The following is a 443,298-nucleotide window of genomic DNA, read 5'->3' on the forward strand; positions in this document are numbered from 1 at the left end:
GGGCTCAGCCCGACCTCCCTCGCCAACTCTCCCGAGTTCGTCGAGTTGGCCACAATGGACTCCAACACAGGGAGAGAAAGATCACCTGCGGCGGCGAGGCCGACCCATCCGTCGCACGCGTCGTGCGCGACGCGGACCAGCGAAGCGAAACCGGAGCGGGCCGAGCCCAAGTCGGCGGGGCGGCGCCTGCCCCGAACGGGCAGGCCCAGCGCGAGGCAGCAGGTCGCGAAACGGCTCACCGTCTCGGAGCTAGGCGCCATTGGCGGCTCCGGCCATGGCGACGCGCAGGCTGCGCGGGCGCAAGTCCGTCCATGCGCTCTCGACGAAATCCAGGCACGCTTGACGGGAATCGCCGTCCGGAGCTCCGTGTTCGATCGTCCAACCGGCAGGAACGGCCGCGAACACTGGCCACAGGCTGCGCTGCTCTTCGTCGTTGATGAGGACGAAGAAACGGCCTTGCTCGTCGTCGAAGGGATTTGTCGGCACGTTTGCTCCTTTCATGTAAGCCAATGCTAACCTAAGAAAGGTTGGATTGAACTGCTAGCCCCTGAATTCTAGAATGCGGAGCCGAAACATGCCTGAAGTCCTCGCACGCGCCAGCGCCCCTGCCATCATGGCTCGAATTGCAGCGTCGGGACTGCGCAAAGACTACGTCGTATACGAGCGAGAAGGCGTTTGGTGGTACGCGGGCGGCGCGCTCGCCTCGGCGAAGCTCACCGCGAGCTCGTTGATCCTCTCCCGCGACGGGGCTCCCGCGCTGTCCGAGCCGTGGCTCGGACGCCCGGAGGAGGCGTTGGAGCGGGCCTCGGCATGGCTCCTTGAGCAAGGCGAGCGCGTCTTCGGCTGGGTCGCTTTCGAGTTCGGCGCGTATCGGCCTGGCTTCGGGGACCGGGTTCCCCCCGACACGGCCCTCGCGACACTCCTGACCCCGGAGGTTCTTGTGCGCGCCGAAGGCGACGAGGTCGTCGTGGAGTCCGGAGACGAAGCCGCGCGGTCCGCGGTGGCGGAGGCGCTTGAGGTCCCGCTCGCCGGTGCCGGTCGGACTCCGACCCCGGTGGACGTGCGCCTGGACCCATCTGGCTACCGGGAGCGGGTCGCGCAGGCGGTGTCGGAGATCCAGCGCGGCGACTACCAGAAAGTCATTCTTTCCCGACGGGTGGACCTGCCTTTCGAGGTGGATTTCCCGGCGAGCTACGAGCGCGCCCGAGAGCACAACACCCCGGTGCGGTCGTTCCTGCTCAGCCTCGGCGGCGTTCAGGCGTTGGGCTTCTCCCCGGAGATGGTCGCGGTTGTGCGGCCCGACGGCTTGGTGATCACCGAGCCGCTCGCGGGGACGAGAGCTTTCGGCCGGGGCGAGAGCGAAGATCTCGCCGCCCGACGCGAGCTTGAATCCGATCCGAAGGAGATCCACGAGCACGCGATCTCGGTGCGCGGGTCGTTGCACGACCTTGACGGCGTGGTCGAACCGGGGAGCGCCGAAGTGGGGCGATTCATGGTGGTCCGCGAGCGGGGCAGCGTCCAACATCTCGCGTCGACGGTGCGGGGTCGGCTCGCCCAAGGGCGTTGCCGCATGGACGCCCTTGCGGCGCTCTTCCCCGCGGTCACGGCGTCCGGGCTCCCCAAAGCTGAGGGCGTCGACGCGATCCTGCGGCTCGACGGCCCCTCGAGGGGCTTGTACTCAGGCTCGGTGTTCTCGGCCGACCGGGACGGCGGTCTCGACGCGGCGCTGGTGCTTCGCGCGGTCTACCAAGAAAACGGACGGGCGTGGCTGCGCGCCGGGGCGGGTTTGGTGGGGCAGTCCACGCCGGAGCGCGAGTTCGAGGAGACGTGCGAGAAGCTCGCGTGCGTCGCGGAGCACCTCATCGCGAAACAATAGCGAACGGAAAGGCCGGGGCTGAGCGGTCGGCGCGCCTGATCGCCCCGCCCCGGCCCGGCGCGCTCAGGCGTGCGCGAGCTGGGCCGCTATGGCGCGCTTGTCCACTTTGCCGACCGCTGTCATGGGCAGCGAAGGCAGTCGCAACAGAACATCGGGTTGTTTCTCGACGGACAAGCCTCGTTCGGCGAGGAAGGCCCGCAACTGCGGGAGTTCCAGCTGGCCCGCGCCGGCGTCTTCCGGGCGCAGCACGACTGCCGCGCAGACCTTCTCGCCCAAGTACTTGTCCGGGCACGGGACCGCCGCCGCGGCGCTGATCTGGGGGTGCGCGAGCAGATGCCCTTCGATCTCTTCGGCGGAAATCGTCTCGCCGCCCCGGTTAATCACATCTTTGACCCGCCCGACCACGACAAGATGCCCGGACGGAAGCCGCTTGGCGAGGTCGCCGCTGCGATAGAAGCCGTCCGGCGTGAACGAGCGCGCGTTCGCTTCCGGCGCGTTGTAGTAGCCAGTGATCGTGTACGGGCCGCGCACTTCGAGCTCGCCGATCTCGCCCTCAGGAACCTGCGCCCCTTCTTCATCCACCAAGCGCACCTCGTCCTCGTCGGACATAGGGCGCCCCTGCGTGGTGAAAACGAGTTCCTCGGGGTCGTCCGACCGGGTGCAGCAGATCAGGCCTTCGGCCATGCCGAACACCTGCTGCAGCGTGGCTCCGAGGGCGTTTTGGATCTCCCTGGCCTGTTCGGATTCGAGTTTCGCGCCGCCCACCTGCAAAAGTCGCAGCGAACTCAAGTCGGAGGACTCCCATTCGGCTGCCGCCGCCCACAGCTGGGCGAGCGGCGGGGTCAGGGCGGTGACCGTGACGCCGTGCTGCTCGATTGCGGCGAACGCCGCCTCGGGGCTGGGGTCGGAGGCGAAAACCGTCGTGCCGCCGAGGCTGATGGCGCCGAGGACCCCAGGGCAGGCGAGCGGGAAATTGTGCGCGACGGGCAGCGCCGCGAGATACACGTCCGACTCGGACAGCTCGCAGGCCTGCGCTGCCGCAGTCAGGTTGTACCAGTAGTCCCGATGGGTGCGCGGGATGAGTTTCGGCAGCCCCGTGGTGCCTCCCGACACCAGGAGGAGCGCAGGCGCCGCCGGGTCGATCGCCGGCGCGCTGTTCGATTCGGCGTACGCCTGGCCTGCCGCGAGCACCACGTCGATGGTGAGGGCGCGCACCGGGGGCGAGACCAGCTTGGCGATCTGCGGTGTGGTCAGGTGCGCGACTGCCCCGCAGATCTGGGTGAAATGGTTGAGCTCGGCGTCGCGGTGTCCGGGCAAGCACATGACGGGCACCACGCCTGCGGCGAGGGAGCCGAACAGCGCGATCAGGAATTCAGGCGAATTCGGAACTTGGAGGAGCGCTTTCTCGCCAGGCTCCAAACCGAACGCGGCGAGGCCTCTGGCGAAAGCCTGTGTCTCGTCTTCGAGTTCTTGGTAGGTGAGCGTCCGCTCGCCTTGCGCCACTGCGACACGATCCGGCCAGCGCTCGACGGCCCGGGAGAGGAGCGCTCCGAGCGCGCTCGTGTTCACATCGCCTCCCATGCGCGGTGCTTGCCGCCGCTGCGCGCCGACCAGGCGAGGTGCGGGCGGCTCTTTTCGTCACACGCGGCCCCACGTCGCAAAACGCCCGGGCTCGTGAGTTGTCTCGGCATGTTCATCAGCTCGATCTCTCGTGTTGTGATGTCCGGGCCAGGAAGGCTGCCCAAACAAAAGTAAGGGTACCCTATGTTGCGCTGTGGCCTCGTGCCGCCCGCCCGAATTTTTGCCACTGCGCGGGCGCGCCACTGCGGGACGCAGAAAATCTGCGACCGCCCCGAAGACGCTTGAAGGGCCTGCTCCGCGGCTTGCGCCTGGGCGGCGGCGCCGAAAACGACCATCTGTTGCCCGCCGCGTCCGCCGGACATCCGCCCGGCGCGCCTCCAGGAACCATTAGGGCAGCGGCTTCGGGGCGGCCGCCGCAGGAGCCGCCAACGCGGACTCCGCAACCATGCCGAGCGCGGCTGCCTTCGCCGATCTTCCCATGTCGTCTCCTCGGAAAACCGTCTCTGCGAGAGCCGTCCCCCTCGGAACTTCCCCTGGCGCACGTTTCTCCGCGGTCTCACGTCAACGATCCGCCGCCGCGTGCCGGCGCCCGGTCCCCGCTCTCAGCCCCGTTCCCCGCCGTGGGCGCAGAGGGGGTTCGCTCCCGCCCGTCTCGTGTAACCTCGCAGCTATGACGGTGCTGACCGCCGCCGCCCTCGACACGCAGAACCGCGAGTTGCTGCTCGATGAGCGCGCGAGGCTGACAGCGGAGCGCGCGAGGCTGCATGAAATGATCGCGGCCCGGCGCCGATGGGAGGGCTGGTTCGACAACTGCGACTCCGACCTGTGGTACGCGCAGCGAAAACTCGAAGACCTCGACGCCATTGAGCAGGCTCTCGCCGAGCATCCGGGAGCGCAACTGGTGTTTCTGGACATGCGCACCGGGGCGCGGGGCAAGGCCGCGGTCGCGGTCGGCGACGTCGACACGGCGGATCGGATCTCCATCGCGGTGCCGGGGATGAACACCACGCCGGGGCGGAGCATGGTGGACATGGCGCGGGAGGCGAAGGCGCTGCGAGACTGCGCGGCGACAATCCTGCGCAATGAGGGTTCGGCCGAGACAGTGGCCTGCGCGGCATGGATCGGATATGAGACGCCGCATGCCGAGCTGGATCTGAAAATGATGCAGAGCAGGAGGTTCGGCCCTGGTTGGGGGGACGGCGCGGTGGGCGCGCTCCGGCTTTTGAGCGTCGCGCACGCGAAGCGGGGCGCAGTGGATCTCGCTCGTTTTGTGGGTTCGTTCCGCCATGCGGCGACGCAGGGCGCGCATCGGCCCGCGATCACGGCGCTCGGCCATTCGTACGGTTCGCTCACCACGTCGCTCGCCTTGCAGTCCCTGCCGAGGGGCGCGGTCCAAGATGTTGTCTTCTTCGGTTCGCCGGGCATCAAGGCCGGGTCAGCCGAGCAGCTGCGCGTCGAACCGGGGCATGTGTTCGCGATGCAGGCGGTCGGGGACATGATCCGAAAGGTGAACCGCTGGTTCAGCGCCCCCGTGGTCGAGGCCCCCTGGATTCAGCGGCTCGCGACGCGCGCCGCTGTCGGGCCGGGCGACGGGCAGGCCCACGACAGCGCCATCGGCCACGCGGACTATCCCAGGCTCGGCGGGAACGGCCAACTGCGCATCACCGGCTACAACATGGCTTGTGTGCTCGCCGGACGCTCGGACCTCGCGGTGCGCGGCGTGTGAGCGAGCCTCGCCACAAGAGCTTGCCCGCACCAGGAGTTTATGTAATGCTTACCTAACTCAGCCCTGCTCAGTCGTGTCTTGGAGGTACCACTTTGTCGCAATCCGTGCTGCAAGCTGCCGGGGAACCCCCCGAGCCTCGGCGCGGCTTCGTGACCCGGCACCAAGTCACGGGCTGGCGGTTCATGTTGCGCCGGGCCGCTTCCGGCGTCGCTCTGCACGACACAAGAATGCTGGTCGAGCCGTTGCGCTCCCAGTCCCGCGCTTTCAGCTTGGGCCTCTTGCTCCTTGTCGCGGGCGTCGTCGGCTGTTTTGTGTTCTCGCTCATCAGCCCGGTCGGCGCGGCGAGCGAGCACGCTGTGCTCGCGGACAAGAGCACCGCCGCTTTGTACCTCCGGCTCGGCGACACAGTGCATCCGGTGCTCAACCTCGCCTCCGCTCGCCTCGCCATCGGTCGATCGGAGAGCCCGACCTGGGTTCGCGGCGCCGAGCTCGACCAGTTCCGCAGGGGAAATGTCCTCGGCATCCCCGGCGCTCCGGAGCGGATGGCGCAAAGCGACGAGCGCGACGCGCAATGGACCGTCTGCGACACGGCGCCGCCGCCAGCCCACGGCGTCATGCCTTCGGTCACGGTGATCGCCGGCCCCCTCGCGGCGGGCGAGGGCAAGGCCGCCGCGTTCTCCGGCGATCAGGCGGTGCTCGCGCGGACTGCGCGCGCCGCCTGGCTGGTCTGGGACGGGCACCGCGCCAGGATCGACCTCGCCGACCGCGCGGTCACCTCGGCATTGGGCGTGGAGCCGGACTCACCGGCGCCACGGGTCTTGTCGCAGGCATTGGTCGACGTCATTCCCGAAGGCCCGCGGCTGAGCGCGCCTGTCCTCCCCGGCGCGGGCGAGCAGCCCCGGTTCGCCTTGAACCGGCCGATCGGCTCGGTCGTCGCGGCCCGGACGCTCGACGGCCGGACGCAGAACTACGCTGTGCTGCAGGAAGGTTTGCAACCGATCCCACGCGTGCTCGCCTCGGTCCTGCGCAACACGAACTCCTACGGGCTCGCCGCAGTGCCGGTGCTGCCTCCGGACCAGATCTCCCGGCTTCCCGTCGCGAACCGGATCGACACGTCCGTGTACCCCGCGGACCCGGTGAAGGTCATCAACCCCGCCGCCGCGCCAGTGCTCTGCGCGCGCTGGTCGAAGCCAGATGCCTCGGCCGTCTCCACGCTCACGCTGCTCTCCGGCGCCGCGCTGCCGACACACGCTCCAGACAAGGCGGTGAGCTTGGTCGCTTCGGGCACGCCCGGAACTGCCGACCGCGTGGCGATCACGCCCGGCACGGGCTATCTCGCGCAAGTCGTCGGCCAAGAGGCCGCTTCCCCCACCCGTGAGGCGTTGTTCTGGATTTCCGACACGGGTGTTCGCTACGGCGTCGACACGAACGACAAGGACAGCAAGCCGCTCGAAGCGCTCGGCCTGCGTGAGCCCGCGCTGCCGATCCCCTGGTCGGTTCTGCGCCTCTTGGCCCCGGGGCCGACCCTTTCGCGAGCCGACGCCCTGCTCGCCCATGACAGTCTTCCCGCAGATCCTCGCCCAGGCCGGGTCTCCGCGCAGGAGCTGGGGCAGTGACCCGCGTTCTCTTTGAAGCCAAGCGGAGGTTGCCCGCGCCCGACGCGCGCACCGGTGTGATCGTGGTGGAGCCGCCGCCGGAGCTGCCGCGGCTGATTCCGCCGTCGCTGCTTCGTCGAGCGATGCCGTGGGTGATCGGCGCCCTTGTCGTCGGCATGGTCGTCGCCCTGTTCGCCACAGGCATGCGCCTCATCACGCCGCAGACGTTGTTCTTCCCCTTCGTCCTGCTGCTTGCCGCCACCGGCATCTTCCGGGGCTCGGGTTCTGGAACGCCGGTCGCCGAAGTGGACGCGGAACGCGCCGATTACTTGCGGTACCTGTCTCGGGTGCGCAGCGAAGCCCGAACCGCCGCGAACGCGCAACGCGCGGCGCTCGAATGGTCCCATCCGGCTCCGACCGGGCTCGCCGCCGTCGCCGGGACGCGGCGGCAGTGGGAGCGCGATCCTGGCGACGCGGACTTCCTCGTCGTTCGCGTCGGCCTTGGCGACGTGCCTGCCGCGGCGGCCCTGCGGGTCGGCGAGAGCGGCGACGAGGCCGACTTGGAGCCAGTGTGCCAAACCAGCCTCGCCGCGCTCATCGAAGCCCATCGCGACCTCGCGCACGCCCCCGTGACCATCGACCTCGCCGCAATCCGCGAGATCGTCGTGCACGGCCCCGCCGACGAGGTGCGCGAAGCCCTTTCCGCCTGGATCGCCAACGCGACATGCTGGCATGATCCCGCCGTGCTCGCCGTCGCCGCGTTGAGCCCGCACATCGATTCGCCCGCATGGACGTGGCTCAAATGGCTCCCGCACACCGACATCCCCGGCAAAGCAGACGGCCTCGGCCCGGCCCGGCGGCTCACCGCCGACGCGAGCGCCTTGCCCGGACTTGTCGCGGACGTGCTGCAAGGGCGCCCGCCGCGCGGCGGGGGACCAGCGGCTCTCGGGCATGTCCTCATCGTTGTGGACGACCCGGCATGGCGCCCGGACGCTGTGCTGCCGCCCGAAGGATACGCGGGGGTCGTCCTCATCCGCCGGGCAGAAGAGGAGCCTGGCCTGGATGAAGAAGTCGACCATGCCCGCCTCGTCCTGAAAGTCGAAAACGGTTCGCTCCAGCAGTACAAGCACGGCGTTTGGCGCGATTACGCCGCCCGCGCGGACACGCTCGAGCCGTCCGAAGCCGCGCACCTCGCCCGGCAGCTGGGACGCTGGGACTCCGGCCCCGTGGCCGTGGACTCCCGCGTTTCCAGCACGCACGGCTCGGGCTTCCCGGCCCTGCTGGGCATCGAGGACCCCGCCGACCTCGATGTGACCTCCTTGTGGTCCAGGAGATCGCGCGACCGCGAGCTGAGGGTCCCCATCGGGGTCACAAGCACGGGCGAGCCGCTCATGTTCGACCTGAAGGACGAAGCAGAAGGCGGCATGGGGCCGCACGGCCTCATGATCGGCATGACTGGTTCTGGAAAGTCCCAGACGATCATGGCGATCCTCCTTTCGCTCCTCACCACGCATCCCGCAGACCGGCTCATCGTCATCTACCTGGACTTCAAAGGTGAGGCGGGAGCCGACATCTTCCGCGAATTCCCGCAAGTCGTCGCCGTCATCTCGAACATGGCCGAGAAACGCTCGCTCGCCGACCGTTTCTCCGACACCCTTCGCGGCGAAATCGCCCGACGCGAGCAGCAGCTGCGCGAAGCGGGCCGCCAAGTGCAGGGCAGCGCGTTCAACTCGGTCGCCGAATACGAGAACGCCATAGCCCACGGCCACGACCTGCCGCCGATTCCGACCCTCTTCATCGTCGCGGACGAGTTCACCCTCATGCTCGCCGACCACCCCGAGTACGCGGAGCTCTTCGACCACGTCGCCCGCAAGGGCCGCTCCCTGCGGGTGCATATCCTTTTCGCCTCCCAGACGCTCGACATCGGTCGGATCAAAGACATCGACAAGAACACCTCCTACCGGATCGGCTTGAAGGTGGCGAGCCCCGCCTCGTCCCGTCAAGTCATCGGGGTCGAGGACGCGTACCACATCGAATCCGGCAAGGAGCACAAAGGCGTCGGCTATTTCGTGCCCTCGCCAGGAGCCATGCCCATCAAGTTCCGCGCCTCCTACGTCGACGGCGTGTACGAACCCCCGAGGGCCATCGCCGCCGCGAAGCCGTACGCCTCGGCCGAGCCGAAGCGTTTCACCGCCGCGTGGGCCGCGCCGGACCAGCCCGAAACTGAGGAGGCGCCCGACGGGCCCGCGCCGATCGCCAAGGCGCGCAAGCTCATCGCAGTCATCGGCGAGCAGCTCGCCGAACTCGGCCCCAAAGCCCCGGAGCTTTGGCTTGCTCCGTTGGACACCCCCGTCTCGCTCGGCGGGCTCCTGCGCCGCGTCGGCGCGAACGCCCCGAGCCTCCGTCCGTTGTGCTGGCCGGTGGGCGAGATCGACCGCCCGTTCTTGATGCGCCGCGATCCGTTGGTGTTCGACGCCGCCTCCGCGGCGGGCAACATCGTGATCCACGGCGGCCCGAAGTCCGGCAAGTCCAGCGGGCTCATGACCGTTGTGCTCTCGGCTGCCGCTGCTTGCTCCCCTGAGGACGTCCAGTTCCACATCCTCGACTACGGCGGCGGTCGGCACAGCGCGCTCGCTCCGCTCGCGCATGTCTCTGCTGTGGCCTCCCCGCATGACGATGAGCTCGTCCGGCGGATTCTCGCCGAGCTGCGCCAGCTCCTCGCCGCCCGGCGGCGGCTCTTCCGGGACCACGAGGTGGCTTCGATTGAGCAGTTCCGCCAGCGCCGCAAGACCGAGCCCGCCCTCGCCGACGGGTTCGGCGACGTGTTCTTGCTGCTGGACGACCTTTCGGCGTTCAGCAGGGCCAACACCGACCAGTTCACCACGAAGAATCCGCTGCTCGCCGAGGTCTCTGAGCTCGCGAACTCAGGTCTTGCCTACGGGATACACGTCCTCGTGACGACGGCCAACTGGATCGACGTGCCGTTGGCGATGCGCGACGGATTGGGTTTGCGGCTGGAGCTGCGGCTCACCGATCCGCGCGACAGCAACGTCCGCGACCCGGAGGCTTTGCGCAAACCAGCGGAGTTCGTCCCAGCCGACCAGCCGGGACGAGGGCTCACCCCCTCTGCGGAGCATTTCCTCTTCGCGGCGCCTCGGCTCGACGAGGAGGACACGGATGCGGGGCTCACGGCTGCGACCGCTGCCTCGGTGCGCCTGCTCAACGACCGTTATCCGGGGGTCGGGGCTCCGCGAGTGCGCGTCCTGCCGGCCTCCTTGGACCCCGCGGACCTCGAGCCGGTTCTGCCCGAGCCCGATCTGTTGGTCATCGGCCGCCGCGAAGAAGACCTCGCCCCTGCTGCGGTGGACTTCGCCGCGAACCCATTGCTGCTGGTCCTGGGCGACAGCGCGTCAGGGAAGACCACCTTGCTGCGCCATATCATCCGCTCTGTCCGTGACAACAGCACCGCGGACCAGGTCGCGTTCACGGTGGTCGACCGGCGGCTGCGGCTGGTGGACGAGCCCCTCTTCGCGGACAACGAGCACACCACCCACCTTGATCGGGTCATCCCGGCGATGCTGGGGCTCACCGCGCTCCTGGAGCAGCGCCGGCCCCCCGCTGGCCTCTCGGCGCAGCAGTTGCGCAGCTGGTCCTTCCCCGTGACCGCGAGCGACCCAGGGCAGACGCATTACCTCCTCATCGACGACGCGGACCAGATACCCGACGCCCCGGCGTTCAGCGGCCCGTATATCGGGCAACGCCCCTGGTCGGGGATTATCAGCTTGTTGGCTTCGGCTGCTGACCTCGGATTGCGAGTGATCGTCACAGCAAGAGCGGCAGGCTCCGGGCACACAGTGATGACGAATTCGCTCTTGCGGGCCTTGGTGGACTTGCAGGCGAACACACTGATGCTCAGCGGGAACCCGCATGACAGCGGTAAGATTCGAGGACACCGCTTTTCCCGTCTCCCGCCCGGCCGGGCGGTTCTCGTGGGCGACGACGACGTCCCCGCTTTCATCCAGCTCGCAAACGCGCAGAGCGCAGAAAAGAGAAAGGAAGGTCGCCGATGATCTTGCGAACATTGCCGGAGGGCATGACGGCGGTCAGTTCCCTTGTCGAGGGGATCACGGCTCGTCTCGCTGCGGCGCACGCCGCTGCGGCTCCCGCTATCACGGCAGTGGCGCCGCCCGCGATCGACGCGGTCTCGCTGTCTGCCGCAAGCAAGCTTTCCGCTCAGGGGGCGGAGCGCCAGATTTCCGGAGCCACAGGTGTCGCCGAACTGGGCAGCTCCAGCCTCGGCGTCGCTGAATCCGGAGCCAGCTACCTCGAGGGCGACCTCGCGGCAGCCGCTGTGTATTCCGCAGAGATCGGGTGACGGCCCGCAAGGGCCGAAACCTCACAATATTGTCCGTTTGAAGATGGAGAAGGAGTTTCTATGAGTTTGTTGGATGCGCATATTCCGCAGTTGGTGGCGTCGGAGGGGGCGTTCGGCGCGAAGGCTGGGTTGATGCGGTCGACGATGGCGCAGGCGGAGTCGGCGGCGTTGGGGGCGCAGGCGTTTCATCGGGGTGAGGCGGCGGTGGCGTTCCAGGCGGCGCATGCTCGGTTTGTGGAGGTCGCGGCGCGGGTGAATGTGTTGTTGGATATGGCGCAGGCGAATTTGGCGGATGCGAGCGGGAGTTATGTGGCGCAGGACGCGGCTGCGGCTTCGTCGTATTCGGTGGTGTGATTGTTCCTGTTTTTTTGGGAATGTTTCCCGGTTTTTCGTGAGGAAGGTTGTTTTATGACGCAGATTATGTACACGTATCCGGCGATGTTGGCGCAGGCTGCGGAGATGAATTCGTACGCGGCGGCGTTGCAGGTGGTGGGCGCGGACGTGGCGAGCGAGCAGGCTTTGTTGGCGGGTGCTTGGCAGGGTGACACGGGTTCGAGTTATCAGGCGTGGCAGGCGCGGTGGAATCAGAGCATGGAGGAATTGGTGATGGCGTATCGGGCGATGGCGAGCGCGCATGAGCAGAACACGCTCGCGATGAACGCCCGCGACATGGCCGAAGGAGCCAAATGGGCGTGAGCCGCGGTGCCCGATAACAGCCCCACCGCGCCAGGCGCGTGGGCGGCATGGGCCTGGCGGAGCTTTCGGGTCGGGCTGGGCGACCGCTTGCGGGCGAATCGAACAGCGACGTGAAAATTTCCATGGAACCCCGTAGCACATCACGTTCCGCCACGCCGGACTCGTTCGACGCGGTGGAACTGACTCTGCATCAGGCATGGCTCGTCGCCGAGCTCGTCGGCGCAGGCGAGTACCCTTCGTCGCTGTTCATCACTGCTCCGTTCGCCCCAGGGCACGTCGCGGAACCAGTCATCAGCCATGTGCGCCAAGAACTTGTCGAGCTCGGGGTCATCGGCCCGGACGGCAAAGTCGACAAGCGGGTCGCCTCGTGGGTCAGCGCTGTGTGCGCCGCGCAGCAGTTCTTCGAGGCGCGCACCGTGCGCGGCGACAAGAACGTGATGGACGTGGGCTCCAACCAGCTCCACGCGTTCATCGCGCACAACGACAGCCAGACAGTCGTCGCGATGCGGGCGGGCGGGCTCGTGACGTTCACCCAGCTCGGTTCCCCGCACCCGAAGACGCTCGCCAGCGTCCTCACCGCAGGCCTGCCAGGGGCGAAACCCGCGAAGTTCCGGCAGTTCGCACTGCCGACCGCGGCAGGCGCGAAGGCGGACGAACGGCTGCGGCGCGGAGCAGCCCCAGAGGCGGTGCTCGCCGAACTCGGCCTTTCCGAAGAGGCTCGGACCACGCTCAAGGCCATGCTCGACGGTCGCCGCTCCTTTGTGGAGATCTCGTTCGGCGCGCGCTTGCGCAAAACGGACCGCGTGGGGATCGGCGTGCTCGACACCGCCCTTGGCCGTGTGCTCGTCGCGCCCTCGCGAGCCCCGGACGGCCAATGGCTTTCGACGTTTTCACCGGGCACCACCCCGGCAATCGCGGCAGCTGTGCAGCAGCTCGCCGAAACACAGCTTGCTCAAGCAGAGCGGAACGAAGAGAAACAGTGCGGGGGAAAGTTCTCCAGCACCACTGACAGTCAATGGAAAGAGGCTCGATGACCGAGGGTTCGACCCTGGCCAACTCGCACGACAACGCATGGTCGGGGGAAGCTCCCGCGAGTTCGGCGAGCGGGGGGGTTGCTTCGCCGTTGGTTCGTGTCGCCGTGCTCGGCGACGGCAAACTGGCTGATCTTGCCTTGCCGACCGACCTGCCGCTTCGTGAGATCATCCCGGCGGTGCGCCGACTGGTCGCTCCGACTTCGCCGGACGAAACCACCCCGGACGGGCGACGGCTCAGCCTCGCTCCGCTCGGCGGCGCGCCGTTCAGCCTGGACGCCACATTGGACGCGGTCGGCATCGTCGACGGCGACCTGCTCGCGCTGCAGCCGTTGCCCGCCGGGCCTGCGGCTGCCAGCGTGGTGGAAGACGTCGCGGATGCGGCGGCTCTCGCCGGGGCGCGAGTCGGACCTGGTTGGAACGTCGGCCTCACCCAGCGCGTTGCCCGCGTGACGGCCGCGGTCTTCTTGCTGCTGTTCACCGTGGTCGCCTCGGCCTGGTGGTCTCACGGCGGCGGTGTGCCTGCGCGCTGCGCGCTCGTCGGAGTCGCAGTGGCGGCGGTGGCGGCGAGCCTGGTTTTGCGCTCGCGGCGCTCCCCGGAGGCTTCGGCTGTGCCCAGCGCCGCAGTGCTGTTGCCTCTTGTGGCGTTGTTCCCGGTGACCGCCGCGGCGGCCGCGCTCGTCCCTGGCCCGTTCGGACCGGCGCAGCTTCTGCTCGCCGCCGCGGCCGCGACCACATGGGCGGTGCTCTGTGTGCTCGGCTCCGAGCGCTCCACGGCGTTCTTCACCGCAGTGGCGGCCTTCGGCCTCGCACATGTCCTTGTCTGCGGCGCGCAGGTCCTCTGGCACATCTCCTCGCCTGCCTCGCCGTGTGTGCTGATCCTGCTCGGACTCGCGTTGACGGTCGCGGCGCCCGCGCTGTCTGTGCTGTTCGCCCGCCTGCCTTTGCCGGACCTGCCTGCGCCGGGCGATCCTTTGCCCGCGCCGAACGACAAGACGGTGCTCGCGGATCTGCCGCGCCGGGCGAGCCGGGCCGCGTCGCTGCACACAGGTTTGATCGCTGGTGCGACATCAACCCTCGTCTTGGGTGTGCTCTGCTTGCTGCCGACGGCGGCAAACGGCGCTGGGTCGGGCAACTTCTGGCGTTGGTATGTGGCGCTCGCCGCCCTGTCGGCCACTGTGTTGCGAGCCAGGGTGCCCGCAGGCGCCGCTGCCAAAGCATGGCTTGTCACCGCCCCGGCACTCGTCGCGGCGCTCGGCGCGGGGATCGCCGCACGAGCAGGGCAATGGCTCTGGGCGCTCGTGCTGGCGGGCGTGCTCGGGGTGATCGCCGCCATATGGCTCGTGGTCGCGGCGCGGCCCAAGCTCGCAGACCCCGAAGGCTACTCGCTGCCCGCCCGACGCGCGGTGAATCTGTTCGCCCTCGCCTTGGACGCGTCGCTGATCCCGGTGATCGCCTACCTGTGCGGCGTGTTCCAGTGGGTGCTCGCCGGATGACGGCGGGCGCGCACCGGGCGAGGCGCGCCCTGGCGCTCACCGCTGTCCTCGCCGCGCTGACAGCCGTCTCCCTGCCGCCGTCCGCCGCCGCGCCGTTCTCCGGTCCGCCCGTGGTGGACATGGGGGCGTTGCCCGCCAACACGGCTCCGGTTCCGCCGCAGCCGATGGAGCAGCGCCGAGCCTGCGTCCTCGCCGGAGGCGTCCCCGATCAAGCTTTGACCGGCCTGCCGCCAGACCTTGCCGCCCTCGACTTGCCTGCCGCGCAGCGGCTCGCGAGGGGAGAGGGGCAGACGGTCGCGGTCCTCGGCACCGGGGTGGCCCGCAATCCCAGGCTGCCCGAGCTCGCCGGAGGGGGAGACTACGTCGGGCAGACCGACGGGCTCAATGACTGCGACGGCGTCGGCACGCTCGTCGCGGGCGTCATCGCGGCGCAGCCAGCGCCCGGCGACGGCTTCATCGGGATCGCGCCCTCGGCGAAGATTTTGTCGTTGCGCGTCTCCTCCGCGATGTTCAATCTCAAAACCCCCGGCGACAATCCGATGCTCGCGCAAGCTTCCGTGTCCGCGCAGGCCCTCGCCCGCGCGGTGGTGCGCGCCGCGGACCTCGGCGCCACGGTGATCGTGGTCAGCTCAGTGCTGTGCATCCCCGCGGACGTGACCGTCAACGACATCGCGGCGGTCGGCGCCGCCGTGCGCTACGCCGAAGAGGACAAGAACGTGGTCGTCGTCGCAGCTGCCGGGGACACAGACCAGGCGAATTGCTCGGCGAACCCGATCACCGGCCCGGGCCGTCCAGGGGACTTGCGGGACTGGGCTGGCGTCGAGACCGTCTCCCTCCCGTCGTTGTGGCAGCCGTATGTGCTGTCAACGGGCTCGCTCACCCCGCAAGGACGCACTTCGAAGTCCTCGCTCGCAGGCCCGTGGGTGGGCGCCGCCGCGCCGGGCGAGGCGGTGGTCTCGCTCTCCAATGCCCCTGACGTGAGCGTCGCGAACGCTTTGCTCGACGAAAAAGGCAAGCCCGTCCCGGTGCAAGGCTCCGCGTACGCGGCCGGGTACATCGCAGGGGTGGCGGCCTTGGTGCGGTCCAGATACCCCCAATTGACCGCGTATCAGGTGATGAACAGGATCACCCAGACCGCGCACAACGCGGCCCGGCTTCCCTCCAGCCTCGTCGGCTTCGGGACGGTCGACCCGCTCGCGGCGCTGACCTGGGACCTGCCCGCAGGACAAGCCCACGCCCCCAGTGATGCGGCGATGCGCCCGCCTGCGCCAAAGGTGAAGCAGATAGCGCCCCCGCCGCCCCCGCCGCAGGACCCTCGGTTGCCCAAGACCGTGGCGCTCGTGGGGACGGGGATGTTGGCTTTGGTGATCGGCGCGGCGGCAGCGATCGCCACGTTGCGAAGGAAAAAAGGAGATATCTCGTGAGCATTGCTCCTGCTCGGCCGAGTCGGGCGAGGGCGACGCTCGTCCTCGCCCTGGTGTTCGCCGCAGGTTTCTCCAGTGTGCCGTGGCGCCCGGCTTCCGGGTGGTTCGTCGGCGTCGCAGCGGCAATTGTGTTCCTCGTGCTCGCGAGCTGGGGCGGCGCGCACATCAGCACGATCCTGCGCCGCCGTTTCGCGCTTTCCTCGCGCAAGCGTCTGGTCAAGCAGGGGGATGCGGACGCGGCGGCGAAAGACCAGCAACGGGCGGCGGCCCGCGCGACGGCGTTGATCCGCGTCGCCGCGCCTGCCGGCGCCGGTCCGGCGGACTGGCTTCCGCTCTCGTTGATCGCTGGCTACCTCGACCGTTACGGTGTGCGCTGCGCCGCTGTGCGGGTGGCCTTCCGTCGCGTGGGCGACGAGCAGGAAGCATGGATCACTCTTGTGGTGGACGCGGTGCAGAACCTCGTCGCGCTGCGCGCCCGCTCCCCCCGTATCCAGCTGCACGAGCTCGCCGAGGCCACTGGCCGCAGGCTTGCGGCGCAACTGCGTGAGGAAGGCTTCTCTTCCTCGAGCGGGCGGGACCCCCAAGCGGAGCACGCTGATGACGCCCAACACCGAGAAGGGTCCCCTGCGCCGAGCCCGATCGACGGGCTCCGCGCGGACGACGGCGCAGAGGACTGGAACGGCGTGGTCGTCGGCGAGGAGCGGGTCTCCGCGTACGCTGTGGCGGCCAAGGGCGATCTCGGGGCTGTGCTCGCCGAGATCGCCGCCTACCCGGCGCGGGAGACGTGGACGGTCCTCGAGTTCACCGGCGAACCGGCGGACCCAGACCTGGTGGTCGCCTGCGCCCTGCGCAAAAAGGGCGTCGTCGAGCTGTTGCCCGCGGGGCTGCAGCCGCGCCGAGGCGACCATCTTCCCGCTCTGGCCGCTTTGGCCCCGACCGCGACCGCGCCGCTCTCCCGTTGACCCCGGGCATGGGCGGGTTTGACCTTTGCGGCTGGCTCGACCAGAATCGTCAGCCGTGAAGATTGCTGAGCGCATCAGGGGCGCGGCGGACTCGCTCGGGCCTCGGGCGCTGTGGATTTTGGTCGCTGTGGCGGCTGCCGACGCGCTGTGCGGCGCGTTCCTGGCGACCGACTTCGTCACCGGAGCGCTCGTCTTCGACACGCATCCGCATATCCGGCCACAGATGCCGTGGCTGTTCATTCTGGCGCTCACCGTCGCCATCGCCGCTGGCGCAGGGCCGCTTTTGCGCAGCTCCGAGACGATGTGGCGCTCCTGGCTGCTCCGGATCGGCGTCCCGGTGGCGCTCATGTCGGTGGTCATCTTCCTCGTCGCCGACGCCCAAGCCACCTCGTTCGCATATGTCGCCATCCGGGACGACGGCACCGCGGTGCGCCCCGCCTACCCGTATCTGCGGGCGGTCTTCGCCGCGTTCTCGCTTTTGGGGCAGTTCGCCCTGCTCGTGCGGTTCCGCCGGAACGACAACTAACGCCTCCGGACCGCTTTGAGGACAAGATCGTCAGGAGCCTCGCTCCCATCGGGCAGCGGCCGCTCGCGGCGGCGGGCCTCGTGCATGAGGATCTCCCAGTCGGAGTCGAGCAGGTCGGCGATCTGGCTCGGGACGTAGTAGTCGGCCGGATTGAAGCGGGGGTCCTTGTGCTGGTGCTGCGCGTGCTGGTGCATGTCGTGGCCGACGACCAGCAGGACGCCGCCGATGGCGACTGCTTCGATGAAACCGCTCGCGCCTTGTTCGCCCGCTGCGAGCGGCAGCGGGTAGTACTGGAGCGAGACGAGGTCGTATCTTTTTGGCTCTGGCGGGCAGGCGACGAGATCGGCGCACAACCAGGTCACCGACTCCTGCGGCACTGCTGCTGCGGCGCGTTCGATGGCGACGGAGGAAATGTCGGCCGCGACCACCTTCCAACCGTGCTCAGCGAGCCAGGACGCGTCGCCGCCCTCGCCGCAGCCGACATCGAGCGCGAGGCCGGGAGCAAGGTCCGACACCTCGGCGACCAGGGCCGCGTTCGGCAGCCCGCTCCAGATGTGCTCGTGTTCTTGATAGAGCTCGTTCCAGTCGTCTTGGTCCATGACAAAGCATGCTGCCTTCGTCCTGAGGTATATGCAAGAAAAATTGCGAAAAATGCAATAATGAATGCGTGGATCTTGCCCCGCTCGATGCAATCGGCCCGAGGGTGCGTCTTTTGCGCGGTCAGCGGTCGATGACATTGCGCGACGTCGCCGAAGCGACCGGCATCACCACAAGCACCTTGTCCCGGCTCGAATCCGGCCAGCGCAAACCCAGCCTGGAATTGCTCCTGCCGCTCGCGAGGCTGTACCGAGTCGCGCTGGACGACATTGTCGCCCCCCGCCGACCGGTGATCCACGAGTGCACCTGAAACCCATTCGCCGGGACGGCAAAGTCGTCGTTCCCCTCACCCGCCGAACCAGCGGTCTGCAAGCGCTCAAAGTCGTGCATCCGCCGAGCCGGGGCGACGAGCAGCCCCAACCACGCTCGCACGACGGCTATCTGTGGACGTATGTCTTGAACGGCGTGTTGCGATTGGTGCTCGACGGCAACGACCTCGTCCTGGGGGCGGGCGAGGTCGCCGAGTTCGACACGCATGTGCCGCATTGGTTCACCAGCGCAGGCCCCGAGCCCGCCGAGTCCATCGTGATCTATGGTCCGAACGGGGAGCGGATGCGGCAGCTGGACGACCTTGTGGTGCCCTAGCCCTGCCCAACCTGCGTCAAAAAGCCCCCGGCCGCACGGAACGGTTGTGTTCGGCGAGGCCGTCGACGGCAGGCAGCTCTGCGGCGGCCTCGTCATAACGACGAACGGGCAGAGGAGACATCGACAGCTCGAAACGATTCTTCACCGTGATGCGCACAAAATGCATTCGCCATCGTGCGCTTAGGATCGAAGGCATGTCCGCGCATACCGACTACACGTACGTCCTCTACATCGAAGCCACCCCGGAAAAGGTGTGGCACGCGTTGACCGACGACGATGTCACGGCTGCCTATTGGGCTCATCGCAACGTGTCCGACTGGCAGGTCGGCTCGTCATGGGAGCATCGTCGGACAGACGGTTCGGGAATCGTCGACGTGCTCGGGGAAGTTGTGGAGAGCGACCCTCCGCGCCGATTGGTGACGACATGGGCCGAGCCGAGCTCGCCGAACGTCGCTTCCCAGGTCTCTTTCGACATCCAGCCCCGAGGCACGATTGTGAAGCTTGTCCTCACCCACGCGGGTCTGCCCGAGGCAGTGCTGCTGCAGGCGGTGGAGGGCGGCTGGCCCGCCGTCTTGTCCAACCTTAAGACGCTGATGGAAACCGGGAAACCGCTGTCAGTGGAGCCGTGGGCCCAGCCGTCCGAAGGCTAACGGCCTCGCTGCGCGTTGTGCAGCGCGAGGACGCGGTCGAGCCGGTCCGACCACCACTGCACTCGCGCCGGGTCCGGCATCGTCCAGCGCGCGAGAAGTTCTGGGTCGGGGGCGAGCGGTCCCATCGGCGCCATGACGGAACCGTTCTTGGGGCCGAGGGCGGCCTCGGGCGCCACGAGGTCTCCTGTCAGCAAAGCGCCGGTGCCGAACCCGCAGGCATAGGGCAGTTCGGGGAGCGCGGCGGCCAAGGCGAGCTGCGCGCCGAGCCCGACGCTCGTCTCCACCGCGGAGGAGACGACAGTCGGCAGGCCCGCCGCCTCGGCCACCTGCAAGGCGCGGCGCACGCCGCCGAGCGGCGTGCATTTGACGACGGCAACGTCGGCGGCTCCCGCGACTGCCACCTTCAGCGGGTCCTCCGCCCGCCGGATGGACTCGTCCGCGGCAATCGGCACATCCACTGCTTTGCGAACGGCGGCGAGCTCGTCGATCGTCCAGCACGGCTGCTCGACGTACTGCAATCCGCCCGCCGCTTTGTCCAGGAGCGGGATGTGCTTGCGCGCGGTGCCCACATCCCATTTGCCGTTCACGTCAATCCGCACATGCCCTCCCGGCCCCAGGGCGTCGCGCACCGCCTCGACCCGCGCGAGGTCTTCGGCGAGAGAATCGGGGTGGTCGGCGACTTTGATCTTCGCGGTCGCGCAACGGGCGCTCAGCGCGCGACGGCGCGCCTCGTCCGGGCCGACGGCAGGAATGATCGAGTTCACCGGGACAACGCGGCGGATCTGCGCGGGCCAGCCCTCCAGGGCTGCTTCAAGCGCTGTGCGCAGCCAGGGCAGTGACTCCTGGTCGTCGTAGTCGTCGAAGGCGCAGAACTCCCCCCAGCCGTTTGGCCCCTCCAAGAGCACGCCCTCGCGCACGGTGACGCCTCGGAACCGCACGTTCAGCGGGATCGAGTAGAACGCGACCGAGAGAAAATCCGCCCGTGCGACCGGCACGGATCCGAGCGGCGTCGCAAACATGAGAAGAGACTACTCTTGCCCGCCCATCGGCTGCACGGGCAAAGCGGCGCAGGAGGTGCTGGGCACGAAGGAGCTCGCCGCCCAGCCGACCCGCTTGCCGTTGTGGGTGATCGAGCAGGTGAATTTTCCGGCGAAAGCCCCAGCGGCGTCTTTCGGAGTCACCGTGACGCTGGCCTTGTCCCACGACTCGCCCAGGCGCACCGTCTCTTTCCACGGCAGATCGACCTCTTTGGTGATCTGCTCCGTCGTCCCGCTGCGGTAGCTCACCACAGCTTTCGCCTGCCCTGATCCGGTGACCTCGTACGTGGTGTCGCCGAACACGAACTCCTCGACCTTGTCCTTGCCGAAATATCCGGCCGCGCCGAGGGCTGCCAGCCCGACGACGCCCAAGCGAAACGGCGTTTTCAACATGGGAGGAATATAAGGCGCAACGGCGAGAACCTGTGGGAGGCGGCCCGGAGCATGCTCGGAATGAGACGCCAGATACGCCGAACTGGCATGTCGCGGAGTTCGTATCCTGGGAGGATGTACAACCCCAGGCCCCATCAAGTCCACGACGAAGCCGCGATCCGGGCTTTCGTCGCTCAGGTGGGCTCGGGGACGCTGGTCACTGCGTCCCCGGCTCGGATCGAGGCCACGCTGTTGCCGATCCTCTGGTCCGGGGACACGGTCGTCGCCCATCTCGCCAAGGCGAACCCGCAGGCCGCCGCGATCAGCTCGGGCGCACCAGGACTCTGGGTCGTCCAAGGCCCCGAGGCGTATGTCTCCCCAGGCTGGTACGCGAGCAAACGCGAGCACGGCGCGGGCGGCAGGGCGCGTGTCGTCCCGACATGGAACTATTCGGTTGTGCAACTGCGGGGGAGGGTTTGTGTTCGGGACGACGCGGCCTGGGTGCGCTCTGTCGTCTCCCAACTGACAGACGTCCAGGAGCAGGCAATGAGCACGCCCTGGGGCGTCGGCGACGCCCCCGAGGAATACATCGACGGGCAGTTGTGCGCCATCGTGGGGGTCGAAATGCGGGTGGAGTCCGTCGAAGCGAAAGCGAAATGGAGCCAGAACCGCTCCGCCGCGGACAAAGCGGGCGTGCTGGCAGGCTTGCGAGACCAGGGCGCGGCGGCTGCTGCCGAGCATATGGCGGCTGTGCTCGCCGTGTCCGGCGAACAAGGGGCATGAGTCCCCGAGGCAGCAGACGCGACGACCCGCCCGGAAAACTGTCCCGACCGCTCCTCAGAGGCGTTCGGGGGCCGCTATCCCGAGCAACGAGAGGCCGAGGGCGAGCGTGTCGCCAGTGAGCTCGCAGATCGCTGTGCGCAGCCTCCGCTGCCCCGCAGTGGGCGCCTTGGCCACCGGGCATGCCTCGTAGAAGTCCGAGAACGCCTGCGCGAGCGTGTAGAGGTAGGCGCAGAGCCGGTGCGGCTCCAAGCTTTCGTCCACCGACTTGAGCACATCGCCGAATTCGTCAAGGGCGAGCAGCAACGCGCGTTCTGCGGGCTCCAGCGGCGCCGGGACCCCCTCGGGCGCCGGGCCTGCTTCCCCGGCCCGGGCGAGCAAGGAACGGATCCGCGCGTGCGCGTACTGCAAGTACACGCCCGTGTTGCCTTGCAAGGACAACATGCGGTCAAGGTCGAAGACGTAGTCGCGGGTGCGTGAGGTGGACAGGTCCGCGTACTTCGCCGCGCCGATCCCGACTTCATGGGCGCGCAGCTCCTGCGCGTTCGGCTCGAGTTCCGGGCTGCGCTCCGCGATGGTCGCTTTGGCGCGCGCCACGGCCTCGTCCAGGAGGGCGATGAGCCGGATGGTCTCGCCCTCGCGGGATTTGAACGGTTTGCCGTCCGCGCCGAGCACCGAGCCGAATTGCACATGCGCCACCTCGACGCCGTCCGGCAGGTATCCGGCCCGCCGAGCGGTCTCGAACACCATCTTGAAGTGCAGGGCCTGGGGGGAGCCCACCACATAGAGCAGGCGTGTGGCCTTCAGGTCCCGCACCCGGTGCCGCAGTGTCGCGAGGTCGGTGGCCGCGTAGCCGAAGCCGCCGTCGGATTTTTGGATGATGAAGGGGACCGGCTTGTCGTCCTTGTCGACGACGTCGTCGAAGAAGACGCACAGCGCCCCGTGCGAGCGCACCGCGACGCCGCGCTGCTCCAGATCGTCGGCGATCCCTTGCAGTTCGTCGTTGTAGCTGCTTTCCCCGGCGATGTCGTCGTCGGTGAGCAGCACCCCGAGTTTCGTGTAGATCTCGCCGAAGTACGTCTTGGACTCGGCGACGATCTCCTGCCAGCCCGCGATCGTCTCGGGGTCCCCGGATTGCAACGCGACCACGCGCTGGCGGGCGCGGGCTTGGAACTGCTCGTCCGTGTCGAACCGGGCGCGTGCTGCTTTGTAGAGGGCGGCCAGCCGGGAAATGGCCGCTGTGTCCCCGTCCTCGTCGCCGCCGCGCACGTCCGGGTTTTCCAGCAGGTGCTCGATGAGCATGCCGAATTGGGTGCCCCAGTCGCCGACATGGTTCTGCCGGATCACCTGGGAGCCGGTGAAGGTCAAGAGCCGCACGAGCGCGTCGCCGATGATCGTGGAGCGCAGATGCCCGACGTGCATCTCTTTGGCGATGTTGGGCGCGGAGTAGTCGATCACAGTGGTGCGGCCCTGCTTGGGCGCGCCGAGCCCGAGCCGAGGGTCGCCGTGCCGCTCGGCGAGCTGCCCGGTGAGGGCGCTGTCGGCGAACACGAGGTTCAGGAATCCAGGCCCGGAGGCCTCGACCTGCGCGAACAGCTCGGAGCTTTCCAGTCGCGCCGCGACCTTCCCGGCGAGCTCGCGCGGGTTGGCTTTGAGTTGCCTCGCCAACGCCAAAACGCCGTTGGCCTGGTAGTCGGCGTGCTCGGAGGGCCGGATGACCGGGTCTGCTCCGGCGGCCTGCTCGCCGAGCGCGGCTTTGAACGCCTCGCGCACGGCTGCTTCGGCTTGGGCGGCGAGGGGAACGGCGGGGGGGGAGGATTCGGCAGACATCGGGTGCCAACGATACCGAAGCGCGCCACGGGATCGCCGGTCAGCTGCCGCCGTGCCGCACGTCTTCGAGATCGCCGCCGCCGCTCCCGCTCAACTGGGCAGCCCTGCGGCTGGCACGGGTTCGAGGATTTCGCCCCTGGATTCCGGCGCGCCCGCGCGCAACGCGTCCGCCGCGGCGTCGTCGGTGAGGGATTGCGAGCGCAGCTCCGCCTCCACCCGCGCCGTGTACAGCTCGATCTCCGCTTTTGCGCGCTGCTCGTCCCAGCCCAAGACCCCGGCCGCGATCTCGGCGGCCTCCCTGGCGCAGGCGACGCCCCGGTGGGCGTATTCGATGCTGATCCGGGTGCGGCGGGCAAGGAGGTCTTCCAAGTGCAAGGCTCCTTCTGCGACGCAGGCGTACTTGATCTCCGCCCGCAGGTAGTCCGAGGCGTCGCGGACCGGGCGCAAGAGGCTCGGGTCCTCGTCGGCGAGCGCGAGCACTTCCGGCAGCATCGACCCGTAGCGGTCCAACAGGCCCATCACGCGGTCGTGCGGAAGATCCCAGTCCTGCCCGATGCTGTGGGCTTTGTTCTTCAAGGCCGGATAGCCGTCCGCGCCGAGCAACGGCACGTTCTCGGTGACCGATTCGGGCGCTCCGGCGGGCAGGAAGGGCACGGCGGCGTCAATGGCGTCCTTGGCCATCACCCGGTAGGTGGTGTACTTGCCGCCCGCGATGCAGACGAGGCCCGGCGCGTCGGTCGCCACGGCGTGCTCCCTGGACAGCTTCGACGTCGCTTCGTCCTCGCCTGCCAGGAGCGGGCGCAGCCCGGCGTACACCCCGTCGATGTCCTGCGCGGTGAGGGGGACTTTCAGCACCCGGTTGATTTGGCTGAGGATGTACTCGATGTCGGCTCGGGTGGCCGCGGGATGGGCGAGGTCGAGCTTCCAATCCGTGTCCGTGGTCCCGATGAGCCAGCGCTCCCGCCACGGGATGGCGTAGAGCACGCTCGTCGGGGTGCGCAGAATGAGCGCGACGTCGCTGATGATTTTGTCGCGGGGAACCACGATGTGCACGCCTTTGCTGGCGCGCACCTGGAACCGGCCCCGGATGCCCGCCGCTTTCTGCAGCTCCGTGGTCCACACGCCCGAGCAGTTCACCACGACATGCCCCCGGACTTCGGCCGTCTCGCCGGACTCGCTGTCGCGGACCTGGACGCCGCGCACGCGGCCGCCGTCCTGGACGAAGCCGACCGCTTGCGTCGATGTGCGCGCCACCGCGCCGAAATGCGCCGCTGTGCGCGCGACGGTGAGGGTGTGCCGGGCGTCGTCGGTGACGGTGTCGTAGTAGCGGACCGCTCCGACCAAGGCGTCAGAGCGCAAGCTCGGAGCCATGCGCAGCGTCCCCGCCCTGGTGTAGTGCCGTTGCCGGGGGACGGACTTCGCGCCGCCCATCGTGTCGTAGAGGAAGAACCCGGCGGCCATGTAGGGCCGCTCCCACACTCGGTGCGAGAGCGGGGCGATGAACGCTTGCGGCTTCACCAGGTGCGGAGCGATCTTGGTCATCATCAGCTCGCGCTCGTGCAACGCCTCGCGCACCAGCCCGAATTCCAGCTGTTCGAGATAGCGCAGGCCGCCGTGGAACATTTTCGAGGACCGGCTGGAGGTGCCGGAAGCCCAGTCCCTCGCCTCGATGAGGGCGACGGAGAGCCCGCGTGTCGCCGCGTCCAGGGCCGCGCCCGCTCCGACGACGCCGCCGCCGACCACCACCACGTCGAAGTGCTGGTTGCCCAGTTGCTCCCAGGCCGCTGCTCGTTGCTCGGGGCCGAGCTGATGGGCCATGAGGTTTTTCGCGGGGGGATTTTTCATCGTTCTCGTTCCAAAATATGCGGCCAGAAGGTGTGGCTACTCGTCGTCGTCGCTGGACAGGATGCGTGCCGCCTCGTTGATCGAGCCCATCAGCGACGGGTAGACGCTGAAGGTGCGAGTCACGTCCTCCACTGTCAGTTTATTCCTCACCGCAAGGGCGATGGGCTGAATGAGCTCGGAGGCGCTCGGGGCGACGATCACCCCGCCGAGGACGCGCCCGGACCCCGAGGAGCAGAAAAGTTTCACGAAGCCCCGCCGGATAGCGCCCATCTTGGCCCGGGCATTCGTGGCGAGAGGCAGGGAGACGGTGCGGGCTTGGACTTTTCCAGAGTCGACGTCTTTTTGCGTGACCCCCACCTGGGCGATTTCTGGCCTGGTGAAGATCGCTGAGGTGACGGTGCGGAGCTTGATCGGCGACAGCGCTTCGCCGAGCGCGTGGTACATCGCGATCCGCCCTTGCATACCCGCCACCGAGGCGAGGGGGAGCAAGCCCGTGCAGTCTCCGGCCGCGTAGATCCCGAGCGCGCTTGTGCGCGACACCCGGTCCACTTTGATGTGGCCGCGCTCGGTGAGTTCGATGCCGGCTTTCTCAAGGCCCAAGCCTGTGGTGTTGGGCACGCTGCCCACGGTCAGGAGGGCGTGGCTGCCTTCGACCGCGCGCCCGTCCGCGAGTGCGACGCGCACGCCGGTCTTTGTGCGCCGGACCGATTCGGCGGCCGCGTTTTTGACGATGGTGACTCCCCGATGGGCGAGCACCTCTTCGAGGACGCGGGCGGCGTCTTGGTCTTCGTGCGGGAGCACCCGGTCGCGGCTGGACACGGCGGTCACCGCAACGCCGAGCTCGGTGTACGCGTGGACGAATTCGGCTCCGGTCACCCCGGAGCCGATGACGACCAGATGCTCCGGAGGCGTTTGCAGGTCGTAGATCTGCCGCCAAGTGAGGATCCGCTCGCCGTCGGGCTGCGCGTTCGGCAACGTCCGAGGGCTGGATCCGGTGGCGATGAGCACCACGTCGGCGCGGAGCCGCTCTGTTCGCCCGTTCACCGTGGCGAGCACTTCGTGCGCCGCGAGCCCAGGCTGCTTGTCGGCTATTTCGCCCCTGCCGATGAGCACGCGGATGCCCTGTTCGGCGAGTTTGTCGTGGATGTCGGCCGATTGGGCGTCCGCGAGCTCCTTGACCCGGCAGTTGATCTGCTGCAGGGTGCTCGGGCGCAGCAGGTGCTCGACGTTGTCGATGTTAAAGCCGAGGTTCTCGGCCCGGCGCAGCTCTGTGCGCACCCCGGTGGAGGCGATGAATGTTTTCGACGGCACGCAGTCGTACAGCACGCAGCTGCCCCCCATCCCCGCTTCGTCGAGGATGACGACGTCCGCGCCTTGGTCCCTGGCGACGAGCGCCGCCTCGTACCCGGCGGGCCCCCCGCCGATGATGACGACGTCGGTCAAGTGCGGCTCCCTCGTTCGTTGATGTGGTTTCGTGCTGCCGACAACGGTAGTCCCTCCTGCCGCCGGGCGCAGCAGGGGAAGGGCACGTTAGTCTTGTCGAGTGCCCATGTATGCCGCGTACGGATCGAATATGGATCCTGCCCAAATGGCGCAACGCGCGCCGCATTCCCCAGTTGCCACCACTGGGTGGCTGCACGGATGGCGTTTGACGTTCGGCGGGGCCGACATCGGCTGGGAGGGCGCGCTGGCGACCGTGGTCGAGGAGAAGGACAACCCGGACTCGAAAGTGTTCGTCGTGCTCTACGACCTCACCCGTGAGGACGAGGAGGCGTTGGACCGGTGGGAGGGCTCTGATTTGCGGCTGCGGCGCAAACTCAAGGTCCGGGTGGACACCTCGGAGGGGCCGGTGCTCGCGTGGCTGTACGTGCTCGACGCCTTTGAGGGCGGTTTGCCCTCGGCCCGCTATCTCGGGGTGATGTCGGAGGCGGCTGAGGTCGCCGGAGCCCCGCAAGAATATGTGACCTGGCTTCGCACGAGGCCCTGCCGCGGTCTCGGCGACAAGGACTAGCTGCTTTTGCGCTGGCGTCGCGGCGCTGGGCGCGGCGCCAGCGGGACCTCTTTGGCCGGGGCGTAGGCGTACGCCCACGTTTTGACAGTGCGTGGCAGCACATGGAGCTGTTCGGCGATTTCTTCGATCGGCACGCCATGCTCGTGGTGCGCCCGTGCCGCGCGCTCGCGGATTTCCTTGGTGATCGCGGCGAGCCCCGGCATCGCCGCCCCCGTCTCGCGTTGGTGCTCTTCGGCCCAGTTCCGGACGGTGGCGACGGGCACCGCGAGCGCGAGCGCCGCTTGGGGGACGGTTCTCGCGGCGCAGAAGACGAGCCGGACGGCTTCTGCCTTGAGTTCCGGCGGGTAGCGCTGGCGCGGGCTGCGGTCGTATTTCGGAATCGGCACGTCGTGCTCTGCCGCGTGCCGCGCCGCCCACAGGTGCGCGGTGTTCGAGGAAACGCCGCATTGCCGGGCGGCGATCGTCGGCGGGAGCCCCTGCTCGAAGATGAGGCCCAGTGTTTTCAACCGCACCTTGTCGGGGACTTTCGGCCGCGCCGGTCTGGCAATGCCCGCGCGCGAGCGGTGTTCGCGAACCCAGCGCGCCACGGTCGACGGATGGTAGCCGTATTTCTCGGCGAGCTGGGCGACGCTGTGCGAGCCGGCGATGGCCAGCCGCGCCGCTTCGGCTTTCACCGGCTCCGGGGCTCCGGGGCGTCGCCTGGGCTCGTACGCGCCCTGTTGTTTGAGGTGGTTGCGCACCCAGAGGTGGATGGTTTGCGGGGTGACCGAGAACCGCTCGGCGAGCTCTTTTGCGGGGATTCTGTCCACCAGGCGCAGTTGGACGGCAACGCGCCGGGCGTCTTGCGCGCGGGCCGGGGCTTCGTGTGCGCGCCGGGGAGCCCGCCTGCGCCGTGCCGTGTCGAAACGGGCCGCGGCGCGCAAAGCGGCCCGCCCGATCTGCGGGCGCGCCGGGTCCGGCTCGCCGAGTTCGACCCAGAGCCGCTGGCGGGCCTCGACGCTCAGGAGCGGGTCGGCGAGTTGTTCGAAGAGCTTTGCCGCAATGGCGGAAAACCGGAAATGTTCCGCGCGGGCGTTCGTCAGTTTGCGTTCATGCTGGGCTTGGGCGAAGTCGGTCTTGGTTTTTCGGAGGCTTTCCGCGGCGAACACGCGAAAGCCGGCGAGCTCGCGTTCGGAGAATTCGCGCCAAGAGCCCGTCTGCGCCATGGCCCTCCTTTCGGACTGAGGCCAATAGTACATGAGTTCGGGTTCGCGCGGCTCCTGTCAGATCCCGAGGTCGCGGAGCAGCTTCGCGACGTGCCCAGTGGCTTTGACGTTGTATTGGGCCAGTTTGATGACGCCTTTCTCATCCACCAAGAAGGTGGACCTGATGACTCCCTGGACCGTTTTGCCGTACATTTTCTTCTCGCCGAACGCGCCGTACGCGGTGAGCGTCTCCTTCGTCGGGTCAGCGAGCAAGGGGAACGTCAGATTCTCTTTGTCTCGGAACTTCGCGAGCTTTGCGACCGGGTCGGGAGAGACTCCGACGACAGCGATTCCGGCGTCCTGCAGCGCGGCGAGATTGTCGCGGAAGTCGCACGCCTGCTTCGTGCAGCCGGGGGTCGAAGCCGCCGGATAGAAGTAGACGAGCACCTGCTTTCCGGCGTAATCGGACAGGGAGACAGGCGTGCCGGAGTCTGATTCGAGAGTGAACGCCGGGGCGGGGTCTCCGACGCAGAGGTGTGCGGATTCGGTCATGCTGCAAGCCTAGCCGCTTGTTCGGGTAAGCTCATCGGGGCGTCGCACCGATGAGCACGGCGGCGCGAGAGAGTTTGGAGGCCAGAGGTTGTCGAACGATCCAGAACGCATCGAGCGCGAGGTCGAGCGGGCCCGTGAGGAGCTGGCGCGTGTCGTCGACCAGTTGGCGGTGCGCCTGGACCCGAAGAAGGTCACCGGCGAAGCCAAGAACTGGTTGGTCGTCAAACTCAACGAACCCGCCGTGAAATACGCTCTGTTGGGCTTCGGCGGGTTGTTCGCTTTTCTCGCGCTGCGCAAACTTGTCGGCGGCAAAAAGGACTGACCACGTCCGGCCATCTGGCCGCGATCGGGGATGCGCCGCGGCGCTCAGGGGGACTCCCTGCTGCGCTTCGCCCGCTCTTGGGCGTTCTGAATGAACGGTTGCATCAGAAGGGCCAGCTCCTCGGGCACGTCATGGCCGACCTCGGGGGGCGTGGAGACGTAGCTCAGAGACAGGCGCACCAGCGCTCGGGCGAAAATCCCCGCGTCGTTCGGGTGGGGCGCGATCCAGCTGACGCAGAACAGGTCCGTCAGCCGCGCCGATGCCCGCTCGATAATCGGCCCGCTGTCTGTGGTCAACAGGCGCATGAGATCTGGTTTCGCTTCCCCGGAAAGGAACGACAGCACCAGGGGGTCGCCCGCGATCTGCGAGAAGAACCCCTGAAACCCCTGCACGAGGCTTTGGTGGATGTCGCCGACGTTCCTTTTCACTGCGTCGTCCACGGCGTCGGCGAGCCGGTCGGCCAGACGCAGCGCGTACGCCTCGACGAGCCCGGTGCGGGATTGGAATTCGTTGTAGAGGGTCTGCCTGCTCACCCCGGCCGCCTTGGCGACTTCGGTCATGGTGACTTCGGACCAGTCCTGATGCGCAAGGAGTTGTTGGAGCGCGTCGAGGACGGATTCGCGCAACAACATGCGGGCCGCTTCGGCGTAGGGCGAGCGGGTTTTGGCCTTGCTGATGTTCGACGGCCGGGTCACGAACGGACTTTCTCCACCATCTCGAAGTCGGCTTTCGTCGCGCCGCAGTCCGGGCAGGTCCAATCGTCTGGGATGTCGTCCCACCGGGTGCCCGGCGCGATGCCGTCCTCCGGCCAGCCGAGCGCTTCGTCGTACTCGAACCCGCACTGCAGGCACATGTACAGTTTGTAGTCAGCGTTGTCGCTCACAGTGGTTGTTCCTTTCCTGCCGTTCAGCGTCCCGCGGAGGAGCTGAGGGCTTCGAAGTCGATCTTCTCGCGCACGCCGCAGTCCGGGCAGGGCCACACGTCGGGCACCTCGGACCATGCTGTGCCCGGTGGGAACCCTTCGCGCGGAGCGCCGACGGACTCGTCATAGACATATTCGCAGACTGGGCAGCGATAAGCGGACATTATGCGGCGCTCCCGATCTCGGGGTCCTCGCCCGCGGAGGGGGAAGGGTACCGCGCGAGGAGTTTTTCGCGCTTGCCGGGCTGGAGGTTCGCGAGCGTGAGGTCGCCGTTGTAGTGCTCCACGACGCGGTGGTCCATCACCCGCCGCCATAGCGGCGGGAAGTAGGCGAGGGTGATCATGCTGGCGTATCCGCTCGGCAGGTTCGGCGCCCCGTCCCAGCTGCGCAGCGTCTGGTAGCGCCGCGTCGGGTACGCGTGGTGGTCCGAGTGCCGTTGCAGGTGGTAGAGGAAGACATTGGTGACGATGTGGTCGGAGTTCCAGCTGTGCCGGGGGGCGGCGCGTTCGTAGCGCCCGCTCGGCGCCTTCTGCCGCAACAGGCCGTAATGCTCCAGGTAGTTCACCGACTCCAGCAGCGAGAATCCGAAGACCGCTTGGAGGATCAGCAGCGGCAGCAGCTGCCAGCCGAAGACGACAAGGATCACGGCGTAGAGCGCGACAGACATCAGCCACGCGTTGATGACGTCGTTCTTCACGCTGAACGGGCTCTTGCCGAGTTTGCGGAACCGCTCTGCCTCCAGGCGCCACGCGGAGCGCAGACCGCCGAAGACGCTTCGCGGCCAAAAGGCCCAGAAGCTCTCGCCCATGCGGGCGCTCGCCGGGTCCTCGGGGGTGGCGACGCGGACGTGGTGGCCTCGGTTGTGCTCCAGGTAGAAGTGGCCGTAGAAGGTCTGCGCGAGCGTGATTTTCGCGAGCCAGCGCTCAAGGCGCTCTTTCTTGTGCCCGAGTTCGTGGGCGGTGTTGATGCCGATGCCGCCCAGCACGCCGATGGAGATGGTCGCGCCGATCTTGTCGAGCCAGGTGAACGGGTGGTCATAGCCGAGCCAGTGCAGATCGTCGGCGGTGGCGAGGTAGGCGACGAAGAAGAGGGTCGCGTATTGGAAGGGGGTGAAGGCCCAGACGATCCAGCGGTAGTATTTGTCGTTCTCAAGCTGGTCCATCACTTCGTCCGGCGGGTTTGCGCCGTCGGGGCCAAAACGCAGGTCCAGCAGCGGCAGGACGACGTAGACCAAGACGGGGCCGATCCAGAAGAGCGCTTTGGACGCGCTTGTGAGGCCCGCGGAGTTCATCCCCATGACGACAGGGACGATCAGGAAGAGCGCGGTGGGCGGGACGAGGCCGATCAACCACCAGTAACGCTTTGGGTCCCGCCACTGCGCGACGGGGGGCGAGCCGGCTGATACGTGGGCTGTCATCAGCACTCCTTTTCGTTGCTTGTTTCACCGATCATTGCCAATGTGCCGCGTATGAGTGATGTGCAGCACTTCTACCGTGTACGTCACAGTAGCACTTGTCTATGGAATAGACAAGTGCCTCGTATTTGTCCAAACGCGGTGCTGATCTCGCGAGAAGAGAGCCGGCGCGCGGGGCAGGCGCTCGCGGGGGAAATGACGGCATTGCGCGCGGGCGGCGCTAGCCCAACCGCGTGTCGACCAAGCCCACGTTGCCTCGGGAATCCAGCTCCACTGCGGCCGCGCCGCCCTTCGGCGTCCTCAGCACGCATCCGCCAGGGTCGTCTTCGATCACAAGGCCCCGCCGTTTCGCATAGGAGGCGAGCGCTCGGGGCCAGTCGGACACCAGCCCGGAGTCGACCGCCCGATGCACCGCCTGGACGATCCGGAAGGGCGTTGGCTCGCGCAAGGCGAGCATCGGGTGCTCCACGAGGAGGGCTCCGATCACCCCGCCGCCCGCGTCGAAGAGGTAAAAAGGCAGGTCGAGCACAGACGCGGCATAGGAGCCAATCCGCCAGACAAGTTCTTTCGCCTCGCCTGTGAGCGCTATCGTCGGTGTGTCGAGATTGTCGTGCTGGTAGGACTGGGCGTAGACGCGCAGCCGCGCGGCGGCGTCGACCACCGAGTCCGGGAAACCGGCCGAGTTCGCCCACCCCCATAGCCACACGCCCAAGTCGGGCGAGGCGGAGCCGAGGAAGTGCGCCGTCGCGGTGAGGGAAGGCTGCCTGCCGTGGTTGAAGGTGATGGTCCCGGCTTGCGGGTCCACCCACCACGGCCCGCTCCCGTAGGGGCTGTCCCCGCCGAGGACGTCCTCCAACCGCATCTGCTGCTCCCAGGACCACAGCACGGTGTCGTCGAACAACTCTCGGCTGAGGGGGAACGTCGGAAGGAAATCGGCGGGCGGCTCGCCTGACATGTCTCGCTCGCCATCCACGCCATCACTTTACTCCGCGCTGAGTCTGCCGTTCTGCAACGTCAGCACGCGCGGGCAGTGCCGTTGGACGAGCATGAGGTCGTGGCTGATGACCAGGGCCGCGAGGCCTTCCTCATGGGCGATTTCGCCGATGAGGAGCATGATGCTCTCCGCTGTTCGCGCGTCGAGCGCCGAAGTGACTTCGTCGCAGACCAGCACTGTCGGACGATAGGCGAGCGCGCGGGCGACGGCGACGCGTTGGCGTTGGCCGCCGGAGAGCTGCCCCGGCATACGGTCTGCCAGCTCGGCGGGAAGCCCCACCTGGCCGAGCAGCCCGGCCACCTCGACGCTGTGCCGTTCCTGCCGGGGGGCTGCCCCGAGGAGGGTTTGGCGCACGGTGCGCCGAGGATTGAGCGTTCCGGCGGGATTTTGCGGCACGAGCTGGATCGAGCGCGGCGCCAGCGCCGTCCAATCGCCCGATTGCGGCGCGTCGAGGCCGACCATCGCCCTGGCAAGAGTGGTTTTGCCGGTCCCCGAGTCGCCGACCAGTCCGGTCAAGGTTCCCGCGCACAGCGTGAAAGCGCCGTCCGCGAGCAGTGTCGCGCCGTCCTGGCTGCAGATCCGCACATCCCGCGCCTCGAACACAACCTTGTGCGGCGCGCGGGCGCGCGCCCCGGACAGCTCCTTGCGTCTCGGCGGCGGGGCGAATTCGACGTTTTCCCCGATGATCGTCACCTCGTCCGCAAGCGCTCGCAACGTCGTTTCGTCGTGCCCGCTCGCCACGACGGCTTTGCCTTCGTCGGCGATCTCGCGCAGCAGCGCCGCGACAGCGTCCCGCCGCGCGCTGTCGAGTCCGGCGAACGGCTCGTCCACCACGAGCACCGGGTTCTCGCGCAGCACTGCGCGGGCGAGCGCGACGCGGCGCTGTTCGCCGCCAGAGAGCTCGCGCGCCTTTTTGCGCAGGTGGCTCTGGGTCAGGCCGAGCCGCGCGATCAGTTCGGGGATTCGTTCTGGACGGGCTGCGGTCTCGCTGAGCAGCGCCGAAACCCGCATGGTGGGGGTGAGTTCGGAGCCAGGGTCCTGTCCGGCGAAGCTGATCTGAGTGCGGCGGAAACGCCGCAACGCCTCCCCGTCGAGTCCGGGCGGGCTCACCAAGCGCAGCATGGCGGTCGTCTTGCCGGACCCGGAAGCGCCGAGCACCGCTGTCAGCTTGCCCTCGACAGGCTCGACCACCCCGTGCGGCTCGGGAATGCTTTCCGGGCCGTCCGGCGCGGGGGCGTACGCCATGATCGCGTGGCGCACGGCGAGGGAAAGGGCGACGATCGCGAACGCGGGCGCGGCGGCGGCCAGCGGATTGAGCCATAAGCCAGGGCCGACCGAATCGCGCACCATCACCGCCCAGTTCGACGGGCCGAGCGGCGCAGGAAGGCGGAGGAACGCGACTGTGGAGACCAGCGCTGTCGCTTCCACGAATCGCAGCGCCAGTTGCGTGACGAATGTTGCCCGCAGATTCGGCAGGATCTCTTCGGCGGCGACCCGCCAATGCCCGAAGCCGTTCGCCAACGCGACTTCGACAAAGCCGCTCTTGGCCACGACTGCCGCCGCCCCGCCGAACACCCTCGCCGAATACGGGGTCCCGGCGAGGACCGCGACGAGCAGGAGCGCGCTCGCCGCCGCCGCGCCCGACCCCCCGCCCAAACGCAGCAACACGAGCATCGCCACCAGCAGCGCGGGCAACAGCACCAGCAGGTCGGTGCAGACGTGGATCGCGCGGGCGAGCGGCCCTTCCAAGGCCGAAAGCGTCCCGAGCACAGCTGCGAGCAGGGTGACCAGGACCGCGATGGCCATGCTGGTCGCGGTGAGGCCGAAACCGCCGTCGAGCAGGCGCGAAAGAACGTCGCGGCCCAGTTCGTCGCCGCCGAGGGGGGCTCCGGGTCCTGGTGGGTCGAATGGTCCGGTCACTGCCTCTTCAGCGTTGCGCGGGGCGAAGAGCGGCCCGCACAGCGTGGCGAGCGCCACCAGGACCGCCGGGGTCACGGCGCCGGCCCTGCCCAGTCTTCCCCGGGTCAGTCTGCTCATGCCCAGTCTCCTCATGCCCGGTTTCGGGAAAAATCGGCGACGCAGAGCACGAGCGAAAGAAGCGCCACCGCGGGAGCCAGAGCCCCGAGAACCAGGTCGTGGTCGCGTCCGGTCACCGCGCCGGTGATGACCTGACCGAGGCCGGGGATGTTGAAGACGCTCTCCACAACCAGCGCCCCGGAGAACAGGAGGCCTGCCGTGGTCCCCAGCGACCCGGTGATGGCAGGCAGGGCGGAGGGCAGCACATGGCGCGTGAACACTCGCCGACCTGTCAGGCCGTCTCGGATGGCGGCGGCGACGTGCGGGGCGCGCAACTGGTCCGCGACGGCGGCGTGCGCGACTGCTGTGTTCCACGCCAGCTGCGGCAGGGCGAGCGCGACGACGGGCAGGATCAGAGCGGTCGCGTCCGTCTCGCCGACCGAGGCCGCGGGCAGCCAGTCCAGCCACATCGCGAAGACGAGCACGAGCGCCACCGCGACGACGAACTCCGGGGTGGCGATCAGGACGGTGCTGATGGCGCTGAAGCGCGATGCCCCGGACAACGCCCAGAGGCCGCCGAAAACCGGGGCAAGCAGGCTCACGATCACAAACGCGCATCCGGCGAGCAGCAGTGTGTTCGGCAACGCCGACCCGACGACCTCCGAGACAGGGGCTCCGTGCAACGTCGTCCCGAAATCCCCGGCGACCGCGCCCTTGGCCCAATGCCCGAACTGGACCGGCCAAGCCCGGTCCAGCCACAGGTCGTGGCGCAGCGCCGCGCGCTGCGCCTCGGTGGCGTGCGGCCCGAGCGCGGAGCGGGCTCCGTCGCCAGGCAGCAGGCGTTGCGTGAGCGAGACCAGCGCGAGCGCCGCCACCAGCAATGCGCCTCTGCGTGCGACGATACGGGCAACGAGGGGGGAGGGCATCACTGTGGGGCTGAACCGGCGGTCGTGTCCGAGCCCAAGCGCACCCGCTCCAGCTGCGCTTTCCCCCAGCCGCCGAGTTTCGGCGCGTCGTGGACGCGGGATGAGGCGATGTCCACCCCGTCGGCTGTTCCCCACACCACGTAGCCGCCGCGGTCGTATTGGACGCGTTGCAGCTCGGTCAGCGCCCGGGCGCGTTCCTCGGCCGAAGCCGCAGACATCGCTGTGGCGAGCGCCGTGTCGAACGCAGGGTCTTGGAACCCGGTCTCGTTGATATGGCTCTTGGAGTTGAGCACTTTGTCCGCGAAGAACAGGACGGAGTCGTTCGTTCCCCAGCTCACCGTGGTGAGCGCCGCCTTATGCCAGGATTCTGCCGCGAACACCTCGGCCTCCTGCTGCACGACCTCCACCTTCAGGCCCGCTTCCGCCAGCTGTCCCGCGATGATCTTGGCCGTGTTGACCTCGCCGAACGCCTCGTCTTTTGTGAACAGCTGGTAGGTGCGCCCCAGATCGGTCCCCGCTTGGGCGAACAGCGCGCGGGCGCGGTCCAGGTCTCGGACGCGCTGCGGCAGCGACCGGTCGTACGCCGGGTCCGCTGTGCCGAGCACATCGTTCGCGACGCTCCCATATCCGGAGAGCACGTTTTTCACCAGGGCTTCGCGGTCCACGGCGAGGCGGATCGCCTCCCGCGCCCTCGGATCGGCGAACGGGCCGTCGCAGCAGCGGATCGCGAGCGGCACGACGAGGTCGCCCGGTCTGCGGATCACTTGCAGGTCTGCTCTGCCCGTGACCGCCCTGGCGGCGAGCGGCCCGACGTTCATCGCGAGATCGATCTGTCCGGAGACCACGGCGTCGGTCAAGGCTTGGACGCCTGCGAACCGGGTGAGCTCGACAGCGGCGACTTTTGCCGGGCTGGGGCCCCAGCCGTTATGGCGCACAAGGCGGACACGGTCGAATGTCCGCGAGCTCGCCGACTCGATTTTGAACGGCCCGGAACCGGGGGAGCCGTCGAGCGAGCGGTTCGTCCCGTTCTTGGTCGTGAAGGTCATCAGGCGCAGGAGCATCGGCAACTGGCTGTTCGGCTGCTCCGTGGTCAGCGTGACCTCATGCGGGCCGGTGGCGCGGATGCCCGCCTCGGGCACGGGGATTTTCCACTCCTGGCCGGGCGTGCGGCGCAGGGTCCGCAACGACTCCGCCACGTCCTCGGCGGTGACCGCGGACCCGTCATGGAACGTCGCGTTCTGGGCGAGCTGGAAAGTCCACTGCCGGAGGCTGTCGTCGCTGTGCCAGGAGACGGCCATGCGGGGCACGACTTGCGCCCCCGCGCCCGGCACGGTCAGCGGGTCGAACACCAGCGACATGAGCAGCATGTCGAAGTCGCCCGTGAATGTGCTGTACGGGTTGGCGGTGGCGGCCGAAGCCGGGCCGAGCGCTCCGACGCGCAGGGTGTCGGAGCGGGGCTGCCGGTGGGAGCAGCCGGGGGCGGCTGCCAGGGCGAATCCGCCCATAAGCCCAAGGCGCATTGCCGTTCGTCGGCTGACGCGCATCGTCAGTGGTCACTCCTCAACTGGATTAGCGGGGCGGAACAAGCGGTTCACAGCCTAGCTGAGCGGTTTCGCCCCGCGGAGCAGTGGTGGATCAGGCCTTGGCGGCGGCGGTGGGCTCTGGCGGCGGCCAGCCTTTGGCGAGGTGTCTCGCGAGCAAGGGCAGGACGACGACGAGCATGATGAGACGAAGGCTTTGGGTGCTCGCGACCAGCGGCATGTTCGACTCCACTGTCGACGCGGTGGCGATGACGGCGTTGATGCCGCCCGGCGTGGTCGCGAGGTACATATCGGTCTGCGGCACATGCAGGGCGTTCGCCATCAGCGCCGGGATCAACGCCGTCACCACCGCCAGGGTGATCGTCGCGACGAGAATGGCTGGGAACAGCCGCCACACCTGGCGCAGCGACTTCCTGGTGAATTTCAGGCCGACGTCGAGGCCGATCAGGATGAAGAGCAGCTCTTTGAGGATGCCGTCGGGCGCGTACCCGTGGCTGATCCCGGTCGAGGTGACGATGGCGGTGAGGATCATCGGCCCGAGGGTCGCGGGCGAGGGGAGCTTGATGAGTTGTCCCAGCTTGACGCCGACGATGCAGAGGACGATGGCGATGCACATGCCTGCGAGCCAGTCCCCGCGCCCGGTCACGATGCAGAAATATTGGTCGTTGTGCGGGCAGCGGTAGTGCTCGAAGAAATTCGCGTTCAGATCCGTTCTGCGCGAGTCGCTCTTGGGGACCGCCCCGAAGACCCAGGCCACGAGGAACGGCGTGGTCGCGACGATCAGGATCACGCGGAAATACTGCATGAACGCGACGACGCGGCAGTCCGCGCCCAGGTCCTCCGCCGCAGAGATCACGGCGGCCGAGCCGCCCGCCAAAGTCCCGAGGACCGCTGTGCCGAGGCTCACCCCTGGCACGAGGCGGAAGAACGCCCAGCCCGTGACGATGGACAACACGAGCGTGATGGCAGTGATGACGACGATCGGCCCGATGAGCGGGCCGATGGTTTTGAGCTGGCCGAGCTGCATGTAGCCGCCCATGACCACGCCGATGAGCGCCTGGGTGGCCACCTGGGTCTTTTTGGGCATGACGAGCCAGTTCCGCCCGGACAGCGCCACGACGGCGCCCAGCACGGCGGCGAAGAGTATTTGTGTCGCGGGCAGTCCGGCGAAAGACCCTAGTTCGGCGAGGGCGTACACGCCGAGGATCGCGGCCGCCCATTTCGACGCGCTGAGCGCGTGTTGTTTTGCCGAGGAGCGAGAGCGGCGGAGTCCGGGCGCTGTGTCCGCCGGGCTCCGTTCGGGCGGGCGGGGCAGTGCTGTGTCTTCCCTTGCGTCTTGTCTGGAGTCTTTTTTCGCGCCAGGCCGGCTTTCGGCTGTTGGCGTTGGCTCGGACGGGTGATTGCTGCGGGGAAGCAGCTGGTTCATCACGTCGCTCCGTTCGTGGCCGAAGTGCGCACCTCGGTCCTCGGACCTGCTCGCGTTCTACCCGTTCGAGAAGGAGTGCAGGGATAGCCGTTCGGGGCTGGCCGGCGGGGGATTTTGTTCAACGCGAGGTGGTGACGCAGTAGTTGTTGAGGTCTAGCTGCGGAGAGCCTAACACCCTGCGGGCGAACTCGCCAGGCTTCAGAACGGTCTGCGCGGAGTGAGGAAGCTAACTGTTGAGAGCTAGAGTGGGGGTTGCAAGTTAGGACAGCCTCAGCTAATCTTTGGTCGAGTTATTTCAGGATTGTTTCAATGGTACGGCTTATGTTTCGACGGCGTTTCTCGGTGGCCTTTTCCGGCTTAGCCCATGCGGAATCTTTCGGCCCCTAGACTGTGCCGCGACCATTGTGCCGAGTTCAGGTAATCTAAGAAAACCGAATATACCCCCAGGGGGTATATTCGGTTTCGGACATATGACGAAGGAGCTATCATGACGGCGGAAATCAGAACTTTGAGCCGCAAGGCCGCTGAGCTTATCGATGAATTGGGCACGATGACAGCTGCCGTCCATGACGGCCTGGCAGATCCGACCGCGCAGCGGGTCTTGGAGAACCTCGGCGCGCATTTGCGCGCGGAGGGGTCCGAGCTGGGCGCGGCGCTCGCCCCGCCCAAGAACGACTCCGGGGTCGCCGTGGTGCGGGGGCTCATCGTCGACCATGGCATCGCCGGACCGACGCCGTGCGGATGGCGCGCGGTGGACGAGCGCATGCTCTCGCCGTTGGACGCGAGCCTCGCCCTGCTCGCCGCCGTCGCCGGGCGGCCCTTCTCCTGGGCCGGGCAGCAAGACGGTCGGCTCGTCAACAACATCCTGCCCGAGCCGGGCAAAGAGCAGGAGCAGACCGGGGCCTCGTCCACAGTGCTCCTCGCTCCGCACACCGAGGACGCGTTCCACCCAGACCGAGCGGATCTGCTCATGCTCCTCTGCGTGCGCAACCCGCAGCAGGTGCCGACGACGGTGGCCTCAGTGCGCCGGGCGCGGATCTCCGAGTCCGACCAGCGCATTCTGCGCAACCGGGTCGTGCCGATCTTGCCGGACGACTCCTACGACTGGGACCGCTCGCTCGCGCCGCTGCCGGTGGCGACCCTGTGGGACCGCGCCGACGGCTTGGCGATGCGCTACGACCCGGCGTACACGCCGATACACGAGGCCCCTGCCGAGCACCAGGCCGCCTATCGCAGGTTGGGCGAGGCGTTGGCCGAGGTGGGCGAAGCCGTGGTGCTCGAACCTGGTGACATGGCGATCATCGACAACGATGTCGTGGTGCACGGCAGGGCTCCGTTCACCCCGCGCTACGACGGGACCGACCGTTGGCTCAAGCGGGTCAACGTCTCGTTCGCGCGGGGCCGCCGCACCGAGCACGAAGCGCTCGAGCACGGCTACGGGCAGTCGATCAAGGACGACTTCGCCCCGCCCGCCCGCAGCGGCAGGAAGGCCCCCGAGCATGTGCTGACAGGCGTCTTGTGAGCGCGCAGGACGGCGGCGCGAAGGCTACCAGTGTGAGAGCTCTGAGCAGGAGCGACTTGGCCGATGTCGCGATCACTCCCGGCGAGGTCATCGCGGCTGTGGAAGGCGCATATCTGGCGCACGCGGCGGACCCGTCGGGCAATCCCCGCAAACTCAACATCACTGCGGGCCCTTCGATCAGTTACGCCATGCTGGGCCAGACGGACGGCTTCGTCGGCTTCAAGACCTCCTACACGCACAACGGGACCGGCGAGAAGCGCTACTACACCACGCTGTCCTTGTACGACGAGCAGACCGGGCTGCCGATCGCGCTCATGGACTGCGCGCGGATCGGCGGGCTGCGCACCCCTGCGGTCTCCGCGCTGCTCGCCCGCGAACTCGCCGCGCCCGAAGCCAAGACCGCGCTCGTGGTCGGCACGGGCGCGCAAGGCCGCGCGGCGCTGCCGTTCCTGCTCACCGCGTTGCCGGGGCTGGAGCGGCTGGCGCTGTTGGGAACGCACCCCGAGGGGATCGAGGCGGTCCAAGCCACGCTGCGCCAGCACGACCCGGACCGCTCTGTCGAGCTCGTGCGCGACCAGGAACAGGCCGGGGAGGCGGATATCGTCCTCGCTGTCGCCGGGCCCCGGACAACCGCGCGAATTCGGCCGGAGCACATCCGCGAGGGCGCCCTCACGATCCTCGTCGGCTACGGCGTCGAGCCGCACGTGCTGTGGTCTGCTGACCGGCTGGTCGCCACAAACGCCGAGCAAATGGCTCTGACCGGACAAGACTTCGCGCACCCCGAGACCGGCCTGCGCCGCCCGGACGCGGAGCTGCCGGATCTGCTGACCGGGCGGGCTCCGGGCCGGACCGATCCTCGGCAACGGATTTTCGCGTACAACAGCGGCATGGTCATCACCGATGTGGCGGTCGGGGCCATCCTCGCCCGCGCGGCCATAGCCCAAGGCCGAGGCAAGGAGGTCGAGCTATGGTCCTGATCGCCGCAGTCCAGCCGTTCGCTCCCGCGCTCCCGGCGGCGTGGCCGGGGTGGGCGCAACAAGCCCTGGCGAGCCCGAGCCTTCTGCCGGAGATCTCCCACGCGACAGGCGGGGCTTTCCACCTGCTGCACCCGCAGACCTTCGCGGCCAACCTCGGCGCGTTCCAGGCCGTGTCGGCCAGAACCGGCGGGACGGTCTATTTCGCGAAGAAAGCCAATAAGGCCGCGGCATGGCTCACGGTCTGCGCGGAGCGCGGGGCCGGGGTCGACGCCGCCAGCGTCCCAGAGTTGCGCGAAGCCCTCCGTTGCGGCGTGCCCGGACAGCGAGTCGTGGTCACGGGCCCGGCCAAGAGCGACGAGCTTTTGCTCCTCGCCTGCCGCGCGGGCGCGCTCGTCGCGATCGACTCGCTGGACGAATTGGAACGCGCCGTGGCGCTCGCCGACGGCGAGGCGGCGCTGCGGGTGCTGTTTCGGGTCCATCCGCCCCGGCAGCCGAATTCCCGTTTCGGCATGGCCGTTCCAGAGCGTCAGGCGGCCCTCGTCCGAATCGGGCAGTTCAGGGGCCGGATCGTGCTGGAAGGTTTCAGTTTCCACCTTTCCGGGTACGACATCGCATCCCGCGCGGAGCTCGCCGGGGAACTCATCGCGGAATGCCTCGCCGCCCGAGCGCGGGGACACCGGGCCGACACCATCTCCATCGGCGGCGGCTTCCCCGTGCGCTACGTCGAGGCAGAGGATTGGGCGAGGTTTCAATCAGAGTTCCGACCCGAACAATGCCACGCGCGCAAAACGTTTTCGGACGGCTTCTACCCGTACCATTGCGACGAACCCGGCGCGCGGGCTCTGGAGAAAATACTGGCCCACCAGGCCGACGGCGCCGCCTTGGAGCAACGCCTCGCAGCAGCCGGAATCGCCCTGAGCGTCGAGCCTGGCCGGGCTTTGCTCGCCGACGCCGGGATCAGCGTCTTCCCGGTGCAGGGATTCAAATGGCGCGAAGCCGCGCCCAATGAGCACGCCGGAGGCTATGGGATCGCCACTGTCGCGGGGACGAGCTTGTCGCTTTCCGAGCAGTGGTTCGGCAGCGAGTTCCTCCCCGATCCGGCGCTGTGGCCCACGACCCAGCACCGCCAAATCACCCCGACGTGTGTCGGCGGCGCGAGCTGTTTGGACTCGGACATGCTCACCTGGCGCAAAGTCCCGCTGCCACGGCCGCCGAAACGCGGCGACTTCTTGATCTACCCGAACACCGCTGGCTACCAGATGGACTCCAACGAGTCCTCGTTCCACGATCTGCCCATTCCGCCGAAGGCAGTGGTCGATTTTTCCGGCGCAGAACCCCGATGGTCCTTTGAGGAGAAGCCATGATTGTCACCCAGTATTCTGATTTGATCGGACGCACGCCGCTTTTGGAGTTCGTGCGGTTGGAGAACGGCACCCGGTATTTGCTCAAGCTGGAGCAGTGCAACCCGACTGGCTCGATGAAGATCCGCATGGCCCGCCAGATGGTGCTCGACGCCCTCGCCGACGGCAGACTGCCCCAGGGCGGGCGGATCGTGGAGTCCACTTCCGGCAACACCGGCCTCGGCTTGGCGGTGGTGGCCGCCGAATTGGGGCTCCGGTTCACCGCGGTGGTGGACCATCACGCCGCCGTGGACAAGATCCGCGCGATGGAGGCGATGGGGACCGAGCTGGTGTATGTGGCCGAGGACGGCGACGACAGCCTCAACACAGCCGCCAGGGAGGAACTGGCCGAGGCGATGGCCGCGGCGGACCCTGAGGCGTTCTTCACCGAGCAGCACAACAACGACAGCAATCCCGCCGCGTACGCCGCGCTCGCGCAGGAGCTGCTCCTGGACCTTCCGCGGGTCGATTACATGATCTGCGCGGTCGGCACCGGCGGCTCCCTGTTCGGCACTGCCCGCGAACTCGCGCGGCTCGGCCAGCGGACACAGGTGATCGGCGTCGAGCCAGTGGGGTCGATCGCGTTCGGCGGACCCGGCGGCGATTACTGGCAGTCCGGCACCGGCACCCCCGAGGGCGCGATTATCGGCACTGCCGTGGACTACGAGCTTTTGGACGAGGGCGTGAAAGTGTCGGACGTGGACGCGTTCGCCACAGCACGGGTGATCGCCCGTCGCACGGGGCTCTTGATCGGCGGCTCCTCCGGCGGCTGCGTCCACGCCGCGTTGCAGAAGCTCCCCGACCTGCCCGACGGTTCCACAGTTGTCTCCATTGTGTGCGACGGCGGCGAGAAATACCTGGACACGGTGTTCGACGAGCAGTGGATGGCCGTGCGCGGCCTGCTCGACCCCGATGCCGAAGAGGCAGTGGGCGCGATGCTCGACCGGCTTGGTGTGCGCTCTGCCCGTTCCTTCGGCTCCATGCGCCCGCGCGCCGAGGCCGCGCTACTGTGACCACGGTGACCACGACCCGGAGCCGCCTGAAAGAGCTCGCGGCCCTCGCCGCCCCAATCGCGGGGATACAACTCGCCCAAGTCGCCCTCACGACGACAGACACGATCATGATGGGCGTGCTCGGCGCGATCGCCCTTGCCGCTGGCGGCCTCGCCATCACGTTGTTCAACCAGGTTCGCACGATGTGCGTCGGTTTGATCACCGGTCTGGGGAACCAGATCGCGCACGCCCAAGGCCGAGGGGCCCCCGCCGATCAGGTGCGTGGGATCGCGCGCGCGGGCCTGATTGTCGCGACACTCGCCGGGCTGCTCGGCGCGGTCCTGCTCGTCGCTTTGAGCTACGCCCTCGCCTGGCTCGGCCAAGACCCGCAGGTGCTCGCCGGGGCGCGGCCGATGATGGCGGCCCTCGCCCCCGGCCTGGTCCCACTGCTGTGGCTGCAAGCGCTCCGGCAATTCGCGGTGGGCGTGCGCAAACCCAAATCCTTGCTCCCGGTGATGCTCGCCTCCATCGCGGTCAACGCCGCGTTGAACTTCGCCTTCGTCTACGGCTGGCTCGGAGCCCCCCGGCTCGGTCTGACCGGCGTGGGGCTTGCGACCACGTTCGTCCAGCTCTTCTCGGTCGCGGCCTTCTGGCTGATCGTGCGCCGGGACCGCGACCTCGCGCCGCTCTTGACGGGCACGGGCAGGCCGACGGCAAGGGAGATCAAAGACGTGCTCGCCCTCGGCCTGCCCACCGCGTTGACCTACGGTTCAGAAGCGGGCCTTTTCTCGGTCGCGGCGCTGCTGATCGGTCATTTCGGCGCGGCGGCGCTCGCCGCGCACAACGCGGTCAACCAGATCGTTTACATCGTCTTCCAGATCAGCGTCGGCCTATCGCATGGATCGTCTGTGCTGGTGAGCCATGCGATGGGTCGGCGCGAGCCGGCCGAGGCCCGAGAGGCCGCCAAAACGGCCCTTTCTGTCGGCGGCGCCGTCATGGCGCTCATCGGCGCGGTCTACCTCATCGCGCCGCGCCTGGTGCTGTGGCCTTTCCATATTTCCGGTGACGCGGCGGCCATCGCTGGGACATTGCTCATCGTCGCCGTCGTGCAGCAATTCTTCGACAACGCGCAGAACATCGCAGTGGGGTTGTTGCGCGGTCTCGGCGACGCGAAGAGCGGACTGAAAATCACCCTGGTCGGCTATTGGGCTGTCGGCCTGCCGGTCGCCCTTGTCGGCGGGTTGGCCCTCGGCTGGGGGGCCCCCGGCGTGTGGTTGGGCCTGTCCGCGGGTTTGGCGTTCTGCGCGGCGATGATGGTCCGCGCGTTCCTGCGCGGCACCGCAACCGGCGCCGGCGCTCCACCGGGCTGACAGCTCGCGGGCGCACGCCAAAGGCTTGCCCGCGCGGCCCTGACTCAGGTCAGGCGCTCGTCGTGGCGCGCTTGTCCTCCCGCTCCCGCAGGGCCGGGCTGGAGAAGCGCAAGTGCTCGTCGACGACGGGGCCCTTGCACAAGTGCTTGCGGTCCACGTAGTAACTCATCGCCATGAGCCAGGGCGAGTCCGGTCCTTGTTTCGGCAACTTCGCCAGCGACCGCTGCACGTAGCCGGCGCCGAAGTCCAGGAACGGCCTGGTCTGCATTTGCGGATCGGCGGCGGCCCAGACCGTGTCATAGCCGTTCTCGTCGAGATAGCCGAGCAGTTTGCAGAAATACTCGCAGATCAGGCCGATTTTCAACGTCCACGACGAGTTGGTGTAGCCGATCGCGAGCGCGAAGTTCGGCACGCCGGAGAGCATCAAACCCCGATAGGCCACCGAATCGTCCAACGGCACAGGTCGGCCGTCGACGCTGAGCTCCACTCCGCCGATCAGGAGCAGGTTGAACCCTGTGGCGGTGACAATGATGTCGGCTTGCAGCTCCCGGCCCGACTCGAGCAGAATCCCGTGTTCGGTGAACGTCGTGATCCGGTCGGTCACGATCGACGCCGAGCCTTTGCGGAGCGCGGTGAACAGGTCGCCGTTCGGGACAGCGCACAGGCGCTGTTCCCACGGGTTGTACGGCGGGTTGAAGTGCTCGTCGACGGGGTAGCCTTTCGGCAGCATCGTGATGTTCACCCTGCGGATCAGCGTGCGCGCGGCTTTGGGGAACCGTTGGCAGAACTCCCAGATCAAGCGCTGTTGCACGATGTTTTTCTGTCGGGAGACCGCGTAGCCCCGTGTGTCGCCGAGAACCTTGCGCAGCACATTGGCGACAGGGTCCTTCTTCGGCAACGGCATGATGTAGCTCGGTGTGCGTTGCAGCATCGTCACATGCGCCGCTTTCGGGGCCATCGCGGGCAGCAAGGTGACCGCTGTGGCTCCGCTGCCGATCACGACCACGCGTTTGCCGCTGTAGTCGAGGTCTTCGGGCCAGTGCTGCGGGTGCACCACCTGTCCTTGGAATCGCTCGCGGCCGGGGAACTCCGGCGTGTGAGGCTGGTCGTAGTTGTAGTAGCCGCTGCAGCAGAAGACCCATCCGGCGCTCAAACGCAGCTTCTCGCCGGTGTCCGTGCGCTCCACGTCCACCAGCCATCGCGCCGCCGAGGTGGACCAATCGGCGCGGACCACTTTGTGGTGGTAGCGGATCATCGGGTCGAGGCCGTTCTCCGCCGCCGTCTCACGCAGGTAGGACAGGATTCTCGCCCCGTCCGCGATCGACTGCTCGTCGCGCCACGGCTTGAACTCGTAGCCGAAGGTGTGCAGGTCGGAGTCGGAACGGATGCCTGGGTAGCGGTGCAAGTCCCATGTGCCGCCGGACGCGCCCCTGGCCTCGAGGATCGCGAACGTCTTCGACGGCTGCAAAGTCCGCAGGTAACGCCCTGCCCCGATGCCGGAAAGGCCCGCGCCGATAATCAGGACGTCGAAGTGCTGGACGTCGCGCTCGGTGGTGGTCTCGCTCATATTCAGGCTCCTGGGGGTGGGGGAGTGGTGGTGCTGCCTTCAAGAATGCGCGCGAGCCTCGCTGTTGTCGAGAGCAATGTGCCCTGATTCATCCTGCTTTGTGGTGCATAGTGTTCATATGGACACATCATGGCCGGTTCCCTCGGAGCGGATCCAAGAGTTGATGCGCCGAGGGGCGACCATCGCGCTCACCCCGCAGGCGCATTGGATCGAAGAGTTGCACACCGCGACGCTCGGCGGGCAGCGGATGCGGGCGGTCGCCGACGACCCCGTGCTCGCCGAGGCCGTCCGCAGGACCAATCTCGCCAACTGGTTGCACTGGGCTTCGTCCAACGCGGCAAGGCCGGGCGAGCGCGTCCCGCCGAACCTCAGCCCCGTAGTCCTCGAAACCTCCCGCGACATGGTGCGACGCGGGCTCGACCAGACCGCCCTCGACACGTACCGCACCGGGCAGAGCGTCGCATGGCGGCGGTGGATGGACATCTGCTTCGGCCTGACCTCGGACCCGCGCGAACTCCATGAGCTGCTCGACCTCTCGGAGCGCTCGATCAGGACCTTCCTCGACGACACCATTGACGCGACTTCGGCCCGCATCGCCGAGGAGCGCGACCAACTCGTGCGGGGCAGCCATGCCGACCGCCTCGCCGCGGTGAGCCTCATCCTCGAAGGGGCCCCGATCCCGCGCGCCCGCGCCGAGGAACAGCTCGGCTACCAGCTCACCGGGCCGCATGTGGCGGCTGTCGTCTGGGGGTCTGCGAGCACCCCGGCCAGTCGCCTTGAAACTGTCGCCGAGGCGTTCACCCGTGACAGCGGGGCCGCCCGGCGGCTGACCGTCTTGGCCAGTTCGGCCACGCTCTGGCTGTGGCTCCCCGTCGCCGCTGCCCCGGCCTGCGCGCATGTGCAAGCGCACATCGCCGACGTGCCGGATGTCTGGCTGGGGATCGGGCGCCCTGGACGTGACATCGACGGCTTCCGGCGGAGCCATCTCGACGCCATCGCCACACAACGGATGCTCACCCGCCTCACCTCGCCGCACCAAGTCGCCCATTACGACGACATCGCGCTCGTCGCGCTGCTGTCCAGCGACCCCGCGCGCGCCGACGAGTTCGTGCGGGACGCCCTCGGCGGCCTGTTGGCCGCTGAGCCGGACATCCGGGACACGGTTTTGACGTACATCCGCGAGCAGTGCAACACCTCGCGCGCCGCCGAACGGCTCTACACGCATCGCAACACAGTCATCCGAAGGCTCGCCCGCGCCGACGAGTTGTTGCCCCATCCGCTGCCGCGCAATATCGTCGCTGTCGCCGCCGCCTTGGAGATCGTGCGTTGGCGTGGCCAGTCAACAGCCTGACCGCGGCCTTCTCCTCACCCCCCGGCAATCCGGTTTCCCCGGACGGCGGCGCTCGCTCAGTCCACGCCGGAACAAGACGGGTTTTGCGCCCGAGCCCCGCTCGGCTCAGCGCTCGTGTTCGCGCTCGAAGCGAAACGCAGCCATAGCAGGCCCCCCAGGACCGGGAGCGCGAGCACAGCCAGGCTCCACAGCGTTTTGACCGTCAGCGTGGCGTTCCCCGAACGGGCGATGGCGTGCAGCGTCACGAACCACACGGCGAACGCCGCCAGAGCGAACAACGACACGGCGAACAGGCTCGGGTCCAACACCAGATCGTCTTCAGCGACTTGCGCCTGCTCGCGCGGGAAACGCAGGGAAATATCTCGTGTGCCGTCCATAGAGCGGAATTTTATCGACTTTTCGGCCCGAAGGTGAGCGTGTTTTCCCGCTGTTTACAAATGGGCGCCTTGTTTCACCTTTTCCAGCGGTTGGGCGGGCAGGCCGGATCAGAGCGGACCGCCTCGTCCGCGTGGCGGAACCCGGCCGCACGAGCGGCCAGTACATGGCTTTTTATGTTTTCCGCAGCCAGCTTTGCGGTGGCTCCCACTCGTCATCTCCGTGTTCGGTGGTCGATAGTTCAGCCCCGGACCCCGACGATGTCGCCGATGCTTCGACGGGCTCCACGCCGAAGTAGGCTTGGATTTCTTTGATCGCCGCCGCGGCGTCGTGGTCGGTCTCGAATTCGCCCATGATCTCGGCTACCTGCTGTTGGACGTTCTTGCGGGCCTCGTTATAGGCGCAACGGAACCCGCCCGCGACGGACTCGCCGCTGAGCCCGGAGGCGGCGTCCGTGACCTCGCACCGCGCCAGGTTTCCCTCAGCGTCCAGTTCGACCACGATGGCGGCATTGAGCCCGTAGCCTTTCCCGCGCACCTTCGCCAGAGCCTCCTGCGCTCGGCGCTGTTTCGCCCGAAGCTCATCCACCCTTGCGACCAAGGCCGGATCATGATTGGTCATGAGTTCCCCATCCTCGCTCGGTGACCGACTGAAGGCCGGATCCGCTGTAGCTGTTCCAGCGAGCTTTCACCAGCTCGACTTCCTGCAGAGGGAAGGGGTATGCCTCAAGGCGTAGAGGAGCTTCGGGAGACAAAGAAAGTTCTTCAGCCAGCGGTCGCGCCCAATACCGTTCTCCTGAGCGCACGGCGATCGAGGCGCCTTCGGGTGTTCTCGATGTGAAGAAAATGGCTCCGAACGTCGATCGCCGATCTTCTGCAAGGACTCGTTGGATCAGCCATCTGCTGCCGCCGTCCGACATGGCGAAGAACTTGCTTCCCCCTTCGGCAAGAGCGACCAGCACGTCTGTGATCGTCGCCGTCGCCGGAAACTCTAACGACAACGGAATCGGGTCGTCTGCCTGATGAATCGAACTTCTCTCGAACTCCACCGTGATTTTCAATTCGTCATCACCCTTATCTCTCTGAGTGTTTCGCGCGTGAAGCGACATACCAACTGCTACGACAACGATGAGCAGGAAATAACAGGCGATCACCAAACCGAAATCACCGCCTTCAAGAGTCATGCCTCAGCGATCTCCAACGTGAACCACTCCGGGGGGATGCCCTCGCGCAGTTTCGCGTCTAACTCTTCGTAGGCGAGTCGGGCTATCTGTGAGAAAATAATCGCATCTCTCTCTTTCATCCAGCCGCGATCGCCGGACTCGCCTTCGATGCTGACAGAGAATTTTTCGGAATACTCCACCTCGGGTTCCAGGTTTTCCACACGAGCCCATGGGGCGACTCCCCGATTCGACCATTCTATGCTGAGAAAACCCAGCCTATTCATCATATACGCGCCCGATGCCAAAAGAAAAAGCATGTATTTCTCAGCGTCATCAAAATTTCTGAACATCCAGTACCGCGACCTTTGGCTACGCTGTTCTTCATCTATATAGAATAGACCACCTTCGGACACCAGGTGATAGTAAACGTCATCCTCCCCAAGGCGAATATCTGTAGGTGAGCTCATTCCCGGAGGAGCCGCGTGCCAATAGTAGTATGATGATGGGTCTTTTGATTCTTCACCGATTTTATTCGCACTTGGGCGAAGATACAAGCCATGCCAAACGGCCCACGATTTAGCGATACGATGGAAGGCTGGCGGTATGTGCTTCAATTCAATATAAACTGTTCTCATCTTGTATTCGCTCTACCCTATTTCCTAATCTGCTGGAACCAAGATCTTTGCTGCTATAAGATCATCCAAGTTCTGGGTTGCATCGACTAACTTGCCTTCGTTGTTCGTTACAGTTTTCACTATCCTGTATTGCACACCGCCGCCTGGTTGCCCGAACCAGGGCGCTATTTCTGATTTTTCGATTCTATACCCAGGAGGCAGCGGCCCATCTCCGACCTTGTAGGAGGTCAACGGCCCTCCTCCGCTCCCTGGCGGCATCGCTCGCGCTTCAAATGGCGTGCCTTCGGGAGCCAGCCACCCTCCGTTTGGTCTCCCGTATCTATCAACGTTTTTGCCTCCAAGCTCTGCTTTCCATTCTGCTGGACTGATATCGCGCTTGGTCCCAGGAACGGCATAGGGTTTACCTGGGTCCGTTTCTTCTGGGTATTTCCATGCTCCTGGTTTGCCGTATTTAGTTTCGAACTCTTCAACTGTGAGACTTTCAGCTCGGGCGGCGGCGACTTCAACCGCTTCAGCCTGTTCGCCTGCGGTAGCCGTGTACAGGACGGCGCGTGCATCGAGGAGAGGCTTCATCTCGACGGCGGTTCTGGCGAGCCCGCCGACAGCGGAGAGGACCGGGGCGCCGGACGCTTCGGCGAGCGTGGCGAACGAGCGGCAGATGTTGGCGATACGTGCCCCGACGGCCACCAGGCGGCTCGCCTCCCCGCCTTGGGCTATGAGCTCCGAGATCCCGGCAGTGAAGAACGCCGCCACCCCGCCGACCACCTCGATGGCCGCGCTCTGCCAGGCGAGGTCTTTCGCGGCCTCTTCGATCTGTTTGTGGGCCTCTTCGATCTGATAGGCGTAGTTCCCGCACGCCGTCGCCAACACGTCGAGCTGCGCTGCCACATCGCCCATCCGGTCTTGGAGAATGGAGCACCATCGCGCAGCGGAGGGAACCTCAGGCGCCGCCTGCTGCTCGATCAAGCCGACAGCGGGCGGAATGTGCCCCGCCGCCTCCCGCACGAACCCTGCCGCTTTCCGATACGCCTCTGCGACTGCCCGCAGCTTCGCCGGGTCCCCGTTGGGCCACAGAAAGCCCTCGGTGTATTTCGCGATGAACGTCCACCATCCCGGCTCGCCCCCAGCACCGCCGCCGAACGCTTTCGGCACGCTGGGCGCTGTGTGCTGCGGCGTTGTGCCAGGAGCCGGGACCGGGGCGCCGGGGTTGTCGGCGTTGTGGTGGTTCGCCGCGCTGTACGCGAGCAGATCGCGCATCATCGCGGCCCCATTGCGCAGATCCGTTGTTGCCGCCAGCGGCCCGTGTTGGGGGTCCGTCGCCACGGGGTCGTATTTGTCGGCCCACTTCTGCGCACCCGAGTCCGAACCCGCCATTCCGCCCGAGCCCGGCAACGCCTGCGCCAACACCGATGCGGCGGAAGACATGGCGGCCTCCACGCGGGAGAACACCTGCCCGGCGCTCAGCAGATCGTCCGGCACCACATCGAGCGACACCCCGCCAGGATCGACGCCGACGCTCCCGTTTCCTGGTGTCCCTCCGGGCTTATGCGGTGGCGTCACGGCCACATCCCCTTCTGGTGCGCGATCACGCCCGTGTACGCCTGGTGGTTCCCCTTCGCCTGCTCCCGCAGCTCCTTCAGGCCCTCTCGCATTTCCGCGAGCCCTTTGGCCCACCGTTCGTGATACGCCCGCTGCTGCTCCGCCGCTTGACCCGACCATGCGGCGTGCAACCGCGCGATTGCCGCGTCGATCTGGCCGACCCACTCCTCGACTTTCTTGTCGAACGCCTCGCACGCCTCGATGTGCTCGGAGAGCTGCTCCAGATCGATCCGATAATGACTGTCGGCCATCAGAAATTGAACCTCGGCTCGACGCGCGCGAGGCTCTGCGAGTTCTCGCCCTCCTGCTGGTCGTACTCGTCGGCGGACTCGCCCAAAAGCCCCGATTCGCCCTCCAACGCGGCGATGACCGTCTCACAGCCTTCTTTCCACTCCTCCCAAGGCGGGCGGAACTTCGAAGCCGACGTGCCTGCCCAGCCCTCGGCGAGCTCGTCGCCGCGCCGGGCCAGCTTCCCAAACTCGGAGCGCATCTCTTCCGCAACACCGCCGATGAGCTGCTGGACCGAGCGCATCTCCGCAGGTTCCACCCCGAGTGAGTCTCCCATGAAAAATCTCCAAACCGCCACAGAATTCGAGAGCTACGCTGAGGGTAACGATGAAGGCGCGAGCCTGCAACCAGGACGTGGTGATGGCGTGATCGGAGCCCAGTTCAGCTGATCTCTGGCGGCGCGTCCGCAGGGCCAGAGCAATGTCGGGCGAGGATCGCGGAGGCGACGTTGAAGACCTTTGTGTTCAGCATGACGCGCTGAACGCAGTGCGGGAGGCGCCCATCGGGCGCCTCCCGCACTGCGTTCAGTTTTCCTGCTTACACGTCGTAGTAGAGCTGGTATGTCTACCTGCGCGTTGGGTAGATAGAACGGATTAGGGCGATGCTGACTACCTGCATGTTCTTAGGTTGGTGGCGTTGACGTGATCGAGTGATTTTCGGTGTTGCTGCATACCCGCTGCCTACCGGAGCGAGTGAAGATTGCTCAGATGCGCCGAACGGGTCGTCGCAGCGCTTCCGACCGCTTTGGTTGAAGCTGAAGTACGATTTCGGCGTTCGACCCGCTATGACAGTAGGGGGGTACCCCCTGGGGCAAGCCCTTCCGCACCTCGGCCGCATAGGCGAATCCCCTCCCTGGTTTTTTTCCAAACGAAAGGACGCTGCGATGCTGATGGTGTCGTGGCTGTAGCCGACCGCCTGCGCCGCCACCTCACGAGATTTCGACTCAGGCGCCGTCTTACAAGCGTCGTCACGGGTGGATTGCTCCCGATCAGATGGTGCAGAATCTGCACCATCTCGACGGGACTTGCTGACGCCTTCGCTCCTGCGCCACGGGTTTCAGCGCCGCCTCGATCGCGCTGGCTATCGCCTCTGCCTCGGTGGGGGTGAACGGCTTGCGCTGCGTGTTCTCGTCTGTCTCCGCGCGCAACAAGTCCGACGCCTCCACCAGGGAGGCCACCACCGTGACCGGCGCCGTCTGCCAGCCCAACAGCCGCACCGCCTCCAAACGGCGCTGACCGGCCTCCAGCCGCAGATCCGCCGTCGCCGCCACCGGGCGGGTCAAGCCCGCCTCGCGGATGCTGAGTCGCGGATTCTTGGGATGGCGGGGTGGTTTTTAGAGGGAGGCCAGGATTTCTTCGGAGAGTTTTTTGTCCGAGAGCAGTTTGCCGACCAAGGCGACGACGACCTCCTGTCGGGTCACCCTCGCCCTTCCGAGCTTGCGCGCCGCCTCGCGCTGCCAGACCGCCAGCGCGTCATGCTGCCGGTCGCTGAACTGGATCGTGCTCTTGACGGTCATATTCGCTCCGCTTTCGTCCACACGATACAAATTACAGCATTTCCGTGGTTCCGCGTGAACGGATATGCGGATTTTATCTATTTACGGAATTGCGTATATACGGGCTTCCGTACTAGTATCACTTCCGTGAATACGGAAATACGGATTAATGAGCCTGTGGGAACGTCGGAACCCGCGAAGGGCTCCAGCGGCTTGAACCAGACCGTGGCCCTTGAGGTCCGCGGGCATCTCGCGAAGCGCAGGCTCAAACGGCGCGACCTCGCACACGCGCTCAATGTGAGCGTCCGAACGGTCAGCGACCTACTCGGGGAGCGCCGCCCCTGGCGCATAGACGAGGTCGAGACCGTCGCGGCCTGGCTCGACATCAGCCCCGCCGAACTCATGTTCCCATCGAACCCGAGACGCCGTCACTGAACGCCTACGCCCGTTCGAGCCAGGACACGGCGATCATGCGACGACTCCTGCACCGGTAGCATCTCCAAGGACCCCGCCCCGTATCCGGCCCTCACAGCAGGCCCGCGAAGACCTCTCGCTTCTCCCCGCCCGCCATGACCTTCACTATGCGGTAGTCGCCAGCTCTGTTCCGCTCAACGTCATGGCACGATCCTAACGCTGGCCGCCATGGGCGCGGAGAGGCATCCGTGAGCCGAGCAACCAGCAAATCTCGCAATCCGGGCTCACCCCCCGGTGTCCTCCCAGAACCGGCCCCAGATCAGCCGCGGCCTCGGCGGCGGCTCCCACACGCCGTGCCGCCACCAGGCCAGCGCCGTTGCGGCGACCCCGTCCAAGGCCCGCTCCAGGCGCGCGCCGAGCCACACGCTCGCCGCCTGCGAGAGACGCATATGGTCCTGGTAGTTCCGGTCGCGGGCCGCGAAATACCCGCCCTCGAAGACCGGGACACGCAACCCGCCCCCCACAATGCTCGCCCGCAGCCTCGAAGCGTCCCCGCCCACCTCGCGAACCGTCCGCGCGAAGTCCACGAACACCGACCGGTGCTTCGGCGCCAGAGTCCCCGAGGCCTCCCGAACCGGCCACGGCTCGTCCAGGAACTCAAGGTCCGGCTCACGCCAGACCAACGGCGGCCCCGGATCGTAATCCCAGCGCCCGCCCTCGCGCAGCCACCGCACGGTCGCCTCCTCGAGCCCGTCGACCCCGCACTCCAGGCTCTGCGCCAACGCGAACTGCGCCGACTGCCCCGCCGCCAGCACCTCGTCCGCCACCGCCCGCAGCAGCTCGACCTCGCGGCAGCTCGGATACCTGTCGCACGCCCCCGCGACAGCGGCCCTAGTCTTAGCCTGCCAACGACGCATCACCGAGGCCATCTCCCGCTCCGGCTTCAAACTCTCCACCACAAGGCGCTCATGGTCACGCCGCGCGGGAGCCGAGCCCGAAAGCCACTTCCACGCCTCCGCCGAGAACGGACTGTCCTCCTCCGTCGAAGACCACCGCTCGGATTCGGCGGTCACCAGCCGCCGCCCTGCCCGCGCAGCCAACCCTCGACGTCCCGCACGAGGTCTTCGCTGGTGAGGTCTACGATTTGCTCTCGCCACGCCGTGAGCTGGTCGAGCATCGCGAGCTGGAAAAGGAACGCCTCGGCTGCGGACTCGGCGGTCGGGCCTGACCCGACGACCTCGGAGTCCCCCCATATGGCTTTGAACCCGTACACGTCGTGCTCTTCGCTGTAGCGGCCCCCGACGTACTCAGCGCCGTAGCGCTCACACGCGCGCCGCGCGATCTGCGCCACCGCTTGGGGCGACAGTTCTTTACCGCTATCAGGTGATGACACGTTTTGCCGTCCTCTATCCGTCTTTGGCCGCTGGCCAGCCGGGGACTGGCGCGGGCAGCGGTTCAGGGGAAGGGTAGGGGCCGTCGTGCTCGCCAGCGAGCCATCGGGCACGGACCTCTTCGGGGTCGGGTGCTTTGGCCATGCACTGGCCTTGCGCCCGCTTCCAGTCCTGGCCCTCCCATGACCCGTCGGACCAGCGCTGCCCAGTTGCCCCGTCTGCTGCCCCGTAGTTGTCCAATACGCCGACGATCCGCCAATTCCCGAACACGTCCGCTTGCGGCGCCGGCAGCGGGCCTGCCTGCGCGGGTCCGCCTCCATCTGATGTCTGCGTGTTCGGTCCAGGTTGTGGGTTTTGGCGGACTTCGACACGAGTGACCCCGCCCCAACCAGCCGGAGGCGGCACCTGCGATGGGTCGGTGTGGACGGGTTTGTCCGAGACTCCGTCTGTGGCGGCCCATTTGCCGTCTTGGAGCCGGGTGGAGAGCGAGTACCCGCCGCCGCAGATCACAGCGGCCCATCCTCCGTCTCGGGTGGGAGAGAGCGAGAGCACGACTTCGTGGGCGACGCCGCCCTGTGCTCTCGTGCGCTGAGTCTGAGCAGCGGCACCTGTTGGGCTCTTCAATCGAAGGTTCTGGGTCTCGTCTGGGGATTGCCCGAATTTCCCGTTCTGCGGGACCGCCTTGTCGAAGCCCGGGTACGCGTCGGAGGGTTTCGAGCTGTACAGGGTCAGGGTGCTTGTCTCTATGTAGGCGCGGACCGGGACCATCGGGCCGCGCACGAGATCGACATCTGGTTCGGCGGTCCACACGAACCGGAGGTCTTTGAACTGTTCGGAGAGATGGTAGGGGCCGTCGGCGCGCTCAGGGCGCGGTAGCGGCGCGCTCGGAGCCGTGCGAGAGCAAGCCGCAGTCCCCGCAAGAGCCAGGATTGTGAAAACAGCGCCCGCCCGCCTGGTTGTGTTCATTTGTCGTGGGAGGGTTGCGGGCCGTCTTTGGTGATGGTCCGGGCTTCAGGGATAGAGCTGTAACGCGTCCAATCGCCTGGGAAACAGGGCGAATTGGCGTATATCGTTGCTGTGGGATCAAGGGGGCTGTACGTGACGCTCAGTTCGTAGCCGTCAGGCGAGTGGCCGAAACGGTTGAGCGCGCCAGTGCCCTCGTGCTGCTCGACTTTCCAGCCCCATCCGCGCCAGATATCACCGATTTTCGTGATGAGCGTCGGGTAGTCCGTGCTATGGTGGTCGATCAGGGCGCGGGAGTCGCCGTATGAGGCTGGAGCGTTGTTCTTGTCAGCAGCGTTGTCGTCGCAGGCGGTGACTGTGGCGCTCGCCCCGAGGCTGCGCGTGTTGTCGAGCTCGATTCCCTCGGGGAGATCTTGCAGTGTCCTCTGATAGTAGCGATACACTGTGTCCTGCGCCTCTTGTATGCTTTTCGGGGTGGCGGCGAGCTTCGCTTTTTGTTCCGCTTGCGTCCGAACGAAGTGGGTCGCGTACGTGGCTATCCCGAAGACCGCGAGCAAGACGATCCCCGCCATAGCGATCTTGTCTCGCGACCAAAATTTTCGGCTCCAGATCGTCCGGTCATTGCTCTGGCGTGACACCGTCACCTCCGGTTTTGCCGCCGATGATCGCACCCATGTTGTTCAACCCGTCGCTGTTCTCCGAGAAGTAGCTGCTGTGATCTCCTGGCGCGGTCCTGAATTTATACGCGTGCGCCCAAGTGTCTGGGTTCTGGCCGAAATGGTTGGAGACGACGCTCGTCCCGATGGGGTCGTTGGCCGCGAGGCCCACAAACACTTTCGCGCCAGGGTTCAGATTGAGCCCGTCAGCGTCGTTGGCGAACATACCTGGGCTGCCGACCGCGACCACCGCGTCGGCGTCGAGATGGTTCCCGCCAGTTGCGGCGGCGCCGATGAGCGTGGTGCCGTAGCTGTGCCCGATGACAGTGTTGTAGGACGGCGGGCCTTCGTGGGAGGCTCGTAGCCCGGCCTGGAAATCGATCAAACCTTGTGCCCCGGCCTGAGCGTAGGAGGAATAGGGAGAGTCTCGGACTAGGTCCATCGGCGGGTTGTAACCGATCCACGTTGTCACAGACACATCGCCCCCAGCGAGCTGCCCGTGGCTTTGCGCAAGAGCCGCGTTATACATGTCGAGCGATCTTTTATCACTACCGAGCATGCTGGCGATGTCGTCGCTCGTGCCGGGGACATAGGTGGCGTTCTGTTTCGCCTTGTCGGGATTGTTGATCGACACAGCGGCACGGCCCTTGTCATCGATATACCCGAGGAGACGCGGCGGTGAGGCATTGTTCAAGGTGTCTTGGACCTTCTGATATCCGTCCGCTTCGTGTTTCAGGGTGTTCCAGTGCTCTTTCCACGCCTTCCACTCCTGGTACGCGGCGCCGCCTTGCGGCAGATTGTCTGCGCCCCAGTCGGGGACATTCCGCCCTTCCTTCCAATCGGGGTGTTGCCGCTCCCATGCCTCTAGCTCGTCGTTCTTCCGCTTCGCGATCTTCGGCAGCTCTTGCCGATTGTACTTGTCCCGATCCGCAAACGGGATGCCGCCATGGTTGCCGATGTCGGGGTACCGCTTGTAGATTTCGTCCTTCTCCTGTTCGCTGAGGTTCATCCAGAGGTCGTGCAGGACGTGCGGGTCGGTCGGGAGGGGGATTGTGCCGTCCGCGATGCCTTTGGCGATGTCGTGGCCGCGCTTGCCGAGCGCCTCTGCGGCGGGTACAGCGTCAGCGGCGTGCGCGAAGGAGTCTTTGATCGTCTGCGCGGCTTGGGTTGCGGCGTCTTGCATTTGCCGCACGTACTCGTCGATCGCCGCTTGCCCTTTTTGGAGTGCCTCGGTTCGTTCTTTCCGCATGCGGTCGGGAAACGCCGCGTGCGCGATGGCGAGGTCGAAATGGGGGTCGCTCGCTTTGAGGTCTTCGGAGACCTCCATCGGCACTACTTGGTCGAAGCCGATCACGTGTTGGATCGCGTCGTTCGCGAGCTCGCAGCAGCGGTCCACCGTGTCCGCGAACGAGCTGAGGGTTGTGCCGACTTTCGTGAAATCACCGGACATGGCGTTCGCCTCTTGCCCGAGACGGTCCGCGCGGCCTTCTGCGGCCTGCTCTGCTTTTCCGGTCCACTGATGGTTCTGGCTGGGCTGTTGCACTGTGCCGAGCAGACTCTTCTGCATGTTGGCGAGGCTTTGGCCTTTCGAGGCGTGGTTTGACGCGCACAAGCGCAAGTCAGGTGTGAGGCTCTTGTGGCCTTGCTCGATGAAGCTTTTGGTGACGGGCATTTATTTCCCGTCCATAACTTTGGAGAGGCGCTCGGCCGCTTCCTCGTCAGTCAGGGCTGTGGTGGCAGCCGCGTCTGCGAGCTCTCCCGCGAAGCCGGTGGTCGCGTCCGAGAGCTTGTGCAGAGCTCGGATCGAGTTGCCGAACCCTTCGATGGCGGCGGATGCGAAATCAGGGAACACGTCACGGGCCTTCCCGCCCACGTCTCGCAGGTTCCCGGTCGTGTTCTCGAAATCAGCGGAGAACGCCCCCTGCTGGGAGTTCTGCGGCGTCACTGTCACCGACAACACGGCCTCGCCAATCGACTGCGTTTCCCGTGACGCCGCGCGCAGCGCTTCCACGTCAAGCTCCATACCTACCTTCCTCGCCGATCATGCTCGATCCTTCTTCCTTCTCCTGCTGCTCCGCAATGCGTTTCTTGTCCGCCGCGACCAACCGCCGCATCTTCGTCACACCCGTCGTGTACCCGCCAGCGGGGATACGCAGGGTCCGCGCGAGTTCCGCGTCCACCCGCTCCTCCTCTAAGCGCTCACGCTCGGTCTCCCGAGCCGAGAGTTCACGCGCAGCGTCCTCAGCCGACAGCGTCCTGCCACCGTCTCGGACCACAGGAGCCGAGTACTCGGGCTCGTCATCATCGTCCGGTATGTCGAACCGCATGACGTTCTGGGTCCAGATGTCACGCGCCACCGGCAGCCGCCTGCGTCTTCGCCTGGGCCTCCAGCATCTTCTGGTACTCGTCTTTGTTGAGCTCCCCGATCACTTCGGGGACCACCACGGGGAGGTTGCCGCCGATCAGCTCGTTGCCGTGCTCGGTGTCTTTGAGGTAGTCGGGGGTTTTGTGCTCTTTGCCGGAGTTTTGACCAGCGGCCCCGGCACCCATGGCTCCCATGCCGCCGCCCATCCCAGTGCCTTGTCCGGCGCCCGATCCGGCGAGGCCGTTCACGTTCACCACCGGCTTGCCGCCCATCAACCCGGCAGACCCGGACTTCGCCGACAAAGACCGCTCATGATCCCCGCCCAACGTTCCCACGCCACCGCCACCCAGGCCCGAGCTGCCAGACGACGAGGAGCCGAACGTCGAGTCGCCCGCGCTCATCGCGTGCGTCGAGCTGGACTCTGACGGGTTGAAACCAGAACCAGGCGAGGACGTGCCCGCAGCGGGCGAACCGCCCGACGGGGCGCCGCCACCAGCCCCAGCGCCGGAGCCTTTGCCCCCGTCGCCAGAATCAGCACCACCGCCCGAGCCGCTGCCCGCCCCGGCGCTCTCGCCGGAAGGCTTGCCCTCGGTCTGGGCCTCCGGCTGCGAGCCAGCGGTGTCGTCCTGCGCTTGGGGCTTCGCAGCCACCGGCTCGGCATGCCCGGCCCCGCCCGACGACGCGCCCCCGCCACCCGACGACGGCTGAGGCTGCGCATTGGACGGCCCGTCCGGGGACTCGCCCCGATCCTCTGTCGGAGCGTCCGGTGAGCTGCCGAGGTACTCCAGCTTCGGGTATTCGGCCTCGCCCGGTTCGTGGTAGTGGTTCTGCAAACCCCGCGCCACAGCCTTCACCTGATCCATCGCCGACACGCCAGGGGTGCAGGCGCTGTTCTGGTCCACCACGGACTTCGCCGTCGCCGCAGACTCCACCACCTTCTGCACTTCTTTCGAGTGGTCGTCCAGCGCCTCAGCGGCCCTCTTCCCCGTGCGGGCCAGCTCCTCCAACTCGTCACGGGTGGCGTCGCCCAGCTTCCCCACCCAATGCCGCATCCCGACACGACTGCTGACCGTCTGCGTGATCTCCCCGAGCTTCGCCCCGACCGCTTGGACGCGCTTGACAATGGCCGCAGAAACCACATCGGGTTGCAGACTCCCACCGATCTGGAGGTTCTCGATGAAATCGCTGGCCGGATCGGCCATATAGTTCTTTTCGCTCATCTTTGATGTTCCTCCCAGGAAACGGTAGTCGGGATCAGGATTGGCCGCACACTGGTCTCAGCGGTCAGAAAACAGGCACGTCTCATAAGAGCCACCTCGCGATTTTCGTGCTGGTCTCACCATCGCGAATCCCGTCCAAAGAGAGATCCACGCCGAGAGGATCGAGGCCGCTGGGCTGACGGCTACGAATATCAGTGCATGCCCCTGCGTAGTCTTTCGCCTCGATCACCCGATGGAACGGTGCGGAAGGGTTCTTCTGCTGATCGGCCTCAGCCAGAGTGATCGCCTGCACGTCGTTGGGATGAGACGGTCCTCCGGCAGGCGAGGAACCCACAGGCATAGGGCTGTACTTATTGCCGTGCTCGCCCTTTTGGAAGACGTTGAATCCACTGAAAGACGTGGACCAGAGTTTCCAAGTCGCGTTGGGCTGCGCGTCCACCGTGATCACCTCGGTGAGTTGCCACCAGACCCCGCAGTCCTCGGATCGGTCGAAACTTTCGTCCAAATCTGCCGGAGTCCCATCGAGCTTCGTCAGGCTCTTCGGGGTGAAGGTGAGCATGATCCCATCCTTTTGGAAAATCACTGGTTCGCCCAGCTTGACCTCCAGAACAGGATGCCCAGCTGTCTGCGGGGTGACGAGGTTCTTCGGGGCCGCTGAGGTCGAGGTGGAGGACGACGTGGAATTTTCCGCGCTAGGCCCAGCAGCGCTGGGCGCGTCTCCGCGTTGGCATCCCGCTGCGAGCAGAGCGATGAAGGCGAGGAAGGCTGCTGCGCGTTGTCTGGTCGCGTTCATCAGAATCCTGTCAGGTGGCCTTGGTTGCCGAGGTTGGGGTCGAGCTTGCTGATGTCGACCGAGCTGTCGAAATCTGTCCCGAACAGCGCGTCGAAGCGGGCTTTCGCCGCGTCACGAAGGGCAGTCACCTTGTCAAGGGTGTCCTGCACGTATTTCACGATGACTGCGCCGTTCTCCTTCGCGGTCGCCAAAGACTTCTCACCGTCCACTCCAGAGCCTAACGCGGTCCCGATCTCTGAGAGAGTCGCAAGCTTCTGCGCCTCGGTTTTCAACAGTTCTTTAAGGTCGTCTATCGCGGTTTGGAAGTCGTGGAGGATGAGAGCGGCTTCCTCTTTCGATATTTCCACGTCGGCCATGGTTCAGGTTCCTCTCCGGAATTGTTGTGTCCAGTATGGGCGTTGATGTGTGGTGTTGGTCATCGGGGTTTCCAGTAGCTCTCTTGCGGGTCGGGCAACTGGGCGATCATGCGCGCGGGCAGTTCCCGGTCTCCTTCTTCCTCCCGAGCGCGCAGGGCGAGGTAGGCGAGGTCGCAGGCGAAGCCGGGATCGTGCGAGACTTGCGCTTGCCCCCAACGCTCCAGAGCCGATAGTCCGATGAGGGCTCGGTGGAAGGCGAGGAATCCCCGGAAGATCGCGGGGTTGCGCTGGGGCTCGGGGAGAGCGCGGGCTTGGGCGAGGTTGCGCCAGGCGGTCGCGGCGAGCTGCTCGCCGTCCGCGCACGCGGCCCCATAGGCTTCCCACGAAACACGTCTCTGGTTTGCGATCTCTTTCTGAACCCTTGTGAAACCGTCCCAGTTCTGCGCCCCGGAGCCATCGACAATCTCCGAAACCCACGTCAAAGCGCGTGTCCGGGCCTCTTCTGCCCAAGGACCGGCCAACAGCTCCGTGATCCTGTTGTGCAGGTCGCGCGCGAAGTACTGCAACGGGTGCGCGGACCCGCCCTCCGGCTCGACCAATGGCCCTGCCGCCTCCACCAGAAATGGGGCTTCGACAGCTTGGGAGCCGGTCAAGTGGTTGTTGCAGTCTTGGATGGCTCTGCGCGGGAACTCTTCGGCCCTGTAGGTGACGGCCATCCCGGCGAGGGAATAGGCGAGGCCGTGCGCGGCGAAGAGGTCGCGTTGCTGCTCGAAGTGCCGCTTCGCCCCGAACACCAAATCCTCGTTCCCCAACGCCGCAGTGTGGACGCCCGGGTCGGCGGCGTGCTCCCACCCCGGCCACGCCCGCACCGGCAACCGCTTCGCGATCACCCCCGGCCCGAGGTTCGAGTACACATAGGTGCGGTCCAGGCCCTCCGAGTCGATATGCCGCGCCAGCAGATATTTCGGTTCCCCGTTCGCCGCGAGCCTACGACTGGGGAACAAATCCGGCTGCTCGCGCAACCAGAGCGCCCATCGGGCGAGCACGCTCTTATGGTCCCCAGGCAGCCCTTCCTCCCTGCGGTCGCCAAAGAAACCGTCCCCGCCGTGATAGCCCCGAGCGCCAGGACTGCGATATTCATCGTCCGCGTTGGCGAGTTTCATGGCTTGCCCGGTGACCGCGCCCGCCGCGCCCATCGTCGCCGTGTCCCCCGACTCCCGCACATCCACGTTCACCACCTCGTCAGGGACGGCGAAATCCGTGGCCGCCTGTGCCTCCGTCGCGCCGCCGTCCGTCTCCGCGTGGTGGTCGAGGACCGCCGCCCCGGACTGGACCGAAGTCACCGCCGAAGAGTCCTGCGCGCCCCCGAAGTCAACGGGCCGCTCCTGCTCCGCGCGGGCCTGAACATGCGCGTCCCGCTGCGACCACGCGTTCTGGTGCTGCTCGAACGAGTCCTTTCCGGCAGTCGCCCGATGCTCCGCTCCAGTCTCCACCGGCTGGCCTTGGACCGGTCGCGGGACTGGTTGGGCATCAGGTTGCGCGGACACCGCGCTGGAGGTCGCGGGCGCCGCCTCCTCCTCGGCGAACGCATGCCGTCTCGGCAAGGGCTGGCCTGGATTCGCGTCATGCCGGGGCGGTTGGACGAGGTTCCTCAAACCGAAAGGCCGCTGCGCGGGCGCGGGGATCACCGGCAAACCCGACTCGTCCAAGCCACCCCCTGGCTCGCCGCCCGAACGGGGCGGCTTCGCGCCCAGCGACCAGTTCTCCTGGCGCAGCTCGGCGTCACGCCCGAACACTGTGCCGCCGCCCTCCGGCTCAGCAGTCACAACGAACGCACTCCCCGCACAGTCAAGAACCAAGCATGTGCTGCTCGGCGCATCGCCACCCTCCGATCATCACAGTCGTCGTCCTCGCCCCCAAAGTTTAGACGCACACTCGCCTCCGCAGGTTCCATAATCCGACCGAGCCGTCCCCGGGCGCGTGGAAAAAGGAACCGCAAACATCGAAAACAAACACCAGGAACACCCGTTCTTGCAGCTCAAAAGGTCTTTCTGAACCACAGGACGCGAACAACGCCCCGGCATGAACGCCGAGGAAGGCGGGCAACAATTTTCGAAAACGTGGCGCCGCACGAGGAAGGCTGGCCGAGCGGTCGGCGTGAACGCCCCCAGCGATTCTGGCGCCCCCTGGGGGTGGACCCAGGTGGCCTACAGCGCTTCCACGGGCCGCATACCGCCGTGCTCTGTACGGGTTCCAGCATTCGAGGCTATGCCCGATCAGGGCTCCGCGCGTTCGGGGGGGTACCGGGAACAGCGCCGGGGTAGGTGCCGGGCCTCTTGGAGGGGGGATCCCCCAGGGGGTGAATAAATATTCACGAGCTACGCATAGCGTGGTTAGACTCATGCCTGCTCGCCCCGTGTCCATTCGCCAGTGGTGAGCACCTCGATCTCCCACACGCCAGGATGCGCATTGTCCAACACTTTCACCACGGTGTGGACCACGGTGAAACCGGCGTGGGTGACGCGGACCATGGCGTTCCCGCCGCCGAATTCCATCACGAGGAGGGCGGGCGTGCTGGCGACGTCGAGCTTGATCCGCGCCTTGCGGGGCTCGTGGATCTCGCTGACCGGGACCAGGGCCTGCTCGATGCTCAAATACGCCGAGTACGGCAGGTCCCAAGTCTGTCCGCCGACGACGACCCGCACCCCGTCGCCAAGGGACGGCGCAGAATCGGCGGCGCTCACGCCTCGATGCTACCGGTCATCTGCCGTTGACAAGGTCGTTCTGCCAGGCGATCAGCACGCCCATGACGAACACGCAGAACGCGCCGCCGCCCACCAGGATCGCAAGCGAAACGGCCAGAGCGGTCCTGACCTTCCACTTCTCCGCCCGGCTCGTGGCATGTTTCCTGGCAGCGAGAGCCCGAAGCAGGGGCACGATGGACGACAAGACGGTTGCGGGGGGCGTGAAGAACGCGATGGTGGCGCTCAACGCGTAGTTCGAGGCGCGCCCGAGAAGCACTGCGACGAGCCAACCTCCGAGGAGCACCACGAGCGGAAGGACCGTCGCCCTGGTCGCCCGTTCGACCTTTTCCGACGACTCCTCGGACGTGGTGTCCCGATGGCTCGGCTCGGGTGCGGCTTCGTCCTGCCAGTCGTCCACCAGTACGATCCCGGCTGCTTTGAGCTTACTGAAATCGACCTCCTCGTCCTGCGAGAGAGTGTTGTCGATGACGAGCGCGATGTTGACGGGGAAAGCCCGCATGCCCTTGTGAAGCTGCATGCCAGCGATCCTGCTGGCGACCACAACCGCGTAGATCCTGACGAAAGCGCCATCCCCGTCCTCGCCCAGGAACTCCGCTTGAGCCCGCCCGAGTACCGCGGTGTCAGAGGTGCGGTACTTCAGCGGCTTCTGCAAAAAGGCGAGAACATAGTCGGGGCGGTCCGATCCTGGGATCTCGCGCATCAGCTTCGCGTCGACCGGAAGGTCGCCTGGGTCCAGGCCAGGGATGACCTCGTCGTAATCGGTGATCGTGAATCCCGCCATGCGGGAAGCCTAGCAACCTTCTGGCCAGCACGATAGCTCTACCAATCCCGTCCGTGCCGCTCAGGCTGGGCGGCGCGAGTCCCGTTGCCTCGCTCAAGGTTGCATCCGAGATGCATGGCCCTGAGCTCTCCGAGGTTGTCGCCCCCGAGGCTCACCGCGAGTATGGCCGTCAAGGCCCATGTGAGCGCCCGTGCTGCCTCTCGCCGCTCTGCGGTGCCCAAAGCGCGGGGACCGCTGACAGCAGGCTTGCCTCTGGGGATTCCTTACGGCAGGTGCGTTTTCCAGTTGTGCCTCAAGTGGTGGTCGATGTTCTGAGCCGCTGGAAGAGCGTTCTTGGCCAAGAGCGGCGTGCGGCGTGACCCTGGGCCGCTAGGGCGGCCCTTTCCCGCTCTGCTGCTGCGGCTTCACGCTCGGCGCGCTCGCGTTCTTGAATGACTTGTTCGGCTTTCGCGACGAACCTTTTCGCGTCATCAAGATTGCGGGCGGCGTTAATCTTGAATCGCCAAGCGAGTCCAAAAAGTATTGCGAGGATCACTGATGGGGCCAAGCCGTGCAGGAGGTAGTCTCCAAACTCGGGATGAGGATGTGCTTGCAGGAAATGCCATACCTTCGGGGCTTGTGAACTGAACGCGGCACCAAGAACAAGCAGTAGAGCCATGGAGATCATGTCTTGCCCCTCTCCTTTTCTGACGGCACGATACGCGATGATGCGCAGCTGTTCCGGGGTGAAATCGTTCGCGCTGTAGCTCCCGAGCCACCTCGATTCAGACGGCAACCGCCCTACGAGCGTGGCGATATCTGCCTCGTCCAGATTCACGAGGCCGTGCGGCTGGAACGGCTCCTCACCATGTGCTTCAACCCATGCCCGCCGTTTAGCCTCTTTGCTTGCTCGGTTAGCGCGGCTGAGGCTGCGAATGCCAATCAGGAATCGGCTGGCCTGCCACCAGGCGAGTGCGGCGATAGCGGTCGGGATCATGATTATGAACAAACTGCGCGCCTCGTGCAGCGCGCCGGAAATGATCATAGGCTCGACTTCTTTCTTGAAGGCGAAGGACGCAGAGCGTAGATCATGACCATTGGCAAGCTCGCATAGAGCAGAAGCACCCCGACGGGGGTAATCACGTCTAGGCACGGCCAAAACCACGTGGGGTCAGGAACGTCAACCACGTACTTTGTGAGGTGGTAGAAATACCCCGCCCAGAGCACTGCGGCCATCTCCGTCCAGGGTATCGCCCAGAGCGTCCACCCGATCAAAGCCGCCGTCAGGTAGCGCTGCGTCTTCGTCCCGAGCTTGTCTTCAGGGTTGATCTTTACCGGCCCAGTGAACATCTTCCACAAGTCTCTAGCCTTGGAGGTCCACCGTTGAGGCCGCAACCATAGCCGACACGCGAGGGGATCTGTCTGTCTAATCAATCTCTTCATGCACCGAAGTATCGGAGAAGGCACCGACAACACGCAACGGGCAAAAATCCACGGCCTAGTTGATCTTGGCCCGGACCAAGCCCTGCCTGTCTACGGTGCTCGCCGTCCTTGCGGTCTCTTGGTTTTCCTGTTCACGAGCCAAACGCGATGCGGCAGAATCTCCCTATGAGCCCGATTTGGAACGCAGTCGCCGCTGCTATCACTGGTGTCATCGCCACTCAAGTGCTCCAGCGTTTGGTGAAGCTCTTCATCGAAGGAGCGCGCTACCCCTCGTACCGAAAAATAGAGCGCGAGCTGGAGTTGTTCGAGCGGTTCCACAAGCTCGCAAACACACGCCCCAGCACAGCTCCCGGCGAGTCCGATTTGCACGCCATGCTCATAGAAGACATCCGCGAGCACTCGTTCAAGCGCTACCGGCGCGAATACATGCAGCTCGCGCTGGCATCAAGCATCAGTTATCTCCCGGTCTTGATCATCGTGGACCTCATCATCTCCAAATCCACCCCAGAAGGGTGGGGCACTCTCGTGTTCTTGGTGTTCCTCATGGTCATATTCGTGCTATGGCTGCTCTGGATATACTTCCTCGCCAAAGATGTGAACCGCCGCGAACAGCTCGTTGATGCCAAACGAGAAAGGTTCCGGGAAACCGGCCGCTACCCCAAACCCGGCGAAGTCAAACTAGCAGACAAAGGCAAGAAACGCTCCTCGGGAAAAAGAGCCCTCAAGGGCATAGTTCCTCCGAGGAAACGCAAGCTCACACAGAGCATGCCTGATTCGCGCGGGGACGAACCGGCTCAGCCACCTCCGTAGAGGCCCAAACCTCACACAGCGTTCGTCGCCGCGAACAACGCCGTGATGCCGACTGCAATCCCTTCGCTCAGCGGTCATAAATAATTATCCAAATATCAGTTCAGGAGATTTTCGCCCGAATCCTTGAGTTTTCCCTGTTCGGAGGGTGTTATGATACCGTCTAGAAAACTCTCCCACAGGGTTATCCGGCGAGGTGGTTTCTCTCGTGGAGGTGGTCGAAGTAGCGTCGTCGGTCCTCGTCGGTGACTCGGTGACAGCCGGGGCATTGGCCGAGGAATCGGCTGATCGGGTTGACGAGCTCGTTGGGGCAGGTCTGGCACACGTCCTCGGGCTGCTCGCTGCTGTTGTCGGGGTCCGGGGCGCTGGGCGGGTTTTCGCTTGGACCGCTTGGACCGCCATCGCTGACCTGTGTTTTCCCGATGCCTGTGGGGTCGGCTCCGGTTGGACCGCCCCGATGCCCGGTTGGACCGGTCCGAGTCCCAGTCGGCACGGTCCAGGCCGCGCCTTGGGGGTCTTTTATGCTGCTGCCTGGGGTTTCGGCATGTGGTCCGGGTGGTCCAGGCGGGTTCGGGGTTGTTGCTCCCGGCTCCGGGTCGTCGTCGTCATCGTCGGCGTCGTTGTCTTTGGGGGTTTTGAGCCGGATCCCGACGTGGTGCCGTGGCCGTTTGCTGCCGGTGTTGCGCGGGCGGGCGTCTCCTAGTCCGGGGAAGGCTGCGCGCAGGTCTCGGCCGAACATGGCCGAGTTGGTGGGTTTGAGTCCGTTCTGCTCGCACCACACTGCCCACCTCGCGTAGAGCTTGTCTTTCTCGACTGTCCCGTCCGGGTCGATGACGCAGTGCTCGCGCAGGAACGCCGCGACCGGGGAGGCGAGGTCTTCCAGCTCCCTCGTGGCGTCCTGGGAGGACGCTGTTCGGGTGAAGGAGCCGTTGCGCGCGAGGCGTTCCAGCCCGTCGAGGGACCAGGCCAGTATCCCGGGCAGCTCTTCGAGGAGGTCGGCGGTGAGCCGGTGGTCCTCTTTGCCCAGGAAGCTCTGCGCCATCGTGAGCACGACGAAGCGTTTGGCGATGGCCCCGGAGGCGTCGGAGAGCCGGGGCAGCTCGTTGGAGACGATCACGAACCGCGCCGGGATCGGCCCGGTCCACGGCTCTTTGTTCTTGCGGTCCACCGTCAACCAGTCCTCGCCGCTGATCGACAACAATCTTTCCACCACCTGCCGCGTGCCCGCGCCGCCGAGGCGCGCGTCCCCGACGACGGCGAGGGGCTTGCCCAGCAGCGGGCTCAAACCGAAGTTCGTGCCGAGCGAGGCGAGGGTCGGCGCGGCGGCGTTCGCCTTGCCGACCAGGGCGATCAGGACGCGGGCGATGGTGCCCTTGCCCGAGCGGGGCGGGCCGACCACCAACAGGATCTTCTGCATGTCCGTGCGCCCGGAGAGCACGTACCCGAAGAACTCCTGCAACAACGCCACGCTGTCGGCGTCGCCGGGCCACACCGACTGCAAGAAGCCCAGCCAGCGTTTGGGCTCGGGGGCGCTGGGGTTGTAGTCGAACGGGACCGCCGTTCGGGTGAAGAACTCGGGGGTGTGCTCGATCATCGTCCGCGAAGGCACATGCAAGAGCCCGTTCGCGCAGGCCACCACCTCACCAGCGGGGGGCCTGCGCGCGCCGGACGCGCCGATCCACTTCGGCGCGTCGAGCCCGCCGTCCATGAGCACCACCGCGCGCAGCGCGTCCAACACCGACGAGACCTTGCCCGGCGTCGGGTCGAACGCTCGCGCCTCCCACGCCTCGCCCTTCCCGACGCGTGCCTTGTACACGGCGTGCTCCAGCGACCGGTAAATGTGCGAGCGCAGCTCGTCCTGCTCCACGACCGCCCACATCGACCCGTCCCACAACAGCCAGTCCCCACGCAAGTGCCCCAGCGTGAACAAGCCGCTCTCGTGCTCGTAGCCTTTCGCGAGCTGGCGCGCCACCCGCATCGGCGCGCTCGGCGGGGGGAACTCGACAACCCCGTCCGCGCCATCGCCTCCCGAAGAGACGGGGGGCGCGGCGACCGCGCCCCCCGCCATCTGGCCTTGACCGCTCACCGGCCCGACCTCCTCGCCAGCCACGGGTCCGAACGCCCGCAACGCAGCCGGGGCAGCCTCGACGCCGCCTCGCTGCGGCGGTTCAGCCCCGCCCGAACCGAAGGCCAATCGGCCTCGTCTTTGTCCTCATCGCGCTCCGGGCCGTTCATCGGATCACCGTCCCGGTTCGCTCGTCCACCAACTCGACTTTGAAGCCCTCGGTGGAGGAGAAGTGCTTGAGCACGAGCAGCATGAGATAGTCGCCCATCTCATTCGTCGCGTCCTCAAGCCGTTCGGCCAGCCGGTCTTCCCACTCCTCGGGCAGGTCCGAGGAGTGCGACAGCTCGGGAAACCCGAGGAAGCCGTCGTCCTCGACCCACTCGCGGCACTCATCGACCGGCGCCCCCAGGTAGGCGGCAAACGCCTCTGCGGAGAAGACCAAACCGCCCCGCTCGCCGACGAACACCCGAACCGTCCTGCTCTGCGAGCCGCCATGACCCTCTTCGCCAGGGGGAACAGAATTGGAAGAACGGGCATCGCCTTTATCGGCGGATGCTATATTTGTCATTAGAGCCCTTTCGCTCTGGTAACGGAAAAATCGGTGTCACTCTCAAAATTGATCCGGCTTTCCGACCGCGCGCCCCGCTGCGAGGCAATCCGACCAAGAACTGACCTCTCGGCAGGGCGCGCGACCGCTCCGCTCGTCTCATTCACTCCACCGCACCACCACCCTTACGGGTCGCCGCCTCGCGTTGGGCCACCCACCGCTCGCACTCGCTGAGCCGGTAGACCACTCGTCGTGGCGAGAGGGAGAAGGACGGCGGCGAGTCCGGGCTGTTGATGGAACGGTGCCATCTCAGCGTCGAGCACGGAATGCCGTACCGCTCGCTGACCTGCTTGGTTGTCAGCAGGATTTCATTTGGACGCGCCTCGTGCGCGGTGTTGCTGGCCACTCTGCCTCCTAGCTAGATCCGACAACATTACAAAGACTACCACGCATACCCAAATCCAACTAGACAAGACGAGACAATCTGGTGTATCGTTGGTCGTGTGAGTGACACCAAGACCGGCGACCTGGCCATCGGCAAACGCATCCAAGCCTTGCGGAACGAACGCGGCCTCACGCAAGGCCAGCTCGCCGCCGAGGCGTCCAAACACGGCGACCTGATCTATCAGCAGACTATCGCCAAGATCGAGACAGGCAACAGGGGATTGAAGTTCGAAGAGGGCATCGCCATCGCCAAAGCCCTGAACGTCGATCCGGTGGACCTGCTCTCCGAAGAGAGCATCGAAGAGAAGCTATTGAACGCCACCCTCGATTTCAGCGTCTCCGCTTTGCGCGATTACGCGTTCCGCACCGGGCTGACACCCGTCTTCATGATGCTCAACGACTTCCGAAGGGCCGAGGCCAACTACCTAAGGCGCATGACGGAGACGGCGCCCTGCGAACTCGATTCCGTGAAGGAACGTATTGACCGTGCCGTGACCCCCGCTTACAAGGAGCTTGAGAAGGACGCGAACCGCCTGCTCCGGTTCGTTCGCGACCGCCTGGCGAGCTTCGAGGACGTATATGAAAACCTCTACGCCGACTATGAGAACTCGCCCGAAGCCAAGCGGACGCCAGACGATTCAGATCAAGGCCCAGTCGCGTACCTCGACTACGTGGAGGAGCGGTACCAGAGGAAGAAAAGCGAGCAGGACGCGGCGAAGGCAGGCTTCATGCTCCCAAGCAGCGGATACGTCGGAAAATTCTGCAAAACACCCCAAGCCGACGATGCGAAAAACGACACCAGCAGCAATGCGGAGACCGCAGAGGACAAGAACTAATGGAAAGCGCTGCCAGTAGGATGCCCGTCAGACGTAATCGCCGCTCAGGGGTCGAAGATCTATGGTTCAAAAAAGAGAAGGTCCGCAAGATCGACCCTGAGAGCGGAAAAGAGACATGGGAGAAGGTGCCGAACAAACGTCATGGTCGGGGCAAGCGTTGGCGGGCGAACTACGTGGACGACAGCGGAGACCAGAAGACTCGGGCGTTCGACACGAAGCAAGAGGCGCAAAAATGGCTAGACGGCATCATGTCCACCCTCGTGCAGGGCACCTACGTCGATCCCAAGGTCGCGTCTATGACAGTGGGGAAGTGGTGCGATCAGTGGATCGAGGGCTACAGTGTCCATCGAAGCGGCACGGTGCGTAGCGCCAAAACGCATATCGCCAAGATCAAAGAGTCTTTCGACACGAAGCCGTTGAACGAGGTTCGGCCCTCTGCCGTCAAAGCATGGCTGGCCGACTTGAAAAAGCAAGGATTGGCGGACAGCTACGTCTACGCGCTGCACTCTCGGCTGTCGCAGATCCTCGGTGACGCCGTGTATGACGGGGTGCTCGCTCGCAATCCATGTTCGCGCAAGACTGCGCCGCCGATGGGCAAGCCGAAGTGCTATGTGGCGACCACCGAGCAGATATGGGGCCTGTACGAAGCGGTTCCCCGGAGCATCAAGTCCGCCATCCTGCTCGGGGCGTTCGCTGGGCTGCGGGTGGCAGAGGTGTCCGGGGCGTTGCGGACGGACATGGATTTCATCAAGCGCGTGTTCAATCCTGCGCGGCAGTGGGAGGACGAGCCGTTGAAGACGGAGACAAGCGCGACGCCAGTTCCGGTGTCAGAGGAGTTTGTCATGCTGCTCTCCACGACGATCCTCCCTGGCGAGCACACGCACCTGGTTGTCAACGATCATGGCGAGCCGGTGCCGCCGTGGCAGATCGAGCGGGCTATCAGGGATGCGAGGGAGTCGGGATTGGTCGATTTACCGGAGACGTTCACGTTCCACGATCTGCGCCACTACAACGCATCGTGGCTCATCGCGAGCGGGGCGGACATCAAGACCGTCCAAGCCCGCGTGCGCCATGCCAGCGCGAAAACGACGCTGGACGTCTACGGACACCTGTGGCCTGACGCGGACGAGTCTTCTCGCACGGCGATGAGCGCGATTCTGAGCGAGCGAATCGATACCGCTTACGGCACTGCCTACCCAATGCATACCGGGGCGGCCAAATAAGCCGCCCCGGTGCAGGTCAGGATGTGTTTCCGGCCTACACGTCGTAGTAGAGCTGGAATTCGTAGGGGTGCGGGCGCAAGTTGACCGGGGCGATCTCCTGTTCGCGCTTGAGCTTGATCCAGGTTTCGATGAGGTCGGGGGTGAACACGCCGCCTTCGGTGAGGTAGGCGTGGTCCTGCTCCAACCGGTCGATGACCACGGCGAGGTTGGTCGGGGCCTGCGGAATGTTCGATGCCTCTTCCGGGGCGAGCTCGTAGAGGTCCTTGTCGACCGGGGCCTGCGGCTCGATCTTGTTGCGGATGCCGTCCAGTCCGGCCATCAGCATCGCGGCGAACGCGAGATACGGGTTGCCGGAGGAGTCCGGCGCGCGGAACTCGATGCGCTTGGCCTTGGGGTTCGAGCCGGTGATCGGGATGCGCACCGCCGCGGAGCGGTTGCGCTGGCTGTAGACCAGGTTGATCGGGGCCTCGTAACCGGGGACCAGGCGGTGGTAGGAGTTGATCGTCGGGTTGGTGAAGGCCAAAAGCGACGGGGCGTGGTGCAGGATGCCGCCGATGTAATGCCGGGCGAGGTCGGAGAGCCCGCCGTAGCCCGCCTCGTCGTAGAAGAGCGGCTTGCCGTCTTTCCACAAGGACTGGTGCACGTGCATGCCGGAGCCGTTGTCGCCGAACAGCGGCTTGGGCATGAAGGTGACTGTTTTGCCGTTCTGCCACGCCGTGTTCTTGATGATGTACTTGAACAGCAGGAGGTCGTCGGCGGCGTGCTGGAGGGTGTTGAACTTGTAGTTGATCTCGGCCTGGCCCGCGGTGCCCACCTCGTGGTGGGCGCGCTCGAGCTCGAAGCCCGCCTCGATCAGATTCGTGGACATCTCGTCGCGCAGGTCCACGTAGTGGTCGTTGGGGGCGACGGGGAAGTAGCCGCCCTTCACGCGCACCTTGTAGCCGAGGTTCGGGCCGCCGTCGGCCTCGGTCTCGGCCCCGGTGTTCCACGCCCCGGAGATGGAGTCGATCTCGTAGAAGGCCCCGTTGATGGAGGAGTCGTAGCGGATCGAGTCGAAGATGTAGAACTCGGCCTCGGGCCCGAAGTACGCGGTGTCGGCGATCCCGGTGGAGGAGAGGTAGTCCTCAGCCTTCTTCGCGACGTTGCGCGGGTCGCGGCTGTAGGCCTCCTTGGTGAAGGGGTCGTGCACGGAGAAGTTGATGTTCAGGGTCTTCGCGGCGCGGAACGGGTCGATTTTCGCGGTGGCGAGGTCGGGGAGCAGGAGCATGTCCGACTCGTGGATGGACTGGAAGCCGCGAACGGAGGAGCCGTCGAAGGCGAGGCCGTCCTCGGTCACGTCCGGGCCGAACGCCGACGCGGGGATCGAGAAGTGCTGTTGGACGCCGGGCAGGTCGGTGAACCGGACGTCGACGTATTCCACATTCTCGTCGGCGATGAACTTGACCACGTCTTCGGCTGAGCTAAACGTCACGCCACTCTCCTTCGGCTGTCGTATGCGGTAGGGGCCGGGCAGCCCACAAGATTTGGAGATTACACCGCAGGTTCGCGGCTTCTGAACGGAGGGCGGACGACACAGGCGCGAAACATGGCTGGCGGGCTTGGGCGCGCCTCGGTGGCGCGGGCTTGCTGGAACTGTCGGTCGCCGCGTTCTCCCAGGTTCTCTTAGCACGGCGGTTACAACGCGGCAATCCGCGCGCCACACCGCATTTCTACTCTGTGACGGGATTTCCACTCCCTGAAAGGTCGGATTTCGTCGCTCGTGAGCCGAATTTCACCCTCTCATAATCGAACACATGATGGAGAACGTCTGCGTGACCGCAAATACTATTCGTGCGCAAGCTATCAGGGCCGTTGAAGCGTGCGCGCCGCCGGCGAAAATCTTCGACGCGGGCGAGGAGCCGGGCCGTATTTTCGGCGAGAACGTTTTCAGCAAAGCGGTCATGCGCAAGCGCTTGCCCAAGGCGGTGTACAAGTCGGTCTCCGCGACGATCGAGCGCGGCGAGAAGCTCGACCCGTCTGTGGCCGACGCGGTGGCCTCGGCGATGAAAGACTGGGCGCTGGAGAAAGGCGCGACCCATTACGCGCACGTCTTCTACCCGCTGACCGGTTTGACCGCGGAGAAGCACGACAGTTTTCTCGAGCCCGCCGGCGACGGCTCGGCGCTCGCCGAATTCGCGGGCAAGACGCTGATCCAGGGCGAGCCGGACGCGTCCAGCTTCCCCAACGGCGGCCTGCGCAGCACGTTCGAGGCCAGGGGGTACACCGGCTGGGACGTGACGAGCCCCGCCTACATCCTGGAGAACCCGAACGGCAACACGCTGTGCATTCCGACGGTCTTCGTGTCGATGACCGGCGACGCGCTCGACCACAAGACCCCGCTGTTGCGCTCGCAGCAGGCGATGGGCGAGCACGCGGAGCGGATCTTGAAGCTCTTCGGCCACGAGAAGCCAGGCAAGATCGTGTCGTTCTGCGGCCCGGAGCAGGAGTACTTCCTGTTGGACCGGCATTTCTTCCTCGCCCGCCCCGACTTGATGAACGCCGGGCGCACGCTGTTCGGGCACAAGCCGCCCAAAGGCCAGGAGTTCGACGACCACTATTTCGGCTCCATCCCCGAGCGGGTGCTCGGCTTCATGATGGAGACCGAACGCGAGATGTTCAAGCTGGGCATTCCCGCGAAGACGCGGCACAACGAGGTCGCGCCAGGCCAGTTCGAGGTGGCGCCGATGTTCGAGCGCGCGAATATGGCCTCCGACCACCAGCAACTGCTGATGACGGTGCTCAAGACCGTCGCCAAACGGCACGGCATGGAGGTCTTGTTCCATGAGAAGCCGTTCCAGGGCGTGAACGGGTCCGGCAAGCACGTCAACTTCTCGATCGGCAACGACGAGCTCGGCAGCCTCCTCGTGCCGGGCGACACGCCCCATGAGAACGCGCAGTTCCTCGTGTTCTGCGCGGCGGTCATCCGAGCGGTGCACAAATACGCGGGGCTGCTGCGGGCTTCGGTGGCCTCGGCGACCAACGATCACCGCCTCGGCGCGAACGAGGCTCCGCCCGCGATCATCTCGATCTTCCTCGGCGATCAGCTCGCCGACATTTTCGAGCAGATCGCCAAGGGGCGCGCGACGTCGTCCAAAGGGAAGGGCACGATGATCATCGGGGCCGACACCTTGCCGCCGCTGCCGACCGATCCCGGCGACCGCAACCGCACCAGCCCGTTCGCGTTCACCGGCAACCGGTTCGAGTTCCGCGCCCCCGGCTCCATGCAGACGGTCGCGGCGCCGATGGTCACGATCAACACCATCATGGCCGATTCGCTCGACCACATCGCCACCGAGCTGGAAACGGCTGTGGCTGACGGCGTCGAGTTCGACGCCGCCGTGCAGAGCCTGTTGACCCAGATCATCACCGACCACGGCGCGGTGGTGTTCAACGGCAACGGCTATTCCGACGAGTGGCAGGCCGAGGCCGCTTCGCGGGGGCTGCCGAATCTGCGCACCACTCTGGACGCGCTGCCGGAGCTCGTCTCGGACAAGGCGTTGGCGCTGTTCGAGAAGTACAAGGTCTTCAATGGCCGAGAGATGCGCAGCCGATACGAGATCGGCCTTGAGCAGTACGCTTTGACCATCGGCGTGGAGGCGCGGCTGGCTTTGGAGATCGGAGCCACGCAGATTCTTCCGGCGGCGGTGCGGCATCAGACCGAACTCGCGCAGAACGTCGCCGCGCTCAAGGCGGCGGGCGTCGAGGCGGACGTTGCTCCTCTGGAGGAAGTCACTGGGCTGGTGGCCGAGCTGCGTCGCTCGCTCGCCGCGCTCAAGGAGGCCCTCGGCCACCACGCCGGCGAAAGCGCCCTCGAGGAGGCCACGCACGCAGGTCAGGCGCTTCTTCCTGCGATGGCCGACGTGCGTTGCGCCGCCGACCAGCTCGAGAGCGTCATCTCGGACGACCTCTGGCCGCTGCCGACCTACCAGGAGATGCTGTTCATCCTCTGATATGCGAGGGATTCCCGCCGCGGGAGGATGGATCGGCAGCTCCATGTTTGGTAGAACTGATGCATGCCGAAGTTAGCCGTGCCACATGAAGCGCCGATGTGCGATCCAGACCATGTCGCTCGGCAACGCATTGTCGAGAGGGTTTGGCCTCTCGCCGCGTTCGCGGCCGTCGCCAACGTCATCATGCAGCTCGGCGTGCGTCCGGTCGGCTACGGCGTGTACGAAAGCGTGGTCGAAAGCGGGCGCCTGGACAAACGGCCGATCAAACGCGGCCGGACGACCTTCACGTACCTCGCGGTGGCGATGCTGGGCAGCGAAGCGGAACGCAACGCGTACCACTCCGCCGTCAACAGGGTCCACGCCCAAGTGAACTCCAAGAACGTCGCGCGCGTCACCGGGAGCAAGGGGCCGGCCGAGTACAACGCTTTCGACCCGGAGCTGCAGCTGTGGGTGGCCGCGTGCCTGTTCAAAGGCGCATTGGACATTGTGCGCCTGATGAGCCGCCCGCCCCTTTCCGCCGCCGCCGAGGAGGAGATCCTGCGGGTCTGCGCCCCGCTCGCGACGACGTTGCAGGTGCCTGCGGACGCGTGGCCGAAGACGATGGCCGAGTTCGACGCGTACTGGGCGGAGCAGGAGGAGCGGATCCAGATCGACGAGCCGGTGCGGGACATGCTCGACAACATCGCGGGCGCGCGCTTCCTGCGAGGGCTCGGGCTCGCGTTCGGATGGATCAACCGCTACTTCACGGCGGCGTTTTTGCCGCCGAAGTTCCGCGAGCAAATGCGCTACAGCTGGGGTCCGGCGCGCCAAGGCGTTTTCCGGGGCATTGTCGCGGGGAACCGGGTCCTGTGCGCGGCGACCCCCCGGTCGGTCCGGATGCTTCCGACGACAGCGTTCCTCTGGGACCTGCGGCGGCGGATGGAAAAGGCCGAATCGCTCGTCTGACCCGCGCCGAAATTCTGTTCCACTCCACATCCCGGCGCAGTCTCAACAAAGTTATAGTTGTGAGCATGGACACGCACTATGACGCTGTGATCGTTGGCGCTGGTTTCGGCGGCATGGGCGCCGCCATCCAGCTGAAAGAGCTGGGCCTGAACAATATCGCCATCCTCGAACGTGAAGACGACCTCGGGGGCACCTGGCACGTCAACCACTACCCAGGCCTCGCGGTCGACATCCCGTCCGCGAAATACTCGTACTCGTTCGAGCCCAACCCCTACTGGTCGCGGCTCTTCGCGCCGGGAGCCGAGCTCAAACAGTACGCCAGCCACGTCGCGGACAAGTACGACCTGCGCCGCCACATGCGGTTCAACACCGCCGTGAGCGGAGCCCGTTGGGACAACGAGCACCGGCGCTGGTCAGTGTCCACCGTCAGCGGCGAGACGTACACCGGCAAATACTTGCTCGCCGCGACGGGGTTCCTCTCGCAGCCCAAGACGCCCGACATCGAGGGCGTTGCGACGTTCGCGGGCACAGTCGTCCACACCACCAGATGGGACGACAGTTTCCGTTCCGCGGGCCGCGCGATCGGCGTCATCGGCACCGGGGCGACGGCGGTGCAGCTGATCCCCGAGCTCGCCAAAGACGCCCGGCAGCTCACCGTCTACCAGCGCACCCCGATCTGGGTCGTCCCGAAGACCGACGCCAAGGTGCCGGGTCCGGTCCAGCAGTTGTTCGCCCGCGCGCCGATCACCCAGAAGATCGTCCGCGCGGTGGGGTCGGCGATCCTCGAAGCCGTCATGGTCGGCGGCGTGCTGCACTTCCGCCAGTTGAAGATCTTCAACCGCATGGCCGCGTATGCGGGCCGCGCGCTTTTGTTCGCCCAGGTGCGCGACCCTCAGCTGCGCCGCAAACTGACCCCCGACTACGACTTCGGCTGCAAGCGCCCGACCTTCTCGAACACGTATTTCCGCGCCCTCACCAAGAAAAACGTGTCGTTGGAGACCGCGCGGATCGAGCGCGTCGAGCCCGACGGGATCGTCACCGAGGACGGGCGCAAGACCGTCATCGACACGCTGGTGCTGGCCACCGGGTTCGATCTGTGGGAGGCGAATTTCCCGGCTTTCGAGATCATCGGCCAAGACGGCCGCGACCTGGGGAAGTTCTGGCGCGACACCCGTTTTCAGGCATTCGAGGGCATCACGGTGCCCAAGTTCCCGAATTTCATGACCCTCAACAGCCCTTACTCGTACAGCGGGCTGTCGTATTTCGACACCATCGAGTCGCAGATGCGGCATATCCGGCGCCTGCTGGGCGAGATGGCGCGCCGGGGCGCGGACACATTCGAGGTGACCGAAGAGGCCAATGCGGAGTTCTTGGAACGCATGACGCGCAATCTCGACGATTCGGTGTTCACCCTCGGCAGCTGCCAGACCGCGCGCAGCTACTACTTCAACCAGCATGGCGAGGCGGCGTTGCTGCGCCCGACCTTGACGGGCGCGGCGTACAAAGAGCAAGGCTCGTTCCCGCTGGAGTCCTACAGCATCGTCTGATCGCCCGGCCGTCAGAGAACCGTTAGGCTGAGCTGATGCCCCTTGTCTTCCCCGAAGCCGGCGTCGGATCGCTCGCTCCGCTGACGCAGCGGGCCTTGGCCCTCTTCATCGACTGGGTGCTCTCTGGCGGGGTCGCCCTCTTGTTCACAGATTTCACCTCGAACTCCTACTCGACGGCGGTGTTGGCGGTCTGGGCGGCCATGGGGGCGGTCGCGGTCTCCCTGTTCTCGTTCACCCCAGGCCAGCTGTTCGTGGGCCTCAGGGTGATCCGGGTGCCCGACAGCCGCGGCAACGGCGGGGACCAGCCGGTCGGGGCGCTGCGCGCGGCAGGCCGGGCGGCACTGTTGGCCCTGGTCATCCCCGCGTTCTTGGTGGACAAGAACGGCCGGGGGTTTCAGGACCGCCTGACGAACACCGCCGTGGTGCGGCTGCGCTGATCCAAGACCGCTGAACCAAAACCGGCAGGGCCGCCCAGGACGTCACATGCTGCGGGTCGTGTCCCGCTCGGCCCGCGTGATGCGCTCCAGCTCCTCGCGCGAGCGCCCCAACAGGACCGTGCCAGTACTCTTGCCCCGTGAGCACGACACACAAAGCCGCCGAGCCGGCTGCGCCAACGCCGGCCCCGGTCTCCCGCGCCCGGATCGCATTCGCCTCCTTCACCGGCACCGCGCTGGAATGCTACGACTTCTACCTTTTCTCCATCGCGGCGGTGTTCGTCTTCCCGAAGCTCTTTTTCCCCTCTGGGGACGAGGCCACCGGGCTGCTCGCCTCCCTCGCGACCTTCGGGTTGGCGTTCGTGGCCCGGCCAGCGGGGTCGGTGCTGTTCGGGCACTTCGGCGACCGTTTCGGCAGGAAAGCCACCCTGATCGGGTGCCTGTTGACGTTGGGGCTGTCCACGGTCGCCATCGGGCTGTTGCCGACCTACCAACAGGTCGGCGTCGCGGCGCCGACAGCATTGGCGCTCCTCCGCGTCGTCCAGGGGATCAGCGTCGGCGGCGAGTGGAGCGGGGCGGTGCTGCTCGCCGCCGAGAACGCGGCCCCAGGAAAACGGGCGTGGGCCACGATCTGGCCGCAACTGGGCTCGCCGATCGGATTGTTCGCCGCCACAGGCGTGTTCCTGTTCCTCATCGCCACGCCTGCGGGCCAAGAGTCGCTTCTGACCTGGGGGTGGCGGGTGCCCTTCCTGCTCAGCGCGGTCATGATCGGGATCGGGTTGTATGTGCGCCTGAAATTGGCCGAGACCCCGGTCTACCGGGTCGCGGCTGGGCGGGGGGAGCTGGTGCGCGCGCCCTTGGCGGTCGTGCTGCGGCATTCGTGGCGCAACGTGCTCATCGGTGTTTTCGCGATGGTCGCCTCGTACGCCATTTTCTATCTGGCCTCGACGTGGGTGGTCGGCTACGGCACGGGCAAAGTCGTCGACCGCAGCGGCATTCGCGGCTCGATCGCGCACACGGACTTCCTCATCGCGCAGATGGCTTCCTGTTTCGCGTACGCCGCTGCCATCCTCGTGTCAGCGCGCCTCGCCGACCGATACGGGCGCAGGCCGTTGCTGCTCGTGGCGACCGCCGCGATCATGTGCTACGGGCTCGGCTTCGGCTGGCTGCTCGACCCCGCGCGGCTGACCGCGCAAACGGCGCTGGTGTTCATGTGCCTCGGACTGACGCTCATGGGATTGTCGTACGCCCCGATGGCGGCGTTGTTCACCGAGCTGTTCCCGACCAATGTGCGTTACACCGGCTCGGGGATCGCGTTCAACCTCTCGGGGATCTTGGGCGCGTCGATCACGCCCTTCCTCGCGACCTGGTTGGTGAGCGCGTACGGCGTGGCCTGGGTCGGGATCTACCTCGCGGGGGTCGCTCTGGTGAGCATGGCCGCGCTGCTCGCGCTGCGCGAAACCCGCGAAGTCGACCTCGCGAGCGCCGAAAGTCACGGCAACTCGGGCAGTGCGCGCTCGTAGAGCCATTGCTGCCACAACGAGGCGAGGCCGCGCCGCCCGACCTCGTCGACGAGGTTGATGAAGTCCTCGGTCGCGGCGTTGGCGTGCCGGAAGCGCGCGGTGAATGTCCGCAAGACATGGAAGAACGCCTCGTCGCCGACCACGGTGCGCAGCGCGTGCAGGGTGAGCGCGCCCCTCTTGTAGACGCGGTCGTCGAACATGTCTTTCGGACCTGGGTCCGAGAGCAGGAGGTCTTGGGGCAGCTCGGAGAGCCGCTTGTGGTGTTTGGCGGCCCAGAACGCGGCCCGCTGCCCCCCGGAGCGCTCCGACCACAGCCATTCCGCGTAACAGGCGAAGCCTTCGTGCAGCCAGATGTCCCGCCACTGCGCGCAGGTCACGGAGTTGCCGAACCACTGGTGCGCCAGCTCATGGGAGATGAGCCGCTCAGGGTCCCTGCCCGCTGCTTGCGCCGGGGTTTCGGGCACGAACTGCGCGCCGAAGACCGACATGCCTTGCGCCTCAATGGGGATCTCCAGCTCGTCGGCGGTCACGACCGTGGTGTGCTCCGCGAACGGGTACGGGCCGAAGAGCTCGGCGAACACGCGCAGCATCTGGGGATGGCGCCCGAAGGAGGAGTCGAGCCTGCGCGCCAAGTCGCTGGGAGCGGCGACGCGGTCCGGCGTCGGTTGCTCCGACAGGGTGACCAGCTCATACCGTCCGACCTGCAATGAGGACAGGTACGGCGCCATTGGTTCGGCTTGCTCGTAGGTCCAGATGGTCTGCGAGGATTTGGTTTTGCGCCCGACGAGTTTGCCGTTGCACACGGCCCGATAGCCGTTGGGCACGGCGATTTCGAACCGGTGCGGAGCCTTCGAGGTCGGGCGGTCGTCGCAGGGGTACCAGCTGTGCGCGCCGTTCGGCTGGCTCGCCACCAGCGCGCCGTCGGCGAGCTCTTCGAAGCCGACCTCGCCCCAGATGGTCCGGATCGGCTTGGGGTTGCCCGAGTACTGGACGACGACCTTGAGCCGCTTGCCCGAGGGCACAACGGATTTCAGCCCGAGCACGAGCTTGCCCGCGCGGTGGCGGTGCCGCGCGGGCCGGTGTCCGTCGACGGCGAGTTTGCCGACTTTCAGATGCTCGGACATGTCGAAGGACAGCTCCGAGGCGGGGGCTGTGGTCGTGAGGAAAATTCGCGCCTCGCCCGCAAGCCGCCCGCTTGACACCTGATATCCGAGGTCGAGCTCGTAGCGCGCGACGTCGTAGCCGGTGTTGCCTTGTCCCGGACAGTACGGATCTGGGCCGCTCACTTTTTGCCCTTCCCCTTTTTGTCGGGTTCGGAGCGCCAGGGCGAAATGGGGTTGCCGAGCCAACGCGTGCTGCCCGGCACCATGTCGCCGCGCAGCACCAGCGAAGCCGGTCCCACCGTCGCCCCTGCGCCGACCACGGAGCCCGGCAGCGCGACACAATGCGGGCCGAGGCTCGCGCCCGGCTGAAGCGTCACCGAGTCCAAGCGCATGATCCGGTCGTGGAAGAGGTGGGTTTGCACCACGCAGCCCCGGCCCACGCTCGCGCCGTCGCCGAGCGACACGAGGTCCGCTTCCGGCAGCCAGTAGCTTTCGCACCACACCCCGCGCCCGATCTTCGCGCCCATCGCCCGCAGCCACAGATTCAGCGCGCCCGTGCCGCTCGCGAGGTTCGCGAACCACGGAGCCGCCACCGACTCCACAAAGCAGTCCGCGACTTCGGCCCGCCACACGAAACTCGACCACAACGGGTGCTCCCCAGGGCGGAACCGCCCGACGACGGCCCATTTCACGATGACGCTCACGGCGGCGGCCAGCACGCCTGCCGCGAGGAGCACAACGCCTGCCCCGAGCCAGGCCGCGTGCGGACCGAATCGGACCAGCAGCGCTTGGAGGGCGATGAGGACCAGCGCGCCGAGCCAGAACGACACGATCAGCGCTGTGATACGGCAGCACTCCACGGCGGCCCTGATGATTTTCAGGCGCAGCGGCGGCGCGAAGGTGCGCGACGCGTCGACCTCGTCGGCCTTGCGCCGCAGGCGGATCGGGGGGCTGCCGAGCCAGGAGGAGCCGCTTTTCGCTTTGTGCGGGGTGGCGGAGAGCACTGCGACCAGCGCGCCGTTGGGAATTTTGCGGCCAGGCTGGGTGATGCCGGAGTTGCCGAGGAAGGCGCGTTCCCCGACTTTGGTCTCGGCGATGTGAATCCAGCCGCCGCCCAGTTCGTAGGAGCCCACCATGGTGTCGTCGGCGAGGAACGCCCCTTCGCCCACGGTGGTGAACTTCGGCGCGAGCACTGCGGTGGAGATCTCGGTGTTCTTTCCGATCTTCGCGCCCAAAAGGCGCATCCACACCGGTGTGGCGAGGCTCGCGTACAGCGGGAACAGATGCTGTCGCGCGGCGTCCATGAGCCGCTCGACCGCCCAGGTCTGCCATCCGGCGCGGCTGTGCACGGGGTGGTAGCCGGCGCGGACCCCGAGCGAGCCCAACCGCACGCCGACCAGGGTGGCGAGCGCGTAGGCCGCAGTGGCGGCGAGCGCGGCCAGGGGCGTGGCGGCGAGCGCGGGCGCGACGGCTTCGCGCAACGTGGCGGCATGGCGGACCGCTGCGCCGATGACGGCGAGCCCCACCGCCCACGAGCACAAGGGCAACCCGCCGATCACCGCGGCGCTGACGGCGTAGACGGCCCCCCACCGCCGGGACTGCTCCGGTCGGCGCTGCGGCCACGGGTGGTGCGCCTTGCCTGCTTTCACCGCGGGGGAGCCCTTCCAATACCTGCCGCCTTTGGCTTTGCCGACCACGCATGAGGCGGGGGCGACGTCTGCGTCCTTGCCGACCTGCGCCCCAGGCAGAAGCGTGGTGCGCGCGCCGATCGCGGCGTCTTGGCCGATCACGATCTCGCCGAGGTGGAAAACGTCCCCGTCCAGCCAGTGTCCGCGAAGGTCCACCTCGGGCTCCACGCAGCTGCGCTGCCCGATGGCGAGCATCCCCGTCACTGGCGGAATGGCGTGCAGGTCCACGCCGTCCCCGATTTTCGCGCCGAGCATGCGGGCGTAGTGCGCCATCCACGGCGCTCCCGAAAGGTTCTCCGCGCCGAGCGCGGCGGCAAGGTGCTCGGCGGCCCAAACGCGCAGGTGAACGGACCCGCCGCGCGGGTAGGCCCCTGGTGCGAGCCGGAACGTGAGCACTCGCGCGGCGCAGGCAGCGACGACAGCTCTGCCGAGCGGGGTGGCGAACAACAGCACGCCCCCGAGAACGAGCCACCAGGAGGTGTGCCGCGCCCACGCAGCCGTGTGGGAACAGGCCAGCAGGTTGTTCGCCAGCAAGAGCCACGCGACCCATTGCAGCCCGCCGAGCGTGGCGACCACGAGGAGGATCAGCGCCTGCGCCGCCTGCGTGCGCCTCGGGGTCGGGCGCACGTCGCGGGGCTCCGCGGCTTGGGCGGGTTTCTGCTCGTCGAGGAAGTCGGCGAGCGAGCCGAGCCTGGGCCGGTCGTAGAGTTCGGCGACTGTGGCCGTCGGATACCGGGCGCGCAGCGCAGAGACAAGTTGGGCAGCGGCGAGGGAGCCGCCGCCGAGCGAGAAGAAGTCCGCGTCCTCGCCGTCGATCTCGGCGCCGAGCACCTCGGCCCACAGGTCCGCGAGCCACCCTGCGGTGCCGTCGAGGCCGTGCCCGCCCGCTTCGCCCGCGACTGGCCACGGCAGGGCGGCGCGGTCCACTTTCCCCGATGTGCGCACAGGCAGCTCGGGCAGCAGGACCAGCCTGGGCACGAGCGCGGCGGGCAGGTGCTTGGCGAGTTCGGTCCGGGCGGCGCGCACGTCGTAGTCCGGATCGCCGCTCGTGAGATAACCGACCAAGAGCGCCGCGCCCGAGCTGGTCTGCTGCACCGCCGTCGCGGCGGCGGTGACTCCGGGCAGAGCGGCGAGGGCGGCGTCCACCTCGCCGAGCTCGATGCGCCGCCCGCCGATTTTCACCTGGTCGTCGGCCCGTCCGAGGAAGACGAGGCCTTCGGATTCGAGCCGCACGAGATCCCCGCTGCGATACGCGCGCTCCCAGCCCAGAGCGGGGGCCGGGGCGTATTTCTCCGCGTCTTTCGCCGGATCGAGGTAGCGGGCCAGGCCCACGCCGCCGATGACGAGCTCGCCGGATTGGCCGTGCTCGACTGGGGCTCCGGACGGATCGACCACCGCGAGGTCCCAGCCGGGCAGTGGCAGGCCGATCCGCACCACGCCGTCGCCGGTGAGCTGCGCCGCGCAGGCGACCACAGTGGCCTCGGTCGGACCGTAGGTGTTCCACACCTCGCGCCCGTCGGCGACGAGGCGCGCGGCGAGGTCCGGCGGGCAGGCCTCGCCGCCGAAGATCAGCAGGCGCACCGCTTCGAGGGCCTCGGGGGGCCACAATGAGGCAAGCGTCGGCACGGTCGAGACCACGCTGATGTCCCTGGCGACCAGCCAGGGGCCGAGGTCCATGCCGCTGCGCACGATCGCGCGGGGCGCGGGCACCAGGCACGCGCCGTGCCGCCAGGCGAGCCACATCTCCTCGCAGGAGGCGTCGAAGGCGACGGAGAGCCCGGCGAGCACCCGGTCGTCCGGCCCGATGGGTTCGTCCTGGAGGAACATCCGCGCCTCGGCGTCGACGAACGCGGCCGCGTTGCGGTGGGTCACCGCGACGCCCTTGGGCGTGCCGGTGGACCCGCTGGTGAAAATGATCCACGCGTCGTCTTCGGGGGTGGGGGCCTGGGCCGGCCGGGGCCCTGCCGCGTCGTCCCGCTCCTCGCGCGCGCGCAGCCAGCCTTCGGCGGTGATCGTGGCGTCGACAGCGGCTTGTGCGAACACCAGGTCGGCGCGCTCCTGCGGGTCGTCCGCGTCCACCGGCACGTACGCGCAGCCTGCGGCGATGACGGAGAGAATGGCGATGTACAGCTCGCAGCCGCCGGAAGGCAGGCGCACGCCGACCCGGCCGCCCCGGCCGACGCCGAGCGCCGCGAGCTGCGCGGCTCCCTCCTGCGCGGCCTCCACGAGTTCGCTGTAGGTGAGCTGGGCTCCGCCGTCGTCCACGGCTGGCGCGTCGGGGAACTGCGCCATGGTGGCGGTCAGGATGTCCCAGAGCGTCCGCGCGGCCGGGGCAGACGCGGACAGGAGGAATTGCGCGGGGATTTCGGCCATCGGGATCACCCTATCCAATGCGGCTGGCTACTGTTGCATGTGTGTCTGTGATTCCCGCCCGGTCAGTCGTGGTGCGCGCGCCGGGGAAAGTGAACCTCTATCTCGAGGTGGGAGATGTGCGGGAGGACGGCTACCACGAGCTCAACACGATTTTCCAATCTGTGTCGCTCGTTGACGAGGTGACCCTCGCCGAGCATCACGAGCTGCAGGTGCGCCTGCGCGGCGGCAACGGGCACAGCGCTGGCGCGGATTCGGTGCCCACCGGCCAGCGCAACTTGGCGTGGCAGGCGGCTGAGCTTTTGGCCGAGCGTCTGGGGAGGGAGCCGAACGTGGACATCGGCATCCTGAAGTCGATTCCGGTCGCCGGGGGCATGGCGGGGGGCAGCACGGACGCCGCCGCCGTGCTTGTGGGCCTCGCCGCGTTGTGGGGGGAGGAGATCGAGCGGGACGAACTGCTCGAACTCGCCGCCGAATTGGGCAGCGACGTGCCGTTCTGCGTGTACGGCGGCACGGCGGTCGGGGGCGGCAGGGGAGAATTGCTCACCTCCGCCCTCGCCCGCGCCACGCTGCACTGGGTGCTCGCGTTCTCGACGCAAGGGCTCTCCACGCCTGCGGTGTACCGCGAGCTGGACCGGCTCCGCGCGGCGGGCACGCAGCCCAAGAGCACGGATTGCGACGAGCTCCTGCGCGCGCTCGCCTTCGGCGATGTGGCGCAGATCGCGGGACTGTTGCACAACGATCTGCAACCGGCGGCGTTGGCGCTCAGGCCCGACCTGCGTCGGACGTTGTCGGCGGGCCAGGAGGCCGGGGCGTTGGCGGGGATCATCGCCGGGTCCGGCCCGACCTGCATGTTCCTGGCGGAAAGCGCGCACCATGCGGTGGACGTCGCGGCGCAGCTCGCGGGCGCCGGGGTCTGCCAATCGGTGCGCGTGGCCCACGGCCCGGTGAAGGGCGCGCGGGTCGTCTGAGGCGCGGGCTCAGTGTCCGAACGGGTCCGCGTCCACGCCCGGGGTCCACGACAGGCCGGGGACTCCCCAACCCTGTTTCTTCACCGCTTTCTTCGCCGCTCGGGCCCAGCGGCCCACCAGCATGTCCACGTACAGCTTCCCGTCAAGGTGCCCGACTTCGTGCTGGAGCATCCGGGCGAAGAGGCCTTCGCCTTCGATCTCAACAGGCTTGCCGGTCCGGTCCACGCCGGTCGCTTTGGCCCAGACCGCCCGGCCGGTGGGGAAGCGCAGGCCGGGGACGGAAAGACAACCTTCCTCGTCCTCGTCCTCGTCCGGCATGCCTTCGGGGAGCGCGCTGGTCTGCAACACCGGGTTGATGATTTCGCCTTTGCGGCTCACCCGTTTCCCGGAGGTGTCGTCCGGGCAGTCGTAGACGAACAATCGCAAACCGACGCCGATTTGCGTCGCGGCGAGCCCCACCCCGTGGGAGGCCTTGAGCGTGTCGTACATGTCTTCAAGCAGAGACACCACCTCGGGCGGGGCCGCGCCTTCTGCGGTCAGTCGCACGAGCTCGGTCGGCCGGTGCAGCACCGGGTCCCCTGTGATCCGAATCGGAAGTACTGTCATGGCCGACGAGCCTACCTCGTGCGACGGCTCGCCCGGCGATTTCCTCCGCCGGGTTCCGATCACATTTTTCCGCCCGCCGTCTCGTCCACGCGCCTCCGTGAAAATGTCTGCCACCCGTGTTTCACTGAATCACGATGTCCAGTTCAGAGCGCGCCCTGCCCGATCTTCCCGCTTCCGCCCAAGAGCTCGTCAGCGATGAGGGATTGTCCCGCCGCGAGCGGGAGGTCCTCGCGTTCGAGCGGCAATGGTGGAAGCACGCAGGTTCGAAAGAGGCCGCCGTCCGGGAGCTGTTCGGCATGTCCGCGACGCGTTACTACCAGTTCCTCAACGCGCTCATCGACCGGCCCGAGGCGCTGCGCGCGGACCCGTTGCTCGTCAAGCGGCTGCGCCGGTTGCGGGCCGCGCGCTCGAAGGCCAGGGTCGCGCGACGGCTCGGCGTCTACGACCTCGACCGCTGATCTTGACTTCGAGGAACAGGCGGTAGACTTGCCCCGGTGTTAGATCGATTGGCGAGATGGGGCCTCCCGTTGCGGGCGGTTGCGATGGTCCTTTTCTCCATGTCTTTGGTTTTTTTCTTGCTGGGTGTGCGCAGCGCCGCGAACAGCGGCCCCCATGTGGACCCTTTGCAAGCCGCGTCGGACAAGGCGGCGCAGGCCGCCGCCGAGGCTTCCGCGCAGCAGGCCCCGGCCTCGGCCCGGGCTGAGCCGCCGCCTGGGAAAGTCTGCGTGTACAGCTACAGCCCCACGCATAAGAACTGGGCGAGCAGTGTGACGGCGGCGTTGCAGGGCAAGGGGCTCGACGCGGAGGTCGCCGACGGATACAGCCCGGGAAAGGTCGACGGGTCGGTCGTGTATTACAAGGACGCCTATCAGAACCAGGCGCAGAAGGTGGCCGAAGCGTCCGGGTTGAGCCCCGAGCCGAAGATCGCGCCGTTGCCGAGCAGCGTGGATTTGGGCGCGGCGTGCAAAGGCGAGCTCGCGCTCATCCTGTCGGAATGACGGACTGCGGGGAAATCTTCGGCCAGAGGCTCGTGCGGAACGAGAGGGCAGTAGGCTGAGGGAGCCAGCCACGGCCGAAACATTGAGGAGGCATTCGATGTCGCACGTTGACAGCAAGCGCAAGGCGTCGCATGGCGACAGCACGGGCGTCGTCCGGGCCGCTCTGGCCTTTGCCGCGTTGGCCGCATTGGCGGGTTGCACCAACAGCGAGCAGGACTCTGTGGTCGGCGGGCCGGGGGCCACGCCGAAATCCGGCGCCGCCCACCCTGGGCACGTCGGCGCGTCCGCCGAGCCTGGCGCGTCCTCGGCGGCCAAGGGCAACGGCGGCTCCGAACACGCGTCCGCGGAGCTCAAGAACGCGCAGGGAGCCGACGCGGGAACAGTCGATTTCACGCAGAACGGCGGCAAAGTCGTCATCAAGATCGACGTGAAAGGCCTCACGCCCGGTTTCCACGCCGTGCACATCCACGCCGTCGGCAAATGCGAGCCGCAGTCCACTGCCCCGGGCGGACAGGGGGCCCCAGGCGCGTTCCTCTCCGCAGGGGGCCACTACCAAGCGCCGGGGCACACCGGCATGCCGATGAGCGGCGATTTGACCAACCTGCTCGTCATGAAAGACGGCACGGGGAAACTGACGCTGGAAACGGACGCTTTCCAGCTGTCCCAACTGGACTCCGGCGCCGGGACTTCGATCATCGTCCACGACAAGGCCAGCAACTTCGGGAACATCCCCGCCGACCGTTACAAGTCCGCTCAAGAGGGCGGGCCGGTCCCCGACGAGACGACGATGAAAACAGAGGACGCAGGCGGCCGCGCCGTCTGCGGGGTCATTGCTCCAACAGCCTGACCCGGCGCGGGGGCGCTGCCCGGTCCCCTTCGCGTCCAGCGCTGCGAACACCATCGGCGTGGAGTGGGAGTTCGCGTTGGTGCATCAGGACACCAAGGACTTGGTGAACTGCGCCAGCGCGGTGATCGACGAGGTCACCGTCATCAGCGACGGCGTGAACCCGAAGGTGCACCGAGAATTCCTGCGCAACACCGTGGAAGCGGTCACCGGGGTGTGCCGGACTGTGGGTGAGGCCATGGAGGACATCCGTGAGACTGTCGCTGTGCTGCACAAGGCGGCCCGCGCCCAGCACGCCGAGCTGTTCGCCGCAGGCACCCACCCGTTCGCGCAGTGGTCCGCGCAGCAATGGACCGACGCCCCGCGCTACCACGAACTGATGAACCGAACCCAATGGTGGGGGCGGCAGATGCTCATCTGGGGCGTGCACGTCCACGTCGGGGTCGACCGGCGTGAAAAGGTGCTGCCGATCTTGAGCTCGCTGCTCAACCATTACCCGCATCTGCTCGCCCTTTCCGCGTCGTCGCCGCTGTGGTCTGGTGTGGACACCGGGTACGCGAGCAACCGGGCGATGATGTTCCAGCAACTCCCCACAGCTGGGCTGCCCTTCCAGTTCGCCGAGTGGCGCGAGTTCGAAGAATTCGTCTTCGACCAGACCAAAACCGGCATCATCGAGCATGTCAACGAGATCCGCTGGGACATCCGCCCTGCTCCGTCGCACGGCACCATCGAGGTGCGGATTTGCGACGGCGTGAGCACGGTGCGCGAGCTTTCTGCGCTGACCGCGCTCATCTCCTGCCTGGTCGCGGACCTCTCCGAGCGGCTCGACCGAGGCGAGGCGTTGCCGTCGATGCCGCCGTGGCACGTCCAGGAGAACAAGTGGCGGGCGGCCCGCTACGGGCTCGACGCCATCGTGATCGTGGACGAACAGAGCAACGAGCGACTGGTCACCGAGGATTTGTCGGACCTGCTCGAACGCCTGCAGCCGCAAGCGCGCAAGCTCGACTGCGCCGAAGAGCTCGCATTGGTGGAACAGATCCCGGTGCTCGGAGGGTCCTATCAGCGTCAACGGCGTGTCGCTGAACGCTCCGGCGGGGATATGCGCGCGGTGGTCGGGGCGGTGGTCGACGAACTCCAGGCAGGCGTCGTGTGAGCGACACGGAACAGGCCCGCGGGCGACTGCTGGACCGGCGCCATTAGGATGGTCCCGCGCGTGGACGCCGCGCGCCCCTTGACTAGGAGGTAGTTTTGGCTTCGTTGCTGGACATTTCCGCGAAAACCGCGGCCTTTCGAAAGCTGCACGTCCCCGGCGATCCCGTGATCGCTCCGACAGTGTGGGACGCTTGGTCGGCGCGGATCGCAGAGAGCCTCGGCTTTCAGGCGTTGACGATTGGCAGCCACCCGGTCGCCGATTCGGTCGGCAAGCCGGACGGCGAGGGGATGAAGTACCAGGAGCTCGTTTATCGGGCCAAGGAGATCGCCCGCTCGGTGCAGATCCCCGTCTCCTTGGACGTCGAGTCCGGGTACGGCCTTTCCGGCGGGGAGATCATCGACGGCATCTTGACCGCCGGTGTCGCCGGTTTGAACATCGAGGACACCGTGCACAGCGACGAGGGCCGCTTGCGCAGCCCTGAGGAGCACGCCGACTTGATCCGCGACATCCGCGAGCAGTCCAACGCCCTGGGCCTTCGATTCGTGATCAACGCCCGCACGGACCTCTTCCTGCGCCAAGACGGCGCCGAGGAGGACCGCGTGGACCGCGCTGTCGCCCGCCTGAAGCTGTGCGCCCAGGCCGGGGCGGACTCGTTGTACCCGGTGGGCTTCCACAGCCCCGAACTGCTCAAGCGGCTCGTTGACGAACTGCCGCTCCCGGTGAACGCCATTGCCCGCCCGGAACAAGACAACCTCGCCGAGCTCAAAAAGATCGGCGTCGGCCGGATCAGCTTCGGCCCGTTCTTGCAAGGCCAGCTCGTCGATCCGTTGAAGTCTGTCCTCGAGCCCTGGAAACCCTGACCTGAGCCGAGAGAAGAAGGGACCCTCCATTTCCTGGAGGGTCCCTTCTTCGTCGCGCCGCTCACGCCGGGTCGCAGCGGGACCAGGCTATGTATTGGAACGGCGGGGTGGTCGGGTGGTCGTCCCGCGCCTTGCGGTCGGCGTCGGCGTAGTCCTCCGCCCAGACGTACACCGTGATCGCGTCGGCGAGCGGATGCGTCCAATGCCCAATGCCGAGCCTGCAGATGAAGCGTTGCAGCGGGCCGTCGCCGTTGTCGTCTGTGGGGGGCCCGGCCTCGTCGTCCGAGTCGTCAAAGTCGGAGTCGTGCGGGTCGTCGGCGTGCGCGGGCAGGGGAGCCGCTGTTGCGACCGCGGCGTTGGCCACGCCGGAGACTGCCCCTGCGCCGAAAGCTATGGCGCAGGCGAGCACGCCCAGCGCGGATCGGATGTTCATCTTCGTTCGCTCCTTCCCTGTCCGGGGTCTGTGCCCCTCGCTGCGGTTCTTTCTAGCATGTTTTGCTGGGAAGCCGCTGTCAGATTCTTTGGTCTTCCGCCCGCCGGGGGAGCGTGCCGCGGTTGGACTGCTGCGTCTTGCGCAGCACGTCCGTGGGGCCTATTCCCACTCGATGGTGCCCGGCGGCTTGCTCGTGATGTCGAGGACGACGCGGTTGATCCCGGCGACCTCCCCGGTGATGCGGTTCGAGATCCGCTCCAATGCCTCATAGGGCACCCGCGCCCAGTCGGCGGTCATCGCGTCTTCGCTGGTCACCGGGCGCAGCACGACAGGGTGGCCGTAGGTGCGCCCGTCGCCTTGCACCCCGACGCTGCGCACACCGGGCAGCAGCACGACCGGGCACTGCCAGATCCCGATCTGCGGGCCGAGGACGGCGAGCTCTTCGCGCACGATCGAGTCCGCTGCGCGCAGGGTGGCGAGCCGGTCCTCGGTCACCTCCCCGATGATTCGCACGGCGAGGCCGGGGCCGGGGAACGGTTCGCGGGCGACAATGACCTCCGGCAGGCCGAGTTCGCGGCCCACCGCGCGCACCTCGTCTTTGAAGAGGAGCCGCAGCGGCTCGACCAGGTCGAATTTGAGGTCTTCGGGCAATCCTCCGACGTTGTGGTGGCTTTTGATGACCGCGGCGCCGCTGCCGCCGCCGGACTCGACCACATCGGGGTACAGCGTGCCCTGGACGAGGAAAGCGACCTCGCCGGGGGAACGTTCCGCCGCCTCGGCCACGGCGGACTCGAAGCTCGTGATGAACTCCCGTCCGATGATTTTGCGCTTTGCCTCCGGGTCTTCGGTCCCGGCCAGCGCCGTGAGGAACTGGTCGCGCGCGTCCACCGTGATGAGTTCCGCGCCGGTGGCGGCGGTGAAATCGCGCTCGACCTGTTCGCGCTCCCCGGCGCGAAGGAGCCCATGGTCGACGAAGACGCAGGTGAGGCGGTCGCCGATGGCGCGGGCGACCACTGCTGCCGCGACGGCGGAATCCACCCCGCCGGAGAGGCCGCAGATCGCGCGCCCTTCAGGGCCGACTTGTTCGCGCACGGCTTCGATCAGGCTTTCCGCGATGTGCGCGGGGGTCCAGGCCGCGGGAATGCCCGCGACCTCGTGCAAGAAGCGCTCGATGGCGGCCTGCCCGTGCGGGGAATGGCGAACTTCGGGGTGGTATTGCACGCCGACGAGCTTGCGTTCGAGGTGCTCGAAGGCCGCCACCGGAGCCCCTGGGCTGCGCGCGGTGACGGTGAAGCCGTCCGGGGCCTCGGTCACCGAGTCGCCGTGGCTCATCCACACCGGATGCGCCTGGGGGGTTCCGGCGTGCAGAGCCCCGCCATCCCCGGTCAGCTGAAGTTCGGTGCGGCCGTATTCCCGCACGTTCGTCTGGGAAACTGCGCCGCCGAGCGCGCGGGCCATCGCTTGGAACCCGTAGCAGATCCCCATGACCGGCACCCCGAGTTCGAACAGGGCGGGGTCCGCGGCAGGAGCGCCGGGGTCGTAGACGCTCGACGGCCCGCCGGACAAGATGATCGCCACTGGGTTGCGCTCTCGGATCGCCGCGATCGGCGTCGAGTGCGCGAGCACCTCGGAATAGATCCGCGCTTCGCGCACCCGACGGGCGATGAGCTGTGCGTATTGCGCCCCGAAGTCGATGACGAGCACGGGACGGTCGGGCACTTCGAGGTCGTTGGCCATGAGCGAATCCTAGTTGAGCTGGAACTTGGGCGCGGTTGCGGGCATAATCGCCTGGTCATGACTTCCCTCCCGCTTGTGTTCGACGCGCCGAAGCGCGCGATGCCGCCGCGCCATCTCGCCGACCTCTCTGCTGGCGAGCTGCGCGACGCGGTCGCCGGTTTGGGGGAGAAGCCCTTTCGCGCCGGGCAGCTGGCACGGCACTATTACACGAGGCTCACGGTCGATCCCGAGGCGATGACCGACGTCCCGGCGGCGAGCCGGGGCGCGTTGGCCGAGGCGTTTTTGCCGGACCTGGTCACGCCCGCGCGAACGATGGGCTGCGACCGGGGGGAGACGGTGAAGACCCTGTGGCGCCTGCACGACGGGTCGCTGGTGGAGAGCGTGCTCATGGCCTACGCGGACCGGGTCACGTTGTGCGTGTCGAGCCAAGCCGGCTGCGGCATGGCTTGCCCGTTCTGCGCCACCGGGCAGGGCGGGCTCACCCGCAACCTCTCCACCGCGGAAATCGTGGAGCAAGTGCGTCTCGCCGCGCTCGCCGCGCGGGACGGGAAGCTCGCAGGCGGAGCCAGGCACCTCTCCAACATCGTCTTCATGGGGATGGGGGAGCCGCTCGCGAACTATCGGCGGGTGCTCGACGCCGTGCGGCGGATCACAAGCCCCGCCCCGGAGGGCTTCGGCATTTCGCAGCGTTCGGTGGTCGTCTCCACGGTCGGCCTGGTGCCCGCGATCCACCGCCTCGCGAACGAGGGCCTGTCGGTCACGCTCGCGGTCTCGTTGCACGCCCCCGACGACGAGCTGCGCGACACGCTCGTCCCGGTGAACACGCGCTGGCCAGTGGCCGAAGTGCTCGCGGCGGCGAAAGGCTACGCGCAACAGACCGGGCGGCGGGTGTCGGTGGAATACGCCCTGATCCGCGACGTGAACGACCAGCCGTGGCGCGCGGACCTGCTCGGCGGGCTGTTGCATGAGGCGCTCGGCTCCCTCGCGCATGTGAACCTGATCCCGCTGAACCCGACCCCGGGCAGCGAGTGGGACGCCAGCCCGCCCGAGGCGCAGCGCGAGTTCGTGCGCCGCGTGCGCGCGAAGGGCGTCTCCTGCACGGTCCGCGACACCCGAGGCCAGGAGATCGCCGCCGCCTGCGGGCAGTTGGCCGGGTCGTCGTGAGATTTTCCCGGGCCGACCCCCACGCGGTTTTCTGAGTCCCCAAAACTTGCACCGTGCTGTCCAGCCTGTTCGTCGAAACGGCCCGGTGCAGCCCGGGGCGATACGGCGCGCGAATAAATTCGTTTGACGAAACTAATATCGCGCTATGATCTCCTGAGCCTCAAAGACGAGGCAGTGGACACATGCGAAGAAATGGACGAAGAAACGATGAGCACGCCGCACACGGCCAAGAATGCCTGGAAGAGATTGTTCGCATTGGCCGCCAGCGCGAGCGCCTTGCTCGGCGCGCTCGCGCCCGCCGCGCAGGCCGCGCCGAGCGCGAACGGCCCGCGCATCACAAACCAAGAGCACGTCGCGGACAACTGGTGGAAGATCACCGTTTACTCGCCGTCGATGGACAAAGAGATCGTCAACGACGTCTCGCGCGCCCCCGGCGCGTCCGCCCCCACGTTCTACCTGTTGCAGGGGACTGAAGGCGGGCAGGACGGCAGGTCGTGGTTCGACCTCACCGCAGCGCCCGAGTTCTTCAAGGGCAAACGGGTGAACGTCATCGCCCCCATCGGCGACCCCGGCAGCATGTACACCGATTGGGACCAGGACGATCCGGTCCTCGGCCGGGTGCGGTGGCAGACGTATCTCACGCGCGAGCTGCCCGCCGCGCTCGGCAAGCAGTTCGGGGAGAGCGCCAAGCACGCGGTCGGCGGCGTCTCGATCAGCGGGGCCCCCGCCCTTGACCTCATGGCGCAGGACCCGAAGTTCTTCGCGGCAGCCGCCTCGTACAGCGGCTGCCCGATCACCAGCGGCGCGCGTGAGTGGGAGACGGCTTCACTGGTGCGCTACGCGGGCGGCGGGGACCCCGCCAACATGTGGTCGGGGGACGAATGGGCCGAGCACGACCCTTCCTTGAACCTGCCCAAGCTCAAAGGCAAGCCGATCTACTTGGGCGCGTCGAGCGGAGCCCCTGGGGAGGACCAGGGCGCTGTCGGCAGCGGCTTCATCGAAGGGCTGGCGCAGCAGTGCACGGACGAGTTCGCGCAACAAGCTCGCGAGGCCGGGCTCAACCCGACCTACGACCGGCGCGAGCAGGGCGGCCACGACTGGGACTTCTTCGAGTCCGAGATGGAGGCTTCCTGGAGCCAGGTCATCGCCCCCGCCCTCGGGACGAAATGACCATTCGTCTGCCGGGCGTCCCGACCCGGCGACGGGCCAGGCGCGCTGTGCGGGTCAGATCTTGGACATGCCCACGGTCGGGGTGATGCTGCAGGAGCGGTCCTCGCCATCGGCCGCTTTGGAGGTCACAGTGCCGAAGACCGTGGACAGGACGCGGCCTTTGCCGGTCGGGATGATCGCGGTGAACGTGGCGGGCCCGGTGGTGGCGTTGATGGCGGGGTTCGGGAGCAGCCTCGCTTGGCCCTTCGCGCCGGTGTCCAGGTTGAACCAGTTCACCGACAGCGGGTGGGCGTCGTCGGCCACGGCTGCCCCGGTCCCCAACGCGGTGAAGACGTAGCCGGCTTCGCCCTCTTTCGGACCAGGCGCGGGGGCTTCCTGCGGGCCGGCCGCAACGAGGGCCTTGCCCATCGCGTTGCCGTCGCCGTCCGAGCCTTGGATGCAGTTCATGCCAATGGTGGGCAGCATGAATTCCTGGATCCTCGGCGCGGCGTCGTCCCCGCCGGGCAAGGAAGGCGATCCGGGGGCGACGTCTTGGCCGGGGCTCGGGGCGGGCGCGGCCGGAACGGCGCCTGGTTCCTGGTTGCGGAGCATGGAGGTGGCCCGGACCATCGCGCCTTGGTACTCCGAGGGCAGATGCGCTTGGCCGAGGACGCCTTGCATTTGCGAGAGCAATTGCTGCGTCTGGTCCGTGTCGCGCACGCCCGGCTCGGAGACGGCGCCGATCAGGGCGGGGATGTACGAGGTGGCGGCGCGGATCACCTGGGGGTCGATCGCCACCTGGTCGAGGTTCTGCGGGATGGCGGGCAAGGAGACGGGGGAGCCGGAGACAGCCATCGGCGCGTTCGGCGCGGGGGCGACCGGCGTGGTGTCGGGTTCGGCAGAGGCGGGGGAGAGCCCGACGAGCCCTGCGGCGAGCAGGACGCCCGCGATGGCTCGCGGCGCGCGCGAAAGCGGCGTCGGGTTCGTTCGCGCTCCGCCGCTCGCGGCGGCGCTCCTCAAAGAACCGGCCGCGATTTTCTGCGGAAGTGCGCGCTGCTGCGACATGGGGCGGATCTCCTGTGTTGTGACTGATGTGGCGTGCGTGACGTTCGCCCAGACGTTACCCACAACGTCGCCGCGCGCTGATATTTCTGGCTCGACCTGCGGTGACGTGATCCAATCGTGACGCATCTCGTGCGAAACGGTGACCGCGTGCGATACTGCATGGGGCCATATTGCAGAAAGACCGAGCACGAGCAGCACAAGTCGGCGGGGAGAGGAAGGGAGAGCGGCATTGATGCGGTGCGCACGACGGGTGTTCTCTGTCGGGCTCTCGCTCGTGCTCCTCGGCTCCGGGTGCTCCGGCTCCTTCGCCCCGCAACGTTCCTCCACCACCACGCAGAGCGCCGCGCCGCCTGGTCCGCGCTCTGTGATCGTCGCGGTGGACGGCGTCGGGGTCGGCGACGGCGGCTTCAACCCGCACCTCGTCGCCGATCTCTCCCAAGTGACCGCCGCTGTCGCGTCGCTGACGTTGCCGAGCCCCTTCCGGCCCGCCGCCGACCCGTCCGCCCCCGGCGGCGTCGCGTGGAACTTGGACCGCTCGTTCCTCGCCGCCGCCGACGTGGTGGGACATGCCCCGTTCACCGTTCGTTACCGTGTGCGCGGCGAGGCGCAATGGTCGGACGGGGCTCCGATCGCCGCTGAGGATTTCCAGTACCTCTGGCGGCAGATGACCACACAGCCCGGGGTCGCCGACGCCGGCGGATACGGGCTGATCGACGAGATCCGGTCCGGAGCTGGCGGCAAAGAGGTCACCGTCGTTTTCCGCGACGAGTACCCGCGCTGGAAAGAGTTGTTCGCCGACCTCCTGCCCGCCCACGTCGGGCGCGACGACCTCGGTGGTTTCCCCAGGGCTTTCCAGAACGGCATCACCGTGGCGGGCGCCAGCTTCCGCGTCGAGCACATGGACCGCAACAAAGAGGAAGTGGAACTGGTCCGCAATGACCGGTACTGGGACTCCCCGGCGTGGGCGGACAAGATCCTGCTGCGGCGGATGGGCTCGGGCACGCAGCTGGCGGCGGCGTTGCGCAACAAGGAGGCGCAGCTCGTCCTCGTGCACGGCAGCGCGTCCGTGCTCGCCCAGTTGCAGGCGGTCCCGCAAGTGCGGGCCGAGGTCAGGGCCGGGCAGGCCGCCTTGAGCCTCATCCTCAACGCCAGAGACGCGCGGTTGCGCGACCAAGAGGCCCGCCAAGCCCTGCTCGGGGTGCTCGACCAAGGCCTGCTCGCGCGCATCGGGGCGCAGGACGCGGTCGCCCTGCCCCCCGGCGGCGTCGATCCGCCGGAGCGCGTCCTGCCGGACCAGGCTCGGGAGAAGCTCGTGCAGCTGGGGTACGCCCCCCTGCCGGAAAGAACGCCCTCCGGCCCGGCTCCTGGCGCGCCGCTGATCCTCGGCAAGGACGGGCGCCCACTGGCAATGTCCATCGGCGTCGCGCAGAACGACGCGCGGGCGTTCGCCGTCGCCAGCACAGCCGCCGACCAATGGCGGTCGATCGGCGTGGCGGCCTCCGTTGTGCAGCTCGCGCCGGAAGAGCTGTACGGCGCGGCGTTGCGCGACAACAAAGTCCAGGCGATTGTGGGCTGGTCCGCGGCGGGCGGGGATCTCGCCACATCGCTGTACTCGCGCTACGCCTGCCCCGACAACCCCGGCGGGGCGTCATTGTCGGACCCGCAGGCCCCGGTCGATCCGGTCGGCCTCGGCGGGGTGCGCAACCTCGCAGGCGTGTGCGCGCCGGAACTGCAAACCGATTTCCTTCGGGCGCTGAGCGGCAAGTTCTCCGGTGCGGACTTGCAGGCTGAGGTGATCGCCCGTTTCACGCCGTTGGCCGTGGAGCTGCCGCTCATGCGGGACGCGGGTTTGTTCGCTGTCGGCCCTGGGATCAGCGGCGTCGCCTTCGGCGGGCCGTCCTCTGTGGGGCCGATGGCAGGAGCCGCCGGTTGGGAGCTGCATTGACCGAGACGCTGCTGGCCGCGACACCGCCGACCGAGACGCACAGGGGCGGAGGGCTTCGCCGCAATTCCCCGCCCGCCGACCTCAACGCCGCCGGGGCGGCCCGAACGAGCAGAGGACTTTGATGAACGACAACGACAGCCCGAGGGCGCTCTTCGTGTTCGCGCACCCCGACGACGAGACCATTCTCAGCGGCGGCACCATGGCCCGCCTCGCCGCAGAAGGAGCCCACGTCTCTCTCTTGACATGCACGCTTGGCGAGGAGGGCGAGGTCATCGCCCCCGAGTTGCGCGAGCTTGCCGCCGACCGGGCCGACCAGCTCGGCGGCTGGCGGATCGCGGAGCTGCGCTCGGCATTGGACCGGCTGGGGTCGCCGCGGGGCGCCCGGATCAGCCAACATTGGCTCGCCGGTCCGGGCAGATGGCGGGACTCGGGCATGGCCGCTGGGCGCAACACCCATCCGCGCGCGTTCATCGGGGGCGATTTCGGCGAGCAGGCCAGGGCGGCGGCGAAGACGATCCGAGAGGTGCGCCCGCACGTCGTGGTCACCCATGACCCCGAGGGCGGCTACGGGCACCGGGACCACATCTACGCCAACCGCCTCGTCGTGGAAGCGGTCAAGATCGCCGCCGCGGAGACGCACAGCGAGTTCGGCGCGCCCTGGCAGGTGAAGAAGTTGTATTGGACGGGCATTGGCGAATCGGCGTGGCGGCGCGCGATCAAAGAGCTCGGCCGGCGGGCGATCCCGGACGGCTTCGAGCTCGTGCACGCCGACGTGGCCAAGCCTCGGCGGGACGAGGAGATCACGACTGTCGTGGACATCGGCGATTACCGCGCCGCGAAGCTCGCGGCATTGGCCGCGCACGCCACACAAATCACCGTCTGCCACGAGCTCGCGGCGTTCGCCTTGTCCAACAAGGCGCTCACCCCAGTGCCTGCCGAAGAGCATTTCCTGCTAGTCCCGCTCCGCTTCGGCGCTGTCGACAACCAGGATCTCGACAACCGCAACCCGAACAGCCAGCCCCCGGCGGACCAGGCCCGCGAAGACCATCTGCTGACGGGGCTCGGGTTTGCCTGACAACGCTGCGCCTGGCGCCCGCGCGCTGCGGGTGTGGAACATGGTCTTGCTCGCCGCGCTCGTCGCGCTGTCCGCTTTCGCGGCCTTGACGGGCGCGTTCTTTCTGCCGTTGTGGTGCAACGGCATGCCTTGCCCGGTGTCCGCTCTGCTGTGCGGGGCGCTCAACGTCGTGATCATGCTGACCGCCACATGGGCTGTGCCGCGCGCGGGTTTGGTCCCGCTCCTGGTGTGGCTGCTTGTCTGTGTGGCCTGCTTGATGCCAGGTCCGAGGGGCGGGGGGAACATGCTCTCCGCGATTCCCGATTGGCGCGTTCCGTTCTATCTGGCGTTGGGGGCGTTGCCTGCCGCGCTGGCCCGGCGGCTCCTCAGGAGGGAATAACCCCGGCGCTGTCAGCGTAGTATCTCTTTGTGACTGCTTCTGCTTCCGCCATACGACGAGCACTACGCAGAGCTCGGGACGCTGTGACGCTCAACCAGGACGAAATCACAGCGCTCCTGCACGCCAGAGGGGAGGATCTCGACGACCTCGTGCGTTCTGCTGGCCGAGTCCGCGACGCCGGGCTGGCCGCCGAAGGCCGGGAGGGCGTCGTCACCTACTCGAAGAAGGTCTTCATCCCGCTGACCCGTCTTTGCCGGGACCGGTGCCATTACTGCACGTTCGCCACCAGCCCCGCGAAACTGCGCGAGGCGGGCCAGGGGTTGTATTTGGAGCCGGACGAGGTGCTCGCCATCGCCCGCCAGGGCGCGGGGCTCGGCTGCAAGGAGGCGCTGTTCACCCTCGGCGACCGTCCGGAGGACCGCTGGCCGCAGGCGCGGCAGTGGCTCGACGAGCGGGGCTATGATTCGACGCTCGCCTATGTGCGGGCCATGTCGGTCCGGGTCCTTGAGGAGACGGGCCTCTTGCCGCACCTGAACCCCGGCGTGATGAGCTGGGAGGAGATGTCCCGGCTCAAGCCCGTCGCGCCGTCGATGGGGATGATGCTGGAGACCTCCTCCCGCCGCCTGCACACCGAGAAGGGCGAGGCCCATTACGGCAGTCCGGACAAAGACCCCGAGGTCCGGCTCCAAGTCATCACCGACGCGGGACGGTTGAACATCCCGTTCACCACCGGCCTTTTGATCGGGATCGGCGAGTCGCTGGCCGAGCGCGCGCAGAGCATCTTGGACCTGCGCAGGCTCTCGAAGGCATACGGCCATGTCCAAGAGGTGATCGTGCAGAACTTCCGCGCGAAACCAGACACCGCGATGCGCTCCTCCCCGGACGCGGAGTTCGAGGAATTCCTCGCCGCGGTCGCCACCACGCGCGTGGTGCTCGGCCCCTCTGCCCGTGTCCAAGCGCCGCCGAACCTCGTCTCGCCGGGGGAGTGCCTGCGCCTGCTCGCCGCGGGTGTGGACGACTGGGGCGGCGTTTCCCCGCTCACCCCGGACCACGTCAACCCCGAACGGCCGTGGCCGCAACTGGACACGCTCGCAGCGGTCACCGGGGAAGCGGGCTTCCGGCTGGCCGAGCGGCTCACCGCGCACCCGAAGTACCTGTTGGCCCCTGCGGCGTGGATCGACCCGAGGCTGATCCCGCACATCCGGGCGCTCATGAATCCTCAGACCGGGCTCGCGGACGAGGACGCGAAACCTGTTGGCCTGCCGTGGCAGGAGCCGGACCCGGATTGGGACTCCAGCGGGCGCACCGACCTGCACGAAGGAATCGACCAGAGCGGGCGCAACACCGAGCACCGCAGCGACATGCACCAGGCCTTCGGCGACTGGGAGACAGTGCGCGAGAACGCCCGAGCGCTCGCGGCGGAGCCCGAGCGGCTTGAGACCGACGTGCTCGCGGCGCTCAAGCAGGCCGAACGAGACCCCCGAGCGCTCACCGACGGGCAGTGCCTCGCGCTCGCGACCGCCGACGGCCCCGGCCTGGACGCCCTTGCCTCCCTCGCCGACGGCTTGCGCCGCGAGGCAGTCGGCGACGACGTCACGTACATCGTCAACCGGAACATCAATTTCACGAATATCTGCTACACCGGTTGCCGGTTCTGCGCCTTCGCGCAGCGCAAAGGCGACGCGGACGCCTTCACCTTGTCCCTCGGCGAGGTCGGCGACCGCGCCTGGGAGGCGCATGTGCTCGGCGCGACCGAGGTCTGCATGCAGGGCGGCATCGACCCGGAGCTGCCCGCGAGCGGCTATCTCGATTTGGTGAAGGCGGTCAAGGCCAGGGTGCCGTCGATGCATGTCCACGCCTTCTCGCCGATGGAGATCGTCAACGGGGCCGCCCGCGCGGGCGTCTCGTTGCGGGAATGGCTGATCGCCCTGAAAGAGGCCGGTTTGGGGACGATCCCCGGCACTGCCGCGGAAATCCTTGACGACGAGGTGCGTTGGGTGCTCACCAAAGGGAAGCTTCCGACCAAGACATGGGTCGACGTCGTCACGACCGCGCACGAGGTCGGCGTCCGGTCCAGCTCCACGATGATGTACGGGCACGTCGACGCCCCCCGGCACTGGGTCACGCACTTGCGGGTGCTGCAAAAGATCCAGGACCGCACCGGCGGGTTCACCGAATTCGTGCCTCTGCCGTTCGTCCATCAGAGCGCGCCTTTGTACCTCGCCGGAGCCGCGCGGCCCGGCCCCACCAAGCGGGACAACCGGGCTGTGCACGCGCTCGCCAGGGTGATGCTGCACGGCCGGATCGACAACATCCAGGTGAGCTGGGTGAAACTTGGCACGTCGGGTGCGCAGGCGATGCTCCAAGGCGGCGCGAACGACCTCGGCGGCACGCTGATGGAGGAGACGATCTCGCGCATGGCCGGTTCCCAGCACGGCTCCGCGAAGACCATCGCGGAGCTGCGGGGCATCGCCGAAGGGATCGGCAGGCCGATCCGCCAACGCGGAACGCTCTACGAAACTCCCCGGTCCGTGCCGCTCGTCCCATTGGTCTGACGACCGTCCCCGCGGCCGGGGACATGCGTCCTCATTTCCGCTGCGATACGCCTCTGTGACGCTTGTTTCTCTTTGACCGTGACCGTCGCATTGGTAAAATCTCGACAAAGCCAAGGCCCTGTGCTGTCGTGAAAACCTATGCCGTCGAGGAAAGGAGCGCAAAAGTGGCGTTTGTTGTCGCGGAGCCCTGTGTGGACGTGATCGACCGGTCTTGCGTGGAGGAATGCCCGGTCGATTGCATGTACCTCGGGAAACGAATGGTGTACATCAACCCGGACCTGTGCATCGACTGCGGGGCGTGCGAGTCGGTCTGTCCGGTGGAAGCGATCTACAACGAGGAAGACCTGCCCGATGAGTGGAGCGCTTTCAAAGAGGCGAACGCGCAATTCTTCGAAGGCGTCGAGGGGCTGCCTGAGCCGGGCTCTTGCGTGGGCAATGCCTCCGAACTCGGCGAACTCGGCCGTGACGCGCCGTATGTGGCGGCCTTGCCAGCGCGTTCGTAGCCATTGGCCAGCCTTTTTCGTGACTTTCTGCTGCGCAGAGTACACTGGCAAGACCTTCACCAGCCCTGAAGAAAGCATAAAGGAGCGCCCAGTGACGTACGTCATCGCTGAGCCCTGCGTGGATGTCATGGACAAGGCGTGCATTGAGGAATGCCCTGTCGATTGCATTTACGAGGGCGAGCGAAGCCTCTACATTCATCCAGATGAATGTGTGGACTGCGGGGCGTGCGAACCTGTCTGCCCGGTCGAGGCGATCTTCTACGAGGACGACGTGCCGGACGAATGGGCTTCCTTCACCACGGCGAACGCCGAGTTCTTCGACGAGCTGGGCTCGCCCGGAGGAGCGACGAAAGTGGGCAAAACGCCGCACGACGCCCCGTACGTGAAGACATTGCCGCAAAAATCCAGCCACGAGTGAGCGCCCCTGAGCAGCCCGCCGCGGCTTTCTTCAGCACGTCCCGGCCGTAGCGCCCGCACGGGCTCCCCGCTCCCCGGATCTCGTCCGTGCGGCCCCCCGCCGCCGGTGCCGTACCCTTGTGTCTGGTGGTGCGATATGAATTTTGATTTGCCCGATTTCCCTTGGGACTCCCTTGCCGGGGCCAAAGCCCGCGCGGCGGAGCACCCAGACGGCCTTGTGGACCTTTCTGTCGGCTCTCCGGCGGACCCGGTGGCGCCTTCGGCGCGCGCGGCGCTGGCCGCCGCCTCGGACGCGCACGGGTATCCGGTCACAGCAGGCACAAGCGAGTTGCGCGGCGCCATCGCGTCTGCCCTGGCCCGGGACTTCGGCCTCTCTGCCGTTGCGGGGGAGCCTTGCGCGTTCGGGGATCTTTTCCCGGTGATCGGGGCGAAAGAGGCCATTGCGTGGCTGCCGACGCTGCTCGGGGCGCGCGAGGGCGACACGGTGGTCATCCCGCGTTTGGCGTATCCGACGTACGAGGTCGCGGCCAAGCTCGCTCGGGCGCAGGTGGTGCGAGCGGACCACCCTGACGAATTGCCGCCGTTGGCCAAACCGCCCGTGCTGTGGTTTTTGAACTCGCCCGCGAACCCGCACGGCGCCATCGCCCGGCCCGGCTTGCTGGCAGAGATCCTCGCCTGGACCAGGGCTCACGGGGCTGTCCTCGTCTCCGACGAATGCTATTTGCGCTTCGCCTGGGAAGGGGAGGCGGTCTGCGCCCTGCATCCGAGCGTCACCGGCGGCGAGCCGCAGGGAGTGATCGTGGTGCATTCGCTGTCGAAGATCGCGAACTTGGCGGGCTACCGGGCCGGGTACATCGCTGGCGACCCGGTGATCGTCCGCGAGCTGCTCGCCTTGCGCCGCCACGCCGGGATGATCTTGCCCGGCCCTGTGCAGGCCGCTGTGGCCGCCGCGTTGCGCGACGCGGGGGAGCTGGACGCGCAGCGGGAGCGGTACCGGGCTCGTCGCGCGGCGCTGCGCCCCGCCTTGGCGGACTCGGGATTGCGCGTCGAGCACTCCGAAGGCGGTTTGTACCTCTGGGCAACGCGCGGGGAGCCCGCTGGGGCGACGGTCGACTGGTTTGCCGAACGCGGGGTGCTCGTCGCCCCTGGCTCGTTCTACGGGCAAGACGGCGCGCAGCATGTCCGCGTGGCGCTGACTGCGACCGACGAGGATATCGCGAAGGTTGTGCGCCGTCTCGGCGTGACCGTCTCGCCCGCGGGCAGGCTGGTGTGAGCCTCTTGCCGGGGCTCGCCCGCGCCCGGTTGCGCGTCGGCTCCGAAGCTTTGGAAGGCCCGGACCTCGCCGCCGCCGCGACTGCGGTCGCGGAGCGGGTGCTCACAGCCGGCGTGCGCCGGGTCGCGGTCTTCGCGACCCCGGAGCTGCGCTCGCTGGTCGCTGTGCTCGGCGCGTTGCGCGCCGGGGTGCCGGCTGTGCTCGTCTCGCCCCATTCGGGCGCTGCGGAGCTCGCCCATGTGCTTGCCGACAGCAAGCCGGACGCATGGCTCGGAGCCGCGCCGGACGGCGCCGCATGTGCGAACATCCCGGTGTCCACCCACGCCCGGTCCTGGCACACGCTGCCCGAGCCCGCGCCGCAGCAGCCCGCGCTGGTGTTGTACACCTCCGGCACGACTGGCCCGCCCAAAGGCGTGGTCGTCTCCCGGTTGGCGATCGCAGGGTGCTTGGACGCGCTCGCCGAGGCGTGGGGATGGACCGGCGCGGACGTCGTCGCGCACGGCTTGCCGCTCTTTCATCTGCACGGCCTCGTGCTCGGCTCTTTGGGCCCGCTGCGCTTCGGCGGCGGGTCGACGCACACTGTGCGGCCAAGCCCGCAGGCGTACGCGCAGGCGAAGGCCACGATGTGGTTCGCCGTGCCGACGGTGTGGTCGAGGATCGTGCGCGAGCCCGAGCACGCCAAGGCGCTCGGGGGAGCGCGCCTGTTGGTGAGCGGCAGCGCGCCGCTGCCCGTGCCCGTGGGCCTGGCGTTGGCCGACCTCGCCGGGCAGAGTCCGGTGGAGCGTTACGGCATGAGCGAGACCCTCATCACCCTCTCCACGCGGGCGGACGGCGAGCGGCGGCTCGGTTCGGTCGGCACCGCGCTCGCGGGGGCGCAGACCCGGCTCCGATCCGAGACCGGCGACGAGGTCGCGGCGGACGGCGAGACTGTCGGGCGGTTGCAGGTGCGCGCCCCATGGCTCTTCAGCGAGTACCTGGGCAAGCCGGACGCGACGCGGGCCTGCTTCACCGACGACGGTTGGTTCTCGACCGGCGACCTCGCGACCATCGGGGAGGACGGTTTCCATCGCATCGTGGGCCGTGAGTCCGTGGACCTCATCAAATCCGGCGGCTACCGGGTCGGCGCGGGCGAAGTGGAGGCCGCCCTGCTGAACCATCCCGCTGTCGCCGAGGCCGCCGTGGTCGGTGTTCCCGACGACGACCTCGGGCAGCGGATCGTCGCCTGGGTCGTCGCCGACGGGGTGGGGGACAAGGAGCTGATCGACTTCGTCGCGGCGTCCCTCTCGACCCATAAGCGGCCGAGGGAGGTCCGGTTCGTCCCCGAACTGCCGCGAAACCCCATGGGCAAAGTCCTCAAGCGCGAACTGCGATGACGCCGCCGAGGGCGCGTCGCTGTGCGCCCGGAGCCCTTTCGCCCAGAAGCGCCCTGGAGGACTTGGTTTTTTGAGAATGATAAAAATTTTTTTGCGAAAGTGGAACCAAACGGGCCCTCGAGCCGTCCAATCTAGTGAACCCGCTGAGAAGCGCTCAATCCGATGAAGTCGGCCTGGAATGAGGGTCGGGCCGACCGGGGGGAGGATACGGGGGTGCAGGGCACGGTTGTTTTGGTGTGCCTTGAGCGCTGTGTGCGGGTCGCAGCGATCTTCGCTTCGGACCGAGGGGAGGGCTGAGCCCTAAGGGATCGGTCTGAAGCGAAGATCGCGCATCTTCGCGGGTTTCGCTCAGGGGACGGTCTCGGCGGACGGCTCAGTGCACGCCCGCGTTCACCGGCACGAAGCCTGACGCGTGCTGCTCGTTCTCTTCGGCGCGGATCACATGCACGACCGCGTTGATGAGCGCGAGGTGGGTGAACGCCTGCGGGAAGTTGCCCAAGTGCCGCCCGGTCTCCGGGTCGATCTCCTCCGCGTAGAGCTGCAACGGGGAGGCGAAGGAAAGCAGGCGCTCGCACAAATGCTTGGCCATGCCCAGCTCGCCGATCTCGACCAAAGCGGAGACCAGCCAGAAGGAGCAAATAGTGAACGAGCCCTCCCATTCGCCGGAGAAGCCGTCGTCGGTGTCCTCGGTCCGATAACGGACCACGAGGCCGTGCTCGGTGAGCTCGTTGTTGATCGCCATCACCGTCGCGCGGACCCTGGGGTCGTCCGGCGGCAGGAAGCGCAGCAGCGGGATCAAAAGGTTCGAAGCGTCCAGCGCCTTGGTGCCGTAGTGCTGTGTGAACACGCCCCGGTCGTCGACGCCGTGCTCCAAAATGTCCGCTTTGATCTCGTCGGCGGTCTCGGCCCACTTCTTGGCGTAGGCGTCCTCGCCGAGGCGCTCCGCGAGCTTTGCGCCTCGGTCCAGTGCCACCCAGCACATCACCTTGGACGAGGTGAAGTGCTGGGGCTCGCCCCGGACCTCCCAAATGCCCCGGTCCGGCTCGCGCCAACTGCGCGCGGCGGTCTCGACCTGTTCGCGCAGCATGCCCCAGAGCGTGGAGGGGACGTGGTCGCGAGATTTCGCGTGCACATACACCGAGTCCAGGATCGCGCCCCAGATGTCGTGCTGGGACTGCTCGTAGGCCGCGTTGCCGACGCGGACCGGGCGTGCCCCGTCGTACCCGGAGAGGTGGTCGAGCTCGAACTCGTCCAACGTCCGCTCGCCGCCCACCCCGTACATCACTTGCAGCGGGTGGCGCTGGCCGTTGTACGCGCCGGACACGTCTGCGATGAACGCGAAGAAGTCGTTCGCCTCACGGTCCAAGCCAAGGGTGTACAAGCCCCAGAGCGCGAACGTGGAGTCGCGCACCCAGGCGTAGCGGTAGTCCCAGTTCCGTGTGCCGCCGGGGCTTTCCGGCAGCGAGGTGGTCGCGGCGGCGAGCAGCGCGCCCGTCGGCGAGTAGGTCAGGCCTTTGAGGGTGAGCGCGCTGCGCTGCAGGTAGCCGCGCCACGGGTGGTCGGGGAAGGAGCCTTCGTTGATCCACTGCCGCCAGCACTCCGAGGTCGCCCACATCTTTTCGGCAGCCTCGTCCCATGTGCCGGGCGCGGGCTGTTTGGACCAGGACAGCGCGACGAAAATGTTGTCGCCCTCGCTCAGCCGGGTGCGCGCCCGCGCCTCGCGGCCCTCAAGGCCCAGCATGAGGTTGGTGGTGAGCGTCAGCTGCGGATTCTGCTCGGGGTTCACCGAGGCTGTGGCCTGAGCCTGGCTGTAGGTGTCCCCGGTGTACTTCCACACGGCGGGGTCGCGGTGGTAGTCGAACGAGGGCTCGCAGCTCAGCGAGATCTCCACGACGCCGCTCACGCATTTGACGGTGCGCAGGAGGATGTGCTCGGCGTCCCAGTCGGTCGGCGTCCTGCGGTGGGTGCGCGAGCGCTCTTCGATGTCGTGCCAGCGGCCCATCACGAGCGCGTCGCGCACGATGATCCAGCCGGTGGAGGTCTGCCAGGTGGTTTCGACGATGAGGCTGCCAGGCAGGTACCGCCGTGCGGCAGGAGCTTTCACCCCGTACGGGCCGAGGTGGAAATGCCCGGCGGAACGGTCGAGGACCGAGCCGAACACGCTCGGCGAGTCCGGCCGGGGCACGCACATCCACTCCACGGAGCCTGTGGGCGAGATCAGGCAGTTCGTCTCAGTGTCGGAGAGGAACGCGTAGTCCCCGATCAACGGGAATGGGCTGCGGGTGTTTGACACGGTCTGAAGCGTAGCGCGGGCGCTTGCGCCCCGCGCGACGGGACTGCCTCACCGGCCAGCCGCCTGCGAGGTGCGGTACAGTTGGGCGCATGGAGCAAGCCCTGCGGTGGTGGGACGGGGTCGAGCTCTGGGTCGCCGGGCAAGGCTTCGTGCCGCAGGTGGTGTTGATCCTCGCCGCTGCGGTCCCTTTGGCCTGGTTTGCGGCCGGAGCGCTGGACCGGGTGGTTTCGCACGGTCAGATTCGAGACCAAAAGCTTCCCGTTTCCGGCCGGGCTGCACTGCCGAAATCGTGGGTGACCTGGTCGCTTTTGCTTTTGCTCGGGCTTGTGCTGCTCGGCTGGATGACTCGTTGACCGCGCCGTCAGACACGGTCGCCCCACAACGCCGTTAAGATCACCGCTTGTGCAAGGACCCAGCCCGTCCGGGACGCAGACTTTCGCGCTGCCCAGAACAACAGCGCTGCCGAGAAGGGCGGCGCTCTTGGGGCTGAGCGGCCTCGTCCTCACCGCCGCGGGCTGCGCGGGAGGGTCCACAGACGTCCCCGGCGGGGACGACATCTCCAGCGGGCGTTGGCATCTGAACCTCGTCGCCTACGCGACGCCGAAACCGGGGTTCAACGCCATCATTCCCGCCTTCCGCGCCACAGAACAGGGCAAGGACGTCGGTTTCTCCCAGTCGTACGGCGCCTCGGGGGACCAATCTCGAAAAGTGGCGCGACGAGTCCCCGCCGACGTGGTGAACTTCTCCGTCGAGCCAGATGTGGCCCGACTGGTCAAAGCGGGCCTGGTGGACAAGGACTGGCAGCGGCGGGCGCACCAGTCCGTCCCCTTCGGCTCGGTGGTCGCCCTTGTCGTCCGCAAAGGCAACCCCAAGGGGGTGCGTGACTGGCTTGACCTGCTCAAACCCGGAGTCGAGGTCATCACCCCGCAACCGGCGAGCTCCGGCTCGGCGAAATGGAACCTCCTCGCCCCCTACGCTGCGCTCTCGGACGGCGGGAAGAACAAAGCGGAGGCCGCGGCGTATCTCCGGCAGCTCGCGAAGGACCACATCGTGGTCAACCCGAAATCCGGCAGGGAGGCGACCACGACCTTCCAAGCAGGGCAGGGCGACGTGCTCATCAGCTACGAGAACGAGGCGATCTTGTTGGCTCGCCAGAACGCGCAGGCCGACTCCTCGCGCCAAGTGGAGTACCACATTCCTCCGTCCACGTTCAAGATCGAGAACCCGGTCGCCGTGGTGAACAGCTCAAAAGCGAAAAAGCAGGCCAACGATTTCCTGGACTACCTGTTCACCGGCGAGGCCCAACGGATCTGGGCCAAGCAAGGCTTCCGGCCGGTCGATCCCGCTGTGGCGGGCGAGACGGCAGATCTGTTCCCCGGTCGCGTCGACAAACTCTGGACGGTCGACGAACTCGGCGGCTGGCCGCGCGCCGACCAAGAACTGTTCGGCCCGAAGGGGCTCATCACGAAGGCGTACCAGACACGATGAGCCGCGCAAAGGGTGGCGCTCTCGTGAGCGCTGTGCGACGCGCGAGCCCCGCCTCGGCGCTGGGCTCGGGGGTGGCCCTGCTGTGGCTTTCGCTCATCGTGCTTTTGCCGCTCGCGGCGATCGCCGCGAAAGCATTCGACGGCGGGGCTGGCGGTTTTTGGCGGGCCGTCTCGAACCCGGACGCCCTCGCCGCGCTCGAGATCACGGTGTGGGTCTCCTTCGTCGTCGCGCTCGTGGACGTGGTGTTCGGCGCGCTCATCGCCTGGGTGCTCGTGCGCGACGACTTCCCCGGCAAAGCATGGGTGAACGCGATCATCGACCTGCCTTTCGCGTTGCCGACCATCGTGGCGAGCATTGTGCTGCTCTCCCTCTACGGCCCACAGAGCCCGATCGGCCTCACCATCGCGGCGACGCAGCCCGCGCTGGTGCTCGCGCTCGCCTTTGTGACGCTGCCGTTCGTCGTCCGCCAAGTCCAGCCGGTGCTTTTGGAGCTCGACCAAGACGTGGAGGAAGCGGCCGCCTCGCTCGGCGCGGGCAACGCGGCCATCCTGACCAAGGTCATCTTCCCGTCGCTCGCCCCTGCGGTGTTCACCGGCGCGGGGCTCGCGTTCTCCCGGGCCATCGGGGAGTTCGGCTCCTTGGTGCTCCTCGGCGGCAACATTCCGCACAAAACCCAGGTGGTCTCGCAGTACATCCAGCAGCAGATCGAGATCGACCAGCCGCAGAACGCGGCGGCTGTCTCCTCGGTGCTCCTGCTCATCGCGTTCTTCGTGCTCCTGGCGTTGCGCTTGGCGGGGTCGAAGCTCGCCTGGCGCGAGGAGCAGAGGTGAGCTGCGGATGAAAATTTCCCGACCCGTCCGGTTGGCTTTGCGCACGGTGGCGCTCGCGTACCTCTTCGTCCTCGTGATCGTGCCGATCGCGGTGATCCTGTACCGCGCCTTCGAGCACGGGGCAGGGACGTTCTGGGGTTGGATCTCGACCCCGGCGGCGGCGTCCGCGACCGAGCTGACGTTGGTGATCCTCGCGATCGTCGTCCCGGTGAACACGTTTTTCGGCGTGGCCGTCGCGTTGGCGTTGGTCCGAGGCAACGTGCCGGGCAAGCGCCTGTTGCAAGCGGTGATCGACCTGCCCTTCGCGGTGTCGCCGATCATCGTGGGCGTGGCGCTCATCTTCCTGTGGGGCTACGGCGGCTGGTTCGGATTCGTCGAGGACTGGGGCGTGCAGGTGATCTTCGGGCTGCCCGGCATGGTGCTCGCCACGATCTTCGTCACGCTGCCGTTCGTCGTCCGCGAGGTCGAGCCGGTCCTGCGGGAGGTCGGGATCGAGCAGGAGCAAGCCGCGGAGACCCTTGGCGCGGGCTGGTGGAAGATCTTCACCCGGGTCACCCTGCCGTCGATCCGATGGGGCGTGGTCTACGGCGTGCTGCTCACCATCGCCCGCAGTTTGGGCGAGTTCGGCGCGGTGACCATGGTCTCCTCCGGCTATCCGGGCTCCTCGCTCACGTTGACGCTTTTAGTCCAAAGCCGCTACACCGACGACTACAACGAGTACGGCGCGTACGCGGCCGCGACATTGCTGATGCTCCTCGCCGTCGTGGCACTGGTGCTGATGACTGTTCTCAGCCGCAAGAGAGAGGGCGCACGATGACGATCACCGTGACATCGGCCAGCAAAAGCTACGGGGCGTTCAAGGCCCTGGACGATGTGAGCATCGAGATCCCCACGGGGGCGTTGGTGGCGCTTCTCGGGCCGTCTGGCTCCGGCAAGTCGACCTTGTTGCGCGCTATCGCGGGATTCGAGGAGTTGGACAGCGGGAAGATCGAGCTCGACGGCCGCAACGTCACCGGCACCCCGCCGCGCAAGCGGGGCATCGGGTTCGTCTTCCAGCACTACGCCGCGTTCAAGCACCTCACTGTCGGCGAGAACATCGCCTTCGGCCTCAAGATCCGCAAGCAGCCCAAGCAACAGATCGAGGCGAAGGTGTCCGAGCTTCTTGACGTGGTGGGCCTGCAGGGACTGCGGGAGCGGTACCCGGCGCAGTTGTCCGGCGGGCAGCGGCAGCGCATGGCGTTGGCGAGGGCGCTCGCCGTGGACCCGAAAGTGCTGCTTTTGGACGAGCCGTTCGGCGCGCTGGACGCGAAGGTCCGGGCGGAGCTGCGCGCCTGGTTGCGCCGTTTGCACGACGAGACTCGAGTGACCACGGTCCTGGTGACGCACGACCAGGAGGAAGCGCTCGACGTCGCCGACCAGATCGCGGTCCTCAATAAGGGCCGGATCGAGCAGGTCGACGCTCCCGCGAAGCTGTACGACCAGCCCGCCAACGAGTTCGTCATGGGTTTCTTGGGCCAGGTCTCCCTGCTGGACGGCAAGTTGGTCCGCCCGCACGACATCCGGGTCGGGCGCTCCCCGGAGCTCGCGTATCCGGGGAGCGCGAACGACGCGGGGCAAGTGGTCGAAGCGACCGTGCACCGTGTCGTCGTGCTTGGCTTCGAGGTTCGTGTGGAGTTGGCGACGACGCGGACCGGCGAGTCGTTCACCGCGCAGATCACTCGGGGCGACGCCATCGCGTTGAACCTCTCCGAAGGGGAGACCGTGTATGTGCGGGCCACGCGCTGGCCTTCGCTCGCCGGAGCCTGAGCGCCGCCGCGTTCTCGGGGCTCAGCCCCAGCTGGGAAGCCAAATCTCCGAGTCCCAACGCCAATGCGGGATCGGGTCGCCGACGAGGATGGGGTAGAGCCAGGCGAAGTTCGCCACGACCAACCCGACGTACAAGCAGACCAAGAGCCTGCCGGAAATCTTGCGCTCATTGCTGTGCCAGAGGGCCGAGCCGTTGTTGCCGAGCACGTCCGAGCAGCACAGCGCCAACCCGAGGACGAGGAACGGAGCCATCGCGGAGGCGTAGTAGAAGTACATTTGGCGGTCGAAGTCCAGGAACCACGGCAGCCAGGAGGCCCCGTATCCGGCGAGCGTCGCCGCATAGCGCCAGTCCCAGGCGGCGGCCATGCGCCACAGTCCCCACAGCATCATCGGCACGGACAGCCACCACATCGCGGGGGTGCCGACCTGGAGGATCGCGCCAACGCAGTTGGCTTCGCCGCAGTGCTGCGCGGCCGGGCCGCTCTCGTAGTAGTACAGGACGGGCCGCAGGCTCATCGGCCACTGCCATGGTTTGGACTCCCAGGGGTGGTGGTACCCGTTCGAGTTGGTGAGGTGCTCGTGGAACTTGAGCGAATCGGCGTTCCAATAGCACAGGTGCTCCAGCGTGTTCGGCAGCTGCGCGCAGACCGCGAGCACCGCTCCGCTCGCCCCTGGGGGAGGCCCGCCGTAGTGGTAGTAGCCGAAGTCGTTCGCGTACCAAGCCCAGTAGCTGGCCAGATACACGAGGGCCGGGATGAGCAGGAACGCCTGCACGCCGGGCGCGAGGTCGCGGACCAGCGCCCCTCGGAGCGGTTTTTTGGCTCCGTAGTGCCTGCGCGCGGACCAGTCGAAGCACAGGGTGAGCGCGCCGAAGAAGACGGCGTAGTAGAGCCCGGACCATTTCACCGCGCAGGCGAGGCCGACGAGCACGCCCGCGCCGAACCGCCACCAACGCGCGCCGAGTCGGGGACCGAGCGGGGACGCGCCTGCCGTCCCTTCCGCGAGGAACAACGCGAGCCGGGCGCGCACCTGGTCGCGGTCCGCGAGGACGCACGAGAAGGCGGCGAAGGCGAAGACTGCGAGGAAAATGTCCAGCAGGGCCGAGCGGGCGGCGACATGGCTCACGCCGTCGCAGATCACGAGGATGCCGGCGACCGCCCCGATCAGAGTGGACCGGGTCAGGCGGCGCGCGGCGCGGATGACGAGCAGGACGAGCAATGTGCCGAACAGCGCTGCGACGCACCGCCACCCCAAGGGCGTGTACCCGAAGGCCGATTCGCCGATGGCGATGAGCTGTTTGCCGAGCGGCGGATGCACCACGAGCCCATAGGCGGGGTTGTCTTCCACCCCGCCGTTGCCGAGCATCTGCCAGGCTTGCGGGACGTAGTGTTTCTCGTCGAAGATCGGGGTGCCGTGGTCGGAGTACGCGCCGAGCCGCCAGAACCGCAGCAGGGCCCCCACGGCCGTGAGGACGAGCGTGACGATCCATCCGCGCCAGGTGTCGAGCGGCCCGAAATCTTCTGAAACGCAAGCGGGACCAGGGCTGGTGCTGGTCTGCTCCAGCTGTTGGAGGCGGCGCGCGGGTTGCTCCTCGCGGCGGGCCTCGTTGTTGTGTCCGGTTTCCGGGCGCGTTTGACCCGTGCGGCGGCGGGAGGCCAAAGATTTCCACGGGAAACCGATCAAGGTCACTGGGGGGATCTTACTGGGTGCGCGCGGCTAGCATGCCACTATGGCGCTCTTGACCCGCGAACACCTCGGCGTGCGCCGCCACGGGCTTGGGCCGGGTTCGCGCCCGCCTGTCTGGTTCCTGCGCAAGGGCCCGCGCCCCTTGGCCGACGCGCGCGACTGCGCATGACTCGCGCGTCGCGCTCCGCCGTCCGGGGCCGTTTCGCGCCGAGCCCTTCGGGCGATCTGCACGTCGGCAATCTGCGCACCGCGATGCTGGCGTGGCTTTGCGCCCGTTCGGCCGGGGGAGGGTTCGTGTTGCGGGTCGACGACCTCGACGAGCGCGCCCGTCCCGCCTTCGCGGCCCGGCAGCTCGCGGACCTCGTGTCTGTCGGCGTGGACTGGGACGGGCCGATTCTGTGGCAATCGCGGCGCAGAGCTGCGTATCGGGCGGCGATAGACGAATTGGCCGCTCGCGGCCTGGTCTACGAGTGCTGGTGCTCCCGACGCGAGATCGCCGAGGCCGCCCGCGCCCCGCACTCGGGGGGCGGCGCCTACCCTGGGACGTGCCGCCGGTTGAGCGGAGCCCGCCGACGAGCGCTGCGGGCGGGCGCGCCGAGGCCCCCGTCGTTGCGCCTCGCGGCCGCCGTCGCCGAGTACGAGATCGCCGACCTCGTCCATGGGCGGCATGTCGGCCCGGTCCACGACGTCGTGCTCCAGCGTTGGGACGGGACCCCCGCCTACCACCTCGCCGTCGTTGTGGACGACGCCGCCCAAGGGGTCACCCAGGTGGTGCGCGGGGGCGACTTGCTCGGCGCTTCGCCGACTCAGGCCTACCTGGCCGCGCTGCTCGGTCTGCCGGAGGTCGTCTACGGGCATGTGCCGTTGGTCGTGGACAGGGCAGGGGCGCGTCTGGCCAAACGCTCCGCCTCGGCCTCCGGCAGTCCGGTCGCGCTCGCGGACCTGGCGGCGGCCGGACAGCCGCCGGAGGCGGTGGCGCGGACATTGCTGCGCTCTCTTGGCTCCCCGGCGGACACGCTTGCGGGGGCGTTGGCGTCGTTCGACATGCGTCAGGTTCCGGGCGAGCCGGTGCTCTGGCGGCCTGCCGCGGGGCGCTGACGGCGTTCCACGTCCTGGTCCTTGCGCTCAGAGCCCGCCTGCGGATAAGCCGATGGCCGCAGCTCCCGCCGTCATCGCCATCGTGCCCGCCGTATTGGCGAGGCCGAGCCACGCCCGCCCGCCGCGCGCGAGTTGGACAGTCTCGAAGCTCGCCGTGCTGAATGTGGTGTAGCCGCCGCAGAACCCGACGCCGACCACGGTGTACACGGCCAGCGGAGCCGTGCCGGCGATCACCGAACCTGCGAGAAAGCCCAGCAGGAGCGATCCGGTGACATTGATCAGCATGGTCGCCCAGGGCAGCGGCGACGGGCGCAGCGATCGGATCGCGCCGTCGAGGGCGAATCGGGCGAGCGCCCCGGCGCTGCCCGCGAGCGCCACCCAGAGCGCGGTCATGCTGGTCCCCGCGTCGTCTCGCGCGGTCGTGCGAAGCCGACGAGGGCGCCGCCCCCCGCCGCCGCGGCCACGCCGCCCGCGGCGGACGCCACCAGGTAGCCGAACCCCAACGCGGTGTGGCCGGCGCCGATCAGCCGGTCGGTTTCAAGAGCCAGGGCGCTGTAGGTGGTGAAGGAGCCGAGCACGCCGGTGCCGAGGAACAGCCGGGCGCGTTGTCGCCACCGCGCGTCCAGGCTCACGCGGGTCAACGTTGCCAGCAGGGCGCCGAGCAAGAACGCGCCCGCGATGTTGATCGTGAAGGTGGCCACAGGCCAGCCCCCTGGTTCGGCCGGTATTGCCAGTCCCAGCCCGTATCGAGCGGATGTCCCGGCCGCGCCGCCGACCGCCACCGCGGCGAGGGAATCGGCGCGCATGTGCGCGAAGGCGTTGCGGAAGGTGTGCGGCAAACGAACTCCTCTCTGCGTTCATGCGAAGGAGCCATCAGCCTCGTTGGGGGCGGTTCGGACAGGAAGTCTGTCCCGGCGGAGATCCATCGCCGTGTCTGGGCGGCTTGGGAGACCACCGGAAAACCAATCTACATCACGGAGACCAGGAAACACTCTCGAGCTCGAGGGGGGTTGTGTGGGCTCCTGGCGGCGCGCCGTCGGGCCGGGGAGAGCCTGCACGCCGCAAAGGGCGGGCCGGGTCCGGTCCTGATCCGCCAAGCTTGTCTGCTCGGCGCATCAGGACCGGACCCGGCCCGCCCTTGTCTCTGGCAATTGCGGGCTCTGCGGGGGAGGGCCGCGGCCCTCCCCCGCAGAGCCCGGTGATGCGGTTTCTTGTTTACTCGGACGGCTTGAAGGACTTCGGCGGATCCACCTTGGGCGGCGTGGGCGGGATGAGGGTCGGCAGGGGGAGGTTCTGGTAACCGGTCTGCCCGGACTTTTGTCCCGCGTTCATGATGTCCGTGGCCGCGTCGACCGTGGTCGAGGGATCACTGGTCGCCTGGTCCTGTTTGTTCGAGGACTCCTTGATGTTGCCCGTGATCGCGCTGATGAAGTCGTAGATCGCCTTCGCCTGCGGCTGTGTCTCCCGCACGATCTTCGCGTTGCGCACCGGGACGTCGACCGGTTCGAACGGGTCGTGCGGCGAGGTGGTGACTTCCTCGGCGGGCTGGGTCGGGATGTAGTTCGAAAGATACTGCTCCGCGCTGTCCCCGGAGTCCGAGGAGCCGATGGAGAAGTCGAAGATATTCCGAAAAACCATGAGAGTTGTCCTTTTCTGAGTTGTTGATGGGTGATGGTCAGACGCCGGTCGGGACCGGGTCGAGGTTGTGCTTGTTGGGGTCGCTGAACGGCTCGCTGCGGTTGGGGGCCGCCTCTTCGTCGAAGATGACGTGGTCCACGCTGAGGGTGGACACCGTCTCCGCGACGCCTTTCGCGGTGTAGGGGCGATCCTCGGTGTGCAGCTGCAGTTTCTGGATGGGGATCGCGATGACGTGGTCGTAGTTGCTCGGGACGTCCTCGGGGGAGTTCTGGTTGTCGCGCTGCGGCGGCTCGGCCTCCATCGGCACCGGCTGCGGGTAGTGCACGGCGACATAGCCGTCGAACGTCACCGGCAACTGGTAGGTGTACTGCCGGATTTGGCGGCGCTGTGTGGCCATGGTCTGCACCCTGCTGTTCGCGCTGATCGTGCCGGACACGGTGGATCTGGAGACCCACGAAGCCGTCAACGACCCGCTGAGCTGCCCGTGGAGGCCGAGCGCCAGCGATGCGGCCATTTGGCCGTAGCCCATGTCATAGCCGCTGGCCGTCGTGCTCGCCGTGTCGGTGGCGGTCGCCTCGGCCTTGTTGTCCGTCTGGGTGCCGACGTTGTCTTTGTGGTTGTGCACCGTCACGTTCATCGACGTGTTCGCCGAGAGGCTCTCCGTGAGGCTGGCGGTGGTCTGCTCCTGCACTTCGCAGTGGACCGTGCCGGTCAGGGTGAGGTCAGCGGTGCCCTGGAGCGACCAGTTGAGCGTGTTCGAGATGGTGAACTCGATGGTGTCCGAGAATTCCCGCGCGGTCGCTCCGGAGCGGTTCTCGTACGCGCGCATCGACAAGACGTCCGCCGGGGGTTGGATGATGTCCGAGCGTTCCTCGATCAGCGGTTCCCCGACGTTCATGAAGGCGTTGAAGCCCCTGGCGGTGGCGGTCGGGCCTTCCCAGACGCCGAAGTTCGTCTCGTTGATCGAGAGCCCGTCCGGGTACACGTCGATGTCCTCGTCGTCCACGCGGACGCGCTTTCGGAACGCGTCGGAGGACAGGATGGGGAACAAGGTGTCCTGGTTCAACTTCAGTTCGACCAAGTTCTGCGGCGTCACTAAACGGCGCTTCGAGTTATCGAGGTCGTAGTTAGCAATCTCTGGCATTGCTCTTTCCTTTCGTTCAAAAGAGTTTGTGCCCTCGTTTTTCAGCTTTTTTCTTACCGCTGCGAGGGGCTGTGGGGCCCGAGCATTCACAATGCTCTTTTGTCTATACCGACCTTCGGTAGCAGACGCTACTATTATGCTCTAACAAACCTCACTCGCAAGGCGAAAAGACTCTCGATACTGACGGAATACGGCAATATTTTCGAAAGAAATAATACAAAAAAAGCCGTGCTTCCCAAGGTATTCAAACACGAAAAAATCGCTCCAAGCAGCGAAAACAAGCCCAATCTACCGTCACGCCAGGAAATCGAAACCAAAAAGGCTTCACGCTTTTATTACTCGAAAAATAACATTGTGGCGAACCAGTTCGGACCAAGGGGCGGCCAGGTTCCTCGGAAGGCCCGGGGAACAAGTCCAAGAAAGAAAGGAACCCTCATGACATTGTGGGGAATCGACATCAGCAACTATCAAGGAGACATCGATCTCGACCAGGTCGCGCGCGAGCAGTTCTCATTCGTCTTCGCCAAGATCAGCGAAGGCACGTACTTCCGCGATTCGTGGTGGCCCAGAAACCGGGACAAAGGCCGCGAGGCGGGCCTCGTCGTGGCGGGCTATCACTTTTTGACCAACGAGAACGCGGATGCGCAAGCCGACCTTGTCGCCTCGTGGCTCGGCGACCTGTCCGTGCCAGTGGCCCTCGACGTAGAGGCGACCTCCCGATCGTCGGCCAAACCGGCGATCGCGGACGTCAAAGCGGTGAAATCCGCGCTGGAACAGCGCGGATGCGCTGTTCCAGTCATCTACTTGCCGCGTTGGTACTGGCAGGGGCACCTTGGCTCGCCGGACATCTCGTGGATCGAGGGCTTGTGGTCCTCGCAGTACCCGTCCTCCCAGCAGTTCTACGCCTCCTCCATCTACGGCTCGATCCCCCCGGTCGGGTTCGAGCCGTACGGGCCCGGCTGCCCCAAACCCGCGATCTGGCAGTTCACCGACCGGGCCCGCGTCGCCGGGAGACAGGTCGACGCGGACGCCTTCCTCGGCAGCAGGGACGATCTGTTGGCGCTCTTGGAGAAAGCGGGATGAGCATGGACGCGAGCAAATTTCTCACCCCGAGGAACCGCGTGATCCTGTACAGCCTCTGGTCGGCGTCCTCGACGATCTTGACCGCATACGGCGTGGCTCTCCCCGGAGGGCAACAGGCGTGGGACCAGTTCCTTTTCGCCGTCCTCGGCGTGGGCACCCTGGGCTGCGGCGCGCTGGCGATCAAACACACGCCGACCTCGCAACCGCCTCCGGGCGCTTCGTGCGGCGGGTGCGCCGGGGAACCGGACGCCGGGGAAACCGCCCCGCAGCCCTGGCGGCGTTCAGAACCGCGAGGCTGATGATGCTCGAACATATCGTCGGCAATCTCGCGAGCTACGGTTCGGCAGGCCTGCTGAGCGTGGTCGTCCTCATGGTCGTGACGGGGCGGTTGGTGCCGTCGAGCACTGTGCGCCGTCTGCAAAAGACCGACCAATGGTTGGTCGAGCAGTTGAAGATCTCCGATGACATGAACCAGGCGACTATCGTAAAGCAACTGGGCATCATCAAAGAGCTCACCGAATCCACGTGCCTGACCAATGCGATCCTTTCTGAGCTCAAGCCCCGGCCGTCCGACAAGGATCCGACATGAGCCCTCGTCAGCGGCATCGCGAACAGGAAATCCGAGACGTGCAGCAGCGACGGCGGAAAGCCGAAGCCGCGTGCGCCTACGCGGAGATGCTCGAACAGGAGGTGTGTCAGATCACGGAGAGCGCCCGCGCCCAATGGCTCGGCGATGGATTCGCCAAGGCCGTTGCGGGGAGTTTCGCAGAAAGCCCTGGCCCGAAGGCGCAGAGCTCGTGTGTCCCCGCCTCGCTGGACGGGTGCGCGCTCTGATCGCGCCGCTGTGATCGACGCACAGCGGGAGAGCGCATCCGGGCTCTCTTGCGGCGGCGTCCCGCCCGCAGCTGGGCGGGACGCCGCCGCCCGTGCTTGTGCGGCCCGCCCGCGCCCCAGCCCCGCCGCGGGAGCAGAAGGCCGCGCGATCAGGGGTCCGCGTCATGGGAGAATCTTCGAAATCGAGGCGGAACACGCGAAGAACAGCAGGCGCCTCTCTCCGGGACAGGGCCACCCTGCAGAAAAACATCCGAGGAAACGGGGAAATCCGGTCGATTTCGGTTGGAGGGCTCGCCAGAGTCGCCGGTGTGATCCATCCTGTCCACGTCGCGCGTCCTGTGGACGGCGACGCGGCTCGGCGCTCCTTCGACGCTGGCGCGTTGGGTGGGGGGAGTTGGAAAAACCGCCGCTGCCGCAGCAGCGAGGGGCTGTTGGTTCAAGGTTCCCGGCGTCGGCGGCCCCGATGGGGAGCTGCATGCGGGCGTCGAGGAAGACCGCCGCCCCGCCCTCAAGGCCCTTCGGCGTTCGTGGTCGATGGAGGCAGAACCGCGGTGCGGCTGTTGGCCTCTGCTTGCCGCGTCGACTGGGCCGACGAGGCTGAGGCACCAGTTCGTCGCCGGCTCCACTGCAGAGACGGGGCGGGGATCAGGATCGAGTTCCTCAAGAGCTGAGAGTGGTTTCTGCCGTGTCGTCCCGGGTCCTCTTGGCCGAGTGCTCACCGGCCGTTCTGGCGTGCTTTTCCGCCGGCCCCGACAGCGCGCCGCAAGGAACTTGGTCTCACAAGCCCAACGGCGCCACGAGATCGTTGACTTTGCGGTGCCGCCACTCCCACACCTGCGCGGCGAGCCGGCAGGCTTCCCTGGCGCTGCGGATGTCCGCCCAGTACAGGTTGCAGAGCCCTTCGCCCGGCGGAAGGTGGATAATCAGAGCGTTGTCTTGGTCGATCAGCCCGTCGTCGGGCGTCCGAGCCCCCGTTTCCGGGTCGTAGGGGACGCTGTTGGCGAAGAGGGCGAGTTTCATGACGATCCTGAGCAGGTCGTGTTCGAGAATGCCTGTGTGGACAGTCGCGACATAGCAGCCGTCATCCCAGCGGATCACCCGGTCCGCAGAGCCCGCCACTCGGAGTTCGTCCTGGACGCGGAGCTGCTGCACGGCGAGGATCTGGAACAGAGCGGTCCGGCGCACATAGGCCTCAAGGTCCGCGCGGTGCGCCTCGGGCACGCGTCCAGAATGCTTTCCGAGGTCGATCCGGGAAACGAGTTTGCGCAACGCGGCTCCGCGAACAGCCGTCATATTCGGGTCCGCGGCCTCGATGGCCCGGTCGCAGATCTTGTCGAGCTCGGCCCTATTGCGGGGGTCCGCGGCAGCGGCCTCGAAGACCAGGTCTGGCCGTGCCGCGAGCCCGGAGGCCACTTGGCGGCGTTGGCGCATCGACCAAGGGTAGGCGTCGGAGAGCGCTGCGACGAATCGCGAGGCCCTCTGGTACACCACGGGCTTCTCGGCGTGCGGGGGAAGCACGAGCAGTCGCCCCCGGGAGTCTCGCGGCACTGGGCGCGACGTGGTCAGGACGCTCATGCCCGCCTCCTGTGCCGACATGAGGCGGCGACTTCGGATCGTCCCAGACTCGCGGCGGCGTTGCGGCCGTTTTTCGGCGTCCGCGCGGGGGCCGCGGGCGCGGCGTCTGCGTGCGGGCAATAACGTGATTTTGACATATCCAAAACCTCTGGTACTATCGTCCTTGTACATTGCGCATAAATTTTCTTTATGCGCAATGCGGATTTTCTTCTGATGAGCGCGCGGCTAGGTGCGCATGGGAGGGTTCCCCAAACGGCGCAGAATGGCCGTTTGGGGGAATTTGGCATGCGCGCGCGATGCGATCTTTTGCCGCTCTGAACGCTCTTGAGCTGGGCTGGTGGTCTGTCGCCGAAGGCGCTAGAAGGCTTCCTTCGGCGACAGGTCGATCACGCGATGCCTCCTTCTATGTCGTCCACATAGTCGAAGATCGCTCCTCTCGGCATCCGGAGCGCAATCTCGATCGCGGCGGCGACGCTTTCCAGGCAAGTCGACCGGCGGCCGTTCGCGAGCATGCTGACCAGAGGCTCGGAGCAGTGCGCCCTGCGGGCCAAGGAGCATTGCTTGGCGCCACGGGCTTTGATGAGTTCCCGTAACACCTCTGGGCTGATGATTTTGGCGACCATCTTCTACATCCTTCCTGTTGTTGCATTCTGGCGAGTGTTGTTCAAACTATCCCATATAAGTGATAACCACGTTCAGGTAAATGATTCATATCTGGTAAGAATCTGACACAAGAGGCATGGGGTAAGATCCGAACTCCGAGATGGGGAGCCTGGTCAGGAGATGTTTGAGCGTGAAGAACGAGAGCGTTCGGGAGAACGCCGAGGTGAATGTGTTCACCGCGTTTTTGCGCGCTCAATCCGAGGGCCGGTTCCGCTCGTCCGGGGCGCTTGCGGAGGCTGCGGGGATCGGGCGGTCCACGGCGTACCGCCTCCTCAACGAGACACGGCCCCGGCTCCCCAAGATCCCGAGCTCCGATGTGCTCGAAGGGCTCGCGCTCGTCTTCCCCGAAGTCGGGCTCGACCGCATCCGGGAGATCGCACGGGAGGCGACGAGGAAGCCAAGCGCGGCCCCGGGCCCCCTGACCCGGTCCGACCTCAGACGGGCGCACACGCGCGACCTCGTCGCGGAGATCCAATCCCGCACTGCGGAGCTTGAAGAAGGAAATATTTACCGCAATAAAATAAAAAACAAAATGATAAAAGACGCTAATGCGGCTTTATACATCATCAATGACTCCATTTTCATCATCGTCGACAAGCACCTCGGGGAGGATCGGAGCGAGCTGGTCGACGGGTTCCTGCAAGTCTGCCGCGCCGTCCTCTGCGATAAAGCGGCTTTCGGAAGCGACCTGTACGTGAAAATGAAAAAAAAATTCATGGCTTTGGCGCGCGAGATCCTGCAAAAGCCGGGATCGTTCAACGCGGAGGAAACGGAGCAAGCGCTGCAGTACCTCAAACACGTGCGCTCCAGGGCCTCGCCCGTCCTCGAACGGGCGAGGCAGATCGAAGTGACCGCGGAGTGCTTCGAGGACGAGCCCATGCTCGACGCGGCCCTCAATGAAATGGTCGAGGCCGTGCGCCAGGTCGGCGCGTCGGCGCGGGCGTTCCGCGCGGAACTGCTCGGCAAACCAGGGCCTGGGCCGCCCGCGACAAGCCCGGGCGGCGAGGAGAACGAGGACGACACAACAAACACGACGTGAACAACCGCGTCTGTGGACCCCTTGTGCGCGCACCAGGAAGCCTGGCCCGGTTTCCAGGAAACCGGGCCAGGCCCCAGGGGTGCTCGTGCGCGTCCCGCAGGGCGTGCCGAAGGGTCAGTCCTGCGTCTTAGATTTCACGGACGAGGCGGAACCCTCCGCTGTACGAGCGGATGTACTCAGAGTAGTACGCGCTCCGGTACGCGCTCCGCAGATTCTCCGGCATGTCGTCCCAGCCGCCGCCGCGCTGCACGGGGAACTGCTGGACGCCCGAAGTGCGGGGCCGCTCCGAGGACGGGCCCGAGCTCAAGTTCGGCTCCCAGGCGTCCGACACCCATTCGCGCACGTTGCCGGCCAAGTCGTACAGGCCCCATTCGTTCGGCTTGTACGAGCCCGCTTTGTTCGTGTACGCGGCGCCGTCGTCGCAGTCCGCCTTGCTCGGCAGCTTGTAGCCGGTCGCCTCATCCGTGCGAATGTCGTATCCGGCCGCGTTCTCGCAGAGCCCGTCGAGGTCCGAGCCCCAGATGTACGGCTTGGTCGTGAACGCCCGGGCGGCGTACTCCCATTCTGCCTCGCTGGGCAGACGGTACTTCGCGCCGGTCTTCTTGGACAGCCACACCGCGAAGTTCTGCGCGTCCGAGCGGGAAACGCACACCACGGGGTCCTGCCCCGACTGCACGAAGCCGGGGTTTTCCCAGTTCGCGGTCGCGTTCCACACGCCAACGGCAGGGGAGTCCGGCTCCGAGGAGCCGGGAGCCGCCGGGTCCGAGGACTCCGGGGCGGCCGGGTCTTCGGAGACAGGGATCGGCTCGTCCGGCGAAGTGACGCATCCGGCGGGAACCGTGTACCCGGTCTCCCGGATGAACTCTGCGAACTCGTCCCGAGTGACTTCCTTGTCGGTCAAGCCGAAAGGCGTGTAAATGCGGACTTGGTGCCGCGGGCTCTCCCAGGCGGAGTCGACCGAGTCGACGTCGAACGTCTCTTTCTCATCCGATGTCGCCCCCATAGCGAAAACTCCTTGGGGCAGCGCCACGAAAGTCGGGCAGTACGCGTTCGAGCAGTCCCGGTAGAGCTGCAAAAACTTGTACCCGTCGTTCGGCCAGGACTTCGACCCGTCGTCCGGCCAGTCGACCCGGGTGCCTCGGCCGTAATCACCCGCGGCCTTGGCGGCGTTGTCGGGGTTCGTTTGGTCGAACGCCAGCTGCTCTTTCCAGATCTGCATGTCCGCGCGCAGGAACCTGGTGTCCAACTGGTCAGGGACCGGGTTGCCGCTGTCCAGCAAATCGCAATTGGGAAGCATGGCCTTGGCTTGCAGGTTGAGGTTCCTCGCGTCTGCCTGAAGCGTCTTGTTCTCCAGCCTTCTCTTGCTGAGGTCGTCCGAGACCTGGGCGATTTGGGTGTACGTCTCGGTGCAGAAACCTTTATCCCAGGCTGTGTTGGCCTCTCCGCCGTCAAAAAGCGTGCTGAGCTGGCTGAGCTGGTCTTCGCCCGTTTCGGGCGTGCCAGAACCACAACCTCCAAGAATGGACGGCACCGCGAATAGCGCGAGCATTCCGACTATATTTTTTCTCATCGAGGATAACTCCTTTTGTCATTCTTCATTTCGTAAGCTTTGTGCTATTTATTTTTTCGGCGCTCATGGTGCAAACACCGTCGCTATTCTTCTAACACGGCCCTATTCTGGCTGCAAGAGACACAAAAATTACTATTGTGAACTTATTGAAAGAAAAAGGAAAAACCCGCCGTGTCGGGAGCGGGTCCGGGAACTCGAGAATGCGAGGCAGGCGCATATGGGGCGACTCCATCGCGCGCCAATCCGGCGAATATGAAGTTCGCATCTGATCTGTGAAGACATCCCGCTCGCCGAAATGTCGCCCGGCGCCCAAACCGTCGCGCCGCGAGCCCCGAAAAGACCCGGGCTCGGCGTTCGCCGGTTTTTCGCAGACGCCGTCGCGGCGGGGCGGATCACGCGCCAGCGGCCGTTCTCCAACAGCGGGGCGAGGGTTGTTCTGGGCCTTTCTGGCCGTTGTCGACCGCAATTGTTCCCGTCAACGCCCCGGGCGTGTCCGACGCGGTCTTCCGGCGGCGGGCGCATCCAGCGCCGCTCGTTCCTGAGCCGATCGTTCCTGAACAATGCGGCGGACCCCGCCTCTCGCCCCATGACGAGCGGCCAGCCTAGGCCTGTCGTTGTCGGCCCGATTGGGAATGGCGGTCTGCGTTGTCCGGGCCCCGCGCGGCATGAAGCCGAAGCGTCCGCAATGCGCGGAAAAGGGCCTGATTGGGTTGGCGCGCAAGCGCGCAAAGACTGCGGAGCTGCTAAAAAATAACCGCTGAGCAGGGTTTTTCTATGTGTCGAGAGGGGGACTTGAACCCCCACGTCCTATTCGGACACTAGCACCTCAAGCTAGCGCGTCTGCCATTTCGCCACCTCGACAAGGTGTGCTGATGAGCTCAACATGGGCTTGCGACGAGCGGGCGGCCCGGCGCAGTGACACATATTAGCAGGGGGGGTGCGCCTTGGCCAATCTGTCGCGCGTTCGCATCACGCTGCACTTGCGTCACAATCGCAACACGAGACACGCCGGAATTGTGATCGCTGAACTCGGCGTCCGCAGGCACAATGGGAGAAGGACCAACGACGACAGAATGAGGTGGACCGTGTACCGAGTGTTCGAAGCGCTAGAGGAACTCGGCGCGATCGTGGAAGAGGCCCGCAGTGTGCCGATGACTTCGAACTGCGTCGTCCCCAGGGGCGATGTGCTCGAGCTCATCGACGACATCCGGGAGGCGCTGCCCGCCGATGTGGACGACGCGCAAGACGTCCTCGACCAGCGCGACCGCTTGCTCGAAGAGGCCCGCATCTACGCGCAGAACCATGTGGAAGAGGCGCACGCGAAGTCTGAGTCCGCGGTGGAGGAGTCCAGGCATATCGCCGAGCGGATCACCTCGGACGCCGCGGCCCAGGCCGACCGTGTGGTCAAAGAGGCCCAATCCACCGCCCAACGCCTGCTCGCGGAGGCCCAGCAGGAGTCCGAGCGCCTGCGTCACGAGGCGCAGCGCGAGTACGAGTCCGCGACCACCCGCGCGCGGGAGGAGTCCGAGCGCCTGTTGCAGGCCGGCAACTCGGCGTACGAGCACGCGGTCAACGAGGGCTTGGCCGAGCAGCGCCGGCTGGTCTCGCAGAGCGAAGTGGCCCAGGCCGCGCGCGTGGAGGCGACACGAGTGGTCGACGCGGCGCATGCCGAGTCGGACCGCACTCGGGCGGAATGCGACTTCTATGTGGACACCAAGCTGGCCGAGTTCGAGGAATTCCTCGTCACCACCAGCCGCACGGTCGCACGAGGCCGCCAGCAGTTGCGGGCGGGCGCGGGGACGCACGACCTGGTCGACAGCTTGCCGAGCGGCCGTGAGAACCGGGAGCGTGTCGAAGCGCGCCGATAGGCGGGCCAATCCGATGTGCGACCCCCGCGATTCTCGCGTATCCTCTTCGGCGTGACCAGTCCGGACGCTTTGTCTCGGGTCTTCGACCCGCGCCACCCGTGGGCCTTGGACATCCGGCAACTCCAGTCGAGTTCCGAGCCGTTGCGCGGCGCCTTCGATTTCCCCGCTCCCGAGCGGATAGGAGGCGAAATGATCGCCGTCGAGCCCGGCGCGCCAGTGCGTCTCGCGCTGGAGCTGTTCGAGACTGAGGACGGCGTTTCGGTCACAGGCCGGTTCCAGGCGCCGACCGTGGGGCAATGCTCGCGTTGCCTGGAACCTTTCGCCGGGTCCGTCGAGTCGTCGTTCCGGGAGTTCTTCTCCTTCGCGCCCGCGCAGGACGAGGAAGAAGCCCCAGTGGTGATCGCGGGCAAGATCGACGTGGAGCAGCCGGTCATCGACTCCGTTGTGCTCGGCTTCCCCCTCGCGCCTTTGTGCGAGCCGGGCTGTCCTGGTCTTTGCGTGGAATGCGGCGCGCTGTTGGCGGCAGAGCCCCCAGGTCACAGCCACGAGCAGATCGACCCTCGGTGGTCGGTGCTGCGTGAGAAGTTCGCTTTGCCCGAGGACGTCTCGCACGCAGAAGCCGACGACGTGGATCTGTCAGGCCCAAAAGAGGTTGGAGGCGCGTCATGAGCAAGTCGGACGAGCGCAAGAAGGAGGCCCGGGGCGCTGAGGCGTCCCCGGTCGTGGAGCCCGTGCAATTCCTCGCCCCCACCGTCGACCCTGAACACGACCGCGCTGACGACGAGCTGCGCCCACCGGCCAAAAGCCCTGGCTCCCCCCGGCGCGTGTCCGCGCCTACGAAGCGGGCGGGGGACGCGCGCAAAGCCGCCGAAGCCCCGAAATCCGCCGCGGCGGGCAGCCCGAAGTCGAAATCCGCCGCGCCTGCCCGATCCGCGGACCGGCGGCGCAAAGCTTCCGAGTGCGTTGTGGCCGACCCTGAGGAGCTATTCGAATCCCTTGGCGTGACCCTGCAGGATTCCCTGATGACCTTGGCGCTGACGCATCGTTCGTGGGCGAACGAGCATGGCGAGGTCCCCACGAATGAGCGGTTGGAGTTCCTCGGCGACACAGTGTTAGGGCTGGTGGTCACCGAACAGCTCTATGTGACGCATCCGGACAAAGAGGAAGGCGAGCTGGCCAAGCTTCGGGCCAATATCGTCAGCACCGCCTCGCTCGCCGAGATCGCCCGCAGGCTCGGCAAAGGCGGGCTCGGCGAATACCTCTACCTCGGCAACGGCGAGGTGCGCACCGGCGGCAAGAACAAGGATTCGATCCTCGCGGACGGGCTTGAGGCCGTGATTGGGGCCGTGCACATCCAATACGGCATCGAAAAGGCGCGTGAAGTGGTCCTCGCCCTGTGCGCCCCGCTGCTTGCCCGCGCGGCGCGGCTCGGCGCTGGGCTGGACTGGAAGACCAGTTTGCAAGAGCTCTGCGCCCGCCGGGGCCTGCGCCCGCCGGTCTACGAGGTCACCGAGGCCGGTCCGGACCACGAGAAGCTCTTCACCGCCGTCGTGCTGATCGAAGAGAAGAGCCTCGGCACAGGCTCTGGCCGCACGAAGAAGGAAGCCGAGATGAAAGCGGCAGGCCACGCCTGGGGCGTCATCAGCGGAGAAGACGTCGCGCTGCCCGGCCTCGGCCTGTAGCCGCGCCGGAGGTCCCCAGGTCGATGAGAGCGCAGGCGTGCGCCGCACACGGCTCCAGCCCAGATCGCGACCTGGGCGGCGGGCGTGCCTGAACTCCCCGAGGTCGAGGTTGTTCGTCGAGGGCTCGCGGAGCATCTCACGGGCGCGCGAATCCGCGCGCTGCGCGTGCTGCACCCCCGTTCTGCGCGCCGCCATCCTGGCGGGGGAGCGTTCTTGGCCGCCGCGTTGTCGGAACGCGACGTCCGGGCAGTGCGCCGCCGCGGCAAATACTTGTGGCTGGTCTTGGACGACGAAGAGTCCGTGGTGATCCACCTCGGCATGAGCGGGCAGTTCCGGGTGGGCGACCAGGGAGTCCCAGGGAACCCCGCGCACCTGCGCGTCGAAGCAGATCTCGCGGACGGCCGGACGCTGCAATTCTTCGACCAGCGGACCTTCGGGGGATGGGAGTTCGCCGCGCTGCAAGAGGTCGATGGCGAACTGGTCCCCGCGCCGGTCGCGCATATCGCCCGCGACCCTTTCGACCCGAAGTTCGATCCCGCCGCCGTCGCGCGGCGCGTCCGCGCCAAACGGTCGGCGATCAAGCGGGTCTTGCTGGACCAGACCGTGCTTTCCGGCGTCGGCAACATCTACGCGGACGAGTCGCTGTGGCGGGCTCGGCTGCACGGCGAACAGCCGGCCGCGGGGCTGAGCCCACGCAAAACCGCGGAGTTGTTGGACGCTCTCGCCGTTGTGCTGGGCGAGTCGATCACCGAGGGCGGCACGAGCTTTGACTCCCTGTATGTGAACGTGAACGGCGAATCAGGCCGGTTCTCGGACTGGCTGGCGGTGTACGGGCAGGAAGGCAAGCCGTGCCGCCGTTGCGGATCGGCGATTCGGCGCGAGGCGTTCATGAACCGGTCCTCGCATTACTGCCCCCGGTGTCAGCGCCTGCCGTGAGCCTGCCCGGCGGGCTCCGTGTCGGCGGCGCGTGCGCCGTATGGAATCCGTAAGGAACCGTTGCAACGGTCATTTCTCGCATTAGGCTTGCCCGAATTGTGCTCTTGAGAAGAGAAAGGACGCTTGCGGTGGCGGATGTCGGCTATCTGGCGTTGGCCCTCGCGTCGTTCGCCGCGCTGCTCGTCGCGTTCCGGGCGCTGGGCTCCCAGCAAGGTTCTGGGCCAGCACGGTTCGGCGCGTTCGGCCAGGAGGACCGTGTGGCTGCAAAGAAAGAGGAGTCGTTGGCCGAGGCTTTTGACCGGGATTCTTCGCGATGACCCTCGCCGGAACTGTCAGCGTCGTGCTCCTCGTCCTCGCGGCGGCCCTCGCGGGCTATCTCTTCGTCGCGCTCGTGGACCCGGAGAGGTTCTGACGGTGCCAACGGGACTCGCCGCAGCGTTGCAGCTGCTCTTCATCCTCGGTGTGCTCGCGGCCGTGTACGTCCCGCTCGGGGACTTTATGGCGCGCGTCTACACGAGCACTGAAGACCTCGCCGTCGAACGCGTTCTCTACAAGGCAGCGAGGGTCAACGCCGCCGCGGAGCAGACCTGGCAGTGGTACACGCTGAGCCTGCTCGGGTTTTCCTTCGTCAGCGTGTTTTTCCTGTACGCGCTCCAACGATTGCAAGGGGTGCTCCATCTGGGCGGCGGCCTCGCCGCGGTGAGCCCGGCGGTCGCGTTCAACACGGCGGTCTCCTTCGTCACGAACACGAACTGGCAGTCCTACACGCCGGAGACGACGATGGGCGTGTGGACGCAGCCGCTCGGCCTCGCCGTGCAGAACTTCCTCTCCGCGGCGGTGGGCATGGCGGTGGCCATCGCGCTCGTGCGGGGTTTCGTCCATGTCCGGGAAGGCGGCGAGGTCGGCAACTTCTGGGTGGACCTCGTCCGGGGCGCCGTCCGCGTCCTCCTGCCGCTCTCCCTGCTCGTCGCGGTCGTGCTGCTCACCCAGGGGGCGGTGCAGTCCCTGCACGCCGGCTTCGCGAGCTCGCAAGGGCAGGTGCCGCTCGGGATGGCCGCCTCGCAGGAGGCGGTCAAAGAACTCGGCACCAACGGCGGCGGTTTCTTCGCGGCGAACTCCGCGCACCCGTTCGAGAACCCGACCCCGTTCTCGAACGCCGTGGAAATCATCGCGCTCCTCGTCATCCCGGTCGCTTTCACCCGAACCTTCGGAACGTTGGTCGGCGACCGCCGCCAAGGCCTCGCGCTGCTCGCTGTGATGGCTTTCTTGTGGGGCTCGGTCCTCGCTGCGACCTGGTTCTGCGAATCGAGCCCGAGCGGGATGGCGGGCAAAGCCGCCGGGGCGATGCTCGAAGGCAAAGAGGTGCGTTTCGGCGTTCCCGCGTCCGTGGTCTTCGCGGTCTCCACGACAGGAACCTCCACGGGGGCGGTGAATGCGGCGCATGACAGCTTTTCGGCGTTGGGCGGCGGGGCGCTCACCCTGAACATGCTGTTCGGCGAAATCGCGCCGGGGGGGACGGGGACTGGCTTGTACGGGCTGTTGGTCCTCGCGCTGATCGCCGTTTTCGTCGGCGGGCTTCTGGTCGGGCGCACCCCCGAGTATTTGGGCAAGAAAGTCCGCCAGCGCGAAATCACCCTCGCTGCCCTCGCCGTGCTCGTGATGCCGGCGCTGGTGCTCGCAGGGACGGGGATCTCGCTGGTCTTGCCCGGAACCCGCGCCGCGCAAGGCAACAGCGGCGACCCCCGGACCCTCGGCTCGATCCACGGGTACTCGGAGGTGCTCTACGCCTACGCCTCGGCCTCGAACAACAACGGCAGCGCTTTCGGCGGCCTCGCCGCGACCAGCGATTGGTTCCAGGCCTCGCTCGCCTTCTGCATGCTCCTCGGACGGTTCCTGCCGATCATCCTGGTCCTTGCCCTCGCCGGCTCGCTCGTGGCCCAACGCCACACCCCGCCGACCGCGGGCACCCTGCCGACGCATCGGGGTTTGTTCATCGGCCTGCTCGTCGGGGTCGTCCTGCTGGTCGCGGCCCTCACCTTTTTCCCGGCGCTCGCCCTGGGACCTGTCGCGGAGGCATTGGGATGACCACAACCGAACCCTTGTCGCCACAGCAGGCCCGCGCGCCGGAGGCGCAGCGCCGCGCCAGCGGCAAAGTCTCGGCCGGGGTGTTCTCGCCGTCCCAGATGGCGACGTCGCTGCCGGACGCGTTGCGCAAACTCGACCCTCGGCACCAGGCGCGCAACCCGGTCATGTTCGTCGTGCTCGTCGGCTCGGCGGCGACCACGGCGCTCGCGCTCCTGCATCCGACGGTGCTGTCCTGGTCGGTGGCCGCATGGCTGTGGTTCACCGTCCTCTTCGCGAACCTCGCCGAGGCCGTCGCGGAAGGCAGAGGCAAAGCGCAGGCCGCGACATTGCGGCAGGTCAAACAGGACACTGTGGCGCGCAGGCTGCGCGACGACGGCGCGGAGGAGGAAGTGCCCGGATCGTCCTTGCGCCTCGGCGACCGCGTCGTGGTCGAAGCGGGACAGGTGATTCCCGGCGACGGCGACGTGGTCGAAGGCATCGCCACGGTGGACGAGTCCGCGATCACCGGCGAATCCGCCCCCGTGGTGCGCGAGTCCGGCGGCGACCGCTCCTCGGTGACCGGCGGGACTGTGGTGCTGTCCGACCGGATCATCGTGCAGATCACCACGAAGCCGGGCGAGACCTTCATCGACCGGATGATCGCCCTGGTCGAGGGCGCGGCACGGCGCAAAACCCCGAACGAGATCGCGCTCAGCGTCCTGCTCGCCTCGCTCACGATCATCTTCCTGCTCGCTGTTGTCGCCATCGGCCCCATGGGCGCGTACGGCGGGCACCAGCCGGACCCGGTCCAGCTGATCGCGTTGCTGGTCTGCCTCATCCCCACCACCATCGGCGCGCTGCTCTCGGCGATCGGCATCGCTGGCATGGACCGCCTCGTGCAGCACAACGTGCTCGCCATGTCCGGCCGCGCGGTGGAGGCCGCTGGCGACATCGACACGGTCCTCATGGACAAGACGGGGACGATCACCTTCGGCAACCGCAGGGCCACGGCGCTCATCCCGGCGCACAACGTGGCAGAGGACGAACTGGCCAGGGCGGCCCGGCTGTCCAGCCTCGTCGACCTCACCCCCGAGGGCCGCAGCATCGTGGAGTTCTGCGCGCCGCGCTGCGGCCTCGCGCCCGAAGCGACGCCGGACGAGCTGGCCGGCGAGGTCGTGCCGTTCACCGCGCAGACCCGGATGTCGGGCGTCGACCTCGGCGACGTCTCGATTCGCAAAGGCGCCACCGACAAGGTGCTCGAATGGGCGCGCGCCCGCGGAGCCCCGGACGCGCCAGAGGTGCGCGCGGCTGTGGACCAGGCCGCCAAAGAAGGCCGGACCCCGCTCGTCGTGGCCCAGCGCAGTCCGAGCGGTTCGAAACTGCTCGGCGTGATCGTCCTGTCCGACGTGGTCAAGCCCGGCATCGCCGCCCGGTTCGCGCAGATGCGCCAGATGGGCATCCGCACGGTCATGATCACCGGCGACAATCCGCTCACGGCAGCGGCCATCGCCGAAGAGGCCGGCGTGGACGACTTCCTCGCCGAAGCCACCCCGGAGGACAAGCTCGCGCTCATCCGCAAGGAGCAAGAGGGCGGACGGCTTGTGGCGATGACCGGCGACGGCACCAACGACGCCCCCGCGCTCGCGCAGGCCGACGTCGGCGTCGCGATGAACACCGGCACGGCCGCCGCGAAAGAGGCTGGGAACATGGTGGATTTGGACTCCGACCCCACCAAGCTCCTCGACATCGTGTCGATCGGCAAACAGCTGCTCATCACCAGGGGGGCGCTCACCACGTTTTCCCTCGCCAACGACCTCGCGAAATACTTCGCGATCCTCCCGGCCTTGTTCTCCAGCGTCTACCCGCAGCTCTCGGCGCTGAACATCATGCGGCTGCACTCGCCCGCGTCGGCGATCCTCTCCGCGGTGATCTTCAACGCGGTCATCATCCTCGGGTTGATCCCGCTCGCGCTGCAAGGCGTGCGGTACACCCCGGCTTCGGCCGAGGCGCTGTTGCGCCGCAACTTGCTCGTGTACGGCGTCGGCGGCGTGATCCTGCCCTTCGCCGGGATCTGGCTCATCGATCTTGTGGTCCGGTTCTTGCCGGGGATGGGATAAGCCGCTATGACTCTGCTGCTCCGGCTCCTGCGCCAATCTCTCGTCGGGTTGGTCCTGCTCATCGGGCTCACGTTCCTGTTGGGCGTGCTCTACCCGTTGGCGGTCTGGGCAATCAGCCGCGTCGCGCCGGACGCCGCCGAGGGCTCTGCGCTCGTGGTGCGTGGCTGCGTCGTCGGCAGCGCGATCCTCGGCGTGGACCCGAAGGCCCCCGACGGCGCTCCTGACCCGTACTTCCACGCCCGAGTCGTGGGAGCGAGCGCCCCTGTCAACGATCCCTTCGCCCCCGGCAGCCCCTCGGCCGGGCTGCCGTCCAACCAGGGGCCGAACAGCGACACCTTGAAAGGCTGGGTCGAGGCCCGCCGCGAAGCCATCGCGCGTCGTGACGGCGTCGCCCCCCAGGACGTGCCGCCCGACGCGGTGACCGGCTCGGGTTCGGGCCTCGACCCGGACATCAGCCCGGCGTACGCGGCGATCCAAATCGCGAGAGTCGCCAAGGCGACCGGCAAGCCCGAACGCGAGATTCGCGCGTTGGTGGACGAACACACCCAGGGCAGACAATTCGGGTTTCTCGGCGAGCCGAGGGTGCATGTGCCCGCGCTCAACGCGGCGCTCGGCCTGCGCCCTGCGAGCTGTGGCTGACAAGTGCTTTCATGGAGAGCATGAGCACTGAACCGGCTCCGGACCTCCAGCCGACCCCGCCCAAACGCGGACAGTTGCGGATCTACTTAGGAGCCGCGCCCGGCGTGGGCAAAACCTACGCCATGCTCGCCGAGGCGCACCGCTGCCAGGAAGCAGGCACAGACGTCGTGGTGGCCGTGGTTGCCACGCATGGGAGGGAGAAGACCGCCGCGCTGCTCGACGGGCTGGAAATCGTGCCTGCGGCGCGCGTTTCGTATCGGGGGACGGCGCTGGAGGAGATGGACCTCGGCGCCGTGTTGGAGCGCGCCCCGCAGCTCGCCCTCGTCGACGAGCTCGCGCACACCAACGCCCCCGGCAGCGCGCACGAGAAACGCTGGCAGGACGTGCAAGTGCTGTTGGAAGCGGGAATTGATGTGCTCTCCACGGTGAACGTCCAGCACCTCGAAAGCCTCAACGACGTGGTCGCCCAGATCACCGGCGCGACCCAGCAGGAGACAGTCCCCGATGTCTTCGCGCGCTCGGCCGCCCAGGTCGAGCTGGTCGACATCACTCCGGAGGCGCTTCGGGCCCGCATGTCCCACGGCGAGATTTACGCTCCGGACAAAGTGGACGCGGCCCTGCGCAACTATTTCCGCGCGGGCAACCTGACCGCGTTGCGCGAATTGGCGCTGCTGTGGCTCGCCGACCAAGTGGATGCCGCGCTCGCGAAATACCGGCGAGAGCACCGCATCACCGATGTCTGGGAGACGCGCGAGCGGGTGATCGTGTCCGTCACCGGCGGGCCGGAGTCGCAGACGTTGATCCGCCGCGCGCGGCGGATCGCCTCCAGGTCCGGCGCGGAGCTCATGGTGCTGCATGTGGTCCGAGGCGACGGTCTGGCGAGCGCGGCGGAGACCGAACTCGGCCGTCTGCGCGAGTTCTCGGCGAACGTCGGCGCGTCGTTGCACACCGTCGTCGGCGACGACGTGCCGACGACCCTGCTGGAATTCGCCAGGGCTGTGAACGCGACGCAGCTCGTGATCGGCACCTCGCGCCGGTCCCGCATGGCGCAGTTGCTGGACGAAGGCATCGGCATGCGCGTGGTGCGCGAGTCGGGCAAGATCGACGTCCACATGGTGACCCACGAGGAGGCCGGCCGGCGCCGGGCCCTTCGGCCAGGTCTGCGCAGCACGCGCAAGACGAGCTGGTCCGCGGCGGTCCTCGCGCCGCCCGCTGCCGCGTGGCTGATGGAGCTCGCGGGACCGGCTGTCGACTTCACCAGCGCGACGGCGGTGTTCTTCGCTGTGGTGCTGCTCGTTTCTTTGCTCGGGGGCGTGGCCCCTGCCGCGTTCTCGGCAGTGGTGTCGGGGGTCTTGCTCAATTACTTCTTCGCGCCGCCGTTGCGCAGTTTCGCGGTGAAGTCCCCCGGACAGGTTGTCACGATCTTTGTCATGGTCGGGCTCGGCGTCGCCGTCGCGGCGCTGGTCGACTTCGCGTCCTCCCGCGCCCGCCAAGCCAGACAGGCCGCTCAGGAAGCGGAGCTGCTCACGCTGTTCGCGGGAGCCGTGCTGCGCGGCGCGGACGTCTCGGAGCTTCTGGCGCGGGCGAAGGAGACCTACGGGCTTCGGGCGGTGAGCCTGGTGCGGTCGGGCGACGTGGTCTCCTGCGCCGGTGAGGACGCGCCGACCAGCGAGGCTTCGGCGCGGGCCGCTGTCCAGTCGCCCGACGGGGAGTGCGTTCTTTTGCTCGACGGGCCGAAAACCTTCGCCGGACGGGACCGGCGGGTCCTCGAAGCGGTGGCCGCGCAAGCCGCGGCCCTGGTCCGCCAGGCCGACCTGGCGCAAGAGGCCGCTCTGGCGGACGGGCTCGCGGAGGCCGACAAGTTGCGCCGCGCGCTGCTCTCCGCGGTCAGCCACGATCTGCGCACACCGCTCGCGGCGGTGAAAGCGGCGGTGTCGAGCCTGCGCAGCGACGACGTGGAGTTTTCCCCCGAGGACGTCGGCGAGCTGCTCGCGACCATCGAGGAGTCCGCCGATCAGCTCACCGCCCTGGTCGGCAATTTGTTGGACTCCTCGCGTCTGGCCGCAGGGGTGCTCGCGCCGCAGCGCCGACGGGTCTATGTGGACGAGGTCGCCCACCGCGCCATCCTGAGCTTGCCCGCGCCGCGCCGCGCGCGAGTGCAGGTGCAGCCGGACGTGAACGCCGTCCTGGCCGACCCCGGCCTGTTGGAGCGCGTTCTGGCGAACCTCATCGACAACGCGTTGCGCTACGCGCCGGACTCCCAGGTGACCGTGCGTTCGGAGCGCCAAGAGGGCGAGGTGGTCATCTCGGTCGTGGACCACGGGCCCGGCATTCGGGCGGACCAGCGCGAGCGGGCGTTCGAGCCGTTCGGACGGCTGAGCAGCGCCCCTGACGGGCGGGGCGACCGGGACAACAGCGTCGGCGTAGGGTTGGGACTTTCCGTGGTCCGAGGCTTCGCGGAGTCGATGGGAGGGCAGGTGGTCGTGACGCAGACCCCTGGGGGCGGTGCGACGTTGCAAATATGGCTGCCCGACGCCAACACGGCCAAACGGCACGCCGCTGAGACAGGAGCGAAGGCATGACGAAGATACTGGTGGTGGACGACGAGCCGCAGATCCTCCGCGCGCTCCGGATCAATTTGACCGCGCGCGGTTTCGACGTGACCACCGCCTCGACCGGGGCGGGCGCGTTGCGCGCGGCGGCGCAATGCCACCCCGAGGTGGTCCTTTTGGACCTGGGGCTGCCGGACATGGACGGGTTCGAGGTGCTCGCAGGGCTGCGCGGTTGGACGAAAATCCCAGTGATCGTGCTCTCCGCTCGAACTGATTCCAGTGAAAAGGTCGACGCGCTCGACGCCGGGGCGGACGATTACGTCACCAAGCCGTTCGGGATGGACGAGCTGCTCGCCCGGCTGCGCGCGGCGGTGCGCAGGGGCGCGAACAATCAGCCGGGCGGGGAGCCGGTGGTGGCCGCCGATTCGTTCGTGGTCGACCTGGTGGCGAAGAAAGTCACCAAGGACGACAAGGAAGTGCATCTCACGCCCACAGAATGGGGCGTGCTCGAACTTTTGGTCCGCAACCAGGGCAAGCTGGTTTCGCAAAAAGAGATCCTTTCCGAGGTGTGGGGGCCGTCGTACAAAACGGAGACGCATTATTTGCGGGTGTATCTCGCCCAGCTGCGCCGCAAATTGGAGGCGGATCCCGCGAACCCCCGCCATTTGCTCACCGAAGCGGGCATGGGGTACCGCTTTGAGCCTTCGGCCAAGCAGAGACCGGCGCATGAACCTCGCGTCTGGCAGAGTGCTTCTGGCGAAGAGGAAGGACAGCCATGACTGGACTGCATGTGCGCAGGGTCGGAACCCGCCGTTACACCGGGCACAACGACCGAGGGGGCGAGGTGCAGATCGGCTCGCACGGCGTGGACGGGACGTTCACCCCTGGGGAGCTGCTCAAGATCGCTTTGGCGGCGTGCACGGGGTTGTCCTCGGACGCGCCGCTCGCCCGGCGCCTTGGCGACGACTACGCCGCCGTGGTCGAAGTCTGCGGGGACGCTGACCGCGAACGCGAGGTCTATCCGGTGTTGCGCGAGGAGCTGCGGGTGGATCTTTCCGCGCTCTCCGAGGAGGAACGCGAGCGCGTGCTCCTCGTGGTCGCCAAAGCTGTGGACCAGGTGTGCACGGTTGGGCGCACCCTGAAGCAAGGGGCTCAGGTGGAGGTCGATATTGTGAACACCACGACAGGCAGCCTGTGAGGAAGGACGGACGTGTCAGAGGAGCAGGAGGAGGCTCCCAGCTATCCGAAGCCTCCATTCGAAGCCGAACCGTCGGCGCGACCCCCGAGCGGCGCCGCTCCCAGTGGCGCGCAGGACACGCCGAGGGTGACCCGGGGCCTCGGCGGGCGAGGCGGTGCCAAACCGTCCCCTGCCGCGCCGGAGCCAGCTGAGCCCGCCTCGTCCGAGTCCGCCGCGCCTGAGCTTGGCGCGCCTGTGTTCCCTGCGCCCCCGTTCTCCGCGCCGCAGGACAGTCCTGTAGCGGCGGCGCCGGTGGCGGACGACGTCGTCGAGCACACGCCGGCCGCGTCCTCGTTCCCGCCGCCCCCGTTCCCGCTCCCGCCGTTCCAGGAGCCCGCCCAAGCCCCGAACCTGCCCGCGGAACCCGCGGGCGCCGGCAGCATCTCCTTCCAAGAGCCTGGTGTGACGACGCCGCGCGAACCCACCCTCGCCGAGTCCCGAGCCCGCTACCAAGTCGAGCAGGAGGCGCAGCGCCAGCGCGAGATCGAAGAGCTGCACGAAGAGAACCAGCGCAAGTGGCGGCGCAGGCTCATCGGCGGGGTCGCGGTCGTGGGGATCGTCGGAGCCGTCGCGCTCGTGTACATCGCGAGCCCAGAGCGGCGGTGCTACAACGACGTCACGCACCAGGAGATGCCGAGTTCTTACTGCACAAGCAGCTACTCGGGCAGCGGAGTCGGCGGAGTCTACATCTTCCACCGCACCGGCTGGTTCGGCGCGTCGCCGTACTCCGGCAGCCGGTTCGGCGGCGGCTACAACTCGGGCGGCTACAACTCGGGCGGGGCCCGCAACTCGCGCGGCGGGGACTCCTCGCGCGGCTCCTCCTCGTCGAACAGCGGCGTCCAGCGCGGCGGGATCAACCCCGGCAGCCGAGGGAGTTCGTCGAGCTGACCATGCGCAGACTTCGCACATCCCCCCGGCCAGGCTGGGAGCAGACTGTCGAGACCCAGGGCCTGGTCTACGGCGTCCCCGCCCGCAACGCCGACGGAACCCAACGACCGTATTGGGACGAGTCGGTGTATTACGAGTTCTCCCTCGACGAGGTCGAATCCTTAGAAGCCGATGTCGAAGCGCTGCACTCGCTGTGCCTGGACGCCGTGGAGCACGTCGTGCTCACCGAACGCTACAAAGACTTCGGGCTGCCCGAATGGGTCTGGCCGCACATCGCGGAGTCATGGCGGCGCCGCGACCCGCACGTCTACGGACGTTTCGACCTTCGCTACGACGCACATGGCCCGGCGAAGCTCTTGGAGTACAACGCGGACACCCCCACGTCGCTGCTCGAAGCCTCGATCTTGCAATGGTTCTGGTTCAAAGACGTGTTCTCGGACGGCGACCAGTGGAACAGCCTGCACGAGAAACTCGTGGAGCGCTGGGGGCAAGTGCGGGCCCAGTTGCCGCAGAACGTCCTGCATCTCGCGTTCGCGAGGGGCGACACTGTCGGCGAGGACCACATCACCACCACCTATATGCAAGAGACAGCCGCCGAGGCTGGATTCGACACCGTGGGACTCGCAGTGGAGGACATCGGCTGGGACAACGTGCTCAACCGGTTCGTCGACCTGGCCGAAGACCCGATGCGCGCCGTGTTCAAACTGTACCCGTGGGAGTGGTTGCTGGAAGACCCGTTCGGCGAGCACGCGGTCGAGCAACTGCCGGGGACGATGTGGGTCGAGCCGCTTTGGAAGACGCTGCTCTCCAACAAGGCGCTCTTGGCGGTCCTCTACGAGAACAACCCTGGGCATCCGAACCTGCTGCCCGCGTACCTCGACGACCCCGGCATGCTGACGGAGTACATCAAGAAGCCCAAACTCGGGCGAGAAGGGGCGAATATGACCATCGTCGCCCCCGGCCACGAGACTTCCACCGGCGGCGTCTACGGAAAAGAGGGCTACGTCTACCAGCTCTTCGATCCGCTCCCCGTGTTCGACGGGATGCGCCCGGTGATTGGCGCGTGGATCGTCGGGGACCGCGCGGCGGGAATGGGCATCCGGGAGACCGCCGGGCTCATCACCGACGACGGCGCCGCGTTCGTGCCGCATAGGATCGCCGAATGACCGCAATGACGCATGAGGCCGTCATGGTCCACCGCATTGTTGTCGGCCCAAACGCAGTTGCCACTCAAACACAAGGAGTATGACCGTATGAGCACAGTGTCGATGGGCGTCGCCCAGTTCGCTTTCGATTCCGCCGTCGCGCACAGCGTCTACTGGCAGCATCTGCTGCGCTCCGTCGCGGCCATCGTGGTCTACGCGATCATCGGCCTCGGGCTCATGGTCCTCGGGTTCTTCGCGATCGACCTCACCACCGTCGGCAAGCTGCGCCAGCTCGTCCGGGAGGAAAAGCCGAACGCCTCCTTCATCACCGCCGCCGGTCTGATCGGCATGGGGCTGATCGTGGTGACCGCCATCTGGAGCGTCGCGGCCACCGACATCTGGTCCGGGATCGTCACCACGATCGTCTACGGCGTGGTGGGGATCATCGCGCAGACCTTCGCGGTGCGGTTCTTGGAGATCGCCACCGGCGTGGAGACCAATGTGACCTTGCTTCGCGATGACTTCGACTTCGACTCGTTCATCATCGCGGGCGCGCACTTGGGGATCGGCCTGATCGTCGCCGTCTCGATCCTGTAGCGGGCGTTCAGCCCGCCCAGGTCTGCGGCTGTTGCGGTTGGCCCGGATAGGCGGGGTTCGGCCACGACTGGGCTGCGGGGGGCGGCGCGGCGGGGCTGCTCGGCGCTTGCGGAAAGACGTTTTGTTGCACGCCGAGCACCGTGTTGACCGTGGTGGCCACGTCCATCCCCGAGCTGTCGATCCACGCTCCGACGCCGTGCAACTGCTCGTGCATGGTCCGGTCGAGGAAGTTCCAGTCCGTGGTGAGGACTTTGCGCCGGGTCGCGTTGCGGTGCGCCGCGATATGCGGGCTCGGGGCGAGCACGACGAACCGCAACGGCAAGCCCGCGAGCTTGGCGAGGTAATAGTCCAAATGATTGCGCCACACGACGACGTCGTCGATCACGGGCACGATCCCGGCCTGATAGAAGTTCTGCGCGAGGGCGGCGGCGTTCTTGGCGCGGACGTAGGTCTGCCGGTCGGCCTCCGGGTCCCAGCGGAAACGGGGCCAGCGTCCGCCGGACACCACCATCTCTTGGAGACGGTCCACCTCGATATGCGCGCCGAGCCGGTACCGTTGCGCGAGAGCCCGGCTCACCGTGCTCTTGCCGCTGCCCGGCACGCCGACAATAAGATACGCGGCAGGAGCAGCGGCAATGCTCACGGGAGGCCGGGGGGAGGACCATTGGGTCATAACGCCTTCATCCTACCGCCCGCCCATGGCAGGCAGGTGTGCGGCTCGCGTCCCGGATCGGCTTCATCCTTTGATCGGTTTGGCTCCGAGTTGCGCGGTGAGCAAAGCCAGCGCGTCGGGGGGCTGCGCCGTTTCGTCCGGCGACGGCGCTTGTTGGGCCTGGGGCGCTCCTTGTTCGTCCGGCGACGGCGCTTGTTCGCGTTGGGGGGGTGTTTGTTCGCGCCGGGGCGCAGGATCGGGGTCGGCCCCCGGCTCCCTCGCCGCCGACCCCGACCGCCGCTCCGCGAGCACGCGGCGCGCCCGCGCGGACGGCGGTTCCGCGGCGGATGCGGCAGGAGCGGATGAGGCCGACCGCTCGGGTCGCTCGGACGGCGAGGCGTTGGCAGCCGCGCCTCGTTCGCAGACCACCCGCCAATGCACCCCGGCGCCTTCCTGCAGCGCCGTTGTCACCATGTCGAGCACCTTGGGGTCGGACAGCCGCGCGGCGAGAGCGGATGAGGCTTGGCGGATCACGAGTTCCTCGCCGCGAAGCTCCGGAGTCGGCACGCCTTCGAGCAGGGCGTATGCGACTCGCGACCGTTCACGGATCTGGCCGAGCGCCTTCGCCCAGATCTCGTGCAAGGAGTCCGTCGTGTCAGCCCGCGCGCTGACCGGTTCGGGCGCATCGACGGGTTCGGGCGCGGGGACGGCCGCGCTCTCGGGAGCTGGTTCGTCTGGCTTTTCTCCTGCCGGTTCCGATGTCGCACGCGGTGGCCAAGGGTCTGTTTCGGGCTCCTGCCGCTGCGCGGGCGGCTGTGCCCGCGGCGTTGGTTTCGGTGTTTCAGGCTCTGGCTCAGCTCGCTCAGAACGGGCCAGGGAGCCCGGCTCTGCCGCGCGCCGCCGCGCCGGGGATGGTTCGACGGCGGCGGGCAGGGGAGAGCCCCGTTCGAGCCGTTCGAGTCTGGCGATGAGCGCGTCGGAGTCCGTCTGCGGCAAAAGCATCCGGGCGAACACCACTTCCAACAGGAGCCTCGGCGAGGTCGCGCCGCGCATCTCGGTGACGCCGGTGTGCAACGTCTGGGCGCATCTGGCGAGGGTGCCTGGGCCGAAGCTGCGCGCCTGCTCGTGACGCTGCGGCCAGGCGTCCGCAGGCGCGTCGACGAGCCCCTGCTCCAACGCGCCGGGGACCGTTTGGACGAGGATGAGGTCCCGGAGCCGGTCGAGGAGATCGACTGCGAAACGTCTGGGGTCGCCACCTGCGCTGACGCACTGGTCCACCGCGGTGAACACGGCCGCGCCGTCGCCTGCGGCGAGGGCCGCCACAGCGCTGTCGATGAGCGCGGCGTTCGTGACCCCCAGCAGGCCCACCGCGTCCGCGTACGTGACCGTCGCGTTCTCCGCGCCCGCCATGAGCTGGTCGAGGATCGAGAGCGCGTCCCTCGGCGAGCCCCCGGAAGCGCGGATGACGAGCGGATACACGTCCGGCTCCACGGCCACCTGCTCGGCATGCGCCACATTGGCCAAAAGCTCGCGCAGCGTTTTCGGCGGCAGCAGGCGGAACGGGTAGTGGTGGGTGCGCGAGCGGATAGTCGGCAGGACCTTTTCCGGCTCGGTGGTCGCGAACACGAAAATCAGATGCGGGGGAGGCTCTTCGACGATCTTGAGCAGCGCGTTGAAGCCCGCTGTGGTGACCATGTGCGCCTCGTCGATGATGAACACGCGCTTGGCGGAGCGGGCCGGAGCGTAGAACGCGCGGTCGCGCAGGTCCCTCGTGTCGTCCACGCCGCCATGGCTGGCGGCGTCCAACTCGATGACGTCGATGGAGCCGGGGCCGCCTTCGGCGAGGGCCCGGCACGATTCGCAGACCCCGCAAGGATTCGCTGTCGGCCCTTTTTCGCAGTTCACCGAACGGGCGAGGATGCGGGCGAGGGACGTCTTCCCGCAACCCCTCGGGCCGGAGAACAAATACGCGTGGCCGAGCCTGCCCGCTTCGAGCGCGACGCTCAGGGGTTTGGTGACGTGCTCCTGCCCCAGGACCTGGTCGAGCCGTTCCGGCCGGTATCTTCGGTACAACGCCACCCGCTTAGCTTACCCAGCGCCGCCGACGCCCCTCCGACCAGGAGGACGACCAAAAACGCGATCGGATACCAGGCCGCCTTGCACTGGCCGGCTGCTCCGAGCGGGGGTGAAGAGGGCTGGATGAACACGCCGGTGGCGTAGCCGGGCAGCACGGGGGCGTTGGGCAGCTCGGGTTGGACGGAAGTCCACATGAACACCCACGCGGCAAGACAGAGGAAACCTGCCCCGGCGATCATGGAGCGCTCTCGCGCCGCCCGCGCGAAGAGCCACGCCGCGAGCGGGAAGAACCACACCCAGTGATGGCCCCACGAGAACGGGGAAACGGCGCAGCCGACGAGTCCGGCCATGACGACGGCGAGCAGTTCGTCGCCCGCGCGGTGGGCGAGCCAGGCCAGGGCCAGGCCGAGCGCGCCGAGCGCGGCGGCGAGCGAGAACCACGCCCAGTTCGGCGCGTAGGACACCGGGTCGGCCAACGACGGGGTCGCGGTGGGCGAGTAGAGCCGGTCCAGGACCCCGGCGATGGATTGGTTCGCCGGGGTCGGCCGAGGAGCGATCTTGCTGACATCGGCGACGCCTTTGGCCCAGTAATGCCGGGAAGCCGACGGCGCGACGGCGAATCCAGCGGCGACGCTCGCCGCGAACGTGCCGCAGGCCCACCCCGCCGCGCGCCATTGCCGGGTGATGAGCAAGTAGGGCAAGAAAATGAGCGATGTGAGTTTGACCCCGGCGGCGAGGCCGACGCCGAATCCCCGGCCGAACGACCCGGCTGGCCGCGCGAGGTCGAGGAGCACAGCGGCAAGGAGCACCAGGTTCACCTGCCCGTACCAGAGCGTGGAGCGCACTGGCTCCAGGGCTGTCGCGGCGGCGGCGAGGCCGAAGCCCGCGAGGAGGCAGCCGGGACGGCCGGCGAAGTTGCCCGCCCGCAAGCACCGGTAGGCCACCAGGACGAGCGCGACGCAGGAGAGCGCAAGCCACACGGTCCGCGCCGATTCGAAGGCGATACCGCTGAGCGGCAGGAACGCCACCGCCGCGAACGGGGGGTAGGTGAACCAGAAGTCGTCCATCACGGGCGCGCCGTACAAGGGCCGCGATTCGAGCACTGCCTTCGCCCCGCCCCGGTACACATCGAGGTCCACGCCGTTCTCCAACAGGCCCCAGTATTCCCCGTGCAACGGGATGAGGCGGTTCTGCGCCCACACGGCCAGGGCTCCGAGCGCCAGCGCGGCGGCGACTGCCGCCGGCTTCGTTCCCCGGCGGGTCACGCCGGGGTCTTCTGGCGCAGGTGGCGCCAACTGCAGAAGAGGATCGCGAGATAGGCGTACAGGTACCAGGCCCCGAGCGCGTTTCGCAGCCAGATCGGGCCGTGCTGCAGCCAGAACACGCCAATCGACGCGGGCTCCGCGGACTTGTTGAAACTCAGCGAGGTCTGGTTGTTCGGCCACACGAACACCCACAGGCAGAGGGCTGTCGCCGCGAGCGCCCAGGCGGGCGCGGGACGGTTCCCGGGCGTTGCGTCTGCGTCCGGCAGCGCCTTCGCGACGAGCCACACGGCCAGCGGGGCGACCCAGACCCAGTGATGGCTCCAGGCGATCGGCGAGACCACGCAGGCGACCAGCCCGACCAGGATCACAGCGAGGACGCGCTCCGAGCGGCGGTACGCGTAGGCCCCGAGCAGGAGCCCGGCTCCCCCCAACACCAAGGCGAGGGCGTAGAACAGGGCTTTGGGCGCGTCATGCGGAGCCCATATCCTGGCGAGCGTGCCTTCGACTGCTTGGTTCGACGGCCAGGCGAGGGGGCCGACGCGAGTGGTCTGCCCCACGCTGGTCCAGAATTTCGCCGAGTCGTGGGGGATGACGACGAAGCCCAGCAGGACAGTGCCGGCGAACGTCGCGACTGCTGTCGCCGCCGCGCGCCATTGCCGGGTGAGCAGCAGGTAGGGGACGAAGACCAACGGGGTGAGTTTGAGCCCGGCGGCGAGGCCGACGCCGAAACCTTGCCAGCGCCCCGGCGCGCCGGGGCGGGACCGACTGGGGCACAGGTCGAGGAAGACCAAAGCCATGAGCACGATGTTGAGCTGCCCGAACCACAGCGTGGACTGGACCGGTTCGAGGCTGATGGCGCCGATGGAGAAGGCGATGCTCGTGAAGACCAGCGCGCCGTCTCTGCGGACGCCGCCTTTGTTCTCGAGCGCGCATTCCAGGGTTCGGGCGATGACCAGGGCGAGGGCGAGGACTGAGATGAGCAAGTGCAGCGTCTCGCCGGTGAGCCGGGGGAACACTGCCATGGGGACGAAGACGAGGACGGCGAACGGGGGATAGGTGAATCCGAGTTCCGGATTATGGGCCACCGCCCGGTCGTAGAGGGATTCGCCGCCGAGGACGACTTGGGCTGCCGCCCGGTAGACGTTGTAGTCGACGCCGCCGCAGCCGTGGATGATCGCCGTTTCGGGCGGCAGCAGCAATTGCACCGCGAAGGCGAGCGCGGCAGCCCCGAGCGCCATCCAGATCAGGGCTTTCGGCGTCGTTCGGGCGCTCATGCCCGCGCTCCTGCCGCGCGCGGTTGCGATGCGGGCTCTTCGGCCGCCGCCGTCCGCGTGCCCCGCAGCCAGATCGCGACGCCCGCCACGATGGCCGCGTAGGCCCACACGTACCAGCCGCTGGCGATGTGGTGGTACCACGGGGAGCCTGGGTCGAGGACGTGGTAGAAGATTCCGGGGACCACGCGCGGCTCCTCAGGCGTGCTGGGGGGCTTGTGCCAGGGCCAGGCGAACGCCCATGCGCCGATCGCCGCGGCTGCGGCGGCCCAACGGGCCCACCGTGTGTCCTTCGCCGCGCGCGCATGGGCCGAATGGCCGATGAGCCACGCCGCGAGCGGTGCGAACCAGACCCAGTGGTGTCCCCAGGTGAAAGGCGAGGCGACGCAGGATGTGAGCCCCACGAGCAGCAGCGCGAGCGTCTTTTCGCCCCCCGCGCGCGCCGACCGGGCGAGCAGGAGGCCCAGAGCGGTCACTGCCGCCGCCAGGACTGGCCAGAGCCACCCTGGGCTGTGGCCGGGGTGCCACACTCTGGCCAGGAAGCCGTTGAGCGACTGGTTCGCCGGATGGGAAAGCTCGCCGATGTGGCTGGTGTCGCGAACGGCGTGGAACCAGTATTGGGCGCTGTCCCGCGGCAGCAGCATCCATGAGACCGCCACGGTGCCCGCGAACGTCGCGAGCGCCGTCGCCGCCGTCCGCCATTGCCGGGTGAGCAGCAAATAGGGCACGAAGATCAGCGGGATGAGTTTGATCCCCGCCGCCAGCCCGACCCCTGCGCCGCGCAGCTGCCAGCCCCGTCCCGCGCCGTCCTCGGGCTCCGGGCGGGAAAGGTCCAGGAAGATCAGCGTCATGAGCAGGATGTTGATCTGCCCGTACCAGAGCGTGGTGCGCACAGGTTCGAGCGCGGTCGCCGCCGCGGCCAGCCCCAGGCTCGTCGCCCAGAGCTTCGCGCCTGACCGGAAACCGGTCAGGCGCAGGGTCCGGCCGATCACCAGGGCGAGCAACAGGAAACAAAGGACAGACCAGGTGAACCCGCCGATCGCCGGGGGCAGAACCGTGAACGGGGTGAAGCACAGCGCCGCGAACGGCGGGTATGTGAAGAAGCCGTCCTCGCCGACCGGCGTCGTGTACAAAGGCAGTCCGTCCAACGCGGTGCGGGCCCCGTCCGAATAGATGAGAAAGTCCCGGCTGTTCGTGATGAAGCCGGGGTGCAGCAGGTCGAACGGGAGCAGCGCGCTTTGCCCCGCCAACGCCAAAGCGCCCACCAGGACCGAGGCCCACATCAGCCCCGACGGGGTTGGCCTGCCCGATCCTCCGGGGACGCTGCGGTCATCTCTGGCGGTCATCCAAGGCAGGGTACCGCAGGAGCCGCCGCACGCCTATCAGGATCACAAGGCACAGCACCAGATACCAGGAGTGGGCGATGGGGCTGATGAAGCCCGGCAAGCGATCCCAGTAGCAAATGCCCACGTTGAGATGGATGACTGGCAGCACTCCCGGCGGTTCGCGGTGGCTCTGGGTCCAGATGAAGAGCGCCGCCACGAGCGCCGCCGCGGCCAGCACCCACCGGGACCGCCCCTTGGCCGCCGCGGCGCCCCTTGCCCCGAGCCAGACGGCAAAGGGCGCGAACCACACCCAGTGGTGGGTCCAGGAGATCGGCGAGACCGCGCAGCCGGTGAAACCGACAAGCAGTATCGCCACGAAGCGTTCGCCTGAGCGGTCCACTGCGCGCGCGCAGGCCAGACCGCCCACGGCCAGCGCCAACTGGACGACATGCACGAGCAGGCCCGGTGCGGGCGAGGGCTCCCAGATCCGGGCGAGCACCCCGGCCGCGGATTGGTTGTCCAGATGCGAGGTGAACGCCTGGATCGGCCCGACCTGTCCGCCCGCGCCCCAGAAGACTCTCGAATCGCCGGGGAAGACGAGCCACCCGGCCACGGCAGTCCCGGCGAACACCAGCACAGCGGTTTTCGCGGCTCGCCACTGCCGGGTGATGAGCAGGTACGGCACGAAGATCAGCGGCGTGAGTTTGATGCCCGCGGCGAGCCCGACGCCGAAGCCGCGCAGCTTCGCGCCTTCTGGCCGGACCAGATCGAGCACGACAAGGCCCATGAGGAGGATGTTCACCTGGCCGTACCACAAGGTGGCGCGGATCGGTTCCAGGTCTGCGGCCGCGACGGCGAGCAGCGCGCTGAGCGCCGCGAGCGCGCCGCCGCCGCGCAGGCCCGCCGCCTCCACGGCGCGCCGCAGCACCAGGGCCAGCACAACGACCGAGATGGCGAGCCAGACGATTTGGGCGAGCAGGAACGGGTGGACCCAGCTGATCGGGAGGAACAGCAGAGCCGAGAACGGCGTGTAGATGAACCAGAGCGCGGTTTGGTGCGCCAGGCCCGCCCAGGTCGCCGGTTTGTCGTAGAGCGCTTGGCCGTGCCAGCCCATGTCCGCGCCGTTCTGGTAGGCGACCAGGTCGGTGCCGTTTTGCAGCAGTCCCCACCACGGCGTCTGGTAGGGGATGAGCGCGTGCTGCGCCCAAAGGGCGAGCAGGGCCAGGGCGGCCGCGGCCGCAACGGCCCGCCACCAGACGTTCGCGCCCGCGGCGGGGGTTGTGGCTTCAGTCATGGCTGACGAGGGTAGCGGACCCAGGCGCGCGGGCGCCGCTCCTGGTGAAGATGCGGTCCACCGGCCTGGGCTCCTGGCTTCAAAAAACACGCGAGCCCGCCAGGGCCGCTTTTCCAGACGGAGAGCGTTGTCCTATGCCGTCTCCCCAGGCGGCTCTGGGCAGCCGGGCCCTACCCGGAGTCTTTCTGGGCGAGTTTCTGTGCCGCGGCGAGCAGGACGCAGGTGCTCGCCGCCTCGATCGCGTCGCTCAGATCCGGTTCGGGGAGGAGCGACGGGGCGATTCTGATGTTCGTGTCCTCGGGATCGACGCGGTACGGGAACGTCGCCCCGGCGGGGGTGAGGGCGACTCCGGCCTCTTTCGCGAGGCGCACGACTTCCCGAGCTGTGCCGGGCAGCACGTTGAGGCTCACGAAGTACCCGCCTCGCGGTTCGGTCCATGAGGCGACTTTGGACGCCCCGAGCCGTTCTTCGAGGATTTTGAGGGCGAGGGCGAATTTCGGGGCGAGCAGCGCCTTGTGCCGCCGCATGTGCGCCCGGACCCCTGCCGCGTCGCGGAAAAAGAGCACATGGCGCAGCTGGTTGAGCTTGTCGGGGCCGATAGAGCGTTTGCCCGCGTGGGCGAGATGCCAGTCGAGGTTCGCTGTGGAGGCGGCGAAGAAGCTCACGCCCGCCCCGGCGAAGGTGATCTTGGAAGTCGAGGCGAAGATCAGCGGACGGTTGGGGTGGCCCGCCTCCTCGGCCCAGGCGAGGAAGGGGCGCCCGGTCGGCGGGTCGCCGACGACCGGGTGCAACGCGTAGGCGTTGTCGAGGACCAGGCGGAAGTCGGGCGCGGCCGCGGGCAGGGCGAGCAGCGCGCGGATCGTCTGTTCGCTGATGACCTGTCCGGTGGGGTTCGAGTAGGTCGGCACGAGCCACATCCCCTTGATGGCCCGGTCGTGCGCGATGAGCTCGGCCACCTGGCCGACGTCCGGGCCGTCGGCCAGCATGGCGACGGGAACGAGTTCGAAGCCGAGGTCTTCGGTGACGGCGAAGTGCCGGTCGTAGCCGGGGGCGGGGCAGAGGAACTTGCGTTTCGGCTCGCTTGCCCAGGGCGCGTCGCCGTCGACCGGGGTGTGCAGCAGCGACTCCACGATCAAAGTGTGCATGAGCTCCAGGGAGGAGTTGTTGTTCGCGATCAGATTCGCCGGAGGGACTTCCAGCAGTTCGGCGAAGATCTCACGCAGCTCCCGAAGCCCGAGCAGCCCGCCGTAGTTGCGGCAGTCGATCCCGTCGGCGTCCCGGTGTTCTCCTGCCGGAAGGGTCAACAGGTCGGCGGAAAGATCGAGCTGGGCCGCGGAGGGCACGCCCCGTGTGATGTCGAGCGAGAGGCCTTTGGCCGCCAATTCGGCGTATTGCGATCGCAGACCTGCGAGTTCGGCGGCGATTTCTGCCGAGCTGAGCGAGCTGTAAGGCAGACCAGCGGTCATCGTTTTCCGGCACCTCGTTCTATGTCTGCGCTGGGGTTTCGTCGGCTGGTTGTTCTCTTCGCGCCGCTGGCTTGTTTTTCTTGGCTGAGCCGCGTTGCTTTCTTCGCTGCGCCGGTTCGCGGCTTGCGTCGCGAAGAGAGCAGGGGACCCCGCGCACCCGCCAGAGCCCGTTGACCCTTGCTGCCTTCCGGCCCTGGGGGGGTTCACAGGATGGTCGCCGCACGGGGTCCTGAAAAGGAGTTTACACGCAGTGGCGCCGGGGAGCGCAATCCGGTGCGGCGGCTGGTCTCGGTCCGGTGCGGGCTGGGCGAACGGATTCGTCTCTGCGGTGAACGTCCGCTATACTCCTCGGCGGAGGATTCGCCTAGTGGCCTATGGCGCTCGCCTGGAACGCGGGTTGGGTTAACAGCCCTCAGGGGTTCAAATCCCCTATCCTCCGCAGTAGCGGCTCCCGTCCCTGATCAGGGACGGGAGCCGACTCTTTTCCGCTGGTCGGCAAGTCCGTGATCATGCCCCTTTGAGCACATTTTGAGCACACTTCTCCCGAGTCATCGCAGCGCTCACCGCCTCGGCCACCGCGTCCAGATCCGCGTCAAACAAATCTGCGTACACCTTCAGCGTCATCGCGGGATCGTGTCCGAGCATCCGAGCCAGAGCAAGGATGTTCGCCCCGTTCGACACGGCGATGCTGGCAGCTGTGTGGCGCAGGTCGTGCGGAGTCACCCTCGGCAGCCCCGCGCGTCGGAGAGCCCCGTCGAACCAGCCGGACTCCGCGTACGGGCGCTTCAAGAATCCGCCGCCACGAGCTGGGAACACCAAATCGTCCCGCTTCTTCCCCTCGCATTGCCGAGCCAGGTCGTCGAGGAGGAACGGTGGGATCGGAACCCACCTGTCCTCGTGGCCCTTCGGCGTGCCGACCACGATCTGTCCGCCGCCGAGCTGAACCGCATTCCTTCGGATATGCACGCGACGGCGAAGGAAATCGCAGTCTCCGACTTGCAGGCCCACGGTCTCTCCCCAGCGCGGCCCCATCGTCCCGAGTAGCAGGACCAGCGTGCGGTGGCCTTTCGACTCGTCCGCGAGGCTGTGAAGCTGATCGGTTGAGAAATATGTCCGAGGTTTGCGGACTTTCCTCGGCAGCCCGTCGATCCCGCGAGCCGGATTGCTCGCAAGCCGACGAGACTTCACCGCCAGATCGAGCACACCGGCGAGGGTCTGATGCGCTCGCAGCACCGATGTCGCGGAGAGGTTTTGCGTACGCAGGCGGGCGATCCATCTCTCCACATCGACCTGCTCGACATCGGAGATCCGCACAGCGCCCCACTCGGGCTCGACTCGCGCCCTCCAAGCGCTCTCCACGGGGCGCCACGCCGAAGGCTTCAACGTCGCCTCCTTATGCGTGAGCCAGCCCTCCGCTACAGAAGAGACCGTCACCCGTCCGAGCGCGGGCGCGATGTACGAGCCGGTGGCCTTCTTGACCTCCACCTCGTTCGCGAACGCGTTCGCGTCTCGTTTGGTCGTGAAGCCGCGCTTCGTCGTCTGCTTCCGATCAGGCTTGCGGTACCGGACCAGCCAAAGCTTTTCGCCGAGAGACGTGGTGTAGGGCTCAACGGTCGCCATCTTGCCCCCGCCCCCACCAGATCGGGGAGACCCGGTAACGCCAAGCGCGGACCTCGGCCTCAGCCCGCTTCCCCTTGTCCTCCAAGGGCTTCAGCGGGCTTTGCGCTGTGATCCACCGCCACGCCTGGACTGCGGTGGCTTTCGCCCCGGTCAGCTCTACCTCGGCTTCCATGTCTTCGGCGTGGGGGATCAACAGGGTCGCGGGGCTCACCCCGAGGGCGTCGGCAGCGGCGACCAGTAGATCGACAGTGATCCTCGTGCCGCCGTTCTCTATAGCCGAGTAGGACGGGACTGACAGGGGCACGCCCCGTTCGGTCAGCATGCGCACCACGTCCACCTGGGAAAGCTCGGCCTGTTTGCGGTAGCGGACGAGGTTGCGGGCCACAGCCCGCGACGACGGTCCTGGCCTGGCTGTAGGCGGCATGCGCGTAGTTTAACAGTATCCATAGTAAATAAATCTATACCATAGAAATTTAGGATAAACCATAGTATGATGGAAGTATGAAACTAGAGAAACAAAAAGCCCCGCACCTGGGGCGACGACCAGAAGCAGACCTCGTGGACGACCTCGGCCTCTCCCAATGGCTCGGCATCAGCACGGGAACGCTCGAACAATGGCGGTTCCAAGGGCTCGGGCCGCGATTCGTGAAGCTCGGCGGGGCGAAGCGAGGCCCCGTCCGATACCTCACCGCCGAGGTGGACGCCTGGCTTCACGGCCAAACTCGTGCGCAAACCGGAGCCGAAGGGAGGAGCGCGGCATGATCCAACATCTCCACGGGCCAGACTGCCCCTGCTCCTCAGCGTTCAACGCGCTCACGCGGGCAGGGGTCGAGTTCGAGGGCATCCCACCCCAAGAGGCCGCGATCCTCCTCGCGGGACGGGAAACACCGACAGGAGGAGAGGCGGCATGACCGATCATCAACAGCTCGCATCATACCTGACCGAGCATCTCGCGAACCTCGACCAACTTCGCACCGAACTCAGCCTAGCTCAGAACGAATTAGACCTCGCCCGGAGCGAAGCCGAGAACATTCTCGGTGACGCTCAGCGCCGCGCGAACGAGATAATCACCGATGCCGGGTCGGACTTCAACGAAGTAGCGGAGAAGTACCGTGTCGCAATAAGAGAAGCCGTGAACTTGGTTCAGCCCTCCGTTCTGACAACACTCGGACACACTGCGCCGAAGAACGTGAAACTCCCGAAGTCAGTCACAGCCCCGGATATCTCCTCCGAGGCCGCGTAACCCGACGCCAACACCCCCCGCACAGAGAAGCCCCCGTCTATTCGAGACGGGGGCTTCTTACTTTCCGCTACACCACGGCGCCACCACGGAGCCATTCTCAATTCTACATCTTGATAGACGACAACGGGCGAGTTCGGCAAAACCCCTGGTCAGAATTTTTTGAGCATTTCCCCCGTGCCGGGAAGGCGCGGCTGGTTGATGTTCTGATGTGGAATGAGCGCGGCCCGATTTCGGGAGAGGACGCGGCTCGTGAGCGTGCGTGATGAGCATGGCCGGAAGCAGCCCTGAGAGCGCCGCCGAGGCGCTGAAACCCGAAACAGGTAGTGGGCTGAAACTGTTCTTCGCGGCTCTGAGAGGATGACAGGGCCCGTTTCGGGATGACGCGAGTGGGTGGAGTGTGACGCGGAGTGCTGGGCATTTTGATAATAATCCCAGTTCAATGGATGTTTTCAGGGTGAGAGTGGAGTGGAGTGCCGAAGAGCCGTCCCCCTCCCCGGATGAGGCTCAGCGTCTACGTCTCCTTATATAAAAACATATTTCAATACTTATAAGTACTTAATACTAGTATTTATGTATCATGAGCTGCGTATATACCGGAAAGGATTGATGCCGATGAATCTTTTTTGACGCTGCGTTCGCTTTGGAGAGCAACCCCCGGCACTCCACTCCACTCTCACCCTGAAAACATCATCTGATCTGCCCAAACAGGCGATGTAAGCCGCACTCCGCGCCACACTCCACCCCCTCACAACGCTTGCGCGCCCCGGCGCGGTGAATCCAGCGGCGAGAATTTCGTCCCACCGAAGCACGGAGTACCGCATCTGTAATTCCCATATTAACGAATTCCCGTGTAATTCTCGTATTAACACTTTCAACATTCGAGTTTCTGCACGCGCAGAGTTTTTCCGCTATATTCGACGCATGCACAAGAACACATCTCAGAATTCAACAACCGGCACCCGTGAACCCGAGGAGTACGCAGGCGTGGGCTATGTCGCCGCGCTTTACCAGTTTCACCCCGGAAAAGTGTTGTACCAGATCAAGGTAGGACGCTTACCCGCGCTCGCTGTCATAGGAGGAAACGGACGTCTCACCGCATACGCGATCAAACTCGCGGACGCCGAGCACCTCTGGGGCACCGCCCCAAAACACTTCCCCTCCGACAATGCCAAGAACGCGGCCTGACCAAAAGAAAAACCCCCGTGCGACCGGGGGCTTCCAGAGAAAGATATTAAAAGTGACTACAAACAACTATGACGGTTGCACATCAAGTGTAGCACCTACGCGTGTGCTTGTTCCGATAACGTGGGAGCACGACTCCACGGCTGACCCCAATGAGGACGTCCTGTTCGAGGCCGTCTTCCACACCGGGCTTCCGCTATTAGAACGGTTGCGGTTGATGGCGCGCGGGTATCAGGCGTGTTCGCCGTGGGGCGCGTTGGCGAAGGCGTTGTGCGTGGCCGCGTGCGACGGCGCGAAGACCAGCGTCCTCACCGGCACCGGGGTCCGTACTCAGCCATTGAACTTGATGGTGGGGTTCGTCGCGCCCAGTGGTATCGGGAAGGGGCAGGCGATGGGGTTGCCGTTGGTGTTCCACGACCCGATGTTGACGGTGGTGCGGGACACCCCCGCCTCCGGCGAGGCCCTGATCCATTTCTTCTTCGAGGAAACCCAAGACGAGGACGGGAAGAGGCTGGTGCAGCGCCACGACATGCCGGTGTGGGCGGATTGGCCGGAGATCGACCATTTCGCGGCGAAGACGAGCGGGAAGGGCTCGACGTTGGAGTCCACGCTCCGCAGCGTGTTCTCCGGGGAGTCCTTCGGTGACAAGAGCCTCTCGCGGCAGAAGGACGGGTTCGGGATGACGGTGGAGGCGGGCACCTACCGCTGCGTCGCCACCGTGGGCGTGCAGCCGAAGAGGGCCGCTCCGCTGCTGCGGGACGGTGGCGGGGGGACGCTTCAACGTTTGTTGTGGATGGCGGTGGATGACCCCGACGCCCCGGACCCGTCCGATATCCCGGCTATCCGCGCGGAGCTGGCGCAGAGCATGGGCCTCCCGCATGTGCCGCCGACGCCGCCGACGATCCAGGTGAACGGCCCGAAGCATGTGACGGTGGACGCGGCGGTGTCCTTGGACATCATGACCAACCGCACGTCCGCGCTGCGGCTCAGCCTCAACCCTGATGACACGCACCGCGACAACCTGCGTGTGCGTATCGCCGCGATCTACGCCGGATGGGTCGCAGGCCCCAACGCGCACGCGGTCATCGACCTCGCGGCGTGGGACTGGGCGGACGCCGTGCTCGAACACTCAAACAGGGTCCGCCACGGCATCACGAAGGAAACAGAGAAAGAGGATCGGGATCAGGCGGCGAAACGCGGCATGCTCGCGGGGATCTCGCGCACGAACGCCGAAGAATATCTCGAAGCCTCGCACGAAACCCGAATCGAGAACAACGTCAAGAAAATCACCGCGATTCTACAGGGCGGTGGGCGCACGAAACGAGAGATCAGGAACAGTCTTGACAACCCCCGAAGGAAATATCTGGACGAGGCGTTGGAGCGGGCTGTCGAATCAGGCGAGGTGGTCGAGGATTTCGCGAAACAATATTTTGCGCGCGACCCGAAAACCGGCAATCTCTACGACCCGACCAACAAATATCGCCCCGCCCCGCAACCTGCTGTTGCCGTTCCGGCCCAGCCCCAGGTTTACGGGCCGTTCGATCCTTCCGCTCTACCGCCCGCTCAGCGCTTGCTCGGGGTCGTCTCGTGAAGGATGTGACGCGATGAGCGAGATCGAGACGACGAAGCGTTTCCTGGCCGAGGTTTTGTCCTCGGCGGGCCGGATGAGCGAGGACGAGATCACTGCGGCGCACGAGGAGTTCACGGACATGCTCGTCACCGCCGCGACCATCCGCTTGTGGCGGGATGGTCGGGCCCGGTTCGAGTGGGATCGCGAAGCCCAGTGTCTGGTCGTCCACGCCGTCACGACCACTCAGGGCGCGGCGTAATGGGCGCCAGCGTCATGGACAGCGCTACGTTGATCGTCTAAGCCTGCCAAGCTGTGTAAGGTTCTTCGCGTCGAGGGAGCAGGTCCGAGAATGACTCACCGATCTGTCCCGCGTGGTTGATCACCACGTTGAGGTAGGCCGTGCCGTCCTTCCCGAAACCCAGCTCCGGGTAACCGAACACCACGAGCGGGTAGCTCGTGAAATCGACCTTCTCAGCCAGCTCCTGATCGGTGAAGCGGAGAGTGGCCCAGATGTCGCACTCCTCCCAGCGTTCTCGATCTCTGCTAGCTTTGCCGAACATGCTGACAGGCACTCGCGTAGCCACTTTCTGATACACGCCCCAGTAATCAACCCCATGCCGCGTGACCGGCCTCAACGGCGGCTCGCGGTACCAAGAGTCAACCTCCATCACCACGGGCCTTGCGAGCTTCACTGACAAGTTAGGCCTCGGCAACGAGTCCTTGGCGAGTTCTCGCGCCAGCGTCGGAATATCACCGAGGCCGTAGAAGAACTCGTGCCACTTGAACTCCGATCCGCCAATGTCCACGGTGAAGAGGTTCGACCGATCCAAGCCGTAGAACACTAGAAGTGCGTCCAGCATTGACGGAAGGTGAAGGAAGTGCCTGTCCTCTTCTGAGACGGCTACGGGGGCCTGAGAGGAATCCTGCCCCTGTGGCGGCAACGCGCTTTCGGCGAATTCGCTGGAGACTTTCAACGACCAGTTCTCTGAGCGCCTCTCTAGCTTTTCGCCAGCAACGATAACGAGCCCTTTGAACACGTCTTCCGCGTCGAACACGCAGTCGGTCTTGTGCTCGCCCTCGTACTGATCGTCCGCGTGAGTCCAGATTCCATTGATGAATCGAACCTCTTCTGGCGCTTCGTTCACGCTTGGCTTCGGTTCTGGTTCAAGACGCACCGCGCGCATGCAGTTCATGCAGCTGTACATGGATTCCGGCTTGTGGGTCGTGTACGCCTTCGACGCTTTCACCGGCCACCACCCGTCATCGCGCAGCTCTCTTGCCATGCGCATAGTGAGCAGTTTCCGCAGAACATCATCGCCCTCGAACATCTTCACCAGACTTGGCTCGCTGCCCGTCTCGCTCGCCTGGTCTAAGGCTTCGATCAGCGAGGGGAACACATCGCGCGGATGTTTGCTTGCCGCTTCGGGCTCGTCGTCTGAAAGCTCGGTGCTCGCGAACGCGAAGACATGGCATTCGGTTGCTTCATCCCATGATATAGATCCATCGTCACGGGCTCGGGACAGCTCTTCCACAACATCGAGCGTGGTTTTCCCCTGTTCTACTGCCATGTCATGGACCCGTCGCGTCCACTCGCCTCCGTCAGCGAATCTGAATTTGATCGGCAGCAGGCACAGAGTGTCGAACCACACCTCTGGTGGAATCCTGCCCAGACCAGGACGGGGCGGCGGGCGGCGAGAAATCTGCTGAGCAGCCAGAAGATAGTCCCATACCGGATAGCAGGGCGGGTCGGCGTTCTTGACCCACTCGACCAGCTTTTGAGTCTGATCTTCGACAGACCGCTTCTTGTTGGGCCGTCTGACACCTTTCCTCTTACTGGCCACAGAAGAGACCCCCCGATCTCGGTTCCTGAACATGGGCCTTCTTCCTAAAACCCATGTTAGGCGAGTCATTCACCACGAGTATGCACATGGCCTTTCCTCGGACATCACACAATCACTGCCGAGCTGAGGATACCCCACGAGGAGGATGCGTCCAGCTGGTCGTGGTGACTCCATTGCACACCTCTGGCACAAGCTCTTCCGCCGTGTTGACCTGGTTGTCAGGGTCGGACGCGCTTACTTGATCCCTTGCGCCGGTCGCGCCGCCTGATCTCGTTCCACGTCGGCTTGTGCGACGATGTGCCGATGGCTGATGTTCTCTCCATCGTGCGGCTGAGGAAGGATTGGCGTGGCTGGCTGCGCGAGCTGTGGTTCCCAGCGAAGCTGCTGACGGGATATCTGGCGGTCACGACCTCCGTGACGTTGGTCTTGCTGTTCTTCGCGTGGCTCCTCGGCGGCGATGCACGTTACGGGGATCACGCGAAGACCGATGCCGCCGATGTCATCAGCTGGGTTTTGATCGCTCTCATTTTCGCGCGGCTGATCCCGACCGCGCTGCGGATGGTGCCCGTCATTTTGGTCGTCGTCCTCGCGGTCTATAACGTCACCGAGCCCGACCGTAAGCTCAGTATCGGGCGGAAACGGTACGGGGCGGTGCTCACCTCCTTGAAGTGGGTGGTACTCGCGCTGGTGACATTGGCGGTCAGACGCATGGTGGAAGCGCTCATCACGACGCACGCCCATGATCACGACCAGTATCCGGTGAAGCTGTTCGTGGATGTTGGCGGAATCGTCTTCATCGCGTTGATGATTGGGATCGTCGGGAAGGCTTCGAGCGTCAATCGAGATTTCGCGCTCGTCACGCCCGAGGAGAAATGGGCAGGAGTGATGCGGAGCATGAGCCTCATCGACCCATATCTCAAACCTCCGGTGCTCCGTTTGCTGAGATTGGCGCCCAGGTCGGTGCTGAGGCTACGGCGGACCACGCTCAACCTCACGAGCAACCAGGTGGGGTTCGCGTCGATCCTCGCTGTCGTGCTGCTCTGGCTGCCCTTGACTGTCGTCATATGGGCGTTCCTGTGGGCGCTCATCCCCTGAGCCAGTTGGTCCTGCGCTGCCTCGATCTCTCCTCATCGTTCCGCCCATTGGGTCGCGCCAGGCGCACGAAAGCCCCTTGGCGTGACCGTGAAATCGCTGTAAGCTTCGCGGCAGGCAGAACGATGCCGCATCCGTGCGGCAAAGTTGGAGGATCACATGCTGCACGACTTCACCACCTTGGTTGAACACCGTCCCGCTCTTCTGGAAAGCGGCGGGAGCCGCCTGCCTGCTCGGGAACTTCTGGTCCTTCACTGCGGACCTGCGGGCTAAATGGATTCAAGCCAAAGCGATGGGCTGATCGAGAGAACCCGTCAAGCCCGCATAAGTCTCAATCGGTGTTGACCTCCACGGGTGAGGCTGTCAGCGGGTGATGGTGTGGGGGAAGGCCGCTGTGACGGCGGGGTCTTCTCCTTCTTTGCGGAATGTCGCGTTGCAGTTCGCCGAACCCCACGCGCTGTCGCGGTTCTCGCTCGCCCGGTACAAGGTCATCTCGACCCCGCTCTCGGTGACTCCTTGGCGGCTCGGCTGGTCGCCGCTGTTCGGGTAGCGGCTCTCCTCCCAGCCCAGTTCGAGCCATGCGCTGCGCACGAGGTCGGTGATGTCGCGGGATTCCGGGTCGGTTCGGTTGTTGTTCATGAGGTAGAAGCTTGCGGAGAGGAGCGGCGGGTAGTCCTTGCTCGTCTGCGTCTCCGGGTGCACGACGGATGTGTTCACCGGCCATTCGGGCGGGTTGCTTTGGCTCCAGTACCAGCCTTCGGGGAGCTTTTGGAGGGTCTGCCGGTAAAACTCTAGGCAGGCATGTGCCGCCGCCGCCTCGTCGGGCAGTGTCGTCTTCATGCGGTACGGCGGGGTCCACGGGGTGGTTGGGGCGCTGGAGCTGCGGTTGTCGAGCATCGCTTTCTCGCCCGCGCTCATGATCGCGAGGCCGAGCGCCAGTGTGAGGACCAGGGTCGCCCAGCCGTACCCGGCCCACCGCAATGCGGGCCTCCCCTTGTGGTTGGCGACGATGAAGCCTGCGGTCGCGACGAGGAAGGCGAGCAGCCACCCGCCCCCGATAGTCGCGTCCGCGAACGCCACCCATGACAAGTCGCACGGCCCCGAGGATGGGCACCCGTCGGCGGCCATCGCGGAGATGCCGATGATGAACAGCTCGTACGCCCCCACGGGGAGCATGAGCGCGACCATCAGGAGCCAGAGCGGCCAAGCCCACCCCGGTGAGGGCCTTACGGCAGGCGAATCGCTCATTGGTCCGTGACCTTACCGCGCCGTCCACTTCGATAGCGCTGCGCCGCGACAACGAGGAGGACGCTGCCAGTGGTGATGAGCAGTGCCCGCCAGTAGCCGTAGAGCAGCTGGAATTCCTGTGTCGCGAGCATGAAGGAGGTGAAGGCGATGAAGAACGGGTAGTTGTGCCACGACCACATCCGCAGCGCGGCGCCTCCCCTTATGCCTGGACGGCCCAAGAGGATTTCGCGAGGTGTTCGCTTCGTAGTGCCAGGCTCTGGGGCGTTGCGGGCCGCTGTCCACGCGAACGTGGCACAGGCGCAGGCCAAGAGGAGCACGCCCGCCCAAAGTTGTGGCCCGTTTCGCTCGATGACGATGCTCCCCGCCGCGTACACGGCCACGTATGCCGCTAGGAACGAGACCACGCTCCACCAGGGAGCCTTGGTGCCGTCGCTCATGCCGACAGTATGCCAGCCGCCCCGACATTGCCATACCGTTCGTGCCATTCGGTCGCCGTGCTGAGCAGTTTGAACCGCTGGGGCCATTCACCCGCTTGGAGCGCCATGAGCCGTGTGGTTGTGACCTCTAAACGGGTTGGGACGCCCGCGCACATGGCACCGGCTAATGCGAGCGCGACCGTGGTGACCCTGTATTTGGGCTCCTCTTTCCTCATGGGATCGGGAGGTGTGACGAGTTCCGGATAGAGGCGGCGGACCTCCTGCGCGAGACTCTCGTGGCCTTTCGCTCCGAATTTCGCCGCCCCGCAAAGCGTCTTCTGGACGGTTAGCAGCGACACTTCGGCCACTGGGATGTCCGCGTGGTCGAGCTGTCGGACTATCTCGAAGAACAGCGCTGAGCGGCGGCCCCCGCTCGGATCACGGCTCATGTCGAACCACACGTTCTTCGCCATCACAACGAGCGCAGGAGGATTCACGCTGATCGCTTCGACCAGGCGCCGCGCGTGCTCCACATGGCGCCGCATGTTCTCCCTCGGCCCGTGGTGGCCGTGGATCGCGTCGCTATGCACGAGGGAGCATCTCGGCACAACACCGTCCGCGACACGAGCCGTGCTCACCGCCTGCACAGTCACATCCAACGCGAGCACTGATGTGGCCACCTATACCTCGCCCTGGATCTTCGGCTTCGTGGCCGATTTTGTCTCCGGTTTGGGCGTTGGCTTTGACCGCTGGGAGGTCTCGCCAGGCGACTCGGGCTCTGGGTCTGGGTCGAGGAGGCCGCGCCGTATCGCCTCTTGCCGCACGGCTTCTTGCAGTTCCGCATCGCTCATCGTGGCCGCGTTCGCGGTCGGCGCGTTCGTCTCCGGTTTGTCGAAGTCCAAGTCCTCGTGCAACCCCGTGGCTGTGCTCGCAGGTTGTTTGCCGAGCCATTCGTCGCTGGCCGGGTCGTATTGCTCCATCCCTGGTTTCACCGCGCCGTGCTCGTCGGTCAAGGCGACGGTCGGGGTGTTGGCGACCTCGGACAAGTCGCCTGTGCGCCATGCTGGTGAGGTGGCTTTGATCCCGACGCGAGGCATGATCCACGGCACGGATGCTGAAATCGGTTCCCAACGTTCCCACAACGCACGCACCTCTTCGGTGGGCGGTCGCACGTCGCTATCGGCGTTCGGGTCGAGCGACGTGGTGCCTGGGCTCCAGCCGTAGAACGATTGGAATTCGACAACCTTGCCGCTCTCGCGCTCAACGGTGAGGCCGCGTCCTGGTTTTCCTTTCAGTCGTGCGCCGATCATCGCAGCGCGGCCCTTGGTCTCAGCGGTGAACGCGTCCGATTCGAGGGTGATCTCGCTCGGAGAGCCCAAGCTGATCGTCAGACCCAGGTTCTCCTGCCACGCGCCTGGCACCGCGCCGTCGCCGGTCTTACGGATCGTCTGCGAAAGGAGCACGACGTGGACTCTCGCTTCTCGACCGACGCGCAAGATCAAGTCCACATCGCGGAGGAAGGCGTCGCTCTTCTTATATGCGGTGCGGAACGCCACGTCCACAGCACCCCACTCATCGAGCAGGAGGAGGATCGGGGGGAAGGCGAACGCCGCAGTGTCGCCGCGCTGTTTCGCCTCGGCAGCCTGCGTGTTCCTCCGCTCCATCTCGACCCGCACGCGCCGCACCATCACCGCAACTTGGGCCACGTCGTCGCCTCCGGTGACCATCGCGACACCAGGCAGGTCGCGCATCGTGGCGAAGTCCGACACTTTGCCCGAGCCGATGAAACAGGTCCAACCAGTGACCCGAAACTGTTCGATAGTGGTCCGTGCCCAAGCGGATTTGCCGCCGCCTGTGCTGCTCGCGACGAGCACATGCGGATATTTCTTGACCGGGTAGCGGAGGACGTTGCCCCTGGCGTCGGGGCCGAGCGTCCACGCCGCGTCCTGGTAACGATTAATGGCGTCGGCCCGGTCCCGCACCACCGCCTTGGGCGGCTCCGGGGCAATCGCGAGCGGGAACGAGGATGGCGCGTCGTCGAACCGCAAAACGATATTGCCCCTCGCGTCATCAACAACGGAGAGGTTCGTGGCATCGACGCCAGCGGCGCGGAATAGGTTCTTGAGCTGATCGAGCTTGGTGCCCCAGTTCTTCGCGGCGCTATCGCCTGGGCGGTGAGCTACACGCAATCTCAACCCGTCACCCGCGACTTTCACACCGATGATCGTCGGCACGTTCACCGTAGTGACGCGGCGTGTTCCGAAACTGAATTGGCCGCGCCACGGGTCGTCGCGCGTGCTCGACATTGTTACCCCAGCAGCTTCACAGAGCTTCGCCCAGTTCGTGCGCAGGCGCCCGATAAAGGCCCCGTACCGCTTCATCATGTCTGTGTACAACTCTCCTGCGAGTTCCGTTTGTTTCGAGAACGAATCGTTGTTCGCAAGTGCGGGATTCTTCAGCAACATCACTTCATGCGCGGGAACGACCCGTTCTCGCGAACCAGCAGGGGGCAAAAAAGCGACAGGCGTTTTGAGCTTGAAGTGCTCGACAACCAGAGGCTTCGAGCTGTCGTTCCCGCCTGAAAATTTCGTTTGCGCGCGTCCGTACTCTTGCTTCTCCCAGTCCGCTGCGGCCTTGTGCTGTAGCTCGATCTGGCGTTGCTGCTCACGCCGACGCGCTTCTTCGGCGCGGGCTTCCAGTTCAGGCGCGCGAGCCTCGGCCCGCGCGCGTTCCCTGACCTCGCTCTCACGTCGGATGCGTGCGAGTCGAGCGGATTCTTCGCTGCCGAGTGTCATGCGTCGCCACGCGACTTTGCCCACCGCGTTTAATAGCTCACCCATTGGTCACCACTCCTGATCAGACCCGTGTGCAGTGCTTGGGAGATGACTCAACCATTCTTCCTCGGGCTCCGCAGCGGGCACTGCTGGTGTTGGCGCAGGCGTTGCCAGGGGCGGCGCGTAAGTCGAGTAAGCGGGTTGGACCGGCGTGTGCGCGACGTGCTGCTCATTTGCTTTCGCAACTGCGGCTTGCGCCATCGCCTTCACCGCGACGGTGATCCACGCTCCGACCATCGCCAGGGATGCCACGAATCCGAGGAGGCCGAAGACTACGCCAACGCCAGACTTATGCGTTGCCCCACTGAGCAGAAGCAACACGAACCAGATGCCGGTGGCAGCCCATGCGTGCCGCTTCGTGATGCCGTTGGAGAACAATCCGAGGCTTTTCACGGGCTGCGGATATGTCCCGTACTGGGCGCGTGCAGGGTATTGCGGCGGTGCGATTACCCCGTTGCTCGGGGCCTGCGCGTACTGCTGCGGCGTGAAGCCGTTGTTCGGATTCGTCATCTCATGCCTCGCTTTCGATGTTCGCGGCACGGGCACGAAGCGATTTCACGAGCCGAGCCGCGAGAACGATGAGCCCGACAACACCGAGAGTGATGAACACTGTCAGCTCGGTGCTCGGCCCCGGTCCTGTGCGCGGCGCGAAGAGTTCGTCGCGGTGCTGCGAAAGGGCGTTGATTTCGCTGTTCAAGTTGTCAACGTGAGCCCAGAGTTCGTTGAGGTTGCAAGCCTGCGACGCCGCGTCAGTCGAGCAGACATCAACGGGCGCTCCGAAATCGCAGACCGCTGCTTCGGGCGGGCACGGGCGCTGCGGCACGAATTCTTCGCACATGCCGGTGATTTCACAGCCGTCTGCCGCAATCGGCGGCACCGGGGTGGGGATCGGGGGGAGAGGGGATGTTGTCGGAGACATAGATTCACACACCTACTAGTTCGAGGGGTTGGTGGCCCCAGTTGGTTCGGGTGTGTGTGGTGTAGTCCGAACTTCGTTCGGGCTAATCCCCAGGATACTATAAATATGCCGCCCTGTCAAGTTTTATTCATGACGAACAGGATAAACTTACTCACGACATGGAAAATATGCGGTAATTCGCCCAACTCTCGCCATCTCGGCCCCGTAACGTCGCGTCGAGCGCGTCCGCCCAGATCACGGCGGATATATCGGCCCGATCCGTAACGACCCTCGTAGTGAGGCCCGTAGCGGTGCTCGTAACAACCCTCGTAAGGCTCCCCGTAATAGAGTTCGTAACGAGGCCCGTAATGTGGCGGCAGGCTCGGCGATGCTCATAAAACACGCTGATAGAACTAGTTATTTTAAGTCGAGGACGCTCCCCGGAGGGCGCTGATCGAAGGCTCAGCCCGTAACGGGACTGAACCGTCCGGAAGGAGCCCGTCAGGACGGGTCCGTAATCAGGGCTAGGTGCGGCGAGACCAGTCAGGAACAGCTATGGCATGATCCGAAAATGTCAGGATCACCACGGCTACCAGCCGTGCAGCGCAGAGGAGTTCAGCTATGCCGCAGTACAAGTCGGTGACAGTGAACGATAGTTCGTTGGACTACGAGATCGACAGGGAGTCGGAGCGTCAGGGCCGTGACGGCTGGCGCATCGAATCCGTGACCAAGGAGAGCGACCGCAAGGCGCGCATCCAGTTCGTCAAAGACTGACGCCGCCCGGACGCAGATGTCACGGTGCCGTGCACTCTTTGACTGCGTTCTCCGCAGCCTCGGCAGCACCTCTCTCTCAACCCTTCGCGACAGCGCTCAGAAATTTAGATGCCGATCCTTTCGCGAAGGGCTTGCGTCATCCGTCTGATCTGTCTCCGCAACGCTTCGACGAAGAAGCTGCACGAGTCTCAGCGAGACCACGCCCTGGCTTGTGATCGCATCGGCGTGTGTTGCGACTCCACGAAAATCACGTTAGCAATTTTGACGCGCACCGCGTTCCGCGACAGTGAAAAATTGTCGCGAGCTGTCTTCGCATTCCCGTTCGCGGCGATCTTCGCGTGATGCCCGCAGAAGGTCGCGACAGTTCGCGCGCAACCTCGTGCGCGCTCCCGACGCGCAGTGACATGACAATCCCGACAGCATCCGCGAAACCGTTCGGAGCTACAGCGGTGACACTTGTGCGGACGACGCGTGCGATTGGCTCGCGTCAGGTTTCGGAGTCGTCGGGCGAAGAGTGGATCAGCCCCCGCGCTTCTGGTCTTGCGGTGGTTCGTCCAAGACCGAGACAAGTCGCGACAGCGGGACGTCAAGCGCGCGGGCGATCTTGACTAAGTGCCGGATCGTGTGATTCGTCTGGGCCATCTCGTACCGGTGCAGCGTTGCCTTCGCGATGCCAGTGTGCGAGACCAAATCAGTGAGGCTGTAACCCTTGGCGACGCGGGCTCGCTGGAGCTCGTGACCCAGGACGCGCAGGTCGATCCCGTCATCGTCCTCTTCACTTGACATCCGATCAGAAGAACAGCGAAACTCAGTCAGGGCATACTCACAGATGAGTACGTTTGGGCGTCGAGAGGCGCACCACACCACCACGCACACCACCACATCGCAAGGGAGCCACCGCCATGGCGCAACCGAAGAAGCAGTATCAGACTTTGAACGTGACGAGCGGGGTCTTCGCCTCGCTCGACGACGAGATAGCGAGGGTCGCGACCAGGGAGGGCAAAGCCGGGTGGCGTTTGGACTCGGTGACCAAAGAGAGCAAAGGTCAGGCTCGCGTCCAGTTCACGCGGGAGGCGTGAATGCTGTCGCGGCGAACTCTCGCTTTTGCTGTTTCGGCAGTCGCCGCGATCCTCACCCCTGTGCCCGCCGCTGAGGCGACACCGTATGGGAATTTCGCGCAGCCGGTGCCTGGAGCGACGATCACGGTGCCGCACAACAACAGCGACACTCAGTCGCGGTGCACCCTCGGCCCCTACGTCAGCATCGGTGACGGTCGGATCGGGGCGTTGACGGCGGGGCATTGCGGCGCGGATGGGGACGAGGTTGATTGGAACGGTCGGAAGGTCGGGATGCTCTACCACCCGGTGTATGTGAAGGACGCGAACGGTGTGACGTTGCGGGATTTCGCGGTGATCATCCCGACTGTGAGCGCGCCGTTCAACAACCCGGACATCATGGCTTCGAAGCCCGTCGCGTCCTTCTACACGACGCAGGAACTCTCGCAGCTCCTCGCAGCTGGACAGCCCGTGAACGTGTGCACCTACGGAGCTACCACTGGTTTACGCTGCGGAGCCCTCACCGGGTCCAGCACCAGCACGGAGAAAGTGATCGCGCATTTCCCCTCGGACCACGGCGACTCCGGTGGCCCGGTGTGGATCGACACCCCCACCGGCACCTGGGTCGTCGGGATTCTCACCGCCGTCCCCAACAGCGACCCGTCCAGCAGCATCGTCGTCCCCATCGAAGACCCCGCCACCACCTACCAGGTGAAAGTCACCGTCCACCGCGCATGACCGAGATATGATCATGGCTGAGGACGGCGACTCGCTTCGCGCAGGAAGACGACGAGGCAAATTCTTGCAGCAGGGAACCAGCGGCCCCTTTCGCGCGTCTAAGCTATTGAGGGGTTACGAGAAGAGAAGGAACCGACGACACCATGACCACCCTCGACGCCTCGTTCTGCGGGGTGCGCCGTGTCTGACTCTGGTGGTTTCTCGCTGGACACCGAGGAGTCGGAGTCTGTGTGCCATGCTGTGCTCAAGTCGCTCGGCGAGCGGCACCAGCTCTTGGCGGACAAGATCGCGGACACATCGGATTTCGAGGGCGCCCCGGACGAGGCGGGACGCAGGGCGCAGGAGTTGGCGCGTTCTGCGAAGGCCCGCCTGGAGGAGCTGCGCCTTGGTGGTGCGGCCCGCACCGTGAGCACGGTCAGGAATGTTTTCTCGGGAGTGGCGTTGGTGCGGGAGACTGATTTCGAGGCCGAGTACGGGTTGAAGTCGGCTGGCACGCGGATCGGCGGGGCGGGCGCGTGAAAACGGAGACGCTGGAGGTTCCGGACGCGGGTCGGCGCGACCCCCGCGAGATGGCGGTGTGGGACGGCGCGGAAGAAGGCTCCGCACGGGTGGAGGAGATCGCGACGATCTTCCGGCTCGGGTTCGTCTCGTTCAAGCATCCGAAGGCATCGGGGTCGGTGCAGCTCTCCGGCACCCCGCCCCTGGTGCGCCTGGGCAATGGCGGTTCGAGGGTCTTCCGCAGCCAAGAGCCGTTGCTCGCTGTCTCGGGCTTCCCCCGCGAGTTCGGCGAGTGCATGGAATGGGCGGTGGCGAAGGCGGCGGAACGCTACGACCTCTACGAGCGATTGGCGGACGACCCCTACATGGAGCCTGCGGACGCGGCCGAGGCCAGCGGCTTCGACCTGGAGGCCCCGAGCGGTTGCCGAACATTGCCGGGGCGTGTTGACTTCCTGGAGAAGGCGAAACGGGCGGTTGACGGCGATGCCAGCGCTCAGGCGTTTTTGAAGCGCCATAGCGAGCGGGTCGCGCACGTGGAGGTGATGGCCGAGACCGGGGCGGGCGCGATGTCCGTGACAATTGATGGGCGGGATCTGCCGGTGTCGATGACCTCGGCGCGGTATTCGGAGGCGGCGAAGCTGGCGTGTTGGGGGTTGCGGGCGGCGGGCATCGAGGCGCAGAAATGGGCGAACCAGCTCGCGCGGGAGCTGGCGGACGCGACCGCTGGTGTCGGGGAGGCGCTGCCCGAGGACGAGCGCACAGAGGTCGATTTCACGCGGGGGCTGCCGGATTGGCCCGACGAGATGGCCGAGGACTTCGAACTGGTCAAAGAGTTCCTCATGGACATCCAGTTCACGAAACATGATTTCGTGACCGAGCAGAAGCAGCGTAACGAGGAGCGCGAGCGCCAGAGACTGGAGGCCGACGCTGATTTGGAGCGCCGCAAAGCCGCCGCCCTGGACGAGCTGCGGATGCGAGGGAAGCTCGGGTGAGCGAGATCGGGTCGCGCCCCTACCCGGAGCCGTGGGGCGAGGTGCAGAAGCTGGTCGCGGAGCCGGTGTGGCTCGGGGTTGATGAGGTCGAGCTGCAAGCTCTCGCCCAAACCGCGCGGGCGGTGGCGGATTTGGAGCGCGCGAGCGGCGACGAGATCCACTCCCACGCGGGCCGCTTGGAGGACAACCACGCCGGGGGCGGTTTGGACGCGGGGCCGGAGGCGCTGCGCCGGGACTCGTTGGCGTTGCATGTGCATGCTGAGCGCTGCGAGAAGACGGCGGCGATCCTGGACGAGGCTGCGCGGGAGATCCGTGAGACGAAGGTCGAGCTGAGCGTCCTGGGCGCGTACGCGCAGGCCGAGCAAGAGTCCTGGGACGTGCTGCTCAAGCAGACCGCGAACTCCCGCTGGGTGCAGAAACTGGCCGCGAAGAGCCTCGCGAAAGCCCAGGCAGCCGCGAAGGCGAGAGCGGACAAGGCCGAGGCGTTCTTCGCGGTGAAGATCCGCGAGCACGACGAGCTGCACGCCGAAGAGATCACGGTCGGGCACGTGGACCTGGACGAGGTTCAGGGCGCCTCCGCGCCGTCCGCGAGGCACGCCGCAGTCGAAGCCGCACAGGCTCCGGTGATTCAGGCCCAGCCTGTCGAGACAGAGGAAGAGCGGCAGGCGGCTGTCGCGGGGGACGCGTTCGAGCACCACGAGAACGCGTGGCCCCAGCAAGACGCGCACCGGCAAGCTCATCACGAATGGCCCCCGGACTTCGGGGCCGCGCACGATTCCTCTGCCGCGACCTCGGCCCAATCGGGCTCTGCGGTCCTCGACCACGACACGGAAGCGGGTGTGACGGAGGCGCAGTCCGCGACCGACTTCGCCGTGCCCGACGACGTGACGAACGTGGATTTGCAGGAGTCGAGCGACACCGCGACGATGGGCGCAGCCGGGTCGCTCACCGGCCAAGCGATGGGCCTGGCAAACGCGGAGGAACAGTACCGATCCCCGAACGCGCACGGCTACCACGGCGACGACGGGTTCTTCGGAGACCGCCGAGCCGACGCGCTGCCGATGGATGTGGAGAGCCGGTTGGCCCGATTGGCGTTCTGGCTGAAAGAGCAGGAGGACTTGTTCGCCTCGCAGGGGTTGGCGGTGGGCGGTGTGCCGCGTTACGCCCTCGCCGCGCACATTGACGACCAACTCCAAGAGCACGTCTACCTCTACACGAACATCGGCCCCGGCATTGTCGCGAAACCCGTGCCGCTCGGGGTGTGGCCAGCGTGGGATCTGGTCGTGGACCCGCAGAACCGGGACCGGGCCGTCTTGGTGCGGATGCTCGGGCACGCCGACCCCGTGCACGCCGCCCGTGAGCACTACCTGTGGCTGCGGGACAACTGGACCGCGCAAGGCGCCCGCTACCACCTCGCCGGTATCGCGACCACCCACACGCCGGAGGAGCCGGAGACGCTGCGCCGCCTCGTCCAACCCTTGAATGACCACATCTCCGACGCGGACGCGCCGTTCCTGGTGGAGGCGCGCGGCCCGCTGGTCGAGCCGGAGGGCGGGAGCATGCACCCCTTGCAGCACGTCGCCCCAGGACTGTATGTGGAGCTGGCGAAAGTGTTGGCGACCCCGTGGGCGGGAGAGGCGAGGCTGCAAGCGTTGGGCTGGGTCGCGAGCATTATCGAGGGCTCGATGGCCGAGGACCGCGCGCCGTTCGCGGATATCGTCGCCGCGATCCGCGAGCGGCCCCCGATCACCCCGGAGATGTTCAACGCTGTGTGGGCGGACGGCGCGCAGGTCCACACCCAGACCACGGTCAACCTCGCGCACGCCATGGACAAGCCCCTGGCGCAACGCGGACAGTCCGACTTCTTCGGGTACCTCCTCTACCACCGCGCCCTTGTAGGGTTGGTCGCCCTGAACCATTGGCGGCTGTCCACAGCCCGCCCCGACTGTGCCTTCGTCACCGATATCGCGTATTTGGCGGCGAAGGCGAACCAGGAAGACCCCGCGTTCGCCGCGCACATCACCACGCTGCTCCCCGACACGGAACGAAGCTGGTGGAGGAAGGACCAAAGTTCGTGAATCTTCTTACGCTGCCCGTTGCTTGCTCCTCCAAGCCGATCCGAGGCTGGCGACTTGCGGTTGTCTGCGGCCTGATTGTGTCGGAGGTCTTTTCCGCTGGGTGTTCTCGTGGTGAAGGAGGGAGCGCTGTGAGTGCGCCCAAGCCAGAAACGTCACCTTCTGCCTCTGAGCCTGCTGGCCCGTTCTTCAGCGGGCGTGTGGTGAACTGGTCTGTTGGATCCCCGACGGTGAAGCTCAAGACGGGAGACACGGTTGCTTTCACGTGGATGGACGTGTCTTTGAAATTCACGTTGAACAGCTTCACCCAAGAGCTGGGGACGAGAGACCCGAAGCATCCTGGGACTTTGACAGTGCGCGTCGGCAAGGATTGGGCTGCGGCCATCACGGTGGAGATCGTGAAGAACGAGTCCACTTACAGGCCCTTCGACCCGAAAAAAGGGATGCCGCCTTTGGGGTACACGGATAACGACTGGTTCAGACGCCCGCAGTTGCAGGTTCGGGCGGATCATCACGGCGAGTTCAAGAGTGGCAGCGACAACTGGGATAACCTATGGACGAGTTATGGCGGCACCGGGTTGCGGGACGCGTTGAAGCCTGCGGCACAGGACCAGCGCCCGAAAACCATTGCTGTCAAGGAGTACTTCGATCTGAAGCCCGAGAGGGAGGAGGACTCCCAGACAGTCGAGTTGTACACGAACCCGCGCTTGCAGCTTGTGCTGTGGAGCCCGAACCTTCGAGGGCTGCCAGGTGTGGACGAAATCCATGCGTCAGAGGTCATCGCCGCTGAATGGAGTATCCAACGCTAGACGTCAAATTCGAAGAAGCTGTAGAAGAGCGTTTAACAAAGACATGCTCAACTCGACTCCAAGCAGAAACACCAGAAACCCCAATGAGCGGCATCACACCTGAGCGTCCATACTGGACACAACAACCATCGCGGAGAGGAACCTGAACTATGGTCGACGTCGAGATCACGAAGGAGGAGGCAGCCCTCATCCTCCACGACTTCAACACAGCGCTGAAAGACTTGAATCAACTACTGAAAGACGAGGCTACGCACCTCGCGGAGATGCCTGGTGTCGGGGACGCGTTCGGGTCCGGAGTGGACGGGAAAGCCCAGCTGGATGTCGTGAAGAAGTCCGGGGGGACGTTCAAGCAGTACGTCCAAGACACCATCGACAAGGTGACCGAGCTGCGCGACAAGGCCAAGGCACGCTTCGACGCGCTGTTCGGCACGGACTTCGACAGCGCCATCGACATCAGCAAGCTCGACCCCAACCTCGGCAACCAAGGCCACCTCACAGGATTCTGATGCACAACCCCACGAGAAACACCATCGCCATCTCGCTCGCATTGAGCGCTCTCCTCGCCGCAGGGTGCCAACGCGGAGGGGCAACCAGCCCGACAGCGGCTGGCGATGGGAATTCCACGCCCGCATCGGTGTCGAGCACGGCGGCACCGCAGAATCTCGTCACCCCAGAGAATGCGGGCAAACCGGTCTTGCAGCTCAAGTTCGGGGAATCGGTGAGTTTTCAGAAGGGCGGCTCCACGCTCGTCTTCACGCCCAAGAGCCTGGTGAAAGCCGATGGTGTGCCAACAGATTTGTCGGACTCCAGTAAGGAGGGGGATTGCGGTGTCTGGTGGGTGTTGTCGTTCGAAGTCGTCATCGACGCGCAGCCCCACGCCACATGGACAGACTGGTACGCCGATGTCGGGGGATTAGATGTCTTTCAGAAGGGCAGATACAAAGGCGAGTACGACCATCTGCCAGTCGCCAATTACGGCACGGCGAACACCTGGCTCGAAGGAAGCCTTCAAGCGGTGAGCGACCAGTCGAAGCAGCCGGACAAGCCGTTCCACCGGGTGATCGACACGAAGCAGTACTTCGGGGCCTGCACGGACACGTCGCACCACCAGCCGAGCGGACTCGACCCCCTCGGAGCCGATCTGTCCATTAAAGAAGTTCGCCAAGGCGAGTATGAGACGGTGATTGCGAGGTGGTTGCTATGACCCGCCAAACGCCGAATTGTTTCCCTAGAGTTTCCGCGATCTGACGAGGAGTCCTGTTCATGAGCGAGAAGAACTATATGGCCGATCCGGCCAGCGATTTCGTTGAAAACCTTCAGATCGGTGGGAGCTTGCAACCGGACGTGATCTCCGTGCAGGCCGCGAAGGTGTTCCAGCAGGCCGGTGGGCGTTTGGCCGAGATCACCGACGCCCTGCGGGTCGCGGTGGCGAAACGGCATTGGGTCGGCAAACTCGGCGACGCCACCCGCGACGAGACCGAGGGCTTGGCGCGGACCTCGAAGACTGCGGGCGAGACCGTGCAGGAGTACGGGCAGAGCGTGCAGTCGGTCGCGGAGTCCGCGACAACGGCGAAGTCGGTGTGCGACCAGAACAGCCAATGCACGCCGGGAACCTCCCCGATGGCTCAGGTGAAAGCCGTCGCAAGAGCGTTGCAGAACCACTACGGCGAACCGGGCCAGAAGACTGTCGAAGACTTGCAATACCCCGGCCGCACTCCCGACGCACCGACAGAGGATCGGGGCGAGTCCCCGGACAGCGTGGGCGGGGCACAGCCTCAGCCGTCCTCTGGCGGCGGCGGTTCGTCGTCGGGCGGGGCCGAGCCCGCCGAGCCGGTGGCCGCGAAACCCCAAGCGCAAGACGACGCGGCCAGCGGGCAGCAGCAGGAGGCCCAGCCCGAGGGCAAGCCTTCCGGCGAGAGCGCCGGGGCGGGCGGCGGCTCGGGCGGTGGTGCTGGTTCTGGTGATGGCGGCAAAGGAGCGGGGTCGGGTGCTGGGGGCGGCGCCCCGTCGGGTGGATCGCCCGCTGGGGGCACGCCTTCGTCGGGTGCTGGTTTCGATCCTTCGGAAGCGGGGGCCACGCACGCGATGAGCGCGGGCGACCCGGCGTTCGGCTCTTCGTCTGGCAGCTCGGGCCTCGGGGGCGGTGGCGTGGGAACGTTGGGCGGGGATCATGAGCGGTCTTTGTCGGCGAAGACCGGGCCAGCCGGTTACGCGGCACCGAAGCCGGTGGTGAACGTGAACGGCCTCGCCGGTTCGGGTGTCGGCCAGGGCGCTGGTATGGGCGGCGGCATGGGGGGGCATGGGCGGCGCTGCTGGTGGTCAAAACTCTGGGAAGGAGCACAAGACCCCCGACTACCTCAAAGACACGGAGCACGGCAACGAGCTGTTCGGCAGGAATCTGCCTGTGGTGATCCCCGAGGTGATCGGCGAGCTGAACCGGGACGAGCAGCAGAAGATGCTGGAGGCTCTAGCTAAGCAGCAAGGGGGCGGGCCTGGTGGCGCGTGACATCTGGACCCAGGACGTCCGCCAGTTCAATATTCCCGACGACGATGACGAGCCCGCGACGGTCCCGCAGCTGGTCCGCCAGGGCGGGCAGACGCTATCGCACGAGCAGGCCGAACAAGAACTCGCGCGGCAGCGTGAGATTTTCGAGGCCGAGGATCGCCGCAGGGCCGACGAGGCAGAGCAGGCACGGTTGCAGAGGCTCGTTGACTCAGGGGAGGCGGTGCTCATCGACGTGGACGCGCATCGCAGTGAGAAGCGAAGAATCCAACAGTTGAACCAAGAATCCAACAGTTGAACCATCAGATTGGGAACGAGAGGGGCAGGGGCGTATGACGAACCCGTTGCAGGTGAACATCGAGGCATTGGCGCAGGTCGGGAAACAAATGGCCGAGCACGCCGGCGAGTTGAAATCCAGGGCCGACAAAAGGCGTGGCCTCAGGGGACGCGCAGGGCAGCCCCTTCGAGTTCCTCGCCCACTACTTGCAGGGCCTTTCCTTCGCCGCCGCGTTGACTGAGACGAGCAGCGTTTACCAGGGCGCGAACCGCAGGGTGTGCGGGGAGTACGAGAACTTCGGCCAAGCCCTCACTGCGGTCGCGCATGTCGTCGGGGAGACCGACGAGGACGGCAAACAGGCAATCGCGTCCGTGGTCGCCGCCTGATGGGCATGTTCACGAAAAAGCCAGTTCCTGGCCATGCAGTTCGACCACACCCCGTGGGTCGCGGACCGGCTCCGAGAATCAGGCGAGCCCTACTCCCTCAACGCCGCGTTCGTCCAATCCCAAACCCGAGCCCCCGAGCGGGGAGCCGTTCACCGGGCAAGCCGGGGACGCCGCGCAGGACAAGGGCGACGTTATCGCAGCAGCGTTGAACAGGTTCCATGCTGAGACGGACAACGCCGCCAACGTGCTGCGCGCGGCGCACGAGGCGCTGTGGCCCGCAGCCTGGAACCTGCGCACTTCGATCAACGCCGCGTCAGGGCCGGTGATCGTCAAGGACGGGGGTCGGCTCTCCCAGCTGCCCGTCGCGTTCTTCGTGACCGAGGACTGGAAGGTCCAAGCCGACCTTTCCCGGTTCACCGGCAGCCTCACTGCCGATCAGAACGAAGCCTTGAACGCATGGTTGCAAGGCGCGCAAGAAGGGCTCGACAAGAACAGGGAGGCTTTGGAGCAGGCCAGCGACAAGGCCGCAGCCGACCTTAAGGCGAACGTGCATTTCGATCAGGTCGCCACAGACGGGCAAATCGGCTCCCTCGTCGGAGAAACCCCCGCGCAAGCGAAGGCCGATGTGCAGGCGTATCTCGCGGGCACGGCACCCCCGAGCAGAAAGCACGGGTGGAGGCAGCGACCAGCCTGTCCGACACCCAGCAGCAGGCTCTGAAAGAAGGCGGGGACGCGAAACTCTCGCCCGAACAGACCTCCGTGGTCTCGGAGATGTCGAGCCAGTTGCAGGACAAGTCGGCCAGCGACATCAAAGCGCTCGTGAAAGACAAGCTCCACGGGGACGGCAAAGCGATCTCGAACGCGTTGGAGCTGATGAGCAACCCGCACGTGGCCTCCGCTGTTCCCCTCGTGCAGGGCGACAAGGCTGGGCCGTGGCGCGGCGGCATGGACAAGCTGCCCGCGAAGATCCAGCAGACGCTGCGCGACCCCGTGATCACTACCGAAGCGCACGACACCGGGTACAACACGAGCATCGAGCACAAGTACCCGACCTTGGGGCAGCTGGACGACCTCGCGGACCTGGTGGGAGCGAGCGACGAAGCGACACGCCAAGGCAGCGCCTTGGACAAGTCGATGATCGGCAAAGTCGGAGAAGCCCTCGCCGAGAGCCACAAGGACGGCGGGAACGCGGAGATCGACAGCAAGATCAACCCGACGATGCAGCACATCCTCAACACAGCCGGTGTGGACTCGCAGGCGTTCCACGACGTCGCGACGGACAAGCAGCACGGGCAGCAGTTCGTGGGCGACTTGATGAAGCACAACTGGTCCGACGACGGCGAGGCCGCGAAGAACGCGGTCCACGCCGCCACCCAGGAATCGGAGGGACGGGGGCAGCTGCGACCAGGAGCGGGGAGACCATGCGTTCGTTCGTGGACTACATGAAGGACCACTCCGACGAGCTGACGCACTCGCGCCTTCCAGGAAGCCTGCCCCTGCCCGACTCGCTCGGCAACCGCAACCACGCCCTGGACCGAGAACTCGCCGAAGGCTTCGGAAAATACCTCGGCGCGGCCTACGGCGACGAGCTGCCAGGGCACGGCACCAGCGGCTTCGGCCCACCAATGGACCCCGACGACGTGACGAAGGTGTTCAAAGTGCTCGACACCGACCACGCCGCAGCGGAGAAACTGCACGCCGCCGCCTACGCGCAGTCCATGGCATGGACCCAGGAAACCGCTGGGTCGTTGAAAAGCGATCCCGTGCAAAGCGTCAACCACCTCACGAACGCCGCCGACCTGCTCGGCTCGGTGGACAAAGCCTCCGAAACCCTCGGGGCGGACGCCCAGAAGATCAACGGCAACGCGTTCGACGCCGCGAAACCTTGGGCGTCGAGCCTCGTGAAGCTCCTCCCCGGAGGCGACGTGCTCGCCAAAGTCCTCGACTCGACGTCGAACAGCCTGAAAGACGCGTACACCGGGCAAGGCCCGCAAGGGCACGTCCTCGACACCGCGTCCCTCCGCTACCAGATCGCGGAAAGCCTGATCGCCAGCGGCCAACTGCCGCAGCGCGGCGAGTTGAACGGATACCTTGGCCCAGACGGCAAGTTGCCGGAACCGAGCACGTTCACCGACAAACTGGCCCTTGAGCATTATGAGAACGCATTATCCGAGTACATCACCCATCTGCCTTCTGGAGCCGATCTGAACAATGGCCTATCTCGCGCAAGTGAACAGTATGCTAAACGTAAAATTTAAAATCCTCGCGACGCTCATGCTTATTTCAATGAGTGGATCAGGATGCTCTCATGCTGAAAATAATATTAAAGCCAAGGAGAGCGTGGAGGCTTCTGCGGCACAAGAATCCGAACAAGCTTCGAAGTTGGTCCGCGAATTCGCATCCTCAATGGTGGAGAGCCCATCCAACCTGAATGTAGACGCAATGTCCCAGGCCGGAAGCCTGCTGGGCAAAGCGGACAAGGCGCGAGGCAGAAGAACTATCGACACACTGTCGGTGCGATATGAAATCGCAAGTTTCCTGTTTGAGCACAGCATTCGACCACAGCACGGCGAACTGGACAAGTACATAACTGCGGAGCAAAGTTTGCCCCCACCAGAAAAAATTAAAGGCAAGCTCGATCAAGAACACTACGAAAACGCCCTATCGGTGTTCCTTATACATCAAGGAGATTCGCAACAGGTCTTGAACGCGTTCAAGGGCCTGGAAGAGAACTACCGACGTGAGAACCCGTGAGCGCATGCTGGGCGCTGATCGCCGGTAATGATCAAGGCCAAGGAGAGCGCGAGTGACCTCCCCAGACGGTGAGAAGCAGTTGTCTCCGCAAGCGGTGGCGCAGATCGCGCGGCGCGCGTGCGAACGCTACGGAGCAGAGTACATCGGCGGGCGATACAGCGAAGAGCACGACGCGTACGGCTTCAAAGCGCAGTGGGGAGACTCCGAAGTCGTCGGATCAGGCCCGACCGCCGAGTCCGCAGCAGAAGCGTTCCTCTTCCAACTCGCCATGCTCGACCAACTCGCCGCGTGGCGGGAACAGATAGCCGACCTCACCAGCGAAGACCTCGTACATGACGTGGAAGACTGGCTCCACCGGCAAAACCTCGACGAATGATCGTCACGGGCTTCATATTGCGCGTTCGACGGTCATTCGATGCCGAGCGGTCAGGCGGGGCCGTATGGGCTGGGTGAGGATCGTGGTGGTCGCCCTAGCATTGGGGGTCGTCAAGAGTCTTCGGGGTTCTTCGTCGCGGGCCTCGGCGAAACCGCAATCTGTCACCGCGTCTGTCCTGGGTGAACCGAAACCTGCATCTCGTCTCGCTCCTGCTTGGCGCAGGGCGGCGCGAAACGCTAGTTCTTGGTTGCGGTTGAGTTGGATCGGCGCACGGTCCATGCTTTTGCTCGCCGCTTATCTCGGCGGTGTCGGGCTTGCGACAGGCGGATTCATCTGGCTGTTGGAGTCTTCAACCGGGGCGTTGGAGCGCCAGGGCGCGGGGCCGCGCCCTGACCGGTGGGCGGTCGCTGGTTGGTGGGCGTTGACCGCTCTCGCGGGTGTTTTCGCGGTGGGGATTTTGCTGGCGCTGTTCCGGGCGATCCCGGTCCTATGGGCGGTTCATGCGATCCTCCGGAAGGAGGCGTCACCGGAGCGGCGGCACACGTTGGCGTCGGTGCGACTCGCCCCTGTCTGGCGCGCTCTGAAAGGGTTCGTCGCCATGCTGGCCGCGTCTCTGCTGGGCGCCTACTTCGGGTTGTCCGTCGCCCATGCCCGTGAGGCGCAGTCCGATCTGCGACACACCGTGTTCCTGGCTTTCGCGATCTTCTTCGCCATCTGGATGGCCGTATGGATTCGGCTCGGATCGCATTGGCAGAACGATTTGGGGAAGATGGAAGAAGCAGCACGGGTGAAAGCCGTGCGCGACGCTTTGGACTCTTGGGTGGACCGCGACGAGGGGCGAGTGGGTCGGTGGCTCTTCGCTCCTTCGCCCTCCTCGCGCGAAGCGTTGCTCGACTTCGCGGAAACACCGAAGACTGTGGGGACGGTCGCCGTGGTCGCGGTCCTCCCGCTCATTATCACCACGTTTGGGGAAGCCGTGGTCTTCGCCTTCCGCTCCTTCTTCTAACCGCGCACGCCCCCTCCTTCCGGGCCACAGACAGATAAGGAGCGCCGCCGTGAAGTTTGAGCAGCCTCGACACTGAGGAAAGCGGACCTTTAATACCGCTGATCTGGTGTGACCGCGCGATACGATCACAACCATGAACCAAGCAGACCAGGTTGATCTCTGGTCAACCGTCTCCAAGATGCTGGCGGTTTTAACCATCGGGCACACATCGGTGATGCTCGTGTCGAAGCTCTTCGGATTGTCGGAGTCCAAGATTCCGAAACTGGTTTCCAAGCTGGTCGAGTGCGGCGCGATGATGGCCCTAGTCACTGCGTCGGCACTGCTCGTCAGCACGTTCACCCGGTCTGACGGGAAAGTGAGCGACGAGGACGCCGTGCTGTTGCGCTCCACCAGCTACACCATCTCGCAGGCTCTCAAGCTCTACTACGTGTGCGCTGGCCTTGCATTCGTCACTTTCGCCCTTCTCTACCTCTGCTTCCGGCTCGCCAAGAACGGGCCAGGAACTTCGAAGCTGGGCGCTGCCTGGTTCTCGGGGATGATCGGAGTGGCCTTCACAGCGCTGCCCGCCAGCTACATGATCACAATGGCCTGCCCCGGTGTGCCCGAGAGAGAAACGTACTCCTGGGCAGGTTTGCTCGGGATCGTCCTCCCCCTGCCCATTATGGCGACGAGCCGGATCTTGACCTGGAGGAAGCAGCGCCCCGAGGTCGAGGAGTAGGGCATGATTGAAGTGTATTCACAGCGATTGCTTCGCCCAAAGCCGAGCCAAGGTCGAGACCGCTACCGAGTGGTGCAGGACTGAACTGGGCTTATTTCGCTCGATAGAAGGTTAGTACCACGTTGTCGTCGCTCGTGGGGCTGGGGCTTCGGTCGAAATATATCCAGCCTTCGCGGGCTTGCTCCTTGATCTTGGCTTCGGCTCCGATGGAACCCCAGCCGCCTTTCTTCGGGATGTCGAGCGATTTCCACTTGTAGCGGGCGTCGCCCGCGAGAACCTGTGATGTCATTCCGGCACTCCTAGTTTGTGTTTTTATTCATGTTAACTAATAATATACGGTCTAGGGGATGTCGCGCGCCCGCGTGGTGGTCTGCCGCTCGGCCTCGTCGGCTGCGGCACGGAGCTTGCGCGCTGACTCGTGGTCCCCGCGCTGTCCCATCATGTTCGCGAAGCTCCGGGCTGTGTCCGGGGAGGCCATGTTCGCGGAGGTGTAGACGAAGAGTTCGGCGGCGTCGGTGATGACCACGACACCGCCCCGCGCATACGCCTCGACCATCACGCGTATCGCCCGATCAGTGCCCCAATGTCCATCGTGCCGCGCCATTCGTCGTCTGTGGTGCGCCCAGTGACGTGCCACCTGAGCTCGCGACCGGAGAACACCAGTGTTTCATCTCACACGTCAATACTGGTACATCCAGTCGAAACCGACCGGTGATTCGCTGCGTACATTATCCATCACGTCCGAGTCGACTAGATCGTCTAGCTTATATCGGCGGCCTGAGAATTGACCGCCTTCTGGATCAGGGTCCGTGAGCCGCAGCCCATCGGCGAGCGGTTTGAGCGTGGGATCATTGATAGCCAGTTTCTGCCATAAGGATCCGATGAACTTTGTCAGAGGAGAAAGCGCCTCAGCCTCGTATTTTCTCCGCATGCCAGATATTGCTATTGTCTCGCGTCCTAAGAAAAATTCCAATGCAGGGTGTGTGGTTAGATACTTTTCCGTCAGGACAGCGGTCTTTCGGCTCCAGCAGCCAGCATCAGCCACACATATGAAATCCAAGCCCTCGCGCGGCGACCGAGGAATAGTCTTGTCATTCTCATCTACCATATCTTTGATTTTAGTAGCAGCATTTTCTGATTTATTCCACGTGGAAGATTGGGCTAGGAGCCCGTAAAACACAGGAGGGGCGAGATAGTGCCTGAGCGTGTGGTCGCGTATCTTCATGCCGCGACGGAGTTGCGCGGCATTCTCAAATGCTTGGGCGATGGAATCTTTGGTTAGGGTTCGTTTGACACTGAAAGCTGCAGCTACGCCGGAGGCTAGAACATCCGATTTGCTACGTAACGATTTAGGATAATGGGGGTGAAAAACAACAATGTCCGTCTCTTTTGTCTTCGCTGGCCCGTCCTCAGTTTCAAGAAGCAGATATTTTCGTGTGTCAATCCCATACTGCGGAGGTAGCCAAGCTGAAAGCACCTCCAGCCACTTCGCTTCTACCCGATGTCCGACCTCTTGGATATGCTCCGACTTTCCGGCCATTTCCTGTTCGCCTTGATATGTTTCTAAGATAGAGCGGTTTAGTTCCTCAAGCCATTTGTGATGTTCAGAATTCATACTCAGCATGGTATCCAAGTTTGAGGAGGCGTAGACGAACAGCTAGGTTGCGTTCGTCATGACTACGACACCGCCACACGTCATCGGGTTGGGACTGGCGGGCGACCTGGGTCGGGATCGCCCGACTCAGGCCCCCCCAGATCGCAGCAGCCTCCTCCTTGACCTCCTCCGGGGTCGCGCTGTCGAAGTCGTGGAGGACCAACCATTCACGGATAGTCTCCTCAACGATCATGTGCAGATCGAGGACGATGCTCGGTGGACAGGAATCAGTCATGAGCTGATGATGGCATGTCGGGCTGGCAGTTTTGGGCCGAGTTCTCAGCCTTGTTTCCGCTGGCGGGGGTGTGGTTCTGGTGAGCACATTTTGAGCACAAACTTCGATCAACAACCCTAAGAAATCCGGGGTTTCAGCGGGTATGCGTGGGTTGTTGAGCTTGTGTTATGGCGCTCGCCTGGAACGCGGGTTGGGTTAACAGCCCTCAGGGGTTCAAATCCCCTATCCTCCGCCCGAGCGGTCCCCGTCCCGATCAGGACGGGGGCCGCTCGATTTTTTGTCAGCAGGGAATCGTTGTCGAGCCCGTTTGAACGCATTGCGAGCAGGGCCCGCCGAGCGCTCCGGCCACGGTCTCCAGCTCGTCGGTGAACCGGCCCGAGTCAGGCCACTGGGACGTGGCGCGCGAGGAATCCGATCTGGTCGGTGACGATCCCGTCGAAGTGCGGCTCCAGGTACGGCTCGAAGTGGGCGCAGTCGTAGGCCTTGATCTCGCCGTTGGGGATGCGGGCCGCGGCCCTCTCGGCCTTGGCGTACGGGGTGACGTCGTCGTAGCGGGCGAGTTGGACCAACGTCGGCGCGGTGATTTTGGGAGCGGTCCGTCCCGGCGAGTAAAACGGCACGCGCAGGGCGATGCGGGCGGCGACGTCGTTCTGGGCCAGCAGTTCCTCGCGTTTGTCCCCGGCCATCCTCATGGCGGGCTCATAGGAGCCGGGCGAGGTCATCATCGCGAGTTCGCCGGGTTGTCCGACCACCTTGACGCGATGCGGCGGCCGGCCGAACCAGGCGCCGACCTGGTCGCGCACGCCCGCGATCAGCAGGCGGGGGAGGATCTTCGGGGATTGCGCGAAGACCGAAGCCAGTCCCGTGACGTGCGGCACCTGCACGATGGCGGCGGCGAGATCGTGGTCGTGGGCGGCCAGGTCCAGCACGTGGCCGCCGCCGAACGAAGAGCCCCAAGCGACCACGCGACGGGAGTCGATGTTGTCGAGGCCGCGGGCGTGGGCGATGGCCGCCCGCCAATCGGCGTGCTGGCGCCCGATGTCGAGCAGGCGGCGGGGTTGGCCTTCGCTGGAGCCCCAGTGCCGATAGTCGAACACGAGCGCGGCGTAGCCGGCCTCGGCGAACCGTGCGGCGTAGGCGTCCAACCGCAATTCGCGGAACGCGCCGAAGCCGTGGGCCAGCACGACGATGGGCGGTTTCTGCGCGCCATCCGGTCGATACAGCCACGCGGCGCACAGCGCGCCCTCGGACGGGAACGTGATGTCGTGTCGCGCGTAGCGGTGTTGCTGCCCCATGGGCGCTCCTTCATCGGGGAGAGTAAGGTGGACGGTGTCTTGAACGGTATTCAAGAAATGATAGCAGCATCTTGAACGGCATTCAACACGGTGTGGCACAGACAATCTGCGGAAGGACTTCATGGCGCGCAACAAACGCCCGCAAGACGCCGACGAGAAGCGCGCGGAAATCGTGGCAGCAGCTCGGCGGCTGTTCGTCGACATCGGCTACGACGCCACGTCGATGAGCCGGCTCGCCCAGCAGGCGGGCGTGGCGCCCAACACCATCTACTGGTACTTCCGCGACAAGGACGACGTGCTCATCGCGGTCCTGAACGCCGTCGTGGCCGACGCGTGGTCGCAGTACCAAGGCGTCGCCAGCGAGCCGATCGCGGCCCGCATCCTTTGGTTGGTGCGCCAACTCACGCAGATGAGCCGCCTGGTGAACACAGTCCATGCCCGCGTCGAGCACTCACCGGCCCTCGCCGAATGGCACCACAACTTCCATCTGCTCACCGAGGGCCTGTTCCGCCACGAATTGGAGAGCCTCGGAGTCCCGACCGAGACCCTGGACGCGGAGGTGATGATCGGCGTCTTCGTTGTCGAAGGGCTCCTGACGCACGATCAGGACGAGGAGCAACAACGTGCCGTCTGCGACGTCCTCGCCGCACGCTGGAGCTCGGCGGGGCCGCCCACGCTTGATCGAGCGCCTGGACTTCCCGGCGCTGGCGCTCCGTCGCCAGGAGGTTCGCTCGCACAAGAGGATTTGTGACACGACGAGCGCCGAAGCCTCGGCCGCCGCAGGAGGCTCCGCACTCGGCCGGGCAACTGCTATATCACCGAACCATCACAGCCGTGTGTTGCACGAGTGAACCAAGTGCCTGCTGGGATTAGGCTGTCCGGGTGACGACGAAGACCAGCTCCAGGGCACAGAGCCGCTCTCGGGGAAAGAGCGCTCCCGCTGCCAGCCGCAAAAGCGCCCCGACGCGCCGAAATTCCGCCGCTGCCAGAAAACCTTCGGGCCAAGGCAATGGGATGAAGGTCGCCGCCGGGCTGGGCAAGGGGATCAGCGCCGGGTTCTCGCTCTTGGCAAGAGGCTTGGGCTCCACTGTGCGCGCGATCGGGCCCCGGGACGAGGGCCTGCTGGCCGATGCGGGGCAGGAGGGTTTCGCGGAAACTGGCGACAACAGGCACGAGGACTTGGACGTCTACGGCGATGCGCGCCAGCCGCAGCGCCACCCGGGGCATCATCGCGACGGCGTCGCCCTCGCCCTGCTCGGCGTCTCCGCGGTGCTCGCCGGAAGCCTTTGGTCGCAGGTCGGCGGCCCGGCGGGCGCATTGGTCGCCTCCTTAGTCCGGGCAATCGTCGGCTCCGCCGCGAATATTCTGCCGATCCTGCTCGGCGTGCTCGCCATCGTGCTGTTGCGCCGTGAGCCCAACCCCCAGTCCCGCCCCAGGCTCGTCCTCGGTTCCGCCCTCGTCGCCGCGTCGGTCCTCGGGTTGTGGCACCTGATCTCCGGCGCGCCGCAGACCCCAGAGGGCCGGGCGCGGGCAGGCGGCTTCCTGGGCTCTGCGTTCGCCGGTCCGCTCGCCGACGGTTTCTCCTCCTGGGTGGCAGGGGCAGTGCTCCTGCTTGTGGGCGCTTTCGGGGCGCTCATCATCAGCGGGGCGACCGTCCGGGAGCTCGCGGCGACCGCGCAGTCCCGATTGTCGCAGCTGCCCAGCCCCGCCGTGTCGCGAGACCGGGAGGAGTGCCTGACTGTGGATCAGGACGTTTTGGACTGTGCTCCGGACTCCGGCGAAGCCGATGAGTTCGACGTGCCGTTCCCGAACACGGAGGCCGCCGAGGACGAGGAAGAACGCATTCCCAGGCCGAGGGTGCGACAGCGCAAGCCGCAAGCCGAACTGGAATCGGCGGCGGAGCCGGTGGCCGAGGTCGTGCCGCCAGCGGCCGCGCCGCCCGCCGTCGAGGCTCAGGGCCGTCAGCTCGAGCTTCCCGAGCCCGCCCCGCAGCCCGGCGACTACATCCTGCCCTCCGCGCGAGTCCTCAAACTCGGCGAGCCGCCGAAGAAGCACAGCGCCGCGAACGATGTGATGATCAAGGCCATCGACGGCGTGTTCCAGGAGTTCAATGTGAACGCCAAGGTCACCGGCTACACGCGGGGCCCGACCGTCACCCGCTACGAGGTCGAGCTCGGACCTGCTGTGAAAGTCGAGAAGATCACCAACCTCACCCGCAACATCGCCTACGCGGTGGCCACGGACAGCGTGCGCCTGCTCGCCCCGATCCCCGGCAAATCCGCCGTCGGCATCGAGGTGCCGAACACCGACCGCGAGATGGTGCGCCTCGGCGACGTGCTCGCCTCGCCGAACGCGCGCCAGGAGCGCCACCCCCTGGTCATCGGACTCGGCAAAGACATCGACGGCCAGTTCGTCACCGCCAACCTCGCGAAGATGCCGCACTTGCTCGTCGCGGGCTCCACCGGCTCCGGCAAGTCCAGCTTCGTGAACTCGATGCTCGTCTCCCTGCTCATGCGGGCCAAGCCAGAGCAGGTGCGCCTGATCCTCGTGGACCCCAAAATGGTCGAGCTCACCCCGTACGAGGGCGTGCCGCACCTGATCACACCCATCATCACCGAGCCCAAGAAAGCCGCGGCGGCGCTCGCGTGGCTCGTGGAGGAGATGGAGCAGCGGTATAAAGACATGCAGGTGAACAAGGTCCGCCACATCGACGACTTCAACGCCGGGGTGCGCGAGGGCCGGATTGTCACCCCGCTCGGCTCGGAGCGCGAGATGCGCCCGTACCCGTACATCCTCGCCATCGTCGACGAGCTCGCGGACCTCATGATGACCGCGCCTCGGGACGTGGAAGAGGCCATTGTCCGGATCACGCAGAAGGCCCGTGCGGCGGGCATCCACCTGGTGCTCGCCACGCAGCGGCCCTCGGTGGACGTGGTCACCGGCCTCATCAAGACGAACGTGCCGTCCCGGCTCGCCTTCGCGACCTCCTCGCTCACCGACTCCCGCGTCATCCTCGACCAGCCGGGGGCGGAGAAGCTCATCGGCATGGGCGACGGCCTTTTCCTGCCGATGGGGGCGAACCGGCCGCAGCGTCTGCAGGGCGCCTACATCTCCGACGAAGAGATCGCGGCGGTCGTCACAGCGGTCAAGGACCAGGCCGAGCCGGAGTACCACGAGGGCGTGACCAGCGCGCAGAGCGTCGCCTCGAACGCGGGGAAGGCCGACGCGGAGCCGTCTGGCGACCTCGGGCCTTTCCTGCAGGCGGTGGACTTGGTGGTGCGCAGCCAGCTCGGCTCCACCTCGATGCTGCAGCGCAAACTGCGGGTCGGGTTCGCCAAAGCGGGCCGCCTGATGGACATGATGGAGAACCACGGCGTGGTCGGGCCTTCAGAAGGGTCCAAGCCCCGAGAGGTCCTGTACAAGCCCGAAGAGCTCGAAGAGCTGCTTTCGCACCTGGGCAGCCTGCCGCCGGAAGCGTTGGACTGATCGTCGGCTTCCACCAGGCCGTCTCCGCCCGCCGCCGGGCCGCGCGGATAGTGCGCTTCTTCGCGGGTGCCTCTCGGCTTTCCTGCGGCTAGGTTTCGCGGGTCCGGCGCAGTGAAGCGAGCAATCCGCCTAGAACCAGGACAACTGGGACGGTGATCTGCCAGATGCTCAGGAGGAGCCACCACGAGTACAGGAAGACGCAGAAAAACCAAAGGCCGAGATAGTTCGGCGGGCTCGATTTCCCATGCGCCTGGATGGCGAACTCGACAGCCAGGATCGTGCCGAGTAGCAGGCAGGACGCGGTGGCGATGCCAACGATGCTCCAGAAGAGGCGCCATAGGTCTGGTCTGACGAAATGAAATCGGGTCAATGTCCAGTCCTCATCGTCGGAATCGCACCTTTTGAGGGGTCGGAGAGCTGCGTGGTGTTCTCGGTGAAGGGGTCGCCCTCGAACGGGTTGGCGCTCTCCAACTCCCACTGCCATTTCGGAATCGGCATGACCGGCGGGATGCCCGGGTCGCCCACGGGGTGATGTTTGCCGAGGTTGAACCCAGGCCCCCACTCGCTGCCCGACACGGCGGGCGTCCATTGCAGCTGCGCTGTCGGATGCCCATCGCGGTACTGATAGGTCTCCATGCTCGGGTACACCGTGGCGTTCCCCCCGAGACCGACCGTGCCGTCCGCGTGCGGTGAGAGTGTGATCCGCCCGTTGACGGTGAACCCCGCGCCCGCCGCGAGACCGGGCTCATAAGGATCTCGGGCGTTGTAGTCAATGGTGAGCCTACCGTCCGGGGCGACGGCGGCGTGGACCTGGGGGACGGCGACTTGCGCGCCGCTGTCATGCCCTTCCGACTTCACGGACGGGTTCTGCCGAGTGACGACGATCCCGTGCTCGTAGTCAACAAACACGGAAACGCGCGAGGCTTCCGCGTCGGCGTCGGCGTTGGCGTTCGGGCCACGGTTATCGCCCAGATTCGGCACTCCGGCTTTCCCGTTGAGCGCATCGGTGCCGTCTCCAGCGTTCCACACCCAGCCAGCAGGAATGAACAGGTTGGTTCGCACGACGCCTTTGCCGGGTTGCGGGGGGAATCGGCCCGCGACGATTTGCGGGGGCACGCCGTGGTTCTTCGGGTCGTAGCTGTGCGGGTCGAGCGCCGCCGCCATCTGCCAGTCCGTCTCGGTGACCGGCGCGTGCCCGTAGAGCTGCGTGTACGCTGCGATCTGGTTCTGGGTTCGCTCGTTGTTGGTGTCGTGGGCGGGGGCTTGCTCGAAGTCCCCGGAGCCGTTGCCGAACACGTCGTTCATCGCCTCGCGCTCTTTGTCGAGCGCGGCTTTCACTTTGTCGTTGAGGTCTGTCGCGTCTTGGAGGACTTGTTTGATCTGGTCCGCGATCTGCGCGCCCATCTCTTTGCGGCGTTGGGCGTCGTCGGCGCTCATGCCGGGAGGCACCCCGCCGCTGTAGGGGTCGAGCAGTTCACCGTGTTGGCCGAGTGTGAACTCGTAGCGCTCCGCGAGGCTTTGCGCCTCCGCCGCGCGCTGCTTGATCTTCGTCAGGGCTTCGGGGGTCTCGGTGAACAGGGTTTTCAGCCGCTCGCAGGAGGCGGTCATGTCGCTGAAGTGCGCGATCTTGCTTTTGAGGTCTTCCGTCGCAGCGTCGGTCGGTTGCCCGTGCGAGTTGCTCTCGATGTCGGTGACTTTGCGCTGGAGGTCTTCCGCCATCGCGCGGTAGGCGGACTCTTTCGCGAGGAGCTTGCCCACCACCTCGTCGGAGGCGGCGGGGTGCCAGGCGTCGAGTTCGGACAGCTCCAGCATTGCGCCTCCTTCCGCCTCGGTCGAGAATCCGCCGCAGTCTACCAACAACGACCGTTCTACAAGAATTGGAAGCAACGCCCATGACCTCGCCCGACTCGTTCCACCTCGACCCCGAGCAGTGGCGGGCGCATGGGACTGGCGTGGTCGATCTCGTGGAGGAGACCGCGCGCGCCACACGGGGCGCGCATTTCGACGATCCCGTCGCAGGGTTGCTCGTCAACAGCGCGAAGACTGCGTGGGAGGGGTTCGCGCAAAGCCACCAGGACGCGCACCACGCCCTCCTGGGGCGCACCACGAACACCGGCAATGCCCTGACCTCCACAGCGAATGAGCTGCAAGGCCAGGACGAAGACTCCGGCAGCGACATCCAAGCCGTCATCAACTGGTAAAGGCGCAAACAGCACGACACACAGCCCTGCTTGCGCCGGGATCATCACCGCCCGCGCGTGCGCTACTCTGGAAGAGCCCCGTCTGCGCGGGGCAATCGGAGGGGAGTATTCCCCAGCGGCGGTTTCGTCAGCACGGCTCTCGCGAGCCCGGAACCGCGGGCCGGGCCTGTGGCCCGACGGAAGAGACCTCCGGTGGTTTCTTCGCGCCTGCGGCATTGATGGATGCCGCTGCCGTACCCGCCGGAGGTTTGTGTGCCATCAACGCTCGTCTGGACGGTCACCGCCGTCCTGCTGCTCGCCCTCTTCGTGTTCGACTTCATCGGCCAGGCCCGAAAACCTCATGAGCCCTCCGCCCGCGAGGCAGCGGTGTGGTGCGGCGTCTATGTGCTCCTCGCTTTGGCCTTCGGCGCCGGTATGGCCGTGTGGTGGTCTGTCGGCCGTGCCACTGAATTCGTCGCGGGCTACGTGACGGAGCTGTCCCTCTCGGTGGACAACCTCTTCGTCTTCCTGCTCATCTTGAACAAGGGGCGTGTGCCCAGAGAGCACCAGCAGAAAGTCTTGCTGTTCGGGGTCGCCTTGGCGCTCCTCGCGCGGGCTGTGTTCATCTTCCTGGGGTCGGCGGTGATCGGGATGTTCAGCTGGACGTTCTATCTTTTCGGCGCGTACCTGGTGTATGTCGCGATCCGGCTCGCCGTCCAAAAGGAGGAGCCGAAGGAAGGAGCCCCGCCGCAACTGCTGCCAGAGGAAGAGCACCAACTGCACGGGGGCGGGAAGATGCCGCCGCAAGCCCAGGAGGAACCCGCGCGGGAGAGCTTCGTGGCGCGCCTTCTCGCCAAGACGCTGCCCACGACGAGCGATTTCCACGGCGGCAGGCTGTTCGCCCGCGAGCACGGGAAGCTCTTGGCCACGCCGCTCTTCGCCGCCCTTGTCACGCTCGGGTTCACCGATGTGCTCTTCGCCCTCGATTCCATCCCGGCGATCTACGGCCTCACCAGCGAGGCCTACATCGTGTTCACGGCCAATGCGTTCGCGCTCATGGGCTTGTTGCAGCTGTACTTCCTCGTCGGCGGACTCTTGGACCGGCTGGTGCACCTGTCCAAGGGGCTTTCTGCGGTCCTCGCGTTCATCGGCGTGAAGCTCATCCTCCACGCCGCGCATGAGAGCGGGGCCCATGTGCCGGAAATCTCCACGCCCCTCTCTCTCGCGGTCATTGCCGCAATGATCGCCGTCGCGGTGGCCGCGAGCCTCTTCGCGACCAAGAAGGCCGCTCGGCAAGGCGCGCGGCTGCCAGATTGAGCCGAGCGCCCGAGGCTGCTCTGGGCGCAGTTTCTCAGAGCACGAGCAACATGCGGGTGTTCCCGAGCGTGTTCGGCTTGATCGAGCTGAGGTCGAGGAACTCCGCGACGCCCTTGTCATAGGACTTGAGCATCTCTTCGTACACCTCGGGAGTGACCGGCGTCCCTTCGATCGGGGCGAATCCGTGCTTGCTGAAGAACGCCGTTTCGAACGTGAGCACGAAGAGTTTGCGCAGCTCCAGGTCTCGGGCGTGCTCGACCAACTGGCGCACCAGCGCGTGCCCGACGCCCTTGCCGTGCCAATCCGGACGCACCGCGACGGTGCGCAACTCGCCAAGGTCGCTCCACAGGACGTGCAAGGCCCCGCACCCGACGACGGCCCCGTTGTGCTGGGCGACCCAGAACTCCTGCACGGCTTCATACAGGGTGACGAGGTTTTTTTCGAGCAGAATCCGTCCAGCGTAAGCGTCCACGAGGGCCTTGATCGCCGGCACGTCGGAGACTCTCGCGCGGCGGACCGCCAAAGCTGCGGGGTGCATCCGAGCACAGTAGCGCAGGCGCAGCCTATTCTTGTGCGTGTGGTATCCGAGCGCACAGCCCCGCCGAGTTCCCTGAACTCCGCCAACGCCTTGACCGGCCTGCGCATCGCTGCAGTGCCGCTGTTCTTGGTCGTCCTTTTCACCAATGGCGGGCACCAACCGTCTTGGCGTTGGGTCGCGTTCGGCGTTTTTGTGGCGGCGTGTGTCACCGACCAGCTCGACGGGTATCTCGCCCGCCGTTTCGACATGGTGACCGAATTCGGCAAGTTCGCCGATCCGGTGGCGGACAAGGCGCTGATCGGCGCGGCCCTGGTCAGCCTCTCTGTGCTCGGAGACCTGTCCTGGTGGGCGACCGGCGTGATCGTCTTCCGCGAGGTCGCGGTGACCGCTCTGCGGGTGTGGGCGATCAAAGACGGCGTGGTCGCGGCCAGCGTGGGCGGCAAGATCAAGACGCTCGTGCAGGCGGTGGCCATCGGCCTGCACGTCGCCCCTTTGCCCAGGGCGTGGCATCCGCTCCTCGTGGCCTCCATGGCGGTTGCGGTCGTGCTGACCATCGCGACCGGCCTCGACTACGCTTGGCGCATTAGCCGTGGCAAAGCGCGCAAGAGGAGGCGAGTTGATGAGTGACCCGCTGGTCGCTTCGACAAAAGCGTGGCAGTTGGTCGCTCTGCTCGCCGCGCACGGGCAGACGGTGGCGACGGCGGAATCGCTCACCGGGGGGCTTTTGTCGGCGACGCTCGCCGGGGTGTCCGGGGCCTCCTCGGTGCTGCGCGGCGGCCTCGTGGTCTACGCGACGGACTTGAAGGCTTCGCTCGGGGGAGTGACGCCAGCGGTGCTCGAAGACCTCGGCGCGGTGTCTGCCCGAACGGCGACGGAGCTTGCGATCGGCGCGGCGCGGACCTGCGAGGCCACCTGGGGGATCGGGATCACCGGAGTGGCGGGCCCGGAGCCGCAGGAGGGCAAGCCGCCGGGGACCGTGCACATCGCGATCACCAGGGGCGAGAAGGGGCCCGTGGAAGTGTTGACGCCGCAGCTTTCCGGCGACCGCTGGGACATCAGGATCGGCTCGGTCAACGCCGCCATCGACGGTCTGCTGCAAAGGCTGTCCTGGATCTCTGGCAAAAACTGACGCGTCGGGCCGAACTGCCGCGTTGGGTCCGCGTCGCGCTTCTCGGGAACATTCCCAGTCGCTCGGGCGTTCACTCCAGAAGGCCTTTCAGTAGAATGAGGACCAGGTCCATTGTCGAGGAGGTCATATGACGATGCTGTTGCGAGAAGCGCTCGGCGCGAGTCTGCGCCAGTTACGTCTCGGCCAGCACAGGACGCTGCGCGAAGTCTCCAATCGCGCCAGCATGAGTTTGGGGTACCTTTCGGAGATCGAGCGCGGCCAGAAAGAGGCTTCCAGCGAGCTGCTCGCCGCTATCTGCGGCGCGCTCGATGTGCCGGTCCCCGATGTTTTGCGCCATGCGGGGGACATGATGGAGCCGGTCGCCGCCAACACCGCCCACACCATCAAGATGGTCATACCCGCGCCGGGGAAGGCTTCGCTCGCCGTCGCGTGAACGTCCTGAGCCCGCACGAAGTGCTGCTTTACGCGGCTAGAGTAACCTAAAGGGCGAGGACCCCTGAACTTCAACACGGAGGCAACGAAGGCAATGGCGAACCCGTTCGCGAAGGCGTGGAATTACTTCATCGCACTGTTCAACGCCAAAATCGACGAGAAAGCGGATCCGAAGGTCCAGCTGCAACAAGCAGTCGAGCACGAGCAGCGCAATCATCAGGCGCTCGCGCAGCAGGCCGCCGCGGTCATCGGCAACCAACGCCAGCTTGAGATGCAGCTGAACCGTCAGCTCGCCGACGTGGAGAAATACCAGGCCCAGGCCCGCCAGGCCCTCGTCATGGCCGATCAGGCCACCGCGAAGGGCGACGCGGCGGCCGCGCAGCAGTACACCAGCGCGGCCGAGGCCATCGCCACGCAGCTGGTCACCGCCGAGCAGAACGTCGAGAACACGAAGGCGATGCACGACCAGGCCTTGCAAGCGGCCGAGAAGGCGAAACAAGCCGTCGAGCAGAGCGCGCAACGCCTGCAGGGCTTCCTCGCCGAGCGCTCCAAGCTGCTCAGCCAGCTTGAGCAGGCGAAGATGCAGGAGCGCGTCGCCGCGTCCCTCAACCAGATGAACGAGCTCGCCGCTCCGGGCAACACCCCGAACCTCAACGAGGTGCGCGACAAGATCGAGCAGCGCTACGCCAACGCCTTGGGGGCGACGGAACTGCACGAGAACTCCGTCCAGGGCAAGATGGCCGAGGTGCAGCAGGCCACCATCCAGATGGCCGGACAGAGCAGGCTGGATCAGTTGCGGGCCTCCATCCGGGGCGACGCCCTGCCGGCTGGCTCCTCGCAGGCCGCTCCCGCCGCGCAGCCGGCTCCTGCTGCGGAACCTGGGCAGACGGCGTAATCCAGCCCTCGTGCGCGTCGCTGTCGTCGCAGGCCCGGACGCGGGCCATGCTTTGCCTGCGCTCGCGCTCAGCGGACGTCTGCGCGAAGCGGGCGAGGAAGTGCTTTTCTTCACCGGCGAGCGTTGGTTCGAACTCGCGACCAGCCGGGGTGTCCCGGTGCGCGAGCTGGTCGGTTTGGCCCTTGAGCCAGGGGAGCAGGATGTGGACGCGGGCAGGCGTATCCACGAGCGCGCGGCCCGAATGGCGGCGCAACTCGTCCAGTTGCTCGCCGATTTCCGCCCGGACCTTGTGGTCTCGGATGTGCTGACGGCAGGAGGAGCGCTCGCTGCGGAGCTTTTGGGCGTGCCGTGGGCCGAGCTTTCCCCGCATCCGCTGTATCTCCCTTCGCGCGGACTTCCTCCGATCGGCAGCGGTCTCGCGCCGGGACGCGGTGTGCTCGGCAGGCTCCGCGACACGGTCTTGCGCGCGCTCTCGGCACGAGATGTGCGGCGCGGCCTCGCGCAGCGCCGGGCGGCGCGGGAAGGGATCGGACTGCCCCCGGACGGCGTCGCGCCAGTGGTCCGGCTCATCGCCGCGCTTCCGGCGTTGGAGGTGCCCCGCCCGGATTGGCCTGACGAGGCTGTTCTCGTCGGCCCCATTCTTACCGAGGTCGCCCGCGAGGCGCTGCGGCCCCCGCCCGGAGACGGCCCGCTCGTGGTGCTCGCGCCCTCGACGGCGGCGCAGGCGGCGCCCGGGCTGCGCGAAGCGGCGATGCAAGCGCTCGGCCCCGCTGTGTTGGGGCGGCGGGTGCGCCTGGCGGTCTCTGCGTTCGATTGGACGGGGCCGCCGCTGCCGGATTGGGCGGTGGCCGGGGTCGGCAGGCAAGACCTGCTTTTCGCCCAGGCCGACGTGGTGATCTGCGGCGGCGGGCACGGCGTGCTCGCGAAAGCGTTCATGGCGGGAGCTCCAGCGGTCGTCGTGCCGGGCGGAGGGGACCAATGGGAGGTCGCCAAACGAGCCGAACGGCTCGGTTGCGCGAAGACGGTCCGCCCGCTGACTGTCCCCGCGCTCCGAGACGCGGTCGTGGACGTCTTGGACGATCCCGCCTTCCGGGTGGCCGCGCGCAAGGCGGGGGACACGGCGGCCGCGGCGGCCGATCCGGTCGTTGTGTGCAGGAGGGCGGTCTCATGCGCCTGAGGGAGTTCCACGCGAGGGTCCAAGAAGAGTTCGGGACGCAGTTCGGCGAAAGTTTGCTCCGCGACCATGTGCTGCTGGTCTTCGGCTGCACCGCGCTCGCGGCCATCGAGCGGGGCACAGATCCAAAACGTGTCTGGCAGGCGCTTTGCAAGGATTTCGACGTCCCCAAGCCTCGTTGGTAGCGCGCGGCGTGTCGCCGTCTGTTCGAACACCCGTTCCGTTACGCTGGTTTTCGCTCCCGCAGGCGAGGCTTGCGGCCCGAAATTGTCAGTGCCCCTTCGTATGGTTGCGAGGACAGCTGAGAGAGTCGGGAAGCCGGCTGGTTGAGGAAGGAAGACCATGGCGCAAGCATTGGATAGGAACAAGGCGCTCGAACTTGCTTTGTCCCAGATAGACAAGAGTTTCGGCAAAGGCTCGGTGATGCGTCTCGGCGACCAGGCCAGCCAGCCCATCGCCGTGATCCCGACCGGGTCCATCGCATTGGACGTCGCGCTCGGCATCGGCGGCCTGCCCAAGGGCAGGGTCATCGAGATTTACGGACCAGAGTCCTCCGGCAAGACGACGGTCGCCTTGCACGCCGTCGCCAACGCGCAGGCGGCGGGCGGCGTGGCCGCGTTCATCGACGCGGAGCACGCCCTCGACCCCGAGTACGCCAAAAAGCTCGGCGTGGACACCGAGAACCTGCTGGTGTCGCAGCCGGACACCGGCGAGCAGGCGCTGGAGATCGCCGACATGCTGATCCGCTCGGGAGCGCTCGACATCATCGTCATCGACTCGGTGGCGGCCCTCGTGCCGAAGGCCGAGATCGAAGGCGAGATGGGCGACAGCCACGTCGGTCTTCAGGCCCGGCTCATGAGCCAGGCGCTGCGGAAGATGACGGGCGCGTTGAACAATTCTGGGACGACGGCCATCTTCATCAACCAGCTGCGCGAGAAGATCGGCGTGATGTTCGGCCCGACCGAGACCACCACCGGCGGCAAGGCGCTCAAATTTTACGCTTCGGTGCGGTTGGACGTGCGCCGGATCGAGACGCTGAAAGACGGCACCGAAGCGGTTGCCAACCGCACTCGCGTCAAGATCGTCAAAAACAAGGTCGCGCCGCCGTTCAAGCAGGCCGAGTTCGACATCATCTACGGTGCGGGCATCAGCCGCGAGGGGTCGATCATCGACCTCGGTGTGGAGCACGGCCTGATCCGCAAGTCTGGAGCCTGGTACACCTACGGCGACGAGCAGCTCGGGCAGGGCAAGGAGAACGCCCGCAAGTTCTTGATCGCCAACCCGGACAAGGCGGAAGAGATCGAGATGTTGTTGCGTGACAAACTGCAGATCGGCGTGCAGGTGAGCGAAGACGACCTGGCCCCTGTCCCCGTTGACTTCTGACTTGATCCGCGAGGCTGTCCCGGACGGCGGGGCTCGGCGAAGCCAACAGGCCCGCGATGTGTGCCTGCGCCAGCTGACCGTCCGGGCTCGCAGCCGCGCCGAGCTTGACCGAAAACTTGTCGAGAAAGGTTTCGAACAAGAGGTCCGGGCCGAGGTTCTGGACCGATTGGCCGAGGTCGGCCTCATCAACGACCGGCAGTTCGCCGAGAACTTCGTGAAAAGCAAGCACGAGGGCAACGGGAAGACAGGTGTCGCGTTGGCGCACGCGATGCGTCAACGCGGGCTCGCCGAAACCGATGTGGAGGCTGCTCTCGAGCAGATAACCCCAGAGCAGCAGGAAGCCAAAGCTCGAGAGCTGGTACAGAAGAAACTGCGCGGCGCCGTCGACCCTCGTGATCAACGGCTCGTCGTCCGCTTGGTCGGCATGCTCGCCCGACGGGGCTACGGCTCCGGTCTCGCCCTTCGAGTGGTCCGCTCGGAACTCCAGGTTTTCGCGGCGGAATAGTCCGTCAAGCGGCCACGCCCCTCGGATGCGAAGCTCAAGAAGCGTCGCTGCTGACGGGATAGAATTGCTTGTACCAGCGCCGCAAGGCTTTGATCCCGTTCTCGTGCGGCAACATCACCGGGCGCGGCTGATGGATCTTCATGTCCCAGATCCGCATTTCGTGGCGAACCTCGGGGAAGGCGAGCCGTTTGAACAAGAACTTGTACAGCGGCACGAGGAAGGGCGCCTTCGCAGGCTTGCGAAGCAGGTACAGCATGCGGATCTCGCTGGTCGTGTCATCGACGGGAGTTGTCAGCGCGATTGCGGTCACGGACAGCGCGCGGCCGTGCGTGCGAACAACCATCACACCGGGCCCGTACATCGAGCAGTCGAAGGTGTTGTCGAGTTCAAAGCCCAGCACGCTGCGCCGAATTCTCCCCCGCAACTCGGCGAACGGCCCGTCTGGCTGCAAGTTCTGAATCGGCGGTTCGCTTTGTTTGTGGATGTAGTGGAAATGCGACTCGTCCACGATGTTCTCGCGCATCTCCTGGATGTGCACTCGAACGCGAACTCGGTCGTCAATAGGGCTCGCGAACTGATGCGACACCGTCTCAGGGATTGGTTTGGGCTCCCAGGCAGGTTCGCCGGGACCCACGTACACGAAGATCAGCCCGCTGTGCTCAAGGACCGGCAGTCCGGCTATGGAAACCTTCGGCGTCCGCTGCGAGAAGGGGGCGAGCACGCACGCCCCCTGCGCGTCGAACCGCCAGCCATGGAAGGGGCATTCCACCGTGCCGTCCACCAGTTTTCCCCCGCCGAGATGCGCGCCGTAATGGGGACAGTAGGCGTCGCGGACAGTGGCTTTTCCGTCCGGCCCTCGGAAAGCGATCAGCGCTTTTCCGAAATAGTGCAGGCTCGCCAACTTGTTCCGGGGAAGCTCCTTGCTGCGCAGCACCGCATACCAGCCGAACGGGACGAAAGGCATCGGGTACGTGTCCGCTTGAGCATCCCGGACGACCGACGAAGGATGGAAGATGGCTTTTGGCCGGGCTGGCATCGCCAAACTTTAACATCAGTGACATCTCAGGAACTTGGTCGCCGTCCAATGATTTGAAAATGTCAATCCGAGTCAGGCCCGGGGTGACGCCGTGCGCGGAGCCCGTTTGGAGCGTCTCTGATCTTCTTGAACGCTGGTTTTTGAGAGCTTCAGTATGCTGTGAAGCATGGCGTGTCAGCCTTGGAGCACAGATCTTCTCGTCGTCGGCGCTGGTCCTGCGGGTTCTTCTGCTGCGGCGTGGGCAGCCCGCGGCGGGCGGGAAGTGTTGCTCGTCGACGCGGCGGTCTTTCCGAGGGACAAGACCTGTGGTGACGGGCTCACCCCGCGCGCGGTGAAGGAATTGGCAGCGCTGGGCTTGGGGGATTGGGTCCGAAGCCGCGTCATGGTCCAGAGCCTCGTGTTCGCGGGCGCGGGTAAAGAGGTCGAGCGGTTCTGGCCGCGTGGGAGTTTTCCGAGTTACGCGAGCGCGGTGCCCCGGACTGTGTTGGACGACCGTCTCCGTGAGCTTGCAGTCGCGAGCGGGGCGCGGATGCTCCAGGGGGAGAAAGCGGTGGATGTCGAGAGCGACGGCGACCGGGTGCTGGCAGTGGTCCTCAACACGCCGCAGGGGATTCGGCGAATCCGCTGTCAAAAGTTGATCGTTGCTGACGGCTCTCGGTCCACCGTGGGCACGGCGTTGGGCCGCGTTTGGCATCGCAACACCCCGTACGGGGTGGCGGTCCGCGCGTATATGCCCTCCGAGCATGCCGAAAGGCAGAAGATGGTCTTGCATTGGGACGCGGTGCAAAACGATCAGGGCAGGGCCGAGCTCGGGTATGGCTGGGTTTTCCCGCTGGGCGAGGCAAGCGGGCGGGCGAACATCGGCGTGGGGCGTATAGCCGTCGCTCCCGAGCAGCGGGTCGGCGGCCTTCGCTCCCAGCTGGTCCGACACGCAGCACGCCTTCGCGGTCGGTTCGGCCTCTTCGGCGAACCAGATCAGTTCGCGTCCGCGCTGCTGCCCCTCGGCGGCGCGGTCACCGGGGTGTCGGGGCGGAACTGGATGCTGGTCGGGGACGCAGCCGGGTGTGTCTATCCGCTCAACGGCGAGGGCATCGATTACGCGCTCGAGACGGGGCGGCTGGCCGCCGCCCAGCTCGGGGCCGAGGACTTCGCAGAACTTTGGCCAAACCTTCTTCGGACGCGATTCGGCGCGGAGTTCTCCCTGGCCCGACGAATGCTGGGCGTCGTGTCGGATCCTGGACGCTTCAGGGCCGCGATGGGTGCTGCGTTTCGGCTCCCCCCCAGACTGTCAGAGGCAACCATGCTCAGGATCGCTTCCAACTTGGTCTCCGAGGAGGACCATGATCTGATCGCGTGGATCTCGCGAAAGGCGGGCGCCCTGTCGCGGCGATACGACCGCGAACCGCTCTTCGGGGCACATCCGATGTGATCCGCCCGTGAAATGCCAGTTCGATCAGCCCGGTCCGACGGCCCGGTCCGCCGCTGTGCGCGCGAAGCCCTCTCGAGGGTGACCGCGACCATGGTCATGCCCTCCTCGGCGGGAGAAGTCATCACGCCGTGGGCTTCTCCCGCCGTTGTGGGTCCAACGCCGAAGTCGGCTCGCCGAAAAGCGTGCCTTCCGGGTCTATCGCGAGGGCCCGCGCGATCGCGACGCGTTGTTGCTGCCCGCCGGAGAGCTGCGCCGGACCCGTGCGCGCTTGTTCGCCCCCGTGGCCTCGATCATTGGCGAGGATGTCTCTGCCATGCGCGCGCTGCCGTTTTTGGCCGAAACCTGCGTCCACGAGTACCCTTGTTCCGTGCCCGAAGACCACCCAGCGAACCGGACGTACGAGTTGCGCACGTTCGGTTGTCAGATGAACGTGCACGACTCGGAGCGCCTCGCGGGCCTTTTGGAGGCGGACGGGCACGTCAAAGCTGAGGATGGCGCCTCGGCGGACGTGGTCGTGTTCAACACCTGCGCCGTGCGGGAGAACGCGGACGACCGGCTGTACGGGACGCTCGGCCATCTGCGGCCGATCAAGGAGGCGAACCCCGGCATGCAGATCGCGGTCGGCGGCTGCCTCGCGCAGAAAGACGGGGACACAGTGCTGCGCAGGGCCCCGTGGGTGGACGTGGTGTTCGGCACCCACAACATGGGGTCGTTGCCCGCGCTTTTGCGGCGCGCGCGGCACAACCAGGCAGCGCAGATCGAGATCGTGGACTCGCTCCAAGCCTTCCCGTCCACATTGCCGAGCAAGCGCGACTCGCTGCACGCCGGCTGGGTTTCCATCGCTGTGGGCTGCAACAACACCTGCACGTTCTGCATCGTCCCCTCGTTGCGCGGCAAGCAGCTCGACCGCGCGCCGCAGGAAATTGTCGCCGAGGTCCGCGCCTTGGTCGCCGAAGGCGTGCTGGAAGTGACGCTTTTGGGCCAGAACGTGAACGCCTACGGCTCCTCGTTCGCGGATCCGGCTCTGCCCCGCGACCGGGGCGCGTTCGCGAAGCTCCTGCGTTCGATGGGCGAGATCGAAGGACTTGAGCGGGTGCGTTTCACCTCGCCGCATCCGGCTGAGTTCACCGAGGACGTGGTGCTCGCGATGGCTGAGACCCCGAACGTTTGCCCGCATCTGCACATGCCGCTGCAATCCGGATCCGACCGGGTCCTCAAGGCGATGCGCCGCTCGTACCGCTCCGCAAAATACCTCGGGATCGTGCGCCGGGTGAGAGAACTGCTGCCGGACGCGGCGATCACCACGGACATCATTGTCGGTTTCCCCGGCGAGACGGAAGAGGATTTCCAAGCGACTCTCGACGTGGTCGCCCAAGCCCGGTTCGCGAGCGCCTACACCTTCCAATACTCCAAGCGGCCGGGGACTCCGGCCGCCGAGCTGCCCGACCAGATCGACAAGGAGGTCGTCGCGGAGCGTTACCAGCGCCTCGTGGAGTTGCAGGAGCGGATCTGCTTGGAGGAGAACGAGCAGCAACTGGGACGTGAGGCCGAGCTGCTCGTGTCCGCGCCGCACGAGGGCAAAAAGAACGCGCAGACCTCGCGCCTCTCCGGGCGCAGCCGCGACGGCAGGCTCGTGCACTTTCTGCCGCCCGAGGGCGCGCAGCTGCGCCCCGGCGACTTCGTCCGCGTCCGGATCGCCCACGCCGCGCCGCATCATCTGATCGGGGAGGCCGTGGCGGGGTCGCACCGGCCCACAACAGCGGGCGACCGGTACAGTCGCTCCCAGGCTCTCGAAGAGCCGCCCACGAACAAAAGCGCCGGGGTGTCCCTCGGTCTGCCTTTGATGCCCGCTCGGTGAGCGCCCAGGAAGGAAACGCTGTGTCCAACCCGTCGATTGGCCGTCCCGGCGCCGAAGATCCGTTTGAGAAGATGCGTTTCCGGCCCGCGGGACAGGGCCCCAGCGCTGCGGAGCAGAACCCGAGCCCGCACAGCCGGCAGCCCGAGTCCGCGCCTTCGGGCCATGTTGCGCCTTCGTGGGGCTGGCAGCAGCACTCGTTCCCCGCGCCTGACCCGCATCAAGGGTTCCCGCCGTCGCATCAGCACGCTCAACAGGCTCCCGCTCAGTACAGCGCCGCACTGCCGGAGGGGGCCGGGCAGCTCGTGCTGGACACGGGCTTTTTCTGGCTTGCGTGGATCTTCTTCCTCACCGGGCCGTCCGTGCGTGTCGACGGCGTGGAGCGCGCGCGCAACTGGGGCAAAGCGTTCGTCCCGGTCCCGCCCGGACAGCACCTTGTGGAGGTCTACACCCGGTACTTGTGGCCGGTCGGGCGGGCAAGCCTGCCGGTGTTCGTGCAGCCGGGACAAACGGCGCCGGTGTTCTACCGCGCCCCGGCTATCGTGTGGTGCAAGGGCGCGATCGGCCATGAGCCGCAGAAGACCCCGGGCCTGGTGCTCACGTTCGTCATCTTCGGTGCGCTCGCCCTTCTCGCCTGCGTCCTGCCGTTTGTCTCCTTGCTCCTCACCGCGCGATGACGGCGAACGGACGAGAACCCATCCCTGATCCGCTCGCCCAGCTGAGTTCGGAGTTCCGAGCCCGAGAGCGCAGAATCCTCGCCGAGATCCAACCCTCGGCCCGGCTGTTCGTGCTGGCGGTGGCGGTGTTCCTGCTCGTCGCGGATGTGCTCGTCATGCCATTCCTCGGCGCGCACGGCGCGCACGCCCTCGGCAGGGAGCTGGTGGCGGGCAGCTGGCCGCGACAGATCGGCCAAGTCTCCACAATCGCACGGGTTTTCACGTTTTTCGTCGTGGCGGATCTCGTGGTCTCGGTGCTCGCGCTCATGCTCCGGCGCTGGGGCGCGGCGTTCCTCGCCGCCGCGGTCTCCTGCGTCTCGACGGCGTTCGGCGTCCTGGCCCTCTGGCACAGCCAGACCAGTCAGGCGAGCCACGGCCAGCACGCCGGCGCAGCGCCCGGCCTGTTCCTCGCTGTTGTGCTGATCGCGGTGATCGCCTTCCACTGGGTGCGATTGACCACAGCCAACCTCGAAGCCGACCGGTAGTCACCGCCGGAGCGCGTGGGCCGCCTCGAAGGACTCTGGGGCGCCTGCCTCGCGCTGGGGCGCGCTCTGCGCCTGCTGCGGCGACTGCCACCGCAGCCAACGCTCCCACGATCGCACTGACTGGCGCTGCCACAAACGGTCGATGGCGGGGTGCAGCCGTCTGCTCAATTCGGCGGCCAACACGAACGGAGCCCGCCCGAAGAGGATCGCGAGCCCGATCCACGGCGCGGGCAACCGGTAGCGGCTCCGGTTCCACGGCAACATGAACAGCTGGGCGTGTCCGGCCATGATGTTGCGGTGCGCAAGCTTGCGCAACCGGGCGAAGCCGCGTTCGCCAGGCCTTGGGGCGAAGGCCGGCACGAACGACTCGACGAGCTCGCGCCCGCAGTCGCCGGAGTCGTAGGAGCGCGCCGTGTCGAAAAGGTAGAGCAGCCGCAACCCGTCGCCGAGCGTTCGGGGGAAGATGTCATCGCAGCGGACCCCGACCAGATGCCCGAGATAGCGGTTGAAGTGCAATGCCGCTTCGATCTCTGATTTCGAGGTCAGATATCCGAGGGCGGTGAGGCCGACCCCGGGGGCGACCGTGCCGCCGACCAGGGTGAGCAGCATTTCCACCTGGCTGATCGGCAATCCCCACCGCTGCGCGTCCCATTCCGGGTGTGCAGCGACGCGCTGGCGGACCGAGACGTGCATGACCCGGACTTTCAACGAAATGCTCCGCCCGAGCGAGCCTGCCGTGAGCGCGGCCCCCGGTCGGCAGACCTCGATCCACCAGCGGCTTGTCTCCAAGTAGCGGTTCAGCGCCCGCTCACCCGCGTAGCCGCCGGAGAGGGACAACGGCACGGCGAGAGAACCTTCGGTGTACGTGTCCATGGTTGCCGCGTTGGCCATCGCGCCGAGGGCGTAGCCCCATCGCCGCCACACCGCGGCGCCGCGCTCGACCAGTTCGGGTCGCACCCAATCGGGGATCCGCTCGAACTCGGCGAAAAGCTGCCGCATGGATGCAGGCGCTTCGGGGACATGCTCCACCCCGACGGCCAGCGCCCTGTCGAGCAGTTCTCGTGATCGAGTGGGGCCGAGCTCGCCGTGGTAGGTCTGGGCCACGAACTGTTCCGCCACGGGGTCGCCGGCGAGGAGCAGTTCGCCGAACCGTCGCGCTGTCGTCTCGTCGGGGTACAGGTCGAATCCGGTCATCCGTTTCACCGCGCCGCGCACTCGGGCATGGGCGCCGCGGTCGCGGCGTTCGGCCCAGCGAAACGCAGTGGGCAGGGGCGCGGGCCCCTGCGTCTCAGCCGGGTCTGTGCGCCACGCCTCGTCACGGCGCCTCGATGTCAATCGCCGACCGCGGATTGGGCCTGCTCGGCCCATTGGCGCCACTGCGCGGCTTGTTCGAGAAGTTTCTGCTCGTCCTTTGCCTTGCCGCTCGCTTTTGCTTTCGCGGCCTGTGCTTCGAACTGCTCGGCGCGCTCCACGAACTGGTGGGCGCGCGCTTTGAGCTCCGGGTCCGACTTCGTCCAGCTGCGCCGGTCGGCGTCCTCGATGCGCGCGGCGGCCTCTTGCAGGCGCCGGGAAAGCTCTTTGACCCTGTCCTTGGGGACTTGGCCGATCTTCTCCCAACGGTCGCGCACCTCGCGAAGGACGCTGCGCGCCTCGGCGAGCTTCTCCTGCGGGTTGGTTCGTTCGAGCCGGGCCAGCAGCGATTCTTTCGCGGCGGCATTGGCCTCGTACTCGGCCTGATGCTCGCTTTCGTTCTGCTCCCGCGCGGCGGCGAAAGCGTCCTGCGCGGCGTTGAGCCTCGCCCAGAGCTGGTTCTCGTCTTCGCGCGAGGCTGGTCCGAGTTTCTTCCACGCAGCGCGGATCTCGCGGAAGCTCGCGGGGGCGGAGTCCGGGTCGGAGCTTTTCGCGATCTGTTCGGCTTTGGCGACGAGTTCTTCCTTGCGCTTTTTCACCTGGGCGCGCGAGCGGTCGAGTTCGGCGAAATGCGCTTGGCGGCGGTCGTTGAATTGGTCGCGGGCGGCTTTGTAGCGAGCCCACAGCGCCTCGTCCACATCCCGGTCCAAGCCTTTGATGCTCTTCCATCGCTCGAGGATGTCGCGCAGCCGCTGCCCGGCGGCCTTCCAGTCGGTGGAGCTCCGGGCGATCTGCTCGGCCTCCTGCGCGAGCTGTTCGCGCTCTGCGGCGGCCTCCTGCTTGTGCGCCGCCCGCCGCTCCCGCTCTCCGGCGTGCCTTTCCTCAGCTTTTGCCACCAGCGCGGTGAGCTGTTCCCGGAGCGCCGCGAAATCGCCGAGCGCGGCCGCTTCGGGCAAACCGCGCAACAAATCCTCTGCGGCTGTTTTCGTTTTGCGCGCGTCCGCGCCTTTTTCCAACCGGGTGCGCAGAATCTCGACCTCGGTCGAGATGTCTTCGAAGCGGCGGCCGAAATGCGCGAGGCCTTCTTCGACCGTGCCTGCCTCCCAGACGCCGATCTGCCGCTCGCCTTCCGCCGTGATGAGCCAGACCGCGCCGTGCTCGTCGATCCGCCCGTGACGCGCGGGATCGGCCTTGAGCGCGCCGCCTGTTTTCGGGGCGGCTTGCGCGCCGGGGCGGGGGACCGGACGTGGTCGGGGGCCGATGTCCGCCGGGCTCGGTTTCTGCTCCGTCTGGGTCGGGGCTTCCGCGTTCATACCACTATTCAACCAGGTTCATATCGCGCTGGCATAGGGTACTGGCCATGGTTGGGATTCTGAGGCCGATCGCGGTGATCGGCCCGACTGCGACGGGCAAGTCCCAGCTCGGCGTCGATCTCGCGCTTCGTTTGGGCGGCGAGGTGGTGAACATCGACGCCGCGGCGCAATACCGAGGGATGGACATCGGGACCGCGAAGCCCTCCCCTGAGGAGCGCCGAGGCGTCGCGCACTATCAGATCGACGTGCTCGACGTGGCGCAGACGGCGACCGTCGCCAGGTACCAGCAGGCCGCTTCCGCGGATGTGGCGGCGATCCTCGAACGGGGGCGCGTCCCGGTCGTCGTCGGCGGTTCGATGATGTACGTCCAGTCGCTTTTCGACGAATGGCGCATCCCGGCCACGGACCCGGATCTGCGCGCCCGGCTCGAAACGGAACTCGGCGAGATCGGCGCCCGGGCCCTGCACGAACGCCTGGCCGCGCTGGACCCCGCCGCCGCTTCGGCCATCAAACCGAGCGATGCGCGCAGAGTGGTCCGCGCGCTGGAAGTGGTCACGCTCACCGGCGAGCCCTACGCCGCCACCATGCCCCGGCGCGGCGGCGAGCCGAGGTGGGGGGCGCGGATCATCGGATTGGACAGGGACACCGAGGACCTGGACGCGCGGATCGCCGCGCGCACCGAGGCGATGTTCGACGCCGGCCTCGTGGCGGAAACGGAGCGTCTGGTGCGGCAGGGGCTCCGTGAAGGCGTCACAGCGCCCAAGCTCATCGGCTACGCCCAGGTCCTCGCCATGCTCGACGGGCAGATGACGCAGGCCCAAGCGAGAGCGGACACGACGATGCGCACTCGCCGCCATGTGCGCCGACAGCGCTCCTGGTTCCGGCGTGACGCCCGTGTGCGCTGGCTCGACGCCGGCGCGAGGGACCTGCTCGACCAAGCGATCGCGGTGGTGAACGACGTGGGAGGCCCAGGCGGCGAGAGTACAATGCGGTGATGGTTTGCGACCCGGCGCCGTCCGTCCCGGCTTTGTTCCGCGAAGCGGTGCCGTTCGTGAAGGGCCACGGGACGCAGAACGATTTTGTGCTGATCGCGGACCCAGACGCCCAGTTGAGCCTCGGCGTGGAGACTGTGGCGCTGCTCTGCGACCGGCGGGCCGGGATCGGCGGGGACGGCCTCATCCGCGCGGCGCGGGCGGGGGCGTTGCGCGCCTCGGGCGCGATAGCGCAGCTGCCCGACGGGGTCGGCGACGAGGACTGGTTCATGGACTACCGCAACGCCGACGGCGGCGTGGTCGAAATGTGCGGCAACGGCGCCCGCGTGTTCGCGCATTTCCTGCGCGCTCTCGGGCTTGAGCCCCGCGGCGACTACGCGATCGGCACCCGCGCGGGGGCCAAACGGGTCCGGTTGCTCTCCTTCGACGGCGGCGGGGCCGAAGTCTCGGTCGAGATGGGCCGGGTGCGCCTCGGCGGGCCCTCGGCCACCTCTGTCGCGGGCGCGCCGCGCGGTTGCTTCTCTGGCACTTCGGCGGACGTCGGAAACCCGCATTTGGTGTGTCTTGCGCAAGGGCTCGACTTGGACGGTCTCGCGGCCCTCGACCTGACCCGTCAGCCCGACTACGACAAGGCGGTGTTCCCCGAGGGCGTGAATATCGAGTTCGTGGTGCCGCATTCGCCCGACAAAGCCACCCTGCGTGTGCACGAGCGCGGGGTGGGGGAGACCAAGGCGTGCGGCACCGGGTCGGTGGCCGCCGCCGCCGTGGTCCTCGCCGAGCTCGGATCAGGGTCGGGGGAAGTCGTTGTCGCCTCGCCGGGCGGCGTCGTGCAGGCGTATGTCGGACCAGACGGCTCCGCGGTTCTGCGCGGCCCGTCCGCGCTCGTGGCGCGCGGCGAGTTCGACAAGGCCTGGTTGCAACAGCGATGAGAGAAAGAATTGGGATGCGCGCAGGGTCGTCCTTGCGGCAAGATGGGGCCTGTTATGTCATCTTTTGAAACTTCGTCGGACAGTTCCGCGGCGCCCTGCGGCCAAGACCCGGACGGTCCGTTGTCCGCTGAGGCGTTCGGCGCGCGCCCTCCTCAGTCCACGTCCGGCTGGGGCGTCGTCCAAGAGGAAGCCGAATGGCTTTGGGAGGAGCGCGACTCGCTGCGGCGGGTGCAGGGCCTCTCCACAGAGCTCTCCGACGTTACCGAGGTCGAATACCGGCAGCTGCGTCTGGAGCGCGTCGTCCTTGTCGGCGTATGGCCGAAACGGCAATCCGCCGAGGCGGACGCGAGCATCAAAGAACTCGCCGCGCTCGCCCGAACGGCGGGTTCGCAGGTGCTGGAGGGCCTTGTGCAGCGCCGGGACAAACCCGACGCCGCCACCTACATCGGTTCGGGCAAGGTCGCCGCGGTCAAAGCAGTGGTGGCCGAGACCGAGGCCGACACGGTCATCTGCGACGGCGAGCTCACCCCCGCGCAACTGCGCACCCTGGAGCAGCAGGTCGGGGTCAAGGTCATCGACCGCACCGCCCTCATACTGGACATCTTCGCCCAGCACGCCACTTCGAAAGAGGGCAAGGCGCAAGTGCAACTCGCCCAGCTGCAGTACTTGCTGCCGCGGCTGCGCGGCTGGGGCCAGACGCTGTCCCGCCAGGCTGGCGGGCGCGCCGGCGGCGCGAACGGCGGCGTGGGGCTGCGCGGGCCTGGTGAGACCAAGATCGAGACGGACCGCCGCAGAATCCGGGAGCGGATCTCCCATTTGCGCGGCGAACTGAAGGGCATGCGCAAAGTCCGCAGCACAAAGCGGTCGTTGCGCGAACGCAACGGCGTCCCTTCGGCGGTCATCGTCGGCTACACGAACGCCGGGAAGTCGAGCTTGCTCGGCGCGCTCACCGGTGCCTCGGTCATCATCCGGGACGAACTGTTCGCCACGTTGGACCCGACCACCCGCAAGAGCTGGGGCGAGACCAGCGGCTCGTTCACCATCACGGACACAGTTGGTTTCGTGCGCCATCTTCCGACGCAGCTGGTGGAGGCGTTCGCGTCCACACTCGAAGAAGCGACCGGCGCAGATGTGCTCGTGCATGTCGTGGACGCCTCCGACCCGAGGCCCGCGGACCAGATCCGGGTCGTGCGCGAGATTCTGGGCGACGTTTTCGCGAAGGCGCAGACTCCGTGGCCGACGGAAATCGTCGCGCTCAACAAATCGGACGCCGTCGATGAGGCCACGCTCGCCGGTCTGCGGATCGCGTTTCCCGAGGCGACGTTGGTCTCTGCTCGGACCGGGGAGGGGATCGACGAGCTCAAGCGCAGAATCGGGGAGGCTCTCGCCGTGCGTTCCGGCGCGGCCTGTTTGGTCGAACTCTCGCTGGCTGTTCCCGAGGACCGCCCTGATCTTTTGGCCAAGGTGTGCGCGGCGGGCCGGGTCCTGGCGTCGGAGGAAACCGAGTCCGGCACTCTCGTGCGCGCCTTGGTCCCGCAGGACCTCGCGGACCAGCTTCGGGGGGGCGCGACGAGTCTGGCCGAGACTTGAGGCTGTGATGCGCAGAACACTTTTCGAGGAAGAGCACGATCTCTTCCGGGAGTCGTTCCGGTCCTTTCTGCGCCAGCACGCTGTTCCGAAACGAGACGAGTGGCTTGCGCGCGGGATCGTCGACCGCGACTTCTGGTCCGCGATGGGGCAGAACGGTTTTCTCGGCATAGCGATCCCGACGGAGCACGGCGGCGGGGGGGTGGAGGACTTCCGCTTCAACATGGTGCTGGTGGAGGAGCCGTTGCGGTTGTGGCTCAGCGGGATCGGGATCACGTACCAAGAGGACATGACTCTGCCGTACCTGCTCAAATACGGGTCAGAGGAACAGAAAGCGCGGTGGTTGCCGCAGGTCGCGTCGGGGGAGCGCATCCTCGCCGTCGCGATGACCGAGCCGTGCGCGGGCAGCGATTTGCAGTCGATGCAGACCACTGCCCTGCCCAAAGGAGACGACTGGCTCCTCAACGGGTCGAAGATCTTCATTTCGAACGGCGTCAACGCCGACCTTGTTGTGGTGGCGGCGCAGACCGAGCCGGGCTCGGGGGCCAAGGGCATCACGCTGTTCGCCGTCGAACGCGGCATGGCGGGCTTCGAGCGCGGCCGCAAACTGGAGAAGATCGGCCGCAGGGCCCAAGACACCGCCGAGCTGTTTTTCGACGATGTGCTTGTGCCAGCCGAGAATGTTATCGGCGAGGTCGGCAAGGGTTTCTCATATTTGATGGAGAGCTTGCCGCAAGAGCGCCTCGCGATCGCGGTCGCCGCGGCCGCTGAGATCGACGCCGCGATCGAGCTGGCTTCGGACTATGCGCGTGAGCGCAAGGCTTTCGGCAAGCCGATCGCGAAGTTCCAGAACACCAGATTCCTGCTCGCGGACCTCGCCGCGCAGCAGGCCGCCGTGCGAGCCCTGGTGGACCGCTGCGCGCAGGAGCGTCTTCGCGGCGAGTTGACGGCGAACGACGCGGCGGCGGTCAAGCTGTACGCGACCGAGCGCCAACTGCACATCGTGGACCGTTGCCTGCAAGTGCACGGCGGCTACGGCTACATGCTCGAATACCCCATCGCGCAGCTCTACACCGACGCCAGGGTGCAGACGATCTACGGCGGGACGTCCGAGGTCATGAAAGAGATCGTCGCGAGGAGCTTGGGGATATGACCAAGGCCGGGCGAGGCGCTCGCCGCGACGCGGAACCGAGACCGGCCGCTGCGCCGGGCTTGCTACACTAGGAACAGTGTTATGCTAACCAAGATTCACATGACGTAGGTTTTGCCCTCATGAGCGCAGCGGAAGCATTTTCGTGAGCGGGCCTACATCGGCACTGAGGCCTCTGGAGGCAAAGATGAAGCGCACGTTGTTCGAGGAAGAGCACGATCTTTTCCGGGGAGCTTTCCGGTCGTTTTTGGAGCAGCACGCCGTGCCGCGCCGCGAGGAGTGGCTCAAGTCCGGCGTTGTGGACCGAGGGCTCTGGCTCGAAGCGGGCAAGAACGGTTTCCTCGGCATGTCTGTCCCCGCCCGGTACGGCGGCGGCGACGGCGCGGAGGACTTCCGCTTCAACTCGGTCATCGTTGAGGAGATCGCGCGGTCCGGTTGCTCGGGCATCGGCTTCTCCTTGCACAACGACATCGTGCAGCCGTATCTGATGTCTCTCGCGACCGAAGAGCAGAAGCAGCGTTGGTTGCCAGGGTTCTGTTCTGGCGAGATGATCACCGCGATTGCGATGACCGAGCCGGGAACTGGAAGCGATCTGCAAGGAATCCAGACCAACGCGGTTCGCAAAGGGGACGACTGGTTGCTCAACGGCGCGAAAACGTTCATCACCAATGGCGTCAACGCCGACTTGGTGATCGTTGTCGCGCAGACCGAGCCCGGCTCCGGCGCCAAAGGGCTCACGCTGTTCGCCGTCGAACGCGGCATGGCGGGCTTCGAGCGCGGCCGCAAGCTCGACAAGATCGGTTTGCGGGCGCAGGACACCGCGGAGCTGGTTTTCCAGGACGTGGTGGTGCCGCAAGAGAATGTGCTGGGCGAAGTCGGGCAGGCGTTCGCGTACCTCATGCAGAATCTCGCGCAAGAGCGTCTTTCGATCGCGGTTGCCGCCGCCATCACGATCGAACTTTCGATCGAGATGACGGTTGAGTACGTGAAGAACCGCAAAGCGTTCGGCAAGCCGATTGGGAAGTTCCAGAACACCAGATTTGTGCTCGCCGAGCTTTCCGCCGAAGCGGCAGCGGTCCGGGCGCTTGTGGACCGGAGCATCGAATTCCATCTCCGAGGCGAGCTTTCGATCCCGGACGCCGCTATTGCCAAGCTGTACTCGACCGAACGTCAGGTGCATGTGGTGGACCGGTGTTTGCAGTTGCACGGCGGTTACGGCTACATGCTCGAATACCCGATCGCGCAAGCGTACGTCGACTCCAGGATTCAGACGATCTACGGCGGCACGTCCGAGGTCATGAAAGAGATCATCGGCAGGAGCATGGCACTGTAAGCCCCAAAAAGCCCCGCCCCTCTCTCAGAGCATGGGGTTGAGCTTGCGCAAAACCGCGATCACCTTGCCGAGGATTTTCGCTTTCTCGCCTCGGAACGGCTGGTAGGCCTTGTTTTCCGGGTACAGCCAGACTTCCCGGCCATGCCTGCGCAGGGTTTTCACGGTGGCCTCGTCGTCGAAGAGCGCGGCGACGATTTCGCCGTCGTACACAGGGGTCTTCGTCGGGCGCACGACGACCCAGTCGCCGTCATGGACGCCGGCGTCGACCATGGAGTCTCCGGTCACGGACAGGAGGAAGGCGGCGTCGGTGCCGACCAGCTCGCGGGGGAGCGGGAAGAGGTCCTCGACGTGCTCTTCGGCAAGGACTGGAGCGCCAGCGGCGATTCGGCCGAGCAGCGGGACCAGCACGGCGGTCGGTTGCGGTTGGCTCTGCGGCTCCTCGCTCTCTGGGGTCAGCTCGCCGCTGGGCGCCGAGATGGCGCGGGTGTCCACCGCGCGGGGGCGGTTCGCCTCCCTGCGGAGGTAGCCCTTCTGCTGGAGAGAGCGCAACTGGTGGGCGACGGAAGAAGTGGAGGCGAGCCCTGCCGCTTCGCCGATCTCCCTGATGCTCGGAGGGAAGCCGCGCTCTCGGATCGACGAGCGGATGATGTCGAGGATCTCTTGCTGGCGCTGGCTCAGTTCCGGCGGCTGCGGCGCCACCGCGACCTCGGCGAGGGGCTCGAGGTCGGGCGCGCTGTTCTTGGCGGCGCTGTTGTGGGCTTTGCCGTCGCGAGCCGCGGCCTTGGGCATGTTCTTTTTCACATTCTTGCCCGGGGCTTCGGTCTTGCCCGAGGTCGTGGCCCCTCCTGCGGCTTTGGTGCTGGCGGTCTTCGGCGAGCGGCTGGAAGATGGCATGTCAGCCTTTCTTGTTGTGCCTATGAGGTGCGGATTCTTCTTTTTCCTGCGGTTTTCCTGTTGTCCGAGGGCCTTTTCGGAGAATCTTCGCTCGGGGACCTCGCCCCGCCTCGGCGGCTCCTTTTTCCGCGTGGCCGGACTTTTCGGCGGGACTGCGGCTTCGGCAACTGTAACGGATTGGCACTCATTTTTCAAACATGCGTTCGCCAGTGTCGCTTTTTTTGTCGGCCCTCCGTGCTATACATCTCTTATGCGCGTTTATCGAATACGCGTTCGTACAGAAAGGAGCTCTCGATGAGCGAAGTTATGACTGCGCCTCGGCCGGACCGGGTCGCGCCAAGAAAGCTGATCGCCGGTCGGGCCTGCGCGAACACAGTGTTGAGCGGTGGTGTGCGGCGCGTTTCGCCCAGCGGAGCCCCTGCGGCTGAGCTGCGGTGCGCCCGTGCGCCGATCAAAACGGTCCAGCCGGAATTGCCCCAAGTGAGCGGCTCCTCGGCGATACTCACCGCTTTGATGCTTGTCGCAATTGCTTTCGGAGTTCTTTTCATCGCTTCGTGGCGCCAATCCTCGATCACGGGGCCGCTCGAACAAGAGGACGTTCCAGCGCACGCGGCGGCGTGGACGGCGCCGGGTGACGGGCCAGAAGGGCCGGGCGCGGCATGAGGACTGGGAGGGGACCGTTATTGTGGAGGTATGACGGGCCATGCCAACTGCCACCACACCTCAGGCCATGCACTGCCCCTTCTGTAAACACCCCGACACTCGGGTCATGGATTCACGGCTCGCCGACGAAGGGCGCAGCATTCGGCGCCGGCGGTCGTGCCCGGATTGCGGCAGGCGGTTCACCACAGTCGAATCGGCAGTGCTCACTGTGGTCAAACGCAACGGCATCGCAGAGCCGTTCAGCCATGAAAAAGTGATTCGAGGGGTTCGCCGAGCCTGCCAGGGTCGCGACGTGGACGAGGACGCGTTGCTCAAGCTCGCCAGCGACGTCGAAGACACGGTTCGCTCAGGCGGAGCTGCGGAAGTCCCGAGCCATGAGATCGGGCTCGCTATTCTCGGCCCGCTGCGCGATCTCGACGAAGTGGCATACCTCAGGTTCGCCTCGGTCTATCGCTCATTCGAGTCGGCGGCCGACTTCGAAGCCGCTATCAAAGAACTGCACGCGCACCAGAAGTCCCGCGAGAGTTAGTCCCCGTCCTCGCCCGGGCCTGGCTTCGGCCGCGTTGCGAGGAAGCGTTCGAATTGCGCGCCGAGTTCTTCTGCGCTCGGGAGTTCTTCCAATTCGCTGAGCGGCGGCAGCTCGTCCGCGGTTGTTTGCGTGTAGCCGTCGTATTGGGCTTCCAGTGCGGTGACGGCTCTCTGCACCTCGTCGCTCATGCTGACTTGCTCTTCGATTTGTTCGTGTGCCGCAGTGGTCGCCTCGCGGAGGGACTCCAACTGCAATTCGAGCCCGCTGTTCTGTATAACCTGCTCCAAGAGGCCCAACGCGGAGCCGGGATAGCCCGTGTTCGTGAGGTAATGCGGCACGTACACGGTGAAGCCGAGCGAGGGGATGTCGTGCTGTCCGAGCCGGAGCTCCAACAGTGAGGCCGCACTTCCTGATATCAGCGCCTCGCCGTCGTACTTGCGGTGATCCGCGATCAGCACCGGGTCAAGGGAGTGGGCCATGACAATAGGGGGCCGGGTGTGCGGCACAGTCATCGCGAGTGCTGAAAGGCCTATGCTGCGGGTGGCGCCGAAGCGCCGCGCCAACTGTTCGACCGCCGCCACGAACCGTTCCCACATGAGGTCTGGCTCAAGGCCTGCGAGGAGGAGGAACGGGGCGCCGTTCACATCTCTGAGCCCGTAGAGCCGCAACGCCGGCTCCTCGTATTCCGAGAAACTGTTTTTGGTGAATTTGACGGGCGGCCGACGGGAACGGTAGTCCAGCAGGGCGTCGATGTCGAATGTCGCGAGCGTTGTCGCGGGCAAAGTCTCCAAGAGATGCGACGTGACGAGTTTCGGGGCCTGCCCCGCGTCCAGGAAGCCTTCCAATGAATGTATGAGGACAAGCCCGCCGTTCTGCGGCCAGGGATGTGCTGGGTCTTCTGGTTCGAGTTGGTACAGCTGGGACGGATCTGCGTTCATTGTCCTTCCAGAATAGCCCTCGGTTTGTCCACAGAGAAACATCTGACTTTCCACAATTTCCCCGAACAGTCGGGATCGCGTCCGCATTGTCAGCCACCGGGCGGATTCTGCCACTATGACAACAACCTCGAACACAGCCGATCCTGGCTGTTTCCTCGCTCCGCCCCCTGGGCTGCTCGGCCCTCATTGCCAGGGCGTGGTCTCGGCGCGTGCCGAAATTGGCAGTCGTGAGGCGCTGAGAGAGCTGCTGAAACCGAACCTTCAGAACCGAGCCAGGGTCGTCCGCGCCGCGCGGCGGCTGAAAGGCCGGGAGGATGTTGTCGCCGGCGCAGAGCGGCATATGTTGCGGTTGATCCGGAGTTCGCAGTCCTCGGCCACTATCGGTCCCGTCCAGGCGGCTCGGTTCGCCGAGGCATTGCGGGAGCGCGGGGTGAGAGACCGGCTGATCTCGGCGACCGTGGAAGCCGCTTTGGCGAGCGGCGCGCACGACCAGGGGAGCGGGGCGCACCGGCTCTGGTTGCGCCTGGCGCCCATGTTGCCCGACGATTCACGGGCCGAAGCTGCTCTTTTGCTCGCCCTGGACAGTTACGCCCGCGGCAAAGGCGCTGCCGCAAGGATCGCCCTCGAGGTTGCTCTCGCGGTCAACCCGGCGCACGAATTGGCGCAACTGCTCGAAGCATGCCTGTTCACCGGCGTGCGCCCAGACGCGCTGGGGGTTTTGATCCAGCCTTGACGATCCAGCGGGCGGTTAGACCTTTTCGACCTGGATGGCATGGGCGAGGTCTGCGGGGATTTCGACGCTCTCGTGGCCGGGAACGCCGATGACCACCGCGTGGCTTCGCACTTCAGCCGTGACTTTCGCGTCTGGGACGGCTCCCGCCTTGCGGAACTGGGCGATCAGGTCCACATCGGCCTGCACATGCTCGGCCAGGCGGCGGATCACCACGGGGATGGGCCCGCCCTTGGGCAGTTCGCTCAGCCGGGTCAAGCCCTCGCCTTGCACGTCGATCTCGATGATTTCACCGAGTTCTGTGAGACCAGGGATGGGGTTCCCATACGGTGAGCTCACCGGGTGGCCGAGCACTTCCACGAGACGGCGCTCGACTTCGTCGCTCATGACGTGCTCCCAGCGGCACGCTTCCGCGTGCGCGTGTTCCCATTTGAGTCCGATGACGTCCACGAGCAGCCGTTCTGCGAGCCGGTGCTTGCGCATCACCGCGACAGCTCGGACGCGGCCTTTGTCCGTCAGCTCCAGACGGCGGTCGTCCCGAACCACCAGCAGACCGTCGCGCTCCATGCGCGACACGGTCTGGCTGACTGTCGGCCCGCTCTGCTCCAATCGGTCGGCGATTCGGGCCCGCAAAGGCGGAATGCCCTCTTCCTCAAGGTCGTAAATGGTGCGGAGGTACATCTCCGTCGTGTCGACGAGGTCGTTCATGCCAACCATGTTAGCTCGCGTACGAGCGCAAGCGTTCTGCCCGATCGCCGTTGCGCAGTTTCACCATCACCTCGCGCTCGATCTGCCGAACCCGCTCTCGGGAAAGGCTGAAAACCTTGCCGATCTGGTCCAGTGTCCGGGGCTGTCCGTCGTCCAGGCCGTACCGCAGCCGGATGACCTGCTGCTCCACTTCGTTGAGCGTGGCCAACACGGTGCGGACGTCTCGGTGCAGGAACCCGGCGATCACGGCGTTTTCCGCAGACGCGCCCTCGGAGTCTTCGATGAAGTCGCCGAGCGGGGCCTCTTCGTCCGCGCCAACAGGCATGTCCAAACTCACGGGGTCCCTGCTGTGGTCCAGCAGATCCGCGATCCGATGCTCGGGGATGCCCGTCTCGCGGGACAGCTCTTCGCTCGTGGCCTCGCGGCCAAGCTGCTGGTGCAGCTCGCGCTTGATCCGGGAGAGCTTGTTCACCTGCTCGACCAGGTGGACCGGGAGCCGGATAGTCCGGCTCTGGTCCGCGACGCCCCTGGTGATGGCTTGGCGGATCCACCAGGTGGCGTAGGTGGAGAACTTGAAGCCTTTGGCGTAGTCGAACTTCTCCATAGCCCGGATCAGACCCAGGTTGCCCTCCTGGATCAGGTCCAGGAGCGGAATCCCGCGCCCGGTGTAGCGCTTGGCGAGGGAGACGACAAGGCGCAAGTTGGCCTCAAGGAGGTGGGTGCGGGCGGCTTGGCCGTCACGCGCGACCGTCTTGAGCTCGCGGCGGCGCTGCGGCGTGAGGTTGTCGCTCGTTTTGAGCAGATGCTCGGCGTACAAGCCCGCTTCGATGCTCTTGGCAAGCTCCACTTCGTCCGCTGCGGTCAGAAGCGCCGTGCGTCCGATGCCGTTGAGGTACACCCGGACCAGGTCCGCCGCGGGGCTTTGCGTGTCGAGGTCGCCCTCTGCGTAGCGTCCGCTCGGGGCGGCGTCTTGGGTTTCGGGCTCCTCGTCCGAGACGGCCGCTTCCAATTCGGCGGCGTTGTCCTCAGGAGCGCTGTCCACGGGTTTGATCCCAGAGGCTTGCCGCTTCGCGCTGCGCCTGCCCTTGGTCGTGCCCAAGCTCGCGGATGTAGTTTTCAATGCCGGTTTCACAGCGTTTGCCATGTTGCTGACCTTCCTCTCGCGGACGGCTTACATGGTTTAACGCATCAGTGACGCGAAATGTTTCGTGTGCTAGCTCACAATTCAAGAAAAGGACGTTTGACACTTGACGAATTGGCCTCCTCGAGCGCGCGGCGCTTGCGGGAAGCTTCGAGCATGGCCGACTGCTCTTTGTTCTTCGGGGGGCGGTCGTTGGCGATCAGCACCGCCATCCACGGCAGCGGGACCGAGGCCGCGAGGATCAACATCGCGACCACCCCATTGTGGAATTCGGCGTAGACCAGCGAGGCGAGCAGCAGCAAGGGGATTCGGAACGACATCATGATCGTGTATTTGCGGACACGAGCCCGCTGCTGATCGTGGAGCGAGGGCTCCGCCTCGGTGATCAGGGATGGCTCGGGGCGCTGCGCCATATGTGCGAGTCTACGCCTGAGGCGTAGACTCGCACATATGAGACTGAGCCACATGACGAGGGTCGGGCTTGCCGACACTCAGACGATTGAGCGGCCCGACGTCGATGTGAACGAGGACACAGACTCCGAGCGGCCGAAGTTTTTCCACTACGTGAAGAAAGCCAAGATCGTGGAAAGCGCGGTCATGGGCACAATGGTCGAGGCGTTGTGCGGCGAGATCTTCACGGTGACCAAAGCCCCGAAACCCGGTTCTCCGGTGTGCCCGCGCTGCAAAGAGATGTACGACCTCATCGGCTCCATCAACCCGTAGCCGCGCCAACCCGTCGGCGCGGGCCGCGCGATGGCGTCTGGTCTCTCACGGAGCTTCGCTCGTGCGCGCGTCGTCGCTGCCCGTTGTCCCGGAGCTTCGCGCAGGCGCTGCGTCCTTGTGCCGCGATCCGTTCGGGAGCACTTCGTCCACCGCGCGCCCGAGCGTCGCTGTGGCCTGGCTGATCGCCGAGGACACAGGCCCTTTGTGCAGAAGGTCCTCTTTGCTGCGCGTCGGCCAGAAGTGCTCCACGGTGGAGTTGAGCTCCGCGCCCGCGATGACCGCCATTCCCAGGAAGAAAGCAACCAGCAGCAGAGCGATCGGCGTGGCGAGCGCCCCATAGGTGTAGCCCGTCGACGTGACCCAGTTGAGGTACCACAACAGGCCCGACCGCCCGGCGAGGAAGAACATCACCGCCAGCAGAGCTCCAGGGATGAGCCGATGCCAGGGGGGCGGAACAGGCAGCGCGATGTGATAGAACCAGGCCAAAAAGAGCGCCACCGCCACGAAGAGCCCAGGGCCGTACAGATTGTTGTACACGCTGCTGACCAATGGGTGCGTCTCGATGGGCAGGCGCATCGTGACCTGGTGCGGGGCGACCGACAAAATCGGCAAGGCGAACATCGCGCTGAGCAGGAAGACGATATAGAGAATGAGCGCGTAGATGCGCTGCCGGACCGGGTGGCGCAGCTCCGTCTGGTCGTGGGCGCGCACTATGGAGTCGACGAAGGCGGAAATCGCCGACGAACCCGCCCACAAAGAGAGCAGGAAGCTGAACGAGGTCACCGCTTCGCGTCCGTTGGCGGTCACCGCCAAGAGCGTTGGCCGGATCACCTCGTTGACAAGTTTCTGGCTGAGCGCCTGTTGGGCGAACGAGAGGATTTTGTGCTGCACGTCTTCGAGAACCCCTGGCCCGAACCAGGGGCAGACGTAGCCGAGCGTGCCCAACAGCCCGAGGAACATGGGCGTGAGCGAGAGGATCTGCCAAAAGGCCGCGCCTGCGGATTCCGCGAAGATCGAGTGCTCCCAGCTCATCGAGAGGGTGCGCCCCAGCACGCGGGCCGAGTTGCGGACTGCGGTCATGATGATCCGAACCGGGCGTGGGCGCGTGCGAGGCATGCCGGACAGTATTGCAGAACCTTGTTCTCGGACGCATGTCGCCGAGGACTCGCGGGATCAGCTCGGGTGGCTGCGCGTCGTTCGTGCGAGTGTGCGGGCGGGCACGCGCCGGCCCGGTGTTTCGCTGCTCTCAGTCCAGGTAGTCCCGCAGCACTTGGCTTCGCGACGGGTGGCGCAGTTTCGACATCGTCTTGGACTCGATCTGCCGGATCCGCTCACGGGTGACCCCGTAGACCTGCCCGATCTCGTCCAGGGTGCGCGGCTGCCCGTCGGTGAGGCCGAACCGCATCCGCACCACGCCTGCTTCTCGCTCGGAAAGGGTTTCCAGCACCGCTTGGAGCTGGTCCTGCAAGAGCGTGAAGCTGACCGCGTCCACCGCGACGACGGCTTCGGAGTCTTCGATGAAGTCGCCGAGCTGGCTGTCGCCCTCGTCGCCGATGGTTTGGTCGAGCGAAATCGGCTCCCGGGCGTACTGCTGGATCTCCAGCACTTTCTCCGGCGGGATGTCCATCTCCCGGCCGAGCTCCTCGGGAGTGGGCTCGCGGCCGAGGTCTTGGAGCAGTTCGCGCTGGATGCGGCCGAGTTTGTTGATGACCTCCACCATGTGCACGGGGATGCGGATCGTGCGGGCCTGGTCGGCCATGGCGCGGGTGATGGCTTGGCGGATCCACCAGGTGGCGTAGGTGGAGAATTTGTACCCTTTGGAGTAGTCGAACTTCTCCACGGCGCGGATGAGGCCCAGGTTGCCCTCTTGGATCAAGTCCAGGAACGCCATCCCGCGCCCGGTGTAGCGCTTGGCGAGGGAGACCACGAGGCGCAGGTTCGCCTCCAGCAGGTGGTTCTTGGCCCGGTTCCCGTCCCGGACGACCCAGTTCAGGTCCCGCCGCGATGTGGTGGGGAGCCGGTCGCCCTCTTCGGCCGCGATCCGCAGCCGCTCCTGCGCGTACAGTCCGGCTTCAATGCGTTTGGCGAGCTCCACCTCTTGCTCGGCGTTGAGGAGCGCGACTTTCCCGATCTGCTTGAGGTACGCGCGCACCGAGTCGGCCGAAGCGGTGAGCTCGGCGTTCTTGCGGGCCTGGCGCAGCGCCTCGGACTCGTCCTCGTCCCACACGAAGTCCCCGGAAGCGCGTTCTGGCTCTTCTTCGTCGGCCTCTTCCGCAGGAGCCGCGTCAGACCCCTCCGGCTCGTCCCCGTTGAAGCCTTCTTCGGCAATGGGATCGTCTTCGAGCGCGATGTCGATGTCGATGTCGCTTTCGACCGGCTCCAAATCGTCCATCGAAAGCTCGTCCTCGCCGCCGGAGCGGGAGGTTTTCGCCTTCGCGGCGGCGCCGTTCTCGGCGGCTTTCTTCGTGGCACGGCGCGCTCGGGCTGGTGGGGCGGCCGCAGTTTCCGCTTCGGGCCGCGCGTCCTCTTTCGGCGCGGCCGCGGCTCCTCGGCGCTGTTTGGTGGCTACCACGAGACCCTTTCTAGCTTTCTGCAATGACCGGACCATTGTAACCCGGTTGGGGCTGTGCGCCTGCTGTAACGGCGTGCGCTGCCCCGACGATGCCCGCCGTGTTGCGCAACACCGCAGGAACAACGGGAGTCCGGCACGTGAGCAAGGGCACCCATTTGTCGGCCTTGCGACTGATGCCGCCGCCGACCACGAACACGTCGGGCCAGAGAACGGCCTCAAGGGTCTCCAGCACGGTGGAGACCCGCTGCGCCCACTCGGGGTAGCTCAAGCCGTCCCTGTCCTTCGCGTGCGAGGAGGCCAGCTCCTCGGCTTCTTCCTTGCCGATCTTCAAGTGGCCCAACTCGGTGTTCGGAACGAGCGTCCCGTCGAACAGCAGTCCCGAGCCGATGCCTGTGCCGAACGTCAGCAGCAGCACAGTCCCCCGGCAGCCTTTGGCCGCCCCGAACCGGTCCTCGGCGACGGCGGCGGCGTCCGCGTCGTTGAGCACGGCCACCTCGCGTCCGCCGAGCGCCTTTTTGAAGAGTTCGCCGGCGTCGGTGCCGATCCAGCTGCGGTCGACGTTCGCCGCGGTGAAGATCTTCCCCTCGCGCACCACGCCGGGGTACGTGATCCCGACGGGGCCCTCCCATCCGGCTTCTTCGACGATCTTCGCGACCACCTTGGCCACGGCCTCAGGCGTGGAGGGCTGTGGCGTGTCGTACTTGATCCGGTCGTTGAGAAGCTCGCCACTGCTCAGGTCCACGAGGGCGCCCTTGATGCCGCTTCCGCCGATATCCACTCCAAAGCCCCTGTGAACTGTGCTGTCGTTCGTGCCCGTTGCCTCGTCCATGGGGTGGCGCTCCTCGGTCCTCGCATGTGGTTTTGACGAAAATTTCACGCCGCCGTCCATGCCGCCCACTGGCGGGAAAGAGACGTTTGTGCTGCGATAGGAACTATGCCAGTGCAGTCAAGCACCAAAAAAAGCGCCTCGGCGTCCGCACAAGACTATGCGCTCTTGCGGGGAATCGCGTGCGATGTCGCGACTTCCGCCGCGGAGATGATCCGCGTTCGCCGGGCGGAGGTCTTCGCCTCCCCGGGCGGGCGGGACTCTGACTCCGTCCGGTCCAAGACCAGCGAGACGGACCCGGTCACGATTGTGGACGTCGAATCCGAGACGTTGGTCCGGGAGTCGTTGGCGCGTCTGCGCCCTGGCGACGGGTTCCTCGGCGAAGAAGCGACAGGCAACACCGAAGGCGCTTCCGAGACCGGGGTCGTCTGGGTCGTCGACCCGATCGACGGCACCGTCAACTTCATGTACGGCGTGCCCGCCTACGCCGTGTCCATCGCGGCCCAAATCGACGGGAAGACGGTCGCCGGGGCAGTCGTGGACGTCCCGCAGGGCTGGGTCTACTCAGCGGCGCTCGGCGCAGGCGCGACGGTGTCGCGTGAGGGCTTCGGCACGAGAGCGCTGCATGTCTCCGAGACGGAGTCGCTCGGCATGGCCCTCGTCTCCACCGGGTTCGGCTACAAAGCCGAACGCAGGATCGCCCAGGCTCGGCTCGCGGGCACCCTGTTGCCGGTCGTGCGTGACTTGCGCCGCATCGGCGCCGCCGCCCTCGACCTCTGTTTAGTGGCGGCGGGGAGCCTGGACGCGCATGTGGAGCACGGGCTGAACCCGTGGGACTTCGCGGCGGGGTCGCTCATCGCGCAGGAGGCGGGGGCCCTCGTGCGGATTCCGCCGACCTCGGCCCGCTCGCACGAGGGCGAACTCGTCCTCATCGCCACCCCGAAGGTGTACCACGAGCTGGCGGGCGTGCTGGAGGAAATCGGAGCCCTTGGGCCTATCGAATAGCAGCGCCGCTCGGCCAGCCGCGCAGGCGCCGCTGCGCCCGCGCGGCTAGCAAGCGGTTGTGTGCAGGGCGCTGACGGTGTTCGGGTCCACCGGGTCCCCTTTGCGCAGGGCTTGGAGGACGGAGCGGCTGGACGCGTCATGGTTCAGGGTGTGAAAGCCTGTGCCGAGGGCGAGGTCCACCGAGTCGTCGTCGCGTTCGTCGCGGATCAGCTCGGCGCAGGGGGCCGTCAACCACACCGAGGAAGCTTGCGCCTGCCCGGAGGGGCCGAAACGGATTTGCGCGAAGCAGGGCATCTTGTGCTCGGCGTACACCGAGTCGTTGTCTGCCGTGCTTCGGAAGCCCAGACCGTTGAGCTCGTTCGCGACCCGGCCTGCCTGCTGGTCTGCCCCGTTGGCGTTCAGCACGCGGACTCGGACGTCGGCGAGGGCCGACGGCTCCACCTTCAGCATCTGTTCCCGGCTGGCCTTCACCCACTGCTCGGGCACGCTCGGACCAGGGGGCGGCTGGCCGCAGTCGGTGCTCGGGCCGGGCTGGCTTTCCGGCCAGACGACGATCCATGCCACGAGCGCCACGACGGCCAACACGCCAACGGCGATGTAGTACGGGGCGGGGCGTCGGCGCTGCCACGGTTCGCCCTTGGGGTTCGTGGCCTTGCCCACAGTGATGAGAGATACCAACGCGGAGCCCTTTCCTCGGTTGTCGTTCAACTCTGACGCACAGATTATCCGCCCTTCCCCGGCGGTTCATCAGCACTTCTGATAAAGCTCTCAGAATCATGTACACTCTGGCAGCTCAAGGGATCATCCAGGAACGGAGTAGGCGCAAAAATTATGGCCACTGACTACGACGCACCTCGGCGCACGGAGGGGGACGACCTCGTCGAGGATTCGCTCGAGGAGTTGACTGCCCGCCGCCACGACGGGCAGTCCGAACTCGTCGACATCGACGACAGCGATCCCCTCGACGCTTTCGAGCTGCCCGGAGCGGACCTTTCCGGCGAGGAGCTTTCGGTCCGAGTCCTCCCCAAACAGGCCGACGAGTTCACCTGCGCCAGCTGCTTCCTTGTGTACCACCGCAGCCGGTTGGCCGAGGAGGGCAGCCGGGGCCTCATTTGCATCGACTGCGCGTAGCGCCCGCCCGGCGGCCTCCTGGCTCGGGAGGCCCCTGAAAAGTTTCGCCGAAGCCCGCTCGCGCCCCTTCGTGTGTTTTTCCGCCCGCTTTCCCGCTCCTGCCTTGTCCTTTCCCGCTTCTGCCTTCTCGTTGCGCGCCCGCGCGCCTCATCGCTGTGGCGTGTTGCCGGGACGGGCGTTCTGCCAATGCTCGATGACTTCGATCAGCTTTTCCGGATGTGCGCTCGAGAAGAGCCAATACGGGGTGGGGTCCGAGGGGTCGTCGAGCACCACGAGCACGAGGGCGGGCACCCACGACCGATGCGCGACGAACGCGGCCGGGTCCAATTGTCTGCCGAGCGCGGCGGACTTCTCGCGCGGCCCGATCAGCGCGCAGCGGCTCGTGAGCGCGAGGGGGATGTGCGCCTTGCCGACCCGCAGTTCGCCGCTGTCATCGACCTCGACCCACTGCCGGGAGAGCCCGAACATCGCGAGGACGGCGATTCCCGCGCACACGAGCGCAGGGATCCAGTACGGGAAGGGCCGAAAGGCCAGGCTCACCGTGTATGCGACAGAGCCAGAAACAACGACTCCCAACGGCCACCACCACCAGGGCACCCAAAGCTGTTCGCGGTACGACATCAGAAGCACGGTAGTCTCTGAGCGTGGCTTCACCCTATGGCGGCTCCCTTGACGCAGTGGCGTTCGTGCGCCTCGACGCCGAATTAGAACCCCCGGCCCGCGCGCATCACGGCGACGCGGGCGTTGACTTGCGCGCGGTCAGCGCCATCACGCTCGCGCCCGGCGAGCGCGGGATCGTCGGCACGGGGGTCGCGGTCGCGATCCCCGTCGGCTACGTCGGGCTCGTGCATCCCCGCTCCGGGCTCGCGGCCAGGGTCGGCCTTTCCATCGTGAACACGCCGGGAACGATCGACGCGGGTTACCGAGGCGAGATCAAAGTCTGTCTGGTCAACCTCGACCCGGTCGCCGCGATCGAGATCGAACGCGGGGACCGCATCGCCCAGTTGCTCGTGCAGCGCGTCGAACTGCCAGAGTTTTACGAGGTGGAATCGCTGGACGAGACGACGCGCGGCGCGGGGGGATATGGCTCCTCCGGGGGGCACGCGGCGCTGTGAGCGCCCGGCATGTCGATGAGAACCCCGCTCCGCGTTGCGGAGCGGGGACAAGAGACCTGGGTTCGATTGTTCTCTGCGTCCCCGAGGGCGGCAAGCCCAGGCTGGTGTTCGGACCGGGCGAGGAACTTCTCACGGCCGCGGTGCTGTGCCCGTTCGGCGAGGTCGAAGTGCGCGCCTATGCCGCCCCGAAGGGCAGCCGCGCGGATCTCGGCGGGCAATGGCGCCCCATGCTCACCGATCTCGCCGAATCCCTGCGCGCGCAGGGATTGCGGCTCTTCTTCCAGGACGGGCCATGGGGCCGAGAGCTCATCGCCGTGGGAAACGGTGTGTTCCGCACCTTGATCGGCCGCGACGGGGACAGGTGGACCTTGGTTGTCAGCGCGTTGGGGCCGAACCAGACGGCCGCGCGGCTCGTCGGCTTCGCCAGGGCTGTGTTCGAAGGTTCGCAGGTTCGCCGGGGGCCCCAGCCGCACCCGGCGGGGGCGCTCTTGCCGTTGCGCGTTGCAGATCCTTGTGCCTTCGGCGAGTTCGAGCGCGTCGACATCATGCCCGAGTCGGAACCAGAGCCGTTCCGGCCGCGTTTCCCCGACCCGTCCGCGCCGGGGGCCAACGGGTCGGCAATGCAGCGATTGAGCGCTCTGCGCCGCTCGGCAAGATCCTGCCCATCCGCCTAGAGTCGCAGGAATTTTGTGCTCCACGTCTCGAACACCGCGTGGCCGAATGCCGACGGGTCGAGGCCGACCTCCGCGAAATCGCGCTCGACGATCGCGCCGCGCGGCAGCACGGCGAGCCAATGTCGAGCCGCTTCGGCCGGGTGGACGGGGTCGCCGAGCGCCGCGCCCAGCACAACAGGGGCCGAGAGCGCCCGCAAGGCCGCTTCTGTCGGCACCGCTGTGCGGCTGACCTCGTCAAAGGCGCTGGGCAAACCAGGCCATTGCGCTGTCCACGACAGGGTGAGCCGGTGCGCGACCCACGGCGGGCTGCCTGCTTGCATGGCGCGCAGCGAGTGTTCCAGCCCCTGCTCGCGCAACAGCTTCGCGGTGTGTTTCGCGTTCTCCGCCGCCGCTGCGCCCGACGGGTCGCCCAGCCAGGCCGGGAGGCAGGCGAGCACGCCCGCGCACTGGTCCGGATGCCTGCTCGCCCAATCAGCGCCGATGTGCGAGCCAATCGAGAAGCCGCAGACGAGCACTGGGCCATGCTCGCGGGCAGCGTCGTCGAGCGCCTGCTCGTAACTCGCCCGCACCGCGTTCGGGTCTGGGTCGACCGGCACGAAGGGCAATCCGGCCTTGGCCGCCGCAGGCCCGAAAAGCTCCGACATGAACGCCGCGCCGGATCCGGCGCCCGGCAGGGCGACGGCCACGGGCACGGGAGGTTTTCGCGCGGTCATCAAGGCCATTGTGCAAGAGCCCAGGGGGGCGAGTGGCGGCGGGTGGAAAAGAGGTCTAACCTGTCCGTGTGCCAAGCGCGACGCAGTACTTCAAGCAACTGGCCCGCAAGCTCACCGCTGACCCGAGCGAGTTGGACGACGAAGAGATCCGGGAAGAGGCGCGGGCGCTCGGGGCAGCTCGGGCGTGTGAATGCGGTCCCGGCGAGATCGTGGTTCTCGTCGGCGAGTTGCGCAGCGTCTCGACTTGCCCGAAGAGCTTGAACGTCGGCGTCCACGCCGAGCTGTTCGACGGCACGGACACTGTTTCCTTGGTCTGGATCGGGCGCACGCGCATCCCTGGTCTCGAGGTCGGGCGTTCGATCTCCGTCAAGGGCCGCCTCGGCCTCAAGGAAGACGGCAGCAAGGTCATGTACAACCCTTATTACGAGCTGCTCGAAGAGTCCTGATCCGTTCCGCTCTGCGGTGCGCAGGCACCGTTCCCGGCTCGCGTCACGGCCAGGGCGGCCTCAGTCTCGTGTGGTTTCCTGCGATTCGAGGATTTCCCGCAATGCGCTCTCGACTTCGGGCAGCGCGATGAACACGAGTTCGTCGCCGCCTTCCAGGGGGTCCTCCGCCAACGGCACGATGACTCGCTCCCCGCGCAGGATCGCCACCAGCGCCGTGTCCCTCGGCAGCGTGAGTTGGCGGACTGCCTTGCCCGTCCATGGCGTCTGCCGCGGCAGCGTCAGCTCCACGAGGTTCGCCTTGCCCTGGCGGAAGGTCATCAGACGGACCAAGTCCCCGACGGACACGGCTTCGTCCACCAGCGCGGCGAGCATTCTCGGCGTTGAGACGGCCACGTCCACGCCCCAAGAGTCGTTGAACAACCATTCGTTGCGCGGGTCGTTCACCCTGGCGATCACGCGCGGCACGGCGAACTCGGTCTTCGCGAGCAGGCTGATGACCAGGTTGGCTTTGTCGTCCCCGGTCGCGGCGACCACCACGGAATAATTCTCCAACCCGGCGGCTTCCAGGTGTTTGAGCTCGCACGCGTCCGCCTGCATCCAGCCCGCCTGCGGCACGGACTCCTGGTCGATGTGGTCTGGGTCACGCTCGATGAGCATGACTTCGAGCTCGTGCTGGATCAGTTCTCGGGCGATCGAGCGGCCGACCGCGCCCGCGCCCGCTATCGCGACCCTCACTGGTCGTCCTCCTTTGGTTCGCCCAAGGCGACAGTGAAGGCCTTCGGCAGATCGCCCACCTTCACCGCGACGTACACCACGTCCTCGGCTTGCAGAATGCTTTTCCCGGACGGGAGGACCGCCTCGCCGAAACGGTGCAGGAACACCACTCTGGTCCCGGTGGCCTCCTCGAAGCGTTTCACCGCCTTCCCCGCCCACGCCTCGTTCCGGGGGAGCGCCGTCACTTCGACGCCGCCGGACGGGTCGCGCCAGGTGGTGATCTCGCTTTCCTCGGTGAGCGCGAACAGGAAACGCTCGGTCGCCCACGGGACCGTGGTCACCGTCGGGATGCCGAGCCGCTCGTAGACCTGCGCGCGCTTGTAGTCGTAAATCCTCGCCACCACTTTCGGCACGTCGAAGATCTCCTTGCAGACTCGCGCGGAGATGATGTTCGAGTTGTCGCCGGAAGAGACAGCCGCGAAGGCGTCCGCGTTCTTGACCCCCGAGCGCAGCAGGACGTCCCGGTCGAAGCCTTGGCCGAGGACGCATTGGCCTGGAAAATTCGCCCCGAGGCGATGGAAGGCGGTCGCGTCGCGGTCGATCACTGCGACTTCATGGCCCAGTTTGACGAGGGCGAGGGCGAGCGCGGCTCCGACTCGTCCGCAGCCCATGACTACTACACGCACGCCCAGGAGGCTACCTTACTATTCCTACAGGCGATGGGCTGCGTGAGAAGCCCATCCGCAGATGAGCCTGAGGAGGCCCGGTTTTGGCGGTGACGGCGACGCTTTCAGGAGCCATGAAGCGATTGGTGCTGGGGCGGCCTTTCCGCAGCGACAAGCTCAGCCACACCTTGCTCCCCAAGCGCATCGCGCTCGCGGTGTTCGCCTCCGACGCGATGTCCTCCGTCGCGTACGCCCCGCAGGAAGTGTTCTTGGTGCTGTCCACCGCTGGCATGGGCGTGTACGCCCATGCGCCGTGGATCGGGCTGGCGGTGGCGTTCGTCCTCGCTGTCGTGGTGGCGAGTTACCGGCAGAACGTGCACGCCTACCCGTCTGGCGGCGGCGACTTCGAAGTGGTCACGACGAACTTGGGCGACACCCCTGGCCTCGTCGTCGCCAGCGCGCTCATGGTCGACTATGTCCTCACCGTGGCCGTGTCCATCTCCTCCGCTGTGGAGAACATCGGCTCGGCGGTGCCGTTCATCGACCAGAACCGAGTCTTGGTGTCGGTCGCGATCATTGTGCTGCTCACGGCTATGAACCTGCGCGGGGTGCGCGAGTCCGGCGCGGCGTTCGCGATTCCGACATACGCGTTCATCGGCGCTATCTTGGTGATGCTCACCTGGGGTTTCGCGAAATTGGCGACGGGCAGTCCGGTTCGGGCCGAGTCGGCGGGCTTCGAGCTTGTGGCCGAGCACAGCCAGCTTTCCCAGGCGGCGTTCGTGTTCCTCATCGCCAGGGCTTTCTCCTCTGGCTGCGCGGCGTTGACCGGCGTCGAGGCGATCAGCAACGGCGTGCCCGCTTTCCGCAAGCCGAAGTCGAAAAACGCGGCGACCACACTGCTCTTGCTCGGTTCGATCGCGGTGGTGCTTTTCCTCGGCATCTTGGTCCTGTCGATCAAAATAGGCGTGCATTACGCGGCCTCGGACACACAGCTTGTCGGAGCGCCGGCCCATTACCAGCAGAAGACGGTGATCGCGCAGCTCGCGCAAGCGGTGTTCGCGGGCTTCCCCGCGGGCTTCTATTTCGTCGCCGTGGTGACCGCGCTCATCTTGGCCCTCGCCGCGAACACGGCGTTCAACGGTTTTCCGGTGCTCGGTTCTGTGCTCGCCCAGCACAGTTATCTGCCGAGACAATTCCACACCCGGGGCGATCGGCTGGCCTTCTCCAACGGCATCGGCTTCTTGGCGGTCGCCGCCACGGCGTTCGTTGTGGCCTTCGACGCCGAGGTGACCGCGCTCATCCAGCTCTACATCGTCGGCGTCTTTGTCTCCTTCACGTTCAGCCAGACCGGGATGATCCGGCATTGGACCAGGCTGCTGAAGACCGAGTCCGACCAGGGCGCGCGGCGGAAGATGGTGCGCTCCCGGCTCATCAACGCGACTGGGCTCGTGATGACCGGCTTCGTGCTCGTCGTGGTGCTGGTCACGAAATTCTTCGCTGGCGCGTGGATCGCGATCCTCGCGATGTCGGTCATCTTCGCGGTGATGCGGTTGATCCGCAAGCACTACGACTCGGTCAAGGCAGAGCTTGCCGCGCAGGAGTTGAACAAGGTCCTGCCGAGCCGCAGCCACTCCCTGGTGCTGGTCTCCAAAGTCCATCTGCCGACGATGCGCGCCCTCGCCTACGCGAAGGCGACTCGGCCGGACACGTTGGAGGCGATCACCGTCAACGTGGACGACAAGGACACCCACGTCCTCGTGGAGGAGTGGGAGGACAGCGGCATCGACGTCCCGCTGAAGGTGATCGCGTCCCCCTACCGCGAGGTGACCAGGCCAGTGCTGGACTACGTGCGCCGGCTGCGCCGGGACGCGCCGAGGGACGTGGTGATCGTCTTCATCCCGGAGTACGTGGTCGGCCACTGGTGGGAGCAGATCTTGCACAACCAGAGCGCGCTGCGCCTGAAAGGGGCGTTGCTCTTCGAACCGGGAGTCATGGTCACGTCGGTGCCGTGGCAGCTGCGTTCGTCCGAGCGGCGCAAACTCGACGACGGGTTGGGGCTCGCCCCTGGCGCGCTGCGCAGAGGCTTGACGGAAGGGCCTGGCGGAAGGCCGGTGGCGTAGACTAAGCGGATGTTGAGCTCGATAACAGCCCCGAGCGACGTGCAGCGGCTTGCGCCAGAAGAGGTGCAACAGCTGATCGGCGAGATCCGTGAGTTCCTCATCGAAAAAGTCTGCGCGAACGGTGGGCATCTCGGACCGAACCTGGGGGTCGTGGAGCTCACCGTCGCGCTGCACCGGGTGTTCGACTCGCCCCGTGACGCCATTGTTTTCGACACTGGCCATCAGAGCTACGTGCACAAGTTGCTCACGGGACGCGCCGAGGGTTTCGACCAGCTCCGCAAGCGCGGCGGCCTCTCCGGATACCCGGACCGCGCCGAGAGCGAGCACGATTGGACGGAGTCCTCGCACGCCTCCGCCTCGCTCTCCTACGCCGACGGCCTCGCGAAGGCTTTCGAGCTCCGTGCCTCCGCCGACGGGCCTGGGCCGGTCCGGTCGGTCGTCGTGGTCGTCGGCGACGGCGCGCTCACCGGCGGGATGTGCTGGGAAGCGCTCAACAACATCGCCTCGGCCAACAGGCCGGTGGTGATCGTGGTGAACGACAACGGGCGCTCGTACTCGCCGACCATCGGCGGCCTCGCGCAGCGGCTGTCCGCGCTGCGGTTGCAGCCGGAGTACGAAGAGATCCTGCGCGGCGGCCGAGAAGCCCTGCGGCGCGTGCCGCTCGTGGGAAAAACGGCGTACCGGTTCATCCACGCGGTGAAGACCGGCGTGAAGGACGCGGTGAGCCCGCAGCCGCTTTTCTCGGATCTCGGGATCAAATATCTCGGACCGATCGACGGGCACGACGAGCCCGCGCTCGAAGACGCGCTGCGCCGGGCCAAGCGCTTCGGCGGCCCGGTGATCGTGCACGCGCTGACGCAGAAGGGCAAGGGCTTCGGCCCCGCCGAAGCCGACGAGGACGACCAGATGCACGCCATCGGCGCCATCGACCCGGTTGCCGGGCACGCGCTCAGCCCGTCGAAGCCCGGCTGGACCAGCGTGTTCTCCCAGGAGCTTGTCGCGCACGGAGAGCGCCGCGAGGATCTGGTCGCGATCACTGCCGCGATGCCGGGCCCGACTGGCTTGAAAGCGTTCGGCGAGCGCTTCCCGGACCGGATGTTCGATGTCGGCATCGCCGAACAGCACGCGGTCACTTCCGCGGCAGGCCTCGCGCTCGGCGGGCTGCACCCCGTGGTCGCGGTTTACTCGACATTTCTGAACCGCGCGTTCGACCAGCTGCTTATGGATGTGGCGCTGCTCAAGTTGCCCGTGACTTTGGTGCTCGACCGGGCGGGGGTCACCGGTGACGACGGGGCGAGCCACAACGGCATGTGGGACCTTTCGATCCTCTCCGTCGTCCCCGGGCTTCGGGTCGCCGCTCCTCGGGACGGCGAGCGGCTTCGCGAGGAGTTCGCCGAGGCGATAGACGTGACGGACGGCCCGACCGCGTTGCGGTTCCCGAAGGGGCAAGTCCCGTCGGACATCCCCGCGTTGCGCAGGCTCGACGACGGCGCGGACGTTTTGGACGAGGACCGGGCCGGGCACCACGGCGCGAGCGCCTCGCTCACCAGCAGGCTCGACGTCCTGCTCGTCTCGGTCGGAGCCTTCGCGCAGCTCTCCCTCCAGATCGCCAAAGCATTGCGGGAGAAGGGCTTCGGGGTCACCGTGGTGGACCCGCGTTGGGTGCTGCCGCTGCCCGAATCCGTGCTCTCGCTCGCGGCCGAGCACGCCTTAGTGGTGACCTTGGAGGATTGCGGCGAGCGCGGCGGCGTCGGTTCGACGCTTTCCCAGACGCTCCGCGCCCGCGATGTGGACGTGCCGTGCCGCGACATCGCTTTGCCGCAGCGGTTCTACAGCCACGGCACGCGGGCGCAGGTGTTGGAAGAAGCCGGTGTCGTCTTGGAGGATCTCGTCGCCAAGATCGGCTCCTGGGCGGAAAAGCGCACGGCGCAGCACGCTGGCACGAAGGCTTCGTGAACTGTGCGCCGGCGCAGCCCCGCCGAGGCGCCTCCGGGCTGGAAGCCGCCCTCGCGGGCCCGGCTGAGAGCGGGCGCCGCTGTGCTGGGCCAACAGGATATGATTGCGCCATGCGAAATTTCTTCACGAGAAGCACTGCCGCTCTGGCCGCCCTTGCCGCCGGATTGTCCTCAGCGGCCGCTCCGCCGGCTGGCGCCGAGCCGCAGTTCCACAAGATCGTCTACCGCGTTTTCGGGCCGCAGACCACGTTCATCCCGTTCGGCCCTGGTCCGGGGACTCTCGCCAACGTTTCCTACCGGACCCCGAACATCGAGATCCACGACAAGCTGGTGCCTTTGCCGTGGAATCTCGTGTTCCAGGTCCAGGGCGGCGAAGCAGAACTCGCGAGCCAGCTCCGGCTGTCTCTGACGCGCCCCGAGTCTGAGCAAGGCGACGGCAACTACGCCTGCGAGATCTCGGTGGACGGCGAGGTCCGCTCGCGCGAGGACGGCGACCCCCAGGACGGCGGGCCGTTGCAGTGCTCGCTCAGCGATTCCTGAGCAGGTCTCGCTGAGCAATGCTCACTGGGCTGTGTACTTGGTGCCGTCCAGCGCCAACACGTCGAGCACTTTCTTGTTCTCCCAGCCCTGCTGGGAGCAGGTGGCGCGCACGTCGTTCACGTAAGCCTCGGGATATTTCTCCAAGCCGCTGCCAGGGTTGGCCTTGGCGATCCGGGCAAGGGTGTCCCGTTGGCTGCCGACGCCCAGCGCGTTGAACGTGGAGCAGGTGATGTCCGCGGGTTGGCTGGACCCGGAGGACTGTTCAGACGTGCTTTCCGTCGTGGTGGTCTCTGCCGGGGAGGAGGAAGTCGAACTCGTCGTGGTGCTGGAGTCCGGCTCGTCGCCGTCGTCTTCTTCGCTCGCCGACGCGCTGGTGGTTGCGCTCGGGGCGGTCGACGACGGGGCCGGGGCCCGCGAAGGGGTCGGCGCGGGCGCGGCGGCGCTTGTTTGCGGCGTGTTGGCGGCGGGCGGGGGGCCGCCGCCGCATCCGGCGGCGCCCGCGATCAACGCGAACCCTGCCAGAGCTGCGGCGAGCTTCCCCGAAGCGAGTGTTCCACGATCAAGACACATGGGGTCACCCTACCCGATGTCGTCGCCTCGTCCTGCGAGCAGGATGCTCCCCACCTGGGTGTCTGTGGCCCAGCCCTCGGCTTGGCCGCCAGCGCCCGCGAGATTGTTCATGATGGCGAGCATGTAGCGCTCGTTCGGGCCTGCGAAGCCGACCGAGTTGGCCACCCAGCCGCTGGGTTCTTCGGACCACCCGTTTTTATCTCCAGGCGCCATGTCGGCCCCGGCCCCCCACACGCCCCATCGCTGGTTTTCGGCGACGCCGCGCATCTCGCCCAGCAGATAGGCCCTGTCCGCGGGGTCCATCTTTTCGAGGATGAACAGCATGAGCCGACCGAGGTCGTCGGCGGTGGCCTTGTGGTTGCCCCAGTACATGCTGGAGGCTGACGGGGCGTTTTGTTTGATCTCGTCGATGAAGCCGTAAGACTGGAAGACGCGCAACAGGGTCGTCCCGCCGGGGCCGTTGTATTTGTCCCAGAGCGCGTTGGCGGCCTCGTTGTCCGAGTAGTTGAGCATCTTGTGCATCAGGTCCTGGTCGGCGCCGCTCAGGGCGAGCTGTCCGGCGCGTTGGCGCACCAAGAGGTCGGCCGCGATCAGCAACTTGATCGTTGAAGCGGTGAAGACCAGCTCGCTCGCGTGGGGGTTGTGGTAGGTGGCGCCGGTTTTGCGGTCGCGCAGCACATAGCCGACGACGCCGGGCCGGGTCGCGATGTAGGCGTTCGCCTTCGCGACCCGGCTCTGCAGATCGCAGTCGAGGTCCGCGACGGCGCTGTCGCCCGAGGACGAGCATGCGACCTGCGCGCCGGCCTCGCCGCCGTCTGGGTCCGCCCGGGCGAGGGGCGCGGCGAGCGCTGCGCAGATCCCGGCCGCCGCGCAGACCCGGAGCAGATGCGCCAAGCCCTTCATTCGCGGTCCGCCAAGAGGATCTGCGCGACGCGTGTGTCCGTGGCGGTGCCGTCTTCGAAACTCGGGGCGGAAGGGTTCATGATCGCGAGGATGTAGCGTTGGCCGAGGCCCGCGAAGCCGACGGAGTGCAGCACCCAGCCGCCGATGCCGGACCAGCCGTTCTTATCGCCCGGATGGGCGGACGGCCCGGCCCCCCACACGCCCCATTGTTGGTTCGGGTCGACGTTCTGCATCTCGTTGACAATGTAGGCGGTGTCGGCGGGGTCCATTTTTTCGAGCACGAACTGCATGAGCCGGTCGAGGTCGTTCGGCGAGCAGGACATGGCGCCCCAGTAGACGTCGATGCCGTCGTAGCCCCCTTGGGAGCGCAGGTCTGTCATCCCGTAATTGGGGAAGTCGTTCAGGAACGCCATATGGTCCTCGCCCCAGTATTTCATCCAGAGCGTGTCGGCCGCGCCGTCGTCCGAGGAGTGCAGCATGTTTTGGATGAGCGAGCGGTCCGCGGCGCTCAGCGTCACCAGTCCCGCGCGGTCGCGGGTGAACAGGTCCACGGCCATCGCGAGTTTGATCGTGGAGGCGGCGTAGACCGAGTCGCCCGCGTGCGGGTTGCGGTACACGCCGCCGGTCGCGCGGTCGCGCAGGACGTAGCCCGCCCCAGGGGCTTGCGCTGCCACGAGCGCATTGGCCTGGACAACACGCCGCTGCAGGTCGCAGTCGAGCTCTGAGCCGAGGATCGGGCAGTCGACCACGGACCGGGTGTCGGGGTCCGAGGTCGCGGGCGGGACGAGGACGCCTTGTCCGGCGAGCGCGGCGGCGCCGGCGCCCGTCGCCGCGCAGGCGCGCGACAGCCAGGAGCGCCGTTTCGGGTTCGGCGTATTCCCCTCGGATGATCGTTTCATGTTGCTTTTAGATTGACATATCCTCCTGGGGAATACCCGGCACATTGCTTGTGATGAGAGGCACACCCACGCATAGCTTTGTATAATAATTCGGAAAGACGTATGATTACTCGCATGTCCACGAGAGTCACGGTTGCCGTTGCGGGCGCGAGCGGCTACGCGGGCGGTGAAATCTTGCGTTTGCTCCTCGGCCACCCCGCGTTCGCCGACGGGCGGTTGTCGATCGGCGCGGTGACTGCCGGGGCGAACGCCGGAAGCGCGCTCGGCGCGCACCATCCGCACCTGTGGCCCATCGCGCAGCGGGAGCTCTCGGCGACCACGCACGAAGTCCTCGCCGAACACGACGTCGTCTTCCTCGCGTTGCCGCACGGAGCCTCCGCCGAGCTTGCCGAGAACCTGCCCGAGACGGCGTTGGTCGTCGATTGCGGCGCCGACTTCCGGCTCACGGACACGGCGGCCTGGACGAAGTACTACGGCGGCAAGCACGCGGGCAGTTGGCCGTACGGGCTTGCGGAGCTCTCCGGCGGGCGGGACCGGCTGCGCGGCGCGCGGCGGGTCGCTGTGCCGGGGTGCTACCCGACGGCCTCTCTGCTCGCCCTCGCCCCCTCGGTCGAGGCGGGCCTCGTGGAGCCGGACATCGCCGTCGTCGCCGTGTCCGGCGTCTCCGGGGCAGGCCGAGTGCCCAAGCCGAATTTGCTCGCGGGCGAGGTGCTCGGCGCGCTCACCCCGTACAGCGTGGCGGGCGCGCACCGGCACACCGCGGAAATCACGCAGGAGCTCTCTGCCCGTTCGCGCGGGCGCGTGGCGGTCTCTTTCACGCCGGTGCTCGCCCCGACGTCGCGGGGCATCGTCGCCACCTGCACGGCTGCGACGCGCTCGAGCGCTGACGAGATCCGCGCGGTGTACGAGAAGGCCTACGCCCACGAGCCCTTCGTCCGGTTGCTCGCGCCCGGCGCGTGGCCGTCGACCGCGGCGGTGCTCGGCACGAACATCGCGGCGCTCGGCGTCGGGCTGGACGAGGCCGCGGGCAAACTTGTCGCGGTCTGCGCCATCGACAACCTCGTGAAAGGCACTGCGGGCGCAGCGGTGCAATCGATGAACCTCGCTCTCGGCTGGGCCGAGACGGAAGGACTGCCTGTGGTTGGATCAGCGCCATGAGCACGACGAGGCACGAGGAGCACGATCAGACAATGCCCACATCTGCACAGACCCCACCGGCGCGCTGGACCCCGCAGGGGTTCTTCGCCGCCGGCGTCCCCGCCGGCATCAAACCTTCCGGGAACCGAGACCTCGCGCTCCTGGTGAACTCTGGTCCTCGATGCGACGCGGCGGGTGTGTTCACCCGCAACAAAGTCAAGGCCGCGCCGGTGCTGTGGACTCGGCAAGTGGTGCGCGGCGGGCAGGTGCGCGCGGTGCTGATCAACGCGGGCAACGCGAACGCCTGCACCGGCCCGGACGGTTTCGCCGACGCGCACCGGAGCGCGGAAGCGGTGGCCGCGGGGCTGCTCGCGAAACAGGTGGGCGATATCGGCGCGGCGCAGGTCGCGCTGGGCTCCACCGGGCTCATCGGAGAGCGGCTGCCCATCGACAACGTGCTCGCGGGCGTGGACGTGCTCACCGGCAAGGCCGCGGCCGGAGAAAACGACCCGGAGTCTTTCGCCAGCGCGATCATGACCACAGACACAAAGGCGAAGACGGTTTTCACCGCGCAGCCGGGCGGCTGGTCCCTCGGCGGCACGGGCAAGGGAGTCGGCATGATGGCCCCGTCGCTCGCGACGATGCTCGTCGTGCTCGCCACCGACGCGGTGGCGAGCACGGAGCAGCTCGACGCGGCGTTGCGCCGTGCGACGGCGCTGACCTTCGACCGGCTCGACATCGACGGCGTGAGCTCCACCAACGACACGGTGCTCTTCTTGGCCAACGGCGCGAGCGGCGCCGCGCCCAGCCAAGAAGAGCTGGACGCGGCGGCGCTCGCGGCCTGTCAGAGCCTGTCCGCCCAGATGCAAGCAGACGCCGAGGGCGTCACCAAGCGGGTTGTCATCCGGGTGAGCGGAGCCGTCAGCGAGGACGAGGCCGTCGCCGCCGCCCGGACGGTGGCGCGCGACAGCCTGGTGAAGACCGCGCTCTTCGGCTCGGACCCGAACTGGGGACGCGTGTTGGCGGCTCTCGGCTGCGCGCCGGTCGAACTCGAGCCGGACCGCATCTCGGTGACGTTCAACGGGCACCAAGTCTGCGCCAACGGGGCGGCTGTCCCCGGCGCCCGGGAAGTGGACTTGTCCGGCCCGGACATCGCCGTCGAGATCGGCCTCGGCCTCGGCGACGGCACAGGCTGGGTCCACACCACCGACCTCTCCCACGCGTACGTGGAGATCAACTCGGCGTACTCGACATGAGCACGACAGCGCTGCAACAGGCGGAAGTGCTCGCCCAGGCCCTGCCGTGGATCGAGAAGCTGTCCGGCAAAACCGTGGTCGTCAAATTCGGCGGCAACGCGATGGTGGACCCCGCGCTGGCCACCACATTCGCCGAGGACATGGTGCTGCTGCGGGCGTGCGGCGTGCGGCCGGTGGTGGTGCACGGCGGCGGCCCCCAGATCAACGAACAGCTCGCGAAGCTCGGCATCGAGGGCGAGTTCAAGGCGGGCTTGCGGGTGACCACCCCCGAAGTGCTCGAAGTGGTGCGCATGGTCCTTCTGGGCCAGGTGGGCCGGGAGCTGGTCGGCGCGATCAACGCGCACGGCCCGTACGCGGTGGGCACCTCGGGCGAGGACGCGCGCCTGTTCACCGCCTCGCGCAAAACCGCGAGAGTCGACGGCCTCGAAGTCGACATCGGCCTCGTCGGCGACATCGAGGCGGTGGACGCCGGCTGGATCGACGAGCTCACGGCGTCGCGGCGCATCCCGGTGGTCGCCTCTCTCGCCCCTGACGCAACCGGCGTGGTGCACAACGTGAACGCCGACATCGCCGCGGGCGCGCTCGCGGGCGCGCTCAAGGCGGACCGGTTGATCGTCCTCTCCGACGTCGCGGGCCTGTACACCCGGTGGCCGGAACAGGACTCATTCGTCAGCGAAATCTCTCTCGCCGACGCGAAAGCCCTCTTGCCGAGCCTCGCGGGCGGCATGATCCCGAAACTGGAAGCATGCGTGCGCGCGGTGGGCTCCGGCGTGCGCGCCGCGTCGATCATTGACGGGCGGGTCCCGCACGCCACGCTCGTGGAACTTTTCACCCCCACCGGTGTGGGCACCATGATCACTGACACAACAGCGCCGAGCGCCGGAGAAAGAACATGAACGAGGATCTGCGGGCCGGTTGGGCCGCGCGGCTGATGAACAACTACGGCCAGCCTGCGCTCGCCCTGGTGCGGGGCGAAGGCGTCCACGTCTGGGACGCGGACGGCAAACAGTACCTCGACTTTTTGGGGGGGATCGCGGTGAACGTCCTCGGCCACGCGCACCCTGCCGTCGTGGCGGCGGTGACGAAGCAGGTCGCGACGCTCGGGCATGTTTCCAACCTGTACATGTCGCCGAACATCGTGGAGCTCGCGACGCGGCTGGCGGCCCTCCTGCCCGGCGGCGACGATGCGAAAGTTTTTTTCTCCAACTCCGGCGCGGAGGCGAACGAGGCGGCCTTCAAAATCGCCCGCCGCACCGGGCGCGGCGAGATCATCGCGGCATGCGGCGGTTTCCACGGGCGCACCATGGGCGCCCTCGCCCTCACCGGGCAACCGCCGAAACAGCAGCCGTTCATGCCGATGACCCCTGGTGTGCGGCATGTGCCGTACGGCGACGCCGCCGCGCTCGAAGCGGCTGTCGGCCCGGACACCGCCGCTGTGTTCCTCGAACCGATCCAGGGGGAGAACGGCGTCGTCGTGCCCCCTGCGGGTTACCTCGCCGCCGCGCGGGAGATCACCGCGAAGGCCGGGGCGCTTTTGATCCTGGACGAGGTGCAGACGGGCATGGGCCGCACCGGGACGTTCTTCGCCCACGAGCAGGAGGGGTGCGCGGCGGACGTGGTCACTCTCGCGAAAGGGCTCGGCGGCGGCCTGCCGATCGGCGCGACCATCGCGACCGGCCGCGCCTCGGGCCTGCTCGAACCCGGCCAGCACGGCAGCACGTTCGGCGGGAACCCGGTGTGCGCCGCTGCGGCGCTCGCGGTGCTCGACGTCATTGAGCAAGACGGCCTCGCCCAGCACGCGCGGGCATTGGGCGAAGAGTGCAAAGAGAAGCTCGCCGCAAGCGGGCATCCGCTGGTCGAAGAGGTCCGAGGCGCTGGGCTCTTGCTCGGTGTTCGTCTCGCCGAGCCCAAAGCCGCCGCAGTCGAAGCCGCGGCGCGAGAAGCCGGGTTCTTGGTCGGCGCGACCGGAGCCGACGTCGTGCGTCTCGCCCCGCCGCTTGTGCTCTCGGCAGCCCAGGCGGGCGCGTTCGTCGGGGCGTTCGGCTCGGTGCTCGACGCCGCCCTGGAGCACGGCCCTGGCCGTTCGGCTTAGTCCCTGGCCCAGTCGCACAAATCCATGTGCGCGTGCACCCGCGCGCAGTATTTGGACATCGCCTCTTTGTACGGCGCGCACTCCTCTTCGCTGTGGTGCCCGCCGAAGACCATCGTGTTCGAGCATTGCCCGATGAACGTGAGGTCGTCGGAGGACGGGGCCTTGCCGCAGAGCAGGGCGCAGTCCGGGTCGGGATCGGCGCGCGCCGCTCCTGCGCCCAGTCCGCCGACGGCGAGGCCCAAGGAAGCTGTGAGGACGAGGAACGCGTGTCGCATGGGAGCAACCTTTCACGAGGCGACCCCCAGGCGCTTCTCGTCTGGCCGGTCCGCGCCGTTGACCCTATCATCAGCCTTGTCCGGGTTGACCAGGGGCGCGTGCGGCCCGGCGGCTCACATGGCCGCGGCCCGTTGGTCGCGCTCTTTGACGAAGGCGCGGACGCGTTGGACGGCGTGGACAAGAAGGAGGATCGTCGTCGCGGTCCCGACAACGGCGATCACCGCCTGCGAGACGTCCACCTCGCAGGTGAAGATCATGGTCAGCGCGAAAGCTGTCTGGCAGAACCCGAACACACCGCAGAAAGCGCTCAACCGCATATGCATCGCAGTCCAGTCGCGCGTGTCCTGGGCGGCCCAGCCGCGTTCGGGCAAGGCTTCGGCGGCGAGGCTCGGGGACACCATGCTCGCCGCCATTTTGGTGAGCGGTCTTCGGATCGCGCTGCTGATGAGGAACGCGGTCGCGAACAGGACGCCAGGCGCGGTGTCGGCCATTTGGGTCGCCCGAGGATTTTTCGTGGTGAGCGCCACGGTCAAAGCACATGCGGCAAGCAGGAGCACACCTGCTGCGACAGGGTCGGGCTTGCGCGAGCGCAGCAGGCTGAAAAGAGTTTGTGCCAGCGAGACCACGATCGCGCCGACCAACGCGAGGTATTGGACGAAGCCGAACCCGCGCAACGCGTAATACACCAGGACAGCGGGAGCGGCTCCGATGAGGAAGGTTTTGATGAAGGCGCGCAGGCTGTGGGCGTTGTGCACATTCCTCCTAAGGAACGACGGGCAAGGTCAGCACGCTGCGCTCGCCCGATTCGAACTCTGTCAGGACGGGCAATGCGTCGCCCCGGAACTCTGCGGACGAACCTGTGACGACAAGCCGGAGCCGGTGCCCGGCGGGGAACTGGTGCACAATCCCTGGCAACGTGAAAGTCACAATGCCAGATCCGGAGATCTTCGCCGGGGCGACTTGCCGGTAGATCGACTCCTCGTTGCCCGATGGGTCGACATCCGCCAGATGCAGAAAGACCGTCGCGGTCGAGTCCGCGGAGACCGGGATGCGCACGGTGGGGACCCCGACCACGGTGAGGGGCGCGGCGAGCGGCTCGGTGGACCAGGCGAGCGACTCGTCCCCGGGGCCGGTGCGCAACTGCGCGGTTTTTGACTGCGCCTTGCCCGGCGGGGCGGCGCCCGGTGGAACCGAGGTTGCTGCCGCGGTCTTGTCGGGGACGAGGGCTTCGTCGCCGCTGAGGCAGTACGAGGCCGTTGCGGCGACCGGGTAGCGGTCGCTCGTCGCCCAAGGCGAGGTCGCCGATCCCTCGGGGATCCAGTCGCGGAAGTAGCTGAACGCGGCCAGGTCCTCCTCCCCGGTCCCTTTCAGGTGGTGGTCGAACCAGCGCAGGGTGGCGTCGACTTGGTAGCGTTGCTCCCAATCGGGATGCGCCCACTGCAGTTCGCCGGGGACGACGTTCGAGGAGTCATGGCCCCAGCGGTGCCAGAGCATTTTGACCTCCGTGCCGTCCGCCGCGAGCGCCTGATAGGTCGCGCCGGCCTCGTTCAGGAGGAAGACAGTGTCCTGTTGGCCCTGGGTCAGCAGCGTGGGGATGCGGATCTTGTCGGCGTAGGTGACCACGGAGCCGTACCGGACGGATTCGACGTCCGCCTCGCTCGGAGCGCCGGTGATGTACCAGTGCAAGATGACTTGGCAGGCGGCGGGATAAAACCGGGGGCAGTTGCGGTCGCTCCAGCTCGCCGGCGGCGGGGCCTTGTCAGGGTCCTTCGCGGCGTTGGTGAGTAGGTCCTGCGCGAGCAGGTATTTGCTCGGCCCCGGCGTGCGCTCGTCCACGCCGACCGGCAGGTCCGCGTTGTTCGGGGCCAGCGAGTACAGCGAATCGTTCCATGTGATCATGGGCACGATGGTGTCGAGCCTGGGATCGACGGAAGCGGTCGCGAACTGCACGCCGCCGCCATAGGAGGCTCCGATCATCCCGACGCGGGGATCGTGCGCGGAGGAGCGGCCGGTGTGATCCATGGCGTCGAGTTGAATGGCGTCGAGCACGGGGGCGGGCCGGGTGTGCTCCGCGTCCTCGAACGCGATCTTGTCGGCGCCGCCGAGGAAGCTGATGAGCTGGCTGACCGCCACGCCGTCATAGGCGGGCGTGTCCATGCTGATGCGGCATGTGGAGCCGCCGAAACCAAGGGAGGAGAAAGCGAGCACGGCGTAATCCCTGCCGGTCATGAACTCCCCGAGGTCGCGCTGGTCCTCCTTCGACCCGCCGAAGCCGTGGGTGGCGGCAATCGCGGGCACCCGGTGCTGCGGCCCGGCGTCGCTCGGAAGGTACAGGTCGCCGACGATGTCGCAGTCCACATCACGTTCGGGGCCGATGACGACGGCGAAATGCAAGGTGCGCTTCGTGAAGCCGCTCGGCTCGCCGCTCGCGCTCGGAACCACCGAGGCGGCGAGCAGCGCCGCGCAGCACACACCGAGCGCGCCGCGCGTGCGGTTCCATTGCGTCGCGTGCATCGCGCTGCTCACAAGGCGAAGTGGGGGATGTCTCCGTCCCAGCTCTCATCGGCCAAAGGGCTTGCGATGAACTGAGCAGCGAGAGGCCGCGGACCGTTCGGCGTCCTCCCGACCGAGAGCACCCACGCGGAGGCTTTCACCACGTCGATCTGAGTCGAGAGCTCGGCTTTGCCGCACCATTCGGCCACGAGCCGCGGCACCACGCCGCCTTGGCTGCAGACCATGGTCGTGTGGCCGGTCTGGGCGAGTTCGCGCAAACGGTCCAGCGCCGCCCTCGGGTTTTCCGCGTAAGGCTCTTCGGTGAGCGAGGGCTCGGAGACCGTCTCCACTTCGAGCAATTGGGCGAGCGCCGCCAGGGTCTGACGGCAGCGGAGCTTGTCGGCGGCGTGCAGCCTGGACACGCCGAACGCGCCGCCCAAATGGGCCAGCCCCTCGGCTTGGGCGAGACCGAGCTCGTCCAAGGGGCGCCGGGCGTCTGCCGCGGGGTCGTCGTTGTCGCGCACGCCGGCGCTCGCGTGCCGCACGACGATCAGCGTGTCGACGTCGAGCCGGGTGGCGCGGAACGCGGCGAGCACGTCGCGGTCCAAATCGTGGCTGAGCCGGTCATTCGCCTCGTCGACCGAGACCCACTCCAGCAAGTCGACTTCGTCGTTGGGCACGAACTCGGGCGCGGACGCCGCCCACGCCGACCAATAGTCCACTCGTTTCGAGGAGCCTTTTGCGGGGTAGTGGACAGTGCCGAGGAACGGGCCGAGCTCCGCTCGGGCCCCGGTTTCCTCGGCGATTTCCCGAACCGCCGCGACCGGGGGGATCTCGCCCGGGTCGACTTTTCCTTTCGGGAGGGTCCAGTCGTCGTAGTGGGGCCTGTGGATCAGAGCGACACGAGGCTCGGCCTCGCCCTCTTCACGGCGCCACAGCACACCGCCCGCCGCGCGGATCTCCTGTCTTGATGACACGTCAGACATGCTAGACCGTCAACTCTCGGTAGTGCTCGATGAGGGAGCGTTGGTGGTCTCGTTTCTCGGTTCCCGCCGCGATCGCCTCCTCTGTCGGCTTCGCGTGCCACAGGCCCTCCTCGTCCAACTCCCAGCACCGGGTCGCGGGGTCCGCCGCGCTGTCGAACATCCAATCGATCTGCGCGGTGAGCTTGGGGTCTTTGACTTGCACGAGCACTTCGACGCGTCGGTCGAGGTTGCGGTGCATCATGTCGGCGCTGCCGATCCAGTACTGGTTCGCGGCTTTGAAGTGGAAGGTGCGCGAGTGCTCGAGGAATTTGCCGAGGATGGAGCGCACCGTGATGTTCTCCGAAAAGCCCGGGACCCCTGGTTTGAGGGCGCAGATGCCGCGCACCACGACTTCGACCGGCACGCCCGCCTGCGAGGCGCGGTACAGGGAGTCGATGATCTGCTCGTCCACGAGCGAGTTCACCTTCACCCGGATCCGGGCGTCCCAGCCCGAACGGCGATGCTCGATTTCGGCCTGCACCCGTTCCAGGATGCCGGAGCGGATCCCTTGCGGCGCCACCAGCAGCCTTCGGTAGCTGGACCGGCGCCCGTAGCCGGTCAGCGAGTTGAACAGGTCGGTCAGATCGGCCCCGACCTCTTCCGAGGCGGTCAAAAGGCCGAGGTCCTCGTAGATGCGGGCGGTCTTCGGATTGTAGTTCCCGGTGCCGATATGGCAGTACCGCCGGATGTGGCTGCCCTCCCGGCGCACCACGAGGCAGGTTTTGCAGTGGGTCTTCAGGCCGATCAACCCGTAGACGACGTGCACCCCGGCGTGTTCGAGCGCGCGGGCCCATTTGATGTTGGCCTGCTCGTCGAAGCGGGCCTTGATCTCCACGAGCGCGACGACCTGCTTGCCCGCCGCTGCCGCGTCGATGAGCGAGTTCACGATCGGCGAGTCGCCAGAGGTGCGGTAAAGGGTTTGTTTGATCGCGAGCACCTGCGGGTCGGCGGCGGCCTGCTCGATGAACCGCTGCACGCTCGTGGAGAAGGACATGTAGGGGTGGTGGACCAGCACATCTCCTTCGCGCAGCGTCGAGAAGACGCTCTTGGGGGTCTCCCGCTCGGCGAACGCCGGATGGGTGAGGGGCACGAACGCCTTGTCTTTGAGCCCTGGGCGGTCGAGTCCGTAGATCTGCCACAGGCAGGACAGGTCGATCAGTCCTGGCACCTGCACGACCTCGTGCGGATCGACGTCGAGCTCGCGCAACAGCAGTTCGAGCATGTGCTCGCTCATCGTGTTGGAGACCTCGAGGCGCACCGGGGAGCCGAACCGCCGCCTCGCGAGCTCGCGCTCAAGGGCTTGGAGCAAGTCCTCGTCCCGGTCCTCCTCCACCTCGAAGTCGGCGTTGCGAGTCACTCGGAACACATGGTGCTCCACGATGCGCATGCCTTCGAACAGCTCCGTCAGATGCGCGGAGATCAGCTCCTCCATCGGCAGGAGCACGATGTCGTCCAAGGAGCTTTTGACGGTCACGAAGCGGTCGACGTTGTCGGGGACTTTGATGCGCACGAAGTGCTGCCCGCCGCCCGTTTCGTCGTGGATGGTCGCGGCGAGGTTGAGCGAGAGCCCGCTGATGTAGGGGAACGGGTGCGCGGGGTCCACGGCGAGCGGTGTGAGCACGGGGAAGACCTGCTCGCGGAAATAGGCCGAAAGCCGGCCCTGGTCTGTGGCGGAAAGATCAGACCAGGCCACGATCCGAACCGAGTTCTCCGCGAGCGCTGGCGTTATCACATCGAGGAACACGCGGGCGTGGCGGATGGCGAGCTCTTGGGTCCGCGCCGCGATGAGTTCGAGCTGGGCCTTGGGCGAGAGGCCGTCGGCGGAGCGCACCGAGAGGCCGGTTTGATGTCTGCGCTTGAGCCCGGCCACTCGGACCATGTAGAACTCGTCGAGGTTGGAGGCGAAAATAGCGAGGAACTGCACGCGTTCGAGCAAGGGCAGCGAAGCGTCCTCGGCCAGGGCGAGCACACGGGCGTTGAAGTCCAGCCAGCTCAGCTCGCGGTTCAAATAGCGATCCTCGGGCAGGCGCGTCTCTGTCACGGCATCATCATCTCAGACGAGCCCGACTCCGGCGAGGAGGGCCTTCGTGGCGAGGCCCAGGCCGAGTTCGCCCGTCATGCGCAAGTCGTCGGGCACGTCCACGTCGTGGCGCAGGCCCGGCAGCGGTTCCGTGATGGCGGTGGCTCCCGAAGCTTCGTGCCGGGCGGCGGAACCGGGGCCGAAAACAGGGGCGAGCTGCTCCGCCGGATCGGCGGCGATCAGGGCGGTGGTCCCCAGCCCGGCATGGTCGGCGACATAGGACCGCCCGCGCCCCCGCGCCGCGCGCAGCGCCTCCTGCAGCTCCCCGGGGCGAAGCGCCGGCAGGTCGCCGTGCAAAGCGGCCCGCAGCGCGGTGGGGAACTGCTCGCGAGCCCAGGCGTCCCCAGCCCGCAGCGCCGCGTTGAGCCCCCCGCCAGCCCTGCCCGCGCGAGCGCCGCTGGTGGGAGCGGCCCAAGCGCTCTCTGGCTCCGGCTCGTCGAGCACGACCGCGCCGTATGCCCGCGCGAGCGCCCCCGCCTGGGGATCGGCGGTGATGACGGCGACAGCCCGAGTCCACGCCGCTCCTCGGGCGGCTTCGAGGACGTCGGTGAGCATGGCGAGGGTCAATTGGGCGCGCTGCTCGGCGCGCAGCGCTGGGGCGAGCCGGGTTTTCGCTTCCCGCAAGGGTTTGACCGCGATGAGGACCACCGCGTGCGGGGCCGCTGGTCTGGACACGAAAACCATTCTAGGGACATGCGCGCGGCCCGTGGCGCCGAATTCCGCGCCGGGCGGCCCCGGCAGTCTTCTTCCCCGCCGCGTCACGGCAGCCGCGGTCGATTACTCTGAGCAGATGCAGTGCGAGGAGGTGCCGTTGTGACGGCGAAGATCGCGGTGATGGGCGCGGGAGCCTGGGGCACCGCGATGGCGAAAGTGATCGCCGAACTGGAGCACGACGTCCTGCTCTGGTCGCGGCGCGCGGAGCTCGCCGAGTCGATCAACCGGAATCGCGAGAACGCGGAGTATTTGCCCGGCCGGCGCCTCCCCGAAGGAATCGCCGCGACGGCGGACGCGGCTGCTGCCGTCAAAAGCGCGGACATTGTGCTGCTCGCCACCCCGGCGCAGAGCCTGCGGTCGAACTTGCAGGCGTGGGGCGGGGCGGTCAAACCCGGCGCCCTGCTGCTTTCCCTCGCCAAGGGTTTGGAGCGGGGCACGAAGCTGCGCATGACCGAAGTCGTCCAGCAAGTGCTCGGCAAGCCCGTGAGCGAGATAGGGGTTCTTTCCGGGCCGAACCTCGCCCTGGAGGTCGCGGCGGGCCAGCCTTCCGGCGCCGTGGTCGCCTGCTCGCACGAGGAGTCCGCCGCCGCCATGCAAGAGCTGTGCGCGGCGCCCGGCTTCCGGGTGTACACCAATGACGATGTGGTGGGCGTCGAGCTCGCGGGCGTGGTCAAAAACGTCATCGCCCTCGCGTGCGGCATCGCGTCCGGTTCCGGTTACGGGCAGAACACCCTCGCCGTGCTCATCACGAGGGGCCTCGCGGAGATCACCCGGTTGGGCGTGGCCATGGGCGCGAAAGCCGCGACCTTCTCCGGCCTGGCCGGGGTGGGCGACCTCGTGGCCACCTGCACCTCCCCGTTGTCCCGCAACCGCGCGTTCGGCGTGCGGCTCGGCCTTGGCGAGGGGGCGCGCGGGGCGGGAGACGGCCCGCACGGCGTGGTGGAGGGTTTCGCGTGCTGCGGCGCGGTGCGGGAGCTGGCCATCGACCACGGGGTGGAAATGCCGATCACCGAGGCGGTTTTCCAAGTGTGCCACGACGGGATGCCGGTGCGCGAAGCGGTCGAGAACCTCATGGGCAGGAAGATCGGCGCGGAATGACACGGAAAATTTCGGTGCTGGTCCTGTTCGGGGGCGTCAGCGGCGAGCATGAGATCTCGTGCTTGTCCGCCGCGTCCGTCTTGGCGCAGCTGGACCCCAGCCGCTATACGGCGGTTCCGGTCGGCATCACCAAAGAAGGCGACTGGGTGCTCGACAGGCGGTCTCCCGAAGAACTCGGCGACAAAGCCGGGGGGTTGCCCCAAGTGGACCGGACAGCCCCCAGGGTGGCGCTCGCCGTCGGGCGCGCCGGGGCGGGGGAGCTGCGCTTCGTCGGCGGCGAGCTCGCCGCTCAGGTGGACGTGGTGTTCCCCGTGCTGCACGGCCCCTATGGCGAGGACGGCACCGTCCAGGGGCTCTTCGAGCTGGCCAACCTGCCGTATGCGGGGTGCGGGGTTTTCGCGAGCGCGGCCTGCATGGACAAGGCGCATATGAAGGCGTTGCTCCGCGAGGGCGGTCTGCCCGTCGGGCCGTACGCGGTCCTGCGCCCCGGCGACGACGCGGACGCAGCGGCCCTCGGGGAGCGGCTTTCGCTGCCGGTGTTCGTGAAGCCCGCCCGAGGCGGGTCCTCCCTCGGCGTGGTCAAGGTCGACCGCTGGGAAGATCTGCCCCACGCTCTCGCCACTGCCCGGAAATACGACCCGAAGGTGCTCGTGGAGGCGGGAATCGCCGGACGCGAAATCGAGTGCGCCGTGCTCGAATTCCCCGATGGGCGCGTGGCGGCGGGCGCGCTCGGCGAGATCGTGGTGCCCGAGACGTACGACTTCGAGACGAAGTATCTGAACAACACCGCCCAGTTGCAGGTGCCCGCGAAGTTGGACGAGTCAGTGGCGAGCGAAATCCGGGCTTTGGCCGTGCGGGCGTTTCGTGTGATGGACTGCTCGGGGCTCTCCCGGGTGGATTTCTTCCTCACGCAAGACGGCCGCCCCGTCGTCAACGAGCTCAACACCCTGCCGGGTTTCACCACCTCGTCGCTGTACCCGAAGATGTGGGAGCGGGCGGGGCTCGACTATCCCACGCTGTTGTCCACGCTCATCGACACGGCATTTTCGCGCGGCTGCGGCCTGCGTTAGTTCCCGTAGTCCGGGTTTTGCGCGGGCAGGGCTTTGGCGACGGCCTCGGAGACTCCCTGCACCGGGGCGGTCGTGCCGACGCCGGGGTCGTAGCTGAGCCGGATGTAGACCGGGCGGTCCACCGCCACCCAGGTTTGTTCGGCGCGACCGGCTTCGTCGCCGACCCGCAGCCACTTCACCGCGGGCAGGCTCTGGTCTGCGGAAACCTCTTGGAACACGGCGTCTCTGCGCAACTCGTCCGGGCGCGGGACGCCGCAGTGCAGCTCCACCAGCTCGCCTTTGGCCCCGCGCCAGCCCGCCGCGCCCGCTGGCGCGGGGTCGGCGAGCGCGGCCCGGGTGAACGGGCCGAGGCGCTGGGGCAGCTCGCCGAGGAGTTTCCCGCATTCCGGCGAGCCCGCCTGCGGGGCAGGGACGTCGGCCAGCCGCACGACGTTGTCCGGCGCGTCGCGCTGGACCCGTTTCGCCAAAAAGAGCACCACGGCCACAAGCAGGAACGGAAGCACCGCGACGATCACCAGCCGGGTGCGAGCAGCATGCCTCATACCGAGCCAGGGTACAGTGCTGAGCGCACCCTCACAGAGCACCGCAACCCATGACTGAACCATCGCACGCGACGAAGCAGCAGACAGTCGCCGACATCGGCGAGTTCGAACTCATCGCCAGGGTCGCCTACGGCCGTGCGCAGCCGAGCCCGGTCCTGCTCGGGCCGGGGGACGACGCGGCGGTGCTCGCCATCGGCGGCGAACGTCTCGTGGCGTCCACCGACATGCTGGTCGAGGGGCGCCACTTCCGTTTGGACTGGTCGCCGCCTCGGATGGTCGGGCGGAAAGTGATCGCCCAGAACGCCGCGGACATCGCCGCGATGGGCGCCCGGCCGGTGACGTTCCTGATCGGTTTGGGCTGCCCGAAGAGCACGCCGGCGCGCGTGGTGGAAGAGCTGTTCGAGGGATTGTGGGAAGGCGCGCGGGACGTGGGCGCCGCGCTCTCGGGCGGCGACGTGGTGGAGGCCGACCACATTGTCATCAGCGGCGCCGTGCTCGGCGTGACGGATGGGCGTGTCCCGGTCACCAGGAGCGGAGCCGCAGCGGGCCAAGTGGTCGCCATCGCGGGCGAGCTGGGTTGCTCGGCGGCAGGCCAAGCGCTCATCGAGGCAGGATTCACGGTCGAGTCCCTTGAAGCGAAGCTGACCGGGACCGCGGACGAGGCGCGGCGGGCTGGCGCGCTCATCGAGCTGGTCGAACGCCATCAGGCGCCGCGTCCGCCGCTGTGCGAGGGCGTCGTCGCCGCGCGTGCGGGCGCGACCGCGTTGATCGACGTCTCGGACGGCTTGGTCGCCGACCTCCGGCATGTGGCAGAGGCTTCCAACGTCGGGCTGGTGATCGACGTCGGCGCGTTGCGCAGCCCCTGGCAGCTCGATGTCGCGGCGGAGCAGCTTGGCGCTTCGCCGACGAAGTGGCTGCTTTCCGGCGGGGAGGACCATGCCCTCGCGGCGGTCTTTCCCGACGAGGGCGCGGTCCCGCGGTGGTGGACGGCGATCGGCCGGACGGTCTCGTTGGACGAGTCCGGCGGCGAACAGGTCCGGCTGTCGGACGGCTCCGTCGCCGAGCATGTCGGTTGGCGTTCGTTTTAAGGCGCTCGTTCTCACTCGGGAGCCACCGGGCTTTGTCAGCGGCGTTCGGTACTGTTCCCGTATGACTTTGTACGCGCTCGGCGACCTCGTCCCCGATATTCACCCTGAAGCGTTCGTGCATCCCGAAGCGGTGGTCATCGGCGACGTGACTCTTGCGGCGGGGGCTTCGGTGTGGCCGACGGCAGTCCTTCGCGGCGACGCCGGAAAAATTGTCGTGGGGGAGCGCACCAGCGTGCAGGACGGCACGATTGTGCACTGCACCGCCATCCACCCCACGATCATCGGGGAGGACTGCGTGGTCGGGCACAACGCTCATATCGAAGGCGCTCTCATCGGGCGCAACACATTGGTGGCCTCGGGGTCCGTGGTCCTCAACGGCGCGGTCGTCGAAGAGGGGGCGGTCATTGGCGCAGGGGCGGTGGTCTCTCCTGGTGCGAAGATCCCGGCCCGTTCCCTCGCGCTGGGGGTGCCCGCGAAGGTGCGCGAGGGCCACCAGGTCCCCGAGGACCACATCCAGCTCAATGTCGCCGCGTACTTGTACTACTCCCAACAGCACCGCGAGGGTTTGCGGAGGCTTTCGTGAGCGCCCGACCGCTCGCCGAGCTGGTCGAGGCCGGATGGGCGCGAGCATTGGCCCCGGTCGAGGGCCAGGTGCGCCAGATGGGCGAATTCCTCCGCGCCGAGCTCGCCGCCGGACGGTCCTACCTCCCTGAGGGCAAAAATGTGCTGCGCGCCTTCACATACCCGTTCGAGCAGGTGAAAGTCCTCATCGTCGGCCAAGACCCGTACCCGACCCCAGGACACGCGATCGGCCTCTCGTTCGCCGTGGACGAGCACGTCTCGCCATTGCCGAAGAGTCTGCAAAACATCTTTCAAGAGCTCACCGCAGACCTCGGCCTGCCGCGGCCCAAGAACGGCTCGCTCATCGGATGGGCCGAGCGCGGCGTGCTGATGCTCAACAGAGTGCTCACCGTGCGCCCCGGCGAACCTGCTTCGCACCGGGGGAAAGGCTGGGAGGCGGTCACCGAGCAGGCGATCCGCGCGCTCGGCGCGAGGGAGGCCCCGCTCGTCGCGGTCCTGTGGGGCAAAGACGCGGGCACGGCGAAGCAATTCCTGCCCGGCGTGCCGGTGATCGAGTCCGCGCACCCGTCGCCGCTGTCCGCGCATCGGGGCTTCTTCGGCTCGCGCCCGTTCAGCAGGGCGAACCAGCATCTCGTCGATCAGGGCGGGGAGCCGGTGGATTGGGCGCTCTGAATCCTGGGGGCGGGCACGGCGACGCCGTTGTGATCGACCGTTGGGCCCGGATCGCGACCGAGCGCCTCGCCCACGCGCAGCCGCAGATCGACGCGGTGAACGTTTTTCCGGTGGCGGACCACGACACTGGCAAGAACATGCTCGCCACGATGCGCGCAGGTCTGGTCGCGCTCTCCGAGTTCCACCAACGGGGGCCTTGGACGCCCGCCGCCGTCGCGGCGGCTTTGCTGCAGGGGGTGCTCGACGGCGCACGAGGCAATTCCGGAATCATCCTCACCCAGTTCTGGCGGGCGTTCGCGCAGACACTCGCAGATCGGGCGTTGGACGCGGCCGGATACGCCGACGCCCTCGCCCGGTCGGTGGTCTTGGTCCAAGAGGCTGTGGCGGAGCCGGCGGAGGGCACCGCGTGGTCGGTGTTGCGGGCTTCGGCGGAGCGGGCGCATGAGCTTGTGGCCGAGGGGGCGCAGGAACTCGCGGCCGTTCTCGGCCCAGTGACCCAAGCGGCTGTGCTGGCGGTCGCCCGCACGCCGGAGCAGCTTCCGGTGCTGGCTGAGGCCAAAGTGGTGGACGCGGGCGGCCTGGGCCTGCTCTGTGTGCTCGACGCGCTCGCCGAGGCGGTGGACGAGGGGGCGCACGAGCGCGCCGCCGGGCACGAGGCTCCCGCCGCGCGCGCGTCGGCGCCAGACCTGTTCTTCCCGCCCTCGCTGCTGCAGCGGGCAGCCCCGAGCCTGGGCGGGGCACGCCCGGAACCGGCGGCTCCCGCCCCCGGATCAGACGCGCACCAGCATGAGCCCGCGCAGCAGCGCCACGAAGTCGAGTTAGAACTGCTCGACCTGGACGAGGAGGCTTTGGCCGAGCTTCGGGCGCGGCTGACGGCGCTCGGCGATTCTGTGGTGTTGGCCGGGGACGGCTTCCGGCTCAAAGCCCATGTGCACACCGCCGACGCGGGAGCCGCCGTGCTCGCCGGGATACAGGCGGGCCGCGTCGTGGCGGTGCGGATCACCAATCTGCCGCAGCCGCAGCCGCAGCCGCAGGCGACGCGGGCGGTCCTCGCGTTGGCCGCGGGCGAAGGCATAGCGGCCTTGTTCCGCGACGCGGGCGCGCATGTGCTCGAAGCCGGCGCCGAGGTGTCCGCCGCCAGATTGGCCGAAGCCGCGACGGAACTCGGTGCGCACGAGGTGTTCGTCCTGCCCAATGGCGCGCTTGCCGGGCCGGAGCTGATCCGCGCGGCTTCTCGGATCCGGGCTGCGGGCCGAGGGGTCCGGTTCCTGCCCTGCGCCTCCCCGGTGCAAGGGCTTGCGGCGATCGCGGTGCACGACCCAGGCCAGGCCGCGGGGGATGACGAGTACACGATGGCCTCGGCGGCCGCGGGGGCCAGGTGGGCGAAATTGGTCGTGGCCCAGGAAGAGGCGTTCACGTGGGCGGGCAAATGCGCCGCCGGGGACTGTCTCGGCGTGGTCGGCGAAGAGGTTGTGCTCGTGTCGGCGGACAAGGCGCGCGCCGGGGCGGAACTCGTGGACCTCATGCTCGCCTCGGGCGGCGAACTCGTGACGGTCCTGGTGGGGCAGTTGGGCGACGAGTCCGTCACGGACGGGATGGTCGAGCATATGCGCAAGCGCCATCCGGGGATCGAGCTCGTCGTCTTTGACGGCGGCCAGCCCGACGAGGTCGTGCAGGTGGGCGTCGAATGAGCGGGCTCGTGCTCGCCGACCCGCTGGCCCCGGTGATCGGGGCCGCGAAAGCCGCCAAACTCGCCGAGGAGCTCGGGATCGCCTCGGTCGGGGAGCTGCTGCGGCATTACCCGAGGGACTACGCGCGCCCCGGCCAGCTCCTTGGGAATAGGTTGGCCCAGGTCGGGGAGCATGTCACGATCATCGCCGAAGTCATCGACAAGGCCCTCCTGCGGTTCAAGAGCGATCCGAGAAAAATGCGCATGGTCCTGAAAGTCTCCGACGGGACGAATGTGTACGAGGTGGTGTTTTTCAACCCGAAGAAGTGGACGCAGGAGAAGCTGAACAAGGGCCAGCGCTACATGTTCGACGGCGAGGTCTCGACGTACGGCAGCAAGCTCCAACTGGCCCATCCCGGCTTCATCCTGCTGCCGGACGCGCCGGCCGCGGTCGACGGGAAGGTCACTGGTTCCGGCCAGATCGCCGCGTACGCCCGCAGCGTCGATCCTGAGCTGCAACTCGATCCGTCCGAGTGGCGCTCGGAGCTCATGGCGGTGTATCCGGCGAGCAAAAACGTGTCCAGTTGGGATCTGCGCAGGCATATCGGGACAGTGTTGGACCGGCTCGCCCCGATAGAGGACCCTTTGACGGAGTCCATGCGCGCGCAGCGCGGGTTTTTGGGGTTGGAGCAAGCTTTGCGGGCCGTCCACAACCCGCAGTCTGTGGAGCAGGTCGCGGCGGCCCAGGCCAGGCTGCGTTTTGACGAGGCCTTGGCGGTGCAGTTCGCCTTCGCCAAACGACGGGCCGCGCTGGCCCATGCCACAGCGCTCGCCTGTCCGCCGAGCCCGCAGGGCAGTGTCGCGAAATTCGAGTCCCGACTGCCTTTCCAGCTCACCGAGGACCAGCAGGCGGTGCGGTGCGAGATCGACGCCGATCTCGCCAAACCTGTCCCCATGAGCCGCCTTTTGCATGGCGAGGTGGGCTCTGGGAAAACGGTCGTGAGCCTTCTCGCGATGCTTCGAGTGATCGACGCGGGTTGCCAATGCGCGCTGCTCGCCCCGACCGAAGTGTTGGCCGCGCAGCACCACGCGACGCTGCGCAAGCTCCTCGGGCCGCTCGGGCGGGGCGGCGAGCTGGACGGCGACCCCGATGGGCTCAGGATCGTGCTGCTCACCGGTTCGATGGGCGCCGCCGCGCGCAAAGCGGCGCTCGCGCAAGTGGCGAGCGGGGAGGCGAACATCGTGATCGGCACGCACGCTTTGCTCTCGGAGAAGGTTGTCTTCGCCGACCTTGGCCTTGTCGTGGTGGACGAGCAGCACCGCTTCGGCGTGGATCAGCGGGACGCGTTGCGTGGCAGGGGGGCAGGCGGGCGGTTGCCGCATTTGTTGGTGATGACGGCGACTCCGATCCCGCGCACTGTCGCGATGACGGTGTTCGGCGAGCTCGAAGTGTCCACGATCAAGCGGTTGCCGACGAACCGGGCCGGTGTCACGTCCTCGGTGGTGGACGAGAAACGCAAACCGGAATGGCTGCGCCGGGCCTGGGAGCGGGTGCGCGAGGAAGTGTCTGCGGGCAGGCAGGCGTATGTGGTGTGCGCCCGAATTCAGGATCCGGGAGCCCAGGAGAAAGACAGCGACGCCGCGAAAGACAAGAAGACCGGCGCGGCGAAGAAACCCGCGAAGCCCAAGCAGCCGGAGGAGAAAAAAGGTCCGCCGCCGCCGAGGGCCGCTGTCGACGTGCACGCGGAGCTCTCCGGGGGCGCCCTAGCTGGCGTGCGGCTCGGGCTCATGCACGGCGCGTTGCCAGCTGCGGAAAAGGACCAGGCGATGGCTTCTTTTTCGGCGGGGGAAACGCAAGTGCTGGTGTCGACAACGGTGATCGAGGTGGGCGTGGACGTCCCGAACTCGACGGTGATGGTCGTTCTTGACGCGGATCGGTTCGGCATCAGCCAGCTGCATCAGTTGCGCGGCCGGGTCGGCCGGGGCGAGCACCCCGGGCTCTGTCTTTTCACCACCCGCCTGGGCGGGGCGGCGCTGGCCCGGCTTGAGCAAGTGGCGGCGTGTCTCGACGGGTTCGAGCTCGCAGAGTTGGATTTGAAGATCCGAGGCGAGGGGGACGTCATCGGCGTGGCGCAGTCCGGACGTTCCCGCTCATTGCGATTATTGTCCGTGACCAGGGATGAGGAGGTCATCGCCGACGCCCGAGACGTGGCTGACGCGTTGGCGGCGGCCGCCGACGCGGACGCCTCGCTGTCGCAGGCCTTCGATTCCGTGCTCACCGAAGCGGAAGCGGAATATTTGGAGAAATGGTGAGGATGTCGAAGGGGGTCCGCCGCGCCGCGGTGTTCGCGGCGCTGGCCGTGGCGGTGGTGGTCCAGGCGCATTGGGACCAGATACACGAGGCCCTTGGTTTTGGGGGGCCGAGCAAAGCCCAGGCCGCGCAGCAGCTCGGCGTGCGGGTGGTGGACGCGCGGCCGCGCGCGCGGGACTATCGGCGCAGCGCCTTCGGCGAGGCGTGGACGGACGACACCGACGCTCCGGACGGGCACAACGGCTGCGACACGCGGGACGACGTTTTGAACCGAGATTTGATCCACAAGCAATACGTGTCCACGCGCCGCTGTCCGCAAGCCGTCGCGGTCGGCGACCTGCACGACCCCTACACGGGCCAGTGGGTGCATTTCCAGCGGGGCAAGGACTCCAGCGCGAAGGTCCAGATCGACCATATTGTGCCGCTGGCGTACGCCTGGGACATGGGGGCGAAGAACTGGGACCCCGCGTTGCGGCGGCGTTTCGCCAACGACCCGGCGAACCTGATCGCGGTGGACGGGGGCGCGAACGAGGACAAGGGCGATCAGCCGCCGGGGCAGTGGATGCCGAAGGAGCGCGCGTTCGGCTGCTCGTACGCGCGGCAGTTCGCGGCGGTCGCGAGGGGCTACGGCCTGGCGGTCGACGCCCGGTCCGCGAAGGTCATCGCGCAGACGTTGCGAACGTGTCCGTCCGCGTAGCGTTCTCGGCGCGGGCCTGCCGAAGGCTGCCCTCGACAGCAGTTGCGGGCAGCTCGGCCGCGAGCGCGTCCTGGGGCGTGTCGAGGGTGGTGCGCAAAGCGACTTCCTTGAGGAACAGCGCGGCGATGAAGGCGATGAGCACGACTGGGACAAGGTCGGCGAAAATGGGGGTCAGCGCGTTGTTGAACGCGTGGACCACCGCGTCGTGCAGCGCGGGGTGCGCGTCTTTGATCCGGTTGACGAGTTCGGGCTGCAACTGGTCGGCTCCGCCGCCGAGCGCTGCCCGCTCCTGCGGGGGCAGCGCGGCGAGTTTCCCGTTCAGCTGGTCGTGGAGCTTGCCGACGAAGGCGCTGCCGACGAGGGAGGCTCCGAGAGACATGCCGATCTGGCGGAAGAAGTTGTACGAGGCCGTCGCGACGCCGACTTCGCCCGCTGGGAGCGAATTCTGCACAATCAGCACGAGGGTCTGCATGCACATGCCGATTCCGGCTCCGAGCACGAGCTGGTACGCCGCGATCGACCAGTTCGAGGTGTCGACCTTCATCGTCGACGAGAGGCACAGCCCGAGCGCGATGACCACCGTCCCGATGACCGGCAGGATTTTGTATCGGCCGGTGCGCGTGGTGAACGCGCCGCCGAGCGTGGAGGCGAGCAGGATGCCCAGCATCATCGGGATTGCGAGCAGCCCCGATGTGGTGGTGGAAAGCCCGTTGACCATTTGCAGGTAGGTCGGGATGTACGTGCAGGCTCCGAACATGGCGACCCCGACGATGAGGCCGGCGACGATGGCGAGGCGAACGTTGCGCATGGCGAAGATCCGCAACGGGATGAGCGGATGTTCGGCGCGCAGTTCCACGAGCGCGAAGACCAGCGCGAAAAAGGCCGAGGCGGCGAGGAGCCCCAGGATGGCCCCGGAGTTCCACGGGTGCTCGGGTTGTCCGCCGAGCGAGGTGGCGAGCATGAGGGCCGACACCGACACCGCCATGGTGGCCATCCCGGCGACGTCCGCGCGGATTTTCGCCGGGCGGTTCGTCGGGAGCCGCAAGAAGAGCAGCGTGGCCGCGACGGCGAATCCGCCCAGCGGCAGGTTCATCCAGAATGCGAAACGCCAGCCGGGGCCTTCGGTGAACCAGCCGCCGAGGAGCGGGCCGAGCACCGAGGCCAGGCCCCACACCGCTCCCATCATGCCCATGTATTTGCCGCGTTGGCGGGGCGGGGCCACGTCGGCGATGATGGCTTGCGACAGGATCATGAGCCCGCCGCCGCCGAGGCCTTGCACCGCTCGGCCGACGATGAGCTGTGTCATGGATTGCGCGAGGCCGCCGATGACCGAGCCGAGGAGGAACACCCCGATGGCCCAGAGGTAGAGCGGTTTGCGGCCGAGGAGGTCGGAGAATGTGCCGTAGACGGGCATCATGACGGTGGAGGTGAGCATGTAGGCGGCCGCGATCCACATCTGGTGGTTCACGCCGTGCAGTTCGCCGACGATAGTGGGCTGCGCGGTGGAGAAGATCATCTGATCCAGCGCCGCGAGCAGCATGGTGGCCAGCACCGCCCCAAGGACAGGCCCGATTCTGGTTTGCGCGGGCTGGTTGGTCGTGCTCGTCGTTGCTTGGCTCATTGTTTCCCTCCGTTGGCCGAGATCATGTCGTTGCAGAGCTTCTGGTGCAGTTCGAGGCTCGTGGCGAGGTGCGTTTCGAGCGGACGCCCGTCCTCGTCGCGAGCCCATTCCTGCCAGGCGTGGCGGGCGACGGCCAGGGCGATGGAGACGATGAGCCGCGCCTCTTGCGCCAGCTTTTGCGCGTCGTGGTCGGGGCGGAGCTGGCCGAGCTTCGCCGCGCAGAGCGCCGCGAAGGCTTCGGCGGTCTCGGCGGCATGGGCGAGGCGCAGGCCGACCAGGCGCGGCTGTTCCTGGAACACACGCAGCATGAGCCGCGCGTGTTCCTGTCTCTGACCGGCGCTGCGCGTGGCGAGCAGATCGATGATCGGTCCGAAGTGGTCGGTGTTCTCGGGCGCGAGGTACGCCTGGGACCAGGCGGAGTCCGGTCCGGTCTCGCCGACCCCGAGGATGGCCCCGTCCTTGGAGCCCCAATAGTTGAAGACGGTCTTCGGCGACACCGCCGCCGTTTCGGCGATCTGTGCGATGGTGACCGCCTCATAGCCGTGTTCGGCCACGAGGCGGATGGCCGCCTCGTGGATTTGCGCGGCGCAGGCCGTTCGCTTGCGCTCGCGCAAGCCGGGCTGGTGCTGTTGGTCGGGCTGGTTTTGGGAGACCAGGGCTGTGGTCATGCCAAAAATATACACAATATGTAATTTTACGTCAAGTGAATATTGTTGCGCTGCTCGTTCCCTCGGCAACAGCGCTATGGTTGCGACATGTTTTTTGTCGAGATCGGCCTGATTTTCCTTGTTTTTTGCTCCAAATCGCCACTTTGGTGCTCGTCATAGTCAGGACTTCGAAACCCAAAGGCGTCCCAGCGCAGTACCCCGGATACCCTGCGCCTACTCCCCAGCCTTTCCAGCAGCACTATGCGCCGCCGCAGAGCTGAGACTCCCTGTCGGGCTGCTGCTACCGTTGAGAGGTGACTGCTGTCCCTACTGTCGCCCCCTCTGACGAGGCGGTGGCCCACGAGGTCCGCGCGCTCGCCCGTCGGGCGAAAACCGCCTCTCGCGAACTCGCGCTGCTCTCCGCCGCGCACAAGAACGCCGTCCTGCTCGCGGCCGCCCAGAAGATCGTCGCGAAGAGCGACGACATCATCGCCGCCAACGCTGTGGACGAGGCTGCGGGAGCCGCCGCCGGCATGTCCGAGAGCCTCACAGACCGGCTGCGTCTGAATCCGGCAAGGATCGACGCCGTCGCTTCTGGCCTGCGCCAGGTCGCGGCGCTCGCGGACCCGGTCGGCGAAGTGGTGGACGGGCGCACCCTGCCCAACGGACTCAAGCTGCGCCAGCAGCGGGTGCCGCTGGGGGTCGTCGGCATCGTCTACGAAGCCCGCCCGAATGTCACCGTCGACGGCTTCGGGCTCGCTTTCAAATCCGGCAACGCGGTCCTCCTGCGCGGTTCCGCCTCCGCCGCGCGTTCGAACGAAGCCCTGGTGCGCCTCGTGCGCGAGACGCTCGCCGAGCACGGGCTCCCCGAGGACGCCGCGCAACTGCTGCCGAGCGCCAGCCACGCCAGCGTCACTGCGCTCGCCCAAGCCCGAGGCCTCGTGGACGTGATCATCCCGCGCGGCGGCGCGGGGCTCATCAATGCCGTCGTCGCCCAGGCCACCGTGCCCGCCATCGAGACCGGCGTGGGCAACTGCCACCTTTTCGTGCACGCCGCAGCCGACCTCGACCAGGCGATCGCCATCCTGCTCAACGCCAAGACCCGCCGTCCCAGCGTGTGCAACACGGTCGAGACTGTGCTCGTGGACCGCGCGATCGCCGACGAGGCGGCCCCGAAGATCATCGCCGCCCTGCGCGGCGCGGGCGTGACGGTGCACGGCGACCTGCCCGGCCTGGTGCCCGCCGTCGAAGCCGACTGGGCCGAGGAGTATTTGTCCCTCGACATCGCCCTTGCGGTCGTGGACGGGGTGGACGGCGCGCTCGCCCACATCGAGCGATGGGGCACCGGCCACACCGAAGCCATCGTCACCAAGAACCTCGCGGCCGCCGACGAGTTCACCGCGCGGGTGGACGCGGCGGCGGTCATGGTGAACGCCTCGACCGCGTTCACGGACGGCGAACAGTTCGGTCTCGGCGCGGAAATCGGCATCTCCACTCAGAAACTGCACGCCCGAGGCCCCATGGGTCTTCAGGCGCTCACCAGCACGAAATGGGTGGTCTGGGGAGACGGGCAGGTCCGGCCCGCATGAGCGCGACCGCACAAGCGCCCTTGGGCCTGCTCGCGCAGGGGCGTCTCATGAAAAAGGCGACCGTATGACAGACAGCAAACTCCAACCGTTCTTCACCAGCGTCCCCGATGTCAAAGAACGGCTCAGAAAAACCGGCTACCTCGCGAGCGACGCGGTGGTCACCGCCGTGTTCCTCGCGGACCAGCTCGGCAAGCCGCTCTTGGTGGAAGGCCCCGCCGGGGTCGGCAAGACCGAACTCGCCAAAGCCGTCGCGGCGGCGGCGGGGGCGAGGTTCGTGCGTCTGCAATGCTACGAGGGCGTGGACGAATCCCGAGTGCTCTACGAGTGGAACTACGCCATGCAGATCTTGCGGGTGCAGACCGGCAACCGGGCGCACAGCGGCGGGAACGGGGGCGGCTGGGAAGAGACGAAAAACGACATCTTCACCGAGGAATTCCTCTTAGAGCGCCCACTGTTGACCGCGATCCGCCAGACTGATCCGACGACGCTGCTCATCGATGAGATCGACAAGGCCGACGTCGAGGTCGAAGGGTTGCTGTTGGAGGTGCTCTCCGATTTCGCCATCACCATCCCCGAGCTCGGCCCGATCGAATCCACCCGCCGCCCGTTCACATTGCTCACCTCGAACGCCAGCCGGGAACTCTCCGAGGCGCTCAAGCGCCGCTGCCTGTTCCTGCACATTGATTTCCCCGAACCGCATTTGGAGCGCGCAATCCTCGCCGAACGTGTGCCGCAGCTGGGCGGTGCTATGGCGGAGCAGCTGGTTCGCGTGGTCGGCGTCTTGCGGGGGCTGAGCTTGAAGAAGCCGCCGTCGGTGGCGGAGAGCATCGACTGGGCGCGCACCCTCATCGCTTTGGGCCAGGGCGAGGGCGCGAAGCTTTCCGACAAGGCCATCACGGCGAGTCTGGGCGCTGTGCTCAAACACCGGGGCGATCACGACGTCGCCCGGCAAGAGCTGAAGCTCTAGCCGTGGCGGGCCCGAAATGGCGGCTGCCCGTGCCCGCCTTGCCCGCTCTGCGCAAAGCGGCGGAGCGGCAGTTCGGAAAGCTCTCCGGCGGGGAGCCGCTCATCGAGCGCGCCGCAACGGAGCCCGCGCCGCCCGAGGCGCCTCCCCCCACGCCCTTGGACGGGGTGAGCGAGCGGATGATGAGCCTTGTCGAGGCGTTGCGGGGCACGGAAGTCGACGTGAGCCCTTCCCAGGTGATCGACGCCGCCCAAGCGTTGTCCGTGATCGAGATCCTCGACCGTGAGCAGCTGCGCGAAGCGCTCGGGGCCACACTCGTGCGGCGCCCGGAGCACCGCCGGGTGTTCGACGGGCTCTTCGAGCTGTGGTTCCCGGAGCGGATCGGCGAAAACGCGGGCGGGAGAGGCGAGGACGAGGTCGTGCTGCCGCTCGACGAGAACGGCGAGATCGATCAAGCGGCTCTGAACGAGACGCTCGCCGAGCTCATGGCGGACGACTCGCCGCAGGGCCGGCGGCGGCTCTCCCGGCTCGTCGCGGCGATCGTGGACCGCTTGGGGCGGTACCAATCCTCGCGCGGCGGCTCGTTCTCCGCGTATCAGGCCACCCGCCGCCTGGAACTGGACGGCCTCGCGGAACGTCTCATCCACGGCCTGCTCTCCGGGTCGGTCGACCCGGACGCGACCGACCAGCGTGTCGCCCAGGCGGACGCCCGTCAGCGTGTCGCCCGCCTGCAGGAGGAGATCCGTCAGGAGACAAGCCGCAGGGTTTCGCAGATCCAGGGCCGCGAGCGGGTCGCGGAGTACTCGATCCGCCCGCCGCTCTCTGTGCTCAACGTGCAGCAGGCGACGAACGCGGAGCTCATGATGATGCGCCGGGAGATCGTGACCCTTGCGCGCCTGCTCGCGAACCGCTTGTCGCAGTCGAGGCGGCCGGGCGCGGGGCAGCGGATCGACCTGCGCAAGACGCTGCACCGGGCGCACGCCACTGCGGGCGTGCCGGTGCGGCTCGTGCGGAAAAAGCCCCGCCCGAAACGCCCCGACCTTGTCGTCCTGTGCGACGTCTCCGGCTCGGTGGCGGCGTTCAGCCAATTCACGCTGTTGCTCGTGCACGCTCTGCGGGAGCGTTTCTCCAGGGTGCGGGCCTTCGCTTTTGTCGACCGGATCGACGAGATCACTCAGCTGTTCGTCGAATCGGCCGATTTGGCGGAGATGATCCGCCGCGCGCTCACCGAGGCGGACGTGTCCGGTTCGGTGGGGCGTTCTGACTACGGCAGCGCGTTCGGCCTTTTTCTGGACCGTTTCGAGGATTCGCTCACCCGCGACACCTCGCTGCTCATCCTCGGCGACGGGCGGACGAACTACCTCGACCCCAATCTGGACGCGCTGCGCGAGATCGCCGGCAAGGTCAAACACGCGCATTGGCTGAACCCGGAATCTGCGGCGGGCTGGGGCAGCGGCGATTCGGAAGCCAACCGATACCAGTCCGTGCTGCCCATGCACGAGTGCCGCAACGGGCGCCAGCTGGCGGAGTTCATCGGCAAGCTGCTGCTGCCGGACGCATAGCCAGGCCGCCGTGCGCCCCGGTCAGGGCTTGTGCGCGCGGAGCAACCAGGCCGGCGCTTTCGAGCGGCCTTTCTCGTCCTTGGGGTACTCCGGGAACACGACCCCTTCGGGCAATGCGTCGTGCATGTTCGCCCAGTCCAGATTCGCGTGGATGAACGCGGGCCGGATCTCGTCGACCGTCCAGTACTTCGACACGAGCTCGCGCAGCTCCGTGTCGTCCACGCCGTTCGGGCCCCCCATCCCTTCGGGGAAAGCGTTTTTGTCGAAGACGAGCACGATGTATTTCGCGCCGGGGGCAGCCGCGCGCAGAATCGAGGAAAGGTAGCCTTCGCGCAGCTCAACGGGCATCGAGTGGAAGAGGGTCGAGTCGATGATCGTGTCGAAGCGGCCGTCGTAGCCGGTGAAGGAGCTGATGTCCGCGGTCTCGTAGGCGGCTTTGTCCGACAGCCCGCGCTTCTCGGCCGCCTTCCGGGCCGCGGCGATCGCAGTGGGGGACAGGTCCAAGCCCACGACCGTGTGCCCGAGCGCGGCGAGCTTGAGCGACGTCTCGGCGTGGCCGCACCCCGCGTCGAGGACTGCGCCGGTGACTTCGCCCGCCTCGATGAGGGCGTTGATCTCCGGCTGCGGCTCGCCGATGTTCCAGGGCGGCTCTCCCTTGAGGTGTTCTGACTCCCCTCGGTAGATGCTGTCCCAATCCGCCACTTGGTTCGCGTCGGTCATCCTGCGTCCTCGTTTTCTGTCGTGGGTGTTGCGCCAGCGCTCACCGGCGAGTATGTCAATTCAGTAGACATAAACGACTCTATGCCTCTCGGCGCGGCGTCCGCAAAGGAAATATGACCGAAATCACTTTTCTGGAGAATAGAGCTCGGTGAGCCGTCTCGGGCCTGGCCCTTCGGCTCGCAACTCGTCCCCCCAGTTCAGCGTCATGCAGCTTTTCAGGGACAGGCAGCCGCACCCGATGCACCCGGTGAGCTCGGCCTGCATCTGTTCGATCGCCTTTCTGCGGGCCTCGAGCCTGTCGTGCCACCGAGCCGCGATTCTGCGCCAGTCGGCGCGGTTCGGGCTGCGGTCCTCGGGCAGGCCCGCGAACACCTCCGCGACCTCCGCGAGCGGGATCCCGAACCTGCCCGCGGCCAGGATGACCGACACCCGGCGCAGGGTGTGCCGGGGGAATCGGCGCTGGTTGCCCGCCGTGCGCGTCGAACGGATCAGCCCAAGGGACTCGTAATAGCGCAGCGCGGACACGGCCGTTCCGGTTCGCTCGGCCACGTCGCCGATGCTCAACAGCTGGTGTTTGACGGCCACCACGCGCGCCTCCTCGGGAGCTGTCCTGCTGGTCTTCGCGCGCCTTGACCTCAAGCGTGCTTGAGCATTTAGGCTAGACCCATGATTCCGGACGGGCAAGGCACTGCGCGCCGGGCTGGCTCTTGGGGCGAGCTGCTCGGCAAAAAACACGCCCCGGCGGCTTTCGTCCTCGCCGCGGGCGTCGCGCTGTACGCCACGAACGCCTACCTGACCGCGAGCCTGTTGCCGACGGCCGTCGCAGAGATCGGCGGCGAGCGTTACTACGCGTGGACCATGACCGCGTTCCTCATCAGCTCGGTGCTCTCCGTGACATCGGTCGGCGCGCTCGTCGGCGCTTGGGGACCGAGGAATGCGTACCTCGCCGCGCTCGCGCTCTTCGGCGCCGGCACGCTCGTCTGCGCGGTCAGCCAGAGCATGGCGGAGATGCTGCTCGGACGGTCGGTGCAAGGGATCGGCGGCGGCCTGCTGTCCGGGCTCGGCTACGCCACGATGCGCTCGGCCTTGCCCGAGCGCTTATGGGCGTACGCCTCGGGCCTGGTGTCCGCGATGTGGGGGCTCGGCACCTTTCTCGGCCCCGCCGCAGGCGGGCTCTTCGCGCAGGCCCACGCCTGGCGCGGCGCATTCCTGGTCCTCTTGGCGGTGACCTCGCTGACCGCTGCCGTCACACCGTTCGCGTTCCGAAGGAGCCCGCGCGCCCAACGGCCCCGAGGATTGCCGTCGTTGTTCTCGTTGTCCCTGCTCGTCGGGGCCGAACTTGCCGCCAGCGTCGCGAGCGCAGCCCCGAGCAGGCTCGGGCTCTGGCTGGCGCTCGTCGCCGCGGCAACGCTCGTGACCGGCTTTTTCTGGGCCGACTCCCGGGCGAAGCACGGCGTCTTGCCGCCCGTCGCCTATGCCCGCGGTTCCACACTGCCCTGGGCCTACCTCGTCATCGGCGCGCTCACCGCCGGGACGTCGGTGGAGATCTTCATCCCCCTTTTCGGACAGCGTCTCGGCGGGCTTTCTCCGGTCGCCGCAGGATTCTTCGGAGCGCTGTTCGCGCTGGGCTGGACACTCGGCGAATTTCCCAGTGTGCCGGTGGTCGGCCCGCGCCGCGTTCGGGCCATCCTCGTCGCAGGTCCGCTCGTGACAGCGGCGGCGCTGGTCCTCGCCGGCTCTTTGCGCCTTTCCTGCGACCGCGCCTTGTTCGGCGCTTCGGTGCTGGTCGCCGGGATGGGCGTCGGGATCGCTTGGCCGCACCTGGCCGTGTTGGTGATGCGCTCGGCAGAAGACCCCGACGAAGGGGCGCGCGGCAGCGGGCATCTCCGTCGCGCAGTTGGTCGCGGGGACCTTCGGCGCCGCGCTCGCGGGATTGCTCGTGAACCTGGCCGGAACGGAGAACGAAACCGCTGTGCGCTCGCTCTTCTACGGGATCGCCCCGATCGGGCTGATCGGGTTCTTCGGCGTCCTGCGCGCCCTTCGCCGGCAGACCTGAACAGCGAATTCTGATACCGTTGCGCAATGCCGTCGACGTCTGGGCCCCACCGCGTGCCTCGGCTTGGCGTCATGGGCGGCACCTTCGACCCGATCCACCACGGCCACCTGGTCGCGGCGAGCGAGGTGGCGGACCTGTTCGGCCTCGACGAGGTGCTCTTCGTGCCCAGCGGCAGGCCGTGGCAGAAGACAGCGGGCCGCGAGGTCACCGAGGCCGAGCACCGCTACCTCATGGCGGTGGTCGCCACCGCCGCCAACCCCGACTTCTCCGTGAGCCGGGTCGACATCGACCGTCCCGGCGACACCTACACCATCGACACCCTTCGTGATTTGCGCGCCCGCAGCCCTGAGGCGGAGATCTTCTTCATCACCGGGGCGGACGCGCTCGCGAATATCCTGACCTGGCAGCGTTGGGAGGAGCTGTTCGAGCTCGCGAAGTTCGTCGGCGTCTCCCGACCCGGTTACGAGTTGTCCTTGGCCGCTCTCGGCGACCGGCTCTCCCAGCTCCCGCAAGGGTCGGTGAGCCTCGTGGAGGTGCCCGCGCTCGCGATCTCCTCGACAGACTGCAGGCGGCGCGCGCGGGAGGGCCGCCCGATCTGGTACCTCGTTCCCGACGGCGTGGTCCAATACATCGGCAAACATCAGCTGTATCGAGCTCGAGAGGATATGAAATGACGGCCAGACCAGAGGCTATCGAGCTCGCGAGGGTCGCGGCCGCGGCCGCCGAAGACAAGCTCGCGAGCGATGTGGTGATTATCGACGTCTCCGAACGGCTGGCGATCACCGATTGTTTCGTCCTCGCCTCAGCCCCCAACGAGCGCCATGTGAACGCCGTGGTCGAAGCGGTGGAAGACGCGCTGCGCCTCGCCGGGCACAAGGCGGTGCGCCGCGAAGGCGAGCGATCTGGCCGGTGGGCGCTGCTCGACGCGGTCGACGTCGTGGTGCACGTCCAGCACCTGGAGGAGCGCGAGTTCTACAGCCTCGACCGGTTGTGGAAAGACTGCCCGAAGGTCGCGTTCGCAAGCCACACCGCCCCGACGGCCCCGCAGGAGGAGGGCACCGGGCAAGCATGAGCGAACGGACTTTGATCCTGCTGCGCCACGGTCAGACCGACTTCAATTTCAGCGGACGCATGCAAGGGCACCTGAACCCCGAACTCAACGCGACCGGCAGGGAGCAAGCGGCGCGGTCGGCCGAGCAGCTCGCGCGGCGCGCGCCGCTGCTGATCGTCACCTCCGACCTGATCCGGGCGAACCAGACAGCGCAAGCGTTGGCCGAGGCCAGCGGCCTGTCTTCGCGTGTGGACGCGCGACTTCGGGAGACCGATCTCGGCGAATGGGAAGGGCGCACACCGGAAGAGGTCGAGCAGGCCCACCCCGGCGCGGTGCGGCAATGGCGCTCGGACCCCAGTTACGCGCCTCCCGGCGGCGAAACCCGACTCCAAGTGGGAGCCCGCGCCTTAGAGCTGGTCAACGAGCTGAAAGAACAGTTCGCGCCTTGGGGCGAGGAATCGCAGCGCCCAGTGGTGCTCGTCGCGCACGCCGGTGTGATCGGCGGGCTCACCGCCGCGCTGCTGGGCCTGCCGGCCGCCGAGTGGATGCAGGTGCGGGGCCTGGACAATGGGGCGTGGCACGAAATGCGCTGGAACCCAGAGGAAGGGCGCTGGCTGCGCGTCGCGGCGAACCAGTCGCCGGCGAACGACCCGCGTTCTGCTTCGGCCGACAATGTCTAAGACGCGGCAGACGTTGCTGGTCCTCGCTGATTCGTTGGCCTACTACGGCCCGAACGGCGCACTCGCCTCAGACGACCCGCGCATCTGGCCGAACCTTGTGGCGGCAGAGCTCGGCTGGCAGCTCGAATTGGTCGCGCAAATCGGCTGGACCAGCAGAGAAGCGTATTGGGCGCTGATGAAAGACCCCCGCGCCTGGGCTGCGCTGCCCAAGGCGGGCGCGCTGGTGATCGCCGTGTGCGGCATGGACAGCTTGCCGTCGCCGTTGCCGACCGCCCTGCGCGAGTCGATGCGCTACATCCGTCCGCCGCGGCTGCGCCGCCGGGTGCGCGAGGCGTATCAGTGGGCGCAGCCCAAGCTCGCGCCCATCGGCTGGCCGATCGCCCTGCCCGCTGGGCTCACCGTCCATTACCAGGAGCGAATCCGCTCTTCGGTCGCCGCCCTTCGGCCCGATCTGCAGGTCGTCGCGACTCTGCCGTCTGTGCATTGCGCGCCGAGCTACGCGAGGGCGCACCGGGGCAGGCCCAAGACCGCGGCGGCGCTCTCGGACTGGGCGAGGAGCCACCGGCTTCGCGTTGTGGACCTCAAAGCCGCCGTCGAAGAGCATGTGTTCGCCGGACGGGGCAACCCCGATGGAATCCATTGGGGCTTTGAAGGGCATGAGCGGGTGGCCGCTGCAATGCTGCGGGCGCTTCGCGGGGAACAACCGCCGGAAACCGCGCTCGCGGGGGGCGCCTGATGACCGTGCAGGTGGTCACCGACTCCTCGTGCTGCTTGAGCCCGGAGCAGCTCCGTGCCAACGGACTGCGCCAAGCCAGTCTGCACCTGTTGCTGGACGGGCGTGACGTTCCCGAGGACGACGCCAGTTTGGGCGAGGACTGGTTGTCGCGGCCAGATCTGTCCACTGCCGCCGCGAACGAGGGAGAGCTCGCCGCGCTCTACGCGCAGGCGCTCGCGGCGAGTTCGGGCGACGGCGTGGTCGCGGTCCATCTCTCCGGTGCTTTGTCGGCGACCGCCGCCGCAGCGCAGGCCGCCGCCGCGCGCTCGAATGGGGGGGTGCTGGTCGTGGACTCGCAACAAGCGGCGATGGGCGTGGGTTTCGCCGCCCTCGCCGCCGCCCGCGCGGCCGCGTTCGGGGCAGGGCGCGAGGAGGTCGCCGAAGCAGCTCGCGCGACAGCCGCCGCGACAGGCACCTGGGGCTTCGTGGACACATTGGACTGGTTGCGGCGCAGCGGACGGATACCGCGCGCGGCATGGTTGGTCGGCACCGCGCTTTCGATCCGCGCCGTGTTGCGGCTCTCGGACGGAAAGTTGCAGATCGCGGACCGCGCCCGCACACGCGACCGCGCCCGCGGCAAGATCGTGGAGCTCGCCCGCGCGCGTTTCGGCGAGTCAGGCGCATTGGTGGCTGTGCGGCATCAGCAGGCCGCCGAGCAAGCGGGCGAACTCGCCGCCGCGTTGTCGGGCGAACTGCAGTTGGCAGGCGAGGTTGACATCGCCCCGGCCAACCGGGTCCTCGGCGCGCACTTGGGGACAGGAGCCCTCGTCGTGAGCATTGCTCCCGCCCAAACCGGTCGATTCGCCTGTGGATAACAGGAATTCGTTCTCCACTGTTCGTTCTGACGGCGAAGAACGCCCGTCCTGAGCCCCTAGCGTCGAAGCCATGAGCAAACACGACGCGTTCGATGAGACGGATTTCTACGACGACGGATTCGAAGAGCCCAGGCGCTCGCGCTGGAAACATGGGGAGCAATGGTGGTCGGGGCGTGTCGCAGCCGCCGCCGCGCTGTGCGCTGTCGGCGTCCTCGCGTTGGCGTTCACGCTGTTCGACGCCACGAGGGAGGGCCCGAAGGCAGCCGCGTATCCGGCGTTGCCGAGCGTTGTTCCGCCGCCGACACAAGCGACCGAGCCGACCACGGCGGCGGCGCAGGCCCGTGAAATCGTGGTGAGCGTCGTCGGAGCGGTCCGGCAGCCCGGACTGGCCCGGTTGGCGCCCGGGGCCAGAGTGGCCGACGCTGTAGAAGCCGCAGGCGGCCTGAACCCCGACGCGGAAGCCGCGGAGTTGAACTTCGCGCAGCGATTGCAGGACGGCGACCAGGTGGTGGTGGGGGCAGCTGTGACTTCGGTGACTCCCGTCCCGCCTGCGCCCAAAGCCTCGTCTGCCCCGCGTCCTGGGCCAGTTCCTGCGGCGACTCGCGCCCCCGCTTCGAGTCGGTGCGACTGCGCCGGGGGGAGCGCTGGCGGGGCTGCGCCGTCTCGAAGCAAACAGACGGACGTCAACACTGCCACTGAGGCAGAGCTCGACATCGTGCCGGGCGTCGGCAAAAGCATCGCCCGCGCCATCGTGCAATACCGCGCGGCGCACGGGCGCATCCGAAACCTCGACGAGCTGGCCAAGGTCAAACAGGTCGGCGCGAGAAGGTTGCAGAAGCTCCGTCCCTACCTGCGCGTGTGATCGGCCCTCCTCTCGGGGTGTGGGCGGGCGCTGCGCTGACCCTCGCGCTCGGCTGGCAGACGGGGGCCGCCGTCTCGGCGCTCGGCGCCGTGTCGATGCTCGCTCTTGCGGCTTTGGCTGTTCGGTTCCCCGCTCTCCACGCTCGCCTCCCGCGCTGGTGCCTTGTCACGTTGGCTCTTCTCGCGGTCTCCGCTGCGGTGGCCGCCGAGCGCGAACACGCCAGAGCGGACCATCCGCTCTCGCAGCTCGCCCGCGGTGCGCTCATAGGGGCGCCGGAGCACGGCGGACTGCTTGTCACAGTGTGGACGACCGATGATCCCCGTCCGATCCGGGGGAATCGCGTCCTCATCCCTGGTGAGCTGCGCTCGCCCTGGACCGGGGCTTCTGTGGTTGTGCTCGCCCCGAGGGGAGCGTACGAGAACCTGGCCCCATGGCAGAGCGTCACCTTTGCGGCGAAGGCGTCGCCGCCGCGGCGCCATGACCTCACTGCCGCGTCGTTGTCCGCAGTCGGCCCGCCGCAAGCGGTCGGCCCGGCGTCATGGGCGGCCACGACGACCGGGGGGCTGCGCCGTCGATTCGTCGTTCTCTGCGAGCGAACGCTGCCCGAGGACGAGTCCATGGTGCTGCCAGCCGTCGTGTTTGGCGACACTTCGCGGATTTCCGGAAAGCTCAAAGACGAGTTCCGAAACGCGGGTCTGACCCATCTGATGGTGGTGTCCGGCGCGAATTTCGCGATTGTGCTCGGCGCGGTGCTGCTCCTGCTGCGAGTGCTCGGCGCAGGGCCTCGGTTGGCTTCGGTCGTCGCTTTTGCCGTGCTGATCGGCCTCGTCCTGCTGGTGCGGCCATCGCCGAGCGTCTTGCGCGCAGCAGTGATGGGCGCGTTGGCCCTGTTCGCGTTGTACGCGGGCAGGCGCGCGCAACCAGCGCATGCCCTCGGCCTGGCCGTCGTCGTGTTGCTGCTCTTCGATCCCGCGTTGGCACTGGACTACGGGTTCGTTCTCTCCGTCCTCGCAACTGGCGCGCTCGTGCGCCTCGCCCCGCGGTGGCAGAAAATGTTGGCGGCCCGGGGAGCCCCGCCCGCGCTCGCGGGGATGCTCGCAGCCGCAGCCGCGGCGCATATGGCCACAGCACCGGTCGTCGCCATGCTCACCGGCGAGGTCAGCCTGGTCGGTTTGATCGCGAACGTCCTGGTCGAGCCAGTCATAGGCTTGGTCACTGTCCTTGGTTGTTCCGGCGCGGCGGCGGCTGTGCTGTGGGAGCCGGCAGGGGAGCTGATCGTCCGTTTCGCAGGAGTGCCCATGACGTGGCTCGTCATGGTGGCGCGGTCGGGTGCGGCCTGTCCTTTCGGAGTGGTTCGCACGGGTTCTGGCGGCGCAGGTTTCCTCATGACCGCTGCCGCGTTGCTGGTTCTTGCCGGGGTATTGTGGCTTCTGACACGGGGAGCCGGTCCACTCGAAGGAGCATTGCCGCATGGCGTCAGCATCATCCACCATCGACGTGCAGGCTCCGGCCGGCCCGATCTCCGTCGAATTGTTCACCCCGCACAACCCGCCGCACGGCCCCGTTCCTGGCGTGGTCATGATCCATGACATCAGCGGCCCGGTGGCTGATTTGCGCAGAATCGCGCAGAAAGTCGCCGATCAGGGATACCTCGTGGCACTGCCCGACCTGTACGCGAGAGGCGGCAAGAGCAAATGCTTGGTGGGAACGGTTCGCGCGATGCTGTCCGGCAGGGGGAGCGCGTTCGACGACATCGCCGCGTTGCGCGCAGCCCTGGCCGCCGATCCCCGGTGCACTGGGCGCACGGCGATCACCGGATTCTGCCTCGGCGGTGGGTTCGCCCTGCTGTTCGCCCCTCGCGAGCAGTTCGACGTGTCCGCGCCGTTCTACCCGTCCAACATGATCCGGGGCAAGCTTCCCAAAGGTTTCGAGGAGTTGCTCGAACGCGCCTGCCCGGTGGTGGCGAGCCTTGGCGGGCGCGATCCCCTTCTCGGCAAGAAGGCCGGGACCGTGTTGGAGCGAGCACTTGCCCGGCACGGCGTTCCGCACGATGTGAAGGTGTACCCCGACGCAGGGCACTCGTTCGCCAATCAATTTCCGGAGCCGGTCGGCACACTGGCCAGAGTCGCTGGTTTCGGGTACGAGCATCAATCGGCCGAAGACGCGTGGGAGCGAGTGTTCCGCTTTTTTGAGGAGCACTTGCTCCCCTCCTCGTAGCGGCTCTCCTCCTTCCATTCGGCCGCTCCCTCCCCTTGCCGGGGGCGTGACGAGGGCGGACCCCCGGCCCTCGTCAGCGGAGAAAGCCTTGTTCAGGGCCGCAGGGGAGCGCTTTGCGCTCCTCAGGGGATCAGGACCACCGATCCGGTTGTTTGCCGTCCTTCAAGGTCGCGGTGCGCCCGTGCCGCTTCCGCCAACGGGTAGCGCCCGGTCACGTTGATCTGCACCACGCCGCGCTCGATCGCCGAGAAGAGCGCGCCGGAACGCCAATTCGTCTCTGCCCGGTCGCGGAGGTGATGCGCGAGGTTGGGCCGGGTGATGAACAGCGAGCCGCCAGCGTTGAGCCGTTGCAGTTCGAACGGGGGCACGGGGCCGCTCGCCGCTCCGAAAAGCACGACGAAGCCCCGGATACGGGTCGCTGCCAGGCTCGCCTCGAATGTCGTCTTGCCGACCCCGTCATAGACAGCGGCAGCGCCCTCGCCTCCGGTGAGTTCGCGCACCCTTGCCGCGATGTCCTCCTCGTAGCTCAGCACATGCGCGGCTCCGGCTTGCCGGGACAGTTCGGCCTTCTCTCGCGTGCCCGCTGTGGTGATGACGCGGACTCCTTTCGCCGTCGCCCACTGCGTGAGAATGAGGCCGACCCCGCCCGCTCCGGCGTGGACCAGCACGCTGTCGCCCGGCTGCGCGTCGTAGCTGGACCAGAGCAGGTAGTGCGCGGTGAGGCCTTTGAGCAGGGCAGCGGCCGCAGTCGCGAAGTCGATGCTTTCGGGCAGACGCACGATAGTGCGCTCCGGCACTGCCGCGTACTGCGCGTATCCGCCGAGAGCGCCGGTCCACGCCACCCGCTCGCCCACAGAAAACTCAGTCGCGCCCGCGCCGACCGAGACCACGGTCCCCGCGCCCTCATTGCCGGGGGTGAACGGCAACGGCACCTGGTACAAGCCGGAGCGCTGGTAGGTGTCGATGAAGTTCACTCCTGCCGCCTCGACTTTGACGAGGACTTGGCCCGCTCCTGGTTCTGGAATGGCTGTTTCGGCAGCCACGAGGACTGCTGGGCCGCCGTTCTCAGTGACTTCTATCGCGCTCATGGTACCCATGCGGTACATTCTCCAACATGAGCGAAACTCCAGCCGAGGAAGCCAAGAAGGACGCTCCCACTGCGGCGAAGCCGACTGTCGGTTTGGGCATTGCGGGGCCTGCGAAGCGTCCTGGGGCGAAGAAGTCGGCGGCGGCTGCGGAGCCTGCCAAGGCGGAGGCTCCCAAGGCCGCTGAGCCCGCGAAGGCGGAGGCTCCCAAGGCGGCTGAGCCCGCGAAGGCGGAGGCTCCCAAGGCGGCTGAGCCCGCGAAAGCGGAGGCTCCCAAGGCGGCTGAGCCCGCGAAAGCGGAGGCTCCTGCTGCTCCCACTGCGGCGAAGCCGACTGTCGGTTTGGGCATTGCGGGGCCTGCGAAGCGTCCTGGGGCGAAGAAGTCGGCGGCGGCTGCGGAGCCCGCCAAGGCGGAGGCCCCCAAGACTGCTGAGTCCGCCAAAGCGGAGCCCGCCAAAGCTGAGCCCGCGAAAGCGGAGGCTCCCAAGGCTGAGCCCGCGAAAGCGGAGGCCCCCAAGGCTGAGCCCGCCCAAAAAAATGAGACAGACAAAAAAGCACCCGAGAAGAAGCGCAAGCCCGCCACAGCGGTGAAAAAGGCGCCTGCCGCCGCTGTGAAATCCGTCCGCTCTTTCTTGGCCGCCCACGGCGGCTCCGGCAATGTCCTGCTTCAGAACATCGGCCAAGCCGGTGTGCGCGTCACTTTGGTCGGCAAAGACGGTGTTCTCGGCGACAATGTGGTTCGGGACATGGCGACGGCGAAAGCCTTGGTCGCGGCTGTGGACGGGCTGGAGGAGCCTGGCGAGTGGACTCGCGATCTCGTCAGCGCCGCAACTCCCGCGCCCGGCCACGCGCGCAAAATGGCCGGGTGGATCGCGAACGCGTGAGATGAAAGGCGGGGGGACTCTGCGCGGCGTCGTCGCGGTGTCGCTTGTGCTCGTCTCGTCCAGTTGTGTGAAGCCCGCGCCACAAGGAGCGGATGGGAGAGCTGCGCCCTGCACGCTTGCTGCGCCCCCTTCCTCCCAGCTGGATGCGCCCGAAACGGTCGTCGCGCAAGAACCTGCGGACGGAAGCCGCTTGAAAGTGGGGCTCGCGTTCGATATCGGCGGGCGGGGCGACACCTCGTTCAACGACGCCGCAGCCGCAGGCCTGGACCGGGCCGTCGAACAGCTGCGGCTGCGCCCGGAGAACCGGGCAGAGCGCTCGCCCAGCGCTGGCGAGGCCGAATCGGACAAAGAGGCCCGCTTGGCCCGCCTGGCACAAGACGGCTACACCTCGATCATCGCGGTCGGCTTCGCGTACGCCCCTGGGTTGCAGACGGTCGCGCAGCAGTTCCCGGACACGCATTTCGCGATCATCGACGCCGCAGTCCCAGGGCCGAATGTCACATCGGTCGAATTCGCCGAGGAGCAAGCTTCTTTTCTCGCCGGAGTGGTCGCCGCCTATACAAGCAAGACCTGCCATGTCGGGTTCGTCGGCGGGGTGGACAACCCGCTCATCCACAAATTCGAAGCGGGTTTCGTCCAAGGCGCGCGGGCCGCGGCGCCAAGGATCGCCATCGAGCGCAAATATTTGTCCCCGGCGGGCGACAACGCTGGGTTCCAAGATCCGGCGAAGGGCCGCATCACCGCGAACGGCGAACTGTTGCGCGGCGCGGATGTGATCTACCAGGCCGCAGGAGCCTCCGGGAAGGGGGTCATCCAGGCGGTGGCCGCGGCAGGAAAGCTCGCCATTGGCGTCGACTCCGACCAGCATGAGCAACAGAACTTGGGCGAAGCCCGGTTCAGCGTCCTCACCTCCGTGGTCAAGCGCGTGGACGTCGCTGTCTTCGATTATTTGCGCGCGGTGGCGCTCGGGCAGCTCGCCGCTTTCCCGAAGCGGTTCGACCTCGCGCTCGGCGGGGTGGGCCTGGCGACTTCCGGTGGCGGGATCGACGAGCTCCAGCCGGTGCTCGCCGCATATCGCAGAGCCATCGTCGCCGGGCAGATCCATGTCGCCGCCACCCGTTCGGAACTGCGCGAATGAGCCCGGTCGCGCTCCAGCTCACCGGCGTCGTCAAACGTTACCCCGGCGTGGTCGCGAACGACTCGGTCGCGCTCACCGTGCAGACCGGGCATGTGCACGCGATCTGCGGAGAGAACGGTGCGGGCAAGTCCACGTTGATGAAAATCCTCTACGGCATGGTCAAGCCGGACGAGGGGACCATCGCAGTGCGCGGCGAGGAAGTCGCGTTCCACTCCCCGGCGCAGGCCATCCAAGCCGGGATCGGCATGGTGCACCAGCATTTCATGCTCGCGGAGAACCTCACTGTCCTCGAAAATGTTGTGCTCGGCGCGGAGTCGCTGCATGGTATTGGCGCGAAGGCGCGGTCGGCCCTGCGCTCCCTCGCGCAGCGTTCCGGCTTAGCAGTCGACGTCGACGCGCGCGTCAGCGAGCTTGGCGTGGCCGACCGGCAACGGGTGGAGATCCTCAAAGTCCTCTACCGGGGCGCTCGCATCATCATCCTCGACGAGCCCACCGCCGTGCTCGCCCCCGCTGAGGCGGACGCGCTTTTCTCGGTGCTGCGCGCGATGCGGGCGCAGGGCTACACCTTCCTGTTCATCTCGCACAAGCTCGGTGAGGTGCGGGCCGTGGCGGACATGGTGACGGTGATCCGACGAGGCAGGACCATCGCCACCGTCGACCCGAAGACTGTGACGAACAGTCAGCTGGCCGAACTTATTGTTGGGTCGATCCCAGACCTCGCCAGGCGTGAGGCGGTCAGGGAGCCGGGCGAGCCGGTGTTGCGGCTCGCCGGGGTCTCGGTCGCGGGGGAGGGCGGGCGGCCTGAGCTCGCCGAGGTGGATCTGACCGTCCGAGAAGGTGAGATCCTCGGCGTCGCGGGCGTGGAGGGCAACGGCCAGACAGCGCTCGCCGAAGTGGTCCTGGGGATGCGCCAGGCCTGCGGCGGCACATTGGAGTTGCGCGACCGATCCGGCGATATGCGCGCGCTTGCGGGGCGCTCGGTTCTGCGGCGGCGCGCAGCGGGCGTCGGGTATGTCGCCGAGGACCGGCACCGGCATTCGCTGCTGTTGCGGCAAAGCCTTTGGCGCAACCGGGTCCTTGGGTTCCAATCGCGCCTGGCCCGTCGGCAATGGCTCGCCATCGGCGAAGCCAAGGCGCAGGCTGAGGACATCCGTGTGTCTTTCGACGTGCGCGCTCCGGGGGTCGCGACGCCGATCGGCGCGCTTTCCGGCGGCAACCAGCAGAAGTTCATCATGGGCAGGGAGTTGTCGGGCGATCCTGTGCTGCTTGTCGCGGCGCAGCCGACCCGAGGCGTGGACGTTGGGGCGCAAAGCTTGCTCTGGGGCAAGCTCCGCGAGGCGAAAGCCGGGGGACTGGCTGTGCTGCTGATCTCCGCGGACCTCGACGAGCTGCTCGCGCTGTGCGACCGGATCGTCGTGCTGCACAGCGGGCGGATCGTCGCTGAGGCGGACCCGAGGACGGTCACCGCGGGCGAGCTCGGCGCAGCCATGACCGGAGGAGCGGTATGAGCAGCCGCGTGCGGGCGGGGCTCGCCGCCATGCGCGCCCCGTCCGCGGCGGCGCTGTTGGCCGTGTCCCTTGCCGCTGCGATCCTTCTGGCCAGTGGGAAAAACCCGGTTCTGGTGGCGGAGACGATGCTGCGCCAGCTCCAGGACCAGGCGGTCCTGTGCGACATCGTGAACGCCGCCGCCGCGTACGCGCTCACCGCGTTCGCGGCCTCGTTCGGCTTTGCGATGGGTTTGTTCAACATCGGCGTCGAAGGGCAGTACCGGGTGGCCGCGGTGACCGCCGCGGTCGCCGGGGCTGAGCTGCCAGCGCCGCCGGGCACGCGCGTCGTGCTCGTCGTGCTGGTCGCGATGGCGGTCGGCGGGGCGTACGCCGCCATTCCCGCCCTGTTGAAAGTGTTCCGAGGGGTGCACGAGGTGATTAGCTCGATCATGCTCAACGCGGTGGCCGTCGGGATTGTGGCGTATATGGCGGGCGAGCAGGGTTGGGGTGTGCTCAACGGCAACAACATCGGCACCAAGGCGATGCCGCCCGATGGCGCGGTCGGCAGTTTCAGCTTCGGCTTCGGGAAGATCTTCGGGCTTTCCCTCTTGGCGCTCGTCGTCGCCGCAGGGTACTGGGTGACGCTCTCACGCACGCGGTTCGGCTTTGAGCTCCTCGCCAGCGGCGAGTCGGGAACCGCCGCGCGCGCGGGCGGGGTGGACGCGAAACGGACGACCGTCGCGGCGATGGCGCTCTCCGGGGCTGTCGCCGGGCTCGCCGCGCTGCCGGAGCTCACCAGCCGCGACCACAGCTACCTGGTCACCTCGACCGCTGGGTACGGGTTCGCCGGGGTCGCGGTCGCGTTGATCGGCCGAGGCCATCCGGTCGGCGTGGTCGCCGGGGCGCTCCTCTGGGCGTTTTTGGACAAGTCAGCTGTGGCGTTGGACGCGGTGTCGGTGCCGAAAGAAATCGTGTTGATCTTGCAGGGGACGGCGGTGCTGGCCGTGGTGATCGCGCACGAGCTGACCCGGCGGTTCGAGGCGGCGCAGGCCCAGCGCCGCGCGCGGACCGCTGTCGGGGGAGCCGCGTGAGCGCAAAAACGTTCCGGTGGGCGCTGCCGGTCAGCGCGGCGCTGCTGCTGGTCTCGGTGACGACGGCGTTGACCCATGCGTATGATCTGACCAGCCCTGGAGTCGTCCGAACCGGGCTGGCCCTCGCCATCCCGATCGCTCTCGCCGCTCTGGGCGGCCTGTGGGCGGAGCGTTCCGGCGTCGTCAATATCGGGCTTGAGGGCATGATGATTCTGGGCTCCTGGGGCGCTGCATGGGGCTCGTTGCAGTTCGGGCCGCTGTTCGGTCTGTTGGCCGCAGCGGTTTTCGGCGCGGCGGGGGGAGCGCTGCACGCGCTCGCCACCGTCACATTCCGGGTGAACCACATCGTTTCCGGCGTGGCGGTCAACTTGCTCGGCGCGGGTGTCGCCAAATACCTCGCGAACCTCGTTTTCTTCCCGCTGTCGAAGAATCCGCGCGAGTCGCCCCCGGTGCAGACGCTGCGCTCGTTCGACGTGCCGTTTCTGCCGCGCTGGTGCCAATCGCTCGCCGAGCGGCATTGGTTCCTGGTGAGCGATCTCGCCGGCGTCCTCGGCGGGGCGGCCAGCGGGCTCTCGGCGCTCACGGTCGGCGGCCTCGCCTTGGTTCCGTTGAGCTTCTGGCTGTTGTGGCGGACCCGGTTCGGCCTCCGGTTGCGCAGCTGCGGGGAAAATCCCGCCGCTGCCGCCTCGCTCGGCGTCAAGGTGCGGTTGTGCCAGTACACGGCGCTGTTGGTCTCCGGAGCCATGGCGGGCCTCGGCGGTGCGGCGCTCGTGGTCGCGCCGGGGCAGATCGGCTACAGCGAAGGGCAGACCGGGGGCCGGGGCTACATCGGCCTCGCCGCGATGATCTTCGGGAACTGGCGCCCTGGCGGTTTGCTCGGCGCGTGCGCCCTTTTCGGCTACGCCGACGGTTTGCGCCTGGCCACCCCTGGCTGGGTGGTCGGGGCCTTCTTGTACGGCGCTGTTTTGGCGTTGGCGGCCCTCGCCGCTGTTCGGCTGTCACGAGGCCAGCGCGTAGCTGGCCTCGTGACAGCGGCGATCGCCGCCGGACTCTGGTGCCTGTACTGGTGCACCTCGGCGTTGCCCAACGAGTTCACCGACTATTTGCCGCATATGTTGACTTTGATGGTCCTCGCGCTCGGCGCGAGCAAGCTCCGGCCTCCGGCGGCGTTGGGCGAGACTTCGCAGTCGGAGCATTGACCTGCCGGATCTTCCTCTGCGGCCCGAGCCAAGCGATCTGCGCTCCGCACCAGTAGACAGGTTCTCCACAAAACCGTAATCTTTCTGTGACCGTATTTCCGAGGAGGATTTTTGGCAACACACGTCAGGCGCACATCGTCCTTGGCCGCGTGCGCCCTTGCGCTGCTGTTGTCCGCGTTCGCCGTCGCGGGCGCCGCTGAGGCAAGCCCTGTGCAAGGCGTCGACCCGTCGTGCGCAGACCCGCAGTCGCAGTACAGCGAGGACGACGACGCCGACGGCGAGTGCTCGGACCCCCAGCCAGAGCCCGCCATCGCCCAGCAGGACCAGGGCTCGCTGTACTCGGCCGCGTCTGCCGAGCTCAGCGCGGGCAATGTGGCGCAAGCGGTGCAGGACTACCGGGGCATTGTCGAGGCCGCGCCGCAGGACGCGAACGCGTTGATGTACCTCGCGGGTTGGTCCACGTTCCTCAGCCAGCAAGGCCTCGGCGACACGGACGACGTGGACCTGTACAAGAGCCAACTGGAAACGGCAGACCCGGCTCGGGGCGTCGATCTGGACCGGATGCTCACGGCGATCCAGTCCCAAGCGTCCGCGCCGCTGAGCGAAGAGGTGCCAGCGGCGGACTCCTTGCGCGGCGCGGCGACGACGATTGTCACGCTCGGCGCAGGGCTGCGCCCAGACGGGTCCATGCCGCAGGTGCTCCTCGAGCGGTTGAAGAAAACGCTGGATCTGGCATTGGCCGACCCAGAGGCTTCGATCATCGTCACCGGCGGCAAGCCGCAGAACGGCCTGACCGAGGCCGACGCGATGGCGGACTGGCTTGTCGGCCAAGGCGTGGACCCCGCGCGGGTCCACAAAGAGGACCGCTCTGCGAGCACAGTGCAGAACGCCCTCAACAGCGCGAGCATTCTGCGTTCGCTCAAACCCTCGCAACTGGTCGTCGTCACGTCGGCGAACCATGCGCGCCGCGCCAGCGCGCTCTTGGAGCTCGTCGCGCAAACCGCCCTGGACCCTGGTTTCGACCTCATCTCTGTGGCGAGTGTGGACCCCGCGCAGGCTGGCTACGACGAGAGCGCAGACCCGCAGGCGGGGGAGCTGCGCGCGATGTATCGGGACAGTTTCAGCGTGGTGCGGCCCGGGATGTAGGGGCGCCTGGGCCGAGGGAGACCGGCGGCGTGCCCGAGCGGCGTCTTTGCGTGCGTCGCCGTTCATGAACGGGAAAATCATTCGACTGCTGTTTGCCGTCGCGAGAGAATGGCCCTATGAGATCGTGCAGCAGACCGGGGCCTTTGTCGTCCGTGAAGTTCCGTTGGTAGTTCTACCAGGGCGTTTGTGGGAGACGGTGTTTATGGGGGAGGGGTGTCTAGCTGCAATCTTGCAAGTTGGTGGCGTTGTCTTGGCTTAGAGTTTTACGGTGCTGCTGCGTACTTGTTGCGTACTGAGAGAGATACGCCTATAAGGCTGCATCCTTCGCTCAACCTAGCCTGATGACAATTGAGCGCAGAGAGCCACGCATGGCCCGGATGAACATCGACGCGCTGAATCAGCCTCACGGGGGATGCTCTACGACCACCCTTCCCGTACCTCGGCGGCATCGTGGGCGTGAGCCAGGGCGGCGGCTGATGTCCTTGCGAACAAGCAGGCAGCCCATAGGGACTGCAACAGGGCGAAGAGCGACACCACTGTCACCGACCTCAGACGACGGTACGTCACTGAGAGGGCATGGGCGTAGACCGCACCTGAACCCAAATGCTCACGACGACAATAACAACCCCCCATTTCAACGCAACGCTCTGACCTGCGGAAATAGAAATTTCTCTGGTGGAAACACCCAGGGGGGATACCCCCCACGGTAGCCCTTCCGCACCTCGGCGGCATAGGCGAACGCCCCCCTTGGAAAAATTCCCCCAAATCGAGTGTCATCCGCTCTCGGCCTCCAACACGCGCATCACCCTGTGGTGCGGACCCGCCACCGATCCGGTCGTGTCCATCTCCCCCAGCGAACAGCGCGCGGCCTCGCGCACCTCGTCCGGCGTTTCGGGGTCGTCGGCCAAGTCCTTGAACTTGCGGACTTTGCTGATGGTGTCGTGGCTGTAGCCGACCGCCTGCGCCGCGACCTCACGGGACTTCGGCTCAGGCTGTAACGCTTGTGCAGAATCTTCACAAGCGTTCTCCCCCTTCGGTTTTCCAGGTGCGGTTTGGCCGTGGGCCTTCCGCTCCTGGGCCACGGGCCGCAGCGCCGCCTCTATCGCGCTGGCCATCGCCTCGGCCTCGGTGGGGGTGAACGGCTTGCGCTGCATGCCATGATGGGACGGGCCGTCCGCTCATGGGGTCCGGTTTCTTGGTTGTCTAACTCGGTTTCGCGGCTCTACGGCGATCTGAGAGCGTTTCCCCTGCTCGGCCTTGGTAGCAGTTTGTGTGTTGCGCTCATAAGCTTATTGCTCGCGGTCACGCTTCGGGCGAGTGACCGGCTATGAGCGCGGCGACCGCGCGTAAGGACGTGTCGTCGGGTCGCCAATAGGGGCCTGCTCCTGGAGGTTCCTGGATATGGTGCCATTGCGTCCCCTCGTAGCGCGACGGGCGTGGGCTAGGGTTCTTCAGGCTCTGTATGAGCACCGCGCGGTCGGCCAAGCTCTCTTGCGATCCTTCCACCGCTTCGATCACCGCTTTGCGTCCGAGGCCGTGACCGATGAGCGTCACCTGCTGGTCTTGCCGCGTCCTTGTGAACGGCAGGGCGCGCAGCTCTTTCCCAAGCAAGCCAGCGGCTGGAGTGATATCGTCGCTTTCCAGAACCAATACCGCCACTTCCCCAGCTGGGTCGAGCACTGTGCGAGCCGCCGCATGCAAGGTGGCCGCGAGTTCGACGTTGCGGCGAAAATCCAACCCTCCTTTCACGAGCGGCAGCTTGTCCGGCACGAACACCCCCAGCCGTGAAGCCGTGTCCGGGTTGCCGACCGAGATTCCCACCATCCCGGCGGGGTCGAAATAGAACAGGAGCAACGCCGGAGCCTCTACGCCGTCCGCGCCAGCCTGCAAAGGCTCCGTCGCCTTCTTGATCGCTTGAAGCCGCCGCAACTCCACCATCGCACTCCCAACCTTTCCGCACAGCCCCACGCCGTACACTCCCACTATGGCCCGAACCCGAACCGCCGCGCTCCTCGCCCTGGCCGTGCTCGCCGCTCCCGCATGCGCCCGCACCACAACAGGAGCCAGCGCCCCGCAAGCCCACGCCGACCCCACCACAGCGCCAAGCGCCCCAAGCGCGTTCCCCGCAGAGAAAATCGACACACTGTTGCTCAGCTTGGACGAAGTCAACAGGATCGTGAGTCCAGACCAACCTGCAAAATATTTCTACCAAAAGCCCGCCGAGAACAAACCGTACTCGCAGGAGCAACCAACGATTACGCCATGCGGCAAGGCATTGGCAATTGGAACGGTTTATTCTGTGGGTAAGGATTGGTCTGCTTACAGGTCAACAGAATACGATGCTACTCAGAATGTCGATATCCGTTTAATAGTAGTCGCGTATCCAAGCGAGCAGCTAGCAGAAGAAGCTTTTTCTCGAATTGCAGGGGGACTCAAGTCTTGCGCGACTGACGACGAGTTCGCGCTTGACGGGGTTACAGGAATTTCTGCGAAGTGGCACTCAAATTTTCCGAGTAGCGAAACACACTCCGTTGCCCTCAAACTGCACGACGAGATAGCCAGAGCTAAAAATGTTTTGATTCAAGTGGAATCATCTGATCCCGGATCAGGATCGGATCACGTATCCGGTGTGATCGAGAAAGTCTCTCAAAGAGCCTCCGCGTAGCCCCCGACCACCTACTTGAGATGGACAACTGTTATTCCGCGACCATCATCAAGGGATGACCTCGTTTGCATATGCACAGGAGTTCCTGACGTATTTGTCTCTACCGTCACGCCGTTACCCATGTAGATCGCCACATGTTCACTCCCTTTCGGTCCGTAATAAACAAGGTCTCCAGGCTGCGCCTCAGATGGTGGCACAACCACCCCGGCAGGGTTTGCGCCGCTGGTTATCTTGCTGAGCTGGGCTCCGCTATTATGGTCGGGGTCATAACCTGTCGCCTGGAAGACCGAATACTCGGCCAATCCGCTGCAATCGAAGCCCTTATGTTCGTAATCATGGCGTGAGTCGCCAAAACCTTGATGGAAGACGCCGTTCCTGTCTGTGTAGCTGTCGCGCGTGCCTGGTTGACTCGTCCCATTTGGCCCACCGCCTCCCCACACGTATCGAGTGCCTTGTTGCCTTGCGGCAGCGCCGATGACCTTTAACCCCTTGTCGCTCACTGACTCCGGGTTCGGGTAAGCCGCAGGGATTTCACCTTTCGGCCGCAGCGAGCCATCGGGGTTCTTGCCCGCCAAATAGTCTTTCCAGTTCTGATCCCTTTGCGCCCCTGGGCCAGTGGGCGGGTACCCTGGCGGGTTATCCGCGCCGGGCACATCCGACTTCCACCCCGGCTCGGACGGGTAATCCGCTGGATCGCCCGGAGCTTTGGGCACCACGTAGCCGGGGTCGCCTGGTTTTGCGTTCGCGCCTGGAACATGGTCGCCTGGTTGGCCTTGGTCATGCTGTTTGTCGTCTGGCTGCGGCTGGTCGGGTTGCGCTGGTGGTTGTTGCGGGTTTGGGGTTTGTCCGAGGCCGAGCTGCGGCATGGGGGATTCGTAGAGGGCTTGGCGTGCTTTGGCGATGTCGCCCATGGTCTCGTGGTCGGCTTGGTCGAGCGCTGTCAGAGCGCTGCTGAGCCGTGGCTGGAGTTGTTCTTGGGCTTGCGCGCGGTGCATGTTCGGGCGTTGGGTGTCTTGGAGCTTCCAGTCGTCGCTGACGGTGAAGCCCTGGCTTTGCGCGTCCTGCAGCACATCTCGCAGCCCTTGGACGGCGGGCGCCAGTTTTTGCGCCCCGCTTGTGTACGCATTGGCCAGCCCGGCCAAAGATTCGGAGAAGGCGCGCAACGATTTCGTGTTCACGCCCATCTGCTCGCCCAACGCCGTGCCGAATGTGCCGCGTATATGCTCGCCCAACGCTTTCCCACGGCCTTCCGCGTCGTCGCTGTCCTTCTGCGCCGTTTGCGTCATCGACCGCAAAGCGTCCCCCTGCTGGCCCAACCCCGCAGGGTTCCACTTCTCAAACTCAGACTTCGACGGCCTCGCCATCACTCGCCTCCCTGTTTCACACCAGACGGAATCGGTACACTCTGCATATCAACCTGACTATGACGGAGGATCCGATCATGAAACGCAACTTCTTCGCCGCCGCTGTGGTGACGATATTCGTGGCTGGGCTTGGGGCTTGCCAGAGGAGCGCCCCGGCCACCCTTACAGCTCATGCCGAACCCGCTGCCAGCTCGAATGAGATAGGAGCGTTCACGGGGGACTGGGAAGGCCACGGGGGCGGCGTGGTCATCGATGAGTCCGGGCATGGTGTTCGGACTATCCATAACGGCGCGAGCGATCCAGGGACGAAAACGACCTTCACCATCACGGGAGTGAGGCGGATGGGCGATGGAATTGTTGCGGACTACTCCGCTGACAGTGGGTCGGGGAAACTGACATTTTTCTGCACGTCGGACGGGGGCAATCTCAACAGGGGTGATTTGCTTATGGACTCGTGGCCGCTCCACGCCGAAACTGCTGGTTCGGGGCAGGCTAATGACGACTCGGTCATCCAAGCCAAGCGAGACAAGTACTGCATAGCTCAGCGCTCCTGAAAAGTCAAAGTCCTTGTGCGAAATTGGATTCATCCGACACCCAGTTGCCCGGCGAGGTCTTCCGCGCCTTGCCACCATTGCTTATAGTTCGAACCTGACGAATCAAATGACCCCTGGACCGCTTGCGCCGCTGCCCAAGGGGTCATTGACTCATAGTTCACCGAACTCAGCCCAGCATTGGTCTTTCCGTCAGGATGCACGTACCCCTTGAAGAAGCGATCTGCGGCAGTGTGGGGGTCCATCATGTTCGGAATATCATCTCCCCATATTCCGACCTGCTGCTGGAATATGCCGATGGAGTTGTGATCGCTGCCCAAGATCGGTGTGCCGTCTGGATTCTTATCTGCGTACTGTTGCGATTGGGGGAACTTCACACTGCCGTAATTCTGGAGTTTGCCCTCGTCTAGCGCGGTCATCAATGCGATTTCGATCCCTTTTTTGCTGACGCCTAGTTTCTTGCCTTCTTCAACTATGGCCTTCGCGTTTTTCACTTGATCGGGGTTGAGCTGCATTTTTTGCCCGTTCGGGCCTGTGATAGAGACCGGGCCGTCTGGTGTCGGCTGATCGCCTGGAGGCGTTTCATTGGCCGGGGGCGGCTGTTCATCGTTTGGTTTGCCTTCTGGGCCGGGTGGGTCGCCGCTGGTGTCGATTTTCAGTCCTGCGGCGTTGGCCTCGTCTTGGCCGGTGATGGTGGCGACGGCGTCGAGGACTTCTTTGGCGACTCTGGGGGGCCAGTCGGCTTGGGCTTGGAGGTGTTGTTTGAGCGTCTGCTCTACCTGCGTGGTCTCGGTGGCGGTGTCCGAGCCTGGGAGCGCTTGCCCGACGCTTTCCGAGAGCGACACTTTGCCGACCAATCCGGCGAGGGACTGGCCCACGCCGATGAGCCCTTTCGCGCCCGCCCGCGCCTCGTCCACATCCAATTCCATCAGATCCAGCCTCCTTGCAATTGCTCTGATTCGTCGCGTGCGCCTCGTCCGATGACGTCGCGGGTCGATTCGGCGTCTTGGGCGACGCTGTAGTGCTCGTAGGCTGTGTCGGCCAATTCTTCCGCGTCCAGGGTCCGGTCTGCCGCATGGGCGCTCAAAAGGATTTCGAGGATGGCGCACACCCTGGCGGCGTAGAACGGGGCGGCGTAGGCGGCGACCCCGCCAGCGGGGAGCACGGTGTCCTCGTCCATCAGCCCGCCTGAGACGGGTCCGAGGCGTTCCTCTGCGACACGGCGCGACTGGGCTTCCCTAGTGAGGAACCGCGCCCACTCCCGCACGGGGCCGATCCAGCCCCAATCCCCGAACCCGGCCTCGAACCCGCGCACCATCTCCGAGAGCTTCGGGTAGTTCTTCTCCACCTCGCCCAGCCTGGCCGCGTCTCGCAGCAGGGCCTTGGCCGCGTTCCAGCGCTGCCACGGATGCAGAGATGCGGCTTGGGCGAGCGTTCCCGGCAAGACTGCCTCCGCGCGATGCACGCCCGCGCCCGACTGGCCTTGCCCGCTCGGGGGCACGCGCTCCGCGAGCGCGGCGCCCCGCGCTACGACGAACTCCGCCACACGGTCGCCTATCGGCTCGCTGCTCGCGACCGCCAAGAGCTGCACGCCGCCGTTGCGGGACTCGGCCAAGCGCAGGCAGTGCCCCGCAACGATCCGCGCGGGATTACAGAGCCCCTGCCAGCCCATCGCGTCCGCAAGCGGCGCGGACGGGTCGAACACCAGCCGCACGGCCTGATCCCACCGCACCCCGGCAGGGATGTGGCCCAACCCCTCGTTGCTCGTCGCGAACAACACCACCTGCCCGCACACCTGGAACACCCCGGCAGCCCAACCCACCCCAGGATGAGAACCGGACTGCGCCGCTAAAGCCCCCACAACCCGCACGGCGCGCGAGAGCCCGACCCCCTGCGGCGAATCAGCAGACGGCGCGGCAGGCCGAGCCGGAACTGATTGGCCCATAGCGGCACCGTGCGCCGTCGCCCGCGCCACGACCACGCGCTGCTGCTCCTCGGCCCGCAGATCCTCCTCCTGCTCTTCCAGCTCCCGCAGACGCGCGTCATGCCACCGCTGCACGCTGCTACGCCCCAACGGGTCGAACCCCTTACCGCCCCTGCGATGACGCGCCACGCTCCTACCAGCCCCCCGGCACGGCCAGGGGCACGATGCAACCACGCACTGCCTCTAAGGGCGCGTGGGGCGACACGACCATCCGGCACCTTTCAGTAATTCCGTGCCGAGACACACCGAACCATTGCCTCGGTGTTGCTGGCGAGTATTGCGAAGAGTGTAGCGCCAGAACCATCCGGCGGCAACTCTGGACACCCATAAATGATCGAGTGGGCTCTCTGCGGGAAAGAACATTTGAGACCGTATGGATGAACGGTCTATGACGAAGTTCTGTGACAAAGCGGACCGTGCTCAGAAGACTCGGTTCCCATGCTCGACAGCGACCAAGCCCCGCTGCGATGACCCGCAGAGTCACCAGAGGATTCCGACCCGACCTGCTCGCGAGCATCCGCGTCAAGAACGGTTTGGAGATTGTGGACCTCGCCCGTCTCGCCCAAGTCCCAGCCCAAACCATCCGCGACTGGGAGAACGGCAAGACCACGCCGCAGATCGACACCCTGGTCAAAATCGCCTCAGTGCTCAAACGGCCCATCAGCTCCCTGGTGAGCGTGCCCAAGACCCAGCGCAAGCTTTCCGACCTGCGTATTCTCGCAGGACTCACCCAACCTCAGCTCGCCAAAACGCTCGGCATCTCCACCAGCAGCTACGGCGAACTCGAACGCGCCATGCGACCAATCCCCGAACACCTCCTCGGCCCTCTCTCATCCACGCTGGGAGTCAGCCCAGGCGAAGCCCAAAAGGCATGGCTCAACGCAAAGAACCGGGCACCCGGCACCCCGGCGTGACAGCGCGGACGCGACAAACTCGTCTCACAGACCCAAACAAAGGGGCGTCAAGACCCGCTCGCCGCCCCATCACCCTCTCTGGGCCGTCCTTCGACCAATGGCATGGGCAACAATTTCCGAAAACCTGACACCACGCGAGGAAGGCTGACCGAGCGGTCGGCGTCATCGCCCCCAGCGATTCCGACCCCCTACCCCTGGTGTGTTTGGGATCCGAGGCTGGTGCGCCGGTCGTGGCAGGGATTGCGCGAGGCGTGTCCGTTTGTGAATGATCGGTTTTTGTGCACCGAGGGCTCTGCGGGCGCCGGTTCTGCGGCGCGGGCGTTGTTCTGCGGCTTTGTCGGCCCATTCGGCGAAACTTTTGGCCTCCTCCAGGTTGTGGGCCGCTTTCCGCCTGTACTTCCAGCTCAGGCCGAGCAGCGCGGTGAGCGCTAACGGCGCGCCGTCTATATAGAGGAAGAACTCGGCCACGCCGAGCCAGCCGTGTCGTATGTGGTCCGGGCCGTTCACGAAATGCCGCCATGCGACCAGGGCCACTGGCGTGACCAGCGCGCCGAGGGCTAACGTGGCGATGGTCGCGCAGAGCTCCCTGTTCTCAGCCTTGGAGGTGGCTTGCGCCGCGAGCACGCGCAGCTGCGGGCGGGTCATCTCATCAACGCTGTACCCGCCGAGCCATTCGGAGCCCCCGCGCTGCACGTCCAGCGCTGCGACATCCTCAGCGTCGAGATGCACGAGGTAGTGCGGCCGGAAAGGCTTGCCGGGATGGCGTTTCCGCCACCGCGCCTCGGCCTCGGCGCGGCGACGGTGGTTGTCCGCGCCGAGCCTGCGGCAAACGCTCAACCCCCGTGCAGCCTGCCAGAAAGAGAAGAATCCGCCCGCAGCGTAAACGGCGATCACCAAGGGCAGCCACCAAGGGCGTCCAGCTCCCGAAAGCAGGAGACTGAACATGAGAACCAACGCCCCGGTCGAGCAGACCAAGCCGAGCAGAACCATCCCCGCCGTCAGCCACGCGAAATACCGCCGCGTCCGCACGCCCACCCTTGCCGAAGCATCTATCTGGACTTGCCCGAAGAGCTTGCGGACAATCTTTCGCGGCCACAGAATGCCCCTGCGCCGCCAAACTCGGGAAACCAGGCCCTTGCCATCGTGTTCGCTCATACGCATGAGTATGAGCTTTGGCGCCGACAAACCCCTTTGCGCCACAGTGCGCCAAGGGCCAAACTCGCCTGAAAACGTGGCGCGAATCTCCTCACATCGCCCCACGCAATCAGGGCTCCGCGCGTTCGGGGGGGTACCGGGAACAGCGCCGGGTTAGGTTCCGGGGTTTTCGCCGGGGGGCTCCCCCCAGGGGGTGAATAAATATTCACGAGCTACCCATAGCGTGGTTAGACTCATGCCTGCTCGACCCGTGTCCATTCGCCAGTGGTGAGCACCTCGATCTCCCACACGCCAGGATGCGCATTGTCCAACACTTTCACCACGGTGTGGACCACGGTGAAACCGGCGTGGGTGACGCGGACCATGGCGTTCCCGCCGCCGAATTCCATCACGAGGAGGGCGGGCGTGCTGGCGACGTCGAGCTTGATCCGCGCCTTGCGGGGCTCGTGGATCTCGCTGACCGGGACCAGGGCCTGCTCGATGCTCAAATACGCCGAGTACGGCAGGTCCCAAGTCTGTCCGCCGACGACGACCCGCACCCCGTCGCCAAGGGACGGCGCAGAATCGGCGGCGCTCACGCCTCGATGCTACCGGTCATCTGCCGTTGACAAGGTCGTTCTGCCAGGCGATCAGCACGCCCATGACGAACACGCAGAACGCGCCGCCGCCCACCAGGATCGCAAGCGAAACGGCCAGAGTGGTCCTGACCTTCCACTTCTCCGCCCGGCTCGTGGCATGTTTCCTGGCAGCGAGAGCCCGAAGCAGGGGCACGATGGACGACAAGACGGTTGCGGGGGGCGTGAAGAACGCGATGGTGGCGCTCAACGCGTAGTTCGAGGCGCGCCCGAGAAGCACTGCGACGAGCCAACCTCCGAGGAGCACCACGAGCGGAAGGACCGTCGCCCTGGTCGCCCGTTCGACCTTTTCCGACGACTCCTCGGACGTGGTGTCCCGATGGCTCGGCTCGGGTGCGGCCTCGTCCTGCCAGTCGTCCACCAGTACGATCCCGGCTGCTTTGAGCTTACTGAAATCGACCTCCTCGTCCTGCGAGAGAGTGTTGTCGATGACGAGCGCGATGTTGACGGGGAAAGCCCGCATGCCCTCGTGAAGCTGCATGCCAGCGATCCTGCTGGCGACCACAACCGCGTAGATCCTGACGAAAGCGCCATCCCCGTCCTCGCCCAGGAACTCCGCTTGAGCCCGCCCGAGTACCGCAGTGTCAGAGGTGCGGTACTTCAGCGGCTTCTGCAAAAAGGCGAGAACATAGTCGGGACGGTCCGATCCTGGGATCTCGCGCATCAGCTTCGCGTCGACCGGAAGGTCGCCTGGGTCCAGGCCAGGGATGACCTCATCGTAATCGGTGATCGTGAATCCCGCCATGCGGGAAGCCTAGCAACCTTCTGGTCAGCACGACAGCTCTACCACTGCCGCCCGTGCCGCTCAGGCTGCGACCTACGGGTGCCGTTGCCTCGCTCTAGGTTGCACCCGAGGTGCATGGCTCTGAGCTCTCCGAGGTTGTCGCCGCCCAAGCTGACCGGCACCACATGGTCTGCGCTGCCGCTCATAGGGTCCGGGTATCTCACATCGGGGTCGATCCACTGCCCGCACCAAGAGCAGGTGTCTTGCTCACGCAGGGTCTTCGCGCGTTTGCGGCGGTAAGCCCTGTGACTGGTCCTAGTGCTCGCCATAACCCCTCGTGGTCGTGCGCGGGACGGCCATGCTCGCTCTGATCGCCTAGCTCCGAGAGCCGACACGCCGACAGCAGACAGGCGACACGCCGACAGGGCTCGTTTCCAAAGGGCGAGCAGGACTCGTTCTGACCCGCAGGCAGCCGACACTTCGCACCAGCGAATGTGCCGATTTGCAGATGTCAAGGGTTGAAATCCATATGGATTTCGACCCTGGCGCGCTCTGTCTCGACGTGTATATGGTTAGCGCGCCCCAGAAAGGCTCTGGGGCGCGCTAACCCGAGGAGGTGACGCCGAGATGATTCAAGTACTTGAAATTGCAATCATCATGGCCATCATCGGGATGGTCCTTGCTTTCGCAAGCAAGGTCATCCTGATGTTCCGCAATCTGCGGTGAGGCCATGACCTCAGTTCGGTGGCCGACGGGCCAACGTCGGCCACCGAACCCGCAGGCTCGGAACATCGCGCACTACGCGCCCCTTCATGCATAGCACAAACCGCTATATTTAGAAATAGCAGAAAAACACAAAACACAGCGGATCGCGCACAACGCCCGTTCACGCAGCTAGATCCTGCTTCCAGCCCAGCGAACAGCATCAAGACTCACGCGGTCGGCACCGCTCAGGCCAGCAGTCCCGCTTTGCCCAGCTCCTCGTAAAGGATTCGGGCGAACCGCTCTGCGTCCTTGCCGTCGAGATGGTTTAAGAAGCGTTTCCTCTGCGGAGGAAGGGTGAACTTATCGAGCTCGCCCACCCTGCCACCTAATCTGCGGACAGCCTCGAACAACGCCTCCTGCACCCGCTCCGGGTCCGCGCCGCCCACCCGCTCCGGGTGAATGCTCTCAAGGTAGCCGCCGCTCATGGCTCTGCCAGGCACTTGGCGGAAGAACCGCGCAGCCGCGCGGGCAGAACGAGCCGAGCACGGCACCTCTGGATGGCGCACAATCACCGCAGGATCGAACGGCGACATCGAAGTAGGTGAAACACAACCTGGCCCCCTCTTCCGCGCAACTGAGCGGTCCCCGGCATTCCTGGTACTGCCCTGTGGAGTCTAAGGCGACAGTCGGGGGTGGCGGGTGGTCTCGGAGGGTTCGCGGGCAGGTGCGGTCAGGAGGCGGCAAGCAGAAACGACGCAGTGAGTGCTCGGTATAACGAAGCCCTGAGGCGACGACGCGGTTGTAGCGATCGAAGGCGAAATACCTTATTGGGTTGGGGTTGACGGCGGACTAGAGGGAGTCGCGCCGGTCTGAGAAGTGGCTGAATCGCCGCATTTGCCGCTTGCGCGTCGATCAGCGATGATCTGATCGACAGGCTTTTTGATCTCTGCCCGAAGCTCGTCAGTCGCCGCGACAAGCCATTTGCCGTCTTCGTACACCATATTGAAGGTCACTTGAATGCCCATAGTCCCAACGCGGACAACCGCGTGCTGGCTGTCGTCCAATCGCACTCCCACCGCTTTCAGCGGCAGATCCTGCATCGAGCTGCGGCAAGTGCTGTTCAACCTGACGTAATCCGCTTGGGAGATCACATCGCGAACTTCCTTGTCGTACAAGAGCCAGACCCCCGCTAGATCGTTGGCTGAACGGCGGTCGGCATACTCCTGTGCGGCGGCAGTCGCGGCTTCGAGTGTCTGTGGAACGGCGGCAGTCGAGGGCGTCTCTTGATGGGAGTCGGGGCGACCCTGCGAAACCGATCTGTCACACGAGGTCAGCAGCGAGGTCAAAAACAGAAGCATCGTGGCGGCCAAAATGCGAGGCATAGCCAGTAACTCTAGCTTCGGTGTGTTAGAAGCGGGACGTGCCCCGGCTCTCCGGCTGGTGCGATATCGCTTCACATTCCCGCGATGACGAAAGCGTAGCTGCCCGCATCGGCTGGAAGGCCGTGTTTCCAGGGTTTTCACGCCCATTCTCGCAGTTCAATCAAGCTCGGGCGTTCCAGAAATCCCAGGATCCCGTTCCGGGACGTTCTAAGCCATACGCGCTGAACAGGGCCTCAACAATTTCCAGCCAGTCCCATCGGGTACCCTAGCATGAAGAGGAACGCCCCTAGTTCAAAGGCGATTCCGACCCATCCCCGATGCTGCTGGCCCCATCCTGTGAAGGCCGTAACCGCGCCGTAGAGAACTCCCACGAACAGGAGGGTTCCGCCGAGAGCTAAGAATGACCAGCCAAGGGCGGATAAGGAGAAAAAGCCGCTGAGTCTTGGTCCCTAGCCGCTCTTCCGGCCGGAGATCGGCTGGAGCCCTCAGCCTGGGCCAGAGGCTTTTCGCATACCGAGCCCACCGTGACGGCCTTCTTCTCCTACTCGTGTGATCGACTCCAGAACGCTCTGACATTTCTTTCATGCCCTGGAGTATGGGAGAGGGGCACCGATAACACGCAACGGCCGAAATCCACGGCCCAGCCCCGTCTAGTTGGTCTTGGCCCTTACTGCGCCCTGCTGGTCACGAGAGCCCGCCATCCTGGGCCGTAGGCGGTGTGGACCTGCTCCCATTCGGTGATGCGCGTGAACTCGTCCGTGCCGAGATCCTTGTCCGCTTCGGTGATGTCGCGGGCTGTGGTGGGGATGGCGTGGGCGGCGTCGAGCACCGCGTAATAGTGGTCGGTGTCCAAGGGGAAGAGGACGATCATATGCTCGCCGCCTTCGGCGAGGCCCTGCTCGTAGACGACGGCGTGATAGAGGTCTGAGCCGAGTCCGGATGGTTCGAGCGTCCCGCCTGTTCCCATGCCCCTGATCCTAGCGCCGTTCAGGTCACAGACATCCCGTTCGCCTCGCGCCGGGATTGGTTCCGGGCTGTTTGGAGGGCTCTCTCCCCCCTCGGGGGGTGAATGTTTATTGACCTGTGCGCGTATACGCCTAGGTCAGTTGGGTTTGTCGTACTGCTTTTGCAGTTCGCTCATCGCGCTCATGTAGACGGCGAAGAGGCCGCAGCATCCCAGCACGAACAACAATGAGATCGCCAGAGCGATCCTCACTCGCCGTTTCGCCTGCGGGCTCTTGGCGTCTCCCCAAGCTGCGATGGTCAGCGCGAGGGAGACCACGGCGAGGAAGATGCTTATCGGGACGGAAAAGAAGACGAGCCGGTTCCGCCATCCCGAGATCGGCCCGAAGCGGCCAATGAGCCATCCCGAGACGAGTACCACCACCGGGAGGGACGCAGCCCACGAGGCCAGCACAACCGACTTCGGCACTTGATCACATCCGGAAGGCTCTGCGTCCAGCGGTGGCTCGTGCTCAGGCATGTTCGACACGCTACCCGCCGCCACCCGAACGGGCGTGGCTGTGGTCCGCGACCACAGCGGTGATTCCAGGCTGCTCGACGGGCCATCGGGGTTCAGGGGAGGAATATGAGGATCACGAACCAGGCAAGGAAAGTGATCGGTGGTTGGAGCAGCACCACCACGAGCATGGACGAGAACCAGACATCACGGGTATTCAGTCTGACCACGGTGCCGCGAAGCCCTCTGTAGCCTGTCTTCGACAGCTTCAGCCAACGTGTGAACGGCGTGGCGAACATCCATCGGGTTTTGCGGATCGAGGCCCTGGCGGCGGGCCAATACGCGTCTCGTGGAGCATGTTTTAGGTCAGCGGCCACGTCCGTGCATTTGGCGAAGAAGACCGACAGCAACGCGCAGAAGACCACCATTCCCACGGCTGCGAATAATTTCAGCCGGTACTCGTCGTGGTTGTGATGCCTCGCCGCTCCGGCGACGTTCACGATCTTCTGGATCGTGATGCCGGCCAAACCCAAAGCGGCCCACTTCAACCCGGAGAAGGCCGTGCGATAATGCTTCGCCCCGATGGACTTCTTCCAGTCGGGCGCTTCCACCCCGTACACCGTGAGAGCTACCGCCAGGGTCAACGTCGCAGACCGGATCAAGTAGAAGAGCACCCAAAAGACCATGACCGCATAGGCGACCACCCCGAAGACGGTGGTCGACTGGTCCTGCCTAGTAGAAGGCGGTGCCGTGGCCAGCCAGAGAAGCCCGGCGATCAATCCTGTCCCGACGACGCCGAGGATCACGTACGCGACGAGCAGCTTCAAGCCCAGGAGAACTTCCCACCAGCTGGGACGTTCCACCAAATCAGCTGCTCTTGGACTGTCCTTCCCGCTCATAGGCCAATGATGCCAGACCGGGCATAGGAAAGGCTTCGTGCTAGAACATGCCCCACCGCCGATGCTCGATGGCCCGCTTCCCTAGGGGTCAGCTCGCGGCCCTCCCGTTCGCCTCGCGCCGGGTATGGTGCCGGGATCTTGGCGCGGGGGCCTCCCCCAGGGGGTTAGCCCGTGCGTCTAGAGTTCGCGCGGCTGGCGCGTTTGTTGAACGCTTCTCTGCGCTCGGCTGTGATTGGCTGGTGCCACTGGCAGAGGCCGAGTCTCCGGTCGATGCGTCGGACAAGCTCTTTGTTGCAGACCGCGCAATAGTCGTGGTCCTCGTCGCCCGAGTGGTCTTGCCCAGTGTTGCCGTTTGCTTTTTTGAGCGCGCATTTGACGTGGGTCACGGTGTTGCCTTCGACGGGCTTGCCGCATACGGCACAGGCGACGAACCCGGTTCCGGAGTCTTGCGTGGTCGTGCCGCCGTGCTCGTGGCCTGACTGGACCGACTGGGCTTCCAGGGCCTCGAATTCGACTTGTTCTCCCTGCTCGGAGGTTGTTTGTGCAGTCGGGTCCCCAGTCGGGTCGTTGACCCAACTGGGGAGGGCGTGTTTTCCCTGCTCAGCGCCAGTCGGTCCAGTCGGGCCACCGCCCGCGCGCGGCACGGACGCTTTCGGGTGGCCCGACTGGGGGAGGCTCCAATACGCGACTCGGGGGAAGCCTTGTGTGTCGGAGACGACGTGGATGGCTTTGGCCGCGCGTTTGAGCGCCGTCTCGTTGATTTTGACCTTGTGGGCCTGGGTCACCACCTCTTGCCTGAGGACCGGCGCACCGGCCTTTTTGAGGTAGTCCCAAAGCCAGTCCTTGGCCTCTGCGCGCTCCTCGCTGTCCTCGTCCCCGGCGAGGAGGTCTCGCGCGTCCAGGTCGGTTCCGCCGTGCCAGCGCACGCGTCCGACTTCCATCGGCCCGTCGTCGGTCTCGATGACGGCGGCGACGATCTCGGCGGAGAGGGAGAGTTTCCCTTTGACGTTGTTGGCTTTGGTGTTGGTGAGCACCAGCCGCTCGGTCTCCCCGTGGACGGCGACGGCGATCACCGAGCGGGGCACTGTGGAGAAGGCGATGGAGCCCAGCATCAGCTTCCCGGTGTCGTTGCTCTCCCGCTTGCCGAAGTGGCGTATGCCGAGGATCGCGCAGCCGGTGTCCTGCGCCAGGCGGATGAGCGGTTCGAGGTAGCCGCGCACCCGCATCTCGTCGTTGCCGTCCAGCCGCCCCCCGGCCAGGACGGTGGCGGGGTCGAGCACCATCAGCGCCACGCCGCGCTCCTCGATCAGCCCGCGCAGCCCTACCAGGTCGATGGCGGACTGAAGCGGTGCCCCGGTCTTCTCCACCGAGGGGAAGAGCACCCTGTCCAGGTCGGCGCCAGCGGCCATCAGCCGGGGCTTCACGACGCTGGCGAGATCGTCCTCCACGCCCAGGAAGATCACGCTTCGCGGCTCGCCGCACACGCCGTTGGTCACCCTCGCCGCGAAGTCCAGGGCGACGGTCGACTTCCCGATGCCCTCCCGGCCCGCGATCACGTTCACCGCCCCCGCGAGAATCCACCCCTCGAACAGCCACCGCAACTTCTCAGCGCGTATCTCGGCGGCGGTCACCACACGCAACGGACGCGCGGGCACAGGCCGCTCGCGTTCCTCGTCCTCGCCGTCCATCCGCTGCTCTTGCACAGGCTGATCGGGGGTCGGCGCGATGCCCGCGCCGACCCCCTCGATTCCTTCCATGCTCATCCGCGTTCGATCCCGCACCACTTCGCGACACGCTCGGCCATGCCCCGGCGCGGGCCTTTCTGCCACCACATCCCGCGCAGAAGGGGCTTGTCCTCCCGCGCGACCATCGGCGGCAGCCCGTGCGACTCCAAATGCTCGAACGCCCGCACGGCCACGTCGACCACACGCCCGTCCGGCTCGCCCGAACCCCTGCCGCAACGGCACCGCCACGGGTCCGAACACCCGCACTCGAACGGAGCGAGCCGGCACGCGGCGTCGCGGCGGCGGTCCAGCCCGGATCGGGTCGCCCGCCAATCAGCGCCCCCGTGAGGGCCATCATCGGGAAAAGCAAGTGTTACCATAGGGAAGAGTCCTCTCTTAAGGTCTCGAAGAAAGTTGTTTTCATCTGCATTGATGCGGCTTTCCGACCGCGCGCCCCGCTGTGAGGCAATCCCGCCAAGAACGTCCTCAGAGCAGGGCGCGCGGCCATCCAGCAAACTCGCTCACGCCACAGCACCACCCCCCTTCCGAGTCGCCGCCTCACGCTGCTCCAACCACTTAATGCAGCTGCTCAAGCGGTAGACGATCCGCCGTTTCGACAGCGCGAACGACGGCGGAAAGTCCGGGTTGTTCGCGTGACGTGCCCACCTCAGCGTGGACATCGGGATTCCGAACCGCTCGCTGACTTGTCGCGTGGTCAACAGTTCGTCCGAGCGGTACGGGGTCGGGGTTATCTGCTCGCCGGTCATGTTCCTCCTTGTGTTGTTGGATGCCGACAGCAGATCACTGTACAGCACGAAGTAGTTGCTTTTCAACAGCAAGTGCCGTATCGTTGGTAGGATGAGCGAGGAAACCGTCTACCCGTGGGAAATTGACGACTTTGACGCGCTGGTCGGACGGCGAATCAAAGCCCTGCGCACCGCCTGCGGAATGTCGCAGACAGCACTAGTGGACGAACTGGCGCAACGCGGCTTGAACTTGCCTCAGCAGACCATCGTGCGGATCGAGCAGGGCGCCCGCTCGTTGAAATTCTCCGAGGCGACCGCGTTCGCTTCCGCGCTCAGGGTGCCGCTGGAAGTGCTCCAGGCCCAAGACAGCGAAGCGTCGGACTCATGGATAAACGAGCACGTCGCGTTCAGCGCCTTCCAAGAAGCTGTAAAAGACGCAGTGGCCTCGATCAAAGGGGCTGAGGAAAAAATGAAAGCATGGAGCGAAGCGTCCGAAGAACATGGCCGTGAAATCGGACTTCACGTATTCGGCTGGATACCAAGCACAGACGACGACGAACGCCTGAAGGACGCGGATCGCAAACATCGGCTTCGCCTTGAGGAACGGCGAACACTGCTCGACAACCTTTGGAACGCTGCCAACTTCGCCGAACCCCCCTCGGAAGAACGCTGGCCATGAACGGCGAGCATTCAACAGCCAGCATGAAAGGCAAGCCGAACATGACTACACCGAACGCCAACACGCCCGTCCGCCGCAACCGCCGCGCCAACGTCGAAGACCTCTGGACGAAGACCGTCTACGAGGTCGATCCGGCCACGGGGAAGAAGACCGGTAAGAAAGTGCCGTCGAAACTGCACGGCAAGGGCAAACGCTGGCGCGCCCGCTATGTGGACGATTATGGCCAAGAGCTGACCAAGGCGTTCGACCGCAAGGCCGATGCGCAAGTCTGGCTCGACAAGCAAGTCGCCAGCCTCGTTCAAGGCACCCATGTTTCCGCGCAAGATGCGAAGATCACAGTGGAACAGTGGTGCGAGCGGTGGTTAAAGGGCTATTCTGGCCACCGAGATGCATCAGTCAAAGCCGCCAAGGTGCATATCAATAGAATCAATGAAGAATTCGGCCACAGAGTTCTAGGAAGTATCCTGCCGTCAGATGTCAAAATCTGGATCACCAATTTGAGGAAAGAGGGGTTGGCAGATAGCTACATCTACTCTTTGCACCGCAGAGGCAGGCAGATCTTCGGCGATGCAGTGCATGACAGGAAACTGGTGGAGAACCCATTCTCTCGGAAGACCGCCCCTCCCCGTGGAAAACAGAAGTGCTACGTCATAAGCACAGAAACGCTATGGGCGCTCTACGGCGAGTTGCCTCGGCACTTGAAAACCGCTGTGCTCCTCGGTGCGTTCGTCGGACTGAGAATCGCTGAGGCTGGCGCTGCGTTGCGCACGGATATGGATTTCTTTAAGCGCGTGTTCAATCCGGTTCGGCAGTGGCCAGATGAGCCGTTAAAGTCGGAGATGAGCAACACGCCCGTCCCCGTGTCGCAAGAGTTCGTGACGCTGCTCTCAACGACGATCCTGCCGGGGGATCACACGCACTTGGTGACGCACGACAACGGCGACCCTGTAGCACCACGGTACATTGAGCAGGCTATACGGGAGCTTCGAGAGTCTGGCAAGGTTGATCTTCCAGAGACGTTCACGTTCCACGATCTGCGCCACTACAACGCTTCGTATCTGATCGCTAGCGGGGCGGACATCAAGACCGTACAAACTCGCTTGCGTCATGCTAGCGCCAAGACCACACTGGACACCTACGGCCATCTGTGGCCCGATGCCGACGAGTCAAGCCGAGATGCCATGAGCGCGATCCTCGCTCCTCAACTCCACGCCCTCGGTCACAGCGCATGACCGGGCCGTTGTAGGCCGCTGCGTACTCGTTGCGTAGCGAGATAAGGCAATGAGGATTATTTGCGCATTTCAGGGCTTTTTAACGCAAGGAATGTGAAGTTCCGTTGGTTCTTCGCGGCGCGTTCGGCCTCGCTCTTCGGCAGCAACGCCGCCCCGATCGCGCTCGCCTTCGCCGTCCTTGAGGCCTCCCATCGCAGCGGCGACCTCGGTCTGGTGCTCGCCGCGCGCAGCTTCGCGCTCATCCTGCTCGTCCTCTTCGGCGGCGTGCTCTCCGACCGCTACCCCAGGGACCGGGTCGTGCTTGTGGGGCATCTCGGGGCTGCCGCCACCCAGGCGGTCGCCGCGACGATCCTCATCACGGGGCACTTTGACCTCGTCGCCATCATGGCGACCGAGGCGCTCAACGGGGCGCTCACCGCGCTCACCGGTCCGGGCCTCTACGGGATGATCGGCCAAGTGGCCCCCGAAGGCCAGGTGAGAAAGGCGAACGCGCTCCTCGGCTCCACCCGGCAAGTGGCGACGATCCTCGGCCCGAGTCTCGGCGGGCTTCTCGTGGTCACTGCCGGGGGAGGTTGGGCGCTCGTCCTCGACGCGGGGTGTTTTCTCGTCGCGGCGTGCTGCCTGGCGCAGCTGCGGCTGCCCAAAGCCGGGCCAGAACATCCGGGCGGGGTGTTCGCCGAGCTTCGTGAGGGCTATGGGGAATTTCGCACGCACACGTGGATTTGGACGGTGGTGGTCGGCTTCGCCGGGCTCGTCTTCGTGCAGGCCGGGGCGTGGGACGTGCTTGGCCCGGTGCTCGCCGAACGGAGCTTCGGGGCCCAGGGATGGGGTTTGGTGCTCGCCTCGGAGGCGATGGGGTTCCTCGTCGGGAACCTTGTCATGTACCGGCTGCACATCGTGAAGCTCATGCGCCTCGGGCAGCTCTGCCTCGTGCTCACCCCGCTGCCGCTGGTCCCGATGGCGCTGGGGGCGGGTTTGGACTGGCTTTTGGCCGCGAGTTTTTTCGCCGGGGCCTTGTTCAGCGTGTTCGGCGTCGCTTGGGACACCTCCATGCAGGAGCACGTTCCCGAGGAGAAACTGTCCAGGGTTGCTTCTTTTGACGCGCTCGGCTCTTGGATCGCCATGCCGCTCGGGCAAGTGGCGGCGTTGCCGTTGGCCGATTTCGCGGGGATCTCGTGCTACCTGTGGGCAGGCGCGGCGGTGTGGTGCGCCATGGCCGTGTGGCCGCTTTTTGTGCCGTCGCTGTGGCACTTGGAGCACGGCGCGAGCAAACTGGGCGCGAACTCGGAAGGCGCGCACCAGCCGAGGGGGCCGATGTCCGCCGCTGAACCGGCGGACATCGGCCGCTCTGTTGGGCTTACGCCTCTTGGGCCTGCCACATCCAGTGCTGCTTCTCCAGACCGTCCGCCACGGCGATGAGCAAGTCCTGGCTCACCGGGTCGGAGCCTTCGGTCGCGTCGATCCCTTCGCGCACCACGTCGATGACAATTTTGAGGTTGTCCACGATGCCGCCGACGATCTCCGAGGTCGAGGTGAAATCGGTGGCGAAGCCTTTGGTCTTCGCGGACGAGACGATGGTGCTCGCGAGGCCGTTCGCGTTCGCGCCGATGGCGGAAATCCGCTCGGCGACATCATCGGAGAAGCCTCGGGCCAGGTCGATGAGCTCGTCGAGCTGCAGGTGGACGGAGCGGAAATTCGATCCCACAACGTTCCAGTGGGCCTGCTTGCCGATCAGGGAGAGGTCGATGAGGTTCACGAGCGCGTCCTGCAGCGCGGCCGCGGTGGTCTTTTTGTTTTCTTCGCTGAGGGGGCTGGTGATGATTTTGGACATCAGACGGTCCTTTCTTTGGGTGTCCTAATTTGGAACTATTCCATTTTAGCACTCTTGCTGCCCTGGCGGCGAGGAGGTGCGCCCCGTCGGCTGCCGAGCCCGCTTCCTCGCAGCTCAGTGTATGTATCCGATGGCGGTGTAATCGACGTCCCCGATCCCGACCGGGCCGAAGTTGCGCAGCTCGGATCGCGCGGCGATGTTCGCCGGCGCTTGGGAGAGCGACATCGAATGGACGATTTCCGCGATCTTGACGTCGATCTGGTTGCCGATCCGGAGCATCTTTTCCACGTCCAGCTCTTGTTGCATCCGCGCGATCAGGTCGTTGATCTCGGGGCTGCCGATCTGCCCGTAGTTCTGCTGGGTGTCCAACGTCCCGTCCGCCTTCGGGTACAGGCCGAAGATGGATCCGATGTCGGTGGGGTACGGCGTGTGGCCCCAGCTGAAAAGGGTGAGGTCGAAGTTCCCCGCGTTGATGTAGTCGCGGAAGAAACCGTTGACCGCCACCGGCACGATGACGAGTTCGACCCCGATCTCCGCGAGCATCTGCTGCAAGATTTTCGCGTTGTTCGTGGACGAGGGGGACTGCGCCGGGATGACCAGGCGCAGCGAGAGCTGCCTGCCTTCTTTCGCCCGGAACGGGCCCCGCTGCGTCCAGCCGAGCCGGTCCAGCTCGGCCGCGGCGGCCTCCGGGTCGTAGGGCAGCGCCGCGCGGTGGTCCTCGTAGCCTTCGGAGCCCTTGATGAAGACGAGGTTGTAGGAGGCTTCCGGTTTCGCGACCACAGCGCCGAGAAGCGTGCTCACGAGGCGTTCCCGGTCCACCCCCATGGCCACTGCGCGGCGCAGGCGCATGTCCGCGCAGACCCCTCCGGGCTTCCCGTTGAACGTCAGATTCCCCAGGAATTGGTTCGGGCCGGTGCGGATGTCCAGGCTGCGGGTGTTTTCGGCAATGGCGAGGTTCGGCGCCGAAGAGCCGAGCGAGGCGAAATCTATTTCATCGTTTTGCAGGGCCCCGATTTGGGCGTCGGGCGCGAGTTCGAGAAAGACGATGCTGTCCAGCCTCGGTGCGCCTCCCCACCAGTGCGGGTCGGCGACCACGGTGAGCCGTTTCTGTCCCGCGTCGGACGAGCCGATCTTGAACGGCCCCGCCGTGATCGGGGTCTGGGCGAATCCGGACAGGTTGAGGATCCACCCTTTGTTGAAAGCTGCGGTGTCGTCATTGGTCGATTTCGGGTACAGGTACGAGAAAAGACTGCGCCAGTCCGCGTAGTTCCGTTGGAACGACACCACTGCTTGTCGGTCATCCGTGCCGCGCTCCACGGCTGCGATGTCCCGGTATCCGGTGGTGGAGGAGACCTGGTAGTCCGGGTTGTTGCCGCTCTGCGCCTGCCATTGCGCTTTGAGGTCTTCCCAGGTGATCGGGGAGCCGTCGGACCAATGGGCTTTCGGGTTGATGGTGTACACGACGGTTTGCCTCGCGTCTTCGCGCAGCTCGATCGCGGTGAAGTAGTCGGTGTTGACCCGGATTTTGCCGTGCGGGTCGGACGTGTGGCTGCTCGGCATCAGCGCGCCGATGACAGCTGCGGTGTAGCCGGTCATGTCCGCCTGGTTGTAATTGAAGTTGACCGGAAACATGTCCAACGGCCAGCGCAGCACGCCGCCTTGGCGCAGCGCGGCGGGGTCGGCTTTGCGGGTCGGGTCTTCGCTGAGCTTCGGCCGTGTCAGCTCCAAACCGCAGGAGGCGAGGAGCGGCAGTCCGGTGAGTCCGAGCAGCATGGCGCGGCGGCCGACAGGTCTCATGAAGCGCGCCTCGCTTTCGCCGCTGCGGGGTCGGGGACGGGGACGGAGGCCATCAGCTCGCGGGTGTACTCATGCTTCGGGTCCGCAAAGACCTCGGCGACCGGCCCTTGCTCGACGATCTCGCCTGCCCGCATCACGGCGACCTGGTCGCAGACCTGTTTGACCAGGGCGAGGTCGTGGGAGACGAACAGGTAGGACAGGCCGAGCTCAGCGCGCAGGTCCGAGAGCAGGTTCAGCACCCCCGCCTGGATGGAGACGTCGAGCGCGGAGACCGGCTCGTCGAGCACGAGGATCTTCGGCGCCAAGGCGAGCGCCCTGGCGATGCAGAGCCGTTGGCGCTGGCCGCCGGAGAACTGCGCGGGGAAACGGCCGAGGTGCCCTTGGTCGAGCCCGACGAGGTCGATCAGTTCCGCCACGCGCGCCCGACGTTGCGGTTCGGGCATGCCGAACAAACGAAGCGGTTCCGCGAGGATGTCGGCAGCCGGAAGCCGAGGGTCCAAAGCCGCCATCGAGTCCTGGAAAACGATCTGTATGTTCTGGCGCAGTTCGCGGCGCTCGTGCGGAGAGAGCGCAGCCACATCGTGCCCGAGGACCTCGATCCGCCCGGCTTGCGGAGCCTGCAGGGCCATGAGCTCCATGATCGTGGTCGTTTTGCCGCAACCGGACTCGCCGACGAGGCCGAGCGCTTCGCCTTCGCGCACCTGGAAGCTCACTCCGGCAACGGCGTTCACTTCGCCGACCTGGCGTTTGAACACCAGGCCTTTGGTGACCGGATAGGTCCGTCGCAGATCCTGCACGGACACGACGACCGCAGGTCGCTCGAGCTTCGCCGGAGCCTCGTTCCACGGCGGCACCTGGTACACCGACGCCGCGTCCGCGCCGATGAGATCGTCCGAGCGCACGCATGCGGCGGCCTGGTTTTCCGCCACTGCCGCGAGCGGCGGCTCCGCCTCGTCGCAGCGGTCGATCTTCACGGGGCAGCGCGGCGCGAAGGAGCAGCCGGGCGGGAGTTCAGACGGCAGGGGAGGCGTGCCGGGGACGGGCACGAGGCGGGAGCCGACAGGCGCGTCGATCCGGGGCACCGCCCCGAGCAGCCCGAGGGTGTACGGCATCCGGGGGCTGGTGAAGAGCGGTTCGAGCGGCGCGGACTCCACAACCCTGCCCGCGTACATGACCAATGCCCGGTCTGCGAACTCCGCGACCACGCCCAGGTCGTGGGTGATGAGGATGACCGCCGCCCCGGTGATCTCCTGCGCTGTGCGCAGCAGACGCAAAATCCTCGCCTGCACGGTGACGTCGAGCGCGGTGGTGGGCTCGTCCGCGATGATGAGCTTCGGGTCGTTCGCGATGGCCATCGCGATCATCACGCGCTGGCGCTGCCCGCCGGAGAGCTGGTGCGGGAACGCTTTGGCCCGCTGCGGCGGATCTGGCACGCCGACCAGGTCGAGCAGCTCCACCGCCCTGCTCCACGCGCGTTGCTTCGTCAGACGCGCCGCCCCGTTGCGTCCCGCGTGCACAAGCAGCGCTTCGCTGATTTGCTCGCCGACCGTGTACACGGGCGTCAAGGAGGAGAGCGGGTCTTGGAAGACCATGCTGATCTCGGACCCTCGGATTCTCGAGAGCTGTTTGTCCGACTGTCCGAGCAGTTCTTCGCCTTGGAACCGGATCGACCCCGTCGCTTTCGCCGAATCCGGCAACAGGCCGAGCACAGAGAGCGCGGTGATGGACTTGCCGGAGCCGGACTCGCCGACCACAGCCACCGCCTCGCCTTCGTCAACGGCGAAGTCCACCCCCCGCACCACAGCGGTTGCGCCAATGGCGATGGTGAGATTGCTGACCTGCAGCAACGGAGAGGCGGTCCGGTTCATTGCTGTGTCCCCGCCTGCGCGCCGGGGTCGAACGCGTCGCGCAATCCGTCGCCTGCGAAGTTCGCCGCGAGCACGGTGAGCACGAGCGCGCCGCCCGCGAAGGCGAAAAGCCATGGGAAGGGGAGCGCCGCGAAGCTGCCTTCGGCGATGAGCGTGCCGAGCGAGATGTCCGGGGGTTGCACGCCGAAGCCGAAAAACGAGAGCCCCGTCTCGGACATGATCGCGGAGCCAACGGTCAGCGTGGTGTCGATAATGAGGAAGGACGCGACGTTCGGCAGGATGTGCGAGAAGACGACCTTGGCGGGGGAGGCCCCCATGTACTGGGCCGCGATCACGAACTCACGCTGCTTGAGGCTGATGGTCAAGGCCCGGACGACGCGCGCGGAGAGCATCCAGCTGAACATCGCGAGCAGCAACACCAAAAAGAGCCAGCTGTGCCCGAGGAACAACGGGCTCGCGACGGCGATGATGAGAAAGCCCGGCAGGACGAGCAGAAGGTCCACCCCCCAACTGATCGCCCGCTCCGCCCACCCGCCGAGATAGCCCGCGACCGAGCCCACGAAGGCGGCGATGACGGCGGCGATGACGGCGACCAGAAGGCCGATGGTGAGGGATTTCTGCAGGCCGCGCAGTGTTTGCGCCAGCACGTCTTGGCCGATGGAGTTCGTGCCGAACCAGTGCCGCGCCCCGGGGGGCTCCAGCGCGTGCCCGTAGTCGATGACCTGGTAGTCCCACGCCAAGAAGGGCGGGATGAGGAAGGCGGCGAGGTAGAGGAGCACGAGGACGCCGAGGCCCGCGACGGCGAGCCGGTTCGACAAGAAACGGCCGCGGATGAGCGCGGCGCGGGTGAGCGGTTTTTGCGGTTGCGCCGCTGCCTGGGCTGGCGGTTTCTTCATGACACCCGCACTCGTGGGTCGAGAACGCCTTGCGCCACATCGGCCACGAGTCCCGCGAGAAGAATGACCACGGCGGCGAAGAAGGTGACGGCGGTGACGATGTTCGTGTCCTGGCTCCCGATCCCGTCGATGAGCCAACGGCCGACGCCGTTCCAGCCGAAGATCTGCTCGGTGAAGGTGGCTCCGGCGATCAGCCCGCCGAAACCGAAAGCGAAGAGCGTGGTCATCGGGATGAGCGCGGTGCGAAGGCCATGCTTGAACAAGGCTTTCGTTTTGGTCAGCCCTTTCGCCCGCGCGGTGCGCAGAAAGTCGCTGCCGAGCACGTCGAGCATCGCGTTGCGCTGGTAACGGCTGAACATCGCGGCCTCGATGACCGCGAGCGTGAGGGTCGGCAGCACCAGGTGCTGGCCTGAGTCCGCGAAGCCCGCCCAGAAGCCCTGCGGCGCGGTGGCGGACTGCTCGCCGGTGTACAGGAAGACTTGTCGCCCGATGAGCGAGTTCGCGGTCAGCGCGAGGAGCTTGAAGATCGTCGCCACGAGGAAAGCCGGGGCGGAAAGGACGACGAATGCCGCGAAGGTGGTGGCCCGGTCCGTGAACTTGTACTGCCGCACGGCCGAGGCCACGCCGAGCAGCACGCCGAAGAAGGTGCCGAGGAGCGCTCCGAGGAGCACGAGGCGCAGGGTCACGCCGATGCGGTGCCCGAGCTCCGGGGCCACTGGGGTGTCGGCGACAGTGTTGCCGAAGCTGGCGTGGCCGATGTCGCCGAGCCAGAGCGCGTAGCGCTCCAGCACGGGTTTGTCGAGCCGCAGCTCATGCTCCTTGGCGTGGATCGCCTCCGCGGGCGGCGGGGGGTTGCGCTGCTTGTAAGCAGCCATCGGATCGAATGTCTCCGAAGCCAACACGAACGTCAAGAACGTCGCGAAAACTAGGAGGACAACTGCTCCCGCCAGCCGCTTCCCTAAGAAAAACAGCATAGTCCGCACAGTGTGGCACACAAAACTGAAAGCATCGTGAGCGACTCACCGGGCATGGCCTGGGCCTTGCGCGAAGGCGGCGTCGGCGAGTTCTTCGAGTTCTTTGCCTTTCGTCTCCGGCCCGAGCAGGTAGCCGAGCACGGTGAGCGCCCAGAGCCCGCCCAGCGCCAGGTAGGGCGTCTGCGGCCCGTACTGCGCGATGGCCCAGCCGACTGCGGCGGGCGCGGCGATGGACGCGATTCGCCCCCCGCCGACCGCGATCCCGAACCCGGCGCCGCGCAGCGCGGTGGGGAACAGCTCGGCGATATACGTGTCCCCGACGCCCCAAAGCCATCCGAGCGTGGCGATGGAGACCGCGCCGAAGGGCAGATACTCGCCGAGCGAGCCGGAAGTCGCCCCGAGCACGGTCGAGACGATCTCGACCGCGGCGGCGAGGATCGCGGAGGGCCGCCGTCCGACCCAGTCCGCCAGAGCGGTCCCAAGGAACACGAACACCGCTTGCAAGAGGAAGAACCAGAGCGCGTAGCGGATCGCGTCGGTCGGGGCGGCGTGGAATTTCTTCACAATGTAGGTGGTCAGAAAGAGTGTCATCCCCCAGTAGCCGACCGCGTTGGCCGTGTAAATGAGCCATCCGGCGACGAGCCTGCGACGCAAGGGCGCCCGCCACAGCCGCTGCTGCGCCGCCCCCTGCCGCGTTGTGCTCTGGACCTCGACATAGCGGTGCGACTCCACGACGCCTCGGCGCGCGAGGAACAGCAGGACCGCGGGCACAATCGCGACGATGAACACGGACTGCCAGCCGAAACGCGGCACTAGCAGGAGCGCGGCCGACGCGGCGAGCACGTAGCCGAGCGAAAAGAGCGAGAAGATCACCCCGCCCACCCCGATGGCACGGGTTTTCGCTGGCCAAACCTCTGCGGTGTAAGGAGCGCCGACCGCGAGCTCTCCCGCGCCCCCGACTCCGGTCAAGAATCGCAGCCCGGTGAACGCGGCGAGGTTCGTGGTGAGCCCGGCGAGGGCGGTGGTGGCGCCGTACAGGAGGATGGAGGCTCCGAGCGTGCTTTTGCGCCCCCAACGGTCGGCGGCGAAGCCGAACCCTATGGTCCCGATGGTGTAGCCGACGAGAAAGACGGACCCGATGTATCCGGCTTGGGCCTCGGTGATGCGCAGCGTCTGTTGGATCTTGGGCAGCACCAGGCCGTAAATGTTCACGGCGTAGGAGTCGAACCCGTAGCCGAGCCCTGCCGCGACCGCCACGCCGAGCGCTTGTCTGAAGGTCGGGGCCAGCCGTGCGGCGGCCTGGGTTTTTCGCTCCGGCTCCAACTCGTCGGGCTCTGCTCCTGCCAGTCCTGGCGGCGCGCTCGCGGCGGTGGTCATGCGCCGCACCGTACCGCGGCGCCCCGGCGGCGGGAAGTATCTCGATTGCCCAGATTGGAAATGTTCACAGCCCGAAGCGTCACCGTATGGCGGCTGACGGCAGGGGCCGGATAAGATGTCCGCTTATGACTCTGGCATCCGGTTTCGCAGTGTCGCGCAACCCCGCCCCTCTTGCGGCCGCGGAGCGGGAAGCCGTGCTCGCCGACCCTGGGTTCGGGACCAAGTTCACCGATCACATGATTTCCATCTCCTACACGCGCGGCGAGGGCTGGCATGACGCCAGGGCGCTCCCGTACGGTCCGGTCAGCCTGGAACCTTCTGCGCGCGTGTTCCATTACGCCGAAGAGATTTTCGAGGGGCTCAAGGCGTACCGCCAGCCGGACGGCTCGGTCGCCGTGTTCCGCCCGGAGGCCAACGCGCGGCGTTTTCAGCGCTCCGCGCGCCGCATCGCGATCCCGGAGCTGCCCGAGGAGCTTTTCCTCGAAGCCATCCGCCAGCTCATCGCGCTCGACCACCAGTGGGTTCCCCCCGCTGGTTCGGAGCACTCGCTCTACCTTCGCCCGTTCGCCTTCGCCGATGAGTTCGCGCTCGGTTTGCACATCGCGAACTCCTACCGCTTCCTTGTGATCGCCTGCCCGGCCGGGCCGTACTTCAAAGGCGGCGTCAAGCCGACGAAGATTTGGGTGAGCTCTGAGTACACCCGTGCCGCCCCCGGCGGCACGGGGGACGCGAAATGCGGCGGCAACTACGCGGGAGCCATGCTCGGCCAGATGCAAGCGGCGGCGCACGAGTGCGACCAGGTGATCTTCTTGGACGCGACAGAGCGCAAGTACCTCGAAGAGGGCGCCGGGATGAACCTTTTCCTCGTCTTCGGCTCAGGGGCGCAGGCGAAACTGGTCACCCCGGCCACCACCGGAACCATTCTCGAGGGCGTCACCAGGGACTCCATCCTGCAATTGGCGCTCGACGCGGGCTATGCCGTGGAGGAGCGCCGAGTGAGTTTCGAGGAGCTTCGGGAAAAGTCGCGCTCCGGGGAGATGACCGAGATGTTCGCCTGCGGCACTGCCGCCGTGGTCACGCCGATCGGCGAGATACGCAGCGCGGAGGGCGAGTTCGCCATCGGCAACGGCCAGCCGGGCCAGGTCACCATGGCGTTGCGGGACACGCTCACCGGCATTCAACGCGGCCAGTTCGCCGACGCGCATCATTGGATGAGCACGGTGTGGTCCCCGTCCTGAACGACGTCGGCTGAGCGGGGCGCCTTATTCTGCCGTGCGGATCGCGGTGCGCAGCGCCTGCAACGCCAAGATCGGTCCGAGACCGTCTGCGGGCAGTTCCAGCGCGAACGTCGGGGCGAGACCGAGCCGGGACAACCCTTGCTCGTGCGCCGGGGTCGCTGTTCGATGCGCCGCCTGCCACCAGGCCCGCGCGCCGGGGAGCAGCCGTTCGGCGATGAGCGCGCCCGCAGTGGAGACTTCGCCGTCCAAGAGCAGCGGTGTGCGGCGCAGCGCAGCTTGCACGCAGAAGCCCGCCGTCACCGCGATCTCTTGGTCGACAAGCTCGATGAGCCGCTCCGGCGCCCGCGCCGCGCCGAAGAGCCGGTACCGCTCATCGCGCACGGCGGACACTTGCGCCACCCAATGGCGTTCCTCGCCGCATCGGCCCCAGCCGACGGCACTCACGGGCTCTATGTCGGTCATCGCCGCGATGGCCGCTGTCGCAGGCGTCCAGGCTCGCGGCGAGTCCGCGAGCAACAGCAGACCGGTCCCGCAGTCCGCTTCTCGGTCGACGACTCCTCGGCCGAACTCGAAGGCGCTCGTGCTTGTGGCGCTTGTGGACCATCGGACCTCGCGCACGTCGTCCGGGGCCCCCGAACTCGGCCGCCCAGCTTCCGCGCCGCCGCGCAGCAGCCGGGTGTTCGCCGGCTCCGCGAGCGCGCCTCCCGTGAGGCAGGACTCGTACCAGCGCAACAAGTCGTCCAGCCGTCCCCGTCGCCGGGGGCGCTCCACCGGCCGGGTGCTCGGCGACGGCGGGAAGACGAGGCTCACACCGCGCCTTTGTCTTTGGGCGTCACCCGAGGTTTGGGCACGCGCATCCGACGCATCTGCGTCGAGCGGGTGAAGGCGTACCAGGCCAGGCCGAAGCCTGTCTCAGCGGTGTCGGGGAATTTCGCGAGGACCATGTTGTTGACTTTGCGTCCGAGCCACACGCCCTCGACGACCATGGCCACGAGCAGGACGAGCATCGCGGGCGTGGCCAAAACTTGGTATTGCGGGGCGAGGAGCGAAGCCCCGATCATCACGAACGCGATGGGCATGAACGCGCCCGCGAGGCTGCGCCGGGAGTCGACCACATCGCGCACGTACGCGCGCACCGGACCTTTGTCGCGGGCGAGCAGGTACGCTTCGTCGCCCGCCATCATCCGCTCCCTGGCCTGGGATTGCTTCTCGCGCCGCTGGGCGCTCTGCGCTTTGCGCTCTGCGCGGCTCAGCTTCGGCCCGGCGAGCGCTTTGCGCCGGGCCCGCGCCTCGGCCCCGGTCAGCGGGGCAGGAGGCACAGGGCCCCGCCGCCCGCCCGCCGCTTCCTTGCGTTTGGGGGTGGGGCGGCCTTTTCCAGGAGTCTTGCCTGGGGGGGCAATGGTCTGTTCGGACTGGTTCGGCTCGGGAAGGCCGGCTTCGGGGCGGTCTTCGTCGGCATGTCGGGTCCACGGTAGTTTCACGAGCATCAAGGCTAGACCTTAGCGTTGTCGTCGTGTTCGGAGTATTGTGGGATCAAGACTTTCAGGGCGACACGGATGACACGAAGGAGAACCTATGACTGCCGACTTGCAGGCTGAGGCGCGCGAGCACGAGGTTGTGCTCACCGACAGCGCGGCCGTGAAGGCCAAAGCGCTCTTGGAGCAGGAGGGCCGCGACGACCTCGCGCTGCGCATCTCGGTGCAACCCGGCGGCTGCGCAGGTCTTCGCTACCAGCTCTTCTTCGACGACCGTTCTCTTGACGGCGACCTCGTCAGCGAGTTCGACGGCGTGCGTTTGGTCGTCGACCGGATGAGCGCCCCGTACCTGTCGGGCGCTTCCATCGACTTCGTCGACACGATCCAGAAGCAGGGCTTCACCATTGACAACCCGAACGCCACGGGTTCCTGCGCGTGCGGCGACAGCTTCAACTGAGCCGTCTTTTTCTCAGCCGCCTTTTCTTCCGCCGAGCCGCCCAAAGCGGGGGCGGTTGACGGCGTTGCTCCTTGTTCGGTGCTCACAGGTCCGATCTTCGCTGGGCCCGGTGCTGTTCGCCCTAAATCCTGACCGGGTAGTGCGGCTCCGGAATGGCGGGTGTGATCCGGCCTTCCACGAAAATGGCGTGCCAGAGGACGAACACCAGCACCGTCCAGATCTTGCGGGAATGATCGCCCTCGCCAGCTTGGTGCCGGGCTAGGAGGCTTCTCGCGAAACCGAGGTCCACCAAATGGCCAGCCTGCGACATCTCGAACTGGTCTCGGACGAACTCCGAGAGCTGACCGGAGGCGAGCCACACCCGGATCGGCACCGGGAAGCCGAGCTTCGCCCGGTGCAGCACATGCGCGGGCACGACCTCGGCGAGCGCTTGGCGCAATGCGAATTTCGTCGTCCCGTCGTGGATTTTGTCCTGGCGGCGCAGCCGCGTGGCCACTGCGAAGACCTCGGGATCGAGGAACGGCACTCGAAGCTCGAGCGAGTTGGCCATCGTCATTTTATCCGCTTTGACCAGAATGTCCCCGCGCAACCAGGTGAAAAGATCGAGGTGCTGCATCCGGGCCACGGGGTCCCAGCCCTCAGATTGGGCGTACACCGACGCCGTCACGTCGGTGTGCCCCCAGCCCGTCGTCGATTGCGACGGGGCGCCGTCTGCTCCGCGCCATGGGATGAGCGCCCGCAGCTCGTCGTCGCCGAAGTTGCGCGCGTTGCCGTAGTAGCGCTCCTCCAACGTCATGGAGCCGCGCCACAGCAGGCCTTTGCCCCGCACCCCGTCGGGGATCTTGGCCGAGAGCCGCCGAAGGCCGAGCCGGACCGGGGCGGGCAGGCCGGTGAGCGGTCGAAGCGACAAGGGCTCGCGGTAAATGGTGTAACCGCCGAACAGCTCGTCCGCGCCTTCGCCGGACAGGACCACCTTGACGTGCTTGCGGGCCTCCTTCGCCAAGAAGTACAGCGGCACGAGCGCGGGGTCGGCCACCGGGTCGTCGAGGTACCAGACGATTTCTGGCAGGGCGGCGATGAACTCGTCCTCTTCGACCACCTTCACGATGTGCTTCGCCCCGATGGCGCGCGCCGATTCCGCGGCCACATCGATCTCTGAATAGCCCTCGCGGGAGAAACCAGTGGTGAAAGTCATCAGGTTCGGGTTGTGGCGCATCGCGAGCGCCGCGATGGCGGTGGAGTCGACGCCGCCCGAGAGGAACGCCCCGACTGTGATGTCCGGGTCGGAGACCATGTGGGCCGCGACGGAGTCCTCCAAGGCGCTGAGGATCTCGGCGGCCGGGTCTTTGGCCCCTGGCGCGCTGAAGTCGGGCCGGAAGTGCCTGCCGAACCGAGGCTCCTCGCCGGGGCGCATGATCGCGTGGGTTCCGGATTCGAGCCGACGCACTTCGCGGTGCAGGCTCTCGGGCTCGGGGACGTACTGCAAGGCCAGGTAGTGCGCGAGCGCCCTGCGGTCGAGCTCCAGGCCGAAACCTGCCGACTGGGCGAGGGCCGCCACGCTCTTTTTCTCGCTCCCGAACACCAGGGCCTCGGAGCCCGCCGCGTAAAAGAGCGGTTTGATCCCGAACGGGTCGCGGGCGAGCACCAGCTCGCGCTCGGCGGTGTCCCAGATCGCGAAGGCGAACATGCCGCGGAGCTTGGGCAGCGCGTCGGCCCCCCAGTAGTGCCACGCCGCGACGATGGCCTCGCCGTCGCCGTGGGTCGAGAACACCGCGTCATGCTCTGCGGCGAGTTGCTCGCGCAGCTGCCGGTAGTTGTAGATCTCCCCGTTGAAGATCAACGCGTACCGCTCGGGGGCCTGCGGCGGTCCCCAGCGCAGCGGTTGGTGGGAGTGGTCCACGTCGATGATGGAGAGCCGGTTGAAGGCGAACGCGACGTCCTCGTCGTGCCAGACTCCGGGGTCGTCGGGGCCACGGTGCCGCATCAGCGTCGCCGCGTCCTCCAACGGGCCGCACAGGGCCGCCGCGGCCCGTTCGCGGGTGATCGCCCCCAAGAGTCCACACATGGGCGGGTCACACTCCTTCGCGCTCGCTGGTCGGCTGATCGGACCCACGCAGTCTACGGACTCGACCCTGACTTCTGAACTTGGACACGCATGGTCTACGCTGCGTAGTAGACAGTACCCGTGATGAAGAGCGCTCAGACCCCCAGTCGGAGACAGAAAGGTAGAGAGTTGAAGCCCGAACTCCGCCCTCAGCTGGACTTTCGCCGCCTGCGATGGCCGGTGCTGCTCAGCCTGTCCGCCTTTGGGCTCTCAGGCTGCTCGGTGCGGGACGATTTTCGTTTCGGCTGGCCCCACGGCGTCACCCCGCAAGCGCGGGCCATGGGCGATTTCTGGGCCTGGTCGTGCGTGGCCGCCCTCGTCGTCGGCGTCATCGTCTGGGTCGCGATGTTCTGGACCATGTTCTTCGACCGCAAGTCCCGCTTGAAACCAGGAGCCCCCGAGTTTCCCCGCCAGACCGGCTACAACGCCGTGTTGGAGATCATCTGCACCATCCTCCCGACTGTCATTGTCGCGGGCCTTTTCTACTACACGGTGGTCACACAGAACTACATTGAGAAAAAGGTTTCCAACCCCAACGTAGTCGTCGACGTCACCGCGTTCCGGTGGAACTGGAAGTTCGGCTACAACAAAGTCGAGAACGTCGGGCCGCTGGCTTCCTACGACGGCCATCTCGACAACACGGTCGGCGGTAAGGGCTACCGCGAGGGCGAAGGGGAAGAGGGCGAGGGCAAGAAATGGCCTCTGCCGGTGAACGGCCGAGCCGCGGAAGACCTCAGCTACCTCGCCTTCGACAAGATCGAGACGGTCGGCACCGACACGGAGACCCCGGTGTTGGTGCTGCCGACCGACAAGATCGTCGAGTTCCGGCTGGCCTCCAGAGACGTGGTGCACTCTTTCTGGGTGATCGACTTCCTGTTCAAGCGGGATGTTTTCCCGAACCCCAAGGAGAACGAGACCGACAACGTCTTCCAGATCACGAAGATCGACCACGAGGGCGCTTTCGTCGGTCGGTGCGCCGAGCTGTGCGGCACCTACCATTCGATGATGAACTTCGAGGTCCGCGCGGTCACCCCGCAAAAATTCGCGAAATACCTCGAAGCCCGCAAGGCTGGGAAGTCCAACGCGGACGCGCTCGCCTCCATCGGCGAAGCCCCGCTCGCGAAGACCACCAGGCCGGACCCGGTCCGCGTGGCCGAGCACCCGAACAGCAGCAAGGCCCAGTAGGAGACAACCATGAAAGTCGAAGCGCGGTTATTCGAACTCCTCACCGGGTTCTTCTTTTTCATGGCTGTGGTCTACGGCGTCGTCACCGCCTACAGTCGCGTGGGCATGGAGTGGGTCGGGGTCACTGCGATCACGCTCACCGGCGGGCTCACCTTGATCACCGGCACCTTCCTGCGGTTCATCGCCCGGCGTATCGAACTGCGCCCTGAGGACAGGGTGGACGCAGAGGTCGCCGAGGGCGCAGGCGAGTTGGGCTTTTTCAGCCCTGGCAGCTGGTGGCCCATCCTCATCGCCGGCAGCGCGGGCATTGTGGCGGTCGCGCTCGCGATGGACTTGTTCTGGCTCTTGGCCGCTGGTGCCGCGTGCGTCATCGCCACTGTCGCAGGTTTGGTCTTCGAATACCACCGAGGCCCCGAGAAGCACTGAGCGAGCTCAGTCGCGTCGAATCCGTTCGCCGTCGAATCTCAGCTCGCATCTTCCGAGCGGTCACTCGCCCAGAGCTGCCTTTGGCTCGCAGTGTTGTGCCCCCTGGCGTTCTCATCCGTTGCGTCGAGCAGCGTTCGTCTCAGCTGGCACAGGTGGTGTCTGAAGAAGGAATCGCGCTCGCGTAGAAGCGAGCACAGCAGGAAGAGCGGTTCGCCTACTCGGTGTCGTGATGTCCGGCCGCATCGTTGCGCATGGGGGCTGCAGCGCCGTTGCGGCCGACTACGGCACTGACGCTGCGGACCACCCCCTCTTGTCTTGGCGTGTTTCGCCTGGGGAGGCAGATATTGCTCCTTGCCTGTGCCTTGGGGATGGCTTCTCTTCGCGCGCGCATCTAAGGGCCCCGCAGTCCGGGTCCCCCTTCTCTGCGCCAGTGGAAACTCTGCGCAGCGGTCTGGTCGGCCGTGAGGGCTTTCCTGATGGGCATTGGCCCCGTCAAGACACATCTTCCTCCGCACACTATGAGAGGCCCGGTCGAATGCTCGACCGGGCCTCTCATAGTGTGCGGAGGATCAGTGCTCGCTGCTGTGCCGTCCCGCCCCGACCTCGGCGGGGGAGGGACGCCCGTTGTGCCCGTTGGCGTTCTCCTCCTGGATCTTCCGGATGGCTTCGAGAGCGCGGTGCTCGGACTCGTGCTCTGCCGCGGTCAGCGCCTCGTTCTCCGAGGCAGGGTCCGGGGTCAAGAAGGAACCCTTGCCCGGTGCGCCGCTGCTGCCGAGCTGGTTCATCTTCTTCGGGACGGTCGCGCCCTGGTACTCCAGCGGCAACGGGTGGCCGTGATCGTCGACCGGGCCGAGCGGCTGGTGGACCTCGATGTACTCGCCGTGCGGGAGGCGGCGCAGAATGCCGGTCTCGATGCCGTGCTCCAGGACGGCCCGGTCGCTGCGTTGCAGGCCCAGGCAGAACCGGTACGTGGCGTAGTAGGCGATGATCGGGCCGACGACCAGGGCGATCCGGAAGAACCAGGTCGTCGCGTTCAGCGAAATGTCGAACTTCAAGGCGATGATGTCGTTGCCGCACGCCGCTGTGAGGATGACGAACACCGTGAACATCATCGCGCCCACGCCGGTTCGCACCGGAGTGTCGCGCGGGCGTTGCAGGATGTTGTGGTGCGCGTCGTCGCCGGTGAACTTGCGCTCCATGATCGGCCAGATCACCATCGGGGTGACGAACGCGCCGAGGGAGATCGCGGCCCACGCGGCCTGCGGGATGGTGTGCCCGCCGATGTAGGTCTCCCAGGCTGGGAAGATGCGCAGCATGCCGTCCGTCCAGCCCAAATACCAGTCAGGCTGAGAGCCTGCGGACACCTGCGCCGGGTTGTACGGCCCGAGCGTCCACACCGGGTTGATCTGGAAAATGCCGCTCATGATGGCCAGCACGCCGAAGACGAGGGCGAAGAACGCGCCTGCCTTCAAGGCGAAGACCGGGAGGATGCGCACGCCGACCACGTTGTTCTCGGTGCGGCCAGGGCCGGGGAACTGCGTGTGCTTCTGGTACCAGACCAGCGCCAAATGCACCCCGATGAGCGCCAAGATAATCCCTGGGAAGACAAGAACGTGCAGAATGTACAGCCTCGGGATGATGATGTTGCCGGGGAAGTCGCCGCCGTACAGGCCCCAGTGGACCCAGGTGCCGATGACCGGGAGGCCGAGCACGATGCCGGACATCGCGGCCCGGATGCCGGTGCCGGACAGCAGGTCGTCCGGCAGGCCGTACCCGAAGTAGCCCTCGAACATCGAGATGAAGAACAGGGCGCAGCCGATGAACCAGTTCGCCTCACGCGGGCGGCGGAACGCGCCGGTGAAGAAGATGCGCATCATGTGCACGGCCATCGACGCCAGGAACAGGAGCGCCGCCCAGTGGTGGATCTGACGCATGAAAAGGCCGCCGCGCACTTCGAAGGACAGGTCGAGCGTGCTGGCGAACGCCTCGGTCATCCGAACCCCGGACAGCGGCTGGTACACGCCGTGGTACACGGTCTCGGCCATCGAGGGCTTGAAGAAGAGCGTCAGGTAGACCCCGGAGAGGATCAGGATGACGAAGCTGTACAGGGCGATCTCGCCGAGCATGAAGGACCAGTGGGTCGGGAAGACCTTGTTGATCTGTCGGCGCATGCCCGCAGACAGGTGGTAGCGCTTGTCCGCCTCTTCCAGCTGTTTGGGGAATTTCACAGCGGGGTTCACAACGGTTTGGGCGGTGGTGGTCATGATTTACGCTCCCAGAACGCCGGTCCGACAGGTTCGATGTAGTCGCCGTTCGCGATGAGGTAGCCCTCCTCGTTCACGGTGATGGGCAGCTGGGCGAGCGCGCGCGCCGCTGGGCCGAAGATCGGCTTCGCGTAGTGCAAAGCGTCGAACTGCGACTGGTGGCACGGGCACAGGATGCGGTTGGTCTGCTGTTCGTACAGCGAGGTCGGGCAGCCGACGTGCGAGCACACCTTGGTGTAGGCGTAGTACTCGCCGAAGTTGAAGTTCTCCTGACCCTTGCGCTTGACGACGCGCGCCGCGTCCTCCGGGCGCAGGCGGATGAGCATCACCGGGTTGCGGATCCCGTGGAACGACTCGAAAAGCCGCTCGCGGGACTCTTCGGTCTCGCCCTTTCCGTCGGACTCCCGCCACGGGAAGACGGTCTCCATGCCGCCGGAGGCGAGGTCCTCGGGTTTGACGAGCTCGACCGAGTAGATGTCCTGCGGCGTGTAACGGCGCAGGTAGATGGTCTCGTGCTCTTCGCCCTTGCGCGGCGTCCACCCGGTGTGCCAGAGGTCCGAGTCGTTTCCTTTGGCCCAAGGGTTGCGGATCGCGCCGCCGATGAAGAAGACGCCCGCGGCAGCGCCGAACACGCTTGCGCTGAAGATCAAAGCGCGCTTGATCATGGTGCGGCGGGGGAGGGTGGAAGTTTCCAACGAGTCGTTCAAGAGCGCGCCGAAGGTGAGTTTGTCCAAAGGCTTCGAGCCGCCGTCGTGGCGGTCTTGCACGGCGATCTCTTCTGGGATGAACCGTTTCGTGTAGACGATGGCGGCCACCCCGATGGCGAGGATCGACACACCCATCGTGAGTCCGATCAGCGGGGTTTCCCAGGTGTACGCCCAGTACCCGGATTCGCCGGGGCCGGCGTACTCCCAGTGCCCGAACAGGAAGACCGCGAGCAAAGCGATGGCGGCGAGGCCGCCCAGGATGAGCCAGAAGGCCACAAGCCGCTCGGCGCGCTTCTCGGCCCTGGTGCCAGGCACTGCCCAACGCTCCTGGCGGTGGATAAGACGCACCCCGTCTTGGGCGAGCCCGAGGGTGACGAGCTCGTCGCGGCTCATGGTGCTGAGCTCTTCCGGGGTGGGGTCTGGGGTGAGTGATTCGTTGCTCATGTGCGAGATCCAATCCACATCGCGAGGCCGAGGATCGCGACCACGCCGACGAAGGCCATGGCCGCGCCCTCGGAAACCGGCCCGAAGCCGCCGAGGGAGTACCCGCCCTGGGCGTTCGTCTCCGTGGCGGTCTTGATGTAAGCGATGATGTCTTTCTTGGCCTCAGGTGAGAGCTGCCCGTCGGAGAACTTGGGCATGTTTTGCGGTCCGGTGAGCATGGCCGCGTAGATCTGCTGCTCGTTCGGCGCGTCCAGCGGCGGCGCGAACTTGCCGGAGGAGAGCGCCCCGCCACGTCCGGTGTAGTTGTGGCACGACGCGCAGTTCATCCGGAACAGCTCCCCGCCTCGAGCGACCGAGTCCGGGTCTTTGCCCCGCAAGGACTCCTGCGCGAGAACCTTGTTGCCGTCCGCGTCGAGTTTGACGCTTCCGTCCGGGTTTTTCTCGTACACCACAGACGGGCCTTCGCCGTACGAGTCGATGTACGCCCCGACCGCCTCGATTTGCTTCTCGTCCCAGTCGCTCTGCTTGCGCCGGATCTGCGCCTCGTTGCGAGCTGCGGGCATGCGGCCGGACGAGACCTGGAAGTAGACGGCGGCATTGCCGACGCCGATGAGGCTCGGCCCCTGGCCTGCGATGCCCTCCAGGTTCGCCCCGTGGCATGTGATGCACGAGGTCTCGTACAGCTGCTTGCCGTCGCGGATGAGCGAGAGGTCTTTCTCGTCGGCCTTGGCCACCTGGGCATGCGGGGTCAAGAGGGTTGTCGCGAAGCCGGCGGCGACAAGACCGCTGAAGAGGACAGCGGCGGTTCGGGCGCGGCGGCGGAACTTGCCCGCCTTGCGCGGCGCGTCGCCGTCGGAAGAATGCTGGTGGAACAGTTTCACTTTTCCTACTACCTCTACTGCACGAAATAAATCGTGGCGAACAGTGCGATCCAGACGACGTCGACGAAGTGCCAGTAGTAGGACACCACGATCGCGGAGGTCGCCTGGGCTGGCGTGAACTTGCTCATCTTGGTTCGCACCAAGAGCAAGACAAAGGCCACGAGACCGCCGATGACGTGCAACCCGTGGAAACCAGTGGTGATGAAGAAGACGGACCCGTACGCGCTGGAGTCAAGCCGGGTGCCTTCGGCGTAGAGATTGGTGTACTCGAAGCCTTGCCCCATGACGAAGAACGTCCCCATGAGGAGCGTGATGGTGTACCACCGGCGCAACCCGAACACATCGCCGCGTTCGGCGGCGAACACGCCCCACTGGCAGGTGAACGAGGACAAGACGAGGACTGTGGTGACCGGGATGGCAAGGAAGAGGTTGAGGTGCGTCGGCTCCGGCGGCCAGTTCTTGTGCCCGTCGAGGGCGGGGGCTTGTCCCGCGCGGGTCACGAAGTACATGGCGAAAAGTCCCGCGAAGAACATCAGCTCGCTGGAAAGCCACACAATAGTGCCGACACTGACCATGTTGGGCCTGTTGAGCGAGTGAACTCGGCTCGCGATGGCCGCGTGCGAAGGGGCTGCCGCGCTCGTCATGTGGTTCAGTATGACACCTCGTAGTAGCTCTGGCGCTCTCGGGGTCGGGTAGCGCCGAGGAAAAGTTCCCGGCGACTTCTCACGCCGGGAGAAGCGCCCAAAGGACCAGCGCGATGACCGCGAACGTCGCCTGTGTGGCAGCCGCGCGCAGGTAAGAGAGCCCCGCGGAGACCAAGACGAGCGCCGCTGCCACGATGCACGACAATGCGAACAGGGTCAGGGCTTCGCCGCTCTCCCCGCCGATCGCGATCCCGACAAAGATCCCGATGGCGAGGAACAAGTTGTAGAACCCCTGGTTGTACGCCAAGGATTTTGTCGCGGCGGCTTGCTCCGCGGACTGCAGGCCAAACCGGCGGTACACTGCGGGCTTGGTCCACAGCACGCTCTCCATGAGGAAGATCACGATGTGCAAGAGGGCCGCGAGGGCCGCGAAGATTTCGAAGGCAATGAGCATTCGCTCATACTAGGCGGCTCCGCAAGCGGCGGCGCGCCCCCGCTACGATCACGCTGTGCCGCCCGATGACCAGTCCGCTCCGTCGTGGCCCGCGCTTCTGCGTGAGCTCTTCGCCGGCAACGAGCTTTCCGCCGAGCGCGCGCAATGGGCGATGGGCGAGATCATGTCCGGCGCCGTGGCCCCGACGCAGATCGCCGCGTTTGCCACCGCTTTGACGATGAAAGGCCCCAGCGCCGACGAGCTCGAGGGCCTCGCCGAGGCGATGCGCGAGCGCTCGGTCCCGTTGGCGGTGCAACATCCCTGCGTCGACATCGTCGGAACCGGCGGCGACGGCCTCGACACCGCGAACATCTCCACCCTCGCCGCATTGGTCACCGCGGCGTGCGGCGTGCCGGTGGTCAAACACGGCTCGCGCGCCGCTTCGTCCGCGTCTGGCTCGGCGGACGCGCTGGAAAAGCTCGGAGTGCGGGTCGATCTCGGCCCCGAAGACCTGGCGCGCTGTGTCGCGCAGACCGGCATTGGTTTTTGCTTCGCCCAGCGCTACCACCCCTCCATGCGCGAGCTCGCCCCGGTCCGCCGGGAGCTCCGTGTGCCCACGGTGTTCAACGTCCTGGGCCCGCTCGCCAACCCCGCCCGACCCCGGTTCGGCCTCATCGGCTGCTCGTGGTCGTCGCTTGCCGAGGCGATGGCCGAGGTTTTCGCCCGTCGGGGCGACCGGGTGGCTGTTGTCCGAGGGGCGGACGGTCTTGATGAGCTCACGACCACCGGCGGCAACGACGTGTGGTTCGCGGACGGCGGGCGGGTTGTCAGGCTTTCGCTCGACGCGGCGGATTTCGGTGTGCCCAGGGCGCAGATCGGGCAGTTGCGCGGCGGGCGGAACGTGACGGAAGCCGCGTCGTTGGTCACAGCGGTCCTGGGACTTGGGGAGCGACAGCATACGGGCGAGTGGGACGTGGACGCGATCCGGGATGTGGTCCGCTGGAACGCGGCCGTGGCTGTCGCGGTGGCCCGAGGCCGGAGGCTGGACCGCGCCGGGGTGGGCGTAAGCCTGCAGGAAGCGAGCGAGGCGCTCGCGAACGGCGCGGCCGGGGAGCTGCTGCGGCGGTGGGTGAGTTTTTCTTCGTCCCTCTGAGGGCGCCCGGCGCAAAACGCCCTCGTTGTTTTGTGCTTTTCCGTCTTGTGGGGCAGTTCCTGTAACCTCTTTGCCATAGACGACACGGGCCGCTTGGATTGGACAGGGAAGCCGCCTTTTCGTATTCTGATTCACGACGTACACCAAAATGTTATCTCGCGACGGAGAAAAGATCCGTCATGCCGTGTCACGGCCAGTCTCCGGACTCGGCAGTAGAGATCCAATCACTGGAGGTAGTAGGTGCTGGACTCGGCAAGCGGGGCTCTCCCGCGAAGAGCCGCGTTGAGCCGCGCTCTCATCTCGCAGCGGCTCGCCAGGCGACTGCCCTCGGCGCTTCTCGGCGCTGTCGTCGCCATAGCTCTCTCGATGGCGAACGCCTGGTCGGACCCCAACGACCCGGTCGCACAGCTGCGAGCCCTGGCCCGTCAGTCGGAGCAAACCGAAGAAGCCCAGTATCAGGCCATGACCGACCTGAACGCGGCGCATGCCGCGCGGGCGCAAGCGCAGACCCGCCTGGCCGAGGATCAGGCCAAGCAAGAGCAGACCAAAGCAGTCGTCGAGCAGTACCAGGGCGTTGTGGACATGTTCGTCGAGACCGCCTACAACGGTGTTCGCCTCAACGAGGTCTACGCCCTGCTGGTGAGCAAATCGCCTGGACAGCTTCTTGACCAGATGTCGGACATCAAGGTCATTGCCGCGGATGTGCAGGACAAAGTGACCTGCTACAAGGCCGCCCACGTGAAGGCGCAGCAAGCTGCGGCCGACACCGCCCAGGCTCTCGACGCGGCGAAAGCCGCCGAGCAGCGCGCTCTGGCCAAACGTGCCGAGCTGCAGGCGAAAGAGGCCCAGCTGCAACAGCAAATCGCCGCCATCAAAGACCAGTACACGAAGCTGACTCCGCAGCAGTTGCACGACTTCAGCGTCAACCCGATGGAGGGCGCCGCCCCGCAGCCCGAATCTGCCGCCCCGCCCGCACAGGTGCTTCCGCCAGAGGCTGAGGACGCCGTTCCGCCGGACGCGCAGAAGAAGCAAGAGGCCGCGCCGCGTCCCCCGGAGTCCTCCGACGCTCCCGAGGAACAGGCCGCCGAGAGTTCGAAAGGGCGGGCCGTGCAGGCCGCGCTCAGCCGAGTCGGCCGGCCATACGTCTGGGGTGGCTCCGGCCCTGGCGTGTTCGACTGCTCTGGCCTTGTGATGTGGTCCTACCAGCAGGTCGGCCGCTCCATGCCGCACTCCAGCCAGGCCCAGGACGGGCTCGGCAGGCATATCGGCCGGGGCGACTTGCAGCCCGGCGACCTTGTGACCTACTACTCAGGCGTTTCGCACGTCGCGCTGTACATCGGCAACGGGATGGTCGTCCACGCGCCGACGTACGGCCAGCCTGTGACGGTCGCGCCAATCGACGCGGCGGGCCCGGTGCACGCGTTCGTCCGCATCGGCTGAGCGCTGGGCGACTCACCGCTGAGCATGCGGCTTGTGCTGTTGCCCGGTCAGTGTGATTTAGGCTGACCGGGTGTCCAAGGCTCTTTTAATCACGAATGACTTTCCGCCCAGACCGGGAGGGATCCAGTCATACGTGCACGCCCTTGCCACACGGTTGCCCGCAGATTCCCTCGTGGTCTACACCGCGTCGTGGAAAAATGACGAGGAGCAGCGGCGCTTCGACGCGGCGCAGCCGTTCCCCATCGTGCGCCATCCGCGTTCGCTGCTGCTGCCGAGCCCTTGGACTGCCCGTCGAAGCCAAGAGCTGGTCCGCGAACACGGGGTGGAGTCGGTGTGGTTCGGCGCGGCGGCTCCCTTCGCTTTGCTTGCGAACGCGGTGCGGGCGGCAGGAGCCCAACGGGTCGTGGCAAGCACGCACGGGCACGAGGTGGGCTGGTCGATGACCCCCGGAGCCCGTCAGGCGCTCCGACGTATCGGCTCCACCGTGGACACGGTCACATATGTGAGCCAGTACGCCCTTCGTCGGGTGCGTCGCGCCTTCGGGCCGGGCGTCGATTTCGTGCGGCTCGCCCCTGGCGTCGACGCCGAGCGCTTCCAACCAGACCCGCAGGCGCGTGAGGCGATGCGGGAACAGCACCGCGTCGGTGAGGCTCCGGTCCTGCTCTGTCTCGCGCGGTTGGTGCCGCGCAAAGGGCAAGACGTGCTCATCGGGGCAATGCCCCGGATTCTTCGTGAAGTCCCGGACGCGTTGTTGGTGATCGTGGGCAGCGGTCCCTGCGAGAAGCATTTGCGCCGGCTCGCCGAACAGCACGGCGTGGCAGACCGGGTTCGTTTCGTCGGGCGGGTGCAGGAGGAAGAGCTTCCGGCCTGGTACGCCATGGCCGACGTGTTCGCCATGCCCTGCCGCACCCGCGGCCGGGGACTTGACGTCGAAGGGCTCGGCATCGTGTTCCTCGAAGCTTCCGCCGTAGGCCTCCCGGTGATCGCAGGAGACTCCGGGGGAGCGCCGGAAACCGTCCGCGAGGGCGAGACCGGCACAGTGGTCTCAGGGCGCGCGGTGCCGGACGTCGCCAACGCCGCTGTGCGATTGCTCTCCGACAAACTCTGCGCGAGCAAAATGGGAGTCGCGGGCCGGGCCTGGGTGCAAGAGTCATGGAGCTGGGACGCTTCAGCGCAAACCCTTGCCGAGCTGCTGCGCCTCAGTTGAGGCCTGCTAGCGTTCCTGCCACTATGCATAGCGTTCAGATCGCCGATCAAACCTTTGTCGCAGCATCGCCTGCGAGCGTCGGGAAAGGTCTCGAAGACGCGAGCCAGTGGCGGCGCTGGTGGCCGGGGCTCGACCTTGAAGTCCGTGAGGCACGGGGTGAGAAAGGTGTCCGATGGCTCGTGGACGGCGAGGTCAAAGGCACTATGGAAGTCTGGCTCAAACCAGAATTGGACGGGGCTTTGCTGCACTTCTTCCTCCATGGCGAGCCATCCGCCTCGCTCGGCCCCAGTGAGCTGCGTCGACTGGTCCGCAAACTCAGGCTTGCTGGCAAAGCGATGAGTTTCGAGCTGAAAGACCGCTGCGAGGCGGGGAAGCTGCCGGGCCATGCTCCCTCGTTCCAGGCTGAAGGGTAGGTTTGCCGTATGGCAGATCACACCCGGCAATCGATTGTCATTGACGCGAAACCCGAGGACGTGATGGCGGTGATCGCCGACCTCGACCGGTACCCGGATTGGGTGGACGCCGCGCAGTCCGTCGAAATCCTTGAGCGCGATGAGCGAGGGACTCCTGTGCGGGCACGGTTCGTGCTCGACGCGGAACTTCTCAAAGACACCTACGAGTTGCGGTACACCTGGGCGCGGGATGGCCGCTCGGTGCGCTGGACCCTGTTGGAGAGCACCATCATGCGCTCTCAGGAGGGCGCGTACATCCTTGAGCCGAACCCCGAGGGCACGAAGGCGACGTACGAGCTCTCGGTCGACCTGCGCATACCCATGCTGGGGCTGTTCCGCCGCAAAGCCGAACGGGCGATCATTGACACGGCGCTCAAAGAGCTCAAGAAACGCGTCGAATCGCTCGTCTGACTCCTCGCGAGCGTTGCGAGGAGCCATAGGTAGAGTGGTCTTTGTGGCCACGAGCACTTCTTCCAACCCCGCTGCGAATCAGCCGGTGCACAAAGCGCTGACGAAGGACTACACCGGGCGCACGCTTTGGTACCGGGCCTTCAAGTACGTGTTCATCGGCCCTCTGTTGCAGGTGTTGTGCCCAAGCACGGTCGAAGGGGCGGAGAACATACCGAGTTCTGGTGCGGCCCTCATCGCGTACAACCACCTTTCGGCCACGGACTGGCTCTTTGTTCCGCTCGCGGTCCCGCGCAAGGTGACGCATGTGGCCAAGAGCGAATATTTCACCGGCACAGGGTTCAAAGGCGCGTTCCAACGCTGGTTCTTCTCCTCGGCAGGGCAGGTGCCGCTCGACCGCAGCGGCGGAGACGCTTCCCGAGCCGCGCTGGAATCCTTGAAGAAAGTCCTGGCCAAGGGAAATCTGGCTGCGATTTTCCCCGAAGGCACTCGTTCTCCGGACGGGCGGTTGTACAAGGGCAAGACCGGCGTCGCGCGAATCGCGCTCGAATCCAAGGTCCCGGTGATCCCGGTCGGGGTGATCGGGACGGACAAGGTCTTGGCCCCCGACAGCGCGAAATTCCATCCCCATCCGGTGACGGTCCGAATCGGCAAGCCTTTGGATTTCTCCCGGTTCTATGATTTCGTGGGGAATCACTACGTCGAACGTTCCATCGCGGACGAGATCATGTACGAGATCATGCGTTTGAGCGGCCAAGAGTACGTGGACGAGTACGCCAGTCGGAAGAAGAAGGGCCGCGGCGCGAGCGGCTCGGGGCCCGCGACCGCTCCTTCCGCAGCCTGATGCCGAGGTTCTTCTACGACACCGAATTCATCGAGGACGGCGTCACGATCGACCTTGTCTCCATTGGCGTCGTCGCCGAGGACGGCAGAGAATTCTACCGCGTGTCCACCGGATTCGACGCGAGCAAAGCAGGCAAATGGGTGCGCGAGAACGTGCTCGCGCAGCTGCCGCCGCTTTCCTCCCCGCTCTGGGTTTCTCGTGCGAAACTGCGCGAGGAACTGCTGGAATTCTTGACAGCGGAAGGCGAAGGGCCGATCGAACTCTGGGCGTGGATGGGGGCGTACGACCATGTGGTGCTCTGCCAGCTTTGGGGCGCTATGCCCGCGTTGCCGAGGGCGTTGCCCCGCTATACCCGCGATGTGCGCCAGCTTTGGGAAGAGCGGGGCAGCCCGCCATTGCCGCCAGTGCCCGAAGGCGCGCATGACGCCCTCGTCGACGCGCGGCACTGCCGCGCGCGCTATGAAACCCTCCAAGGCTCCTGACCCGCCGTCAGCGCACGTTTTCGGCTCGGCTTGGTTGCGAGAGGAATCATTTTGGTCTCAAGCTTGGCGAAGGTTACTCTGGACGGCATGAACTGGACGGTCGACGTTCCCATCGATGAGCTGCCGGACTTGCCGCCGCTTTCCTCTGATTTGCGCGCGCGTCTGGACGACGCGCTGGGCAGGCCTGCGGCGCAGCAACCTTCGTGGGACCCGGAACACGCCGCGCAAATGCGCAAAGTGCTCGAGTCCGTCCCCCCCATTTGCGTGGCGAGCGAAGTCGACTCCCTCGCCGACCAATTGGCCAGCGTCGCCCGCGGCGAGGCTTTCCTCCTGCAGGGCGGCGACTGCGCTGAGACGTTCGTCGCGAACACCGAGCCGCACATCAAAGGCAATATCCGCACATTGCTGCAGATGGCCGTGGTCCTCACGTACGCGGCGAGCGTCCCCGTGGTCAAACTGGCACGGGTCGCCGGCCAGTACGCCAAGCCGCGCAGCTCGGACTTGGACAGCCAAGGGCTGCCCTCGTACCGGGGGGACATGGTCAACGGCTTCTTCCCAGAGGAGCGCGTGCGCCAACACGACCCCTCCCGGCTGGTCCGCGCCTACGCGAACGCGTCAGCCGCGATGAACCTGGTTCGCGCCCTGACCGCGGCGGGCGAGGCGGATTTGCACCGCATCCACGACTGGAACCGAGAATTCGTCCGCCAGTCTCCGGCGGGCGCTCGCTACGAGGTCGTGGCCAGGGAGATCGACCGAGGTTTGAAGTTCATGGCAGCGTGCGGGGTCAGCGACCGCGAGTTGGAGTCCGCGCAGATCTTCGCCTCCCACGAAGCCCTGGTCCTGGACTACGAGCGCGCGATGCTCCGGCTGGCGAAAAGCTCGAAGAGCCCCGACGGGGAGCCCGCGCTCTACGACTTGTCCGCGCACTTCCTGTGGGTTGGCGACCGCACCCGTCAGCTCGACGGCGCGCACATCGGCCTCATGGAGCTCATCAACAATCCGATCGGGCTCAAGATCGGGCCGAGCACCACGCCGGAGCAGGCGGCTGAGTATGTGCGCAGGCTCGACCCGAACCGCCAGCCTGGCCGGCTCACCCTGGTGTCCCGCATGGGCAGCGGCAAGGTGCGCACGCTCTTGCCGCCGATCATCGAGAAGGTGCAAGCCACCGGGCACCAAGTGATCTGGCAGTGCGACCCCATGCACGGCAACACCTACGAGTCCCCGAGCGGCTACAAGACCCGGCACTTCGACCAGGTCGTGGACGAGGTTCAAGGCTTTTTCGAGGTGCACCGCAAAGCAGGAACCCACCCCGGCGGCATCCACATCGAGCTCACCGGCGACAACGTCACCGAATGCGTGGGCGGTGCGAAAGAGATCTCCGACGCCGACCTCGCCGGTTCTTATGAGACCGCCTGCGATCCCCGCCTGAACACGGAGCAGTCCCTGGAGCTCGCCTTCCTCGTCGCGGAAATGCTCCGGTCATAGCTTTTGCCGGCGCGGCGCTCCGCCGCGTCGCCCGCACATCATGAAGGCGGCCCTTTTCGCATCGGCGAGCCGATGATCGCAAGCCTGCTGGCAAGCGCCGCAGATGTCTGCTCGGGGTTTTGCGGCCATCCGTGTTCTGCCCTGCTGTGGGTTTTGCTCGGCGCAGCGTCTAGCCGAGCTGCTGCTCAAGGAACGCCGCGAAGAAATAACCGCAGATCATCGAGACGACGCCGAGCAGCAGGACGACGATGAACCCGACGGCGACCTCCCGCCAACCGGTCGTCTCCGAAATGGGGGAGCCGATGTTTTCCACGATCGTCCGGACCGGATCGGTCTCGCCGCCTGTCGCGGGTATGACGGAGCCGAGGTCGACGGTCGATTGCTGTGCCGTGGTCGGCGCTGTGGCGTGAGCGCCGGTCAGGCTCGGCGCAGCAGTTGGCGCAGGCACGCTGTAACGGGGCAAGCCCAGCTCGGCCCGGACTCGGTCGAGGTCGCGCAGCATGCTGTCTGCGTCCGGGTATCGGGCTGCGGGATCGCGTTCGGTGGCGCGCAACACAATATTGTCGAACTGCAACGGCACTCCGTCGACAGCGCGGCTGGGCGGAGGAACGTCGTGGCGCAACCGGGCCTCGGCCAATTCGGCAGCATCCGCGCCCGCGAACGGCAGCGCTCCGGTCAAAAGCTCGTACAGCACCACACCGGCCGAGTAGATGTCGCTCGCAGCGCGCAGTCCTTCCCCGGCGCCGCTGCGCGCCTGTTCGGGGGCGAGGTACGCGGCGGTGCCAAAAGCCTCCAAAGGACTGGGCTGGGAGCCGTTGCGCTCGCTCCAAGCGGCGGAGCCGAAATCGGTTATTTTCACTTCGCCCTCTTCGGAGATCAAGATGTTCTCCGGTTTCACATCCCCGTGCACGAGACCGATCCTGTGCGCAGTGCCGAGCGCGCGCAAGACTGGCTCCAAAAGCGCCGCGGCGGCGTAGGGCGGCATCGGGCCGCGCTCAGCCAGCAGCTGTCGGGCCGTGCCCCCCGCGATGAATTCGAGCACCAGATACGGGCGCCCTCCTGTGGAGCCTTGGTCGAAGACGGCGACCAGCGCGGGGTCGCAGAGGCGGGCCACAGCGCGAGCTTCGAAGTCGAACCGTTCCGCGATCCTCGGGTCGTCGAGCCTGCCTGAGCTGTCCAGCAAGTGGTCCGCGGCGAACTTGATCGCGACGGGCCGCTCTAAACGCCGGTCAAACCCCCGGTACACCACGCACATGCCACCGGAGCCGATTTGTTCGCCCACCTGGTAGCGTCCTTCGAGGACAGTCCCGACCAATGGGTCAGGGCCGACGGGGGATCGGGTCATGCCTTGAAGGTATAGCCCAAGTTGCTGAGGACCTCCACGGTCGCCTTGCTGAAGTTCATCGTGTTGAAATGCAAGCAGTCCACGCCTTCACGGACTAGCCGCTCGCACATCTCGGTGGCGAGTTGGATGCCGATGTCGCGCACCGCCTTGCGGTCCTCGTGCTCGCCTTTGCCCGCCGCTCTCGCGAGCCGCTCCTCCAGTGCTGGGGGGATGGTCTCCCCGGACAGGAAGACGACTCGCCGCAATGTCTTCAACGAAGTGATCGGCATGACCCCGGGGATGATCGGTTTGCGCCCTTGTTCCGCGTCGTAAGCGACCACCCGGTCCCGAAGACGCAAGTAGTCGTCCACGTCGAAGAAGATTTGTGTGATCGAGTATTCGGCCCCCGCCCGAAGTTTCTGCACCAAGTACTTGGTGTCGTGTTCGAGGTCGACGGCCCGGTAGTGCCCGCGGGGGAACGAGGCCACGCCCACGTGGAACCTCCCCAGCGTGTGGATCAGCCGCACGAGGTCTTCGGCGTATTCGAGGCCGTCGGGGTGTTTGACCCACTCGGCGAAAGGATCGTCGCCGGGCGGGTCGCCGCGCAGCGCGAGGATATTGCGCACGCCTTGGTCGGCGAATCCGGCGACGATCGAGCGAAGATCGTCGAGCGTGTGGTCCACGATGGTCAAATGGCCGACGATGGGCAGCGTCGTCTCTCGGGCCAGCTCCCCGGTCAGCCGGACGGTCTGCTCGCGAGTTTTCCCGCCCGCCCCGTACGTGACGGTGGCGAACGCCGCGCCGAACCGCTCGAACACGCGGGCCGCCCGCCACAACCCCGCTTCCTCCGACTCGTTGCGGGGCGGGTAGAACTCGACCGAGAACGGTGTGCGCGTTCGTTTGATGCGCCGCCACTCGTCGACCACCGAATCGCCGGTCTCCGCCAGTGGGCTCTGGGCGAGCGAGTCCGTTCCTGGCAGGATGGACCGGGATGCGGTGACTTTTTCGCCGAGAGAAACTGTGCTCACTCGTTCAGTGTATAAGGATGCAGGCAGCGAGAAGCATGCTGACAGGCTGGCCTTGGAGGTAATGCGCGATGACAACCGCCCATCGGTCTGACGGCTCGTGGGAGGAGCCCCCGCCCCTTTCGCGGAACGTGCCGCAATCGTTGGGTTTCGTCCAATCCTTCGCCGAACAGCGCCTCGTGGAGTTTCTGGCCGACCGGCGCCGTGAGGCCGACCGCCTCGGGCCGCAATTCGCGGAGGTGGTCGAAGGGCTGTCGGCGCTCGTGCTCGGCTCGGGCAAACGGGTGCGGCCCGCGTTCGCCTGGCTTGGCTGGCTCGGCGCGGGCGGGGACGCGGCAGGACCGGACGCTGGCGCGGTGCAGCGCGTCTGCGCGGCCCTGGAACTGCTCCAAGCGGGTTTGCTCGTGCATGACGACATCATCGACCAGTCGGACCTGCGGCGCGGGGAACCCTCGCTGCACCGCAGATTCGAAGCGGAACACAGCAGGGAGGGATGGTCGGGCGACGCGGCCCGGCACGGCGAGGCGCTCGCCATCCTCGCTGGCGAGCTCGCTTTCGTCTGGGCGGACGATTTGGCCGCGGAAGGGCTCGACGCGGTTGCCGGGGCGGACCGGACCGCTTTTCGCAAGGTTTGGTCTGCGATGCGCGCCGAGGTGATCGGCGGCCAGTGCCTCGACGTTTTGGCGCAAGCCGGGGACGATGAGAGCGAAGAGGCCGCCACGCGGGTCATCCGCTGGAAGACAGCCTCGTACACAGTTGCGCGGCCTTTGGAGCTCGGCGGCGTCCTTGCTTGCGCCAATGAGTCGTTGCTCACGTTTTACCGGAGCTTCGGGGACGATGTCGGCGTCGCGTTCCAACTCCACGACGACCTGCTCGGCGTTTTCGGCGATCCTGCTGTCACCGGCAAGCCTGCCGGGGACGACGTGCGCGAGGGCAAGCGGACTGTGCTCATGGCGCTTGCGCTGCGCTCGGCGTGCGAAGTCGGAAAAAACCAGGAGCAGGCGTTACGCTCTGCTTTCGGCCGCGGCGATGATGACGCTTCGGTGGCCGAAGCGGTGAAAATCATCGATTCGCTCGGCGTTCGCGCCCAAGTCCGCGAGCGCATCGAACTCCTCCGCGCCAGGGCTGCTGCCGGATTGGAGGCTGTGCGCATGCCTGCTGCGGCAAAGGCAGGGCTGGTCGAATTGACGGCTTCGCTGCTCAGCTGAGCGACGCGCCGGAATCTAGCGCGGCGCCCCAAGATCGGGTATTATCCGACCCAGTCAAGCTCGATGTGACAACGGGTGGATGTGCTTTTTCAGGAATTGAGGAGAGGAGCAGCTGTTGGCTATCCCAATGATAGGAGATGAGGCGCAGAGCGTCCTCTCTGCGGCATTGAAGCCGGGCAGCGAGACGGAATCCGACGAGGCGAGTTCTGCGGCCGCGCTCAGCAAGGGCTGGACGATCGCCCTCGGCGCTCTTGGCGCCTGCCTGCTGGCGTTCATCAGCGTCGCGGTCGCCGGAGGCCTCAAGCATGACCAGGCCCTTGAGGAGACGCATCTTTCTTGGATGCGCTTCGGCCACGGCCGGGACATCTCGACGTACCTCGGCTGGCTCGGGCTCTGCCTCGTCATCTTGGCCTGGGTCCGCGCGGGCCGGTTGGTCCTTGCGGGCGTTGTCGGAATGCGCTGGCTCGTCCGCGCCATGGCTTCCTGGGTGGCCCCGCTCCTCGTGGCCGCGCCGCTCTACACCCGCGACCCGTACTCCTACCTCGCCCAAGGCGCGCTGCTCCGCGACGGGCACAACCCGTACAGCGACGGCCCGGTGATGAACCCCGGGATCTACGCGGACAACGTCGCGGAGGTGTGGTCCACCACCGGTTCCCCGTACGGCCCGCTGTTCATGCTCATCATGAAGCTGCTCACCACCGTTGTGGGCAACCACATTGTCCCAGGCGTGATCCTCACCAGGATCATCATGCTGCCAGGGGTGGCGCTGACCTTCTGGGCGGTTGTGGCTCTGTCCAAGCACTTCGGCAAGAAGCCCGAGGCCGCTGTCTGGCTGGTGCTGCTCAACCCGCTCATGGTGGTGAACGTCATCGGCGGCGCCCACAACGAGATGCTGATGGTCGGCCTGTTGACCTCTGGCCTGGTTTTGACCTTGCGCGGCCAGCAGCACTGCGGCGTCGCGCTCGTGGTGACTGCCGCGTGCGTCAAGGCGACCGCTGGTTTGGCGCTGCCGTTCGTCGGTTGGATCTGGTTGGCGCAAATCGCGCGTCAGAACAGCCTCACCATGAGCGCTCGGCCTCTGTCGGCTTTGGGGGAGTACGCCAAAGTGGTCGCCAAGGTCGTCGCCATCACTGTCGGCTTGTTCGCCCTCTTCACATTCGTCGCGGGCGTCGACCTTGGCTGGAGCGATCAGATCTCCGACACCCTAGTCGTCGTGAACTGGTTGGCCGCGCCCACTGCCGTGGCGCAGCTGTTGACCATCACGATCGGCCAGCTCTTCGACTGGAACATCCAGAGCGTCCTCGACACGACTCGGAGCGTCTTCACGGTCGCCTTGGCGGCGGCTTTGGCGGCCTTCTGGTGGCTCTGGCGCGAACCGCTCTGGTCTGTGCAAGAAGCGTCAGTGACCGAATCCAGCCGTCCCGGCCTCTCCGGCAAAGCGGAGCGTTTCATCCGACAGCAGTTCGCGGGCGACACCAGTCAGACTGTTGGCACTCGGGCACTGGTGGGAGCCGTTTTGGCCATGATTGCCACGATCGAGTTCACGGCAGCCTCGTTCCCCTGGTACTTCAGCTGGCCGCTGGCCATCTCTGCCGTTTTCGTCGTGAACGGTTCCTCGACAGTGCGGTCCGTGGTGGTGTTTTGCTCCGCTGCGCTCCTCTTCATGTTCGGTTTGAACGGCGACCAGCAGATGTACTCGGTTCCGGCGATGCTCTTTGGCGCCGTGGTGTCGTTCCTTGCCGCCGCCACGTTTTGGCGCAAGAAGAAGCCAAGCGTGCGAGAGCCGGGCGACGACGAGAGTTTGGTGAACGAGGAGCGTTCGGTGAGGGAACTGTCCTTCAGCTGATCGGCGCCCCTGGCTCGGCGACCCGCTCAAGGGGCAGCGACCGGCCGAGAATCCCGAATGGCCGCGCGTCCCCTGGGAACCGCATCTGGCGGATGACGTCGACAAAGCCCAGTTTGCGGTAGAGCCGCCACGCGCGGTTTGCCTCCAAAGCGACCTCTGGGGTTGAAAGCAGCACATGCGACTCGGTTCTGCCCGACATCAGACGGCGCAGCAATGTCTCGCCGACGCCGAGCCCCTGCAATCCGGGGCGGACATGTATCTCGGTGAGTTCCACGTAGTCGTCCAGCATGCCGGTGGCCAACCGGCCGCCTTGCCCAAACCGATGCGCGGCTCTCGCGACATGTTGGTGCCAGGGCAGGTTCGGGCTTCCTGTGTAGGCGTATGCGAACCCAATGAGTTCGTCGCCGCCGTTCGCGCTTCGTCCGGGCGTGAACGCGCCGACAGCCTGCCAGCCTGGTCGCTGCGTGTCATCGCGCCAAGGCTGGGCCCGGTAGGAGATCACATCGGGCGAGTACCCCATAGCGGTGATGTACAGGGTGAGCGCGTCATGGAGCCTTGCCAGGAAAACTGTCGCCGATAGGTCGCGCACCTCCAGCCCAGTGAGGTTATCCAACGAACGCCACCTTTTTGTCAGTGCCCTTGTGCACAATCTTCTCAAGTGATTGGCCCGCCGCGGCGAACGTCGCCGCGACAGGCCTGATGTCACCACCATAACTGTGAGGCCTGGTTTTTGGTTTCACCCACCCGGAAGTGAGGAACGATGAAGATCACAAGAACCTTCAAGCACGGGGCCATGACGTTTGTCCGGGGCAGCAAGCCGGGGCTTTGCGGGGAACTGCTGCGCAGGGCTGACGCCCGCTTGTTCGCAGCGATGGAGCCGGGAGACCCGCTGGAGCGGTTCTTGCGGGCCTATCAGGCGGCGCTCGGCGGCGCCGGAGCCCTGCTCGTCTCAGTCGAACAGCCAGGAGGCAGGCGGGCGGACCGCAATGCTTGGGCTCGGCTTGCGAAAGTCCCCGGTTTCGAGCTGTGGGCGCAACATTTTCATCGGACCTCGAAGATGAGGGCACTGGCTCAGGCCGGGACGGCGGACGTTCCGGACGAGGAGCAACTGCATGGTTTTGTCCGCCAGGTCGGCGAGTTCCTCTGCGATGTGGAAGATTTCTTGCGGGCAGGGGCCGGTTGCGGAGCAGTCCAATCCGAGCGGGAGCGCAAGACCGCGTGAGCTGCTGAGGGGCTCAAATTTCTGGCCGAGCCCGCGTGACGTCCGGCGGAAGGGGGCGTATGATTTCTGCAAGAGGTGTTCAAGTAAGCGGACCCTCCCTACCGAGTGCTGATCGCCTTGGCGAAGCGAAGACCTGAGGAGGGATGCTATGCCACTCTCTGAACATGAGCAGCGGGTGCTCGACGAGATCGAGAGCGCCTTGTACGCAGAGGACCCCAAGTTCGCGTCCGCGTCCTGGGGCAAGGGTCTTCGGGCTCCGTCGAGCAGGACCGGCCTCCAAGCCGTGGTCCTCTTCTCGGTCGGCCTGGTGCTTCTCGTTCTTGGAGTGGTTCTTCCGTTCCGTTTCCCCGGCTCTTTCCCCATCCTGAGCCTGGTCGGATTCGTCATCATGTTCATCGCTGGCATCCGCTGGCTTTGGTCCTCGGGAGACTCTGGCGCGGTCGGCGGTGAGAACCGGCCTCGGGGCGCGCAGGCTCGTCAGGCCTCCGGAGGGAATCGCAAGGCAGGTCTGAGCGAGCGCATGGAGAACCGTTTCCGCAGACGGTTCGAGCGCGAGTAGCGGCCCCCCACTTCCACCCACCCGGCGCAAAAAACCCGGATCAGGTCGTTTCCACCTCCTGATCCGGGTTTTTTCTTGTCTTTTTCCTTTTGTGTGGCCAAATGTGTTGGAAAGTGGGGGAAAGTGGGGTAGTGTGGTGGCTACGTCCAGGAAAACCTGACGTGGTCGGTACGGGTAAGGAGCTGAGGTGAGGCCATGTTTCTCGGCACTTACGCTCCTCGGCTCGACGACAAAGGCAGGCTCACGCTCCCCGCGAAATTCCGCGAAGCGCTCGCAGGGGGGCTCGTGGTGACGAAAGGTCCGGACCGCAGCCTCGCGGTGTACCCGAGGGATCATTTCGCCGAACTGGCCAGGAAAGCCGCCGCCGCGTCCAGGTCGAATCCGCAAGCGAGGGCGTTTGTGCGTAATTTCGCCGCAGGCGCGGACGAGCAGCGTCCAGACGCGCAGGGCCGTGTCGTCCTGTCGACCGACCATCGCAGATACGCCGGTTTGCGCAGGGATTGCGTGGTCAACGGGGCAATCGATTTTTTGGAGATCTGGGACGCAGAGGCTTGGCAGCGGTACGCCGAGGAGAACGAAGAGGGCTACGTGCAGGCGCAAGACGCTTCTCTCGACGGGATTTTGTAGGCATGGCGGCCATGCTCTCGTCTTCGACGGCCAGCCGAATGCCGATCTGGCGCGCTTCCCCGGCGCCAGATCGGCATTCGGCTGGCCGTCGAAGACGAGGCGGCTCGTTGTCCAGAGGAGGCCTGATGTCAGCGCAAGAGCCGCAACACGTTCCTGTCCTGCTGCACCGGGTCGTGCAGCTCCTGGCCCCAGCGCTGAGCGCGCCCAATCCAGTCCTCGTGGACGCCACACTCGGCCTTGGCGGCCACACGAAGGCGCTTCTGGAGCGCTTCCCAGCGTTGCGGGTGGTCGGTGTTGATCGCGACGAGAAGGCGATCGAGGTGGCCCGCGCTCGCCTCGGCGCGTTGGCTGATCGTGTTCGTTTCGTCCACGCTCGCTTTGACGAAGTGGAGCACGCGCTCGGCGACGAGGCCGCGAACGGTTATTTGCTCGACCTCGGGGTGTCCTCGATGCAGCTCGACCAAGCCCAGCGAGGTTTCGCCTACTCGAAAGAGGCCCCGCTCGACATGCGCATGGACTCCTCGGCGGAGCTCACCGCAGCGGAAGTTCTGGCCACATACGAGGAGCGCGAGCTGGCCCGCGTCCTGAGAACATACGGCGAGGAGCGGTTCGCCTCCAGGATCGCGGCCGCGATAGTCCGCAGGAGGTCCACGGCCCCGCTCTCCAGCAGCGCCGAGCTTGTCCGGCTCATCGACGACGCGATCCCCGCGAAGGCGAAACGCACTGGAGGGCATCCGGCGAAGCGCACATTCCAAGCGCTCCGAGTCGAAGTGAACGACGAGCTCGGCAGCCTCAGGGCGGCGTTGCCGAAGGCCCTCGCCGCCCTTGCGCCTAGTGGCCGCATCGTCGTTCTCGCCTACCAGTCGCTTGAGGACCGGATCGTGAAAGAAGCATTCGCCCGAGCGACGACTTCTCGGACGCCGATCGGACTCCCGGTCGAACTCCCTGGTTTCGCGGCGGAATTCGTCTCGCTCACCCGTGGAGCAGAATTGGCGAGCGACGAGGAGATCGCGCAGAACTCCCGCGCCGCGTCGGTTCGGCTTCGCGGTGTCGAAAGGATTCCCCACGCAGAGGTGGACCGGTGACGCGCAACGGAGCAAAGGCGAGTGCCGCCCCCGCGACGCGGCAGCGTTCAAAAGCAGCCGCTCGCGCCTTGCGGCGCCGCGATATGCGCATGGGCCACGGCAGCGAACGGCGCCCGATTGTGGAGTCGAGCCGTCGGCAAGCGAGCCGCAACGCTTCGAAGGGATTCGCCCGCTCGGCCCTGCCGTCGCTGCCGGACGGGGAGAAGCTCTGGTGGATGATCGCCGTTCCGTCCAGAGAACTGCTGCGCCGGGTGCCTTTTGTGATTGGCGTTATGGGGCTTTTAGCCGTGGGGCTGGTCGCGACGCTCTGGCTCGCGACCAGGTCCACAGAGGACGCTTCGACCCTTTCCGCGATGCGCGGGCACAACCGCGAGCTCCAACAGGAGCAGGAGCGGCTTGAGCGCGATATGGAGCGTGGCCAGTCAGTGACCGAGCTCGCTCGGCGGGCCGGGGAGCTCGGCATGGTGCCCGCCAGGGACGTCGCAAAGTTCGTGCCGCAACCGGACGGCTCTGTGCAAGTCGTCGGCGACCTCAAGCCCGCAGAGGGAGCGCCAGAAGTGCCGCTCGACGGCGAGCCCTCGAAACCAGGCGATCCGTCCAAGAGGCAGCCGCCCGTTCCGAACAACTCCGGAACGTCGCACGAGGCAGCTCCTCCGCCCGCCGCACCTGCCCCCACCGAGTTGGACGACTCCGTGGAACGGGTCCGCCCGTCGCAGATCGCGCCCGATTCCCCCGACCAGGCCCCGCAGGCCGAAGCGCCCGAGCAGACGCAGCCCGGCTCCGCCGACCCGCAGGTTTCTTCGCTTCCGCCGGTCAACCCGGTGTCGCCGCTGTCGCAGACGGCGAACCAAGCTTCGACTGCGCAGCCCTCCGATATGTTCCCAGGGCTTCCCGCCGCGCCTGCGCCGCAAGCAGGGAGCCCTGCGCCGCTGGACCCCGCGCCTCCCCCGCTCCAGGCCCCCGACCCAGTAGCATCCCTGCCAAACACACCGGCCCAATCACAGCACATGGACCAACCCGAACAGGAATCGCATGAGTGACCGAGCCCGCCGAACCGCGTTCGCCGCGGCCCGCGCGCCGCTCGCCAAATTGCGCGGCCCGCTGCACTGGTTCACCGCTCGCCGCAGGGTCGGGCTCGCAGTGACGTACCTCGCGCTCGGCGCGGTGGCGGTGCAACTGGTCTTCATCCAGACGATTTGGGCCGATCATTACAACTCGGAGGCCGCGAACCAGCGTTCGGTCACCATCGTCGACCCCGCCGTGCGCGGCGTCATCACCGACCGCAACGGTCGCAAGCTCGCGTTCACCGTCCAGTTGCGCAAGCTCACGTTCCAACCGCAGCGGATCCAAGCGAAATTCGAGAAAGAACACGCCGCGCACCCTGCGACCGCTCCTGCGGCGCAGGACAAGCTGGCGCAGATCGCCAAGGGCGTACACGACGCGCTCGGCGGTTCGGTGGGCGAGACGGAGCTCTTGGCCAATTTGCGGTCCGACAAGTCCTTCGTTTATCTCGCCAAACAGGTGGACCCGCAAGTCGCGGAGAAGATCTCCGAGCGTTTCCCGGACGTCGGTTCAGAGCCGCAGAACGTCCGCGTCTACCCGAACGATTCCCTCGGGGCCAATCTCGTCGGCTCGACCGGCGACGAAGGCCACGGCCAGATCGGGCTGGAAGCGAGTTTGGACTCTGAGCTCGCGGGCCATGACGGCGCAGTGACCTATGACCGGACCAGCGACGGCGGCGTCATTCCAGGGAGCTGGAGAGACCGCCGTCCTGCCGTGAACGGCTCGGACGTGCAGCTCACCATCGACGCGGACACGCAGTACTACGTGCAGGAGCGGCTCCAAGAGGCGCTCGTGAAATCGGGCGCGAAACATGTGAGCGCGGTGGTGCTGGACGCGAAAACCGGCGAAGTGCTGGCCATGGCCAATGATTCGACGTTCAACCCCGCGCTCGGCCTTGGCAACGCCAATCCAGACAGCTTGGGGAATCTTGCTGTTTCCAGCCCGTTCGAGCCCGGCTCTGTGAACAAGGTCATCACTGCTTCGGGAGTCATCGAATACGGTCTCTCGACCCCGGACGAGGTGATCCCTGTGCCGGGCCTGCTCCAGATGGGCGGGGCGACGATCCACGACTTCCTCGGCCACGGCACTCTGCACTACACCACGACCGGCATCTTCGGCTTCTCGTCCAATATCGGCACGCTCATGCTGGCGCAGCGTCTCGGGGAAGACCGATTCATGGACTTGGTCAACAAGTTCGGCCTCGGGCAGCGCACCGATGTCGGCCTGCCGGGGGAGAGCGAAGGACAAGTCCCGCCGCGCGACCAATGGTCCGGCTCCACCTTCGCGAACCTGCCGATCGGCCAAGGCTTGTCGATGACCCTGTTGCAGATGACCGACATGTACCAGGCCATCGCGAACGACGGGTTGCGGATGCCGCCCCGGATCATCCGCTCCATCGCAGGCCGTCTGGAGCCTCGGCCTGCCGGGGTCCAGGTCGTCCGGCCGGAGTCGGCGCGGACTGTGCGCGACATGTTCCGCGCGATCACCCAGAAAGACCCCATGGGCTATCAGCAGGGGACCGGCTCCACCGCTCGCGTCGCCGGGTATCAGATCAGCGGCAAGACCGGAACCGGCCAGCAGGTGAACCCGGACTGCGGGTGCTACTACGAGGACTTCCACAACAACATCACCTTCGCCGGCATCGCCCCAGCAGACAACCCGAGGTTTGTCGTGGGCCTGTACATGGACGCGCCGCCCAGGGGCGCGGACGGGTCCGGCCACCAGACGGCCGCCCCGCTTTTCCATGAGATCGCGCAATGGATGCTCACGCATTACGACGTGCCGCTCTCGCCCGAGCCCGCCCCGTGGTTCACCTTGAACGAGGACGCGCCGTCGCAGGACCCTCGCTAAACGAGGTCGCTGTACTCTTTGAGCTTCGTGATCCGGTGGTCCGCGTCGATGATCCGGACCGTGCCGGAGGTCGAGCGCATGACAATGGTCTGCGTCGTGGCGCGGGAGCCGTGGTAGCGGACCCCGCGCAAAAGGTCCCCGTCGGTGACCCCGGTGGCGGCGAAGAAGATGTTGTCGCCCGCGACGAGGTCTGTGGCGTGCAGGACTCGGTTGAGGTCGTGCCCAGCGTCGACGGCCTTCTGGCGCTCGGCTTCGTCGGTCGGTGCGAGGACGGCTTGGAACGCGCCGCCGAGGCAGCGGATCGCGGCGGCGGCGATGATGCCTTCCGGCGTCCCGCCGATCCCCATCAAAATGTCCGTGCCCGAGCCAGGCCGGGCAGCCGCGATCGCGCCCGCCACATCGCCGTCAGAGATCAGGCGGATCCGCGCGCCGGTCTCTCGGATCTCACCGATCAGATCGTGGTGGCGGGGCCGGTCGAGGACGACCACGGTGACGTCCGACGGCTCGACCCCTTTCGCCTTGGCGACCCGGGCGATGTTCTCGGCCGTGGACGCGGTGATGTCGATGACGTCGGCGGCTTCGGGGCCGGTCGCGATCTTGCGCATGTAGAAAACAGCAGAGGGGTCGAACATCGCGCCCCGGTCGGCCACGGCGAGGACGGCGATGGCCCCGGGCATCCCCTTGCTCATGAGCGTGGTGCCGTCCACAGGGTCCACGGCGACGTCGCAGTCGGGGCCGTCGCCGTCGCCGACCTCTTCGCCGTTGTAGAGCATCGGGGCGTTGTCCTTCTCGCCCTCGCCGATCACGACGACGCCGCGCATGGACACGGTCGCCAGCAATTGGCGGATGGCGTTGACAGCCGCCCCGTCGCCAGCCTCTTTCTGGCCTCTCCCCACCCAACGCCCCGCGGCGAGAGCGCCGGCCTCGGTGGCGCGGGCGAGTTCCATCGCGAGGTTGCGGTCTGGCGAGACCGGGTGGGCGGGAACCTCGTGATGATGCGTGCCAGAAGGGGAAGTCATAGATCGGAAGTGTAGTAGACCCCTCTGCGGAGCGTGCGGTTTGCTGCTAGCATCGGCTCTACCTGATGCGGCGGGGCGGCATGTGACCGCCCCCAGGCATTCCCCTGAGGAGGTGAGCGTCAGTCATGAGACCGCGTGCCGCTGTGCTTGCTCTCGTTTTGCTGGCCGCGCTCACCCCAGGATGCGGGCCAGCTCAGCAGTCACAGGGCCCGAAGCCTGCCGTCGCGGAGCGAGCGGGCCTGGACGATCCGGTTCTGCCGTTGTCGCCGACGCTCAACCAGTTCCTCAAACCTGAGGTCACTGAGCTCTCTTGGCACGACAAGCCCGACTCCTCGGAGTGGTCGGTCATGCCCGCCGAATGCCAGCTGGTGGGAGAAGCGGGCTACGCCGACCAGTGGGGGCAGTCCTGGACGAAGTTCCGAAGGCTTGTCCTCGCCGACGCGAAGAGCGCCCACCCCCCGTTCGTCGACACGGTGAGCGATGTCTGGATAGAAGAGATCATGGTGCAATACCCCGGCGAAGCGGCAGCTCGGAGCGCCTATGACGGCATGACCAGAAATTTCTCCAGATGCGACAACCGGATGATCTCTTCGAAGAGCAAACTGGGCACGGTCACCCCGTGGCTGCCCAAGGTGCACGAGCTCACCTCCAGCAAAGCGAGATGGGAGAACCTCCAAGGCGGTTCGACATACTGGGGCTGCGCCTCTGAGGCGAGGCTGAGCGGCTATTCCATCGTGTCGGCGACCTTGTGCAGCCGTGACCCCAAACGCGCCGAGACGGTGGCCAAAATTGCCGACCTGATGGGCGACGTCCGCGCATAAGGGGCTGTAGGCTCGCTCATATGCCTTCCGTCGATTCGGATTTCTTAGCCTTGCCGCTCGGGCAGCTCGCCGACGCGGCGCTGTCCGAGGCCAGATCGCTCGGGGCGAGCCACGCGGATCTGCGGGTGCATCGGCTCGCCGAGGAGTCGATCAGCCTGCGCGACGCGAAACCGCAGAGCGTCACGAGCGCGACCCGTTCGGGGTTCGCGGTGCGGGTCCTCGTGGACGGCGTGTGGGGTTTCGCGTCCAGCGTGAGCATGACCGCGGAGTCCGCTGTCCTCGTCGCCAAGCAGGCCGTCCTCATCGCTCGCTCGCTCGCCCCGCTCGCCGTGGAACGAGTCCAGCTCGCGGACGAGCCCGTCTATCCGGACGCCGTCTGGGTGGGCGAGTACGAACGCGACCCGTTCTCCGTGCCGACAGCGGAGAAAGTGGCGCTGCTCGCTGACTATTGCGGGCGCCTTCTCGCCGCGGATCCCGTGGCGCACGCGACAGCGCACGTCCTGACGGTCAAAGAGCAGAGCTTCTACGCCGACCTGGCAGGGTCTCGCGTCACCCAGCAGCGCGTCCGACTGCATCCGCAGCTCGAGGCGACCACCGTCGACCAAGCAGCAGGCGTGTTCGAGACGATGCGCACCCTCGCCCCGCCGGTCGGCCGAGGCTGGGAGTACCTGGACGAGCGGGGCAGTTGGGACTGGGCGGACGAATTGGCCCGCATGCCGCAGCTGCTCGCCGAGAAGGCCAAAGCCCCAAGCGTCGCAGCGGGGCCGACCGACCTGGTGATCGCGCCTTCCAACCTTTGGCTCACCATCCACGAGTCCATCGGCCACGCCACGGAGTACGACCGGGCCATCGGCTACGAAGCGGCTTACGCGGGCACGTCGTTCGCGACCCCGGACAAACTCGGAGCGCTCCAATACGGCAGCCCGATCATGCACGTCACGGCCGACCGGAACATTGCGCACGGCCTCGCGACCGTCGGCTGGGACGATGAGGGCGTGGCCACCGGGCGTTGGGACATCGTCAAAGACGGCTTGCTGGTCGGTTACCAGCTCGACCGGGCATTCGCGCTCCGCCTCGGCCTTGACCGCTCCAACGGCTGCTCGTACGCCGATTCTGCGCACCACGTGCCGATCCAACGGATGGCGAACATATCTCTTGAACCGGACCGGCAGACCGACCGCAGCACGCAGGAGCTCATCGGCGCGGTCGAGAAAGGGATCTATATCGAGGGCGACAAGTCGTGGTCCATCGACATGCAGCGCTACAACTTCCAATTCACCGGGCAGCGGTTCTGGCGGATCGAAGGCGGCAAGCTCGCCGGCCAGCTGCGGGATGTGGCGTACCAAGCGACCACCACGGACTTCTGGGGCTCCATGGAGGCCGTCGGCGGCGAGAGCACCTGGGTTTTGGGGGGCGCGTTCAACTGCGGCAAAGCGCAACCAGGACAAGTCGCAGCGGTCAGCCACGGCTGCCCCTCTGCCTTGTTCCGGCAAGTCAGAGTGCTCAACACCGCGCAGGAAGGGAAGGCATGAGCAGGCAAGCGCCAAGCGCGCAAAATCTTGTGGACGCGGCGCTCTCCATCGCGAAGGCCGACCAGACCGCCGTCATCGTGCAGGAGAAGAGCGAAGCCTCGTTGCGCTGGGCGAACAGCACCATGACGACGAACGGCGTGTCCTTTTCCCGTTCGGTGTCCGTGGTCTCGGTGGTCGGCGAGTCCGTCGGGACGCGCACCGCCACCGTCGCCGACCCGGACGAGCTCGCCGAACTCGTCGCGGGCAGCGAAGCCGCCGCGCGGTCATTGCCCGCGGCAGAGGGAGCTCTCCCGTTTGTCGACGGCGCCGTCGACGGGGATTGGGGCAGCCCAGCTCCGACCACGGACGTCGAAGTCTTTTCGGGCCTCGTCCGAGACCTGCCGAAGGGCTTCGGCTCCGTGCCGCAGTCGTCGGCGGGCCGGGGCGGGGCGACGTTGTACGGTTTCGCGCACCACGAGCTCACCACCACTTTCCTTGGATCGTCCACGGGGCTGCGCAAGAGGTTCGCCCAGCCCCAAGGCTCGGTCGAAATCAACGCGAAACAAGGAGCGGCCAGCGTTTGGGCGGGCCGGAGCACCGAGGACTTCGCCGACTTCGACACAGACGGGCTGCTCGCGGAATTGTCGAACAGGATCTCGTGGTCGAGCAAGAAGATCGATCTGCCCGCAGGGCGCTACGAGACCATCCTGCCGCCCGGTCCAGTCGCCGACCTGCTCATCTACTTGTACTGGTGCATGGAAGGGCGTTCGGCGCAGGAGGGCCACAGCCCGTTCTCCCGCGCGGGCGGCACCCGCGTGGGGGAGCGGCTCGGCTCGCTGGGCCTGTCCCTCTACAGCGACCCGGCAGAACCGGGCCTCGCATGCGCGCCCTTTGTGGCGACTGCGGAGTCGGGGGATCATCTGTCTGTTTTCGACAACGGCCTGGACATCAGCCGCGTCGACTGGATCAAGGACGGCGTCATCGAGCGCCTCGTGTACCCGAGGGCGCTGGCCGCGAAGTTCGGGCAGCCGGTCGCGGTGCCGGCGGACAACCTCGTCCTGACCGGAGGGCAGGGCAGCACCGAGGATCTGGTGGCGCAGACCGAGCGAGGCCTGTTGCTCACCACCCTGTGGTACATCCGCATGCTCGACCCGGCGACGTTGTTGCTCACGGGCCTCACGCGCGACGGGGTGTACCTCGTGGAGGACGGCAAGGTGGTGGGCGAGGTGAACAACTTCCGCTTCAACGAGAGCCCGCTCGACCTCCTGCGCCGGGCCAGCCAAGCGGGAGCGTCCGAGCGGAGTCTGCCAAGGGAATGGAAAGACTACTTCCAGCGCACAGCAACCCCGCCGTTGCGGATACCCGATTTCCACATGTCATCGGTCAGTCAAGCCACATAAGCGATTTCTCTCGTCAGGGCGTTGGCGGTGAAGGCTTTGCGCGTCCCGCGCAGCTTGCGGCTTGGGAATTGGCGCGCGACCGGAGCCCCTGGCAGACTAGACAGATGAGCACGCAGAAGAAGCACCGGTTGCTGCACGACCAGCGAGACATGCTGCTGTCGCTCGCGCCGCTGGTGCTCGGCTGCCTCCTCGTCGCGGGGCTCGCGGGGCAATGCAGCTTTTCCCCTTCCGGTTTCTCCGGGCCCGCGAAGGCCGTGAGCGAGATCAAAAATGTGGACGCGAAGCGATCGCTCGAAGAGGCCGCGCGGTTCTTCCCGTTTCCCGTCCGCACGCCGGTCGCGCCCGAGCAGTGGCGCACCATCGCGGTGGACCGAGGCGAGATCAATAGAGTGAATATGAAAAACGCCGGCCTGCGGTCCGAGCAGATCTCGGTGAACTATCTGAGCCCGGCCGGCCGCGCCTACCGGCTCACCCAGACCGACGCGGCTGTTGCCGATGTGATCTCCTGGCTGGGCTTGGCGAAGAGCGAGGACAAAGGCGCGCGCGACACCGGCGCAGCGCATTGGGCGGTCGTGGGACAAGGTCCGAACAAGGCGTGGATTTGGGATGATGGCCGCTCAAGAATCGCGCTTTGCGCCACGAACGGCGACGACGGCGCGTTCGAGCGCCTCGCCGCCGCAGTGGTCGCAGCTCCGATCGCCCACGCCGAACACGAATAACCGGCCACAGGGTTCAGTGATGCGGTTCTTCTGATTCCGGGTCAGCGGCTGCCTCTTCCGCTTCGTTCAAGACCGCTTCCACCCGCTTGGAGGCGCCGTCAAGGTGCTCTTCGCAGCGTTTGACCAGTGCTTCGCCGCGCTCCCACAGCGCCACGGACACATCCAGGCTGAGCCCGCCCTGTTCGAGCTGGCGCACCACGTCGACGAGTTCCTCCCGGGCCTCTTCATAGCCGAGTTCTTGGGTCGGACGGGTTTCAGTCACGGGATCTCCTTCGTGGTCATCGCGCCGAGCAGTCCGTCCGCGAGGCGAATGCGCAGGCGGTCGCCGGGTTTGGTCTGCGCGGGGTCGCGAACGAGCTCGCCATCCGCTCCCTGCACCAAGGCGTACCCCCGCGCGAGCGTCGCAGCTGGTCCGAGCGCGGCGAGCCGTGCGGCTGATGCGGCGACCGCGTGGCGCTCGTGCTCGATTTGGCGCTGAACGGAACGCCGCAGCGTGTCTCTGGCGCCACGCAGGCCTTCGGCCCGAGCGCGGAGCATGGCGTGCGGGTCTGAGAGGGCCGGCCGGGCCGCGAGCGAGGCGATCCGGGCCTGCTCGCGCTCCACCCAGCCGCGCAGCGCGGCGGCGGAGCGGCCTCGCATCTCATGGAGCCTGCTGCGCTCCACCGCCACATCTGGGACCACGCGTTTCGCCGCGTCCGTTGGAGTCGCGGCGCGCACGTCGGCCACATCGTCGCTGAGCGGGCGGTCCGTTTCGTGCCCGATCGCGCTCACCACGGGCACAGGGCACGCCGCCACAGCTCGGCAAAGCGACTCCTCCGAGAACGTCAGCAGGTCCTCGACGCTGCCGCCGCCTCGGGCGAGGACGATCACTTCGACTTCTGAGGACGCCTGCAGCTCTTTGAGCGCGGCGATCACCGCCTGCGCCGAGCCAGGTCCTTGCACGGCGACTTCTCGCAGGTGAAACCGCACCTGAGGCCAGCGGGCCTTCGCGATGGACAGCACGTCTTGCTGGGCGGCGCTGGCCCGGCCGGTGATGAGGCCGACGCCGCCGGGCAGGAACGGCAACGGACGTTTGCGCCTCGGGTCGCTGAGGCCTTCGGCGGCGAATTGTTTTCGCAATCGTTCGATGCGGGCCAAAAGTTCGCCGACGCCCACCGCGCGGATCGTGTCCGCCCAGATCGCGAGCGTTCCTCGAGCGGTGTAGAAGGAGAGTTTGCCGTGCACCACGACCTCTGCGCCCTCCTTGATCTCAGGGTTCCCTTTGAGCAGCCCCATGGGGCACATGATCTGCAAGGAGGCGTTTTCGGCGGTGTCGCGCAGCGTGACAAAAGCGGCTCTGGCGCCATGCCGGGCGCTCAATTCGGCGATTTGCCCGGTGATCCAGACGGCTCCGAGCCGATCGATCCAACCGGCGATCTTCATTGCCACGGTCTTCACCGGCCACGGATTGTCCTCGCCGTTTGCCGCAGCCTCGCCCAGGGTGGCACTTTTGTTCGGGGAAGCTGTCATGCGCGGATTCCCGACGAATTTTTTGGCCGTGCGGCCACGATGGGATGTTCTGTCATGCTGGCCGAGGCTCGCCGGAGTTCTCTCATGCCTCCGACGTGGTGATCCGGTTCTCCAACAAGGTGATGAACGGGGGGCGGTTGTCGTTGTCCCGTTCGAAGGACAGCAGCTCGCGCAGCTCGGGGACGCTGAGGTTTCGCGCCCGCGCCCGCAACTGCGCCAAGGAGAGCGTCTCGTACTCGAGGTATTCGACCAACTCGGGACGGTTTCCCCGGCTCGCGGGGGCTGTTGTCGGCGCTTGAGATTTCGGTTCGGACAGCTTGGGCTCGGATGTGCGCGCGGTGGAGCTTTTCGGAGCCGGCGGCTTCTTCGCGGTGGTCTTGGACGCCGCGGGCTTCGACCGGGCCGGCGGCTTGGACGAAGCCGGTTTCTCTGTCTTCGGCTTTGCGCTCGTAGGCTTCGTGGCGGTGGGCTTGCTCGTGGCGGGTTTGGCCGAAGCGGGTTTCGCGTTAGCCCGCGACGTGGGCGTGGCGCGTTGCCTGGTTTGCTCCGGCTTGGGCTGCTCGCCGGGTTTCGCCGCGGATGAGGGCCTTGGCCGCGTGATCGGGGCGACCGTCGCGACTTGCTCCGCGTCGGCCAGTGCCGGAGGCGGGATCTCGTCGTCTTCGTCCTCGTCGAACGTGGCCCACGAGGGTTTTTCCTCTGGCTTTTGGAAGATGAGGTCCAAAGTCTCGTCGCCCTTGATGACCAACGAGTTGAAATTCTGTTGCAGCCGCAGCGCGGACGAAACCGCGTTCGTCACCGCTTGGACCGGCAGCGAGGCCAGGTTCACGGGAATTTTCTTGATCTCGTCGGGGAGTCGGGAGATGTCTTCTTGCACCTGCCCGGTCCACGACCGGAAGTCTTCGTAACTTTTCGCCAACGCGCCAATAGCGAATCGGACCAGTACTGGGGGGCGATTGGGCTCCCTTTCACCACTCATACGCCCATAGTGCCACAGGGAGGACAGGGGCGCCAGGCTCGGTATCATGAAGGCGTGGCTGTTTTGTCGACGGACCAGAAAGTCGTGTTTCTGGCTTCGCCCCGTGGTTATTGCGCAGGTGTGGACCGAGCCGTGCAGGCCGTCGAGGAGGCGTTGGCTCGTTACGGCGCCCCGGTGTACGTCCGCAAGGAGATCGTGCACAACCGGCATGTGGTGGAAACCCTCGCCGAGCGGGGCGTGGTCTTCGTCAACGAGGCCGACGAAGTGCCGGACGGGGAGTTGCTGGTCTTTTCCGCGCACGGCATCTCGCCCGCGGTCCGGGACCTCGCGTCCGAGCGCGGCCTGCGCACGATCGACGCCACCTGCCCCCTGGTCACCAAAGTGCACCAAGAGGTCAAACGCTTCGCGCGCGACGACTACGACATCCTGCTCATCGGCCACGAGGGCCACGAGGAAGTCGAAGGGACTTCGGGGGAGGCTCCCGAGCACGTCCAGCTCGTCGACAGCGTCGAAGCGGTCGGGAGGGTGCGGATCCGTGACGGCGCGAAACTCGTCTGGGTCTCGCAGACCACCCTCAGCGTGGACGAGACGATGCAAATCGTCACCAGGCTGCGCGAACGCTTCCCGCATCTGCAAGACCCGCCGAGCGACGACATCTGCTACGCCACCCAGAACCGGCAGGTCGCGGTGAAGGCGATGGCTCCGGACTGCGACCTGGTCATCGTCGTCGGCTCGCGCAACTCGTCGAACTCGGTGCGGCTCGTGGAGGTCGCCCTCGGGGCCGGGGCCAAGGCCGCGCAGCTCGTGGACTACGCCAAAGACATCGATCCGGCATGGCTGGACGGAATCAGTTCGGTCGGCGTCTCCTCGGGAGCCTCTGTGCCGGAGATCCTTGTGGAGGGCGTGCTGGAGATGCTCGCCGGGCACGGTTTCTGCGAGGTGCGGCAAGTGGTCACCGCCCAAGAGACAGTTGTCTTCAGCCTGCCCACGGGTGTTCGGGCGAGCCGCAGATAATTCTTCATGCCTGTGCTGAACGAGCCCTTTGGGCGCGCTTCAGTCTTCGTAGTCGTAGCGCCGTCTGCGTGGGGCCTGCCTCGGCTCAGGCGGCGCGGGCACCCGTGCGGGCGGCAGGACGTGCCTGGCGTTTCGGGAAGGCGACGAACCGTTCCTGGTCGGCGGCTCCTGGCGGTAGCGCGCCCCGTTCGGCAGGGGAGGCACGTCTCGGACGGGGGCGTGCCGCAGGGATTCGAGGCCGCGCGGGTCGATCCTCGGTCGCGCCTGGCCGCTGATCTTTCGGGCGGCAGTTCTGCGCTCGGGGGGGAGTTCTATCCGACGGCGCGGGCCGAGCGGAAGGTCCCTGGGTTCTGGCCTGTCGGCGAAGCCGGGCTTTCGCGCGGGGACGTCCGGCGAGCCCTTGTGCCGGCGCGGCGGCGCAACGGAGGACGCCGCGCGGCGTTCGCCGGACGGCTTCGTCGCCTTGGTCTTCGCCCGTCGCGCGGCGACGCTCTCACGGCGCGCGGCGAGGCGCCAAAGCGCCCATCGGACGAGGCAGATCGCCAGCACCACCCCGGAAACCCACGCCATCCACGGGAACCGGCTGATGAGCGGGAGGGCGATCAAAACGACGGCCTTGGTCGAAGCCTGCTGCCCCGGGGAGATGAGCCACGTCGTCAAAGGCACGGCGACGAACAGGATCAACGAGGGCTGCACGGCCGCCGTGAACAGTCCCGCGTTCGCCACCACGAGCGCCGCGAGCACGCAGCCGATCGCGTAGAGCCAGTTGAACGCGCCAGTGACCGAGGGCGCCGACGTGAGAATGTCACCGGCCGCGCCGAGAGCGGTGCATCCGACAGCAATGGCGACTGCGCCCCACCAGGGCACACCGGGCAACCCGCCCAGCGCTGAGCGCTTCGGCAGGGGGGCTTCTGGCCTCTCGGTCGATCTCACGGGCACCCTGTAAAGGTACCGGTTCTTGTCGGATTCGTGTGCATTCGGGCGCTCGCTCTGGTGTGTCGAACCCAGCGGCCAGGGTAAAGTCAACGCCTTGTGAGCGTAACTCTTGGCATCGTCGGGCTGCCGAACGTCGGCAAATCCACTCTGTTCAACGCATTGACCCGAGCGGGCGTGCTCGCCGCGAACTACCCGTTCGCCACTATCGAGCCGAACGTCGGCGTGGTGTCGCTGCCGGACAAGCGCCTCGACGTGCTCGCGGAAATTTTCGGCTCAGAGCGGACCGTTCCCGCCTCGGTGACCTTCGTGGACATCGCGGGCCTGGTCGCCGGCGCGAGCGAGGGCGCAGGGCTCGGCAACAAGTTCCTCGCGAACATCCGCGAGGCCGACGCGATCTGCCAAGTGGTCCGCGCGTTCGCCGACCCGGACGTCGTCCATGTGGACGGCAGGGTGGACCCGAAGTCGGACATTGAGACCATCGAGACCGAACTCGTGCTCGCCGACATCGCCACCGTCGACAAGGCTTTGCCGAGGCTCTCGAAAGAGGCGAAGAACAAGAAAGACCTCAGCGAGACGCTCGCCGCCGCCGAACAAGCCGCAGCGGTCCTCGCGGAGGGCAAGACGCTCTTCTCGGCGCGGGACAAAATAGACCTCGAACTTCTCAAAGAGCTCTCGCTGCTCACCACGAAGCCCTTCCTTTACGTCTTCAACGTGGACGAGGCGGTGCTGACCGACCAAACCCGCATCGCCGAGCTCAAAGCCTGCGTCGCGCCGAACGAGGCCGTGTTCCTCGACGCGAAGATCGAGTCTGAGCTTTTAGAGTTGGACGAGGAGTCCAAGGCCGAGCTGCTGGAATCCATCGGGCAAAACGAGCCGGGCTTGGACGCGCTCGCCCGTGAAGGGTTCCGCACTCTCGGGCTGCAGACGTACCTCACCGCGGGCCCCAAAGAGGCACGGGCTTGGACTATCCGGCAGGGGGACACCGCGCCGAAAGCCGCCGGAGTGATCCACACCGACTTCGAGAAGGGCTTTATCAAGGCCGAGGTGGTGGGTTTTGACGATTTGGTGGCCGCCGGGTCCCACGCGGCGGCCAAAGCGGCCGGCAAGGTCCGCATGGAAGGCAAGGACTACGTCATGGCCGACGGCGATGTCGTGGAATTCCGTTTCAACGTCTGAACGAGCAGCTCATCAGCGCATTCTAATGCGTGCAACACACAGTGCCCGCGCCGCGTTTGTGTTTGCGGCCCCGAACATGGCCGAGTCACCTCGCCGAGCGTGTGTGAGCATCGCGACGCCATGAGACCGCTGACAAAGGCCGGGGCAGCCCCCTATGTTGGAACCTATGTCTGACACAGCGATCGCGATCCTCTTGGCGATCAAGCGGATCTGCGAGGACCGCCAGTTGGAATTACGGCACTCGTATTTGACTGAGGCCGAATACCAGGAGATAGACGAGGCGCTGGCCGAACTTGGCTACAAGGAAAGCCACGGCGACACCAGCGAATGGGAGGGCGCCCTGCGCGCGGCCCTCTTCGGACGAGAACTCGCAGGCAAAGCCGATCCCTCAAGAGGCTAGGTCCGGCCCCGCCCAAGGCGACGGCGCGGCCGAGGCGCAGCAGGGTGGGGCCGCTCCCGTGCGACCGGTTGCATGCGTTGATGCTCATCGGGCCCATGCGCGGCGCTCTGCTGTCGTTTTTCCACGGACCTTATTTTTCACCGGGCGCGGCTGAGCGAAGGCCGCCGTCGGATACGTGTTTCTCTCTCGCTGCGCAGCGAGGTCTCGGCATTCGCCTCGAGCGGGCCGGCGCGCAAGTTTTCCGCTCTGAGCAAGCCTTGGGGCAGCCGGGTCTTCCCTGTGAGCGCACGAGGGGCGTACGATGCTCTCCGTATGTGATATTGCAGGGAAAATTCCAAATCGACGGCAGGTATTTGTGGGAAATCGCTCTGTCGGAACCGTCCAAGCTCAGCGAGCCGCGGTCACGCGATTTCTGTCGGAAAGGAAAACAGCATTATGTTCAAGACCTCATCGAAGACTCTGGGCTCTCTGGTGTGCTCAGTGCTCCTGATTGGCGGATCGGCCGCGTGCAGCAAGGGCGGGCCGGGATCCTCGGCCTCTGTGGTGACGTACGAGGTCACCGCCCAAGGGGAGGGCAAAGTCAGAGTCTCTTATTTGAAAAAAGTCCCCCCGAAAGACACTCCTGTGAGCGCTACTGAGGCAAGCGACTATGTCGCTGTCGAAGTCGTGCCCCTGCCGTGGAAGAAGCAGGTGACCCTTGACGGTGGCAGCGACAACAGTTTCCTCACCGCCGCCTTTGACCCTTCCTCGGTGGAGATCGGCGCGGGCGGTGTCAAACTTCCCGGTTTGAACTCGATCCAGTATTCGTGTTCCATCAGCGCGCTCGGGAAACAAATCGACCAGAAACAAGGCTCTGGGACGCTCACATGCGAAGGCCCTGACGCCAAGAGCCGCGTGCAAGGCCTCAACTAACACTGCTGTGTGCGTGAGCCTCTCGAGGAGCGGCAGACACGACGGGCAAAAGAGGCTGGTCCGTGAGAATCACGGACCAGCCTCTTTTGCCCGTCGCAGTCATGCGACAATGTCATTGTCAAGCAAGAGCGCTGTGTTCAGGCAAGGGCGCCGATATGGCGGGATTCGAGCCAACAGCGCACCGCCCAAGCGGGTCTCCGCGCAGAGGGAGCCCCCTGGATTGTGGGCGCCGCCGCTCGGCCTTATGGCAATCAGGCTCCTTTGCGGGAGCGGTTTCCGTACTTGCGGTTGAACTTCTCGATTCGGCCTTGGCTGTCCAGCATGCGCTGCGAGCCGGTCCAGAACGGATGCGAATCCGAAGTGACGTCCACAACGATCAAAGGGTAGCTGTTGCCGTCGCTCCACTCGGTCTTTCGGTCGCTGTTCGCAGTCGAGCGGGTGATGAATTGAGTTCCAGTGTTCGCGTCCTGGAAGACGACGTAGCGTGATTCGGGGTGGATTCCGGGTTTCATGTCTGTTCCTTTCCATTGATCCGGGCATGGGGCGATTCAGTTGTCACGGCAAAAACGACAGCCAGTCCCAAACGGGGCCGCCCCATCTCGCTCAGCGCGTTCGAGCAGAACGGTTTCGAAACCACCCATAAGACCCAACGGTCGCGGCGTTGTTGCTCGCCAAGTATACGCGCACCTGATCATGCGCACGTCAAAGCCGCAACAAAGTCAGGCTGTTATGCTACGCCGTCAGCCTGGGCGCTGCAACCAGGGCGCGGCACGGCCTCGAGAAGCCAGCCCGGAGAAGCAGGCCACGAGCAGGCAGAAGAAAGCAAAACGCCCTGGTCGGCGTTTCGGCAGACCCGGGCATTTTCATTGTCTCAACCAACAGCGCCGGGGTGGCGGGATTCGAACCCGCGGCATCCTCGTCCCGAACGACGTCGGAGAAATCGTTGGTTGGCATGGGGTGATCTTGGCAGGGGAGACGCGTCGCTCGAGAAGGTTTCTGCCGACTCTCGCAAACGTTGGGAACGTCGGCATGATCGAGGGAGCAGCGGAGCTGCTGCGTGCCGAAGTGGCCGCACACCGGCCGCGGTCCGAGAGATCTCAGACGACGGTGCGCCGCCGAGAGGGCATGGGCATGAGCGCCCCCATACTGGGGTCGGCCGAGCCAAGCGAACCCTTCCCGGCGCGCTCTGCGTCATCCAGGCGGCGGGTGTCGCCCAGCCATGGCATGAGGGCGGCCCGCGTCCTGATGGCAGTCTTCGCGCGTTGCCCCGGGGGCAGTCTCAAGCGCGCGGTGCGACGCTTCGCGGTCCGGGCTTTCTTTCACATCAGCCCGGCCGCCTCGGCGCCGCGCGTCAGTTCCTCGCGGTGCTCGGGAGCTGCGATGGCGATGAGCGCCTTGGCCCGCTCGCGGAGGCTCTTGCCGCGCAGCCGGGCCACCCCGTGCTCCGTGACGACGTGGTCGACAGTGTTTTTGAGCGTGGTGACCACGCTTCCCGGGGTCAACTGGACGCGAATCCGACTCCGCCCGGCCGATGTCGCGGCATGCGTCACCAAGAACGCCTGCCCGCCCTCGGAGTACATCGCGCCTCGGGCGAAGTCCGTCTGGCCGCCGGACGAGGACCAGTACCGCCCTGCGATCGTCTCGCTCGCGGCTTGGCCCATGAGGTCCACTTCCGTTGTGGCGTTGATCGACACCACATTGCGCTCCTCTGCGATGCGCCTCGGGTCGTTGGTCAGGTCGACGGGCATCAACATGACTGCGGGATTGTCGTCCAACCAGTCATAGAGCTCGCGAGACCCGAGGCAGAACGTGGTGACGTGCTTGCCCCGCTGCTGACGTTTGCCCTCCCCGGTCGCGGCGCCGGACCGAACGAGCCGCATGAGCCCGTCGGAGAACACTTCGGTGTGCACGCCAAGGCCGCAGTGCCCGCACAGGAGTTCGGCCACTTTGTCGGGGGTCTTGCCGATGCCGAACTGCACGCACGCGCCATCGGGGATCCTGTCCACGATATGTTCTGCTATGGCGCGGTCACGCGGGTCGTCGCCCATGTTGTGGCGCTCGTAGAGCGGCCGGTTCACCTCGGTCCAGCCCGCCACCTGGCTGATGTGGATCTGGTTGAGCCCGTGTGTGCGGGGCATCTGGTGGTTCGCCTCGAGGAAGAACGGGGCCTCGCCGATGAACGCGGCGCAGTAGTCGGCGTTCGTGCCGAGCGAGAAGTAGCCGTGCTTGTCGGGCAGGCTCGCGCCCGCGATCACTATCCTGTTGCCCGTGTTCTCGCGAAGAAGGCGGGGCATTTCGGAGAAGTGGTTCGGGACCAGGTCGCACGCCCGGTCCCAGTACGCCTGCCGCGAGCCAGGGCCAAGGTAATAGTCCACATGGCGCAGCCGGTCTCGGAACTGGCCTCGGATGTACGCGCGATCGCGATAGGGGTCCATCTTGTGGATTCGCACGTGCGAGAGCCGCTCGTTTCCCGCTTCCAACGCGTCGACCAGCGATTCCGGCTCGCCGGCGAGGATCGGCGCGATCACGTCTGTGCCTGGCTGGATGTGGTCCAGGAGCCGCTCTGCGGGAACCGGGCCGAGAGCTGCGGGTCCCACAACTGCATTCATGGCGTGCTCGCTTCTTCGAGGATGTTCCGCGCTCGCAGGATCTGCGGCGCGTCGATCATTTCGCCTCCGACCCGCACTGCTCCGTGCGCGGACTCGGCGATGACTCGCTGCGCCCAATCGATCTCATCGCGCGTCGGGGCGAACGCTGCTGCCACTGGTGCGATCTGTCGAGGGTGCACGCAGAGCTTTCCGCCGAAGCCCATCACGCGGGCGTGGGCGGTCTCCTTGGCCAGGAGCTTCACGTCGTCGAGTTGCACGGTGGGGCGGGCGAGTGGCTTCGCCACCCCTGCTGCGGCTGAAGCGTTGACGATCCTGGACTCCGCGAAGGCGATGGACTCGGGCGCCAGCTGCGCCCCCACGTCCGCCGCGTAGTCGAGCGCCCCGAACGCCAACCGGAGCACATTCGGGTGCGATGCGAGCTCGAAAGACTGCTCCACCCCGAGGCCGCTCTCGATGAGCGCGACAAGGCGCGCAGCGGTCCCGAGCCGCTCGACCGCGAGCCGCACGTCGGACATGGTCGCTTTCGGCGTCATGACCGCGAGCAGCGGTCCCCGCGGAGCCAAGTGCGCGCGCAACGCTTCGAAATCGGCTTGCCCTTCGGGGCAGGATGACGAGTTCACCCGGACGACGAGCGCCGGGCCTTGGGCCGCGGCGCCCAAGTAGTCTGACACGGCGGCTCGCGCTGGTTCCTTGTGTTCGGCGGCGACCGCGTCCTCCAAGTCGAGGACCACGACGTGGGCGCCGCTCGTCGCAGCTTTCTCGAACCGTTCCGGGCGGTCGCCGGGGACGAACAGCCACGTCTTCGTGTTGGAGATCAGGCCGCTCATCGCAGCACCTTCAGGGCTGCTTCGTCCCATTTCGGCTCGACCGCTTCGGCGACGGGGCCGTGTCCGCGCTTGTACACCATAATTGTGCGCTCGAAGACGATCACCACTGTGCCGTCTTGTTTGAACCCGACGGTTCGGACGACGATGATGCCGACCTCGGGCCGCGATGCGGACTCTCTCGCGCTGAGCACTTCGGACTCGGAGTAGATGGTGTCGCCTTCGAACACGGGATGGGGCAGCCGCACCCTGTCCCATCCGAGGTTCGCGAAAACGTGTTGTGAGACATCAGTGACAGATTGTCCGGTGACCAGCGCGAGCGTGATGGTCGAGTCGACCAGAGGCTTGCCGAACTCGGTCTGCGCCGCGTAATGCGCGTCGAAATGCACCGGGGCGGAGTTCTGCGAGAGCAAGGTCAGCCAGATATTGTCCGTGCGGGTGAGCGTGCGGCCGAGGGGATGCCGGTAACGGTCCCCCACCGCGAAGTCCTCGTAGTATCTTCCATTCCAAGCTGTCTCCGGAATTTTTTCTGCCATAACCACTATTGTTGGGCCGTTATTCGGGAAAGTGAAATGCCGATCCCTTTTCGCTGTTATAGCGTGAGCGGATAAACGCACGTCCAATATGTTCTCAAGCGGCGGAAGAAGCAAACAAACAGATGTGAACACCCCAGCGGATCGTCCACGAGCGACACTCATGCCCAACTGATCGGATGGGTGGCCGCGGCGGCGGCGTGAAAAGCGGTCTCGCCGCCGCCCGAGCGTCCTATCGCGCGAGGTGCCGGAGAACCGGGGGCATATCAAAAGAAAGCAAGAGGGCTTGAGCAGTATCGCTACTGCTCAAGCCCTCTTGTACTGTCTCAACCAACAGTGTCGGGGTGGCGGGATTCGAACCCACGGCCTCTTCGTCCCGAACGAAGTCGGCTCGATTGCTGTCGAGAGATGCCGTTGTGCCTCACTGTTGAATCCGCAGGCAAACCCCTGTTTCTCGAAGCTCTTCACGGACTATAGAACGTTTGTTCCCGTAGTGGTATAGATGGTTTTGCGGACCCGCTGCGTAGTGACTGCGTAGTTCGGCGGCTCGACAGGCAAGGACATCACCAGCGTGAAAGGCTCATGCATGCTTCCGTGGCCCGCATCCCTCATCTGCGATCTTCGCCTTTCGCGGGGGTCAGACCCGTACTCGAGGGGAGCGTCTTTGGCCCTCCGATGATGCCGACGCGATGTGGGGTTGGTACCCAGGGGAGAGTTTTACCTCGCAGGGCGTGCGTTCGTGGCTCTACGGCGATTTGGGGGCGTTGTCGCTGGTGGCGGGCGCGTGTGTTGACGTCTTTCTGGGTGGCTGCGATGATCGTGCGAAAGGCCGCACGTGGCGGCTTTTCTGTAGACGACGTGAGGAGCGGATCGTGGGCGACGGTCATGTGTTCGCGATCCCTGCTGACATTATCGACCTCGCGGTGCGCACGAGCCGTTTGGCTTCGCAGTTCGCGGAACGGCGGGAAAACCTCTCGAACCGCATGGCCGCCTTCCTTGACGGGGGCTGGTCGGGCGGGGCGGGCACGTCGTTCCGCGAGGCGTTCGCTTTGTTCGACCAGGGCGCGAAGGACGTGCAGCAGGGCCTTGATCTTCTGGGCGAGAAGGTCGGGGACGGGGCGCGCGAGTACCAGGCCCAGGAGCAGGCGAATCAGCGCGGTCTCACTATCCAGGGCGCTGGCGGTGGGGGGTTGAACTGGTGAGCGAGGGGTACCACGTCGATCACGAGACGTTGGCCGAGCGGGTCGATGACCTCGCGGATTTCGAGAAGCGGGCCGAGGAGGACATCGCGGAGGCCGAGCAGTTGGCGGCGGCCTATAAGCATTTGTGGGACTCGACCGCTGCCGAGGAATACCAGCGCGCGCACGCCCTGTGGTCGAAGGGAGCCGCCGAGATGCGCGCCGCGTTGGCGCATCTGCGCCAGTCGGGGGCGAACGCGCACGGCAACTACACCGCCGCGATGGGCGCGAACACCGGGTTCTGGAAGTAGGCGAGGTTGGCTCCGCTCGCCCCGGACCCCCAGGCCCTCTATGACGCGGGCAAGAAGGTTGTCGATGCCTCCGGGGTGCTGAACGGCGCGCTCGCGGCCCTGGTCGGGCAACTGGGCGGTTCGTCGGGGATGTGCGGCGACGACCCGAGCGGTGTCGAGGTGGCCCACGCCTACAACGAGGCGGCGAAAGCCCTTGTGCTCGCCGTGGTGGACACGATCAATGGGTCGGCGCGGATCGGGGACGGCTGCCAGGCGTCGGCGGCGAACTACGCGAACGCGAACCACGCCTCCAGCATGGGGCCGAGCACAGCGAGCCCGTTGGAGTTCCCCGCACCGACCGCCCCGAAGTCCTCGCGCCTGCCGCCGAGCGCCGAGGGCGGGCAAGGCACTCCGGGGTGGTTGAAAGCGATAGAGTCGCTGATCGGAATGCTCGTGCCCAACGGGAAGCCGGAGCAGATGCGCGCCGCCGCCGGGGTGTGGAAGCAGATGGCCGAAGCCTGCCACACAGCAGCCGCCGCGCTCTCCGGGCCGAAGGATGTGGCGGCGGACCAGCGTATCCCCGAGGCTGAGAAGATGGGCGCCGCGTTCACGACCGCGATCAGCAGCCTAGAAGCCGCCGGGACGCAATGCTCTTCGATAGCGGGCAAGTTGGAGACCTACGCCGCCCATGTGCAGGACGTGCAAGATAAGATTCATGACCTCGCGTCCAAGCTCGGCAACCCCGAAAGCCTCTTGCACGCCGGGTGGGACTGGCTGCACGGGCGCAAGGCCGAGGTGCAGCGCATCATCGACGACATCAAGGCCATCGTCAACAACTTCAAAGCCGAAGCCTCGTCGGTCGCGCACCTGCTCGCGCCCTTGGTGGCGGAGGCGGAGGCGTTCGGCAAACAGATGCTCGCCTACGCCGACATGGCGGTCCAGCAGGTCGAGAACCTCGCCTACAACGTCGCCGCCGAGACCGTCAACACCGCCGCCACTTGGGCCTACGCCGCCGCCACGCATCCCGGCGACGTGCTCATGGTCGCCGGGGGCCTCGCCCTCGCGGACCTGGGCGTGGGCGGGGAGGTCGGCGGCGTCGCCCTGGACGCCACCGGCGTCGGCGCGGTCGTCGGCGTCCCCGCGAACGTGGTCAGCGCGGGAGCCATCGCCACCGGGGTCACCGCGGCGGGCGCAGGAATCGCAGACCTCGGCCAAGCCGCCGACAAACACCAAGTCACCGTCATGGAATACCGGGGCCAGCCACGAACCCCGGACGGCAAGTTCGCGGGCGGCTCAGGCTACGGCAAAGACGCCGAGGCGAAAGGACTTGCGGACTACCAAGAGGAAAACCCTGGGCGACCGCTCACCACTGATAAGCGTGCTATCCAGGTGACTGGCAAGGACGGCCAGCCTGTCAACACTTACCCCGATGGGCTGGCCAAGAAGCCCGATGGCACCTACGAGGCCGTGGAGGTAAAATCAGGGTCAGCTAGCCTCACGCCGAACCAACAGGCGCTTCGAGACCAAATCGCACGAGGCGAACCTGTCTACGCGACGGTCGTGGAGGGCGGCGAAGCGAAGACCGTGCAAGTCACCTCGTTCAGGCGTATGGACGTGGCAAGCGAAGGACCAGGACATTGACCACGACAACGAGAAGGCAGCCGACACACGCTAAGGTGTCGGGCACCACCAAGGGGACAATTTCATCCTGGCTGAGCGAATTCCCAGAGGAAGTGCCAGCTCAAATCGCCATAGGAATTAACCGTCTTGGTAGGGACGGTGGTTTCGATGATGTCCACACGTTTTATAGGTTCTACAGGCTTCCAGAAGGGGCAAACCAAGATAACAGGATCGATCCGAAGGAGTGGATTCAGACGGCTGGGACGGCTGCGCGTTTGACTGTGGAGATCAAGCGGCGTGAGGCGGACGGCTCGTACCGGCAGTATGTGGTCGGTTGCCCGAGCGCGGCCGGGGAGCCAGCAGAGTCGGATGTCGTGCAGTTTGGCGACCACCAGGTGTCGGTTCGCCCCTCGGAGGTGCTGACCGCGCAAGACGCCATCGGCATCTTCCAGCACTACTACGACCACCACGCGATCCCCGAGGGCTGGCATTTGCGCGAGCTGCCCGAGTACGCGGACACCAGCGAGCAAAACGCGGCGGCCTCGGCCAGCGCCACGGACGGAGCTCAGCCCGCGCCTGGGGCGGTCGCGGGCCGCGCGGAGAGCGCAGCGCCCGGAAAGAGCGCGCAGGCCGACGTGGGCGATCAGCGGCGGCAGGCGGGCGGCGCGTAGCGTCCGGCTCTGCCCAAGGGTTTCTGTTCCTTGGGATAGGATCGCGTTCATGGTGGGTACGACTGCTGAGATGATCGCAGAAGACTTGCGCCGTTACGGCGAGGACGAAACCGCCGAATGGGTTCTCTCCTGCTCGGACGACGATTTGGTGCAGGTGTGTTCCGTCGCCTCGTGGGTCTACGGCAGCGGTGTCATGCTCGCGACCGCGTGTGCGTTGGCGGCGGTGTACGTGCGCGAAAGAGCCCCGCGAGAACTGAGCCGTAAACGGCGCAAGCCCTCGACAGTCGCCGAAGGACCGTTGCTCCAGAACGGGCGACGCCCTTCGCGGGCAGCTGATGAAAGAGCGGGCCGTCACTATCCGTTCTACGGGGTCGGGGAGGACGCCATAGAGTTCTGGCGTCCACAGGAGGAGCACAAACGTTGGAGGCAACGGCGGAAAGAGGTGCTGCGGCACGCCCAGGAGCGGAACGGCCAGACAGGACTTGACGGCTTTGAGGGGTAAGTGCGGTACTGGTTGTGCTGTACGTCTGGCGTACCCCACAGGGTGTGAGCATCCGTAATCTTGACTCCCTATCCCCTCCCGCTTGGCTCCCACGCGCGCGCGGGGGGGGCTCCACCGGGGGAATATCAGTCACTACCCCCGGCCTGGCGTGGCTTGCGCGCGATCTAGTGATCTTCGCGCCCCCTGGGGGTGGACCCCGCTCACGGCCTCCTGCTCCTACGGGCCGCATCGCGCCCCGGAGCCTGTATGGGTTTCAGGATTCCACGGCCCACGCAACAGGGCTCCACAAGCTCGGGGGGTACCGGGAACACACCACTGCGACGATTGAGAACGCGCTCGGCGTGCTGCGGATGGTGTTGAACATGGCCGTGGAGGATCGGCGCATCCCGCGCAACCCATGCGCGGGTATCAAGGCCCCCCGTCGTGCGCACAAGCAGCGGGGCTACCTCACCCATGCCCAAGTCGAGCAACTGGCGCAAGCTGTGAGCCTGCGCCCGGAAGTGGTGAGGTTCCTCGCCTACACGGGGCTGCGGTGGGGCGAGATGGCCGCGCTGCGCGTCGAGAACTTCGACATGCTCCGTCGCCGCGTGAACGTCGTCCACGCCGTTGCCGAGGTCAAAGGCAGGCTGGTTTGGTCCACGGCGAAAAACCACGAGCGGCGCTCGGTGCCGTTCCCCTCCTTCCTCTCCGAAGAGCTTGCAACGCTCATGGAGGGCAAAAGCCGCGAAGACCTAGTATTCGGATCGGCAGTGGGGGAGACGCTGAGGGTTTCGCACTACCGGCCTCGCGTCTTCACGAAGGCAGTGACGGCACAACAGGACGTAGCGAGGAAAGCGCGGGAAGAGGAGCGGGCGAGGACCGGCAAAGCGACGACACCCGAGTTCCCGAAGATCACGCCGCACGACTTGCGGCACACGTCGGCGTCTTTGGCGATCAGCGCGGGGGCGAACGTGAAGGCCGTGCAGACGATGCCGGGGCACAAGTCCGCCGCCATGACCCTCGAAACCTACGCCGCCCTGTTCCACGACGACCTCGAAGCCGTCGCCGAAGCCCTCGACAAGGCGGCAAGGGCGGTGCGCGGCAAGGCCAGCTAGAAACACTGCGTAGCGACTGCGTAGTGAGGCTCAGTTAGGCGATCTGCGGATCTGAAAAAACAAGAGGCCCCGGCCTGCGGAAACGCAGGCCGGGGCCTCTTGTACTGTCTCAACCAACAGTGTCGGGGTGGCGGGATTCGAACCCACGGCCTCTTCGTCCCGAACGAAGCGCGCTACCAAGCTGCGCCACACCCCGGTGGCAAGCCAGTCGATACTACCTCAGCGGGGCTGCACGGCCAAACTGATCGCGCGCTAGTCCCCGATGGGATGGGCGGCCCCAACAGGGATGTCGTTGCTTTGTCGCGCGGCTGGGCCTTCAGGCGGTTTCGCGACCAATGTCAACAGGGTGGTCTCTGGCCGGCAGCAAAACCGCGCTGGAGCGTAAGGGGAAGTGCCCAGACCCGCTGAGACATGCAGGCGAGTGCGTTGGCCCCACTGGGAGGCCCCGCGAGCCCTGGCGCGGTCGATTCCGCAGTTGGTCACGATTGCGCCGTAACCGGGCAGACGTAACTGCCCGCCGTGGGTGTGGCCTGCGAGGACGAGGTCGTAGCCGTCTGCCGCGAAACGGTCGAGCACGCGCGGCTCTGGCGAATGAGTGAGGCCGAGGCGGAGCCCGACATGCCCGCTGGGGGCCGCTCCGATCGCGTCGTAGCGGTCGCGGCTCAGATGTGGGTCGTCCACGCCCGCTGCGGCGACCCGCACGCCGTTGACATTGAATTCGTGGAAGCTGTGCGTCGCGTCGATCCAGCCGCGCTCTTGAAACGCGGCGCGCAGGTCTTGCCAAGGGAGCGGCTCGCCGTGCGTTCGCTTGCCTTTGTCTTTGCGCAGGTACCGGGCCGGATTTTTCGGTGTGGGACCGAAGTAGTCGTTGCTGCCGAAAACGAAGAGCCCTGGCCGTTCGAGCAGACCGCCGAGGCTTTGGACCACGGCGGGCACGGCGCGGGAGTGCGCGAGATTGTCGCCGGTGTCCACAACAAGGTCCGGCTCGAGCGCGTCGAGCTCTCGAACCCATTGCTGTTTGAGACGCTGCCCCGGAGTCATATGCAGATCGGAGAGATGCAGCAGCCGAAGCGGCCGAGAGCCGGGGGAGAGCACCGGGAGGGTCACTTCGCGCAAACAGAACGCGACCCGCTCGACCAAAGAGGCGTAGCCGAGTCCGAGCACAGCAGCCCCAGCCGCGGCTTGAGCCCCTGCCTTGAGGACTCGGGATGGAAATCGGGTGTCACCAGTACTCATCGAAAATTACTTTACTCCGTCTCAAAGCCGCGCATCGCTGACTCCGCGCCGGCCGCGCCAGGTCTTCCCGCCTGCCTCCTGTTGAGAGCGGCTCAGTTCCCTCTCTGGTTGCCGGGCCGTTGCGGGGGCCAACCGGGGAAATTCGGAAACAGATTGCCGAGCCCGCCGGGGAATCCCGGACGGGTTCCAGGCCTTCAAGGCGGCCCTTGATCGCCGCCCCCGCCAGAATCCTCCTCGCTGTCATGCGTCCCGAAGTCGCCGAGGCCGCCGTCGTCCTCCTCAGGAGGCGGCGGAGGCGGCGGCGGCGCATTGCCGTCGCTGACATGGATGGTGACGGCGACACCAGGCACCACGCTGTTGCCGCCGCCGGGAGGGGTCTGGCTTATCACGGTGTCTTTGGGCTCCCATCGGTAGTCCGTGACGACAGTGACTGGGAAGTCCAAGTCCTTGAGTTGCCGGACCGCGTCGTCTTTGAGCTGACCGATCACGTTGGGAATATGGCTCTTCGGCGAGCCCTGCACATAGAACGGATCAGGGTCCGGCAAGGAGATCGGGCCGAACTTCTCCGCGATCGGAGCCATCGCCTTGTACCACATTGGCGCGACGTTCGCGCCGTAGAGATTGCCGTCTCCGCAGGTGTACAGGGTTGCTCCGACACAGATCTCGCCCGGCGTCTTCGTGTCGCCGTATGCGAGCGAGGCTCCCGCGTAGTGGTTCGTGAAGGCGAGGAACGCGGAGGAGCGGTGCGTCTCGGTGGTGCCTGTTTTCGCCGACACCGGCAAATGCCATCCGGCCGCCGCGGCAGGGGCGGCGGAAGTCCCGGGCGGGAGGTCGTCCTTGCTCAGCGCGTTCGCCAAGGTGTCTGCCAACCCGCTGGCGACGGTTTGTTTGCACGATTTCTCATGCAGCTCGATTTTCTTGCCGCTCCGGTCGCGCACTTCCTCGATCGGAGTCGGAGGGCACCAGCGGCCGTGGGAGGCCAATGTGGCGGCGACGTTGGAGAGTTCGAGCGGATTGACGGCGGTGGGGCCGAGGGTGAACGAGCCGAGGTTCTCCTTTTTGAACATGTCCGCCAAGCTCATGTCCCCGTGGCCGGAGGTGCCTGGTTCCGCGTACGAGCTCATCCCCAGCCGGATCGCCATGTCCACTGCGGGCGCGACGCCGACCTGGGACAGCAGTTTCACGAAGGCGGTGTTCGGCGAGGTCGCGAGGGCGTCGGTGATCGACATCGAGCCCCGATAGTTTCCAGCGTTCTTCACGCAGTAGTAGGTGGCGGGGCAGCCAGGCCGTTTGCTGTCGCCCATGCCTTTGACCTGATAGAAGGAGGGGACGTCGAGTGTCGCGCTGGTGCCGAGCCCTTTCTCCATCGCGGCGGCCACGGTGAAGATTTTGAACACCGATCCCGCGCCGTCGCCGACCATCGAGAACGGTTCGGGCTGCACTGTCTGATGGTTGTCGGTGTCAAGGCCGTAGGAGCGGCTTGAGGCCATCGCGAGCACTTTGTGGTTGAGCTGCCCCGGGGCGACGATGCTCTCCACCCCGGCGATGTTGCTGCTTTTCGCGTCCACGACAGAGTTCACAGCTTTTTGCACCGAGGCCTGCACGTCGGGGTCGAGCGTGGTCTTGATGGTCAGGTTGTCCCGCTCGATCTGCTCCTGGCTGAGCCCGCTCTCTTCCAAATACTGCAACACATACGCGCAGAAGAAGCCGACGTTGTTCGGGTTGGCCTCAATGCAGTTGTGCGGCAAGTGCTGCGGCTCGGGCAGCACGCCGAGGGGCTGCGCTTTCGCCGCCTCGAATTCGGCGGCCCTGGCGGGGACGTTCTTGATGAGGGTGTCGAGCACGGTGTTGCGCCGCTCGGTCACCCCGTCCGGGTTCGTGTACGGGTTGAGCAGCGAACTGGACTGGACCATTCCGGCGAGCATCGCGGATTTGGCCACATCGAGCTCGTTGGCCGAGATGCCGAAATAGGTCCGCGCGGCCGCCTCGATCCCGTAGGTCTCGTTGCCGAACGGGACGAGGTTGAGGTAGCGGGTGAGGATTTCGTCCTTCGCCTTCTCATGGGCCGCGTCCTCGTCAAGGTGGTCTTTCTCCTGGAATTGCAGGGTCAGCGCTCGTTCGAGGCTGAGCGCCGCACGGATCTCGCGCAGCTTGCGGGTCGGGCTGAGCTCGGTCGCGGCCCGGCGTTGCTCCTCGTTCTTGGCGAGGACGAGGAGCTGGTAGTTCTTGATGTATTGCTGATCGATCGTGGAAGCTCCCTGGCGGACCTCGCCAGCGCTGTTGTTCGTCAGCGCGGCGCGCATCGTGCCGCGCCAGTCCACGCCGTCGTGCGAGTTGAACCGTTTGTCCTCGACCGAGACCAGCGCCAGCTTCATGTCGGGGGAGATCTTGTCGCTGGGCACGACGATCCGGTACTGCTCGTAAACGTAGGCGAGCGTGTTGCCTTTGCTGTCGAGGATTGTGCTCACGCCGGGGACGTTGCCGGCCAAGAGGTCTCCCGCGAACTTCTCAATCGAGCTCGCGATGCCTCCGGCGGCGAGCGCGCCGCCGCCGACGAGCGGAAAGCAGATCCCGGCGATGAGCACTCCCGCGAGGACGGTGTAGCAGAGCAAGCGCATCAGGGTGTTCCCCACAGAGCCCGGCTGAGACGACGACGTAGGTGAAGTCATAGTGCCGTCAGTGTAACGGCTCGTCCTGACAATGCGAGAAAGCGAAGCTCTCGCCGGATTAGTCCGCTGTGATTTGCTCGGCGAGGTTGCGCAGCCCGTCCAGGTCGTTCGCGCCGAAGGGGAGGGCGGGGACGCCGATGACCCGGACGTCGGGGTGGCTCTGGGTGAACGCGCGCAGGTGGCGCAGCTCCGTGGAGCCGATTTCCAACCGTTCGAGGTGGGCTTGCAGGACGGCTTTGGCCAGTTGCGCGCTCGGTTCGGAGGGGTCTTCGTCGCAACGGGCGGCCGCCTGGGCGGTCTGCGCGGCCGACAGCGCCGAGATCGGCGGGTGGGTGCGGTTCACGAGAATGCACGAGAGCGGCAATTGTTCTGCGGTGAGCCGGTCTGTGAAGAAGGCGGCCTCCCGCAAAGAGTCGGACTCCGCCGTTGTGACCACGATGAAGGCTGTTCCGGGCCGCGAGAGCAGCCGGTAGGTGCGCTCGGCGCGCTCGCGGAAGCCGCCGAACACGGTGTCGACGGACTGCACGAACGCGGAGACGTCGTGCAGCGTCTGACTGCCGATGACCAGGGAGATGCCGCGCAACGCCACGCTGAAAACGCCGCTCATCACACGCCCGACGCCCCGCCCCTGTTTGGTGAGCAGGCGGATCAGCTTGCCGTCGAGGAACCCCCCCATCCGCTTCGGGGCGTCCAGGAAGTCCAGCGCGGTTCGCGAAGGGGGCGTGTCCACGACGATCAGATCCCAACGGCTGTCTGCGAGCAGCTGGGAGAGCTTTTCCATCGCCATGTACTCCTGCGTCCCGGAGAACGAGGTGACCATGGTCTGGTAGACAGGGTTGGCGAGGATCGTCTGGGCGCGTTCTGGGGAGGCGTTCGAGAGCACCATGTTGTCGAAGGTCTGGCGCATGTCGAGCATCAACGCGAACAGTTCGCCGGGGACGGACTTCGGCAGCGGCACCTGTTTGGGGGTGTTGTCCAATTCGACGACGCCCAATGCCTGGGCGAGCCGTTTGGCGGGGTCGATGGTCAGCACCACGACTTTTCTGCCGAGTTCGGCGGCGTGCAGCGCGATAGCCGCCGAGGTCGTGGTCTTGCCGACCCCGCCGGAGCCGCAGCAGATGAGGACTTTCGTCGTCGGATCTTGCAGGAGCGCCTTGGGCGGGGCGGTCATGTTGATCGCGCTCATCGCACCCCCATCTGTGTCAGTTTTTCGGCGAGCTCGTAGAGCGCGCCGAGGTCGACCCCGCCGGCGAGCAGGGGCAATGGGAGCTGCGGTAGGTCCAGTTCTGCCAGTGCCTCGCCCTGTTCGTGCTGCCGGGCCTGCGTCACCGCGTGGTCGATGGTCTCGGTGATCAAACCGGCGAAGTCATCCTCGGCGAGGTCGAGCCCGACGGCGCCGAGGCCTTTGCGCAGCGTGTCCGCGTCCACGGAGCCCCGCGCCGCCGCTTCGTGCTGTTCTTGGGTCAGGTATTGCGAGGTCGAGCGGTTCACGAGCGCCGCGCCGACGCCGACGCCGATTTTTTTGATCGCGGCGACCGCTTCGGCCGTCTCTTGCACGGGCAGCGCCTCGAGAATGGTCGCGAGGTGCACCACGGTGTCCTGCGAGCGCAGCACGGCGGACACGTTCTCCGCGTGCCGGAAGATCGGGCCGCCTTTCGCGAGCCCTTGCAGCGCCGAGGCCGCGTTGAGGAAGTTGTGGACACGGCCGGTCGGCGGCGAGTCGACGACAATGGCGTCGTAGCGCGAGGTGCCGGACTTCGGCGGTTTGCCCAAGACGCTGCGTTTGACGGAGCTCTGGCTCCGCGTGGCGATCTCGTAGATCTTTCCGGTCAACACGACGTCGTCAAGGCCAGGGGCGATGGTGGTGATGAGATCGACCGCGCCGACCGCTCGCATGGCTTTGGCCGCGAAACCGAGGTTGTAGAACATCTCGAAGTATTCGAGGATCGCGGACTCCACGTCGATCGCCAGCGCCCACACTTCGCCGCTGTTCGCCGCGCTCGCGACTTTTGTCTCCGCGTACGGCAGCGGCGGCACGTCGAAAAGGTGGGCGATCGACTGCCTGCCTTCCACTTCGACGAGCAGCACTCGCCGCCCGGAGGACGCGAGGGCGATGGCCAGGGCCGCGGAGAGGGTGCTTTTGCCGACCCCGCCCTTGCCCGAGACAAAATGCAGTTTGGCCCGTCTGGCGCGGGCGGGCCAAAGGTCGTGGGCGGATTCCGACGGGGCAACCGCCTCCGTGCGCTGTGAGGTCCGCATCTGACCACAATAAGCGAAAGGGCTACAGTGTCTTGCGTGTCCCCTCAACAAGACGCAAGCCCCGCCTGGGAGTACGTCACCGTGCCGCTGATAACGCATGCCACCAAGCAGATTTTGGACCAATGGGGATCAGACGGCTGGGAATTGGTGACTGTCCTGCCCGGTCTGACGGGGGAAAGCCACATCGCCTACCTGAAGAGGAAGAAATGAGCAATTGGTCTGACCGCCTCGCCGAGTTCGGGATCACGCTGCCCCCCGTCGCCAAGCCTGCGGGCGCGTACGTGCCCGCTGTGCGGGTGGGCGATTTGGTCCACACTTCCGGCCAATTGCCCTACGTGGACGGGAAGCTTCCCCGGACAGGCGTCGTCGGCGTCGGACCCGACTTCGTCGATCCAGAACAGGCGAAGGCGTTGGCCCAGTTCAGCGCGCTCAACGCGCTGGCGGCTGTGCACGACCTGGTGGGGATCGACGCTGTCGTGCGTGTGGTCAAAGTGACTGGGTTCGTCGCCTCTGCCCCAGACTTCGGGGGGCAGCCTGGCGTGATAAACGGAGCCTCGGAGCTTCTCGGCCAGGTTTTCGGCGAAGCTGGCGCGCATGCGCGCTCCGCTGTCGGTGTGGCGGCGCTGCCGTTGCACGCGCCCGTCGAGGTCGAACTGACCGTTTTGGTGGAATCTGCCTCGTAGGCGAGGAGCCATGGGCGAGCCGGATCGACTGAGCCACCCAGCGTACGAGGTCGTGCGCCCGGTCACGGAACGCGCTTCGGTCCTTTTGGCGCGCAATCCTTCGATTATGACGTTGGAGGGCACCAACACATGGGTGCTCCGCGCTCCCGGCGCGCGCGAATGCGTCGTGGTCGACCCGGGCCCGGACGCGGCCGACCATGTGCGACGGATTGCCGCCCTCGGCCCAGTCGCGGCTGTGCTTTTGACGCATCACCACGCCGACCACGTGCGGGCGCTGCCCGCCCTTCGCCGCCGGCTCGCCGCCTCGGGCCGCGAGCCTGTTGTGCTCGCGGTGAATCCGACAATGGTGGCCAAATCCCAGTCGCCGTTGCGCTTCCTCGCGCCGTCGTCCCGCTCGATCAACGCGGTCAAGGACGGGCAAAGGTTGCAGATCGCCGGTGTGAGGCTCACTGTTGCCGCAACGCCAGGACACACCTCGGACTCCGCGTCGTTCCTCGTGCACGGCGACCAGGACGAGGTGGAGGCTGTGCTGACTGGCGACATGATTCTGGGTTACGGCTCCACAGTCCTCGACCGGAGCAGCGGCGACCTCGGGGATTATTTGCGTTCCATGCGAAAACTCATGTCCGTGGGCGAGGGGGTCGTCGGACTGCCCGGCCACGGGCCGCACCTCGCAGATGTGGCCGCCGCCGCGCAGGACGGCTTGCGCCACCGGCAGGAGCGACTGGAACAGGTCCGGAGCGCTCTGGCCAAGCTCGGCCCGAACGCATCGGCGTGGAAGGTGACCCGGGAGGTCTACCGCGACGTGGACGCGAAGCTCCTGCCGTCCGCGCTCAGCTCCACCAAGGTGCAATTGCGCTACTTACGCCGCGAGCAGGTCGGCTGAACACGAGCCGGGGTCGCTTCAGCGGGCGCGTCGGGCCAAGCGCTCGCTGTCGCTGATGAGGACCGATTTGCCTTCGAGTTTCAGCCAGCCGCGGTGCGCGAAGTCGGCGAGCGCCTTGTTCACCGTCTCCCGTGAAGCGCCCACGAGCTGGGCGATCTCTTCTTGGGTGAGGTCGTGGGTGACCCGGAGGGCGTCGCCCTCTTGGGTGCCGAAACGCTGGGCCAGCTGCAGCAGGGCCTTGGCGACCCGGCCGGGGACGTCGGTGAAGATGAGGTCGGCAAGGGTGTTGTTGGTCCGCCGCAGCCTTCGGGCGACCACGCGGAGCAGCTGCTCCGCGATCTCGGGCCGCTGGGTGATCCAGCTGCGAAGCGCCTCGCGGTCCAGGGTCACAGCCCGGACCTCGGTCACCGCGGTGGCCTTCGAGGTGCGCGGGCCGGGGTCGAACACGGAAAGCTCCCCGAACATGTCGGAGGGGCCCATGATCGTAATCAAGTTCTCCCGCCCGTCGCCTTTCTGCCGGCCGATTTTGACCTTGCCGGAGACGATGATGTACAGGTTGTCGCCTGGCTCACCCTCATGGAAGATCACATGGCCCCTGGGGAACTCGGCCGGCACAAGCTCTTTGGTCAGCGCTGCGATCGCTGCGGGCTCGACACCCTGAAAAATGCCTGCTCGGGAGAGGACCTCTTCCATCTGCGCGCCTTCCTTCACAATATATATTTCGAGGAGTCCCGCCTTCGGCGTCTCGGGTAGGACTCACGGGGGGCTGTCACCCTTCGCAAGTGTTCTACCATACCGCTTGCATCATGTGAAGCAGCTCCGCGCCCAACATGGGCATGTTTTGCTGTTCCGCTTGGAACAGTCCCGCTTGGAGGCGGCAGGAGCGGACGGGGCCGCCGCCCGCCTCGCTCAGACCGGGTTCGCAGCTTTCGCCCGTTCTTGGCGGATGTCGAAAATTTCCAGGGCTTCGGACAGTCCCTCATACGCCAACGTGTTCATTGCAGTCGGGCTCGCGTGCAACAGAAATGCTTCCACTTCGTCCTCGCGGGGACCGGGCTTGCCGAGATGTGTTTCCAAGCGCTGCATCGCGAGCGCGAACACCATCAACACGGCGGGCGTGAACACCACCAGGAGTTCTTGCATGCCCGTAGTCAACTCGACCCAGGTCTCAGCGCGGCAACGGAATACTCGCACGCTCGGTCTCGGATTCCGCTTGCGGGCCGTGCTCTAGGCTGGGTGCGATGCCCGCCGCCTCCGCGTTCAAGAACCAGCCGAAAGCGCCCCTCGGCTTGGTTCGGCGCGCTCGGCGCATGTCGCGCACGTTGGCGGAGCTCTTCCCGGACGCGCATTGCGAGCTGCGTTTCACGAACCCGCTGGAGCTTTTGGTGGCCACTGTCCTGTCGGCGCAGACCACGGACGTCCGGGTGAACATGGTGACCCCGGCCCTTTTCGCGCGTTACCGGACCGCGCAGGACTACGCCCAAGCCAACCAGGCCGACGTGGAGGAGCTGATTCGCACGATCGGCCTCTTCCGGGCGAAAGCGGCCAACCTGATCGGCATCGGCTCCGCGTTGTGCGAGCGGTTCGGCGCCCAAGTGCCCCGAACCTTGCAGGAGCTGGTGACATTGCCAGGCGTGGGGCGCAAGACGGCGAACGTGGTGCTCGGCAACGCGTTCGGCGTTCCCGGGCTCACCGTGGACACCCATTTCGCCCGGCTCGTCGGCCGATGGCGGTGGACCGAGGAGACCGACCCGGTCAAAATCGAATTCGCCGTGGCGGCCTTGATCGAGCGCAAGGAATGGACGGACCTTTCGCACCGGATCATCTGGTTCGGCCGCAGTGTGTGCCACGCCCAGCGCCCGGCATGCGGGGCCTGCTCCCTCGCGGCGGACTGCCCGAGCTTCGGCGTCGGCCCAACCGAGCGCGCTCTTGCGCAGCGCTTGGTCAAAACTTCGTATTCAACGGCGCTCTTGTCATGACGGAGCTGTTGGCCGACCCCGCTGAGCTGCCGCAGTGGCTGCGCCCGCTCGCGCTGCGCGTGCAGCATTTCCGGCCAGAGCCGCGCGGGCGGGTTCCCCGGTGGTTGTCCCAGCGGCTCGCCGGGCACAAGGCGGTGCGCGAGGCAGCGGTGTTGATCCTCATCGGCGGGGACGGGGCGGCGGCGGAGCGCCCTGCCGACGCTTCGGTGTTGCTGACGAGGCGGGCGACGACATTGCGCCAGCACAGCGGCCAAGTCGCGTTCCCCGGGGGCGCGTTGGAGCCAGCAGACGCCAGCCTGGTCCACGCCGCGCTCCGCGAGGCGAACGAGGAAACCGGCGTGGATCTTGACGGCGTGCTCCCGTTCGGGGCGCTCAACCCGGTCTTCGTCCCGCCGTCGGGTTTCGACGTGACTCCGGTGCTGGCTTATTGGCAGCGGCCCTCACCAGTGCGCCCGATGCACCCCGGAGAGACGGACCTGGTCCGCCCAGTCGGCGTGGACGAGCTTGTCGAACCCGCGAACCGGTTGACAGCCAGGCGGGGCCGGTGGTTCAAGGGCCCGGCGTTCGACCTCCCAGACCTCTTCGTCTGGGGCTTCACCGGCTCTGTGCTCAGCTCCGTGCTCTCCGAGGCGGGATGGGCTCGCCAGTGGGACCGCAGCAGGGTCGTTGAGGCGCTCGACGTCGTCAAGGGGCCGACAGGCTCCCGAGGAAGGCCAGGAGCTGCTCGGTGACCGCGTCGGGGTTCTCCTGGTGCGCGTAGTGCCCTGAGCCGGGGATCGTCGCGGACTGCGCGACCCGCAACCACCGCGAGCTGCGCTCCATCGCGGGTCGCAGCACGTAGGGGTCGTCGCTGCCGCGCAGGAGCAGCCCTGGGACGCGGAGCTGGTGGCGCATCTGGCGCCGGAAACGCCATCCGTCCGGCCGGAACTGGCTGCGGAACGCCCAACGCTGGTATTCGAGTGCGAGATGCGCGCACTTGGGGATCTGGACCGCCATGCGCACGAGGCGTTCAGTCTCGGCGAAGTCCGCAGTGCCGCGCCAGTTCGGCCCGGAGCGCTCCCGAAGGAGCAGCGCCGCGCCCTCGCCGTCGTTTCGGCGCAGCGAGCGCTCGGCGAGCCGGGGAATCTGATGGCGCACGAGCGAGGGGAGGGCCGCTGCGACCTGGCGGGCGTCGGTGAGCATCGCGCGGCGCAGTTCGAGCGGGTGGGGCGCGGAGACCACAGCGACCGCGCGCGTCTGAGCCGGGCGCAGCGCCGCCGTGGCCCAGCTGATGAGTCCGCCTTCCGCGTGGCCCACCAGCACGGCGTCGGAATGCCCGAGGGAACGCACGAGACCAGCGGCGTCGGACGCGAGTGTGTGCGCGTCGTAGCCCCGGGGCGGTTTGTCGCTGTCGCCATAGCCGCGCATATCCACGGCGACTGGTCGCAGTCCGACGCTCGCGAGGGGGGCGAGCTGGCGGCGCCAAGCCCACCAGAACTCCGCGAAGCCATGCAGGAACAACACGAGCTGGCGGTTGTGGTCGTCCATGGAACGGGGGTCTTCAACGACATGGAACCGCAGGCCGTTGGCATGGATGTCGCGATGCGCCCAATCGCCGGGGAGGCGGACAGCAGAAGGATCAACAGGCGCGGCGACCTGGACGGGGCGCAAGGCTCGGCCTATGCCGTCGGGGCCTCGGCGGGTTCGCTCTGCCGCTTCGGGATGAGGGTCTCAAGGTCTTTCACCGACTGGATGGTTTTCTTCGGCCCGGAGATTTTGCGGACCACCCGATAGCCGAACACGCCGACGCCGACCGCGGCGGCCACCATGAGCAAGAAGACGATGCCGAACGCCGCCCAGCCAGGCAGCCACTCCATCAGCAGCCAGCCAAGGAAGAAGAAGAAAAAGAAGCTGCTGTACAGCAAGATGACCAGTGCGGCGATGACGAAAGCCGCCGAGACGGCCACCCGCTTGCCGTCCTGGACCAGTTCTGATTTCGCGAGAGCGATCTCCGACCTGACCAGTGTGGAGACATGGACGCTCGCCTCGCGCACCAAGTCGCCGACGCTCGTTTCCGAACCGGCGGAGCCGTGCGCGGTGAGGTCGGTCAAGGGGATGGTGGGGCCGGTTTCGCGGGAGCTCACATCGTTCCTTTCTTCACGGGACCATTATCTTGCCATCCGCCGCGCGCATTCGTGAAACCAGAGGCGCGTTGGCCCGGAGCCTCAGCTGTTTTCAACGGCGTGTTTGATCGCGTCGAAGACGCCAGGGTCCACCAATGTCGAGACGTCGCCGAGGGCGCGGTGCTCGGCCAGGTCGCGCAGGAGCCGTCGCATGATTTTGCCGCTGCGGGTCTTGGGCAGCTCCGGGACGACGTAGATGTCCCTCGGCTTGGCGATGGGGGAGATTTCCGTGGAGACTTGCCGCTTGAGCTCGGCGACCAGCTCTTTTTCCGGCGCCGGCGCGTGCTGGGCGAGGATCACGAAGGCGACCACGGCCTGCCCGGTGGTCTCGTCGGACGCGCCGATCACCGCGGCCTCGGCGATGTCACGGTGCCCGACGAGCGCGGACTCCACCTCGGCAGTGGAGATCCGGTGGCCCGAGACATTCATGACGTCGTCCACCCGGCCGAGCACCCAAAGGGCTCCGTCCTCGTCCAACCTGGCTCCGTCCCCGGCGAAATACCAGCGCTGCCGCTCGTACTGCGACCAGTAGGTCTTTGCGAACCTGTCCGCATCGCCCCAAATCCCGCGCAGCATAGCCGGCCAAGGCTGGTCGAGCACCAGGTAGCCGTTGGAGCCTGGGGCGACAGGCTCGCCGCGCTCATCGACGACTTTCGCGCTGATCCCTGGCAGGGCCGCCATCGCGGAGCCGGGCTTTGTCGCGGTGACCCCCGGCAGGGGAGAGATCATGATGGCGCCGGTCTCGGTCTGCCACCAGGTGTCCACGATCGGCGTCCTCCCGCCGCCGATCACCTCGCGGTACCAACGCCAGGCTTCCGGGTTGATCGGCTCCCCGACGCTGCCGAGCAGGCGCAGCGAGCTCAGGTCGTGCGCGTCCGGGATTTGCCTGCCCCATTTCATGAAGGTGCGGATGAGGGTCGGCGCGGTGTAATAGATGCTCACCCCGAGTGTTTCGATCACCTCGAAATGCCGGTGCTCGTCGGGGTGGTTCGGGGTGCCTTCGTAGAGCACCTGGGTCGCCGCGTTCGACAACGGGCCGTAGACGATGTAGCTGTGCCCGGTCACCCAGCCGATGTCGGCGGTGCACCAGTAGACGTCCGTCTCGGGTTTGTGGTCGAAGACGTGGTGGTGCGTGTACGAGGTCTGCACGAGGTAGCCCCCGCTGGTGTGCAGAATGCCTTTCGGGTTGCCCGTGGTGCCGGAGGTGTAGAGCAAGAAGAGGGGATGCTCGGAGTCGAACGCCTCCGGGGTGTGCGTGGTGGGCTGCTGCGGCACGGCCTCGTCCCACCAGACGTCCCGCTTGGTCCACTCCACCTCGATCCCGGTGCGGCGCACGACGAGCACATGTTCGACCGGGTTCGCGCCGTCCGCGTCCAGATCGGCCAGCGCCTGGTCCACAGCGGTCTTGAGCTCGACAGGGGCGCCTCGGCGGTACTGCCCGTCCGAGGTGACGACCAAGGCGGCCCGAGAGTCGGCGATCCGGGTCTTCAGGGCGTGCGCGGAGAACCCGGCGAAAACAACCGTGTGCGTCGCGCCGAGGCGCGCGCAGGCGAGCATCGCCGCGATGGCCTCGGGAATCATGGGAAGGTAGATCGCGACTCGGTCCCCTGCGCCGATCCCCAGGGAAGCGAAGAGGTTCGCTGTCTGATTGGTCAGTTCGGTGAGCTGGGCGTAGGTGATGTCGCGGCGTTCTGCGGTCTCGCCGATCCAGTGCAGCGCGACTTTGTCGCCGAGCCCGGCGCGAACATGCCGGTCCAGGCAGTTCGCCGCGACATTGAGCTTCCCGCCGACGAACCACTTCGCGACGGGGGCTTCAGACCAGTCGAGCACCTGCTCGAACGGCGTCGACCAATCGAGCCGGGCGGCTTGTTCGGCCCAGAACGCGAGCCGATCTTTGCCTGCCTGTTCGTACAGCTCAGCGCCGGCGTTCGCGGCCAAGGCGAACTCCGGGCCGGGGGCGTACACGTCGAGATCTTGCTGCGTCACAGCTCTAAGCCTAACCCAGGGGTGTGACGTGGGCTATCGGGCAAGTGACAAAGTTATACCGTGCTCGGCCACGTTCCGAGTGGCGGTCATGGCCGTTCTCCGTTAGCGTTAGGCCACTTGTGGTGGCGCGCGGCGCCAATTGTGATTGTGACGAGGAGAATGCCGGTGCGGCGGTGCATCGCTCAATTCCATCGAAAACTCCTGGGCGAGGGTGTTTCGAACCGCCGCCCGCTGCCCGCGCGACAGATGTTTTCAGCGGCGGTCGCGGTCTTCGTGCTCGTCGGCGCTTTGGCCGCGTGCGCGCCGACGCGGGCCGGGGCGGACAGCCGTTTTATCACGGTGCTCTCCATCGAGCCGCAGAACCCGCTCATCCCCTCGAACACGAACGAGATCGGCGGCGGCTGGATCGTGGACCGGCTCTTCGCCGGGCTCGAATACCTTGACGCGGACGGCAACCCGCACGAGGACGCGGCGGAGTCGGTGGCGCTCTCCGCCGACAGACTCGTCTACACGATCAACATCAGGCCGGGCCAGACGTTCAGCAACGGCGAACCGGTGACCGCGCGCTCGTACGTGGACGCGTGGAACTTCGGGGCGCTCTCGACCAACGCGCAGTTGCAAGCCTCGGCCTACGAGAAGATCGCGGGCTACGAAGATCTCGCGGCCGATCCGCCGAGGTCCAAGGCGATGTCCGGGCTGAAGGTGCTCGGCGACCTCGTCTTCACCGTGACGCTTTCCCAGCCCGCCGTCGACTTCAAGAGCGCGCTCGCCTGGTCGCCGTACTACCCGATGCCGCGCGTGGCGTACCGCGACGTCCGGGCGTTCGGCGAGCGCCCGATCGGCAACGGCCCCTACGAGCTCGCCAGCCCGGACGCGTGGCAGCACAACGTGCGGATCGACCTCAAGCGCAGCCCCGCTTACCACGGCCCGCGCCGGGTGAAGAACGACGGCCTCTCGCTGATCTTCTACCAGTCCCACGAGGCGGGCTACGCGGATCTCGTCGGCGGCAATCTCGACTTCCTGTACTTGTTGCCCGACAACGTCCTCGGCGTCTACAAGCGCGACCTCGGCGACCGTTGGCTCAAGCAACCGACCGCGCAGAACTTGCAGTTCTCCATCCCGTTCTATCTGCCGCATTTCAACGGCGAAGAGGGGCGGCTGCGCCGCCGCGCGATCATCGAAGCGATCAACCGGGAGCAGATCGCGAAGGTCATCTTCTACGACACCCGCACACCGATGCGCGACTTCACCTCCTCGGCGCTGCCGGGCTTCGACCCGCACATCCCCGGCTCGGCGGTCCTGGACTACAACCCGGAGCAGGCCCGCGCTTTGTGGGCGCAGGCGGACAGGATCTCCCCGTGGCAGGGGACCCTTTTCTTCGTGTACAACGCCGATGGCGGCCATCAGGCGCTGGTGGACGCGACGACGAACTACCTGCGCCGCACTCTCGGGATCTCCGCCGAAGGCATGCCCAAACAGTCGTTCAAGGAAGTCCGCGACCTGGCGACCCGGCGCCAAATGCCCGGTCCTTTCCGCAACGGCTGGCTGGGCGACTATCCGACCGCGCTGAATTTTCTCGAAACCCAATTCGTCACCTCGGCGGGTTCGAACGACACGCTGTACGCGAACCCCCGGTTCGACGAGCTGCTCCGGCAGGCGGAGTCGGCGCCTGACAGGCAAGCGGCGCTCGTTTCCATCCGGCAGGCGCAGAGCATCCTCTTCGAGGACTTGCCGGTGCTGCCGATGTTCGACTACGTGGCTGTGGCGGGCTACTCGACCAGGCTCGACAATCCGCGCTCCACATGGAACGGCGCGCCGGACTTTGAGAATTTGCAGCTCAAGGACGGCCTCCGATGACCCGCGTGCTCATCGCACGGCTGCTCCAGCTCGTCCCGGTCTTCCTCGGAGCGACGCTCCTCCTGTTCGCCATGGTCTACCTTTTGCCGGGGGACCCGATCGCGGCGCTCGGCGGCGGCAAGAAGCTGGCCCCGAACGTCGAGGCGAACCTGCGTCGGCAGTACCACCTGGACCAGCCGTTCGCCATGCAGTACTGGTACTACCTCAAAGGGATCCTCACCTTCGACTTCGGAACCTCCTACTCCGGCCGCCCCGTCGCGGACATGCTGGCGGAGAAATTCCCGGTCACCGCGCGGCTCGCACTGCTCGCCGGCGCGGTGGAGCTGATCGGCGGAGTGGCGCTCGGCACGGTCTCGGGTTTGCGCAAAGGCCGCTGGTTCGACTCCGCGGTGCTCTTCACGAGCCTGGTCGTCATCGCGATCCCCATCTTCGTGATCGGTCTCGTCGCGCAGTTCGTCCTCGGCGTGCAGTGGGGGATCGCGCCGGTCACGGTCGGCTCGGACGCGAGCTGGGGGAGGCTTTTTGTGCCCGGCGTGGTCCTCGGCCTCGTCTCTTTGGCCTATGTGGTGCGCCTGACCCGCGACTCGGTGTCCGAGACCGCGGACGCGGAATACGTCCGCACGGCGACCGCCAAAGGGCTCTCGCGAGGACGGGTGGTCGTCGTGCACATCCTGCGCAATTCGCTCATTCCCGTCATCACGTTCGTCGGCGCGGACATCGGCGCGCTCATGGGCGGAGCCGTGGTCACCGAAGGCATCTTCAACATCAACGGGGTCGGCAATGCCATCTATCAAGGCGTGATCCGCGGCGAGAGCGGGACGGTGGTCTCATTCGTGACGGTCATCATCGTCGTGTATTTGTTCGCGAACCTGCTGGTCGACTTGCTGTACGCCTTGCTCGACCCCCGCGTCAGGAGGAGCGCGTGACCCACTATGTCGCTCCGGAGGAGCCAGAGCCCCAGGCCGCGTCCCTTGCCGAGCGCCCAGCGAAGGGGTACTGGGGTGAAACGTGGTCGCAGCTGCGGCGAAGCACGAAATTCTGGGTCTCCGCAGCGGTGCTGCTGTTCGTCCTGGCTCTCGTGGCAGCCCCAGATTTTTTCAGCGGCACAGACCCGCGTTCTTGCGACCTCGAGCAAAGCAAGTCGCCGCCGAGCGCGGCGCATCCCTTCGGTGTGGACTTCCAGGGCTGCGACATTTACTCCCGCACCGTCCACGGCGCGCGGGCCTCTGTGGAAGTCGGCGTGGGCACTGCGCTGGCGGTGTTCCTCGTGGGCGGCTTCGTCGGCGTCCTCGCGGGGTATTTCGGAGGTTGGGCGGACGGTGTGCTGTCCAGGGCTTCCGAGATTTTCGCAGGCGTGCCGCTGATCCTCGCCGCCGTGGTGCTGCTGAAAATCTTGCCGCAACGGGGAGTCTTCACGATCATCGCGATCCTCGCCGTCTTCAGCTGGCCGCAAATCGCCCGTGTCGCCAGAGCCGCCGCGGCCATGGCTCGGTCCAAAGACTACGTGCTCGCCGCTCGGTCGCTCGGGGTTTCCACGCCCAAGATCCTGCTGCGGCACATCCTGCCCAACTCTCTCGGCCCCATCATCGCCACCACGACGATCTCGCTCGGCGTTTTCATCGTCGCCGAATCGACCCTTTCCTACATGGGCATCGGCCTGCCGCCCTCGGTCGTGTCCTGGGGCGCCGACATTTCCAGCGGCCAGGCTCGGCTCTTGGAGGGCTCGGCGATGATGTTCTACCCGGCGGCGGCGCTCGGCACAACCGTGCTGGCGTTCATCCTGCTCGGCGACGCGCTGCGCGACGCCACGGACCCGAAGGCGAGACGGCGTTGAGCGAGCCTTTGCTGCAGGTCGACGGTCTTTCGGTCGCGTACGGCGCCGCGCAGGTCACGCACGGGGTCAGTTTCTGCGTCCGATCCGGCGAGACGCTCGCGATCGTGGGGGAGTCTGGCTCTGGGAAATCCACCACCGCGACGGCGGCGCTCGGCCTTTTGCCCAGAGCCGGGCGAGTCCAAGGCGGCCGCATCGTGTTCGGCGGGCGGGATCTTTTGCGGCTTTCCAGCCGGGAGCTGCGGGCCGTGCGCGGCCGCGACATCGGCTACATCCCACAAGACCCGATGTCCAACCTCAACCCGGCGTGGCCGGTCGGATTCCAGATCGCCGAGACCCTGCGGGCGCATGGCGCAGCTGGCGGCAAAGCGGCGCGCGAGCGGGCGGTGGAGCTGCTCGACGAGGTCGGGGTCCCCGATCCGGCCCGGCGGGCCAAGCAGTACCAGCACGAGCTGTCCGGGGGAATGCGCCAGCGTGTGCTGATCGCCATGGCGCTCTCGTGCCGCCCTAAGCTGATCGTCGCCGACGAGCCGACCTCGGCTTTGGACGTGACCGTCGCGCGGCGGATCCTCGACCTGATCGCCGAAATGCAGGAGAAGCTGGGCGCGGCGGTGTTACTGATCACCCATGACCTCGGCCTCGCCGCCGAGCGGGCGAACGAGGTCGTGGTCATGCGCAAGGGCCGTGTTGTTGAGTCCGGGCCGTCTGCGACGGTGCTCGCGCAACCAGGGCACAGCTACACCCGCGCCCTCCTCGCAGCCGCTCCGGGACTCAATGTGCGATCTGCGGCGGCGCATTGCATTGCATCCCCGGATACTCCGGGGATCGCCACCGAAACCCTGGTCCAAAGCGCTGAGCCGGGCGCGCCGCTCCTTGAGGCGACCGGCTTGCGCAAGGTGTACCAGCTCCCCGGTCGCCTCCCGTGGCAAAAAACCCCGTTCACCGCTGTGAACGGGGTGAGTTTCACCGTTCGTCGCGCCCAAACCCTGGCCGTGGTGGGCGAGTCCGGCTCGGGCAAGTCCACCCTGGGTCGGATGACGCTGGGGCTTGAGCATCCGACCGAGGGCGGGGTGCTGTTCGACGGCAAGAGCGTGTTCGCGGCGGATCGGCAGGGGCAGCTGGCGCTGCGCAGGCGGATGCAAGTGGTGTTCCAGGACCCCTACGGCTCGCTCGACCCGATGCACACCGTGGGCGCGGCGGTGGAGGAGTCGCTGAAAACGCACCGCATCGGTGACAAGAAGACCCGCCAACGATTGGTCGCCGAGGCTTTTGACTCCGTGCGCCTGTCCAAGTCGATGCTTGGGCGCTTCCCCAATGAGCTTTCCGGCGGCCAGCGCCAGCGCGTCGCGATTGCTCGGGCATTGGTGCTCTCGCCGGAGCTGATCGTCTGCGACGAGGCCGTGTCCGCGCTCGATGTGCTCGTGCAAGCCCAAGTTCTCGACCTGCTGCAGGCTTTGCAGGAGGAACGGGGGATCTCGTACCTGTTCATCACGCACGATCTGGCGGTGGTCCGCCAGATCGCCGACGAGGTCTTGGTGATGCGCCAGGGCGCGGCGGTGGAGCACGCGCCGGTCGCGGAGATTTTCGAAAACCCCCGCGAGGAATACACCCAGCGCCTGCTGTCGGCGATCCCCGGACATAAGCTTGCTCGTCGATGATGCGTCCAAGCGATCCGCTTTCTGGTGTGCTCGCGCTGCCGGGGGTGGCGGAGACGGCCTCGCAGGCGCAGGATTTCCTCGCCGCTTTGACTCGTCAGCATTTGCGTGGTTGGGAGAAGGCCGCGGCGGAGACGTCTCGTCGGGCGGCTCGGTGCTCGGCCCTGCTCGAGGGCGCTTCGTTGCGCGAGCGCGAAGAGGACGACCCTGATCCGCTTTTGGCCGGGGCGGTCAGAGTCGCCGAAGAGCTCGGCCGTCTCGGGCAGACATGGCGGCGCGCGCCGCTCCAGGTACTCGCGCGGCTGCACACGCTTGCAGCGGCGGATCTCGACATCCCCGTCGAGCAGCTCGGCAGGCCGAAGGCCGACCCGGAGGTCGGGGCTCGGCTCACCGCGTTGGCAGAACTGGTCGCAGGCGGCACACAAGCGCCCGCGCCCGTTCTCGCCTCGATCGCGCACGGCGAGATCCTGGCCCTGCAACCGTTCGGCGCGGCGGATGGGCTCGTCGCGCGGGCAGCAAGCAGATTGACCCTGGTCGCGACGGGGTCCGATCCTCGTGACCTCGCTTTGCCGGAATCGTTCTGGCTGCGTTCGGGCCGCGCGTACCGGCAACGCCTCGACGGCTACGCGGCGGGGACGCAGGACGGCGTGCGCGCGTGGGTGCTTTTCTGCTGCCAGGGGATTCTCTCGTCGGGGGAGCAAGCCTAGCACCTTATTGAAAATCATTTTCAATAAGGTGCTAGGCTTGTCCGCGTGAGATCAGCCCCCAACATCCCCAAAGATTCCCGCCTCCCCGTCACCGTCCTCTCCGGATTCCTGGGCGCGGGCAAGACCACCCTGCTCAACCATGTCCTCGCGAACCGGGAAGGGCGCAAAGTCGCCGTCATCGTCAACGACATGAGCGAGATCAACATCGACGCCGCCCTTGTCGCCGGACAAGGCAGCCTGGACCGCACCGAGGAGAAACTCGTCGAGCTGACCAACGGCTGCATCTGTTGCACCCTGCGCGAAGACCTCATCGAATCCGTCGGCAAGCTCGCCCGCGAAGGCCGTTTCGACCAGCTCCTCATCGAGTCCACGGGGATATCCGAGCCGATGCCGGTCGCGGCCACCTTCGACTGGGAGTTCGAGGACGGCTTTTCGCTCAACCAGATCGCCAAACTCGACACCATGGTCACCGTGGTCGACGCCTCGACCTTCCTCGAAGAGGTCGGCAAGGGAGAAGCGCTGTCCGAGCGCGACCTTGAAGCGGGCGAAGGCGACAACCGCAGCATCTCGGACCTGCTCGTGGACCAGGTCGAGTTCGCCGACGTCATCCTGCTCAACAAGACAGACCTGGTGAACGGGCAGATCGCTGGCGCGCTCGAAGCCCTGCTGCGCAGGATGAACCCGAACGCGAGGATCATTCGCACCGTGCAAGGAGAAGTGCCGATCAGCGAGGTGCTGGGCACCGGCCTTTACAACCCTGAGGCCGCGGCCCTCGCCGACGGCTGGGACGAAGAGCTCGCGGGCGGGCACACCCCGGAGACCGAGGAATACGGGATCCGCAGTTTCGCCTTCCGGGCCGACAAACCGTTCCACCCGCTCCGGTTGCAGGCCGCGCTGCGCGATCTGCGCGGCGTCCTGCGCTCGAAGGGGTTCTGCTGGATCGCGAGCAGGCCCAACATCGCCGCCGTCTGGTCCCAGGCGGGGCCGAACCTCGTCATCGAACCGGCCCAATACTGGGCCGAGACGCCGCTCGAACCGCACCAAGAACTGGTGTTCATCGGTGTGCGGCTCGACATGGAGCGGGTTCGGGCGCTGCTCGTCTCGGCGCTCGTCACCGACGACGAGTTCGCCGCGGGCCCCAAGGCATGGCTCCAGTACGAGGACCCGTTCCCCTCGTGGCAGGACTCGACCACCCACCAGCACGTGCGGTGAACTGCGTCGACGCAGCGGCTTGGCCCGCTCGCGCGCCGCCGTCATGGCGGCAAGGACAAGAAGCCTGACCCGGGCAGAAGCGGCGCAACCGGGCAGGTGGCTTGTGAAGAGGGGTTCCTGTGGATGCGGATGGGGCGTCGTCGCCCGTGGGCGCGCTCATTTCCGCCTCAGCATGACAACGCTCTGTGACGGCGGCGTGAGCGAGCAACACGACCTTCGCGCAAAGATGCAGTACCCTTTGAAGAGATATGTGGCAAGAATTGGCGAGAGCGGACCTGGGAATTTGACGTTCCGGGTGCCAGCGGTCCGCAGAGCCTCTCGTCTGCCGTCACAGGTGGGCGAGAAGCTCGCCGCGTTGCGTTGCGCGCTCGATTCGAAGCTCGCCGAGCGCCCGGAGTTCCGGCCCGAAATCCAGGGATTGCGCGCCCTCGCCGTCTGCCTCGTGGTGCTCTACCATGTCTGGCTCGGCAGAGTTTCCGGCGGAGTCGACGTCTTTTTCGTGCTCACCGGCTTTTTCATCACCGGCAGCCTGCTCAGGGCTGCCCGCGGCGGCTCCGTCGCGCTGCACCAGGTTTGGGCGAGGGTTGTCAAGAGGCTTTTCCCCGCCGCTCTGTTCGTCCTGGGCGCGATCATCGCCGCTGGGATCCTCGTTCTCCCGGAGAGCCGTTGGCAGCAGAGCATCGCTGAGGTCATGGCCTCTGCGGTGTATCTGGAGAACTGGCGATTGGCCGCCGATTCCGCGGATTATTTCGCGCAGCACAACGAGGCGAGCGTGGTGCAGCACTTCTGGTCCCTGTCCATCCAGGGCCAGTTCTACGTGGTGTGGCCGCTGTTGGTCGTCGCGATGGCATGCGCCGCCAAACGTCTGCGGGTCTCCTTGCCCCTGCAGGTGCTTTTCGCCTTGACTGCCGCGTTCGTCTCCTCGTTGTTGTGGTCGGTGCGCTGCACGGCCGCCGACCAGCGTGCCGCCTATTTCAACTCGTTCACACGCGTGTGGGAGTTCGCGTTCGGCGGGTTGCTCGTCTTCGTTTCGGCCGCGCTGACCCTGCCGCGTTGGTCCAGGATCGTCTTGGGCTGGGCCGCGATCGCGGCTTTGGTGCTGTGCGGCCTTGTGCTGCGGGTGTCGTCCCAATTCCCCGGTTACGTCGCGCTTTGGCCGACGACCTGCGCGGCGGTCATCGTCGTGGCCGGCCGCAGCGGCAGCCGCTACGGGGCCGACCGGCTCCTCGGCTCCCGCCTGCTGCGGTATGTGGGGGACATCAGCTACCCGTTGTATCTTTGGCATTGGCCGGTGCTGGTGTTCGCGCTCATTCTTTGGGACCGGCAAGAGCTTGGCCTCCTCGGCGGCGCGGCGGTCATCGCCACCTCGCTGCTGCTGTCCGTGCTGACACACCGCTTCGTGGAGCGGCCAGCGCAAAGCGCCACGGGGGCAGTGGCCCGCGTCGGGTTCTACCGCTTCGGCGCCGTGGCGCTGGCGTGCGTGCTCCTCGCCGCGCAGTGCTGGCAGCTGATCGGCGCGCGCAAGACCACTGATTTGGCAGTCGCGGCCCGCGACGCGGAACATCCAGGCGCGTTGGCACTGGAGTCCTCGCCCGAAGATTTGTCCTCGCCCGGTGTTCCTGTCCCGTCGATGGTGAGCTTGTCGAAGGATTTCGCCGGTTCCGACAAGTTCGACTGCGCCAAGTCCGCGCAGCGTCCAGAACTGGATGTGTGTGTGTTGCGCTCCTCCGAGCACGAGCACCCGCAACTTCGTCTCGCCGTTGTGGGCGATTCCCATGTCACCCAGTTCGTGCCCGCGCTCGAACCGATTGTGCGGGAGAGGCATTGGGAGCTGACGGTGATCGGCAAAGGCGCGTGCCCGTTTTCCACCGCGTCGGAGACCGTCGCCGGGGACGCGAGCTGTGTGCGGCACAACGCCGAAGCTGTCGAGGAAGTGCTCGCCACGCGGCCCGACGCCGTCCTGACCAATGGCACCCGAGACGCGCGGGCGGGGCCCGCCGAGCAGACCCCGCAAGGATTCGTGGACGTCTGGAACCGCTTGCATGAAGCAGGAATCCGGATTCTCGCGGTTCGGGACAACCCTCGGTTCTCCTTCTCCCCGGCCAGGTGCGTCGAGAGCCGCGGCCGCAACGCGCCCACGTGCGGCGCGCCGCGCGCGAGTGTGCTCAAAGCCGTGCCGCCCTACTTCACCATGCCGAACGTCCCGCCGAACGTTTCTTTCCTCGACTTCAGCGATTACATTTGCGCCCATGACTTCTGCCCGCCCATCGTCGGCAACGTCTACGTCTACATGGACGACAATCATCTGAGCGGGACGTATGTGAGCACAATGAGCCCGATCATGGGGTCAATGATCGACGCCGCCCTCGCCGAACAGCATTAGGGCGCCGAGGCGGCGCAGGCCGGTTCAGGGAGCGGATTCGACCAGCAAAGCAACGGGTCGTTCGGCGAAGAGCTCGGCGTAGGGCACAAGGCCCGTCCAGCGTTTCCCGTCCAGCCGGTCCTCCCAGTGCGTGTCGCCGAGGTCGAAGCCTTCGTTCTGCCACCCGCCCTGTTTCTCCAGGGTGGTGGCGAACCGGGTGGCGAGCACGATGACATCCGGCTTGTCGCTGTCGCGCGGGCCCCTGCCGAAGCCGAGGAGGTGCGGGGTCCGGGCGGGAACAGGCCAGTACCCGCCGCCGACGAACGAGTCCGGGCGTTCCCGGCGCAGTCGCAGGGCTGCCCGCACGAGCTGCTGTTTCTCCTCCGTGCCCGCTGCGAGCGCGTCGGCCCGCGCCGCGTAGTCCACCAATCTGCGGTTGTCCGGATCGACGAGCGAGTCCTCGGGGAACTCGGTCCCCTGATAGACGTCGGGGATCCCAGGGCATAAGAGCTGGACGAGCTTTTGCCCGAGGATGTTCGCGCGCTCGGAGGCGGCAAGCTCGGAGCGGAAGAGCCGGATCAGCCCGGCGAATCCGGAGTGCGCCGCCGCGCCGAGCCAGTGGTCGATATCGGTCTCGAACACCAGGTCCGGGTTGTTCCAGCTGGTTTTGAGCCCCGCCTCCCTGGTCGCTTTGCGCGCATAGGCGCGCACGCGCGCGAAGACGTCGTCGGGCACTTCGTCGAGCTTCTGGCGCCAGCCCTCGCTCGAAGCCCGGTACTCTTCGCGCAGCGCAGCGACGTCCGCGCCGTTGCGCTGGCGTTCCTCCAAGGCTTGCTCCAACTCGCGCATGGGCGCCGGGACCGGCAATGGCGCAGGCAGCACACCCCAGAGGGTCTGCCAGAGGAAATAGCCGGTCACACCGCCCGCCGAGGCGGAAAAGTCGTGGCCGGACGGGAAGAGGTATCCGGGCTGCCCGGCGTGGTCGGGGGGCAGGTCGAGCACCCCTTCGTCGAAATACACCAGCCTGGACCAGATGGGCGACTCCGCGATGAGCGCGAGCCGGGCCCGCACGTCTTCGCCGCGTTTGGTGTCGTGGGTCGAGAGGGTGGTCATCGTCTTCGGCAGCCGCTCGGCCCGAGACGCCATGCGGCGATGGAACTCGTCCAACGCAACCCCGAACTGCTCCGGGGCCCCGCCGACCTCTTGGAGGCCGATGAGCCGGGCAGTGCGGTAAAACAGCCGGTCCTCCATGCCTTTGGCCATGACCGGGCCGCACAGCTGGTGGAACCGGACAGCGCTTTCGCCGCCCTTGGCGAGCACGTCGGCAGTCACGTCGACGGCTGGGCCGTGCTCGGGTTTTTCCGCCCGCACCTGTGCGAGCGCATCGGCGAGCGCGCCGGTGAGCGACGGGTAGTCGGCCCGGTACACGTTCAACCGCAGGATGATCTCCGCGATGGCGCCGGCCAGCGCGTTCGGGTCGAGCCCGGTGCCGCTTTCACGCTGCACGCACCGCACCAGCCTGCGCAGCTCTGAGCGCAGGGCGCCGAGCAAAGCTTCGCGCCGCGCCGCGAGCCCCGCTATTTCGAGCGCCCCCTCGTCCCCAGGGTCGCCGGTGACCTCCAAGGACAGCTCGGTGAGCCGGTCCTCGCCGCCGGGGTGCACGAACACGCCGCAGACCTCCTGCAGCGCCGCATACCCCGTCGTGCCGTCCACCGGCAGAGCGGGGTCCAGACGTTCGTCTTTGTGCAGGATCTTCTCGATCACGAGCCACCGGTCAGGGCCGATGAGCTCGCGCAAGTCCCGCAAGTAGCCGACCGGGTCGGCGAGCCCGTCGGGGTGGTCGACCCGAAGCCCGTCGATCCAGCCCGCGTCCACGAGCGATTTGAGCTCGGCGTGGCTGGCGGCGAACACCTCCGGGTCCTCTTGGCGCAATCCGGCGAGCTCGTTCACACTGAAAAACCGGCGGTAGCCGACCCGGTCCGTGTTCCACGGCACGAGCCGGTAATGCTGGCGGTCGTGGACCTGCCGGGGCTCGCCCGAGCCCGTGCCCTCGGCGAGCGGGTAGCGGTGCTCGAAGTACCGCAGCTCCCCGTCCTGGACCGCAAGCTTGTCCAGGTCGTTCGCGGAGCCGAGGACCGGCAGGTTGAACCGTTCCTCCTCGTCCCAGTCGATGTCGAAGAACTTCGCGTACGCGCTGCGCGTGCCGCGCGACAGCACATCCCACCACCAGGGGTTCTCATGCGGGACCGCGACGCCCATGTGGTTGGGCACGATGTCGACGATCAGCCCCATGCCGAACTCGTGCGCCTTGCGCGCGAGCGCTTCGAACCCGGCGCGCCCGCCGAGCTCTTCGCGCACCGTGGTCGGGTCGGTCACGTCGTAGCCGTGCGTCGAGCCTGCGACCGAGGTGAGAATGGGGGAGAGGTAGAGGTGGCTCACCCCCAAGTCGTGCAGATACGGCAGCTGCTGCGCGGCTTCGGCGAATGTGAACTCGGGGCGCAGTTGCAATCGATAGGTCGAGGTGATCGGCCGAGGAACCACTACTTCACTTTCTGGAGCATGAGAAGGGAGCGGGAGGCGAGGTTGATGGCGTCGCCGGCGTTCGCGGTGAGCTGGCCCCGGCCGCGTGGCCGGGACGTGTCGAGCACCGCCATCCATTGCGCGCCGAACGCGCCGTCCGGCACGACGAATTTCAGCGCCTCGTAGTGCGCGTTGAAGCAGAGCAGGAACGAGTCGTCCACGACCCGCTCGCCTCGCGAGTCCGGCTCGGGTATGGCGTTGCCGTTGAGGAAGACCATGAGGGATTTGCCGAAGCCGCTGTCCCAGTCCTCGCCGGTCATCTCCCGCCCGTCCGGCGTCAGCCACGCGATGTCGCGCTCCTGGTCCCCGCCCCTGATGGGCCTTCCCGCGAAGAAGCGCCTGCGCCGGAAGACCGGGTGGGACTTGCGGAGCTGGATGACGTGTTTGGTGAAGTCGAAAAGCTCCGCGTTTTCCTCCGTGAGGGACCAGTCGATCCAAGAGATCTCGTTGTCCTGGCAGTACACGTTGTTGTTGCCGTGCTGTGTGCGCCCCATCTCGTCGCCGTGCAACAGCATCGGCGTGCCTTGGCTGAGCAGCAGCGTCGCGAGGATGTTGCGGCGCTGGCGCGCGCGCAGCTGAAGGATCTCCGGGTCGTCGGTCGGCCCTTCCGCCCCGCAGTTCCACGACCTGTTGTGGCTCTCGCCGTCCCGGCTGTCCTCGCCGTTCTCCTCGTTGTGCTTCTCGTTGTAGGAGACGAGGTCGTTGAGGGTGAACCCGTCGTGCGCGGTGACGAAATTGATGCTCGCGCCGGGCCGTCGGCCGGTCGCCGCGTAGAGGTCCGAGGACCCCGTGAGGCGATAGGCGAACTCCCCGAGGGTCGAAGGCTCTCCGCGCCAGAAGTCGCGCACCGTGTCCCGGTAGCGCCCGTTCCACTCGGACCACACGCCGGGGAAGTTGCCGACCTGGTAGCCGCCTTCGCCGATGTCCCACGGCTCGGCGATCAGTTTGACTTGGCTGACCACCGGGTCTTGCTGGACCAGGTCGAAGAACGCGGAGAGCCGGTCCACGTCGTGCAGTTCCCGTGCGAGGGTGGACGCGAGGTCGAACCGGAAGCCGTCCACATGCATCTCCAGGACCCAGTAGCGCAGCGAGTCCATGATGAGCTGCAGGGTGTGCGGATGGCGCACGTTGAGGCTGTTCCCGGTGCCGGTGTAGTCGACGTAATAGGTTTTGTCCTCGTCCGAGAGCCGGTAGTAGGCCGCGTTGTCGATGCCTCGAAAGCTCACGGTCGGGCCTTCGTGGTTGCCCTCGGCGGTGTGGTTGTAGACCACGTCCAGAATGACCTCGATGCCTGCTTTGTGCAGGTCCGCCACCATCGACTTGAACTCGGCCACAGCTGCTTCCGGGTGCTTCGCCGCGGCGTATTGCGCGTGCGGGGCGAGGAAGCCGATGGTGTTGTAGCCCCAATAGTTGGAGAGGCCTTTGTCGAGCAGGAACCCGTCTTGGAGGAATTGGTGCACCGGCATCAGCTCGATGGCGGTGACGCCGAGCTCGGTCAAATGGTCGATGACCGCGGGGTGCGCCACCCCCGCGTATGTGCCGCGGAGGCTCTCGGGCACTTTCGGATGAGTCTTGGTCAGCCCTTTGACGTGCGCCTCGTAGATGACAGTCTCGTTGTAGGGGCGGTTCGGCGGATGGTCGGTGGACCAGTCGAAGAACGGGTTGATCACCACGCAAGTCATGGTGTGGTCGCTCGAACCCCCGGCGGGGCTGCCGTGCAGGCCGTTCGGGTCGAAGGCTTTGCCGTAGGGGTCGAGCAGCAGCTTCGTGGGGTCGCAGCGCAAGCCTTGCTCCGGCTGGAAGCGGCCATGGACCCGGTACGCGTAGCGCTGGCCGGGGCCGACTTCTGGCAGGTAGGTGTGCCAGACGTAGCCGTCGACCTCTTCGAGGGGCACTCGGGTCTCGCCGCCGTCCGGGGCGATCAGGCAGAGCTCCACCCGCTCGGCCGCTTCAGTGAACAGCGAGAAGTTGGTGCCCACACCGTCGAACGTCGCGCCGAGCGGATAGGGCGTGCCCGGCCAAACTCGCAGATCGGCGGAGGCGAGGGACTGCACGACCCCTTCGCGGAGCGAGCCCTGTTGGGCGGGGGCGGGCCCGCCCGCCGGCGGAGTGTCTTGCGGTGCTGTCATTGTGGTTCGACCTTATCGTGCCGTGCAGGCAGCCGCCACTGCTTGCTGGTCACAGCATGCCCAGTGCGGCGCGGCGGGCACAGGCAGCCGCCGTAGCATGGTCTTCATGACCTTGCCGCCCGAGGCCGCCTCGCTGTCGCTGGACGAGGTCTTGCGCATTGACCGCGAGCACCTCTGGCATCCCTACGCCAGGCTCGGCGGCGGCCCTGCGCCCCTCGTGGTCCGCGAGGCGCATGGCACGCGCCTCGTGCTCGCCGACGGCCGGGAGCTGGTCGACGCCATGAGCTCCTGGTGGGCGGCGGTCCACGGCTACCGGCATCCGGCGCTGGACGCGGCGGCGGCGGCGCAGTTGCGCTCGATGAGCCACGTCATGTTCGGCGGCCTCACCCACGAGCCCGCCGCCCGGCTCGGCGCGCTGCTCGTGCAGACAACCGGCATGGACACGGTGTTCTTCTGCGATTCCGGGTCGGTCGCGGTCGAGGTCGCGGTCAAGACCGCGTTGCAGTACCAGCGCGCGGCCGGCTCCCCGGGGCGGCGCAAACTGTTGACCCCCCGGGGCGGCTATTACGGGGACACCTTCACGCCGATGAGCTTGTGCGACCCGGTCGGCGGCATGCATTCGCAGTGGACGGGGGTCCTCGCCGAACAAGTTTTCGCGCCTGAGCCGCCCAGGACGTCCGGCCCGGCCTGGGACGAAGAGGTGCGCAGGATCGCGGCCGAGCACTCGCACGAGCTCGCCGCTGTCATCGTCGAGCCGGTCGTCCAGGGCGCGGGCGGCATGCGCATGTACGACCCGCGATGCCTGGTGACGTTGCGCGAGGTCGCCGACGAACATGGTTTGCTGTTGATTTTCGACGAGATCGCCACTGGGTTCGGCCGCACCGGCGAACTGTTCGCCGCCGAACACGGCGCCGGGGTCCGCCCGGACATCATGTGCGTGGGCAAAGCGCTCACCGGCGGATATTTGACCCTGGCGGCAGTGCTCGGCCGTCGCGGGATCGCCGAGGCCATCAACGAGACCGGCGCAGGCGCCTTGTTGCACGGGCCCACGTTCATGGCCAACCCGCTCGCGTGCGGCGTCGCTGTCGCGTCCGTGGAGCTGTTGCTGGCAAGCGACTGGCGGGGCGAGGTCGCGCGGATCGAACAAGCGCTCGCCCGAGGGCTCGGCCCCTTGCGGCAGGCCGAGGGGGTGCGCGACGTCCGGGTGCTCGGCGCGATCGGGGTCGTGCAGCTCGACCGCCCGGTGGATGTGGCTCGGGCCACCGCGACAGCAGTGCGGCACGGGGTGTGGCTGCGCCCTTTCCGGGATCTGGTGTACACGATGCCGCCGTACATCGCATCCGACTCCGACCTGGAGCTCGTGTGCGCGGCGATACGCGCCGTGACAGCCGAAGAGGGCAGCTCGGTAGGATGACGCTGTGATCGGACACACGCAGCCCGCGGGCGGGGCGCGCCAGCTGCGGGGCTTCCGGCCGCTGGATCTGCTGTTGGTGCTCCTCGCCTGCGTCGCGGTGACCTTGTTCGTCCAGTTCGTCCTGCTCGACTCGATCCAGGCCGGGGATTTCGAGGTGTACCGCCTCGGAGCCGAGCAGGCGTTCTCGGGCGCGGACGTGTACAGCATGCTGCTCAAGGGCCAATGGACCCCGCCTCAGGGCATTCCGTTCACCTACACCCCGTTCGCGGCGCTGTTCCTCTGGCCGACCACGTTGTTCTCCACGGCGGTCGCGGTGACGTGGTGGAATGTTCTCGCCATGGCGTGTCTGGCGGCCTCGCTGCACTACGCCTGGGCCGACGCGCGCAGCCGAACCCCTCGGCCCGCCGGGCGGTTCGGGGTTGTGTGGGACAGCCGGCGGTGGCCGCGGATCTTGGCGTGCCTCGTCCTGCTGCTTGCGGCAAGCAACCTCGTGCCTTTCCATCTGGTGCGCGGACAGATCAATCTGTTGCTCATGGGAATGTGTTTGTTCGATGTGTCGCGCTCCGACGACACCCGGCTGGGGCGGTGGCTGCCGAAAGGCGCATTGGTGGGCGTCGCGGCAGCGGTCAAACTCACCCCGCTGCTGTTCCTCGTGCAGTTCCTCATCATCAGGCAGTGGCGGTTGGCCATCTGGACAGTGGTCGGAGCCGGTCTCGCCACCGCCGCCGGTTTCCTCGCCTTCCCGGCGATGTCATGGCGCTTTTTCACCGAGAAGATCTGGCATCTTTCCAGCAGCGTGGCCTACGACCCGAAGATGTTCGCGAGCTCGGGCAACGGCTCGATCCAAGGCGCGACAGCGTTCTTCGGCGGGCCGTCCTGGCTCGGAGCAGGTTTGGCGGCGGTTTTCTGCGTCTTCGGGCTCTGGTGCGCCAGAGCCGCGTTCCGCGGCCGGGGGCTGTTGGCGAGCACAGTGGCCGCCGGGCTCACCGCGACTTTGGTCACGCCGGTGAGCTGGATCCACCACGCGGTGTTCCTGTTCCCCGCTGTGGCGATCTTGCTCATGGACACGGGGCGCGTCGGGAGAAAGACCGCGATAGTGCTCGCGGCCGTCTTGTTCGTGCCGGGGCAAACCATCGCGGACCATTTGCTCGCGGCGCATCAGTGGTGGCTCTGGCCGTTGGCGTTGCCACTGCGGTTCGCACAAGCGGCCAGCGAGGTCTGCGCGCTCGTCCTCCTTGCCGCCCCGCCCGCAGTGGCAGGATGGACATGTGATGAGCCGCGCCGTGGAAGAGCCCCGGGCGCCGTTGTGGCGTGACGGCGCGTTGGTGCTCGCCGCATGCGCGTTGGGCGCGCTCGTCGGCGAACGCCTCACCTCCACGGTCAAACCGGTGGATTTCCAGGTGTACCGGATCGGAGCCCAAACCGCGTTGGCCGGTGGGGACGTGTACGCGCACTGGTTGCACGGGCTCGACATCGCCCCGACGGGGCTGCCGTTCACCTATCCGCCCTTCGCCGCGCTGTTCCTCTTGCCGACCACCTGGTTCCCGCCTGCCGTCGCGGCATTGCTCTGGAGCGTCCTGGCGATGGCCTGCCTCGCGGTTTCTTTGCATGTCGCACGGCCAGCCTGGGCGGATCTGCCCTCGCCCAAGCTGGCAGGTTTCAGCCGGTGGCCGCTCTGCCTCGCGGGGCTCCTGCTGGTCCTCTCGCTCAGCGACGTGGTCAACCAACATCTCGCCTACGGTCAGATCAACCTGTTGCTCATGGGAATGTGCCTTGTCGACGTGGCCCGCTCCGACGACACTCGGCTGGGGCGGTGGCTGCCGAAAGGGACGCTCATCGGCGTGGCAGTGGCGGTCAAACTGTTCCCGGTCTTTTTCGTGGCGCTCTTTCTGCTGTTGCGCCAGTTCCGGTTGGCGCTCTGGACGGTCGGAGGCGCGCTGGCGGCCACAGCGGCTGGTTTTCTGGCGTTCCCCGAGATGTCGACGCGGTTTTTCCGTACCACCTTCTGGGGGCTGTCCGACAGCGTCGCGTTCGCCCCGGAGATGTTCGCGAGCCCGGGCAACGCGTCCGTGCAAGGCGCTGTGGCGTTTTTCGGCGGTCCGCATTGGCTCGGCTCGGCGTGCGCCGCCGCGGTCGGCGCGGCCGGTCTTTGGCTCGCGCGCACGACGTATCGGACAACAGGGCTGTTGCATGCCGTTGTCTCGGCAGGAGTGACTGCCACAGTCATCACCCCGGCGAGCTGGATCCACCGCGCGGTGTTCTTCATCCCCGCTGTGCTCATCCTGTATTGGAACGGGAATCTCTCGCAGCGGCGCGTCGCGCTGGCGCTCGGGGCGGTGCTGTTCCTTTGGTGTCCTTCGCTCGCGAACATGCTCGCCGCGACCCATCAGCCCGTGCTCGCCCCCGCTGCGTTCGTGCTCCGCTTCGCCCAGCAGGCGGCGGAGTTCGTCGTCGTCGTGTTGCTTGCCCGTTTGCCGGGGATGGCAAGATGGACGGGTGAACAGTCCCAGCCAGACCCATCAGCCAGTCCGAGAGGTGACGGCGGCGGATGTGGACGCGGCCGCGGCGCGGTTGTCCGGTGTGGCGGACCGGACGCCGCTCCAGCGTGACCGGCGCCTGTCGGCGCAGTTCGGCGTCGAGCTGTATCTGAAGCGGGAAGACCTCCAGGTGGTCCGCTCGTACAAGCTCCGAGGCGCGTACAACCTCATGTCGCAGCTTTCTCACGAGGAGAAAGCGGCGGGCGTGGTGACGGCCAGCGCTGGGAACCACGCCCAGGGCGTGGCCTACGCCTGCCACGCGATGGGCGTGTTCGGCAGGATCTATGTGCCCAACACGACCCCTCGTCAGAAACGCGACCGCATCCGCGCGCACGGCGGCGACTTCATCGAGTTGATCTCCACGGGGGACAACTACGACGCGGCGGCGCACGCAGCGCACGCCGACGCGGACCAGACGGGCGCGACGCTCGTGCCCTCGTTCAACGACCCGCGCACAGCTGCCGGGCAGGGCACCATCGCCAAAGAGATCCTTGAGCAGCTCGCCGCGTGCGGCGCTGCGGCGTTCCCCGACGTCGTGGTCGTTCCGGTGGGCGGCGGCGGCTGCGTGGCAGGCATCGCCGCGTACCTCGCGGAGCGCTCTGCGCAGACCGCCGTCCTCGCCGTGGAACCGGCGGGCGCGGCCTGCCTCGCGGCGGCGCTCGTGGCCGGGGCCCCGGTGACTTTGCCGGCGATCGACCCGTTTGTGGACGGAGCGGCCGTGCGGCGCGTGGGCGACGTCGCCCACCGGGTGCTTTCGGCCCTGGGGGCCAAGACGAGGGCGGCGCCGAACACGCCGCTGCTCATGTCTGGCGCGGACAGCCAACGCGCAGAGCTCTCACCAGGGTCGATTGTGGTGACCCAGGTGGACGAGGGCGCGCTGTGCACGACCATTTTGGACCTGTACCAGAACGGCGGGATCATCGCCGAACCCGCCGGGGCGCTTGCGGTGGCCGCGCTCGACCAAGTGCGCCTGCCCGCAGGAGCGACCGTGGTGTCGTTGATCTCGGGCGGCAACAACGACGTCTCCCGCTACGGCGAGATCTTGGAGCGCTCGCTGGTGCACAAGGGCCTCAAGCATTACTTCCTCGTGGACTTCCCCCAGGAGCCTGGGGCGCTGCGCAGATTCTTGGAGCAGGTCCTCGGCGCCGAGGACGACATCACCGTGTTCGAGTACATCAAGCGGGACAACCGCGAGCTCGGCGCTGCCCTCGTGGGCATAGAACTCGGCCAAGCCGCGGACCTCGGCCCGCTCATGGAGCGAATGGACCGTTCGGGCCTGAGCTGCGAACGGTTGCTTCCGGGCACCGCCGCGTACCGCTACCTGACCTAACCGCTTCTGGCGCACGCCGCGCGACACGAAAGGACACCAGTGGGCAAGCAAGTGAAGGCGATCGGCGCATTGGCAGCAGGAGCTGTCGGCGGTTTCGTGAAACTCGGCTGGGAAACGGTGCTTCCCGCTCGCACGCCCGACCGGGTCTCGCCGCCGGTCGTGCTGCTCGACAAACTCGGACTGCCCGCTGACGGGTGGACGTACAGTTTCTCCGGGCACACGATGAACCTGGGGGGTTTCGCGGTGCATTTCGCGTTCTCGGTGGCCTTCGCGGCGCTGTACTTCAGCGTGGTCGAGCGATTCCCGGCGGCAGGGGTTTTCCGCGGCGCGGTTTTCGGCCTGCTCGTGTGGGTCGGCGCGCACTTGATCGCGATGCCGCTGCTCGGCTTGACCCCGCCCGCCGCCGCGCTGCCCTTGGACGAGAATGTGTCTGAGGCATTGGGGCATGTCGTGTGGCTGTGGGTGATCGACGCTTTCCGGCCGGGCCGGGCCGCGCGGCGATCCCCGGCGTGACGGCGCCGCGGAAGCCTCACGAGCGCCGTGGCGGTTAGCGCAGCACCGTTGCCAAGATGCCGGTCACATAGCCGAGCCTGGCGACTTCGGCGGGGCGGAATCCCGGCCCGCCCGGTCGGCCGAGGATAATGACGAGGTCTTTTTCCCCGAGCGGCGCGGCGGCCAGCGCAGTGTCCAGGTCTCGCCAGACCTGCGGGACCCAATCGGCTTCCCCGTCCAGCGCCCGCGCTCCTTCAAGCCCCAACACGGGGATCTGGTAGCCCCCCGGTTCGGGGGCTCCGGAACTCGAATTGATCGGCTCCAGGCCGTTTGCGCCGCTCACCGCGATCACACACCACCCGGCGTGCAGCACCCGGGGCGCTTCGTCCGCCAGGATTTGCAGCCGGTTCTCCTGCGAGGTGGCGACCTGGTCGATCAACGTGAGCTCGCGATGGGTGTCGAGCAACCCGGTGTAGGGGCGGATCGCGTCGACCCGGACGCCGCGAATCTGCTCGGCGGCGGTGATGAGGGAATCGGGCAGACGGTCGGTCGGAAGGTCGACCACGATGTCGTCGACGGCATAGCCAGTGCCGCGCTCCACGACTTCCAGTGACACGATGTCGGCTCCGACAGTGCCAAGCGCCACAGCGAGCGCCCCGAGACTGCCTGGGCGGTCTTCGAGTTCGACCCGGATCAGGTAGTACACCTAGCAAGGCTACCTCGTCATCATCGCCGCGCCCAACTCTCGCCGTGGGCGAGGAGAGCCCGAGCTTGCCGTTCTCGGCGTGTGGGAGAATGCTCCGCATGACCCAAGCACCGAAGATAACGAGGGAACAGGTGGCCCATCTGGCCTCGTTGGCGCGGATCGAGCTCGACGAAGCCGAGCTCGGCGCTTTCGCCAGCCAGCTCGACGACATCCTCCAAACGGTGAAAGCGGTCGATGATTTGGCGGATTCGGCTCAGGCCGAGCAGGGGGGCGAGCACAAGGAATGGCAAGAGCCTTGGCTCTTCGGCGCGGTCAACGTGGTGCGGGCCGACGAGCCGCTGCCGTCGCTGTCCGCCGCCGACGCGCTCGCCGCCGCTCCGGCCGCCCGAGACGACAAGTTCGTCGTGCCGCGCATCCTGGGGGAGGAGCTGTGAGCGCAAACACCCAGGAGATCACCACCAGCTCAGCGGCCCACCTCGCCGAACTGATCCGTTCCAAAGAGCTTTCTTCGGTCGAAGTGGTGCAGGCCCATCTCGGGCGAATCGGCGAAGTGGACGAGCGGCTGCACGCCTTTCTGCATGTCGCAGGCGATGAGGCGCTGGCGACGGCCCGCTCGGTGGACGAGTCCCTCGCTCGGGGCGAGGCCCCGGCCTCTCCGCTCGCGGGGGTGCCGGTCGCGCTCAAGGACATCTTCACGACCAAGGGCATGCCGACGACGGCGGGCTCGAAAATCCTGGACGGATGGCGTTCGCCGTACGACGCGACGGTGACGGAGAAGCTGCGCCGCGCGGGCTTGCCGATCCTCGGCAAGACGAACACCGACGAGTTCGCCATGGGCTCCTCGACGGAGAACTCCGCGTATGGCCCGACCCGCAACCCGTGGGACCTCGCCCGCACGCCGGGCGGCTCCGGCGGCGGCAACTCCGCCGCGCTCGCCGCGTTCGAGGCTCCGCTCGCCGTGGGCACCGACACCGGCGGCTCGATTCGCCAGCCCGCGGCGCTCACCGGCACCGTCGGCGTGAAACCCACGTACGGGACGGTCTCCCGGTACGGCATGATCGCGTGCGCGTCCTCGCTCGACCAGGGCGGCCCAGGCGCGCGGACAGTGTTGGACGCGGCGCTTTTGCACGAGGTCATCGCGGGCCACGACCCGAAGGACGGCACCTCCACGAAACGTGCGGTGCCTTCGGTCGTCGAAGCCGCGAAAGCCGGGGCGGCGGGAGATCTGAAGGGCCTGAAGGTCGGTGTGGTCAAAGAGCTCCACGGCTACGGCTACCAGCCGGGGGCCTACGCGGCGTTCGAGGCGGCTGTTCGGCAGGTGCAGGCGCTCGGAGCGGAGGCGGTCGAGGTCTCCTGCCCGCACTTCCCGTTCGCGATGCCCGCCTACTACCTCATCCTGCCGTCGGAGGTCTCCTCGAACCTCGCCCGGTTCGACGGCGTCCGCTACGGCGCCCGCGTTGGCGACGACGGGCGGGCCGATGTGGCGAGTGTGATGACGGCGAGCCGTTCCTCAGGCTTCGGGCCGGAGGTCAAACGCCGGGTCATCATCGGCACGTACGCCCTTTCCGCCGGTTACTACGACGCTTTTTACGGGCAGGCCCAGAAAGTGCGGGCCTTGGTCGCCCAAGATTTCGACCGGGCTTACGAGCGGGTCGACGTGATCCTCGCGCCGACGACCCCGACCACGGCGTTCCCGCTCGGGGAGCGGGTGGACGACCCGGTGGCGATGTACCGGTTCGACCTGTGCACCATTCCGACGAACCTCGCCGGGCACCCTGGCATGTCCGTTCCGGCGGGGTTCTCCGCCGACGACGGACTGCCGGTGGGCCTGCAAATCCTCGCCCCGGCGCTCGCGGACGACCGGCTTTACCGGGTTGGGGCCGCCTACGAGGCCGCCAGGGGTCCGCTGCCGCACGCTTCGCTCTGATGGGTACATTCGTGGTATGCGTATTGGGACGATAGTCAACTATGCCGGTGGGTTTGTCGAGGTCGCGGATGAGATCGCGGAATTGGAGAAGGTCGGTCTCGACATCGTCTTCGTCCCAGAGGCCTACTCGTTCGACGCCGCCAGCCAACTGGGCTACTTGGCGGCCAAGACGTCCACCGTCACGCTCGCCTCGGGGGTTTTTCAGCTCTACACCCGGACCCCGACGCTCATCGCTATGACCGCGGCTGGGCTGGACTACGTGTCGGGCGGGCGTTTCGTCCTTGGCCTCGGAGCCTCCGGGCCGCAGGTCATCGAAGGCTTCCATGGTGTGAAGTACGACGCGCCCCTCGGCCGCACCCGCGAGACCGTCGAGATCTGCCGGAAGGTCTGGAAGCGTGAGCGCCTCGAATACGAGGGCAAACACTTCACGGTGCCGTTGCCGCCGGAAAAAGGCACAGGTCTCGGCAAGGCCTTGAAGCTCATCAACCACCCTGTCCGCGACCGGATCCCCGTGGTGATCGCCGCCCTCGGCGCGAAGAATGTGGCCCTGACCGCGGAGATCGCCGAAGGCTGGCAGCCCATCTTCTTCATGCCGGAGAAAGCGGGCGACGTGTGGGGGGCGGCGCTCGCCGAGGGCAAGGCAAAACGCGCCCCGGAGCTGGGGGAGCTCGACGTGTTCGCGGGCCCTGCCCTCGCCATCGGCGAGAATGTGGAGCATTTGTTCGCGTTCGTCAAACCCATGCTCGCCCTGTACATCGGCGGCATGGGCGCCAAGGGCAAGAACTTCTACCACGGCTTGGCGACCACATACGGCTTTGGCAAGCAGGCCGACGCCATTCAAGACCTGTACCTCGCGGGGAAAAAACAAGAGGCGGTCGAAGCCGTGCCCGACGAGCTGGTGCGGAGCATCTCGCTCATCGGCCCGAAGAGTTTCGTCGCCGAACGCGTCGCGGCGTTCAAAGAAGCCGGAGTGACCACGCTCAATGTGAACCCCTTGGCGGAGAACACGGCGGGGCGGGTCCAGCAGGTCGAGACTTTGGCCGGACTCCTCTGACTCAGCGCGCTTGCCGGCCACGGTATCCTGGCCTGTGTGAAACGGATCGGCGTTTTGACTGGCGGCGGAGACTGCCCGGGCTTGAATGCGGTTATCCGCGCTGTGGTGCGCACTTCTGTCGGCCGCTACCGCAGCACCGTCGTCGGTTTCCGCGACGGATGGCGGGGCCTTTTGGAGGACCGGCGCACCAAGCTCGACGACCTCGACAAAATTGACCGGATTTTGACGCGCGGCGGCACCATCCTCGGCACCGCGCGGGTGAACCCGGACAAGTTGCGCGCGGGTCTGGACCGGATCAAGCAGACCCTCGACGACAACGGGGTCGACGTGCTCATCCCCATCGGCGGCGAGGGCACGTTGACGGCGGCGAGCTGGTTGTCGGAATCCGGCGTCCCCGTGGTCGGCGTGCCGAAGACCATTGACAACGACATCGACTGCACGGATGTCACGTTCGGCTTCGACACCGCGTTGGCCATTGCGACAGATGCGATCGACCGGCTGCACACCACTGCCGAGTCCCATCAGCGGGTGATGCTCGTGGAGGTCATGGGCCGCCACGCGGGGTGGATCGCGCTGCACGCCGGACTGGCCTCGGGCGCGCATCTCACCCTCATCCCCGAGGTGCCGTTCGACGTGGACGAGGTCTGCGCCATGATTAAGAAGCGTTTCCAGCGCGGCGACGCGCATTTCATCGTGGTGGTGGCGGAAGGAGCCGCTCCGGACCCTCGGTCGATGACGCTGGCCGAGGGCGGCGTCGACGAGTTCGGGCACAAGATTTTCACCGGTGTGTCGCAGCAGCTCGGCCGGGAGATCGAGAAACGGATCGGCAAAGAGGTTCGCGTGACTGTTCTCGGGCATGTGCAGCGCGGTGGAACGCCGACGCCGTTCGACCGGGTGCTCGCGACTCGGTACGGCGTGCACGCCGCCGAAGCGGCGCACAATGGCGGCGAAGGCAACATGGTGGCTCTGCACGGCACGAAGATCGAGCTGGTCCCGTTGTCCGAGGCCACCAAACAGCTCAAACGGGTTCCGTCGGAGCGTTACGAAGAAGCCAGGGCTTTCTTCGGCTAGCGTGTCGCAGCTGCGGAGTGAACCGGCGTGTCCGGGGTCAGCCCAGCCAGTCCAGCACTGCCGCGGCCGTCCAAGACTGTTGCATGCTGCCGAGCGCCTCGCCCGTGTGCGGCTCGTAGTATTCGGCGAATTTCCCGTCGGCCACCAGGCGCAGTGCCTCGTCTTTGAGCTGCGCCGCGCGTTCGGGCCAGCCCCTGCGCGCGAAGGCGAACGAGAAAATCCAGGTGATGACCGGCCACACCGGTCCTCGCCAGTACTCCTTGGGCCGGTACTGCTTCGACACTGGCGAGGTGGACGGCGGCAGAGCGTAGAGCAGGTCAGGATGTCCGCACCAACGTGAGCCTTCGAAAAGCCGGGCGAGGGCCATCTCCCTTGGCCGGTCCAAACCGCCGCAGATCAGCGGCGCGAACATGGCCAAGGTGTCGGTGGGAATCCGTTGCCCCGCGATGAGGTCGAAGTCGCTGGCCGCGCCGGAGCGGTGGTGCGCCGTGGAGGCCACTCCGGAGCGGAACAGCTCCGCCCACGCGCGCAGCTCCCGCACGTCCGCGTGGGGTTTGGCGTGGTCCTCGCCGATATACGCCAGCATCTCGCAGGCCATGGCGAAAATCGCGGAGAAAAACACGTCTTGCACCTGGAAGCCCATGACGGCGGGCAGCTTCTCGTCGTCGTAGCCGACCGACTTCATCTGCTCGACCAGCCACAGGTATCGGTCGTATTCGGCGTTCGTCGGACGCTGGCCGGGGTCGCCGACCACGGAAATGTCCTCGCGCACATATCCGGGCATCCGGCCGGGCACGACGTTCTCGTAGGCCGCGTCCCAGCGCGGGGAGTTGTCCATGCCCGATTCCCAGCCGTGGTAGAGCGTGATGAGGCCGTGTTGCCCTTGGTCCCTGGCGGTGGCGAGCCATCGGTGCCAGCGCATGAGGTCCGGCCAGCGGCGGTTGAGGAATTCCTCAGCGACGCCGCGCACCGTCTTGCCCCTTCGGCGGGAGTGGTCGAGGATGCGCTGGACGGCGATGACGTGCACCGGGGGCTGGGTGATCCCGGAGGTCTCTGGTTTTTTCGGGGCCGAGGCCGCCAGCCTCGCGGTCTCCCAGCGCTCGGGGCCGGGGAAGTAGCCGGTGGCTGCTGGGGCGAAAACGATATGCGGGATCATCCCTGTGGACCATTGCGCCGAGAGGAGTGTGTCCAGCTCCCGCACGGCGCGCTCGACGCTGAGCGAGGCGAGTCCCGCCGCCACGATCGCGGCGTCCCAGCTCCACATGTGCGGGTAGAGCTTGGGCGCGGCCGTGGTCATGGCGCCGAGGTCGTTCCCTTTGAGCAAGTACGCGGCTCGTGCGGCGAGCTGGGTCGGGGAGAAGCCGCGGCGGATCACCTGACCATTGTGCGGGAAACTCGTGTGTTCGGCATGGTTTGCGGAGGCTAGACTGTCCCGATGACCACTGCTGCCGCTGATGTGTTGGACTATGACGAGGTCTTGGAGCGTTTCGACCCGGTGTTGGGCTTGGAAGTCCATGTGGAGCTCAACACCGCCACGAAGATGTTCTGCGGTTGCCGGGTGGTTTTCGGGGCGCCGCCGAACACCCAGGTCTGTCCGACGTGCCTCGGATTGCCGGGCGCGTTGCCCTCGCTCAACGAGAAGGCGCTCGAGTCGGCGGTGCGCATCGGGCTCGCCCTGGGTTGCGCGATCCGCCCTTGGGGGCGTTTCGCCCGGAAGAACTACTTCTACCCGGACATGCCGAAGAACTACCAGATCTCCCAGTACGACGAGCCGATCGCCGAGAACGGCGCGCTTGAGGTGACCTTGGAGGACGGGACTGCGGTCACCGTCGAGATCGAACGCGCGCATATGGAGGAGGACACCGGCAAGCTCACGCACATCGGCAGCTCGGACGGCCGCATTGGCGGGGCGGACCAGTCGCTCGTGGACTTCAACCGGGCGGGCACTCCGTTGATCGAGATCGTCACCAAGCCCATTGTCGGCACGGGCGCCCGTGCCCCGGAAGTCGCGAGGGCCTACGTCACGGCGTTGCGGGAGCTGCTCGGCGCGCTCGGGGTCTCGGATGTGCGCATGGAGCAAGGATCGTTGCGTTGCGACGCGAACGTCTCGCTCATGGCCAAGGGCGCGCAAGAGTTCGGGACGCGCACCGAGACGAAGAACGTGAACTCCTTGCGCAGCGTGGAGACCGCTGTTCGCCACGAGATGCGCAGGCAAGCGGCAGTGCTCGTCAACGGCGGCGAGATTTTGCAGGAGACCAGGCACTACCAGGACGACGGGACGACCAAGCCGGGACGGATCAAAGAGACCGCCGCGGATTACCGCTATTTCCCCGAGCCTGATCTTGTGCCGGTGGCCCCGGACCCGGCTTGGGTGCAGAGTTTGCGCGCGACCCTGCCGGAGCCTCCTGCGCGGCGCCGGGCGCGGTTGCAGGCCGAATGGGGCTTCAGCGACGAGGTGATGCGGGATGTGGTGAACGCGGGCGCTGTGGAGCTCATCATCGAAAGCGTCGAGGCGGGCGCGGGTGCGGACGCGGCGCGGGGAGTGTGGCTCTCCCAGCTCTCCCGTGTCGCGAACGAGCGAGGGGTGGCGCTCGCCGACCTGCCGATCACCCCGGCCCAGGTGGCGAAGACGCTCGCGCTTGTCGCCTCTGGAGAGCTCACCAGCAAAATGGCGGCGCAAGTGATCGACGGGGTGCTCGCAGGGGAGGGCGAGCCCGATGCGGTCGTCGCGCAGCGGGGTTTGAAGGTCGTGCGCGACGACGGCGCGCTCCAGGCCGCCGTTGACGCGGCGCTCGCGCAGTTCCCGTCCGAGGCCGACGCGATCCGTGAAGGCAGGCAGCAGGCGATCGGCCCGGTCATGGGCGCGGTGATGAAGGCGATGAAAGGACAGGCGGACGGCAAAGCTGTTCGCGCCTTGATCCTGAAGTCCTGCGGGCAGGGGTAGATCCGGAGCCGGCCGATCCCGTGTGAGCCTTCTCGCGTAAGCCGTGAGTGTGTCGTATAGCAGTGTTATTTACACACTCTGTGCTTTCGAGCGCCCCTTGGAAAGGCTGGCGGCTGCGGACGAGGCGGCATTGGTCGAGTTCGGCGCGACGGGCATCGCGTTTGTCGAGCGCAGCGGATTGCGGGTCCTCATCGCGCAACGCGGCAAAGCGCGCTGCTGGATGCCGTACGAGGGGAATGAGAACCACATCGGCGCCATGTACGCGGGGGCGTTGGTCACGTTGGCCGAGCTTCCCGGCGGTCTACTGTATTTGACCTCGTTCGACACGCGCAGTTCTTCCCCATCGTCAAAGAGATGAACATTCAGTTCCACAAGCCCGTCACAAGCGACGTCACCGTGGAGATCTGCCTCGCAGAGGAGGCCATCGCCGCGATCCAAGAGGAGGCGCAGGCGAAGGGCAAGGCCGATTTCGTCCTCGAAGGGGAGCTGAAGACGCAGGACGGCGTCCTGGCCGCGACCAGCCGGGGGATGTACCAGCTTCGCGCCATCGGCGAGAAGCGGTCAGTCGTCTTTCGGTTTCGGCGGTTCGCCGAAACCGGGGACGTTGCCGCCGCCGCCTCCGCCGCCGGCGCTGCAGACCACACGGTCATCGACGTTCTCGTTCGGCTTGCCGCCGGGGGAGCGATTGACTGTGCCGAAGCACAGCATGCCCGAGGCGGAGGCCGCGACGTCGCCGAGCGCGCCGTACTTGCCGTCCACTGCCACCACGGGCGGGGCAGGCAGGCCGCTGGCTCCGGTCGGCATCGTGAGTGTGAGGAGTTTGTCGCGCACCGCCACGAAGGCGACCATTTTTTTCACAGCGCACCCGGACACCCCCGGCCGGTCCGGCCAGCTCCACACCAGCTGCGGCGATTTCGTCCCTTTCGGAATGCGCAGCAGCTCGTCTTTCACGGGGCTGCGATTCGTGTACCACAGCGTGGAGTCGGGGTCGTCGATATCAAAGCAGAGCGCCCCGCCTGAGCCGAGGCCGCTCGTGATGATTTCCGGTTCGGCGTGCGCGCCGCCCTCCAGCTGGTTCGGTTCGATTCGCAAGATTTTCCCCGCGAGGGAGTTCGGGTCCGCCGCCGCGGCTTCGTCGCCAGCGCTGCTGGTGAGCACGTACAGCGCGCCGCCAGGTCCAAACTGGATCGACCCGTAGTTGCCGTCGGCGGTGTGCGGAATGCCGACCAGGACGTCGCTCGCGCCGCCCTCTTTTGTCAATCGGACCACGCGGTTGTCGCTCGGCGTCGAGATATAGGCGAAGATGGCGCCGTCAGTGCCGAACTGGGGCGAAAGGGCGATGTCCATGAGCCCCCCGTCGCCTGCCGCGTTCACATCCACATGCGTGACCAGCGCGGGCTTCTGGCTCGGCCCGCGTTTTGCGAGCAGAATGTTCCCCGTGCCGCGCTCGGCGACCAACGCTGCCTGGGCTCCGGGAATCGGGGCTATACCGCCGGTGATATTGATGCAGGTGGCGATGACAGCGGGATCCAGATCCTCGCACGGCCCCGGTTTGCGGTCGTCCGGTCCCTGCTGCTCCTGCGGCGGGGAGGGCTGTTGTTGTTCAGGCGGCGGCTTTTTCCCGCCGCTGAGCGCGCCTTGGAAGGCGTCTTGGAACGGCGAGTTGTTGAGGTGCTCGAAGTCGGCGCAACCTGCGACGAGGGGGAGGGCGCAAGCGAGTGCGGCCGAAGCCGCGAAGGCGCGGAATTTCATCGTGCGGGCACTCTCCGCACTGCGCCTTGGTCCGCGGACGTCGCCATGGCGGCGTACGCCCGCAGTGCCGCCGTCACCGTCCGCTGGCGCGCCAGGGGGGTCCACGGGCGCTCGGAGGCCTCCATCTTTGCGCGGCGCTCGGCGAGGACGTCGTCGTGGACGAGCAGTTCAAGGGCTCGGGTGGCGACGTCGATGCGGATCTGGTCGCCGTTCTCGACCAGGCCGATCACGCCCCCGGAGGCCGCCTCGGGGGACACATGGCCGATCGACAGGCCCGACGTGCCGCCGGAGAAGCGTCCGTCGGTGATGAGCGCGCAGACCTTCCCAAGGCCCATGCCTTTCAAGAACGACGTGGGGTGCAGCATCTCTTGCATGCCCGGCCCACCGGCGGGGCCCTCGTAGCGAACGACCACGATATCGCCGGGTTTGATCTTTTTGCCGAGAATGGCCGAGACGGCCTCCTCTTGGGATTCGACCACCACGGCAGGGCCTTGGAAGGAGAACAGGTCTTGGTCGATGCCCGCTGTTTTGAGGATCGCGCCGTCGGGAGCGAGGTTCCCGCGCAGCACTACGAGCCCGCCCTCTTTGGTGTAGGCGTGCTCCACGTCGCGGATGCATCCGCCTGCCGCGTCCAGGTCCAGGCTCGACCAGCGGTTCTTGGTGGAAAAAGGCTCGGTGGTCCGCACGCCGCCGGGTGCGGCGTGGAAAAGTTCGACGGCTTCGTCCGAGGCCTTGCCGGAACGGACGTCCCAGGTGTCGAGCCATTCGTCCATTGTGCGCGAGTGGACGGTGTGCACGTCCTCGTGCAGCAGGCCCGCGCGGCGCAGCTCGCCGAGGATCGCGGGGATGCCGCCCGCGCGATGCACGTCCTCCATGTGGTAGTCGGAGTTCGGGGCGACCTTGGAAAGGCAGGGCACTCGGCGGCTGACCGCGTCGATGTCGGCGAGGGCGAAGGGCACCTCGCCCTCGTTCGCGGCGGCGAGGATGTGCAGCACGGTGTTCGTCGAGCCGCCCATCGCCACATCGAGCGCCATGGCGTTCGCGAAAGCCTTCGGGGTGGCGATGTTGCGGGGCAGCACCGAGTCGTCGTCCTCGTGGTACCAGCGCTTGGCGGCCTCGACGACTGTGAAGCCCGCCCGCTCGAAAAGCGCGCGCCGGGCGGCGTGGGTGGCGAGGGTGGAACCGTTGCCGGGCAAGGAAAGGCCCAATGCCTCGGTGAGGCAGTTCATCGAGTTCGCGGTGAACATGCCCGAGCAGGAGCCGCAGGTGGGGCACGCGCTGCGCTCGATCTCGTCGAGGCTGTCGTCGGTGACGGCCTCGTTCGCGCTCGCCGAGATAGCGGTGATGAGGTCTGTGGGAGCATGGGCCACGCCGTCGGCGATCACCGCTTTCCCGGCCTCCATGGGGCCTCCGGAGACGAAGACGGCGGGGATGTTCAGGCGCATTGCCGCGTTGAGCATCCCAGGGGTGATTTTGTCGCAGTTCGAAATGCAGACCAGGGCGTCGGCGGTGTGCGCGTTCACCATGTACTCGACCGAGTCGGAGATGAGTTCGCGGCTGGGCAGGGAGTACAGCATGCCGCCGTGGCCCATGGCGATGCCGTCGTCCACGGCGATGGTGTGGAACTCTCGCGCGACGCCGCCCGCCGCGCGGACGGCGTCGGCCACGATCTCTCCGACGTTTTTCAGATGGACGTGCCCCGGAACGAACTGGGTGTAGGAATTGGCGATGGCGACGATGGGCTTGCCGAAATCGGAGTCGGTGAGACCAGTGGCGCGCCAGAGCGAACGCGCACCGGCCGCTGCTCGGCCGATGGTGGTGGTTCTGGATCGAAGTGGCGGCATCCGCTTAGTTTACCTGTCGTGGGGCCCTCTCGAGGAATGCGGCAGAAACCGTGCTCGGGCTGTGCGCGCCGAGCGGGCGCGGCCCGAAGCGAGCAGACCGCGGCCCGACACGGCGGACGGCTCCCGGCGCAGTGTCGGGCATTGCTCCCCGCGCTGGCTATAACGGGGTCCTGTGTTGTAGCTCTCTGTGTGAGGTTTAGATTGTCTGGTGGCCCGCATGCGGGCCACCAGAGAATCGTTCCAAGCCCAAAAAGCTTGTCGGATCGAGCCGCAAAGGACAGCAGAGATATGACCGAACCCCAGAACGCTCCCGCGCAGCCTGCCGCGCCGAGCTCTTACCCCGCGTACGATCCCGCCGCGGACGACAAGCTCTTGTACAGCATCGCCGCCGCGGCCGTCGCGCTTCCCTTGGTCGCCCTCGCTTTCCTGGTGTTCGCCTCCCGGGGCTCCAAGGCCCCGTTCCGTTTCGGCGCGAAGGGCATTCTCGACAAGGCCGAGTTCAACGACTACCTCAAAACCGGATCCTTCCGCGCCAATGCGACGGTGAAGTTCAAACACCCGGTCGAGAAGATCTGGCAGGTGCTCACCGGCGAGCACGCGTTCAGCTGGCTCCCCGGCGTCAAGGGCGTGCATTACGTCGGCACACCGGGCGAGGGCGCGGTCCGTTACCTCAAAACTCTCCCTCTCGCGCTGGGCGAGCAGGTCGTCGAGTACGAAGAGGGTAAGGTCTTCGGCTACACAGGGACCGGCGCGTCGCTGCCTGTGCTCAAGCACCTGGCTTCTCAATACAACTTCGAGCCGACCAAGCGGGGCGGCACCAAAGTCACCTGGAAGCTGGCGGCGACTCCGAAGGTCGTCGGCTTCCTGCCGCTGTGGCTGGCCGGGCCGCTCGCCAAACCGGCCCTGAAGGTCGCGTTGCGGCTGGCCAACAGCACGATCTTCCCGGCGGACAAGAAGTAAGCGCGCGTTCCCCAGGCAGGGGTCCGTTTGTGACATGTTTTGCGATTGTCCTTGCTTCCAGCGAGGACAGGCTTTACCGTGAGATGGCGCACATCGCGCAGAGAGATCAAGAGGTTCCGCGCCGCTGCTGGCGGCGTGGGCGAAGGAGGTAACAAGGTGGCGTTATACCGCAGCGTGGTGGTGGGCACCGACGGCTCTGAATCGTCGTTCCGTGCAGTGGAACGCGCTGCAGAGGTCTCTGGCGCGGCGGGGGCGACCTTGTACATCGCGACGGCGTATCAGCAGGGCGCCGCTGCTGGCGGCGCTGCGGCGGACGCGCTCAAGGGCGAAGCTTTCCAGATCACCGGCAGCACGCCCGCGTACGAGATCCTGCGGGCCGCGACTGACCGCGCGAAAAAAGCGGGGGCGCAGAATATCGAACAGCGCGCCATTGAGGGAAAGAACCCGGTGGACGCCTTGATCGACCTCGTCATCGGCGTGAAAGCAGACCTCCTCGTGGTCGGCAACCGGGGGCTCTCGTCCATCACGGGACGCCTCTTGGGCTCCGTGCCTTCCGATGTCGCCCGCAGGGCCGACATCGATGTGCTCATCGTCCACACCGTCTAGACCGTGTAACGCCCTGGACCGTGCCGGCAGACGCACACGTTTTCCTCGCGCTTCGCCGTCCGCCCGCGCGGCTTCTCGCCGCCTCGCTCAGCCCGCGAGAGCGGGGCGCTGGGCGAGGGAGGCGAGCGTCTTCGGGAGTGCTTTGCTGTGCACCACCACCAGTCGTTGCGTCGCGCGGGTGAGCGCCACATAGAGGTCGTTGTGGCCGCGAGGGGATTCCGCGACCAGGTCCGCGGGCTCGATCAGGACGACATTGTCGAACTCCAACCCCTTGACTTCGTGGACGGTGTGCACACGCACCGACTCGGAAACGAGATGCCGGAGCGAGGAAGCCTCGTCCGACGGCGCGAGGATAGCGGTCAACCCGGTGAATTCACCACCTCCAGTCAAGTCTGCGACGGTCGCCGCGATCTTGTCGGCTGTCACAGACACCGCGAATGGGACGTGCCCGGAGGCGCGGATCGACCGCGGTGGCGTCTGCTCTGGGTTGATCTCGCGCAGCACGTCCGCGGCCAGACCCATGATCTCGCTCGGGGTCCGGTAGTTCACAGTGAGCTCGGCGAGCCGCCACCTGTTCGCCACATACGGCGAGAGGACGTCCGCCCACGAAGAAGCCCCAGCGGGGTCGCCCGTCTGCGCGACGTCGCCGACCAGAGTCATCCAGCGGTTCGGGGAACGGCGGAAAACCATGCGCCAATCCATGGGCGAAAGCTCTTGGGCCTCATCAACGATGACGTGGCCGAACGCCCATGTCCGATCCGCCTCCGCCCGTTCCGCCGCGCTCGCCAGCGAGGTGTGCGAGTGCCGATCCGCCAAGGCTTCTGCGTCGAGGAGGTCGTGCGCCATCAGCACCTCCGAGTCGAAACCGTCTTCAGGGTCCTCGTTGCCCGAATCCCGGACCAAGTCGAGCGCGGCTTGCGCCTCGGCGATGGCCTTAGCCCGTTTGATTCTCGCCTCTTCCGCCGCGGACTCGTCGTCGGTGCCGATGAGCTCGGCCAACTCGTCCAAAAGCGGCGCGTCGGCGGGAGAGAACCCCGCCCCCGAGGGCCGGGCCAGCGCGGCTTGCTCCGCTGGCGCCAGCCCGCTCAGTCTCTCCGGCTGCGCGTACAGCTCGCGCAGCACGTTGTGCGGGTCGAGCTCCGGCCAGAATTCGCCGAGCGCTTCGAACACGTCGGGGTCCGAACGCAGCTCGTCTCGGATGTCCTGGTAGCTGTCCAGGTCATTCGATCCTTCCTGCTCGGTCTCGCGCCACAGCCGGTCGGCCAACGCGTCGATGGCGGCGCGCAGGAACACCTGCCGGGCCGGGTTGTGCGGCCGCCGCGAGTTGCGCGCCCGGCCCTGGGCCTTGGACACCAGATCGCGGTCCACGATCAGCTCGTGGCGCCCGAACGGGATCCGGATCCGGTTTTTGGGAAGGCGCTGATAGTCCCGCACGGCGGCTTTGAGCACATCCACCATGCCGAGCGAGCCTTTCACCGCGCGCGCTTGGAGCGAATCCTCTTCAGTCGGCTGCAATCCCGGGAAGAGCGTTCCGACCGTGGCGAGCAGAACGCCGGTCTCGCCGAGCGAGGGGAGGACCTGGCCGATGTAGTCGAGGAAGGTGTCGTTCGGGCCGATGATGAGCACGCCGCTGCGCGCGAGCTTGGTCCGGTGCGTGTACAGGAGGTACGCGGCGCGGTGCAGTGCGACGGCAGTTTTCCCGGTCCCAGGGCCGCCTTGCACCACGATCACGCCCCGGTGCTCGTTGCGGATGATGAGGTCCTGCTCGCGCTGAATAGTGTCGACGATGTCGCCCATCTGCCCGGTCCTCGCGGCGCCGAGGGCCGCGACGAGCGCCGCCTCGTTGACCACCCCGCCGCTCTGCTCTGCGCCCACTGCTTCGGACACATCCAGCGTCTCGTCATTGACCGTGAGCACCTTGCGGTTGCGGGTGCGGATGTGGCGTCTGCGCACCACGTCTTCCGGGGCCGCGGGCGTCGCGAGGTAGAACGGGCGGGAAAGGGGCGCGCGCCAGTCCAAGAGCAGGATCTCGTCGCTGTCGTCCTCGAACATGCCGAGCCTGCCGATGTACCGGCGCTCGCCGTCGGCCATATCGAGTCGGCCGAAGCAGAGATTGTGCTCCGCCGCGTGGTATTTGGCCAGGTCTTCGCTGTACAACTGGACATAGGACTCGCGTTCGGAGCGTTCCTGGTCGTCGCCGTCGCCCGCGAGGAGCGCTTCGCGCAGGCGACGTTCGGCTGTCGCTTTCAGCAGGTCCAACCGGGTGTAGAGCACGTCGAGGCGGTCTTGGTCCTCGCAACACTGCTGCTCGTCCGACACGTCCAGGTCCTCCTCATGAGTGTGTCTGCCGACGGCGCAGCCTGCCGAGCATGTGCAGGTGTGCGCACAAGCTGTCGATTCTACTCGGCCCTTGCTGCCTTTTGGGGCAGAGTGCGGATTCCCGTGTCGCGTCGCGGTTGTGCGACGGACAGGGGCGGGGAGCGCCGCGCAGGGCAACGGGCAGGTTCTCGTCCGCTGTTTTGTCGCCCCTCGTCGTTAGTGTGGAAGCATGACGCAACCCCGTTACACCCCACTCCCCGGCAGTGAGCGCGAGGCTCCTCTTCTCGCCGCGCGCTCGAACGCAACTGCGGCGCGGGCTTCCCGAGCGCAAACCGCCAGCGCCACAGTGGTGCTCCGCAGACGTTCGGAGCTTCCCGAAGCCCTCGTGCTCGATCAGCAGTTCATCAGCTCCGATGAGCTCGCCGCGCGCTACGGGGCTGACCCGGTGGACATTGAGAAGGTCCGCTCGGTGTTGGAGCGTTTCAAGGTTTCTGTGGTCGAGGTCGACGCCGCGTCCCGGCGTGTCAAAGTCGAAGGGGCGGTCGCTGACATAGAACGCGCCTTCAACATCGCCTTGCACAGCGCTTCTGGGACAGACCCGCACAGCGGCCGAGGCTTCGAATACAGGTATCGGACTGGTGTTTTGTCGGTCCCGGCGGAGCTCGGCGGCATCGTCACCGCGGTATTGGGACTCGACAACCGCCGCCAGGCCGAGACCAGGCTGCGGGTTGTCCCCGCCGCCGCTCTCGGCAGTTCGTACACGCCGGTCCAGCTCGGCGAGATCTATAATTTCCCGCAAGACGCAACAGGGGCGGGGCAGCGTATCGCGATCATCGAGCTTGGCGGGGGATACACCCCGGCAGGCTTGCGGCGGTACTTCGCTTCGCTGGGGGTCGTCCCCCCGAAGGTCGCCGCCGTGTCGGTGGACGGCGCGCAAAACGCCCCAGGCCCCGACCCCGGCGCTGACGGCGAGGTGCAATTGGACGTCGAGGTCGCAGGAGCCTTGGCTCCCGGCGCGCACGTGCTCGTCTATTTCGCGCCCAACACAGACCAGGGGTTCCTCGACGCCGTCAGCCAAGCGGCGCACGCGACACCGCCGCCAACGGCGATCAGCATCAGTTGGGGCGCGAGCGAGGACTCCTGGACGGCTTCGGCGCGCGACGCGTTGAACCAGGCCTTGCGCGACGCCGCTGCCCTCGGCGTCACGGTGACCGCCGCGGCGGGGGATTCGGGAAGCTCTGACGGGGTTCCGGATAGGAGGGCCCATGTGGACTTCCCGGCTTCGAGCCCGTACGTCCTCGCCACCGGGGGCACCAGTCTGCGCGCCGATCCGGCAACCGGCGTCGTCCAGAGCGAAACAGTGTGGAACGACAGCCAGGGATCGACAGGAGGCGGGGTGAGCGACGTCTTTCCCCGGCCCGCATGGCAAGCGCATGTCGACGTTCCCCATGCCGGGCGAGGCGTCCCCGATGTGTCCGCCGTGGCCGATCCGGCGACCGGATACCAAGTCCTTGTGGACAACCAACCCGCTGTGATCGGCGGGACCAGCGCGGTCGCTCCGTTGTGGGCGGCGCTTGTGGCAAGACTCGCGGAAAGCCTCGGCCGCCCCCTCGGCCTGTTGCAGCCGCTGGTGTACCCGCGAACTCCAGGATCAACCGCGTACCCCGGATTCCGCGATATCACCATCGGGAACAACGGGGCCTACAAGGCCGGCAAAGGCTGGGACGCGGCCACAGGCCTCGGAGTCCCCGACGGCACAGAGCTTCTCGCGCACTTGCGAGGCCTCAACGGCTCCGAGTAACCCCTGATCCGAGACGAACACACGTCCTGGGGCCGCAGAAGTCCCAAGGGCTGGATGATCGCGATATTGGGAGTTTCTCCGCCCTCCAGGACGGCCCGCGCCGGGGGCTGGCGCCGACGAGTCGGGGGCTTCGGCGTTCCGTCCAAGAGCTGGCAACGCCTGTCTGTCCCACTGGGAGATCGCGGCGTGCGACCCGTTGGGCTGCCTCGGCGCCGGGTTGGCGCTCTAGCTTGCGCAGGGTGCCTGCGCAGTGCGTGCGACACTCGTCCGTGAACGAGGAAATGCGGTCTGCCCTCCGGTGTGTCTCAGCCGGAGTGGGAGCCCTTCCCGCGTTGTGCGGATGGTCCTCAAGTGGAATGCCTGCGCGGGGAACTCATGGCAGCGCGATTTTCCGCAGAACGGTCTCCATGGCTCGGACGAGCTGTTCGGCACGGGCTTTCGGGAAGGTGGACTCCGAATGCAAGAGCTGAATGTGCAGCTCGTCTAAGACGCTGTACACCCCGATGAGCGGTGGCATGGGGGCCGGTCGTTCTTCTTCGGGCGCCGCGGAGCGAAGCTGGTTGAGCGTGCTGAAGTCCGACTCTATGCCGCCGATGACTCCTTCGACCGTCAGCGAATCAGGAGTTCGAGGGATGACGAGCACGCCGACGTTGCTGATTCCCAGTGTGGGGGACGGATCTTTCAATCGCGCCCCCATGTCGTCCAAGTGCAGCACGTATTGCTGCACGACGCCGTCGGCGAGATCCTCTCGAAGTTGGTCTGTCACCGATTTTCCCAGTTCAAAGGGATCGTCCTCGGGGCGCGCGGCAACTCGCGCGTAGGAGAAGCCGAGCACATTTGTTCCAGCGTCGATCCCGACCGGCGGCTGGATTCTGGACCGGATATCGACCTGGGACGACAGGCCGAAGTCGATCGGTTTGTTCCCATGTCCTTCCATCAGCGTCCGGGCAGCGCTGATGGCTGCTCCGGCGACGACCCCGTGCATGCTGATTCCTCGGGCCTTTGCCGCGTCCAGCAAAGCTTTCGATGTCCTCTTGTCGAACCGCAGTGCCTGTTTCGACATCCTTGGCGAACTTTCCGAGGCCTTCTCGTCGGTGGCCAGGCTGACCACGCCGGCCAACTTCATGGCGCCAGGCTCCCTCCGTTTGACGATTCCGCGCTCGGCCAAAAGGGCTTCCGGAGCATCAGGGACAGGGCGCGCGCTCCCATCGCTCGCCGCGCCCGTGGTCACGAGATCGGTGTAGGTCGACAGCAGCTCCAGGAAGTAGGTGTAGCCGAGGCGGGCGTCGGCCATCGTGTGGCTCACGCTGAGAGAGACCCAATGCCGGTCTCCTTTTGAGACGAGTTCGAGCTCGACCAAGTGCTGCGTGTGGTCCATGATGTCGAATCGCTCGTCAAAGTCGCCTTCCCGCACCCGCACGACCGGTTCGGAAAACTCGTCGACGACCAGGGCCAAGCCCTGCTCGTGCGGCTCGACCCGCCCGTTCAGGGACGGATTTGCCCGCCGAAGCGCGACAAATGCTTCCCGCAACGCCGCCGTGTCGAGCGAGCCGCGCAACACGGCGGTGAACCGTAGCGTCATCGAGCCCAGGGCGAAAAAGGTTTCGAAAGGCGACAACACGCGCACCAGACGCAGCCCTGTCATCTTGTCGGGCATTGGCTTCTCCGTTCCTGTTGGGCTCGTTGTCAGGGGTGGCGCTCCTCCAACAAGGCGCATGTCAATACACATGACATGCGCCTTGTTGAAGACTTTACGGGACCCAGCCCCAAATTTCCATGGCGAGGGAGGTGGAACCCGTCACTTCTTCAGCGCGCGAAGGCTTGCGTGCCCGGGAGACTTCCTCGGTGCACGCGGCTCCGAGTCCGGGCGGCAGTCGAAAGGCGTTGGTGATGAGACGGCGGAACGCTTCTTCGGCGTGGGGCGCAGGGTCGCGCGAGGGCTCCCTTCAATATAGGACCCGGAGCTTGGCTTGCTTTTCCGGACGGGTTGGTGGTTGGGGCGTGCCGCGCTCGCTGCGGCGGCGGGCGGGGTCTGGTGCGCGGTGGGCGGCAGAGAGCCGAGGCCGGTGTGCTGTTTGACGGGGTCGCAGAAGGCTTCGGCCCGCTCAAAATGGCGCTGGCCAGCTTTGCTCGCCTGGTCCAGGTGTGCCGGTCGGGTAGTTCGTGTTCCATGGTGGGCCAGAACGATTCGACCGCGCGTCCGTCGCCCTGGGCGCGCTGATCGAAGCGAAGCGTCAACGAGTCCGGGCGCTTGGCCCGATTTTGGCCCCGCCCGAAGGCCGTCCTTCTGCCGAACATTGAGCTGTTCAGAAACGAGAACCAAGTCGAGCAACAAAAAGCCCCAGGTCAGAAATGCTTCTGACCTGGGGCGAACGCGTGCGCCAGCAGGGACTCGAACCCCGAACCCGCTGATTAAAGGGAACACATGTTTGGAGCGAATTCCATCGTTAGGTTTCTAACGCTTTTAGCAGGCAGGATAGGGTGCCGATCGCTTTTTCCGTGAGATGCTGAACGGTCGTCGTGAGGTCTTCGACTCTAGGTTTTCGATACGTAAACATGACTTGGGCCGGAGCGCTGCCGCGAGATCACGCCGGTGTGCCGGGAGGCCGGTCGCGGGCGCGCAGCCACGATGCTCGGAATTCTTCGGCGCTGACGCCGAGCGTCGTCGCGATGCGCGTGGCGATCTCCTCGGGAGGCTCTCGCATGCCGCGCTCGATGCGCCCGTAGGTGTACGCGGGATGTTGGTGTGCCTCGTGGCTTCCGTCTCGTTGAGGGCCGCTCGCTTTGGCTGTTTTAGCGGTGTTTGCCGCGTTTGGGGTGTTGGTTGTTGTGGAGCCAGCGGACGAGTGTGCCGAGGGGGATGTGGAGGCGTTGGGCGATGTCGGGGAGGGGTTGGTTGTGTTGGGTGGCGAGCGGATGGCGAGGTCTTGTAGCTGGTCTTGGTGGAGTTCGTCGAGGCGGTGTTGTGCCCATTTTCTGATGGCGGCGGGGTGGGCGCCGGTTTGCCGGGCGGCTTGGGTGGGGGTGAGCCCGTCTTCGAGGACGAGGCGCAGCGCGGCGTGTTTGGTCTCGGGCGGGTGGGCGCGTTGCGCGGGGGGTATGCCGTTGGCCCGGCGGTGCTCGTGCCACCAGGCGCGCACGGTCTGCACGTTCACGCCGACCTCGCGGGCGGCCGCTTCGGCAGTGGCGCCTTGCCTGCCGATGAGGAACAGCGCCCGCGTCCTCAGGTGCGGGGGTGCGCTTCGGGCATGCCCGGGCAGTGTAGCCGCAGGGGCGGGGCGGCGTTGCGGCCAGCGCGGCGCTTGGATCTGGACATGGGCGCGAGTTCGACGCTATGTTCGAGCGGTGACGGTCGCGAACCAGCATGTGGCGCTGGAGGTCAGGGCGCATTTGGCGCGTCGGCGGCTCAAGCGCGCCGATCTGGCGGCCGTGTTGGGGGTGAGCCTGCGGACGGTGTCGGACCTGTTGGGGGAACGCAGGGCGTGGCGGTTGGACGAGCTAGAGGCCGTGGCGCGCTGGCTGGGGCTGGAGCTGGCCGACCTTTTGCCCGCCAAGGCCCGCGGGCGGGCTCGGTGACAGAACCCGCTGGGCGCTTGTTGCCCCGCGCGGGATCTGCGTTTACGATCACAGCGTCAGAAGATGTAATCGCGGGAGATGGAGGCGGCGATGTGCGACCCCGACGGGGACGGCCAGCGGGTTCTTCCCCGGTGGCGGGTCGCGCATGACGCGCTGCACGAGGACACGATGGCCTTGGCAAGGCTTCTCACAGACAAGGAGCGGGTCAGGGCGAAGCTGAACGTGCTGGACTCCCACGCGGACCGCCTGGGGACCCGGGAAGAGAAGCTACGTCTTGTGGAGTCCGAGCGGGAGTCGTTCGTCGAGGAAGGTTCTGCTGTGCTGCGGCTGGTCGACGAGGTCGGGGCCGCGAGGGAGGCCGCGCTGGCCGATTACCGGGCGGGCAGGCAGGATGCCGAGCGGCGCGCTTTAGCGGCTGAGCGCGAGTTGGGCATGTCTGCGGAGAGCGGCGAGCGTGAGGCGGTCATCCGCCGCTTGGAGGCCGAGGTCGCCGCAGGTGCCGCCGTGTTCGACGAGCTTTACACGACCGTCTTCCTGCGGCTGCATGACCAGGTGCGGTCCTGGCTTGAGCACTACGACCCGTCCGGCGCGCTGCGCGCGGCGCTGGGAGGCGGTGGTGATGGTGTTTGAGCAGTCGGCGAACGAGCCGTTGGAGGACGAGGAGCTGTGGCGGGTTGTCGAGGAGGAGGCGCCGAAGATCGTCGCGGAGGGGGAGCCGAGCGCGAAGCACGACGGCAGGGGCAAGGTGCGGGCGACTGTGGTGGCCGGTGACGCCGGGTTCGGGCTGCGGTGCGCCCCGGTGCTCGCCAAGCTGGTCTTCGAGGACGGGCTGTTGCTGAAGCTCGGGACTATGCGCACCCCGGCGGGGCAGCCCTCTGGGCATTTGTTTTTGATGGCGTGGATCGAGGAGGCCGTCAAAGACGGCGAGCTGCGATGGGCCGCGAAGCTAAACCGGTTGCTGCACAAGCAGCCGCCGAAGCAGATGACGGCGGAGGAGGCGTGGTGGGCTCGGGATTTGGACGTTTGGGAGGGGGTGTCCGAACGCGAGTTCAAAGAGCAGTGGCTCGCCTCGCAGCCCAAGCGCCCCGGCGACGCGGAGCAGCTCGAGATCGACCGCAAAGCGGACCGCGCGAGGCTGGAGCAGGCGGCGGCGGGCCTGGTGTGGGATCCGGTGAAGATCCGGGAGACCCCCGTGGGGGAGCGCGTCCCCGAGGAGGTCTCGCGGATGCTGGAGGACAACGCGCGCGAGACCGAGCGGCTCGTTGAGGCCGAGGGCGCCCAGTACACCGCGTCGGACGACGAGAAGCTCGTGATGGTGGCCGTGGGCGGCGACGAGCTGACCTCGCAGGTGTGGCTGCACGAGGACGCCCTGCGGCGGCACGGCTCCCGGCTGCCGGAGGTCGTCGTCGCTGTGGCGCGGCAGGCGAAGGCGGGGATGCGCGAGATGCTCGATCCCCGCCCTTACGAGGGGCGTTAGGCCCTGTCAGGGGGCTGTTGTGGAATTCGGTGCTTGCGGTATAGTTGGGCCGAGGAGTATCGGGACGGTGCTCGTGGAGCGAGGAGGCAGGGTGACGGGCAAGACGGATGTGGACACTCCGGAGATGCGTGCCGCGAGGGACCAGATCAATGCGGCTGAGCGGCGGTTGAAGGATGCGATGACCAAACTCGCGCTCGCGTCGATGGACTGGCACGCGAGCGCGGGGGACGACGCGCAGGACGGCAACCTCGCCTCCCAGTCGCAGCGTGCGCATGAGACGCGCTCCAAGCATGGCGCGAGCGCGGCCAAAGCTGCTGTGGACACCGCCGACAAAGCAGGAGAGGGCGCTGACATTTACGACGGCACCGACGACGACAACGCCGCCAACGTGCAACGCGTCGAGCAGGCCGTGACGACTGCCATGACCGGACTCCGGCTCGGCTTCTAAGCCTCGTGGGACAATAAAGCCCGAAGCCCAGCGCAAAACCCGAAGGAGCAGGAACCGCACTATGCGCCACACCCCGACGACAACAGCAACAGCCCTCGCCCTCACAGGACTCGCGGCGCTCGGGCTCACCGCCTGCGACCGAGGCGGCAACAACGGCGCCTCCTCGAACGGCGGCGGCACCACAATCATCCAAACCATCGCCCAAACCCCCAGCACGAGTAACGCCCCCGCCGTGACTCCAATCTCAGATCCAAAGAAACTTTGCCACTTATTTATGGCACGAGTTCAGGAAATAAATAACGCGATCGACAGCTACTGGAAGTTGACCGTCGGCGATAACAATAAATGGTCTTGGGGCGATCCAAATATCAGCAAAGCTGCTGATAATGCGAAAGAAGTAACCGATAAGGTAGCGCCAATTCTGCTCGGTTCGATCGGCCCTGATATTCCTAAAGATCAGGCAGATCCCTTGCGTGCCTATGTGAGCACGGCTCAAGATTTTGCCAAGGCAATTGGGGAGCGTTCTTCACCAGATGATCTGAATTCTTTAAACGAGAAATTAAACGATGAGTTACCAGCCTTAAATCGAGCTTGCGGTTATTAAGGATGATTAAGAAGGGGATGTGAGTCGTGGGTCTTTCGTGGCCGGGTGGTTTGAGTTGGTTGTGGGACAGGGCGAAGCCTTTGTGGCCGACTGCTGATGAGTCTGGCATGCGGTCGGCGCAGGACTCTTTCCTTGCCGCCGCGCCAGAGGCGGGTGAATCTTTGGATGCCCTCTACAGCGGATACAGCAACCTTGTCAAGGCGTTGGGCGACTCCGACTCAGCTGCTGCAGCGCAAACTCGCCTCGTCGACCTCGAGAAAAAGAAACAGGATATCCTCGACGCGATCCACGCGGAAAACGTGATGATGTTCGAGGCTCCCAAGAACGTCGACAAGGCCAAACAAGACATCATCGCCAAGGCCAACGAAGCGGACAAAGCCGCCAAAGCCGGATTCTTCGGCTTTATCGGTAAGTACGCGCCATCCCTGGCCGATTCACAACGAAAAGATGCCGCAGACAAATTCGAAAAAGAAGCAAAACCCATACACGGTAGCTACGTCACAAGCAACCAAGGCCTGCTGCAGCTCTCCGATGCTGGTAACGGTAGCGCCTCCGGGCCAGTCGTGCGTGATGCGGGAGCGCAATTGCATCAAGGCGAGGACCCAGTGTCGCTTCCGGTGAGTAGGGGTTCTGCGGCTACGCAGAAACAAAGTTTTGATCCTGCGGGGAACTCTGTGAGTAGGGGTTCTGCGGCTACGCAGAAACAAAGTTTTGATCCTGCGGGGGACTCTGTAAGTAGGGGTTCTGCGGCAACCCAGCAGCAATCTGCCACTGGCGCGCAAACCTTAGGAAGTGCTGCTAAGCAGGGCGCAGTTCCTTCGGGTAGCCAGGGTGGGGGCCTTGGTGGTGCGTCTACGGGTCTGCAGTCGGGTGGGGCGGTTGCGGAGCGTGTGGCTCCGGCTGCTGGGTCGTCGCCTGCTGCTCCGCCGGGTTCTGGTGGGAGCGGTGGTGTGGGTGCTCCGCCGTCGATCAGCGGGATCGGTGGTGCTGGTGGTCCTGGGTCCGGGCCGGGCCAGGGTGCCCGGATCGGCGGCATCGGTGGTGGTTCGGAGGCTCCTCGGACGGGTGTGCAGGGCGGCGGCGCGACTGAGAAGCCTGCCGCGCAGCCGTCGTCGGGGTCGCAGGGCGAGCAGCGTGGTGCTGGTGTGAGCCGAGCCGGGGGCGGTGCTGGTGCTGGCGGGGTCGGGGGAGAAACGAGGGCGCAGTCGGCTTCTGCGGCTGGTGTTCGTGAGGCGATGCGGGGGGACACCGCTGGGGGCGCGTCGGGCGTGGGGCAGCGCGCGGAGGAGAAGACGCAGGCTTTGTTGGGGTCGGTGTCGAGTTTGTCGCGCGCTGAGTTGGCGTCGGCTCGGTCGGCTTCTACCCTGTTGCAGGGCGCGTTGTCGGGTTTGGGGGCGCGGGTCGCGCAGGCCCATCCGGTTCGGGACGCCGTGTTGGGTGAGTTGATCGCCTCGGGCGGTGTTGTGGAGGGCGCGGCGGTTGGGGGTTTGTTGCCGTCGGGGGTGTGGGGGCGGATCGCGTGGCCTGGTGTTGGGCCGGTGGAGCATCCTGGTTTGGACGGGGTGGGGTTCGTGTTCGCGGATATGCGGGTGGCGCCGAACGAGGCGGCGGGGGTGTCGCGTCCGACGACGACGCGGGTGACGACCACGGGCGCGGAGAGCGAGATCGAGCCCGCGCTCAGGCTGCCGTTGGGGACGAGGCTGCTGGGCCGCTCGCAGGCCCCGGCGGGGACGGAGTTCTTGACCGACGCGGGGTTGTTGGCGGTCGGGCTCGCGAAGTGGCTGCTGGAGCGGGGTTTGGACGGGGACTCCTCATGGCGGTTGGTGGCGGTGTGTTTCACGAAGGATCCCGGCACGGAGGTGGTGGACGCGCTTTTGAGGCTGCGGAGCCCTGTGGAGGCGTATTGGCCGGATCGGGCGGGGTATGAGGAGCGTTTGTCGGACGAGGAGTTGCGCGCGGCGCAAACGGCCGCGACGGACGCGCAAGCTGCGGAGGGGGCGCAGCGCGAGGACCTCGCCTTGAAGGGGCGTGATCCGCTGGCGCACGCGAAGGCCGCGATGGGGCGGGCTCCGAACGAGCCGTACCCGGCGGAGGGTTTGCCGGAGAAAGAAGCGTCGTGGCATGCGGTGTGCCGGGAGAACAACAAGGGGGCGTTGCCGACCGCGCGGTGATCTGTCAACGGTTTTCCGGACGGTTATGCCACGCTCTCGGTGAGGGCGGGCAGGTTCTCGTAGGCGGCGGGGCTGTGGTAGCCGATGCCGCTGTGGCGTCTGAGGGGGTTGTACCAGGCTTCGATGTATTCGAATATGGCGTTGGCGAGCTCCGCTCGGGTGGCCCACTCTCTGCGGTCGAGGAGTTCGACCTGCATGGACGAGAAGAACGACTCCATCATGGCGTTGTCCAGGGCGCAGGCGACTTTTCCCATCGACCCGAGCAGGCCGGCCTCTCTGAGCCGGTGGCCGAAGATCCACGACACATATTGCCCGCCCCTGTCCGAATGGACGACCGTGCCGCGGGGCTTGCGCCGCCAGCGGGCCATGTCCAGGGCGTCGACCACCAGCTCGGCGCGCAGGTGGTCGGCTATCGACCAGCCCACGACCCGGCGGGAGAACACGTCCAGGACCGCGGCGCAGTAGACCTTGCCCTCGTCCGTGGCGTGCTCGGTGATGTCGGTGACCCACAGCTTGTCCGGGCGGTCGGCGGTGAACTTGCGGGCGACCAGGTCCGGGTGGACCGCTTGGGCGGGCTTGTTCCCGCGCCGCCTGCGGCGGTGGACCCCGGCGATCCCGGCCAGGCGCATCAGGCGCCCGACCCGGCGCAGCCCGACCCGAAGGCCCAGGCCCATGCGCAGCTCCGCATGGACCCGCCGGACCCCGTAGGTCTGCCGCGAGCCCGACCAGACGGTTCGGATCACGCCGGTCAGCGCCTCGTCCGCCACCTCTCTGACGCTCGGCGGGCGCGACGCCCAGTCGTAATAGCCCGAGCGGGAGACGCCCAGGACCCGGCAGGCCGCCGCGACGGGGAAACCGTCGTCGGCCAGCTCGTGGACCAGCCGGAAGATCATTTTGGGGTTGGGAGGCTCTCCCTCGCGAAGATCGCCGAGGCCCGTTTGAGGATCTCGACCTCCATCGCCAACACCCGGTTCTCCCGGCGCAGGCGGACCAGCTCGGCCCGCTCGTCGCCCGCGATCCCCTCGTGCCCTCCCTCGCGGACCACGCGCTTGCCCTCCACGCCGTCGGCCTGGGCCAGCCACTTGCGCAACGTCTTCGCGTCCACGCCCAGCTCCTTCGCTGCCCAGGCCACAGGCCGCCCGCCCTCGCGGGCGGCGCGGGCCGCCTCTGTCGCCCTGCGGCGGAACTCCTCCGGATGCGCGGCCATCCGCACTCCCTTCCCGAGGCCCGAGGCCCCGACTCAAAGTGTCCGGAAAAGCGTAACCAGATCATTCGGCGGTGAACACCGCGAGCCAGGCGTGGTTGTGCGGGTCGCGGGCGTCGAGGATCGCGGTGGGGAATCGGGAGACGTGCGCGATCCCGAGCACGTCTCGGCTGATGAGCGCGGCCTGCGCCTGGGCGGCGAGGAACCGGGCCTCGCTACGCCCTCGGGCGAAGGCGGCGACCCGCACGCGACAGGTGGTGGAGACGGGCCAGTTCACGCTGCCGCCGTCGTCGCCCACGAGCAGGAACGGCCGGCTGGTCTCGGGCTGCCAGTCCTCGGGCAACTGGCCCCCGGCGTCGGCGTGCGGGACCTCTCGGCGCAGGTGCTCCCAGATCGCTTTCGCGGGGTCCGCGGGGACCCTCACCGCTTGCGCCTGGGGTCTCTCACGGCGACTTGCAGCCCCGCGTCTTTCGCGGCCCTGGTGAGCACGCCGTGTTTGGCCTCCACGGCGAGCCCTGCGGGGTGGGCGAGCACCACCGCGGCGGCCTGACGGTCGGTGGTGTAGGCGTCGACCTGCACCAGCTCCTCGGCCTGCGCGCTGCCTTCTGTGATTGTGGCGGAGAGCGCGATGACGGCGGGGTCGGAGCGGACCTGGGATGCGATCCGTTCGGCGGCTTGGTCGACGAGCTTGCCGAACCGGGTTTTGAGGAGCTCGCCGACCGCCTGCTTGTCCAAGGTGACTTTGACGTTCATGGCCGTGCGCTCACCCCCGTTCCGTCGTCGCCTCGACCACCAGCGCCGCCCGTCTCGTGAACGGGCTTCGCCATTCCTTGACCCGCGCCCGGCACACCAAGCCCCGCACCGTGATCAGGTCGCCGCCCTTGATCGGGCAGCCCAGCGGCAGGCCGACCTCGAACCCCTCGGACGCCTCGGCCCGGCCCGCCTCCTCTGGGGGGCGGCGCAGCGCGAGCGGCGCGATATAGAGGACGGGCTGCTCGTAGGGCACCCCGCCCGGCTCGGGGTCCCCGTCCGCGCTCCACCCCGATTGCCGGGTGATGACGACCGTCTCGGGCATCGGCTGATTCCCTCCTCTGGGCGTATGATCTGGGCATGGGATCAGAACGCGACCTGCCGGTCGAGGAGGACTACAAAGATTTCGGGCAAGAAGGCATGATCCAGCCCGAGCTGTACCAGTCGAATGGACGGTCTCCGAGGATCCTGCCGTTACTGCCCCCGTCTCCTGCGGGGCAGTCGTCCTTGGTGGTCGATGACGACCCGCTGGGCAAAGACATGGCCCTAGAGGGGCCAGGCGGCCGCGCGGTCGTCCACTTCCCACAACACGGCTGATCGCGTCACGCGGCTGATGGTAGGTAGTACCTGTTGAGGACCTCGTGCTGCTCCGGGCCGAGGCTGGAGGCTCCTGGGGCGGGGAAGTACTCGTAGGGCCCCATCTTCTCGTGGACGCCGCCGAGCGGCGAGGTGACTGCCCGGGCGGCTTGTTCGCAGATGAGGGCGGCGACGGCGGGGGCGTCGTCGTAGCCGTGCGTGAATTCGACTGTGACTGTGCCTTCAGGCCAGCCGGACTCGCGGACGAGCAGTCCGGCCGGATCGGCGCGGTAGCCTGTGATCTGCTCTCCGTCGACGGTGACGGATTGGACGGAGACCAGGCGCAGGGTGGGCAGCGCCAGGACCCTCCCGCCGTCGCAGGCGACGTTCTCGGTCTGGGCGACGACGGGGGCGATGTGCCAGCGGCAGTGGTCGCGCACGGCGGCGGTCGCCGCGCGGAGGGACTGCTCGGCCCGGCCGTGGTCCGCCAAGAGGCCCGCGAACACCTCGGGGTCCACCAGCGGCGGCAGCTCCACCGCGCTCACCCCTCTTGGGGCTTGGGCGGGGCCTGTTTCGCCGCCGGCTTCTCGGATTTCCCGGTGAACAGCGGCTTGTCGAGGAAATCGGCGTCGCCGAGCGCGTCCGATGCGGTCAAGCCTTGTTTGGCGGCGTCCTCGTCGGAGAGCTGCACGATGCGCTCGATACCGGCAATAGTTGTCTTATACAGCTTCATATCACTCACCAGTTCTATTAGTTGGCCAAAAAAATCTTCGCGAAGGCGAGGGGGCATCGCACGGCGAGCGCGAGGCGGGTCTCGGCGCGGATCTTGACCCGGTTGTAGACGAAGTCGTCCTGGTCCGAGTTGGTGGACTCGACCCTGATCCCGCCCTTGCGGTAGAGGGTGGCGCCTTGGGCGAAGTTGCCCACCAATGGCTTGCCCTGCGCGACGACGGGGGTGACGATGGTGCGCAGCCCCCACAGCGGCGGGTCGGTCAGGACGGGGCCTTGCCCGTACTGCCCGGTGAAATACCCGCCTGCGAGGTATTGGCCGTTCCCGTCGCGGGAGAGGCGGAATTTCTGGTAGTCCAGGGGGTGGATGACCAGGCCGTCGGCCTTGTAGTTGGTGGCGGTGGCGATCTTGGTCATGGCCCGGAAGATGGAGTCCGCGTCGTCCCCGGCGTTCGCGCTCTGCTCGTTCTGCAGGCCCGAGCGGTTGAGGATGCCGGTCAGGTCGGTGCCTTGGCCGGTGCCGTAGAGCAGTTGGCGCTCCTCGAACACCGACAGCGTGTAGAGCAGCCTGTTGTCGATCTCCGACTGCACGAGCGGGAGGTCTTCGAGGGTCTCGTCGGTGAGGTGGATGAACGCGGCGACCTTGGTGACGTGGTCGGTGACCGGGGTGGGCTCGGTGAGGTGCATCTGGGGCTTGCGCCCGCCCTCGGGGACGGTGGCGAAGTCGCCTTCGATCGATCCCTCCAGGTAGTAGCGGATCGCCTGCCCGGAGATGGAGCCCGAGCCGATCAAATCGGCGACGACGGGGCGCTCGCGCTTCTGGCGCTGCAGGGAGCGGTCCACATCGGTCAGCCAGTCCCGGTACGGGCCGTCCGGGCCCCCGGTGACCTGGACGTCGTCGGCGGCCTTGCGCCCTGCGGGGACCCATTCGGGCGCGGTGGCGGTCGCCCCGCTGACGCCTTTGATCTCTTGCAGCCGCTGGCCGGCGTGTTTGAGGAAGTGCTCCCCGAGGCTGCGCGCGGGGGCACGGCCCGGGTCGAGCTGCCAGCCCGGGTGTGCGAGGGCTTTGCTCGCGTCGGGGACGAGCTGGTCGATGGCGCGTTGCAGCTCGCTGGACTCGCGCTGGGATTTCAGCTTGACGTCGAAGCCTTTGACTTGCTCGATCAGCGAGCGGACGCGCTCGGCGTCCTCGGGGCTGAGGTCACCGCCGGCGGCCTTCGCGCCGTCCAGGATGGCTTTGGCCTGTTCGTGTGCTTCGGCGCGCTCTTTGAGCAGCGGGTTCTCGGCGACAGTGGTGGTCAATTCGTCTCCTCGGGATGGATGTCGAGCAGGTGGAGCTCGGCGGCGTAGAGCCGGGCGGGCGGGGCGGACTTCGGTGGCGCTTGCGCTTCGGGTTCGGGCGGCGGCTCGTCTTCTGGCGGGTCGTCTGCGGGGAGGACCGCGAGCAGGGCCTCCCCGGCTGCGCGGACGGCGTCGAGCGCGTCCCGCAGGGCGGCCTCGTTGCGCGCGGAAATCGCGCGCCCGGCTTTCACATCGAGGACCTCGGCGTCGGGGTTCGCGCCGATCGGCACGACGGACACCTCGTGCAGGCGCAGCTCTTTGAGGTCCCACCCGGCTTTGACGCGCTCGGAGTCGAGGACGTCGAAGGCGAAGCTCATCTGCGCGAGCCGCCCGTCCTTCATCAGGCGATGCACCTGTGCGGCCTTCGGGTTGTCCAAGTCGAGGGAGGCTGTCACCAAGAGGCCCGTGTCGTCCTCGCTCGCGGTGAGGACCTTGCCCACGCACAGCTCGGGGTCGCTGAAATCGTGCCCGTAGAGCAGGGGGATCGGGCGGCCCTTCTCGGCCCATTGGGCGAGGGTCTTGGCGAACGCGCCTTTGACCACGACGTCGCCGTGCAGGTCGCGGTTGCCGAAGCAGGAGGCGTACGCGGTGAAGACGCCCTCCCGCTCAGGCAGCGGCCGGATAGTCGTGTCGAACGCTTTGCGCCGCATCGCCGGCTCCCTCCTCGTGCGGGCCGAGCGGCGGTGGCGGGCTCGGCTCGGTGGTCTGGTTGAGGTTCCTGAGCAGCTCGTCCCCGCCCTCGACGGCGGGGAGGTTGTCCTTGGCGCGGGCCTCGTTGACGGTGAGCCACGGGCCTCCCACGGCGGTGGCGGTCGCCTGGGCCTCCTGCTCGAAGGAGCCTTTGAGCTTCTCGCGCAGGTCGAACTCCACGTAGCTCGCGGAGCCGGGGGCGATCCTCGGGACGAGGAAGGCGTTGAGGCGCCCTGCGACCATCGAGAGGGTGGGGCCGAGGGTGTCGGTGTAGAGCATCCGGGAGAACGCCTCGACGTTGCTGTAGTTGGCGTTGTCCAACAGGCCGACCATCACCGGGGAGATGTGGTAGACCGAGGCGACGGTCGCCAGGGCGAGCTTCTGGGCCTCGATGTAGTCCTCGTCCTTCGCGGAGAACCCGATCCGGCGCAGCTCCATCCCGTCCTCGAGGACCGGGGTGCCGCCGGCGCGGGGGCCGTTGTTGCCCGAGTAGGCGCCCTGGTAGTCCGTGACGAAGCGGTGTTTGGCCTCCGGGGACCAGCGCGGCGCGTCGGCGGGGCGGTGGATGTAGGCGCCGACCCGGCCGCCGTTGCGCCAGGTCTGCAAGCGGTAGGCTTGGGCGGCGATCTGCTCGGCGAGGACGGCTTTGAGCGTGGCCACGGGGGTGAGCCCGCCCGTGGGGTCCAGGGGGTTCCAGCCGTGGAAGACGAGCATCTTCTCGCCGGGGATCACCACCAGCCCGGTGGCGTGCGGCGGGGCGATCTGCCACTCGGCGACCGCGAACGGCGTTATCTGGCGGCGGCCGGTCACCCACGCGGGCGGGATCGGGCGCACCACCCAGCCGGACTCCGAGGCGGGGTCTTGGTCGACGTACCAGAACGCCTGGTCGTACAGGCTCAAATCGGCGACGAGCGAGTACAGGAGCTCGTAGCAGGTCTGCTCCGGATTCGGGCGCTCCAACAGCCGCGCGAGCGCCGTGTTCCGCTCGCGCTCCCGCCCCCCGTTGGGCTGCCTGCTGTAGGCGTGCAGGCCGAGCTGGGCGACGTTCCTAGCGAGGAAGTCGATGACCGTTCGCAGGTTCGGCTGCTCGGCCCACAACTTCTCCACCGGCTGGGCTTGCAGGTCCGCGAGCACGACCCGCACCACCGGCTCGGCGGCGGTCCACACCGCAGGCGGCTGGGCTGGCGGCTTGAAACCGAGCCAGGAGAGCAGGCCCATACTTCTGGCCTCGCTCTCGTCAGGTCACAGCACGGTCAGCCCCGAGTCCTCGTAAGCGCTGACGGGCTCAGCAGCAGGTAGGTTCGCCAATCCCCATGTCGCGGCAATGGCGGCGACGAGCGGGGCTGGGTCGACGGGTGAGTGTTTGCGGTCGATAAGCCACGCGTCCCCGGCCGGGCGGACAGCTGCTGTGGCGGCTGCTTGGTCCAGGCCAGGGTGCGATAAGTGCCGTATCTTGCCGGTGGCGAGCAGGTCGTGGAACGCTCCGGTCGCTTTGCCGAGGTCCGGGCCGCGCCACGCTATGACGGGCAGCCCGGCGGCCTCCAGATCGGCTACAAGGGATGAGGCGGGCGCGCCGTTGGCCTGCACGATCACGGCTGCGATCTTCTCGCGGCGCTCCGCGAGCCAGGGGGCGACCCAGTCCGAGCCGGCGCGTTGGGCGGTGATCTCCACATGCGCCATCCCGTCGTCGCGGCGACCGGCGAGGGCGAGCGTGACGGTGGAGCGGTTCCAGGCCATGTCCAGGCCGACCACTCGCGGCGAGTCGGTTGCGATCGTGCTGTTGTCGTCGCGGGTGGAGTCCCAGGAGCCGGGCGGGAACGGGCCGGGCGTGACGGTGAGGGGCCATTGGCAGAGGACTTCGGCGGCGAAAACCGGGGCGGGGTCGGTGGCGTACGCGCTGGCGATGGCGCGCTCGGTGATCGTCACCCCGAGGGCCGGGTTCGCTTGCGCCCAGGCGTGGCGGTCTTTGGGGTCGCAGCCGGGCGGGGCGGACCACTCGAAGATCCCCACCGAGTCGTCTTCGGCCTCATCGTCGGGGGCCTGGTCCTCGACGTGGTCGGGTTTGCCGTCCGGCCAGTCGAGCTGGCGGTGGGCGATGTTCCTGAGGTGGGCGAGGACGACGGAGAGGTGGTCCCCGGCGTTGGAGAGGCACCAGACCTGCGCGTCGGGGCGGGCCATCGTGGTCTTGGTGACCGCCGCCCAGGAGTCGAAGGACTGGTGCTCGCGCAGCTCGTCCAACAGGATCAGGTCGGCGGTGAAGCCGCGGGCTCCGCGCCGGGAGGCGGCCGCGATCCTGTATTGCGCGCCGGAGTGCAGGCGCAGGCTCTTCTTGCCGTTGGTCTTGTCGACGTGCAGGACCTCGGACGCGAGCTCCGGGGTGCCCTCCGCGAGCTCGACGGCCTCGCCCCATGCCTTCTCGCTGTTGGCGAGGTCTTGGGCGGTGCCGACGACGACGCCGCCTTTGACGTAGACGCGCCAGAGGGCGAGGACGATCATGAGCAGGCTTTTGCCGTTCTGGCGTGCGGCGAGGGCGATCACGGTGCGAAAGCGCGGCAGCCCGTCCGGGCGGACCTCCAAGGCGTGTGTGAGCAGCCATTCCTGCCAGGGGAGGAGCTGGACGGCGAGGACGTCGCGGGCGAACTCGATCACCGAGTGGCCGAGGCTGGCGTCGGGGGTCAGCTCCCGCAGCGGCGGCGTCCACACGCGAGGGACAGTGGAGCCGAGCAGCTGTTCGGCCACATCCGCCCTCCAGGTGCTAAGTCTTCGTCTCTGCCGCCTTGCGCAGCTGCGCGAGCTTGCCCCCGGAAGCGGGCGGTTGCGGCAGGCCCTTGCGCCCGAACGGCGTCAGGCCCAAGTCGGAGAGGATCTTCCCGAGCGCGGGGGAGGCGTTGTGGCAGACGCGGGCGAACTCGTCCAGCCCGCGAGCCTCGGCCTCGTCGATCAAGCGCGCCAGGGCGCGGGCGTTCTCCACCGCGCCCGCGTCGAGCGGGGTCAGGTGCGAGGCTGCGGCGACGCTGGCCTCCACGGCGGCGAGGACAGAGGCCATGCGAGTGGCTCCCATCGAAAGTTGATCTGTTGGCCGGAGGGCGGCAGTCTCCTGGCTGGCTTCGCCATGGCCGACTTGCGCGGGCAGAGCCGAACCGGCTACCTGTGTGATCGAAATATCAATCCGCCGAAAAAGGCGTGATCAGGCAAGTGACGAGTGTAAAGTAAGGATGTCAGCGGATATCGCGCTTGGCCGTGTTGGCCGTTCCGTCGTTGGCATGTACCCGGCCATGTTGTGGCCGAGGCAGGAGGGCTCTCTTGAAGTGGGCGCCGAAAAAGAGGGATCGGCGGCAGGCGTTGCGCATGCTGCTGAAGCCGCAGGACCATGGATCGGGACCTGTCGACGGGTCGTGGTGGCCGCGGAGCCGGGACTTGCACGTCGAGCTGCCTCGGCTGCTCCCGGAGCTCGTGGGGCAGTTGGGGCTTGTCAATCTGGTGTTGTACGACTTTGGCGGTTGGTCGACCGCTCCGGGGCACGTCACCTCGCAGGAAAGGGCTGTGAAGACGACAGGGGAGGCTCGTCGGCCGTTGAACGCGGTGCGTGTGGTCGGTTTGAGCCAGAAGCAGCTCTTGCTGCTCGTGATCCCGCACGACCTGCACCCCGACGACGCTCGCTCGATCATGGCGAGGGCGGCGGGACGTCACAACACCGACGCCCCCGAGAGGCTCTCCCAGATCCTCTCGCCCGACGGCGCCCAAGGCACAGACGTGGTCCCGAGGCAGCGGTCGTGGGCGGGCGACGGCGGCGGCGATCTGGGCGAATGACCCTGCCGGGCCGCCGCCGCGTCCAGGCTCCGGGGCGAGAGCGCCGCAGGTCGGGCTGGTTGGCGGCGCGAATCCCCCCACGGGCGTACAATGAACCGTATTCCCGCTGATTCGGACGGCCTCATTCGAAGGCGTCGTCGCGGGGGTCGAGAGGCTCGCTCCTGCGGGCCGGTCAGGAGCGTCCATCGTGTCGCGACAATTATCACTATCACACCAATCGGGCGCAGTCCTCGATCCGATGCCGCGCCATGGCGTGACATTGCGTCTGCGGTTGAAGCCGAAAGCCGAGCCGACCGGACATGTGGACGGGGCGTGGTGGCCCCGCTCGCGAGACTTGGCCGAAGAGCTGCCCGAACTCCTGCGGGTGCTCGGGGTCCGCTTAGGCCACGTCCATCGGGTGATCTATCGCGCCAGGGAATGGGCGATCGCTCCGGCCCAAGCCCTGATTGCCGGGAAACGAGTGCTGCTGGACAAGTCCTACTACCAACCGCCAGGCACCATACGCCTAGAAGGGGAGCGGGGAAGACGGCACACGCTGTTCGTGGTCCCGCCCTGGGGCGTCCCGCATCTCGCGCACGACGCGATGATGACAGCGGCCGCACCGAACGACAAGACGACCGTCGCGGACCTGCTGGAGATCTCCGACGCCACCCCCGCCGACCTCGTCGAGCAGCGAGAGGAAGAAGACCGATGGGGCACCGACGGAGGGGCGTTGCCACAACCTAGCCAGCGGCGGTAGCGCGGACGACGCCCTCCCCCCTCGCGCGCACGCGCGAGGGGGGCTGGTCGGGGAGGGATTCGACGCTACCGCCGCCATGGCTGTCATGATCGACTTCGCCGTGATCTTGAGCCCCTACCCCCTGGGGGTGGCGAGTGGGTTAGTCCTCGAAGGCCACGACGGTCTCGTCGCAGTAGTGGTCGCGCTCGTCGCAGTAGTTGTGCCGCACGAGCCCGTCGTCGTGCTTGATCGTCAGCCGCGTCCCTTTGTCTCCGATGACGGCGAGGATCAGTCCGCCCGCGCCGACCTCGTAGAGTCGCACGGTGAGGGTCTTGCCGTCTTCCGTTTTGGCGTCGACGGACTGGATGAGGCCGTAGTCGCCCGCGTCCTCCAGCTGGGTCTCGTAGCGCCAGTGCTTGAAGCTCTCCTCGGCAGATCCCATGCCCGCATCCTATCACATTCATCGAATACATGTTCGACTATGGCTAGAAGTCCTCGCTTCTCGCCCAGGCCGCGTGAGCGGGTTGGGCTGCGCCCCTGGTTTGGTTGCAGCGGGCGTGGCTGGCGCGCAGGTTCTGGTAGTCGAAGGCCAGATGCGGGTGGGTGGCCCTGGGGTAGGCGTGGTCGGCTTGGAAGCTGTCGGGGTGCTCGGGCGGCGCGTTGTAGTCGATCGGCTGGCGGCAGATCCAGCACGGGCGGCGTTCTGCCCGCAGTCGTGCGCGGAGTTTGGCGGCCTTGTCGCCGGACCAGCTGGCGGCCATCTTGGTCAGGCCGCGAGGCCCTGCGCGGGCCGCTGTGCTGCGAGGTGGGCGGCGATGACGTTGCCGGCGACTTGCCCGAGCTGGACTGGGACGGCGTTGCCGAGCTGCTTGAGCGCGCTCTGCCGCCCGGCGGCTATGATCTGCCAGGTGTCGGGGAAGGTCTGCGCCCTGAGCCTCTCGGGGATGGTGAGCTCGCGTGCCCGGCCTTCGGGGAGTTGCACCATGTTGAACCGCGCCGAGCCGGAGTGGCTGGCGAGGACGGTGTTGGCCGGCAGGTCCGGTCGGGTGGGGTGCATCTTCCACGGCGGGTTGACGATCGGCTCGCGCCAGAGCGCGTGGCGGGTGTGGTGGGAGCGGTCGACGGGGCCGATCTCGCCGAGGTCGCAGGTGGCGTCGCGGAAGGTGCGCCACGGCAGGAGCGCGCCGGGGCCGTTCTGCTTCACGAGCGCGAGCTTGCGGGCGTGGGGCTTGTTCAAGGGCAGCCGGTCGTCCTCGGGGACGGGGTGGCGATGCCAGTATTCGCCGGTGACGTATTGGGAGTGCAGCAGGGCCTCGAAGGAGTGGGTGGGCTCGGGGAAGGCGAAGCCCTCGGGGTTCTGGTCTTCGCGGATGCCGATGACCAGGACGCGCCAGCGCTGCTGGGGGACGCCGTAGTCGGCGGCGCAGACGAGGTTCGGGGTGACGGTGTAGCGCAGGCCGAGGGCGGGCTCGGCGAGGCGTTCGAGGACGCGCCGGTAGTAGTCGGCGTGGCGTGGGGAGAGCAGGCCGCGCACGTTCTCCATGAGGAACGCCTTGGGGCGCAGCCCTTGGACGGCGCGGACGAATTCGGGGATCATGTCGCGCTCGTCGGCCTCGCCCCGCTGCGAGCCGGCGAGGCTGAACGGCTGGCACGGCGGACCTCCGGCGACGAGGTCGGTCTCGCCGGGGGCTGCGATCTCGCTCCAGTCGACGCCTCGGACGTCGCCCTCGATGACGGGGGTGTCGGGGAAGTTGGCGCGCAGGGTCGCGCAGGCGTTCTTGTCGAATTCGACCAGGGCGGCGGCCTGGAAACCGGCCCGCTCAAGGCCAAGGGCCAGGCCGCCCGCCCCGGCGAACAGCTCCACGCTCGTCAACAGTTCGGGCATGGGCTGTTTCCTCCCCTGGTCGTGGCTGCTCGCAGCAGGTCGTGGAATCGGTAAAGGTGCACGCCCGAGTTGTCCAGGCCGGATGGCCGGAGCTTGCCCCGGCGGCTCCAGGCCCGGACGGTTTGGGCTTTGACGCCCAGGACCCGCGCGGCCTCGTCGGCGGCGAGGAGGGTGTCGGGGCCGTGGGCGAGGATGTTCGGCGGGAGCGGTCTGCCCACGATGGCCCCCTTGTCGACACAGCTCGCCGGTGGCGGCTCTCTAGGTGGGTGGTGGGGCTCGGGGCGCACGTCTCCCGCTGACCTCTACGCTACGGAGTTAGCACACATGTTCGCAATGGAACGGCGCGGCGATGTGAAATCGCCTGGTCGGGGGGTTGTGCTCGGCGGCGTGCTTGTGGATGAGTCCAGGTCATGAAGCCTTGTGGCGGGCGATTTCTTCCCATTGGGCCTGGTATTGGTCGAGCCAGTCCGCGATCTCGCCCTCGTCGGGCTCCCAGTCGCACACCGAGCACACGATCCGGTCGTAGTGCTCCTCGACCTCGTCCCAGCAGCGCCAGACGGTGAGGTTCTCGCAGCCGGGGCATTTGCCGCCGAGCCAGACCATCGGGGCGGCGACGCCGTAGGGCTTGGTGCGCTCGCGCAGCTCGCCCCATTCGCTCGCGAGCTTGCCGGCGTGGTCGAGCTCGCAGATCGTCTCTAAGCGCTCGTCCAGCCACTGGCGGGACTGCGCGACGTGCGCGGCCTGGGAGAGGTTCTCGCTTGGTCCGAGGCCGCCCAGGACACAGGCGAGGAGCTGGTGGGCGCGGACGAGGGATTCGGCGATCTCGGCGCACAGCTCGCTGGCGCGTTCGGCGGGGTGCCCGAAGCCCTCGGGGGTGGCTTTGCGCCCGAGGGTGTCGGGGCCTTGCGGGCGGGGCAGGAGCGCGAGGCGTTCGTAGTCGGCGGCGATGAGGCCGAGTGTGCGGCGCAGTTGATTCCGGCAGCCACGGCACATGCCGTCTGCGACAAGTCTGCGGTCGCCGAATTTGTCGCGGCAGCCGGGGTGGACGCAGGGCCGGGCGCTCATGCGGCTTGCTCCTGCTCTGGTTCGAGGGGGAGGTTGTAGGCGAATTCGGTTCCGGTCCAGGCGAGGCTGATGCGGCCCCTCTTCCACAGCTCCCAGGCGGCGTGTTGGAGCGCCCAGTGCCCGAACGCGAGGTGGGCCGCGCGCCACTCGGCGTTGGTGGGCCCGGACTCGCGAGAGTTGGCCCAGATCTCGCGCATGAAGCGCTCCAGGTCCTCCGGGTCGATCATCGAGGGCTCGTGCGTCACAGGTTCTCCTTCGCGGCGTCCGTGCTGGCGGTTGGCGTGGCGGGGCGTGCGGTGAGGGTTTCACCGTCCCAGGCGAAGGCCACCAGGCCGTCGCGCCACAGGGCGAGGACCTCGGCGAGGGTGATGAGCTGCTCGAACTCGGCGAGGGCCAGGGCGAGGTCTTCCTCGGAGAGGCGTCCTTCCGCGTGGCGCCGGACTTCGGCGATCATGCGTCTGGCTTCTGGGTCGTGCGCGAGGGCGATGTCGATGGTCATGGTTCAGTGCTCCTGTGTCGGCTGGTTGGTGTTGTCGATGGACTTCTTGTCGGCGAGTTCGAGGATTTTGGCCTCTAGGCGGCGGTCGAGCCGGTTCTGGCGCTCAGAGCGCTCGCCGGGTTTCTCGCGTTCGGCCCGGTCGCGGCGGATCGCTCTGGCGTGTCGGATGACGTCGGCGGCGGCGATGTGCTCGCCGGTCTCGCTGTAGTGCAGGGTCACCGCGTCCAAGAGGTCCGGCAGTCGCAGGTCGAAACGGGCGAAGGCTTGGGCCCAGGCGCGGGCCATGCCGGGCTCGGGTTTGGCGAACCAGCGGTCGAAGAGCGCGGCTTTGCCGAGGGCTTTCGCGGCGTCGGCGACCTGCTGGTCGCTGGGGTTGATCATTAGTCGAGCTCCCTTCCGGTCAGGTCTTGGGCGTTGTGGGCTTTGGCCTCGTAGTCGGCGGCGATCGCGAGCCAGCCGAGGGCCTTCTCCGAGGGGCTGCCCCTGGCGGGCTGGGCCGGGTCAGCCCGGTTTTTGACGACTTCGGAGACCAGCGACGGCAACAGTCCCGCCCCTGCGCGGGGTTTGGCGAGCCACAGGCGCAGGGCGTCCGCGACGTCGGCTCTGGGGGTCCCGGCGCGCAGCAGTTCGGCGGCTTTGACGGCGAGGGCGGAGCGGATCTGCTGGGGGTGCTCGCCTGGGATCGTCTCGCGCACCAGTGCCCAGCCCTTGATCGGCACGCGACCGGGCAGCGGCCCCTCGCGCCCGCCCGCGTCGCTCAGGTGAGGTGCTTTAGGAACGTGACTAGTAGATGTCTTTTCTTCTCTATTCTTTTCTAGAGGCGTGACGTCACGGGACGTTTCCTGTGACCGCTCGCGCTGACGGCGTTTGCGCTCGCGGTCTTTCTCTCGTCGTTCGAGCAGTTCGTCGCCGGTTTTCTGCCACCTCTCCCAGTTGCGGAACCGGTAGACGCCAGGACTGGTCTCGTCGACGATCTGTGCGCGGATCAGCTCCGATATGTACGACGAAACGCGGACGATCCCGAGACACATCGCCTGCTTTTTGTCGAACACGCCTTTGGTCTCGGCGTTGCCGCAGAACGCGAGCGCGCGGGTGAACAGTCGCTCCGCGTTCGCCGACAGCCCGGCCACCTTCGCGTCGAGGTAGTAGGTCGAGGACAGCCACACCTTCTCCATCGCTCACGCGCTCCTTTTGGGCGCTTCGCGCCGGTCGTGGAGCGCGACGACGGCGTCCACGGCCCTCGCGCCGAGAGCGTTGTCGGCGCGGTCCTGCGCCTCCACGCTCGCGTGCAGGTACAGGTCCGCCAGCACGGCGACCGGGGTCCGGACGGTCTGGGCCTGCCCGGAGCGCAGCCGGTGCAGCTCCGCGCTGCGGCGGTCCCGTTCCAGGCGGGCGTGGTTGCGCTCGCGCTTGTCCGGCGCCCACAGGAGGTCTTCTGCGACGACGGCGGTCATCTTCGGCGGTGAGGGGGAGCCGGGCGGGTCCAGGCTCACGAGGTAGCGCAGCTGGAGGACCTCGACTGTGACGCCTTTGGCGAACATGCCGTGTTTGGTGGCGAGGTCGCGGGCGAGCGGGATCGTCTCGCCCGGGCGCGGCGGGCTCATTCGGACCTCCGCAAAAGGGCGCCGGCCTTGTGCAGGGCGTCGGCCTTCTCGGCCTGGGTGAGCGGTTCGAGGACGCGGGCCTTGCCCTCTTTTCCGAGGCGCCCGCCGATCCAGCCGCGCCCGCAGTGCTCTTCGAGGTTCTTCACCAGCCCCGCGCCGAAGACGAGGACGTCGGGGGCGCGCTCGGGTCCGGTGGGGTGCTCGACGTCGACGACGTTGGCGCGGATGGCGGGTTTGACGCCGTACTGGCCGGTCTCGACGTCCTCTTTGGCGAGGGGCTCGATGAGCAGGACGTGGCCGTGGGCCTTGTCCCAGTCGAAGCGGTAGGGGGTGGGGTCGACGAGCTCGGGGTCGTCGGGCTCTGCGGTGTTCGCGGTCGTCATTTGGTTCCTCATTTCCTCTTAGGCGGCGTTGTGGGACAGGACGGCGGTTTCGCCGGCGCACTGGACAGGCGAGCTGGGGCGTGGCGCGAAGAACGGGCAGTGCTCGCACTTGACGGGGGTGATGGGGATCTTGGCGAAATCGGGCTCGGTTCGCGTGATCGCGTTGTGTCGGCGGCGCCGGTTGGCTTGTTCGAATCGGCGCAGGTGCTCTTGGGCGAGCTCGGGGTCACAGGGCTCCTCGAAGCAGATCGCGTCCTCCAGGTTCCCCGAGCGCGGCAGGTAGACGACCGCGATCTTGCGCACCTTCACGCCGGTCTGGTTGAGGCCGTGCCCGTAGAGGCTGGTCTGGGCGCGGTGCTCGGGGTCCATCTCCCCTTGGCGCTTGACCGCCGCGATCCTGGCGGCGGACCCGGTCTTCCAGTCGATCACCGTCCCCGAATCGGCGTCCACCAGGTCCGGGGTCCCCGCCAGGCCGGGGACGATCTCGATCTTGCGTTCGGCGGTCCACCGTTCCCGGCCGAGCCGGGCGTTGTCCGCTACAGCGGCGGCGCCCAGCCAGGCGTGGATCGCGGTGCCGACGATGGAGGCCCACGGGTCCCCGCCCTCGTTCGCCTTCGGGGCCCCGGCCAGGCGCAGCGCCAGGCGGCGCTCGCACGGGTGCGCCAGCTCCGAGGGCCCGAGCGCGGACTGCTTGGAGCGCGGGTTCGCCCCGTGCTGGGCCTTGATCATCTGTTTCAGGTCGGCGAGCAGCCCGACAGGCCGGATGGGGTCGAGGATCTCGAATGCTCCGAGGGCGCTCATTGTTCGGACTCCTCCCGGGGTTCGACCAGCCGAAGCTGCGGGGGGCCGCCGCCGGGGGCGAGCTCTGGGTGGTGGGCGAGGTCGAGGAAGAATGAGTTCAGGTCGCTGAGCAGGCGCCAGAGCTGGCTGAAGACGAAATCGCCCGCCGTCCACTGCCAGTGCCCGTCGCGCAGGTCGGTCCAGACCGGGGCGTGGCGTTTGTGCAGCGCGTCCAGCTCCTCCTGCAACCGCGCGATCCGCGCCGTCCGGGCGGTGATGGCCCAGTCTTGGGGCGTTATGGCGCTCATCTCTTCTTCTCCTCTTGGTCGTGGGCGAGCTTGCGCTCGGCGTAGCAGGGGCCGCACAGCTTGTGCCGCGCCTCGCCCGCTGTGAGCGACACCGAGGCACAGCGGACTTGCGGGCCGGGCAGCTGGCCGCCGGAGTCCAGGTGCGCGCCCCAGTTCGCGACGCAGTCCTCGCAGCGGATCGTCTTGGACGGGGTTTTCGTCCTCGTCGCCCTCCACGCGCTCATTCGTCGACCGCCCGGAACACGCGCACGCGTGTGGTGCGCTGGCAGTCGGCGAACGCGATGGGCCAGTCGCGTTTGAGCTTCGCCTGGTCCAGGCCCGTGCGCTGGTGGGATTCCCAGGTGACGACGGCGCGCCCGTCCAAGACCCCCACATCCGCGTCGCCGAGCGCGGCCTTGATCTGCGCCTCGTGCCGTTTGGCGAGCTCGGCGTGCTCGGCGGCCTTCTCGCGGTGGTGCAGCATGAGGTCGAGGTCCGTCCGGTGCTCGGCGAGGTGGCGGGCGGTGCGCTGGCGGGCCGGGGCGGGGTCGGCCAGGCGCAGCGTCGGCTTGCGCTCGGGCTCGTCGGGGAGCGCGGGCGCTGTCGCTGTGCTCATCGTGTTCTCCAATCTGGTGGGTTGTGGCCGGCTCCGGCCGGGAGCGGTGAACGCCTCCCGGCCGGAGGGCCGATGGGGTTAGTCGAGGGGGTTCTCCGCGAGGCGGGGCCACGGGTAGTGCTCGTTGGGGTCGACGCGGATCACTTGGGCGCTCTTGCCCGCGCCCCAGAGGTTGAAGGCTTTGAACACCGGGGCGAGCGTGTCGCGCAGCGCCTTGGGATTGTTCGCCGACGCGAGCCCGGAGCGCAGCTTGCGGCGCAGCGTGTAGGCGGGGTGCCCGTGGCCGATCATCTCTCCGGAGGCGAGCAGGTGCAGGAACATGTGGCCGTTGACGTGGTCCACAGCGAGGATGCGCCACGCCGCCGCGGCCCAGGAGGAGGGGGAGCCGGCGAGGTCGCGGTAGACCTGGTACCCGAGTCGGGTCGCGCAGGCCAGCTGTTCTGCGTGCTCTCTGGCGAAGGCGACCGTCTCGGTGTGGGTGGGGACGTGCCGCTGGTCGAGCATGATCACGGCACGCGCGGCGGAGGCGACCTTGGTGGCGTCGGGGACGCCGTCGATGCGCAGCGCGTCGGCGACGGTGCGCTTGGCCCCGGAGTCCATGACGTGCTGTGAGTCTTTCGGCAGCCCGGTGACGAGCAGCAGTTTCAGGCGGACGCCGGATTTGACGATCGCCGAGAGGCGGTGCTGCCCGTCGAGCAGCGTGCCGTCGGCGGCGACCTGGACCGGGGCGGCGTTCTCCTTCCAGCGCCCCTCGGTCATGTCTCTGGCGAGGGCGTCGCGGTGGGCGGGGCGCAGGTTTCTGTTGCGCGTGTTGTGCCCGAGGAGCTCTTCGGCCTCCTCGGGGCCGATCCACCACCAGGAGGCGTCGGGGCCTGAGGCGTCGGCGAACGCGGAGGCTGGAGTCGGGATAGTCGTGGTCATGGCGATCAGTTCCTCTCGGGGATGGGGATGGGCGGTTCTTCCTGTTGGGGGAAGTCTTCGGGGGCGAGCTCGTCGAGCAGCTCTCGCGCGGAGAAGATCGTCTGCTGCAAGGCGCGGCGGACTCTGGGCTCCAAGCTCTTGCGGTTCGAGCCCCAGCGGTCGTCTTTGAGCAGGCGGCGGTACCCGTCGAGGACGGCGTCCTGCTGCACGCTCAGCCGCAGCTCCACATCGGGCAGCGGTTTGCGCTTGCGGGCGGCCTTGGGCTCGGGCAGGGGCTCGTCCGGCGCCCGCTCCCGCTCAGGGGGCTGGGCGGCTTTGGCCTCGATCACGGACTTCCACGCGGCGTGGACGCTGCCGTCCTCGTCCATCGAGGCCAGTGCCCGCTCGGCGGCCTCGCGGACCGCCTCCGGGGCGTCGGGGTCCTCGGCGGCCTCGCGAACGCTGCGGACCTTCGCGATGGTGTCGCGGGAGTAGCCGACGGCTTCCGCCGCTATGTCCCTGGTCTTCGGAATCCGCGCGTCGGAAACTGGTGCAGAATCTGCACCAGTTTTCGGCCTGCCTTGGGTGGCCTGCCTGCGTGCTTCAGCAACAGGTTTGAGGATCTTCTCGATCTCACCGGCGATGGCCTCGGCCTCCACGGGGGTGAAGGGCTTGCGGCAGGCGTTCTCGTCGGACTCGGCGCGCAGCAGCCGCGCCGCGTCGTCGAGGTCGGCCATGACGGTCACCGGGACGCGCTGCCAGCCGAGCAGTTTGACGGCCTCGACGCGGCGCTGCCCGGCGACCAGCTGGCCGTCGGGGGTGACGACCACCGGGTGCAAGAGACCGACGGTCTTGATGCTGTCGGCGAGGGCTTGAAGGTCGCCGAGGTCTTTGCGGTGCCTGCCCTCGACGGTGATCGCGTCCAGCGGCAGGGACGGCGCGCTCACGCGGCGGCTCCCAGGCCCAGTTCGCGTGCCCAGGCGGGCAGGAGCTGCGCGACCGGGACGGCGAGCGCGTCGGCCACCTTCTGGAGCTCGTCGAGCCGCCAAGGGCGCTGGCCCTTCACGGCCCGGCACAGGACGGGGTACTCGACGCCGATCTTCTCGGCGAGCTGGGCGCGGGTCATGTCGCGTCTGGCGAGCAGGGCGCGCACCTCGGCTGCCACCGCGTCGGAGAGGGTGTGGTTTTCGATGGGCATGCCGAGAGCCTAATACCTAATCATGATGTTTGCAACTTCATTAGGTATGTGTCATGGCTCATAGGTGTAGCGAAAGTCCGGAATATGTTGTTCATCGTCATTCCCGTCCGATACGGTGGGCGCATGGTGAAGAAAACGGAGAGCATCCCCCTCACTGCCCTGCAGCTGGCCATCGTGCGCGAGACCCGCGCCGAGCTGACCCGCCAGGGGCTGAGGGTCTCGGCGCTCCAGGGCCCCCCGTCGCTGGAGGGGGGCACGTTCGGCGCCGAGCGCTACGTCCGCGCCCGGCTCGGCGAGAAGCCCGCGATCCCGCTCACCCTCCTGGAGCTAGAGATCGTCTGCCGCCGCCTGGGCCTGAAAGTCTCCGATCTCGTCGAGCGCGCCGAGCTCTCCCTCGCCGCCGGGCGCATCCCCGCGCCGCTGTGGCCGGAGGAGCGCCCCGAGCGCCAGCCCCACTGGGGCGGCCCGAACCGCCCCGAGCGCGCAGAAACGCCGACGAATCCAGAAAAGTGATAGAGAACACATACATGTCCTGACATCGGAGGACGTCCGCGAATCAGGCGGAAAACCGAAAAAACATCAGTGTAATTCGAGGTCAGGGCCACTTTTTGTCAGTGGCCCGTCCGATGATCTCCAGCATGAGTAAACAACCGACCACGCGCACCGAACCGAACCAGGACCCAGCCGCCCGCCCGAACGAGACCTCGCCCGAGCGCAGAGCGGTCGAGGAGACCGCCGCCGCGCTCGCCCAACTCGGGCTCGAAGCCTCCCCGCTATCGGCGACACGCCGAGAAGCGGAAAACGGCGACACGCCGACAGCACTTTTATCCACAAGCGAGCGGTTCCCTGAGCTGGGGGAACGATCCGATGTTCGGCGAGTCTCCCCAGAACCCCTCGCCGTGTTCGCCGGATTTCAGACGATTTCGGCGAGTTCCACACAGCCCTGTGGACAACTGCGCTTGACGATCGCGCCGAAATGCCTAACGTTCAATCACATGCATGTGATTCAGCACTCGGAGGACGACGACCAGGCACTGCGGGAGCGCCTCGCCCGCCGTCCCTTCCACCCGTGGCGGGCGCTCGGGGCCGGCTGGCCGGAGGTCGTCGTCGACGCCTTCGCCGAGCTGCCAGACGGGGTCGGCTGGGAGCGCGAGGGGAGCTTGATCCGGCTCGACCGCCGCCTCGACGGCGTGGTCCGGCGCAGATGCGCCGCCGCCGCGGCGCTCGCCTCCCTGGAGCGCGAGCGCTGCGGCTTCGCGGCCCCGTGCCCAGCCGAGGAGCGCGCGGCGGCGGAGGCCGAGGCCGCGCGCTGGCTCTTCCATCTCGCGGACCTGCTGCAAGCCTACGGCGACGCGCACGACCCGACCGACCGCGTCGAGCTCGCCCGCCTCCTCGACGTCACCGAGGAAGTCGTCAAAGCCCGGCTCGACGGCCTCACCCGCGAGGAGGGCGCGTGGCTGCACATCACGTTCTGGAGCGCCGCGTGAAGCCCGACCCCGCCAGCCTCCTCGCGTTCGAGCGCGCGTGGTGGCGCAGGGCCGCGAACAAAGACGCCGCTGTCCGCGAAGCGTTCGGGCTCGGCCCGATCCGCTACTACCAGCTCCTCAACCAAGCGCTCGACGACCCCGCCGCCGTCGCCGCGCACCCGCAGACCGCCAACCGCCTGCGTCGGCTGCGCGAGGCGCGACCGGCGGCCAGGGCGCTCGGCGCGGCCTAGAGGCCCTCGCCTCGAACCTGTTAACGAGGGAACAGATTCGAGCTATAGTATCGAACATTAGTTCGAATAACCGGCGTCGAGCCGGCCATCCCGAGGAGCACAGATGCCCAGACCCGCCACCCCGCTCGGCTGCTACGGCAAGATCAACACGAAAGAGGCCCGGCCCGGCCACTGGACCGCCTCGACCTGGTTCCGCGACTGGGACGGCGAGAGCAGGCTGGTCAAATCCAGCGGCCCGACCAAGGCCAAGGCCGAGAACGCCCTCAAGAAGAAACTCCAAGACCGCCAGACCCCCGCCTCGGGCGACCTGGTCACCCCGGACACCACCGTCGCGGTCCTGTGGGCCGAGTTCCGCAACCAGCTCGTCGAACGGCAGAAGGAGGGCTCGATCTCGGAGGGGACCATCGACCAGTACGACCGCGCGGCGAAGAAGATCCAGAAGGGCCTCGGACAGGTGCGGATCAAAGAGCTCAAAGTCCAGCTGCTGCACAACTTCCTGCGCGCGCTCCCGAAAGGCTCAGCCCACCACTGCCGCACGATCCTCTCCGGGATGCTCGCCCTCGCCGTGCGCTACGAGGCCCTGCCCACCAACCCGATGCGCGACGTCCCCAAGACGACCGCCGGCAAACGCGCGCGCGGCTCCGAGTCCGCCCAGCGGCCCAAGGGGATCGACGACGAGACGGTGGAGCGCATCCTCGACGCGATCATGACCTCGGACGCCCCGTGCCCGCAGATCGGCCCCGGCGGCGTGCCGACCCCGCGCAGCGCCTACGCCCGCAAGCACTCGCCCGACCCGACTCTCAGCCAATACGCCCAAGACGCCGACCTCGTCGACGTGATCACCTTCCTGCTCGGCACCGGCATCCGCATCGGGGAGGCGCTCGGCGTCCTGTGGACCGACGTCGACTTCGAGAAACGAATCCTGACGCTCTCCGGAAAAGCTGTCAGGGTCAAAGGCCGGGGCATGGTCCGCGAATCCCACACCAAGACCGAGGCGGGCGACGGGCGGCCCATCGAGCTGCCCGGCTTCGTCCTGGACATGCTTCAGCGCCGCAAGGCCCAGCGCCATCTGATCGGCGCGAGCGGGTTCCGCCACCCCGGCAAGATCCGGACCGACGAGGAGCAGCTGGACTTGGTCTTCCCGGCCGCCAACGGGGGAGTGCGCGACATGAACAACACCCAGCGCCAGTGGCGGCGCGTTCGGGCCGCGCTGGAACTGCACTGGGTCGTCCCGCACGCCTTCCGCAAGACCGTCTCCACCGCCATCGACGAGGGCGGGCTCTCCGCGCGCGTGGCCGCCGACCAGCTCGGCCACGCCAAAGTCAGCATGACCCAAGACGTCTACATGGCCCGCTGGAAGCCCCACCCCGAGGCCGCGCAGCTCCTCGACGAGCGCTTCGGCGCGATGGTGAAAACGATACGTAAACATGACTTCAACGAGGAAGAGGCCGTGGCGTGAAAACCGCCACGGCCTCTGACCTGCAAAAAGAGTGCGCCAGCAGGGACTCGAACCCCGAACCCGCTGATTAAGAGTCAGCTGCTCTGCCAGTTGAGCTACTAGCGCGTCCGTCCATAGTAACAGGTCCACGCAGATGCTCGCGACACCTTTGTGGCTGCTGGCATTAGCCCTGGCGATCCCGTAGTATTGCGGCGAAATAATTGATTCGGGGTTCTCCGCTGCTCTTGTATCGGGCTTTTATGGCTTGACCAGCGGTGGGGCCCTTTTCTGGACATCTGGCGGCGAGCCAGGAGGAGGACCGAAGATGCCCGAGGCTCCACAGCCGGCGCGACTGACCGATATCGCCTGGTTGAGCCGTTCGTTCGCTGCCGCAGCAGCGCTCGGGCTGGTGCTTTGCTCCGTCTCCTGTGGCTCCGAACAACGTCACACGGGCGCTGGCCTCGCGCCCGGCGCGGCGGTGGGCGTCGCCGACGAAGTGTTGCAGCCGAAGCTTGAGTCTTCGGTCAAAGACGGCGCGAAGGGTGTTTCTCCCGCGGACCCCGTCACGCTGGCCGCCGCTGGCGGGACGATTGTTTCGGCCACCTTGAGCGGCCTCGACGGCACGGTCGTCAAGACCGAGCTGAGCGGCGACAAGCACAGCTGGCGCACGGTCGAGCCGCTTGGCTACGGCAAGAGGTACACCCTCAAGGCAGAGGTCATGGGCGTGGCCGGGAAGAGCGAGCTGACCCGGACGTTCACAACGGCGACCCCGGTGTCGCAGACGATGCCGTATTTCAACAAAGGAAATGCCAACGGGGGCGTCGTCGGCGTCGCGCAGCCGGTCGGCGTGAAGTTCGATGAGCCGATCTCGGACCGGGCCGCTGCGGAAAAAGCGATCAAAGTCACGACAGAGCCTGCTGTGGAGGGCGCTTTCTATTGGATCTCGCCCTCTGAGGTCCGGTGGCGGCCGGAGCACTTCTGGAAACCCGGCACCAAGGTGTCCGTCCAAGTCCACGACTACGGCGTCGACCTCGGCGGCGGGATGTACGGCCAGCAAGACATCGCGACGAGCTTCACCGTCGGGGACGAGCTGCTCGCCGTGGCGGACGACAACACCAAGCAGATCCAAGTCTTTGTGAACGGCCAGTTGGTGCGCACCATGCCCACGTCGATGGGGATGGACAATCCGAAGCTTTTGACGAACAACGGCTATTACACCGTCGGCGACCACAACGAGTCCATGATCATGGACTCGTCGACGTTCGGGCTGCCCACATGGGCTCCGATGGGGTACCGCACCAAAGTCGAATGGGCCACGCAGATCTCCTACAGCGGCATTTACATCCATGCCGCGCCGTGGTCTGTGTGGGCGCAGGGCAAGCGGAACACAAGCCATGGCTGCCTCAATGTGAGCCCCGAGGACGCGAAGTGGTTCTTGGAGCATTCCAAGCGCGGCGATGTGGTTTTGGTGAAGAACACGAAAGGCACCACGTTGCCGGGCAATGACGGCCTTGGCGACTGGAATATTCCTTGGGACGTTTGGAAAGCCGGCAATCGGGGCGTGTCCTAAACACCGGCCGTCTCGTCAAGACCGACCAGGAGCAGTGTTTGCGTCGGCGAGAGTCGAATCGCCGAGAAGACCGGGCGGCGCAACCGAACCGGGCCGGCCCGCACGAGAAGCCCGAGTCGCCGCGTTCATTTCCGCGTGTGCGCTGTGTGCCCCTCGGTGAGCGCGCGGCGCCCGGCGAGCGCCCGGCCCAGTGTCATCTCGTCCGCGAATTCTAAATCTCCGCCCATCGGCAAGCCGGAGGCGAGCCTGGTGACTTCCAAGTCTGGGAAGTTGGCGAGCATTCGGGCGAGATAGGTCGCGGTCGCCTCGCCTTCCGTGTTCGGGTCGGTGGCGATGATGATCTCGGTGACGGTCACGCCGTCCGCGGAGGCGCCGAGACGTGTCAGCAGCTCTTTGACGCGCAGCCGGTCGGGGCCGATCCCCGCGAGAGGGTTCAGCGCTCCGCCGAGCACATGGTAGCGGCCATGGAATTCTCGGGTGCGCTCGATGGCGGCCACATCCTTGGGCTGGGAGACGACGCAGATCCGGGTCAGGTCTCTGCGCGCGTCCGCGCAAACCCGGCAGGTCACATCCGCTGCGATGTTCCCGCAGATGTCGCAGAAGCGCACGCCGTCGCGGATTTTGGCGAGCGCAGAGACGAGCCGGTCGATCTCCGGCTTCGGGGACCCCACGAGGTGGAACGCAATGCGTTGAGCGCCCTTGGGCCCGACTCCGGGCAGGCGGCTCAATTCATCGATAAGGTCCTGGACCGGGCCTTCAAACACCCCAGGATTCTACTGCGACGAAGCGCCTTGGCTCACCAACGTGGCCGGTAATGCTGATAATGGGCGAGCGACGGGCGGGCTTGTTCGGCGGAGGCCTCCTCGGCGGGCGCGCCGTCCGCGGGGGTTTCCTCGCTGGCCGGGGGTTCATGGTCGGGGGCCGCTGGCTCTACCTCGGGGGCTTCGCTGGGCGCAGCCACCGGCACGGAAGCCTCGGGCGTGGCTCCGATGTGCTCCGCGAGAGGCAGATCGGGGACCGACGCGGCCGACAGGGCCGGTGTGAGGGCCGTGTCCGGCGAAAGCGATGGCGCGGCTTCGGGCAGCGATATGGCAGAGGTGGGCGGCTCTGCAGGGGCATGCTCCGGCGCTGCGGGTTCTTGCGTCAGTTCCGGGCTCGCCTCGGCCTCTGGCTCAACCTCTGGGAGGCCGATGTTGAGCGGGGAGAGGATGTGCGCCGCCAAATCGCGGGCTTGGCTGTTCGCGCTGCGGAACGCTTGCAGGATCTTCCGCTGCAGGCCCTCGATGTCGGCGGGGTTGACCGCGGCGGGGTCGATCTTGATGTCGCTGACCTCGCCGAGGCCGAGGACGGTCACGCTCACCTGGCGGTCCTGGTCGAAACCCGTCGCCCGCACAGAGGCCACGTCTGTTTGCGCATCCAGGTATTTCCGTTTGATTTCCTCCAATTGTTCCAGCACGGCCTGGGGGTCAGGAATGCTTGTGCTCACCCTCGTCACTCTCCTCTTCCGCCTCTTCGCTTTGTGAAGAACATACCAGGCGCCAAGGGTGCGGCTGCAGGTCTAGGCTGAGGCGATGTCCAGGTACGCGGCGTTTCTGCGCGGTGCGAACGTGGGCGGGACGGCCTTGCGGATGGCGGAGGTGAAGCAGGCGGTCGAAGGCGCCGGTTTCACTGCTGTGAAAACCATTCTTGCGAGCGGGAACATTCTTTTCGACCATCGCGGGACTGCTGCGGCGGCGCGCGAGTTGCTCGAGCAGACGCTGCGCGCGAGCTTCGGCTACGAGGCGTGGGCTTTGATGTGCGAGCTCGCCGAGCTGGCTCGGATCGAAGCGGCGTTCCCCTTTCCGAAGGAGGTCGACGGCATGCATTCGTACGTGGTGCTCTGCTCTGATCCTGCTGTGTTGGACGAACTGGCCGCTCTCGAGCTCAGCCCGGGGGAAAGACGCGCGAAAGGGGACGGGGTCCTGTATTGGCAGACCCCGAAGGGCACGACGCTCGATGGGGCGATGGGCAAAGCCATGGGCAAGAAGCGGTACAAATCCAGCACGACGACCCGGAACGTCCGGACGATCCAGAAAGCGCTGGCTTAGCCCGCGAGGCGTTTGGCGAGGTTGTCGAGCACCTCGGCCTGAATCTTCTTCAGGCCCAGCGGCGCGAAGATCCCCTCGAAGATCCCCTTGACCCCGCCCGCGCCGTTCCAGGTGGTGGTCACGGTGACCTTCGCGGCTTCGCTTCCGGACGGCCCGCCGCTCGCCGGGACGACTTGCCAAACGGTGACAAGGCTGGAGTTCGCGTCCTTCTCGGTGACCGTCGAACCGTCCGCGACGACCGAGGCCTTGACATTGCGGGAGCGGGACTCCGTCGCTTGCAGCGTCCACTGCGCCACCGTTCCGGACCCAGCGCCGCCTTCGAGGACTTTGTAGTCCCGGTAGTGCTCGCTCAAGATCGCGGGCCGCGTTTCGCGGTAGTCGGCGACAGCGGCGAAGACTTTCTCCTGGCTCGCCGGGATGGTCAGACTGCTTTCGGCTTTCACTTGTCCCATGCCGTCCATCCTAGTCTTGCGCGCCCAGTCCGACCG

461 protein-coding genes, 4 tRNA genes, 1 other RNA gene and 1 pseudogene (1 of these 467 running past the window's edge) are annotated in these 443,298 nt (G+C 66.6%); 246 read left to right on the forward strand and 221 right to left on the reverse strand.

The window, feature by feature from the left end; all coding sequences use genetic code 11:
- Both eccA and SROT_RS03730 read right to left on the reverse strand, forming a co-directional pair.
- A protein-coding gene (eccA, locus tag SROT_RS03725; protein ID WP_013137672.1) for a type VII secretion AAA-ATPase EccA crosses the window boundary here: on the reverse strand, positions 1-260 show its 5' end (the start). Its footprint begins 1,558 nt before the window's first position; the window shows 260 of its 1,818 coding nt (coding positions 1-260); the start codon lies at positions 258-260; its stop codon lies off the left edge, out of view.
- Entirely contained in the window at positions 250-486 is a 237-nt protein-coding gene (locus SROT_RS03730) for an MbtH family protein (RefSeq protein ID WP_013137673.1), read from the reverse strand. Before SROT_RS03730 ends, eccA begins: the two co-directional genes overlap by 11 nt.
- Positions 487-574: 88 nt before the next feature.
- Between SROT_RS03730 and SROT_RS03735 the strand changes: the two genes are divergently transcribed.
- Positions 575-1,876, forward strand: coding sequence for a salicylate synthase (locus SROT_RS03735; RefSeq protein WP_013137674.1), 1,302 nt, complete (start codon positions 575-577; stop codon positions 1,874-1,876).
- Between the two features lie 63 nt (positions 1,877-1,939).
- On the opposite strand, the gene SROT_RS03740 is transcribed toward SROT_RS03735, so the two are convergent.
- Both SROT_RS03740 and SROT_RS03745 read right to left on the reverse strand, forming a co-directional pair.
- Positions 1,940-3,445, reverse strand: coding sequence for a (2,3-dihydroxybenzoyl)adenylate synthase (locus SROT_RS03740; protein WP_245535353.1), 1,506 nt, complete (start codon positions 3,443-3,445; stop codon positions 1,940-1,942).
- Positions 3,442-3,819, reverse strand: a complete 378-nt coding sequence (locus tag SROT_RS03745; RefSeq protein ID WP_013137676.1) for a hypothetical protein — start codon at positions 3,817-3,819, stop codon at positions 3,442-3,444. The genes SROT_RS03740 and SROT_RS03745 overlap by 4 nt, the downstream gene beginning before the upstream one ends.
- 308 nt (positions 3,820-4,127) lie before the next feature.
- Between SROT_RS03745 and SROT_RS03750 the strand changes: the two genes are divergently transcribed.
- From SROT_RS03750 to SROT_RS03800, 11 genes are all read left to right on the forward strand, one after another.
- Positions 4,128-5,183, forward strand: coding sequence for an alpha/beta hydrolase (locus tag SROT_RS03750; RefSeq protein ID WP_013137677.1), 1,056 nt, complete (start codon positions 4,128-4,130; stop codon positions 5,181-5,183).
- 92 nt (positions 5,184-5,275) lie between these two features.
- Positions 5,276-6,799, forward strand: a complete 1,524-nt coding sequence (gene eccB, locus SROT_RS03755) for a type VII secretion protein EccB (RefSeq protein WP_013137678.1) — start codon at positions 5,276-5,278, stop codon at positions 6,797-6,799.
- Positions 6,796-10,848 carry a type VII secretion protein EccC gene (locus SROT_RS03760; protein WP_013137679.1) on the forward strand — a complete coding sequence of 1,351 codons (4,053 nt, stop codon included), beginning with the start codon at positions 6,796-6,798 and terminating at the stop codon, positions 10,846-10,848. The genes eccB and SROT_RS03760 overlap by 4 nt, the downstream gene beginning before the upstream one ends.
- On the forward strand, positions 10,845-11,153 hold the full coding sequence (locus tag SROT_RS03765; protein ID WP_013137680.1) for a PE domain-containing protein: 309 nt from the start codon (positions 10,845-10,847) through the stop codon (positions 11,151-11,153). Before SROT_RS03760 ends, SROT_RS03765 begins: the two co-directional genes overlap by 4 nt.
- Positions 11,154-11,213: 60 nt before the next feature.
- Positions 11,214-11,507, forward strand: a complete 294-nt coding sequence (locus SROT_RS03770; RefSeq protein WP_013137681.1) for a hypothetical protein — start codon at positions 11,214-11,216, stop codon at positions 11,505-11,507.
- 54 nt (positions 11,508-11,561) lie between these two features.
- The gene (locus tag SROT_RS03775) at positions 11,562-11,849 is read left to right on the forward strand and encodes a WXG100 family type VII secretion target (RefSeq protein ID WP_013137682.1); all 288 of its coding nucleotides are present in this window, start codon (positions 11,562-11,564) and stop codon (positions 11,847-11,849) included.
- A gap of 122 nt (positions 11,850-11,971) precedes the next feature.
- Positions 11,972-12,883: an ESX secretion-associated protein EspG gene (locus tag SROT_RS03780; protein WP_148223332.1), complete on the forward strand. Its 912-nt coding sequence runs from the start codon at positions 11,972-11,974 to the stop codon at positions 12,881-12,883.
- Positions 12,880-14,376 carry a type VII secretion integral membrane protein EccD gene (gene eccD, locus SROT_RS03785; RefSeq protein ID WP_013137684.1) on the forward strand — a complete coding sequence of 499 codons (1,497 nt, stop codon included), beginning with the start codon at positions 12,880-12,882 and terminating at the stop codon, positions 14,374-14,376. Before SROT_RS03780 ends, eccD begins: the two co-directional genes overlap by 4 nt.
- Positions 14,373-15,800 (forward strand): type VII secretion-associated serine protease mycosin, encoded by a 1,428-nt coding sequence (gene mycP / locus SROT_RS03790; RefSeq protein WP_013137685.1) that lies wholly within the window; start codon positions 14,373-14,375, stop codon positions 15,798-15,800. The genes eccD and mycP overlap by 4 nt, the downstream gene beginning before the upstream one ends.
- Positions 15,797-16,762, forward strand: a complete 966-nt coding sequence (eccE, locus tag SROT_RS03795) for a type VII secretion protein EccE (RefSeq protein ID WP_013137686.1) — start codon at positions 15,797-15,799, stop codon at positions 16,760-16,762. Before mycP ends, eccE begins: the two co-directional genes overlap by 4 nt.
- A gap of 55 nt (positions 16,763-16,817) precedes the next feature.
- Entirely contained in the window at positions 16,818-17,288 is a 471-nt protein-coding gene (locus SROT_RS03800) for a hypothetical protein (protein WP_013137687.1), read from the forward strand.
- On the opposite strand, the gene SROT_RS03805 is transcribed toward SROT_RS03800, so the two are convergent.
- Positions 17,285-17,887, reverse strand: coding sequence for a class I SAM-dependent methyltransferase (locus SROT_RS03805; protein ID WP_013137688.1), 603 nt, complete (start codon positions 17,885-17,887; stop codon positions 17,285-17,287). The genes SROT_RS03800 and SROT_RS03805 overlap by 4 nt on opposite strands.
- 131 nt (positions 17,888-18,018) lie before the next feature.
- Between SROT_RS03805 and SROT_RS03810 the strand changes: the two are divergent.
- Positions 18,019-18,530 (forward strand): annotated as a pseudogene (locus SROT_RS03810) (helix-turn-helix domain-containing protein).
- A gap of 16 nt (positions 18,531-18,546) precedes the next feature.
- Here SROT_RS03810 and SROT_RS16670 read toward each other — a convergent pair.
- Positions 18,547-18,687: a hypothetical protein gene (locus SROT_RS16670; RefSeq protein ID WP_187288060.1), complete on the reverse strand. Its 141-nt coding sequence runs from the start codon at positions 18,685-18,687 to the stop codon at positions 18,547-18,549.
- Positions 18,688-18,724: 37 nt separating this feature from the next.
- On the opposite strand from SROT_RS16670, the gene SROT_RS03815 reads away from it, so the two are divergent.
- A complete protein-coding gene (locus tag SROT_RS03815; protein WP_013137689.1) occupies positions 18,725-19,180 on the forward strand; it encodes an SRPBCC family protein in 456 nt (151 codons plus the stop codon).
- Here SROT_RS03815 and SROT_RS03820 read toward each other — a convergent pair.
- Together SROT_RS03820 and SROT_RS03825 are read right to left on the reverse strand one after the other, a co-directional pair.
- The gene (locus SROT_RS03820; protein WP_013137690.1) at positions 19,177-20,199 is read right to left on the reverse strand and encodes an o-succinylbenzoate synthase; all 1,023 of its coding nucleotides are present in this window, start codon (positions 20,197-20,199) and stop codon (positions 19,177-19,179) included. The genes SROT_RS03815 and SROT_RS03820 overlap by 4 nt on opposite strands.
- Positions 20,200-20,208: 9 nt before the next feature.
- Complete coding sequence (locus SROT_RS03825) at positions 20,209-20,610, reverse strand: hypothetical protein (protein ID WP_013137691.1); 402 nt, start codon at positions 20,608-20,610, stop codon at positions 20,209-20,211.
- Between the two features lie 114 nt (positions 20,611-20,724).
- Between SROT_RS03825 and SROT_RS03830 the strand changes: the two genes are divergently transcribed.
- The gene (locus SROT_RS03830) at positions 20,725-21,372 is read left to right on the forward strand and encodes an FMN-binding negative transcriptional regulator (protein ID WP_013137692.1); all 648 of its coding nucleotides are present in this window, start codon (positions 20,725-20,727) and stop codon (positions 21,370-21,372) included.
- Positions 21,373-21,426: 54 nt separating this feature from the next.
- On the opposite strand, the gene argS is transcribed toward SROT_RS03830, so the two are convergent.
- The 3 genes from argS to SROT_RS03845 form a co-directional block, all read right to left on the reverse strand.
- A complete protein-coding gene (gene argS / locus SROT_RS03835; protein ID WP_013137693.1) occupies positions 21,427-23,199 on the reverse strand; it encodes an arginine--tRNA ligase in 1,773 nt (590 codons plus the stop codon).
- A gap of 90 nt (positions 23,200-23,289) precedes the next feature.
- Positions 23,290-25,044 carry a glycerol-3-phosphate dehydrogenase/oxidase gene (locus SROT_RS03840; RefSeq protein WP_013137694.1) on the reverse strand — a complete coding sequence of 585 codons (1,755 nt, stop codon included), beginning with the start codon at positions 25,042-25,044 and terminating at the stop codon, positions 23,290-23,292.
- 36 nt (positions 25,045-25,080) lie between these two features.
- A complete protein-coding gene (locus tag SROT_RS03845; RefSeq protein ID WP_013137695.1) occupies positions 25,081-26,487 on the reverse strand; it encodes an NAD(P)H-quinone dehydrogenase in 1,407 nt (468 codons plus the stop codon).
- A gap of 100 nt (positions 26,488-26,587) precedes the next feature.
- Between SROT_RS03845 and SROT_RS03850 the strand changes: the two genes are divergently transcribed.
- A complete protein-coding gene (locus tag SROT_RS03850) occupies positions 26,588-27,055 on the forward strand; it encodes a gamma-glutamylcyclotransferase family protein (RefSeq protein WP_041406898.1) in 468 nt (155 codons plus the stop codon).
- Here SROT_RS03850 and SROT_RS03855 read toward each other — a convergent pair.
- A complete protein-coding gene (locus SROT_RS03855) occupies positions 27,052-28,260 on the reverse strand; it encodes a helix-turn-helix domain-containing protein (RefSeq protein ID WP_013137697.1) in 1,209 nt (402 codons plus the stop codon). The genes SROT_RS03850 and SROT_RS03855 overlap by 4 nt on opposite strands.
- Before the next feature lie 57 nt (positions 28,261-28,317).
- Positions 28,318-28,791, reverse strand: a complete 474-nt coding sequence (gene bcp, locus SROT_RS03860) for a thioredoxin-dependent thiol peroxidase (protein WP_013137698.1) — start codon at positions 28,789-28,791, stop codon at positions 28,318-28,320.
- An 88-nt stretch (positions 28,792-28,879) separates the two neighbouring features.
- Here bcp and SROT_RS03865 point away from each other — a divergent pair, with 88 nt between their 5' ends.
- Positions 28,880-29,113, forward strand: coding sequence for a DUF3618 domain-containing protein (locus SROT_RS03865; RefSeq protein WP_013137699.1), 234 nt, complete (start codon positions 28,880-28,882; stop codon positions 29,111-29,113).
- Between the two features lie 44 nt (positions 29,114-29,157).
- Here SROT_RS03865 and SROT_RS03870 read toward each other — a convergent pair whose 3' ends face one another.
- From SROT_RS03870 to SROT_RS03910, 9 genes are all read right to left on the reverse strand, one after another.
- Complete coding sequence (locus SROT_RS03870; RefSeq protein WP_013137700.1) at positions 29,158-29,808, reverse strand: TetR/AcrR family transcriptional regulator; 651 nt, start codon at positions 29,806-29,808, stop codon at positions 29,158-29,160.
- Entirely contained in the window at positions 29,805-29,966 is a 162-nt protein-coding gene (locus SROT_RS03875) for a rubredoxin (RefSeq protein WP_041407633.1), read from the reverse strand. The genes SROT_RS03870 and SROT_RS03875 overlap by 4 nt, the downstream gene beginning before the upstream one ends.
- Before the next feature lie 53 nt (positions 29,967-30,019).
- The gene (locus tag SROT_RS03880) at positions 30,020-30,199 is read right to left on the reverse strand and encodes a rubredoxin (protein ID WP_013137702.1); all 180 of its coding nucleotides are present in this window, start codon (positions 30,197-30,199) and stop codon (positions 30,020-30,022) included.
- The gene (locus tag SROT_RS03885; RefSeq protein ID WP_013137703.1) at positions 30,199-31,452 is read right to left on the reverse strand and encodes an alkane 1-monooxygenase; all 1,254 of its coding nucleotides are present in this window, start codon (positions 31,450-31,452) and stop codon (positions 30,199-30,201) included. The genes SROT_RS03880 and SROT_RS03885 overlap by 1 nt, the downstream gene beginning before the upstream one ends.
- A 217-nt stretch (positions 31,453-31,669) precedes the next feature.
- Positions 31,670-32,422: a DUF6882 domain-containing protein gene (locus SROT_RS03890; RefSeq protein WP_148223333.1), complete on the reverse strand. Its 753-nt coding sequence runs from the start codon at positions 32,420-32,422 to the stop codon at positions 31,670-31,672.
- Between the two features lie 9 nt (positions 32,423-32,431).
- Entirely contained in the window at positions 32,432-34,480 is a 2,049-nt protein-coding gene (locus tag SROT_RS15500) for an ATP-binding cassette domain-containing protein (protein WP_013137705.1), read from the reverse strand.
- A gap of 11 nt (positions 34,481-34,491) precedes the next feature.
- Complete coding sequence (locus SROT_RS03900) at positions 34,492-35,385, reverse strand: ABC transporter permease (protein ID WP_013137706.1); 894 nt, start codon at positions 35,383-35,385, stop codon at positions 34,492-34,494.
- The gene (locus SROT_RS03905) at positions 35,385-36,929 is read right to left on the reverse strand and encodes an ABC transporter substrate-binding protein (RefSeq protein WP_013137707.1); all 1,545 of its coding nucleotides are present in this window, start codon (positions 36,927-36,929) and stop codon (positions 35,385-35,387) included. The genes SROT_RS03900 and SROT_RS03905 overlap by 1 nt, the downstream gene beginning before the upstream one ends.
- Positions 36,930-37,020: 91 nt before the next feature.
- Positions 37,021-38,352, reverse strand: a complete 1,332-nt coding sequence (locus SROT_RS03910) for an AbrB family transcriptional regulator (RefSeq protein ID WP_013137708.1) — start codon at positions 38,350-38,352, stop codon at positions 37,021-37,023.
- A gap of 487 nt (positions 38,353-38,839) precedes the next feature.
- Here SROT_RS03910 and SROT_RS03915 point away from each other — a divergent pair, with 487 nt between their 5' ends.
- The 5 genes from SROT_RS03915 to SROT_RS03935 are packed head-to-tail and all read left to right on the forward strand — an operon-like array spanning position 38,840 to position 44,613.
- Positions 38,840-39,874 (forward strand): TauD/TfdA family dioxygenase, encoded by a 1,035-nt coding sequence (locus SROT_RS03915; RefSeq protein WP_013137709.1) that lies wholly within the window; start codon positions 38,840-38,842, stop codon positions 39,872-39,874.
- A 32-nt stretch (positions 39,875-39,906) separates the two neighbouring features.
- Positions 39,907-40,851, forward strand: coding sequence for an ornithine cyclodeaminase (locus SROT_RS03920; RefSeq protein WP_049773394.1), 945 nt, complete (start codon positions 39,907-39,909; stop codon positions 40,849-40,851).
- Positions 40,842-42,215 carry a type III PLP-dependent enzyme domain-containing protein gene (locus SROT_RS03925; protein ID WP_013137711.1) on the forward strand — a complete coding sequence of 458 codons (1,374 nt, stop codon included), beginning with the start codon at positions 40,842-40,844 and terminating at the stop codon, positions 42,213-42,215. Before SROT_RS03920 ends, SROT_RS03925 begins: the two co-directional genes overlap by 10 nt.
- Positions 42,212-43,264 carry a PLP-dependent cysteine synthase family protein gene (locus SROT_RS03930; protein WP_013137712.1) on the forward strand — a complete coding sequence of 351 codons (1,053 nt, stop codon included), beginning with the start codon at positions 42,212-42,214 and terminating at the stop codon, positions 43,262-43,264. Before SROT_RS03925 ends, SROT_RS03930 begins: the two co-directional genes overlap by 4 nt.
- 5 nt (positions 43,265-43,269) lie before the next feature.
- On the forward strand, positions 43,270-44,613 hold the full coding sequence (locus SROT_RS03935; RefSeq protein WP_245535354.1) for an MATE family efflux transporter: 1,344 nt from the start codon (positions 43,270-43,272) through the stop codon (positions 44,611-44,613).
- 49 nt (positions 44,614-44,662) lie between these two features.
- On the opposite strand, the gene SROT_RS03940 is transcribed toward SROT_RS03935, so the two are convergent.
- A complete protein-coding gene (locus SROT_RS03940; protein ID WP_013137714.1) occupies positions 44,663-46,180 on the reverse strand; it encodes a flavin-containing monooxygenase in 1,518 nt (505 codons plus the stop codon).
- A 118-nt stretch (positions 46,181-46,298) separates the two neighbouring features.
- On the opposite strand from SROT_RS03940, the gene SROT_RS03945 reads away from it, so the two are divergent.
- Positions 46,299-47,531: a PucR family transcriptional regulator gene (locus tag SROT_RS03945; RefSeq protein ID WP_013137715.1), complete on the forward strand. Its 1,233-nt coding sequence runs from the start codon at positions 46,299-46,301 to the stop codon at positions 47,529-47,531.
- Positions 47,532-47,587: 56 nt separating this feature from the next.
- On the opposite strand, the gene SROT_RS03950 is transcribed toward SROT_RS03945, so the two are convergent.
- The 9 genes from SROT_RS03950 to SROT_RS03990 all read right to left on the reverse strand — a co-directional run bounded on the left by SROT_RS03950 (position 47,588) and on the right by SROT_RS03990 (position 53,106).
- Positions 47,588-47,908: a PLDc N-terminal domain-containing protein gene (locus tag SROT_RS03950; RefSeq protein WP_013137716.1), complete on the reverse strand. Its 321-nt coding sequence runs from the start codon at positions 47,906-47,908 to the stop codon at positions 47,588-47,590.
- Between the two features lie 172 nt (positions 47,909-48,080).
- Positions 48,081-48,527 carry a YbaB/EbfC family nucleoid-associated protein gene (locus tag SROT_RS03955; RefSeq protein WP_013137717.1) on the reverse strand — a complete coding sequence of 149 codons (447 nt, stop codon included), beginning with the start codon at positions 48,525-48,527 and terminating at the stop codon, positions 48,081-48,083.
- Positions 48,514-49,089 (reverse strand): hypothetical protein, encoded by a 576-nt coding sequence (locus SROT_RS03960; RefSeq protein WP_148223334.1) that lies wholly within the window; start codon positions 49,087-49,089, stop codon positions 48,514-48,516. The genes SROT_RS03955 and SROT_RS03960 overlap by 14 nt, the downstream gene beginning before the upstream one ends.
- On the reverse strand, positions 49,086-49,703 hold the full coding sequence (locus SROT_RS16365; protein ID WP_148223335.1) for a hypothetical protein: 618 nt from the start codon (positions 49,701-49,703) through the stop codon (positions 49,086-49,088). Before SROT_RS16365 ends, SROT_RS03960 begins: the two co-directional genes overlap by 4 nt.
- 24 nt (positions 49,704-49,727) lie before the next feature.
- A complete protein-coding gene (locus SROT_RS03970) occupies positions 49,728-51,263 on the reverse strand; it encodes a TNT domain-containing protein (protein WP_245535355.1) in 1,536 nt (511 codons plus the stop codon).
- Positions 51,260-51,553 (reverse strand): WXG100 family type VII secretion target, encoded by a 294-nt coding sequence (locus SROT_RS03975; RefSeq protein ID WP_013137720.1) that lies wholly within the window; start codon positions 51,551-51,553, stop codon positions 51,260-51,262. The genes SROT_RS03970 and SROT_RS03975 overlap by 4 nt, the downstream gene beginning before the upstream one ends.
- A complete protein-coding gene (locus SROT_RS03980) occupies positions 51,553-51,867 on the reverse strand; it encodes a WXG100 family type VII secretion target (protein ID WP_013137721.1) in 315 nt (104 codons plus the stop codon). The genes SROT_RS03975 and SROT_RS03980 overlap by 1 nt, the downstream gene beginning before the upstream one ends.
- Positions 51,868-52,578: 711 nt before the next feature.
- On the reverse strand, positions 52,579-52,872 hold the full coding sequence (locus SROT_RS03985; RefSeq protein WP_041407637.1) for a ParB N-terminal domain-containing protein: 294 nt from the start codon (positions 52,870-52,872) through the stop codon (positions 52,579-52,581).
- 51 nt (positions 52,873-52,923) lie between these two features.
- Positions 52,924-53,106 carry a hypothetical protein gene (locus SROT_RS03990; protein ID WP_013137723.1) on the reverse strand — a complete coding sequence of 61 codons (183 nt, stop codon included), beginning with the start codon at positions 53,104-53,106 and terminating at the stop codon, positions 52,924-52,926.
- A 156-nt stretch (positions 53,107-53,262) separates the two neighbouring features.
- On the opposite strand from SROT_RS03990, the gene SROT_RS16990 reads away from it, so the two are divergent.
- Entirely contained in the window at positions 53,263-53,520 is a 258-nt protein-coding gene (locus SROT_RS16990; protein ID WP_013137724.1) for a helix-turn-helix domain-containing protein, read from the forward strand.
- Positions 53,521-53,783: 263 nt separating this feature from the next.
- Here SROT_RS16990 and SROT_RS04000 read toward each other — a convergent pair whose 3' ends face one another.
- From SROT_RS04000 to SROT_RS04070, 15 genes are all read right to left on the reverse strand, one after another.
- A complete protein-coding gene (locus SROT_RS04000; protein ID WP_013137725.1) occupies positions 53,784-54,572 on the reverse strand; it encodes an MDR/zinc-dependent alcohol dehydrogenase-like family protein in 789 nt (262 codons plus the stop codon).
- Entirely contained in the window at positions 54,569-54,892 is a 324-nt protein-coding gene (locus SROT_RS04005; protein ID WP_013137726.1) for a hypothetical protein, read from the reverse strand. Before SROT_RS04005 ends, SROT_RS04000 begins: the two co-directional genes overlap by 4 nt.
- Before the next feature lie 13 nt (positions 54,893-54,905).
- Entirely contained in the window at positions 54,906-55,856 is a 951-nt protein-coding gene (locus SROT_RS04010; RefSeq protein WP_013137727.1) for a hypothetical protein, read from the reverse strand.
- Positions 55,853-56,425: a hypothetical protein gene (locus SROT_RS04015; protein WP_013137728.1), complete on the reverse strand. Its 573-nt coding sequence runs from the start codon at positions 56,423-56,425 to the stop codon at positions 55,853-55,855. Before SROT_RS04015 ends, SROT_RS04010 begins: the two co-directional genes overlap by 4 nt.
- Before the next feature lie 46 nt (positions 56,426-56,471).
- Positions 56,472-58,181, reverse strand: a complete 1,710-nt coding sequence (locus SROT_RS15505; RefSeq protein ID WP_013137729.1) for an alpha/beta hydrolase — start codon at positions 58,179-58,181, stop codon at positions 56,472-56,474.
- Positions 58,182-58,532, reverse strand: a complete 351-nt coding sequence (locus tag SROT_RS04025; RefSeq protein WP_013137730.1) for a hypothetical protein — start codon at positions 58,530-58,532, stop codon at positions 58,182-58,184.
- Positions 58,522-58,866, reverse strand: coding sequence for a hypothetical protein (locus SROT_RS04030; RefSeq protein ID WP_013137731.1), 345 nt, complete (start codon positions 58,864-58,866; stop codon positions 58,522-58,524). The genes SROT_RS04025 and SROT_RS04030 overlap by 11 nt, the downstream gene beginning before the upstream one ends.
- Positions 58,856-60,094: a hypothetical protein gene (locus tag SROT_RS15510; RefSeq protein ID WP_013137732.1), complete on the reverse strand. Its 1,239-nt coding sequence runs from the start codon at positions 60,092-60,094 to the stop codon at positions 58,856-58,858. The genes SROT_RS04030 and SROT_RS15510 overlap by 11 nt, the downstream gene beginning before the upstream one ends.
- A gap of 82 nt (positions 60,095-60,176) precedes the next feature.
- Complete coding sequence (locus SROT_RS15515) at positions 60,177-60,887, reverse strand: hypothetical protein (RefSeq protein WP_013137733.1); 711 nt, start codon at positions 60,885-60,887, stop codon at positions 60,177-60,179.
- The gene (locus SROT_RS04045) at positions 60,887-61,243 is read right to left on the reverse strand and encodes a hypothetical protein (protein WP_013137734.1); all 357 of its coding nucleotides are present in this window, start codon (positions 61,241-61,243) and stop codon (positions 60,887-60,889) included. Before SROT_RS04045 ends, SROT_RS15515 begins: the two co-directional genes overlap by 1 nt.
- Before the next feature lie 59 nt (positions 61,244-61,302).
- Positions 61,303-63,069: a hypothetical protein gene (locus SROT_RS04050; protein WP_013137735.1), complete on the reverse strand. Its 1,767-nt coding sequence runs from the start codon at positions 63,067-63,069 to the stop codon at positions 61,303-61,305.
- Positions 63,070-63,642: 573 nt separating this feature from the next.
- Complete coding sequence (locus tag SROT_RS04055) at positions 63,643-63,987, reverse strand: hypothetical protein (protein WP_013137736.1); 345 nt, start codon at positions 63,985-63,987, stop codon at positions 63,643-63,645.
- Between the two features lie 16 nt (positions 63,988-64,003).
- Positions 64,004-64,789, reverse strand: a complete 786-nt coding sequence (locus SROT_RS04060) for a hypothetical protein (RefSeq protein ID WP_013137737.1) — start codon at positions 64,787-64,789, stop codon at positions 64,004-64,006.
- A gap of 292 nt (positions 64,790-65,081) precedes the next feature.
- Positions 65,082-65,813 (reverse strand): hypothetical protein, encoded by a 732-nt coding sequence (locus SROT_RS04065; RefSeq protein ID WP_013137738.1) that lies wholly within the window; start codon positions 65,811-65,813, stop codon positions 65,082-65,084.
- Positions 65,810-66,127 (reverse strand): hypothetical protein, encoded by a 318-nt coding sequence (locus tag SROT_RS04070; RefSeq protein WP_041406909.1) that lies wholly within the window; start codon positions 66,125-66,127, stop codon positions 65,810-65,812. The genes SROT_RS04065 and SROT_RS04070 overlap by 4 nt, the downstream gene beginning before the upstream one ends.
- Positions 66,128-66,376: 249 nt before the next feature.
- On the opposite strand from SROT_RS04070, the gene SROT_RS04075 reads away from it, so the two are divergent.
- Positions 66,377-67,021, forward strand: coding sequence for a hypothetical protein (locus tag SROT_RS04075; protein ID WP_041406911.1), 645 nt, complete (start codon positions 66,377-66,379; stop codon positions 67,019-67,021).
- Positions 67,022-67,202: 181 nt separating this feature from the next.
- Here SROT_RS04075 and SROT_RS04080 read toward each other — a convergent pair whose 3' ends face one another.
- The 4 genes from SROT_RS04080 to SROT_RS15935 all read right to left on the reverse strand — a co-directional run bounded on the left by SROT_RS04080 (position 67,203) and on the right by SROT_RS15935 (position 70,036).
- Positions 67,203-69,104, reverse strand: coding sequence for a DNA primase family protein (locus SROT_RS04080; protein WP_013137741.1), 1,902 nt, complete (start codon positions 69,102-69,104; stop codon positions 67,203-67,205).
- Positions 69,101-69,253: a hypothetical protein gene (locus tag SROT_RS16675; protein WP_013137742.1), complete on the reverse strand. Its 153-nt coding sequence runs from the start codon at positions 69,251-69,253 to the stop codon at positions 69,101-69,103. The genes SROT_RS04080 and SROT_RS16675 overlap by 4 nt, the downstream gene beginning before the upstream one ends.
- Positions 69,250-69,549: a hypothetical protein gene (locus SROT_RS04085; protein WP_013137743.1), complete on the reverse strand. Its 300-nt coding sequence runs from the start codon at positions 69,547-69,549 to the stop codon at positions 69,250-69,252. The genes SROT_RS16675 and SROT_RS04085 overlap by 4 nt, the downstream gene beginning before the upstream one ends.
- A gap of 244 nt (positions 69,550-69,793) precedes the next feature.
- On the reverse strand, positions 69,794-70,036 hold the full coding sequence (locus SROT_RS15935; protein WP_013137744.1) for a helix-turn-helix transcriptional regulator: 243 nt from the start codon (positions 70,034-70,036) through the stop codon (positions 69,794-69,796).
- Positions 70,037-70,133: 97 nt separating this feature from the next.
- On the opposite strand from SROT_RS15935, the gene SROT_RS04090 reads away from it, so the two are divergent.
- Positions 70,134-70,910: a helix-turn-helix domain-containing protein gene (locus tag SROT_RS04090; protein WP_013137745.1), complete on the forward strand. Its 777-nt coding sequence runs from the start codon at positions 70,134-70,136 to the stop codon at positions 70,908-70,910.
- Positions 70,911-70,930: 20 nt separating this feature from the next.
- Positions 70,931-72,133: a tyrosine-type recombinase/integrase gene (locus SROT_RS04095; RefSeq protein WP_041406913.1), complete on the forward strand. Its 1,203-nt coding sequence runs from the start codon at positions 70,931-70,933 to the stop codon at positions 72,131-72,133.
- Positions 72,134-72,167: 34 nt separating this feature from the next.
- On the opposite strand, the gene glnA is transcribed toward SROT_RS04095, so the two are convergent.
- The gene (gene glnA / locus SROT_RS04100; protein WP_013137747.1) at positions 72,168-73,604 is read right to left on the reverse strand and encodes a type I glutamate--ammonia ligase; all 1,437 of its coding nucleotides are present in this window, start codon (positions 73,602-73,604) and stop codon (positions 72,168-72,170) included.
- Positions 73,605-73,926: 322 nt separating this feature from the next.
- On the opposite strand from glnA, the gene SROT_RS04105 reads away from it, so the two are divergent.
- The 5 genes from SROT_RS04105 to SROT_RS04125 all read left to right on the forward strand — a co-directional run bounded on the left by SROT_RS04105 (position 73,927) and on the right by SROT_RS04125 (position 80,571).
- Positions 73,927-76,122, forward strand: a complete 2,196-nt coding sequence (locus tag SROT_RS04105) for a glutamine synthetase III family protein (RefSeq protein WP_013137748.1) — start codon at positions 73,927-73,929, stop codon at positions 76,120-76,122.
- A gap of 96 nt (positions 76,123-76,218) precedes the next feature.
- The gene (locus SROT_RS04110) at positions 76,219-77,067 is read left to right on the forward strand and encodes an oxygenase MpaB family protein (protein ID WP_245535356.1); all 849 of its coding nucleotides are present in this window, start codon (positions 76,219-76,221) and stop codon (positions 77,065-77,067) included.
- A gap of 65 nt (positions 77,068-77,132) precedes the next feature.
- On the forward strand, positions 77,133-78,614 hold the full coding sequence (locus tag SROT_RS04115) for a flavin-containing monooxygenase (protein ID WP_013137750.1): 1,482 nt from the start codon (positions 77,133-77,135) through the stop codon (positions 78,612-78,614).
- 35 nt (positions 78,615-78,649) lie between these two features.
- The gene (locus SROT_RS04120; RefSeq protein ID WP_013137751.1) at positions 78,650-79,051 is read left to right on the forward strand and encodes an RDD family protein; all 402 of its coding nucleotides are present in this window, start codon (positions 78,650-78,652) and stop codon (positions 79,049-79,051) included.
- A 137-nt stretch (positions 79,052-79,188) separates the two neighbouring features.
- The gene (locus SROT_RS04125) at positions 79,189-80,571 is read left to right on the forward strand and encodes an MFS transporter (protein ID WP_013137752.1); all 1,383 of its coding nucleotides are present in this window, start codon (positions 79,189-79,191) and stop codon (positions 80,569-80,571) included.
- On the opposite strand, the gene SROT_RS04130 is transcribed toward SROT_RS04125, so the two are convergent.
- Both SROT_RS04130 and SROT_RS04135 read right to left on the reverse strand, forming a co-directional pair.
- Positions 80,541-81,857 carry a M1 family metallopeptidase gene (locus SROT_RS04130; RefSeq protein ID WP_013137753.1) on the reverse strand — a complete coding sequence of 439 codons (1,317 nt, stop codon included), beginning with the start codon at positions 81,855-81,857 and terminating at the stop codon, positions 80,541-80,543. The two genes, SROT_RS04125 and SROT_RS04130, sit on opposite strands and share 31 nt — an antisense overlap.
- The gene (locus SROT_RS04135; protein ID WP_013137754.1) at positions 81,854-85,735 is read right to left on the reverse strand and encodes a Pls/PosA family non-ribosomal peptide synthetase; all 3,882 of its coding nucleotides are present in this window, start codon (positions 85,733-85,735) and stop codon (positions 81,854-81,856) included. The genes SROT_RS04130 and SROT_RS04135 overlap by 4 nt, the downstream gene beginning before the upstream one ends.
- 17 nt (positions 85,736-85,752) lie before the next feature.
- Here SROT_RS04135 and SROT_RS04140 point away from each other — a divergent pair, with 17 nt between their 5' ends.
- Positions 85,753-86,703, forward strand: coding sequence for a 4-(cytidine 5'-diphospho)-2-C-methyl-D-erythritol kinase (locus SROT_RS04140; RefSeq protein WP_013137755.1), 951 nt, complete (start codon positions 85,753-85,755; stop codon positions 86,701-86,703).
- A gap of 9 nt (positions 86,704-86,712) precedes the next feature.
- Here the strand turns inward: SROT_RS04140 and SROT_RS04145 are convergent, their stop codons facing one another.
- Positions 86,713-87,309, reverse strand: coding sequence for a peptide deformylase (locus tag SROT_RS04145; RefSeq protein WP_013137756.1), 597 nt, complete (start codon positions 87,307-87,309; stop codon positions 86,713-86,715).
- 134 nt (positions 87,310-87,443) lie between these two features.
- On the opposite strand from SROT_RS04145, the gene SROT_RS04150 reads away from it, so the two are divergent.
- From SROT_RS04150 to SROT_RS04170, 5 genes are all read left to right on the forward strand, one after another.
- Positions 87,444-87,767, forward strand: a complete 324-nt coding sequence (locus SROT_RS04150; RefSeq protein ID WP_013137757.1) for a DUF3263 domain-containing protein — start codon at positions 87,444-87,446, stop codon at positions 87,765-87,767.
- Positions 87,768-87,803: 36 nt separating this feature from the next.
- Positions 87,804-88,307: a LytR C-terminal domain-containing protein gene (locus SROT_RS04155; RefSeq protein WP_041406915.1), complete on the forward strand. Its 504-nt coding sequence runs from the start codon at positions 87,804-87,806 to the stop codon at positions 88,305-88,307.
- 97 nt (positions 88,308-88,404) lie between these two features.
- Entirely contained in the window at positions 88,405-89,154 is a 750-nt protein-coding gene (gene sodC / locus SROT_RS04160; protein ID WP_013137759.1) for a superoxide dismutase[Cu-Zn], read from the forward strand.
- Positions 89,138-90,304, forward strand: coding sequence for a glutamate--cysteine ligase (locus SROT_RS04165; protein WP_013137760.1), 1,167 nt, complete (start codon positions 89,138-89,140; stop codon positions 90,302-90,304). Before sodC ends, SROT_RS04165 begins: the two co-directional genes overlap by 17 nt.
- 104 nt (positions 90,305-90,408) lie before the next feature.
- Positions 90,409-91,164 (forward strand): isocitrate lyase/PEP mutase family protein, encoded by a 756-nt coding sequence (locus SROT_RS04170; RefSeq protein ID WP_041407648.1) that lies wholly within the window; start codon positions 90,409-90,411, stop codon positions 91,162-91,164.
- A gap of 61 nt (positions 91,165-91,225) precedes the next feature.
- Here SROT_RS04170 and SROT_RS04175 read toward each other — a convergent pair whose 3' ends face one another.
- Both SROT_RS04175 and guaA read right to left on the reverse strand, forming a co-directional pair.
- Positions 91,226-91,597 carry a hypothetical protein gene (locus tag SROT_RS04175; protein ID WP_013137762.1) on the reverse strand — a complete coding sequence of 124 codons (372 nt, stop codon included), beginning with the start codon at positions 91,595-91,597 and terminating at the stop codon, positions 91,226-91,228.
- 159 nt (positions 91,598-91,756) lie between these two features.
- A complete protein-coding gene (gene guaA, locus SROT_RS04180; RefSeq protein ID WP_013137763.1) occupies positions 91,757-93,334 on the reverse strand; it encodes a glutamine-hydrolyzing GMP synthase in 1,578 nt (525 codons plus the stop codon).
- Between the two features lie 57 nt (positions 93,335-93,391).
- Between guaA and rlmN the strand changes: the two genes are divergently transcribed.
- Both rlmN and SROT_RS04190 read left to right on the forward strand, forming a co-directional pair.
- Positions 93,392-94,498, forward strand: coding sequence for a dual-specificity RNA methyltransferase RlmN (gene rlmN / locus SROT_RS04185; protein WP_013137764.1), 1,107 nt, complete (start codon positions 93,392-93,394; stop codon positions 94,496-94,498).
- Positions 94,499-94,705: 207 nt separating this feature from the next.
- Positions 94,706-95,668 carry an alpha/beta hydrolase gene (locus SROT_RS04190; protein WP_013137765.1) on the forward strand — a complete coding sequence of 321 codons (963 nt, stop codon included), beginning with the start codon at positions 94,706-94,708 and terminating at the stop codon, positions 95,666-95,668.
- Between the two features lie 54 nt (positions 95,669-95,722).
- Here the strand turns inward: SROT_RS04190 and SROT_RS04195 are convergent, their stop codons facing one another.
- Positions 95,723-96,712, reverse strand: a complete 990-nt coding sequence (locus SROT_RS04195; RefSeq protein WP_013137766.1) for an Rv1157c family protein — start codon at positions 96,710-96,712, stop codon at positions 95,723-95,725.
- A gap of 232 nt (positions 96,713-96,944) precedes the next feature.
- Between SROT_RS04195 and SROT_RS04200 the strand changes: the two genes are divergently transcribed.
- The 8 genes from SROT_RS04200 to SROT_RS04235 all read left to right on the forward strand — a co-directional run bounded on the left by SROT_RS04200 (position 96,945) and on the right by SROT_RS04235 (position 106,232).
- Positions 96,945-98,657, forward strand: a complete 1,713-nt coding sequence (locus SROT_RS04200; protein WP_013137767.1) for an ABC transporter family substrate-binding protein — start codon at positions 96,945-96,947, stop codon at positions 98,655-98,657.
- A 121-nt stretch (positions 98,658-98,778) separates the two neighbouring features.
- Positions 98,779-99,732 carry an N-acetyl-1-D-myo-inositol-2-amino-2-deoxy-alpha-D-glucopyranoside deacetylase gene (mshB, locus tag SROT_RS04205; protein ID WP_013137768.1) on the forward strand — a complete coding sequence of 318 codons (954 nt, stop codon included), beginning with the start codon at positions 98,779-98,781 and terminating at the stop codon, positions 99,730-99,732.
- Positions 99,725-100,111 carry a hypothetical protein gene (locus SROT_RS04210; protein ID WP_013137769.1) on the forward strand — a complete coding sequence of 129 codons (387 nt, stop codon included), beginning with the start codon at positions 99,725-99,727 and terminating at the stop codon, positions 100,109-100,111. The genes mshB and SROT_RS04210 overlap by 8 nt, the downstream gene beginning before the upstream one ends.
- Positions 100,112-100,140: 29 nt before the next feature.
- Entirely contained in the window at positions 100,141-102,666 is a 2,526-nt protein-coding gene (locus SROT_RS04215) for a bifunctional FO biosynthesis protein CofGH (protein ID WP_013137770.1), read from the forward strand.
- Between the two features lie 164 nt (positions 102,667-102,830).
- Positions 102,831-103,169, forward strand: a complete 339-nt coding sequence (gene fdxA, locus SROT_RS04220) for a ferredoxin (RefSeq protein ID WP_013137771.1) — start codon at positions 102,831-102,833, stop codon at positions 103,167-103,169.
- Between the two features lie 91 nt (positions 103,170-103,260).
- Complete coding sequence (gene fdxA, locus SROT_RS04225; RefSeq protein WP_013137772.1) at positions 103,261-103,587, forward strand: ferredoxin; 327 nt, start codon at positions 103,261-103,263, stop codon at positions 103,585-103,587.
- A gap of 135 nt (positions 103,588-103,722) precedes the next feature.
- A complete protein-coding gene (dapC, locus tag SROT_RS04230) occupies positions 103,723-104,859 on the forward strand; it encodes a succinyldiaminopimelate transaminase (RefSeq protein WP_013137773.1) in 1,137 nt (378 codons plus the stop codon).
- Positions 104,856-106,232 (forward strand): acyl-CoA synthetase, encoded by a 1,377-nt coding sequence (locus SROT_RS04235; protein WP_013137774.1) that lies wholly within the window; start codon positions 104,856-104,858, stop codon positions 106,230-106,232. Before dapC ends, SROT_RS04235 begins: the two co-directional genes overlap by 4 nt.
- Before the next feature lie 373 nt (positions 106,233-106,605).
- Here the strand turns inward: SROT_RS04235 and SROT_RS04240 are convergent, their stop codons facing one another.
- The gene (locus tag SROT_RS04240) at positions 106,606-108,525 is read right to left on the reverse strand and encodes a glycoside hydrolase family 15 protein (RefSeq protein WP_013137775.1); all 1,920 of its coding nucleotides are present in this window, start codon (positions 108,523-108,525) and stop codon (positions 106,606-106,608) included.
- Between the two features lie 89 nt (positions 108,526-108,614).
- Between SROT_RS04240 and SROT_RS15520 the strand changes: the two genes are divergently transcribed.
- The 5 genes from SROT_RS15520 to SROT_RS04265 all read left to right on the forward strand — a co-directional run bounded on the left by SROT_RS15520 (position 108,615) and on the right by SROT_RS04265 (position 112,649).
- The gene (locus SROT_RS15520) at positions 108,615-108,878 is read left to right on the forward strand and encodes a hypothetical protein (RefSeq protein WP_013137776.1); all 264 of its coding nucleotides are present in this window, start codon (positions 108,615-108,617) and stop codon (positions 108,876-108,878) included.
- Between the two features lie 127 nt (positions 108,879-109,005).
- Positions 109,006-110,013 carry a sulfate ABC transporter substrate-binding protein gene (locus tag SROT_RS04250; RefSeq protein WP_013137777.1) on the forward strand — a complete coding sequence of 336 codons (1,008 nt, stop codon included), beginning with the start codon at positions 109,006-109,008 and terminating at the stop codon, positions 110,011-110,013.
- Positions 110,010-110,843, forward strand: coding sequence for a sulfate ABC transporter permease subunit CysT (gene cysT / locus SROT_RS04255; protein ID WP_013137778.1), 834 nt, complete (start codon positions 110,010-110,012; stop codon positions 110,841-110,843). Before SROT_RS04250 ends, cysT begins: the two co-directional genes overlap by 4 nt.
- 7 nt (positions 110,844-110,850) lie before the next feature.
- A complete protein-coding gene (cysW, locus tag SROT_RS04260) occupies positions 110,851-111,660 on the forward strand; it encodes a sulfate ABC transporter permease subunit CysW (protein ID WP_013137779.1) in 810 nt (269 codons plus the stop codon).
- Positions 111,657-112,649, forward strand: a complete 993-nt coding sequence (locus SROT_RS04265) for a sulfate/molybdate ABC transporter ATP-binding protein (protein ID WP_013137780.1) — start codon at positions 111,657-111,659, stop codon at positions 112,647-112,649. Before cysW ends, SROT_RS04265 begins: the two co-directional genes overlap by 4 nt.
- Positions 112,650-112,670: 21 nt before the next feature.
- On the opposite strand, the gene SROT_RS04270 is transcribed toward SROT_RS04265, so the two are convergent.
- Positions 112,671-114,212, reverse strand: a complete 1,542-nt coding sequence (locus tag SROT_RS04270) for a dolichyl-phosphate-mannose--protein mannosyltransferase (protein WP_041407653.1) — start codon at positions 114,210-114,212, stop codon at positions 112,671-112,673.
- 166 nt (positions 114,213-114,378) lie between these two features.
- Between SROT_RS04270 and SROT_RS17260 the strand changes: the two genes are divergently transcribed.
- A complete protein-coding gene (locus SROT_RS17260) occupies positions 114,379-114,504 on the forward strand; it encodes a hypothetical protein (RefSeq protein ID WP_281042229.1) in 126 nt (41 codons plus the stop codon).
- Positions 114,501-115,433, forward strand: a complete 933-nt coding sequence (gene gluQRS, locus SROT_RS04275; RefSeq protein ID WP_013137782.1) for a tRNA glutamyl-Q(34) synthetase GluQRS — start codon at positions 114,501-114,503, stop codon at positions 115,431-115,433. Before SROT_RS17260 ends, gluQRS begins: the two co-directional genes overlap by 4 nt.
- A gap of 27 nt (positions 115,434-115,460) precedes the next feature.
- On the opposite strand, the gene SROT_RS04280 is transcribed toward gluQRS, so the two are convergent.
- The 4 genes from SROT_RS04280 to SROT_RS04295 form a co-directional block, all read right to left on the reverse strand.
- Positions 115,461-115,826, reverse strand: a complete 366-nt coding sequence (locus SROT_RS04280) for a fluoride efflux transporter FluC (RefSeq protein WP_013137783.1) — start codon at positions 115,824-115,826, stop codon at positions 115,461-115,463.
- Positions 115,823-116,272, reverse strand: a complete 450-nt coding sequence (locus tag SROT_RS04285) for a FluC/FEX family fluoride channel (RefSeq protein ID WP_013137784.1) — start codon at positions 116,270-116,272, stop codon at positions 115,823-115,825. Before SROT_RS04285 ends, SROT_RS04280 begins: the two co-directional genes overlap by 4 nt.
- Positions 116,273-116,648: 376 nt before the next feature.
- Positions 116,649-117,071, reverse strand: a complete 423-nt coding sequence (locus SROT_RS04290) for a hypothetical protein (protein WP_013137785.1) — start codon at positions 117,069-117,071, stop codon at positions 116,649-116,651.
- 37 nt (positions 117,072-117,108) lie between these two features.
- A complete protein-coding gene (locus SROT_RS04295) occupies positions 117,109-118,215 on the reverse strand; it encodes a hypothetical protein (protein ID WP_013137786.1) in 1,107 nt (368 codons plus the stop codon).
- Between the two features lie 435 nt (positions 118,216-118,650).
- On the opposite strand from SROT_RS04295, the gene SROT_RS04300 reads away from it, so the two are divergent.
- Genes SROT_RS04300 through SROT_RS04315 form a run of 4 tightly spaced genes read left to right on the forward strand, consistent with a single transcriptional unit; the run spans position 118,651 to position 120,132 of the window.
- Positions 118,651-119,298, forward strand: coding sequence for a glycoside hydrolase family 25 protein (locus SROT_RS04300; protein WP_049773276.1), 648 nt, complete (start codon positions 118,651-118,653; stop codon positions 119,296-119,298).
- Positions 119,295-119,597 carry a hypothetical protein gene (locus tag SROT_RS04305; RefSeq protein WP_013137788.1) on the forward strand — a complete coding sequence of 101 codons (303 nt, stop codon included), beginning with the start codon at positions 119,295-119,297 and terminating at the stop codon, positions 119,595-119,597. The genes SROT_RS04300 and SROT_RS04305 overlap by 4 nt, the downstream gene beginning before the upstream one ends.
- A complete protein-coding gene (locus tag SROT_RS04310) occupies positions 119,597-119,887 on the forward strand; it encodes a hypothetical protein (RefSeq protein WP_148223338.1) in 291 nt (96 codons plus the stop codon). Before SROT_RS04305 ends, SROT_RS04310 begins: the two co-directional genes overlap by 1 nt.
- Complete coding sequence (locus SROT_RS04315) at positions 119,884-120,132, forward strand: hypothetical protein (RefSeq protein ID WP_041406920.1); 249 nt, start codon at positions 119,884-119,886, stop codon at positions 120,130-120,132. The genes SROT_RS04310 and SROT_RS04315 overlap by 4 nt, the downstream gene beginning before the upstream one ends.
- Positions 120,133-120,909: 777 nt before the next feature.
- Here SROT_RS04315 and SROT_RS04320 read toward each other — a convergent pair.
- Together SROT_RS04320 and SROT_RS04325 are read right to left on the reverse strand one after the other, a co-directional pair.
- The gene (locus tag SROT_RS04320; RefSeq protein ID WP_013137790.1) at positions 120,910-121,707 is read right to left on the reverse strand and encodes a hypothetical protein; all 798 of its coding nucleotides are present in this window, start codon (positions 121,705-121,707) and stop codon (positions 120,910-120,912) included.
- A 386-nt stretch (positions 121,708-122,093) separates the two neighbouring features.
- Positions 122,094-122,330 carry a helix-turn-helix domain-containing protein gene (locus tag SROT_RS04325; protein WP_013137791.1) on the reverse strand — a complete coding sequence of 79 codons (237 nt, stop codon included), beginning with the start codon at positions 122,328-122,330 and terminating at the stop codon, positions 122,094-122,096.
- Positions 122,331-122,494: 164 nt separating this feature from the next.
- Here SROT_RS04325 and SROT_RS04330 point away from each other — a divergent pair, with 164 nt between their 5' ends.
- Positions 122,495-123,409 carry a hypothetical protein gene (locus tag SROT_RS04330; RefSeq protein WP_148223339.1) on the forward strand — a complete coding sequence of 305 codons (915 nt, stop codon included), beginning with the start codon at positions 122,495-122,497 and terminating at the stop codon, positions 123,407-123,409.
- A 127-nt stretch (positions 123,410-123,536) separates the two neighbouring features.
- On the opposite strand, the gene SROT_RS04335 is transcribed toward SROT_RS04330, so the two are convergent.
- Together SROT_RS04335 and SROT_RS04340 are read right to left on the reverse strand one after the other, a co-directional pair.
- Positions 123,537-124,979 carry a formylglycine-generating enzyme family protein gene (locus tag SROT_RS04335; RefSeq protein WP_013137793.1) on the reverse strand — a complete coding sequence of 481 codons (1,443 nt, stop codon included), beginning with the start codon at positions 124,977-124,979 and terminating at the stop codon, positions 123,537-123,539.
- 777 nt (positions 124,980-125,756) lie between these two features.
- A tRNA-Leu gene (locus tag SROT_RS04340) sits at positions 125,757-125,840 on the reverse strand.
- Positions 125,841-126,064: 224 nt separating this feature from the next.
- On the opposite strand from SROT_RS04340, the gene SROT_RS04345 reads away from it, so the two are divergent.
- The 15 genes from SROT_RS04345 (at position 126,065) to SROT_RS04415 (ending at position 140,704) form a co-directional block, all read left to right on the forward strand.
- Positions 126,065-126,847: a flotillin family protein gene (locus tag SROT_RS04345; protein WP_049773398.1), complete on the forward strand. Its 783-nt coding sequence runs from the start codon at positions 126,065-126,067 to the stop codon at positions 126,845-126,847.
- Positions 126,848-126,898: 51 nt separating this feature from the next.
- Positions 126,899-127,516 (forward strand): YceD family protein, encoded by a 618-nt coding sequence (locus tag SROT_RS04350; RefSeq protein ID WP_245535357.1) that lies wholly within the window; start codon positions 126,899-126,901, stop codon positions 127,514-127,516.
- A 296-nt stretch (positions 127,517-127,812) separates the two neighbouring features.
- The gene (gene rnc, locus SROT_RS04355) at positions 127,813-128,529 is read left to right on the forward strand and encodes a ribonuclease III (RefSeq protein WP_083777908.1); all 717 of its coding nucleotides are present in this window, start codon (positions 127,813-127,815) and stop codon (positions 128,527-128,529) included.
- A gap of 84 nt (positions 128,530-128,613) precedes the next feature.
- A complete protein-coding gene (mutM, locus tag SROT_RS04360) occupies positions 128,614-129,465 on the forward strand; it encodes a bifunctional DNA-formamidopyrimidine glycosylase/DNA-(apurinic or apyrimidinic site) lyase (protein ID WP_013137797.1) in 852 nt (283 codons plus the stop codon).
- A 128-nt stretch (positions 129,466-129,593) separates the two neighbouring features.
- On the forward strand, positions 129,594-129,782 hold the full coding sequence (locus SROT_RS04365; protein WP_013137798.1) for a hypothetical protein: 189 nt from the start codon (positions 129,594-129,596) through the stop codon (positions 129,780-129,782).
- Positions 129,779-129,877: a K(+)-transporting ATPase subunit F gene (gene kdpF / locus SROT_RS04370; protein WP_013137799.1), complete on the forward strand. Its 99-nt coding sequence runs from the start codon at positions 129,779-129,781 to the stop codon at positions 129,875-129,877. Before SROT_RS04365 ends, kdpF begins: the two co-directional genes overlap by 4 nt.
- Before the next feature lie 2 nt (positions 129,878-129,879).
- Entirely contained in the window at positions 129,880-131,550 is a 1,671-nt protein-coding gene (gene kdpA, locus SROT_RS04375; protein ID WP_013137800.1) for a potassium-transporting ATPase subunit KdpA, read from the forward strand.
- 98 nt (positions 131,551-131,648) lie between these two features.
- On the forward strand, positions 131,649-133,646 hold the full coding sequence (gene kdpB / locus SROT_RS04380; RefSeq protein ID WP_222829205.1) for a potassium-transporting ATPase subunit KdpB: 1,998 nt from the start codon (positions 131,649-131,651) through the stop codon (positions 133,644-133,646).
- Between the two features lie 6 nt (positions 133,647-133,652).
- On the forward strand, positions 133,653-134,285 hold the full coding sequence (locus SROT_RS04385; protein WP_013137802.1) for a potassium-transporting ATPase subunit C: 633 nt from the start codon (positions 133,653-133,655) through the stop codon (positions 134,283-134,285).
- An 11-nt stretch (positions 134,286-134,296) separates the two neighbouring features.
- Complete coding sequence (locus SROT_RS04390; protein WP_013137803.1) at positions 134,297-136,867, forward strand: sensor histidine kinase; 2,571 nt, start codon at positions 134,297-134,299, stop codon at positions 136,865-136,867.
- Positions 136,864-137,616 (forward strand): response regulator, encoded by a 753-nt coding sequence (locus tag SROT_RS04395; protein ID WP_013137804.1) that lies wholly within the window; start codon positions 136,864-136,866, stop codon positions 137,614-137,616. The genes SROT_RS04390 and SROT_RS04395 overlap by 4 nt, the downstream gene beginning before the upstream one ends.
- Positions 137,613-138,035, forward strand: coding sequence for an OsmC family protein (locus SROT_RS04400; RefSeq protein WP_013137805.1), 423 nt, complete (start codon positions 137,613-137,615; stop codon positions 138,033-138,035). Before SROT_RS04395 ends, SROT_RS04400 begins: the two co-directional genes overlap by 4 nt.
- A 12-nt stretch (positions 138,036-138,047) precedes the next feature.
- Positions 138,048-138,962, forward strand: a complete 915-nt coding sequence (locus tag SROT_RS04405) for a hypothetical protein (RefSeq protein WP_013137806.1) — start codon at positions 138,048-138,050, stop codon at positions 138,960-138,962.
- A 2-nt stretch (positions 138,963-138,964) separates the two neighbouring features.
- Positions 138,965-140,128 (forward strand): glutathionylspermidine synthase family protein, encoded by a 1,164-nt coding sequence (locus SROT_RS04410; RefSeq protein ID WP_013137807.1) that lies wholly within the window; start codon positions 138,965-138,967, stop codon positions 140,126-140,128.
- Positions 140,129-140,215: 87 nt separating this feature from the next.
- Positions 140,216-140,704: a DUF350 domain-containing protein gene (locus tag SROT_RS04415; RefSeq protein ID WP_013137808.1), complete on the forward strand. Its 489-nt coding sequence runs from the start codon at positions 140,216-140,218 to the stop codon at positions 140,702-140,704.
- Between the two features lie 7 nt (positions 140,705-140,711).
- Here the strand turns inward: SROT_RS04415 and SROT_RS04420 are convergent, their stop codons facing one another.
- The 8 genes from SROT_RS04420 to ffs all read right to left on the reverse strand — a co-directional run bounded on the left by SROT_RS04420 (position 140,712) and on the right by ffs (position 150,287).
- Positions 140,712-141,377: a P-loop nucleotide/nucleoside kinase family protein gene (locus SROT_RS04420; RefSeq protein ID WP_013137809.1), complete on the reverse strand. Its 666-nt coding sequence runs from the start codon at positions 141,375-141,377 to the stop codon at positions 140,712-140,714.
- A gap of 63 nt (positions 141,378-141,440) precedes the next feature.
- Complete coding sequence (locus tag SROT_RS04425) at positions 141,441-143,435, reverse strand: DNA polymerase III subunit gamma and tau (protein ID WP_013137810.1); 1,995 nt, start codon at positions 143,433-143,435, stop codon at positions 141,441-141,443.
- Complete coding sequence (locus SROT_RS04430; protein WP_013137811.1) at positions 143,360-144,697, reverse strand: glycosyltransferase 87 family protein; 1,338 nt, start codon at positions 144,695-144,697, stop codon at positions 143,360-143,362. The genes SROT_RS04425 and SROT_RS04430 overlap by 76 nt, the downstream gene beginning before the upstream one ends.
- Positions 144,694-145,971 (reverse strand): glycosyltransferase 87 family protein, encoded by a 1,278-nt coding sequence (locus SROT_RS04435; RefSeq protein ID WP_013137812.1) that lies wholly within the window; start codon positions 145,969-145,971, stop codon positions 144,694-144,696. The genes SROT_RS04430 and SROT_RS04435 overlap by 4 nt, the downstream gene beginning before the upstream one ends.
- On the reverse strand, positions 145,968-147,314 hold the full coding sequence (locus tag SROT_RS04440; protein WP_148223340.1) for a glycosyltransferase 87 family protein: 1,347 nt from the start codon (positions 147,312-147,314) through the stop codon (positions 145,968-145,970). Before SROT_RS04440 ends, SROT_RS04435 begins: the two co-directional genes overlap by 4 nt.
- The gene (locus SROT_RS04445) at positions 147,298-148,587 is read right to left on the reverse strand and encodes a glycosyltransferase 87 family protein (RefSeq protein WP_013137814.1); all 1,290 of its coding nucleotides are present in this window, start codon (positions 148,585-148,587) and stop codon (positions 147,298-147,300) included. Before SROT_RS04445 ends, SROT_RS04440 begins: the two co-directional genes overlap by 17 nt.
- Positions 148,588-148,757: 170 nt before the next feature.
- Complete coding sequence (locus tag SROT_RS04450) at positions 148,758-150,053, reverse strand: aspartate aminotransferase type Ic (RefSeq protein ID WP_013137815.1); 1,296 nt, start codon at positions 150,051-150,053, stop codon at positions 148,758-148,760.
- Between the two features lie 137 nt (positions 150,054-150,190).
- Positions 150,191-150,287: signal recognition particle sRNA small type (gene ffs, locus SROT_RS15860), an RNA gene on the reverse strand.
- A 119-nt stretch (positions 150,288-150,406) separates the two neighbouring features.
- Here ffs and SROT_RS04455 point away from each other — a divergent pair.
- Positions 150,407-150,492 (forward strand) — tRNA-Ser (locus SROT_RS04455).
- A gap of 68 nt (positions 150,493-150,560) precedes the next feature.
- Here the strand turns inward: SROT_RS04455 and SROT_RS04460 are convergent.
- Together SROT_RS04460 and SROT_RS04465 are read right to left on the reverse strand one after the other, a co-directional pair.
- A complete protein-coding gene (locus SROT_RS04460; protein ID WP_013137816.1) occupies positions 150,561-151,673 on the reverse strand; it encodes a site-specific integrase in 1,113 nt (370 codons plus the stop codon).
- On the reverse strand, positions 151,660-152,097 hold the full coding sequence (locus SROT_RS04465; protein WP_041406922.1) for a helix-turn-helix domain-containing protein: 438 nt from the start codon (positions 152,095-152,097) through the stop codon (positions 151,660-151,662). Before SROT_RS04465 ends, SROT_RS04460 begins: the two co-directional genes overlap by 14 nt.
- A 77-nt stretch (positions 152,098-152,174) precedes the next feature.
- On the opposite strand from SROT_RS04465, the gene SROT_RS04470 reads away from it, so the two are divergent.
- The 6 genes from SROT_RS04470 (at position 152,175) to SROT_RS04490 (ending at position 155,927) form a co-directional block, all read left to right on the forward strand.
- Positions 152,175-152,435: a helix-turn-helix transcriptional regulator gene (locus tag SROT_RS04470; RefSeq protein WP_013137818.1), complete on the forward strand. Its 261-nt coding sequence runs from the start codon at positions 152,175-152,177 to the stop codon at positions 152,433-152,435.
- Positions 152,432-152,584, forward strand: coding sequence for a hypothetical protein (locus SROT_RS16680; RefSeq protein WP_013137819.1), 153 nt, complete (start codon positions 152,432-152,434; stop codon positions 152,582-152,584). Before SROT_RS04470 ends, SROT_RS16680 begins: the two co-directional genes overlap by 4 nt.
- A complete protein-coding gene (locus SROT_RS04475; protein ID WP_013137820.1) occupies positions 152,581-152,916 on the forward strand; it encodes a hypothetical protein in 336 nt (111 codons plus the stop codon). Before SROT_RS16680 ends, SROT_RS04475 begins: the two co-directional genes overlap by 4 nt.
- Before the next feature lie 921 nt (positions 152,917-153,837).
- On the forward strand, positions 153,838-154,101 hold the full coding sequence (locus SROT_RS04480) for a hypothetical protein (protein WP_148223341.1): 264 nt from the start codon (positions 153,838-153,840) through the stop codon (positions 154,099-154,101).
- A gap of 103 nt (positions 154,102-154,204) precedes the next feature.
- A complete protein-coding gene (locus tag SROT_RS04485) occupies positions 154,205-155,689 on the forward strand; it encodes a hypothetical protein (protein WP_013137822.1) in 1,485 nt (494 codons plus the stop codon).
- Positions 155,690-155,702: 13 nt separating this feature from the next.
- Positions 155,703-155,927 carry a hypothetical protein gene (locus SROT_RS04490; RefSeq protein ID WP_013137823.1) on the forward strand — a complete coding sequence of 75 codons (225 nt, stop codon included), beginning with the start codon at positions 155,703-155,705 and terminating at the stop codon, positions 155,925-155,927.
- Between the two features lie 37 nt (positions 155,928-155,964).
- Here SROT_RS04490 and SROT_RS04495 read toward each other — a convergent pair whose 3' ends face one another.
- Complete coding sequence (locus SROT_RS04495) at positions 155,965-157,542, reverse strand: hypothetical protein (RefSeq protein ID WP_013137824.1); 1,578 nt, start codon at positions 157,540-157,542, stop codon at positions 155,965-155,967.
- A gap of 270 nt (positions 157,543-157,812) precedes the next feature.
- On the opposite strand from SROT_RS04495, the gene SROT_RS04500 reads away from it, so the two are divergent.
- Complete coding sequence (locus SROT_RS04500) at positions 157,813-158,604, forward strand: hypothetical protein (protein ID WP_013137825.1); 792 nt, start codon at positions 157,813-157,815, stop codon at positions 158,602-158,604.
- Positions 158,605-158,964: 360 nt separating this feature from the next.
- Here SROT_RS04500 and SROT_RS04505 read toward each other — a convergent pair whose 3' ends face one another.
- The 6 genes from SROT_RS04505 to SROT_RS04530 all read right to left on the reverse strand — a co-directional run bounded on the left by SROT_RS04505 (position 158,965) and on the right by SROT_RS04530 (position 164,018).
- A complete protein-coding gene (locus SROT_RS04505) occupies positions 158,965-159,849 on the reverse strand; it encodes a hypothetical protein (RefSeq protein ID WP_013137826.1) in 885 nt (294 codons plus the stop codon).
- Positions 159,846-160,286 carry a hypothetical protein gene (locus tag SROT_RS04510; protein WP_013137827.1) on the reverse strand — a complete coding sequence of 147 codons (441 nt, stop codon included), beginning with the start codon at positions 160,284-160,286 and terminating at the stop codon, positions 159,846-159,848. The genes SROT_RS04505 and SROT_RS04510 overlap by 4 nt, the downstream gene beginning before the upstream one ends.
- A complete protein-coding gene (locus SROT_RS04515) occupies positions 160,283-160,945 on the reverse strand; it encodes a hypothetical protein (RefSeq protein ID WP_148223342.1) in 663 nt (220 codons plus the stop codon). Before SROT_RS04515 ends, SROT_RS04510 begins: the two co-directional genes overlap by 4 nt.
- A complete protein-coding gene (locus SROT_RS04520) occupies positions 160,946-162,571 on the reverse strand; it encodes an FtsK/SpoIIIE domain-containing protein (RefSeq protein WP_187288061.1) in 1,626 nt (541 codons plus the stop codon).
- 537 nt (positions 162,572-163,108) lie between these two features.
- Positions 163,109-163,609 carry a hypothetical protein gene (locus tag SROT_RS04525; RefSeq protein ID WP_013137830.1) on the reverse strand — a complete coding sequence of 167 codons (501 nt, stop codon included), beginning with the start codon at positions 163,607-163,609 and terminating at the stop codon, positions 163,109-163,111.
- A gap of 1 nt (position 163,610) precedes the next feature.
- Positions 163,611-164,018, reverse strand: a complete 408-nt coding sequence (locus SROT_RS04530; protein WP_013137831.1) for a hypothetical protein — start codon at positions 164,016-164,018, stop codon at positions 163,611-163,613.
- 600 nt (positions 164,019-164,618) lie between these two features.
- On the opposite strand from SROT_RS04530, the gene SROT_RS16685 reads away from it, so the two are divergent.
- Entirely contained in the window at positions 164,619-164,771 is a 153-nt protein-coding gene (locus SROT_RS16685; RefSeq protein ID WP_013137832.1) for a hypothetical protein, read from the forward strand.
- Between the two features lie 519 nt (positions 164,772-165,290).
- On the opposite strand, the gene SROT_RS04540 is transcribed toward SROT_RS16685, so the two are convergent.
- Entirely contained in the window at positions 165,291-165,557 is a 267-nt protein-coding gene (locus SROT_RS04540; RefSeq protein ID WP_013137833.1) for a helix-turn-helix domain-containing protein, read from the reverse strand.
- Positions 165,558-165,673: 116 nt separating this feature from the next.
- Here SROT_RS04540 and SROT_RS16690 point away from each other — a divergent pair, with 116 nt between their 5' ends.
- The 18 genes from SROT_RS16690 to SROT_RS04625 all read left to right on the forward strand — a co-directional run bounded on the left by SROT_RS16690 (position 165,674) and on the right by SROT_RS04625 (position 178,958).
- Positions 165,674-165,850, forward strand: a complete 177-nt coding sequence (locus SROT_RS16690) for a hypothetical protein (protein WP_013137834.1) — start codon at positions 165,674-165,676, stop codon at positions 165,848-165,850.
- A 60-nt stretch (positions 165,851-165,910) separates the two neighbouring features.
- Entirely contained in the window at positions 165,911-166,564 is a 654-nt protein-coding gene (locus tag SROT_RS04545) for a chymotrypsin family serine protease (protein ID WP_148223343.1), read from the forward strand.
- Between the two features lie 180 nt (positions 166,565-166,744).
- Entirely contained in the window at positions 166,745-167,083 is a 339-nt protein-coding gene (locus SROT_RS04550) for a hypothetical protein (protein ID WP_245535358.1), read from the forward strand.
- Positions 167,080-168,054 carry a hypothetical protein gene (locus tag SROT_RS16695; protein ID WP_013137837.1) on the forward strand — a complete coding sequence of 325 codons (975 nt, stop codon included), beginning with the start codon at positions 167,080-167,082 and terminating at the stop codon, positions 168,052-168,054. The genes SROT_RS04550 and SROT_RS16695 overlap by 4 nt, the downstream gene beginning before the upstream one ends.
- Positions 168,051-170,132 (forward strand): hypothetical protein, encoded by a 2,082-nt coding sequence (locus SROT_RS04560; RefSeq protein WP_013137838.1) that lies wholly within the window; start codon positions 168,051-168,053, stop codon positions 170,130-170,132. Before SROT_RS16695 ends, SROT_RS04560 begins: the two co-directional genes overlap by 4 nt.
- Positions 170,133-170,260: 128 nt before the next feature.
- Positions 170,261-170,938 (forward strand): nucleotidyl transferase family protein, encoded by a 678-nt coding sequence (locus tag SROT_RS04565; protein WP_013137839.1) that lies wholly within the window; start codon positions 170,261-170,263, stop codon positions 170,936-170,938.
- 149 nt (positions 170,939-171,087) lie between these two features.
- Positions 171,088-171,444, forward strand: a complete 357-nt coding sequence (locus tag SROT_RS04570) for a hypothetical protein (RefSeq protein ID WP_013137840.1) — start codon at positions 171,088-171,090, stop codon at positions 171,442-171,444.
- Positions 171,444-172,142, forward strand: a complete 699-nt coding sequence (locus SROT_RS04575) for a hypothetical protein (protein WP_013137841.1) — start codon at positions 171,444-171,446, stop codon at positions 172,140-172,142. The genes SROT_RS04570 and SROT_RS04575 overlap by 1 nt, the downstream gene beginning before the upstream one ends.
- Before the next feature lie 59 nt (positions 172,143-172,201).
- Entirely contained in the window at positions 172,202-173,413 is a 1,212-nt protein-coding gene (locus SROT_RS15945) for a hypothetical protein (protein ID WP_013137842.1), read from the forward strand.
- Between the two features lie 20 nt (positions 173,414-173,433).
- The gene (locus SROT_RS04590; protein WP_013137843.1) at positions 173,434-173,739 is read left to right on the forward strand and encodes a hypothetical protein; all 306 of its coding nucleotides are present in this window, start codon (positions 173,434-173,436) and stop codon (positions 173,737-173,739) included.
- A 134-nt stretch (positions 173,740-173,873) separates the two neighbouring features.
- The gene (locus tag SROT_RS04595) at positions 173,874-174,104 is read left to right on the forward strand and encodes a hypothetical protein (RefSeq protein WP_013137844.1); all 231 of its coding nucleotides are present in this window, start codon (positions 173,874-173,876) and stop codon (positions 174,102-174,104) included.
- Positions 174,105-174,309: 205 nt separating this feature from the next.
- Positions 174,310-174,822 carry a hypothetical protein gene (locus tag SROT_RS16375; protein WP_013137845.1) on the forward strand — a complete coding sequence of 171 codons (513 nt, stop codon included), beginning with the start codon at positions 174,310-174,312 and terminating at the stop codon, positions 174,820-174,822.
- Entirely contained in the window at positions 174,777-175,550 is a 774-nt protein-coding gene (locus SROT_RS16380) for a TPR repeat domain-containing protein (RefSeq protein ID WP_041406940.1), read from the forward strand. Before SROT_RS16375 ends, SROT_RS16380 begins: the two co-directional genes overlap by 46 nt.
- Positions 175,526-176,362 (forward strand): hypothetical protein, encoded by an 837-nt coding sequence (locus SROT_RS16385; RefSeq protein WP_041406942.1) that lies wholly within the window; start codon positions 175,526-175,528, stop codon positions 176,360-176,362. The genes SROT_RS16380 and SROT_RS16385 overlap by 25 nt, the downstream gene beginning before the upstream one ends.
- A gap of 16 nt (positions 176,363-176,378) precedes the next feature.
- The gene (locus SROT_RS16390; protein ID WP_148223344.1) at positions 176,379-176,858 is read left to right on the forward strand and encodes a hypothetical protein; all 480 of its coding nucleotides are present in this window, start codon (positions 176,379-176,381) and stop codon (positions 176,856-176,858) included.
- Positions 176,859-176,910: 52 nt separating this feature from the next.
- Positions 176,911-177,234 carry a hypothetical protein gene (locus SROT_RS04615; RefSeq protein ID WP_013137847.1) on the forward strand — a complete coding sequence of 108 codons (324 nt, stop codon included), beginning with the start codon at positions 176,911-176,913 and terminating at the stop codon, positions 177,232-177,234.
- Positions 177,235-177,511: 277 nt separating this feature from the next.
- Positions 177,512-178,240, forward strand: coding sequence for a hypothetical protein (locus SROT_RS16395; RefSeq protein ID WP_013137848.1), 729 nt, complete (start codon positions 177,512-177,514; stop codon positions 178,238-178,240).
- A 133-nt stretch (positions 178,241-178,373) separates the two neighbouring features.
- Entirely contained in the window at positions 178,374-178,958 is a 585-nt protein-coding gene (locus SROT_RS04625; protein ID WP_013137849.1) for a hypothetical protein, read from the forward strand.
- Between the two features lie 91 nt (positions 178,959-179,049).
- Here the strand turns inward: SROT_RS04625 and SROT_RS04630 are convergent, their stop codons facing one another.
- The 4 genes from SROT_RS04630 to SROT_RS04645 form a co-directional block, all read right to left on the reverse strand.
- On the reverse strand, positions 179,050-179,247 hold the full coding sequence (locus SROT_RS04630) for a hypothetical protein (RefSeq protein WP_013137850.1): 198 nt from the start codon (positions 179,245-179,247) through the stop codon (positions 179,050-179,052).
- Between the two features lie 51 nt (positions 179,248-179,298).
- Positions 179,299-179,562, reverse strand: a complete 264-nt coding sequence (locus SROT_RS04635; protein ID WP_148223345.1) for a hypothetical protein — start codon at positions 179,560-179,562, stop codon at positions 179,299-179,301.
- Positions 179,563-179,637: 75 nt separating this feature from the next.
- Entirely contained in the window at positions 179,638-180,573 is a 936-nt protein-coding gene (locus tag SROT_RS15965) for a DUF6602 domain-containing protein (RefSeq protein WP_013137851.1), read from the reverse strand.
- Positions 180,574-181,227: 654 nt separating this feature from the next.
- Positions 181,228-182,142 carry an alpha/beta hydrolase gene (locus SROT_RS04645; RefSeq protein WP_013137852.1) on the reverse strand — a complete coding sequence of 305 codons (915 nt, stop codon included), beginning with the start codon at positions 182,140-182,142 and terminating at the stop codon, positions 181,228-181,230.
- A 121-nt stretch (positions 182,143-182,263) separates the two neighbouring features.
- On the opposite strand from SROT_RS04645, the gene SROT_RS04650 reads away from it, so the two are divergent.
- Complete coding sequence (locus SROT_RS04650; RefSeq protein WP_013137853.1) at positions 182,264-182,893, forward strand: TetR/AcrR family transcriptional regulator; 630 nt, start codon at positions 182,264-182,266, stop codon at positions 182,891-182,893.
- A gap of 131 nt (positions 182,894-183,024) precedes the next feature.
- Entirely contained in the window at positions 183,025-185,628 is a 2,604-nt protein-coding gene (locus SROT_RS04655; protein ID WP_425358193.1) for an FtsK/SpoIIIE family DNA translocase, read from the forward strand.
- Positions 185,629-185,716: 88 nt separating this feature from the next.
- On the opposite strand, the gene SROT_RS04660 is transcribed toward SROT_RS04655, so the two are convergent.
- Positions 185,717-185,998, reverse strand: coding sequence for a hypothetical protein (locus SROT_RS04660; RefSeq protein ID WP_013137855.1), 282 nt, complete (start codon positions 185,996-185,998; stop codon positions 185,717-185,719).
- Entirely contained in the window at positions 185,995-187,440 is a 1,446-nt protein-coding gene (locus SROT_RS15525) for a hypothetical protein (RefSeq protein WP_013137856.1), read from the reverse strand. The genes SROT_RS04660 and SROT_RS15525 overlap by 4 nt, the downstream gene beginning before the upstream one ends.
- A gap of 80 nt (positions 187,441-187,520) precedes the next feature.
- Between SROT_RS15525 and SROT_RS04670 the strand changes: the two genes are divergently transcribed.
- Positions 187,521-187,829 (forward strand): hypothetical protein, encoded by a 309-nt coding sequence (locus SROT_RS04670; protein ID WP_013137857.1) that lies wholly within the window; start codon positions 187,521-187,523, stop codon positions 187,827-187,829.
- Positions 187,830-188,081: 252 nt separating this feature from the next.
- Positions 188,082-189,125, forward strand: a complete 1,044-nt coding sequence (locus SROT_RS04675; protein ID WP_013137858.1) for a TerC family protein — start codon at positions 188,082-188,084, stop codon at positions 189,123-189,125.
- Positions 189,126-189,159: 34 nt separating this feature from the next.
- Here SROT_RS04675 and SROT_RS04680 read toward each other — a convergent pair whose 3' ends face one another.
- A complete protein-coding gene (locus tag SROT_RS04680) occupies positions 189,160-189,663 on the reverse strand; it encodes an amino-acid N-acetyltransferase (RefSeq protein ID WP_013137859.1) in 504 nt (167 codons plus the stop codon).
- 39 nt (positions 189,664-189,702) lie between these two features.
- On the opposite strand from SROT_RS04680, the gene pgsA reads away from it, so the two are divergent.
- From pgsA to SROT_RS04720, 8 genes are all read left to right on the forward strand, one after another.
- A complete protein-coding gene (gene pgsA, locus SROT_RS04685; protein ID WP_245535359.1) occupies positions 189,703-190,290 on the forward strand; it encodes a CDP-diacylglycerol--glycerol-3-phosphate 3-phosphatidyltransferase in 588 nt (195 codons plus the stop codon).
- Positions 190,283-190,792, forward strand: coding sequence for a CinA family protein (locus SROT_RS04690; protein WP_013137861.1), 510 nt, complete (start codon positions 190,283-190,285; stop codon positions 190,790-190,792). Before pgsA ends, SROT_RS04690 begins: the two co-directional genes overlap by 8 nt.
- 127 nt (positions 190,793-190,919) lie before the next feature.
- Positions 190,920-191,225 carry a helix-turn-helix domain-containing protein gene (locus SROT_RS04695; protein WP_013137862.1) on the forward strand — a complete coding sequence of 102 codons (306 nt, stop codon included), beginning with the start codon at positions 190,920-190,922 and terminating at the stop codon, positions 191,223-191,225.
- A gap of 93 nt (positions 191,226-191,318) precedes the next feature.
- A complete protein-coding gene (locus tag SROT_RS04700) occupies positions 191,319-192,119 on the forward strand; it encodes a PspA/IM30 family protein (RefSeq protein ID WP_013137863.1) in 801 nt (266 codons plus the stop codon).
- Between the two features lie 10 nt (positions 192,120-192,129).
- On the forward strand, positions 192,130-193,296 hold the full coding sequence (locus SROT_RS04705) for a glycosyltransferase (protein WP_013137864.1): 1,167 nt from the start codon (positions 192,130-192,132) through the stop codon (positions 193,294-193,296).
- A complete protein-coding gene (locus tag SROT_RS04710) occupies positions 193,287-193,478 on the forward strand; it encodes a DUF3046 domain-containing protein (RefSeq protein ID WP_013137865.1) in 192 nt (63 codons plus the stop codon). The genes SROT_RS04705 and SROT_RS04710 overlap by 10 nt, the downstream gene beginning before the upstream one ends.
- 157 nt (positions 193,479-193,635) lie before the next feature.
- Positions 193,636-194,676, forward strand: coding sequence for a recombinase RecA (gene recA, locus SROT_RS04715; RefSeq protein WP_013137866.1), 1,041 nt, complete (start codon positions 193,636-193,638; stop codon positions 194,674-194,676).
- 1 nt (position 194,677) lies between these two features.
- Positions 194,678-195,181, forward strand: coding sequence for a regulatory protein RecX (locus tag SROT_RS04720; protein ID WP_245535360.1), 504 nt, complete (start codon positions 194,678-194,680; stop codon positions 195,179-195,181).
- A gap of 34 nt (positions 195,182-195,215) precedes the next feature.
- On the opposite strand, the gene SROT_RS04725 is transcribed toward SROT_RS04720, so the two are convergent.
- The gene (locus SROT_RS04725; protein ID WP_222829198.1) at positions 195,216-196,217 is read right to left on the reverse strand and encodes a Rieske 2Fe-2S domain-containing protein; all 1,002 of its coding nucleotides are present in this window, start codon (positions 196,215-196,217) and stop codon (positions 195,216-195,218) included.
- 166 nt (positions 196,218-196,383) lie between these two features.
- Between SROT_RS04725 and SROT_RS04730 the strand changes: the two genes are divergently transcribed.
- Positions 196,384-197,646, forward strand: a complete 1,263-nt coding sequence (locus tag SROT_RS04730) for a geranylgeranyl reductase family protein (protein ID WP_013137869.1) — start codon at positions 196,384-196,386, stop codon at positions 197,644-197,646.
- Between the two features lie 121 nt (positions 197,647-197,767).
- Here SROT_RS04730 and SROT_RS17410 read toward each other — a convergent pair whose 3' ends face one another.
- Positions 197,768-197,998 (reverse strand): ATP-binding cassette domain-containing protein, encoded by a 231-nt coding sequence (locus SROT_RS17410; RefSeq protein ID WP_222829220.1) that lies wholly within the window; start codon positions 197,996-197,998, stop codon positions 197,768-197,770.
- Here SROT_RS17410 and miaB point away from each other — a divergent pair.
- Genes miaB through SROT_RS04745 form a run of 3 tightly spaced genes read left to right on the forward strand, consistent with a single transcriptional unit; the run spans position 197,960 to position 200,702 of the window.
- Entirely contained in the window at positions 197,960-199,504 is a 1,545-nt protein-coding gene (gene miaB, locus SROT_RS04735; protein WP_013137870.1) for a tRNA (N6-isopentenyl adenosine(37)-C2)-methylthiotransferase MiaB, read from the forward strand. The genes SROT_RS17410 and miaB overlap by 39 nt on opposite strands.
- A 20-nt stretch (positions 199,505-199,524) precedes the next feature.
- The gene (locus tag SROT_RS15530) at positions 199,525-200,178 is read left to right on the forward strand and encodes a hypothetical protein (protein ID WP_013137871.1); all 654 of its coding nucleotides are present in this window, start codon (positions 199,525-199,527) and stop codon (positions 200,176-200,178) included.
- Positions 200,175-200,702 (forward strand): Rv2732c family membrane protein, encoded by a 528-nt coding sequence (locus SROT_RS04745; protein WP_013137872.1) that lies wholly within the window; start codon positions 200,175-200,177, stop codon positions 200,700-200,702. The genes SROT_RS15530 and SROT_RS04745 overlap by 4 nt, the downstream gene beginning before the upstream one ends.
- On the opposite strand, the gene SROT_RS04750 is transcribed toward SROT_RS04745, so the two are convergent.
- Positions 200,703-201,971, reverse strand: a complete 1,269-nt coding sequence (locus tag SROT_RS04750) for an oxygenase MpaB family protein (protein WP_049773401.1) — start codon at positions 201,969-201,971, stop codon at positions 200,703-200,705. It abuts the gene before it with no gap.
- Between the two features lie 62 nt (positions 201,972-202,033).
- On the reverse strand, positions 202,034-203,365 hold the full coding sequence (locus SROT_RS04755; RefSeq protein WP_013137874.1) for a DUF349 domain-containing protein: 1,332 nt from the start codon (positions 203,363-203,365) through the stop codon (positions 202,034-202,036).
- A 47-nt stretch (positions 203,366-203,412) separates the two neighbouring features.
- Between SROT_RS04755 and miaA the strand changes: the two genes are divergently transcribed.
- From miaA to SROT_RS04780, 5 genes are all read left to right on the forward strand, one after another.
- On the forward strand, positions 203,413-204,360 hold the full coding sequence (gene miaA, locus SROT_RS04760; protein ID WP_013137875.1) for a tRNA (adenosine(37)-N6)-dimethylallyltransferase MiaA: 948 nt from the start codon (positions 203,413-203,415) through the stop codon (positions 204,358-204,360).
- 47 nt (positions 204,361-204,407) lie between these two features.
- Positions 204,408-205,286: a diaminopimelate epimerase gene (gene dapF, locus SROT_RS04765; protein ID WP_041407669.1), complete on the forward strand. Its 879-nt coding sequence runs from the start codon at positions 204,408-204,410 to the stop codon at positions 205,284-205,286.
- A gap of 54 nt (positions 205,287-205,340) precedes the next feature.
- Positions 205,341-206,876: a GTPase HflX gene (gene hflX, locus SROT_RS04770; protein ID WP_013137877.1), complete on the forward strand. Its 1,536-nt coding sequence runs from the start codon at positions 205,341-205,343 to the stop codon at positions 206,874-206,876.
- A gap of 7 nt (positions 206,877-206,883) precedes the next feature.
- The gene (locus SROT_RS04775) at positions 206,884-208,026 is read left to right on the forward strand and encodes an acyl-CoA dehydrogenase family protein (RefSeq protein ID WP_013137878.1); all 1,143 of its coding nucleotides are present in this window, start codon (positions 206,884-206,886) and stop codon (positions 208,024-208,026) included.
- A 184-nt stretch (positions 208,027-208,210) separates the two neighbouring features.
- Positions 208,211-209,356 carry an acyl-CoA dehydrogenase family protein gene (locus SROT_RS04780; protein WP_013137879.1) on the forward strand — a complete coding sequence of 382 codons (1,146 nt, stop codon included), beginning with the start codon at positions 208,211-208,213 and terminating at the stop codon, positions 209,354-209,356.
- A 24-nt stretch (positions 209,357-209,380) separates the two neighbouring features.
- On the opposite strand, the gene lexA is transcribed toward SROT_RS04780, so the two are convergent.
- Positions 209,381-210,250, reverse strand: a complete 870-nt coding sequence (gene lexA, locus SROT_RS04785; protein WP_013137880.1) for a transcriptional repressor LexA — start codon at positions 210,248-210,250, stop codon at positions 209,381-209,383.
- A 294-nt stretch (positions 210,251-210,544) separates the two neighbouring features.
- Here lexA and SROT_RS16405 point away from each other — a divergent pair, with 294 nt between their 5' ends.
- The gene (locus SROT_RS16405) at positions 210,545-210,913 is read left to right on the forward strand and encodes a hypothetical protein (RefSeq protein WP_013137881.1); all 369 of its coding nucleotides are present in this window, start codon (positions 210,545-210,547) and stop codon (positions 210,911-210,913) included.
- Positions 210,914-210,980: 67 nt separating this feature from the next.
- A complete protein-coding gene (gene nrdR / locus SROT_RS04795; RefSeq protein WP_041406953.1) occupies positions 210,981-211,442 on the forward strand; it encodes a transcriptional regulator NrdR in 462 nt (153 codons plus the stop codon).
- Here nrdR and SROT_RS04800 read toward each other — a convergent pair.
- Positions 211,439-212,380, reverse strand: a complete 942-nt coding sequence (locus SROT_RS04800) for a PAC2 family protein (RefSeq protein WP_013137883.1) — start codon at positions 212,378-212,380, stop codon at positions 211,439-211,441. The genes nrdR and SROT_RS04800 overlap by 4 nt on opposite strands.
- Before the next feature lie 115 nt (positions 212,381-212,495).
- Here SROT_RS04800 and SROT_RS04805 point away from each other — a divergent pair, with 115 nt between their 5' ends.
- Positions 212,496-213,113 carry a DUF4192 family protein gene (locus SROT_RS04805; RefSeq protein WP_013137884.1) on the forward strand — a complete coding sequence of 206 codons (618 nt, stop codon included), beginning with the start codon at positions 212,496-212,498 and terminating at the stop codon, positions 213,111-213,113.
- A gap of 15 nt (positions 213,114-213,128) precedes the next feature.
- Here SROT_RS04805 and SROT_RS04810 read toward each other — a convergent pair whose 3' ends face one another.
- The 3 genes from SROT_RS04810 to SROT_RS04820 form a co-directional block, all read right to left on the reverse strand.
- On the reverse strand, positions 213,129-213,818 hold the full coding sequence (locus tag SROT_RS04810) for an iron-dependent transcriptional repressor DtxR (protein WP_041407671.1): 690 nt from the start codon (positions 213,816-213,818) through the stop codon (positions 213,129-213,131).
- Positions 213,819-213,828: 10 nt separating this feature from the next.
- Positions 213,829-214,962: a sigma-70 family RNA polymerase sigma factor gene (locus SROT_RS04815; protein ID WP_013137886.1), complete on the reverse strand. Its 1,134-nt coding sequence runs from the start codon at positions 214,960-214,962 to the stop codon at positions 213,829-213,831.
- Between the two features lie 74 nt (positions 214,963-215,036).
- A complete protein-coding gene (locus SROT_RS04820; RefSeq protein WP_013137887.1) occupies positions 215,037-215,372 on the reverse strand; it encodes a DUF3099 domain-containing protein in 336 nt (111 codons plus the stop codon).
- A 52-nt stretch (positions 215,373-215,424) separates the two neighbouring features.
- Between SROT_RS04820 and SROT_RS04825 the strand changes: the two genes are divergently transcribed.
- Positions 215,425-215,682: a DUF3039 domain-containing protein gene (locus SROT_RS04825; RefSeq protein ID WP_013137888.1), complete on the forward strand. Its 258-nt coding sequence runs from the start codon at positions 215,425-215,427 to the stop codon at positions 215,680-215,682.
- A gap of 45 nt (positions 215,683-215,727) precedes the next feature.
- Here the strand turns inward: SROT_RS04825 and SROT_RS04830 are convergent, their stop codons facing one another.
- The 3 genes from SROT_RS04830 to ppgK all read right to left on the reverse strand — a co-directional run bounded on the left by SROT_RS04830 (position 215,728) and on the right by ppgK (position 219,083).
- Complete coding sequence (locus SROT_RS04830; protein WP_148223347.1) at positions 215,728-216,798, reverse strand: YihY/virulence factor BrkB family protein; 1,071 nt, start codon at positions 216,796-216,798, stop codon at positions 215,728-215,730.
- A 130-nt stretch (positions 216,799-216,928) separates the two neighbouring features.
- Positions 216,929-218,290 (reverse strand): RNA polymerase sigma factor, encoded by a 1,362-nt coding sequence (locus SROT_RS04835; protein ID WP_425358194.1) that lies wholly within the window; start codon positions 218,288-218,290, stop codon positions 216,929-216,931.
- A complete protein-coding gene (gene ppgK / locus SROT_RS04840) occupies positions 218,265-219,083 on the reverse strand; it encodes a polyphosphate--glucose phosphotransferase (protein ID WP_013137891.1) in 819 nt (272 codons plus the stop codon). The genes SROT_RS04835 and ppgK overlap by 26 nt, the downstream gene beginning before the upstream one ends.
- 105 nt (positions 219,084-219,188) lie before the next feature.
- Here ppgK and SROT_RS04845 point away from each other — a divergent pair, with 105 nt between their 5' ends.
- Positions 219,189-220,085, forward strand: a complete 897-nt coding sequence (locus SROT_RS04845) for an inositol monophosphatase family protein (protein WP_049773279.1) — start codon at positions 219,189-219,191, stop codon at positions 220,083-220,085.
- 45 nt (positions 220,086-220,130) lie between these two features.
- Here the strand turns inward: SROT_RS04845 and cei are convergent, their stop codons facing one another.
- Entirely contained in the window at positions 220,131-220,763 is a 633-nt protein-coding gene (gene cei / locus SROT_RS04850; RefSeq protein WP_013137893.1) for an envelope integrity protein Cei, read from the reverse strand.
- Between the two features lie 153 nt (positions 220,764-220,916).
- On the opposite strand from cei, the gene SROT_RS04855 reads away from it, so the two are divergent.
- A complete protein-coding gene (locus SROT_RS04855; protein WP_013137894.1) occupies positions 220,917-221,216 on the forward strand; it encodes a DUF4193 domain-containing protein in 300 nt (99 codons plus the stop codon).
- Between the two features lie 147 nt (positions 221,217-221,363).
- Here the strand turns inward: SROT_RS04855 and SROT_RS04860 are convergent, their stop codons facing one another.
- Positions 221,364-221,837 (reverse strand): DUF3093 domain-containing protein, encoded by a 474-nt coding sequence (locus tag SROT_RS04860; protein WP_013137895.1) that lies wholly within the window; start codon positions 221,835-221,837, stop codon positions 221,364-221,366.
- Positions 221,838-221,860: 23 nt separating this feature from the next.
- Here SROT_RS04860 and dut point away from each other — a divergent pair, with 23 nt between their 5' ends.
- Positions 221,861-222,331 carry a dUTP diphosphatase gene (gene dut / locus SROT_RS04865; RefSeq protein WP_013137896.1) on the forward strand — a complete coding sequence of 157 codons (471 nt, stop codon included), beginning with the start codon at positions 221,861-221,863 and terminating at the stop codon, positions 222,329-222,331.
- Entirely contained in the window at positions 222,328-223,005 is a 678-nt protein-coding gene (locus SROT_RS15535; protein ID WP_013137897.1) for a DUF3710 domain-containing protein, read from the forward strand. Before dut ends, SROT_RS15535 begins: the two co-directional genes overlap by 4 nt.
- On the opposite strand, the gene SROT_RS04875 is transcribed toward SROT_RS15535, so the two are convergent.
- Positions 223,002-223,718: an alpha/beta fold hydrolase gene (locus SROT_RS04875; RefSeq protein WP_049773281.1), complete on the reverse strand. Its 717-nt coding sequence runs from the start codon at positions 223,716-223,718 to the stop codon at positions 223,002-223,004. The two genes, SROT_RS15535 and SROT_RS04875, sit on opposite strands and share 4 nt — an antisense overlap.
- A gap of 68 nt (positions 223,719-223,786) precedes the next feature.
- Here SROT_RS04875 and SROT_RS04880 point away from each other — a divergent pair, with 68 nt between their 5' ends.
- Positions 223,787-224,164, forward strand: a complete 378-nt coding sequence (locus SROT_RS04880; protein ID WP_013137899.1) for an OB-fold nucleic acid binding domain-containing protein — start codon at positions 223,787-223,789, stop codon at positions 224,162-224,164.
- A gap of 60 nt (positions 224,165-224,224) precedes the next feature.
- Here SROT_RS04880 and SROT_RS04885 read toward each other — a convergent pair whose 3' ends face one another.
- Complete coding sequence (locus tag SROT_RS04885; protein ID WP_013137900.1) at positions 224,225-224,899, reverse strand: potassium channel family protein; 675 nt, start codon at positions 224,897-224,899, stop codon at positions 224,225-224,227.
- Positions 224,896-225,564 carry a potassium channel family protein gene (locus tag SROT_RS04890; protein ID WP_083777831.1) on the reverse strand — a complete coding sequence of 223 codons (669 nt, stop codon included), beginning with the start codon at positions 225,562-225,564 and terminating at the stop codon, positions 224,896-224,898. Before SROT_RS04890 ends, SROT_RS04885 begins: the two co-directional genes overlap by 4 nt.
- A 113-nt stretch (positions 225,565-225,677) precedes the next feature.
- Between SROT_RS04890 and SROT_RS04895 the strand changes: the two genes are divergently transcribed.
- The 3 genes from SROT_RS04895 to SROT_RS04905 all read left to right on the forward strand — a co-directional run bounded on the left by SROT_RS04895 (position 225,678) and on the right by SROT_RS04905 (position 230,158).
- Entirely contained in the window at positions 225,678-227,663 is a 1,986-nt protein-coding gene (locus SROT_RS04895; RefSeq protein WP_041407679.1) for an APC family permease, read from the forward strand.
- Between the two features lie 9 nt (positions 227,664-227,672).
- Positions 227,673-229,619 carry a 1-deoxy-D-xylulose-5-phosphate synthase gene (gene dxs / locus SROT_RS04900; protein WP_013137903.1) on the forward strand — a complete coding sequence of 649 codons (1,947 nt, stop codon included), beginning with the start codon at positions 227,673-227,675 and terminating at the stop codon, positions 229,617-229,619.
- 110 nt (positions 229,620-229,729) lie between these two features.
- Positions 229,730-230,158 carry an MmpS family transport accessory protein gene (locus tag SROT_RS04905; protein WP_013137904.1) on the forward strand — a complete coding sequence of 143 codons (429 nt, stop codon included), beginning with the start codon at positions 229,730-229,732 and terminating at the stop codon, positions 230,156-230,158.
- Between the two features lie 21 nt (positions 230,159-230,179).
- Here the strand turns inward: SROT_RS04905 and SROT_RS04910 are convergent, their stop codons facing one another.
- The 3 genes from SROT_RS04910 to SROT_RS04920 are packed head-to-tail and all read right to left on the reverse strand — an operon-like array spanning position 230,180 to position 232,530.
- Positions 230,180-230,728 carry a hypothetical protein gene (locus SROT_RS04910; protein ID WP_013137905.1) on the reverse strand — a complete coding sequence of 183 codons (549 nt, stop codon included), beginning with the start codon at positions 230,726-230,728 and terminating at the stop codon, positions 230,180-230,182.
- A 9-nt stretch (positions 230,729-230,737) separates the two neighbouring features.
- On the reverse strand, positions 230,738-231,631 hold the full coding sequence (locus SROT_RS04915; protein ID WP_013137906.1) for a serine hydrolase: 894 nt from the start codon (positions 231,629-231,631) through the stop codon (positions 230,738-230,740).
- The gene (locus SROT_RS04920) at positions 231,628-232,530 is read right to left on the reverse strand and encodes a serine hydrolase family protein (protein ID WP_013137907.1); all 903 of its coding nucleotides are present in this window, start codon (positions 232,528-232,530) and stop codon (positions 231,628-231,630) included. The genes SROT_RS04915 and SROT_RS04920 overlap by 4 nt, the downstream gene beginning before the upstream one ends.
- Positions 232,531-232,644: 114 nt before the next feature.
- Here SROT_RS04920 and argC point away from each other — a divergent pair, with 114 nt between their 5' ends.
- Genes argC through SROT_RS04940 form a run of 4 tightly spaced genes read left to right on the forward strand, consistent with a single transcriptional unit; the run spans position 232,645 to position 237,015 of the window.
- The gene (gene argC, locus SROT_RS04925; RefSeq protein ID WP_041406956.1) at positions 232,645-233,688 is read left to right on the forward strand and encodes an N-acetyl-gamma-glutamyl-phosphate reductase; all 1,044 of its coding nucleotides are present in this window, start codon (positions 232,645-232,647) and stop codon (positions 233,686-233,688) included.
- A 32-nt stretch (positions 233,689-233,720) separates the two neighbouring features.
- Positions 233,721-234,923: a bifunctional glutamate N-acetyltransferase/amino-acid acetyltransferase ArgJ gene (gene argJ / locus SROT_RS04930; protein WP_013137909.1), complete on the forward strand. Its 1,203-nt coding sequence runs from the start codon at positions 233,721-233,723 to the stop codon at positions 234,921-234,923.
- Entirely contained in the window at positions 234,920-235,819 is a 900-nt protein-coding gene (gene argB, locus SROT_RS04935; RefSeq protein ID WP_013137910.1) for an acetylglutamate kinase, read from the forward strand. Before argJ ends, argB begins: the two co-directional genes overlap by 4 nt.
- The gene (locus SROT_RS04940; RefSeq protein WP_013137911.1) at positions 235,816-237,015 is read left to right on the forward strand and encodes an acetylornithine transaminase; all 1,200 of its coding nucleotides are present in this window, start codon (positions 235,816-235,818) and stop codon (positions 237,013-237,015) included. The genes argB and SROT_RS04940 overlap by 4 nt, the downstream gene beginning before the upstream one ends.
- On the opposite strand, the gene SROT_RS04945 is transcribed toward SROT_RS04940, so the two are convergent.
- From SROT_RS04945 to cofC, 6 genes are all read right to left on the reverse strand, one after another.
- Positions 237,012-237,290, reverse strand: coding sequence for a hypothetical protein (locus tag SROT_RS04945; protein ID WP_013137912.1), 279 nt, complete (start codon positions 237,288-237,290; stop codon positions 237,012-237,014). The genes SROT_RS04940 and SROT_RS04945 overlap by 4 nt on opposite strands.
- 114 nt (positions 237,291-237,404) lie before the next feature.
- Positions 237,405-238,046: a VC0807 family protein gene (locus SROT_RS04950; protein ID WP_013137913.1), complete on the reverse strand. Its 642-nt coding sequence runs from the start codon at positions 238,044-238,046 to the stop codon at positions 237,405-237,407.
- 7 nt (positions 238,047-238,053) lie between these two features.
- Positions 238,054-239,817 (reverse strand): CocE/NonD family hydrolase, encoded by a 1,764-nt coding sequence (locus SROT_RS04955; protein ID WP_049773282.1) that lies wholly within the window; start codon positions 239,815-239,817, stop codon positions 238,054-238,056.
- Positions 239,814-240,770, reverse strand: coding sequence for an NUDIX hydrolase (locus SROT_RS04960; RefSeq protein ID WP_013137915.1), 957 nt, complete (start codon positions 240,768-240,770; stop codon positions 239,814-239,816). The genes SROT_RS04955 and SROT_RS04960 overlap by 4 nt, the downstream gene beginning before the upstream one ends.
- A 1-nt stretch (position 240,771) precedes the next feature.
- Positions 240,772-242,850 (reverse strand): RNA degradosome polyphosphate kinase, encoded by a 2,079-nt coding sequence (locus SROT_RS04965; RefSeq protein ID WP_013137916.1) that lies wholly within the window; start codon positions 242,848-242,850, stop codon positions 240,772-240,774.
- A 12-nt stretch (positions 242,851-242,862) separates the two neighbouring features.
- Positions 242,863-243,573 carry a 2-phospho-L-lactate guanylyltransferase gene (gene cofC / locus SROT_RS04970; protein WP_013137917.1) on the reverse strand — a complete coding sequence of 237 codons (711 nt, stop codon included), beginning with the start codon at positions 243,571-243,573 and terminating at the stop codon, positions 242,863-242,865.
- A gap of 150 nt (positions 243,574-243,723) precedes the next feature.
- Between cofC and SROT_RS04975 the strand changes: the two genes are divergently transcribed.
- Complete coding sequence (locus tag SROT_RS04975; protein WP_041407682.1) at positions 243,724-244,701, forward strand: NAD(P)H-dependent glycerol-3-phosphate dehydrogenase; 978 nt, start codon at positions 243,724-243,726, stop codon at positions 244,699-244,701.
- Positions 244,698-245,771 carry a D-alanine--D-alanine ligase family protein gene (locus SROT_RS04980; RefSeq protein WP_013137919.1) on the forward strand — a complete coding sequence of 358 codons (1,074 nt, stop codon included), beginning with the start codon at positions 244,698-244,700 and terminating at the stop codon, positions 245,769-245,771. Before SROT_RS04975 ends, SROT_RS04980 begins: the two co-directional genes overlap by 4 nt.
- Here the strand turns inward: SROT_RS04980 and SROT_RS04985 are convergent.
- A complete protein-coding gene (locus tag SROT_RS04985; protein ID WP_013137920.1) occupies positions 245,768-246,313 on the reverse strand; it encodes a DUF3515 domain-containing protein in 546 nt (181 codons plus the stop codon). The two genes, SROT_RS04980 and SROT_RS04985, sit on opposite strands and share 4 nt — an antisense overlap.
- 50 nt (positions 246,314-246,363) lie before the next feature.
- Here SROT_RS04985 and SROT_RS04990 point away from each other — a divergent pair, with 50 nt between their 5' ends.
- From SROT_RS04990 to SROT_RS05015, 6 genes are all read left to right on the forward strand, one after another.
- Positions 246,364-247,401, forward strand: coding sequence for a thiamine-phosphate kinase (locus SROT_RS04990; protein WP_013137921.1), 1,038 nt, complete (start codon positions 246,364-246,366; stop codon positions 247,399-247,401).
- A 61-nt stretch (positions 247,402-247,462) separates the two neighbouring features.
- The gene (locus tag SROT_RS04995; RefSeq protein WP_013137922.1) at positions 247,463-247,984 is read left to right on the forward strand and encodes a gamma carbonic anhydrase family protein; all 522 of its coding nucleotides are present in this window, start codon (positions 247,463-247,465) and stop codon (positions 247,982-247,984) included.
- The gene (locus tag SROT_RS05000) at positions 247,981-248,655 is read left to right on the forward strand and encodes a uracil-DNA glycosylase (protein WP_013137923.1); all 675 of its coding nucleotides are present in this window, start codon (positions 247,981-247,983) and stop codon (positions 248,653-248,655) included. The genes SROT_RS04995 and SROT_RS05000 overlap by 4 nt, the downstream gene beginning before the upstream one ends.
- Positions 248,643-250,346: a DAK2 domain-containing protein gene (locus SROT_RS05005; protein WP_013137924.1), complete on the forward strand. Its 1,704-nt coding sequence runs from the start codon at positions 248,643-248,645 to the stop codon at positions 250,344-250,346. The genes SROT_RS05000 and SROT_RS05005 overlap by 13 nt, the downstream gene beginning before the upstream one ends.
- A complete protein-coding gene (locus tag SROT_RS05010) occupies positions 250,343-252,637 on the forward strand; it encodes an ATP-dependent DNA helicase RecG (RefSeq protein ID WP_013137925.1) in 2,295 nt (764 codons plus the stop codon). Before SROT_RS05005 ends, SROT_RS05010 begins: the two co-directional genes overlap by 4 nt.
- Positions 252,638-252,639: 2 nt before the next feature.
- The gene (locus SROT_RS05015) at positions 252,640-253,332 is read left to right on the forward strand and encodes an HNH endonuclease family protein (protein ID WP_013137926.1); all 693 of its coding nucleotides are present in this window, start codon (positions 252,640-252,642) and stop codon (positions 253,330-253,332) included.
- Here the strand turns inward: SROT_RS05015 and SROT_RS05020 are convergent.
- On the reverse strand, positions 253,295-254,953 hold the full coding sequence (locus tag SROT_RS05020) for an MDR family MFS transporter (RefSeq protein ID WP_013137927.1): 1,659 nt from the start codon (positions 254,951-254,953) through the stop codon (positions 253,295-253,297). The genes SROT_RS05015 and SROT_RS05020 overlap by 38 nt on opposite strands.
- The gene (locus SROT_RS15540) at positions 254,950-255,621 is read right to left on the reverse strand and encodes a TetR/AcrR family transcriptional regulator (protein WP_013137928.1); all 672 of its coding nucleotides are present in this window, start codon (positions 255,619-255,621) and stop codon (positions 254,950-254,952) included. Before SROT_RS15540 ends, SROT_RS05020 begins: the two co-directional genes overlap by 4 nt.
- Positions 255,622-255,914: 293 nt before the next feature.
- On the opposite strand from SROT_RS15540, the gene SROT_RS05030 reads away from it, so the two are divergent.
- The 3 genes from SROT_RS05030 (at position 255,915) to SROT_RS05040 (ending at position 259,715) form a co-directional block, all read left to right on the forward strand.
- Entirely contained in the window at positions 255,915-257,189 is a 1,275-nt protein-coding gene (locus tag SROT_RS05030; RefSeq protein WP_013137929.1) for a glutamate-5-semialdehyde dehydrogenase, read from the forward strand.
- A gap of 64 nt (positions 257,190-257,253) precedes the next feature.
- The gene (locus SROT_RS05035; protein ID WP_013137930.1) at positions 257,254-258,156 is read left to right on the forward strand and encodes an AAA family ATPase; all 903 of its coding nucleotides are present in this window, start codon (positions 257,254-257,256) and stop codon (positions 258,154-258,156) included.
- 2 nt (positions 258,157-258,158) lie between these two features.
- Positions 258,159-259,715 carry a vWA domain-containing protein gene (locus SROT_RS05040; RefSeq protein WP_013137931.1) on the forward strand — a complete coding sequence of 519 codons (1,557 nt, stop codon included), beginning with the start codon at positions 258,159-258,161 and terminating at the stop codon, positions 259,713-259,715.
- A 21-nt stretch (positions 259,716-259,736) separates the two neighbouring features.
- On the opposite strand, the gene SROT_RS05045 is transcribed toward SROT_RS05040, so the two are convergent.
- Positions 259,737-260,435, reverse strand: coding sequence for a class I SAM-dependent methyltransferase (locus tag SROT_RS05045; RefSeq protein WP_013137932.1), 699 nt, complete (start codon positions 260,433-260,435; stop codon positions 259,737-259,739).
- A 123-nt stretch (positions 260,436-260,558) separates the two neighbouring features.
- Positions 260,559-261,023 (reverse strand): redox-sensitive transcriptional activator SoxR, encoded by a 465-nt coding sequence (soxR, locus tag SROT_RS05050; protein ID WP_013137933.1) that lies wholly within the window; start codon positions 261,021-261,023, stop codon positions 260,559-260,561.
- A gap of 78 nt (positions 261,024-261,101) precedes the next feature.
- Here soxR and SROT_RS05055 point away from each other — a divergent pair, with 78 nt between their 5' ends.
- The 9 genes from SROT_RS05055 (at position 261,102) to SROT_RS05095 (ending at position 268,891) form a co-directional block, all read left to right on the forward strand.
- The gene (locus SROT_RS05055; protein WP_013137934.1) at positions 261,102-262,505 is read left to right on the forward strand and encodes an MFS transporter; all 1,404 of its coding nucleotides are present in this window, start codon (positions 261,102-261,104) and stop codon (positions 262,503-262,505) included.
- Between the two features lie 12 nt (positions 262,506-262,517).
- Positions 262,518-263,165: a nicotinate-nucleotide adenylyltransferase gene (gene nadD, locus SROT_RS05060; protein WP_083777832.1), complete on the forward strand. Its 648-nt coding sequence runs from the start codon at positions 262,518-262,520 to the stop codon at positions 263,163-263,165.
- Positions 263,162-263,563, forward strand: coding sequence for a ribosome silencing factor (gene rsfS / locus SROT_RS05065; RefSeq protein ID WP_013137936.1), 402 nt, complete (start codon positions 263,162-263,164; stop codon positions 263,561-263,563). Before nadD ends, rsfS begins: the two co-directional genes overlap by 4 nt.
- The gene (locus tag SROT_RS05070; protein ID WP_013137937.1) at positions 263,560-264,222 is read left to right on the forward strand and encodes a histidine phosphatase family protein; all 663 of its coding nucleotides are present in this window, start codon (positions 263,560-263,562) and stop codon (positions 264,220-264,222) included. The genes rsfS and SROT_RS05070 overlap by 4 nt, the downstream gene beginning before the upstream one ends.
- Positions 264,215-264,958, forward strand: a complete 744-nt coding sequence (gene octT / locus SROT_RS05075) for a diglucosylglycerate octanoyltransferase (protein ID WP_013137938.1) — start codon at positions 264,215-264,217, stop codon at positions 264,956-264,958. The genes SROT_RS05070 and octT overlap by 8 nt, the downstream gene beginning before the upstream one ends.
- Complete coding sequence (locus SROT_RS05080; protein ID WP_013137939.1) at positions 264,958-265,812, forward strand: DegV family protein; 855 nt, start codon at positions 264,958-264,960, stop codon at positions 265,810-265,812. Before octT ends, SROT_RS05080 begins: the two co-directional genes overlap by 1 nt.
- A 70-nt stretch (positions 265,813-265,882) precedes the next feature.
- Entirely contained in the window at positions 265,883-266,674 is a 792-nt protein-coding gene (locus tag SROT_RS05085; RefSeq protein ID WP_013137940.1) for a ComEA family DNA-binding protein, read from the forward strand.
- Positions 266,671-268,263 carry a ComEC/Rec2 family competence protein gene (locus SROT_RS15975; RefSeq protein WP_013137941.1) on the forward strand — a complete coding sequence of 531 codons (1,593 nt, stop codon included), beginning with the start codon at positions 266,671-266,673 and terminating at the stop codon, positions 268,261-268,263. The genes SROT_RS05085 and SROT_RS15975 overlap by 4 nt, the downstream gene beginning before the upstream one ends.
- Positions 268,145-268,891, forward strand: coding sequence for a dienelactone hydrolase family protein (locus SROT_RS05095; RefSeq protein ID WP_013137942.1), 747 nt, complete (start codon positions 268,145-268,147; stop codon positions 268,889-268,891). The genes SROT_RS15975 and SROT_RS05095 overlap by 119 nt, the downstream gene beginning before the upstream one ends.
- Positions 268,892-269,013: 122 nt before the next feature.
- On the opposite strand, the gene SROT_RS05100 is transcribed toward SROT_RS05095, so the two are convergent.
- Positions 269,014-269,979: a quinone oxidoreductase family protein gene (locus SROT_RS05100; protein ID WP_013137943.1), complete on the reverse strand. Its 966-nt coding sequence runs from the start codon at positions 269,977-269,979 to the stop codon at positions 269,014-269,016.
- A 584-nt stretch (positions 269,980-270,563) separates the two neighbouring features.
- Between SROT_RS05100 and SROT_RS17415 the strand changes: the two genes are divergently transcribed.
- From SROT_RS17415 to SROT_RS05130, 6 genes are all read left to right on the forward strand, one after another.
- Positions 270,564-270,860 (forward strand): hypothetical protein, encoded by a 297-nt coding sequence (locus tag SROT_RS17415; protein ID WP_041407690.1) that lies wholly within the window; start codon positions 270,564-270,566, stop codon positions 270,858-270,860.
- 196 nt (positions 270,861-271,056) lie between these two features.
- Positions 271,057-271,998, forward strand: a complete 942-nt coding sequence (locus SROT_RS05110; RefSeq protein WP_245535387.1) for a BMP family lipoprotein — start codon at positions 271,057-271,059, stop codon at positions 271,996-271,998.
- Positions 271,995-273,506 (forward strand): ABC transporter ATP-binding protein, encoded by a 1,512-nt coding sequence (locus SROT_RS05115; protein ID WP_013137946.1) that lies wholly within the window; start codon positions 271,995-271,997, stop codon positions 273,504-273,506. Before SROT_RS05110 ends, SROT_RS05115 begins: the two co-directional genes overlap by 4 nt.
- Positions 273,503-274,576: an ABC transporter permease gene (locus SROT_RS05120; protein WP_013137947.1), complete on the forward strand. Its 1,074-nt coding sequence runs from the start codon at positions 273,503-273,505 to the stop codon at positions 274,574-274,576. The genes SROT_RS05115 and SROT_RS05120 overlap by 4 nt, the downstream gene beginning before the upstream one ends.
- A complete protein-coding gene (locus SROT_RS05125) occupies positions 274,573-275,775 on the forward strand; it encodes an ABC transporter permease (protein ID WP_013137948.1) in 1,203 nt (400 codons plus the stop codon). Before SROT_RS05120 ends, SROT_RS05125 begins: the two co-directional genes overlap by 4 nt.
- Positions 275,776-275,886: 111 nt before the next feature.
- On the forward strand, positions 275,887-276,921 hold the full coding sequence (locus SROT_RS05130) for a YdcF family protein (protein WP_013137949.1): 1,035 nt from the start codon (positions 275,887-275,889) through the stop codon (positions 276,919-276,921).
- A gap of 773 nt (positions 276,922-277,694) precedes the next feature.
- Here SROT_RS05130 and SROT_RS05135 read toward each other — a convergent pair.
- Complete coding sequence (locus tag SROT_RS05135) at positions 277,695-278,075, reverse strand: chromosome partitioning protein ParB (protein ID WP_013137950.1); 381 nt, start codon at positions 278,073-278,075, stop codon at positions 277,695-277,697.
- Positions 278,076-278,223: 148 nt separating this feature from the next.
- Entirely contained in the window at positions 278,224-278,859 is a 636-nt protein-coding gene (locus tag SROT_RS05140; RefSeq protein WP_013137951.1) for an alpha/beta hydrolase family protein, read from the reverse strand.
- A gap of 46 nt (positions 278,860-278,905) precedes the next feature.
- On the opposite strand from SROT_RS05140, the gene SROT_RS15985 reads away from it, so the two are divergent.
- Complete coding sequence (locus tag SROT_RS15985; protein ID WP_013137952.1) at positions 278,906-279,586, forward strand: sensor domain-containing protein; 681 nt, start codon at positions 278,906-278,908, stop codon at positions 279,584-279,586.
- An 11-nt stretch (positions 279,587-279,597) separates the two neighbouring features.
- Here the strand turns inward: SROT_RS15985 and SROT_RS05145 are convergent, their stop codons facing one another.
- Positions 279,598-280,872, reverse strand: coding sequence for a C40 family peptidase (locus SROT_RS05145; protein ID WP_245535365.1), 1,275 nt, complete (start codon positions 280,870-280,872; stop codon positions 279,598-279,600).
- A 137-nt stretch (positions 280,873-281,009) separates the two neighbouring features.
- Here SROT_RS05145 and SROT_RS05150 point away from each other — a divergent pair, with 137 nt between their 5' ends.
- Complete coding sequence (locus tag SROT_RS05150; protein ID WP_041406963.1) at positions 281,010-281,504, forward strand: hypothetical protein; 495 nt, start codon at positions 281,010-281,012, stop codon at positions 281,502-281,504.
- A 29-nt stretch (positions 281,505-281,533) separates the two neighbouring features.
- Here the strand turns inward: SROT_RS05150 and SROT_RS05155 are convergent, their stop codons facing one another.
- Together SROT_RS05155 and SROT_RS05160 are read right to left on the reverse strand one after the other, a co-directional pair.
- Complete coding sequence (locus SROT_RS05155) at positions 281,534-282,418, reverse strand: hypothetical protein (protein WP_148223352.1); 885 nt, start codon at positions 282,416-282,418, stop codon at positions 281,534-281,536.
- Positions 282,419-282,429: 11 nt separating this feature from the next.
- A complete protein-coding gene (locus SROT_RS05160; protein ID WP_148223353.1) occupies positions 282,430-283,614 on the reverse strand; it encodes a type VI secretion system baseplate subunit TssK in 1,185 nt (394 codons plus the stop codon).
- A 338-nt stretch (positions 283,615-283,952) separates the two neighbouring features.
- On the opposite strand from SROT_RS05160, the gene SROT_RS05165 reads away from it, so the two are divergent.
- Entirely contained in the window at positions 283,953-284,399 is a 447-nt protein-coding gene (locus SROT_RS05165) for a helix-turn-helix domain-containing protein (protein ID WP_013137957.1), read from the forward strand.
- A gap of 162 nt (positions 284,400-284,561) precedes the next feature.
- On the opposite strand, the gene SROT_RS05170 is transcribed toward SROT_RS05165, so the two are convergent.
- From SROT_RS05170 to SROT_RS05220, 12 genes are all read right to left on the reverse strand, one after another.
- Positions 284,562-285,554 carry a hypothetical protein gene (locus SROT_RS05170; protein ID WP_013137958.1) on the reverse strand — a complete coding sequence of 331 codons (993 nt, stop codon included), beginning with the start codon at positions 285,552-285,554 and terminating at the stop codon, positions 284,562-284,564.
- 233 nt (positions 285,555-285,787) lie between these two features.
- The gene (locus tag SROT_RS05175) at positions 285,788-286,132 is read right to left on the reverse strand and encodes a hypothetical protein (RefSeq protein ID WP_013137959.1); all 345 of its coding nucleotides are present in this window, start codon (positions 286,130-286,132) and stop codon (positions 285,788-285,790) included.
- A 16-nt stretch (positions 286,133-286,148) separates the two neighbouring features.
- Positions 286,149-286,934, reverse strand: coding sequence for a hypothetical protein (locus SROT_RS05180; RefSeq protein WP_013137960.1), 786 nt, complete (start codon positions 286,932-286,934; stop codon positions 286,149-286,151).
- A gap of 38 nt (positions 286,935-286,972) precedes the next feature.
- The gene (locus SROT_RS16410) at positions 286,973-287,119 is read right to left on the reverse strand and encodes an HNH endonuclease (RefSeq protein ID WP_148223354.1); all 147 of its coding nucleotides are present in this window, start codon (positions 287,117-287,119) and stop codon (positions 286,973-286,975) included.
- Between the two features lie 744 nt (positions 287,120-287,863).
- Entirely contained in the window at positions 287,864-288,211 is a 348-nt protein-coding gene (locus SROT_RS05190; RefSeq protein WP_041406967.1) for a hypothetical protein, read from the reverse strand.
- Positions 288,212-288,442: 231 nt separating this feature from the next.
- Entirely contained in the window at positions 288,443-289,000 is a 558-nt protein-coding gene (locus SROT_RS05195; RefSeq protein ID WP_013137964.1) for a hypothetical protein, read from the reverse strand.
- A 667-nt stretch (positions 289,001-289,667) separates the two neighbouring features.
- Positions 289,668-289,967, reverse strand: a complete 300-nt coding sequence (locus SROT_RS05200) for a hypothetical protein (RefSeq protein ID WP_013137965.1) — start codon at positions 289,965-289,967, stop codon at positions 289,668-289,670.
- 135 nt (positions 289,968-290,102) lie between these two features.
- Positions 290,103-290,483, reverse strand: coding sequence for a hypothetical protein (locus SROT_RS05205; RefSeq protein ID WP_148223355.1), 381 nt, complete (start codon positions 290,481-290,483; stop codon positions 290,103-290,105).
- A gap of 92 nt (positions 290,484-290,575) precedes the next feature.
- Positions 290,576-291,358, reverse strand: coding sequence for a hypothetical protein (locus tag SROT_RS05210; RefSeq protein ID WP_148223356.1), 783 nt, complete (start codon positions 291,356-291,358; stop codon positions 290,576-290,578).
- Between the two features lie 164 nt (positions 291,359-291,522).
- Positions 291,523-293,115: an AAA family ATPase gene (locus SROT_RS05215; RefSeq protein ID WP_049773290.1), complete on the reverse strand. Its 1,593-nt coding sequence runs from the start codon at positions 293,113-293,115 to the stop codon at positions 291,523-291,525.
- 2 nt (positions 293,116-293,117) lie between these two features.
- Positions 293,118-293,462, reverse strand: coding sequence for a hypothetical protein (locus SROT_RS16415; protein ID WP_013137969.1), 345 nt, complete (start codon positions 293,460-293,462; stop codon positions 293,118-293,120).
- A gap of 141 nt (positions 293,463-293,603) precedes the next feature.
- Positions 293,604-293,849: a helix-turn-helix transcriptional regulator gene (locus tag SROT_RS05220; protein ID WP_013137970.1), complete on the reverse strand. Its 246-nt coding sequence runs from the start codon at positions 293,847-293,849 to the stop codon at positions 293,604-293,606.
- Between the two features lie 91 nt (positions 293,850-293,940).
- Here SROT_RS05220 and SROT_RS05225 point away from each other — a divergent pair, with 91 nt between their 5' ends.
- From SROT_RS05225 to SROT_RS05235, 3 genes are all read left to right on the forward strand, one after another.
- Positions 293,941-294,507, forward strand: a complete 567-nt coding sequence (locus tag SROT_RS05225) for a helix-turn-helix domain-containing protein (protein ID WP_013137971.1) — start codon at positions 293,941-293,943, stop codon at positions 294,505-294,507.
- Complete coding sequence (locus SROT_RS05230) at positions 294,504-295,739, forward strand: tyrosine-type recombinase/integrase (protein ID WP_013137972.1); 1,236 nt, start codon at positions 294,504-294,506, stop codon at positions 295,737-295,739. Before SROT_RS05225 ends, SROT_RS05230 begins: the two co-directional genes overlap by 4 nt.
- A 93-nt stretch (positions 295,740-295,832) precedes the next feature.
- The gene (locus tag SROT_RS05235; protein ID WP_049773291.1) at positions 295,833-297,158 is read left to right on the forward strand and encodes an MFS transporter; all 1,326 of its coding nucleotides are present in this window, start codon (positions 295,833-295,835) and stop codon (positions 297,156-297,158) included.
- Here SROT_RS05235 and SROT_RS05240 read toward each other — a convergent pair.
- From SROT_RS05240 to SROT_RS05265, 6 genes are all read right to left on the reverse strand, one after another.
- On the reverse strand, positions 297,097-297,570 hold the full coding sequence (locus SROT_RS05240) for a Dps family protein (protein ID WP_013137974.1): 474 nt from the start codon (positions 297,568-297,570) through the stop codon (positions 297,097-297,099). The two genes, SROT_RS05235 and SROT_RS05240, sit on opposite strands and share 62 nt — an antisense overlap.
- 114 nt (positions 297,571-297,684) lie before the next feature.
- Entirely contained in the window at positions 297,685-299,367 is a 1,683-nt protein-coding gene (locus SROT_RS05245; RefSeq protein ID WP_013137975.1) for an ABC transporter family substrate-binding protein, read from the reverse strand.
- Positions 299,364-301,235, reverse strand: coding sequence for an ABC transporter ATP-binding protein (locus SROT_RS05250; protein WP_013137976.1), 1,872 nt, complete (start codon positions 301,233-301,235; stop codon positions 299,364-299,366). Before SROT_RS05250 ends, SROT_RS05245 begins: the two co-directional genes overlap by 4 nt.
- On the reverse strand, positions 301,232-302,131 hold the full coding sequence (locus tag SROT_RS05255; protein WP_013137977.1) for an ABC transporter permease: 900 nt from the start codon (positions 302,129-302,131) through the stop codon (positions 301,232-301,234). The genes SROT_RS05250 and SROT_RS05255 overlap by 4 nt, the downstream gene beginning before the upstream one ends.
- On the reverse strand, positions 302,128-303,105 hold the full coding sequence (locus tag SROT_RS05260; RefSeq protein ID WP_013137978.1) for an ABC transporter permease: 978 nt from the start codon (positions 303,103-303,105) through the stop codon (positions 302,128-302,130). Before SROT_RS05260 ends, SROT_RS05255 begins: the two co-directional genes overlap by 4 nt.
- 45 nt (positions 303,106-303,150) lie before the next feature.
- Positions 303,151-304,482 carry an MFS transporter gene (locus SROT_RS05265; protein ID WP_013137979.1) on the reverse strand — a complete coding sequence of 444 codons (1,332 nt, stop codon included), beginning with the start codon at positions 304,480-304,482 and terminating at the stop codon, positions 303,151-303,153.
- A gap of 125 nt (positions 304,483-304,607) precedes the next feature.
- Between SROT_RS05265 and SROT_RS05270 the strand changes: the two genes are divergently transcribed.
- Positions 304,608-305,720 (forward strand): branched-chain amino acid aminotransferase, encoded by a 1,113-nt coding sequence (locus SROT_RS05270; protein ID WP_013137980.1) that lies wholly within the window; start codon positions 304,608-304,610, stop codon positions 305,718-305,720.
- Between the two features lie 24 nt (positions 305,721-305,744).
- Here the strand turns inward: SROT_RS05270 and SROT_RS05275 are convergent, their stop codons facing one another.
- The gene (locus SROT_RS05275; protein WP_013137981.1) at positions 305,745-306,530 is read right to left on the reverse strand and encodes a nicotinate-nucleotide--dimethylbenzimidazole phosphoribosyltransferase; all 786 of its coding nucleotides are present in this window, start codon (positions 306,528-306,530) and stop codon (positions 305,745-305,747) included.
- Complete coding sequence (locus tag SROT_RS05280; protein WP_013137982.1) at positions 306,527-307,207, reverse strand: DUF3043 domain-containing protein; 681 nt, start codon at positions 307,205-307,207, stop codon at positions 306,527-306,529. The genes SROT_RS05275 and SROT_RS05280 overlap by 4 nt, the downstream gene beginning before the upstream one ends.
- Before the next feature lie 88 nt (positions 307,208-307,295).
- Here SROT_RS05280 and SROT_RS05285 point away from each other — a divergent pair, with 88 nt between their 5' ends.
- A complete protein-coding gene (locus SROT_RS05285; RefSeq protein ID WP_013137983.1) occupies positions 307,296-307,652 on the forward strand; it encodes a HesB/IscA family protein in 357 nt (118 codons plus the stop codon).
- A gap of 121 nt (positions 307,653-307,773) precedes the next feature.
- Here the strand turns inward: SROT_RS05285 and asnB are convergent, their stop codons facing one another.
- Positions 307,774-309,717, reverse strand: coding sequence for an asparagine synthase (glutamine-hydrolyzing) (gene asnB / locus SROT_RS05290; RefSeq protein ID WP_013137984.1), 1,944 nt, complete (start codon positions 309,715-309,717; stop codon positions 307,774-307,776).
- A 123-nt stretch (positions 309,718-309,840) separates the two neighbouring features.
- Here asnB and ctaC point away from each other — a divergent pair, with 123 nt between their 5' ends.
- Positions 309,841-310,941: an aa3-type cytochrome oxidase subunit II gene (gene ctaC / locus SROT_RS05295; RefSeq protein ID WP_013137985.1), complete on the forward strand. Its 1,101-nt coding sequence runs from the start codon at positions 309,841-309,843 to the stop codon at positions 310,939-310,941.
- Positions 310,942-310,950: 9 nt separating this feature from the next.
- The gene (locus tag SROT_RS05300; RefSeq protein ID WP_013137986.1) at positions 310,951-311,367 is read left to right on the forward strand and encodes a cytochrome c oxidase subunit 4; all 417 of its coding nucleotides are present in this window, start codon (positions 310,951-310,953) and stop codon (positions 311,365-311,367) included.
- 569 nt (positions 311,368-311,936) lie between these two features.
- Here the strand turns inward: SROT_RS05300 and qcrB are convergent.
- From qcrB to SROT_RS05325, 5 genes are all read right to left on the reverse strand, one after another.
- Positions 311,937-313,631: a cytochrome bc1 complex cytochrome b subunit gene (qcrB, locus tag SROT_RS05305; RefSeq protein ID WP_013137987.1), complete on the reverse strand. Its 1,695-nt coding sequence runs from the start codon at positions 313,629-313,631 to the stop codon at positions 311,937-311,939.
- Positions 313,628-314,782, reverse strand: coding sequence for a cytochrome bc1 complex Rieske iron-sulfur subunit (gene qcrA, locus SROT_RS05310; protein ID WP_013137988.1), 1,155 nt, complete (start codon positions 314,780-314,782; stop codon positions 313,628-313,630). The genes qcrB and qcrA overlap by 4 nt, the downstream gene beginning before the upstream one ends.
- The gene (gene qcrC, locus SROT_RS05315; protein ID WP_013137989.1) at positions 314,779-315,663 is read right to left on the reverse strand and encodes a cytochrome bc1 complex diheme cytochrome c subunit; all 885 of its coding nucleotides are present in this window, start codon (positions 315,661-315,663) and stop codon (positions 314,779-314,781) included. The genes qcrA and qcrC overlap by 4 nt, the downstream gene beginning before the upstream one ends.
- A 14-nt stretch (positions 315,664-315,677) precedes the next feature.
- The gene (ctaE, locus tag SROT_RS05320) at positions 315,678-316,307 is read right to left on the reverse strand and encodes an aa3-type cytochrome oxidase subunit III (protein WP_013137990.1); all 630 of its coding nucleotides are present in this window, start codon (positions 316,305-316,307) and stop codon (positions 315,678-315,680) included.
- 79 nt (positions 316,308-316,386) lie between these two features.
- Positions 316,387-316,761 carry a DUF1304 domain-containing protein gene (locus SROT_RS05325; RefSeq protein ID WP_013137991.1) on the reverse strand — a complete coding sequence of 125 codons (375 nt, stop codon included), beginning with the start codon at positions 316,759-316,761 and terminating at the stop codon, positions 316,387-316,389.
- A gap of 55 nt (positions 316,762-316,816) precedes the next feature.
- Between SROT_RS05325 and trpD the strand changes: the two genes are divergently transcribed.
- The 8 genes from trpD (at position 316,817) to SROT_RS05365 (ending at position 324,211) form a co-directional block, all read left to right on the forward strand.
- A complete protein-coding gene (gene trpD / locus SROT_RS05330) occupies positions 316,817-317,893 on the forward strand; it encodes an anthranilate phosphoribosyltransferase (RefSeq protein WP_013137992.1) in 1,077 nt (358 codons plus the stop codon).
- Positions 317,894-318,175: 282 nt separating this feature from the next.
- Positions 318,176-319,333: an NlpC/P60 family protein gene (locus SROT_RS05335; RefSeq protein ID WP_222829199.1), complete on the forward strand. Its 1,158-nt coding sequence runs from the start codon at positions 318,176-318,178 to the stop codon at positions 319,331-319,333.
- Positions 319,334-319,403: 70 nt separating this feature from the next.
- A complete protein-coding gene (locus SROT_RS05340) occupies positions 319,404-320,540 on the forward strand; it encodes a glycosyltransferase family 4 protein (RefSeq protein ID WP_013137994.1) in 1,137 nt (378 codons plus the stop codon).
- A gap of 23 nt (positions 320,541-320,563) precedes the next feature.
- Positions 320,564-320,953: a hypothetical protein gene (locus SROT_RS05345; protein ID WP_013137995.1), complete on the forward strand. Its 390-nt coding sequence runs from the start codon at positions 320,564-320,566 to the stop codon at positions 320,951-320,953.
- A 9-nt stretch (positions 320,954-320,962) separates the two neighbouring features.
- Positions 320,963-321,403, forward strand: a complete 441-nt coding sequence (locus SROT_RS05350) for an SRPBCC family protein (RefSeq protein WP_013137996.1) — start codon at positions 320,963-320,965, stop codon at positions 321,401-321,403.
- Between the two features lie 85 nt (positions 321,404-321,488).
- Positions 321,489-322,244 carry a lysophospholipid acyltransferase family protein gene (locus SROT_RS05355; protein ID WP_083777911.1) on the forward strand — a complete coding sequence of 252 codons (756 nt, stop codon included), beginning with the start codon at positions 321,489-321,491 and terminating at the stop codon, positions 322,242-322,244.
- Complete coding sequence (locus tag SROT_RS05360; RefSeq protein ID WP_013137998.1) at positions 322,244-322,726, forward strand: polyadenylate-specific 3'-exoribonuclease AS; 483 nt, start codon at positions 322,244-322,246, stop codon at positions 322,724-322,726. The genes SROT_RS05355 and SROT_RS05360 overlap by 1 nt, the downstream gene beginning before the upstream one ends.
- An 87-nt stretch (positions 322,727-322,813) precedes the next feature.
- Positions 322,814-324,211, forward strand: a complete 1,398-nt coding sequence (locus SROT_RS05365; protein WP_013137999.1) for a class II 3-deoxy-7-phosphoheptulonate synthase — start codon at positions 322,814-322,816, stop codon at positions 324,209-324,211.
- A 169-nt stretch (positions 324,212-324,380) separates the two neighbouring features.
- On the opposite strand, the gene SROT_RS05370 is transcribed toward SROT_RS05365, so the two are convergent.
- A complete protein-coding gene (locus tag SROT_RS05370) occupies positions 324,381-325,556 on the reverse strand; it encodes a protein kinase domain-containing protein (protein WP_013138000.1) in 1,176 nt (391 codons plus the stop codon).
- Positions 325,553-326,461: a methylenetetrahydrofolate reductase gene (locus SROT_RS05375; RefSeq protein ID WP_041407701.1), complete on the reverse strand. Its 909-nt coding sequence runs from the start codon at positions 326,459-326,461 to the stop codon at positions 325,553-325,555. Before SROT_RS05375 ends, SROT_RS05370 begins: the two co-directional genes overlap by 4 nt.
- A gap of 170 nt (positions 326,462-326,631) precedes the next feature.
- On the opposite strand from SROT_RS05375, the gene SROT_RS05380 reads away from it, so the two are divergent.
- Entirely contained in the window at positions 326,632-327,768 is a 1,137-nt protein-coding gene (locus SROT_RS05380) for a polyprenyl synthetase family protein (protein ID WP_013138002.1), read from the forward strand.
- A gap of 115 nt (positions 327,769-327,883) precedes the next feature.
- Positions 327,884-329,614: a polyprenol phosphomannose-dependent alpha 1,6 mannosyltransferase MptB gene (mptB, locus tag SROT_RS05385; RefSeq protein WP_013138003.1), complete on the forward strand. Its 1,731-nt coding sequence runs from the start codon at positions 327,884-327,886 to the stop codon at positions 329,612-329,614.
- On the opposite strand, the gene SROT_RS05390 is transcribed toward mptB, so the two are convergent.
- On the reverse strand, positions 329,607-330,227 hold the full coding sequence (locus SROT_RS05390; protein WP_013138004.1) for a GNAT family N-acetyltransferase: 621 nt from the start codon (positions 330,225-330,227) through the stop codon (positions 329,607-329,609). The genes mptB and SROT_RS05390 overlap by 8 nt on opposite strands.
- Before the next feature lie 147 nt (positions 330,228-330,374).
- On the opposite strand from SROT_RS05390, the gene SROT_RS05395 reads away from it, so the two are divergent.
- From SROT_RS05395 to SROT_RS05420, 6 genes are all read left to right on the forward strand, one after another.
- Positions 330,375-330,836, forward strand: coding sequence for an SAV_6107 family HEPN domain-containing protein (locus SROT_RS05395; protein WP_013138005.1), 462 nt, complete (start codon positions 330,375-330,377; stop codon positions 330,834-330,836).
- Between the two features lie 148 nt (positions 330,837-330,984).
- Positions 330,985-331,395 (forward strand): DUF3040 domain-containing protein, encoded by a 411-nt coding sequence (locus tag SROT_RS05400; protein WP_013138006.1) that lies wholly within the window; start codon positions 330,985-330,987, stop codon positions 331,393-331,395.
- A gap of 195 nt (positions 331,396-331,590) precedes the next feature.
- Entirely contained in the window at positions 331,591-332,022 is a 432-nt protein-coding gene (gene mraZ, locus SROT_RS05405) for a division/cell wall cluster transcriptional repressor MraZ (protein ID WP_013138007.1), read from the forward strand.
- Between the two features lie 125 nt (positions 332,023-332,147).
- The gene (rsmH, locus tag SROT_RS05410) at positions 332,148-333,107 is read left to right on the forward strand and encodes a 16S rRNA (cytosine(1402)-N(4))-methyltransferase RsmH (protein ID WP_013138008.1); all 960 of its coding nucleotides are present in this window, start codon (positions 332,148-332,150) and stop codon (positions 333,105-333,107) included.
- A gap of 89 nt (positions 333,108-333,196) precedes the next feature.
- Entirely contained in the window at positions 333,197-334,147 is a 951-nt protein-coding gene (gene ftsL / locus SROT_RS05415) for a cell division protein FtsL (RefSeq protein WP_245535366.1), read from the forward strand.
- Complete coding sequence (locus SROT_RS05420) at positions 334,140-336,020, forward strand: peptidoglycan D,D-transpeptidase FtsI family protein (RefSeq protein WP_013138010.1); 1,881 nt, start codon at positions 334,140-334,142, stop codon at positions 336,018-336,020. The genes ftsL and SROT_RS05420 overlap by 8 nt, the downstream gene beginning before the upstream one ends.
- Here the strand turns inward: SROT_RS05420 and glpX are convergent.
- Positions 336,017-337,039: a class II fructose-bisphosphatase gene (glpX, locus tag SROT_RS05425; RefSeq protein WP_013138011.1), complete on the reverse strand. Its 1,023-nt coding sequence runs from the start codon at positions 337,037-337,039 to the stop codon at positions 336,017-336,019. The two genes, SROT_RS05420 and glpX, sit on opposite strands and share 4 nt — an antisense overlap.
- A gap of 125 nt (positions 337,040-337,164) precedes the next feature.
- Here glpX and SROT_RS05430 point away from each other — a divergent pair, with 125 nt between their 5' ends.
- The 4 genes from SROT_RS05430 (at position 337,165) to SROT_RS05445 (ending at position 341,490) form a co-directional block, all read left to right on the forward strand.
- Positions 337,165-337,860, forward strand: a complete 696-nt coding sequence (locus tag SROT_RS05430; protein ID WP_013138012.1) for a sensor domain-containing protein — start codon at positions 337,165-337,167, stop codon at positions 337,858-337,860.
- A gap of 20 nt (positions 337,861-337,880) precedes the next feature.
- A complete protein-coding gene (locus tag SROT_RS05435) occupies positions 337,881-339,392 on the forward strand; it encodes a TldD/PmbA family protein (protein ID WP_013138013.1) in 1,512 nt (503 codons plus the stop codon).
- Positions 339,389-340,771 carry a metallopeptidase TldD-related protein gene (locus SROT_RS05440; protein WP_013138014.1) on the forward strand — a complete coding sequence of 461 codons (1,383 nt, stop codon included), beginning with the start codon at positions 339,389-339,391 and terminating at the stop codon, positions 340,769-340,771. The genes SROT_RS05435 and SROT_RS05440 overlap by 4 nt, the downstream gene beginning before the upstream one ends.
- Positions 340,772-340,875: 104 nt before the next feature.
- The gene (locus SROT_RS05445) at positions 340,876-341,490 is read left to right on the forward strand and encodes a DUF4245 domain-containing protein (RefSeq protein WP_013138015.1); all 615 of its coding nucleotides are present in this window, start codon (positions 340,876-340,878) and stop codon (positions 341,488-341,490) included.
- A 13-nt stretch (positions 341,491-341,503) separates the two neighbouring features.
- Here the strand turns inward: SROT_RS05445 and SROT_RS05450 are convergent, their stop codons facing one another.
- The 3 genes from SROT_RS05450 to SROT_RS05460 all read right to left on the reverse strand — a co-directional run bounded on the left by SROT_RS05450 (position 341,504) and on the right by SROT_RS05460 (position 343,918).
- Positions 341,504-341,752 carry an exodeoxyribonuclease VII small subunit gene (locus SROT_RS05450; RefSeq protein WP_013138016.1) on the reverse strand — a complete coding sequence of 83 codons (249 nt, stop codon included), beginning with the start codon at positions 341,750-341,752 and terminating at the stop codon, positions 341,504-341,506.
- Entirely contained in the window at positions 341,749-342,999 is a 1,251-nt protein-coding gene (gene xseA / locus SROT_RS05455) for an exodeoxyribonuclease VII large subunit (protein WP_013138017.1), read from the reverse strand. Before xseA ends, SROT_RS05450 begins: the two co-directional genes overlap by 4 nt.
- An 82-nt stretch (positions 343,000-343,081) precedes the next feature.
- The gene (locus SROT_RS05460) at positions 343,082-343,918 is read right to left on the reverse strand and encodes a hypothetical protein (protein WP_187288063.1); all 837 of its coding nucleotides are present in this window, start codon (positions 343,916-343,918) and stop codon (positions 343,082-343,084) included.
- Between the two features lie 114 nt (positions 343,919-344,032).
- Between SROT_RS05460 and SROT_RS05465 the strand changes: the two genes are divergently transcribed.
- Complete coding sequence (locus SROT_RS05465; RefSeq protein WP_013138019.1) at positions 344,033-344,992, forward strand: 4-hydroxy-3-methylbut-2-enyl diphosphate reductase; 960 nt, start codon at positions 344,033-344,035, stop codon at positions 344,990-344,992.
- A 39-nt stretch (positions 344,993-345,031) separates the two neighbouring features.
- On the opposite strand, the gene SROT_RS05470 is transcribed toward SROT_RS05465, so the two are convergent.
- Positions 345,032-345,925 (reverse strand): DUF6542 domain-containing protein, encoded by an 894-nt coding sequence (locus SROT_RS05470; protein WP_013138020.1) that lies wholly within the window; start codon positions 345,923-345,925, stop codon positions 345,032-345,034.
- Positions 345,926-346,024: 99 nt separating this feature from the next.
- Here SROT_RS05470 and ychF point away from each other — a divergent pair, with 99 nt between their 5' ends.
- The 3 genes from ychF (at position 346,025) to SROT_RS05485 (ending at position 348,416) form a co-directional block, all read left to right on the forward strand.
- Entirely contained in the window at positions 346,025-347,104 is a 1,080-nt protein-coding gene (ychF, locus tag SROT_RS05475) for a redox-regulated ATPase YchF (protein ID WP_013138021.1), read from the forward strand.
- 166 nt (positions 347,105-347,270) lie between these two features.
- Positions 347,271-347,504 carry a hypothetical protein gene (locus SROT_RS05480; RefSeq protein WP_041406970.1) on the forward strand — a complete coding sequence of 78 codons (234 nt, stop codon included), beginning with the start codon at positions 347,271-347,273 and terminating at the stop codon, positions 347,502-347,504.
- A 435-nt stretch (positions 347,505-347,939) separates the two neighbouring features.
- Complete coding sequence (locus SROT_RS05485; protein WP_013138023.1) at positions 347,940-348,416, forward strand: hypothetical protein; 477 nt, start codon at positions 347,940-347,942, stop codon at positions 348,414-348,416.
- A gap of 251 nt (positions 348,417-348,667) precedes the next feature.
- Here SROT_RS05485 and SROT_RS05490 read toward each other — a convergent pair whose 3' ends face one another.
- The 4 genes from SROT_RS05490 to SROT_RS05510 form a co-directional block, all read right to left on the reverse strand.
- The gene (locus tag SROT_RS05490) at positions 348,668-348,928 is read right to left on the reverse strand and encodes a type B 50S ribosomal protein L31 (RefSeq protein ID WP_013138024.1); all 261 of its coding nucleotides are present in this window, start codon (positions 348,926-348,928) and stop codon (positions 348,668-348,670) included.
- Positions 348,929-349,735: 807 nt separating this feature from the next.
- Positions 349,736-351,025 carry an acetyl-CoA hydrolase/transferase family protein gene (locus SROT_RS05500; RefSeq protein ID WP_013138025.1) on the reverse strand — a complete coding sequence of 430 codons (1,290 nt, stop codon included), beginning with the start codon at positions 351,023-351,025 and terminating at the stop codon, positions 349,736-349,738.
- Complete coding sequence (locus SROT_RS05505) at positions 351,022-351,852, reverse strand: HpcH/HpaI aldolase/citrate lyase family protein (RefSeq protein ID WP_013138026.1); 831 nt, start codon at positions 351,850-351,852, stop codon at positions 351,022-351,024. Before SROT_RS05505 ends, SROT_RS05500 begins: the two co-directional genes overlap by 4 nt.
- Positions 351,849-352,385: a MaoC family dehydratase gene (locus SROT_RS05510; RefSeq protein WP_013138027.1), complete on the reverse strand. Its 537-nt coding sequence runs from the start codon at positions 352,383-352,385 to the stop codon at positions 351,849-351,851. Before SROT_RS05510 ends, SROT_RS05505 begins: the two co-directional genes overlap by 4 nt.
- A gap of 869 nt (positions 352,386-353,254) precedes the next feature.
- Between SROT_RS05510 and SROT_RS16700 the strand changes: the two genes are divergently transcribed.
- The 6 genes from SROT_RS16700 (at position 353,255) to SROT_RS05540 (ending at position 357,737) form a co-directional block, all read left to right on the forward strand.
- A complete protein-coding gene (locus SROT_RS16700) occupies positions 353,255-353,584 on the forward strand; it encodes a WXG100 family type VII secretion target (protein WP_013138028.1) in 330 nt (109 codons plus the stop codon).
- Entirely contained in the window at positions 353,581-353,871 is a 291-nt protein-coding gene (locus SROT_RS05520) for a WXG100 family type VII secretion target (RefSeq protein ID WP_013138029.1), read from the forward strand. The genes SROT_RS16700 and SROT_RS05520 overlap by 4 nt, the downstream gene beginning before the upstream one ends.
- A gap of 6 nt (positions 353,872-353,877) precedes the next feature.
- Positions 353,878-355,491 carry a hypothetical protein gene (locus SROT_RS16705; RefSeq protein WP_013138030.1) on the forward strand — a complete coding sequence of 538 codons (1,614 nt, stop codon included), beginning with the start codon at positions 353,878-353,880 and terminating at the stop codon, positions 355,489-355,491.
- Positions 355,492-355,745: 254 nt separating this feature from the next.
- On the forward strand, positions 355,746-356,141 hold the full coding sequence (locus SROT_RS17000) for a hypothetical protein (protein WP_245535367.1): 396 nt from the start codon (positions 355,746-355,748) through the stop codon (positions 356,139-356,141).
- Positions 356,142-356,190: 49 nt separating this feature from the next.
- A complete protein-coding gene (locus SROT_RS05535) occupies positions 356,191-356,643 on the forward strand; it encodes a hypothetical protein (protein WP_013138032.1) in 453 nt (150 codons plus the stop codon).
- 350 nt (positions 356,644-356,993) lie between these two features.
- A complete protein-coding gene (locus tag SROT_RS05540; protein WP_049773297.1) occupies positions 356,994-357,737 on the forward strand; it encodes a tyrosine-type recombinase/integrase in 744 nt (247 codons plus the stop codon).
- Between the two features lie 122 nt (positions 357,738-357,859).
- Here the strand turns inward: SROT_RS05540 and SROT_RS05545 are convergent.
- The 5 genes from SROT_RS05545 to bagA form a co-directional block, all read right to left on the reverse strand.
- Positions 357,860-357,933, reverse strand: a tRNA-Pro gene (locus tag SROT_RS05545).
- 56 nt (positions 357,934-357,989) lie between these two features.
- A complete protein-coding gene (locus SROT_RS05550; RefSeq protein ID WP_013138034.1) occupies positions 357,990-358,973 on the reverse strand; it encodes a metallophosphoesterase in 984 nt (327 codons plus the stop codon).
- A 194-nt stretch (positions 358,974-359,167) separates the two neighbouring features.
- Entirely contained in the window at positions 359,168-361,642 is a 2,475-nt protein-coding gene (locus tag SROT_RS05555; protein ID WP_245535368.1) for a transglycosylase domain-containing protein, read from the reverse strand.
- A 58-nt stretch (positions 361,643-361,700) separates the two neighbouring features.
- Entirely contained in the window at positions 361,701-362,828 is a 1,128-nt protein-coding gene (bagB, locus tag SROT_RS05560) for an ArsA family ATPase (RefSeq protein WP_013138036.1), read from the reverse strand.
- Positions 362,825-363,901 carry an ATPase BagA gene (bagA, locus tag SROT_RS05565; protein WP_013138037.1) on the reverse strand — a complete coding sequence of 359 codons (1,077 nt, stop codon included), beginning with the start codon at positions 363,899-363,901 and terminating at the stop codon, positions 362,825-362,827. Before bagA ends, bagB begins: the two co-directional genes overlap by 4 nt.
- 27 nt (positions 363,902-363,928) lie before the next feature.
- Between bagA and sp36 the strand changes: the two genes are divergently transcribed.
- The 3 genes from sp36 to SROT_RS05575 are packed head-to-tail and all read left to right on the forward strand — an operon-like array spanning position 363,929 to position 365,470.
- Positions 363,929-364,111 carry a Sp36 family protein gene (sp36, locus tag SROT_RS16425; protein ID WP_013138038.1) on the forward strand — a complete coding sequence of 61 codons (183 nt, stop codon included), beginning with the start codon at positions 363,929-363,931 and terminating at the stop codon, positions 364,109-364,111.
- On the forward strand, positions 364,108-364,584 hold the full coding sequence (locus SROT_RS05570) for a RidA family protein (protein ID WP_013138039.1): 477 nt from the start codon (positions 364,108-364,110) through the stop codon (positions 364,582-364,584). Before sp36 ends, SROT_RS05570 begins: the two co-directional genes overlap by 4 nt.
- Positions 364,585-364,594: 10 nt before the next feature.
- Positions 364,595-365,470: an MBL fold metallo-hydrolase gene (locus SROT_RS05575; RefSeq protein ID WP_013138040.1), complete on the forward strand. Its 876-nt coding sequence runs from the start codon at positions 364,595-364,597 to the stop codon at positions 365,468-365,470.
- 18 nt (positions 365,471-365,488) lie between these two features.
- Here the strand turns inward: SROT_RS05575 and SROT_RS05580 are convergent, their stop codons facing one another.
- Positions 365,489-366,163: a Crp/Fnr family transcriptional regulator gene (locus SROT_RS05580; RefSeq protein WP_013138041.1), complete on the reverse strand. Its 675-nt coding sequence runs from the start codon at positions 366,161-366,163 to the stop codon at positions 365,489-365,491.
- 216 nt (positions 366,164-366,379) lie between these two features.
- The gene (locus tag SROT_RS05585; RefSeq protein WP_013138042.1) at positions 366,380-366,613 is read right to left on the reverse strand and encodes a hypothetical protein; all 234 of its coding nucleotides are present in this window, start codon (positions 366,611-366,613) and stop codon (positions 366,380-366,382) included.
- A 98-nt stretch (positions 366,614-366,711) separates the two neighbouring features.
- On the opposite strand from SROT_RS05585, the gene nth reads away from it, so the two are divergent.
- Together nth and SROT_RS05595 are read left to right on the forward strand one after the other, a co-directional pair.
- Positions 366,712-367,449 carry an endonuclease III gene (gene nth / locus SROT_RS05590; protein WP_013138043.1) on the forward strand — a complete coding sequence of 246 codons (738 nt, stop codon included), beginning with the start codon at positions 366,712-366,714 and terminating at the stop codon, positions 367,447-367,449.
- Positions 367,446-368,180 (forward strand): NUDIX hydrolase, encoded by a 735-nt coding sequence (locus SROT_RS05595; RefSeq protein ID WP_013138044.1) that lies wholly within the window; start codon positions 367,446-367,448, stop codon positions 368,178-368,180. The genes nth and SROT_RS05595 overlap by 4 nt, the downstream gene beginning before the upstream one ends.
- On the opposite strand, the gene SROT_RS05600 is transcribed toward SROT_RS05595, so the two are convergent.
- The 3 genes from SROT_RS05600 to acs form a co-directional block, all read right to left on the reverse strand.
- Positions 368,134-369,099, reverse strand: coding sequence for an alpha/beta fold hydrolase (locus SROT_RS05600; RefSeq protein ID WP_013138045.1), 966 nt, complete (start codon positions 369,097-369,099; stop codon positions 368,134-368,136). The two genes, SROT_RS05595 and SROT_RS05600, sit on opposite strands and share 47 nt — an antisense overlap.
- An 8-nt stretch (positions 369,100-369,107) precedes the next feature.
- Positions 369,108-369,572, reverse strand: coding sequence for a phage holin family protein (locus tag SROT_RS05605; RefSeq protein ID WP_013138046.1), 465 nt, complete (start codon positions 369,570-369,572; stop codon positions 369,108-369,110).
- 81 nt (positions 369,573-369,653) lie between these two features.
- Positions 369,654-371,597, reverse strand: coding sequence for an acetate--CoA ligase (gene acs / locus SROT_RS05610; RefSeq protein ID WP_013138047.1), 1,944 nt, complete (start codon positions 371,595-371,597; stop codon positions 369,654-369,656).
- Between the two features lie 246 nt (positions 371,598-371,843).
- Between acs and SROT_RS05615 the strand changes: the two genes are divergently transcribed.
- The 7 genes from SROT_RS05615 (at position 371,844) to SROT_RS05645 (ending at position 381,242) form a co-directional block, all read left to right on the forward strand.
- Positions 371,844-373,454, forward strand: coding sequence for a peptide ABC transporter substrate-binding protein (locus SROT_RS05615; protein WP_041407711.1), 1,611 nt, complete (start codon positions 371,844-371,846; stop codon positions 373,452-373,454).
- Positions 373,451-374,380 (forward strand): ABC transporter permease, encoded by a 930-nt coding sequence (locus SROT_RS05620; protein WP_013138049.1) that lies wholly within the window; start codon positions 373,451-373,453, stop codon positions 374,378-374,380. The genes SROT_RS05615 and SROT_RS05620 overlap by 4 nt, the downstream gene beginning before the upstream one ends.
- Positions 374,377-375,288 (forward strand): ABC transporter permease, encoded by a 912-nt coding sequence (locus SROT_RS05625; protein WP_013138050.1) that lies wholly within the window; start codon positions 374,377-374,379, stop codon positions 375,286-375,288. The genes SROT_RS05620 and SROT_RS05625 overlap by 4 nt, the downstream gene beginning before the upstream one ends.
- Positions 375,285-376,943, forward strand: a complete 1,659-nt coding sequence (locus SROT_RS05630) for an ABC transporter ATP-binding protein (protein WP_041406979.1) — start codon at positions 375,285-375,287, stop codon at positions 376,941-376,943. The genes SROT_RS05625 and SROT_RS05630 overlap by 4 nt, the downstream gene beginning before the upstream one ends.
- Complete coding sequence (locus SROT_RS05635; RefSeq protein WP_013138052.1) at positions 376,943-377,647, forward strand: Fic family protein; 705 nt, start codon at positions 376,943-376,945, stop codon at positions 377,645-377,647. The genes SROT_RS05630 and SROT_RS05635 overlap by 1 nt, the downstream gene beginning before the upstream one ends.
- A 45-nt stretch (positions 377,648-377,692) precedes the next feature.
- A complete protein-coding gene (locus SROT_RS05640) occupies positions 377,693-378,859 on the forward strand; it encodes a GTP-binding protein (RefSeq protein WP_013138053.1) in 1,167 nt (388 codons plus the stop codon).
- Positions 378,860-379,109: 250 nt separating this feature from the next.
- The gene (locus SROT_RS05645) at positions 379,110-381,242 is read left to right on the forward strand and encodes an acyltransferase family protein (RefSeq protein ID WP_245535369.1); all 2,133 of its coding nucleotides are present in this window, start codon (positions 379,110-379,112) and stop codon (positions 381,240-381,242) included.
- 24 nt (positions 381,243-381,266) lie between these two features.
- Here the strand turns inward: SROT_RS05645 and treY are convergent, their stop codons facing one another.
- The gene (gene treY, locus SROT_RS05650; RefSeq protein ID WP_013138055.1) at positions 381,267-383,762 is read right to left on the reverse strand and encodes a malto-oligosyltrehalose synthase; all 2,496 of its coding nucleotides are present in this window, start codon (positions 383,760-383,762) and stop codon (positions 381,267-381,269) included.
- Positions 383,762-385,930 (reverse strand): glycogen debranching protein GlgX, encoded by a 2,169-nt coding sequence (gene glgX, locus SROT_RS05655; RefSeq protein WP_013138056.1) that lies wholly within the window; start codon positions 385,928-385,930, stop codon positions 383,762-383,764. The genes treY and glgX overlap by 1 nt, the downstream gene beginning before the upstream one ends.
- 106 nt (positions 385,931-386,036) lie before the next feature.
- Here glgX and SROT_RS05660 point away from each other — a divergent pair, with 106 nt between their 5' ends.
- Genes SROT_RS05660 through SROT_RS05680 form a run of 5 tightly spaced genes read left to right on the forward strand, consistent with a single transcriptional unit; the run spans position 386,037 to position 391,724 of the window.
- On the forward strand, positions 386,037-387,344 hold the full coding sequence (locus SROT_RS05660) for an adenosylmethionine--8-amino-7-oxononanoate transaminase (protein ID WP_041407715.1): 1,308 nt from the start codon (positions 386,037-386,039) through the stop codon (positions 387,342-387,344).
- Positions 387,345-387,348: 4 nt separating this feature from the next.
- On the forward strand, positions 387,349-388,659 hold the full coding sequence (locus SROT_RS05665; RefSeq protein ID WP_013138058.1) for a glycosyltransferase 87 family protein: 1,311 nt from the start codon (positions 387,349-387,351) through the stop codon (positions 388,657-388,659).
- The gene (locus SROT_RS05670) at positions 388,616-389,953 is read left to right on the forward strand and encodes a glycosyltransferase 87 family protein (RefSeq protein ID WP_013138059.1); all 1,338 of its coding nucleotides are present in this window, start codon (positions 388,616-388,618) and stop codon (positions 389,951-389,953) included. Before SROT_RS05665 ends, SROT_RS05670 begins: the two co-directional genes overlap by 44 nt.
- Positions 389,841-391,211, forward strand: coding sequence for a threonine ammonia-lyase IlvA (ilvA, locus tag SROT_RS05675; RefSeq protein WP_049773299.1), 1,371 nt, complete (start codon positions 389,841-389,843; stop codon positions 391,209-391,211). The genes SROT_RS05670 and ilvA overlap by 113 nt, the downstream gene beginning before the upstream one ends.
- A 39-nt stretch (positions 391,212-391,250) precedes the next feature.
- Positions 391,251-391,724, forward strand: a complete 474-nt coding sequence (locus SROT_RS05680) for a DUF1440 domain-containing protein (RefSeq protein WP_013138061.1) — start codon at positions 391,251-391,253, stop codon at positions 391,722-391,724.
- 34 nt (positions 391,725-391,758) lie between these two features.
- Here the strand turns inward: SROT_RS05680 and SROT_RS05685 are convergent, their stop codons facing one another.
- A complete protein-coding gene (locus SROT_RS05685) occupies positions 391,759-392,409 on the reverse strand; it encodes an ACT domain-containing protein (protein WP_013138062.1) in 651 nt (216 codons plus the stop codon).
- A gap of 98 nt (positions 392,410-392,507) precedes the next feature.
- Between SROT_RS05685 and gatC the strand changes: the two genes are divergently transcribed.
- Genes gatC through SROT_RS05705 form a run of 4 tightly spaced genes read left to right on the forward strand, consistent with a single transcriptional unit; the run spans position 392,508 to position 396,461 of the window.
- Positions 392,508-392,843: an Asp-tRNA(Asn)/Glu-tRNA(Gln) amidotransferase subunit GatC gene (gene gatC / locus SROT_RS05690; RefSeq protein ID WP_013138063.1), complete on the forward strand. Its 336-nt coding sequence runs from the start codon at positions 392,508-392,510 to the stop codon at positions 392,841-392,843.
- A complete protein-coding gene (gene gatA, locus SROT_RS05695; RefSeq protein ID WP_013138064.1) occupies positions 392,840-394,336 on the forward strand; it encodes an Asp-tRNA(Asn)/Glu-tRNA(Gln) amidotransferase subunit GatA in 1,497 nt (498 codons plus the stop codon). The genes gatC and gatA overlap by 4 nt, the downstream gene beginning before the upstream one ends.
- A 16-nt stretch (positions 394,337-394,352) precedes the next feature.
- Positions 394,353-395,390 carry an LLM class F420-dependent oxidoreductase gene (locus SROT_RS05700; RefSeq protein ID WP_013138065.1) on the forward strand — a complete coding sequence of 346 codons (1,038 nt, stop codon included), beginning with the start codon at positions 394,353-394,355 and terminating at the stop codon, positions 395,388-395,390.
- A gap of 36 nt (positions 395,391-395,426) precedes the next feature.
- A complete protein-coding gene (locus SROT_RS05705; protein WP_013138066.1) occupies positions 395,427-396,461 on the forward strand; it encodes an ATP-dependent 6-phosphofructokinase in 1,035 nt (344 codons plus the stop codon).
- Between the two features lie 37 nt (positions 396,462-396,498).
- Here SROT_RS05705 and ggh read toward each other — a convergent pair whose 3' ends face one another.
- Positions 396,499-397,836, reverse strand: a complete 1,338-nt coding sequence (ggh, locus tag SROT_RS05710) for a glucosylglycerate hydrolase (protein ID WP_013138067.1) — start codon at positions 397,834-397,836, stop codon at positions 396,499-396,501.
- A gap of 60 nt (positions 397,837-397,896) precedes the next feature.
- Between ggh and gatB the strand changes: the two genes are divergently transcribed.
- Positions 397,897-399,405 (forward strand): Asp-tRNA(Asn)/Glu-tRNA(Gln) amidotransferase subunit GatB, encoded by a 1,509-nt coding sequence (gene gatB / locus SROT_RS05715; RefSeq protein ID WP_013138068.1) that lies wholly within the window; start codon positions 397,897-397,899, stop codon positions 399,403-399,405.
- Between the two features lie 97 nt (positions 399,406-399,502).
- A complete protein-coding gene (locus tag SROT_RS16855) occupies positions 399,503-399,763 on the forward strand; it encodes a DUF4442 domain-containing protein (RefSeq protein WP_222829200.1) in 261 nt (86 codons plus the stop codon).
- A 203-nt stretch (positions 399,764-399,966) separates the two neighbouring features.
- Here SROT_RS16855 and SROT_RS15990 read toward each other — a convergent pair whose 3' ends face one another.
- On the reverse strand, positions 399,967-401,157 hold the full coding sequence (locus SROT_RS15990) for a PQQ-dependent sugar dehydrogenase (RefSeq protein ID WP_013138069.1): 1,191 nt from the start codon (positions 401,155-401,157) through the stop codon (positions 399,967-399,969).
- Positions 401,154-403,001: a dihydroxy-acid dehydratase gene (ilvD, locus tag SROT_RS05730; protein WP_013138070.1), complete on the reverse strand. Its 1,848-nt coding sequence runs from the start codon at positions 402,999-403,001 to the stop codon at positions 401,154-401,156. Before ilvD ends, SROT_RS15990 begins: the two co-directional genes overlap by 4 nt.
- A gap of 288 nt (positions 403,002-403,289) precedes the next feature.
- Between ilvD and SROT_RS05735 the strand changes: the two genes are divergently transcribed.
- Entirely contained in the window at positions 403,290-403,961 is a 672-nt protein-coding gene (locus SROT_RS05735; protein WP_013138071.1) for an SRPBCC family protein, read from the forward strand.
- Positions 403,962-404,117: 156 nt separating this feature from the next.
- Positions 404,118-404,567 carry a universal stress protein gene (locus tag SROT_RS05740; RefSeq protein ID WP_013138072.1) on the forward strand — a complete coding sequence of 150 codons (450 nt, stop codon included), beginning with the start codon at positions 404,118-404,120 and terminating at the stop codon, positions 404,565-404,567.
- An 87-nt stretch (positions 404,568-404,654) separates the two neighbouring features.
- On the opposite strand, the gene SROT_RS05745 is transcribed toward SROT_RS05740, so the two are convergent.
- The gene (locus SROT_RS05745; protein ID WP_013138073.1) at positions 404,655-406,886 is read right to left on the reverse strand and encodes a HelD family protein; all 2,232 of its coding nucleotides are present in this window, start codon (positions 406,884-406,886) and stop codon (positions 404,655-404,657) included.
- A 229-nt stretch (positions 406,887-407,115) separates the two neighbouring features.
- Here SROT_RS05745 and SROT_RS05750 point away from each other — a divergent pair, with 229 nt between their 5' ends.
- Positions 407,116-408,687, forward strand: coding sequence for a S53 family peptidase (locus tag SROT_RS05750; protein WP_013138074.1), 1,572 nt, complete (start codon positions 407,116-407,118; stop codon positions 408,685-408,687).
- A 373-nt stretch (positions 408,688-409,060) separates the two neighbouring features.
- Here SROT_RS05750 and SROT_RS05755 read toward each other — a convergent pair whose 3' ends face one another.
- Both SROT_RS05755 and SROT_RS16710 read right to left on the reverse strand, forming a co-directional pair.
- Entirely contained in the window at positions 409,061-410,344 is a 1,284-nt protein-coding gene (locus SROT_RS05755) for a phthiocerol/phthiodiolone dimycocerosyl transferase family protein (protein WP_013138075.1), read from the reverse strand.
- Positions 410,345-411,272: 928 nt separating this feature from the next.
- Positions 411,273-411,842: a transposase gene (locus SROT_RS16710; RefSeq protein ID WP_013138077.1), complete on the reverse strand. Its 570-nt coding sequence runs from the start codon at positions 411,840-411,842 to the stop codon at positions 411,273-411,275.
- A gap of 190 nt (positions 411,843-412,032) precedes the next feature.
- Between SROT_RS16710 and SROT_RS05765 the strand changes: the two genes are divergently transcribed.
- The 6 genes from SROT_RS05765 to SROT_RS05785 all read left to right on the forward strand — a co-directional run bounded on the left by SROT_RS05765 (position 412,033) and on the right by SROT_RS05785 (position 416,963).
- Positions 412,033-412,263 carry a helix-turn-helix domain-containing protein gene (locus SROT_RS05765; protein ID WP_013138078.1) on the forward strand — a complete coding sequence of 77 codons (231 nt, stop codon included), beginning with the start codon at positions 412,033-412,035 and terminating at the stop codon, positions 412,261-412,263.
- A 90-nt stretch (positions 412,264-412,353) separates the two neighbouring features.
- Complete coding sequence (locus SROT_RS05770) at positions 412,354-412,893, forward strand: hypothetical protein (RefSeq protein ID WP_013138079.1); 540 nt, start codon at positions 412,354-412,356, stop codon at positions 412,891-412,893.
- Entirely contained in the window at positions 412,883-413,740 is an 858-nt protein-coding gene (locus SROT_RS05775; RefSeq protein ID WP_013138080.1) for a hypothetical protein, read from the forward strand. The genes SROT_RS05770 and SROT_RS05775 overlap by 11 nt, the downstream gene beginning before the upstream one ends.
- Before the next feature lie 91 nt (positions 413,741-413,831).
- Positions 413,832-414,188: a hypothetical protein gene (locus tag SROT_RS05780; protein WP_041407718.1), complete on the forward strand. Its 357-nt coding sequence runs from the start codon at positions 413,832-413,834 to the stop codon at positions 414,186-414,188.
- Between the two features lie 61 nt (positions 414,189-414,249).
- A complete protein-coding gene (locus SROT_RS16435; RefSeq protein WP_013138082.1) occupies positions 414,250-414,792 on the forward strand; it encodes a hypothetical protein in 543 nt (180 codons plus the stop codon).
- 950 nt (positions 414,793-415,742) lie between these two features.
- Positions 415,743-416,963 carry a hypothetical protein gene (locus tag SROT_RS05785; RefSeq protein ID WP_148223361.1) on the forward strand — a complete coding sequence of 407 codons (1,221 nt, stop codon included), beginning with the start codon at positions 415,743-415,745 and terminating at the stop codon, positions 416,961-416,963.
- Positions 416,964-416,986: 23 nt separating this feature from the next.
- Here the strand turns inward: SROT_RS05785 and SROT_RS05790 are convergent, their stop codons facing one another.
- The 5 genes from SROT_RS05790 to SROT_RS05810 form a co-directional block, all read right to left on the reverse strand.
- Positions 416,987-417,856: an IS3 family transposase gene (locus SROT_RS05790; protein WP_013138084.1), complete on the reverse strand. Its 870-nt coding sequence runs from the start codon at positions 417,854-417,856 to the stop codon at positions 416,987-416,989.
- Positions 417,853-418,170, reverse strand: coding sequence for a transposase (locus tag SROT_RS05795; RefSeq protein ID WP_013138085.1), 318 nt, complete (start codon positions 418,168-418,170; stop codon positions 417,853-417,855). Before SROT_RS05795 ends, SROT_RS05790 begins: the two co-directional genes overlap by 4 nt.
- 61 nt (positions 418,171-418,231) lie before the next feature.
- Positions 418,232-418,591 (reverse strand): hypothetical protein, encoded by a 360-nt coding sequence (locus SROT_RS05800; RefSeq protein WP_013138086.1) that lies wholly within the window; start codon positions 418,589-418,591, stop codon positions 418,232-418,234.
- Positions 418,588-418,920: a hypothetical protein gene (locus SROT_RS05805; protein WP_013138087.1), complete on the reverse strand. Its 333-nt coding sequence runs from the start codon at positions 418,918-418,920 to the stop codon at positions 418,588-418,590. The genes SROT_RS05800 and SROT_RS05805 overlap by 4 nt, the downstream gene beginning before the upstream one ends.
- A 10-nt stretch (positions 418,921-418,930) precedes the next feature.
- Entirely contained in the window at positions 418,931-419,242 is a 312-nt protein-coding gene (locus tag SROT_RS05810) for a hypothetical protein (protein ID WP_013138088.1), read from the reverse strand.
- Positions 419,243-419,277: 35 nt separating this feature from the next.
- On the opposite strand from SROT_RS05810, the gene SROT_RS05815 reads away from it, so the two are divergent.
- Positions 419,278-419,514, forward strand: a complete 237-nt coding sequence (locus tag SROT_RS05815) for a hypothetical protein (RefSeq protein WP_013138089.1) — start codon at positions 419,278-419,280, stop codon at positions 419,512-419,514.
- Between the two features lie 5 nt (positions 419,515-419,519).
- Here SROT_RS05815 and SROT_RS05820 read toward each other — a convergent pair whose 3' ends face one another.
- Genes SROT_RS05820 through SROT_RS05850 form a run of 7 tightly spaced genes read right to left on the reverse strand, consistent with a single transcriptional unit; the run spans position 419,520 to position 425,314 of the window.
- The gene (locus SROT_RS05820; protein WP_049773304.1) at positions 419,520-420,038 is read right to left on the reverse strand and encodes a hypothetical protein; all 519 of its coding nucleotides are present in this window, start codon (positions 420,036-420,038) and stop codon (positions 419,520-419,522) included.
- Positions 420,035-420,235, reverse strand: a complete 201-nt coding sequence (locus SROT_RS05825; protein WP_148223362.1) for a hypothetical protein — start codon at positions 420,233-420,235, stop codon at positions 420,035-420,037. Before SROT_RS05825 ends, SROT_RS05820 begins: the two co-directional genes overlap by 4 nt.
- An 8-nt stretch (positions 420,236-420,243) precedes the next feature.
- Positions 420,244-421,524 carry a phage major capsid protein gene (locus SROT_RS05830; protein WP_013138092.1) on the reverse strand — a complete coding sequence of 427 codons (1,281 nt, stop codon included), beginning with the start codon at positions 421,522-421,524 and terminating at the stop codon, positions 420,244-420,246.
- Positions 421,521-422,213, reverse strand: a complete 693-nt coding sequence (locus tag SROT_RS05835) for an HK97 family phage prohead protease (RefSeq protein WP_013138093.1) — start codon at positions 422,211-422,213, stop codon at positions 421,521-421,523. Before SROT_RS05835 ends, SROT_RS05830 begins: the two co-directional genes overlap by 4 nt.
- Positions 422,170-423,471 (reverse strand): phage portal protein, encoded by a 1,302-nt coding sequence (locus tag SROT_RS05840; protein ID WP_013138094.1) that lies wholly within the window; start codon positions 423,469-423,471, stop codon positions 422,170-422,172. The genes SROT_RS05835 and SROT_RS05840 overlap by 44 nt, the downstream gene beginning before the upstream one ends.
- Before the next feature lie 24 nt (positions 423,472-423,495).
- Entirely contained in the window at positions 423,496-424,992 is a 1,497-nt protein-coding gene (locus SROT_RS05845; RefSeq protein WP_013138095.1) for a terminase large subunit domain-containing protein, read from the reverse strand.
- Positions 424,993-425,008: 16 nt separating this feature from the next.
- Positions 425,009-425,314, reverse strand: a complete 306-nt coding sequence (locus SROT_RS05850; protein WP_041406986.1) for a terminase small subunit — start codon at positions 425,312-425,314, stop codon at positions 425,009-425,011.
- Between the two features lie 287 nt (positions 425,315-425,601).
- On the opposite strand from SROT_RS05850, the gene SROT_RS15550 reads away from it, so the two are divergent.
- Together SROT_RS15550 and SROT_RS05860 are read left to right on the forward strand one after the other, a co-directional pair.
- Positions 425,602-426,063: a DUF5994 family protein gene (locus tag SROT_RS15550; RefSeq protein ID WP_148223363.1), complete on the forward strand. Its 462-nt coding sequence runs from the start codon at positions 425,602-425,604 to the stop codon at positions 426,061-426,063.
- Between the two features lie 253 nt (positions 426,064-426,316).
- Positions 426,317-426,802, forward strand: coding sequence for a DUF5994 family protein (locus SROT_RS05860; RefSeq protein ID WP_187288064.1), 486 nt, complete (start codon positions 426,317-426,319; stop codon positions 426,800-426,802).
- 139 nt (positions 426,803-426,941) lie between these two features.
- Here the strand turns inward: SROT_RS05860 and SROT_RS05865 are convergent, their stop codons facing one another.
- The 18 genes from SROT_RS05865 to SROT_RS05950 form a co-directional block, all read right to left on the reverse strand.
- Positions 426,942-427,223 carry a hypothetical protein gene (locus tag SROT_RS05865; protein ID WP_013138098.1) on the reverse strand — a complete coding sequence of 94 codons (282 nt, stop codon included), beginning with the start codon at positions 427,221-427,223 and terminating at the stop codon, positions 426,942-426,944.
- A gap of 43 nt (positions 427,224-427,266) precedes the next feature.
- Complete coding sequence (locus tag SROT_RS05870) at positions 427,267-427,542, reverse strand: HNH endonuclease (RefSeq protein ID WP_013138099.1); 276 nt, start codon at positions 427,540-427,542, stop codon at positions 427,267-427,269.
- A gap of 5 nt (positions 427,543-427,547) precedes the next feature.
- Positions 427,548-428,666, reverse strand: a complete 1,119-nt coding sequence (locus tag SROT_RS05875) for a DNA cytosine methyltransferase (RefSeq protein ID WP_013138100.1) — start codon at positions 428,664-428,666, stop codon at positions 427,548-427,550.
- Complete coding sequence (locus tag SROT_RS05880) at positions 428,651-428,884, reverse strand: helix-turn-helix domain-containing protein (RefSeq protein WP_013138101.1); 234 nt, start codon at positions 428,882-428,884, stop codon at positions 428,651-428,653. The genes SROT_RS05875 and SROT_RS05880 overlap by 16 nt, the downstream gene beginning before the upstream one ends.
- Positions 428,885-429,074: 190 nt before the next feature.
- Positions 429,075-429,731 (reverse strand): hypothetical protein, encoded by a 657-nt coding sequence (locus tag SROT_RS15555; RefSeq protein WP_013138102.1) that lies wholly within the window; start codon positions 429,729-429,731, stop codon positions 429,075-429,077.
- On the reverse strand, positions 429,728-429,976 hold the full coding sequence (locus tag SROT_RS05890) for a hypothetical protein (protein ID WP_013138103.1): 249 nt from the start codon (positions 429,974-429,976) through the stop codon (positions 429,728-429,730). The genes SROT_RS15555 and SROT_RS05890 overlap by 4 nt, the downstream gene beginning before the upstream one ends.
- Positions 429,973-430,230: a hypothetical protein gene (locus tag SROT_RS05895; RefSeq protein WP_013138104.1), complete on the reverse strand. Its 258-nt coding sequence runs from the start codon at positions 430,228-430,230 to the stop codon at positions 429,973-429,975. Before SROT_RS05895 ends, SROT_RS05890 begins: the two co-directional genes overlap by 4 nt.
- A gap of 3 nt (positions 430,231-430,233) precedes the next feature.
- Complete coding sequence (locus SROT_RS05900) at positions 430,234-430,611, reverse strand: hypothetical protein (protein ID WP_013138105.1); 378 nt, start codon at positions 430,609-430,611, stop codon at positions 430,234-430,236.
- A complete protein-coding gene (locus SROT_RS05905; protein ID WP_013138106.1) occupies positions 430,611-431,405 on the reverse strand; it encodes a hypothetical protein in 795 nt (264 codons plus the stop codon). The genes SROT_RS05900 and SROT_RS05905 overlap by 1 nt, the downstream gene beginning before the upstream one ends.
- A gap of 3 nt (positions 431,406-431,408) precedes the next feature.
- A complete protein-coding gene (locus SROT_RS05910; RefSeq protein WP_013138107.1) occupies positions 431,409-431,834 on the reverse strand; it encodes a hypothetical protein in 426 nt (141 codons plus the stop codon).
- Positions 431,831-432,217 (reverse strand): hypothetical protein, encoded by a 387-nt coding sequence (locus SROT_RS05915; protein ID WP_013138108.1) that lies wholly within the window; start codon positions 432,215-432,217, stop codon positions 431,831-431,833. Before SROT_RS05915 ends, SROT_RS05910 begins: the two co-directional genes overlap by 4 nt.
- 18 nt (positions 432,218-432,235) lie before the next feature.
- Positions 432,236-433,018: a PD-(D/E)XK nuclease family protein gene (locus tag SROT_RS15560; protein WP_013138109.1), complete on the reverse strand. Its 783-nt coding sequence runs from the start codon at positions 433,016-433,018 to the stop codon at positions 432,236-432,238.
- On the reverse strand, positions 433,015-433,305 hold the full coding sequence (locus tag SROT_RS05925; protein ID WP_013138110.1) for a hypothetical protein: 291 nt from the start codon (positions 433,303-433,305) through the stop codon (positions 433,015-433,017). The genes SROT_RS15560 and SROT_RS05925 overlap by 4 nt, the downstream gene beginning before the upstream one ends.
- Complete coding sequence (locus tag SROT_RS05930; protein ID WP_013138111.1) at positions 433,302-433,529, reverse strand: hypothetical protein; 228 nt, start codon at positions 433,527-433,529, stop codon at positions 433,302-433,304. Before SROT_RS05930 ends, SROT_RS05925 begins: the two co-directional genes overlap by 4 nt.
- Entirely contained in the window at positions 433,526-433,900 is a 375-nt protein-coding gene (locus SROT_RS05935; RefSeq protein ID WP_013138112.1) for a hypothetical protein, read from the reverse strand. Before SROT_RS05935 ends, SROT_RS05930 begins: the two co-directional genes overlap by 4 nt.
- A gap of 78 nt (positions 433,901-433,978) precedes the next feature.
- Positions 433,979-434,821 carry a hypothetical protein gene (locus SROT_RS15565; RefSeq protein ID WP_013138113.1) on the reverse strand — a complete coding sequence of 281 codons (843 nt, stop codon included), beginning with the start codon at positions 434,819-434,821 and terminating at the stop codon, positions 433,979-433,981.
- Between the two features lie 5 nt (positions 434,822-434,826).
- A complete protein-coding gene (locus SROT_RS15570) occupies positions 434,827-435,747 on the reverse strand; it encodes a ParB N-terminal domain-containing protein (RefSeq protein WP_013138114.1) in 921 nt (306 codons plus the stop codon).
- Positions 435,744-435,998 (reverse strand): helix-turn-helix domain-containing protein, encoded by a 255-nt coding sequence (locus SROT_RS05950; protein WP_013138115.1) that lies wholly within the window; start codon positions 435,996-435,998, stop codon positions 435,744-435,746. Before SROT_RS05950 ends, SROT_RS15570 begins: the two co-directional genes overlap by 4 nt.
- 123 nt (positions 435,999-436,121) lie before the next feature.
- Between SROT_RS05950 and SROT_RS05955 the strand changes: the two genes are divergently transcribed.
- From SROT_RS05955 to SROT_RS05970, 4 genes are all read left to right on the forward strand, one after another.
- On the forward strand, positions 436,122-436,511 hold the full coding sequence (locus SROT_RS05955; RefSeq protein ID WP_148223364.1) for a hypothetical protein: 390 nt from the start codon (positions 436,122-436,124) through the stop codon (positions 436,509-436,511).
- Positions 436,512-436,636: 125 nt separating this feature from the next.
- The gene (locus SROT_RS17005; protein ID WP_041406988.1) at positions 436,637-437,485 is read left to right on the forward strand and encodes a hypothetical protein; all 849 of its coding nucleotides are present in this window, start codon (positions 436,637-436,639) and stop codon (positions 437,483-437,485) included.
- On the forward strand, positions 437,452-437,715 hold the full coding sequence (locus SROT_RS17010; protein WP_013138118.1) for a DUF3263 domain-containing protein: 264 nt from the start codon (positions 437,452-437,454) through the stop codon (positions 437,713-437,715). Before SROT_RS17005 ends, SROT_RS17010 begins: the two co-directional genes overlap by 34 nt.
- A 103-nt stretch (positions 437,716-437,818) precedes the next feature.
- Positions 437,819-439,174 (forward strand): site-specific integrase, encoded by a 1,356-nt coding sequence (locus SROT_RS05970; protein ID WP_013138119.1) that lies wholly within the window; start codon positions 437,819-437,821, stop codon positions 439,172-439,174.
- 32 nt (positions 439,175-439,206) lie between these two features.
- Here the strand turns inward: SROT_RS05970 and SROT_RS05975 are convergent.
- Positions 439,207-439,279 (reverse strand) — tRNA-Lys (locus tag SROT_RS05975).
- 199 nt (positions 439,280-439,478) lie between these two features.
- Here SROT_RS05975 and SROT_RS05980 point away from each other — a divergent pair.
- Complete coding sequence (locus SROT_RS05980) at positions 439,479-440,723, forward strand: L,D-transpeptidase (RefSeq protein ID WP_013138120.1); 1,245 nt, start codon at positions 439,479-439,481, stop codon at positions 440,721-440,723.
- Positions 440,724-440,848: 125 nt separating this feature from the next.
- On the opposite strand, the gene recR is transcribed toward SROT_RS05980, so the two are convergent.
- Positions 440,849-441,487 (reverse strand): recombination mediator RecR, encoded by a 639-nt coding sequence (recR, locus tag SROT_RS05985; protein WP_013138121.1) that lies wholly within the window; start codon positions 441,485-441,487, stop codon positions 440,849-440,851.
- Positions 441,488-441,519: 32 nt separating this feature from the next.
- Positions 441,520-442,209 carry a YbaB/EbfC family nucleoid-associated protein gene (locus tag SROT_RS05990; protein WP_013138122.1) on the reverse strand — a complete coding sequence of 230 codons (690 nt, stop codon included), beginning with the start codon at positions 442,207-442,209 and terminating at the stop codon, positions 441,520-441,522.
- Between the two features lie 85 nt (positions 442,210-442,294).
- Here SROT_RS05990 and SROT_RS05995 point away from each other — a divergent pair, with 85 nt between their 5' ends.
- Positions 442,295-442,810 carry a DUF1697 domain-containing protein gene (locus tag SROT_RS05995; RefSeq protein ID WP_013138123.1) on the forward strand — a complete coding sequence of 172 codons (516 nt, stop codon included), beginning with the start codon at positions 442,295-442,297 and terminating at the stop codon, positions 442,808-442,810.
- On the opposite strand, the gene SROT_RS06000 is transcribed toward SROT_RS05995, so the two are convergent.
- The gene (locus SROT_RS06000) at positions 442,807-443,262 is read right to left on the reverse strand and encodes an SRPBCC family protein (RefSeq protein ID WP_013138124.1); all 456 of its coding nucleotides are present in this window, start codon (positions 443,260-443,262) and stop codon (positions 442,807-442,809) included. The two genes, SROT_RS05995 and SROT_RS06000, sit on opposite strands and share 4 nt — an antisense overlap.
- Positions 443,263-443,298 lie beyond the last annotated feature (36 nt).

This window comes from Segniliparus rotundus DSM 44985, from assembly GCF_000092825.1.
Classification (GTDB): domain Bacteria; phylum Actinomycetota; class Actinomycetes; order Mycobacteriales; family Mycobacteriaceae; genus Segniliparus; species Segniliparus rotundus.

Excerpts from the sequence above, each read along its gene's own strand:
- SROT_RS03735 (WP_013137674.1), top strand. The coding sequence starts at position 575 with ATGCCTGAAGTCCTCGCACGCGCCAGCGCCCCTGCCATCATGGCTCGA.
- SROT_RS03745 (WP_013137676.1), bottom strand. The coding sequence starts at position 3,819 with ATGTCCGGCGGACGCGGCGGGCAACAGATGGTCGTTTTCGGCGCCGCC.
- SROT_RS03750 (WP_013137677.1), top strand. The coding sequence starts at position 4,128 with ATGACGGTGCTGACCGCCGCCGCCCTCGACACGCAGAACCGCGAGTTG.
- SROT_RS03765 (WP_013137680.1), top strand. The coding sequence starts at position 10,845 with ATGATCTTGCGAACATTGCCGGAGGGCATGACGGCGGTCAGTTCCCTT.
- SROT_RS03770 (WP_013137681.1), top strand. The coding sequence starts at position 11,214 with ATGAGTTTGTTGGATGCGCATATTCCGCAGTTGGTGGCGTCGGAGGGG.
- SROT_RS03775 (WP_013137682.1), top strand. The coding sequence starts at position 11,562 with ATGACGCAGATTATGTACACGTATCCGGCGATGTTGGCGCAGGCTGCG.
- SROT_RS03780 (WP_148223332.1), top strand. The coding sequence starts at position 11,972 with ATGGAACCCCGTAGCACATCACGTTCCGCCACGCCGGACTCGTTCGAC.
- eccD (WP_013137684.1), top strand. The coding sequence starts at position 12,880 with ATGACCGAGGGTTCGACCCTGGCCAACTCGCACGACAACGCATGGTCG.
- mycP (WP_013137685.1), top strand. The coding sequence starts at position 14,373 with ATGACGGCGGGCGCGCACCGGGCGAGGCGCGCCCTGGCGCTCACCGCT.
- SROT_RS03805 (WP_013137688.1), bottom strand. The coding sequence starts at position 17,887 with ATGGACCAAGACGACTGGAACGAGCTCTATCAAGAACACGAGCACATC.
- SROT_RS03815 (WP_013137689.1), top strand. The coding sequence starts at position 18,725 with ATGTCCGCGCATACCGACTACACGTACGTCCTCTACATCGAAGCCACC.
- SROT_RS03820 (WP_013137690.1), bottom strand. The coding sequence starts at position 20,199 with ATGTTTGCGACGCCGCTCGGATCCGTGCCGGTCGCACGGGCGGATTTT.
- SROT_RS03825 (WP_013137691.1), bottom strand. The coding sequence starts at position 20,610 with ATGTTGAAAACGCCGTTTCGCTTGGGCGTCGTCGGGCTGGCAGCCCTC.
- SROT_RS03830 (WP_013137692.1), top strand. The coding sequence starts at position 20,725 with ATGTACAACCCCAGGCCCCATCAAGTCCACGACGAAGCCGCGATCCGG.
- argS (WP_013137693.1), bottom strand. The coding sequence starts at position 23,199 with ATGTCTGCCGAATCCTCCCCCCCCGCCGTTCCCCTCGCCGCCCAAGCC.
- SROT_RS03840 (WP_013137694.1), bottom strand. The coding sequence starts at position 25,044 with ATGAAAAATCCCCCCGCGAAAAACCTCATGGCCCATCAGCTCGGCCCC.
- SROT_RS03855 (WP_013137697.1), bottom strand. The coding sequence starts at position 28,260 with ATGGCGCAGACGGGCTCTTGGCGCGAATTCTCCGAACGCGAGCTCGCC.
- bcp (WP_013137698.1), bottom strand. The coding sequence starts at position 28,791 with ATGACCGAATCCGCACACCTCTGCGTCGGAGACCCCGCCCCGGCGTTC.
- SROT_RS03875 (WP_041407633.1), bottom strand. The coding sequence starts at position 29,966 with ATGTGCCTGCAGTGCGGGTTCGAGTACGACGAAGCGCTCGGCTGGCCG.
- SROT_RS03880 (WP_013137702.1), bottom strand. The coding sequence starts at position 30,199 with ATGTCCGCTTATCGCTGCCCAGTCTGCGAATATGTCTATGACGAGTCC.
- SROT_RS03885 (WP_013137703.1), bottom strand. The coding sequence starts at position 31,452 with ATGACAGCCCACGTATCAGCCGGCTCGCCCCCCGTCGCGCAGTGGCGG.
- SROT_RS15500 (WP_013137705.1), bottom strand. The coding sequence starts at position 34,480 with ATGAGCAGACTGACCCGGGGAAGACTGGGCAGGGCCGGCGCCGTGACC.
- SROT_RS03900 (WP_013137706.1), bottom strand. The coding sequence starts at position 35,385 with ATGCCCTCCCCCCTCGTTGCCCGTATCGTCGCACGCAGAGGCGCATTG.
- SROT_RS03905 (WP_013137707.1), bottom strand. The coding sequence starts at position 36,929 with ATGCGCGTCAGCCGACGAACGGCAATGCGCCTTGGGCTTATGGGCGGA.
- SROT_RS03910 (WP_013137708.1), bottom strand. The coding sequence starts at position 38,352 with ATGAACCAGCTGCTTCCCCGCAGCAATCACCCGTCCGAGCCAACGCCA.
- SROT_RS03915 (WP_013137709.1), top strand. The coding sequence starts at position 38,840 with ATGACGGCGGAAATCAGAACTTTGAGCCGCAAGGCCGCTGAGCTTATC.
- SROT_RS03925 (WP_013137711.1), top strand. The coding sequence starts at position 40,842 with ATGGTCCTGATCGCCGCAGTCCAGCCGTTCGCTCCCGCGCTCCCGGCG.
- SROT_RS03930 (WP_013137712.1), top strand. The coding sequence starts at position 42,212 with ATGATTGTCACCCAGTATTCTGATTTGATCGGACGCACGCCGCTTTTG.
- SROT_RS03940 (WP_013137714.1), bottom strand. The coding sequence starts at position 46,180 with ATGAGCGAGACCACCACCGAGCGCGACGTCCAGCACTTCGACGTCCTG.
- SROT_RS03945 (WP_013137715.1), top strand. The coding sequence starts at position 46,299 with ATGGACACATCATGGCCGGTTCCCTCGGAGCGGATCCAAGAGTTGATG.
- SROT_RS03950 (WP_013137716.1), bottom strand. The coding sequence starts at position 47,908 with ATGGACGGCACACGAGATATTTCCCTGCGTTTCCCGCGCGAGCAGGCG.
- SROT_RS03955 (WP_013137717.1), bottom strand. The coding sequence starts at position 48,527 with ATGACCAATCATGATCCGGCCTTGGTCGCAAGGGTGGATGAGCTTCGG.
- SROT_RS03960 (WP_148223334.1), bottom strand. The coding sequence starts at position 49,089 with ATGACTCTTGAAGGCGGTGATTTCGGTTTGGTGATCGCCTGTTATTTC.
- SROT_RS16365 (WP_148223335.1), bottom strand. The coding sequence starts at position 49,703 with ATGAGAACAGTTTATATTGAATTGAAGCACATACCGCCAGCCTTCCAT.
- SROT_RS03975 (WP_013137720.1), bottom strand. The coding sequence starts at position 51,553 with ATGGCCGACAGTCATTATCGGATCGATCTGGAGCAGCTCTCCGAGCAC.
- SROT_RS03980 (WP_013137721.1), bottom strand. The coding sequence starts at position 51,867 with ATGGGAGACTCACTCGGGGTGGAACCTGCGGAGATGCGCTCGGTCCAG.
- SROT_RS03990 (WP_013137723.1), bottom strand. The coding sequence starts at position 53,106 with ATGACCGTCAAGAGCACGATCCAGTTCAGCGACCGGCAGCATGACGCG.
- SROT_RS04010 (WP_013137727.1), bottom strand. The coding sequence starts at position 55,856 with ATGAACACAACCAGGCGGGCGGGCGCTGTTTTCACAATCCTGGCTCTT.
- SROT_RS04015 (WP_013137728.1), bottom strand. The coding sequence starts at position 56,425 with ATGGCGGGGATCGTCTTGCTCGCGGTCTTCGGGATAGCCACGTACGCG.
- SROT_RS15505 (WP_013137729.1), bottom strand. The coding sequence starts at position 58,181 with ATGCCCGTCACCAAAAGCTTCATCGAGCAAGGCCACAAGAGCCTCACA.
- SROT_RS04025 (WP_013137730.1), bottom strand. The coding sequence starts at position 58,532 with ATGGAGCTTGACGTGGAAGCGCTGCGCGCGGCGTCACGGGAAACGCAG.
- SROT_RS15510 (WP_013137732.1), bottom strand. The coding sequence starts at position 60,094 with ATGAGCGAAAAGAACTATATGGCCGATCCGGCCAGCGATTTCATCGAG.
- SROT_RS15515 (WP_013137733.1), bottom strand. The coding sequence starts at position 60,887 with ATGAACGCGACCAGACAACGCGCAGCAGCCTTCCTCGCCTTCATCGCT.
- SROT_RS04045 (WP_013137734.1), bottom strand. The coding sequence starts at position 61,243 with ATGGCCGACGTGGAAATATCGAAAGAGGAAGCCGCTCTCATCCTCCAC.
- SROT_RS04060 (WP_013137737.1), bottom strand. The coding sequence starts at position 64,789 with ATGGCGGGATTCACGATCACCGATTACGACGAGGTCATCCCTGGCCTG.
- SROT_RS04065 (WP_013137738.1), bottom strand. The coding sequence starts at position 65,813 with ATGATCATTTCCGGCGCGCTGCACGAGGCGCGCAGTTTGTTCATAATC.
- SROT_RS04075 (WP_041406911.1), top strand. The coding sequence starts at position 66,377 with ATGAGCCCGATTTGGAACGCAGTCGCCGCTGCTATCACTGGTGTCATC.
- SROT_RS16675 (WP_013137742.1), bottom strand. The coding sequence starts at position 69,253 with ATGAACGGCCCGGAGCGCGATGAGGACAAAGACGAGGCCGATTGGCCT.
- SROT_RS04095 (WP_041406913.1), top strand. The coding sequence starts at position 70,931 with ATGCCCGTCAGACGTAATCGCCGCTCAGGGGTCGAAGATCTATGGTTC.
- SROT_RS04105 (WP_013137748.1), top strand. The coding sequence starts at position 73,927 with ATGATGGAGAACGTCTGCGTGACCGCAAATACTATTCGTGCGCAAGCT.
- SROT_RS04110 (WP_245535356.1), top strand. The coding sequence starts at position 76,219 with ATGTGCGATCCAGACCATGTCGCTCGGCAACGCATTGTCGAGAGGGTT.
- SROT_RS04115 (WP_013137750.1), top strand. The coding sequence starts at position 77,133 with ATGGACACGCACTATGACGCTGTGATCGTTGGCGCTGGTTTCGGCGGC.
- SROT_RS04120 (WP_013137751.1), top strand. The coding sequence starts at position 78,650 with ATGCCCCTTGTCTTCCCCGAAGCCGGCGTCGGATCGCTCGCTCCGCTG.
- SROT_RS04135 (WP_013137754.1), bottom strand. The coding sequence starts at position 85,735 with ATGGCCGAAATCCCCGCGCAATTCCTCCTGTCCGCGTCTGCCCCGGCC.
- SROT_RS04140 (WP_013137755.1), top strand. The coding sequence starts at position 85,753 with ATGCGGCTGGCTACTGTTGCATGTGTGTCTGTGATTCCCGCCCGGTCA.
- SROT_RS04145 (WP_013137756.1), bottom strand. The coding sequence starts at position 87,309 with ATGACAGTACTTCCGATTCGGATCACAGGGGACCCGGTGCTGCACCGG.
- SROT_RS04150 (WP_013137757.1), top strand. The coding sequence starts at position 87,444 with ATGTCCAGTTCAGAGCGCGCCCTGCCCGATCTTCCCGCTTCCGCCCAA.
- sodC (WP_013137759.1), top strand. The coding sequence starts at position 88,405 with ATGTCGCACGTTGACAGCAAGCGCAAGGCGTCGCATGGCGACAGCACG.
- SROT_RS04175 (WP_013137762.1), bottom strand. The coding sequence starts at position 91,597 with ATGAACATCCGATCCGCGCTGGGCGTGCTCGCCTGCGCCATAGCTTTC.
- guaA (WP_013137763.1), bottom strand. The coding sequence starts at position 93,334 with ATGGCCAACGACCTCGAAGTGCCCGACCGTCCCGTGCTCGTCATCGAC.
- rlmN (WP_013137764.1), top strand. The coding sequence starts at position 93,392 with ATGACTTCCCTCCCGCTTGTGTTCGACGCGCCGAAGCGCGCGATGCCG.
- SROT_RS04190 (WP_013137765.1), top strand. The coding sequence starts at position 94,706 with ATGAGCACGCCGCACACGGCCAAGAATGCCTGGAAGAGATTGTTCGCA.
- SROT_RS04195 (WP_013137766.1), bottom strand. The coding sequence starts at position 96,712 with ATGTCGCAGCAGCGCGCACTTCCGCAGAAAATCGCGGCCGGTTCTTTG.
- SROT_RS04200 (WP_013137767.1), top strand. The coding sequence starts at position 96,945 with ATGCGGTGCGCACGACGGGTGTTCTCTGTCGGGCTCTCGCTCGTGCTC.
- mshB (WP_013137768.1), top strand. The coding sequence starts at position 98,779 with ATGAACGACAACGACAGCCCGAGGGCGCTCTTCGTGTTCGCGCACCCC.
- dapC (WP_013137773.1), top strand. The coding sequence starts at position 103,723 with ATGAATTTTGATTTGCCCGATTTCCCTTGGGACTCCCTTGCCGGGGCC.
- SROT_RS15520 (WP_013137776.1), top strand. The coding sequence starts at position 108,615 with ATGGAGCAAGCCCTGCGGTGGTGGGACGGGGTCGAGCTCTGGGTCGCC.
- cysT (WP_013137778.1), top strand. The coding sequence starts at position 110,010 with ATGAGCCGCGCAAAGGGTGGCGCTCTCGTGAGCGCTGTGCGACGCGCG.
- cysW (WP_013137779.1), top strand. The coding sequence starts at position 110,851 with ATGAAAATTTCCCGACCCGTCCGGTTGGCTTTGCGCACGGTGGCGCTC.
- SROT_RS04265 (WP_013137780.1), top strand. The coding sequence starts at position 111,657 with ATGACGATCACCGTGACATCGGCCAGCAAAAGCTACGGGGCGTTCAAG.
- SROT_RS17260 (WP_281042229.1), top strand. The coding sequence starts at position 114,379 with ATGGCGCTCTTGACCCGCGAACACCTCGGCGTGCGCCGCCACGGGCTT.
- gluQRS (WP_013137782.1), top strand. The coding sequence starts at position 114,501 with ATGACTCGCGCGTCGCGCTCCGCCGTCCGGGGCCGTTTCGCGCCGAGC.
- SROT_RS04280 (WP_013137783.1), bottom strand. The coding sequence starts at position 115,826 with ATGACCGCGCTCTGGGTGGCGCTCGCGGGCAGCGCCGGGGCGCTCGCC.
- SROT_RS04290 (WP_013137785.1), bottom strand. The coding sequence starts at position 117,071 with ATGGTTTTTCGGAATATCTTCGACTTCTCCATCGGCTCCTCGGACTCC.
- SROT_RS04295 (WP_013137786.1), bottom strand. The coding sequence starts at position 118,215 with ATGCCAGAGATTGCTAACTACGACCTCGATAACTCGAAGCGCCGTTTA.
- SROT_RS04300 (WP_049773276.1), top strand. The coding sequence starts at position 118,651 with ATGACATTGTGGGGAATCGACATCAGCAACTATCAAGGAGACATCGAT.
- SROT_RS04305 (WP_013137788.1), top strand. The coding sequence starts at position 119,295 with ATGAGCATGGACGCGAGCAAATTTCTCACCCCGAGGAACCGCGTGATC.
- SROT_RS04310 (WP_148223338.1), top strand. The coding sequence starts at position 119,597 with ATGATGCTCGAACATATCGTCGGCAATCTCGCGAGCTACGGTTCGGCA.
- SROT_RS04315 (WP_041406920.1), top strand. The coding sequence starts at position 119,884 with ATGAGCCCTCGTCAGCGGCATCGCGAACAGGAAATCCGAGACGTGCAG.
- SROT_RS04320 (WP_013137790.1), bottom strand. The coding sequence starts at position 121,707 with ATGAGCGTCCTGACCACGTCGCGCCCAGTGCCGCGAGACTCCCGGGGG.
- SROT_RS04325 (WP_013137791.1), bottom strand. The coding sequence starts at position 122,330 with ATGGTCGCCAAAATCATCAGCCCAGAGGTGTTACGGGAACTCATCAAA.
- SROT_RS04335 (WP_013137793.1), bottom strand. The coding sequence starts at position 124,979 with ATGAGAAAAAATATAGTCGGAATGCTCGCGCTATTCGCGGTGCCGTCC.
- kdpF (WP_013137799.1), top strand. The coding sequence starts at position 129,779 with ATGACCCTCGCCGGAACTGTCAGCGTCGTGCTCCTCGTCCTCGCGGCG.
- kdpB (WP_222829205.1), top strand. The coding sequence starts at position 131,649 with ATGGCGACGTCGCTGCCGGACGCGTTGCGCAAACTCGACCCTCGGCAC.
- SROT_RS04385 (WP_013137802.1), top strand. The coding sequence starts at position 133,653 with ATGACTCTGCTGCTCCGGCTCCTGCGCCAATCTCTCGTCGGGTTGGTC.
- SROT_RS04390 (WP_013137803.1), top strand. The coding sequence starts at position 134,297 with ATGGAGAGCATGAGCACTGAACCGGCTCCGGACCTCCAGCCGACCCCG.
- SROT_RS04395 (WP_013137804.1), top strand. The coding sequence starts at position 136,864 with ATGACGAAGATACTGGTGGTGGACGACGAGCCGCAGATCCTCCGCGCG.
- SROT_RS04400 (WP_013137805.1), top strand. The coding sequence starts at position 137,613 with ATGACTGGACTGCATGTGCGCAGGGTCGGAACCCGCCGTTACACCGGG.
- SROT_RS04410 (WP_013137807.1), top strand. The coding sequence starts at position 138,965 with ATGCGCAGACTTCGCACATCCCCCCGGCCAGGCTGGGAGCAGACTGTC.
- SROT_RS04415 (WP_013137808.1), top strand. The coding sequence starts at position 140,216 with ATGAGCACAGTGTCGATGGGCGTCGCCCAGTTCGCTTTCGATTCCGCC.
- SROT_RS04420 (WP_013137809.1), bottom strand. The coding sequence starts at position 141,377 with ATGACCCAATGGTCCTCCCCCCGGCCTCCCGTGAGCATTGCCGCTGCT.
- SROT_RS04435 (WP_013137812.1), bottom strand. The coding sequence starts at position 145,971 with ATGAGCGCCCGAACGACGCCGAAAGCCCTGATCTGGATGGCGCTCGGG.
- SROT_RS04440 (WP_148223340.1), bottom strand. The coding sequence starts at position 147,314 with ATGACCGCCAGAGATGACCGCAGCGTCCCCGGAGGATCGGGCAGGCCA.
- SROT_RS04445 (WP_013137814.1), bottom strand. The coding sequence starts at position 148,587 with ATGACTGAAGCCACAACCCCCGCCGCGGGCGCGAACGTCTGGTGGCGG.
- SROT_RS04450 (WP_013137815.1), bottom strand. The coding sequence starts at position 150,053 with ATGACCGCTGGTCTGCCTTACAGCTCGCTCAGCTCGGCAGAAATCGCC.
- SROT_RS04460 (WP_013137816.1), bottom strand. The coding sequence starts at position 151,673 with ATGGCGACCGTTGAGCCCTACACCACGTCTCTCGGCGAAAAGCTTTGG.
- SROT_RS04465 (WP_041406922.1), bottom strand. The coding sequence starts at position 152,097 with ATGCCGCCTACAGCCAGGCCAGGACCGTCGTCGCGGGCTGTGGCCCGC.
- SROT_RS04470 (WP_013137818.1), top strand. The coding sequence starts at position 152,175 with ATGAAACTAGAGAAACAAAAAGCCCCGCACCTGGGGCGACGACCAGAA.
- SROT_RS16680 (WP_013137819.1), top strand. The coding sequence starts at position 152,432 with ATGATCCAACATCTCCACGGGCCAGACTGCCCCTGCTCCTCAGCGTTC.
- SROT_RS04475 (WP_013137820.1), top strand. The coding sequence starts at position 152,581 with ATGACCGATCATCAACAGCTCGCATCATACCTGACCGAGCATCTCGCG.
- SROT_RS04480 (WP_148223341.1), top strand. The coding sequence starts at position 153,838 with ATGCACAAGAACACATCTCAGAATTCAACAACCGGCACCCGTGAACCC.
- SROT_RS04490 (WP_013137823.1), top strand. The coding sequence starts at position 155,703 with ATGAGCGAGATCGAGACGACGAAGCGTTTCCTGGCCGAGGTTTTGTCC.
- SROT_RS04495 (WP_013137824.1), bottom strand. The coding sequence starts at position 157,542 with ATGTTCAGGAACCGAGATCGGGGGGTCTCTTCTGTGGCCAGTAAGAGG.
- SROT_RS04500 (WP_013137825.1), top strand. The coding sequence starts at position 157,813 with ATGGCTGATGTTCTCTCCATCGTGCGGCTGAGGAAGGATTGGCGTGGC.
- SROT_RS04505 (WP_013137826.1), bottom strand. The coding sequence starts at position 159,849 with ATGAGCGATTCGCCTGCCGTAAGGCCCTCACCGGGGTGGGCTTGGCCG.
- SROT_RS04510 (WP_013137827.1), bottom strand. The coding sequence starts at position 160,286 with ATGAGCGACGGCACCAAGGCTCCCTGGTGGAGCGTGGTCTCGTTCCTA.
- SROT_RS04520 (WP_187288061.1), bottom strand. The coding sequence starts at position 162,571 with ATGTCGAGCACGCGCGACGACCCGTGGCGCGGCCAATTCAGTTTCGGA.
- SROT_RS04525 (WP_013137830.1), bottom strand. The coding sequence starts at position 163,609 with ATGACGAATCCGAACAACGGCTTCACGCCGCAGCAGTACGCGCAGGCC.
- SROT_RS04530 (WP_013137831.1), bottom strand. The coding sequence starts at position 164,018 with ATGTCTCCGACAACATCCCCTCTCCCCCCGATCCCCACCCCGGTGCCG.
- SROT_RS16685 (WP_013137832.1), top strand. The coding sequence starts at position 164,619 with ATGCCGCAGTACAAGTCGGTGACAGTGAACGATAGTTCGTTGGACTAC.
- SROT_RS04540 (WP_013137833.1), bottom strand. The coding sequence starts at position 165,557 with ATGTCAAGTGAAGAGGACGATGACGGGATCGACCTGCGCGTCCTGGGT.
- SROT_RS16690 (WP_013137834.1), top strand. The coding sequence starts at position 165,674 with ATGGCGCAACCGAAGAAGCAGTATCAGACTTTGAACGTGACGAGCGGG.
- SROT_RS04570 (WP_013137840.1), top strand. The coding sequence starts at position 171,088 with ATGGTCGACGTCGAGATCACGAAGGAGGAGGCAGCCCTCATCCTCCAC.
- SROT_RS04575 (WP_013137841.1), top strand. The coding sequence starts at position 171,444 with ATGCACAACCCCACGAGAAACACCATCGCCATCTCGCTCGCATTGAGC.
- SROT_RS15945 (WP_013137842.1), top strand. The coding sequence starts at position 172,202 with ATGAGCGAGAAGAACTATATGGCCGATCCGGCCAGCGATTTCGTTGAA.
- SROT_RS16385 (WP_041406942.1), top strand. The coding sequence starts at position 175,526 with ATGCGTTCGTTCGTGGACTACATGAAGGACCACTCCGACGAGCTGACG.
- SROT_RS16390 (WP_148223344.1), top strand. The coding sequence starts at position 176,379 with ATGCTTATTTCAATGAGTGGATCAGGATGCTCTCATGCTGAAAATAAT.
- SROT_RS16395 (WP_013137848.1), top strand. The coding sequence starts at position 177,512 with ATGCTTTTGCTCGCCGCTTATCTCGGCGGTGTCGGGCTTGCGACAGGC.
- SROT_RS04625 (WP_013137849.1), top strand. The coding sequence starts at position 178,374 with ATGAACCAAGCAGACCAGGTTGATCTCTGGTCAACCGTCTCCAAGATG.
- SROT_RS04630 (WP_013137850.1), bottom strand. The coding sequence starts at position 179,247 with ATGACATCACAGGTTCTCGCGGGCGACGCCCGCTACAAGTGGAAATCG.
- SROT_RS04635 (WP_148223345.1), bottom strand. The coding sequence starts at position 179,562 with ATGGCGCGGCACGATGGACATTGGGGCACTGATCGGGCGATACGCGTG.
- SROT_RS15965 (WP_013137851.1), bottom strand. The coding sequence starts at position 180,573 with ATGAATTCTGAACATCACAAATGGCTTGAGGAACTAAACCGCTCTATC.
- SROT_RS04645 (WP_013137852.1), bottom strand. The coding sequence starts at position 182,142 with ATGGGGCAGCAACACCGCTACGCGCGACACGACATCACGTTCCCGTCC.
- SROT_RS04650 (WP_013137853.1), top strand. The coding sequence starts at position 182,264 with ATGGCGCGCAACAAACGCCCGCAAGACGCCGACGAGAAGCGCGCGGAA.
- SROT_RS15525 (WP_013137856.1), bottom strand. The coding sequence starts at position 187,440 with ATGCTGGAGCTGTCCGAACTCGACGCCTGGCACCCCGCCGCCTCCGAC.
- SROT_RS04670 (WP_013137857.1), top strand. The coding sequence starts at position 187,521 with ATGACCTCGCCCGACTCGTTCCACCTCGACCCCGAGCAGTGGCGGGCG.
- SROT_RS04680 (WP_013137859.1), bottom strand. The coding sequence starts at position 189,663 with ATGCACCCCGCAGCTTTGGCGGTCCGCCGCGCGAGAGTCTCCGACGTG.
- SROT_RS04690 (WP_013137861.1), top strand. The coding sequence starts at position 190,283 with ATGAGTGACCCGCTGGTCGCTTCGACAAAAGCGTGGCAGTTGGTCGCT.
- SROT_RS04695 (WP_013137862.1), top strand. The coding sequence starts at position 190,920 with ATGACGATGCTGTTGCGAGAAGCGCTCGGCGCGAGTCTGCGCCAGTTA.
- SROT_RS04700 (WP_013137863.1), top strand. The coding sequence starts at position 191,319 with ATGGCGAACCCGTTCGCGAAGGCGTGGAATTACTTCATCGCACTGTTC.
- SROT_RS04710 (WP_013137865.1), top strand. The coding sequence starts at position 193,287 with ATGCGCCTGAGGGAGTTCCACGCGAGGGTCCAAGAAGAGTTCGGGACG.
- recA (WP_013137866.1), top strand. The coding sequence starts at position 193,636 with ATGGCGCAAGCATTGGATAGGAACAAGGCGCTCGAACTTGCTTTGTCC.
- SROT_RS04725 (WP_222829198.1), bottom strand. The coding sequence starts at position 196,217 with ATGCCAGCCCGGCCAAAAGCCATCTTCCATCCTTCGTCGGTCGTCCGG.
- SROT_RS04730 (WP_013137869.1), top strand. The coding sequence starts at position 196,384 with ATGGCGTGTCAGCCTTGGAGCACAGATCTTCTCGTCGTCGGCGCTGGT.
- miaB (WP_013137870.1), top strand. The coding sequence starts at position 197,960 with ATGCGCGCGCTGCCGTTTTTGGCCGAAACCTGCGTCCACGAGTACCCT.
- SROT_RS04745 (WP_013137872.1), top strand. The coding sequence starts at position 200,175 with ATGACGGCGAACGGACGAGAACCCATCCCTGATCCGCTCGCCCAGCTG.
- SROT_RS04755 (WP_013137874.1), bottom strand. The coding sequence starts at position 203,365 with ATGAACGCGGAAGCCCCGACCCAGACGGAGCAGAAACCGAGCCCGGCG.
- miaA (WP_013137875.1), top strand. The coding sequence starts at position 203,413 with ATGGTTGGGATTCTGAGGCCGATCGCGGTGATCGGCCCGACTGCGACG.
- hflX (WP_013137877.1), top strand. The coding sequence starts at position 205,341 with ATGTCATCTTTTGAAACTTCGTCGGACAGTTCCGCGGCGCCCTGCGGC.
- SROT_RS04775 (WP_013137878.1), top strand. The coding sequence starts at position 206,884 with ATGCGCAGAACACTTTTCGAGGAAGAGCACGATCTCTTCCGGGAGTCG.
- SROT_RS04780 (WP_013137879.1), top strand. The coding sequence starts at position 208,211 with ATGAAGCGCACGTTGTTCGAGGAAGAGCACGATCTTTTCCGGGGAGCT.
- lexA (WP_013137880.1), bottom strand. The coding sequence starts at position 210,250 with ATGCCATCTTCCAGCCGCTCGCCGAAGACCGCCAGCACCAAAGCCGCA.
- SROT_RS16405 (WP_013137881.1), top strand. The coding sequence starts at position 210,545 with ATGAGCGAAGTTATGACTGCGCCTCGGCCGGACCGGGTCGCGCCAAGA.
- nrdR (WP_041406953.1), top strand. The coding sequence starts at position 210,981 with ATGCACTGCCCCTTCTGTAAACACCCCGACACTCGGGTCATGGATTCA.
- SROT_RS04800 (WP_013137883.1), bottom strand. The coding sequence starts at position 212,380 with ATGAACGCAGATCCGTCCCAGCTGTACCAACTCGAACCAGAAGACCCA.
- SROT_RS04805 (WP_013137884.1), top strand. The coding sequence starts at position 212,496 with ATGACAACAACCTCGAACACAGCCGATCCTGGCTGTTTCCTCGCTCCG.
- SROT_RS04810 (WP_041407671.1), bottom strand. The coding sequence starts at position 213,818 with ATGAACGACCTCGTCGACACGACGGAGATGTACCTCCGCACCATTTAC.
- SROT_RS04815 (WP_013137886.1), bottom strand. The coding sequence starts at position 214,962 with ATGGCAAACGCTGTGAAACCGGCATTGAAAACTACATCCGCGAGCTTG.
- SROT_RS04820 (WP_013137887.1), bottom strand. The coding sequence starts at position 215,372 with ATGGCGCAGCGCCCCGAGCCATCCCTGATCACCGAGGCGGAGCCCTCG.
- SROT_RS04825 (WP_013137888.1), top strand. The coding sequence starts at position 215,425 with ATGACGAGGGTCGGGCTTGCCGACACTCAGACGATTGAGCGGCCCGAC.
- SROT_RS04830 (WP_148223347.1), bottom strand. The coding sequence starts at position 216,798 with ATGCCTCGCACGCGCCCACGCCCGGTTCGGATCATCATGACCGCAGTC.
- SROT_RS04835 (WP_425358194.1), bottom strand. The coding sequence starts at position 218,290 with ATGGTCCGGTCATTGCAGAAAGCTAGAAAGGGTCTCGTGGTAGCCACC.
- ppgK (WP_013137891.1), bottom strand. The coding sequence starts at position 219,083 with ATGGACGAGGCAACGGGCACGAACGACAGCACAGTTCACAGGGGCTTT.
- SROT_RS04845 (WP_049773279.1), top strand. The coding sequence starts at position 219,189 with ATGCCAGTGCAGTCAAGCACCAAAAAAAGCGCCTCGGCGTCCGCACAA.
- SROT_RS04855 (WP_013137894.1), top strand. The coding sequence starts at position 220,917 with ATGGCCACTGACTACGACGCACCTCGGCGCACGGAGGGGGACGACCTC.
- SROT_RS04860 (WP_013137895.1), bottom strand. The coding sequence starts at position 221,837 with ATGTCGTACCGCGAACAGCTTTGGGTGCCCTGGTGGTGGTGGCCGTTG.
- SROT_RS04875 (WP_049773281.1), bottom strand. The coding sequence starts at position 223,718 with ATGACCGCGCGAAAACCTCCCGTGCCCGTGGCCGTCGCCCTGCCGGGC.
- SROT_RS04895 (WP_041407679.1), top strand. The coding sequence starts at position 225,678 with ATGAAGCGATTGGTGCTGGGGCGGCCTTTCCGCAGCGACAAGCTCAGC.
- dxs (WP_013137903.1), top strand. The coding sequence starts at position 227,673 with ATGTTGAGCTCGATAACAGCCCCGAGCGACGTGCAGCGGCTTGCGCCA.
- SROT_RS04905 (WP_013137904.1), top strand. The coding sequence starts at position 229,730 with ATGCGAAATTTCTTCACGAGAAGCACTGCCGCTCTGGCCGCCCTTGCC.
- SROT_RS04910 (WP_013137905.1), bottom strand. The coding sequence starts at position 230,728 with ATGTGTCTTGATCGTGGAACACTCGCTTCGGGGAAGCTCGCCGCAGCT.
- SROT_RS04915 (WP_013137906.1), bottom strand. The coding sequence starts at position 231,631 with ATGAAGGGCTTGGCGCATCTGCTCCGGGTCTGCGCGGCGGCCGGGATC.
- SROT_RS04920 (WP_013137907.1), bottom strand. The coding sequence starts at position 232,530 with ATGAAACGATCATCCGAGGGGAATACGCCGAACCCGAAACGGCGCTCC.
- argC (WP_041406956.1), top strand. The coding sequence starts at position 232,645 with ATGTCCACGAGAGTCACGGTTGCCGTTGCGGGCGCGAGCGGCTACGCG.
- argJ (WP_013137909.1), top strand. The coding sequence starts at position 233,721 with ATGCCCACATCTGCACAGACCCCACCGGCGCGCTGGACCCCGCAGGGG.
- argB (WP_013137910.1), top strand. The coding sequence starts at position 234,920 with ATGAGCACGACAGCGCTGCAACAGGCGGAAGTGCTCGCCCAGGCCCTG.
- SROT_RS04940 (WP_013137911.1), top strand. The coding sequence starts at position 235,816 with ATGAACGAGGATCTGCGGGCCGGTTGGGCCGCGCGGCTGATGAACAAC.
- SROT_RS04945 (WP_013137912.1), bottom strand. The coding sequence starts at position 237,290 with ATGCGACACGCGTTCCTCGTCCTCACAGCTTCCTTGGGCCTCGCCGTC.
- SROT_RS04960 (WP_013137915.1), bottom strand. The coding sequence starts at position 240,770 with ATGTCTGACGTGTCATCAAGACAGGAGATCCGCGCGGCGGGCGGTGTG.
- cofC (WP_013137917.1), bottom strand. The coding sequence starts at position 243,573 with ATGGTTTTCGTGTCCAGACCAGCGGCCCCGCACGCGGTGGTCCTCATC.
- SROT_RS04975 (WP_041407682.1), top strand. The coding sequence starts at position 243,724 with ATGGGCGCGGGAGCCTGGGGCACCGCGATGGCGAAAGTGATCGCCGAA.
- SROT_RS04980 (WP_013137919.1), top strand. The coding sequence starts at position 244,698 with ATGACACGGAAAATTTCGGTGCTGGTCCTGTTCGGGGGCGTCAGCGGC.
- SROT_RS04985 (WP_013137920.1), bottom strand. The coding sequence starts at position 246,313 with ATGAGGCATGCTGCTCGCACCCGGCTGGTGATCGTCGCGGTGCTTCCG.
- SROT_RS04990 (WP_013137921.1), top strand. The coding sequence starts at position 246,364 with ATGACTGAACCATCGCACGCGACGAAGCAGCAGACAGTCGCCGACATC.
- SROT_RS04995 (WP_013137922.1), top strand. The coding sequence starts at position 247,463 with ATGACTTTGTACGCGCTCGGCGACCTCGTCCCCGATATTCACCCTGAA.
- SROT_RS05010 (WP_013137925.1), top strand. The coding sequence starts at position 250,343 with ATGAGCGGGCTCGTGCTCGCCGACCCGCTGGCCCCGGTGATCGGGGCC.
- SROT_RS05015 (WP_013137926.1), top strand. The coding sequence starts at position 252,640 with ATGTCGAAGGGGGTCCGCCGCGCCGCGGTGTTCGCGGCGCTGGCCGTG.
- SROT_RS05020 (WP_013137927.1), bottom strand. The coding sequence starts at position 254,953 with ATGAGCCAAGCAACGACGAGCACGACCAACCAGCCCGCGCAAACCAGA.
- SROT_RS15540 (WP_013137928.1), bottom strand. The coding sequence starts at position 255,621 with ATGACCACAGCCCTGGTCTCCCAAAACCAGCCCGACCAACAGCACCAG.
- SROT_RS05035 (WP_013137930.1), top strand. The coding sequence starts at position 257,254 with ATGACAGACAGCAAACTCCAACCGTTCTTCACCAGCGTCCCCGATGTC.
- SROT_RS05045 (WP_013137932.1), bottom strand. The coding sequence starts at position 260,435 with ATGACCGACGCGAACCAAGTGGCGGATTGGGACAGCATCTACCGAGGG.
- SROT_RS05055 (WP_013137934.1), top strand. The coding sequence starts at position 261,102 with ATGATTCCGGACGGGCAAGGCACTGCGCGCCGGGCTGGCTCTTGGGGC.
- nadD (WP_083777832.1), top strand. The coding sequence starts at position 262,518 with ATGCCGTCGACGTCTGGGCCCCACCGCGTGCCTCGGCTTGGCGTCATG.
- rsfS (WP_013137936.1), top strand. The coding sequence starts at position 263,162 with ATGACGGCCAGACCAGAGGCTATCGAGCTCGCGAGGGTCGCGGCCGCG.
- SROT_RS05070 (WP_013137937.1), top strand. The coding sequence starts at position 263,560 with ATGAGCGAACGGACTTTGATCCTGCTGCGCCACGGTCAGACCGACTTC.
- octT (WP_013137938.1), top strand. The coding sequence starts at position 264,215 with ATGTCTAAGACGCGGCAGACGTTGCTGGTCCTCGCTGATTCGTTGGCC.
- SROT_RS05080 (WP_013137939.1), top strand. The coding sequence starts at position 264,958 with ATGACCGTGCAGGTGGTCACCGACTCCTCGTGCTGCTTGAGCCCGGAG.
- SROT_RS05085 (WP_013137940.1), top strand. The coding sequence starts at position 265,883 with ATGAGCAAACACGACGCGTTCGATGAGACGGATTTCTACGACGACGGA.
- SROT_RS05095 (WP_013137942.1), top strand. The coding sequence starts at position 268,145 with ATGGCGTCAGCATCATCCACCATCGACGTGCAGGCTCCGGCCGGCCCG.
- SROT_RS05100 (WP_013137943.1), bottom strand. The coding sequence starts at position 269,979 with ATGAGCGCGATAGAAGTCACTGAGAACGGCGGCCCAGCAGTCCTCGTG.
- SROT_RS05115 (WP_013137946.1), top strand. The coding sequence starts at position 271,995 with ATGAGCCCGGTCGCGCTCCAGCTCACCGGCGTCGTCAAACGTTACCCC.
- SROT_RS05120 (WP_013137947.1), top strand. The coding sequence starts at position 273,503 with ATGAGCAGCCGCGTGCGGGCGGGGCTCGCCGCCATGCGCGCCCCGTCC.
- SROT_RS05135 (WP_013137950.1), bottom strand. The coding sequence starts at position 278,075 with ATGCAGCGCAAGCCGTTCACCCCCACCGAGGCCGAGGCGATGGCCAGC.
- SROT_RS05140 (WP_013137951.1), bottom strand. The coding sequence starts at position 278,859 with ATGGTGGAGTTGCGGCGGCTTCAAGCGATCAAGAAGGCGACGGAGCCT.
- SROT_RS15985 (WP_013137952.1), top strand. The coding sequence starts at position 278,906 with ATGGCCCGAACCCGAACCGCCGCGCTCCTCGCCCTGGCCGTGCTCGCC.
- SROT_RS05145 (WP_245535365.1), bottom strand. The coding sequence starts at position 280,872 with ATGACGCAAACGGCGCAGAAGGACAGCGACGACGCGGAAGGCCGTGGG.
- SROT_RS05150 (WP_041406963.1), top strand. The coding sequence starts at position 281,010 with ATGACGGAGGATCCGATCATGAAACGCAACTTCTTCGCCGCCGCTGTG.
- SROT_RS05165 (WP_013137957.1), top strand. The coding sequence starts at position 283,953 with ATGACCCGCAGAGTCACCAGAGGATTCCGACCCGACCTGCTCGCGAGC.
- SROT_RS05170 (WP_013137958.1), bottom strand. The coding sequence starts at position 285,554 with ATGAGCGAACACGATGGCAAGGGCCTGGTTTCCCGAGTTTGGCGGCGC.
- SROT_RS05180 (WP_013137960.1), bottom strand. The coding sequence starts at position 286,934 with ATGGCGGGATTCACGATCACCGATTACGATGAGGTCATCCCTGGCCTG.
- SROT_RS16410 (WP_148223354.1), bottom strand. The coding sequence starts at position 287,119 with ATGAGCGGCAGCGCAGACCATGTGGTGCCGGTCAGCTTGGGCGGCGAC.
- SROT_RS05190 (WP_041406967.1), bottom strand. The coding sequence starts at position 288,211 with ATGTCGCCGTTCGATCCTGCGGTGATTGTGCGCCATCCAGAGGTGCCG.
- SROT_RS05195 (WP_013137964.1), bottom strand. The coding sequence starts at position 289,000 with ATGCCTCGCATTTTGGCCGCCACGATGCTTCTGTTTTTGACCTCGCTG.
- SROT_RS05200 (WP_013137965.1), bottom strand. The coding sequence starts at position 289,967 with ATGGGAACAGGCGGGACGCTCGAACCATCCGGACTCGGCTCAGACCTC.
- SROT_RS05205 (WP_148223355.1), bottom strand. The coding sequence starts at position 290,483 with ATGCCTGAGCACGAGCCACCGCTGGACGCAGAGCCTTCCGGATGTGAT.
- SROT_RS05210 (WP_148223356.1), bottom strand. The coding sequence starts at position 291,358 with ATGAGCGGGAAGGACAGTCCAAGAGCAGCTGATTTGGTGGAACGTCCC.
- SROT_RS05215 (WP_049773290.1), bottom strand. The coding sequence starts at position 293,115 with ATGGAAGGAATCGAGGGGGTCGGCGCGGGCATCGCGCCGACCCCCGAT.
- SROT_RS16415 (WP_013137969.1), bottom strand. The coding sequence starts at position 293,462 with ATGGTAACACTTGCTTTTCCCGATGATGGCCCTCACGGGGGCGCTGAT.
- SROT_RS05220 (WP_013137970.1), bottom strand. The coding sequence starts at position 293,849 with ATGACCGGCGAGCAGATAACCCCGACCCCGTACCGCTCGGACGAACTG.
- SROT_RS05225 (WP_013137971.1), top strand. The coding sequence starts at position 293,941 with ATGAGCGAGGAAACCGTCTACCCGTGGGAAATTGACGACTTTGACGCG.
- SROT_RS05230 (WP_013137972.1), top strand. The coding sequence starts at position 294,504 with ATGAACGGCGAGCATTCAACAGCCAGCATGAAAGGCAAGCCGAACATG.
- SROT_RS05240 (WP_013137974.1), bottom strand. The coding sequence starts at position 297,570 with ATGTCCAAAATCATCACCAGCCCCCTCAGCGAAGAAAACAAAAAGACC.
- SROT_RS05245 (WP_013137975.1), bottom strand. The coding sequence starts at position 299,367 with ATGAGACCTGTCGGCCGCCGCGCCATGCTGCTCGGACTCACCGGACTG.
- SROT_RS05250 (WP_013137976.1), bottom strand. The coding sequence starts at position 301,235 with ATGAACCGGACCGCCTCTCCGTTGCTGCAGGTCAGCAATCTCACCATC.
- SROT_RS05255 (WP_013137977.1), bottom strand. The coding sequence starts at position 302,131 with ATGAAGAAACCGCCAGCCCAGGCAGCGGCGCAACCGCAAAAACCGCTC.
- SROT_RS05260 (WP_013137978.1), bottom strand. The coding sequence starts at position 303,105 with ATGCTGTTTTTCTTAGGGAAGCGGCTGGCGGGAGCAGTTGTCCTCCTA.
- SROT_RS05265 (WP_013137979.1), bottom strand. The coding sequence starts at position 304,482 with ATGACCACCGCCGCGAGCGCGCCGCCAGGACTGGCAGGAGCAGAGCCC.
- SROT_RS05270 (WP_013137980.1), top strand. The coding sequence starts at position 304,608 with ATGACTCTGGCATCCGGTTTCGCAGTGTCGCGCAACCCCGCCCCTCTT.
- SROT_RS05280 (WP_013137982.1), bottom strand. The coding sequence starts at position 307,207 with ATGCTCGTGAAACTACCGTGGACCCGACATGCCGACGAAGACCGCCCC.
- SROT_RS05285 (WP_013137983.1), top strand. The coding sequence starts at position 307,296 with ATGACTGCCGACTTGCAGGCTGAGGCGCGCGAGCACGAGGTTGTGCTC.
- asnB (WP_013137984.1), bottom strand. The coding sequence starts at position 309,717 with ATGTGTGGACTCTTGGGGGCGATCACCCGCGAACGGGCCGCGGCGGCC.
- ctaC (WP_013137985.1), top strand. The coding sequence starts at position 309,841 with ATGAAGAGCGCTCAGACCCCCAGTCGGAGACAGAAAGGTAGAGAGTTG.
- SROT_RS05300 (WP_013137986.1), top strand. The coding sequence starts at position 310,951 with ATGAAAGTCGAAGCGCGGTTATTCGAACTCCTCACCGGGTTCTTCTTT.
- qcrB (WP_013137987.1), bottom strand. The coding sequence starts at position 313,631 with ATGACCACCACCGCCCAAACCGTTGTGAACCCCGCTGTGAAATTCCCC.
- qcrA (WP_013137988.1), bottom strand. The coding sequence starts at position 314,782 with ATGAGCAACGAATCACTCACCCCAGACCCCACCCCGGAAGAGCTCAGC.
- ctaE (WP_013137990.1), bottom strand. The coding sequence starts at position 316,307 with ATGACGAGCGCGGCAGCCCCTTCGCACGCGGCCATCGCGAGCCGAGTT.
- SROT_RS05325 (WP_013137991.1), bottom strand. The coding sequence starts at position 316,761 with ATGCTCATTGCCTTCGAAATCTTCGCGGCCCTCGCGGCCCTCTTGCAC.
- SROT_RS05345 (WP_013137995.1), top strand. The coding sequence starts at position 320,564 with ATGCATAGCGTTCAGATCGCCGATCAAACCTTTGTCGCAGCATCGCCT.
- SROT_RS05350 (WP_013137996.1), top strand. The coding sequence starts at position 320,963 with ATGGCAGATCACACCCGGCAATCGATTGTCATTGACGCGAAACCCGAG.
- SROT_RS05360 (WP_013137998.1), top strand. The coding sequence starts at position 322,244 with ATGCCGAGGTTCTTCTACGACACCGAATTCATCGAGGACGGCGTCACG.
- SROT_RS05365 (WP_013137999.1), top strand. The coding sequence starts at position 322,814 with ATGAACTGGACGGTCGACGTTCCCATCGATGAGCTGCCGGACTTGCCG.
- SROT_RS05370 (WP_013138000.1), bottom strand. The coding sequence starts at position 325,556 with ATGACCCGATCCCCCGTCGGCCCTGACCCATTGGTCGGGACTGTCCTC.
- SROT_RS05380 (WP_013138002.1), top strand. The coding sequence starts at position 326,632 with ATGACAACCGCCCATCGGTCTGACGGCTCGTGGGAGGAGCCCCCGCCC.
- SROT_RS05395 (WP_013138005.1), top strand. The coding sequence starts at position 330,375 with ATGAAGATCACAAGAACCTTCAAGCACGGGGCCATGACGTTTGTCCGG.
- SROT_RS05400 (WP_013138006.1), top strand. The coding sequence starts at position 330,985 with ATGCCACTCTCTGAACATGAGCAGCGGGTGCTCGACGAGATCGAGAGC.
- mraZ (WP_013138007.1), top strand. The coding sequence starts at position 331,591 with ATGTTTCTCGGCACTTACGCTCCTCGGCTCGACGACAAAGGCAGGCTC.
- rsmH (WP_013138008.1), top strand. The coding sequence starts at position 332,148 with ATGTCAGCGCAAGAGCCGCAACACGTTCCTGTCCTGCTGCACCGGGTC.
- ftsL (WP_245535366.1), top strand. The coding sequence starts at position 333,197 with ATGGGCCACGGCAGCGAACGGCGCCCGATTGTGGAGTCGAGCCGTCGG.
- SROT_RS05420 (WP_013138010.1), top strand. The coding sequence starts at position 334,140 with ATGAGTGACCGAGCCCGCCGAACCGCGTTCGCCGCGGCCCGCGCGCCG.
- glpX (WP_013138011.1), bottom strand. The coding sequence starts at position 337,039 with ATGACTTCCCCTTCTGGCACGCATCATCACGAGGTTCCCGCCCACCCG.
- SROT_RS05430 (WP_013138012.1), top strand. The coding sequence starts at position 337,165 with ATGAGACCGCGTGCCGCTGTGCTTGCTCTCGTTTTGCTGGCCGCGCTC.
- SROT_RS05435 (WP_013138013.1), top strand. The coding sequence starts at position 337,881 with ATGCCTTCCGTCGATTCGGATTTCTTAGCCTTGCCGCTCGGGCAGCTC.
- SROT_RS05440 (WP_013138014.1), top strand. The coding sequence starts at position 339,389 with ATGAGCAGGCAAGCGCCAAGCGCGCAAAATCTTGTGGACGCGGCGCTC.
- SROT_RS05445 (WP_013138015.1), top strand. The coding sequence starts at position 340,876 with ATGAGCACGCAGAAGAAGCACCGGTTGCTGCACGACCAGCGAGACATG.
- xseA (WP_013138017.1), bottom strand. The coding sequence starts at position 342,999 with ATGACAGCTTCCCCGAACAAAAGTGCCACCCTGGGCGAGGCTGCGGCA.
- SROT_RS05480 (WP_041406970.1), top strand. The coding sequence starts at position 347,271 with ATGTCTGACACAGCGATCGCGATCCTCTTGGCGATCAAGCGGATCTGC.
- SROT_RS05485 (WP_013138023.1), top strand. The coding sequence starts at position 347,940 with ATGTTCAAGACCTCATCGAAGACTCTGGGCTCTCTGGTGTGCTCAGTG.
- SROT_RS05490 (WP_013138024.1), bottom strand. The coding sequence starts at position 348,928 with ATGAAACCCGGAATCCACCCCGAATCACGCTACGTCGTCTTCCAGGAC.
- SROT_RS05500 (WP_013138025.1), bottom strand. The coding sequence starts at position 351,025 with ATGAATGCAGTTGTGGGACCCGCAGCTCTCGGCCCGGTTCCCGCAGAG.
- SROT_RS05505 (WP_013138026.1), bottom strand. The coding sequence starts at position 351,852 with ATGAGCGGCCTGATCTCCAACACGAAGACGTGGCTGTTCGTCCCCGGC.
- SROT_RS05510 (WP_013138027.1), bottom strand. The coding sequence starts at position 352,385 with ATGGCAGAAAAAATTCCGGAGACAGCTTGGAATGGAAGATACTACGAG.
- SROT_RS05535 (WP_013138032.1), top strand. The coding sequence starts at position 356,191 with ATGGTGGGTACGACTGCTGAGATGATCGCAGAAGACTTGCGCCGTTAC.
- SROT_RS05540 (WP_049773297.1), top strand. The coding sequence starts at position 356,994 with ATGGTGTTGAACATGGCCGTGGAGGATCGGCGCATCCCGCGCAACCCA.
- SROT_RS05550 (WP_013138034.1), bottom strand. The coding sequence starts at position 358,973 with ATGAGTACTGGTGACACCCGATTTCCATCCCGAGTCCTCAAGGCAGGG.
- SROT_RS05555 (WP_245535368.1), bottom strand. The coding sequence starts at position 361,642 with ATGACTTCACCTACGTCGTCGTCTCAGCCGGGCTCTGTGGGGAACACC.
- bagB (WP_013138036.1), bottom strand. The coding sequence starts at position 362,828 with ATGAGCGCGATCAACATGACCGCCCCGCCCAAGGCGCTCCTGCAAGAT.
- bagA (WP_013138037.1), bottom strand. The coding sequence starts at position 363,901 with ATGCGGACCTCACAGCGCACGGAGGCGGTTGCCCCGTCGGAATCCGCC.
- SROT_RS05570 (WP_013138039.1), top strand. The coding sequence starts at position 364,108 with ATGAGCAATTGGTCTGACCGCCTCGCCGAGTTCGGGATCACGCTGCCC.
- SROT_RS05575 (WP_013138040.1), top strand. The coding sequence starts at position 364,595 with ATGGGCGAGCCGGATCGACTGAGCCACCCAGCGTACGAGGTCGTGCGC.
- SROT_RS05580 (WP_013138041.1), bottom strand. The coding sequence starts at position 366,163 with ATGGAAGAGGTCCTCTCCCGAGCAGGCATTTTTCAGGGTGTCGAGCCC.
- SROT_RS05585 (WP_013138042.1), bottom strand. The coding sequence starts at position 366,613 with ATGCAAGAACTCCTGGTGGTGTTCACGCCCGCCGTGTTGATGGTGTTC.
- nth (WP_013138043.1), top strand. The coding sequence starts at position 366,712 with ATGCCCGCCGCCTCCGCGTTCAAGAACCAGCCGAAAGCGCCCCTCGGC.
- SROT_RS05595 (WP_013138044.1), top strand. The coding sequence starts at position 367,446 with ATGACGGAGCTGTTGGCCGACCCCGCTGAGCTGCCGCAGTGGCTGCGC.
- SROT_RS05615 (WP_041407711.1), top strand. The coding sequence starts at position 371,844 with ATGTTTTCAGCGGCGGTCGCGGTCTTCGTGCTCGTCGGCGCTTTGGCC.
- SROT_RS05620 (WP_013138049.1), top strand. The coding sequence starts at position 373,451 with ATGACCCGCGTGCTCATCGCACGGCTGCTCCAGCTCGTCCCGGTCTTC.
- SROT_RS05635 (WP_013138052.1), top strand. The coding sequence starts at position 376,943 with ATGCGTCCAAGCGATCCGCTTTCTGGTGTGCTCGCGCTGCCGGGGGTG.
- glgX (WP_013138056.1), bottom strand. The coding sequence starts at position 385,930 with ATGACAGCACCGCAAGACACTCCGCCGGCGGGCGGGCCCGCCCCCGCC.
- SROT_RS05660 (WP_041407715.1), top strand. The coding sequence starts at position 386,037 with ATGACCTTGCCGCCCGAGGCCGCCTCGCTGTCGCTGGACGAGGTCTTG.
- SROT_RS05670 (WP_013138059.1), top strand. The coding sequence starts at position 388,616 with ATGAGCCGCGCCGTGGAAGAGCCCCGGGCGCCGTTGTGGCGTGACGGC.
- gatC (WP_013138063.1), top strand. The coding sequence starts at position 392,508 with ATGACCCAAGCACCGAAGATAACGAGGGAACAGGTGGCCCATCTGGCC.
- SROT_RS05700 (WP_013138065.1), top strand. The coding sequence starts at position 394,353 with ATGCGTATTGGGACGATAGTCAACTATGCCGGTGGGTTTGTCGAGGTC.
- gatB (WP_013138068.1), top strand. The coding sequence starts at position 397,897 with ATGACCACTGCTGCCGCTGATGTGTTGGACTATGACGAGGTCTTGGAG.
- SROT_RS15990 (WP_013138069.1), bottom strand. The coding sequence starts at position 401,157 with ATGAAATTCCGCGCCTTCGCGGCTTCGGCCGCACTCGCTTGCGCCCTC.
- ilvD (WP_013138070.1), bottom strand. The coding sequence starts at position 403,001 with ATGCCGCCACTTCGATCCAGAACCACCACCATCGGCCGAGCAGCGGCC.
- SROT_RS05735 (WP_013138071.1), top strand. The coding sequence starts at position 403,290 with ATGACCGAACCCCAGAACGCTCCCGCGCAGCCTGCCGCGCCGAGCTCT.
- SROT_RS05750 (WP_013138074.1), top strand. The coding sequence starts at position 407,116 with ATGACGCAACCCCGTTACACCCCACTCCCCGGCAGTGAGCGCGAGGCT.
- SROT_RS05755 (WP_013138075.1), bottom strand. The coding sequence starts at position 410,344 with ATGCCCGACAAGATGACAGGGCTGCGTCTGGTGCGCGTGTTGTCGCCT.
- SROT_RS05770 (WP_013138079.1), top strand. The coding sequence starts at position 412,354 with ATGTGCGACCCCGACGGGGACGGCCAGCGGGTTCTTCCCCGGTGGCGG.
- SROT_RS05775 (WP_013138080.1), top strand. The coding sequence starts at position 412,883 with ATGGTGTTTGAGCAGTCGGCGAACGAGCCGTTGGAGGACGAGGAGCTG.
- SROT_RS16435 (WP_013138082.1), top strand. The coding sequence starts at position 414,250 with ATGCGCCACACCCCGACGACAACAGCAACAGCCCTCGCCCTCACAGGA.
- SROT_RS05790 (WP_013138084.1), bottom strand. The coding sequence starts at position 417,856 with ATGATCTTCCGGCTGGTCCACGAGCTGGCCGACGACGGTTTCCCCGTC.
- SROT_RS05795 (WP_013138085.1), bottom strand. The coding sequence starts at position 418,170 with ATGGCCGCGCATCCGGAGGAGTTCCGCCGCAGGGCGACAGAGGCGGCC.
- SROT_RS05805 (WP_013138087.1), bottom strand. The coding sequence starts at position 418,920 with ATGAACGTCAAAGTCACCTTGGACAAGCAGGCGGTCGGCGAGCTCCTC.
- SROT_RS05810 (WP_013138088.1), bottom strand. The coding sequence starts at position 419,242 with ATGCCCGAGACGGTCGTCATCACCCGGCAATCGGGGTGGAGCGCGGAC.
- SROT_RS05815 (WP_013138089.1), top strand. The coding sequence starts at position 419,278 with ATGGGATCAGAACGCGACCTGCCGGTCGAGGAGGACTACAAAGATTTC.
- SROT_RS05835 (WP_013138093.1), bottom strand. The coding sequence starts at position 422,213 with ATGCGGCGCAAAGCGTTCGACACGACTATCCGGCCGCTGCCTGAGCGG.
- SROT_RS05840 (WP_013138094.1), bottom strand. The coding sequence starts at position 423,471 with ATGGGCCTGCTCTCCTGGCTCGGTTTCAAGCCGCCAGCCCAGCCGCCT.
- SROT_RS05850 (WP_041406986.1), bottom strand. The coding sequence starts at position 425,314 with ATGGGAGCCACTCGCATGGCCTCTGTCCTCGCCGCCGTGGAGGCCAGC.
- SROT_RS15550 (WP_148223363.1), top strand. The coding sequence starts at position 425,602 with ATGCTGCTGAAGCCGCAGGACCATGGATCGGGACCTGTCGACGGGTCG.
- SROT_RS05865 (WP_013138098.1), bottom strand. The coding sequence starts at position 427,223 with ATGGGATCTGCCGAGGAGAGCTTCAAGCACTGGCGCTACGAGACCCAG.
- SROT_RS05870 (WP_013138099.1), bottom strand. The coding sequence starts at position 427,542 with ATGGCCGCCAGCTGGTCCGGCGACAAGGCCGCCAAACTCCGCGCACGA.
- SROT_RS05875 (WP_013138100.1), bottom strand. The coding sequence starts at position 428,666 with ATGCCCGAACTGTTGACGAGCGTGGAGCTGTTCGCCGGGGCGGGCGGC.
- SROT_RS15555 (WP_013138102.1), bottom strand. The coding sequence starts at position 429,731 with ATGAGCGCCCGGCCCTGCGTCCACCCCGGCTGCCGCGACAAATTCGGC.
- SROT_RS05895 (WP_013138104.1), bottom strand. The coding sequence starts at position 430,230 with ATGACCATCGACATCGCCCTCGCGCACGACCCAGAAGCCAGACGCATG.
- SROT_RS05900 (WP_013138105.1), bottom strand. The coding sequence starts at position 430,611 with ATGATCAACCCCAGCGACCAGCAGGTCGCCGACGCCGCGAAAGCCCTC.
- SROT_RS05905 (WP_013138106.1), bottom strand. The coding sequence starts at position 431,405 with ATGGAGAAGGTGTGGCTGTCCTCGACCTACTACCTCGACGCGAAGGTG.
- SROT_RS05910 (WP_013138107.1), bottom strand. The coding sequence starts at position 431,834 with ATGAGCCCGCCGCGCCCGGGCGAGACGATCCCGCTCGCCCGCGACCTC.
- SROT_RS05915 (WP_013138108.1), bottom strand. The coding sequence starts at position 432,217 with ATGACGACCGCGAACACCGCAGAGCCCGACGACCCCGAGCTCGTCGAC.
- SROT_RS15560 (WP_013138109.1), bottom strand. The coding sequence starts at position 433,018 with ATGAGCGCCCTCGGAGCATTCGAGATCCTCGACCCCATCCGGCCTGTC.
- SROT_RS05925 (WP_013138110.1), bottom strand. The coding sequence starts at position 433,305 with ATGAGCGCCATAACGCCCCAAGACTGGGCCATCACCGCCCGGACGGCG.
- SROT_RS05930 (WP_013138111.1), bottom strand. The coding sequence starts at position 433,529 with ATGAGCGCGTGGAGGGCGACGAGGACGAAAACCCCGTCCAAGACGATC.
- SROT_RS05935 (WP_013138112.1), bottom strand. The coding sequence starts at position 433,900 with ATGAGCACAGCGACAGCGCCCGCGCTCCCCGACGAGCCCGAGCGCAAG.
- SROT_RS15565 (WP_013138113.1), bottom strand. The coding sequence starts at position 434,821 with ATGACCACGACTATCCCGACTCCAGCCTCCGCGTTCGCCGACGCCTCA.
- SROT_RS05950 (WP_013138115.1), bottom strand. The coding sequence starts at position 435,998 with ATGCCCATCGAAAACCACACCCTCTCCGACGCGGTGGCAGCCGAGGTG.
- SROT_RS05955 (WP_148223364.1), top strand. The coding sequence starts at position 436,122 with ATGGTGAAGAAAACGGAGAGCATCCCCCTCACTGCCCTGCAGCTGGCC.
- SROT_RS17005 (WP_041406988.1), top strand. The coding sequence starts at position 436,637 with ATGAGTAAACAACCGACCACGCGCACCGAACCGAACCAGGACCCAGCC.
- SROT_RS05970 (WP_013138119.1), top strand. The coding sequence starts at position 437,819 with ATGCCCAGACCCGCCACCCCGCTCGGCTGCTACGGCAAGATCAACACG.
- SROT_RS05980 (WP_013138120.1), top strand. The coding sequence starts at position 439,479 with ATGCCCGAGGCTCCACAGCCGGCGCGACTGACCGATATCGCCTGGTTG.
- SROT_RS05995 (WP_013138123.1), top strand. The coding sequence starts at position 442,295 with ATGTCCAGGTACGCGGCGTTTCTGCGCGGTGCGAACGTGGGCGGGACG.
- SROT_RS06000 (WP_013138124.1), bottom strand. The coding sequence starts at position 443,262 with ATGGGACAAGTGAAAGCCGAAAGCAGTCTGACCATCCCGGCGAGCCAG.